This is a genomic window from Halotia branconii CENA392 (assembly GCF_029953635.1).
Taxonomy (GTDB): domain Bacteria; phylum Cyanobacteriota; class Cyanobacteriia; order Cyanobacteriales; family Nostocaceae; genus Halotia; species Halotia branconii.
In genome coordinates, this window is sequence record NZ_CP124543.1 from 3229604 (window position 1) to 3690976 (window position 461373).

Annotated in this window: 389 protein-coding genes, 3 tRNA genes, 2 other RNA genes, 10 pseudogenes, 1 CRISPR repeat array and 1 riboswitch (1 of these 406 running past the window's edge); of the genes and pseudogenes, 194 read left to right on the plus strand and 210 right to left on the minus strand. The window is 40.2% G+C overall.

Annotated elements, in window-relative coordinates; translation table 11 throughout:
• The 4 genes and pseudogenes from QI031_RS14105 to QI031_RS14120 form a co-directional block, all read right to left on the minus strand.
• Positions 1-1150, minus strand: the 5' portion of a protein-coding gene (locus QI031_RS14105; protein ID WP_281485751.1) for a glycoside hydrolase family 57 protein. The gene continues 440 nt to the left of window position 1, outside the view; only the first 1150 of its 1590 coding nucleotides appear in the window; it begins with the start codon at positions 1148-1150; its stop codon lies beyond the left edge, outside the window.
• A 155-nt stretch (positions 1151-1305) separates the two neighbouring features.
• Positions 1306-1875 carry a Uma2 family endonuclease gene (locus QI031_RS14110; RefSeq protein WP_281485752.1) on the minus strand — a complete coding sequence of 190 codons (570 nt, stop codon included), beginning with the start codon at positions 1873-1875 and terminating at the stop codon, positions 1306-1308.
• A gap of 31 nt (positions 1876-1906) precedes the next feature.
• Positions 1907-2614, minus strand: a pseudogene (locus tag QI031_RS14115) (Uma2 family endonuclease).
• Positions 2615-2803: 189 nt separating this feature from the next.
• Positions 2804-6008 (minus strand): annotated as a pseudogene (locus QI031_RS14120) (phosphorylase b kinase regulatory subunit alpha/beta).
• A 352-nt stretch (positions 6009-6360) separates the two neighbouring features.
• On the opposite strand from QI031_RS14120, the gene QI031_RS14125 reads away from it, so the two are divergent.
• From QI031_RS14125 to psb28, 3 genes are all read left to right on the plus strand, one after another.
• Positions 6361-7101, plus strand: coding sequence for an RNA methyltransferase (locus tag QI031_RS14125; protein ID WP_281485753.1), 741 nt, complete (start codon positions 6361-6363; stop codon positions 7099-7101).
• Between the two features lie 173 nt (positions 7102-7274).
• Positions 7275-8747 (plus strand): serine hydrolase, encoded by a 1473-nt coding sequence (locus tag QI031_RS14130; RefSeq protein ID WP_281485754.1) that lies wholly within the window; start codon positions 7275-7277, stop codon positions 8745-8747.
• Between the two features lie 18 nt (positions 8748-8765).
• Positions 8766-9131, plus strand: a complete 366-nt coding sequence (psb28, locus tag QI031_RS14135; RefSeq protein WP_214440874.1) for a photosystem II reaction center protein Psb28 — start codon at positions 8766-8768, stop codon at positions 9129-9131.
• Between the two features lie 42 nt (positions 9132-9173).
• Here psb28 and dprA read toward each other — a convergent pair whose 3' ends face one another.
• The 5 genes from dprA to QI031_RS14160 form a co-directional block, all read right to left on the minus strand.
• Entirely contained in the window at positions 9174-10301 is a 1128-nt protein-coding gene (gene dprA, locus QI031_RS14140; RefSeq protein ID WP_281485755.1) for a DNA-processing protein DprA, read from the minus strand.
• A gap of 109 nt (positions 10302-10410) precedes the next feature.
• Positions 10411-11094: a Uma2 family endonuclease gene (locus tag QI031_RS14145; RefSeq protein WP_281485756.1), complete on the minus strand. Its 684-nt coding sequence runs from the start codon at positions 11092-11094 to the stop codon at positions 10411-10413.
• 187 nt (positions 11095-11281) lie between these two features.
• On the minus strand, positions 11282-11971 hold the full coding sequence (locus QI031_RS14150; RefSeq protein ID WP_281485757.1) for a YdcF family protein: 690 nt from the start codon (positions 11969-11971) through the stop codon (positions 11282-11284).
• Entirely contained in the window at positions 11971-12618 is a 648-nt protein-coding gene (locus QI031_RS14155) for a DUF2301 domain-containing membrane protein (RefSeq protein ID WP_281485758.1), read from the minus strand. The genes QI031_RS14150 and QI031_RS14155 overlap by 1 nt, the downstream gene beginning before the upstream one ends.
• A 177-nt stretch (positions 12619-12795) precedes the next feature.
• Positions 12796-13605: an SAM hydrolase/SAM-dependent halogenase family protein gene (locus QI031_RS14160; RefSeq protein WP_281485759.1), complete on the minus strand. Its 810-nt coding sequence runs from the start codon at positions 13603-13605 to the stop codon at positions 12796-12798.
• A 111-nt stretch (positions 13606-13716) separates the two neighbouring features.
• Here QI031_RS14160 and pirA point away from each other — a divergent pair, with 111 nt between their 5' ends.
• On the plus strand, positions 13717-13872 hold the full coding sequence (gene pirA / locus QI031_RS14165; RefSeq protein ID WP_281485760.1) for an arginine synthesis PII-interacting regulator PirA: 156 nt from the start codon (positions 13717-13719) through the stop codon (positions 13870-13872).
• A gap of 372 nt (positions 13873-14244) precedes the next feature.
• Here pirA and QI031_RS14170 read toward each other — a convergent pair whose 3' ends face one another.
• Positions 14245-15189: a DUF2382 domain-containing protein gene (locus tag QI031_RS14170; RefSeq protein WP_281485761.1), complete on the minus strand. Its 945-nt coding sequence runs from the start codon at positions 15187-15189 to the stop codon at positions 14245-14247.
• A 367-nt stretch (positions 15190-15556) separates the two neighbouring features.
• On the opposite strand from QI031_RS14170, the gene QI031_RS14175 reads away from it, so the two are divergent.
• The 7 genes from QI031_RS14175 to QI031_RS14205 all read left to right on the plus strand — a co-directional run bounded on the left by QI031_RS14175 (position 15557) and on the right by QI031_RS14205 (position 22805).
• On the plus strand, positions 15557-16420 hold the full coding sequence (locus QI031_RS14175; protein WP_281485762.1) for an S-layer homology domain-containing protein: 864 nt from the start codon (positions 15557-15559) through the stop codon (positions 16418-16420).
• 111 nt (positions 16421-16531) lie between these two features.
• Entirely contained in the window at positions 16532-17584 is a 1053-nt protein-coding gene (gene fni, locus QI031_RS14180) for a type 2 isopentenyl-diphosphate Delta-isomerase (protein ID WP_281486024.1), read from the plus strand.
• 261 nt (positions 17585-17845) lie between these two features.
• Positions 17846-19681: a signal peptide peptidase SppA gene (gene sppA / locus QI031_RS14185; protein ID WP_281485763.1), complete on the plus strand. Its 1836-nt coding sequence runs from the start codon at positions 17846-17848 to the stop codon at positions 19679-19681.
• A gap of 271 nt (positions 19682-19952) precedes the next feature.
• Positions 19953-20153 (plus strand): hypothetical protein, encoded by a 201-nt coding sequence (locus tag QI031_RS14190; RefSeq protein ID WP_281486025.1) that lies wholly within the window; start codon positions 19953-19955, stop codon positions 20151-20153.
• A 203-nt stretch (positions 20154-20356) separates the two neighbouring features.
• A complete protein-coding gene (locus QI031_RS14195) occupies positions 20357-21613 on the plus strand; it encodes a GNAT family N-acetyltransferase (protein WP_281485764.1) in 1257 nt (418 codons plus the stop codon).
• 1 nt (position 21614) lies between these two features.
• Positions 21615-22091 (plus strand): Holliday junction resolvase RuvX, encoded by a 477-nt coding sequence (gene ruvX, locus QI031_RS14200; RefSeq protein WP_281485765.1) that lies wholly within the window; start codon positions 21615-21617, stop codon positions 22089-22091.
• A 141-nt stretch (positions 22092-22232) separates the two neighbouring features.
• Positions 22233-22805: a DUF3727 domain-containing protein gene (locus tag QI031_RS14205; protein ID WP_281485766.1), complete on the plus strand. Its 573-nt coding sequence runs from the start codon at positions 22233-22235 to the stop codon at positions 22803-22805.
• A 28-nt stretch (positions 22806-22833) separates the two neighbouring features.
• Here the strand turns inward: QI031_RS14205 and purN are convergent, their stop codons facing one another.
• The gene (purN, locus tag QI031_RS14210; protein ID WP_281485767.1) at positions 22834-23475 is read right to left on the minus strand and encodes a phosphoribosylglycinamide formyltransferase; all 642 of its coding nucleotides are present in this window, start codon (positions 23473-23475) and stop codon (positions 22834-22836) included.
• Between the two features lie 24 nt (positions 23476-23499).
• Between purN and QI031_RS14215 the strand changes: the two genes are divergently transcribed.
• A complete protein-coding gene (locus QI031_RS14215) occupies positions 23500-24384 on the plus strand; it encodes a carbohydrate ABC transporter permease (protein WP_281485768.1) in 885 nt (294 codons plus the stop codon).
• Between the two features lie 55 nt (positions 24385-24439).
• On the opposite strand, the gene QI031_RS14220 is transcribed toward QI031_RS14215, so the two are convergent.
• The 4 genes from QI031_RS14220 to QI031_RS14235 form a co-directional block, all read right to left on the minus strand.
• Positions 24440-25000: a BrxA family protein gene (locus tag QI031_RS14220; protein WP_343217871.1), complete on the minus strand. Its 561-nt coding sequence runs from the start codon at positions 24998-25000 to the stop codon at positions 24440-24442.
• Positions 25001-25401: 401 nt separating this feature from the next.
• Positions 25402-25473 (minus strand) — tRNA-Thr (locus QI031_RS14225).
• Between the two features lie 208 nt (positions 25474-25681).
• Positions 25682-26761 (minus strand): recombinase RecA, encoded by a 1080-nt coding sequence (gene recA, locus QI031_RS14230; protein ID WP_281485769.1) that lies wholly within the window; start codon positions 26759-26761, stop codon positions 25682-25684.
• Positions 26762-27013: 252 nt separating this feature from the next.
• Positions 27014-27697 (minus strand): LuxR C-terminal-related transcriptional regulator, encoded by a 684-nt coding sequence (locus QI031_RS14235; RefSeq protein ID WP_281486027.1) that lies wholly within the window; start codon positions 27695-27697, stop codon positions 27014-27016.
• 140 nt (positions 27698-27837) lie between these two features.
• Here QI031_RS14235 and QI031_RS14240 point away from each other — a divergent pair, with 140 nt between their 5' ends.
• The 6 genes from QI031_RS14240 to QI031_RS14265 all read left to right on the plus strand — a co-directional run bounded on the left by QI031_RS14240 (position 27838) and on the right by QI031_RS14265 (position 33213).
• On the plus strand, positions 27838-28632 hold the full coding sequence (locus QI031_RS14240) for a sulfurtransferase (protein WP_343217862.1): 795 nt from the start codon (positions 27838-27840) through the stop codon (positions 28630-28632).
• A gap of 240 nt (positions 28633-28872) precedes the next feature.
• On the plus strand, positions 28873-30264 hold the full coding sequence (gene mnmE, locus QI031_RS14245; RefSeq protein WP_281485771.1) for a tRNA uridine-5-carboxymethylaminomethyl(34) synthesis GTPase MnmE: 1392 nt from the start codon (positions 28873-28875) through the stop codon (positions 30262-30264).
• Positions 30265-30535: 271 nt separating this feature from the next.
• On the plus strand, positions 30536-31039 hold the full coding sequence (locus QI031_RS14250; protein WP_281485772.1) for a GNAT family N-acetyltransferase: 504 nt from the start codon (positions 30536-30538) through the stop codon (positions 31037-31039).
• A 67-nt stretch (positions 31040-31106) separates the two neighbouring features.
• Positions 31107-31877: an SDR family NAD(P)-dependent oxidoreductase gene (locus tag QI031_RS14255; RefSeq protein WP_281485773.1), complete on the plus strand. Its 771-nt coding sequence runs from the start codon at positions 31107-31109 to the stop codon at positions 31875-31877.
• A gap of 319 nt (positions 31878-32196) precedes the next feature.
• A complete protein-coding gene (locus QI031_RS14260; RefSeq protein WP_281485774.1) occupies positions 32197-32778 on the plus strand; it encodes a transposase in 582 nt (193 codons plus the stop codon).
• A 24-nt stretch (positions 32779-32802) separates the two neighbouring features.
• Complete coding sequence (locus QI031_RS14265; protein ID WP_343217872.1) at positions 32803-33213, plus strand: hypothetical protein; 411 nt, start codon at positions 32803-32805, stop codon at positions 33211-33213.
• A 95-nt stretch (positions 33214-33308) separates the two neighbouring features.
• On the opposite strand, the gene QI031_RS14270 is transcribed toward QI031_RS14265, so the two are convergent.
• Together QI031_RS14270 and QI031_RS14275 are read right to left on the minus strand one after the other, a co-directional pair.
• Complete coding sequence (locus QI031_RS14270) at positions 33309-33641, minus strand: DUF3140 domain-containing protein (RefSeq protein ID WP_281485775.1); 333 nt, start codon at positions 33639-33641, stop codon at positions 33309-33311.
• Between the two features lie 9 nt (positions 33642-33650).
• Positions 33651-33866 carry a hypervirulence associated TUDOR domain-containing protein gene (locus tag QI031_RS14275; RefSeq protein WP_281485776.1) on the minus strand — a complete coding sequence of 72 codons (216 nt, stop codon included), beginning with the start codon at positions 33864-33866 and terminating at the stop codon, positions 33651-33653.
• A 178-nt stretch (positions 33867-34044) separates the two neighbouring features.
• Here QI031_RS14275 and QI031_RS14280 point away from each other — a divergent pair, with 178 nt between their 5' ends.
• Complete coding sequence (locus QI031_RS14280; protein ID WP_281485777.1) at positions 34045-34686, plus strand: HD domain-containing protein; 642 nt, start codon at positions 34045-34047, stop codon at positions 34684-34686.
• Positions 34687-34866: 180 nt separating this feature from the next.
• Complete coding sequence (locus tag QI031_RS14285; protein WP_281485778.1) at positions 34867-35013, plus strand: element excision factor XisI family protein; 147 nt, start codon at positions 34867-34869, stop codon at positions 35011-35013.
• Between the two features lie 76 nt (positions 35014-35089).
• Here QI031_RS14285 and QI031_RS14290 read toward each other — a convergent pair whose 3' ends face one another.
• The 3 genes from QI031_RS14290 to QI031_RS14300 all read right to left on the minus strand — a co-directional run bounded on the left by QI031_RS14290 (position 35090) and on the right by QI031_RS14300 (position 37049).
• On the minus strand, positions 35090-35809 hold the full coding sequence (locus QI031_RS14290) for a Type 1 glutamine amidotransferase-like domain-containing protein (RefSeq protein WP_281485779.1): 720 nt from the start codon (positions 35807-35809) through the stop codon (positions 35090-35092).
• Positions 35810-35836: 27 nt separating this feature from the next.
• Positions 35837-36511 (minus strand): lipoate--protein ligase family protein, encoded by a 675-nt coding sequence (locus QI031_RS14295; RefSeq protein ID WP_281486029.1) that lies wholly within the window; start codon positions 36509-36511, stop codon positions 35837-35839.
• Positions 36512-36572: 61 nt separating this feature from the next.
• Positions 36573-37049, minus strand: coding sequence for a YbjN domain-containing protein (locus tag QI031_RS14300; RefSeq protein WP_281485780.1), 477 nt, complete (start codon positions 37047-37049; stop codon positions 36573-36575).
• Positions 37050-37177: 128 nt separating this feature from the next.
• Between QI031_RS14300 and QI031_RS14305 the strand changes: the two genes are divergently transcribed.
• Positions 37178-38227: an aromatic ring-hydroxylating dioxygenase subunit alpha gene (locus QI031_RS14305; protein WP_281485781.1), complete on the plus strand. Its 1050-nt coding sequence runs from the start codon at positions 37178-37180 to the stop codon at positions 38225-38227.
• Between the two features lie 192 nt (positions 38228-38419).
• Here QI031_RS14305 and QI031_RS14310 read toward each other — a convergent pair whose 3' ends face one another.
• Positions 38420-41404: a WD40 repeat domain-containing protein gene (locus QI031_RS14310; RefSeq protein ID WP_281485782.1), complete on the minus strand. Its 2985-nt coding sequence runs from the start codon at positions 41402-41404 to the stop codon at positions 38420-38422.
• 108 nt (positions 41405-41512) lie between these two features.
• Here QI031_RS14310 and QI031_RS14315 point away from each other — a divergent pair, with 108 nt between their 5' ends.
• Both QI031_RS14315 and QI031_RS14320 read left to right on the plus strand, forming a co-directional pair.
• Complete coding sequence (locus tag QI031_RS14315) at positions 41513-42589, plus strand: FtsZ/tubulin family protein (RefSeq protein WP_281485783.1); 1077 nt, start codon at positions 41513-41515, stop codon at positions 42587-42589.
• Between the two features lie 452 nt (positions 42590-43041).
• Positions 43042-44171, plus strand: a pseudogene (locus QI031_RS14320) (ISAzo13 family transposase).
• A gap of 202 nt (positions 44172-44373) precedes the next feature.
• On the opposite strand, the gene QI031_RS14325 reads toward QI031_RS14320, so the two are convergent.
• Positions 44374-44763, minus strand: a complete 390-nt coding sequence (locus tag QI031_RS14325) for a hypothetical protein (RefSeq protein ID WP_281485784.1) — start codon at positions 44761-44763, stop codon at positions 44374-44376.
• Positions 44764-44957: 194 nt separating this feature from the next.
• Here QI031_RS14325 and QI031_RS14330 point away from each other — a divergent pair, with 194 nt between their 5' ends.
• Both QI031_RS14330 and QI031_RS14335 read left to right on the plus strand, forming a co-directional pair.
• A complete protein-coding gene (locus QI031_RS14330; RefSeq protein WP_281481499.1) occupies positions 44958-46271 on the plus strand; it encodes an NF041680 family putative transposase in 1314 nt (437 codons plus the stop codon).
• Positions 46272-46433: 162 nt separating this feature from the next.
• Positions 46434-48698, plus strand: coding sequence for a hypothetical protein (locus tag QI031_RS14335; RefSeq protein ID WP_281485785.1), 2265 nt, complete (start codon positions 46434-46436; stop codon positions 48696-48698).
• A 101-nt stretch (positions 48699-48799) separates the two neighbouring features.
• Here the strand turns inward: QI031_RS14335 and hpnH are convergent, their stop codons facing one another.
• Together hpnH and hpnA are read right to left on the minus strand one after the other, a co-directional pair.
• Entirely contained in the window at positions 48800-49819 is a 1020-nt protein-coding gene (hpnH, locus tag QI031_RS14340) for an adenosyl-hopene transferase HpnH (RefSeq protein ID WP_281485786.1), read from the minus strand.
• 62 nt (positions 49820-49881) lie between these two features.
• Positions 49882-50883, minus strand: a complete 1002-nt coding sequence (hpnA, locus tag QI031_RS14345) for a hopanoid-associated sugar epimerase (protein ID WP_281485787.1) — start codon at positions 50881-50883, stop codon at positions 49882-49884.
• Positions 50884-51113: 230 nt separating this feature from the next.
• Between hpnA and QI031_RS14350 the strand changes: the two genes are divergently transcribed.
• The 5 genes from QI031_RS14350 (at position 51114) to QI031_RS14370 (ending at position 52963) form a co-directional block, all read left to right on the plus strand.
• Positions 51114-51284: a hypothetical protein gene (locus QI031_RS14350; RefSeq protein ID WP_281485788.1), complete on the plus strand. Its 171-nt coding sequence runs from the start codon at positions 51114-51116 to the stop codon at positions 51282-51284.
• A 102-nt stretch (positions 51285-51386) separates the two neighbouring features.
• Positions 51387-51671: a hypothetical protein gene (locus QI031_RS14355; RefSeq protein ID WP_281485789.1), complete on the plus strand. Its 285-nt coding sequence runs from the start codon at positions 51387-51389 to the stop codon at positions 51669-51671.
• On the plus strand, positions 51668-52087 hold the full coding sequence (locus QI031_RS14360) for a type II toxin-antitoxin system VapC family toxin (protein ID WP_281485790.1): 420 nt from the start codon (positions 51668-51670) through the stop codon (positions 52085-52087). Before QI031_RS14355 ends, QI031_RS14360 begins: the two co-directional genes overlap by 4 nt.
• A gap of 392 nt (positions 52088-52479) precedes the next feature.
• A complete protein-coding gene (locus QI031_RS14365) occupies positions 52480-52716 on the plus strand; it encodes a prevent-host-death family protein (protein WP_281485791.1) in 237 nt (78 codons plus the stop codon).
• A complete protein-coding gene (locus tag QI031_RS14370; RefSeq protein ID WP_281485792.1) occupies positions 52697-52963 on the plus strand; it encodes a hypothetical protein in 267 nt (88 codons plus the stop codon). Before QI031_RS14365 ends, QI031_RS14370 begins: the two co-directional genes overlap by 20 nt.
• A 265-nt stretch (positions 52964-53228) precedes the next feature.
• On the opposite strand, the gene QI031_RS14375 is transcribed toward QI031_RS14370, so the two are convergent.
• A complete protein-coding gene (locus QI031_RS14375) occupies positions 53229-55871 on the minus strand; it encodes an efflux RND transporter permease subunit (protein ID WP_281485793.1) in 2643 nt (880 codons plus the stop codon).
• Positions 55872-56229: 358 nt separating this feature from the next.
• Here QI031_RS14375 and QI031_RS14380 point away from each other — a divergent pair, with 358 nt between their 5' ends.
• The 4 genes from QI031_RS14380 to QI031_RS14395 all read left to right on the plus strand — a co-directional run bounded on the left by QI031_RS14380 (position 56230) and on the right by QI031_RS14395 (position 59358).
• Positions 56230-56844, plus strand: a complete 615-nt coding sequence (locus QI031_RS14380) for a Uma2 family endonuclease (protein WP_281485794.1) — start codon at positions 56230-56232, stop codon at positions 56842-56844.
• 87 nt (positions 56845-56931) lie between these two features.
• Positions 56932-57762, plus strand: a complete 831-nt coding sequence (locus QI031_RS14385) for a dienelactone hydrolase family protein (protein ID WP_281485795.1) — start codon at positions 56932-56934, stop codon at positions 57760-57762.
• A 145-nt stretch (positions 57763-57907) separates the two neighbouring features.
• Positions 57908-58600, plus strand: a complete 693-nt coding sequence (locus QI031_RS14390) for a 5'-methylthioadenosine/S-adenosylhomocysteine nucleosidase family protein (protein ID WP_281485796.1) — start codon at positions 57908-57910, stop codon at positions 58598-58600.
• A gap of 77 nt (positions 58601-58677) precedes the next feature.
• Positions 58678-59358, plus strand: a complete 681-nt coding sequence (locus QI031_RS14395) for a Uma2 family endonuclease (protein WP_281486030.1) — start codon at positions 58678-58680, stop codon at positions 59356-59358.
• Positions 59359-59412: 54 nt separating this feature from the next.
• Here QI031_RS14395 and QI031_RS14400 read toward each other — a convergent pair whose 3' ends face one another.
• Positions 59413-59976, minus strand: a complete 564-nt coding sequence (locus QI031_RS14400) for a Uma2 family endonuclease (protein ID WP_281485797.1) — start codon at positions 59974-59976, stop codon at positions 59413-59415.
• Between the two features lie 371 nt (positions 59977-60347).
• Here QI031_RS14400 and QI031_RS14405 point away from each other — a divergent pair, with 371 nt between their 5' ends.
• Positions 60348-60608 (plus strand): hypothetical protein, encoded by a 261-nt coding sequence (locus QI031_RS14405; RefSeq protein WP_281485798.1) that lies wholly within the window; start codon positions 60348-60350, stop codon positions 60606-60608.
• Positions 60609-60740: 132 nt separating this feature from the next.
• The gene (locus QI031_RS14410; RefSeq protein WP_281485799.1) at positions 60741-61373 is read left to right on the plus strand and encodes a class I SAM-dependent methyltransferase; all 633 of its coding nucleotides are present in this window, start codon (positions 60741-60743) and stop codon (positions 61371-61373) included.
• Between the two features lie 115 nt (positions 61374-61488).
• On the opposite strand, the gene QI031_RS14415 is transcribed toward QI031_RS14410, so the two are convergent.
• On the minus strand, positions 61489-63021 hold the full coding sequence (locus QI031_RS14415; RefSeq protein WP_281485800.1) for a SagB/ThcOx family dehydrogenase: 1533 nt from the start codon (positions 63019-63021) through the stop codon (positions 61489-61491).
• 321 nt (positions 63022-63342) lie between these two features.
• Here QI031_RS14415 and QI031_RS14420 point away from each other — a divergent pair, with 321 nt between their 5' ends.
• Both QI031_RS14420 and QI031_RS14425 read left to right on the plus strand, forming a co-directional pair.
• Entirely contained in the window at positions 63343-63582 is a 240-nt protein-coding gene (locus QI031_RS14420; RefSeq protein WP_281485801.1) for a hypothetical protein, read from the plus strand.
• Positions 63583-63641: 59 nt separating this feature from the next.
• Positions 63642-63908, plus strand: coding sequence for a hypothetical protein (locus QI031_RS14425; RefSeq protein WP_281486031.1), 267 nt, complete (start codon positions 63642-63644; stop codon positions 63906-63908).
• 16 nt (positions 63909-63924) lie between these two features.
• Here the strand turns inward: QI031_RS14425 and QI031_RS14430 are convergent, their stop codons facing one another.
• Entirely contained in the window at positions 63925-64848 is a 924-nt protein-coding gene (locus QI031_RS14430; protein WP_281485802.1) for a nucleoside hydrolase, read from the minus strand.
• An 18-nt stretch (positions 64849-64866) separates the two neighbouring features.
• Here QI031_RS14430 and QI031_RS14435 point away from each other — a divergent pair, with 18 nt between their 5' ends.
• On the plus strand, positions 64867-65298 hold the full coding sequence (locus QI031_RS14435; RefSeq protein ID WP_281485803.1) for a nucleoside deaminase: 432 nt from the start codon (positions 64867-64869) through the stop codon (positions 65296-65298).
• Positions 65299-65358: 60 nt separating this feature from the next.
• Here the strand turns inward: QI031_RS14435 and rbsK are convergent, their stop codons facing one another.
• Positions 65359-66294: a ribokinase gene (rbsK, locus tag QI031_RS14440; protein ID WP_281485804.1), complete on the minus strand. Its 936-nt coding sequence runs from the start codon at positions 66292-66294 to the stop codon at positions 65359-65361.
• 95 nt (positions 66295-66389) lie between these two features.
• Positions 66390-67058: a hypothetical protein gene (locus QI031_RS14445; protein WP_281485805.1), complete on the minus strand. Its 669-nt coding sequence runs from the start codon at positions 67056-67058 to the stop codon at positions 66390-66392.
• Positions 67059-68084: 1026 nt separating this feature from the next.
• Here QI031_RS14445 and QI031_RS14450 point away from each other — a divergent pair.
• Both QI031_RS14450 and QI031_RS14455 read left to right on the plus strand, forming a co-directional pair.
• Positions 68085-70535, plus strand: coding sequence for a hybrid sensor histidine kinase/response regulator (locus QI031_RS14450; protein ID WP_281485806.1), 2451 nt, complete (start codon positions 68085-68087; stop codon positions 70533-70535).
• A complete protein-coding gene (locus tag QI031_RS14455; protein WP_281485807.1) occupies positions 70532-71827 on the plus strand; it encodes a sensor histidine kinase in 1296 nt (431 codons plus the stop codon). Before QI031_RS14450 ends, QI031_RS14455 begins: the two co-directional genes overlap by 4 nt.
• A 28-nt stretch (positions 71828-71855) precedes the next feature.
• Here the strand turns inward: QI031_RS14455 and hpnK are convergent, their stop codons facing one another.
• The 3 genes from hpnK to QI031_RS14470 form a co-directional block, all read right to left on the minus strand.
• A complete protein-coding gene (gene hpnK / locus QI031_RS14460; protein ID WP_281486032.1) occupies positions 71856-72749 on the minus strand; it encodes a hopanoid biosynthesis-associated protein HpnK in 894 nt (297 codons plus the stop codon).
• Between the two features lie 218 nt (positions 72750-72967).
• The gene (gene hpnJ, locus QI031_RS14465; RefSeq protein WP_281485809.1) at positions 72968-74413 is read right to left on the minus strand and encodes a hopanoid biosynthesis associated radical SAM protein HpnJ; all 1446 of its coding nucleotides are present in this window, start codon (positions 74411-74413) and stop codon (positions 72968-72970) included.
• A 76-nt stretch (positions 74414-74489) separates the two neighbouring features.
• Positions 74490-75320, minus strand: a complete 831-nt coding sequence (locus QI031_RS14470; protein ID WP_281485810.1) for a squalene/phytoene synthase family protein — start codon at positions 75318-75320, stop codon at positions 74490-74492.
• 789 nt (positions 75321-76109) lie between these two features.
• On the opposite strand from QI031_RS14470, the gene QI031_RS14475 reads away from it, so the two are divergent.
• The 3 genes from QI031_RS14475 to QI031_RS14485 all read left to right on the plus strand — a co-directional run bounded on the left by QI031_RS14475 (position 76110) and on the right by QI031_RS14485 (position 80303).
• Positions 76110-77315 (plus strand): glycosyltransferase, encoded by a 1206-nt coding sequence (locus QI031_RS14475; protein ID WP_281485811.1) that lies wholly within the window; start codon positions 76110-76112, stop codon positions 77313-77315.
• A 455-nt stretch (positions 77316-77770) separates the two neighbouring features.
• Positions 77771-79657, plus strand: a complete 1887-nt coding sequence (gene ftsH2, locus QI031_RS14480; RefSeq protein ID WP_281485812.1) for an ATP-dependent zinc metalloprotease FtsH2 — start codon at positions 77771-77773, stop codon at positions 79655-79657.
• Positions 79658-80048: 391 nt separating this feature from the next.
• Positions 80049-80303 (plus strand): hypothetical protein, encoded by a 255-nt coding sequence (locus QI031_RS14485; protein ID WP_281485813.1) that lies wholly within the window; start codon positions 80049-80051, stop codon positions 80301-80303.
• A gap of 33 nt (positions 80304-80336) precedes the next feature.
• Here QI031_RS14485 and QI031_RS14490 read toward each other — a convergent pair whose 3' ends face one another.
• The gene (locus QI031_RS14490) at positions 80337-80504 is read right to left on the minus strand and encodes a ribbon-helix-helix domain-containing protein (protein ID WP_281485814.1); all 168 of its coding nucleotides are present in this window, start codon (positions 80502-80504) and stop codon (positions 80337-80339) included.
• Between the two features lie 597 nt (positions 80505-81101).
• On the opposite strand from QI031_RS14490, the gene QI031_RS14495 reads away from it, so the two are divergent.
• The 5 genes from QI031_RS14495 (at position 81102) to minE (ending at position 85974) form a co-directional block, all read left to right on the plus strand.
• Positions 81102-81764 carry a hypothetical protein gene (locus QI031_RS14495; protein ID WP_281485815.1) on the plus strand — a complete coding sequence of 221 codons (663 nt, stop codon included), beginning with the start codon at positions 81102-81104 and terminating at the stop codon, positions 81762-81764.
• A gap of 443 nt (positions 81765-82207) precedes the next feature.
• Positions 82208-83533 carry a four-carbon acid sugar kinase family protein gene (locus tag QI031_RS14500; RefSeq protein ID WP_281485816.1) on the plus strand — a complete coding sequence of 442 codons (1326 nt, stop codon included), beginning with the start codon at positions 82208-82210 and terminating at the stop codon, positions 83531-83533.
• 76 nt (positions 83534-83609) lie between these two features.
• Positions 83610-84647, plus strand: a complete 1038-nt coding sequence (minC, locus tag QI031_RS14505) for a septum site-determining protein MinC (protein ID WP_281485817.1) — start codon at positions 83610-83612, stop codon at positions 84645-84647.
• Between the two features lie 181 nt (positions 84648-84828).
• The gene (gene minD / locus QI031_RS14510; RefSeq protein WP_281485818.1) at positions 84829-85635 is read left to right on the plus strand and encodes a septum site-determining protein MinD; all 807 of its coding nucleotides are present in this window, start codon (positions 84829-84831) and stop codon (positions 85633-85635) included.
• A gap of 36 nt (positions 85636-85671) precedes the next feature.
• Complete coding sequence (minE, locus tag QI031_RS14515) at positions 85672-85974, plus strand: cell division topological specificity factor MinE (RefSeq protein WP_281485819.1); 303 nt, start codon at positions 85672-85674, stop codon at positions 85972-85974.
• A gap of 324 nt (positions 85975-86298) precedes the next feature.
• On the opposite strand, the gene QI031_RS14520 is transcribed toward minE, so the two are convergent.
• The 3 genes from QI031_RS14520 to QI031_RS14530 all read right to left on the minus strand — a co-directional run bounded on the left by QI031_RS14520 (position 86299) and on the right by QI031_RS14530 (position 88805).
• Positions 86299-87495, minus strand: coding sequence for a site-2 protease family protein (locus tag QI031_RS14520; RefSeq protein ID WP_281485820.1), 1197 nt, complete (start codon positions 87493-87495; stop codon positions 86299-86301).
• 247 nt (positions 87496-87742) lie between these two features.
• Complete coding sequence (locus QI031_RS14525) at positions 87743-87910, minus strand: hypothetical protein (protein ID WP_281485821.1); 168 nt, start codon at positions 87908-87910, stop codon at positions 87743-87745.
• Between the two features lie 13 nt (positions 87911-87923).
• Complete coding sequence (locus QI031_RS14530; RefSeq protein WP_281485822.1) at positions 87924-88805, minus strand: MBL fold metallo-hydrolase; 882 nt, start codon at positions 88803-88805, stop codon at positions 87924-87926.
• Between the two features lie 255 nt (positions 88806-89060).
• On the opposite strand from QI031_RS14530, the gene QI031_RS14535 reads away from it, so the two are divergent.
• Positions 89061-90158 carry a TRAP transporter substrate-binding protein gene (locus QI031_RS14535; protein WP_281485823.1) on the plus strand — a complete coding sequence of 366 codons (1098 nt, stop codon included), beginning with the start codon at positions 89061-89063 and terminating at the stop codon, positions 90156-90158.
• A 145-nt stretch (positions 90159-90303) separates the two neighbouring features.
• On the opposite strand, the gene QI031_RS14540 is transcribed toward QI031_RS14535, so the two are convergent.
• The gene (locus QI031_RS14540; RefSeq protein ID WP_281485824.1) at positions 90304-91641 is read right to left on the minus strand and encodes a TRAP transporter large permease; all 1338 of its coding nucleotides are present in this window, start codon (positions 91639-91641) and stop codon (positions 90304-90306) included.
• The gene (locus tag QI031_RS14545; protein ID WP_281485825.1) at positions 91625-92179 is read right to left on the minus strand and encodes a TRAP transporter small permease subunit; all 555 of its coding nucleotides are present in this window, start codon (positions 92177-92179) and stop codon (positions 91625-91627) included. The genes QI031_RS14540 and QI031_RS14545 overlap by 17 nt, the downstream gene beginning before the upstream one ends.
• Before the next feature lie 288 nt (positions 92180-92467).
• On the opposite strand from QI031_RS14545, the gene QI031_RS14550 reads away from it, so the two are divergent.
• Positions 92468-93508: a serine/threonine protein kinase gene (locus QI031_RS14550; RefSeq protein ID WP_281485826.1), complete on the plus strand. Its 1041-nt coding sequence runs from the start codon at positions 92468-92470 to the stop codon at positions 93506-93508.
• 538 nt (positions 93509-94046) lie between these two features.
• Positions 94047-95561 (plus strand): GUN4 domain-containing protein, encoded by a 1515-nt coding sequence (locus QI031_RS14555; RefSeq protein WP_281485827.1) that lies wholly within the window; start codon positions 94047-94049, stop codon positions 95559-95561.
• Between the two features lie 60 nt (positions 95562-95621).
• Here the strand turns inward: QI031_RS14555 and QI031_RS14560 are convergent, their stop codons facing one another.
• The gene (locus QI031_RS14560; protein WP_281485828.1) at positions 95622-96839 is read right to left on the minus strand and encodes a M20 family metallopeptidase; all 1218 of its coding nucleotides are present in this window, start codon (positions 96837-96839) and stop codon (positions 95622-95624) included.
• A gap of 399 nt (positions 96840-97238) precedes the next feature.
• Between QI031_RS14560 and dnaB the strand changes: the two genes are divergently transcribed.
• A complete protein-coding gene (gene dnaB, locus QI031_RS14565; RefSeq protein WP_281485829.1) occupies positions 97239-98615 on the plus strand; it encodes a replicative DNA helicase in 1377 nt (458 codons plus the stop codon).
• Between the two features lie 72 nt (positions 98616-98687).
• Here the strand turns inward: dnaB and QI031_RS14570 are convergent, their stop codons facing one another.
• On the minus strand, positions 98688-99209 hold the full coding sequence (locus QI031_RS14570; RefSeq protein ID WP_281485830.1) for an FKBP-type peptidyl-prolyl cis-trans isomerase: 522 nt from the start codon (positions 99207-99209) through the stop codon (positions 98688-98690).
• Between the two features lie 83 nt (positions 99210-99292).
• Positions 99293-99616, minus strand: a complete 324-nt coding sequence (locus tag QI031_RS14575) for a phasin family protein (protein WP_281485831.1) — start codon at positions 99614-99616, stop codon at positions 99293-99295.
• A 116-nt stretch (positions 99617-99732) separates the two neighbouring features.
• Here QI031_RS14575 and QI031_RS14580 point away from each other — a divergent pair, with 116 nt between their 5' ends.
• From QI031_RS14580 to QI031_RS14590, 3 genes are all read left to right on the plus strand, one after another.
• Complete coding sequence (locus QI031_RS14580) at positions 99733-100041, plus strand: TIGR03792 family protein (RefSeq protein ID WP_281485832.1); 309 nt, start codon at positions 99733-99735, stop codon at positions 100039-100041.
• 40 nt (positions 100042-100081) lie between these two features.
• Positions 100082-100963 carry a universal stress protein gene (locus tag QI031_RS14585; protein ID WP_281485833.1) on the plus strand — a complete coding sequence of 294 codons (882 nt, stop codon included), beginning with the start codon at positions 100082-100084 and terminating at the stop codon, positions 100961-100963.
• A 364-nt stretch (positions 100964-101327) separates the two neighbouring features.
• Positions 101328-105047, plus strand: coding sequence for a HEAT repeat domain-containing protein (locus tag QI031_RS14590; protein ID WP_281486033.1), 3720 nt, complete (start codon positions 101328-101330; stop codon positions 105045-105047).
• 166 nt (positions 105048-105213) lie between these two features.
• On the opposite strand, the gene QI031_RS14595 is transcribed toward QI031_RS14590, so the two are convergent.
• Positions 105214-107685 carry a sensor histidine kinase gene (locus tag QI031_RS14595; RefSeq protein ID WP_281485834.1) on the minus strand — a complete coding sequence of 824 codons (2472 nt, stop codon included), beginning with the start codon at positions 107683-107685 and terminating at the stop codon, positions 105214-105216.
• 105 nt (positions 107686-107790) lie between these two features.
• Between QI031_RS14595 and QI031_RS14600 the strand changes: the two genes are divergently transcribed.
• The 5 genes from QI031_RS14600 (at position 107791) to QI031_RS14620 (ending at position 110844) form a co-directional block, all read left to right on the plus strand.
• Positions 107791-107940 (plus strand): hypothetical protein, encoded by a 150-nt coding sequence (locus tag QI031_RS14600; RefSeq protein WP_281485835.1) that lies wholly within the window; start codon positions 107791-107793, stop codon positions 107938-107940.
• Between the two features lie 95 nt (positions 107941-108035).
• Positions 108036-108356 (plus strand): 2Fe-2S iron-sulfur cluster-binding protein, encoded by a 321-nt coding sequence (locus QI031_RS14605; protein ID WP_281485836.1) that lies wholly within the window; start codon positions 108036-108038, stop codon positions 108354-108356.
• Positions 108357-108563: 207 nt separating this feature from the next.
• Positions 108564-108743 (plus strand): hypothetical protein, encoded by a 180-nt coding sequence (locus QI031_RS14610; RefSeq protein WP_281485837.1) that lies wholly within the window; start codon positions 108564-108566, stop codon positions 108741-108743.
• A 353-nt stretch (positions 108744-109096) separates the two neighbouring features.
• Positions 109097-110161 carry a DUF3326 domain-containing protein gene (locus QI031_RS14615; RefSeq protein ID WP_281485838.1) on the plus strand — a complete coding sequence of 355 codons (1065 nt, stop codon included), beginning with the start codon at positions 109097-109099 and terminating at the stop codon, positions 110159-110161.
• Positions 110162-110262: 101 nt separating this feature from the next.
• Positions 110263-110844: a CPBP family intramembrane glutamic endopeptidase gene (locus tag QI031_RS14620; protein ID WP_281485839.1), complete on the plus strand. Its 582-nt coding sequence runs from the start codon at positions 110263-110265 to the stop codon at positions 110842-110844.
• Between the two features lie 390 nt (positions 110845-111234).
• Positions 111235-112561: direct repeats of the CRISPR family, unit length 37 nt; unit sequence GTTTCAATCCCTAATAGGGAGTTAATGAAATTTCAAC.
• Positions 112562-112772: 211 nt separating this feature from the next.
• Here QI031_RS14620 and cas2 read toward each other — a convergent pair.
• The 12 genes from cas2 to cas3 form a co-directional block, all read right to left on the minus strand.
• Positions 112773-113060 carry a CRISPR-associated endonuclease Cas2 gene (gene cas2, locus QI031_RS14625; protein ID WP_281485840.1) on the minus strand — a complete coding sequence of 96 codons (288 nt, stop codon included), beginning with the start codon at positions 113058-113060 and terminating at the stop codon, positions 112773-112775.
• Between the two features lie 21 nt (positions 113061-113081).
• Positions 113082-114086, minus strand: coding sequence for a type I-D CRISPR-associated endonuclease Cas1d (gene cas1d / locus QI031_RS14630; RefSeq protein WP_281485841.1), 1005 nt, complete (start codon positions 114084-114086; stop codon positions 113082-113084).
• Between the two features lie 41 nt (positions 114087-114127).
• Complete coding sequence (cas4, locus tag QI031_RS14635) at positions 114128-114721, minus strand: CRISPR-associated protein Cas4 (protein WP_281485842.1); 594 nt, start codon at positions 114719-114721, stop codon at positions 114128-114130.
• Between the two features lie 29 nt (positions 114722-114750).
• Positions 114751-115569, minus strand: a complete 819-nt coding sequence (gene cas6, locus QI031_RS14640; RefSeq protein WP_281485843.1) for a CRISPR-associated endoribonuclease Cas6 — start codon at positions 115567-115569, stop codon at positions 114751-114753.
• Positions 115570-115618: 49 nt separating this feature from the next.
• Positions 115619-116338, minus strand: a complete 720-nt coding sequence (cas5d, locus tag QI031_RS14645) for a type I-D CRISPR-associated protein Cas5/Csc1 (RefSeq protein WP_281485844.1) — start codon at positions 116336-116338, stop codon at positions 115619-115621.
• Positions 116338-117354: a type I-D CRISPR-associated protein Cas7/Csc2 gene (gene cas7d / locus QI031_RS14650; protein WP_281485845.1), complete on the minus strand. Its 1017-nt coding sequence runs from the start codon at positions 117352-117354 to the stop codon at positions 116338-116340. Before cas7d ends, cas5d begins: the two co-directional genes overlap by 1 nt.
• Positions 117355-117390: 36 nt before the next feature.
• Positions 117391-120726: a type I-D CRISPR-associated protein Cas10d/Csc3 gene (cas10d, locus tag QI031_RS14655; RefSeq protein WP_281485846.1), complete on the minus strand. Its 3336-nt coding sequence runs from the start codon at positions 120724-120726 to the stop codon at positions 117391-117393.
• A 34-nt stretch (positions 120727-120760) separates the two neighbouring features.
• Complete coding sequence (gene hepT, locus QI031_RS14660) at positions 120761-121162, minus strand: type VII toxin-antitoxin system HepT family RNase toxin (protein ID WP_281485847.1); 402 nt, start codon at positions 121160-121162, stop codon at positions 120761-120763.
• Positions 121163-121167: 5 nt separating this feature from the next.
• Positions 121168-121605, minus strand: coding sequence for a type VII toxin-antitoxin system MntA family adenylyltransferase antitoxin (mntA, locus tag QI031_RS14665; RefSeq protein ID WP_281485848.1), 438 nt, complete (start codon positions 121603-121605; stop codon positions 121168-121170).
• A gap of 38 nt (positions 121606-121643) precedes the next feature.
• On the minus strand, positions 121644-122663 hold the full coding sequence (locus QI031_RS14670) for a PDDEXK nuclease domain-containing protein (protein WP_281485849.1): 1020 nt from the start codon (positions 122661-122663) through the stop codon (positions 121644-121646).
• Entirely contained in the window at positions 122656-122880 is a 225-nt protein-coding gene (locus QI031_RS14675; protein ID WP_281485850.1) for a DUF433 domain-containing protein, read from the minus strand. Before QI031_RS14675 ends, QI031_RS14670 begins: the two co-directional genes overlap by 8 nt.
• Before the next feature lie 298 nt (positions 122881-123178).
• Positions 123179-125368, minus strand: coding sequence for a type I-D CRISPR-associated helicase Cas3' (gene cas3 / locus QI031_RS14680; protein WP_281485851.1), 2190 nt, complete (start codon positions 125366-125368; stop codon positions 123179-123181).
• 100 nt (positions 125369-125468) lie between these two features.
• On the opposite strand from cas3, the gene QI031_RS14685 reads away from it, so the two are divergent.
• Positions 125469-126335 carry a helix-turn-helix transcriptional regulator gene (locus QI031_RS14685; protein ID WP_281485852.1) on the plus strand — a complete coding sequence of 289 codons (867 nt, stop codon included), beginning with the start codon at positions 125469-125471 and terminating at the stop codon, positions 126333-126335.
• 103 nt (positions 126336-126438) lie between these two features.
• Here the strand turns inward: QI031_RS14685 and QI031_RS14690 are convergent, their stop codons facing one another.
• The 7 genes from QI031_RS14690 to rppA all read right to left on the minus strand — a co-directional run bounded on the left by QI031_RS14690 (position 126439) and on the right by rppA (position 135481).
• Complete coding sequence (locus QI031_RS14690; protein WP_281485853.1) at positions 126439-127353, minus strand: polysaccharide deacetylase family protein; 915 nt, start codon at positions 127351-127353, stop codon at positions 126439-126441.
• 156 nt (positions 127354-127509) lie between these two features.
• Complete coding sequence (locus QI031_RS14695; RefSeq protein ID WP_281485854.1) at positions 127510-128898, minus strand: glycoside hydrolase 100 family protein; 1389 nt, start codon at positions 128896-128898, stop codon at positions 127510-127512.
• A 299-nt stretch (positions 128899-129197) separates the two neighbouring features.
• Positions 129198-130244 carry a D-alanine--D-alanine ligase family protein gene (locus QI031_RS14700; RefSeq protein ID WP_281485855.1) on the minus strand — a complete coding sequence of 349 codons (1047 nt, stop codon included), beginning with the start codon at positions 130242-130244 and terminating at the stop codon, positions 129198-129200.
• A 248-nt stretch (positions 130245-130492) separates the two neighbouring features.
• Positions 130493-131152 (minus strand): SAM-dependent methyltransferase, encoded by a 660-nt coding sequence (locus QI031_RS14705; RefSeq protein ID WP_281485856.1) that lies wholly within the window; start codon positions 131150-131152, stop codon positions 130493-130495.
• Positions 131153-131322: 170 nt separating this feature from the next.
• Complete coding sequence (locus QI031_RS14710; protein ID WP_281485857.1) at positions 131323-132687, minus strand: APC family permease; 1365 nt, start codon at positions 132685-132687, stop codon at positions 131323-131325.
• A 659-nt stretch (positions 132688-133346) separates the two neighbouring features.
• Entirely contained in the window at positions 133347-134627 is a 1281-nt protein-coding gene (locus tag QI031_RS14715) for a sensor histidine kinase (protein WP_281485858.1), read from the minus strand.
• A 161-nt stretch (positions 134628-134788) separates the two neighbouring features.
• A complete protein-coding gene (gene rppA / locus QI031_RS14720) occupies positions 134789-135481 on the minus strand; it encodes a two-component system response regulator RppA (RefSeq protein WP_281485859.1) in 693 nt (230 codons plus the stop codon).
• Positions 135482-135727: 246 nt separating this feature from the next.
• On the opposite strand from rppA, the gene QI031_RS14725 reads away from it, so the two are divergent.
• Positions 135728-136117 (plus strand): hypothetical protein, encoded by a 390-nt coding sequence (locus QI031_RS14725; RefSeq protein WP_281485860.1) that lies wholly within the window; start codon positions 135728-135730, stop codon positions 136115-136117.
• Here the strand turns inward: QI031_RS14725 and QI031_RS14730 are convergent.
• Positions 136114-136542 carry a hypothetical protein gene (locus tag QI031_RS14730; protein WP_281485861.1) on the minus strand — a complete coding sequence of 143 codons (429 nt, stop codon included), beginning with the start codon at positions 136540-136542 and terminating at the stop codon, positions 136114-136116. The genes QI031_RS14725 and QI031_RS14730 overlap by 4 nt on opposite strands.
• A gap of 557 nt (positions 136543-137099) precedes the next feature.
• Between QI031_RS14730 and QI031_RS14735 the strand changes: the two genes are divergently transcribed.
• The 4 genes from QI031_RS14735 (at position 137100) to QI031_RS14750 (ending at position 142030) form a co-directional block, all read left to right on the plus strand.
• On the plus strand, positions 137100-137780 hold the full coding sequence (locus QI031_RS14735; protein ID WP_281485862.1) for an S-layer homology domain-containing protein: 681 nt from the start codon (positions 137100-137102) through the stop codon (positions 137778-137780).
• Between the two features lie 218 nt (positions 137781-137998).
• The gene (gene dxs, locus QI031_RS14740; RefSeq protein WP_281485863.1) at positions 137999-139906 is read left to right on the plus strand and encodes a 1-deoxy-D-xylulose-5-phosphate synthase; all 1908 of its coding nucleotides are present in this window, start codon (positions 137999-138001) and stop codon (positions 139904-139906) included.
• A 486-nt stretch (positions 139907-140392) separates the two neighbouring features.
• Positions 140393-141697: a threonine synthase gene (thrC, locus tag QI031_RS14745; protein ID WP_281485864.1), complete on the plus strand. Its 1305-nt coding sequence runs from the start codon at positions 140393-140395 to the stop codon at positions 141695-141697.
• Positions 141698-141754: 57 nt separating this feature from the next.
• Positions 141755-142030, plus strand: coding sequence for a MoaD/ThiS family protein (locus QI031_RS14750; protein WP_281485865.1), 276 nt, complete (start codon positions 141755-141757; stop codon positions 142028-142030).
• Positions 142031-142104: 74 nt separating this feature from the next.
• Here QI031_RS14750 and QI031_RS14755 read toward each other — a convergent pair whose 3' ends face one another.
• Positions 142105-142449: a hypothetical protein gene (locus tag QI031_RS14755; protein WP_281485866.1), complete on the minus strand. Its 345-nt coding sequence runs from the start codon at positions 142447-142449 to the stop codon at positions 142105-142107.
• A gap of 154 nt (positions 142450-142603) precedes the next feature.
• Here QI031_RS14755 and QI031_RS14760 point away from each other — a divergent pair, with 154 nt between their 5' ends.
• From QI031_RS14760 to QI031_RS14785, 6 genes are all read left to right on the plus strand, one after another.
• Entirely contained in the window at positions 142604-143242 is a 639-nt protein-coding gene (locus QI031_RS14760; protein ID WP_281485867.1) for a peroxiredoxin, read from the plus strand.
• Between the two features lie 106 nt (positions 143243-143348).
• Entirely contained in the window at positions 143349-143933 is a 585-nt protein-coding gene (locus QI031_RS14765; RefSeq protein ID WP_281485868.1) for a Uma2 family endonuclease, read from the plus strand.
• 118 nt (positions 143934-144051) lie between these two features.
• Positions 144052-145530: a CoA-acylating methylmalonate-semialdehyde dehydrogenase gene (locus tag QI031_RS14770; RefSeq protein ID WP_281485869.1), complete on the plus strand. Its 1479-nt coding sequence runs from the start codon at positions 144052-144054 to the stop codon at positions 145528-145530.
• Positions 145531-145667: 137 nt separating this feature from the next.
• The gene (locus QI031_RS14775) at positions 145668-146291 is read left to right on the plus strand and encodes a hypothetical protein (RefSeq protein WP_281485870.1); all 624 of its coding nucleotides are present in this window, start codon (positions 145668-145670) and stop codon (positions 146289-146291) included.
• Between the two features lie 172 nt (positions 146292-146463).
• Positions 146464-147249, plus strand: coding sequence for a class II glutamine amidotransferase (locus QI031_RS14780; protein WP_281485871.1), 786 nt, complete (start codon positions 146464-146466; stop codon positions 147247-147249).
• A 480-nt stretch (positions 147250-147729) separates the two neighbouring features.
• Positions 147730-148902 carry a serine/threonine protein kinase gene (locus tag QI031_RS14785; protein ID WP_281485872.1) on the plus strand — a complete coding sequence of 391 codons (1173 nt, stop codon included), beginning with the start codon at positions 147730-147732 and terminating at the stop codon, positions 148900-148902.
• Positions 148903-148939: 37 nt separating this feature from the next.
• Here the strand turns inward: QI031_RS14785 and msrA are convergent, their stop codons facing one another.
• The 6 genes from msrA to QI031_RS14815 form a co-directional block, all read right to left on the minus strand.
• The gene (gene msrA / locus QI031_RS14790; protein ID WP_281485873.1) at positions 148940-149605 is read right to left on the minus strand and encodes a peptide-methionine (S)-S-oxide reductase MsrA; all 666 of its coding nucleotides are present in this window, start codon (positions 149603-149605) and stop codon (positions 148940-148942) included.
• Between the two features lie 119 nt (positions 149606-149724).
• Positions 149725-151350, minus strand: coding sequence for an alkaline phosphatase D family protein (locus tag QI031_RS14795; protein ID WP_425526024.1), 1626 nt, complete (start codon positions 151348-151350; stop codon positions 149725-149727).
• Between the two features lie 218 nt (positions 151351-151568).
• Positions 151569-152300, minus strand: coding sequence for a PEP-CTERM sorting domain-containing protein (locus QI031_RS14800; RefSeq protein WP_281485874.1), 732 nt, complete (start codon positions 152298-152300; stop codon positions 151569-151571).
• A gap of 606 nt (positions 152301-152906) precedes the next feature.
• On the minus strand, positions 152907-154265 hold the full coding sequence (accC, locus tag QI031_RS14805) for an acetyl-CoA carboxylase biotin carboxylase subunit (RefSeq protein ID WP_281485875.1): 1359 nt from the start codon (positions 154263-154265) through the stop codon (positions 152907-152909).
• A gap of 196 nt (positions 154266-154461) precedes the next feature.
• Positions 154462-154995, minus strand: coding sequence for an acetyl-CoA carboxylase biotin carboxyl carrier protein (gene accB / locus QI031_RS14810; RefSeq protein ID WP_281485876.1), 534 nt, complete (start codon positions 154993-154995; stop codon positions 154462-154464).
• A 255-nt stretch (positions 154996-155250) separates the two neighbouring features.
• On the minus strand, positions 155251-156120 hold the full coding sequence (locus QI031_RS14815; protein WP_281485877.1) for a hypothetical protein: 870 nt from the start codon (positions 156118-156120) through the stop codon (positions 155251-155253).
• A 218-nt stretch (positions 156121-156338) separates the two neighbouring features.
• On the opposite strand from QI031_RS14815, the gene QI031_RS14820 reads away from it, so the two are divergent.
• Positions 156339-158630, plus strand: a complete 2292-nt coding sequence (locus tag QI031_RS14820) for an alpha-glucosidase (RefSeq protein WP_281485878.1) — start codon at positions 156339-156341, stop codon at positions 158628-158630.
• A 212-nt stretch (positions 158631-158842) separates the two neighbouring features.
• Here the strand turns inward: QI031_RS14820 and QI031_RS14825 are convergent, their stop codons facing one another.
• Positions 158843-159550 (minus strand): Uma2 family endonuclease, encoded by a 708-nt coding sequence (locus tag QI031_RS14825; RefSeq protein ID WP_281485879.1) that lies wholly within the window; start codon positions 159548-159550, stop codon positions 158843-158845.
• Between the two features lie 101 nt (positions 159551-159651).
• Between QI031_RS14825 and argS the strand changes: the two genes are divergently transcribed.
• Together argS and QI031_RS14840 are read left to right on the plus strand one after the other, a co-directional pair.
• Positions 159652-161418, plus strand: coding sequence for an arginine--tRNA ligase (gene argS / locus QI031_RS14830; RefSeq protein WP_281485880.1), 1767 nt, complete (start codon positions 159652-159654; stop codon positions 161416-161418).
• Positions 161419-162594: 1176 nt separating this feature from the next.
• A complete protein-coding gene (locus QI031_RS14840; RefSeq protein WP_281485881.1) occupies positions 162595-163503 on the plus strand; it encodes a polysaccharide deacetylase family protein in 909 nt (302 codons plus the stop codon).
• Between the two features lie 61 nt (positions 163504-163564).
• On the opposite strand, the gene QI031_RS14845 is transcribed toward QI031_RS14840, so the two are convergent.
• The 6 genes from QI031_RS14845 to QI031_RS14870 all read right to left on the minus strand — a co-directional run bounded on the left by QI031_RS14845 (position 163565) and on the right by QI031_RS14870 (position 171063).
• A complete protein-coding gene (locus QI031_RS14845; RefSeq protein ID WP_281485882.1) occupies positions 163565-164839 on the minus strand; it encodes a mannosyltransferase family protein in 1275 nt (424 codons plus the stop codon).
• A 547-nt stretch (positions 164840-165386) separates the two neighbouring features.
• Entirely contained in the window at positions 165387-167585 is a 2199-nt protein-coding gene (locus tag QI031_RS14850) for a tetratricopeptide repeat protein (RefSeq protein WP_281485883.1), read from the minus strand.
• A gap of 249 nt (positions 167586-167834) precedes the next feature.
• The gene (gene psb34, locus QI031_RS14855) at positions 167835-168014 is read right to left on the minus strand and encodes a photosystem II assembly protein Psb34 (RefSeq protein ID WP_281485884.1); all 180 of its coding nucleotides are present in this window, start codon (positions 168012-168014) and stop codon (positions 167835-167837) included.
• A 224-nt stretch (positions 168015-168238) separates the two neighbouring features.
• On the minus strand, positions 168239-170194 hold the full coding sequence (gene thiO / locus QI031_RS14860) for a glycine oxidase ThiO (RefSeq protein ID WP_281485885.1): 1956 nt from the start codon (positions 170192-170194) through the stop codon (positions 168239-168241).
• Between the two features lie 95 nt (positions 170195-170289).
• Positions 170290-170703, minus strand: a complete 414-nt coding sequence (locus QI031_RS14865; RefSeq protein ID WP_281485886.1) for a hypothetical protein — start codon at positions 170701-170703, stop codon at positions 170290-170292.
• 36 nt (positions 170704-170739) lie between these two features.
• A complete protein-coding gene (locus QI031_RS14870; RefSeq protein WP_281485887.1) occupies positions 170740-171063 on the minus strand; it encodes a 2Fe-2S iron-sulfur cluster-binding protein in 324 nt (107 codons plus the stop codon).
• Between the two features lie 78 nt (positions 171064-171141).
• Here QI031_RS14870 and cimA point away from each other — a divergent pair, with 78 nt between their 5' ends.
• Positions 171142-172782 (plus strand): citramalate synthase, encoded by a 1641-nt coding sequence (cimA, locus tag QI031_RS14875; protein WP_281485888.1) that lies wholly within the window; start codon positions 171142-171144, stop codon positions 172780-172782.
• Between the two features lie 278 nt (positions 172783-173060).
• On the opposite strand, the gene QI031_RS14880 is transcribed toward cimA, so the two are convergent.
• Entirely contained in the window at positions 173061-174548 is a 1488-nt protein-coding gene (locus QI031_RS14880) for an IS1380 family transposase (RefSeq protein WP_281481118.1), read from the minus strand.
• Between the two features lie 324 nt (positions 174549-174872).
• Between QI031_RS14880 and QI031_RS14885 the strand changes: the two genes are divergently transcribed.
• Positions 174873-175148 (plus strand): hypothetical protein, encoded by a 276-nt coding sequence (locus QI031_RS14885; RefSeq protein WP_281485889.1) that lies wholly within the window; start codon positions 174873-174875, stop codon positions 175146-175148.
• Between the two features lie 82 nt (positions 175149-175230).
• On the opposite strand, the gene QI031_RS14890 is transcribed toward QI031_RS14885, so the two are convergent.
• Both QI031_RS14890 and QI031_RS14895 read right to left on the minus strand, forming a co-directional pair.
• Complete coding sequence (locus QI031_RS14890; protein ID WP_281485890.1) at positions 175231-175422, minus strand: hypothetical protein; 192 nt, start codon at positions 175420-175422, stop codon at positions 175231-175233.
• Positions 175403-175876: a PIN domain-containing protein gene (locus QI031_RS14895; protein ID WP_281485891.1), complete on the minus strand. Its 474-nt coding sequence runs from the start codon at positions 175874-175876 to the stop codon at positions 175403-175405. Before QI031_RS14895 ends, QI031_RS14890 begins: the two co-directional genes overlap by 20 nt.
• 218 nt (positions 175877-176094) lie before the next feature.
• Between QI031_RS14895 and QI031_RS14900 the strand changes: the two genes are divergently transcribed.
• Positions 176095-177282: a TRC40/GET3/ArsA family transport-energizing ATPase gene (locus tag QI031_RS14900; protein WP_281485892.1), complete on the plus strand. Its 1188-nt coding sequence runs from the start codon at positions 176095-176097 to the stop codon at positions 177280-177282.
• Between the two features lie 361 nt (positions 177283-177643).
• Entirely contained in the window at positions 177644-180958 is a 3315-nt protein-coding gene (locus QI031_RS14905; protein ID WP_281485893.1) for a GAF domain-containing protein, read from the plus strand.
• Here QI031_RS14905 and dnaN read toward each other — a convergent pair.
• Positions 180948-182099, minus strand: coding sequence for a DNA polymerase III subunit beta (dnaN, locus tag QI031_RS14910; RefSeq protein WP_281485894.1), 1152 nt, complete (start codon positions 182097-182099; stop codon positions 180948-180950). The genes QI031_RS14905 and dnaN overlap by 11 nt on opposite strands.
• A gap of 90 nt (positions 182100-182189) precedes the next feature.
• On the opposite strand from dnaN, the gene QI031_RS14915 reads away from it, so the two are divergent.
• Positions 182190-182762: a GNAT family N-acetyltransferase gene (locus QI031_RS14915; RefSeq protein WP_281486035.1), complete on the plus strand. Its 573-nt coding sequence runs from the start codon at positions 182190-182192 to the stop codon at positions 182760-182762.
• 448 nt (positions 182763-183210) lie between these two features.
• Here QI031_RS14915 and QI031_RS14920 read toward each other — a convergent pair whose 3' ends face one another.
• From QI031_RS14920 to QI031_RS14955, 7 genes are all read right to left on the minus strand, one after another.
• Positions 183211-184116, minus strand: coding sequence for a peptidoglycan-binding domain-containing protein (locus QI031_RS14920; RefSeq protein ID WP_281485895.1), 906 nt, complete (start codon positions 184114-184116; stop codon positions 183211-183213).
• A 520-nt stretch (positions 184117-184636) separates the two neighbouring features.
• The gene (locus QI031_RS14930; protein WP_343217867.1) at positions 184637-185224 is read right to left on the minus strand and encodes an IS630 family transposase; all 588 of its coding nucleotides are present in this window, start codon (positions 185222-185224) and stop codon (positions 184637-184639) included.
• On the minus strand, positions 185209-185709 hold the full coding sequence (locus QI031_RS14935) for a helix-turn-helix domain-containing protein (RefSeq protein WP_281480997.1): 501 nt from the start codon (positions 185707-185709) through the stop codon (positions 185209-185211). The genes QI031_RS14930 and QI031_RS14935 overlap by 16 nt, the downstream gene beginning before the upstream one ends.
• Positions 185710-185745: 36 nt before the next feature.
• Positions 185746-186027 (minus strand): helix-turn-helix domain-containing protein, encoded by a 282-nt coding sequence (locus tag QI031_RS14940; protein WP_281485896.1) that lies wholly within the window; start codon positions 186025-186027, stop codon positions 185746-185748.
• 214 nt (positions 186028-186241) lie between these two features.
• Positions 186242-187015, minus strand: coding sequence for a sulfite exporter TauE/SafE family protein (locus tag QI031_RS14945; protein ID WP_281486036.1), 774 nt, complete (start codon positions 187013-187015; stop codon positions 186242-186244).
• Positions 187016-187177: 162 nt separating this feature from the next.
• Positions 187178-188470: a sulfite oxidase gene (locus QI031_RS14950; RefSeq protein WP_281485897.1), complete on the minus strand. Its 1293-nt coding sequence runs from the start codon at positions 188468-188470 to the stop codon at positions 187178-187180.
• A gap of 262 nt (positions 188471-188732) precedes the next feature.
• Positions 188733-190184 (minus strand): aminotransferase class V-fold PLP-dependent enzyme, encoded by a 1452-nt coding sequence (locus QI031_RS14955; RefSeq protein WP_281485898.1) that lies wholly within the window; start codon positions 190182-190184, stop codon positions 188733-188735.
• Between the two features lie 1575 nt (positions 190185-191759).
• Here QI031_RS14955 and QI031_RS14960 point away from each other — a divergent pair.
• Together QI031_RS14960 and QI031_RS14965 are read left to right on the plus strand one after the other, a co-directional pair.
• Positions 191760-192293: a J domain-containing protein gene (locus QI031_RS14960; RefSeq protein ID WP_281486037.1), complete on the plus strand. Its 534-nt coding sequence runs from the start codon at positions 191760-191762 to the stop codon at positions 192291-192293.
• A gap of 20 nt (positions 192294-192313) precedes the next feature.
• Positions 192314-192586 carry a DUF3143 domain-containing protein gene (locus tag QI031_RS14965; protein WP_281485899.1) on the plus strand — a complete coding sequence of 91 codons (273 nt, stop codon included), beginning with the start codon at positions 192314-192316 and terminating at the stop codon, positions 192584-192586.
• A 22-nt stretch (positions 192587-192608) separates the two neighbouring features.
• On the opposite strand, the gene uppS is transcribed toward QI031_RS14965, so the two are convergent.
• The 3 genes from uppS to lysA form a co-directional block, all read right to left on the minus strand.
• A complete protein-coding gene (gene uppS, locus QI031_RS14970; protein ID WP_281485900.1) occupies positions 192609-193358 on the minus strand; it encodes a polyprenyl diphosphate synthase in 750 nt (249 codons plus the stop codon).
• Positions 193355-194278: a diadenylate cyclase CdaA gene (gene cdaA / locus QI031_RS14975; protein ID WP_281485901.1), complete on the minus strand. Its 924-nt coding sequence runs from the start codon at positions 194276-194278 to the stop codon at positions 193355-193357. Before cdaA ends, uppS begins: the two co-directional genes overlap by 4 nt.
• Before the next feature lie 141 nt (positions 194279-194419).
• Positions 194420-195841, minus strand: a complete 1422-nt coding sequence (gene lysA / locus QI031_RS14980) for a diaminopimelate decarboxylase (RefSeq protein WP_281485902.1) — start codon at positions 195839-195841, stop codon at positions 194420-194422.
• Between the two features lie 134 nt (positions 195842-195975).
• On the opposite strand from lysA, the gene rimI reads away from it, so the two are divergent.
• From rimI to QI031_RS14995, 3 genes are all read left to right on the plus strand, one after another.
• Positions 195976-196524: a ribosomal protein S18-alanine N-acetyltransferase gene (rimI, locus tag QI031_RS14985; protein ID WP_281485903.1), complete on the plus strand. Its 549-nt coding sequence runs from the start codon at positions 195976-195978 to the stop codon at positions 196522-196524.
• Between the two features lie 480 nt (positions 196525-197004).
• On the plus strand, positions 197005-199476 hold the full coding sequence (locus tag QI031_RS14990; protein ID WP_281485904.1) for an ATP-dependent Clp protease ATP-binding subunit: 2472 nt from the start codon (positions 197005-197007) through the stop codon (positions 199474-199476).
• 198 nt (positions 199477-199674) lie between these two features.
• On the plus strand, positions 199675-200628 hold the full coding sequence (locus QI031_RS14995; RefSeq protein ID WP_281485905.1) for an aldo/keto reductase: 954 nt from the start codon (positions 199675-199677) through the stop codon (positions 200626-200628).
• Here the strand turns inward: QI031_RS14995 and murD are convergent.
• From murD to QI031_RS15010, 3 genes are all read right to left on the minus strand, one after another.
• On the minus strand, positions 200625-201992 hold the full coding sequence (gene murD, locus QI031_RS15000) for a UDP-N-acetylmuramoyl-L-alanine--D-glutamate ligase (protein ID WP_281485906.1): 1368 nt from the start codon (positions 201990-201992) through the stop codon (positions 200625-200627). The genes QI031_RS14995 and murD overlap by 4 nt on opposite strands.
• Positions 201993-202079: 87 nt before the next feature.
• The gene (gene glyS / locus QI031_RS15005) at positions 202080-204263 is read right to left on the minus strand and encodes a glycine--tRNA ligase subunit beta (RefSeq protein ID WP_281485907.1); all 2184 of its coding nucleotides are present in this window, start codon (positions 204261-204263) and stop codon (positions 202080-202082) included.
• A gap of 7 nt (positions 204264-204270) precedes the next feature.
• Positions 204271-204399 (minus strand): hypothetical protein, encoded by a 129-nt coding sequence (locus QI031_RS15010; protein ID WP_281480484.1) that lies wholly within the window; start codon positions 204397-204399, stop codon positions 204271-204273.
• Positions 204400-204505: 106 nt separating this feature from the next.
• Here QI031_RS15010 and QI031_RS15015 point away from each other — a divergent pair, with 106 nt between their 5' ends.
• The 3 genes from QI031_RS15015 to QI031_RS15025 all read left to right on the plus strand — a co-directional run bounded on the left by QI031_RS15015 (position 204506) and on the right by QI031_RS15025 (position 206412).
• Positions 204506-205348, plus strand: a complete 843-nt coding sequence (locus QI031_RS15015; protein WP_281480485.1) for a sterol desaturase family protein — start codon at positions 204506-204508, stop codon at positions 205346-205348.
• Between the two features lie 215 nt (positions 205349-205563).
• Complete coding sequence (locus QI031_RS15020) at positions 205564-205743, plus strand: hypothetical protein (protein ID WP_281486182.1); 180 nt, start codon at positions 205564-205566, stop codon at positions 205741-205743.
• Positions 205744-205920: 177 nt separating this feature from the next.
• Positions 205921-206412 (plus strand): orange carotenoid protein N-terminal domain-containing protein, encoded by a 492-nt coding sequence (locus QI031_RS15025; protein WP_281480486.1) that lies wholly within the window; start codon positions 205921-205923, stop codon positions 206410-206412.
• A gap of 549 nt (positions 206413-206961) precedes the next feature.
• Here the strand turns inward: QI031_RS15025 and QI031_RS15030 are convergent.
• The 4 genes from QI031_RS15030 to QI031_RS15045 all read right to left on the minus strand — a co-directional run bounded on the left by QI031_RS15030 (position 206962) and on the right by QI031_RS15045 (position 212211).
• A complete protein-coding gene (locus QI031_RS15030; RefSeq protein ID WP_281480487.1) occupies positions 206962-208809 on the minus strand; it encodes a bifunctional serine/threonine-protein kinase/formylglycine-generating enzyme family protein in 1848 nt (615 codons plus the stop codon).
• A 335-nt stretch (positions 208810-209144) separates the two neighbouring features.
• Positions 209145-210464: a hybrid sensor histidine kinase/response regulator gene (locus tag QI031_RS15035; protein ID WP_281480489.1), complete on the minus strand. Its 1320-nt coding sequence runs from the start codon at positions 210462-210464 to the stop codon at positions 209145-209147.
• A gap of 372 nt (positions 210465-210836) precedes the next feature.
• Positions 210837-211637, minus strand: a complete 801-nt coding sequence (locus tag QI031_RS15040) for an ABC transporter permease (protein WP_343217802.1) — start codon at positions 211635-211637, stop codon at positions 210837-210839.
• Between the two features lie 151 nt (positions 211638-211788).
• A complete protein-coding gene (locus tag QI031_RS15045) occupies positions 211789-212211 on the minus strand; it encodes an ester cyclase (RefSeq protein ID WP_281480490.1) in 423 nt (140 codons plus the stop codon).
• Between the two features lie 821 nt (positions 212212-213032).
• Here QI031_RS15045 and QI031_RS15050 point away from each other — a divergent pair.
• Entirely contained in the window at positions 213033-214118 is a 1086-nt protein-coding gene (locus QI031_RS15050; protein ID WP_281480491.1) for a glycosyltransferase family 4 protein, read from the plus strand.
• A 249-nt stretch (positions 214119-214367) separates the two neighbouring features.
• On the opposite strand, the gene QI031_RS15055 is transcribed toward QI031_RS15050, so the two are convergent.
• Positions 214368-214763: a DUF1499 domain-containing protein gene (locus QI031_RS15055; protein ID WP_281480492.1), complete on the minus strand. Its 396-nt coding sequence runs from the start codon at positions 214761-214763 to the stop codon at positions 214368-214370.
• Positions 214764-214843: 80 nt separating this feature from the next.
• Positions 214844-215356 carry an HPP family protein gene (locus tag QI031_RS15060; RefSeq protein ID WP_281480493.1) on the minus strand — a complete coding sequence of 171 codons (513 nt, stop codon included), beginning with the start codon at positions 215354-215356 and terminating at the stop codon, positions 214844-214846.
• A 146-nt stretch (positions 215357-215502) separates the two neighbouring features.
• On the opposite strand from QI031_RS15060, the gene QI031_RS15065 reads away from it, so the two are divergent.
• Positions 215503-216651, plus strand: a complete 1149-nt coding sequence (locus tag QI031_RS15065) for an alanine--glyoxylate aminotransferase family protein (protein ID WP_281480494.1) — start codon at positions 215503-215505, stop codon at positions 216649-216651.
• Positions 216652-217091: 440 nt separating this feature from the next.
• Positions 217092-219530: a BsuBI/PstI family type II restriction endonuclease gene (locus QI031_RS15070; RefSeq protein WP_281480495.1), complete on the plus strand. Its 2439-nt coding sequence runs from the start codon at positions 217092-217094 to the stop codon at positions 219528-219530.
• A 55-nt stretch (positions 219531-219585) separates the two neighbouring features.
• Here QI031_RS15070 and QI031_RS15075 read toward each other — a convergent pair whose 3' ends face one another.
• The 3 genes from QI031_RS15075 to QI031_RS15085 form a co-directional block, all read right to left on the minus strand.
• Positions 219586-221277, minus strand: coding sequence for a GldG family protein (locus tag QI031_RS15075; RefSeq protein WP_281480496.1), 1692 nt, complete (start codon positions 221275-221277; stop codon positions 219586-219588).
• 259 nt (positions 221278-221536) lie between these two features.
• Positions 221537-222349: an ABC transporter permease gene (locus QI031_RS15080; RefSeq protein ID WP_281480497.1), complete on the minus strand. Its 813-nt coding sequence runs from the start codon at positions 222347-222349 to the stop codon at positions 221537-221539.
• Positions 222350-223360: an ABC transporter ATP-binding protein gene (locus tag QI031_RS15085; protein ID WP_281480498.1), complete on the minus strand. Its 1011-nt coding sequence runs from the start codon at positions 223358-223360 to the stop codon at positions 222350-222352. It abuts the gene before it with no gap.
• A gap of 409 nt (positions 223361-223769) precedes the next feature.
• Between QI031_RS15085 and QI031_RS15090 the strand changes: the two genes are divergently transcribed.
• The 4 genes from QI031_RS15090 (at position 223770) to QI031_RS15105 (ending at position 227658) form a co-directional block, all read left to right on the plus strand.
• Positions 223770-224318 carry a PEP-CTERM sorting domain-containing protein gene (locus tag QI031_RS15090; RefSeq protein WP_281480499.1) on the plus strand — a complete coding sequence of 183 codons (549 nt, stop codon included), beginning with the start codon at positions 223770-223772 and terminating at the stop codon, positions 224316-224318.
• A 47-nt stretch (positions 224319-224365) separates the two neighbouring features.
• On the plus strand, positions 224366-225820 hold the full coding sequence (locus QI031_RS15095) for an amidohydrolase (RefSeq protein WP_281480500.1): 1455 nt from the start codon (positions 224366-224368) through the stop codon (positions 225818-225820).
• 173 nt (positions 225821-225993) lie between these two features.
• A complete protein-coding gene (locus QI031_RS15100; RefSeq protein ID WP_281480501.1) occupies positions 225994-226182 on the plus strand; it encodes a helix-turn-helix domain-containing protein in 189 nt (62 codons plus the stop codon).
• Positions 226183-226986: 804 nt separating this feature from the next.
• Positions 226987-227658, plus strand: coding sequence for a 2OG-Fe dioxygenase family protein (locus QI031_RS15105; RefSeq protein WP_281480502.1), 672 nt, complete (start codon positions 226987-226989; stop codon positions 227656-227658).
• 91 nt (positions 227659-227749) lie between these two features.
• Here QI031_RS15105 and QI031_RS15110 read toward each other — a convergent pair whose 3' ends face one another.
• Positions 227750-228730 (minus strand): magnesium transporter CorA family protein, encoded by a 981-nt coding sequence (locus QI031_RS15110; RefSeq protein WP_281480503.1) that lies wholly within the window; start codon positions 228728-228730, stop codon positions 227750-227752.
• A 149-nt stretch (positions 228731-228879) separates the two neighbouring features.
• Complete coding sequence (locus QI031_RS15115) at positions 228880-229716, minus strand: lysophospholipid acyltransferase family protein (RefSeq protein WP_281480504.1); 837 nt, start codon at positions 229714-229716, stop codon at positions 228880-228882.
• Positions 229717-229926: 210 nt separating this feature from the next.
• Between QI031_RS15115 and QI031_RS15120 the strand changes: the two genes are divergently transcribed.
• On the plus strand, positions 229927-231027 hold the full coding sequence (locus QI031_RS15120) for a D-alanine--D-alanine ligase family protein (protein WP_281480505.1): 1101 nt from the start codon (positions 229927-229929) through the stop codon (positions 231025-231027).
• A gap of 394 nt (positions 231028-231421) precedes the next feature.
• On the plus strand, positions 231422-231919 hold the full coding sequence (locus tag QI031_RS15125; RefSeq protein WP_281480506.1) for a hypothetical protein: 498 nt from the start codon (positions 231422-231424) through the stop codon (positions 231917-231919).
• A 1060-nt stretch (positions 231920-232979) separates the two neighbouring features.
• Here QI031_RS15125 and QI031_RS15130 read toward each other — a convergent pair.
• Positions 232980-233441 carry a GNAT family N-acetyltransferase gene (locus QI031_RS15130; protein WP_281480507.1) on the minus strand — a complete coding sequence of 154 codons (462 nt, stop codon included), beginning with the start codon at positions 233439-233441 and terminating at the stop codon, positions 232980-232982.
• A 51-nt stretch (positions 233442-233492) separates the two neighbouring features.
• On the opposite strand from QI031_RS15130, the gene QI031_RS15135 reads away from it, so the two are divergent.
• Positions 233493-233747 (plus strand): hypothetical protein, encoded by a 255-nt coding sequence (locus tag QI031_RS15135; protein WP_281480508.1) that lies wholly within the window; start codon positions 233493-233495, stop codon positions 233745-233747.
• Positions 233748-233751: 4 nt separating this feature from the next.
• Here the strand turns inward: QI031_RS15135 and QI031_RS15140 are convergent, their stop codons facing one another.
• A complete protein-coding gene (locus tag QI031_RS15140; RefSeq protein ID WP_281480509.1) occupies positions 233752-234105 on the minus strand; it encodes a glycosyltransferase in 354 nt (117 codons plus the stop codon).
• 117 nt (positions 234106-234222) lie between these two features.
• Positions 234223-236442 carry an NHL repeat-containing protein gene (locus QI031_RS15145; RefSeq protein WP_281480510.1) on the minus strand — a complete coding sequence of 740 codons (2220 nt, stop codon included), beginning with the start codon at positions 236440-236442 and terminating at the stop codon, positions 234223-234225.
• A gap of 830 nt (positions 236443-237272) precedes the next feature.
• On the opposite strand from QI031_RS15145, the gene QI031_RS15150 reads away from it, so the two are divergent.
• Both QI031_RS15150 and QI031_RS15155 read left to right on the plus strand, forming a co-directional pair.
• Positions 237273-238190, plus strand: coding sequence for an alpha/beta fold hydrolase (locus tag QI031_RS15150; RefSeq protein ID WP_281480511.1), 918 nt, complete (start codon positions 237273-237275; stop codon positions 238188-238190).
• 167 nt (positions 238191-238357) lie between these two features.
• A complete protein-coding gene (locus tag QI031_RS15155; protein WP_281480512.1) occupies positions 238358-239374 on the plus strand; it encodes a serine/threonine protein kinase in 1017 nt (338 codons plus the stop codon).
• A gap of 38 nt (positions 239375-239412) precedes the next feature.
• Here QI031_RS15155 and QI031_RS15160 read toward each other — a convergent pair whose 3' ends face one another.
• The 5 genes from QI031_RS15160 to QI031_RS15180 all read right to left on the minus strand — a co-directional run bounded on the left by QI031_RS15160 (position 239413) and on the right by QI031_RS15180 (position 245581).
• The gene (locus QI031_RS15160) at positions 239413-240099 is read right to left on the minus strand and encodes a DevA family ABC transporter ATP-binding protein (protein WP_281480513.1); all 687 of its coding nucleotides are present in this window, start codon (positions 240097-240099) and stop codon (positions 239413-239415) included.
• Positions 240100-240121: 22 nt separating this feature from the next.
• Positions 240122-241345 carry an ABC transporter permease DevC gene (gene devC / locus QI031_RS15165; RefSeq protein ID WP_281480514.1) on the minus strand — a complete coding sequence of 408 codons (1224 nt, stop codon included), beginning with the start codon at positions 241343-241345 and terminating at the stop codon, positions 240122-240124.
• 885 nt (positions 241346-242230) lie between these two features.
• Complete coding sequence (locus QI031_RS15170) at positions 242231-243418, minus strand: efflux RND transporter periplasmic adaptor subunit (RefSeq protein ID WP_281480515.1); 1188 nt, start codon at positions 243416-243418, stop codon at positions 242231-242233.
• Positions 243419-243559: 141 nt separating this feature from the next.
• Positions 243560-244114: a ribosome maturation factor RimM gene (gene rimM, locus QI031_RS15175; RefSeq protein ID WP_281480516.1), complete on the minus strand. Its 555-nt coding sequence runs from the start codon at positions 244112-244114 to the stop codon at positions 243560-243562.
• Positions 244115-244297: 183 nt separating this feature from the next.
• Positions 244298-245581 (minus strand): valine--pyruvate transaminase, encoded by a 1284-nt coding sequence (locus tag QI031_RS15180; protein ID WP_281480517.1) that lies wholly within the window; start codon positions 245579-245581, stop codon positions 244298-244300.
• A 237-nt stretch (positions 245582-245818) separates the two neighbouring features.
• Here QI031_RS15180 and QI031_RS15185 point away from each other — a divergent pair, with 237 nt between their 5' ends.
• Both QI031_RS15185 and QI031_RS15190 read left to right on the plus strand, forming a co-directional pair.
• The gene (locus QI031_RS15185) at positions 245819-246928 is read left to right on the plus strand and encodes an S-(hydroxymethyl)glutathione dehydrogenase/class III alcohol dehydrogenase (RefSeq protein ID WP_281480518.1); all 1110 of its coding nucleotides are present in this window, start codon (positions 245819-245821) and stop codon (positions 246926-246928) included.
• Between the two features lie 283 nt (positions 246929-247211).
• Positions 247212-247838, plus strand: a complete 627-nt coding sequence (locus QI031_RS15190) for a hypothetical protein (RefSeq protein ID WP_281480519.1) — start codon at positions 247212-247214, stop codon at positions 247836-247838.
• 70 nt (positions 247839-247908) lie between these two features.
• On the opposite strand, the gene QI031_RS15195 is transcribed toward QI031_RS15190, so the two are convergent.
• The 3 genes from QI031_RS15195 to purL all read right to left on the minus strand — a co-directional run bounded on the left by QI031_RS15195 (position 247909) and on the right by purL (position 252762).
• Positions 247909-248475, minus strand: coding sequence for a Uma2 family endonuclease (locus QI031_RS15195; protein WP_281480520.1), 567 nt, complete (start codon positions 248473-248475; stop codon positions 247909-247911).
• A gap of 158 nt (positions 248476-248633) precedes the next feature.
• Positions 248634-250136, minus strand: coding sequence for an amidophosphoribosyltransferase (gene purF / locus QI031_RS15200; RefSeq protein ID WP_281480521.1), 1503 nt, complete (start codon positions 250134-250136; stop codon positions 248634-248636).
• A gap of 268 nt (positions 250137-250404) precedes the next feature.
• Positions 250405-252762 (minus strand): phosphoribosylformylglycinamidine synthase subunit PurL, encoded by a 2358-nt coding sequence (gene purL / locus QI031_RS15205; RefSeq protein ID WP_281480522.1) that lies wholly within the window; start codon positions 252760-252762, stop codon positions 250405-250407.
• Between the two features lie 112 nt (positions 252763-252874).
• Between purL and QI031_RS15210 the strand changes: the two are divergent.
• Positions 252875-253279, plus strand: a pseudogene (locus QI031_RS15210) (RNA-guided endonuclease InsQ/TnpB family protein); the annotation flags it as partial.
• 110 nt (positions 253280-253389) lie between these two features.
• Here the strand turns inward: QI031_RS15210 and QI031_RS15215 are convergent.
• A complete protein-coding gene (locus QI031_RS15215) occupies positions 253390-253686 on the minus strand; it encodes a ferredoxin (protein WP_281480523.1) in 297 nt (98 codons plus the stop codon).
• 412 nt (positions 253687-254098) lie between these two features.
• Between QI031_RS15215 and QI031_RS15220 the strand changes: the two genes are divergently transcribed.
• The 4 genes from QI031_RS15220 (at position 254099) to mltA (ending at position 257740) form a co-directional block, all read left to right on the plus strand.
• Positions 254099-255115 carry a Gfo/Idh/MocA family protein gene (locus QI031_RS15220; protein ID WP_281480524.1) on the plus strand — a complete coding sequence of 339 codons (1017 nt, stop codon included), beginning with the start codon at positions 254099-254101 and terminating at the stop codon, positions 255113-255115.
• A complete protein-coding gene (map, locus tag QI031_RS15225) occupies positions 255115-255888 on the plus strand; it encodes a type I methionyl aminopeptidase (protein WP_281480525.1) in 774 nt (257 codons plus the stop codon). Before QI031_RS15220 ends, map begins: the two co-directional genes overlap by 1 nt.
• 358 nt (positions 255889-256246) lie before the next feature.
• Positions 256247-256501, plus strand: coding sequence for a hypothetical protein (locus QI031_RS15230; protein WP_214438099.1), 255 nt, complete (start codon positions 256247-256249; stop codon positions 256499-256501).
• 3 nt (positions 256502-256504) lie between these two features.
• Positions 256505-257740: a murein transglycosylase A gene (gene mltA, locus QI031_RS15235; protein ID WP_281486039.1), complete on the plus strand. Its 1236-nt coding sequence runs from the start codon at positions 256505-256507 to the stop codon at positions 257738-257740.
• Between the two features lie 188 nt (positions 257741-257928).
• Here the strand turns inward: mltA and QI031_RS15240 are convergent, their stop codons facing one another.
• On the minus strand, positions 257929-258798 hold the full coding sequence (locus QI031_RS15240) for a DUF5895 domain-containing protein (protein WP_281480526.1): 870 nt from the start codon (positions 258796-258798) through the stop codon (positions 257929-257931).
• A 207-nt stretch (positions 258799-259005) separates the two neighbouring features.
• On the opposite strand from QI031_RS15240, the gene QI031_RS15245 reads away from it, so the two are divergent.
• On the plus strand, positions 259006-259317 hold the full coding sequence (locus QI031_RS15245) for a threonine dehydratase (protein ID WP_281480527.1): 312 nt from the start codon (positions 259006-259008) through the stop codon (positions 259315-259317).
• 328 nt (positions 259318-259645) lie between these two features.
• Here QI031_RS15245 and QI031_RS15250 read toward each other — a convergent pair.
• Positions 259646-259756: pseudogene (locus QI031_RS15250) on the minus strand (30S ribosomal protein S21); the annotation flags it as partial.
• A gap of 302 nt (positions 259757-260058) precedes the next feature.
• Between QI031_RS15250 and QI031_RS15255 the strand changes: the two are divergent.
• The 4 genes from QI031_RS15255 (at position 260059) to menH (ending at position 268406) form a co-directional block, all read left to right on the plus strand.
• Complete coding sequence (locus QI031_RS15255; RefSeq protein WP_281480528.1) at positions 260059-265131, plus strand: PAS domain S-box protein; 5073 nt, start codon at positions 260059-260061, stop codon at positions 265129-265131.
• A gap of 133 nt (positions 265132-265264) precedes the next feature.
• Entirely contained in the window at positions 265265-266719 is a 1455-nt protein-coding gene (locus tag QI031_RS15260; RefSeq protein WP_281480529.1) for a sensor histidine kinase, read from the plus strand.
• Positions 266720-267122: 403 nt separating this feature from the next.
• The gene (locus QI031_RS15265) at positions 267123-267461 is read left to right on the plus strand and encodes a hypothetical protein (protein WP_281480530.1); all 339 of its coding nucleotides are present in this window, start codon (positions 267123-267125) and stop codon (positions 267459-267461) included.
• A 105-nt stretch (positions 267462-267566) separates the two neighbouring features.
• Entirely contained in the window at positions 267567-268406 is an 840-nt protein-coding gene (gene menH / locus QI031_RS15270; RefSeq protein ID WP_281480531.1) for a 2-succinyl-6-hydroxy-2,4-cyclohexadiene-1-carboxylate synthase, read from the plus strand.
• A gap of 273 nt (positions 268407-268679) precedes the next feature.
• Here menH and QI031_RS15275 read toward each other — a convergent pair whose 3' ends face one another.
• The 3 genes from QI031_RS15275 to ndhC are packed head-to-tail and all read right to left on the minus strand — an operon-like array spanning position 268680 to position 270290.
• Positions 268680-269207, minus strand: a complete 528-nt coding sequence (locus QI031_RS15275; protein WP_281480532.1) for an NAD(P)H-quinone oxidoreductase subunit J — start codon at positions 269205-269207, stop codon at positions 268680-268682.
• The gene (ndhK, locus tag QI031_RS15280) at positions 269200-269937 is read right to left on the minus strand and encodes a photosynthetic/respiratory NAD(P)H-quinone oxidoreductase subunit K (RefSeq protein ID WP_281480533.1); all 738 of its coding nucleotides are present in this window, start codon (positions 269935-269937) and stop codon (positions 269200-269202) included. Before ndhK ends, QI031_RS15275 begins: the two co-directional genes overlap by 8 nt.
• Positions 269928-270290 carry a photosynthetic/respiratory NAD(P)H-quinone oxidoreductase subunit C gene (gene ndhC, locus QI031_RS15285; RefSeq protein ID WP_214434860.1) on the minus strand — a complete coding sequence of 121 codons (363 nt, stop codon included), beginning with the start codon at positions 270288-270290 and terminating at the stop codon, positions 269928-269930. Before ndhC ends, ndhK begins: the two co-directional genes overlap by 10 nt.
• 195 nt (positions 270291-270485) lie before the next feature.
• Between ndhC and QI031_RS15290 the strand changes: the two genes are divergently transcribed.
• The 6 genes from QI031_RS15290 to QI031_RS15315 all read left to right on the plus strand — a co-directional run bounded on the left by QI031_RS15290 (position 270486) and on the right by QI031_RS15315 (position 272768).
• The gene (locus tag QI031_RS15290; RefSeq protein WP_281480534.1) at positions 270486-270821 is read left to right on the plus strand and encodes a rubredoxin; all 336 of its coding nucleotides are present in this window, start codon (positions 270486-270488) and stop codon (positions 270819-270821) included.
• Between the two features lie 90 nt (positions 270822-270911).
• On the plus strand, positions 270912-271931 hold the full coding sequence (locus tag QI031_RS15295) for a photosynthesis system II assembly factor Ycf48 (protein ID WP_281486040.1): 1020 nt from the start codon (positions 270912-270914) through the stop codon (positions 271929-271931).
• Positions 271932-272050: 119 nt separating this feature from the next.
• Complete coding sequence (gene psbE / locus QI031_RS15300) at positions 272051-272296, plus strand: cytochrome b559 subunit alpha (RefSeq protein ID WP_281480535.1); 246 nt, start codon at positions 272051-272053, stop codon at positions 272294-272296.
• A 9-nt stretch (positions 272297-272305) separates the two neighbouring features.
• Positions 272306-272443: a cytochrome b559 subunit beta gene (gene psbF, locus QI031_RS15305; RefSeq protein ID WP_015115279.1), complete on the plus strand. Its 138-nt coding sequence runs from the start codon at positions 272306-272308 to the stop codon at positions 272441-272443.
• 13 nt (positions 272444-272456) lie between these two features.
• Complete coding sequence (gene psbL / locus QI031_RS15310; RefSeq protein WP_071989460.1) at positions 272457-272576, plus strand: photosystem II reaction center protein PsbL; 120 nt, start codon at positions 272457-272459, stop codon at positions 272574-272576.
• 69 nt (positions 272577-272645) lie between these two features.
• Positions 272646-272768: a photosystem II reaction center protein J gene (locus QI031_RS15315; protein ID WP_190409178.1), complete on the plus strand. Its 123-nt coding sequence runs from the start codon at positions 272646-272648 to the stop codon at positions 272766-272768.
• 145 nt (positions 272769-272913) lie between these two features.
• On the opposite strand, the gene QI031_RS15320 is transcribed toward QI031_RS15315, so the two are convergent.
• The 9 genes and pseudogenes from QI031_RS15320 to groL (QI031_RS15360) all read right to left on the minus strand — a co-directional run bounded on the left by QI031_RS15320 (position 272914) and on the right by groL (QI031_RS15360) (position 283026).
• Positions 272914-273024, minus strand: a complete 111-nt coding sequence (locus tag QI031_RS15320; protein ID WP_281480536.1) for a photosystem I reaction center subunit VIII — start codon at positions 273022-273024, stop codon at positions 272914-272916.
• A 108-nt stretch (positions 273025-273132) separates the two neighbouring features.
• Positions 273133-275796 (minus strand): Rad2 family DNA repair protein, encoded by a 2664-nt coding sequence (locus QI031_RS15325; RefSeq protein WP_281480537.1) that lies wholly within the window; start codon positions 275794-275796, stop codon positions 273133-273135.
• A gap of 304 nt (positions 275797-276100) precedes the next feature.
• Positions 276101-277138: a Gfo/Idh/MocA family protein gene (locus QI031_RS15330; protein WP_281480538.1), complete on the minus strand. Its 1038-nt coding sequence runs from the start codon at positions 277136-277138 to the stop codon at positions 276101-276103.
• 66 nt (positions 277139-277204) lie between these two features.
• A pseudogene (locus tag QI031_RS15335) lies at positions 277205-277588 on the minus strand (four helix bundle protein).
• Positions 277589-277667: 79 nt separating this feature from the next.
• The gene (gene rnc, locus QI031_RS15340; RefSeq protein WP_281480539.1) at positions 277668-278387 is read right to left on the minus strand and encodes a ribonuclease III; all 720 of its coding nucleotides are present in this window, start codon (positions 278385-278387) and stop codon (positions 277668-277670) included.
• A 210-nt stretch (positions 278388-278597) separates the two neighbouring features.
• Positions 278598-279046, minus strand: an RNA gene (gene rnpB / locus QI031_RS15345) — RNase P RNA component class A.
• Positions 279047-279099: 53 nt separating this feature from the next.
• Positions 279100-279810, minus strand: coding sequence for a hypothetical protein (locus tag QI031_RS15350; protein ID WP_281480540.1), 711 nt, complete (start codon positions 279808-279810; stop codon positions 279100-279102).
• Between the two features lie 63 nt (positions 279811-279873).
• Positions 279874-281016: a magnesium/cobalt transporter CorA gene (corA, locus tag QI031_RS15355; RefSeq protein ID WP_281480541.1), complete on the minus strand. Its 1143-nt coding sequence runs from the start codon at positions 281014-281016 to the stop codon at positions 279874-279876.
• Between the two features lie 330 nt (positions 281017-281346).
• Complete coding sequence (gene groL / locus QI031_RS15360) at positions 281347-283026, minus strand: chaperonin GroEL (protein ID WP_281480542.1); 1680 nt, start codon at positions 283024-283026, stop codon at positions 281347-281349.
• Between the two features lie 160 nt (positions 283027-283186).
• Between groL (QI031_RS15360) and QI031_RS15365 the strand changes: the two genes are divergently transcribed.
• Complete coding sequence (locus QI031_RS15365) at positions 283187-284269, plus strand: MraY family glycosyltransferase (RefSeq protein WP_281480543.1); 1083 nt, start codon at positions 283187-283189, stop codon at positions 284267-284269.
• A 151-nt stretch (positions 284270-284420) separates the two neighbouring features.
• Here QI031_RS15365 and QI031_RS15370 read toward each other — a convergent pair whose 3' ends face one another.
• The 3 genes from QI031_RS15370 to fabG all read right to left on the minus strand — a co-directional run bounded on the left by QI031_RS15370 (position 284421) and on the right by fabG (position 287328).
• A complete protein-coding gene (locus QI031_RS15370) occupies positions 284421-285005 on the minus strand; it encodes a TetR/AcrR family transcriptional regulator (RefSeq protein ID WP_281480544.1) in 585 nt (194 codons plus the stop codon).
• 2 nt (positions 285006-285007) lie between these two features.
• On the minus strand, positions 285008-286402 hold the full coding sequence (locus tag QI031_RS15375; RefSeq protein WP_281480545.1) for a cytochrome P450: 1395 nt from the start codon (positions 286400-286402) through the stop codon (positions 285008-285010).
• A gap of 158 nt (positions 286403-286560) precedes the next feature.
• Positions 286561-287328, minus strand: a complete 768-nt coding sequence (fabG, locus tag QI031_RS15380; RefSeq protein WP_281480546.1) for a 3-oxoacyl-[acyl-carrier-protein] reductase — start codon at positions 287326-287328, stop codon at positions 286561-286563.
• Positions 287329-287566: 238 nt separating this feature from the next.
• On the opposite strand from fabG, the gene trxA (QI031_RS15385) reads away from it, so the two are divergent.
• Both trxA (QI031_RS15385) and QI031_RS15390 read left to right on the plus strand, forming a co-directional pair.
• Complete coding sequence (gene trxA / locus QI031_RS15385; RefSeq protein WP_281486041.1) at positions 287567-287884, plus strand: thioredoxin; 318 nt, start codon at positions 287567-287569, stop codon at positions 287882-287884.
• Between the two features lie 146 nt (positions 287885-288030).
• Positions 288031-288636, plus strand: coding sequence for a Uma2 family endonuclease (locus QI031_RS15390; RefSeq protein ID WP_281480547.1), 606 nt, complete (start codon positions 288031-288033; stop codon positions 288634-288636).
• A gap of 207 nt (positions 288637-288843) precedes the next feature.
• On the opposite strand, the gene prmA is transcribed toward QI031_RS15390, so the two are convergent.
• Entirely contained in the window at positions 288844-289764 is a 921-nt protein-coding gene (gene prmA / locus QI031_RS15395; protein ID WP_281480548.1) for a 50S ribosomal protein L11 methyltransferase, read from the minus strand.
• A gap of 166 nt (positions 289765-289930) precedes the next feature.
• A complete protein-coding gene (serA, locus tag QI031_RS15400) occupies positions 289931-291511 on the minus strand; it encodes a phosphoglycerate dehydrogenase (protein WP_281480549.1) in 1581 nt (526 codons plus the stop codon).
• Between the two features lie 725 nt (positions 291512-292236).
• Here serA and QI031_RS15405 point away from each other — a divergent pair.
• The 3 genes from QI031_RS15405 (at position 292237) to QI031_RS15415 (ending at position 295254) form a co-directional block, all read left to right on the plus strand.
• Entirely contained in the window at positions 292237-292968 is a 732-nt protein-coding gene (locus QI031_RS15405; RefSeq protein WP_281486042.1) for a hypothetical protein, read from the plus strand.
• A gap of 242 nt (positions 292969-293210) precedes the next feature.
• On the plus strand, positions 293211-293978 hold the full coding sequence (locus QI031_RS15410) for a DUF1350 family protein (protein WP_281480550.1): 768 nt from the start codon (positions 293211-293213) through the stop codon (positions 293976-293978).
• A gap of 139 nt (positions 293979-294117) precedes the next feature.
• Positions 294118-295254 carry a PP2C family protein-serine/threonine phosphatase gene (locus tag QI031_RS15415; RefSeq protein WP_281480551.1) on the plus strand — a complete coding sequence of 379 codons (1137 nt, stop codon included), beginning with the start codon at positions 294118-294120 and terminating at the stop codon, positions 295252-295254.
• On the opposite strand, the gene QI031_RS15420 is transcribed toward QI031_RS15415, so the two are convergent.
• From QI031_RS15420 to QI031_RS15460, 9 genes and pseudogenes are all read right to left on the minus strand, one after another.
• Positions 295255-295587: an STAS domain-containing protein gene (locus QI031_RS15420; RefSeq protein WP_281486043.1), complete on the minus strand. Its 333-nt coding sequence runs from the start codon at positions 295585-295587 to the stop codon at positions 295255-295257.
• 563 nt (positions 295588-296150) lie between these two features.
• On the minus strand, positions 296151-299201 hold the full coding sequence (locus QI031_RS15425) for a PAS domain S-box protein (RefSeq protein ID WP_281480552.1): 3051 nt from the start codon (positions 299199-299201) through the stop codon (positions 296151-296153).
• A gap of 543 nt (positions 299202-299744) precedes the next feature.
• Positions 299745-300017 (minus strand): annotated as a pseudogene (locus QI031_RS15430) (putative toxin-antitoxin system toxin component, PIN family); the annotation flags it as partial.
• 12 nt (positions 300018-300029) lie between these two features.
• Entirely contained in the window at positions 300030-300182 is a 153-nt protein-coding gene (locus QI031_RS15435; protein ID WP_281480553.1) for a hypothetical protein, read from the minus strand.
• Positions 300169-300414: a hypothetical protein gene (locus tag QI031_RS15440; protein ID WP_281480555.1), complete on the minus strand. Its 246-nt coding sequence runs from the start codon at positions 300412-300414 to the stop codon at positions 300169-300171. The genes QI031_RS15435 and QI031_RS15440 overlap by 14 nt, the downstream gene beginning before the upstream one ends.
• Before the next feature lie 229 nt (positions 300415-300643).
• A complete protein-coding gene (locus QI031_RS15445) occupies positions 300644-300745 on the minus strand; it encodes a tetratricopeptide repeat protein (protein WP_281480556.1) in 102 nt (33 codons plus the stop codon).
• Positions 300746-300899: 154 nt separating this feature from the next.
• Positions 300900-301568: a nucleotide exchange factor GrpE gene (grpE, locus tag QI031_RS15450; RefSeq protein WP_281480557.1), complete on the minus strand. Its 669-nt coding sequence runs from the start codon at positions 301566-301568 to the stop codon at positions 300900-300902.
• A 105-nt stretch (positions 301569-301673) separates the two neighbouring features.
• Positions 301674-302165: a Dps family protein gene (locus QI031_RS15455; protein ID WP_281480558.1), complete on the minus strand. Its 492-nt coding sequence runs from the start codon at positions 302163-302165 to the stop codon at positions 301674-301676.
• Positions 302166-302236: 71 nt separating this feature from the next.
• Positions 302237-302500 (minus strand): ParB N-terminal domain-containing protein, encoded by a 264-nt coding sequence (locus tag QI031_RS15460; RefSeq protein ID WP_214438104.1) that lies wholly within the window; start codon positions 302498-302500, stop codon positions 302237-302239.
• A 115-nt stretch (positions 302501-302615) separates the two neighbouring features.
• On the opposite strand from QI031_RS15460, the gene QI031_RS15465 reads away from it, so the two are divergent.
• A complete protein-coding gene (locus tag QI031_RS15465) occupies positions 302616-304277 on the plus strand; it encodes a SpoIID/LytB domain-containing protein (RefSeq protein WP_281486044.1) in 1662 nt (553 codons plus the stop codon).
• Between the two features lie 1303 nt (positions 304278-305580).
• Here the strand turns inward: QI031_RS15465 and QI031_RS15470 are convergent.
• Positions 305581-306066, minus strand: a complete 486-nt coding sequence (locus QI031_RS15470) for an allophycocyanin subunit alpha-B (RefSeq protein ID WP_281486045.1) — start codon at positions 306064-306066, stop codon at positions 305581-305583.
• 118 nt (positions 306067-306184) lie between these two features.
• On the opposite strand from QI031_RS15470, the gene rlmD reads away from it, so the two are divergent.
• Together rlmD and QI031_RS15480 are read left to right on the plus strand one after the other, a co-directional pair.
• A complete protein-coding gene (gene rlmD, locus QI031_RS15475) occupies positions 306185-307600 on the plus strand; it encodes a 23S rRNA (uracil(1939)-C(5))-methyltransferase RlmD (protein ID WP_281480559.1) in 1416 nt (471 codons plus the stop codon).
• A 379-nt stretch (positions 307601-307979) separates the two neighbouring features.
• Positions 307980-308432: an ATP-binding protein gene (locus tag QI031_RS15480; RefSeq protein WP_281480560.1), complete on the plus strand. Its 453-nt coding sequence runs from the start codon at positions 307980-307982 to the stop codon at positions 308430-308432.
• Positions 308433-308548: 116 nt separating this feature from the next.
• Here the strand turns inward: QI031_RS15480 and QI031_RS15485 are convergent, their stop codons facing one another.
• Complete coding sequence (locus tag QI031_RS15485) at positions 308549-308839, minus strand: DUF6439 family protein (RefSeq protein WP_281480561.1); 291 nt, start codon at positions 308837-308839, stop codon at positions 308549-308551.
• A gap of 46 nt (positions 308840-308885) precedes the next feature.
• Between QI031_RS15485 and QI031_RS15490 the strand changes: the two genes are divergently transcribed.
• Together QI031_RS15490 and asnS are read left to right on the plus strand one after the other, a co-directional pair.
• Positions 308886-309248, plus strand: a complete 363-nt coding sequence (locus QI031_RS15490) for a sll0565 family protein (protein ID WP_281480562.1) — start codon at positions 308886-308888, stop codon at positions 309246-309248.
• A gap of 2 nt (positions 309249-309250) precedes the next feature.
• On the plus strand, positions 309251-310642 hold the full coding sequence (gene asnS / locus QI031_RS15495; protein WP_281480563.1) for an asparagine--tRNA ligase: 1392 nt from the start codon (positions 309251-309253) through the stop codon (positions 310640-310642).
• Positions 310643-310762: 120 nt separating this feature from the next.
• Here asnS and QI031_RS15500 read toward each other — a convergent pair whose 3' ends face one another.
• The 3 genes from QI031_RS15500 to QI031_RS15510 all read right to left on the minus strand — a co-directional run bounded on the left by QI031_RS15500 (position 310763) and on the right by QI031_RS15510 (position 312997).
• Entirely contained in the window at positions 310763-311560 is a 798-nt protein-coding gene (locus tag QI031_RS15500) for an Rpn family recombination-promoting nuclease/putative transposase (RefSeq protein ID WP_281480564.1), read from the minus strand.
• 112 nt (positions 311561-311672) lie between these two features.
• The gene (locus QI031_RS15505) at positions 311673-311933 is read right to left on the minus strand and encodes a hypothetical protein (protein WP_281480565.1); all 261 of its coding nucleotides are present in this window, start codon (positions 311931-311933) and stop codon (positions 311673-311675) included.
• A 386-nt stretch (positions 311934-312319) separates the two neighbouring features.
• Entirely contained in the window at positions 312320-312997 is a 678-nt protein-coding gene (locus QI031_RS15510; protein WP_214441895.1) for a response regulator transcription factor, read from the minus strand.
• Positions 312998-314033: 1036 nt separating this feature from the next.
• On the opposite strand from QI031_RS15510, the gene groES reads away from it, so the two are divergent.
• Complete coding sequence (gene groES, locus QI031_RS15515) at positions 314034-314345, plus strand: co-chaperone GroES (protein ID WP_214441896.1); 312 nt, start codon at positions 314034-314036, stop codon at positions 314343-314345.
• Between the two features lie 183 nt (positions 314346-314528).
• Positions 314529-316166, plus strand: coding sequence for a chaperonin GroEL (groL, locus tag QI031_RS15520; RefSeq protein ID WP_281480566.1), 1638 nt, complete (start codon positions 314529-314531; stop codon positions 316164-316166).
• A 628-nt stretch (positions 316167-316794) separates the two neighbouring features.
• Here the strand turns inward: groL (QI031_RS15520) and QI031_RS15525 are convergent.
• The 7 genes from QI031_RS15525 to QI031_RS15555 form a co-directional block, all read right to left on the minus strand.
• A tRNA-Thr gene (locus QI031_RS15525) sits at positions 316795-316866 on the minus strand.
• Positions 316867-316924: 58 nt separating this feature from the next.
• Positions 316925-317007, minus strand: a tRNA-Tyr gene (locus QI031_RS15530).
• A 109-nt stretch (positions 317008-317116) separates the two neighbouring features.
• Positions 317117-318934, minus strand: a complete 1818-nt coding sequence (locus QI031_RS15535; RefSeq protein ID WP_281480567.1) for an ABC transporter ATP-binding protein — start codon at positions 318932-318934, stop codon at positions 317117-317119.
• 94 nt (positions 318935-319028) lie between these two features.
• Positions 319029-319826, minus strand: coding sequence for a DUF6816 family protein (locus QI031_RS15540; RefSeq protein ID WP_281486046.1), 798 nt, complete (start codon positions 319824-319826; stop codon positions 319029-319031).
• A gap of 107 nt (positions 319827-319933) precedes the next feature.
• Positions 319934-320341 carry a ChuX/HutX family heme-like substrate-binding protein gene (locus tag QI031_RS15545; RefSeq protein WP_281480568.1) on the minus strand — a complete coding sequence of 136 codons (408 nt, stop codon included), beginning with the start codon at positions 320339-320341 and terminating at the stop codon, positions 319934-319936.
• A 117-nt stretch (positions 320342-320458) separates the two neighbouring features.
• Complete coding sequence (gene rsmG / locus QI031_RS15550; protein WP_281486047.1) at positions 320459-321196, minus strand: 16S rRNA (guanine(527)-N(7))-methyltransferase RsmG; 738 nt, start codon at positions 321194-321196, stop codon at positions 320459-320461.
• A 98-nt stretch (positions 321197-321294) separates the two neighbouring features.
• On the minus strand, positions 321295-321969 hold the full coding sequence (locus QI031_RS15555; protein WP_281480569.1) for an ABC transporter ATP-binding protein: 675 nt from the start codon (positions 321967-321969) through the stop codon (positions 321295-321297).
• A gap of 296 nt (positions 321970-322265) precedes the next feature.
• Here QI031_RS15555 and QI031_RS15560 point away from each other — a divergent pair, with 296 nt between their 5' ends.
• Positions 322266-323204: a Sll0314/Alr1548 family TPR repeat-containing protein gene (locus tag QI031_RS15560; protein WP_281480570.1), complete on the plus strand. Its 939-nt coding sequence runs from the start codon at positions 322266-322268 to the stop codon at positions 323202-323204.
• Positions 323205-323325: 121 nt separating this feature from the next.
• On the opposite strand, the gene QI031_RS15565 is transcribed toward QI031_RS15560, so the two are convergent.
• Positions 323326-324333: a hypothetical protein gene (locus QI031_RS15565; protein WP_281480571.1), complete on the minus strand. Its 1008-nt coding sequence runs from the start codon at positions 324331-324333 to the stop codon at positions 323326-323328.
• 449 nt (positions 324334-324782) lie between these two features.
• On the opposite strand from QI031_RS15565, the gene QI031_RS15570 reads away from it, so the two are divergent.
• From QI031_RS15570 to QI031_RS15595, 6 genes are all read left to right on the plus strand, one after another.
• Positions 324783-325547, plus strand: coding sequence for a class I SAM-dependent methyltransferase (locus QI031_RS15570; RefSeq protein ID WP_281480572.1), 765 nt, complete (start codon positions 324783-324785; stop codon positions 325545-325547).
• Between the two features lie 5 nt (positions 325548-325552).
• On the plus strand, positions 325553-326278 hold the full coding sequence (locus QI031_RS15575; protein ID WP_281480573.1) for an iron-containing redox enzyme family protein: 726 nt from the start codon (positions 325553-325555) through the stop codon (positions 326276-326278).
• 192 nt (positions 326279-326470) lie between these two features.
• The gene (locus QI031_RS15580; RefSeq protein WP_281480574.1) at positions 326471-327022 is read left to right on the plus strand and encodes a heme NO-binding domain-containing protein; all 552 of its coding nucleotides are present in this window, start codon (positions 326471-326473) and stop codon (positions 327020-327022) included.
• Positions 327023-327033: 11 nt separating this feature from the next.
• Complete coding sequence (locus QI031_RS15585; protein WP_281480575.1) at positions 327034-328482, plus strand: ATP-binding protein; 1449 nt, start codon at positions 327034-327036, stop codon at positions 328480-328482.
• A 60-nt stretch (positions 328483-328542) separates the two neighbouring features.
• Positions 328543-328995: a DUF3531 family protein gene (locus QI031_RS15590; RefSeq protein WP_281480576.1), complete on the plus strand. Its 453-nt coding sequence runs from the start codon at positions 328543-328545 to the stop codon at positions 328993-328995.
• A 12-nt stretch (positions 328996-329007) separates the two neighbouring features.
• Positions 329008-329439, plus strand: coding sequence for an NUDIX hydrolase (locus QI031_RS15595; RefSeq protein WP_281480577.1), 432 nt, complete (start codon positions 329008-329010; stop codon positions 329437-329439).
• Between the two features lie 55 nt (positions 329440-329494).
• Here QI031_RS15595 and QI031_RS15600 read toward each other — a convergent pair.
• The 9 genes and pseudogenes from QI031_RS15600 to hemE form a co-directional block, all read right to left on the minus strand.
• Positions 329495-330488, minus strand: a pseudogene (locus QI031_RS15600) (IS1634 family transposase); the annotation flags it as partial.
• A 268-nt stretch (positions 330489-330756) separates the two neighbouring features.
• Positions 330757-332085, minus strand: a complete 1329-nt coding sequence (locus tag QI031_RS15605; protein WP_281480578.1) for a hypothetical protein — start codon at positions 332083-332085, stop codon at positions 330757-330759.
• A 673-nt stretch (positions 332086-332758) separates the two neighbouring features.
• A pseudogene (locus QI031_RS15610) lies at positions 332759-333394 on the minus strand (restriction endonuclease subunit R).
• An 11-nt stretch (positions 333395-333405) separates the two neighbouring features.
• Complete coding sequence (locus tag QI031_RS15615; protein WP_281480579.1) at positions 333406-333960, minus strand: Uma2 family endonuclease; 555 nt, start codon at positions 333958-333960, stop codon at positions 333406-333408.
• Positions 333961-334131: 171 nt separating this feature from the next.
• Complete coding sequence (locus QI031_RS15620; RefSeq protein WP_281480580.1) at positions 334132-335730, minus strand: B12-binding domain-containing radical SAM protein; 1599 nt, start codon at positions 335728-335730, stop codon at positions 334132-334134.
• 347 nt (positions 335731-336077) lie between these two features.
• Complete coding sequence (locus QI031_RS15625) at positions 336078-337037, minus strand: NAD-dependent epimerase/dehydratase family protein (protein WP_281480581.1); 960 nt, start codon at positions 337035-337037, stop codon at positions 336078-336080.
• A gap of 148 nt (positions 337038-337185) precedes the next feature.
• On the minus strand, positions 337186-337410 hold the full coding sequence (locus tag QI031_RS15630) for a type II toxin-antitoxin system HicA family toxin (protein WP_281480582.1): 225 nt from the start codon (positions 337408-337410) through the stop codon (positions 337186-337188).
• A gap of 3 nt (positions 337411-337413) precedes the next feature.
• Positions 337414-337623, minus strand: a complete 210-nt coding sequence (locus QI031_RS15635; RefSeq protein WP_281480583.1) for a type II toxin-antitoxin system HicB family antitoxin — start codon at positions 337621-337623, stop codon at positions 337414-337416.
• Between the two features lie 129 nt (positions 337624-337752).
• Positions 337753-338814, minus strand: coding sequence for a uroporphyrinogen decarboxylase (gene hemE / locus QI031_RS15640; RefSeq protein WP_281480584.1), 1062 nt, complete (start codon positions 338812-338814; stop codon positions 337753-337755).
• A 222-nt stretch (positions 338815-339036) separates the two neighbouring features.
• Between hemE and QI031_RS15645 the strand changes: the two genes are divergently transcribed.
• From QI031_RS15645 to QI031_RS15655, 3 genes are all read left to right on the plus strand, one after another.
• Positions 339037-339792: a hypothetical protein gene (locus QI031_RS15645; RefSeq protein WP_281480585.1), complete on the plus strand. Its 756-nt coding sequence runs from the start codon at positions 339037-339039 to the stop codon at positions 339790-339792.
• 34 nt (positions 339793-339826) lie between these two features.
• On the plus strand, positions 339827-341896 hold the full coding sequence (locus QI031_RS15650; protein WP_281480586.1) for a S9 family peptidase: 2070 nt from the start codon (positions 339827-339829) through the stop codon (positions 341894-341896).
• A gap of 90 nt (positions 341897-341986) precedes the next feature.
• Positions 341987-342877, plus strand: coding sequence for an aspartoacylase (locus tag QI031_RS15655; RefSeq protein ID WP_281480587.1), 891 nt, complete (start codon positions 341987-341989; stop codon positions 342875-342877).
• A 179-nt stretch (positions 342878-343056) separates the two neighbouring features.
• On the opposite strand, the gene QI031_RS15660 is transcribed toward QI031_RS15655, so the two are convergent.
• Positions 343057-343218 carry a Uma2 family endonuclease gene (locus QI031_RS15660; protein ID WP_281480588.1) on the minus strand — a complete coding sequence of 54 codons (162 nt, stop codon included), beginning with the start codon at positions 343216-343218 and terminating at the stop codon, positions 343057-343059.
• 196 nt (positions 343219-343414) lie between these two features.
• Here QI031_RS15660 and QI031_RS15665 point away from each other — a divergent pair, with 196 nt between their 5' ends.
• The 4 genes from QI031_RS15665 (at position 343415) to QI031_RS15680 (ending at position 351683) form a co-directional block, all read left to right on the plus strand.
• Positions 343415-343864: a M67 family metallopeptidase gene (locus QI031_RS15665; protein ID WP_281480589.1), complete on the plus strand. Its 450-nt coding sequence runs from the start codon at positions 343415-343417 to the stop codon at positions 343862-343864.
• 65 nt (positions 343865-343929) lie between these two features.
• Complete coding sequence (gene moeB, locus QI031_RS15670; protein ID WP_281480590.1) at positions 343930-345102, plus strand: molybdopterin-synthase adenylyltransferase MoeB; 1173 nt, start codon at positions 343930-343932, stop codon at positions 345100-345102.
• 247 nt (positions 345103-345349) lie between these two features.
• Complete coding sequence (locus QI031_RS15675; RefSeq protein WP_281480591.1) at positions 345350-345595, plus strand: hypothetical protein; 246 nt, start codon at positions 345350-345352, stop codon at positions 345593-345595.
• Between the two features lie 487 nt (positions 345596-346082).
• Complete coding sequence (locus tag QI031_RS15680; protein WP_281480592.1) at positions 346083-351683, plus strand: translocation/assembly module TamB domain-containing protein; 5601 nt, start codon at positions 346083-346085, stop codon at positions 351681-351683.
• 159 nt (positions 351684-351842) lie between these two features.
• On the opposite strand, the gene QI031_RS15685 is transcribed toward QI031_RS15680, so the two are convergent.
• A complete protein-coding gene (locus QI031_RS15685; protein ID WP_281480593.1) occupies positions 351843-353543 on the minus strand; it encodes a fasciclin domain-containing protein in 1701 nt (566 codons plus the stop codon).
• Between the two features lie 1100 nt (positions 353544-354643).
• On the opposite strand from QI031_RS15685, the gene QI031_RS15690 reads away from it, so the two are divergent.
• Positions 354644-356530 (plus strand): ABC transporter ATP-binding protein, encoded by a 1887-nt coding sequence (locus QI031_RS15690; protein ID WP_281480594.1) that lies wholly within the window; start codon positions 354644-354646, stop codon positions 356528-356530.
• Between the two features lie 190 nt (positions 356531-356720).
• On the opposite strand, the gene QI031_RS15695 is transcribed toward QI031_RS15690, so the two are convergent.
• From QI031_RS15695 to mnmA, 6 genes are all read right to left on the minus strand, one after another.
• On the minus strand, positions 356721-357698 hold the full coding sequence (locus QI031_RS15695) for a ferredoxin family protein (RefSeq protein WP_281480595.1): 978 nt from the start codon (positions 357696-357698) through the stop codon (positions 356721-356723).
• Between the two features lie 772 nt (positions 357699-358470).
• A complete protein-coding gene (locus tag QI031_RS15700; RefSeq protein ID WP_281480596.1) occupies positions 358471-359484 on the minus strand; it encodes a cytochrome d ubiquinol oxidase subunit II in 1014 nt (337 codons plus the stop codon).
• An 8-nt stretch (positions 359485-359492) separates the two neighbouring features.
• Positions 359493-360938, minus strand: a complete 1446-nt coding sequence (locus QI031_RS15705) for a cytochrome ubiquinol oxidase subunit I (protein ID WP_281480597.1) — start codon at positions 360936-360938, stop codon at positions 359493-359495.
• Between the two features lie 354 nt (positions 360939-361292).
• A complete protein-coding gene (locus QI031_RS15710) occupies positions 361293-363077 on the minus strand; it encodes a putative bifunctional diguanylate cyclase/phosphodiesterase (RefSeq protein WP_281480598.1) in 1785 nt (594 codons plus the stop codon).
• Between the two features lie 429 nt (positions 363078-363506).
• A complete protein-coding gene (locus QI031_RS15715; RefSeq protein WP_281480599.1) occupies positions 363507-363737 on the minus strand; it encodes a hypothetical protein in 231 nt (76 codons plus the stop codon).
• A gap of 279 nt (positions 363738-364016) precedes the next feature.
• Positions 364017-365066, minus strand: coding sequence for a tRNA 2-thiouridine(34) synthase MnmA (gene mnmA, locus QI031_RS15720; RefSeq protein ID WP_281480600.1), 1050 nt, complete (start codon positions 365064-365066; stop codon positions 364017-364019).
• A gap of 266 nt (positions 365067-365332) precedes the next feature.
• Here mnmA and QI031_RS15725 point away from each other — a divergent pair, with 266 nt between their 5' ends.
• Both QI031_RS15725 and QI031_RS15730 read left to right on the plus strand, forming a co-directional pair.
• Positions 365333-366154, plus strand: coding sequence for a hypothetical protein (locus QI031_RS15725; RefSeq protein ID WP_281480601.1), 822 nt, complete (start codon positions 365333-365335; stop codon positions 366152-366154).
• A gap of 182 nt (positions 366155-366336) precedes the next feature.
• Positions 366337-367890 (plus strand): NAD(P)H-hydrate dehydratase, encoded by a 1554-nt coding sequence (locus QI031_RS15730; RefSeq protein ID WP_281480602.1) that lies wholly within the window; start codon positions 366337-366339, stop codon positions 367888-367890.
• 285 nt (positions 367891-368175) lie between these two features.
• Here QI031_RS15730 and QI031_RS15735 read toward each other — a convergent pair whose 3' ends face one another.
• From QI031_RS15735 to QI031_RS15745, 3 genes are all read right to left on the minus strand, one after another.
• On the minus strand, positions 368176-369765 hold the full coding sequence (locus tag QI031_RS15735) for an alkaline phosphatase D family protein (RefSeq protein WP_281480603.1): 1590 nt from the start codon (positions 369763-369765) through the stop codon (positions 368176-368178).
• Between the two features lie 413 nt (positions 369766-370178).
• Entirely contained in the window at positions 370179-370547 is a 369-nt protein-coding gene (locus tag QI031_RS15740) for a hypothetical protein (RefSeq protein ID WP_281480604.1), read from the minus strand.
• 313 nt (positions 370548-370860) lie between these two features.
• On the minus strand, positions 370861-371181 hold the full coding sequence (locus tag QI031_RS15745; protein WP_281480605.1) for a slr1957 family protein: 321 nt from the start codon (positions 371179-371181) through the stop codon (positions 370861-370863).
• Between the two features lie 731 nt (positions 371182-371912).
• Here QI031_RS15745 and QI031_RS15750 point away from each other — a divergent pair.
• From QI031_RS15750 to QI031_RS15780, 7 genes are all read left to right on the plus strand, one after another.
• Entirely contained in the window at positions 371913-372404 is a 492-nt protein-coding gene (locus QI031_RS15750; protein ID WP_281480606.1) for a pentapeptide repeat-containing protein, read from the plus strand.
• A complete protein-coding gene (locus QI031_RS15755; protein WP_281480607.1) occupies positions 372401-373537 on the plus strand; it encodes a 5-(carboxyamino)imidazole ribonucleotide synthase in 1137 nt (378 codons plus the stop codon). The genes QI031_RS15750 and QI031_RS15755 overlap by 4 nt, the downstream gene beginning before the upstream one ends.
• 60 nt (positions 373538-373597) lie before the next feature.
• Positions 373598-373781: non-coding RNA, 6S RNA (ssrS, locus tag QI031_RS15760), on the plus strand.
• Positions 373782-374070: 289 nt separating this feature from the next.
• A complete protein-coding gene (locus tag QI031_RS15765; RefSeq protein WP_281486048.1) occupies positions 374071-375312 on the plus strand; it encodes a M16 family metallopeptidase in 1242 nt (413 codons plus the stop codon).
• Between the two features lie 256 nt (positions 375313-375568).
• The gene (locus tag QI031_RS15770) at positions 375569-376840 is read left to right on the plus strand and encodes a M16 family metallopeptidase (protein ID WP_281480608.1); all 1272 of its coding nucleotides are present in this window, start codon (positions 375569-375571) and stop codon (positions 376838-376840) included.
• A gap of 69 nt (positions 376841-376909) precedes the next feature.
• A complete protein-coding gene (locus QI031_RS15775) occupies positions 376910-377806 on the plus strand; it encodes a peptidoglycan-binding domain-containing protein (protein ID WP_281480609.1) in 897 nt (298 codons plus the stop codon).
• A 45-nt stretch (positions 377807-377851) separates the two neighbouring features.
• Entirely contained in the window at positions 377852-378205 is a 354-nt protein-coding gene (locus tag QI031_RS15780) for a phage holin family protein (RefSeq protein WP_281480610.1), read from the plus strand.
• 115 nt (positions 378206-378320) lie between these two features.
• Here the strand turns inward: QI031_RS15780 and QI031_RS15785 are convergent, their stop codons facing one another.
• Together QI031_RS15785 and QI031_RS15790 are read right to left on the minus strand one after the other, a co-directional pair.
• Positions 378321-378782, minus strand: a complete 462-nt coding sequence (locus QI031_RS15785) for a cobalamin biosynthesis protein (RefSeq protein ID WP_281480611.1) — start codon at positions 378780-378782, stop codon at positions 378321-378323.
• A gap of 372 nt (positions 378783-379154) precedes the next feature.
• The gene (locus QI031_RS15790; RefSeq protein ID WP_281480612.1) at positions 379155-379430 is read right to left on the minus strand and encodes a hypothetical protein; all 276 of its coding nucleotides are present in this window, start codon (positions 379428-379430) and stop codon (positions 379155-379157) included.
• 953 nt (positions 379431-380383) lie between these two features.
• Here QI031_RS15790 and QI031_RS15795 point away from each other — a divergent pair.
• Complete coding sequence (locus QI031_RS15795; RefSeq protein WP_281480613.1) at positions 380384-381967, plus strand: B12-binding domain-containing radical SAM protein; 1584 nt, start codon at positions 380384-380386, stop codon at positions 381965-381967.
• A 118-nt stretch (positions 381968-382085) separates the two neighbouring features.
• Here QI031_RS15795 and QI031_RS15800 read toward each other — a convergent pair whose 3' ends face one another.
• Complete coding sequence (locus QI031_RS15800; RefSeq protein ID WP_281480614.1) at positions 382086-383099, minus strand: CHAD domain-containing protein; 1014 nt, start codon at positions 383097-383099, stop codon at positions 382086-382088.
• Between the two features lie 277 nt (positions 383100-383376).
• Between QI031_RS15800 and QI031_RS15805 the strand changes: the two genes are divergently transcribed.
• Positions 383377-384444: a DUF3616 domain-containing protein gene (locus tag QI031_RS15805; RefSeq protein ID WP_281480615.1), complete on the plus strand. Its 1068-nt coding sequence runs from the start codon at positions 383377-383379 to the stop codon at positions 384442-384444.
• Here the strand turns inward: QI031_RS15805 and QI031_RS15810 are convergent.
• Both QI031_RS15810 and QI031_RS15815 read right to left on the minus strand, forming a co-directional pair.
• Positions 384441-384845 (minus strand): NIL domain-containing protein, encoded by a 405-nt coding sequence (locus QI031_RS15810; protein WP_281480616.1) that lies wholly within the window; start codon positions 384843-384845, stop codon positions 384441-384443. The two genes, QI031_RS15805 and QI031_RS15810, sit on opposite strands and share 4 nt — an antisense overlap.
• A 287-nt stretch (positions 384846-385132) precedes the next feature.
• Positions 385133-385810, minus strand: coding sequence for an HAD family hydrolase (locus QI031_RS15815; protein ID WP_281480617.1), 678 nt, complete (start codon positions 385808-385810; stop codon positions 385133-385135).
• Between the two features lie 235 nt (positions 385811-386045).
• Between QI031_RS15815 and QI031_RS15820 the strand changes: the two genes are divergently transcribed.
• Positions 386046-386894, plus strand: a complete 849-nt coding sequence (locus QI031_RS15820; protein ID WP_281480618.1) for a uroporphyrinogen-III synthase — start codon at positions 386046-386048, stop codon at positions 386892-386894.
• 101 nt (positions 386895-386995) lie between these two features.
• On the opposite strand, the gene QI031_RS15825 is transcribed toward QI031_RS15820, so the two are convergent.
• Positions 386996-387436, minus strand: a complete 441-nt coding sequence (locus QI031_RS15825; RefSeq protein ID WP_281480619.1) for an Hsp20/alpha crystallin family protein — start codon at positions 387434-387436, stop codon at positions 386996-386998.
• 307 nt (positions 387437-387743) lie between these two features.
• Complete coding sequence (locus QI031_RS15830; RefSeq protein WP_281480620.1) at positions 387744-387905, minus strand: hypothetical protein; 162 nt, start codon at positions 387903-387905, stop codon at positions 387744-387746.
• A 280-nt stretch (positions 387906-388185) separates the two neighbouring features.
• Between QI031_RS15830 and QI031_RS15835 the strand changes: the two genes are divergently transcribed.
• The 3 genes from QI031_RS15835 (at position 388186) to QI031_RS15845 (ending at position 389809) form a co-directional block, all read left to right on the plus strand.
• Positions 388186-388512: a YbjQ family protein gene (locus tag QI031_RS15835; protein WP_281480621.1), complete on the plus strand. Its 327-nt coding sequence runs from the start codon at positions 388186-388188 to the stop codon at positions 388510-388512.
• Positions 388513-388868: 356 nt separating this feature from the next.
• Positions 388869-389504 (plus strand): hypothetical protein, encoded by a 636-nt coding sequence (locus tag QI031_RS15840; protein WP_281480622.1) that lies wholly within the window; start codon positions 388869-388871, stop codon positions 389502-389504.
• A 125-nt stretch (positions 389505-389629) separates the two neighbouring features.
• Positions 389630-389809 (plus strand): hypothetical protein, encoded by a 180-nt coding sequence (locus QI031_RS15845; RefSeq protein ID WP_281480623.1) that lies wholly within the window; start codon positions 389630-389632, stop codon positions 389807-389809.
• Here the strand turns inward: QI031_RS15845 and QI031_RS15850 are convergent.
• Positions 389795-389950, minus strand: coding sequence for a hypothetical protein (locus tag QI031_RS15850; protein WP_281480624.1), 156 nt, complete (start codon positions 389948-389950; stop codon positions 389795-389797). The two genes, QI031_RS15845 and QI031_RS15850, sit on opposite strands and share 15 nt — an antisense overlap.
• A gap of 199 nt (positions 389951-390149) precedes the next feature.
• Here QI031_RS15850 and QI031_RS15855 point away from each other — a divergent pair, with 199 nt between their 5' ends.
• Positions 390150-391142: a glycosyltransferase family 2 protein gene (locus QI031_RS15855; RefSeq protein WP_281480625.1), complete on the plus strand. Its 993-nt coding sequence runs from the start codon at positions 390150-390152 to the stop codon at positions 391140-391142.
• A 370-nt stretch (positions 391143-391512) separates the two neighbouring features.
• The gene (locus tag QI031_RS15860) at positions 391513-392400 is read left to right on the plus strand and encodes a phytanoyl-CoA dioxygenase family protein (protein ID WP_281480626.1); all 888 of its coding nucleotides are present in this window, start codon (positions 391513-391515) and stop codon (positions 392398-392400) included.
• A gap of 53 nt (positions 392401-392453) precedes the next feature.
• Here QI031_RS15860 and QI031_RS15865 read toward each other — a convergent pair whose 3' ends face one another.
• Together QI031_RS15865 and sufR are read right to left on the minus strand one after the other, a co-directional pair.
• The gene (locus QI031_RS15865; RefSeq protein WP_281480627.1) at positions 392454-392714 is read right to left on the minus strand and encodes a hypothetical protein; all 261 of its coding nucleotides are present in this window, start codon (positions 392712-392714) and stop codon (positions 392454-392456) included.
• Between the two features lie 108 nt (positions 392715-392822).
• Complete coding sequence (gene sufR / locus QI031_RS15870) at positions 392823-393551, minus strand: iron-sulfur cluster biosynthesis transcriptional regulator SufR (protein ID WP_281480628.1); 729 nt, start codon at positions 393549-393551, stop codon at positions 392823-392825.
• A gap of 284 nt (positions 393552-393835) precedes the next feature.
• On the opposite strand from sufR, the gene sufB reads away from it, so the two are divergent.
• The 5 genes from sufB (at position 393836) to QI031_RS15895 (ending at position 399410) form a co-directional block, all read left to right on the plus strand.
• Entirely contained in the window at positions 393836-395275 is a 1440-nt protein-coding gene (gene sufB / locus QI031_RS15875) for a Fe-S cluster assembly protein SufB (protein WP_281480629.1), read from the plus strand.
• A gap of 82 nt (positions 395276-395357) precedes the next feature.
• Complete coding sequence (gene sufC, locus QI031_RS15880) at positions 395358-396143, plus strand: Fe-S cluster assembly ATPase SufC (RefSeq protein WP_281480630.1); 786 nt, start codon at positions 395358-395360, stop codon at positions 396141-396143.
• Positions 396143-397519, plus strand: a complete 1377-nt coding sequence (gene sufD / locus QI031_RS15885) for a Fe-S cluster assembly protein SufD (RefSeq protein WP_281480631.1) — start codon at positions 396143-396145, stop codon at positions 397517-397519. Before sufC ends, sufD begins: the two co-directional genes overlap by 1 nt.
• Before the next feature lie 56 nt (positions 397520-397575).
• The gene (locus QI031_RS15890) at positions 397576-398835 is read left to right on the plus strand and encodes a SufS family cysteine desulfurase (RefSeq protein WP_281480632.1); all 1260 of its coding nucleotides are present in this window, start codon (positions 397576-397578) and stop codon (positions 398833-398835) included.
• 65 nt (positions 398836-398900) lie between these two features.
• Positions 398901-399410 (plus strand): P-loop NTPase family protein, encoded by a 510-nt coding sequence (locus QI031_RS15895; protein WP_281480633.1) that lies wholly within the window; start codon positions 398901-398903, stop codon positions 399408-399410.
• Here QI031_RS15895 and QI031_RS15900 read toward each other — a convergent pair.
• From QI031_RS15900 to QI031_RS15915, 4 genes are read right to left on the minus strand one after another with little or no spacing between them, the layout of a single operon-like run.
• The gene (locus QI031_RS15900) at positions 399407-400234 is read right to left on the minus strand and encodes an energy-coupling factor ABC transporter ATP-binding protein (RefSeq protein ID WP_281480634.1); all 828 of its coding nucleotides are present in this window, start codon (positions 400232-400234) and stop codon (positions 399407-399409) included. The two genes, QI031_RS15895 and QI031_RS15900, sit on opposite strands and share 4 nt — an antisense overlap.
• Positions 400209-401021, minus strand: coding sequence for a cobalt ECF transporter T component CbiQ (gene cbiQ / locus QI031_RS15905; protein WP_281480635.1), 813 nt, complete (start codon positions 401019-401021; stop codon positions 400209-400211). The genes QI031_RS15900 and cbiQ overlap by 26 nt, the downstream gene beginning before the upstream one ends.
• Complete coding sequence (locus tag QI031_RS15910) at positions 401018-401320, minus strand: energy-coupling factor ABC transporter substrate-binding protein (RefSeq protein ID WP_281480636.1); 303 nt, start codon at positions 401318-401320, stop codon at positions 401018-401020. The genes cbiQ and QI031_RS15910 overlap by 4 nt, the downstream gene beginning before the upstream one ends.
• Positions 401307-402086: an energy-coupling factor ABC transporter permease gene (locus tag QI031_RS15915; RefSeq protein ID WP_281480637.1), complete on the minus strand. Its 780-nt coding sequence runs from the start codon at positions 402084-402086 to the stop codon at positions 401307-401309. Before QI031_RS15915 ends, QI031_RS15910 begins: the two co-directional genes overlap by 14 nt.
• Positions 402087-402112: 26 nt before the next feature.
• Positions 402113-402253: riboswitch (cobalamin riboswitch) on the minus strand.
• Positions 402254-402770: 517 nt separating this feature from the next.
• Between QI031_RS15915 and QI031_RS15920 the strand changes: the two genes are divergently transcribed.
• The 3 genes from QI031_RS15920 to QI031_RS15930 are packed head-to-tail and all read left to right on the plus strand — an operon-like array spanning position 402771 to position 405440.
• Positions 402771-403232 carry a DM13 domain-containing protein gene (locus QI031_RS15920; protein WP_281480638.1) on the plus strand — a complete coding sequence of 154 codons (462 nt, stop codon included), beginning with the start codon at positions 402771-402773 and terminating at the stop codon, positions 403230-403232.
• Between the two features lie 31 nt (positions 403233-403263).
• Entirely contained in the window at positions 403264-403983 is a 720-nt protein-coding gene (locus tag QI031_RS15925; RefSeq protein ID WP_281480639.1) for a DUF4079 domain-containing protein, read from the plus strand.
• Positions 403980-405440 carry a sensor histidine kinase gene (locus tag QI031_RS15930; RefSeq protein WP_281480640.1) on the plus strand — a complete coding sequence of 487 codons (1461 nt, stop codon included), beginning with the start codon at positions 403980-403982 and terminating at the stop codon, positions 405438-405440. Before QI031_RS15925 ends, QI031_RS15930 begins: the two co-directional genes overlap by 4 nt.
• Here QI031_RS15930 and QI031_RS15935 read toward each other — a convergent pair whose 3' ends face one another.
• The 3 genes from QI031_RS15935 to QI031_RS15945 form a co-directional block, all read right to left on the minus strand.
• Positions 405441-406613, minus strand: coding sequence for a hybrid sensor histidine kinase/response regulator (locus tag QI031_RS15935; RefSeq protein WP_281480641.1), 1173 nt, complete (start codon positions 406611-406613; stop codon positions 405441-405443).
• A 108-nt stretch (positions 406614-406721) separates the two neighbouring features.
• Positions 406722-407168 carry a response regulator gene (locus QI031_RS15940; protein ID WP_281480642.1) on the minus strand — a complete coding sequence of 149 codons (447 nt, stop codon included), beginning with the start codon at positions 407166-407168 and terminating at the stop codon, positions 406722-406724.
• 53 nt (positions 407169-407221) lie between these two features.
• Positions 407222-409411 carry a PAS domain S-box protein gene (locus QI031_RS15945; RefSeq protein WP_281480643.1) on the minus strand — a complete coding sequence of 730 codons (2190 nt, stop codon included), beginning with the start codon at positions 409409-409411 and terminating at the stop codon, positions 407222-407224.
• On the opposite strand from QI031_RS15945, the gene QI031_RS15950 reads away from it, so the two are divergent.
• Positions 409410-409571: a hypothetical protein gene (locus QI031_RS15950; protein ID WP_281480644.1), complete on the plus strand. Its 162-nt coding sequence runs from the start codon at positions 409410-409412 to the stop codon at positions 409569-409571. The two genes, QI031_RS15945 and QI031_RS15950, sit on opposite strands and share 2 nt — an antisense overlap.
• A gap of 405 nt (positions 409572-409976) precedes the next feature.
• Here the strand turns inward: QI031_RS15950 and QI031_RS15955 are convergent, their stop codons facing one another.
• Together QI031_RS15955 and QI031_RS15960 are read right to left on the minus strand one after the other, a co-directional pair.
• The gene (locus QI031_RS15955; protein WP_281480645.1) at positions 409977-410168 is read right to left on the minus strand and encodes a hypothetical protein; all 192 of its coding nucleotides are present in this window, start codon (positions 410166-410168) and stop codon (positions 409977-409979) included.
• A gap of 137 nt (positions 410169-410305) precedes the next feature.
• Positions 410306-416107 carry an AAA family ATPase gene (locus QI031_RS15960; protein ID WP_281480646.1) on the minus strand — a complete coding sequence of 1934 codons (5802 nt, stop codon included), beginning with the start codon at positions 416105-416107 and terminating at the stop codon, positions 410306-410308.
• A 331-nt stretch (positions 416108-416438) separates the two neighbouring features.
• Between QI031_RS15960 and QI031_RS15965 the strand changes: the two genes are divergently transcribed.
• From QI031_RS15965 to QI031_RS15990, 6 genes are all read left to right on the plus strand, one after another.
• Positions 416439-416900, plus strand: coding sequence for a GNAT family N-acetyltransferase (locus QI031_RS15965; RefSeq protein WP_281480647.1), 462 nt, complete (start codon positions 416439-416441; stop codon positions 416898-416900).
• A 681-nt stretch (positions 416901-417581) separates the two neighbouring features.
• The gene (locus tag QI031_RS15970; protein ID WP_281480648.1) at positions 417582-419477 is read left to right on the plus strand and encodes a transketolase; all 1896 of its coding nucleotides are present in this window, start codon (positions 417582-417584) and stop codon (positions 419475-419477) included.
• A 125-nt stretch (positions 419478-419602) separates the two neighbouring features.
• On the plus strand, positions 419603-420622 hold the full coding sequence (gene gap, locus QI031_RS15975) for a type I glyceraldehyde-3-phosphate dehydrogenase (RefSeq protein WP_281480649.1): 1020 nt from the start codon (positions 419603-419605) through the stop codon (positions 420620-420622).
• A gap of 148 nt (positions 420623-420770) precedes the next feature.
• Positions 420771-423476, plus strand: coding sequence for a cation-translocating P-type ATPase (locus tag QI031_RS15980; protein WP_281480650.1), 2706 nt, complete (start codon positions 420771-420773; stop codon positions 423474-423476).
• A gap of 56 nt (positions 423477-423532) precedes the next feature.
• Positions 423533-425926: a phosphoenolpyruvate synthase gene (gene ppsA / locus QI031_RS15985; RefSeq protein WP_281480651.1), complete on the plus strand. Its 2394-nt coding sequence runs from the start codon at positions 423533-423535 to the stop codon at positions 425924-425926.
• Positions 425927-426115: 189 nt separating this feature from the next.
• Positions 426116-426799: an SDR family oxidoreductase gene (locus tag QI031_RS15990; protein ID WP_281480652.1), complete on the plus strand. Its 684-nt coding sequence runs from the start codon at positions 426116-426118 to the stop codon at positions 426797-426799.
• A gap of 107 nt (positions 426800-426906) precedes the next feature.
• On the opposite strand, the gene QI031_RS15995 is transcribed toward QI031_RS15990, so the two are convergent.
• The 5 genes from QI031_RS15995 to QI031_RS16015 all read right to left on the minus strand — a co-directional run bounded on the left by QI031_RS15995 (position 426907) and on the right by QI031_RS16015 (position 437785).
• A complete protein-coding gene (locus QI031_RS15995) occupies positions 426907-428001 on the minus strand; it encodes a hypothetical protein (protein ID WP_281480653.1) in 1095 nt (364 codons plus the stop codon).
• A 166-nt stretch (positions 428002-428167) separates the two neighbouring features.
• Positions 428168-431581: a molecular chaperone gene (locus QI031_RS16000; RefSeq protein WP_281480654.1), complete on the minus strand. Its 3414-nt coding sequence runs from the start codon at positions 431579-431581 to the stop codon at positions 428168-428170.
• A gap of 93 nt (positions 431582-431674) precedes the next feature.
• On the minus strand, positions 431675-434239 hold the full coding sequence (locus tag QI031_RS16005) for a proteasome protein (protein WP_281480655.1): 2565 nt from the start codon (positions 434237-434239) through the stop codon (positions 431675-431677).
• Between the two features lie 340 nt (positions 434240-434579).
• Positions 434580-436082 (minus strand): DICT sensory domain-containing protein, encoded by a 1503-nt coding sequence (locus QI031_RS16010; RefSeq protein WP_281480656.1) that lies wholly within the window; start codon positions 436080-436082, stop codon positions 434580-434582.
• 203 nt (positions 436083-436285) lie between these two features.
• Positions 436286-437785 carry a UDP-N-acetylmuramoyl-L-alanyl-D-glutamate--2,6-diaminopimelate ligase gene (locus QI031_RS16015; RefSeq protein WP_281480658.1) on the minus strand — a complete coding sequence of 500 codons (1500 nt, stop codon included), beginning with the start codon at positions 437783-437785 and terminating at the stop codon, positions 436286-436288.
• A 733-nt stretch (positions 437786-438518) separates the two neighbouring features.
• Here QI031_RS16015 and QI031_RS16020 point away from each other — a divergent pair.
• Complete coding sequence (locus QI031_RS16020; protein ID WP_281480659.1) at positions 438519-439439, plus strand: ribonuclease D; 921 nt, start codon at positions 438519-438521, stop codon at positions 439437-439439.
• Between the two features lie 652 nt (positions 439440-440091).
• Positions 440092-440934: a tetratricopeptide repeat protein gene (locus QI031_RS16025; RefSeq protein WP_281480660.1), complete on the plus strand. Its 843-nt coding sequence runs from the start codon at positions 440092-440094 to the stop codon at positions 440932-440934.
• Positions 440935-440996: 62 nt separating this feature from the next.
• Here QI031_RS16025 and QI031_RS16030 read toward each other — a convergent pair whose 3' ends face one another.
• Positions 440997-441338, minus strand: coding sequence for an ArsR/SmtB family transcription factor (locus tag QI031_RS16030; RefSeq protein WP_281480661.1), 342 nt, complete (start codon positions 441336-441338; stop codon positions 440997-440999).
• A gap of 79 nt (positions 441339-441417) precedes the next feature.
• On the opposite strand from QI031_RS16030, the gene trxA (QI031_RS16035) reads away from it, so the two are divergent.
• From trxA (QI031_RS16035) to QI031_RS16060, 6 genes are all read left to right on the plus strand, one after another.
• A complete protein-coding gene (gene trxA / locus QI031_RS16035; protein ID WP_281480662.1) occupies positions 441418-441741 on the plus strand; it encodes a thioredoxin in 324 nt (107 codons plus the stop codon).
• Between the two features lie 199 nt (positions 441742-441940).
• Positions 441941-442735, plus strand: coding sequence for an SDR family NAD(P)-dependent oxidoreductase (locus QI031_RS16040; protein WP_281480663.1), 795 nt, complete (start codon positions 441941-441943; stop codon positions 442733-442735).
• Positions 442736-442777: 42 nt separating this feature from the next.
• Positions 442778-443440 (plus strand): nitroreductase family protein, encoded by a 663-nt coding sequence (locus tag QI031_RS16045; RefSeq protein ID WP_281480664.1) that lies wholly within the window; start codon positions 442778-442780, stop codon positions 443438-443440.
• Positions 443430-444194 carry a class I SAM-dependent methyltransferase gene (locus QI031_RS16050; protein ID WP_281480665.1) on the plus strand — a complete coding sequence of 255 codons (765 nt, stop codon included), beginning with the start codon at positions 443430-443432 and terminating at the stop codon, positions 444192-444194. The genes QI031_RS16045 and QI031_RS16050 overlap by 11 nt, the downstream gene beginning before the upstream one ends.
• Positions 444195-444340: 146 nt before the next feature.
• Complete coding sequence (locus QI031_RS16055) at positions 444341-444658, plus strand: hypothetical protein (RefSeq protein ID WP_281480666.1); 318 nt, start codon at positions 444341-444343, stop codon at positions 444656-444658.
• Positions 444659-444671: 13 nt separating this feature from the next.
• Positions 444672-445370 carry a glutathione binding-like protein gene (locus QI031_RS16060; protein ID WP_281480667.1) on the plus strand — a complete coding sequence of 233 codons (699 nt, stop codon included), beginning with the start codon at positions 444672-444674 and terminating at the stop codon, positions 445368-445370.
• A gap of 85 nt (positions 445371-445455) precedes the next feature.
• Here QI031_RS16060 and QI031_RS16065 read toward each other — a convergent pair whose 3' ends face one another.
• A complete protein-coding gene (locus QI031_RS16065) occupies positions 445456-446943 on the minus strand; it encodes a site-2 protease family protein (protein WP_281480668.1) in 1488 nt (495 codons plus the stop codon).
• 98 nt (positions 446944-447041) lie between these two features.
• Positions 447042-448571 (minus strand): YifB family Mg chelatase-like AAA ATPase, encoded by a 1530-nt coding sequence (locus tag QI031_RS16070; RefSeq protein ID WP_281480669.1) that lies wholly within the window; start codon positions 448569-448571, stop codon positions 447042-447044.
• A 558-nt stretch (positions 448572-449129) separates the two neighbouring features.
• Between QI031_RS16070 and QI031_RS16075 the strand changes: the two genes are divergently transcribed.
• Both QI031_RS16075 and QI031_RS16080 read left to right on the plus strand, forming a co-directional pair.
• Positions 449130-449408, plus strand: coding sequence for a UPF0175 family protein (locus QI031_RS16075; RefSeq protein ID WP_281480670.1), 279 nt, complete (start codon positions 449130-449132; stop codon positions 449406-449408).
• On the plus strand, positions 449405-449890 hold the full coding sequence (locus QI031_RS16080; protein WP_281480671.1) for a PIN domain-containing protein: 486 nt from the start codon (positions 449405-449407) through the stop codon (positions 449888-449890). The genes QI031_RS16075 and QI031_RS16080 overlap by 4 nt, the downstream gene beginning before the upstream one ends.
• Positions 449891-450060: 170 nt before the next feature.
• Here QI031_RS16080 and QI031_RS16085 read toward each other — a convergent pair whose 3' ends face one another.
• The 4 genes from QI031_RS16085 to QI031_RS16100 all read right to left on the minus strand — a co-directional run bounded on the left by QI031_RS16085 (position 450061) and on the right by QI031_RS16100 (position 453594).
• The gene (locus QI031_RS16085) at positions 450061-451065 is read right to left on the minus strand and encodes a YihY/virulence factor BrkB family protein (RefSeq protein ID WP_281480672.1); all 1005 of its coding nucleotides are present in this window, start codon (positions 451063-451065) and stop codon (positions 450061-450063) included.
• A 272-nt stretch (positions 451066-451337) separates the two neighbouring features.
• Positions 451338-451730 carry a type II toxin-antitoxin system VapC family toxin gene (locus QI031_RS16090; RefSeq protein WP_281486049.1) on the minus strand — a complete coding sequence of 131 codons (393 nt, stop codon included), beginning with the start codon at positions 451728-451730 and terminating at the stop codon, positions 451338-451340.
• Between the two features lie 18 nt (positions 451731-451748).
• The gene (locus QI031_RS16095; RefSeq protein WP_281480673.1) at positions 451749-451964 is read right to left on the minus strand and encodes a hypothetical protein; all 216 of its coding nucleotides are present in this window, start codon (positions 451962-451964) and stop codon (positions 451749-451751) included.
• Between the two features lie 322 nt (positions 451965-452286).
• Complete coding sequence (locus QI031_RS16100) at positions 452287-453594, minus strand: murein transglycosylase A family protein (RefSeq protein ID WP_281480674.1); 1308 nt, start codon at positions 453592-453594, stop codon at positions 452287-452289.
• 186 nt (positions 453595-453780) lie between these two features.
• Between QI031_RS16100 and QI031_RS31730 the strand changes: the two genes are divergently transcribed.
• From QI031_RS31730 to katG, 5 genes and pseudogenes are all read left to right on the plus strand, one after another.
• Entirely contained in the window at positions 453781-453897 is a 117-nt protein-coding gene (locus QI031_RS31730) for a hypothetical protein (protein WP_425526031.1), read from the plus strand.
• 171 nt (positions 453898-454068) lie between these two features.
• The gene (locus QI031_RS16105; RefSeq protein ID WP_281480675.1) at positions 454069-455406 is read left to right on the plus strand and encodes an acetyl ornithine aminotransferase family protein; all 1338 of its coding nucleotides are present in this window, start codon (positions 454069-454071) and stop codon (positions 455404-455406) included.
• 177 nt (positions 455407-455583) lie between these two features.
• Positions 455584-456483: a DUF1338 domain-containing protein gene (locus tag QI031_RS16110; RefSeq protein ID WP_281480676.1), complete on the plus strand. Its 900-nt coding sequence runs from the start codon at positions 455584-455586 to the stop codon at positions 456481-456483.
• Positions 456484-457516: 1033 nt separating this feature from the next.
• A pseudogene (locus QI031_RS16115) lies at positions 457517-457777 on the plus strand (transposase); the annotation flags it as partial.
• 172 nt (positions 457778-457949) lie between these two features.
• Positions 457950-460244, plus strand: coding sequence for a catalase/peroxidase HPI (gene katG / locus QI031_RS16120; RefSeq protein ID WP_281480678.1), 2295 nt, complete (start codon positions 457950-457952; stop codon positions 460242-460244).
• A 291-nt stretch (positions 460245-460535) separates the two neighbouring features.
• Here the strand turns inward: katG and QI031_RS16125 are convergent, their stop codons facing one another.
• A complete protein-coding gene (locus QI031_RS16125; protein WP_281480679.1) occupies positions 460536-460946 on the minus strand; it encodes a hypothetical protein in 411 nt (136 codons plus the stop codon).
• Between the last annotated feature and the right edge of the window lie 427 nt (positions 460947-461373).

Genomic DNA, 461373 nt, shown 5'->3' on the forward strand with positions numbered 1-461373 from the left:
TTGCATAAGTTCCTTGGTCATACCATGATTTACGGAACAGATAATCAATAAACCAAGGGCCTTCATACCACCAATGCCCAAATAACTCTGCGTCGTAAGGCGAAACGATAATCGGCGGACGCTGCATGATGCCGTGGAGATGTTCGGCTTGGCGTTCGCGATTATACATAAAGTTAGCAGCATGTTCGGCTGCTTTTTCTCTTGCCCAGTAAGGGTCGTAGAGTCCTTTATCTGACAATCCTAAGCCGCGTCCAGTAATTTTGTGATACTTAATGCCTGTATTTTTACGCTGACCATTGGGCATGATATAGGGCTTGATATACTCATATTCTGCTTCCCAGCCCAAATCTTTGTAAAATTCTCGATATTCGGCAGCCCCAGGATAGCCCACTTCAGAAGACCATACTTGTTGCGAAGATTCATGATCTCGACCGAAGGCTGCAACACCAGTTTCTGTAAAAATTGGTGCGTAAGTACCAAATCGGGGGCGTGGACGAGCATAAAGAATGCCATGACCATCAGTAAGGAAATAACGCAAGCCAGCATCTGCCAGCATTCGCTCTACACCTTCATAGTAGGCGCATTCCGGCAACCAAATACCTCTGGGTGCTTTGCCAAATATTTGCTCGTAATGTTCACAAGCTACCTGAATTTGCGCCCACACCGCTTGCGGATACATTTTCATCAACGGTAAGTAGCCGTGAGTAGCTCCACAAGTGATAATTTCTAAATTATTAGTGTCTTGGAACTCTTTAAAAGCTGTCACCAAGTCACCGTTGTAGCGTTCCCATAGCTGACGCGCTTCGTTAAATTCAGTAGCGTAATGTTCGGCTAAATAACGAATATGCCCATTATTGATATTACGTTCAGCTTCTAGCTCTGCTAATTCTTCGAGTTGAGTTAAGTGTGCATCATAGCGTTCTTGCAGTAAGGGATCACGGAGCATTGACACCAGAGGCGGTGTCATACTCATCGTAATCTTAAAGTCAATGCCGTCTCGCTTTAAGCCCTCAAATACTTTCAATAAAGGAATGTATGTTTCGGTGATGGCTTCATAAAGCCATTCTTCCTCCAGCACGTAGTCACTTTCTGGGTGACGAACGAAGGGTAAATGTGCATGAAGTACAAGCGCGACGTAGCCGATAGCCATAGTTATTGTGGGGTAATACTTGTAAGTTGAAAGTCAGGGGTTAGCAGAAATTAACAATATTTTAAGACTTTATCGGGATCGTAGCAGTATTTACTGATTTTTTATAATTAATACCAGCTTGTTGATGAAGCTGAGTTTAAAGAGCGATCGCTAGATTAGCAAAAAAAGCGCTGAACCTGAACACGAAAATCTGGCAATAATGGTGATGTAATTTCGTCATCAGCCAACAAAGTAGTTATCAGTTTCAATTGAGCATTTTCTCTGCGATACACTTCTAGCTGCTGTAATTGCCAATTGGCAATCCAATATTCTTGCACTCCTGTTGATGAATATAGCTTCAGCTTGGCTTCTCGGTCTCGACGTTCGTTGGTTGTTCCAGGAGAAAGCACTTCTACAACAAGTTCTGGCGCTCCTCTCAAATGCCCTTCATCATCTAGCAGCTGTGCTAAACGTTCACGACTAATCCAAACTACATCAGGTATGACATTATCAGTATCTGTATAAATTATTCCAGGAGTTTGACGAGTTTCTCCCAGTCCACTAGAGCGAGACCAAATTTCTAATTCCAAATAAATATTACCGGCAGAGCCTTGATGTCTCCAGTGAGGCGCTCTAGTCACAAATAGTTCTCCGTCAATAATTTCATAGCGCTTCCATTCATCAGTTGCGAGTAATTCTAAGTCAGAGGTTGTCCAACGGACTGGATCAGATACTATTTTGTTCATAGCATTATCTTCCCACACTTAATTGGAATATTTACTCAGGTTCAATGCCTGCGGCTCTTAGCTTTTGTGCTAATATTTCAGCCCGTTGACGTTCCTGTTCTAACTGTTGGTTAACTTGTTGTAATTGTTGGTTAGCTTCTTCCTCTGGCAACATTACTATTTGCCCATCTGAAGTAAAAAAACGTAATTTACCAGACTCAACTCCCAAATATAGCTCTAACTGCTGACTCCATAACCAACCATCAGGACTAGGTAACAGTTCTTGATACTGACCATCAATTAAGTGAAATCCTTGTAATTCCCAGCTAACCGGATCAAACCAGAAATAATCAGGAGTGCGAAATGTGTTCTGGTATATCTGCTTTTTCAGCCCTTTATCAACTGAGGCAGTGGAATCAGATAATAATTCTATAATCACATTTGGATATTTGCCGTCTTCTTGCCACACAACCTAGCTTTTACGGTCTTTTTTTTCTGCATCTAAAACTACAAAAAAATCAGAGCCTCGAAATTCTTCTGACTTTTTTTGGTTAGGACTGAAATAAATAGTCAAGTTGCCAGTAGCATAGAAGTCTTGGCGATCACGCCACCACCACTTAATCAGGCGGATTAGTAAATCAATTTGTTCGCGGTGTAAGTCAGATTCCAAGGGTGGTTCGTCACTGTAAATATCACCTGGTGGAAAAATTATACTATCAGTGACATCAGCTTGAGATGTGCTGGTAAGAGATTGAGACATAGCGATGCCTGCGGCGGTAAACTACGTACTTTTTTATCTCTATCCTATAGCGATTCTCTAATTGTCGAAGAGTGCAGTCGAAAGGAGCCGAAGTACTATCACGGACACTCCTCTTAGAAGTAGGTAACGCGATCGCCTTTTGCTGAATAATCAATTTAAATTAATAGCTTTCTTGCTCTGTTTTTTAATTTATGCTTTGACAAATTCAGTTAAGAACCTAAACGCCTTGAGAATATAACTAACGCAATCTCTAGGAGATGTATTATAAAATGATCGCCATGCATTGCCTTTATCTTCGTCGTAGCGATCGCCTCTTTCGGGATGTCCATCTAGCCACGCTAAACGTACTGCGTGACCGATCAACACATCCAAAACGATATATTCTTCTATTTGCAAGCTGGGGTTATTAGCGGCGATCGCGGCTAATTCTATTAAGGCTTCAATATTAACTTGACGGTACTCTGGGGCTTCAATTTTGTTCAATAAATGCTCGACTAGTAAAGCAAAATTCCTTTCTCCGGCTGTCATTTCCGATAGCATCACCTCGCTATCTAAACGATTGCGGCGCTCTAACTTATCGCCTATTACTACTCCCTTACAATGCTTCATTAATAGCCAAACTTGCTGAAAAAAGTTCTTTGGCACACGGTTAAGCGCTCCCTCGGCTTGGCGGAATCTGCGCCAACCTCCTGCGGGAACTTCTGTTTCTTCTTCTATCGTGGGTTGCACTACCCAAGCAATGTCACTTTCTTTTTGCTTAACGTGGAGTGATTCTTGTTTGCGTAACAAATTACTCATACCTGTATAACCAGTTAACACCTGATGCAAGCGCATTTTTACTTCAAATGGCGGAAGTTCCATCAAGCGTTCGTAAGCTTCATCTTGGGTAACATGTAATTCTTGTGCGAGTTCGCTTGTAATCAGCAAAATCAAATAACCGACTCTTAGCGTCAACAATCCTTGAAACAGTTCTGGTTCTGATCTGACGAGGATACCCAGATAAATGAGAATTTCTTGTGTGAGGACGCGATCGCGGATATCTTCACGACAAAAATTATTAATTTTCTCAGTAATTTCACTATAAGACATCGGTACAGCAATGACTGATGCTTCACTGTAAGCTCTACCTACTGCAATTTGCTTACCTCTTACCAAAATACTCGTTACAGTATCCGACAAGCCAATATCAACCATTTGTCGCAACCCCGCAGCCCGACGTACAATTGCCCACATGCCTAAATCTCCTGCTTTGGTATATACTTCATCGAGTAAATCGGCTGTGCTGACACGAGATAACGGCCCGCCAAATCCTGTATCAAAATCTAATCCCTGCAAACGAGTCAAAGTCTGCAATAATTCAATTTGCTCGTAAAGATTTTCCGATGAGCGCAAAGAAGAAAGCAACAACTCCAAATTAGTTTCGCACTCCATCTGAAATTCTTGGGTATGCCTTAAGCGCCAGCTTTTGCCAGGGTGGTAAGCCAGATAATAACAATGGGGTGCAGCATCTTTGACAGGAGGCTGGAAAAAATTATCATCTTGGAGAAAATCAATCCGTTGGGTTTTGGCTGTAAGCATTAATTGATTGAGCCGCCCTAATTTCACCTGCACACCGTTACAAATGCCATTTTTCAGTTCCTGCATTAGTTCTAACTAATGCTTCAGAACCAATTTCTAAAATGGTGTGCGTCAACATTAAAGTTAAGGTGGGACGACCTAATTCACTCCAATAATTTTGAATGTAAGCAAGTTCACTTCTAATTTGATCTAGCAGAAAATGGTAATCAAGAGTTAAATAAAACTGTTGAGAATCTAGAAACGACGGTAAAAAGACAATTGTTTCGCCATGAATACGAAAAAATCTCGATGTTGTTAAACTCCGTAGTCGTCGGATTGGCCGTCCAGTTAAACCAAATTTGTCGTTACGCCCAATTTGAGTATAAATAACTGAAAGTTCCCCAGCTTTTCTCACTTGAATTGGTTCTACTTGCTTTGGTGTTTGAGTTTCAATGCCGTGGACTTCTAATTTTGCTTGTAAATCTTCATCTTCTGCTAATAAGGCAATTTGTACCATAGACTTGCGATTTTTGCCTATACATAAGTGTCTGCCTAAAGGGTCAATATCTCCGACTGCAAGTAATTCTTCACTGAGCATTTGACCGAGAAAATATAAACTCTGCGCCCAAACTAAAGGTACATTTTCGTTAGGTAAACGAAGTTGACTTTGGGGTGCTAGCTTTTCTGCGTCTATATTTTCTGCTGGCACATAATAAAGCTCTGGCAATAAATGTAAACCATCACGTTCTATAAGTAATGATTCTAAAAGTTGTTGATATTTTTGCACTTGCTGGCGATCGCCACAAAACAATCCATCAAGAACTAAATAAGTAAAAAATAAAGGCCACTCACATTCAATATGTTCAAACTGCTTAAGTTCCCACGGTTCATAGTGTAAGCGGTGGATGTCTTCTAGAACGGTTTGGTGTCCATCGCGCAAAAAGCGTTTGCAGCCGTATTTGCCTTGGAGTTTATTAATGATTTTGTTCAGAGTGCGATCGCGTAACTGCTCATCTTCAACTGCAAAGGCAGGATAACTAATAATACTCAACAAAGCCGCGTCAATTTCTTTAGAACCAGATTCTCTCGGTAATAGAGATTCCAAAGTAATCCGCGCACGGGCCACTTCATCTGGCAGTACATGAATTACCGATGCTTGACTACCACGTACACCAAATAAATCTAACCCATTGATCGCTTCTAAGGCGGCTTTGGCCATGCCTACAGAACTGGCATTCAATTCAGCGTTGCCGCGATTAATTTTGTTGCCTCGTTCCCAGATTCCGTAATCTGGTGTGCGGTATGCTCGTCCAATGTAATAAACCAGATTTTGGACAAAATTTACTTCATCCAGTGTATAAATTATTTGCAGCCCGGAAGCAGTCATTTCTGCCAGCATCAGTAAAAATATTGATGTGGCATCAAGTTGTAAATGTCCCCATTCATCGTCACCAACTACAATGTCACCAGTAGCAGTATTGTATTTGGCATGTAATCCATTCAGTGGTGACTGAGCATGTTTAAATTGCTCTACTTTATGAGCTTGTCGCATCATAGCAAACAGCAACCCGCGCATTAGCTTAGTAACGCTGTGTTCTAGCTCGTAAGTACGTCCTTGATCTTCGTCAACTTTGCGGTATGCCAGTGCTAAACCCCAAACACCCAAGATACTGTAAACGTTGTCTCGTACCCAAGCATCTGTATAATCACCGTGGGCAGTTATTGCCGTACTTGCAGGTAGCAAACCAGTAATTGGATTCTGACGTGCCAGGATAATTGTTTTGATTTGCTGGTAGTAATGTTCCAGTCGAGCTTGCAATTGGATGGCTGTTTTCATAATCTCAATTAAAGGCAGCTTGCGAAATCTCACCCTGTAGCTGTGAGGTAAATTATCTTAACCTATTCTGTAACTGGTGTTAAGCTCATCCCACCCTTAAAAGGGGATGGAATTTCGTGTCAGTGGTCAGTAGTCAGTGGTCAGTTGTTTTTGCTACTGACCACACTTCGGCTAGCGGTAGTTGAGTTTCGACTTCGCGGCAGTTGAGCGCAGCCGAAGTACTATTACTGACACTCCTTGAAGAAGTGGGTAACGCGATCGCATATTGATGAAATTTAACTAATTGAGAATGCTGTCCATAGCACAGCTACAATAAAACAACAGATTTTCTGGTGTAATGCTGGGAGGCAAAATGGGATTGGCCGGGTTAAGAATTGTGTTGGTAGAGCCAGCTGGCCCCCTTAACGTTGGAGCGATCGCCAGAGTTATGAAAAATTTCGGTTTACAGCAATTAGTTTTAGTTAATCCTCAATGCGATCATTTGTCGGCGGAAGCTTTAAGAATGGCAGTTCATGCCAAAGAGATTTTAGAATTTGCGGTGATTGTCGCCACATTACCAGAAGCGTTGCAGGGATGTGTCAAGGCGATCGCCACTACTGCTCGTGTACGTGATTGGGAAGCACCTTTAGAAAATCCTCGCACCGCCCTACCCTGGTTACTAGAAGCACCCATCCAACCCGCAGCGCTGATTTTTGGTAGGGAAGATCGGGGATTGAGCAATGAAGAATTAAATTACGCCCAGCGGTTTATTCGCATTCCCACAAATGAAAGTTATGCATCTTTGAATTTAGCTACTGCGGTAGCAATTTGCTGTTATGAACTAGCACAATATGCAGATTTACCGGAAACTCAGACCTCAAAGGAAACTGAATTAGCACCTCTAGAACTTGTAGAATCGTACTACCAACAACTAGAATCACTACTACTCGATATTGGATATTTATATCCTCATACGGCAGCCAGCCGCATGGAAAAATTCCGGCAACTTTATAATCGAACTCACCTGCAAACCAAAGAGGTGACGATGCTGTTAGGAATTTTACGACAGGTAGAATGGGCGATGAAAACCCATAGAAAAGATGAAAATTTATAATACATCGTTTAACATGTACGCAATTATCCCCCCAAAATAGTTAATATGGCTTAAACTGAACACGAAAATGCTACCAAGTAGCAAAAGGTGATTTCCGCATCAAGCTACTTCAGCAGTGGGTTTTGGGTCGGGAGTCTGCAAGGAAAAATTCGAGTGGGTCACAAGGAGTAAAAGTGTCAGAGTCAAGTGACAAACTAAGAACTTTCTCGCGGGGTCAACCCGTAAACCGCCGCCAGCGATCGCGTAAAGTTCAAAAAGTAGAACCAAAAAAAGTCAAAGTTCCTAATCAGCAACATGTTCCTGTAGAAGCAGCATTAGTACGTGTAAACAATCATGCAAGTTCCCCTGGTGTTGCTGCTGGAACACAAAGATCAAGATCTAGGGTAGTTATGCCTACGGTCGTGAAACCAACTCCTCACGTCAAGGGTAAGGTTCCACCATTCAACCCCAACACTATGAATTTGAAGACAGTACGGGTACAGAAAAAACCTGTACAAAAAATAGGCAGACGAGTGTCACGCAAGACGCGGTTAAAGCCAATGGCCAGAACCCTATTGTATCTATTGCGGTTATTGATTGTGGGAGTTGGCATGGGTGCGATCGTCGGCACAGTGTTGTCAATTTTAGATCCAGCTACTCGCATAGCCCCAACCTCTTCAGCGCAATCTAGTACTAATATTGGACAAACTCAGTCACAATCTACTCCAGATGCTCCAACTGCGACTGCAAGTTTATATTTATCTCAAGAAATTTTACCTTTAAAAAATGCCGTGCAGAGTTTGGCGGCAACAAATTCAACTCTCACACCTGGAGTTTTCTTAGTTGATTTAGATACTGGTGGATATGTTGATTTGAATGGCAGTGCCAGTTTTCCTGCTGCTAGCACGATTAAAGTACCAATTTTGGTTGCCTTTTTTCAAGATGTAGATACCGGAAAAATTCGCCTGGATGAAATGCTCACCATGCAAAAAGATATGGTGGCTGGCGGTTCGGGAAATCTGCAATACCAACCGATTGGCACTCAGTATAATGCTTTAGAAGTCGCCACAAAAATGATTACCATCAGCGACAACACAGCAACCAATATGCTAATTGCCCGACTAGGAGGTATAGAGATGCTGAATCAGCGTTTTCGCAGTTGGGGATTGACAACCACAATGGTTCGCAATCAACTTCCGGATTTGCAAGGGACAAACACTACTAGCCCCAAAGAGTTGGCAAATTTGATGGCTATAGTTAATCAAGGAAATTTTGTGAGTATGCGATCGCGTGATTTAATGCTTGATATCATGCGTCGTACAGAAAGAGATAATCTCCTACCAGCTGGTTTGGAAGCAGGTGCAAGAACTTATCACAAAACAGGCGATATTGGCACAATGTTGGCAGATGCAGGTTTAATTGATACTCCCACTGGCAAACGCTACATAGCTGCTGTGATGGTCAAACGCCCCACTAATGATCCCCGTGCCGAAAAATTAATTAGCTCTATCTCTCGTGCAGCTTATCAACAGTTCAGCCAAAATGCTGCACCAAGCAATACTACAAATACAGCCCCCATAATTGGTTATCCATCTCCGATGATCACTCCTACTGTAGGAAATCCTACGCAGATGAATAGTTCTCCACAATATTATCCTCCCAGATAAAGTTTGCATTCTACGCTTATGGAATCTACCACTCCCTCAATTCAATTTTTTGCAGGTATTTTTGAAGAACTCAGTAATGTCAGTTTGCGACGTGAAGTCCGTACTGGCAAACGCATCGTTTTAATGATTTTCAATCAATTACAAGCTTTAGAAAGATTCAATAGCTTTACTAAACCATCTTTAAATTCTTTGCTATTAACCGACGAAGAAGGTGAAATTAGCGTTACTCCTTCTTCTACTCGATTCATTTTTGGAGGTGATGAAGGTGATGAACTACAGCGGGTAGAGTGCAAATTTGAAGTTGAGCAAGATGAACACATGGAAAGATTCATGCGATTTATGCATCGTTATTCTGAAGCTAATGGGATGGAATATAAAGCGTAATTCGTAATTCGTAATGGCTAACTGGCATTTATCGCTATATTTTTACAGTCGCCCATTTTTTTGATATCGCATTCCTGGTAATTGCGAGACTAAACCCATAAGTTCCAATTGTAATAAAGCACTAGAAACAGAACCAGCCGCCATACCTGTTTGTTGGACAACAAAATCAAAAGATAAAGCATCACAGGCGATCGCATTCATTACTTGTTGTAGTTCTGGTGATAAACTGGGCAAAGTTAATTGTTCTTGTATAGGCGAAGCATCCATAATATCAAGCTGTGGTACTGCTCCCAACATTGTTAACAGTTCATCTAAATCTTTGAGAATGAAAGAAGCGCCTTGAGAGAGTAACTTTAAACACCCTTGAGATGGGCGATCGTCGATTCTACCTGGTAAGGCATAGACATCTCTGCCAAATTCATTTGCATAGGTGGCTGTAATTAAAGCGCCAGACTTTAACGGTGCTTCTATCACCAAAATAGCGCGGCTTAACCCAGCAATAATCCGATTGCGGCGAGGAAAGTGAGTCCGCTCTGGTGGAGTTTTGCTGGGATATTCACTCAAAACTAACCCAGCACTCAAAATCTGCTTGTATAAATCCCGATTTTTATGGGGATAGATCACATCTACACCCGTCCCTAAGACTGCGATCGTTCGTCCGCCAGCTTTGATTGCAGCAAAGTGGCTTTCTGTATCAATTCCCTCTGCCATCCCCGAAACAACTGTAAAGCCATTTTTAGCTAAAGCTGTGCTAATTTGGCGAGTCCAACGGATACCGTACTCTGAGGGTTGACGGGTTCCTACAATCCCAACTAGCGGTTTTTGTCCGAGGTTTTCTTGGAGATCAACTTCACCACGATAGTACAAAATTGGCGCAGGACTGGGAGTTTCTAACAATAAGCGGGGATAATCTGCATCTGCTGGTGTCCAGAAATCGGGGTTTTCTTGCTGGTGCTGCGTGAGTAGTTGTGCTGGATGAAGACGCGATCGCTGTTGTACTACTTTTTCTAATGTTTGAAACCCAAAACCCTCGACTTCTGCTAACTGAGCTTTGTTTGCCTGCCAAGCTGTTGCTAATGTGCCAAAGTGCTGTTGCAATCGTCGTAGTAATACCGGCCCAATTCCAGAAATTTTTGACCAAGCTAGCCAATACGCGCGTTCTTCTACCACTTTTGCATCCTCACACCCACTGATTTGAGTATTCCCAAATCAAGAAGATTTGTTAGAAGAAGGCGAAAAAGCATTTATAAATTGATAATTGATAACTGTTAAACCCACATCAGCGATACTCAGCAAGTTTTTCTACAAAGGCTTGATGCTCAGGTGAAGTCAAACCCATTTGCAGAGTATTCAATACATCAAGCATTCTGCCTTCTAACAAAGCCGTCACCGCTAGCCACAGTCCTGGAAAGGTGCTACTGCGAATTATGCCTGACCCATCCGCCTCGATCAAAACAAATTCCTCAGACTGCAACCGAAACCAACTGAACTGATTTTCAAAGGTTTGCCACACCAGATACTCCTGCACCCCATTACGACGATAAGCATTTTTTTTATCGCCCAGATCAATGGCAGCGCTACTAGTAGCAATTTCGGCAATCAGTTCCGGTGTTCCCTCAATGTAGCCGTCTTCACTCAAGGTAGAAGTGCCACCAGTTTTAATCCGCAGCAGAGCATCTGGTTGAAGTTCATTGTCTAAATCTAACCGTGTGGTTGTATTGTCAGCTGCGCTCACGCCAGGAGTTGCTGTCCGATACACCCCCAACCAGGTTACTAAATCAGCATGGGGAACACCATGAAAGGCTCTGACGGGGGATGCCACGTAAACCACTCCTTCAATGAGTTCGGCTTTGAATTTTTCTGGAGTTGCCTGATAACGGCGCTCAAACTCAGCACGAGTGAGGCGATCGCCACTGGCTAAAGCCGGAACGGGTACAGAACGAGGAGGTTGAGGCAAAACCATAGGCATCATTTCAAGATGAGATTGATAAGCTGTCCTAGCGCAAAACTCGACGTTTAGAAGTCGGCTAGACGCTGACTTCTGTAATTTTTCCCCATGTTAGCAACATCCCAGCTAACAATCCAAATGTTTTCTAGCCAAACACTCACCGAAGGTGGTGCGATGAGCTGAAGAAGGTTGTTGATCAAATTTAGACTTTTGCAGTAAAAAATAGAGCATAAATATAAGCGATAGTTTCAGAGATGATTACTCGTACCCCTTCGCTAGAGCTCCACCATTTATTTGCATCATAATTTGGTGGTGCAGCAGCAATTATACCTACCTTAATTTGAGGAGCAAATATATTTTTATATATTATCCAGCTTCTACGAGCATGAGCATCAGATGTAAATATATTGATTGATTCTATTGATAAATTTGCATTTAATATCCATTGACGCAATGTCACAGCCGATGCATGAGTCCGATCTTTGATTACTTGCGGAGTCACAACAGTTACGATCTTTTCTTTTGGCACTCCTAGTTTCTGAAAGGTGGCTGCGGCAATTTCAGCAAAATTTTTATATTCAGCTAAATAAAAACCTTGATCTACTGGACTGCCTATAGTAATTAATTGCCGATAAGTATTATTTTTAAATTCAATAGCTGCCTGTTCTAGAGCATAGTCTGAGATCCATCCATCCACAACTAATATATCTGCTGTTTTGATGGGGGAAGTTACAGCTAGGAATGGGTATAAATGAGCAAAGATGAAAACAATTGAAGAAATGGAGGCTGCAAGAAATGTTATCCATCCTTGAGCCGTTAACATCCATATTTCTTGACGCTTGATTAGCCGAAGTTTTGCAAGTTTTTTAACTGGGAAATTTTTTCTTTGCATTAAGCCTTGGCTGAACTTTGTTGTTTTAAATAAGCAAACACAGATTTATCGCCAATATCTGGAGGAATTGCTTGTATAGCTTTACGCACAGCAAATACCACAAATAAAATTGCCCAAATCCCTAATAAAGTCTGTTCCCCTGCCGTTGGTAAAATTCCGATTAAATGTCCTAATAATAATAGTGGAACTGTGAGGGTTAATACTTTAGTTTCTAGACGATTAAAGCAAAAAGCTTCTTTGAAATAAATACCTGTTAAAGCAACAAAAGTAAAACCTACTCCAAATAAGGTTAGGGGTTGATTGTAAACGGTTATAGCTAAAGGTTCACTGTTAGATAATGCCAGTATTAATGAGGTGATGCTACCGATCGCCCAAAAAATTTGCAAAAGTCGGTGCAATGGAGCCATGTAGATGTGAATAGTCCATAAACTCACACCCAGAGCTAAACTAAAGCAAGCATACAAAGGTGTCAAGATAGATGCATTATTGTTAAACAACACCAAAGCACTGCCTATCGCAAAACTTAGTGCAGCTATCATTAATCCAACGCGGTAGATAATTACCCCATTGCGATCGCTTTGATTAATGGTAAACTCCCCAAATTGACCTTGATAAACTTCCGGTGTAGATAGTGTTTGTGTAGTCATATCAAAAAATAATACTGTTAATTTTCTTGTAGCATTCAACGAGAACTAACTGATACCATTTCACAAAATCATTGATACAAATTATTTTTCTTGCTACCCCTGCCTCTCCTGCTTGCCCAAATGTATCAACTTTAAAGTAAAACGGTATGACGGGTTATCTCTAGGCTACATGATTAATCACTTTGTTGATTTTCTCAACAATAAAATATTTTGTAAGTTAATCTGCAACTGTAAGTGTGCATTACCGCTATTTATAGCAATTTCTACCCAGCCGTGACTTCCTACTAATGCAATGGCTGCACCAACTTTGACATCACTGTAGGTTGCACCCCCCGGTATAGTCAATCCAGCAGCTTGCACACACCAATTTTTACCTTCTACGTAACTCCCTGGAATGTTGCTTACTAAGTTGCCAAAATAATCAATATATTGAATACAACCCATCACACCAGTAGCAGTCTGTTTGCAGATATCTATGTCTAGCTTTACCAAAGTTTTTGGATCAATTTCTTGTCCTAGCTGTTGAATAGAGACACCATTAGCAAGATAAGCTGCCGCTGGTGCAAAGATATCTCTACCGTGAAAAGTTTTGCTGGGTTGAGAAGTTCGCCAATAATCAGGATTTGTGAGTTCAACTGCTGTAATTGCTGGACTTTGAGCTAATACTCCACTAAATATGCCATTATCTGGGCCTACCAAAAAACCTTGAGCAAATTCTACTGCGATCGCCCTGCGTTGACTACCCACCCCTGGATCTACCACTGCCACATGTACTGTTCCCACCGGAAAATAGGGATAAGCATTCATTAAGCAAAACCTAGCTGCGGCGACGTTTTGCGGCGGAATCTGGTGTGTTAAGTCTACCACCGTCAACTGAGGATTAATTTGAGCAATAACTCCCTTGATTACGCCTACATAGACATCGCGATCGCCAAAATCGCTTAATACAGTCAAGACTGCTTGTTGGTTGCTGGGATGATTGGACATAGCTTGACAATAAAATATATTAAGCCACAATTTTCTGTAACAACAGCTACAAAAAATATGTTATGTTAGGAAGACAAGACATAAAGAGAAACTTTTAAGAGGTTAACCATTATGAATCAAAGTAGAATGCGAGTTAATACTCAAGCCAAAGAAGCACATAGACAAAATATCCAAAGAAGCTTACAACATAGGCTACAAGTAGCTAAAGCTAGTGGTGACGAAAGGCTAGTTCGTCAATTAGAAGCAGAAATCAAGTATTTCGGCTAAATCGAGAGTTTAATCTTCGTTTGTAGTTAGAACTTTAGTCCTGGCTTTAACGGGGAACAGGAACTGTCTGTGGTAGGGGATTTAAGCCCCTGCCAAGACTTGCCGCCACAAGAAGGTAGACTTAAATCCAAGGTGTGGCAACAGGCAACACTTCGACAAAGCTCAGTGCAAGCAGTTCATCCATTTGTTCCTTCTCTTGAAGGGAGTTGATGAATAAAACACAAAAGGTTGTCAATTAGTTGACAACCTTTTTTATGGTCTATGCCATTTTAATAAAGGAATATCAAGAAGGGGCATAGATAGGGTATAGAGCATTGGTAGGTTTTTTCCCATGCCCAAAAACTCCATGCCCTTGTGGGTGGGGTTTTTTATCTATTGTCTTCTTCTGGTTGATTCATCGCCTTTATTAATATCTAACTCTTCACGACGAAGGGTTTCTTCAGCTTCAACGGTATCTTGTTCTACCACTTTCTTAACTCTAACTTCCTCACGCAAAACAGCTTCCTTATGAATATCAGGAGTTTCTTCGTAAATCTCCATACGAGCGACTTCTCCTTCGCGGAAGTCAACATCGCCCGGAGAAACTGTCCTACCTGCCTCTGTGGGAGTAGTACGTTCAATAACTACTCGCTCTTTCTCTACTGGTACTGAAACTTGCGCTTTTTCAGTTTCAACATGTTTACCAACTGCTACTTCTCCGGTTTTAACGCGTGATTTGTTGGCAACTAACCGTTCTTCGTACAATTTGAGACTTTGATGATTCTGCTCATTCATCTGGTACAAATCTGGTTCTTGTTCGTAAGTATAACTCTCACGCTCGTAAGTAGGTTTTGGCATGGGTGCAGTTTCCCTCATTGCCGGCTCAGTATAAGCTTTTGGCGTATCTAAAGGTGCTGAACTTTCTACAGGAGTTTGTACATCTAAAGGTGTTGATGTATTTAAGGGAGTTTCCCTTGTAGGAGTGCGATAAACTTCTCGCAATTGCTCCTCGTAATCGTAATCAATTCGTTCCAAGCTGTGGAAATCAGGTAAGTTATCTACTTGCTCTCTAGTCAGTCCTGTAGCATATACTCGTCTATCAGAGTAATTGATTCGGGAACGCCCAATTGGCAACAACACCTGCTTACCAAAAATCCAGAAACCCGTGTCAATGACTAAATAGCGAAAGCGACCTGAATCATCCACTAAAATATGTTTGACAGTGCCAACTTTTTCATCATTTATGTCTGAGTAAGCATCAAAATCTCTGATATTGTAATTATCAAAGTCAGTATCTTTATAGTTGGCAGCAAAATCTTGTAGTTTATAAAGAGTCATAGTTATTTTTTATCTAAATTCTCTACACCCCCTATGCTAAAACTTTTTTGTATTACTCCATCTTTCTCATGGCTGAATTGTATGAAATAAAAATTTAATCCCTTTAGGGGATATATGAAATAAAAATTTAAACAACAATCTAAGTAGTTGTAAAATATTATTTTGTTTTTACTTAAAAAAAGTTGCTTTTGTAGGCTGCAAAATTATTTATCTATGAAAAACAGCCAATTATAAAGGGTTACAGCGTTTTCATCGAAAGAGGTAGATAAAAAAATAAGATATTTTAGAAATAATTAAAAAATATTATATAAACTTTTGTAAAGTTTATATAAGTTATAAATTACCGATATTTAGGAGGACATTTATAATGTCTATTTTATCTCATATATCTGTTGTAAGTGCATCTTTATTAACTTTAGGGTTAGCAGTAAGTACGACTGCTCAAACTTCTCCAAAACAAACTACATTTCCTGATGTTCCACCTAACTACTGGGCACAACCATTTATTCAACGTTTAGCCCAAAAAAATATGATTGTTGGATATCCAGATGGAACTTTTCGACCAGAACAGGCTGTACAGCGTGATGAATTTGCAGCAATGATTCGTCAAGCTTTTGATCAAGAGCAAGTGCGGCAAATATCAAGTGGAAGTGCTTATCAAGATGTTCCCCGTGACTACTGGGCTGTATCTGCAATTGAAGAAGCTTATCAACAAGGATTTATGAATAGCTATCCTAACAATTCATTTCGTCCAAATAAGCCAATGTCGAAATCACAGGCAATAGTTGCTTTAGTAAGGGGTCTAAATTTAGCACCAAAAAATCAACAAGCAACTCGTCGTGTAGCAAAACAACCTATATATTTTCCTTTAGCGGTGACTTCTTTGATGCAGCCTTTGATAGTGTCTCAAGCGAAGGCTGCAAAAGCACCTACTCAAACAACTGCTGTACAGAAACCTATGGTGGCACTTGTTAATAATTCTTATCAAGATTCTCCAGAAATTCCTAAGTATGCGGTTAACGATATAGGAATAGCCACACAAAGGAATATGGTAGTTAATTATCCTAATCCCAAGCTTTTAAATCCCAATCAGCCTTTGAAACGGGCGACAGCGGCTGCTTTAATTCATCAAGCATTGGTCACTCAAAATAGAATAGAACCTCTTCCTCAGAATGTGAAGGCTTACAACTATATTGTTCGACCTGGAATTAGCCAACAAGCTGCTCGATAATTTCCATATAATCTTACAAAAGCGATCGCCATTCTAACAGGCGATCGCTTTTTGATCAGTACCTCAGCCTGTCACAATGGTAATGACACTGCTTTTAGTCATAATCATTCAGTGAACGCCCCTAACAGCAACTCAGCCCAAACCCAATCACGCAAAGCGGATCACATCCGTATTTGCTTAGAAGAAGATGTTCAATTTCACGAAACCACCAACGGACTAGAACACTATCGCTTTCACCATTGCTGTTTACCAGAATTAGACCGCAACGATATTGATATCAGTACAACTTTTTTGGGGAAACACCTCGGCTCACCTTTATTAATCTCTTCCATGACTGGGGGAACAGAACAAGCCAAGACAATTAACCAACGTTTAGCAGCGATCGCTCAACATTATAAAATTGCAATGGGTGTTGGTTCCCAACGAGTAGCAATAGAAAAACCCCAAGTCGCTGATAGTTTTGCTATCCGCAAATATGCACCAGATATTCTTTTGTTTGCCAATTTGGGAGCTGTGCAACTTAACTATAAATATGGTTTAGATGAATGTTTGAAAATTATTGATATTTTAGAAGCTAACGCCTTAATTCTGCACATTAACCCGCTGCAAGAGTTTATTCAACCTAGAGGTGATACTAATTTTCGGGGTTTGCTTGACAAAATTACTCAGTTATGCCTTAAGCTCCCAATACCAGTGATTGCTAAAGAAGTGGGCAATGGAATTTCAGCAGCAATGGCACAGAAACTAATAGCTGCTGGGGTGACAGCGATTGATGTGGCTGGTGCGGGTGGTACTTCTTGGGCAAAAGTAGAAGGCGAACGCGCGGAAAATGCTTTACAACGACGTTTGGGAAAAACCTTTGCTGATTGGGGTTTGCCCACAGCAGATTGCATTACAAGTATTCGATCGCTAGCTCCAGATATACCATTGATTGCTTCGGGAGGATTGCGTCATGGATTAGATGTAGCCAAAGCGATCGCTCTTGGGGCAGATATCGCTGGTTTGGCAATGCCTTTCCTGCAAGCAGCGGTTTTATCAGAAGCAGCACTCTATGATTTGGTTGAAGTATTAATTGCTGAAATTACCACTGTATTATTTTGTACTGGCAATACTAATTTGCATAACTTGAAAAATTCTGGAAGTTTACAACGAATACAATATTAATGGGCATGGGGCATAGGGCATGGAGCATGGGGCATGGGACATAGGGCATAGGGCAGAGGTGTTAGAAATCATACTACTGACAACTGACAACTGACCACTGACCACACTTCGACTATGCGATAGTTGAATCTCGACTTCGCGGCAGTTGAGCGTAGTCGAAACTCGATTACCGCGCAGCGCTGCACTGAGCCTGTCGAAGTATCGAAACTCAGTGCATCGCTGACAACTGACAACTGACAACTGACCGATAACTAATAACTAATGCGTAACTTTCTAAAACAAACTTTGGCCAGCTTAGTAGGTAGCTTACTAGGACTGATGATTTTTTGTGGTGTTGGTACTACAGGACTATTTTTGTTGTTATTTGCGGCTGCGACTTTTAAAGATACCGGCCCAGTAGTGAAAGATAAGTCAATGGTTGTTTTTGACCTATCGATGAATATCACCGACAGAGAACCCAGTTCTAGCGAGGTCTTTCAACAAACTTTCTCAGGTGTTAAAGAAGAAAGGATGACCCTCCGCAATGTTCTAGATAACTTAGAAAAGGCGCGCCGAGATTCCCGTATTGTTGGTATCTATTTAGATGCTACACGTACCAGTGCAACTAATAGTTTAGGCTTTGCCTCTCTTAAAGAAATTCGTAAAGCTCTAGAAGAGTTCCGCGCCAGTGGAAAAAAAATTGTAGCTTATGGTATGGACTGGTCAGAAAAAGAATATTATCTGAGTTCGGTGGCAGATACCATTGTGCTTAATCCTTTGGGGATGATGGAAGTCAATGGTTTAAGTAGCCAACCGATATTTTTAACAGGAGCTTTAGAGAAATATGGTATTGGTGTGCAAGTTGTGCGGGTGGGAAAATTCAAAGGAGCCGTAGAACCATTTCTCCTTACCAAACTAAGTCCAGAAAACCGCGAACAAACACAAAAATTATTAGATGACGTTTGGGGAGAGTGGCGGACTACGGTAGGAACGAGCCGAAAAATTACTCCCCAAAAGCTGCAAGCGATCGCAGATAATCAAGCTATCTTAGAAGCTCAAGCAGCTAAGTCTAATGGTTTAGTAGATCAAGTAGCTTACACCGATCAAGTAGTTACTGATTTAAAAAAATTTACAGCTAGCGATCAAGAAGATAAGACATTTCGCCAAATTGACCTGACTGACTACGCCAGAGTTCCCAATAAGTCTTTAAGTGTAGAACGCGACTCGGAAAATAAAATTGCTGTGGTATATGCTGAAGGTGAAATTGTTGATGGTAAAGGCGAAGATGGACAAGTAGGGGGCGATCGCTTTGCTAAAATCTTTAACAAACTGCGACAAGATAAAGATGTCAAAGCTGTTGTACTGAGGATTAACAGCCCTGGTGGAAGTGCAACCGCAGCAGAAGTGATGCAACGAGAAGTGCGATTAACTCGCAATGTCAAACCTGTTGTGGTTTCAATGGGTGATGTGGCTGCTTCTGGCGGTTACTGGATTGCTAGCGACTCTAACCGCATCTTTGCCGAACCAAATACAATTACAGGCTCAATTGGTGTATTCGGAGTTTTATTTAACGGTCAAAAGTTAGCGAATGATAATGGTATTACTTGGGATACGGTGAAAACTGCGCGCTATGCTGATACTCAAACAGTTTCTCGTCCGAAATCGCCTCAGGAAATAGCACTTTACCAGCGTAGCGTCAACCGTATTTACAGTTTATTTCTTAATAAAGTTGCTCAAGGACGGAAAATACCAACCCAAAAAGTAGCAGAAATTGCCCAAGGTAGGGTTTGGTCAGGCGTTGCAGCCCAAAACATCGGTTTGGTGGATGAAATAGGCGGTTTAAATGCCGCGATCGCTTATACTGCCAAGCAAACAAAACTAGGCAAAGATTGGAAATTACAAGAGTATCCCCAAGAAAGCAGTTTTGAAGAACGCTTTTTTGGACGAGCAACTGAAGAAATACGCACCACTTTAGGAATTGAAGGTACACAACTCAAATTAGCCAACCCTTTAACTGCTGAGTTTCAGAAAATCCAACAAGAAATTATAATGCTGCAAAATATGAATGATCCTCAAGGAATTTACGCTCGCTTACCCTTCAATTTTAAGATTGAGTAGATTTTAGAAGTCAGGAGTCAGTGGTCAGTGGTCAGTTGTCAGTTGTCAGTTGTTTTTATCTCCTCTGCCCCTCTGCTTTTTTACTAATCCCTAGCCTCTAGCCCCTAGCCCCTTTTCTGCCCCTAACGGATATATTGAGCGTGGATATTTAGGCGGTATCTAAAAAAACGTTAAACTTCTTTGCGAATTAAGAAGTAAGCAAAAACAACATGATAAGTTTTGATGATGTGAATAAATAGCACAGAATTAATTTAAGGAGAACACAGTGGCAGTGGAATCTAATTTCTTAACGAGCGCATCTGCACCAAATGAAGATTTCAGCGAATACGTTGCACATCTACAACTTCACATGACTCTGCAAGCTCGCAATCTGGTTCCAACCCTAAAGCCGATACTTGAAGATAGCCGGGAACAATTACTCCATCAGACCCAAGCCAGCTTTGAAAAGGTAATTTCTCGGCAGGGACTGTAAAAGTTACAAACTTTAACCAAAATTCAAATAAAATAAAAGCAGATATGATTGAGCTAACATCAATAGTGCGCTCATGAGGTCTGCTTTTTTGTTTTTCTAAGTATTTTAGTTAAGAAAATCACCCTTTTGGAGCAATAGCAAGGAGTCCAAAGCCGTTAATATAATGGCAGGAGTTCTTTTGACTCAATTTTAGTTAGGGCTAAATGGCAGCTCGAATCAACATGACTTCATTACTTCCTCGAAATCTCAGCGTTGTCATCCGTCCAGTCCAGTACCGGGACTTGGATGGAATTGAGCGAATAACTCAAGAGTCATTCACAGACTCTGCCCCCAAGTGGGCTGGCTTCGACATACGCCAGATGCAAGGGCTGCACCGCTGGTATGGGTTACTCAAATTTTTAAGTTGGTTTCCCAATCCATTACAGTATCGTTTCTGTGCTTATGTAGCAGAACAAGGGCGTATGCTTTTAGGAATGATTCAAGTGTCGCCATTTAACCGTACACGCAGTACTTGGCGGGTAGATCAGGTAATGCTAGAGCGTGGTGTTGATAAACAAGGAATTGGCTCACAACTTTTACGCCATTGCTTTGAGTCGATTTTAGAAGCCCGCACTTGGTTACTAGAAGTAAATGTAAATGACAAAGAGGCGCTGGCACTTTATCGCCAAAACGGATTTCAGCGTCTAGCAGAAATGACATATTGGGAAATTGAACCCGAATTATTAACTGAATTAGCCCAACCAGAGCCAGACTTACCTAATTTGCTACCAGTAAGTAATGCTGATGCTCAATTGCTTTATCAACTAGATACAGCATCAATGCCGCCTTTAGTGCGTCAGGTGTTTGATCGTAATACCCGCGATTTCAAAACTAGTTTGTTCAGTGCTTTAACAGATGCTGTCAAGCAATGGATTACTAAGATAGAAATTGTGAGTGGCTATGTGTTTGAACCCCAACGCAAGGCTGCAATTGGCTATTTTCAGGTGCAACTTGATCGCAAAGGTGAATCTCCTCACGTCGCAACCTTAACGGTTCACCCTGCTTATACTTGGCTGTATCCAGAGCTACTTTCACAACTAGCTCGGATTGCTCAAGATTTTCCCCAACAAGGGCTGCAATTAGCTTCGTCAGACTATCAAGCAGAAAGAGAAGAGTATTTAGAGCGAATTGGAGCAAAACGCATTGAACATACTCTAGTGATGTCTCGCTCTGTTTGGCACAAGCTTAGAGAGTCTAAATTTGTTTCTTTAGAAGGGATTCAGTGGACTGGAGTGCTGCAAGGTCTACAACCAGCTCGTAAACCAATACCGGGTGGTATGTCATGGATACAACCAGGACAACAGCCAGCGCCAGAGAAAGTAGTGCCAAGCAAGTCTGAACCGATTAACTTTACGTGTAATAACTGTAGCCAGGAAGCATCTTGCCAGCCTAAACCCACAGATCTTAATCAGGAGAACTAATTTGATAGCGCCAGAGCAGCCAAAGCCGTTGATTTTAGCGTTAGGGCTAGATGTTGGTAGTAAGCGGATTGGTGTAGCTGGATGCGATCGCACTGGCTTGATAGCTACTGGTATTACTACAGTTGAGCGCACATTTTTTAACCGAGATGTTGAGCAAATACGCCAGATAGTTAACGAGCGTCAGGTAGAAATCCTGGTAATCGGCTTACCTTATTCAATGGATGGTTCTTTGGGTTCTCAAGCCCGTAAAGTACAGAAATTTGCTAAAAGACTCGCTACGGCTCTGCAATTACCAATAGAATATGTAGATGAGCGATTAACCTCATTTCAAGCCGAGCAAATGCTCATCGCGGAAAATCGTTCGCCATCACGCCATAAAGGCTTGATTGACCGCAAGGCAGCTGCTTTAATTTTGCAACAATGGCTAGATACAAAACGAGCCAAATCCTGCGGTTCATTGGCAGCTATAGAGTATTAATACTTTTAACGTGATATTCTGAAATCTATTACCCAGTAGTTGTATTTCTTTCTGAAGCTATTTTTTGACGTTCTATTATGTCATTAAACAGCAAAGTAATTTTTACAGTTACTGGTATTTATAAAGTCTCACACATCGGTTATGTTTTCCTCTCCATTTCCTGAAGAAAATGATCGCGCTCATGCAGGTTCTATCACTCTGACCGATGACACAGGGCGATCGCTTGATTGTTATATTGAACACTCACTCACCGTAGATGAACAAGAATATGTTTTACTGCTTCCTGTAGATTCACCTATAGAAATTTTCGCTTGGCAAGGTGAAGAGGAAGAAGAAGAAGCAGTTCTAGTAGACGATGATGCTATTATTAACCAAATTTTTGCCACTGCCCAAGCTGTCTTAGCAGAGCAAAATTTAATTGTCAAAAATAGTGCCTACGCTTTGACTGTAGCGGGAGATTTACCTCCAGTAGAAGAGTCAGAACTGTTTACCTTAGAAATTGAAGACGAAGAAACAGAATTAGAGCCAGAGCAGTTACAGCTACTTGCTAACTTTTATTATGAAGATCAAGAGTACGCTATTTATACGCCCCTTGATCCCCTGCTATTTTTTGCCCGAATGTCAGAAACAGGTCAACCAGAATTACTTTCTCCAGAAGAGTTTCGTAAAGTACAACCACTGTTAGAAGAACATCTTTTCAACGAGGTTGAATAAGTTTAGGAATCTTCCAAAAAAAACCAAATTACCTTTGTGCTGCCAGTGCGATCGCCTGTGGTAAAATTTGGTGTTCTTGAAGTTGAATCCTCGCGTGCAGTGTTTCTGGTGTGTCATTTGGCAACACAGGAACCGCTGCTTGGATCAATATTGACCCGCTGTCCACTTCTAAACAAACTAAATGGACTGTACAGCCAGTAATTTTGACTCCAGCAGCCAAAGCTTGTTCTACAGCATTAACTCCCTTAAAACTAGGCAACAAACTAGGATGAATATTAATGATTTTGTCAGGAAAGGCATCAATTAATACTGGTGTCACTAATCGCATCCAGCCTGCCATAATCACCAATTCAACATCATATTGCCTGAGAGTGTGGACAATTTTTTCATCAAAAGCTTCACGGCTGTTGTAGTCGCGGTGATTTAACAAAACCGCTTCTACGCCTCTGTTGGCTGCCCGGATGGGTGCTTGAGCTGAAGGGTTATTATAAATTAAAACTTGAATTTGGGCGTTAATTTGCCCTTTAGCGATCGCTTGAGCAACTGCTTCAAAATTGCTGCCATTACCAGAAGCCATAATCCCCAGTTTTAAAGGATTTTCTTGAGAATATGGATAATTATTAAGGCTGGGAGAAACTAAGCTAAAGGTAGAATCAGGGCAAAGAGTCATAACAGCCAGGAGAAAAAATTATAGATGCAAAAGAAAATATATACTAAGTCGTGGCTAGATAACGATACATTTGCCGCTTGGACTTTTCTGACACCGGCACTAATTTTGCTCGGCATCTTTGTGATTTGGCCAATTGCCTATTTGTTTTACCTCAGTTTCACTGCTGGCAGTTTCACCTCAAGCGGAATTTATTGGATAGGCTTAAAAAATTACTGGCGCTTGTTACTGACTCCTGATTTCTGGCAAGTTCTAGGTAACACCGCTTATTTTACTGTTGCTACTGTTATTCCCAGTTTAGCCATTTCTCTCGGATTAGCAGTACTATTAGACCGTTCCCTAGCTTTGCGGGGAATCTTACGAAGTGCCTATTTTTTGCCTTCAATCATATCTTTAGTCGCGGCTGGTTTAGGATTTCGCTGGCTATTCCAAAACACTGGCCCTGTAAACGCACTTTTAGATGTATTTGGCATTACACCGATTTTTTGGCTAGGAGATACATTTTGGGCAATGCCAGTACTAATTATATTGAGTATTTGGAAACAACTAGGTTTTAATATGGTAGTATTTTTAGCCGGGTTGCAAGCAATTCCTGCCAGTCGTTATGAAGCAGCAGAACTGGATGGAGCGAATGCTTGGCAGCAATTTTGGCATGTTACCTTACCGGGATTGCAACCTACTTTAATATTTGCCACAGTTACAACAGCTATTTTCACCTTACGGAGTTTTGAGCAAGTTTACGTAATTACAGGTGGCGGCCCACTAAATTCTACTAATTTGCTGGTTTACTACATTTATCAAGAAGCTTTTGCTCAATTTGACTTCGGTTATGCAGCAGCAGCAGCTACAGTGCTATTAGCATTTACTTTAGTATTAGTGTACTTCCAGTTACGCACTTGGGGCGAGGAGTAGGGGCAGCAGGGAGGCAGGGGAGCAGGGGAGGCAGGGGGGGCAGGGCAGGGCTGTTTCATTCCATAAGGCGAAGGGGGGATGATACTGGAACAGCACGAATTTGATAATTTCCTCGTGGTGAAGTTGGCTGCAACAAACCCGCATTTACCAATACCAGTAAAGTATTACTAGCAGCCTTTTTATATGTAGAGTCAGACCATGCAGCGACAGTTGAATTTTGGTCTCGCTTTCCTTCAAAGAAAGTTCGTAAATCAGCCAGTGTTACCATATAATCAAAACCTTTTAATTTGTCGAGCAGAACTTCGGCAATGAGTTCGCGCAGTAAGCGATGTTCTCGCAGAATCAGAAACAGTATAGTGAGCCGGCGAGTATCAGGATTGCCAGTTGCGATTAATTTAATGTACGCTTCTGGCACTTGATGAAGACGCTTGAGTATAGTTTGCAGCGCACGCTCACGAGATACTTGAGAGCGCAGTTGAAACAAATCTTCGACTAATACCCGTTGCCGAATATCTTTCTGGGTTAAACCCCAGTGCATCAGTTCAGCAACTTTCACAGTTTCAGTCAGAACAAAAGCATTGTTATCCCTCTTTTGTTGCCTTCGGCAGAGAATAATCTGAAACGCCTATTTTTACGTCTTTTCTCAACAAAAGGATGTAAATGATCAAGCCGGGATGCGATCGCCTACATTTGTGATGATATCTGAGACTCAGGCTAGGAATAATATTTTTCTCTCCTCGTAGTAACAAAAGAGGGATAAAGATAATGGTAGGTTGAAATTTTATTTCAAAAATCCTTACTCAGAACTAGGCATCTGTAGGTTTTTATAACAGTTTTATATTGAGGTGGGTTGAAAGATCGGAAGGTCGTCGGTTTAAAACTCATGGAGCCTATAATAATATTTAAGCTCATTATTTTTTGGAAACAATCAACAAATTTGGCAATGCGGACATTAATCTGTCAATGCGGACAAATAATTTGGCAAACGACAACAGAAAAGTATTGATTTAGTGTTCAAGCCAGCAGTCGGATTTGAACCGACGACCTTCCGATTACAAGTCGGATGCACTACCACTGTGCTATGCTGGCGCTTTGGTTATTAATTTCTAAATACTAACCAGTTTATAATTATATCACAGACTAGCTATTTGTCTACTCTTTGCAATATTTCCTCGATAATTCTAAATTCAAAATAAAAAACTTGCAAGTTCAAAACTCAAAAAGATTACCTCTGTATATGAAGTAATCTTTTTGACTAACGGCAGTAATTAAAATACTACCAAATTACATCCAAGTATTATTCTTCTTCCTCTAAGTTATCTTCGTCGTCGTCTTCTTCTTCATTAGATTTTGCTACGGAGTTAGCAGAAACTACAGCCCCCATATCTAGCTTTTGACGCACTAGTTCCTTAATTTGTTCAGCAAACTCAGGTTTTTCTTCCAGGTACTTGATAGCATTATCTCGTCCTTGAGAGATATTATCACCGTTATAGCTGTACCAAGCTCCTTTGCGAACAATCACGCTAGTTTCTTCTGCTAAGTCAACTAGACAACCTAAAGTAGAAACCCCTTTACCAAAAATAATGTCAAATTCTGCAATTCTAAAAGGCGGCGCTACTTTATTTTTGGCAACTTTGACTTTGACACGATTACCAAATTCATCTGTGCCTTTTTTCAAGGTTTGAATCCGGCGAATATCTAAGCGCACTGAAGCATAAAACTTCAATGCGTTACCACCAGTTGTAGTTTCTGGGCTACCGTAGGTAACACCAATTTTTTGCCGCAACTGGTTAATAAAAATTACTGTACAACCAGATTTACCTATATTACCAGTAATTTTTCGTAAAGCTTGACTCATTAATCGCGCTTGCAGACCAACATGAGTATCACCCATATCGCCTTCAATTTCGGCACGGGGAACCAGCGCTGCTACGGAGTCAATCACGACAATGTCAACAGCGGCGGAACGAACTAACTGATCGACAATTTCTAATGCTGATTCGCCGGTGTCAGGTTGAGAAACTAGTAAATTTTCAATGTCTACACCTAAAGCCGCAGCGTAAGTAGGGTCAAGGGCATGTTCAGCATCAACAAAAGCAGCAATCCCGCCATTTTTTTGCACTTCAGCGAGGGCGTGTAGTGCTACTGTAGTTTTCCCGGAACTTTCAGGCCCATAAATCTCAATCACCCTTCCTTTGGGTAAACCGCCACCCAATGCCAAATCCAACGTCAGCGCCCCAGTAGAGATCGTCTCCACCCGCATCCGGGTAGCATCGCCTAGGCGCATGATTGCTCCTTTGCCGAAGCTGCGTTCAATTTGGTTGAGTACTATATTTAACGCTTTTTGCTTGCCAGAAGTATCGGTGTTGATAGCCATTCCTGCCTCTAATGCCTCTAAAAATATATGGATTAAGGAGTGTTGCTTTGGAAGTTTGAGTAGAACAGATATACTATTTTAGCCAGAAAATTCTAGAATAGGACTTCTCAAATTAAAAAGGAAGTGTGACAAGATCCTAACCTGAACGCTACCTGATTGGAGTAATCCTGCACTATGATACCAACTTGAATTTAGAGATAGCTTGTTTTGGGCAAGAAAGTAAAGAATTATCCCAAAAGCAGTGTATCTATTTTAGATTGCTTTATTTTGAGCAGAGAAAAGCCGAGCTACCATTGCGGCGCGAGATGAAACTTCTAATTTACGAAACATCCGTTTTAAGGCTTGTTTGACAGAATTTTCTTGAATCCAAAGAGTAGAACCGATTTCAGCATTCGTAAGACCTTGTGCTACTAGTTCGGCAATTTGTAGCTCACGGGAGGTTAGCCGATGCTGAGATAAGTTATCTTCTAAATATGCACGCGATCGCACTGTTGCCAGCCAAGTGGATAAATGTAAACATAATCCACTCAGATCAGCAAGATTTTGTGTATCAAAGGCAGCAGTACCTCGAATGCGGGTAAAGCCAACAACACCGACAAGGCAACCATTGCTGACAATTGGCCCAGCCATCACATGCCAATGATCAAGACGAGGACAAATCAACTTCCATGCCTTTGGTGTTAATACTAAAGCTTCGTGAACAGGAGCATGATGCTCAACTAGATAGCGCACTACTGGATTATGCTCTACAGATAACCCCACTTCCAATAGACTCTGGAAACTGCTGTTAGCAAGAGGAAGCTGATCCCAGAAAAAAATTCCCCAACGATTAGCAGCAAAATAATTACCGATGCTATCCATAATCTGCGATCGCAAATCTTGTTCATTTTGCGTTTGGGCGATCGCTTGAAATATGGACTGCAAAGAATTGGTTATCATCTTGTTGCCAAGTATACTCTTTCGAGGACTAGATTAGCCGATAAATCAACCATATATTACCTCAATACCTCTATCAAAATTATAAAAATATGTTCAAGTATGCCCATCTTGAAGCACTTGTTAATTGCCAGTGGGTTATGAACCATCTCAACGATCCTAAAGTTCGCATCATCGAAGCAGACATCAGTCCCGAAGCTTACAATAACGCACATATTCCCAATGCAGTTTTCTGGAACATATTGAGTGATTTGTTACTTCCCGATTACCGCATCAATTTTGATACCACTGCCTGGGAAAAACTGTTAGCACGTTCTGGTGTTAGCAAAGATACAACAGTGATTACTTATGGCGATTATGGCGATTTACCTGCAACTGGGGCATGGTTATTTTGGCTTTTTAAAGTCTTTGGTCATGGCAATGTGCGGGTGCTTAACGGTGGTCGTCGAAAATGGCTTATGGAAGGTTTGCCGCTGACATCAGAAGCACCAGTCATATCACCAACCAGTTATCAGGTATCTGCTCTTGATGCAAATTTGCGAATCTTCCATCAGCAAGTGCAGGAGTCAATTGGTAAAACAGATTGCGTGTTAGTTGATGTGCGTACACCTCAAGAATACAATGGCGAGTGGTTTATGAATGAGCCACCCAAAGCAACTGAACGAGCAGGACACATCCCTAGTGCAGTATCTGTTTTTTATGGATTAGCTTTGAACGATGATGGAACTTTTAAGTCAATGGAAGACTTACAAGCACTTTATGGCGATAAGAATATTACTCCTGAACATCAGGTGATTACCTACTGTGCTATTGGTGGACGCTCTGGACATACTTGGTTTGTCTTAAAGTATTTACTGGGGTATCCCCATGTGCAGAATTATGATGGATCTTGGAATGAGTGGAGTCGGCTTGCTAATCTGCCGATTGAAAAATAAGAAACTCCACCCATATTGAAGAAGACAGAAGGCAGAAAGATCGATTGCTGGTGGGTCAGAATCCCCCTGCAATCGAAGACTGCCAAACAAAGTTTGAGGGGGGTCTTAAACCAAATTCGAGAAAGATAGGGCTACTCAACCAACAAATCAACCTTCTGCCTCCTGCCCTTTACCTTTCTCGCAAAGCGAGATCAAACCGAATTACTATATATATGCAATGTCTTGCCAAAAAGGGTGTTCATGTCGCAACTCTTAGCTAGTACTGGAACCATTGCTGCGATCGCTACTGCTGTTGTCCCGCAACAGGGTAGTGTAGGCATTGTCCGAGTCTCTGGTTCCCAAGCGATCGCGATCGCCGCAACTCTTTTTCATGCACCAGGACGGCAAGTTTGGGAAACTCACCGGATTCTCTATGGTTATATCCGTCATCCTCAGACGCAACAGCTAATAGATGAAGCGCTGTTGTTGATTATGAAAGCCCCTCGTTCTTACACTCGTGAAGATGTAGTGGAATTGCATTGTCATGGTGGAATTATCGCAGTACAACAAGTACTGCAACTGTGTTTGGAAAATGGAGCCAGACTAGCCCAACCAGGAGAATTTACTCTGCGAGCGTTTTTGAATGGGCGGGTGGATTTAACTCAAGCTGAAAGTATTGCTGATTTAGTCGGAGCGCGATCGCCTCAAGCTGCACAAATTGCTTTAGTGGGTTTACAGGGTAAGTTAGCTCAGCCGATTCGCCAGTTACGCGCCAATTGTCTAAATATTTTGGCAGAGATTGAAGCCAGAATTGATTTTGAGGAAGACTTACCCCCTCTGGATGATAAAGCTATCATATCAGAAATCAAAAACATTGCCGCAGAAATCAGTAAATTATTAGCCACGAAAGACAAAGGTGAACTGCTACGCACAGGTTTGAAAGTGGCGATCGTTGGTCGTCCGAATGTTGGGAAATCGAGTTTGTTGAATGCTTGGAGCCAAAGCGATCGCGCTATTGTTACCGATTTACCTGGTACAACCCGCGATGTTGTGGAATCTCAGTTAATTGTCGGGGGGATTCCTGTGCAAGTGCTAGATACAGCAGGGATTAGAGAAACAGTAGACCAAGTAGAAAAAATTGGCGTAGAGCGATCGCGTCGTGCTGCCAATGCCGCTGATTTAGTCTTGCTTACCATCGATGCTTCAGCAGGTTGGACAAAAGGCGATCAAGAAATTTACGCCCAAGTAAAGCATCGTCCTTTAATTTTAGTCATCAATAAAATAGACCTTGTAGAGACGCGATTCATCGCGTCTTGGAAATATCCCGATAAAATAAATCAAATTGTCACCACAATAGCGGCACAAAACCAAGGTATTGATACCTTAGAAATAGCAATTTTAGAAATAATTAAAACTGAAAAAATTCAAGCTGTTGACATAGATTTAGCGATTAATCAAAGGCAAGCTTCAGCCTTAATTCAAGCCAAAATATCCTTAGAACAAGTAAAAACAACAATTGCGGAAAAATTGCCTCTTGATTTCTGGACAATTGATTTACGAGGGGCAATTCATGCATTAGGCGAGATTACTGGAGAGGAAGTTACAGAATCAGTCTTAGATAGAATTTTCAGTAAATTCTGTATTGGTAAATAAATCAGATTTTGCAGATTGTCTTTTAGCTAAATGTTTCAAAATTAAGTGTTCACAAAGTAATCTGGTTTGATTTGGTGAACACTCGTAGAGGTAGGGAATAGAGAAGAAAAAATAATAATGTACCTAGCTTCGTCAAAATTAAATATGAGTTTTATATTTTGAGTAGCAAATGAATTAAAATGCTAGTTAGAGTGGTAGTATGAAGATTGCCAAAACAGCAGAAAAAGATTTGTTGAAAACCTGTAGGCATTTTTAGATCGTATCCTACTTTATGTACATCTCAATTCGCCAAGCAACCATACAAGATACCATGATAGTCTCCGATGTGCTGTTAGAAGCAGCTTCATGGCTTCAGCAGCGTGGTATACCTTTGTGGCATGATAGCGAAGTTTCACCAGCAAGTATCTCTGAAGATATTGCCGAAGGCTTGTTTTTCATTGCTGAATGGGCTGGTGAACCAGCTGGTACAATTAAGTTTCAGCTTGAGGATTTGCTTTTTTGGCCTGACATTTCTCAGGAGGAATCAGCATTTGTACATCGCCTAGCTATTCGGCGACGTTACTCTGGAGGTAAAGTCTCTTCGGCACTAATTAATTGGGCAATCGAATACGCACAAGCACTCGGTAGATGTTATTTACGGCTAGATTGCCAAGCTTCACGTCTACGCCTGAGAGCAGTATATGAAAGCTTTGGTTTCCGTCATCATAGCGATAGACAAATGGGGGCTTTTTTTGTCTCTCGCTACGAATATAAAATACCTCCAAAACTAACTTGATAAGTGATTAGACATAATTAAATCCAACTTTATTTTCTTATGCCATGCCCAATTTTAATTTACCTATATGTCTTTTTTAAATGAAATAAATCATATCAATATATTGATTGTGGGAGCTAATCAAGGTATTGGTTTAGGTTTTGTCAAAAAATTATTGCAAAATGAACAGGTTAGTAAAATTTATGCAACTTATCGTCAACTTGAATCAGCTACAGAGTTAATGACTCTTGCAGACAAACATTTTGATAAATTAATTTGTTTATCAATAGATATTGCTGACGAATTACAGATTAGTGAATGTGTCCAACAAATACGTGCAGAAATTAGCAACCTGCACTTAGTAATCAACTGTGTAGGATTGCTACATGAGGGAAATTTGCAACCCGAAAAAAGTTTAAGACAACTTAACTCAGAAAATTTACTGCGCTATTTTCAAATAAACAGTATTGGTGCTGTCTTACTAGCTAAACACTTATTACCTTTATTTCGTCATGGAGAACGCAGCATATTTGCCACGATTTCTGCCAAAATCGGTAGTATTGGCGATAATCAACTTGGCGGCTGGTATGGCTACCGTGCCTCCAAAGCTGCACTAAATATGTTTATGCGAACAGCAGCAATTGAGTATGGCAGGAGTTGTCCGAAAGCTTTGGTGGTAACATTGCATCCTGGTACAACTGATACACGCCTTTCCCGTCCATTTCAAAATAATGTACCAGCAGAAAAGTTATTTTCAGTGGAACGTACCGTTAATCAGTTATTAACTGTTATCGAGCAACTTCAAGAAGGCGACAGCGGACAATTTTTTTCATGGGATGGCAGCAGATTACCCTGGTAACTACGTTATCCCTCTTTTGTTACTACGGGGAGAGTATAATCAGAAAGAAAATCGCAAACAGTAAGTAACTCTGATGGTTACAGCACGCAGGGAAGCAGTAAATACAATCGCTTTCATAGATAACTATTGTCAACACTATTATTCAATATTTGAGGATGTCAGGCATTTTGAGGCATTCAAGTATTTACACTTGGGAATGCTATCAGAAATTTCAACAAAATCGCTACCAGAGATAGGGAAAATAGCAGGGTTAAAGGAAGGTCAATCACTACATCATTTTTTGAGAGACGCATTGTAGGATGTCAAAAAATTAAAAGAGATGAGGCTGTGGTTAACAAAAATATTGATTGGAGAAAGAGAAATAATTTTATGTATTGATGAGACAGGAGATCAAAAAAAGGGAAAATCAACAGATTACGTGACTCGTCAATATATCGGAAACTTAGAAAAGACAGAGAATGGAATAGTATCAGTAAATGCTTATGGAGTAGTAGATGGGATTACTTATCCATTAATGTTTGAAATATTCAAACCAAAAAACCGCCTGAAATCAGGAGATAAACATAAAACCAAACCTCAAATAGCGGTAGAGATTATTCAAGAGTTAAAAGAATGGGGATTTCAAATCAAGTTAGTTTTAGCAGATAGCCTATACGGTGAGCAGCGCGTTGGGCGGCTTTGCCGACTTGAAGCGACTGCGAACCCAAAGGGTGAAAGTGGGGATTTAATCAGCTGCTTAGAAAAGTTAGAACTGGAGTTTATCGTTGCCATCTGTTCTAATCATGGAGTGTTGATGCCACCAGGAAGCCGAAAACGTTATAACCGATGGAAAGCTTATCAACAAACGCTTTCACACCGTCCAGCCGAAACTCGTTACCTGAGAGAAATTATTTTTGGTTAACATCGTCGCGTCAGATATTACCAAATCAGTAAAATTAATACCCCTGACCCAACTGGAGATGAAAGTTGGTACATTATGACTAATTTATTAACTGATTTGTCGCTGAATATTGCTCAACTTTATAGTTTAAGAAATTGGATTGAGTATGGTTTTAAACAAGTCAAAAATGAACTGGGTTGGGCTGATTTCCGTCTCACTGATTATGAAAGCATTGAACGTTGGTGGGAAATAATTTTTAGTACATATCTTTTAGTCAGCATTCAAGCCACCCACTTTCAATTTAACCAGCCATCAAGTACAACATCTATTTCAGAATTATCTTCATCCAGTCAGCCTCATATTTCTCAACACAGTCAACATCCTGATTGGGAGTCTGGTACAACATGGAAGAGTGCCTTAAATAACCTGAGATTAATGATTCAACCGTATATTTAATGAACCTGCGGAATGTGGGCTGAAACAAGGAATTAAAATCACTTTTATACAGTTATCAATTATCAGTCAAAAGACACTTGATAAATGTTCACTGTTTACTGTTTTAATGGATCGTGTCCCCAATTCATTAATGAGTAACGCCAAGGTGTATGTTCAACATCACCTTCTGGTTGCTGTGCTGAGTGACGATGAATGTAACTAACAACTTTTTTGATGTGGGATAAATCATCATCTGTATAACTATCTTTTTTCTTTTTCAGCAAATCGATGATGCGCTTACCTGATTTGTGTCCAATTGATTCATCATCATCTTTCTTTTGTCCCACAGATTGAGATTCTTTTGTTTCCAGCCAAGATTCTAGTTGCTTTGGTGTCATATTGACTGAAGCATGAAACTCATTTATGACTGATTTGACATCTTTACTCATAACGCTACATTACTCTGCAATTTTCTCTAGGGCATCAAGTTTGTGAGCTGCTTCTTTGCCAGTTTTGTCGCTTTTCACCAAATACTGGGGATTTTCTTTTGAGGCAGCAACATGATGTTCACCAATATCTATAGGCGAAGTTAATTTTTTTTCCACTTTGCCAGTAGTTTCACCCTGTGCCGTATTCCACTTCACCTTATCGCCTTTCTTTAATTCTTCAGTCACGAGTTTTTCTTTTGGCTATTTTATACCTATTTATTGTGTTCGGGTTGCCAAAAAAATTAATCAGCCAAACGATAGAAATGGATAGTTGATCATCTGAACAACAAGAAAAACAAGGACTTTTTTAAAAAGTTGGAGATCTGAGTCTAAGCTAAATGAGGTAGTTTTTGAGAAATTTCCGGTGCAAATCAATCGACTCACTCAACAATTTCAGTTCATTATTGAAATTGATCGCCTCAAGCAAATACTCCGCCAAACCTTACTTACCGATGGTTCGCGTCGAGAAAATAGTGCAGAACACTCTTGGCATTTAGCGATGATGGCGATCGCCTTAGCAGAATATACTCCAGAGGGAGTTGATTTATTTCATGCCATCAAAATGTTATTGGTTCACGATTTGGTAGAAATTGATGCTGGCGATACTTTCTGTTACGATGTCCAAGGTAATCACAGCAAGGCAGAAAAAGAAACTCAAGCCGCATCAAGGCTATTTGGACTTTTACCCGCAAATCAAGGTAGCGAGTTACGTTTACTCTGGGAAGAGTTTGAAGCCAGAGAAACACCTACAGCTAAGTTTGCCGCAGCTTTAGATCGCATACAACCTTTACTACACAATCAGCAAACTAAGGGCGGAACTTGGCGCATTCATGGCATTAGACGAGATCAGGTAATGAAGCGGGTAGCGCCTGTAAAGACAGGTGCGCCAGAACTTTGGCCATTTGTTCTGCAACTGATAGAAGACTGTGTAGCAGCAGGGTATCTGCAAGAATCTCCACCAACCCTCTATTCAGACAGTGACAGGGGTAATACCGTTTCACTTTAAAGTTGATACATTTGGACAAGCAGGGGAAGCAGGGGAAGCAGGGGAAGCAGGGGAAGCAGAGGAGGCAGAGGAGGCAGGGGAAGCAGAGGAGGCAGGGGGAGTAAGAAAAGTAATTTGTATCAATAATTTCGTAAAATGGTATTACACTTCGCTATGACTATAATTACCAATAAATTGAAGATGGATACATTAACCCATTATCGCAATATTATCCAAGAAACTATTAAAAAATACTATGAAATGAGTAATTCTCAATCCGCTAATACTACAGAAACTACAATTAGCGATCGCTTAGTTTTAGACGAACAACATGACCAATATATATAGTTAAGCTAAACTATCATTCTGCTAGGTCTAAAAAGACTCCTGATCTTAAAATTTAAAGCTGACATAGCAAAAGTTTTTATTTTTTTCCCAAGTATGTAGGTTCTAAGGTAATTTCTTTAACTGTTTGATCTATTCTTTCGAGTCTATAGGCTTTCGCTTGGGGACGAGAACTTACTATTGTTTTTAGTTGATTGCCGATGAAATGTAAACCCACTCCATCATCTGTAGCATACCCCTCGCTAATTAGCCCTTGTGATAAAAGTTGATGGTAAACAGGTCTTCTTTCTGCTTCGCCGTCGTAGTGAGGGCAGTTACTACCTTTTAGAAAGCCAAGACACTTTAATACAGTCATGTTCCCAGGGATAGAGTCTGTCACTCCCTCTTCAAACCAACAAATAGAGCCTGCACTCAAACCACAAAGAATAACACCACTTTCCCAGGCTTCTCTCAACACATGGTCAAGTTCCCACTCTTTCCAAAGGGCAATTAAGTTTTTAGTATTTCCGCCTCCTACGTAAATAATGTCTTGTTCAAAAATGAAAGATCTCAAGTCAGATGTATGTGGGTTAAATAAAGACAAATGAGATGGTTTACAGAGCAGTTGCCCAAAAGCTGAGTAGAATTTAACAATGTATTTATCAGAATCGCCACTTGCTGTAGGGATAAAACAAACCTTTGGTGTTTTTTTCTTACACAATCTAAGGATGTATAGATCTAGTAAAGTGTTGTCAGGTTCCATTGAGAAACCCCCACCTCCCATTGCAATGATTTGTTTGGCAACTAAACTTGTCGTCATTTTTAAACTTTATTTATATCAAATGGTCTAAGAACTAGTTTCTAAAATTGCTTGCCATTCATCCTCAGAAAGAGATTGGATAACTATTTGCATATCAAAACAATCACAAGCAGCGGCAATCAAAGCTGCAATGATCTTTTCTACACTAAGATTTTGGGGTAGTTCCACAGTTTTTGAAGGTTCTACACCAAATATTTGAGCAAACAATTCAGCATCTTGATTTAAGCGAATTGAACCATGTTGTAAAACTGCTTTTCCACGTCGTAGTTGGGCGCTACCAATCAGTTTAGTTTCATCTGGTAAAACTAAATCTGCGCCTGTGGCAGTACCAAAACAGTTGGGGTTGTGGATATAGCCCCGCCCAGCTCTACCATAATGCAATTCAACGCCAAGCGATCGCCAGCCTTGAACCAAAAACTCACAAACTTTTTCGTATACTTGCAGGCGACTACCACTTAGCCCAGATGTAATCACAGCATAAGTTAAATCGCCTTGGTGTAAAACAGCCCTACCACCAGTAACACGCCGCACTAAGTCTAGTTTCTGACCTTGCCAAGTCAAGTTTTGCCAATGTTCAGGATATTGACGTTGATGATATCCCAGAGAAATAGCAGGTGGCGACCAAGTGTAAAAACGCAGAGTTGGGGGATGGTGTCCAGACAAGTGTTGCTCTAACAACCACCTATCAATCGCCATCTGCATATCACCAGAGGTTTCTAGTAAAGGAATGAGTCGCCACACTTGATAATTCAAAAGTTAAGAATTAGTTACCAAATTCAGCTTGTAAAGCTTCATCGTTATCATCAGCGATTGTAGCTACGATAGTAATCAACCGGGAAACTTCCGCAGGAGATAATTCTTCTAGAGTGCGTGTCGAGATCACAACTACTTGGTTGTCAATAATACCAAAACTGGCTTCTAGAGTGCTGGAGCAATTCATTTCCAAAAGCTGCCGCATCAGCTTGGGTTCATCTTTAGCAGGTAATTTTAGGACTATAGACCACACTGTGATTGTATCTTCGTCAGTTTTGCCAGTGAGTTGTACAAACACTTCCACACTGCCATACTTAAACTTCCAGAGATAACCGCCCTCTGGAGTATGGCTGACCATTGCACTGTCATCTTGTTCTAAAGTATCAATCACATTTTCGATGACTTCTACATGATTAATGTTTGTTGTTTCCATGATCACTGCATCATCGAGTTCGTTGCTAGATAGGGTTTCTTGGTAGCTTGCCATACAGATTTTTGTTTCAATATACTAGCTGTTTGCTCTACACATACTTTATAGCTTGTAGGCGCAGTTGTTTGAGTCCCGGAAGTGATATTTTGATCATCAGTTATATTAATGCCAATTTTCTGTGACTTATGTCTTCTATCTCTCAAACCGTGCAAAATCGTGATGTTCGTCAGCTGGGTATTAACCCCAATCACTGGTATGTGGTTGCACGTAGTACTGAAGTCACAACTCAACCTATAGGTGTGATAATCTGGCAACAGGCGATCGCACTTTATCGAGATAGTCAAGGACAAATCCACGCTTTAGAAGATCGCTGTCCCCATCGTCAAGTTAAACTTAGTCATGGCCAGGCGATCGCTGATGAATTAGAATGTGCATATCACGGTTGGCGCTTCAATTCTGTAGGTGAATGTGTAGCGGTTCCCTACTTAGCAGCAAATCAAAAATTACCAAATTGTCAAATTCGTCATTACCCTGTCAAAGAACAAGACGGCTTTATCTGGCTGTTTCCTGGAGATATTGAACCTGTTACAGAACCTTTAGGTTTACCAGAATGGGAACATTTAAATTATATTGCCACAGTTGCAGTTATTAAATGCAACGCTCATTATTCTTATTTAATTGAAAATCTGATGGATATGTATCACGGGCATTTACATCAAGATTTGCAAGCGTGGGCACAAGCAACCCTGCAAGATATAGACGAAGATGCTAACCGAGTGGATGCTCATTATCAAGCACAAAGTTATTACAAAATAGATAAAATTTGGTCGATATCGCAATTATTTTTTCCTGCTTTGCGGCGGCTACATCCTGAACCATTGGATGTAAGTTATATTTATCCGCATTGGGTTTCCACTTTGGGGAAAGACTTCAAAATTTACTGCTTATTGTGTCCGGTAAATGAGACACAAACAAAAGCTTATTTGATTCATTTCACTTCATTAAATGCCTTTTGGCGATTACACAAATTGCCAATCTGGTTTCGACGATTTATCAAAAACAGCTTGTTTGGCGCAGCGCAAAAGTTACTTGATGGTTTAGTGATTCAAGATGTGCAAATGATTGAGGAAGAACAACAAGCATATTTACAGAATCCCCAAAGGCGGAATTATGAGTTAAATCGGGCATTAGTAAGTGTACAAAGATTGATGAAAGATCGGGTTGATCTTTTGTAACTTGTAATGATTAACTCGACTGTAAGAACTTAGCCCACATAACAAAGTCATTTAACTCACATAATTAACATCGTTCTGACAGAGTGCAAACTACAGGTAATTAAAATGAAAGTCGAACAGAGAGTTATAGATATTTCAAGCATTGCAGGTGAAGTTAGAGCTTTAATCGCTTTCCTAATTTGTTAGTTTGCTCTATAGAGTTTGTGAAGAACATAATCTATCTTTCTCTCGTTTTTTATTATTTAACTTCAAAGAATAATCTTCGTAATCTTCATAATCTTTAACCCAATCACAACCTTCACTTAGCAAAGAATCTAAATTTTTTATCTCCCATCGTTCTACTATATCATTGTCACCATTGTCGCCGGCAGCAACAATATATTTACCATTGGGACTAAAACTAATATTTATAGTTTGATTCCAACTTCCACTAAACTGCGCTAATTGACGACCTTTAAAATCCCAAATTTTTACTAATTTACCATTATCAGCTGTAGCAATAAGATTTTTAAATTCTCCGTCCTGTGAACTAATATCTGCTGTTTTAATGTCTGCTTTACTGAAAACTTCTTTTGCTTGCGGAAGATCAACATTTTCATTTTCAGATATTTTTTCAAAAAAATTCTCAGCTAATTTCCAAAGTATCATCTCATGATTACGACCAATAGTTACAATATAATTACTATCTGGAGTAAACTTAACACTTATTACTTCACTGTTAAGACGAATAAAATTCTTTTTAATCGATTCGCCTTTCAAATTCCAAAGATTAATTCTACCTTTTGTATTTCCAGTTGCAATAAGTGTACCATTTGGACTAAAACTTGCACTAGTGACTTCATCTTGTGAATCATTGATAGGTCTGTCTAAATTTCCTCCAAAATCCCGAAGCTTGGCCTTTCTATTTTGTTCCGATACAGTCACAAATTTCTCATCTTTTGATAAAATGACCTTTGCAATATTTTTGTCTTTTTTTATTAATTCAAGCGTTGGTTCTTTTGAAAAATTCCAGAGTTGAACACAACCGTTCATGTCTACAATTGCAAAATGATCTTTGTCTGGACTAATAGCTATGTTTTTTGCTGTAATAAGATTCCCTAAATAGTCTTTTAAATATTTAAAATCTTCATTTGTTTGACTTTCAAGGTTACGTACTTGAATTTTTCCATCTTCTTGAAGAATAACAAGTCTCTGCCTTTGATCACTTTTAGATATTTGACCTAATCCTATATCTCTAATTTTTTCTGAAAATTCTGCGAAAGGCTTTTGGTAAAGTTTTGACATTTCCCAAAGCTTCACTATTTCGTCTTCACCTCCTGTTGCAAGATATATCTTGTTCTGGCTATTATTACTCGGATTAAAATTTATACTATATATTCTTCCTTGGTTAGCATTCAATTTAACATCCAAATCTACCTTTTCTACTTTTGGTGCTAGTCGCCATAATTGAATTTCTCCATTTTCTCCTGCTGCTGCAATCAGTTTTCCGTCAGAACTAATACTAACGATAAGTTCTTTAGTCTCGTTAGTAATGATAGTCTCATTTAAAGAGATGTTTTTCGAGTTTAGGTGCAAATTCCATACTTTAATTGTTCCATCCTTCGCTGCCGTGACAATTAAGCTTCCATCAGTACTAAAATTCAAACTTTTTATTCCTTTTTGCTGTGTATCCTGTTCTATTTCATCTGAAATTACAATTTCTGTATCCAGAACAGACATTTTCCCTAATTTGACTTTACTACTTGCATTTTTCAATGTTACTAATAAATATTCATTTGTATTATTTTTTTGACAAAAAGCTATCGTATTAATATTTAATATATTAAAATTCGACGGTAATTTTAATTCAGTTAACTTTACTAATTTTGCTGTTGTATCATAATTTACTTGCCAAACTTTCAGCAAATTTTCTGGACTACCAATTGTTGCTAAAAGTTTGCCATCAGGACTAAAATTAGCACTTGTAATCTCTCCTTGACTGTATATCTGTTCTTGCTTACTTTCTATATTGATACCAGATAAATCCCAAAACTTTATTATAGGTTCTTTATCGCCAACTGTAGCAATTATATTTTTTTGGGGAACAAAAGTTATAATTTTTATATTTCCCTGATCTATATTATTAGGGTGAATAAGTTTACTTGTTGAAATGTGTGATAAATTCCATAGCCTTCCCGAACCGTCTTCACCTGCGGAAGCTAACCATTGATCTTTTTGTTTCTCTTTTGACTGCTCTATACCAAAATTGACACTTCTAACTGGAGCTTCATGCTCGGTAAAACGATTCTTTTCGTAAATATTGTCTAGCACATATTGAAGAGCATAAATAGGGCTGATAGCCGGATATTCTAAAATTTGTGAATAATTTTTCTTTTGAAGTTTCTTTTGTAATTCTTGTCCAGATTTAATTGATAAAAGTAATGAATCCAATTGTTTTCCTATGGATTTATCAAAATTTTCAACAATTTCTTCTCCTTGGCTTTGTAATTTAATATTATTAATAGGTTCAACTATTAAAGATAATAATATTAGGATAAATACAAATACTAAAGCTGATAAAATCATATAACGTATCACATTATCAAAATTCAATCGAATTCTTCTAAACCTTCTCCTCAAAAAACAACAAACATAAATAAAAACTTGCTTTATAACCTCTGCAACATTGTTAACTTTATTTCTAGATCCAGAGTAAATTCGTATTGGAATAGAATAATCTGGGAAAGGAAAAGAAATTTTTTTTATTTCTTGCTGAACCCAATCTCGATTAAAGACCAATTCATATATTCTTTTAGCAATTTTTAATTTTTCATTTTCAGTCTTTACTAGTTTGGATGATAATAAAATATTTTGTATACGATTTTCATTATCGAACGCTAATTCATAACCTCTTAAAATTGTTTCATATAGTTTTAACGCTGAATTAACATCTCTGGGTTCATTATTTACATTATTTATAAGTCGATTTTTTACTTCTATCCAAGAACGATGATATTGTTCATTTCCATTCTCCCATCCATTTATTATTTGAATATTGACTAATTCATCTACCCCTTGTGTATCTCCACACTGCTGCATTGTACTTGAATTATTAAGAGCTGCATGGCAAAGACGATCGATTAATAATCGATCGTCTTCAGCCCAATGTAATATTCTGTTGTAGATACAATCAAACAAAATCAACCTACTTTAGGAAGTTTATTTGATGTACTTTATACAAAAGAAGAAAGGGAAGTTAGTTTAGATATTGGTTTTCGCGGCAGACCAGCAATAGGTTCAGCTGTTATGAGCCAAGTTGATTTAGATAAATTGGATCGAGAACCTTGGGGAAGTTTAATTAAACAAATTCAAGGAGATATTAGTGCTGGGCAAAATCCCAAAGTATTTTTATGCGGTTCTATTTTTGGGGGAACTGGAGCTTCAGGTTTACCAACGATCGCCCGGTTAATTGATAATAAATTAAAAAGAATTAACGTGCGCGATCGCATCAAAATAGGCTGCTTGTTTGTTCTACCTTATTTTGGCTTCTCGCCCCCAGCAGGAGAAGACCCAGATGGTATATATGCCCGTTCAGAGCAGTTTTCGTTGAACACAGAAGCTGCACTAAGATACTATGTCACACAAGGGCAAGAAATATTTGATGCTGTTTATTTACTGGGGAATGAAAATTTTTCCCAAGTTCAGTTTAGCATTGGCAAGAATAGTCAACGCAATCAACCACACTTTATTGAATTGTATGCCGGTTTAGCTGCACGACATTTTTTATTAACTCCTCCGCCACAAAAGGGAGCAGTTGTATTAATTAGTCGTGAAAATAGAAATATGCTGACTTGGGAAGATATTGCCGATACGGATGAAGTCAAACAAAAATTAATCAATGCTACTCGATTTGCTTATGCTTGGCTAGTAGAAATTGCTTCCGAACTTACTAATGCTAGAAAACAGGGAGCAGACAGGTTTGGCAGATTAGCTCCTTGGTTAACTCGATTTTATCGTACTAATAGCAATCAAACTAATTTGCCTGACTTTTCTGAAGCCAAAGAGCAGCAAGCAATACAAATAATTAATCGATGGTGTCAAGAATATCTGCGTTGGTTATCAGCTATTCATCAATGTGATTCCGAACGAGTAGCACTTTTTAATACAGATATTTTTTCTAATCTTGACAAACAATTAAAAGAAGAAGAACAAAATAATCTGGTGATTGGTGATAACAGAGATAGAACTAGAAAAGCACAAGATAATCCTAAAAGATTGAAAGAGCGATTAAATCCTAATCAAATAACACCGCCCAACCAAGGCACAATGGGACTGGCAAAAGCTGTATATCTGGAATTAAGTAATCTTTGGGGAACAAACTAAATTATGACTTTTTTAGTATTGCCAAAATTAAAGAATGATAGTGATGTTAGACCGAGCGATAAAATCGGTAGATGGGATGCACAATCTCCCAAAGCTTTTCAGGATGTAGCTTTCAGCCTAGATTACAAATCTCCAGGACGAATTAAAAGTGTTAGTTCTGTGCCTACAATGTGGGCACGTCCAATGTCGATGGAGATGGCTTTACATAATAAGGGACTTCCAAGGAATAAAATGACCAATTATAATAATGATAATCATTCTAAGGGGGGAAGGAGAAGCAGCCGCAGGCTGCTTCTCCTTCCCCCCTATTCGTAGTAAATTCAATTTGGAGGGAATTTTGTGGGTGGACAGGAGTGTTGCTCGAATTAACTGATTCAGTCAAAAAAGTATTCAAGGAAACAGCAAACCAACTCAAAGGTGCAGCAAGGCGGCGTTTTCAAGCACAAATTGTCATGGAATTAGGTTACGGAGGACAATTACTGGCTCAAAAAGAATTGGGCTGGGATAGAAATACTATTCGTAAAGGAATTAAAGAACTAACCAGTGGGATTAGTTGTATAGATAATTATTCAGCTAGGGGTAGATGGAAAGTAGAAGAGCATTTACCAAACCTGTTAGAAGATATCAAAAAATTAGTTGATTTCCAAAGCCAAACAGATCCAAGTTTTAAAAGCCAAAGGCTGTATACACGCCTAACTGCTAGTCAGGTCAGAAAGCTATTAATTGATAAATTTGGTTATACGGATGAACAGTTACCTACTGAAGAAACAATGAGAGTTAAATTGAATGATTTAGGTTATAGACTCAAGCGAGTAGCAAAAGTTTTACCTCAAAAAAAATTCCAGAAACAGACGCAATCTTTGAACAATTAGCAATAGTTAATCAATCCGCCCTGGATGATCCAAGTATCTTACGTCTCAGTCTGGATGCCAAAGCCCGTGTAGATATTGGCTACTTTGACAGAGGAGGTAAAAACCGAGTTGTCACAGAAACAGAAGACCATAATTTTCATCCAAAAACTACCGTAACTCCTTACGGCATCTTCCTTCCAGAATTAGACGAACTATTTTTATACTTTACAGAGTCTAATGTAACGAGTGATTTTATTGTAGACGTTCTAGAAGATTTTTGGAAGAGTGAGAGTTGGCGATTTTCCTCAATAAAAACCCTGATTATTAACCAGGATAATGGGACAGATAATAATTCTAGACGTACCCAGTTTATGAAACGTATCGTTGAGTTTGTTCATGAATATCAACTGAATATACGTTTAGCCTACTATCCACCCTATCACAGCAAATATAATCCCATCGAGCGAGTATGGGGGATATTAGAAAATTCTTGGAATGGCAGTATTTTAGATGAAGTTGCAACCGCTTTAAAATTTGCTCAAAACATGACGTGGAAAGGTAAGAATCCTGTGGTTAAGTTAGTGACTCAAACTTATGAAACTGGGGTTACTCTTACTAAGGAGGCTATGTCTGCTGTTGAAAAACAAATAGAAAGACTCACTAACTCGGAACATGAAAAATTTCCCGATTTAGGCAAATGGTTTGTTGATATTTGTTGTGGCAGCACTTAATTTTCACTCTTCAGTTTTTAAATCTAAAAACATGAATATTAATTATGATATTGCACTGAAATTATTTACAGAGTGCAGATGCAGACTTTTCCTTCTGTGTTTGAGGGGGTAAGAGGTGGTTGCCGACGGCAACCACCTCTTACCCTTTCAGAATGATTATCATTATCTCTTAAAGATTAACTTATGATTTTTGCTGATTAATTTATTTCTTGGAAGTCCCTAGCTCAGGCATTTCTATTTCTATACCTTTTAATTCAGCTATAGCTGCCGACGTTTTACTATTCTCCCAGCGCTGGAAACCTGAACCTTTATCCCAACAAAGATTCTTCACCACCACATAATCAGCTTGAGCGCCACAGAAATCCGCCATAGTTTTTAAGCTAGTGATCACCGAGTAACCAAGGTTTAACACAGTCACCAGCGTTACCCTATACCCTAAGTCTCCAGCAATTTTAAACAGCCCAAATTTACTAATAATCTCCCTCGTTTTATTGCTTGATGCCCCCGGCATATCTACTATTACTGAATCTGGTGACTCCGCCTTGATCTCGGTAAAGAAGCGTTTCGTTTCTGCCACCTCGATAAAGTTCAATAGTCTTACCCCATTGCCAAAGTTTTGATAATACTCATACAGTTCTGGATTTTCTGTATCGGCATCATAAGCTAGATAATTAATTCCCTTCGAGTGAATTACTGGAGTTTGGACTAAAAAGCTAGAGAAAAGCAGTCAGCAGTAACACTGACTGCCGTAAAGTCAATGAAAGTAATCAATAAATCATTGACGTGATGATCCTGACACAACTAGAAAAATTCCGCCAAGGTATCTACGATAGTTTGGGGAAGGCCAAAGATGCAGTATTTGAATTGATGGATGCAGTATTGACAAGTCCGAGTATCCCATCATTTGTAAGCTTGTCACAAAGCCCAGTATTTCGACGGCAATGGTCGAGCATTTATGCAGCACTACATGATAGTCGTCCACCGAAAATGTTGCTGATGAAGCTACTGGTACAGGAGGTAGAGACGGATGAACAGCCATTTCTAGCAGGAGATCATAGCTTTTGGGCAAGACCAGAAGCGAAGACACTAAAAGAAAGAACTTTTCATGGGGATAGAGGGGGGAGCATAGGCATCGGACAAAGTTACAGTACGTTAGCGTGGATACCAGAGGCGGATGGGAGTTGGGCATTACCGTTGAAACATGAACGGATAACCACCTTTGAAACGCCAACGAGTAAAGCCGCATTCCAACTAAAACTTGTCACCCGTGAGTTAGGCACTAGACCACTTGCAGCTTATGACCGAGGCTACGGCAACGCCAAATTTGTCCAAGCCACGGAGGAGATTAACGCAGACCTATTGTTGCGTTTAGCATCTAACCGATGTGTATGGGGTACACCCGGTACTTATAAAGGACGAGGCGCACCATGTAAACATGGTCACAAGTTTAAGCTCAATGACCCCCAAACTTGGCCAGAGGCAACTGAAACTCTGGAAGTTGAAGACCCGAAAGTTGGTCGAGTGAAAGTAATGCGTTGGAGTGGATTTCATTTCCTTCAGTCCCCAAACCGGGCAATGGAAATCATTCGCGTCGAGGTACTCCAACCAGTAGGACGTAATCGGAAGTTTCAACCTTTATGGCTAGCTTGGTTGGGTCAGACAATGCCTCCATTAGAGAATCTCTGGCAAAAATACCTATGCCGCTTTGCTTTAGAGCATTGGTATCGATTTGCCAAGCAGAGGTTATATTGGACACAGCCTCAATTGAGTTCTACTCGGGCCGCAGAGCGATGGAGTGACTTGATGCCCCTGCTAACTTGGCAACTCTGGTTCGCAAGAGTTGCCTGTATTGATTCCCCCTTGCCCTGGCAATCGACTCAGGATAAACTGTCTCCAGGACGTGTAGCACAAGCCTTTCCTCTAATTTTAGCCACTATTGGCACTCCTGCTCAACCCCCGAAAACTCAAGGGTTATCACCTGGGCGTGCCCAAGGGCATCAGCCACCTCAACGTCCCCGTTATCTCACTGTCAAAAAACACGCATCTAAAAAACCTAAAACCGAAGAATCACTTAAGAACGCTAATCTAACTGCTGCTTAGTTTCTGCTTCTTTTTTAACGATTCCACTTAACTCAGCCTCTAACAAAGCTGGGTAACTTTCTTTTGCCTTCTCTTCATTCCTGCTAAATGCAGATTAGTCCAAACTCAAGAAGTAATTCCAGTTTGAGATTAATTGTGAGATATGAGTGAGGGTTGCAGTTGGTGACAGAATCTAATAAAAAAATAAATCAATTCGATTTAGACTTGAATGATATATTCTTACCAAGATTTATTTTTATAGACTTACCAGATGCTATCCCAGGCGGGATTTTGCCTAATGGAGGAAAAGAGATAATTTTCGATGGACAGACAATTACACCTTTACTTCCTCTAAACCCTATACTTTTAGATTATTTCACTGCCGAAGAATTGGTTAAATTGGTTCAATTTCAGCTTATAAATGATAGTGAAGAATCAAAAGTGCGGGTAGTTTTCGATTTGCTTGCTTCTGATTTACAATATGTAACTTTACCTCATAACTCTTGCTTTATTAAAGATTATGAAATCAAAGAAGAAAATGCTCTTCGTGAAGTACCTGTCTTAGAAGTATGGCCTAATTTCCGAGTAGAGGGGTGGAAAGAATATTATTTTTTCTACTGTGACAGTGAATTTGGAGAGGAGACTTTTCAAGTAAGTTTACCTGATATTCAAGAAGTTCATGTTTTCCAATATGGTTTGGGTTCTTATCAAATTGTTCGCTTAGAAGAATTTCCTTCACATATTATTTGTCAAGACAGTGCTAGAAACACTATTGGTTTGATTTTGCTCAAAACACCAGAAAAAATTCAGGCGACATGGACGTGGAAAATAGGAGTAAATTTTGGACAATCTTTCACTAATGTTTATGTTAATAGAAATAATATAGTTGAACCTTTACCATTACAACAGTTGCATCTGAAAGTTACAGATTCCGATGCTTGTAATCGACTACCTGTATTATTTGAATACTTTATCCCAGAAAGTTTTATTCCATCAGAAAAGCCTTTACCATTAGAGAATATTCTGACAACTAGAGGAAAAAGAGATGTCAGTCTGGAGAACTCTCGCCCAGTTTTAGATGCTCGATTTTATTTCCCTGATAAAGGTAAATTTAAGCTTGAAGAAGACTGGATAGAAACTAATGTAAATTTAGGTAATTTTACTTTAGCTAAACTATTTCTCCAGCACCTATCTTTGCATATAACTGCAATGGCAGCTAAAAGAGGTGTTGGTGAGATTCAATGGTGTCTTTCATATCCATCTAAAATTTCCTTGTTTGATAAGAGAAAATATCTAAAGATATGGCAAGATTTAATTCAGGATTTACAAAGAAAAACAGGAATTAAACATATTTGCCCAACTATTTCTGATTCAAGTAATTTTCGCTCTGAAAGTTTAGCTTTTGGTCAATATTTTGCAGATCGAGAAGACCATAATTTAATCTGTAGCACTTGTATTTGTATTGGTGACTTGAATTCAAATATCTCCGATATTTCTGTTTGGGAAAATAATCAAATTATTCATCAATGTTCATTAAAATTCTCAGAACAAGACTTGTTTTCTAATTTTTTAAAATTAAATCCTCAGTTCCTAGAACAAACACTAGAAGTTAAACAAACAGACTGGCGAGGATTAGAGCAAGAGAACTTTTATGCCAAACTAAATGTATTCATGCGTTGGGAAAGTGAAAAATGGCTGAAGAATAAAAGAGCATTTGTAGAGGAAGAAGCAGATTTTCAAGGACTTATAAGACTAATAGCAATTGGTACAGCAGGGTTGTATTATTATATCGGTATACTTTTAAAAGCTCTCCAGATACGAGGAAAACTTCAACGAAAAGAAATTACTCCTGTTTATGTAGGTGGAAGAGGCTCTAGATTATTACATTGGCTAGCAATTGAAGGTCAGTTTAACCGCAATTCAAAACTAAATTTATTACTCAGCCGAATGTTAAGTAAAGGTTCTGGTTTTCCTGATACTGAAGAAATAACAAGATTGAGTAAAAGACCAAAAGATGAAATTGCTTGCGGGTTAGTAGAAGATACTAGTAGACTTCAAGAATTGATGGAAAAAGATAAAAAGATATTAATTGCTGGAGAAAATTGTCAAGTAAATGGTAGCAAAATTAGCTGGGATTCATTATTTAAGTTAGAAAAAAATATCGAGTATTTTCAAATTGATAACCTAGAGCATCTGAAGATGTTTTATAAGGAGTTTAACCTTGCTTTAGGAGAATTAGAAATTGATGGACTTACCCCTTTACCAGGATACCAACCTGTGCAAGGGGCAGAAGCAAATCAAAGACTATGGCAGAATATCCACAAAGAATTGACTGGATTAATGCCCAATGCAAATAAAGATTTTAGTAACATCATGATGGAACCGCCATTTATTTTAGGTTTAAAGGCTTTGTTGAGAGTATTAACCAAAGAGTGGGTTGAAACATGATAAATTCCCACATAAATTAAAAAATCAGTAAGTTACCCTGGTAAATGAAAAAACGACGTACCACTACTACGTCTCTTTTAAGAAAACTAAATTCCCAATTCCTAATTCTTACCAAACACGCTACCAAGGGCGCGCGCCATATTTTGCGGTTGCATTGCATCCATTGCTGCTGTTGGTTCATAGCCGCAATGAACCATGCAATCGGCACATTTAGGATTACCACTGGCACGACCGTATTGACTCCAGTCAGTTTGCGCCAATAACTCTTTAAAGGTGTTGTAATAACCTTCATTCAACAGATAGCAAGGTTTTTGCCAACCGAGAACACTATAACTAGGACTACCCCAAGGTGTACATTCATAATCCTTTTCACCAATGAGAAAATCTAGGAATAAAGGATTGTGATTGAAGTTCCAGTTTTTTGTGCCAGCTTTATAAGGAGAAAGAATTTCTCGGAACAGGGCGCGTGTTTGTTCGCGTTGGAGAAAATGATCTTGGTCTGGGGCCCATTCATAGCTGTAACCAGGAGAAATCATCATTCCATCGGTATTCAGTGTGCCTATAAAGTCAAAAAACTCTTGCATTTCTTGGCGATCGCAACCTTCAAATATAGTAGTGTTAGTAGTTACTCGAAAGCCTCTGGCTTTAGCAGCACGAATGGTCTGCACAGCAACATCAAAAACACCTTTGCGATCAACACATTTATCGTGCCAATCTCGCATTCCATCGAGATGCACACTAAAAGTTAAATAAGGCGAAGGTTGAAATTTATCTAAGCTTTTTTCTAATAACAAACCATTGGTACACAAGTAAACATACTTCTTGCGTTCAACTAATCCCTGGACAATCTGAGCAATTTGGGGATGTAGTAGGGGTTCGCCGCCCGGAATTGAGACAACAGGTGCGCCGCACTCTTCCACGGCGGCAAAGCACTGTTCTGGGCTGAGGTTTTGCTTTAATATCTCTTTTGGATGCTGAATTTTACCACAACCATTACAAGCAAGATTACATCTAAAAAGCGGTTCTAGCATCAAGACTAAGGGAAAGCGTTTGCGTCCTAACAGACGCTGGGTAACGAGATACTTCCCGATATCCATAGCTTGTTGTAGATTAACTGCCATTTTCCAATCGCTCCTGTCTTGTATAGAAAAACACCCTAGTCAAAAAGGATTAACTTCATCCTTTAATTCACATACCCTTGATTCACAAACCAATCCACAGCATCCTTGAGCGCAGCTTGCACCGGAGACTGAGGTAAACCCAATTCTCGTACTGCCTTGGAAGCATCGTAATACATAAGTTGTTTCGCCATCCGCACACCATCCAAAGGCACTGAGGGGCTTTTTCCCAGTGGTGCAAGAATTTTTTCATCAATCCATGCCACATTGAGGGGCAACCAAGCAGGTACAGTCCGTTGGGGTGCTGCAAGATTTGTAATTTGGGCAAGTTGATCTAGTAATTGCTTTAAAGTGAGGTTTTGATGACCTAAAATATAGCGATCGCCTGATTTTCCCCTTTGCAAAGCTAGTAAATGTCCCCAAGCCACATCTCGTACATCAATAAAATTTAGACCAGTATTTAAGTATACTGGCATTTGTCGCCGCAAAAACCGCAGAATTATATCACCAGTGGGGGTAGGCTTAATATCTAACGAGCCAATGGGGCTACTGGGATTAACAATAACTACTTCTTGACCAGTAGCGGCGGCTTGCATGGCTGCTTGTTCAGCTAAATACTTAGATTTTTTGTAGTCACCAACCAATTTTTCTAGGGAACTTTGATGAGTTTCATCTACTACTTTACCAGATGAACCTACGCCGATAGCTGCCACAGAGCTGGTGTATACAGTGCGTTCAATTCCTGCTTTTTGGGCAGCTACTAGCACATTACGCGTACCCAACACGTTATGGCGATAGAGTAGTTCTTTGTCTGTTTGCCACAGAGAATAATAAGCTGCAACATGAAATAAGTATTGGCAACCTGCCATCTGTTGCCAGAGATTGGGGTCATTTAAGTCGCCCTGGGTAATTTCCACATCCAGACTACGTAAATTGTCTAAGTTACTACTAGGGCGTACCAGAGCTTTGACTGTGTATCTCTGTTGCAATAACAACCGTACCAAATGAGCGCCAATAAAACCTGTACCCCCGGTGACAAAAACCTTTTGAGATTGTGGATTTAGCAATTTGGAATTTCCTGTTTTGAATTTGGCATTGGGGACTGGGAAGTAGTGATGATAAATTAAGCCTGTATACTTTCTGTGATAGTCTGAACATTAAAAATAACTATTTTCACTGCTATAAATTATTAAAGATTAACTATAGACCCTATTTCTCCAATTATTGCTGCTTTAGGCGCTGGTGCGATCGCAACACACAAAAAAATAAATTTGGCTAAAGCCACTGGAGTATCTAGATGGCTGAAGAGAGTTCCAATTACAATTCAAAGTTTGAAAATGAAGTAAAAAGTGCTGTAGTTGGTGAAGGTAACGTTATCTACAACTACTTTTACTATAACGAAGAAGCAAAAGTAGAACCTGTTGATCTGGCGATCGCTACTGATGAATATCTTCCTTCTATGCCGTAGGCTTTACGGCTACGCTCAGGCTAAACTCAGCACAAGTACGCTCAGTGACCGGGGCAAGAGTGCAATTGATAAAATATTTATATACAAGTGAGGAAAAATTTTATGCAAGCTTATAAAGTCAACGCCACAATTAATGAATTAGGCCATTTGATTATCAACGAACCTTTAAATATTGCCCCTGGTGAAGTGGAAGTTATTATTTTGCAACCAATTCCATCTCAGGAAATCTCCACAGAAGCTTCTACTAAACCACAACCAGACAAACCAAAACGGAAATCTAAAATAAAAGCATTTGCAGGTTTATTTGAAAATGCTCCTCCTGTTTCACCTGATTTTGATGCAGATGCAGCCAGATGGGAAGCCCTAAAAAAGAAGCATAATCTGTGAAAATCTTGTTAGATACTAATGTCATTATTGATGATGCTCTTGAACGTGAACCTTTCCTAGCAGCCAGCGAACAAGTTTTGGTAATGGTTGAGGAAAGAACAATTGAAGGTTATATTTCTGCTTCAATTGTTAGTAATTTGTACTATATTATCCGTCGCTCAAGGAATCGAGAGTGGGCTGCTAGTTATTTAAAACAGTTAGTCACTTTCTGCCGTATTGCTACTGTAGACAGCCATACAATCAACATGGCGTTAAACGTAAATTTTAAAGATTTTGAAGATGCTATTCAATACAGCACTGCGGTAATTAATCGTTTGGATGCAATTATTACTCGCAATTCTGGAGATTTTCCTGTAGCTAGTCCCCGGATTCTTACGCCTGAACAACTAATTCAAGAATTGACAAATACACCATGAGTTATCAGTTATCAGTTAAATCCTAGTTCCTTTAAATCAGGACTTACACAAAAATAACGTAACTTCGTCATTACGAGCAATAGCGAAGTAATCTACCCTAACGCTAGGATTGCTTCCCTACACTCCGTTCCGGTCGCAATGACAATATCGGTATTGCATAAGTTCTATAAATTTGAGATTTCTTGAAGAAATTGGGGATACAAATATAGGCAATATACGATCGCATTTTCGCATAACTTCAAGAGCGATCGCATCACAGTAAAATGTGCGCCATCATTGATAAATATAGGCAATTTCAAATAGGAGAAGACCTAATGCAATCAGCGATCGCGTTTTGGGGAAAGGTGCGATTGCTATACTGAGAACAACTTTGAGAAAGGGCGATCGCCATCATGACGACACGCGAACTCTTATGCCAGGAACTAGCAAACACGTCTGATGAACTCTTGCTGCCAGTGCTGCAATTTTTGCAATTCCTCAAAGCGCATCCTATTCAATCTGCTGATCTTGAACTTGAAACCCTGGAAACCATTATCAGTCTTTGGCAGGGATTAGCGGAGTCTGATCGTGGTGAAGGACTTCCTGCAACCCAAGCGTTAGAAGAACTGCGTGACTTCTGCTTTTTCTGAAGTTGTTTCCGCTTTGTCTGAAGTAACTTCTGCTTTCCTTGATGTTGTTTCCGCTTTACCTGAAGTGACTTCTGCTTTCCTTGATGTTGTTTCCGCTTTGTCTGAAGTAACTTCTGCTTTCCTTGATGTTGTTTCCGCTTTACCTGAAGTGACTTCTGCTTTCCTTGATGTTGTTTCCGCTTTACCTGAAGTAACTTCTGCTTTGCCTGAAGTTGTTTCCGCTTTCCCTTTTAAGTGTTTTGCGTAGTCTGTAGCAGCTTCTACTTGACGTTAAGTAGTTAATTTTTAGATTTTTTGAGGACTTACGCAACAATTACAATTTTACGTCTTAGTGCGTAAGTCCTAATAAATTCAGGTAAGCTGTTATGCATCTAAAATTGCACATCTTTTTGTACGGACTGTTGACTGTTGACCGTTAACAATCAGCAATCAACAAACCTCACGAGTAATTGTGTAATTTAAAGGCGTAATAGCTTAGCCTGTAGACTGGATAGTGCCGACACTGCCAGAGTCTAAGTTTTATGTGACGAAAACCAATCATCTAAAATGGCGTAGACTACTGGCACAACAATTAAGCTGAGGATAGTTGAACTTATCAAGCCACCAGCGATCGCAATTGCCATAGGCGATCGCAATTCTGCACCAGCACCAAAGCCTAAAGCCAGTGGTAACATTCCCAAAATCGTGGAAGCAGTGGTCATCATAATTGGTCGCAGACGTACTGGCCCAGCTTGAAGAATTGCGTCTTGTTTACTTAAACCAGTTTTACGAAGCTGGTTAATGTAATCTACTAATAAAATGGCATTTTTGTTGGCTAATCCCAATAAAAACACAAAGCCGATCAATGAGATCATGCCAAAGTCGCTTTTAGTAAAGAGTAATGCCAGCATCGCCCCGACAATTGCCAAAGGAAGAGAGACACCAATTACCACTGGGTCTACCCAGCTTCTAAATAGTAAAATTAGTACTAAGATGATGCACAGTGCCGATAAAATCAGGGTAGTACCAAAGCTGCTAAATACTTCGCTTTGACGGGCAGAATCTGCTCCCAAATCAATAGAGACATTTGCAGGTAACACCGCCTCAGCTTCAGCAACGACTTGATCTGTAGCATCACCCAAGGATAAATCTTTGCCGAGGTTAGCGCTGACATAAGCTACTCGTTGATTGTTAAGACGTTCAATCTGAAAAACCTGACCCTGTTGATTGGCTTCACCTGTGACTGTAACATCAGCAAATCCTGGTCTTTTCTCAATTCTTTCTTTAATAGCTTTGGCAGCTTGATTGAGTGCTTGTAGATTATTACCCCGTAAGGCTATCTGGAGTGGTTTTTGACCGCCGGTATCCACAAATTGAATATCTTCGACACTGGTAGTTACTCCAGGTAAAACAGGCAAAGTAGAGCGAAATTGATCTTGTAGTTCCGCAGTTGAGATATTGTGGTCATCCTTGAGCTTGACATATAACGTGCCTTTATTTGGCTCACCCTCACGCGAACCAACAGTAGTAAACACCGTTGCCACTGCTGGAGATTTTCTGACTACTGCTTCTAGTTTTTTAGCAACTTCCAAAGAATCATTTAGAGGATTGAAAGTTGGCAGTTGAGAGTTGGGATTTTCTCGCTGTACCCCAACCCCCCCAGGTATACTCGGCAAAGGAACCGTATAAGTAATATTAAACTCGCCCCGATCTAATTTAGGAATAAATCCTTTGGGAATCAAAGGAACTATTGCCATACCTGCGATAAAGCTAAGTATGGCCAATCCAATCACTATTTTGCGGTGGTTTAAAGACCAGTGCAGTAAGTTTCGGTAAATTTGAGTAAAAGCTGTCCATTTAGTCCCTTCTCGCCTTACAGAACTGGATGCGACAGGTTTCAACCAGTAAATAGCCAGTACTGGGGATAAAGTTCGAGCAACCAAAGTTGAAGCAATCATCGCTGCGGAAACCGTGATCCCGAAAGGCTTAAAGAATTGCCCAACTACACCACCCATCAAACCAATCGGTAAAAAAACCGCTACTGCTGTCGCAGTGGTAGCAATGACTGTTAACCCAATTTCAGCTGTAGCTGAAAAGGCGGCTTGACGAGGACTTTCTCCATCTTCAATGTGTCGCATGATGTTTTCTACATCAATGATCGCATCGTCAATCACACTACCAATTACCAAGGCTAAAGCTAGTAACGTAATCGTTTCTAGGTTAAAGCCAAAAATTGCCATGACAATAAACGTTGCCAACAAAGACGTAGGAATCGCCAAAGCAGAGATCAAAGTTGCTCGCCAGTTCCATAGAAAAGGAAAAATTACCACGATTGATAACAAGACGGCTTCCATCAGCGCATCTATTGTTGACTGGGTGGCGTGGCGGATATATTCTGCCTGGGTAGCAGCTAAGGTGAGTTTGACATCCTTGAGGTTAGTACGTAACTTTTGGACTGCTGTTTCTACTTGACTCACCACTTCTAAAGTGTTGGCGCTACCACGTTTAATTACCTGAAATGCCAAAGCTTCTTGACCATTAAACCGCACTAATGTTGCCCCTCCTCCAGGCAGGGCAGTTGCGTTTGTATTTGCTGATTTTAAAGTAGGATCGCCTAACAGTGAGACTTTGAGAACTCCTGGCAATTTGGCGATCGCTGGCACAATTTGGTTTTTTGCTAGCTGACTCAGTGCTGTTAAACTCTGATTAGGACTCTCAATGGCATAGCTAATTGCAGCTGACTCGTTCAAGTTTAGGGGAATAATTTTGTAATTTGCTTTCTCAGGTAAGGTCAACTGTTTCAGTGCAGTTTCGACACTGCGAGTCGATGTTTCTAAATTCGTGCCAACAGCAAAAGATAAACTAACGGCAGTTTGACTAGGATAAGTGGAAGAACGGATATTTTCTAGTCCTTCCAAAGAGCGAAGGCGCTCCTCAAGAGGTTGGGTAAGTTTGGCTTCTGTATCCAGGGCAGTAGTTAAAGGTGCTGTAGCATTCACCACCACCACAGGAAAAGTAATATCTGGAAACAAAGCGTATTTGAGGGAACTGAAAGCCAAAACTCCAGCTACCGTTACAGCAATCCAAAAACTTACCGTCAACCACGAAAAGTCAATTGCCAACTTGGAAATATTGAAGCGTTCTCGTGCGGATTTTGAGCTATTAAGCTTTACCATCTTAGAAAATCATCGTGCGATTAACACAATTAGTTGTCATGCTACAATAATTACCTGAAGTTTGCGAATACTATTTCTTTTAGGACTTACGCAATAACTCTTTGAAAGTCCTATTTCTCAGTGTTCTCAGCGTCCTCTGCGGTTAGATTTTCCCTTGCCTGTGCGTAAGTCCTATATTTGCTAAGTTGTCTTCTTAAAAAAGCATATAAGATATTTAGCCTGAATAATCATAATACATTCGTACCGCTGGGGTTCAGCGACGTTATCTACAAAACCGGACGTGAGCGATCGCCTAATGCTAAAAAGACGTATGCCAAAGATTTACAGTACTCTGTAAAACAGATGTAGAGGTAAGATTATGACTCAATCCTTGCCCAAATTACTCACATTCAATGAATTTAGCGAATGGTATCCCAACGATGGTAAACGCTATGAATTGCATCAGGGAGTAATTTTTGAAATGCCACCCCCAACCGGAGCGCATGAAAAAGTTGTAGGCTTTATAGCCCGAAAGCTAACTGTTGAGTTTGATCGCTTGAACCTTCCCTACACTATTCCCAAAACCGCATTAGTCAAAACTCCTGCTGCCGAATCCACTTATTTGCCTGATGTGTTGCTGCTAAATCTTGATAATCTCAACAAGGAACCGCTTTTTCAAAAACAGTCAATAGTCAGCCAAGCAGCATCAGTTCCCATAGTTATTGAAGTTGTTTCAACTAACTGGCGAGATGATTACTACAATAAATTTAGAGATTATGAAGAAATGGGTATTCCTGAATATTGGATTGTCGATTATGCTGCGTTAGGTGCAAGAAAGTTCATCGGCAATCCCAAACAATCTACAATTTTTGTATGTGAACTGGTTGATGATGAATATCAAATGACATCGTTTCAAGGCAACACAGCGATTTCATCACCTACTTTTCCCAAATTAAATTTAACCGCACAGCAGATTTTTGATGCGGCTAACTAACACACATTCTGCGATAACTCATTATATCTTCGTAAGCTTTATGCTAGTTAAGAGAATAACAACTAGATAGCTTGCAGTATAAAAACGATGAAAGAAATAACACGCCGCCAATTTATCGCCACTGCCACTTTGGCGACGGGTTTTGCTCTGGCAGTGCAACCCATTTCTGCCCAAGTTATTACTACTGATGAGAAGGGACTGGTAGCTGGTGCAGTGAAAATTCCCGTTAAAGATGGCGAAATTCCAGCATATAGAGCAATGCCTGCTAAGGGTAAAAATTTTCCGACTATCTTAGTAATTCACGAAATATTTGGTGTACACGAACACATGCAGGATGTTTGCCGTCGTTTTGCTAAGTTGGGGTACTTGGCGATCGCTCCAGAATTATTTGTGCGTCAAGGTGATGTCTCGAAATTAAGTAGTATAGATGAAATTCGCCCCGTAGTAGCTAAAGTTCCAGATACCCAAGTCATGTCTGATCTCGATGCCACAGTAGATTGGGCTATGAAGTCATCAAAGGGTAATACCAATAAATTGGGAATTACGGGTTTTTGCTGGGGTGGTCGTATTACTTGGTTGTATGCGGCACATAATCCTAAGGTGAATGCAGGCGTTGCATGGTATGGGCGATTGGTGGGCGATGACACTGAATTAACGCCCAAGCATCCTGTAGATATTGCGGCTAATTTGAAAGTCCCTATTCTCGGACTCTACGGAGGTAAAGATACAGGCATCCCTCTTGATACAGTAGAACAGATGCGCGAGGCTCTCAAGTCTAGCAATAGCAAATCTAAAATCATTGTCTACCCTAATGCATCCCACGCCTTTTTTGCCGATTATCGTCCCTCCTACCGCGAGGAAGCAGCTAAAGATGGATGGCAACGTTTAAAAGCATGGTTTAATCAGCATGGCCTGTGAAAAGGCAGGGAGCAGGGGATGAAGAGGCAAGGGAGCAGGGAGCAGGGGAGAAAATACAATTAGTAGTTGCTTTGTCCCTCTTAAATTACGAATTACAAATTACGTAGCTTGCTTCTCGCCAAAGGCGAGTATTACGAATTATTCAATGTCTGATTTCCTCCCCATTAACAGGATTTTAGTACCGCAGGGAGCCGAGTACAAAGCTGTGTGTCGTGGCTTGAGCCGAGTTTCTGGCACTACTCCAACTGTGATGCCGATACCAGTTGGTATCAAACCTTTAACTCAATACCTGCAACAATTACCAGAGGATAAAAACTCCTGGAACCAACCACAATCGCAAGTGCTGGTTATGGGTATATGTGGCAGCTTAAGCCAGCGTCACAGTGTTGGTGACATTGTGCTGTATCAGGATTGTGTTTATCAAGGGAAACTACAAGAGTGCGATCGCACTTTCACTGCACAGTTGCAATCTGCTTTACCAGATAAAGTATCTCTAGTCAAATCATTAACAAGCGATCGCGTAGTTTGGTCTGCTGCCCAAAAATGCCATCTTGGTAAAACATCAAAGGCTGATGTTGTTGATATGGAAGGATTTGCTGCTTTAGAGTTTTTTAAGAATACCCAGGTAGCAGTGGCAATGTTGCGAGTAGTTAGTGACGACTGTCACCATGATATTCCTGACCTGACATCAGCAATCAATTCTGATGGCTCTCTTAATCCTTTACTCTTAGCAATTAAATTACTTAAACAACCTCTGGCTGCTACTAGATTAATTAAAGGTTCTTTAAAGGCACTCAAAGTTTTAGAACAAGTAACAATATCGCTATTTTCTAGCTAGCTGAATTAACAGCAATTTGGAATTAAGTAAGTTGGTACAAATATTTATAATTAGGTATGTGCGCCAGAGGATAAATGATGGCTACAACTCCTAAAAAAATGATTTCGGTCTTACCTCTAGAAAATGGCGATCGCTTATCTCGATGTGAATTTGAGCGTCGCTATCAGGCAATGCCGCATTTAAGAAAAGCTGAACTGGTTGAAGGAGTTGTGTATATTATGGCATCGCCACTGAGAATTAAAAGTCATGGCGAACCACATGGAGACTTGATCGGATGGTTGTGGAATTATAAAACGGCAACGCCTGGTGTTATTTTGGGGATTGAACCCACAGTGCGTTTAGATCCAGATAACGAACCCCAGCCTGATGCAGTACTATTCATTCCGGGTAGACAGGCATTGATTAGTGAAGATGATTACATCGAAGGCGCACCTGAATTAGTGATAGAAGTGGCAGCAAGCAGTGCAGCAATCGATTTACATGATAAGAAACGCACCTATCGACGCAATGGAGTGCAGGAATATATTGTCTGGCGAACATTAGATAATCAGTTAGATTGGTTTAGGCTGCAAGCGGATGAGTATGTTGCGCTATCAACAGATGAGCAGGGAATTATTCGCTCTCAGGTATTTCCGGGGTTATGGTTGGCAGTAACCGCCTTATTGTTAGGAGAAATGGCAACGGTGTTATCAGTGTTACAGACAGGTTTAGCTACCACTGAACATCAAGAATTTATGCAAAAGTTGAAGGAGGAATAAGTTCAAGCGATCGCGCTACATCATCAGTGCAGTATTTTTGGAATGGGTTATAGGTTATACTTGCAATTCAAATCCAGGTAATACATCTTCTCCAGAAATAATTGCTGGCATTTGCATAACTTCTACAGCTTTTGCAAGTCGGTAAATTTCCACTTGGTGATCTTGAGGATTAATTAGCCAACCCAAACGTAGCCCATTTTGGATGTATTCATTCATTTTCGCTTGAATAGGTGCAAGGCGATCTGTCTGAGAACGTAATTCAATTACAAAATCGGGTACAAGTGGCGGAAACTTTTGTCGCTGTTCTGGTGTTAAAGCTTCCCATCTTTCCAACTTTACCCAAGCTGCATCAGGGGAACGTTTTGCATTATTTGGAAGTATGAAGATAGTTGAAGAACTAAAAACTTTGCCTAATTTAGCTTGACGATTCCAATTATTCAAGTCTGTAATTAGATCTGCTTCTTGGTTTCCGCTTTCTCCTCCTACTGGTGGCATAATTATTAATTCTCCCGTTGCATTCATTTCTAGGTTTAAATCGCTATTGGCAATACACAATTGATAGAATTGCTCATCAGTTAAATGAGCGATCGGTTCTAGATTAAGTACAACAGTATTCATTGAACCTTTCCTCGTGCCTTTGTTGCTAACACTCAGTTACCTTTAGTTAAAAGTTTAGCAGGAGTAAATTAACCTGAGTTCGACCGGATATCGCCTATTCAAAGGCAGAGATATTGGGAGCATCCCACTTTTTTGAATGTCATTGCGAGCGAAGCGAAGCAATCGCAAAATCCTCCAACTAAGAGCGAGTCGATGCGATTGCTTCGTCGTTCCTCCTCGCAATGACAGTTATTATCTCATTGGAAAATAAAAACTGGGATGCACCCGAGATATTTGATCTACAGTTAAATCAATATCAGACTATCTATTATTGAAGTTAGACAAGTCAGATATTTTTCACAGTACAAATTAGTTTACACAGGTGGTAAAAAATGGGTCGCATCAATCCTTACACGCTACAAATGCAAATTACCCGAATGTTTGAACAGGGGCAATCATTCTTTGCTACTACCAAAGTGCAGGAATGGTTGAAAGAACGCAATCATGATCCGTCAGATTATGACATTATTTTTCATCAAAAACCTGCTCCTCCTGGTTCCAAAGAAGTGATGGTAATAGAAATTGAATTGAATCGCAAAGATGGACAGCCTGTAGATCCCTGGCTACAAGAACAAGCAAATCTTCATGCCTAATTAATCAAGATGCTTTCTCAACATTCTCTAAAATCACCCAGTTAGGTGAACCAACTGGCTGATGTATAGTCTGTGCGTCAATTTGTAATCTGAAGATTAACAAACAAGACTAAAATATTAGAGATGCAAACAATGGCAGTAAATCAAGCTTGCGGTGGCTTTGGTAAACGTCTATTTGCTTGGATGATGGCTCAAGGTAGTAGTACCTATGAACAGGCGGTAAGCGATCGCAAGCGCGCACTTTTTGCCGATCTCCACGGTAAAGTGTTAGAAATTGGCCCAGGAACTGGTCCCAACCTATCCTACTATCCAAAAGATATTGACTGGATAGGAATTGAGCCAAACCCATATATGCATTCCTATCTGCAACAAGAAGCTAAAAAACTGGGTTTTAATATTGCTCTTTGTAGTGGGACTGCGGAATGGATAGATGCTGAAGATAACAGTATAGATGCTGTGGTTAGTACATTAGTGTTATGTTCTGTACCTCAGTTAGACGATACACTACAGGCAATTTTAAGAGTTCTCAAACCTGGTGGACGCTTCTTGTTTATTGAACACGTTGCCTCACCTCGTGGTACTTTATTGCGAAAAATCCAAACTACAGTTCGCCCAATTTGGCAGGTTCTAGGCGATGGCTGTCATCCTGATCGAGAAACTTGGTTAGCATTGGAAAAAGCGGGATTTGCCAGCGTAAATTATGAACATTTTGATGCACCATTCCCGATTGTTAGCCCTCATATTATAGGGGTTGCCACAAAGTAAGGTTTTTTCATCTCTCGATTACTGATATTCCACTTTGTTGTTAAGACAGGATTGCTAAAAGCGCCCCGCTTTGCTAACGCTATGACAACTTTTCGCTGTGCTTTTGCGGTTTATATTATCTTGGTCTACCCAACGTAGTAATATATAGAACAGCTTCATCAGCAGGAATACCCAAAACTTCATTTACTTGATCATCAAAGAAGCCACCAATACCGCTAACACCTAAATTAAGGCTAATTGCAGCTAAATTTAGGCGTTGTCCCAAATGCCCGGCATCTAGATGTAAATAACGGTAAACGCGATCGCCATACTGGGAAATGGCAGATTTAAGATCGGCTGTATGAAAAAGTACAGCTCCTGCATCACGCCCTAAATCTTGTCCTAAGCAAAGAAAGTGTAACTGTCTGCGGAAGTTTTTAAACCGAATTTGCCGTAATTCTTGAGCTTTGGGTGCGTAATAATAACAACCTGTTTCTAGTCCTTTAACTCCACAGACGGCAATAAATGTTTCAATTAAATTGAGATCGCAGTAGTCTGGAGAACTATCTAAACTTTGGTCGATATAATTTTTCGGTTGATAGGTAAAGTCAAGTAAGGCTTTGAGTTCATCGAAGGTTAAATCATCACCGCTATAGGCACGGGTAGAGCGTCGCTTGTGCATGGTGATTTCCAAATCTAACAGATTTTCTCCCCAGAAAATAGGTGTTGTAGAAGTAGGAATTTTCAGACAAAAAGGAAAATTATATTTGTCTTCTAGAGACTTTTCTTGTTTCACCATTGGTAAATTCAGTTTGCCAGTTATACCCGGTTGAATTTGGGTATGCCGATGAAAATATTTCAGCAATTCGCCATCAGGAATTTGCGGGTAACTAGTTTCAGTCGCAGAGGGTAAAGCGGTACATCCTATTGGCAAATTTTGTTTGATATCTAATAAGTCTGCCAAGGGTAGAACTGCGATCGCTCCTTCTTGTTGCGGATCGATATACAATAAATCATTGACAGCTTCATCTATAAAACCACTAATCAAATGCGGGCGATAGTCAGTAATAGCAGCAGCTAACTCAATGTTGCCCAAAAGATGTCCCGTATCTAAAAAGATCCGGCGGTAAGCCCTATCTTCATAACGCCAAGCTGAACGATAAAAAACCCCAGTCACAATAATCGCTAATTGGGTACTTTCGAGGCTAGGATGCCAAAAACAAGCTTCTTGTAAAGCTTGCCAAACATCACTTTCCCAATAATGCATCAGTGAATGAGTCCGGCACTGGTAGTTATATAATCCAGGTGGTAATGACGGCGTGCCACGAGAAACTATATATACTTCAGCAGGATACAATCCACCTGCACTAGGGGCAGCTCGTAAATACACCGTACTACCCATAGAAGGCATTCTTGCTGTTAGTCCATAACTGCGAAATAGAAGTCGTGATAGTCTTTGCCACCATTGAGCATCTGGTTTATTCGCAAATGCTTCTGGGATTTCTTGCAGATAAGGTTTAAGATCAAGAGTAGAGCCAATTTTGTACTCTTTAAACGGTACTGGCTGCTTAGCCCAATCTAATTTTTGATTTTTAGAAGCAAGGGTTTCAGGGTTGTATTTAGTACGCTCATGGTAGTGTTGAGCAATGGATTCGTGTATTTCTGGCATAAAAATTTAAATACCCTTAAAGCGTTCTTTTTTTGATCTTGGCATTCATTAGCCTTATTATTTCGTGTGAATCAGTACAATTGTTTGACTCATAATGTAGTATTTGCTAATTCCCAATAAATGCTTGAGTAGGGAATAACGTGATTTTATAAGATGAACTCAAGGTTTAGGCGATCGCTTAATTTATTCAAAATAGTTTTTGTCAAAAATTACTTCTTTGTCTGGCTTACAGCTGCATCTTGACAAATCCTTACATACGAATCCGGCACGATTGGATTATTTGTGCAAATATAAAGAAAAGCTTAAGAATCTAAAAAACTTATGATCACTACCAAAATGATGAAACAAATATGGGCTGTCATAGAATCGACCCAAGTCAGTACCTTGCTTCAATTTGACGATGCTGCCTTAGTACAGTTGCTACTCCAGAAATTAGAAGGCAAAGACGGGTTTGATGCCCAAGCAGATTGTAACCTCAACAATTATATCGAATCTAAACTGCCCTTAATTCGTGACACCGCCGAAGGACGACTATCCTTTGGGCAAAGCAATCATCCTTAATGACAGTTGCCACAAGATTGCTCAGTGCCAAAAATCCTTTCAGAGTAGAACCAAATATAATGAATCACTGGCTAGTAATTGCCCTGGTAGCTTACCTTATTGGAGCGACGATTGAAGGGGTGACTACAGCTAGTCAGCTATCTCATTCAGCACCAGAGCTAACTAAAGGCACACAAGAGCAACCCTCAGACTCTCCTACTCCATCTAACTCTAGCTGGCAAGTTGTCGCCACCATCGCCTCAGTCAGTATCTGTGGAGCTTTCTTTTGGCCTTGTCGCCTCTTTCACCGTTCAATAAAAGAGAACATTTCATCTAAGGATTTATAGAAGATTCAAAGGCATTTCAGCGCGCCCATTGTTGTAAGATGTAATCATAAAAAGCCGCTTGATCTACTTTATCCATCGCGTAAATCTTTCGACCATTAGGCACAATTTTAGTCCGTCCCTGACTAATACCAGTAGTAATAATTTCCGTTTCCCATTCTTGTAGTTGATAAAAGTCTGGGTGTCCTAAATAAGCCGTCGCCAATACATCCCAGAAATAATAATCCTGGGGAATAACCAAGGCGTAACATTGTCCTGCTAAATCAGAGACAGGATAATGACGTTGTTTTGCCATCTTTTGCACCAATTCCGATGTAACTGGCACATTATTAGTTAAATCTAAAGGACACATAATAATTTTAATTTGGGTTTGCCATACCCGTGCCGCTGAAACTGCATCCCAATAAACATTCCATTCGGCGGAACCATCTTGTCCGGCTTCTAAACTTTTTTCTACATTACCAGAAACATTTAACGCTCCTCCCATCCAGACAATCTGATCAATCTTCGCTTCAATATCTGGTGCTTTGTCTAGGGCTACTGCTACTGTCGTCAACGGCCCAGTTACCATTAGTGTAACTGGTGACGATGTTTCACGTAAAACCCGAATCATGAAATCCTGCCCTGTTTCTGCAACCAGAGGCGTGTTAATAACTTCACTTTGATTGAGAATTGGTAGATGATCCACAATAAATGAATCGCGGCGATAGAGAGGCGGAAAAGGATTAATACCGCGTACAGTACTTTCGGCAACCGGGATATGAGAAAATCCCATCAAATCGATGATTTTACGTGTAGCACTGACAGCAGGCTGGATATAGCAATCGGCTGGAGTAACGACGACACCTAAAAGTTCTATATGATCCATCGTCAACAGCAGCATAGTTGCTAGATAATCATCTACACCACCATCATGATCCATTAATACGAGTTGTTTTGACATCACAAGGAAAATTAAAAGATGGATGAATTTATGCAGGCTGCAATTCAAGAAGCAAGACAAGGTAAAGAAGAAGGGGGAATACCCATTGGTTCTGTTCTTGTCAAGGATGGCAAAGTTCTCGGCAGAGGACACAACAAACGTGTGCAAGATAGTGATCCTGTTACCCATGCCGAAATTGATTGTCTCCGCAATGCTGGTAGAGTTGGTAGCTACAAAGGTACAACACTCTATTCAACTTTAATGCCATGTTATTTGTGCGCTGGGGCAGTAGTGCAATTTGGCATTAAAAAAGTCATTGCCGGAGAATCGAGAACTTTTCCTGGTGCTAAAGAATTTATGGTATCCCACGGCGTGGAAGTAATTGATCTTAATCTTGATGAATGCGAACAGATGATGAGTGAGTTTATTGAAACAAATTCTGAATTGTGGAATGAGGATATTGGTAAGTAATTATGGGCATGGAGCATGGGGCATGGGGCATGGGGCATAGGTTATTCTTATTTTCTCCCTCTAATCCTCACTTACCACTCCTCTTTCTTTGAGAAAGGCATCAAAAGTCCATCTATTAGGCAAAGAAGTTTGTGCGCCTAGTTTTGTTGCAGCCAAAGCACCTGCTGCTGCACCCCAAATAACTGCTTGGCGTAAAGAAAGTCCTGCAAAAAGTGCTGCTGCTAAACCGCCATTAAAAGCGTCGCCGGCTGCAACGGTATCAACTGCATGAACTGAAAAGGCTGGTACAAAAAATGTTTCTTCAGCAGTGGCACAAACAACACCTTTTGCACCCAGTTTGACGATCGCACATTTCACACCTCGTTGCAATAAAACTGCTGCTGCTTTTGTAGCTGTTGCCTCACTGTCTACAGCAAAACCTACTAACTGGCCTGCTTCCACTTCATTGGGTGTAATGATATCTATTAAAGGGTAAAGTTCATCTGGTAAATCAGATGGTGCGGGTGCGGGGTCAAGAATTATGGTTATATTTGTATTTCGTGCAGCTTGGGCTGCTGCCATTACAGCAATAATAGGAATTTCTAGTTGTAAAAGTAGCGCTGTCGCTGTTGGTAATAAGTATGATAATCGCTCTATATCTTCCTGATTGATACATCCATTTGCACCAGGAATGACAACGATTTGATTTTCACCAGCATAATCTACAGTGATGATGGCAACTCCCGAACTAACGGTTTCATCTATGAAAATATTGTCAGTCTGCACACCAGAAATCTGTAAATCATGAATAAGTTCTGCACCAAAATTATGTGCGCCGACTCGGCCTACCATCTGAGTAGGAACTCCCAGTCGCGCTAATGCTACAGCTTGATTTGCACCTTTACCTCCCGATATTTTAAAAAAATCTTCTCCCAGTAAAGTTTCTCCTGGGGCTGGCAATCGGGGTGCTGTGGCTACTAAATCTATATTGATGCTGCCGAAAACTATAATGCTCATGATTTTGATTTTTGTTGAGCTTAAAATCATTAAGCCTAATATTACAGCAGTAAATAATTACAAGAGATCAATAAATCTCTCGTAATTTTATATTCTTAGCGAAGAATTTTTTTCTTATACTTCATTGCCAATAGAACCATCCCTGCTGTTGCAAATGCTATCGTGTTAGTAGGTTCTGGTACAGCAGAAACTTTAGCATTAATTTGTGCAGTTCCAGCAAACTCACCAATTAGATCAGGACGCTCAATAATACTAGCAAATTCTGGAGAGAATAGTAGTTGCACATTAGCAAGGGTTAAGTTTTTGCCATCAAAGTCTAAACTGCCTGGAGCGCTTAAATCAAATAAAACTGTGTTTAGAGAAACCGTATCTTCTAAAAAGAAACCACTAGCATTGTTAATAGCCCTTGTCGGAGCGAAACCAACAGAAAAGTTACCAACAGTCAACTCATTATTGAAGGTAATAGTACCAGTATGTTTGATTGTACCTGAAGGCTGAGAAAAACCGCCTACATCACTGAAGGTAAAGTTTGTGTCTGGAGCGATATTAAAGCCAAATGCAAAATCGTCAGGAATTGTTGTGGCTGTATTATTCATGTTTGTTATGTTTAGCCCCAGACTTCTCAGAATTTCTTCGTGGTCTTCAGCAATGCTGGTGACACCAGATTGTATCTGATAGTTTGCAGCATTTGCTTGTATGGGCGCAATTGATACAAAAGCTGCTGTCGTCAAACCAATAATTGCTCCAGCCTGATAAAAATGCATAAATACTCCTTATCTTTTGTAGTTAATAATATAAAAAACAGCAGTGTTTTTACTTAAAGATTTTATTTTGGTTTAGTAAAGATTTTATGTGAATTGAGTTTTGATATGAAGGTTGGATATAGTGTGAAAAATCAAAGCCTAATTGATGATTACAATAAACTTTTTTTATAGTTAATTTATTTAGTATCTGCTTCTTTTTTGGGAGTTTGTTACCAAACTCAGTTATTTTATGGTTTTAGTTATTAATAATTTAAGAAAAGCTTAAGAAAGCTCTGGCGATCGCTCATTTGCTTTTGATAACTGGACTAGGGACTAGTGCCGTGTGGGTTCAAAACTTACCATACAATCAATATTGCGGCATTGCTGAATCATGAAATGATTTCGTCCAATTCGGAACGAATTATCAATGGTTTCAAAAGCCGATTTATACATCTCGAATTAATGCAACGCCAAACATGCTTAATTAAATATAGGACTGCTAATTTGATTTTTGAAAAAAACTCAGTACATTCTTATTTTTTCTTCCCTGGTCCCTGCGATGCACTGATACCATTTCACGGAATATTTGAAACAGATGATTGGTCTTTAATCTTTCCCCCAGCCCCCTGCTGCCTATTTGTTTCAATTTTAAAGTGAAACGGTATGACTTGTACTGAGCGTAGCCGAAGTAGCTTGTCGAAGTGTTCCCTACCTCTACGAGTGATTCACTAAATCAAACCAGATTACTATAGTTTGACCCCACAAACATTTCATGTTTGCAGTGAAACTTGTTTCATGAGGACTGTCTTCTTGCACTAGAACAACTATTTATTTCTGAAGTTGTGATCATTGAGAATTTTTTGGGCAATCTAAAATATACAGTAAAATTCAGGAGTTAGAATACCTTACTGGAAGTTGCCCAGAGGGCATCTACAGAAGCAAAACAGGATTTAGATCTTAGACCTTTTAAGACCTAAATATGTACTCCACTAACTTGAAATCTGCTGTAGTTTTCTAATTTTTGTTATTGACTGGATTATTTAAGGTATGAAGCCTTTAATAAAATTTAACTCACGATTATTAAAGTTTACTAAAGAAAAGTATTCCTTACGCAACTTAGTAATTCGTTTTATTCTCGGTGGCACTACTTTAGTTGTTAGTATTTCTGCTTATTTTAGCTATCAAGCTGCTCGTAACTTGACCCTAGAAGACTTGAAAAAAAGTGCATTCTTAGAGGTTAAAAGAGGTGTCGATGAAATTGAGCAGTGGTTATATGTCCGTAAAGTAGAGGTGGAAACTCTTGCCAACACTTCCACTGTGCGTTCTTTAAATTGGTCTGTGGCAGAACCCTATTTAAAAAAGGAAGTTCAGAGGATAAATGAATTTTTCTTTTTTCAAATAGCTACTCTAGATGGTTCATTTTCCAATACTAAAGTTGGTCGGTCAAATAAAAATATTTTGGATCGAGACTACTTTCAAAAAGCATTGACAGGAAAGAGTAATATTTCCGATCCCTTCATCAGTCGTTCTACAGGCATTCCTTTAATTGCGATCGCTACCCCAATTTATGCTAATTCGTCCACCAATGGTTCACCTATTGGGGTTTTTCACGGTAGCGTTAAAGTCGATCACATTGCCAAGGTGATTAACTCCCTAGATTACGGCAAAAACAGCTATGCGTTCGCGCTCAATTCCCAAGGACAAGCAATTGTCCATCCTGACTCAGCCCTAATGTCAACTTTAGAAAAGCCTGCACCTAGCTTACTCAAAAGTGGCGATCGCAATTTGAATGCGATCGCCCAGGAGATGGTTAACAAACGACAGGGAATTGAGTTGCGGGAAATTGATGGTACTAAAAAGTACATAGCATATATGCCTTTAAAAGAAGCTAATTGGTCTGTAGCTTTGATCATTCCCCGCCAAAATATTGAATCTCGACTGCAATTCCTCGATCAAATTGCCTTAATTGTGGCAGGACTAACAGTCATGATGATTACTGTACTGTGGCGTGTGCAAGCATTTGAACAGAATGAACTGAAAAAATCTAAACAAGCGGCTGACACAGCAAACCATGCCAAGAGCGAATTTTTAGCCAACATGAGCCATGAACTACGCACACCGTTAAATGGCATTTTAGGTTGCGCCCAAATTTTACTGCGTTCTCAAACTTTACCAGAGCGAGAACAATATCATGTCAGCATCATTGAACAGTGTGGTACTCATCTGCTGACCTTAATTAACGACATTTTGGATCTGTCCAAAATCGAAGCGAAAAAACTAGAACCCCATCCTCTGGATACTCATTTTCCCTCTTTTATCCAGGGAATAGTGGAAATTTGCCGCATTCGCACAGAACAAAAGGGGATTGCGTTTGTTTATGAAGTCATAGGTGAGTTACCCACGGGAGTACATATAGATGCGAAAAGATTACGTCAGGTGTTGTTAAATTTATTGGGTAATGCTATTAAGTTTACCGATAAAGGTCAGGTAATTTTTAAAATAGAGGCGATCGCTTTACCTCTGATTCATGGGCAGACAGTGAAACACCGGATTCGCTATACCGTGGAAGATACTGGTGTTGGTATATCTCCAGTAGAATTGAGCAAGATTTTTTTGCCCTTTGAACAAGTGGGAGAAAAAAAGCGCCAGACCGAAGGCACAGGTTTGGGTCTAGCTATTACTCGGCAGTTAGTGCAGATGATGGGTAGTGGTGATATCTATGTTCAAAGCCAGATTGCTCAAGGAAGTAAGTTCTGGTTTGAGATAGATATGCCAGAAGCAAGTGAATGGGTGCAGTCGGCAATAACTGGATCGCAGGGACAAATTATTGGCTTTGAGGGTAGCCCCCGCAACATACTCATGGTAGATGATCGCTGGGAGAATCGTACAATCATTACTAATCTCCTGCAACCCCTGGGCTTTCATGTCACCGAAGCTATCAATGGTCAAGAGGGATTAGAAAAGGCGATCAATCTCAAGCCCGATTTGGTCATTACAGATCTAATTATGCCTGAAATGGATGGGTTTCAATTAATCAAACACCTGCGTCAAACCCCAGATATTCAAGATGTCAAAATCATCGTTTCTTCGGCAAGTGTGTTTGAATCCGATCAATATCGCAGTTTGGAAGCAGGAGGTGATGACTTTTTGGCTAAACCTGTACAGGCTAATGAATTACTGCACCAATTAGAACACCATTTGGATCTAGTCTGGATTTACCAGCAGTCTCAGGTTGAACAGCAAAAAACCAGTGTCTCAACCACAGTAAGTAATCACCAATCAGATAAATTAATTCCTCCTACCCCCGAAGTGTTGCGAGAACTAGTTACCTTAGCCAGTAAAGGTAACTTCAATGCCATTCTTAAATGGTCAGATCAACTAGAAGAAGCGGACACGACCTTTGCTCCTTTTGCTAACCAACTGCGACAACTGGCAAGACAGTTTGATGAAGATTTAATCCTCAGTTTCTTAACTCAATATGAGGTTGAAGCCGTATGACAGCCAGCATACTAGACCGAAATAATATCATCACTAGCGATCGCGCTAGAGAAATTATCTTGGTAGTAGACGATAATCCTGCTAACTTACAAGTTTTATCAAGCTTTTTGGATGAGTCTAGCTTTGAGGTTTGGGCAGCTCGCAGCGGTGAAAAAGCTCTGCTGAGATTAGATAACGATCATTTGCCAGATTTGATTTTGCTGGATGTGATGATGCCAGGGATAGATGGGTTTGAAACCTGTCAACGTTTGAAAAGCGATCCGCGTGTTCAGGATATTCCGATTATTTTTATGACTGCCCTCTCCGAGACTACCGATAAAGTTAAAGGATTGCGTTTGGGAGCCGTAGATTACATTACTAAACCTTTTCAGTATGAAGAAGTATTGGTGCGGATTGAGCATCACCTGCAACTGAGAAATTTAACAAAAAACTTGATTGCCAAAAATGCAGAACTTCAAATGACTCAGACACAATTAATTCAAGCAGAAAAAGTGGCAACCTTGGGTCAGCTGGCTGCTGGGATTGCTCATGAAGTTAATAATCCACTTAATTTTATTGCTGGCAACCTAACTTTTGTGAAAAACTATGTGCAGGATATAGTAAATTTAATCAACCTTTATCAAAAACATCTCCCCAATCCACCGACTGAAATTCAAAACGCGATAAAAGTCACTGATTTGAACTATCTGCTAAGTGATTTATCCAGAATTATGCAATCTATGAAGCTTGGTACAGATCGCGTTACAGAAATTGTTTCATCTTTGAATAATTTCTCACGACACAGAGAAGCTGGTAAGAAACTGGCGAACCTTCATGAAGGTTTAGAAAGTACGCTACTCATTCTTGGACATCGACTCAAGCCAAATGCTTATTGCCCAGCAATTGAAATTGTCAAGGAATATGGTAATTTGCCTCCTGTCGAGTGCTATCCTGGTGAGCTAAATCAAGTCTTTATGAATTTGATTTGTAATGCAATTGATGCAATTGAAGAAAAACAAAAAAAACTAGCCTTCAGCGAAAGTTATCAACATCCTGGTGTAATTAAAATCAAAACTGAGGCAATTGGAGATCATGTAATTATTAAAATTGCAGACAACGGTTTAGGTCTCAATGAAGCAGACGAGACAAAAATATTTGATGCTTTTTACACTACTAAACCTATTGGTAAAGGCACAGGTTTAGGTTTATCTATTGTTTACCAAATTGTAGTTACTAATCATCATGGCAAGCTAACATATTATTCAAAATTTTATGAAGGTGTAGAATTTATCATTGAATTACCAATACAATAAAAGCTATAGTTACTATTAAATTGAGAGACTAAGATCCCCGACTTTTTAAATAAGTTGAGGATCTTATATTTACAAAGTTAGTTAGTTCAAAATTATTGGCAATCAATACCTCACGCACTTGTTCGCTTAACAAGGCCGCGAGTTCTGTTGCACCTGCTCGTGACAACTCATTTAGCGGTTCTCCAGTGTTAACAACTGCTGGATGAGAATAAATTTCCACTAAGTCTGTCTGAATCTGGGGTATAAGACCAATTAAGTATTCCTCTGTGATTTTGCCAGTTTGCAACAACCCATAAACTTTATTGGCAAAACTAATACCTTGAGATGTCAGTAAATCTTCACCGTAACGCCGTAATCTACCAAACACCGCTGACCAGACTAACTTAGTTAATAATCCCTGGCGGTCAAGCTTCAGGTTCATTAACAACTCTTCAGAGGGCAGACGAATTACATGGATATCAAATTCTTGTGCTAACTCAACTAAAATACCCAAGATGACAGGATGAACATGGAGGTGTAAATGTCCATCTACGTGAGAAAGAGGTAGCCCAGAGTCGCAAAATTTTGATAACTGGGCGCGGATTTCTTGCCGCAATTCTTCACGGGCGGCGCGATGAAATTGATAGTGTAATCCAGCTTGAAGGGGGCTGTTGGAGAAATTACCCATAGAATCCACTAAGTGAGGAATCTGGGGGGGTGGCAAAACAGCTCGACCGCATACCAAAACAAGGTGTAGACCAACTGCCAAATTGGGATGATTACGTGCAAGAGCGATCGCCTCTTTTGCTGCGTCGCCTGTTACCATCAGGCTGGTACTAGTCAGTACACCTTGTTTATGGGCTTGAATAATTCCTTGATTAACGCTTTGAGAAAAGCCGAAATCATCACCATTGATAATAGCGAAACGATGAGTATGGGGCATGGTAAAGAGGAATTGGGGCAGAAGAGAAGTGCGGTCTTGGGGTCTCCCCAAGTGGAGCAACTTCGGGGTGCGGGGTGCAAGGGGGATAAAGAAGAGGAATTGGGACAGGGTGCGGGGTGCAAGGGTGAGTTTGAAACTACTTCGCACTTATTCATTCTGCTTAAAAATTTCTCCTTTTCTCCCTGCTCCCTGCCCCTCTGCTTTTTATTCTCCTGCCTTTAATTAGATTGAGCGTGTGCAGCAGCTTGGGTACGGCGTTCTTTGAGATAAGAGAAGAACTCCCCACCTTCACGCAAGCGGCGTACCATCATTTGTCGGTCTGTTAGCATCTCTCGCACAATGGGGATGATTGCTTGAGGACGAAAGTAAAATTTGCGGTACATTTGCTCAACAGCATCTTCAATCTCGGCACTAGAAAGAGTAGAATATTGCAGTGTTGAGGTTTGAATGCCAGAGTTAGCAACTAAAGATTGATTGGTAAACCAGCCGTTAGTTTTGGCTTGTTCATACAGTTCTGTACCTGGATAAGGGGCAGCAATGGAGACTTGAATTGTATGGGGGCTAAGTTCGCAAGCGAAGCGGATAGTCTGTTCTACGGTTTCTTTGGTTTCAATCGGCAAACCAATAATGAAAGTACCGTGGACTGTAATCCCAAGTTTGTGGCAGTTTTTCATAAACTCCCGCGCCACTTCTAGCTTGATGCCTTTTTTTATTCCATTGAGAATATCTTGATTTCCAGACTCAAAACCAACGAGTAATAACCGTAGTCCGTTGTCACGCAGTTGTTTGAGGGTATCGTAATCTAAGTTAGCACGGGCGTTACAACTCCAAGTGAGCTTTAGCCGTTTCATGTGTTCGCTAATTGCGATCGCTCGATGTTTATCAATGGTAAAAGTATCATCATCGAACATATATTCCCGTACTTTGTCACCAAAGATAACTTTGGCTTCTTCCATCTCCCGCCCCACGGCTTCGGGGCTTTTATGGCGATAAAGATGACCACCAATGGTCTGTGGCCAAAGACAAAAGGTACATTTCGCTGGACAGCCCCGCCCAGTATAAAAGGAAATATAAGGATGCAGCAAATAGCCAATGAAATATTTTTTAATATCTAAGTCACGTCCATAAACTGGCAAGACACTAGGCATAGCATCCCAGTCATGAATTAATGGACGCTCTTCATTATGGCGAATATCACAGTTATGGTCACGGTAGCTTAGACCTGCAATTTCTGACCAAGATTTACCTTCGGCTAGCTCCTTACAGGTATAGTCAAATTCATTACGACATACGAAGTCAATGACTGGATGATTTTTTAGGGTCTTTTCTGGTAAAACAGCTACATGCGCTCCTACAAAGCCTACTTGTACATCTGGATTTTGGGCTTTGATGGCTTCAGCACACTTGACATCATTAGCCAATGAAGGTGTGCTGGTGTGCATAATTACCAGTTCGTAATCTTTGGCGATTTTCAAGACATCTTCTATGGTCTGATTATGTGGTGGTGCATCCACAAGCTTGCTACCTGGAACAAGGGCAGCAGGTTGTGCTAACCACGTAGGATACCAAAAAGAAGTTATTTCGCGCTTCGCTTGGTATCGGGAACCAGCACCACCGTCAAATCCATCAAAGGAAGGAGGATTAAGGAATAAGGTTTTCTTCACTGATATCTCTCACTTTTTAGAACTTGGAAACACGGTGACAAAAAAACAAACAAATCTTGTTTGCTGTCCTTTTAAATTAACTAGCTTTGATGTTGATACTGACAAATTGCTGAATAAGTGCAATCACTTCGTTGCGGCTGAGTTTTTCTTTACCATTAGCTAAAGCATCGAGAGTACCACGAGCTAAGGTTAACGGAATTTGGCAAAAGTCTAAGGCCGGCCCAGCGGAAAGAGATTTGGTATAGGCATCTGCTAGTGCAAGATTGCGATTTGCATATTCATGCAAATTTGCTGCACTCCAACCTTGCGGAAAAAAGTTGACTCCACGCCCCATATCTTCATTGTGGTTACGCAGAATATTAACCGCTTGTAGTCCTCGACCAAACCCAATTGCCTGAGTACGGTTTGTTTGCGTTCCATCATGCCAAGTCCATAAATCAGAGAGTAATAAACCAACAGCACCTGCAACCCCAAAAGTGTAACGATCCAAGTCAGCTTCTGTATCAATTTTCCAGTTTATTTCTGCCCAGTAAGCCATGCGGTCTGCCATTGCGGCTGTAGCATCCCAAATTCGTGGTGCGATCGTTTCAGGTGCTAGTAGTGACCATTCTCTAACTCTCACGGTAACTTCTTCTAAAATATTTTCATAACCGTTAAAGCCTACGGAAAAAGCATCAACAGCGAAACCATCAACTCCTGCCTGTAATGTCAAGCTAATTGTTCGTAACAGTTCTGCCTTGGTGCGATTATCTAGTTCTGGATGGTCTTCAATTTCATCAATGGCACGCATACACAAGTATGCTGATGCGACTGCTTCTTGTAGTCCTGACGGTAATATACTAATGGGAATATAAAAAGTTCGACTAGTTTCTTTGAGGATTTGCAATGCATCACTACGTAAATCCATGTCTTAACTCCCCTCTTGATTCTGACACCACATGCAGTTTTCTGATAATACTGGATCTAGTTGTTACTAAACCTTAAAAACTATATATAGGCTAATATTCAGTCTAAAACTTGATAGTTATGAGTATCATAATTAACACAAACTTTAAGTTTTTCACAGTCAATCCTAGTATATAAGACTTAGGTTACTGAGGCTTGTGGTATATTGATTAACATAGTTATCATCAAGGTTTAATGTATAAATAAACAATTATGTTAATATCCGATTGATTATAAATACACATTTTTTGCTCACAAAAATCTAATTTATAGTAATCTGGTTTGATTTGGTGAATCACTTGTAGAGGCAAGGAACACTTCGGTTACTTCGACTGCGCCCTTTTCCTGTCAAACACACTGCGCGCTAAGCGTAGCTATGCCGTAGGCTTTATAGCTTGCTTCTGTGCGAGAGGCTTCGCCCTTCGGCTTGCTTCGACTGCGCCCTTCGGCTGCGCTCAGGCTAAACTCAGCAACCAACGCTCAGGCTAAACTCAGCACAAGTACGCTCAGTGCATCGCAGGAAAGAAAAAATAAGAATGTACTGAGTTTTTTCAAAAATCAAATAAGAGTCTTATATCTGAACACAATTGAACGTTCGGCGAAGCCTCAGTCAAGACGCTGACGTTCACCGAAGCTTCATCACTAATTCAACAGATGTAGCAATAATTTTCTGACAATATTTAAGATAGATTCTGCGGCAAACACTAGGTATAAAATATCAAAGTTTCTATCTTTCATGTTTTCTGTGGTCATGGGTACAATTATATTAGGGTTAACACTTTTATCCTTGATAATTTGGTTGGGATTACTATGTTTGTGGGGACAGTTTTGGCGAACAGACCAGCAATTAGAGATAGCAGAAACTCAACTACAATCTTTACCTACAGTTTGTGTAGTGATTCCTGCCCGTAACGAAGCTGATTTAATACCAACTACCATGCGATCGCTGCTACTTCAAGATTACCCTGGTATTGTCAATGTGTTTCTAGTAGACGATCGCAGTACAGACGGTACAGCCAATTTTGCCGAAGGAGTTGCCCACGCCCTCAATAAACCCCAGCAGTTACATATTATTTTTGGCGAATCTTTACCAACTAATTGGTCAGGTAAACTCTGGGCTATCGAGCAAGGCATTCAGCAAGCTAAAACATTATCACCAGACTATTTTTTACTTACCGATGCAGATATCAAACATGATGTTGGTAATCTTCGCCGATTAATCGCTAAAGCTGAACAAGAAGATTTAGACCTAGTTTCTGTAATGGTAAAACTCCGGTGTGAAGGCTCTTGGGAAAAATTTTTGATTCCAGCTTTTGTATTTTTCTTCCAAAAACTCTATCCCTTTCGCTGGGTGAATAACCCCAAAAATAAAACTGCGGCTGCGGCCGGAGGCTGCATTTTAATTCGCGCCACAGCCTTAGAACAAATTGGTGGTATTCAAGTCATCCGACAAACTTTAATCGATGATTGCGCTTTGGCAAAGGCGGTTAAAAAAACTCAGGGTCAAGGCCGTATCTGGCTCGGATTGAGTACTTTAACTTGCAGCTTACGTCCTTATCCTTCTCTAGCCACGATTTGGGATATGGTGGCTCGTACAGCCTATACGCAACTGAATTATTCACCCTTGCTGCTATTGGGAACTTTGATCGGAATGACTGTGATTTATTTAGTTCCACCTCTAGCTTTAATTTTAGGTGCATTAATCGGCAATTGGGCGATCGCCCTTACAGGTTTATTAACATGGTTGCTCATGACTTGGGCATATTTACCAACTATCCGCTTTTATAAATGTTCTTTTTGGTTAGCCTTGAGTTTACCTGCGATCGCTTTTCTTTATACTCTAATGACTTTAGATTCAGCTATCCGCCATTGGCAAGGTCGCGGCGGTGCTTGGAAAGGTCGAGTTTATTCTAATGCCCCTTTGGGGCGGGAACAGGGAATAGGGAACAGGGAATAGGGAACAGGGAACAGGGAACAGGGAACAGTGATGAAGAAATTAGCCCGCCCAGTAAGGGTGAACTGTTAACTGTCTTGTGGGTGGCTTAGTTTAATTGCGTTAGCGCAGCGTTAGCGAGTCCGCGAGCGTCATTGCGAATTGCGAATTGGTTTTATCTTTTCATTGGCGATCGCGACTAAATTCTCTGCTTGTTTATCCAAGGTGTATTAAAATTAAGTTAACTTTAATTAAGATTCTTGTCGGCATCATAGATTTACCATAATGCCTTTATGGCGATGCACGATCAGACTCAGATTCAACAAAATGGATTTATAAACATCCGTTGCACATCTAAAATCTGGTAAAACAGCGTTGGAGAATGGCTAGCCTAATCAAGGCAGTTGCAAACCAAAAGTTAATAACACCAGTGGTTACTAGAGATAGTTAATTGTAATGGTATCTAGAGGCAAATTAAAATGAAATTCTCCTGGAGAGTCCTATTACTGTGGACATTGCCAGCTTTGGTAATTGGCTTTTTCTTTTGGCAAGGAGCATTTGCTGGCGCTCCTGCGGAAATGGGTAAAAATGCAGCCAATACTCGTATGACTTATGGTCGCTTTTTAGAATACTTGGATGCCGATCGCGTCACTAGTGTAGATCTTTATGAAGGCGGCAGGACAGCAATTATCGAAGCTAATGATCAAGATATTGAAAATCGCGTCCAGCGGTGGCGGGTGGATCTGCCGATTAATTCTCCTGAGTTAATTACTAAGCTCAAGGAAAAAGGAATTAGTTTTGATGCCCATCCCATGCGAAATGATGGCGCTATTTGGGGACTGTTAGGCAATTTAATTTTCCCAATTTTATTGATAACTGGACTGTTCTTTTTGTTCCGTCGCTCCAGCAATATGCCCGGTGGCCCAGGTCAAGCGATGAACTTTGGCAAATCCAAAGCCCGCTTTCAAATGGAAGCCAAAACCGGAGTCAAATTTGATGACGTAGCAGGTATCGAAGAAGCTAAAGAAGAACTGCAAGAAGTCGTCACCTTCTTAAAACAGCCAGAAAGATTTACTGCTGTAGGTGCGCGCATTCCCAAAGGAGTGCTGTTAATAGGACCTCCAGGAACTGGTAAAACTTTACTCGCAAAAGCGATCGCTGGGGAAGCAGGTGTCCCATTCTTCAGCATTTCCGGCTCAGAATTTGTGGAAATGTTCGTTGGTGTGGGTGCATCCCGTGTCCGCGACTTGTTTAAGAAAGCCAAAGATAATGCTCCCTGTATCATCTTTATCGATGAAATAGACGCGGTAGGACGACAAAGGGGTGCTGGTATCGGTGGCGGTAACGATGAAAGAGAGCAAACCCTCAACCAGTTGCTTACAGAAATGGACGGCTTTGAAGGCAATACAGGCATTATTATTATTGCTGCTACTAACCGTCCCGACGTATTAGATTCAGCTTTATTACGTCCCGGACGTTTTGATCGACAAGTAAGTGTCGATGCACCCGATATTAAAGGACGTTTAGAAATCTTAAGCGTCCACGCACGCAATAAAAAACTAGATTCTAGCGTATCCTTAGATGCGATCGCTCGTCGCACTCCTGGTTTTACTGGTGCTGACTTAGCCAATTTACTCAATGAAGCGGCGATTCTCACCGCCAGAAGACGCAAAGAAGCAATCACCCTGCGCGAAATTGATGATGCTGTAGATCGTGTAGTTGCGGGGATGGAAGGTACTCCTTTGGTAGATAGTAAGAGCAAGCGCTTAATTGCCTACCACGAAATTGGACACGCTTTGGTTGGGACTTTGTTAAAAGACCATGACCAAGTACAAAAAGTTACCCTGATTCCCCGCGGACAGGCGCAGGGTTTGACTTGGTTTACTCCCGATGAAGAACAAGGCTTAATTTCCCGTTCTCAACTCAAAGCTAGAATTACAGGTGCTTTGGGTGGTCGCGCCGCTGAAGAAGTGATCTTTGGTGCTGCGGAAGTCACAACTGGTGCTGGTGGAGACTTACAGCAGCTATCAGGAATGGCACGGCAGATGGTGACTCGGTTTGGGATGTCTGACTTAGGGCCGCTGTCGCTAGAAAGCCAACAAGGAGAAGTATTCTTAGGTCGTGACTGGACAACCCGATCTGAATATTCAGAAGCGATCGCCTCTCGGATTGATGCCCAAGTCCGGGTAATCGTGGAAGATTGTTATGCAAACGCTAAGAAAATTATGCGTGACCATCGCACTGTCACTGATCGCTTAGTGGACTTGCTGATAGAGAAAGAAACTATTGACGGCGAAGAGTTCCGCCAGATTGTGGCTGAATACACTGAAGTACCTGAAAAGCCTCAGTACGCACCACAGATCTAATCAGGGAACAAGGAATAGGCTTGAAAATAGAAAGCTTTTGTTTTCAGTTCATGTTCTAAGTTACCTGACAATAGTTACATCAAATAACTTCAACGGGTATGGTCAATAAACCATACCCATTTTTATTGAAAGCGGTAAGAAACTTCGTCTCCATGCCCCATGCCCAAAACAACTACGAGTTCGTTAGGTAAAAATTTATTAGCAGATCACTCGTATTTTCCCTAAAATTGCTGTATCCTAGTTTTTCTTAGGTAATTTTTTCAACACTGAACCCCATAAAAGCTGTTTGCGGATCTTTCGGAAGATTCTTGAAAGACTTATTAGTCTCTCTCAGAATCAATGTTCAGGTTCTCATTTTTCAATGTTCAGTTTTCAAACCTTTAGTATAGATATGCAACTAATCAAAAAATCGGAAAGGCTTTTGTTAAAAAAAATAAAGTTAATGGAGGAAGCAGAAGAACAAACTCTTCCGGCGGACACTCCAGAGCTTTTAGAACCAATTTTTGAGAAACAGCCAGAACTAGAGCCAGAGAGTCAAGAACTCAAATATATTCCCACACGTGACAATCCTGAGGTTCAATCTGTAGGGAACTCAGGATGGCAGCCTTCGGAAATCTGGAAGGATATTCGATTGGATGGATTCTAATAAAATAGAGTGGCGAAACGCCAAAAACTCATTTTAACGTCCAGATCCCACAGTCTCTTTCTCAACTGGAAGTGAACGGAGTAACTCCCGAATTACATCGGTTGCTGCTCTTCCTGTAATTGCACAGTACTCTTCCAGTTTATTTCTTTCTTCTAATGTCAGATTTACGGTTAATCGTTTAACAGCCCATTTTTTATTCATGATTTACCTCAATTGCAAGATGTTAATCTTTAATCTGGTAGAGAAGAACTTGTCTGTGTTTGCAAGCCATTCTATTTAAGGTTTTAGATGGACTATACTTCAGTAGTTATTCTCTACACAATCAATAATCAACTAGCATCATATCAAACTCTATAGAGTTTGTGATAGATTTATACACCAAGGAATGAAGATTTCTTAACATTATGATTAATTAGATAAAGATTCTATATAGAGATGTTGCCCAAAATCCATTTAGAAAACAATATCTAAGTCTTTAATTAATAGTGTAACCTCAACAGATCAAGTGATTAATTGGGTGAAATAGGATATATGTGATCGCTGCTCCTGCATCTTGACTAAAATTTGCTTGTTAAGCCGTGAAAATTGGCAAATGAGGCTCAAAATTTACTTAGCTAAAATAAATGATCTGCGATCGCACAGTCAAGATAAATATATTTAGTTAGGATACTGTAACTTACTTCTGTGTTCCCTATTCTCTATTCCTCTCCCGACAACTAAATTGGTATAGTTATGATTTTTACGTCAAACGCGATTAAAATAAATACGCAACTCGCGCTTCGGTAGGAGTATCCAGCAGTGCAGCCGGATTTAATAGGTTTGGAAATTAGCAAGGGGGAACTAAGACGTTTGACTGGGTTTGATCCAGATGACGTTTTTCGACCTTCTATTATGGGAAACCGTGAGAAGCGATTAGGATTTTTAATTAATGAAATGTTGGTAGCGTTGGCGCTAACTCCTATTATTGTTGGCTTTATTTATGCCTTTATAATTTTGCCAATAATTGGCTCTTCCATTAAATTAGGAATAATTTTATTAATTTTAGTCCCTATTGCTGTAGTAGTTGGGCGGCTTATATGGCGGCGTTTGACTTGTCCTCAAGCACTGACAATACTTTTAGATGAAGTCGATAAATATCATGAAGTCGTCCAAGCTATAGATATTAATGACCAACTGGCAACCTCTGGCCACTCTCAAAGCAGTATCAGCGATCGCGATCAAGTCATTGCTGCTTTACAGTTGATTAGAGAAAATTTAGTCCTAGCTTTGAAAAGTGAGCGAATTTTGCGAGACAATAAAAAGCTAATTGCTAATAACCAAGAGTTATTCGTGAATAATTTAGCCAATTTGCAAGCTTTACAAGTTAGTAATCAGGCGGGCGAATATGCTCAACTTCTCAATCAATCGCTGCAAATTGCCCTTGATGTGCAAGCAGAAATCAGAAAATTGCAAAAAGATTAATTTTAACCACAAAAGCACTAAGACAAGGGCTGCCGTGTGGGCGAAGAGAAGTGCGGTAAGGCAGCGCGCGCGGTCTTGGGGGTTTCCCCCATGAGTGACTGCCGCACCCCTTGTGGGTCTTGGGCTTTGCCCCTTTGGGTACTCTTCGAGAACTCCTTCGGAGAACGGAAGTTTCAACTCGACGGGAAGCGGAGGCACTCCGTTGGTGAAGCAGCGCGGTCTTGGGGAGCCAGTCCGTTGCGGGGGTTCCCCCCGTTGAAGGAACTGGCGTGGTTTCCCCCATTAGCGACTGCTGAAAGGGTTTCCCGGCAGCCGCGGAAGTGCCGTCCAAGACTTGAACTTCCTCACCAAGTGGAGCAACTTCGGGGTTTCCCGACTTGTACGGACTGCCCGTACAAAGAAGGCTCTATATTGTATCTTGACAGGGCTATCTATTAAGTTAAATGACTAATAAACCAAAAATAATTGTTCTGGATGATGATCCTACAGGTTCTCAAACAGTCCACAGTTGCTTACTACTCATGCACTGGGATGTAGAGACTTTACGCACTGGGTTACGGGATGACTCACCGATTTTCTTTGTGCTGACTAATACCAGAGCTATGCCTCCAGAGTCGGCTGCATCTGTAACTAAGGAAGTTTGTCAGAATTTGAAATTGGCATTAGCTGCTGAAGAAATCAGCGATTTTCTGATTGTCAGCCGTTCTGATTCTACTTTACGGGGTCATTATCCCATTGAAACTGATGCGATCGCTCAAGAATTAGGGTCATTTGATGCTCATTTTCTTGTCCCGGCATTTTTTGAAGGTGGACGCATTACTCGCGACAGTGTACATTATTTGCTCATCAACAATGTACCGACTCCAGTTCATGAAACGGAATTTGCTAAAGATTCAGTCTTTGGCTACCATCACAGCTACTTACCCCAGTATGTAGAAGAAAAAACTAAAGGGCGGATTCAAGCAGAATCTGTCACTAGATTTTTACTTGCTGATATTCGTTGTGGTAGTCTAGAACGTTTATTGAAACTAACTGATAATCAGTGTGCTGTTGTGGATGGTGAAACTCAAGCGGATCTAAATTCCTTTGCATTAGACGTGCTAGCAGCAGCCAGTCAAGGTAAACGCTTTTTGTTTCGTAGTGCTGCCAGTATCTTAACGGCTTTAGCGGCTTTACCTCCCCAACCGATTGCCGCAGAAGATATGGCAGCTTATGTGCGCCAAGGTAAACCTGGTGCAGTGATTGTTGGTTCCCACGTTAAAAAGACAACTCAACAGTTAGAAGCACTGTTACAAGTAGAAGAAACTGTAGGAATTGAAGTTAATGTGGCTGAATTAGTTAATGAGACAAATCAATCTGCGAAGCTACTAAGCGATATATTGGAAAGTACTAAGGCAATACATAACGCTGGTAAAACACCAGTGATTTATACCAGTCGTCAGGAGCTGACTTTCAAGGACATCAAGACCAGATTGGATTTTGGAGTTAAGGTTTCAAGTTTGTTAATGGATATTGTGCAAGGTTTACCATCTGATATCGGATTTCTGATTAGTAAGGGTGGTATTACTTCCAACGATGTTTTAAGTACTGGTCTTGATCTGACATCAGCTCGGTTACTTGGGCAAATTTTACCTGGTTGTTCAATGGTGATTACAAACTCAGACCATCCCCAGTTTCCTGATTTGCCAGTTGTGCTATTTCCTGGTAACGTTGGCGACACTGATGCTTTGGTGATAGTTTACAAAAGATTAACTAAATATACTAAGTGAGGTTGTTTTTGCATGATGCAACTAATCTAATATTAATAACTACTCGGTGTATCCCTCGTCTTTTGGTTGGTGCTGCATGACTTCTGATTCTGCGATTCCTTATCTCAAGTCAAATTCTACACTTCCTGATGCAGAGTCTATCTCTCATCTTTCGGATGTGGAGGTCAACTCTACCGTTTCTGATGCAGATTCTATTATTCCGGATGCAGAGCTTAAGTCTGTCATCCGTTATTTGAAGGCAAATTCTATATCTGATGATGCAGAATCTAATTCTGCAACTCCAGATATAGATACTGTTTCTGCGGATACAGAGCCAAATCCGGGAATTTGGGATTTTAACTCCCCAACTTCAGTCATTCTTGAGAAGAAGGAAAAAAATAATATCCAAGTCCAGTTGAAAACTGAAGCGGAGCGATTATTAGTAATTTTGCCTACAGAACTTCAAGTACCTGCCTCAGAAGTGACTTGGTCTGATATTTGGCAACAATTGAAGTTGCGTTTAAAAGCAAGCGATCGCCTGCGTATACCCAATACAATAGTGCATCTGATCGCACAAGACCGCCTATTAGATAGTAGACAACTGCAAGACTTCGCTGAGGCCTTTAGTGAAGTGCAACTCCAACTTAAATGCGTTGCTACTAGTCGTCGTCAAACTGCGATCGCAGCTGTAACATCTGGTTATTCTGTAGAACAATTACAGCCGGAAACGTCTCTCAGTTCTCAATTACAAGCAGTTCCCCAACCCCAAGCAGAAACTCTCTATCTAGAAACCACAGTCCGATCTGGGACAGAAATCCGTCATGCAGGTACAGTAATTATCTTGGGAGATTTAAATCCAGGTGGCATCGTAGTTGCAGAAGGAGATATTCTAGTATGGGGTCGTCTACGCGGAATTGCTCATGCTGGTGCTGGAGGCAATCGTGAGTGTCTAATTATGGCTGTGCAAATGGAACCAACCCAATTGCGGATCGCAGATACCGTAGCTAGAGCACCAGAAAAATCACCGATGCAACTTTCTCCTGAGGTGGCACATATAACGCCCCAGGGAATCCGCATCGCTAAAGCTATTGATTTTTCTAGAAATCAATTAACCAGGATAAATCAAGCTATATGAGTGTTTATTTAGAAGATGAAAAATAAAGGATGAAATAAAACAAATATTCACGCCTTAGTGTCGTCAAAGAGTTCAGATATTTCTTTATATTTGATACGATACTTCATACTTTATACTTCAATTTACAGACTTCAATTTACTGTTCTATATTTCCTGAACCTAATCGAGCGCATTTATTATTATGACTCGCATTATTGTGATTACCTCCGGCAAAGGAGGCGTGGGTAAAACTACAGTTTCAGCTAATCTGGGCATGGCTTTAGCCAAAATAGGGCGACAAATTGCCTTAGTTGATGCGGATTTTGGGCTGAGAAATTTGGATTTGCTGCTCGGACTAGAAAACCGTATCGTCTATACTGCGGTAGAAGTTCTGTCTAGAGAGTGCCGTTTAGAACAAGCTTTAGTGAAAGATAAACGGCAACCCAACCTTGTACTCTTGCCAGCAGCGCAAAATCGCTCTAAAGATGCAATCACGCCCGAACAGATGAGATTATTGGTGAATGCGCTAGCCCAAAAATATCAGTATGTAATCGTTGATAGCCCTGCTGGTATTGAAAATGGCTTTAAAAATGCTACCGCCCCAGCTAAAGAAGCCTTAATTGTTACCACTCCTGAAATTTCTGCTGTGCGTGACGCTGACCGAGTAGTTGGTTTACTAGAAGCCCAAGGTATAAAACGTGTTCATTTAATAATTAACCGTATCAGACCCGCAATGGTGCGGGCAAATGATATGATGTCTGTGCAAGATGTTCAAGAACTTCTCGCAATCCCCTTAATTGGGGTAATCCCTGACGATGAGCGTGTTATTGTCTCTACTAATCGCGGTGAACCCTTGGTATTAGGAGAAACTCCCTCTTTGGCCGCTTTAGCTTTTGATAACATTGCTCGTAGATTGGAAGGAGAAACGGTTGAATTTTTGGATTTTGACTCATCCCCAGAAAACATTTTCGCGCGTTTGCGAAAGTTGTTATGGACAAAGATTGTTTAACTTATTTTCCAGTCTCCGCCCCAGACTTAATTGCTAATGATTGAACTTCTAGAACGACTTTTTTCTCGCAGTCCTGACGACAGTCGCACTCAAGTTAAACGTCGCCTACAATTGGTGATAGCCCATGATCGCGCTGCCTTAGAACCTCAGACCTTAGAAAAAATGCGGCAAGAAATTTTAGAAATAGTCTGCCGCTACGTGGAAATTGAGACGACTGGCTTAGAATTTTCTTTAGAAAGCAATCAAAGAACAACCGCTTTGATTGCTAATTTGCCTATTCGTCGAGTCAAAGATACTACACCTGAAATACCTGAATTAGAAAGAGAAAGCACTGACTAAGTAGCGTGTATTATTTCTTTAGTGTTTTCAAACTCGAAAAGTAGGTTGGAAAGCTGCTTCTGTCCAGGGGTTTTGCCCGTTGCAGAAAGTGGCGTTTAAACACAGCGCAACCCAATAAAACAATGCAAATGTTGGGTTTCCTTACGTCAACCCAACCTACTAGTGCGTCTAGTATAAGTTTTTGGGTTGAGTCATCAATCATCAATCATGATTGAATGTTGGTTTTTCAATCTGATGAACCCAACATTTTCAGCTTGCTGCGCTACTACACTAAGTCTAGAAAAATTATCAGTGTATATTGGCGGTTCAAAATTCTGAACAGAATTAATTTGTAGTAGACTTCGCAATTCCCCCTAGTTGTAACCCTGGTGGATAGCTACCTTCTTCTTTGATGCGCTTAATTTCTTCATCAGTGATTCGTAAGTTTAGCTTTTGTGCTAAACTTTGCACAATATCGCCACGATCAATTACACCAGCAACAGCCCCAGCAGGTGAAAGTACAGTGATGCGGGGTAACTGCTGATTTTCTAACTGATTGATTACCTCAGCTAAAGAAGTTGATTCAATCACAGTTGGTATTTCTGTTAGAGGATGCACAATACTTTGTAGAGTTTGAGTTTCCCATTCACTTCTCTCTACTAAACGCAAATCATCAATAGCAACCATACCCCGATAACGCCCATCAGAAGCAGCAAAATAAACCTCTGGGGCGGTGGTGTCTAATAAATAAGAATCGGCAAAAGAACGCAAAGTTTGATCAGCATCGACGACGCGAAACTCACGAGTCATCGCATCTGCGGCTATCACTTTCATTAAGGTTTCTTGTAAAGTAGTTACGCGATCATAGCTGTTAGCATTACGAACGCCAAACCAACCTAACAACGCAATCCACAAACCTAGCACTAATTCCCTAGTGAAGAAATCTACAGCAAATCCTAAAGCGATCGCACTGTAACCTAAAATTTGCCCCGCCCTTGCTGCCCAGTGTACCGCTTGGAAACGATTGCCTGTGACTTGCCATAGTGCTGCTTTTAGCACTTGCCCCCCATCTAAAGGTAAGCCGGGAATTAAGTTAAATAGCGCTAAAATCAAGTTGATTCTGGCTAAATCTCCAACCATCACACTGATAGGATTAATATCAGGAATGATAATAGTCGCCAGACTCAGTAAGAAAAATAGACCAATACTTACTAAAGGCCCTGCGATCGCTACTTGAAATGCTTTGCCTGGAGTTTTAGATTCTTCTTCTATCGCAGCAATACCGCCAAACAAAAATAGGGTAATTGAGTTAACTTTAATGCCCTGCGATCGCGCTGCCAAACTATGACCTAATTCGTGTAATAATACAGAACCAAATAATAGCAGCGCCATTACTATCCCAGCACTCCAGGCTGTAATATTCCCCCATTCTTGATAAGCTACACCAAAATTAAGAATTGCCAATCCTAAGATTACAAACCACAGAGGATCTAAAAACAGCGGTATACCAAATAAAGATCCGATTCGCCAATTTGTTTGCATTACTTATTATTGTCCTCAAACTAGTTATATTTTCACGTTCAATATTTCCAGCAGTTCCTATAGGACTCCTATTTGATTTTTGAACACGATTCAGTACATATCTATCCCTTCTTAACTGTTCCCTGTTTCCTGTTTCCTATTCCCTACCTACACAAATAAATTCACCGAATCAAACCGGATTACTATATTAATATTGTAAGTGTTAATTAATATCAGGACTTACGTAAAAACGGCTAAAAAGCTTAATTTATCGTAGACTCAAAGCGGCTTGCCGGAGGCTACCGCCAAGACACCAAGAACGCCAAGAATTGGTAGAACGTGCGTAAGTCCTGAATACAAGTAATTTTTGGGTAACACTATTATTGCGTGTACAGGCACTAGCACTTACCCAAACGGATTTACCAGCAAACATCATAAAATCAGCTTAATTACGAATTACGAATCTGTTCCATCCACTCAATACATTTGTGCATCTGTTGATGTACAACATCAGCACTAGCATGAAACCTCCGTCCATGACCCGGTAGTACCCATTCAAACGAGTAATCAGCCAATTTACGCATTGATTTAATCTGTTCTGTCCAGGAGTACCAACAAAAATCAGGGAATGCAGCCAGTTGATGCAAGTTTTTTGACCAAGCTAGATGATCGCCAGTAAACAGAAACTTATTTTTGTATAGTAAAACTGTGTGTCCTTTACTGTGACCGGGAACTGGAATAATTAACAAATCTGGACTCAGGACAAATACTTGCAAATTAGTCAGTTGTATTTCTACATTTTGAGTACTCGCAGAAATATCATCAGCGTGGAGGATGCGCTGACAGTGAAAATGTTCAGCAAACTTTTGATGATCTGCCACATCATCTCTGTGAGTGAGATACATATATCGAATCCCGCCCATTTCTTCTAGACGCTTAACCAAAGGTGGCGTAAACTTGGGGGAATCAACTAAAACATTTCCTTCAGGAATTTGAATTACATAGCTAGCAGCGCCGTAAGATTTTTCAGAATGGTAGCCACAGTGGTAAACATTTTCATCTATTAAAATCGGAAAACTTTGTTGAGCAACTTTGATATCTTGTGGCTTTTCAACTGTACCAATAGAACTAGTAGGACAAGCTAATAGAGCTTGGAGTGCTGCTAATCTTGCCGCCTCGTCTGTTGGCTGATGATGTACTGCCGACTGTTCACCAGCACGAGAAAACACTTCAGGAGTCATCCAGCGACAGGTATCACAGTCAATACAAGTGGTATCTACATAAAAATTGCCTTCGATATTTTCGGGGCGACGAAGATTTAAATGAGCCATACTAAACCTCTCTTTGCTTAGCTAGTTGCTAGGCAGGTGATAAACTCCCATAAGACCACGCTAGCAAAAGCAACTACCGACTATAGATACCCCTAGACATAAAAACGTCAAAATTTCATCTATTTAACTCACAATCACAATCTTTGGTGAAGGTACACAGATGTACGTTCCTAGGACATGAAAATGACTATAAAAATAAAAAATCGCCAAAAACCTGATAAATATTCTTTATCAGCCTAAATTTCTCCTAATAATATGAAACGCCGAGAGGTTTTTAATACTGCTGCGATCGCCACGGCAACTGCTGTTACACTAGCTTCCTGTAACCAAACTAGTAAATCCCCAACCGTACAAACAAGACTGCCGAATATTCGTTGGCGAATGGCAACCAGCTGGCCTAAATCTTTAGGTACTTTTATTGGTGCAGAAACCGTTGCCAAGCGTGTAGCCGAAATGACCGACGGACGTTTCCAGATTACTCCCTTTGCGGCTGGGGAGATAGTACCAGGATTGCAAGTTCTAGATGCCGTGCAAGCCGGGACTGTGGAATGCGGTCATACATCCAGTTACTATTACATCGGCAAAAGTCCGGCTTTAGCTTTCGCCACTGCTGTACCCTTCGGTTTAAACGCCCAACAACAGTATGCTTGGCTTTATCAAGGTGGTGGACTAGAAGCAATACACAAAATTTATACTAACTTCAACGTCATTAATTTTCCTGCTGGCAGCACTGGCGCACAAATGGGGGGATGGTTCAAACAAGAAATCAAATCTCTTTCCGACCTCAAAGGCTTGAAAATGCGGATTCCCGGATTGGGCGGAGAAGTCATGTCCCGTTTGGGAGTCAACGTGCAAGTATTACCAGGAGGCGAAGTTTACTTAGCACTGGATAGAGGTGCCATTGATGCAGCCGAGTGGGTAGGCCCTTATGATGACGAAAAACTCGGTTTACATAAAGCCGCCAAATTTTACTATTACCCCGGTTGGTGGGAACCAGGGCCAACTTTAGATGTATTAGTCAACCTCAACGCCTGGAAGCGTTTGCCCAAAGAATACCAAGAAATTTTAAAGACAGCGACAGTAGAAGCGAACATGAACATGCTCAACGAATACGATACCTTAAACGGGCAAGCACTAACGCGATTACTAGCAGGTGGTACTAAATTAGTTCCTTACAGCCCAGATATTCTGCAAGCAGCACAAAAACTCTCCTTTGAATTATTTGAAGAAAACGCCAGCAAAGACACAACTTTTAAACAAGTTTACGAACAGTGGAAACCCTTTCGCCAGCAAATTTTCACTTGGAACCGCATCAACGAACTGAGTTACGCCAATTTTGTGACAACAAAGTAGCGAATAAAACTCCTCATCCTCTCTGCGTCTCTGCGGGACGGCAGTCGCTACAACGGGGGGAACCCCCGCAACGCGCTGCCTCCTCTGCGTGAGATAAATCATCCTACAATTACGCAACACCACAAATCCCATTCTTAAAACTCCCTCAACTTCCCAGAGAAGGCAAAAAACTAACAATACCTGGAAAGACAATAATTAACACCACCACTAACAGTTGCAGCAAAATAAACGGTATCGCACCGCGATAAATATCTCCTGTTGTGACTTCTGGCGGCGTAACACCGCGCAGATAAAACAAGGCAAACCCAAACGGAGGCGTAAGAAAAGAAGTTTGTAAATTTGCTCCCAACACCACACCGTACCATACCAAATCGATACCTAACTGCTGGGCAACTGGCACAAATAACGGTACGACAATAAAAGCAATCTCGAAAAAGTCAATAAAAAAGCCGAGGATGAATACCACCGCCATGCTGACAAACAAAAACCCAACTTGACCGCCAGGGAGATTAGAGAGAACATCTAACATAAAGCGATCGCCATTCAATCCTCGAAAGACTAAACTAAAAGCTGTGGAACCGAACAGTATAAAAATCACCATGCTGGTGATTCGCAAAGTCGTATCGCAAACTTGACGCAGAGATTCTAAAGTAAGTTTACGGCTAGCAGCAGTAAGAGCGATCGCCCCTCCGCAACCGACCGCACCCGCTTCCGTTGGTGTAGCAATGCCAAAAAATATACTTCCCAGTACTAATAAAATTAATATCAAAGGTGGCATCATTACCAGAACCACTCGCTTTCCTAAAGCTTTGCCACCAATATCTCGTACCTCGACAGGTAAAGCTGGTGCGGCATCAGGTTTCAAAAAAGCCACAATCAACACATGTAAAGCAAACGCGCCAGTCATCATCAAACCAGGAATTACCGAACCGAGAAATAAATCGCCCACCGATATACCCAATTGATCGCCCAGTACCACTAAAACCACACTTGGCGGGATAATTTGTCCTAGGGTTCCCGATGCCGCAATCACACCAGTAGCTAACTGTTTGTTGTAGCCATAGCGCAGCATAATCGGTAGAGAAATCAAACCCATTGCTACCACTGTAGCGGCCACCACCCCAGTAGTTGCTGCTAGCATTGCCCCAACTAGCACCACAGCTAAAGCCAGTCCGCCACGCAAGCGTCCTAACAAAATCCCCATAGTTTCTAAAAGTCTCTCAGCGATGCCAGATTTCTCTAGCATTGCCCCCATGAAGATGAAATAAGGGATAGCCAGTAAAGTGTAGTTTGCCATAATGCCAAAAATTCGCTGTGGCATGGCGGTGAGAAATATCGGGTCGAATACACCTAAGCTAATTCCCAGTATGCCAAATGCGATCGCCACCCCACCCAGCGAAAAAGCCACCGGATATCCCAACGACAGCAGCACCAATGCACCTGCAAACATCACCGGCCCCAGCCATTCATAAGCCAGCGTCATGATTTTCCTCCTGGGGTTCAAGTCTGCCTTGGAGAATTGCCAAGTTTTTAATCGTCTGGGAAATTCCTTGGAAAATCAAGAGAACAAAGGCGACAATAATCATCGCTTTAATCGGGTAGCGGGGCAAGCCACCAGGATCGGGCGATGCTTCCCGGATTTGCCATGAAGCTAAGATGGTATCCCAAGAAAAAAATATTACTAAGATACAAAAGGGAATAAGAAAAAATACTGTTCCTAGTAAGTCTGCAAGCGCCTTTTGCTGGCGCTGCCAATTACTATAAAAAATATCGACGCGGACGTGTTCGTTATGCTTGAGGGTGTAAGCTGCACCCAATAAAAAAACTAAATCAAAAATATACCATTGAGCTTCTAAGTAAGCGTTGGAAGTGAAGTTGTTACCACTGATTCGTCCCAGATATCGCCCGACAACATTCCACACACCGAGTGTGACCATTACTAATACCAACCAACTAGTTAATCGACCAATACGTTCGGTACAAGTATCAATAATTTTAGATATTTTTAGTAGTTTTTCCAAAAGCGATCGCGCCTCTTTAATTGCTGTGAATTATAGTTTATAACCGGAAAGTAATTCATAATTCGTAAATTGTCATAAAAATGTATTACAATTTACTTTTTTCCACCATAAAATTATTTATCTCTTTCTTTATGTCCTTAGCGTTTTTCTTTAACAAGACGCTACGCGATGGCGGTTCGTTAAAAAATGACTTTGGCAAAGCCTACCTTATGTGTATTTCAAAAATCAAATAGGAGTTCTATAAATGACTATGTAAAAATGAATCTAAATCTTTGAGGTGATGAACCGATGATTTGGGCAATTGGACAAAAGTTACACCGGGATCGGTATGAGATTAAAGAAGAGTTAGGACAAGAACGCTTCGCTATTACTTATCTGGCTAAAGATCGGGGCGATAAGGATAAGGATGTTGTAATTAAAACATTAGATCCTAATTCGCTTAACCAACTTAGTCAGGAAGAACGCGATCGCTTAAAATCAGGTTTTGCAGATGAAGCCCGCAAACTAGAAAAATGCAAACACCCTAATATTGTCTCAGTTACTAATGACACATTTGAGGAAGGTGATTTAAAATGCATGGTTATGGAGTATATTCCAGGAGATAATTTAGCTAAGATTGTCCAAGTGCGAAGATTTCTCCCAGAAAAAGAAGCGCTAAACTACATCCAGCAAATTGGCAAAGCACTGATTGCGGTGCATCAACAAGAATTTTTACATCGAGATGTAAAACCAGAAAATATCATTCTGCGGGCGGGTACGTATCAAGTTGTTTTGATCAACTTTGACTTAGCACGAAAATTCGTTGGTAATCCAGTGTCAAGTCGCGGTAATTGGATTGACAATTTTACACCAATTGAACTGTATTCAAATTCTGCTACACCACAAACGTCACGTGGACGTTCGACTGATGTTTATTCGCTTGCTGCAACTTTGTATTTTTTATTAACAGGACAACAGCCAGAAAGTGCTATTGACCTTCAACATAACAATCGGGATTTAACTGAACCTAAAAAATGGAATGATAGGATAAGCGATCGCGTCAATCAAGCTATTCTCCACGCAATGAAACTCAAACCAGAAGAGCGCCCCCAGACAGTTAACGAATGGCTAAAGGAATTAGGCTTAAAAACATCTAACTTTTCTCTTCCCGCCCCTTGGACACAACAACCTGTATGGGCGTGGATATTAGAGATGATGGGTATCTTGGCAATATTTGCAGCCTTGATATCAGGAATCAAAGACGGTACAGATTTGTTAAAAGGTTTGTTTCCAGATAAACCTCAAACACCAAAAATACTGCCTTCTCCAACTATGCCACCAAGTAAGTAAATAATAACTGTTCTGAAGTATAAAAAGTCTACACAAGCAGATTTTGCTCAATCAACCGTAAATGACCTTATAGCTGCTGTATCTATAAAAGACGTGTCACAATAAAAATTAACTCAGTTCTATGGATTTTACCCTCAAGCTTCTTCTACATAGCTTACTTTTCTAAAGATTTATGACGAAGCGCTGTGTGCAACTTAATCTTGTTAAACCTTGATTTGTTGTAGGGTAGGCCGGAAAGCCTGCCCAGAAAGGACGGACAAAACTTCAGCGTGAGCGCTCAGTCGAACGCTGTCCACCCCACAAGAATTGAGAAAAAGTCGTACATCGCGTGACGAAGCAATAACGATAGAACCAAGTTGTTTACTTCCCATATATACAGCAGTTTTCGTTTGTATGAAGTACAAAGTCACTGCTTTTGAGGCAAGAGGTAGAAGAAAAATTTGATTTTTGAGTCTTAGGCTTTGTACCTCACGCTTGTTGCAAACTGCTGTAAATTGTCGAATTAATACCAACATTAGCTATTAATAAATTTGAATATATGCTCTGGCAACCAGGAAAGTTAATATACAAAAGCAAATATAAGATAGAAGAACATTTAGGTAGTGGCGGTTTTGCAGATACCTATCGGGCATGGGATACTAAGCTAAATCGCCAAGTAGTCATCAAAACTCCTAATATTAATGTCCAAAAAGATCCAAACTATGTTGAATATATTAAACGTTTCAAAAAAGAAGATCAAATAATAAAAAAATGTTGTGTCAACAACCCACATATTGTGCAAAGATTCGAGTTTTTTGAAGAAAATCGTAGCTATTGTTTAGTGATGGAATATATTCACGGTGGTAGTTTATGGAATTTAGTAAGACGCAACGGAGCATTAAAAGAAATAGAAGCTTTAAAGTATATATCCCAAATTGGTTTAGCCTTGCAAAAGATTCATCAAAAGAAGATTTTACATCTTGATGGGACTCCTCTCAATATCATGATCGGTTTAAATTACGAAGATCCTACATTTGGCAAAGCAGTGCTGATAGATTTTGGTATTTCTGCTGCGGATATGTCTTTGCCAAGTAGCTTTTCCAGGTCTTTCGGAAACAAGGCATTTGCCCCTTATGAATTTTTACATAAAAGTGTTCGTCACCCAACAGTTGATGTATATTGTTTGGCTGCATCTTTGTATTATACTGTCACTGGCAAATGCCCTACTAATTCATTTGAACGTAAATATAATGACGAGAAATTAATCCCACCGAAGCAGCTAGTTTATAGCCTGAGTGATGTTGTCAATAATGCAATTTTGCAAGGGATGGCACTAGAGGCAAAAGACCGACCCCAAACTATGCAAGAATGGCTAAATTTATTAAAATTAACACCCGATTTCGATTCAGTTAATAAGTCGCAAACTGTTACTCAAACTTTTAAAGATAAAATTTTACAAATACAATTACATATAAAAAATATTTTTACTACACAGCCTTCTCCTGAATTAAAACCATCTGCAACACCACCCCGTCTTTGGTTTTCTTCTGTAGCTATGGAACGAAATTCCAATGAAAATAGAATCTACTATAAACTAGAAAACTTACTCAAAGATAAAAAATGGCAACAAGCAGATGAGGAAACTATTAGACTGATACTGCAATTAGCTGATAGAGAAGAACAAGGCTGGCTTGATGTTGAACATATTAATAACCTTCTTTTTACTGATTTACGTATTATTAACCAAGCTTGGGTAAGACACAGTAATAAACGATTTGGCTTTAGCGTGCAAAAACGTATTTGGTTGGAGTGCGGCGGCAAAGTCGATTACAAGACAGAGTGTCTTTTGGGTGATCGGGTAGGATGGCGTAACAAAGGTGCTTGGCTAGGATACTCAGACTTAGACTTTTCCCAAAATGCCCCAGTTGGACATCTCCCTTCCCGTGTAGTCGTGGGCGGTTTAGCAGGATCGGGCTTATACTACGGGAGATTTGATGCTAACTTATTGTGGAATATGTTAAGCAGACAGGATAAGGGATTAACCTGTCTTCTACTCTCACGCCCAGATTTATAATAGAGTTTCAATTATAGGGTTGCGTAGATTTAATAGATTATTTAAACCTAATCTCTATATTCAATTCAAAAACTTTTCTACGCATCTCACAAATATTTCCACACCCATTGCTAAGGCGGTTTCATCAAAATCAAATCGAGGGTGATGATGGGGGTAAGCCAAGTCTTTCTCAGGGTTGGCAGAACCTAAAAAGAAATAGCAACCGGGAACTTCTTCTAAAAAGAATGACATATCTTCACCGCCCATAGTTTGGCACTCTGGGACAATACCCACAGGTGTTTCTATGACTTGTTCGACTTGCGATCGCACCAACTCTGCTACATTAACATCATTAATTACAGGTGGATAAAGTTCTTGGTATTTAAAGTCATAATTTGCACCATGACTTTGACAAATTCCTGCAATCACTTGTTCGATACGTTTTTGGAAAAAGCCTTTGTAAGCAGGATTAAAATATCGGATAGTGCCTTTCATCTCGGCTGTATCAGCAATCACATTGTGGACTGTACCTGCATGAAGTGCGCCTACAGTCACCACAGCTGAATCAATGGGGTTAACATTACGCGCCACAATGGTTTGTAAAGCGTTGACAATCTGCGCTGCAACTACAACAGAATCTACAGTTTGATGGGGTATTGCGCCATGTCCACCTTTGCCTAAAATTTTGCAGTCAAATAACTCCACAGCTGCCATCAAAGCCCCACTGCGAACACCCACTGTTCCCAAAGGCAAATTATTCCATAAGTGCAAACCAATAATTGTATCCACATCAGGTTTTTTCAGTACCCCGGCTGCAATCATCGGTTTTGCGCCTCCAGGTCCTTCCTCCGCAGGCTGAAAGATAATTTTGATAATGCCAGCAAAATCTTCACGGTGCTGTTGTAAATAGTAAGCTGTACCTAAAGCGATCGCTGTATGTCCGTCATGTCCGCAAGCGTGCATCACGCCATCATGCTGTGAACAATAAGGCACTTCATTAAGTTCTTGAATTGGCAAAGCATCCATATCTGCCCGAATTGCCAAGACTTTCTCACTGTTTCCTTTATTACCTTTGATAATGGCAATTATACCAGTTTGGGCAATGCCAGTTTGATGCTCAATTCCCCATGCTTGTAACTTTTGTGAGATAAATTCAGCGGTAAGTTTTTCTTTAAAACCCAATTCTGGTTTTTGATGCAATCGTCGCCGCCATTCTATTAATTGTGGTTGTAATGAACGGATTGCCAGCCGAACACGAGATAAATCTACAGCAGAGGCGTTGGGAAAGGTAGAAACCATTGTGAAAAAGAGCTAGTTAAATACAGCTAACTTTGATTATTTTCCCAGTTTAATCGTTCTTAATCAAAGAGTTGTCAGCAGTAAGGTGTAAATTAAATCAGTTACCAGTTTTTACTGTTTACTGTTATGGACTAAGCTTTAAAATCGTGTAAGCTAATCGTCATTTAAATTGCATCATGTTAATGGTAATAAAAGCTGCAAACCCTCTCCCTTGCCCCCTGCTCCCTGCCCCCCTGCGGCCTCAATGTGCAAATTAAATGTTTAACAGCTTACTCCAAGGTTCTTGATGTTGATAGCTGGGTTCAAGTTCTTGTATCTGTGCCTATTTTTGACGGCCTTTTGTAGTGATTTTGGATTATAAGGGTAATATGAACCCGGATCAATAATCCAAAATCGCTTATGGCTGAAGTACTGAGTTTTCAAGGTGATGGTAGCGATGCCTTTGGCAACCCCTCCGGGCAACGCCTACCACCCCAAAATATCGAGGCAGAAGAAGCGATTTTAGGGGGAATTTTACTAGATCCAGAAGCAATTGGTCGAGTCAGCGATCGCTTAGTTCCAGAAGCGTTTTATATTAGCGCTCATAAAGATATTTATCAAGCTGCTATTAGGCTACACGCTCAAGGTAAACCTACAGACTTGCTTTCAGTGACAAGTTGGCTGGCTGACAACGATATTCTATCCCGCATTGGTGGCAGAAATAAATTAGCAACTTTAGTAGATCGCACAGTCTCAGCTGTTAATATCGATGCTTTAGCCGGGTTGGTAATGGATAAATACTTCCGGCGGCAGTTAATTAAAGCTGGTAATGAAATTGTGCATCTTGGTTACGAGACTGAGAGTGAGTTACCAAAGGTTCTTGATCAAGCAGAACAAACAGTTTTTGGTGTAACTCAAGAACGTCCTCAATCTGGCTTGGTACATATTTCTGATACCCTGATTAATAATTTTCAGGATATTGAAGATCGTAATCAAGGTATTGCCTTACCTGGTATTCCCTGCGGATTTTATGATTTAGATGCCATGACTAGCGGCTTTCAGCGTTCTGATTTAATTATTGTCGCTGGCAGGCCATCAATGGGAAAAACAGCATTTTGTTTAAACCTTGCTCATAATATTGCCGCTGCTTATAAATTACCAATTGCTCTTTTCAGCTTAGAAATGTCTAAAGAGCAATTAACACAACGTCTATTAGCTAGCGAAGCGCAAATTGAAAGTGGTTATCTGCGGAGTGGACGGCTCAGTCAAACACAATGGGAACCGTTAAGCCGTGCTATTAGTATACTTTCAGAAATGCCAATATTTATTGACGATACACCCAATATTACAGTCACACAAATGCGTTCTCAGGCAAGAAGACTGCAAGCAGAACAAGGAACATTGGGTTTGATTGTCATAGATTATCTGCAATTGATGGAAGGAGCAGGCGATAATCGAGTTCAAGAATTATCAAAAATTACTCGTCAACTGAAAGGTTTAGCGCGAGAATTATCTGTACCAGTGATTGCTTTATCTCAGTTGAGTCGAGGGGTGGAAGCACGCACTAATAAGCGTCCGATGTTGTCAGATTTGAGGGAATCGGGTTCGATTGAGCAGGATGCGGATTTAGTCATCATGTTATACCGTGATGAGTATTACTCTCCAGATACTCCCGATCGCGGCATTGCAGAAGTGATAATAGCTAAACACCGTAATGGGCCAACAGGTACTGTTAAACTTTTATTCGACCCACAGTTTACCAAGTTTAAAAATTTAGCTAGACAAGGTAATTATTGAAATTGGGCATGGGGCATAGGGCATAGGGCATAGGGCATTATTCTCTATTCCCTAGTCCCTAGCCCCTAGCCCCTACTTAATATCTAGTAATTCGACATCAAATAGCAGTGTGGCATTGGGTGGAATCACACCACCAGCACCACGGGAACCATAACCTAATTCTGGCGGAATGATTAACTGACGACGATCGCCTACTTTCATAGTGCTAAGTCCTTCATCCCAGCCTTTGATTACTTGTCCAACGCCGAGTTTAAAGCTGAAAGGTTGGCCGCGATCGCGTGAACTATCAAACTTAGTACCATCTTCTAAAGTGCCGGTGTAGTGTACTACAACTGTATTTCCGGTTTGAGGAGTTGCCCCACTCCCCTTTTCTAATTCAACGTATTTCAATCCAGAGGGGGTAGTTACGGCTTTATCATCAGACATAGGCTTGCTCGCAATCAAAGTATTGTTTTCAATGACACTCGTGGATGCTGGTGTGGTTTGGCTCAAGCTAGCAGCGATCGCAGAGTCCTGTTTACTGCCAACTTGTGCTAACACCAAAACTACAACACATATCAGCATGAAACCCACGCTGAGTAAAATTGCTTTCAAAATGAGTTCTCCCTACTTAGGTAATCTGGCAATTATTTTAGATTACCGATAGAACACAATCAGTTTAAATCACAAACAACATCTTAACGCCAAAGCTTATTTTCTAAATCGCGCACTTGACGTTCTAAACGGTCAATTCTACCCCGCAGTTCATCAACTTCAGATTGACGAGCTACCCCCAAATCCTGCATCATATTTCGCATTTGCCGTTGCATTTGGGCATCCCAGTTTCCCTGCTCCGATTTTAATTGCTGTACAACATCATCCATTACTGCTCTGGCCTGTTCAGGATTTAGCTTACCGTCTTTAACCAAGTCGTCACCAACTTGCTTGAGTTTTTCTGCTACCAGAGAAGTTGTGCCAATACCAACCATCATTAGCTGTTGCAACCAATTGTTGCTGTCCATACTCCCTTCCTCTCCATTGTTTTAAACCACCCGCCTCTTGCTCAAGCTATGCTGGAAGAGTGGTTATTTTAGCCTACATCTCTATTTTGGCAAATTAGCAAACACAGGTAAAAAGTGTGGTTATAGAACTGCTTAAGTTTAAAGTAACCCCAAATATGCGGGAAAGATATATCCAGCAAGATGCAGAAATTTGGACAACAGCACTGGCTGAGTATCCTGGGTTTCTGGGTAAAGAAGTTTGGATTAATCCCAACGACTCTACAGAAATTATTCTCATTATGCGCTGGGCGACACGGGAACAGTGGAAAGCCATACCTATAGAAGATTTAGCCGCGATTGAAAGCAGATTTGCTCAAGCACTGGGAGAAACTTGTGAGTTGGTGAAATCAGCGGAATATCAAGTGCGAAAGTTTCCTCATTCTTAGTTAAAGTAAAATATTTATAAATCTATTTTATTAATTATTTATGTTTGAACGAGTATTAATTTGTACAGACTTTTCTGACGGGTTGCATCGTCTTTCGCATTTTGTTTCCAGTCTTAGGCTTGCAGGGATCAAGCACATTGTGTTCCTGCACGTTGTTCCATTATGGGAAAAAGGCATTATTCCACGAGTCGATAGTGAAAAAGTAGAACAAGCTCAAATCCGATTATCAGAGGCTGTTGGTGAAGGTTTTAATGATTTAGAAGTCAACATAGAAGTTCAATCGGGAAAGCCAGTTGAGACAATTTTGAAGGTAGCAAAAGCTTATCAGTCTGGATTAATTATATTAGGTTCTCAAAGTCGTAGTTTACTTACGGAAAAACTGGTGGGTAGTACAATGGCTGATTTATCGCGCCAAACAAAAATCCCTCTGTTAGTAGTGCGCCCTCAGTTAATTTCTGCTTATACTTGTGAGGAATTAACATTACGTTGTCAACACCTTTTTCGCTCTTTGCTAATTCCATATAATGATAGTGAAGCGGCAAATTATCTGGTGCAACAGATAAAACATTTAGCACAGCAACAGTCTGGGAAGTTTCTACAACATTGTCAACTTTGCTGGGTTTTAGAAAATACTGGTCGTAAAGGAATACCCAGAAAAGTTCTACCACAGCAAGCTCACGAAACCCTATCTCAAATTCAAGCCGATTTGGAAAGTACAAATTTACAGGTAGAGATAGAAGTCCGGGAGGGAAACTCTGTCACTGAGATTTTAGAGACAGCTTTCATGGCTGATATTAGCGCGATCGCGCTGTCTTCAGGAACAATAGGTAAGCTTCAAGAATGGTTAATTTCTAGTTTTGCAGCTGAAGTATTGCGTCAAAGCTGGTATCCTGTACTCTTTTTCCCATCACAAGACGGTTAAGGAATTTTTAACTAAAAAAATATTCCATCGTTGTGGAAGCAGGGGAGCAGGGGAGCAGGGAGCAGGGGGAATAAATTGAAGAATTTATTTTTCGGAGTTCCCTAGTTGCCATATTTCTTCAAATATCCTGAAATCCAGAGCAATTTTTGCAGCTGATGTATATACTCGAAGTCTAAGACAGAGCAGACTTTGATACAATTTCACGAAATTACTGATACAAATTACTTTTCTTACTTCCCCTGCCTCCCCTGCCTCCCCTGCCTCCTCTGCTACCCCTGCTACCCCTGCTACCCCTGCTACCCCTGCTACCCCTGCCTCCCCTGCTTCCCCAAATGTATCAACTTTAAAGTAAAACGGTATGAGTATGATTATAGATTGGTTAGCTATTTGGGGAGTAACTCAGACCGTCGGTTTTGTTTTTAAGCCGATTTTTGAAGACTTAGCAAAAGATGCGGCTAAAGATTGGGCTAAAGATTTATTAAAATGTATTCCCAAAAATATTTTACAGCAACTCAAAAAAGAAGATATTGAAATTGCTGCTGGCAAAGCTCTCAAAGAATTTTTGCAGCTGATGCAGCAAGAGTTAGAAGATGCAGATTTAGAAGAAGCAGAACTTAAACAATATGTTCAACCTTTAAAAAAATTTGTTTATCATAAATCTCTACTAGAAATTTTAGGATATCCTTTTCAACCAGACTGTCAGTTAATAGATTCTCAAGTTTTAGCGAATACTTGGTATGAAATGAATTTGCCAACTCTCCCCCAAGAATTTGATTGGGAAAGACTGACGAAGCGGTATCTCAAAAAAGTTAAAGCAATTATTAGAGAATCAGATAAATTACGTTCTATTTTAGATTCACAACATTTAGAAGCAGCAAAGGATATGCTACAACAAATCGCTGGTATTCCCACAGGTTTTGATTTACCAGGATATCAAGAAGGACTACGCGAACGATATGGCAACCTGAAATTAGATAGTTTAGATACTACTGGTTACGCCTACAATGAATTGAAATTATGGCGCATGTTTATTGCTCCTAATGTCCGGGAAGTTCACCAAGTTTTACCCCAAGTTCACGAACTTCCCAAAGAACATCTAAGACGCTTACGAGAAAGTAACCAATTAGAATCAGAAATTATCTTAGAAGAATTAGAAGGCTACAAAAGAATTTATTTTGAGCAGCCGTTTTTTTCAGTATTGGATATTATCAATGACCAACAAACATATAAATATTTAGTGATTTTAGGAGACCCTGGTTCAGGAAAGTCGACATTATTGCAATTTTTAACGTTAAACTGGGCAGAAACACCGTTAATAAATGTAACTTCTCAACCGATTCCTCTTTTGATTGAACTACGTACTTATATGCGACGGCGGGAAAATAATGAATGCTATAATTTTCTCGATTTTTTTCATAAATGTAGTGGTACAATCCATCATCTCAATCAAAATCAACTTGATGAGCATCTTAAAGCTGGTAATGCTTTAGTAATGTTTGATGGTTTAGATGAAGTATTTGACTTAGGTAAACGAGAAGATGTAATTACAGATATTCACCGCTTCACAAATGAATATCCTCAGGTGCGAGTAATTGTTACCTCGCGTGTGATTGGCTATAAACCGCAACGTTTACGAGATGCCGAGTTTCGTCACTTCATGTTGCAAGAATTAGAACCAGAACAAATTCAAGACTTTATCAATCGCTGGCATGAATTAACTTTTAATGATGAAATAGATAGACTACGTAAACAAGAGCGATTACAAAGAGCAATTGACACATCAAAAGCTATTACAGAATTAGCTGGGAATCCGCTATTATTAACAATGATGGCGATTCTTAATCGTAACCAAGAACTGCCCAGAGATAGAGCAACGCTTTACGAACAAGCATCACGGGTGCTACTGCATCAATGGGATGTGGAACGCGCTTTAGTTGAAGATTATCGACTAGATCCCAAAACTATCGATTATAAAGATAAGCAAGCAATGCTACGTCAAGTTGCTTATCGGATGCAAACTAGCGCCAAAGGTTTGGCTGGTAATTTAATCAGTGTAAATGAACTAGAAAAAATTTTAAGTCGTTATCTCAAAAATATAGAATTTGACCATCCGACAAAAGTTGCCAGAGTCATGATTAATCAATTGCGAACTCGTAACTTTATGTTGTGTTTTTTAGGTGCAGATTATTATGCTTTTGTTCATCGAACTTTTCTAGAATATTTTTGTGCCTGGGAGTTTGTGTGGCAATTTAAAGAAACGCAAACACTATCAATTAAAGAACTTAATTTTGAAGTTTTTGGTAAACATTGGCAAGATGAAACTTGGCATGAAGTTTTGCGTTTGATTACAGGCATGATTGAGCCAAGGTTTGTGTGTGAAACTCTAGATTACTTAATGGCTCAAAATGGCGAATCAGAAAAGTTCATTAACCTGTTTTTAGCAGCTAAATGTCTTGCAGAAGTGAGAAATCGTTTATTAATTGCGACGATGGCAAATAAATTACTGCATCAACTGCAAGATTTAACAAAATATGATCTTGATTACTATTATCAACCTTATTTAGATGAAGAAGACACTAAGGTAGTGCAGGAAATTCGTACTAAAGCTGTTGCAGCTGTTGCTACAACTTGGAAAGATGATCCTGATACTCTACCTTGGCTCAAACAACTTGCTATTGCTAATGATCATGAATATGTGCGAAGTACCGCTTTGCAAGAGGTAGCTAAGGGGTTTAAAGATGATCCTAATACCTTGCCTTGGCTGAAACAACTTGCTACTACTAATGATAATTGGACTGTGCGACAAGCAGCAGTGCAAGAATTAGCACGGGGGTTTAAAGATGATTTTGATACTCTTCCCTGGTTAAAACAACGTGCTATTACTGATGATAATGAGTATGTAAGACAAGCAGCAGTGCAAGAATTAGCGCGCGGATTTAAAGATAATATTGATACTCTTTTTTGGCTAAAACAACGTGTTATTACTGATAGTTCGGGAGCTGTGCGACAAGTAGCAGTGCAAGAATTAGCACGGGGATTCAAACACGATCCAAATATCCTTCCCTGGCTGCAAACATGCGCCACCACTGATAATGATTGGACTGTGCGACAAGCAGCAGTGCAAGAATTAGCACGGGGGTTTAAAGATGACTGTGATACCCTGGCTATTGTGCAACAACGTGTGACTGTTGATGAAAATGAGTATGTGCGACAAGCAGCAGTGCAAGAATTAGCGCGGGTATTTAAAGATCACTCAGATACTTTCTTGATTCTCAAACAAAGTGCGATCGCAGATCAATATTCTGATGTCCGACAAGTAGCAGTGCAAGAATTGGCGAGAAACTTTAAAGATGATCCTAATACTTTATCTTGGCTAAAAGAACGGGCGATCGCAGATGATGATCAACATGTGCGTCGCTCAGCAGTGCAAGAATTAGCGAGAAACTTTAAAGATGACCCTGAAATTCTCCCTATTCTCAAACAACGGGCGATCGTCGATAGATATTCTGATGTGCGTCGCTCAGCCGTGCAAGAATTGGCGAGAAACTTTAAAGATGACCCTGACATTCTCCCCATTCTCAAACAACGCGCCACTGCTGATGATAATGAGTATGTACGCCGGGCAGCATTACAGGAATTGGCGCGCGGGTTCAAATATGACCCTGAAATTCTTCCTATTCTTAAGAAACATGCCACATCTGATAAATATTCTGATGTGCGACAAGCAGCATTACAAGAATTGGCGCGCGGGTTCAAACATGATCCTGATACACTGCCCATCCTGAAAAAACGGGCGATCGTTGATAAAAATTCCGCTGTGCGACAAGCAGCAATGCAAGAATTAGCGCGGGGATTCAAAGATAATCCCGGCATGTTTGAAGTGTTCTACAACTGTGCCGTCAATGATCCCTTTCAGCGTGAGTACAATTTTCAAGAAAATCCTCGACAGGTAGCTATTGAGGCAATTATTGAGCAATATCCCCATCATTCCCAGACTTTACCACTATTGCGCGATAAAGCAGAAAATGATCCAGATGAGCAAGTGCGCCAATTTGCGAAGAAGAAGTTAACAGATCTTGGGTAGCGAACAAGAGGCAGGGGGGCAGGGCGCAGGGTGCAGGGAGAGAAAGAGTTTGAGCCTTATTTACTTTTCGTTACATAGTTTGATTTTATTTCACCGACTTACTTAATTACGAGGACATAATATGACACGACACCTGTCAACCTGCTTCCTCTGCTCTATTCTGTGATCATGAAGTTGCTAAAGGCAATGTGAACCAGAAGGTTAACCCGCGTCTGGTATTACTAATGACACCTATTTCACCACCATGCGCTTGAATAATTTGCCGACAAAGATACATTTTTAAGCCAATATCTGTAGAACAAGAGGCTTGGGGTTCGGGAACGTATAAATCGAACAGGCGATCGCTTTCTAACTTGTTCATCGCTACGCCGTCGTTTTGCATCTGAACGCGAACCATTTTGTTTGTAACTGCGGCTTTGACGGTAAAGTTTAATCCTGGTGGATTATGTTGCAAGCTGTAAGTTAACAAATTTTTTAAAACCCGCTGTAACCGAGTTTTATCTGCAATTACTAACGGTAAATCTTGAGGAACTAAGTTTTTCAGAGTCGCTTGGTTTTGGTGCAGCATTGGCTGTAATTCTGGGATTACTGTGCCTAGCACTGTGCTAAACCTGAGCATTTCCCGATTGAGGACAACTCCTTGATTTTTACAACAATGAATTTCTAGCAGTGAGTCAATCATTGTTAACTGGCGATCGTTACCTTGAATCATGCGCTCAAGAATAGACCGAGATACTGGAATCAGACATGAAGCGGATTCTGGAGCCAATCCCTGATTTTTCAGCAAATTTTGTAATACCATCAAATTACCCACAACTGAAGTTCGTAAATCGTGAGCAACTGTATGTAGAACCACATCTTTCACTCGTTGCATTTCTGCCAATTCTTGCATTTTCTGCTGCAACTGAGCAGTACGTTCTTCTACTTGGTATTCTAGATTAGTGTTGAGTTGAGCTAATTCTTCGTAGAGTCGTACTTGCTGAATGGCGATCGCTAGTTGCTCAGACATCTGCTGTACCAAGTCAATTTCTATAGATTGCCAATGTCGAGGGTTAGAACATTGATGAGCAACCAAAGCACCTAATAATTCGTCACCCAACATAATCGGTACAGCTAAGGTAGCTTTTGTGTGGAATTGTTGATAATGTGCTTGTAATTTGGTAGGTACTGTGACTTGGCTAACATCTTCAACGACACGCACCCGGTTAGTTGTCAGTAGTTTTTTTAACTCTTGCAGATAAGTTTTATCCTCAGTTTTCCAATCTAAGACTGAAGGATACTCTGGATTAACTGATTCTGCGATCGCTTTAGCTGCTGTATGAATATGATGTAGACCAATAAAAACTCGATCTGCTTGCAAAAATTGCCTAACTTCCGTTACAGTCGTTTGGAGAATTTGCTCTAAATTTAGTGAAGATCTAATTCTGACTAAAGTTTCTGTCAACAAGCGATCGCGCTGTGCTGAAAGGTGTAACTGTGCTTCTACTTGCTTGCGTTCGGTAATGTCATGGTGAACTGCTAAAATGCAAGGAATATCATCCAAGTCAATGATTTCGGCTGAAAGCAATGCTGTAATTATCTCTCCCGACTTTTGGCGAAATTCACACTCCCAGTTGCGAACGACTTTATTTGTCTGCAATTGTTGTAATAACTCGGTGCGATCACTTGGGTTTATCCAAATATCTAACTCAAAAACTTTACGGCCAATCACCTCATCTCGCTCGTAACCTGAAAGTCTAACAAAACTATCGTTAACTTCTATAAAGCGTCCGGTTTCGAGTGTGCTAATAGTAATCGGATCTGGACTGCAATTAAAAGCTTTAGAAAATTTTTGAGCCAGATTTCGCAGAGTGACTTCTGCTTGTTTACGTTGTGTAATGTCTCGAACAATGGCTAAAACTTCATTTTGACCACTGACTACCAACCTAGCTTCATAATCTCGGATTCCTGATGGTGTTGGCAAATGATATTCACAAGTCTGCAAAGTTTGAGAATCTAAAGTTTTGGCGATCGCTTCTTGACCAATGGCAGCGACATCATTTGGTAAAATATCCCACATATTTCTACCAATGATCTCTTCTTTGATAGAATAAAGGTTTGCTGCTTCGCCTTTCAAATCTAGATATTCGCCATCGCGGCTAATGCGAAACATTAAATCAGGAATAGCAGTCAAAATTGCTTGATATCGCGCTTCGCTGGCTCGTAATTGCTCCTCAGTTTGTTTGCGGTTTGTAATATCTATGACCAAACCATCCCAGAGAATATCACCGTTAGCTTGCCGTTGCAATTGGGCAGAACCTTGAAGCCACTTGAGTTTACCGCTAGGTGTGATGATGCGACCTTCCCAACTCCAAGGTATCAAAGTAGCTGTTGCAACTTCAATCGACTCTGTAAAAACCGTCAAATCTTGGGGATGAATTAGTTCACATAGTATTTGAAAGTCTGTTTGTATAGCTTCTGGTTCTAATTCATAAAGTGCTTGACAGCCAGAACTAATATATAAAACTTTCCAGCAACCATCTTGCTGTTGCACAAATTGGAAAATCATCCCTGGTAAATTAGCAGCGATTTTTTCCAACATAGTCATAGTCTCTGATGGAAAATCTGGTTTATCCAGGGAGTTTACGGTTTCATCCACTCTTTGACCCTTTGAGACACAAGCAACCAGTGTGAGATTCAAGGCAACCACAGCCATTTTGACAGCTTTCGTTCTGTGAGCATAATTGCTAACTAAATAAAAACCATGCCTTCTTTCAGAGTAGTTCTGGATGTGGCGATCGCATTCACCCAATCGGGTGAACAAAGACTGAGGTGGCAAAATGCAGTCAACAAAGATTCTTCATATAATGTTAAAAACACTCTTTTAACATCACATAAGCCACAGTTTGGTTAATAGAAAAATTTTTGGTAACAAAATCCAATTATGTGATCCGTCTACATTATCAGATAAAATAATACATTTGTCCGTTGCATCAACTGTTTTTGAATATGACTCAAACTTTCACCGTCGAAATTAACCACCAAGGCAAAGTTCATACTTTACAAGTTCCTGAAAATGAAACTATATTATCGGTAGCCGATACAGCTGGGTTAGATTTGCCCAGTTCTTGTCATGCAGGTGTTTGTACAACTTGCGCTGGTCAAATTATCGAAGGAACTGTAGATCAAACTGATGGCATGGGTGTTAGTCTAGATTTGCAAAAACAAGGTTACGTATTACTTTGTATCGCTTATCCCCGTTCTGATTTGAAAATTGAAACAGAAAAAGAAGAAGTAGTTTATCAATTACAATTTGGGAAAGATCAATAAAAACTCCATCCATGAAGGGATGAAGTTTTGTTAGTAGTCAGTGGCAAAGATTTGTGAAAACCACCCATAAAGGGATAGGGTATTAAACTAAATTACAAAAAACAACTAACAATTAACAATTGACCACTGACACGCGCAGCGTTAATTTTTTGACTTCATCCTTGATTAAGCTATTCTAGAAACTACAAATCAATAGGGTTTACAACAATGACTACTCATTTTATTGCCGCAGAGATTGACTTACAAGAAACTCCTACAGAACTGCAAAAAGCTATTGAAACAGAGTTAAAAAAACAAGGTGAACCCTTACGTTGGGCAATTACTTCTGTGGATAAAGAACAGCAAAAAGCTACAGTAGAAGCGGTTGTAACTAAAGTTGAGATTTAGATCAGGGGCTAGGAGCTAGGGACTAGGAGCTAGGGGCTAGGGAGTGTTTTCAAACTCGAACTGTAGATTGGGGAGAATTGTAGGTTGGGTTGACGTAAGGAAACCCAACAAAGCAACGTAAATGTTGGGTAAAGTGATCGCTAAAATTTAATGATTTAGAGATTTTACAGATTCAATCAACCCAGCAAATTAAGCTTGTCGCGCTACTACTATAAGGGTTTGAAAACAGTCTCTAAAAACTAGGGGTTAGAGTGTACCTTATGTAAAAATGCATGTAATTAGACCTGCTCGTGTAGGTCTTGTAGTGCTATACTTCGAGCTTGTGGACGTTATTGATAATTGGAGCGCAGTTTATGAATCAACGTCCCTACACTGCTATTTTAATTATACCTACTGGCATTGGGGCGGCGATTGGGGGTTATGCAGGAGATGCTTTACCTGTTGCCAAAGTTTTAGCCCAAGTTTGCGATCGCCTGATTACTCACCCCAACGTTCTCAATGGTGCGAGTTTATACTGGAACATTGACAATGCTTTCTATGTTGAAGGTTATGGGCTTGACAAATTTGCAGCGGGATGTTGGGGTTTACGCCCAGTACGTACTAATAAAATCGGTTTGCTTTTAGATCAAGGCATTGAGCCAGATTTGCGGCTACGACATTTACAAGCAGCAGATGCAGCCAGAGCAACTCTTGGCTTAACCCTTACAGATTATATAATTACTGATGCGCCATTAAATGTAGAATTACGAACTGCGCCATCGGGAGTAAGTTGGGGAACCATTGGCAACCCTGATAGTTTATTAAGGGCAGCTGAAGTATTAATTAAAAAAGCAGGAGCAGAAGCGATCGCAGTTGTTGCCCGTTTCCCAGATAATATGGATGAACAAGCAGTACAAAACTATCGCCACGGCAAAGGTGTAGACCCCTTAGCGGGTGCAGAAGCAGTCGTCAGCCATTTAATCGTGCGGACTTTTCAAATTCCTTGCGCCCATTCTCCTGCTTTAGCGGATGTACCACCAGATCCCAATTTATCTCCCCGTGCTGCCGCCGAAGAATTAGGCTATACTTTTTTACCGAGTGTCCTTGTTGGCTTGAGTCGCGCCCCACAATTTATTGTAGAGAAAAAACACCAAGATATCTGGGCAGATCAAATAGATGCTGCGATCGCACCTGCTTATGCTTGTGGTAGCAGTGCCTTACTTGCTTTAAGCCAAAGCCAATGCCAAATTATTACAGTAGAAGAAAATAAAACTTTAATTCAAGTTCCTCCTCAACCCTTGGGGATCAAATCCATTCAGGTAAACTCATATTTAGAAGCAGTGGGTATATTGGTAGCACATAAAGCGGGAATCAATCCATCTGCGCTTTGTCCTCAAATATCCTCTTTGCAGCCAATAGTCAGATCAATTAAAAATTAAAAATGTAAAATTAAAAATTAAAGACATTACGATTTTTAATCTTTAAATTTTAATTAAGACTGGTCAGTAGTTTTCCTTGTATTCTTACTCCCTAAATACCCGTGGTTAAACAACAAAAACACGAACCAGAAACTCCATACTTGTCACGTATCCAAGTCTTGGTAGCTATGGGAGTGACTTCAGTCCTTCTATGGATAGTCGCCAAGGTGTGGTTAAACTTTGGTAATGTTTATCTATTTAAGTTGCATTGGGATGAAAAAGATTTACTTTTAGGACTGGGATTAGGTTTATTCATCACTGCTTTGAGTGGTTTAGCTTACCGCCTTTGCTCTCCCTATCGTAAAAGTGCAGATTATTACTTAGAATTAGTACTAAGACCCTTAGCTTTGCCTGATTTAATTTGGTTAGGGTTGCTACCGGGGTTAAGCGAAGAATTATTATTTCGAGGTGTGATGCTTCCAGCCTTAGGCTTAGATCATCTAGCTGTAATTGTTTCTAGTGTTTGCTTTGGCGTTTTACATTTCAGCGGTTCTCAACAATGGCCTTATGTGATTTGGGCATCTATTATTGGGTTAATTTTAGGATACAGTGCCTTGCTTAGTGGTAATTTATTAGTGCCAATTATCGCTCATATTACGACAAATTTAATTTCTAGTTATTTGTGGAAAATGGGACGTGTGTAGGATAGGGGAAATGCACCTTATTTTCTAATAAAAACTAAAGAAGATTTCAAAGTAACATAGATAATTGTCAAAGCTGAGATAATGATAATAAAAATTAATAAAAAAACTCCCCAAGCCATAATTAATTTATCTAAAATTAATTGATTATCTATGAATACTAAAGAAACTCATTGATTGGGTACGGGTACTTAAAAATATGTTTCTCTGGATAGAAAGGGAAACGTCAAAGTTTCAATCCCTAATATAGCAATCCTATTTGATTTTGATAGGCTCAGATCCCCGACTTCTTTGAGAAGTCGGGGATCTTGTTGTTCACGAATAATTTAGGACTGCTATAGGAAGTTAATTGAATTTCAACAATTTCTGTTAGTAACTCAGAATTAATAATTCGTTTCAATCCCTAATAGGGAGTTAATGAAATTTCAATACCCTAAAATCAATGCTGGTATTTCGCTGCGTAAAGTTTCAATCCCTAATAGGGAGTTAATGAAATTTCAACCAAGATGTCCCGCATCGCTGATTGGTTACATCTCGTTTCAATCCCTAATAGGGAGTTAATGAAATTTCAACAGAAAGCGCAAATTTTAAGCCTGATAAGGATTTTGTGTTTCAATCCCTAATAGGGAGTTAATGAAATTTCAACATAAAGTAGACATTGCCACAAGGGAATTATCCAAGGTTTCAATCCCTAATAGGGAGTTAATGAAATTTCAACAAGGTAGCTTAATTTTAAGAATAGTTTCATTGTTGTTTCAATCCCTAATAGGGAGTTAATGAAATTTCAACTGATAGAACTCATCATAAACAGCGTAAACCTTATCGTTTCAATCCCTAATAGGGAGTTAATGAAATTTCAACATCAATCGAGAAATGAGGTTTGATATTGAGCAACTTGGTTTCAATCCCTAATAGGGAGTTAATGAAATTTCAACCGGAATTATTAAACTGGAATTTAATAATGATAAAGTTTCAATCCCTAATAGGGAGTTAATGAAATTTCAACATAAAAAGTTAGGCATACAAGATTTAAAACTATCAGTTTCAATCCCTAATAGGGAGTTAATGAAATTTCAACACACAATTTTTACTTTCTTCTATGCCAAAAAATGTTTCAATCCCTAATAGGGAGTTAATGAAATTTCAACAAAGGTGATTGTGAGGGAATACTTGTATTAAATGTTTCAATCCCTAATAGGGAGTTAATGAAATTTCAACTAAACAAGTGTTTCTAGTATATGTTCCGTTTTTGGTTTCAATCCCTAATAGGGAGTTAATGAAATTTCAACCTTCCACAGCTACCGCCATTGGCACAAACAGCTTGTTTCAATCCCTAATAGGGAGTTAATGAAATTTCAACACGAATTTAATGCAGGTTCCCAAACTAGTGCGATTGTTTCAATCCCTAATAGGGAGTTAATGAAATTTCAACTGCAATATTATACTCTTAGAAACTGACTGCTAGGGTTTCAATCCCTAATAGGGAGTTAATGAAATTTCAACTTCGTCATTTGTTAATTGAAGATCAAGAACTTCTTTTGTTTCAATCCCTAATAGGGAGTTAATGAAATTTCAACTCTTCTTTCATGCAATATTATACTCTTAGAAACTGTTTCAATCCCTAATAGGGAGTTAATGAAATTTCAACCTGCCGGGGCTTTAGAGAAGGATGGATATAAATATGTTTCAATCCCTAATAGGGAGTTAATGAAATTTCAACGGCGGCTACCTAAAAGCTAGCGTGTATTAGGTTTTCAAGGTTCTGTGGCGCGAATGAGCAAATCATAGCATGGGAAATCGGCATTAAATTGGAGCAAAATGGCTAAAATAGAGTCTGTGTAAGGTGCGCGGGTACTTGAACAACTATTTTTTCTAAAACTCTTGCACCAGGAAGATTTGAAGCACTTTTTCACCAATCTCTTTTTAAACAGCTAACCATCCGCGCATTCAGCAAAAAAAATAGTGTCATCACGAATTTTTTCTCCGCCAATACGTTCAACTTTACCTACACAACAGGCACATAAGAAGTAAAAGAGGATACTATCGCTTTCAGGCTTGATTAACTTATTCAAGCGCGATCGCAATTTAGCATACTGAGTATCAGTTAGATAACATTCAAACACACTATACTGTACCCACTGTCCATAAGACTTGAGAATTTTATGGATTTTGGTACGGCGTTTATCTTCTGAAATATCGTAGGACACAATCACATTCATTGCTATTTTCTTCTCTAGTTTCTACTTCAAAACCAATGGGGGATATTTTTCTGTTTCACCCATTAAGTATTTCGCTAATAATCGAGCCTGTAGTTCAAATGCTTCTTGGTAACTACATTTACGTCCTAATACAGGATGTTTAAATTCAGATTGTTTCTTTTGTGCGTATTGCTGCAAAAATCTTTTTCGCCCTTCTGGGGTTAAAGAAACTGCTCCACTCAAAGGTTCTGTCAGAAAATCTATTGGTGTCAACAGTTGCTTATTTAATGTAGACAATACTACTGCATCTACTATTAAAGGACGAAATTCTTCCATTAAATCTAATGCCAATGACGGTCTACCATAACGTTCACAATGTAAGTATCCTAAATATGGATCAAATCCTGCAATGTTGACTGCACCTTGAATATCATGCCGTAATAATGAATAGCCAAAGCTAAGTAAAGAATTAACTGGATCTGTTGGAGGACGGCGAACACGGTTATTAAAACTAAATTCTGTAGTCCGAATTAATTGGTTAAAACAAGCAAAATAAGCAGCGCTTCCAGCACCTTCCAATCCTCGCAATGAATTAATATTTTTAGTAGTCTCGATTGGTGCGATCGCTTGTTCTAAACGTGTTACATTCACAGATAAATCTAAGTTTGAATTTTCACGTTGGCGACGGATGAGAAAATTACGGTAGTTTTTCAGCTTTCCACGGACAAAACCTTGTACTAGATGAATGGCTTGGGCTGATTCACCTATTGCTTGCCATTGAGCCTTACGCACAAAGATATTCTTAGTCACTTCTGGTTGCAAAGTCCCTAAGTAACAACCATTATTTGTCAGAAAAGTTAAAGGTATATGCCGTTCTAGTAATTCAGAAATAGCAGCAGGTGAAATGGTTGCACGTCCTAAAATTACAACACCATCTATTTTAATTAATGGAACATCTAAAATTGTCTTTTTATCGAATTTGACATGAAGTCGCTCGTCAATTTTGCCAACGAAAGCATCATCTTGAGTAACGTATACTGTACCCATAGTTACATCCACAATTAATTAACTTATGTAATGATTTTTAACTACTTAGCTTCTTGATAACGTCCTACTTTTTCTACAGCTTGCGGTAGACAATGAGAATATAAACTACACCCATCACACCGTTTAGTTTTGATAGCTTTAGGCATTGCACCTGTAAATAATAAAATTTGTACCGCTTCAATTGTATTGATCGCGGTTTGACGCAATTGTTCTGAAATCTCTACTAGTTGACGTTGGTGAGAGTATGCATAGTAGATATAGCCAGTACTAATAGGTCTACCTGTCATTTCTTCTAAACATAATGCTTGAGCGCAGACTTGTAATTCATCATTATCCCACTCGCCCTTACGTCCTCGCTTGTACTCTATTGGATAAAATTCACCATTTTCTGATTCAATTAAATCTGATTTGCCTATGAGCTTGTATTTCTCAGACTTTAACCAAATCGCCCTTATTTGCCAAGTTTCGTCACGGTTTCCTTCACCAAGCGTATGAACACGATCATGTAAACTTGTACCTTCAATAGTGTACTGGTTATCAATAAATTCTCCTGCACAAAACATTCGCCAGCAACGATGTGGACAGTAGGCATATTGATTTAAGGCTGCAATAGGAATGTAATCACTTTCATTCATAGGTTTCAATTTAAATGTCAATAATAAATTTACAGACGGCGTACCATTCCCATTCCCATTGTTGTTTTACGCCCCAATCCTGCATATAATGCAAAGTCAGCTAAAGCATTAATTTGTTTGATATGTATTGATTCAACATTGCCTAAAATTCGATAGCTAATTCCTCCAACGCAACCTATAAATTTACTTTCATAGTTGCTGATAATTTCAGTATTTATATTGAAAGCGCTGGGATAAATTGATTCAATGGAAATGGCAGACATTTCAATTCCACTATATTTATTCCAACGACTCAAAAGGCTATTAAACACAGATTCTTTGATAGGAAGAACATTATCATATCCACCTTGACGGAAAGATATAGGCGTAGCAAAGATGAAATTGAGGGTGCGATCGCGATCGCTTGCTTGCTCATACAATTGTTTATAAGTGCAAGCATTAGCCCAAGGTTGCGTCGATTGGGGTGTACCTTGAATACTAGTAATGTGTAAGTTTGCAGAACCCAAATGCCAAGGGTGTTTAGGGTTAAGATTCAACCACAGCCCAGTTAATTTGCTAAATAAAGTGTCATCAAGTAGGGAAATACGCCACCAGCAGGGAGTACCAGCTGTAATAGGTTTTTGATGACTAAATTGCAAAGTCTGGTGATGTTGCTTGTGTTGTCGTTGTATTTGCAATGGTGAGAGAGTAAAGGCTTTATCTGCATTAGAGGAGTGCAGATAGTCTGCCAAATTGGAATCAACGGAATTGATGAGGGTAAGAAAGAGGGCGTGAAGATGTCTGCCAGTTAAAAATTCAGGATAGATGGGAGATTGGGGAATAAGGTTAAGGATAAGACTGTGAGGCATGAATAATTGAAATGGTAAATGTAGGGTGGGTATTGCCCACCACCTGATATTAAGCTTTGAATCGATACTGCATTTTTGCAGGTAAGCGCAATTTTTCAGTTTTGTTAGGATTATTAAATTCGTAATAATGTCCTTGACAAATGCTAACGTTTTGAATCAGACTCACCGGAGGCATATTTATCACATCATAGGTAACAACTTGATGAGTAAACATCACATCTAAAGGATTCAATGGGTAAGAAAAAGTGAAGTTACCTGTTTTTAATTCAATTTTGGTCACTTCCTGAATTGTGAGTTCAGCTTTACTCATCCATTTACCTAGACGAATCCATTTTAGTAGCTGCAATGGCTTTTGAGAAATTGTAAAAAACTCAAATTTACTTTCCGGTGCAATTTCTTTTGCCCTACCAAAACTCGGAATATTTTTTTGCGTTTTCTCCATTTCCACATGGTAGTTGTTGTTAGCATACTTCCAAGTGTTGAGAATAGCGTAATGGCTAATTGCAACTGCTGGAGTCACATAAATCCCTTGTTGATTTAGCGGTGTTAAATGCTCCTCATATTTTGGCACTTGTTCGGGGCAAAAGTAGCGATAGGAATATTCTTCAGCAACAGTAGTAGAATAGATTTCGCTATCAACTAATCCCAGCGCGTAACAGAGAGCGTAATTGTGAATTATTGGCTCTGTTTCATACAATCTGCCGATTTCACGAGTTGCAAAATAGAGACTGTCGTGTAACTCTAACTGACAACGATAAATAAATACCATTACTCTTTCCCCGCTTTAGCAGCAGTTTTCTTCTTACTAATATGTTTGTTGGCATACGTTTTAGCTTCTGCATCAGCTTTTTGCAAAATTTCTTTGATTCCTTTCTCACTACCTGTGAGAGTTTTAACTTCATTAATTAGGGATGTAAAAGCATCACCAATTAAATCTGTATGAACAATAAACTCATCAACCATTAATGTCTCAATAGCACTTTTAGCAGCAGTAATTACATCATCTTCATCCAGAGGATCTGGTTGATTTAAAGTATTGCTAGCCTTCATCTGGTCGTATATTGCTTGAGTCCAATGCAGATTACTAGTAATTTCTCCATCTGCAAATACAACACCAATTAACTCATTTCTAACACGACCTGTGCGGGTGGTTTGCGCTCCATAGTGACGAGTTCGCAAGATATTATTAAAAACATAAAGGAAACTAGCTTCAGTGGGGTCTTTAAGTGTAACAATACTAGGGAAAAAAACTTGCGGTTTAATGTGGTCTTGTTGATTAATGCGACTAGTGACTTCACCAGCTTTAGAACCATTTTCACCTTTAGAGGCCATTGTGCCATTTTCAAAAGGAGCATTAAGAGTGAAGGTTTCATGTGATTCATCAAATGCTGTAATTGAAAATGCAGTATCTACTACAACTTTAGATTTTTCAGAACCAGAATCACCAATAGCAAAACCATAAATAATGCAATCAGGATTATCCATTGCGAAATTCACATTATATTCGCATTCTTGAGCAGTCATTAATCCATAGTTACGCAACAATTCCCGGCCAACTAAACGCTCTGGAGTAGACTGCTTACGCTTGAACATTGACAAACGACTAATTGTAGTTTTGTCTTTAACTCCGGCTCTTACTCGTGCTTTATTTAGTTCTCCATCTGTCTGGAATAGTGGATAAGATTCAGTGATGCGAATAGTCAAAAAGTGAGCATATTTACCCATTGGTTTATAAGGAATTTCAGCTTGAAAGAATTTTGATTCTACAGTTTTTAAAATTGCCATGATTTATCTCCAAAGAATTATTTACTAATTATTTAATCAAGAAAATACTGATTGATTTTTATCATCAACAGATTCGGTAGATTGTTCATCTCTAGCTGCATTTTCTTTGTCGTCTTCTAAACGGTAAAGAAACTCGCAGGTATCTCGAATTAAGTTGAGTTGACGACCAGCTAAACGAGCGCGATCGCCTTTAAAACATCCCTCAAAAACATCCTCTACAAAATACTTGGCAAAATCTAGAACAGCTTGGCGTTCTTCCTCACGTTTGCTCATGATCCAGCGTCCTTCAGCAGTAGAAGCATGAACGCGATCCATAAGTTTAAAAACTTCTGCTGCAACAGCCGCAACTAAAGTATCTCCCTGAAACATACATGATTCAGCTTTGAGTATAGTTTCAGCCGCAATATCAATCGGTTTTAACACAGCATTAGTTTTAGGATTATAACGCTTATTAGCTCGGTAAAATCTGCGATATAAATCTGTTAGTTTCTTAGGGTGATTCAAACTTGATGCTTCTCCCACAATTAATTGCTCCATCTTGTTGTCATATTTCACATAGGGGTCAAAACAAGGATAAAAATAATAGGCATAAAGCCGGATTTTTTCAATTCGCGCTGTTTCCGTTCCCTGGTTACGCACCCAGCGATTGAGGTAAGAAAAAACGTACAAAGGACTGGTTTCAAAATCTTTTGCCAGTTCTGTAAATCTTCCCCAATTGGCATCGTAACCAGTCTTACCTTGTCTAGCATTCACATCAAGGTGAATAGCATAAGCAGCAGTAAGGACATTTAAAGGGGCTGCATATTGGATGCTGTTTTCATTCCAGCCTTCGAGAATGTAGTCAAGACGGAAGCGATCGCGTCTCACTAAAGCCCGGAAAGCATGAGGCGCACTATCAAGGAAAACGCTTTCCTCAAATTCTGCCCCATCATTAAAGGGTGGAATCGGTGACTCTGAAACCACAGTTTTAACATCTAAAATCATCGGGAAGGCAAACGCTAACCAACTAGGCATTACCCAAGATTCGGTATCTGTACTGTCCCGCCCTGGTGGCAGCGCCATGAAATAAAATGTTAAAGGCTGGTCTTCAGGATAAGAAAGCTTAAAAGTGCGGTCTTTGTCGCGCTGGAGATTTTCATCAATTAAGAAACTATCTACACTTTGGTAATTGTTTCGCTCCAAATTAGCTTGTAAATCCTTACTGATAAAATGATTACGAACGCTGGTATCAAAGCGAGTTTGAGCGATACCACTGTAAGCTTTTTGCAAAAACTTGTTAGTTTCTGGTGTGAAATAATAAGTCGGATAAAAATATAGATAGCGATATTTACCATCTTCAAATTTTTTCCCTACTGCTTGGGTTTGATTCATCAAAATCTGTCGCAACATCATCTCAATCGCTGCAATGCTTGAGATATTGCGTTTAGCATTTGAGCCTCCTAAATGCTGTTTGTTAGTGTAAACCTGGGGAGTAAATAGAACAGCTGACTCCATTTGTTCTGTCACGGTGTATGCAGAGTGGGAAATTGAGCAAATGAGTTGTCGTCCGCGACTGGCTTTCTTCGCAGCATTGTAGTTTGCTAACTCTTTAAAAAAGATTTCGGCTTGATCGGTAGCTAATTTTTGTTGTGTTTCAGTCGGAAGCATGATGACGCGATCGCACCAATCTCTTAAATCTTTCCATTCATCAGGCAGAGTGTATTGATTAATGATTGGTTCAATAATTTCTATCCAATGATTAACAAGATTTTGAGAAATTTCCCGTACTTCTTCTTGTCCTGGATTATGTTTCAGGTATTGTGCTGCAATATAATACCAGTCATAAGCAATGCCTCCCGTATCTTTTAGTTGCTGAAGTGCGGTAATTTTAGATTTATATTCAGATAAACCCAAAAACTTAACAGCTATCTCTGTCAGATTGATATTTGGAATTTGGGGCAGTTCTTTATTTTTTTTAATTACAGCTTTAACTCTGTCAAGATACTCTTTCCAAAACTTCCCGGTGATTAAAGCTCCTAACTCAGCCAAATGATCGATGCGAATATCTTCTGCAAAATCAATCTCGATATTCTTATCTAAAACACCTTTACGCTGAAATTGAGCTAAATTATTACCTTTATCTGCTGCTTTGCTAGTTTTGACTTTGCTTGGTACTGCATCGACGGTAAACTGCATTAAACCTTTGATATCGAGGAATAGATTGTAATAATCAGCATATTTCATCCCAATATTTCCCCGACTGAAGCCAACTTTTCGGAGTTTTAGTTGGCTAGCACAGAGTTTTTTGATGGTATTGATAACGCGATCGCTTAATCCTTCTCGACTAATTATTGGAGCATCTTTTTTAGCTAAGTAAATTACTCCTGTAGGTAAATAAAGCAGTATTTCATAGTAGGTTTCATCCTCAGTATTAAAGCTAGTGTGCGCTTCCATCAAAGCATTATTAATTACATTAGTTAAAACACCTCTATTTTCAGCAATGCTATGATAAGTAAGTTTTAATTGTCCATCACTTAAAAAGTGGAGAACTTCTTTTAGTTTGGAGTGTTCTGCGTCTTGGGGATGTTTAACAATTGAGGCAAGAGAATCAGCCAACAAAGTTAAACCAGATAGGCTACGCAAGGTGCGATCGCGCAATACTGGATTTAAACCAAATTCCGAAAAATTCCAGTTAGTATCCCAGCGACTTTGTGCATTATAAGCCATGCACAACAAATCATCTATATACTGTTTATAATCTTCTAAATCATCAGGATTAATAAACTTATCTAATCCTAACTGACGAACTTTTTCCGCAATAATTTGACGATGTTCTGCTAACGGTAACTTGCGGCAATCATTCGGCACATCAGGAAACTTTTCAAAGTCATGTAAAATAAACCCAGAAATTACTAAACGTCGTTCGCGTTCTTTAACTACTCGCCGCACAGTTGTATCGAGTTGCTGTAAACGTCTCTCAATTAAGTTTGCAGGGAATAATCCATTGAGTAAATGTGTATTCAGTGATTGATCTGCCGCATTATCTCGTCTAACTTTAGTTTTACCCTCCGCTTCTCGTTTTTGGTCAATTTCATCAAAAAATTTACCACCTTTTGCAGTTATACCAATTGCTATGCGTAACAGATTGGGTAAAACATACTCGGCAAAATCTGTCATCACTTTATCATCAGGCTTTTGAGCCTGTATTGCTTCGCGTAGTAGCTTGAGTGTGAGTAATTCACCTTCAGTTTCGATAGTGCGACTACCATCACTATCAAAGCCAAAATCACCTGATAACCAATCATCATCTGCTACTTCGGAATTTGCAGCATTTTCTGTTTCTAACAGTGATAATTGTTGATGCTTCTCTGAAGTTTTAATTTTTTTAGCCATCTTCTTGACTTAAGGAAATTAAATAAGAGTTAACTTAGCGCACATAAAGCGGATATAGTCGTAATGCAAAACTGATAGAGTTAAAAACTTGCTGCGGATCTATTTCGTCATATTCATGAACAAGCCGATTTCTTAATCCTGATGATGGTGCTATTTGTCTGGCTAATGCAGGAGTAATTACACCGTATTTACCAAGGCTGATAAAAGAATCAAAGTTAGTTTCTGACTTCCCTGGATTTAGCTTTGATAATATGTGATCATTGATATCTATCGCTGCTTGAGCCATTAATTGTAAAAGCCTCTCAGTAATTAGTTGAGTATCAAAGTCAACCAGATAATCATCTAAATTAACTTGCTCAAATCTTTTGAGATTGTCAAGATAACGAGCGATAAAATCTAACCTAGTTGTGACAATTACAGTATCTATTTTCGTCATACACCCTATCTTTGGAGAAACTTTTCAATATTTCGCCGTTTAAGATGTTCGATTTTTTTAAGCTCTGAATTGCTCAATAGCATTTTTTGTTTAAATTTTTCAAATTCTTCTGGATTATCCTCATACAAAACCTTGCCATCACGAGCCACAAAATGTGATATTAGTTCAGAACATTGATTAAGCTCTACAATGTCGATTTGATCAGAATTTATTTTGAATACTTTCCCAAGCACCATAGGTAACTCAAACAACAAAAAAGCGTTATCTTTTACATAAGCCTCACGTTGTTCTTGATCACACAAAACTGCAAAATCCCAGTCACTTTTAGCGTGAATATCACCAGTAGCTCTAGAACCAAATAAAACTAACATTTTTAAATAAGGTATTTTTTCAGGAAGTTGTTGAGCAAATTCTCTGAGTTTTGTAATTGTTGGTGTTGTCATATCAGTATTCCTATTAACCGTTATCTAGTTTGCAATTTTTATTCCACTCCTTCTAGTAGTTTAGCAACTTGCTCTGGAGCCGGAAGCTGATTTTTTAGTTCTTGAGGTAGTGTAGAAAATAGTTTATAAGTTGCTATACTAATTAGTTTATTCGATTCTCTAAGTGCATACTCAACAATAGTTTTATCTTTGGATTTGCAAAGAATAATTCCAATTGAAAAATTTTCGTCTGGGAATCGAGATAAATCATCTAAAGCTACTAGATAAAATTGCATTTTCCCCACATATTCAGGTAGGAACTCTCCAGTCTCTAACTCAATCGCAACTAGACATTTTAATTGGCGATGATACAGCAACAGGTCAATAAAAAATTCTTCATCGCCAACTTCTAAGCGATACTGACTACCAACAAAAGTAAACCGCCCACCCATCTCTTGCAAGAATGGTTCAACTCTTGCCAAAATCGCCTGTTCTAGCTGTCGTTCGCTGTGTTCATCTGCTAGTTCTAAGAAATCAAAAGTATATTCATCTTTGACAGCCAATTTTAATTGGTTATGAATCTCTGCTGAAACAGTTTGGTTAAAGTTAGTTTGATTCAACAGAGTTTTTTCGTATGTTTGATTTTCAATTTGATGAATTAAAACATTTTTTGTCCAACCAAATTTACGAGTCATTCTGATATAAAACTCTCGTTTTAAGTCATCTTTGCACTTTTCTACAATGACCAGATTGTGACTCCATCCAATTTCTCGCACCAATGGTGCGAGTTTTTCATTGTTGACGTATGATTCATAAAAAAGCCTCATCCGCCAAAGATTAGCAGCAGAAAATCCGCTAATTCCTGGAAACTCTGCTTGTAAGTCTTTTGCTAACTGTTCCACTACCGATTTACCCCAGCCTGCTTCCTGCTGTCGGGTATAAATCATTTGTCCGATATCCCAGTAGAGGTTAATCATCTCCCGATTAACTGCTTTTAGTGCTTCGTACTGGGCTGAACGAATACGCTGTTTTATTTCCATGAGCAAATGTCTGTAATCGTTTGAAATGGGGTTACTCATAACGAAAAGGTTCAACTCGTTCATGACTAACTAGCCGACGCGCATAGATTAAACAGGCTTGCACATCTTCCCTTTCTAACCAGAGATAACCTTCTAGCAAGGTTTCGATAGTATCTCCTGCTGCAAGCATCCCTAAAATATGTTCAACCGCTAGGCGGCGACCTCGAATAATTGGTTTACCGCCAAAGATTTTGGGGTTGACTGTGATTCTTTGCAATAGTTGTTGTTCGTTTATAGTTTACCTACGTGATGACAGTAGATTGTTTTATTGTGTTTACGCTCGAAGCAGCAACTGAGTCTTGTAGACAAAAATATCAATCATTGACCTTCCGATTACAAGTCGGATGTACACTGCAAAGAGCATCCTAATCTGGTAGGCAGTATCTATTCACTAGACCCTGTAGCTTTTCAATTTCACTATCCTGATACCTAATACGATTCAGGATTAAATCTTTACACTCATCGATTTGCTCATCCTGATTGTCAAATTTTTTCAACAAATCTTTATTTACTACTTAGGGATTGAAACAAGCAATCCATATCTCATCTCCTTTGCTTTTAAACGTGTAAGCAAGCGTATCCAGCAGCAGCGCAGAGTGACCAAAAGCGATCGCACAGCTTGTACTAGCATCATGAAAGCTATACTGATCGCTAATTGGGTAAATCTGAAAATGCATCGGTAGCCTTAGCCTCATCCGCACCTCGGCAACTGGACGGCGAATCACGTAACATACCAAACCCTTTTTTTTCAAACTTTTGTTAATTCCTGCAATCCACGGGTTTTCTGGTTGCCAAATTTCCACACCAGTTAAAACCTGAACTTTCCAAGCATCGGCTATTGGTTGCAAGTCGCCAGAGTAGGTAAACTTCCAGTTCAGCCGTTCCTCGCGGTAGTCACGCAACTTCATAAACGCTAGACAGTGAGCAAATCTACCTTTAGCTATGGGTTGTCCGGTGCGTTCTGCGGTTTCTTTGAGTGTCCGTATAAATGCCGCTTCTGTCCATATTTCAATTTCTAAGTTGCCTAAAATACCCGGTAAATCGTAGGTTTTAAACCTGTCTACCTCATTTTTTTCCGTTAAATCATACAAACCACATTGCAGAGGGCTAGAACCACGAAAACTATAAGCATCTTCAGCAATGGGATTCCCAGATTTACCTGAAATTGCTTGCCAGTCTTTTGCCCATCCTGAGATGCGTCCACTTAAAGATTTCAAACTAGTTTCAAAGACATCCTCACAAGCTTGTTGAAACTTTTCTCGGCTTTGGGCATACTGTTGTTGAATTGTGCGATCGCTCAACTGATACAATAGCCGAAATGACTGCACAGCCCCCCAACGACGATAATAACCACGGAAATCGTTGATTTGTCGATAATTCTCGGTAATTGTATTGTGAAAAGAGGGGCGATCGCAAATACTATTTACTTCTAACGGTGGAATATCCCCTTTAAACAATCGCTCAACCAAAAAGTTAGGAACTAGAGAAAAAGCTGTAAAATTATCAAACTTGATTTTTTGACCATCTTTCTCATACTCGTCATGCCTTCCTAAGCGTCCTAAACGTTGGATAAAGTTACCTGCATCGGATGATTCAAAAATTAGAAAATTAATTTTGAAATCAACCCCAATATCAATTGTGCTAGTACCAATAACTAAGTCAGCAGCAAGACTTCGTTCTTTTTCTTCTTTTCCCGATAGCCCTGTATTCTCTCCAACTTTCAATCTGTAAAGGTGTAGGATTTCCCGGAAAAATTTAGTTAGGCGTTTAACTGCTGCAATTGAGTTAAGGATGATTGCACCTTTACTTCCTGGATACTGCTGAAACTGAGCTAAAATCAAATCACTATTTTCTTTTAGCCAGGTTTCCGAAGCCTTGAACGATGGTTCCAAAGGAATAAAATTCAACTTAATTGTCCGTGCTACATGCCGCCAGCCCTGTGCTTGTAGTTGCTGCCCTTGTTCTGGTGTATCGGGAAATTGATATTTATTTTGTTTGAGAGGATCAATTTCTTGACAACGAAATCCTGCTTTTTCTAATCGCCTAATTAAATTTGTATCTGGTGTAGCTGAGAGAAACAGAAATTTTTTGCGGCGGTTTGTACAGCGAATTAACAACATTGTGTTAATAACACTAACAATTTGTGGAGCAGCGAAAACGTGAAATTCATCAAAGATAAATAAGTCAAAATCTTTATCAATTCTGCCCCATAGTTTATCTGGACTATCGCCACGAATTATATAAGCACCTCGATGTAGGTAGTGAAATATATCTGGGTTGGTTAATAATGCTTCTCTTTGGTTAGTGAGAGTTGCGATCGCAGCACTTTTTTTCAATCCTTCATTTTCGGCATAAATTTCTAAATCAGCACCACTTAATCGCACTACACGGGGTTTATCTCTAGGTTGAAATTCTGCAATATAACCTTGAACTTGTGTTTCTTGGTCACGCGCCAGTTCGTTGGTTGGGTAAAGCCCAATAGCAGAAAATTCACCCTGAAGCACTTCTAAATATGCAGCCAAGCTTTTACCATCGCCTGTCATGGCGGTGTTAAAAACTACATCAATATTAGGGTCACGCAATGCTTCTAATGTTGCTGCTTGATGCCAAGATAATGACCAATCTTTTGGTAACTGCACTCCGTCAGGTGTGGGGACGGTTTGTGAATAAACGGGTTTAAGAGTAATTTTGTAACTTTCGGACATACACTTAAATAGTGTCCGTAACTGGTTGTTAAAAACTATATTGGCACGCAGAATAGAAGTTGACAAGAGATTACACTTATAAAGTATACGGACATTTTTGATGAGTCGAAAAGGTCAATCTATTACACTGTCGATATCAGAACAGGATAAAGCTGAATTAGAAAGCTTGGCGCTGGAGTTTGGTATGATGTGGGGCGATCGCCCGAATATCTCCAAATTAATAGAAGCGATCGCCCGTCATCAGTTAATTATTGGTAAAAATAACGACTGGTCAGAAGAACGTGTTCGTGCGCTTGACCGTGCAATGCGTTTATTAACTGACAATGGGCAAAGTGAACAAGCACAAACAATAGCACAATTATTACTAGAACGTAGCGAACTACCGATACCTCTGCGAACCGACATCGAAAGTTTTCTAGGAAACTTACCGCCGCAGTGGCGTTTAGAAATAGATCGTTACATTTTACGCCATCAACCGTTTCAACTCAGCTATCAAGATGCAAGACATCACGTCTGGAATTTTACTGTTCGTTATGCCAAAGTTATATCCCACGAAAAGCGTCAATATTTAGATTGTTGGTGTGAGGAAACTGAGGGTAACTTTGATGTGGAAGAATTACAGCACAATTGGAGTTTACGTTTAGATAGGATACAAGATGCTGCTGTTATACCTGTTGCTGGTAAGTGGCGCACAGGGTTAGCACAGATAGACGTAGAAATGCATCTATTGGGTAATTTAGGCTTTGCTTACCAAGCCAAGCCAGAAGATAAAATCAATGAATGGCTACCAGATACACAAAAGATGAAGCGAGTTGTCAGACGTGTTTCTAGTACCTTTTGGTTTATTCGAGAAGTGATGCAATATGCACCAGATTGTGTAATTGTCTCGCCAGCCAATGTACAGGCACTTATCCAAAATAAAATTAAAGCTCTTTATCAAAATTATCATTTAGATGTTTCTTCATAAAAATTGTATTTCAGCAAATAAAGGAAAATGTTTCAATCCATAATAGGGAGTAAATGAAATTTCAACTCTCCTCTATTCAATGCATTAAATGCCTTTCTATATTTTACTGTTGGCATATTTGTTTATTCTTTTCTTTATGCTGTTTGGAAAAAATCCCTCTAGCTATCTCTAGTAATTGTTTAGCTGATTTTTGTCTGTTAACCATTAATCGAGGAATTTCATAATAGTTTTTAAAACAGGTATATGTGACTATTTCATCATTATACAAATAACTTGATAAATAATATTTAGATACATAAGATTCTACCTGTTTATTATAAGCTCCATAAGGGTAAGCAAAATGAGATGCTACTTTTTGCTCTGGATCTAAGTCTTGTGTGCATTTCCTTAATTCAGTTCTAGATTGTACCAATTCGTTAATTAATTCTCGACGGTTGAGTGTTGTCAGATCTTGATGATTTAATCCATGAGATTGAATATCATAAAATCCTTTTTTCAATCCTTCTCTCAATTCCTGACAGCCTAAGTGGGTAAAATCTTGATTTCCTTTTCTAGCTAAAGTTCCTGGATTGATAAATAAAACAACTTTGATTTTCTTGCCATATTTATTTTCGAGTTTAGACAAAAGGGGTAGTAAGTTTGTATGTACTGTTCTATAACCATCATCAAAGGAAATCATGATGGGTTTTTGATTACGATGTTCATTGGGGATTTTTTGAGATTTAGTTAAGAAAAAAACATATAAATCTTCAGATGTCAAAAACCAATAATTATCATTAATTAAATTAACTAAAAGTTTTTCTAAATCTTTTTGGGGGTAATGCATTACTCCTAACTGCAATTGAGAATCAGATTTTTTAGGATTAACAACTCCATGAAAACCTAAAACAGGAACTATCGGCTCGGTATATTCTAAATTAAGAAGAGAAAAACCAATGAGAGATACTAAAGCTAAACTAAAAGGAAAGTTTTTATTTTTTTGATAACTAACGACGTTATCGTCATTGTTGTCCGTCATGAAAGTAGTGCAACCTTAAAAAGTTTGGCAATGCTACGCTAAAAATAATGCTTAGTATTCAGTAAAAATACGTAATTTTTAGTAGCATTAATATAGTATAGTTGATTGCAGTTGTTCTGCCAATATTGCCCTAATTTCACACAGATATAGCGTTTTTTACAGTTTACAACCTAAATCGTCATTAATTGCGTTAAAACTAATTAATTGTAAATAATCGGGATTAGCTAAAAACTGTTTTGCTGCTAGTAATCCGGTAATACTCCAAGTTTGATAAATCCGGGCTTCTCTGCCAATTAGACGACCATGATCACCATCGTAGTATTCAGGAAATTGATCTGTAAGTAAACGTTTTTCAGCAACGGCGATCGCTTCTTTGGCAAGTTCTAAACGACCTATTTTCTGTGCCGCAGCAGTGAATAACCACAACAAAACAGGCCAGTTACCGCCATTGTGATAAGACCAAGGCGTGTTTTTAGAATCACATCCGGTAATTATTTGCCACTCTAAACCTGAGACAGCAGGATAGCAAATTTTAACAGGCATACAACCAATTAAGTCTTGCCAACGATGCTCAAATAAATTCATGATGCTTTGTGATTCAGCTTCATCAGCTAAAGAAACTAAAATTGCCATGAGATTTCCTAAAGCAAAAAAGCGAAAATCTATTCGTCCTGGCCCCAGATTTCCTGCCAAATAACCTCCAGTTTCGGGCAACCACTGAATTAACCACTGGGGAATTGATTGTGGATAGATATTAAACTTGTTAGCAACTTCTTTGCCAAACTCATCATCTTTATAGCGATAAATTTCGTTTAATCGTTGCAAATCTAACCAATAATAGTTGCGGACATGATACTCCAAAGCTCCTAATCGTCCGTTGATAGTGCTGAGATAGCTATCTTCATTAGGCAAAAGCAATTCACGAGCTGTTCTTAAAGTGGCATAAAACAACACCTGAATTTCTAACGGATGTTCGTAGACTCCCATACGACGGTCAATCATAAACGCGCCATCGGTAACTAACATAGTAGGGTACATAGCAAACCGATGTACCAAACAAAGGTCTAGAATCCGCTTAATTCCTGCTTGAAATTCGGGCTGACGTGCCAGTTCCACATCACCTGTGACCTTTTGATAGGCACGCAACAAGATAATCCACCACATACAAGAATCAATAGGAGGAACGCGGGCGATCGCTTCTTCACCAAAATCAGCGGCTAAAAATTCCTCACTTCCATTGGATTGCACCTTGAAACTAGCAGGCATTAAACCTAATCCAGGTTTAAAGCAGTCTATCTGCTCTTCATGGCTTTGTAATTTGAGGATTTCTACTAAAAAGTTACGAACAATCTCTGTTCTGCCATCTATGAGAAATACTAAAGCAGAAGGAACAAAATCACGGATAAAACACTGATTATAGTTGAGTGTATCTAACTGTGGATCTTGGGCAGCTACAGTACCAATAGGTTTTCCGCAGTAGTAAATTATGGATTTTTCTAGAAGTTTCCAGGCTTCTGCTTCTAGAGCATTTTTATTATTTTTCACACTAGTCAAGTCGCTTCGCTCCAATTAAAAATTAAAGACAACTAGTGGGAGCTTGAACTCGCCACTAATTGAAGACCGCCAAATCTGCATATTGTGGCGTGGGCTTTGACTCAAAAGATAATTAATTCAAAATTATTTCTACTCTTTCTTTGCGAATTTTGAATTTTGCATTGTAAAAGACTTATCATTAAGACCGCAGAGGGGCAGGAAAAAAGTGCGGTCTTTTTCCAAAGGAAGACGCTACGCGATCGCAAAGCGTAAAGCGTAAAGCGTGACTTGAGGATCACCCAAATTGACTATCAACTCTGCAATATCTTTTTCTCACTCCCCAATGTTTCATTGATCGCTGTCACTAACAACTCATTTAAAGAAATTCCCACTGCTTTCGCCATACTAGAAATCACACTTTTGGGGGCAAAAGAACAATACAATCCTGCTTCTAAAAACCAAGGTTGTCCCTCTGGATCAATGCGGAAGTCAAATAAACTGTAGTGACGACAGCCTAAAACTTGATGACACTTCTTAGCCACTTGCTGAACTTTTTGGGTCATCGGATCATTAGGGTTGACAATCCAAGACTTGACATTATCTTTAGCGGCAAACGACAAGTTACCATCGTTTGTTTGTTGGAGTTTATCAACATGGCTGCGGATAGGTTTTTCCTGGGGTTCTAGTAGATACTCTTCAAGCGGTAAACCCATTAACTCCCCGTCTTTGACAATAATGCCGCATCTAACTTCTCGACCGAGTTCAATGAATGCTTCTACAATCACTTCATCTGCATATTCAAATGCTTGCTTCAAGGCAGCGTCATATTCAGCAGCCTCTTTAACTAAGACCACACCTAAAGAGTTATCGGAATTTGCAGGTTTGACGATCGCTGGAGGTATAATTGTCGGAATGTCTCCTTGGTAAAGCAGTTCTCCACGCGGCACTTTCACCCCTGCTGCTTCGACAACTGCTTTGGCTTTAGCTTTTTGGGCTGTTATTGCCATAATATCTGGAGTATTGCCTATGTAAGGGATATTCAGCAGGTCGAATAAGGCGCGGTAGTGAGTCATTCCAGAAATACAAAACATTTGTGGTAGCATTATGTCAATGTTTTGTGCTGTTATAAACTGTATAGCATCAAATAGAGGAATTGGTTTTGTGGCATCGATATCTTCTTGATTGAGAGAGCGAGGAAATCGCCACTGACCATCAGGTGTAATGTATGCAATTTGAGAGTCATAATGTGATTGATCTGCCATTGCTGCCAGACAGTCTTGGGCATAAAGGCGTGACAAATTACAGTAAAAATCATTGTCGGCAGACCCAACTAAATGAAGGATACGAAGTACTGACATGACGATTGATCTTTTTTAGTTACTTTATATAACTGGAGTTTAATGGTTAATGAACTTGTAGTACAGCACCATCTATGAAAAACTCCACCCCACTTGCGGGATGGAGTTTTCGAGCACGGGAAACAGTACGGTCTTTTCCTAAGGGGATAATTAAGTTCGTAGTCAAGACTTTAGTTTTGAGTTTTAAGCACTGAGTGCTTACTACGAACCAATCAAAATTAATGCAATGAAATATTAGCTGCCAGTCTTTATTGCAAATTAGCTGGAACTTTTTCAGGAACTACCCAATAATAAACTTGTCTGCCATCTACTGTTAGAGTCTTTTCTGGTTTCCAATCACCCATATCGAAAGAGTGAGAGACAATTCGAGTACCGGGCTTGAGTTCGCGCAATAATTTGGGGCGGAGTTTGAGGTTGATCTCAGGCAGCAAGTAGAGTGTAACTACTGTAGCTTCGCTAAAGTCGGTATTAAACAAATCTTGCTGGACAAACTGCACACGATCAGTTACGCCTGCCTTTTGAGCATTAGCATTAGCTTCTTGAACACGTTCTGGATCTATATCTATACCAACACCCCGCGTACCATACTTTTGTGCAGCTGTATTGACAATACGACCATCACCACTACCAAGGTCGTAAAGTACATCATTTTTGCCCACTTTTGCCACCTCTAACATCGCATCCACTACAGGCTGTGGCGTAGGTACATAAGGAACATCACCGGGGCGTTCTTGGGGTTGAGTTGTAGGAGTTGATGTTTGGGTCTGAGCAGTTTCAGTCTGACCAGTTAAGGTAGGTGGTTGTACCTCTGCTTCCAAGTCGCGTTGTTGCGTTGTGCAGCCAGCAATCCCTAAGCTGGTAATACTAACTCCAGTAACTAATACAAACAGAACTTTTTTGAAACTCATGATTTTTGTCCTTTGTTAGTTGTTAGTGGTCAGTGGTCAGTTGTCAGCGATGCACTGAGCGTAGTCGAAGTGTTGTCAGTTGTTATTATTCTTGCTCCCCCTGCCTCCTCTGCCTCCCCTGCCTCCCCTGCCTCCCCTGCCTCCCCTGCTTCCCCTGTCTCCCCTACTCCTCACCTCTTCCTTGAGCGGTAACGATTCCAGAACAGCAAGGGTATACCTGCTGCCACAACTAGAACGCCTACAACAGCCCCCACGCCTGTATAAACCAAGCTGGAGTAAAGCAAGTAGCCGCAAACTGCACAGAATAATAACGGAGTGATGGGATAAAAAGGTACACGAAATGGGCGGAGGATGTGGGGGTCACGTTTTCGCAGTACTAGTAGCGATATGCCCGAAAGTAAAAAGAAAAACCAAAAAACGGGGGCGGTGTAGTCTACCATCGTTTCAAAGCCTTTGCGGGTAATCGTACCTAAGAAAACAAGCGCTAGGGCGATCGCTCCTTGCAGCATCAGAGCATGGGTAGGAGTACTAGGGCGTTGCTGCCAGCGTCCCATAAAACTAAATAAAGAAAAATCTTGCCCTAAGGCATAAATGGTACGCGCTCCGGTAAAAATTGTGGCATTCATTGCTCCCAAAGTAGAAATGGCAATCAGCAAGCTAATAAACCAAGCTCCTGGTTCACCCCAAAGCGATCGCATTAAGTCTGCGGCTACGGCTTCGGAGTTGGCCATATTGGTTAATCCCAATCCGCGTAGGTAAGCCAGATTGATTAACAAATAAATGCCAGTAATAATGCCAATGCTCCAAAGTAGCGATCGCAGCATATTACGTTGTCTGTTTTGGATTTCTGCTGAGATGTATGCTGCTTCATTCCAGCCGCCGTAAGACAGCAGTACAAATACCATTGCTAATCCCCAAGTTCCTGATGATGCAGATTCTACAGGGGCAGGAGCAGTAGAATTAGAAACTGCCGTCAGTCCCAATATCACCACTAGCAATAAACCCAAGACTTTCGCTAGTGTTAGTAAGTTTTGTGTCCATTTACCCTGTTGCAGACCAATGATATTGAGAGTAGTTAATAGCGCGATCGCGATCGCTGCATAAACAGAAGGTGAAAATGTACCTAATCGCCATATCTGAGAAGCATAATCACCAAATACAAATGCCAACAGAGTTATAGAACCAGTTTGAATTACTGTCATCCGCGCCCAGGCAAATAAAAAGGCGATTCCTCGCCCAAAAGCACGCTTTAAGTAATAGTAAACACCGCCAACATCAGGATAGGTTGTCGCTAACTCTGCATAGCACACTGCTCCCACCAGAGACACAGCACCACCCATTATCCAGAAAAGCAGTACAGCAATATTGCTACCTGCTTGAGCTGCAACCAGGGCAGGAGTTTGAAAAATCCCTGCCCCAATGACAATACCGACAATCAAAGCGACGGCATCTGGTAAGGTCAGCGATGCTTTAGGCGCAGCTACTTCAGTTTCTGCTAATTCTTCAAGTAAACTGTAGTTTTCACCTTTACTCACATTCTTACCTCATTTGGCACGATTAATTCTTTTTGCCATCGTTGCGATCGTCAAAAATACTAAAATCGCTGATTCATAATTCCACAACGCAAATCAAGCTACCATTAAAAATGGCAAAAAGCTGATGGTATAAGTCTTTTGACTTTTGACCCTTCGACTGCGGCTTCGTTGAGCGTAGCCGAGATGCTCAAGGTCAAGGCTGAGTTTCGACTGCGCGGCAGTTGAGCGAAGTCGAAACTCAACTGCCGCGAAGCTGAAGCCTTGACTTTTGCGTAGTGGCATTTAACCTAGAAGTTGTAACCAACATCTAGCAGTACTCAAACTTCGATTTCATCTACAAAACCAAATATTTACGCCATGATAAATTCGTGGGTTTCATCGGTTAAAAGCTGAAATATAGTACAAGCTTTTCGAGGGCGTTTAATCAAATATCAACTTGAGACCAGTAAATATTCTCAATACCTTTATCGCCTATAAATGTGACATAAAAATGACAGTCGAAAATCAAATTTAAAATAAAAATTCTAATACTAAAGTAGTATATAGTCAATTTTGTCTTCTATCTTTTGTGTGATTTTTTTAAGTATATAAATCTCTAGTTATCGAAATTTTCAATAGTATCGATTTTGATAAAAACTGTAAAAATAATCATTACTTGACTACAATGGCAACTCGATTTGAAACATAGATCCTTGACCTAATTTGCTTTTAACACTGAGATTACCGCCATGAGCTAAAACAATTTGTTGAGCGATCGCTAATCCTAAACCAAAGCCACCCACAGAACTTTGACGCTGCTTGTCTACTTGATAAAATCGCTCAAAAATATGGGGTAAATCTGCTGCGGGAATGCCAATACCACTATCTTCAACTTGAATAACTGCCCGATGGCAATCAATAAATAAACGCAATTCAACTAATCCATCAGCAGGAGTATATTTACAGGCATTGCTGACAAGATTCATGACTGCCTGATAAAGCAATTCGGGATCTGCCTTTACCACAATTTCCTGTGGAAGTAAATCACAATTGAAATTTAAATGTTGAGCTACAGTTTGAGTAGTTTGAGACTCGATAAGTTCCTTCAATAAATCACTAAGGTCAATTTGTTTGAGAGATTCAGGAGCTAAACATCCCACCCGACGCGCTAAAAATAGCAGATTTCCAATCAGAGTATTCATCGATTTGGCAACTGCAACAATCTTTTCCAAACGCAGATGCTTCGCAGCATCTTGATCGCCAGGAGCAAGTAATCCCACTTGAGCATTACTGAGTATTGCCGCTAGAGGGGCGCGTAATTCATGGGAAGCGTTAGCAGTAAAGCGTTGCAATTGTTCATAGCTGTCGCGAATTGGTAGCATTGCTAAACCTCCGAGGAACCATCCCATGAGACTCGTAGCTGCCAAAGCCATTAAAACTGTCAATATCAACAACAGCAAAAACCTATTGAGAGACTCTTGGGCGCGAGTCATAGGCATTGCCATTTGCAGATAACCAATTAATTTACCCTGATGTTGCACGGGTAGAGTGAGTTGACGCAGCCAAATAACTTTTGATGTTGATGAACCTGAGTTATATGTAGTTTTAATGGTTTGAAATTCAGCCGTCTTGCTTAACTGTTCTTGGGGAGGCACACCAAAGAATCGCTTCAGCTTACCTTCAGCATCATACCAACGGGCATAAATAATTTCACTATCTGGTGATGGCGGATTGTTGCCCAGTAGGGGTACATTTTTGAGAATCGCGCGTTTTTTACCCTGATACAGTTTGTACTGGATGTTGCCAGCAATTATCCTAGCTTTTTTATAAAGTAGTGAATCTATGACTCCTAATTGCTGAAGCGTTTCTTGATAGTAGAGTGTTCCAGCGAAAATCACTAAAATACTACCCATTGAAAGGGTAAACCAATGAGCCAAGTTGCGGCGGCTACGGTTGAACATCTGATGTCAGTGGTCAGTGGTCAGTTGTCAGCGATGTACTGAGTTTCGACTACGCGGTAATCGAGTTTCGACTACGCTCAACTGCCGCGAAGTCGAGATTCAACTACCGCGTAGTCGAAGTGTGGTCAGTTGTTTTTGATCTGGTTTAATACTCTATCTCCTTATGGATGGAGTTTTTTACTTGCTTCAGGGTTAATTCTATAGCCGATACCATAAACAGTTTCAATCCAATCTGCTGCACCTACTACTTGTAAACGTTGCCGCAGTCGGCGTACTAAAGTCGTGGTGGCGTTACTTTCTGGTTCACTTCCCCATTCCCACAATGCTTGTTCTATTTGGTCACGGCTTAAAACTTGGTGGGGATGGCGCATTAGGTACTCTAGTAATTGAAACTCACGAGCAGATAATTCAACTGTTGCCTGTCCTCGTTCTACTATTAAAGTGGAAAGGTGTAATTGTAAATCAGCAATCTGAAGTGTTTCACCTTGCCAAAGGGGCGATCGCCTGCCTAATGCCCGTACCCTTGCTAATAATTCAAACACATCTGTAGGCTTGACAAGGTAATCATCTGCTCCTGCATCTAAACCTGTAACTTTGTCAAGAGTAGTATCTTTTGCTGTCAACATTAACACAGGTGCAGTTTTTCCCGCTTGGCGATATTGACGACACAAATCTAAACCGCTAATTTCTGGTAGCATCCAATCAAGAATCAATAAATCATAGTCTCTTTGGCAAATTACCCACTTAGCGATCGCGCCATCTTCAACACCGTCCACGATATGTCCAGCTTGTGACAATGCTGTCTGTAAGGGTTCTAATTGTGCTACGTCGTCTTCTACCAGAAGTATTCGCATTGTGAGCTTGATTTTGGTAATTATCACCCTGATTGTAGAAAATCTGACTCAGTAAAATGTCTTCCACCAGTGGGATTTTCAGCCAAATTAAGAATGATTAAATGAGAAAGTGTCTAAAATAATTTTCTAGCGATTTTCTGATCAATGAAATACACCACTCTAGTCCCTAACCCCTAGTTCCTAGCCCATTTTCCTTAATTTTCTTTATCATCAGTGAAATTATCACTTCCAAAGTTTACAGCTAATATGTTCTCACAACATTGGTGGAAATCATTGCGTTTTCTGGGGTTAGAGTTTTGGCTACCTCTACCTATTTTAGGTATAGTTTTTTGGTTGAGTGGCAACCTCTTAGCAGAACATTTATTCAGCCGACCTTATAGCATGGTAAATCAACTTCATGCAGATGCTTCACCAGAATTACAGATGTCAATGTATGTACTACTTATTTCTGCGGAAGTTGACAAAAGTGCAGGCATTACCAAAGTTACAGTTAAAACCACAGACTCTTCGAGGAGAACTTTATTTTTTGAGTTTCCAGTAACAGATATTAGCCAGATCGAGACAGCGATCGCCCAAAAATTAGGAATGTCAATTGAGGATATCCGTAAACTCGTGCGTTATCAAATCAATGATTAAAACCTGCCACTGGGCAAAAATAGAATGTCTACTATTTCTCCTATTGTCAAACCCAATCCTGCTAAAACTGTTAAAATCCAAAAAGAATCCATTTTATTAAAACCAGCAAAGCGCATCTCTAAATCAGCTAACCACGTCGTTGCTAAAGGAATGACAAAGAGACTAAATAAAAGTGACCAAGTTTCCACAAAAGCAATCGATGCGCTGACAAATAAGATCACAACTAAAGTTTGAGAGCCAAAAGCAACTAAACCCTCTAACCAAACAATACTTTTTCGCACTATAGCTATAGCAACAGTGACTATAAAAGCTCCCATTAACCAAACAATGTGATGAGCCGCAAGATACCATCCCAGCAGAGCATAAGCCAACCAGAGTAGTACTAAAGGCATTACAGGAAATCGATTGAAAAATCCTACATCCATTTTTATGAAGCCTGTAATAATTTTGAACTGAATTATCTTAATTTTAGGCAAAAGTTTTGAGAACTGGGGATGACAATTTGTAGCTTTTATTGAAAAAATTGTCATAAAAACTATAAGCAAAATTACTTAAATTAAGGTAGAAATGAGATTTTTGCAATAATCTAAGTATCTTTAGGTAAGCACTGCCCAATAAAACTACGTATATTTTAGTATTTTGGAATTTTAATATTGCCCAAACTCCTTGAATTACAGGTTTAGTGTGCTAAGTCAAGCATGATATGAATACTTACATGGACTAGGAATACAATAAAAATACCGAACTAAAAGCATGACATACCTATGTAATGACTAAACATTTCACTCCTGCCTTTGCTGCTGGCAATTTAGTGATAAACCATCATAAGTCAATATGCAATGCAACATTACACAATATAAAATCGTCATCAAAATGAAACAAAAAGTGCTTAATTTCCGAACGTGGGTATACCCGAATTGGTTTTAACCTATGTAACGTAATTGTTGTATACGCACGTATTAGCTGGAAAGTGGATAAAATTATGCGTAGGTTTCTCAGTACTCTTTCCCTAGTGGCATTAGTACAATACATACCACTAAGTGTCCAAGCTCAAGTAGTCAAACCTGCTTCTGGGATGCCATCTGATCCCATTCAACAGGTAGTTGCTGCCAAGTTGATGACCAATTCACCTGACGGCAACTTTTATCCTGAAAGAATGCTAAATCGGGCAGAACTAGCCTCGATTATGGTGAAAGTATTTAAACTGGATAAAAGACAAGCTGTTAGCCAAGAAAATTTAGTGATTCCAGATGTACCAGCATCTCATTGGGCATTTAAAGATATTCAGACAGTTCTCAAAACTGACATCATGAAAGGCTATCGAGGTAACTTGTTTTTCCCTAATCAAAGGGTAACGCGGGCTGAGGGTTTAGCCATTTTTGCTCAAGCTTATGGTGTATTTCAGTTTGCTGATGACACTGTAAACGAAACCCTTGCTCCATATCCAGATGCAGCGTCTGTTCCTAATTGGGCCAGAAAAGCGATCGCCACAGTCATTGCAGAAGGATTTATTAACACAGATGCCCAAAACAATATATCTCCCTTACGACCAATGACCCGTGGGGATATGGCGTATGTGTTGAGTAAATATTTACAAAGACAGCAGCAGCTACCGGAAACCCCGGAAGTTCCTAGTGTCCCCGATAGCCCAGAATCCCCTTAGGTCTACGTGTTGCTTTATTTATATGAATACACTCAACTGTAGTTATCAAGGTAATTATGATGACTTGTGAATAAGTAACCGTCGTTGTGCTACGTGATAAAAATTACCCAAATTACGCTACAGACAGCCACTCAGTTCCAGTATGATTCTGAGGACAACCCCACCGTGGGAAAATCAAAAATACCAGAAGTAGAGATTAGAGAGGAAAACCCTATAATATGCATCTGAGTGAAATCACCCATCCCAACCAGTTGCATGGTTTGTCGATCAGGCAATTGCAACAAATTGCTCGTCAGATTCGAGATAAGCATCTACAAACGGTAGCAGCAACTGGAGGACATCTAGGGCCTGGTTTAGGTGTTGTAGAGTTGACGCTAGGGCTTTACCAAACACTAGATTTAGATCGGGATAAAGTTATTTGGGATGTAGGACACCAAGCTTATCCCCATAAATTAATCACAGGACGCTATAGCAATTTCCATACCCTCAGGCAAAAATCAGGAGTTGCTGGCTATCTGAAGCGGTGTGAAAGCAAGTTCGATCATTTTGGTGCTGGACATGCTTCTACTAGTATTTCAGCTGCCTTGGGCATGGCTTTAGCGCGAGACTTGAAAGGAGAAAAATTTAAAGCAGTAGCTGTCATTGGTGATGGTGCTTTAACTGGAGGTATGGCTTTAGAAGCCATTAATCATGCGGGACACTTGCCCAAAACTAATGTGCTAGTTGTACTCAACGATAACGAGATGTCCATATCTCCTAATGTGGGCGCAATTCCTCGCTATCTCAACAAAATGCGCCTTAGTCCGCCAGTGCAGTTTATCAAAGACAACTTTGAAGAACAATTCAAGCAAATTCCCTTCGTTGGAGAGTCTCTATCTCCCGAACTCGGACGCATTAAAGAAGGGATGAAGCGCTTAGCTGTTCCTAAAGTAGGTGCAGTCTTTGAAGAACTAGGCTTTACCTATATAGGCCCAGTAGATGGACATAACTTAGAAGAATTGATTGCCACCTTCCAACAAGCACATCAAATACCAGGGCCAGTTTTAGTGCATGTGGCAACGATGAAGGGTAAAGGCTACGAAATTGCCGAACAAGATCAAGTCGGCTACCACGCCCAAAGTCCATTCAATTTGACAACTGGTAAAGCTGTACCTTCTAGCAAGCCCAAACCTCCCTCTTATGCCAAAGTCTTTTCTCACACTCTTGTCAAACTAGCTGAACACAATCCCAAAATTGTGGGGATTACGGCAGCAATGGCCACAGGCACAGGTTTAGATAAACTTCAGGTAAAACTGCCCAATCAATATATTGATGTCGGCATTGCCGAACAACATGCTGTCACCTTAGCAGCAGGACTCGCCGCCGAAGGAATGCGTCCCGTCGCCGCTATCTACTCTACCTTTTTACAACGGGCTTATGACCAGATAATTCACGATGTCTGTATCCAAAACCTACCAGTGTTTTTCTGCCTAGATAGGGCGGGAATTGTTGGTGCGGATGGCCCCACTCACCAAGGGATGTATGATATCGCCTATCTGCGTTGCATTCCCAATATGGTGATGATGGCCCCCAAAGACGAAGCAGAACTTCAACGCATGATTGTCACTGGTATTAATCACACCAGCGGGCCTATAGCTATGCGATTCCCCCGTGGGAATGGTCACGGCGTTCCTCTGATGGAAGAAGGCTGGGAACCTTTAGAAATTGGTAAAGGAGAAATTCTTCGCAATGGAGATGATGTCTTAATCGTCGGCTACGGCACAATGGTTTACCCTAGTATGCAAGCTGCGGAAATTCTCAGCGAACACGGTATTGAAGCCACTGTGATTAATGCCCGTTTTGTTAAGCCTTTGGATACCGACTTAATTTTGCCTTTGGCTGAGAAAATTGGACGGGTTGTTACCTTGGAAGAAGGTTGTGTCATGGGTGGCTTTGGTTCTGCGGTGGCAGAAGCATTACTGGATGCTGATGTTGTAGTGCCTGTGAAGCGAATTGGGATACCAGACATGTTAGTAGATCATGCAACACCAGATGAATCTAAGGCAGCCTTAGGTTTAACTAGTCGCCAAATAGCTGAAAGAGTTTTAAAAGCTTTCTTTGAGCAGCAAGTATCTACTGTTGTATAGTTGATAACTAATTTTAGAGAAGGGTGGGTTATTCCCATCCTTTTTTCTTTTTAGATATAGAACCCATTTGGGTACTGATATTTCTAATGCATCAGCAGTTATCAACTCTATTTCAAAAAATAATTCATCCTCCATACCAAAGTTGCCAGAAATCATATCCTGCCGCAGACCCCAGTTTCATTAGACCTCTTGCATAAATATTTTTTACCTCACGCAGAGGCGCAGCGAAAAGTTCCTCGAAGCCGGGTTTCCCGGCGTAGGAAACTTTTCAAGACAGAGACGCAGAGAAAAAGTCTAAAATCAGGACTTTTGCAAGAGGTCTATTGTTTGAAATTGTTCTTTACATTTAAATTTTACAAATATTATTGCCGTGATTTTAAGTACAAATTAGTATACCCGATAAAAATAGTCGGGTATGTTTGACTGGTATTTTTGCTCGTGTTACTATCAAGCGACAGTTGACGGATAAACAGGGGAAGCTAGTTTATGACTCAAGCAACAACCATAGACAATAAAACGCTCAATGCTACTTTAAAAGCCTTGAAATGTAAGGAATGTGGCGCGGAATATGAACTCGAAGCTAGTCATGTTTGTGAGTTTTGCTTTGGCCCTTTAGAAGTTAAGTACGACTACAACGCCCTACGTTCAACTGTCAGCCGTGAAAAAATTCAAGCCGGGCCAAATTCAATTTGGCGTTACCGTCCCTTTTTACCAGTGGCAACTGACAATGTCATAGATGTGGGAACTGGTATGACTCCATTAGTTCGTTCCCATCGTTTGGCGCGTCGTTTGGGTTTAAATAAGCTTTATATTAAAAATGATGCCGTGAATATGCCCACCCTTAGTTTCAAAGATCGGGTGGTGTCAGTGGCTTTAAGTCGGGCAAGGGAATTAGGTTTCACTACTGTTTCTTGCGCTAGTACTGGTAATTTGGCAAATTCCACAGCGGCGATCGCAGCTCATGCTGGTTTAGACTGTTGTGTATTCATCCCCGCAGATTTGGAAGCAGGTAAAATTCTCGGTAGCTTGGTTTACAGTCCTACTCTCATGGCTGTGAAAGGTAATTACGATCAAGTCAATCGCCTGTGTTCGGAAGTCGCAAATACACATGGTTGGGGTTTTGTCAATATTAATTTGCGCCCATACTATTCTGAAGGTTCCAAAACTTTAGGGTTTGAAGTTGCTGAACAACTCGGTTGGGAACTACCTGACCATATTGTTGCGCCTCTGGCTTCTGGTTCATTGTTTACTAAGATCTATAAAGGTTTCCAAGAGTTTGTAGAAGTTGGTTTGGTGGAAGCGAAGAGTGTACGTTTCAGTGGCGCTCAAGCTGAAGGTTGTTCCCCCATTGCTGAAGCCTTCAAAGAAAAGCGCGACTTTATTAAACCAGTCAAACCAAATACAATTGCTAAATCCATTGCGATCGGTAATCCCGCAGATGGCGTTTATGCTGTAGATATAGCGAACAAAACTAACGGTAATATTGAATCAGTCAATGATGCAGAAATTATTGACGGCATCAAGCTACTGGCAGAAACCGAAGGTATCTTCACAGAAACAGCCGGTGGTACAACTGTGGCTGTGCTGAAGAAATTGGTAGAAGCTGGCAAGATTGATCCAGATGAAACTACTGTGGTTTACATTACTGGCAATGGTTTGAAAACCCAAGAAGCAGTACAAGGTTACATTGGTGAACCTTTGACAATTGATGCTAAACTAGATAGCTTTGAGCGTGCCTTAGAGCGATCGCGTACACTTGATCGCTTGGAATGGCAACAAGTCCTCGTTTAATCATTTGTTCAAACCAAGGACAAATCCCCACTTTTCACTCTTAACTTTCCTACCTCTATGGCTGTAACAGTTTTAGTTCCTACTGCTCTTCAGAAATTTACCAATAATCAAGCTACCCTAGAATGTAATGGTAGAAATATTTCTGAATTATTTGATTCTTTAGAGCAAAATTGTCCAGGTATCAAATCGCGGTTGTGTGATGAACAAGGACAACCACGACGCTTCTTAAATTTGTATGTAAATAGCGAAGATATCCGCTTTTTGGAAGGGACAGCTACAGCCTTAAAAGATGGTGATGAAGTGAGTATTGTCCCTGCTGTTGCAGGTGGTTGAAATAGCAAAAATATAGTCCAATTCTAACTATTCTTCAACCAAAAAAGCTCTTTTTGATCTGTTTAAATTGGTATTTAGGAATGGGTAAGGTTTTTTTGCCAAGACTGATTATTATCAATGGTCAAGATAATCCGTTTGTAGGATTCATTTTGTAGTTCAATTGTTAAATAATTGGTCTGCCTATTCACATACCAAAACTCTTTACCCCTTTGGGTGTAATATGTTCCAGCTTTAATCACCCCAGGAATTAAGGTTCCAGGGGCGCGTAAATCTTTCCAATTACTTTGGGGTTTGGCTATTGTCACTTGTTGAATATGAGCTAGTGGTATCTCCCACTTTTTTTGAAAACGAACAGCTAGTAGTTGTTCTTTCCAGGTAAATTCTATCTGTAACTTTTGTTCGACTATACTCATGTACATTTTCAACTTCCTTATCAGTAGTTTTAGCTCTTATCAGAGCTGACAATTTAAAATTTTGTTTCAAACCGCTAAAGCCCGATTGGGTAATAGGGGTTTTATGTCATGATGACAAAATAGAACACATAAAGCTTTCTTTTATTACAGGGAATCTCTCATGGCTCTCCGTCTCGGTGATACAGTACCTAACTTTACGCAAGCCTCCACACATGGCGACATCAATTTTTACGATTGGGCAGGTGACAGCTGGGTAGTGCTGTTTTCTCACCCTGCTGACTTCACACCTGTTTGCACAACAGAATTAGGAACCGTTGCCAAACTCAAACCAGAGTTTGACAAGCGTAATGTCAAAGCGATCGCTCTCAGCGTTGACGATGTAGAATCCCATAATGGTTGGGTAGGAGACATCGAAGAAACTCAAAGCGCCACTCTCAACTACCCAATTTTGGCAGATTCAGATCATAAAGTTTCTGATCTTTACGATATGATTCATCCTAATGCCAATGCATCTTTGACAGTGCGATCGGTTTTTGTCATTGACCCCGATAAAAAACTACGTCTGAGTTTTACCTACCCCCCCAGCACTGGACGCAACTTTGATGAACTTCTGCGGGTAATCGATTCTCTGCAATTAACTGATAATTACAGTGTAGCCACACCAGCTGACTGGAAAGACGGCGATGATTGCGTCATCGTTCCCTCACTCAAAGATCCAGAAGTCCTAAAGCAGAAATTCCCCAAAGGCTACCAAGAAGTCAAACCCTATTTGCGGATGACTCCTCAGCCCAACAAGTAAATCTGCAAATAATTTCGTACATTAGACGCAAAAACGCGAAGATAAAGCTTTGCGTCTTTGCGTCTTTGCGTGAGAATAAAATTAAAGCCTAGCTTAGGTCAATTTTATGCTTTCATCTCCCTTGGTATTGCAAATTCCCTCATCAATACAAATGACAGATGAACAGTTCTTCGAGTTCTGTCAAGTGAATCGTGACTTACGCATTGAACGTCATAAACTAGGAGAAATATCAATTATGCCACCGACAGGAGGGACAACAGGTAATAGAGGAGGCAATATATTCGGCCAATTGTGGGTGTGGTCAGAACAAGATGGTACAGGTATAACCTTCGACTCCAGCACTGGATTTAAATTATCAACAGGTGCAAATCGATCGCCTGATGCTTCTTGGGTTAAACTAGAACGGTGGAATGCTCTTTTAGCCGAAGAACAAGAAAAATTTGCTCCCATTTGTCCAGATTTTTTAGTTGAACTTAGATCTCCTAGCGATAACCTCCAATCTTTGCAAGAAAAAATGGAGGAATATATGCAAGAGCCAGGAATCCAGTTAGGCTGGTTAATTGACCGCAAACAGCGTCAAGTTTATATTTATCGTCCAGGAAAACCAGAGGAGTGTCTGGATAATCCTGCTAGTGTTAGCGGCGATTTGGTATTGCCTGGGTTTGTCCTGAATATGAGTAAAATCTGGTGAGATGAACCCCTGTAGGGGAATTAAAAATTAAAAATTAAAAATAAATAAATTTAGGAGCCAGTCGTGTGGGCTTGCATCCTTATTTTTGTTAAGTCAAATAAAAATCTTAAATGCTTTTATGAACACAATTTCTATCTTACCTAACTATATTAATGGTCAGTGGTGTGCATCTAAAGCTACAGATTATTTAGAGGTGATCAACCCAGCTACAGCAGAAGTTCTGGCTCAAGTGCCTCTATCACTAGCATTGGAGTTAAATGAAGCTGCCACAGCCGCCGCAGTAGCTTTTACAACATGGCGACGTACCCCACCGACAGAACGAGTCCAGTATTTATTTAAACTCAAGAATTTATTAGAAGCACATTTTGAAGATTTAGCTCGTACGATTACCCTGGAATGTGGTAAGACTTTGGCGGAATCGCAAGGCGAGATGCGCCGGGCAATTGAAAACGTGGAAGTCGCTTGTGGTATTCCCATGATGATGCAGGGAACTAATTTAGAAGATATCGCTAAAGGGATTGATGAGATAATGATTCGTCAACCTTTAGGAGTGGCGGCAGTAATTTGTCCCTTCAATTTTCCGGGGATGATTCCCTTTTGGTTTTTACCTTATGCGATCGCCTGTGGTAATACTTACATTGTCAAGCCTTCGGAAAAAGTGCCGTTGACGATGCAAAAAGTTTTTCAGTTACTGGAAAAAACGGGTCTACCCAAAGGAGTGATCAATTTAGTTAACGGCACTAAAGAAGTTGTAGATGCTATTTTAGACCATCCTCAAATTCGGGCGATTAGTTTTGTCGGTTCTACGCCAGTAGCTAAATATATATATAGTCGGGGAGCAGCCAACGGTAAACGATTACAATGCCAAGGAGGCGCAAAAAATCCCATTATTATTTTACCAGATGCAGACATCGAAATGACTACCAGAATCGCCGCTGATAGTGCTTTTGGTTGTGCTGGACAGCGCTGCTTAGCCGCCTCAATTGCAGTCACAGTCGGCACAGCCCGTCAAACTTTTACAGAAGCGATCGCCGAAACTGCTAAAAAGCGGATAGTAGGTAACGGTTTAGACCAAAGTGTGCAAATGGGGCCAGTAATCACTGCCCAAAGTAAGACACGAATTGAAGAATTAATTCAAAAGGGTGCAGACGAAGGTGCAAACTTGTTAGTAGATGGACGGCATCCCAATATTACTGGTTATGAAAATGGTAACTTTATCCGTCCCACAATTTTGCAAAATGTCCAGCCAGCCGGGGAAATTGCTCGTACAGAGATTTTTGGGCCAGTGTTGAGCTTAATACATTTAGATACTATTGATCAGGCGATCGCTTTAGTAAATAGCGGTCAATATGGCAACATGGCTTGTTTATTCACTACTAGCGGTGCAGCGGCTCGTAAATTCCGTTACGAAGCAGAGGCAGGTAATATTGGTATTAATATTGGCGTTGCTGCACCAATGGCGTTTTTCCCGTTTAGTGGTTGGAAAGATAGCTTTTTTGGTGATTTACATGGGCAAAGCAACCACGCAGTCGAGTTTTTTACTCAAACTAAAGTCATTGTTGAACGTTGGCCTAGTGATTGGTCACGTCAATTTTAATTACGAACCGCCAAGAACGCCAAGAACGCCAAGGAAGAAAAGGATAATCATTAAGTGCAAGTTTATATAAGATTGGTATTAAGCATCTTGCAATTTTTAATTAATAATTTTTAATTTTTAATTTGGAGCGAAGTGACTTGACTGTACCACAGCGTCCCCCTATCCTCAAACCGTCAGAGACTTACACCTTCCACAAATACTTTGATTTAAGATTCGCTCCAGCCGATATTCTGCGTGAATTGGGTGTAAGTTTAACTAAAACAAGCCTAAGTTTGCCAGTTAGTAATCATCAAATTCCTCGATTAAGCAACTTAAAAGAGCGATTAGAAGAAGCAATTATTCGTGTCAGTCTCACTAGTGAAGCGGCACGGAGAGAAGTGTTAATTGCTCCTATATTGTTGGAAGTGGCACATATTACTGAAGCAACAATTAATATTGAATATCCAATTGAAGTTAATCAATTCCTCCGGGGAGATTTGGACTATTACTTACAGTCTCAACGTCAAATACTGGTTGTCGAAGCAAAACAAGCAGATTTAACACGGGGATTTACACAACTAGCTGTGGAACTAATTGCTATAGATTCCTGGATAGAAGCGGATGAACCTATATTGTACGGTGCAGTCACAACAGGAGATATTTGGCAGTTTGGTAGTTTCCAACGAGTTAGTCGCCTCATAACTCAAGATTTAATGCTCTATCGCGTCCCAACTGATTTGCAAGAATTAATGCAGATTTTAGTTGGTATTCTCAACCCTTAAAAATTTTAGTAAAAAAGCGGTATGGTGTATCTTTGATAAGATAATAGTGCGTTTGTATTATTAAACAATGTAAGGCTAAATACGTTTTAAATTGACAAAAAACTTTAAAATAGTACGTTAAATGGTATCAATAATCTTAATTAATAGCTAAAACTATTGTTTTAGTTTTGTTATGTGTCAATTGCTGGGAATGAACTGTAATGTTCCAACCGATATTTGCTTTTCTTTTGAAGGGTTTTCGGCAAGGGGAGGCAAAACTGATCATCATAGTGATGGTTGGGGCATTGCTTTTTTTGAAGGAAAAGGCTGTCGGTTATTTTTAGATGAAAAACCTGCAATTGATTCTCCGATTGCAGAGTTAGTGCGGTGCTATCCTATCCACTCTACTCATGTGATTGCTCATATTCGCAAAGCTACCCAAGGTAAAGTCGCCCTTCAAAACTGCCATCCTTTTCGTAGAGAACTGTGGGGAAGATATTGGGTATTTGCTCATAATGGGAATTTACCAGACTTTGAGCCAGAAAATCAGCGGTTTTTTCAACCTGTAGGAAACACAGATAGTGAAAAGGCATTCTGTGTAATTTTAGAAACCTTACGACGAAACTTTCCTGACGGTAAGCCTAATTTAGAACAACTGTATCCTGTATTACGTAAAGTTACTGAAAATATAAATTTAATAGGCGAGTTTAATTACTTACTTTCTGATGGGGAACACTTTTTTGCCCATTGTTCAACTAAACTGAGCTATATTGTACGTCAAGCGCCTTTTGCTGCTGCTCACTTGATTGACCAAGATATGACTGTGGATTTTCGAGAGGTAACTACTGAGCGCGATCGCGTTGCTGTGATTGCTACTACTCCCCTCACAGACAACGAAGTCTGGACAAAAATCCCACCAGGAGATTTGCTGGTATTTCAAAATGGTTTGCCCTTGAGTATAGATGAGCGATCGCCATGATGTTCTGTCAACTTAAAAATGACGGGCGGAGGCAGGCAAGGGGAGCAGGGGGAGAAATAAAACTGGACTTTTCCATTAAACTAGCAAAATTAATAGGACAAACTACTAGAATCTTTACAAAAGAGACATCTATTATACCAATACTACTCGGTTAAGGATCATTGTAGGTTGGGTTAAACGAAGTGAAACCCAAAAAAACTCCAGACATGTTGGGTTTCGTTCCTCAACCCAACCTACAAATATTAAGCTTTTTGAGCTTAACCGAGCAGTATTGCCTATCATACCATTTCACGAAATACTTGAAATAGATGATTGGTCTTTAATTCTTTCCCCCTGCTCCCTGCTCCCTGCTCCCCTGCTGCCTATTTATATCAATTATTAAGTGAAACGGTATTAGTTTCTCTAAGCAACTTCTTCAAATAGTTATTATCCTTAATAATATGGGGAATCACCTTAGCGTAAATTGCCGGCAGGTGTCAGATGCTGCAAACAGAACAGATCTTACAAGACCGTTATCAAATCCAAAGCCAACTCGGCAATAATGGAATCCGTCAAACTTGGCTAGCAAAAGATTTACAAGCTACTAATGCCGAAAAATCGCTAGTTGTGGTCAAACTCTTGGCCTTTGGCGGTACTGTACAATGGGATGACCTAAAACTCTTTGAACGAGAAGCACAGATTCTCAAACACCTCAACCATCCCCGGATTCCCCGGTATTTTGATTATTTTTGTATTGATGACCGCACACTCTGGTTTGGCTTGGTACAAGAATACATTCCTGGTGAGTCGCTGAAGGAAAAACTTGCTGTTGGTAAAAGATTTACTGAAAAACAAGTTAAGAAAATTGCTGCTGAAATTTTAAATATTCTCATATATTTGCATGAGATGAATCCTGGTGTATTGCATCGGGATATAAAACCAAGCAATTTAATTTGGGGTGAAGATAATCGGATTTATTTAGTGGATTTTGGTGCAGTTCAAGATAAGGCTGCCAAAGAGGGCGTGACATTTACCGTTGTGGGTACTTATGGTTACGCACCTATGGAACAATTTGGTGGTCGGGCGGTTCCAGCATCGGATCTTTATGCTTTAGGAGCAAGTTTGATTCATTTGTTAACTGGGATTCCTCCTGCTGAATTACCCCAACAAGATTTGCGATTACAATTTGCTGAGCGAGTTAACTTAAGTCCCAGTTTCGCTCAATGGCTGCAAAAGTTAATAGAACCAGCACCAGAACAACGTTTTACTAGCGCTCGTCAAGCTTTAGATGTGTTGAAATCTGGTCTTGTTGTCAAACCTAAAAGTCAAAAAATCATTAATAATTCTGGCTGTGGAATTAATAATCATCATGAACTAATCCCTGATGAAATTCAGGGATGGAATTGGGGAGCGTTTTTACTACCTTGGTTGTGGTTGTGGACAAACCAAGTTTGGTTGGGATTATTTTGTTTTGTACCCCAAATTGGTTGGGTAATGGCGATCGCAATGGGTGCAAAAGGTAACGAATGGGCTTGGAAAAGTAGACAGTGGCGCAGTATTGAACAATTCAAAGCTCATCAAAGAGGCTGGGCGATCGCTGGTATGTTAATTGGTGCGCCTATCAGTATCATGATGTGGGTTGGAGCGATCGCTTTGCTGACAAGTGTTTTGTAAATAACAGCAGGGAGCCACTCCCCCTGCTTTTGATTGATTAATTTACTGGCGATTCAACTACGCCCACAGGACAAGAGACATTAGTTCCTCCTAAACCACAGTACCCGTTGGGATTTTTGGCTAGATACTGCTGATGGTAGGCTTCGGCATAGTATAACTCAGGTGCATCTAAGATTTCTGTAGTAATTTCTCCGTAACCTGCACCGTTGAGAGCTTGCTGATAAGTATCTTTTGATGCTTGTGCTAGTTGTCTTTGACTTTCAGAATACACATAAATTCCAGAACGGTATTGGGTTCCAGTGTCATTACCTTGGCGCATTCCTTGGGTAGGGTTGTGGCTTTCCCAGAAGACCTTAAGTAGTTCTGCATAACTAATCAGTTGCGGATCGAATACAACCAAAACTACTTCATTATGACCAGTCCTACCGCTACATACTTCTTCATAGGTAGGGTTAGGCGTGTAACCCGCAGCATAGCCCACTGCGGTTGTGTAAACTCCTTTGAGTTGCCAAAATTTGCGTTCTGCACCCCAAAAACAGCCCAAACCAAACAATGCTTTCTCCAATCCTTCGGGATAAGGAGGTTTCAGTTGATTCTGATTAACGTAATGACGGTCAGGTACGGATATCGGCTGCGTTCTTCCTGATAAAGCTTCTTCAGGAGTGGGCATAACCGACTTTTTGCCAAATCCAAATAGTGCCATTGATTCTAACCTGGTTGCTCATAAACATCTTTACCTTATTTAATATTGTAAAGAATCTGGCGATCGCTTGGAATTACAGCCAGTAGGGAAATTTCCCTACTAGCCATATTTTTGACAACTTACATTTCCGGTGGCAAATCTACACTGTAAATAATTTCTCCTGCTAAATTCCGCAGCGTTACTGTCATTATTTCTGTATAAGTACTAATTTTGACTGTGCCAAAGAACTGCAAACCCTCACTAGGGGGTCGATTTGCTTTTGTACCAGGGGGAATGCTTTGAAATTTTAATTGTGGCCCAAAAGTATTTTCTAATTCATTAGGCCCGAATGTACCAGAGTTGAGTGGCCCTGCGACAAACTCCCAGAAAGGTTTAAAGTCCTTAAACTGGGCTTTGTTTGGATCGTAGTAATGAGCAGCAGCATAATGTACATCGGCGGTTAACCAAACAACATTTTTGATCTGGCTGTACTTAATAAATCGTAGTAAGTCGGCAAGTTGTAATTCCCTACCTAAAGCTGGACCATCCCCGTTAGCCCAAGCTTCAAAATCAGTGCTACCATCTCGGACTATCAAGCCTAATGGCATATCACTAGCAATGACTTTCCAAGTTGCTTTTGATTTGTGTAATTGTTTTTTCAACCACTGTACCTGTTTTCTACCCAAAAATTCTGTTTCTTTACTTTGGACTGGCTGGTTATTGGGGGTGTTTGGCCCCCGATAGGTGCGTTCGTCCAGCATGAAAATTTCTAGTGAAGGACCGTAATTAAAAGAGCGATAAATTTTTGCTTTGTCTGTATTGTTGCTCTTATATCCAATCGGCATATATTCTAAAAAGGCTTGTCTTGCTCTTTGGGCTAGCAAAGAAACATCCTTGACTGTATAGCGGTCATCACTAAGGAGAAATTCTCCAGGATACCAGTTGTTAGTAGTTTCATGGTCATCCCACTGGGATAAGATGGGAACTTCAGCGTTGAAGCGCTGGATGTTTTCATCCATCAAATTGTACTTATAGTTACCCCGAAATTCTGTTAGAGTTTCTGCTACTTTAGATTTTTCTGGTGTGGTGATGTTTCTCCAGATTTTGCCATCGTCTAGCACGACCTCTGATTGGATGGGGCCGTCAGCATAAATGTTATCGCCAGAATGGATGAAAAAGTCGGGATTAACTTTCCGCATAGTTTCGTAAATTTTCATCCCACCGAAGTCGGGATTGATACCCCATCCTTGACCAGCAGTGTCACCACTCCAAGCAAAGAATACATCTCGTCCATATCGTCCATATTTGCTATACATTGGGGGAGTACGGAAACTCCCAGCTACAGGAGCGCTATAAGTGTTTTTGTAATCTAAATCTTGGAAAATTACCCGATAAAATATTTGTTGATTTGGCGGTAGGTTGTTGAGATTAAGCCTTGCTGTAAAGTCGCTGTCTTCTAAAGCATTTGGTCCGACAACGCGCCGCGCATGGCGAAAAGATTCGCTCGTGGAATATTCTACTAACATTTTGGCAGGGCGATCGCTACGACTCCAAATGATCACGCGATCGTCGGTGATGTCTCCGCAAGCTACGCCATAAGGTATTGCAGGACGCATTTTGTCGGAGGTAATAAATGCAGGGGATTGAGCAAAAACTGGTGATTTTGATACAAGGTTTGTGGTAATAATGCCACCTGCTGTCACAGCTGAACGTAGCAAGAACTGGCGACGGTTGAACTGCAACGGCTGCTTAGATTTAATATTCATTTATGGCAAATAATAAGTAAAGCTATTACAAAATAGTTACTTACTATATTCCCCTGTAGTAATGAGTAAAGATTGAGTTATCTAACGGTTAATAAATATAAGAAGCACACAACTAGATGTGCGCTTCTTTGCTGATAATCATGCTTCGCCTGAGAGTACTGAAATAACTACTAGTTAACTCACAAAACTTTCTTGCGAAGCGCAAATTCCGATATTATTTAGGGAGTTAAGGATGCTTTGCGTTTACGCTTTAACCACCATCCCATTGCCCCTGCGATCGCGGTTCCCCCAATAGTCAGAGGTTCAGGAACATCAGCGGTATTGACTACAAGTTTAGCTGGCGCACCATAACCGTAACCGAAAAGATATTGATCTCCTGCATCAACATTATTTTTAAGCGCACCTCCAATTGAGAAAAATTTCCCACCTGCGGCATTGATATCTGCAATAGCGTTCGAGTTGAGAGTAAAGTTCAGAATTTCCTCGCTATCACCAGTAGACGTAACTTGGAATGTTCCGTAGTTTTTTCCACTCCCTAAATCTCGATAAATATCCAAATCAGGATTATTGATTTTCTGGTTCAGGCTACTTGCAGGTGTCGAAACATCAAAGAAACTTATAGTAGGTGATGAATTACCGGAACCGATAAATCGCTGAATTTGTAGTGTTGCTGAAGAAACAGGGTTTTTTGCTATGGTACTAAGGTCAAATGTAAAATAGCTCCGATAAGTAGTTGTACGTAGTTTACCAGTAAGATAATTATCGTTGAAATTATCATTATAGCCCAAACGAGGATTATACGTACTCCACCAGCCTTGATTGTGAGTTCCCTCAATGAACTGGTTATCTGCCGTACTTAAGGTAACATTTACTGCTTGGGCTTGATCTACTGATCCTAATCCCAGACAAATAACAGTAGCACTAATTGCTAATTTGTAATACTTTTTCATTGGTTATCCTTAATTAGTATAAGTTTTGCATTTTGTTTAATTCATGTTCTGAAATCCAGTGAAAAATAGGATGTAACTAGGGCTTGCTGAAAAAGTCCTTCGGTGGAGGTAGGAACTCTTAACAGTTTTACCCTATACCTATAGTTTCCAATTTTTTGGACTCCAAAAAATTTGATATCCTAGGTTTTTAAGCCCTATATCCCTATTATCTTGCACTTTCTTTCCAAAAATAGCCGCAAAAGCTTACAATACAAGACTTTTAAAGCTATTCAGCATACCCTAACTAGTACTTGATCAAGTTAATTTTGAGGGTTTGTAATAAGAGCTTAAGTCCTTATTACGAACTTGCTAAACCTTCAATTGTTGGTTGACACAGTACTAGAGTTTATTTGTTTCCTGATGTATTTATGTATTAAATTCAACTGAAAACTTAAGTAAATATACAACCAATCTAGGGAAAATAAGGTATAAAGACAGAAACTTCATAGAAAAAATATACTTACATCACAATACCTTTACTCCATAATTTTTAATGCAGTCCTTTTCATCCAAGATACTTTTATCAGATCCCCAGTGTTTTTTGACACAAAATGAGGAAATTTGTGTTTAACCTGATTGCTTTGACATCATAACTTTTTCTACAAAGTCGGTATAAACATCACCCTGTAAGAACTCTGGTGTTTCCAAAATTTTTTGATGAAAGCTAATCGTAGTTGCTAACCCTGTAATTCCACACTCTCGCAAAGCCCTCTTCATTCGGTTAATTGCCGTAGTGCGATCGGGAGCCCAGACAATTAATTTACCGATTAGCGAGTCGTAATTAGGAGGAATTTGATAATCGGTATAAACGTGAGAATCTATTCTGACACCAGGGCCACCAGGTGGCAAATAACCAGTAATTCGCCCTGGTTGGGGACGAAAGTCATGTTCTGGATCTTCGGCGTTAATTCGACATTCGATCGCATGACCAGAAAAAACTACTTGCTCTTGAGTCAATTGTAGTTTTTCGCCTTGGGCAATCCGAATTTGTTCTGCAATCAAATCAAGACCTGTGATCATTTCAGTCACGGGGTGTTCAACTTGGATGCGGGTGTTCATTTCCATAAAATAGAAATCCCCTGTTTGGGAGAGCAAAAACTCAACTGTACCTGCACCCACGTAGTTGATTGACTTAGCAGCCATAACAGCAGCCATACCCATTTTTTTGCGGAGTTCTGGAGTCAGAACTAGACTCGGAGCTTCTTCTAGCAATTTTTGATGGCGACGTTGAATAGAACAGTCTCGCTCGCCGAGGTGAATCACATTACCGTAGCTATCTGCTAAGATTTGAAATTCAATATGGCGGGGACGCTCAATAAATTTTTCTAAATAAAGACCAGAATTACCAAAGGCTGCTTCTGCTTCACTTTGAGCAGCCGCAAACAGTTTTACTAGGTCATGATCATCTTTAACCAACCGCATTCCCCGTCCGCCACCACCAGCAGTAGCTTTAATCATCACGGGATAGCCCATTTCACGAGCAATTATCCGTGCTGCTTCAGCATCTTCAAGTAATCCATTGCTACCCGGTACAGTAGGTACGCCGACACGAATCATGGTTGCCTTGGCTGTTGATTTATCTCCCATTGCCCGCATAGCTTCTGGGGAAGGGCCAATAAAAGTAATATTGTGGTCGGCGCAAATTTCCGCAAATCGAGCGTTTTCAGCTAAAAAACCATAGCCAGGATGAATCGCCGAAGCATTTCGAGTTAAAGCCCCAGCAATGATCCCAGGAATATGCAGATAACTTTTACTACTGGGAGCTTCACCGATGCAAATAGCTTCATCAGCCAGTTGAACATGTAGAGCATTGCGGTCAACTGTGGAGTGAACTGCAACAGTAGCAATCCCCATTTCTTCGCAAGTGCGGAGAATACGCAAGGCAATTTCTCCACGATTCGCAATTAGGATTTTGGAAAACTTCATCAACGTTTCTCCTAGAAATTCCCGTTATCGACTTGGTTATTCAACTTCTGGCAAAAGTTATTAATTGGAGTCAGGAAACTGAACAATATGGTTTGGTTAAGAAAGCTCCCTCCCCTGCCTCCCTGGTCACTGAGTTTCGACTACGCTCAACTGCCGCGTAGCCGAAGTGCTGCTTCCCCTGCCTTCCTTGTCTTTCCTACTCTGGTTTGATTCGCACCAATTGTTGTCCAAATTCCACGGGAGAACCATTCTGCACTAGAATTTCCACAATTTGTCCAGATACTTCAGCCTCAATTTCGTTCATCAGCTTCATGGCTTCAATAATACAGACCGTTTGGCCAACTTTAATGCGATCGCCTACTTCTACAAAAGGTGGTTCGCTAGGAGCCGGAGCGCTATAAAAGGTTCCTACCATTGGGGAAACCATATCAACTAATTTTGGCCCCGTTGGTAACGATGCAGCTATTGTTAACTGCTCTGAAGATGCATTCCCCGTAGAGCCAACTGTTCCACTGATCGCCATGTTAACTCCAGAGTTTGGTGTTGTTGCGATCGCTCCACTTAAGGCTCCTTGAAACTCTGGTTGGTTTGCAGGTAGCTGTTGCTCGTTGACACCAACAGCTTTGTGTACTGTTAGTTCAAAATCATCAGTTTTCAGGGTTAGTTCTGCAAAGTCACTTTCAGCAATTGTGACTAGGAGTTTGTTAAGTTCATTAAAGTCTAGTGGCACAGATTATTTAACCTTATCTAATTCAGATATTAAACAACTAGTGATACTACAAAAATCTCTCAAGTTACCAACATAGGGTAACTCTTGTATTAAGAGAACATTCATTATGTTAGTATTGATTTAGCTTTTTGCAACATCCCAAATATTTTGCTTAATTCAATGATTTGTATTGGTAACATTAAATTGAATTGCTAAATAAATTTAGCTGTTCGTTTGTATCCCCCAGATGAATCTGCGGGTTTTACGCATCACGACTCATAAACCAACTTCAGTCAAGGCTTGACTAAAAGCATCAACTACATTTAAACGTTCTGCCCATGCTGTAAGATAGGCGTAGTCCAAATTTTGGGCTTGTAGTTTGAGTATTCCCAATACATCACGCCGCTGTTTTTCGGATTGACTACCCCGACCCCAGTGCAACTTTTGCAAAATCACATCCTCTGCTGAGGCAATCCAAAATGGAGGTATTCCATCTAAATTGGGCAATATTCGGCGTGCCATCTGCGACACTGCAAATGGTGAAGTATCTGTGATATACAAATCGGCATTGGCGATCGTTTCAGTATGTGTGATGTTGAGCATCCCTTCATACCCTTGCTTCAAATCTTCAACCGCACCGACTGGACAATAATATCCTGCTGCTTCCAGTGTCTTGACTAACAAATCAATTTGGTCAATTTCAACTTTGACAACCAAATCTAGATCACGAGTTGAACGGGGTTCACCGTGAATTGAACTGGCTACACCCCCACTGACATAATAAGGAATATTAATAGACACAAAAAGTTGGTGGAGTTCCCCTGCAAGCGTAATTGAATCCTGAATCCACATGCTTTCATCAACACCTTTTAGCTCAAACTCAAGAGAGAATTTTTCTGCCAGCATGGCACGAGCGAATATACGCCTAATTTCTTCTAAAGGAGCATCGCGATGTCGTAATTTAATACCTGCTAAACATAATTTTTTTATACCACTGTCATGGGCAGCAAACATTTTTATCCGTTGAGCAAGTGAGAGTTGCCGCAATCGAGTAAATAGATAAATGTCAGCCTCTATATTTGTATCACTAGTTTGTGGTTGATAATTTGGTTTGACAGTGGATATTTGCAAGGGTAAATCGTTCAATGTTATTGGTTTGTATTCAGGGTAACTGAAACTTTAGCCGATTTTTAATTTGAGCCGATAAAAAAGCTAAAAATAAATTAAGATTTCCATCAACTCTGAATTTGTATCAGACCATAAACACACACTAGATTAGTTGCACCTAATTGGTTGTATCAAATAAGATTTAATTTTAATTTATAGAACTGATGAAAGCTCCTTGGCAATCTCCGTACCCAGTTATGTACCCCCCATACACTGTTGCCTGTAACGGTTGGGTGCTGAAACGGTTTTTAAGACTTCTAGCTGAACCACTGAAAAAGCTGAGTCGTTGGAAGATGATTCCGCTTGGTAAGATTTCGACTTCTGTACCTAGTCAAAGCTTTAAGTTGGGACAATTCACGGTTGATTGGCAAGGTAGCAACACAAAAAAACCCAGTTTGCGGATTAGTCATCAAAGTAATGAAGCATTGCCAGTATTGCAAACATCCCCTGGTGAAAGCTTTGTTAGTGGAGGTAATGTTCGTCTTAATATCACTGAGGAACGAGGTTCTATAGAAATTGACGAACGCAAATATGCCGATTTTACCCATCAAATTATTGACGGCATCAAGCAAGAAGACGATACCTTAGAAATCTACGGTCGTCTTTTAAGTAGCCAAAGTGCAGATGACGGGCTTCAATATGTCTTGATATTACAGACTGTCGGCTCAAGAGAACTCAACTTTCAACTGCAAATTACCGATGGTTATGTTAATCAAATACAGTTGCAATTTGTTACTTCTGCTGACGAACACTTTTATGGTTTTGGAGAGCAATTTTCTGACATTGACTGCAAAGGACAATGGATACCGATTGTTTGCGAAGAAGGGGGAATTGGTCGAGGCGATCGCGCCCCGAAAGCCCTGAATCTACTAGGTGTTTCTGGTAATAGATTTTCCAGTTATGCCCCTATGCCCTACTTTTTTACTAACAAAAGGCGCTCAATATTTCTGACTAACACCGAACCGACAATTTTCAACTTGCGTGATCCGCAAATTGCAACTATCCGAGTTGTATCTAGTTGTATGCAAGGGCGCATCCTTTGCGGTGAGTCACCTTTAGATATTATTGAACTTTATACCAACTATGTGGGACGGATGCCACCACTTCCCGATTGGCTTCATAGTGGGGCGATCATCGGTATGCAAGGAGGTACGGAGTTTGTCCGGCGAGTGTGGTCGCAGTTACGCGACTTTGACACTCCTATTGCTGGATTTTGGCTTCAAGACTGGGTTGGTCAACGTCGCACGATCGCCGGAAAACAGTTATGGTGGAATTGGCAACTTGATGAAAGCACTTATCCAGGTTGGCAACAGTTGGTAAATGATTTGGCAAAGGCAAAAATTGCAGTTGGGGTATACGTCAACCCCTTTTTAGTCGAGCGTCCTTTACAGCCAGACCAAAAACAGCGTCATCTCTATCAAGAAGCTATAGAACAAGGCTTTGTAGTTAAAAATCAAGCCGCCAAACCATACTTAATCGAAAGTACTGACTTCTCTGCGGCTTTACTTGATGTGACTAATCCTGATGCCCGCAAATGGTTCAAAAGCATTCTTAAAGACGAAGTGCTAGGTAAAGGTGCTAAATTCTGGATGGCTGATTTTGCAGAAGCAGCACCGTTTGATGGCGTGTATGCTGCCGATGAATCTGGGCTACTTTATCACAATGAATATCCGGTTGATTGGGTCAGATTAAACCGAGAAGCTATTCAAGAACAGAATCAAGAAGGCGACGCTTGGTTTTTTAATCGAGCCGGATTCTTAAAAACTCCATCTCACAGCACAAGCATGTGGTTAGGAGATCAAAATACTAGTTGGGGTAAGAATGATGGCATCACCAGCGCTCTTAAAGGCATGATTAGTGGTGGTCTTTCTGGGTTAAGCATCAATCACAGCGATATTGGTGGGTATACAAGTATTGCTAACCCAATTTTAGAAGCCATTGGTGTCGGATTTAAGCGATCGCGGGAACTACTCTATCGATGGATGGAAATGAATGCTTTTACTCCCATATTCCGCACTCATGAAGGCAATCAACCAGATAAAAATGTTCAATTTTATACAGATAAACATACCTTCACAACTTTCAGTTATTGGTCAAAAGTCTATGCGGCGTTAGCTCCATATCGCCGGGAATTAATGACAGAAGCGGCAATTAAAGGATATCCCCTTGTTCGCCATCTTGTTTTGCATTATCCTGACGATCCTCATGTTTACAAACTAGAAGATCAGTTTCTCTTAGGTCGTGAGTTCTTAGTTGCACCAGTGCTAAAGCCAGGTCAAAAGAGCCTTAATGTATATTTTCCGGCTGGCGAATGGACTCACTTATGGAGTGGCAATACTTACGGTAGTTTAACAACAGGTATACGGCAAAAAGTACCTGCTCCCCTCGGACAACCTGCTGTATTTTACCGCAAAGGGTCTAAAGCAATTGAATCAGTCTTAGAGAATTTCAAGACAAAAAATATACTTACCGGAGCGCCATCAGCATAAGATTTTGAAGCGTTATTCCATCACTCTCAGCAGAGGAGGCAGGGGGCAGGGAGCAGGGGAAGAGGCAGGGGAGCAGGGAGCAGGGAGCAGGGAGAAATAGGTAATTTTTCTTCTTCCCCTCTGCACCCCGCACCCTGCCTTGGTTGTTGAGCGTAGTCGAAACACTACCTCTTTCCCATGCCCAATGCCCCATGCCCACTTGCCCAATACTTCTAAATATCTTCTGGATTAATCCCCAAATCCCGCAACCTTTGAGCGAGTCGTTCCGCTCGTTGTTGTTGTTGTTCTGCTCGTTCTGTTTGCTGTTGTACTAATTCTTCTGGCGTAGATAATTTATTTCCTTGTTGATCATACCAGTATAACCACTCACGCGATCGCCCCAAGTAAACACCGCGTTCTCGTCCAATTGCTAAGCCAATTTCTGGTAGCCAAATTTGCGAACCTGATTGCAAAATATAATCTCCATCAACTAAGCGATAAACTTCTAGAGGATCTCGCTTGCGTCGATATTTGCGACTGGGTACATAAATTGCGTAATATAAAATTCCTAATTGGGCATAGTCAAGTTTTTTCTTTTCGTATTCGCCACCGTAAGTTTTAGAAACTACTTCTAGAGCAAAGATAGGAACAATACCATCTTCTTCCCACAGGACATAACTTAAACGTCCTTCTTCACCAATAAAGCGTTCTACACCTAAGCTAAGAAATCCATCTGGTACTAATGGTGGCTGGCTGGGAGCATAATAGATGCCCATATCCACACCAAAAAACCAATCGGTGCGATTGCTCCATGCTAAAGCTAAAATTGCTTCTAACAAATTGGGAATGAGATTTTGTAGCTCGTTATCCACTGGAGTATCGTCAGAGTCGGGCAATTCTGCCGATGATGGAAGACAGTCCATTGGGTGGTAATGTACCATAACGGTCTTCACTGTAACTATGTAACTATATTTTAGGGCTTGATTGAGAATGTCTTACCATCAAGCAGCCCATTGCCCCCTCAAACAGATAATATTTACTTATGAACGCTACACAAGAACAACTAAAACTGAAATTTGAGCAGGCTTTGGTAGCTGCTTTTGGCGCTGACTACGCCGGAGTAGATCCGATTTTGGTTGCTGCTAGCAATCCGAGGTTTGGTGATTATCAGGCGAATGTTGCTTTATCGTTGAGTAAAAAGTTAGGAAAACAACCAAGAGCGATCGCAGCTGCGATCGTTGATAAACTAGATGTGTCAGAAATCTGCGAATCACCGGAGATAGCTGGGCCTGGTTTTATTAATCTCAAACTAAAAACAGAATATCTAGAAGCACAATTGCAAGCTATTCAGACAGATTCCAGGCTAGGAATCCCCACAACAAAAACACCACAACGAGAAATTGTCGATTTTTCCAGTCCCAACATTGCCAAAGAAATGCACGTTGGACATTTACGTTCAACGATTATTGGTGATTCTATTGCCCGGATTTTAGAATTTCAAGGTCATGATGTCCTGCGACTGAATCATGTCGGTGATTGGGGTACGCAGTTTGGCATGTTAATTACATATCTGCGGGAAGTTTCCCCAGAAGCCCTGACTACTGCTAATGCTTTAGATATTGGCGATTTAGTTAGCTTTTATCGTCAAGCTAAGTTACGGTTTGATGCAGATGAAGTATTTCAAGAAACGGCACGTCAAGAAGTCGTCAGATTACAAACAGGTGCAGAAGATACACTACATGCTTGGAAACTGCTGTGCGAACAATCGCGGCGGGAGTTTCAGATAATTTATGACTTACTGGATGTTCAAATAACAGAACGGGGCGAATCTTTCTACAATCCTTTATTACCATCTGTTGTCGAAGATTTAGACGCATCCGGTTTACTAGTAGAAAACCAAGGCGCAAAATGCGTTTTTTTAGAAGGTTTTACCAACAGAGAAGGTGAACCTCTGCCTTTAATTGTGCAGAAATCCGATGGTGGCTACAATTACGCCACAACAGATTTAGCATCTTTGCGTTACCGGATTCAACAAGATGAAGCAAAGCGGATAATTTATGTCACAGATGCCGGACAATCCAACCATTTTGCCCAATTTTTTCAGGTAGCACGTAAAGCCGGATGGATTCCTGACGATGTGGAACTTGTGCATGTTCCCTTTGGTTTGGTGTTAGGGGAAGATGGTAAAAAATTTAAAACTCGTTCTGGCGATACTGTGAGATTGCGGGATTTATTAGATGAGGCGATCGTTCGTTCTCGTATAGACTTAGAAAAAAGATTACAAGAAGAACAGCGCCAAGAAACGCCAGAATTTATTAATGAAGTTGCCGAGGTAGTTGGTATCAGTGCGGTGAAATATGCTGACTTAAGCCAAAACCGCACCAGTAACTATATTTTTAGCTACGATAAAATGTTGGATCTCAAGGGTAATACTGCACCTTATATGCTGTATGCTTATGCGCGGATTCAAGGTATTAGCCGCAAAGGTGGTATTAACTTTGACGAATTGGCAGACAATGCCAAAGTTGTATTAGAGCATGAAACAGAACTAGCACTTGCTAAATATTTAATGCAAATGGATGAAATTATTAGTACTGTAGAGCAAGATTTACTGCCTAACCGTTTATGTGAATATTTATACGAATTGAGTAAGAAATTTAATCAATTTTATGATCGCAATCAAGGGGTACAAGTGCTGAATGCAGAGGAACCACAACGGACATCACGCTTAGTTCTGTGTGATTTGACAGCTAAAACTTTAAAACTAGGATTATCTCTATTAGGAATCCAGGTATTAGAGAGAATGTAAAAATCAAGTATTTCTTAGTGTCTTTGTGCCTTAGTGGTTAATCAAAAGTAACCACTAAGTTTAGATTAAATAAGAGGCGATCGCAAATGGTACAAACACCACAAAAAAATCTAACCTTGGCAGAGTTTTTGTCACTACCAGAAACCAAACCGGCTAGTGAATATATTGATGGTCAAATCTTGCATTACTAGTGGGATTGAGCTTGATTGTAGTAGGAGTAGTATTACTAGTCTGGCAAAATAAAATTATAAGTTAAAGTGTACGAATGCGATCGCGTCTTCTGACTCCAGTAAATCTTATTTTTTAGTATTAAATATTACAAACATTTCCTGAATAAATTCTCAGCAAACCTAATTAGGATTTCTCGGTTGTAATACAGCAATGAAATTCCGTAGTTATACTGTAACTATTTATCTAAAATTCTTATATTAATTAGGTAATAGTCCCTTTTTATTGGGGAGTAACAGTAGTAAGCGAAAAGCCACTAGTATTTGAAATTAATCTATAGGTAGGTACTTAATAAATCAGAGGGGAAAAGGTTAAAGGGAAAAGGGAAAAGTCGCGCCACTTGCGTAGCGGGACGAAGTACGGTAAGGCAGCGCTGTCTTGGGGAGCCAGTCCGCCCTTGCGGTTTCCCGACTTGTAGGAACTGGCGTGGTTTCACCCATGAACGACTGCCGCACCCCTTGTCGGTTTTTATCTTTCCCTCTTCCCCTTCTTGATGAACTATCAGCTTCAAAGTTAAAGCTGAGTAGCCCATAAGATTGTTTTAAATAAATTAATCAGCAAACAGTATATAGATTAACTACTAAAAGCCCCTTGGCAATGGGAAACTATATTTATATGATTACCGTCTACTTGCTTTATAGAACGCAGATAACGGTATTTTTTAAGCTGAAAACTTAACTTTTTCTTAAAAAGGAAGCAATGGTACTAAGCAGTAGAATGTAACTTAATCAACTATAAAAACTTATAGATTGACTATCCAAAGCTAAATATCGTAACTTGCAATTAAAGCTTTATAAGCTATAGCTTAGATTTATTAATTTCTGTGAATCTATATTCCAAAATTTAAGATTCTCCGAAAAAATCTGGGTATCTAAATATTTAGAAAAACTTGTTATAAATTACCGTCAGAACCATAACTACTGGTTCGACCTTAAAGGGAGTTATGAAGTGGAAAACAATAAGTCATTTTTTTGGCCACAAGGAATATTAATTGCGCTGCTAGGTTTAAGCGCGAGTTTGAGTGTTGGCTTAATGATGCTGATTAAGCCAAATGCTTCTGAAGCCCAAAGTGGGCAAAGTATAAATGTAAATAACACGACTGCAAGAGTAGGAACTCAGCAGCGGATTGAGGAGTTAAAAGCAGCAATGCTTACAAGTTGGCAGCAAGAGGCCAAAACAAAAGGCCTTTCTTATGCTGTAGCACCCCGCTTTCAAGGAGTAACTATTAATTCAGCAAAACTTAGTCAAGGTCAAAAAGTAATAGCTTTGACTTTTGATGATGGGCCTTGGCCTGAAAGTACAGCGCAAGTATTAAATATTCTTAAAGAAAATAATATTAAAGGTACATTCTTTGTCGTAGGACAGAACGTCAAGAATTATCCAGACTTAATAAAGCGGGTGATAGCTGAAGGTCACGCTATTGGTAATCATACTTGGCATCACTGGTATCATTACATGAATCAACAGGCCGCCGCCTATGAAGTTGACCATACAACAGATCTGATTTATAAAACTACAGGTGTTAAAACCAATTTATTTCGACCACCTGGAGGTATTATGCACAATGGCGTAGTAGCCTACGCTAGAAGTAGCAAGTATGCAATCATTATGTGGTCTTCTGATTCATTAGACTACTCGCGTCTGAATGTACCCAAGTTAATTAATAATGTTTTCAGGCTGGCAAAACCCGGTGGAATTGTATTAATGCATGATGGAGGCGGTAATCGTACCAAAACCGTCCAAGCTTTACCAGAAATTATTACTGGCTTTCGCAAGCAAGGCTATAGTTTTGTCACCGTTCCAGAACTTTTAGACATGCAAGATAAAGACCATAAGTTAATTGCAAATAAAAAGTGAAAAGTTAGATCCCCGACTTCTTTAAAAAGTTGGGGATCTAGACACCAAAAGAAGCATAAGATCAACCTACCCAGAGATCTTGAGCAAATCGAATAGAGAAGGTGGCAAGTAAAATAAGAAAGAAAAATAGCGTCAAGTATCCCCAACGAGGATGACGAGATAACAATATGCCCAAAGCTACACTTAATGAGACAATGCCGTAAGCAAGACGACTGAGTGACCAAGTTCCCCCAGAAGCGAAAATTAACCCCAAACCGCAGCAGCCATAAATCAAAGTAATAGGTGTCAATTCTGTGCGTAAGTGCCACAACAAGTAAGCGCCGCCCAAAACTGCGGCCATGTTAATCAATGGGTCGCCTCCTAATATCCACCACAATAAAATTAAAATGGCAAAACCATAGTCTACTTTGATAGCGCCCAATTTTTGACGGTAACGCCACAACATATAAGCGCCGCTGACAATCACAGCAAACAATAAAGGAGGCAAAGGGTCTTTAATGGAACCATACTTCCAATTAGTTGTGCCAACTGTAATTTGCATCAGCATTTTCCACCAACCTAGCCAATCAAATCCTAAAGAAGGTCGCCACCCTTTTTGGGCTGTGATAAATGCTAAGGGATCACCAAAATTAATCGCACAATATAAGCTAAATAGCAGTATGCCAATAGCAACTGCTAAACCTGCAATGTAAGCAATAGGAGGTCTGCGTTGTTTCCAAGCTGCGATCGCAAATGCTGGGATCAGTGCTATACCTGTAGGACGTGTAGCTGTCGCCATTGCCCCCCAAACAGTTGTCCAGCCATATTGTTGTTGATCGAAGGCTTGTAAAGCGGCTGTACTAAGCAATAAATATAGTCCTTCAGTATAAATTACAGTAGTAAATATAGATAACGGACACCAAGCAATAACAGCAGTAGACCAACGTGCAGCACTACTGCCATAAAATTTTTTAGCCCAGAAGTATAAAAAGTAAAGTGTAAGTAAAAATGCTAAGTTGTTTATCAGTGTGCCAGCTGCTTCAAACGACAAGCCTAGATGCATCAGCCCACGAATCAAGAAAGGAAACAGGGGAAAAAACGCGATATTATGACCCTTGCCGTCGTTGACAAACTCATAACTAGAAATTGCGATCGCTCGATAATGCACAGTATCCCAAGCGTCAAAAACTCCCCAGCCAAATGTCGGCGTGACTTTTTCTGGTGGTATCGGTAATAAGGGAGCAACCAGCAACATGGCAGTCCATATAAACATTCTGCTAGCCAGCCACATCACAGCAGGAAAGAATAAATCATTTTTCCATGATATTTTTTCGAGTCTTAACTGAACTTGAGCCATAAGTTTTAATGTTTTAAAAGATTTACGTTATGCGGGTCAGTTGTCAGTTGTTTTTAGCCAGGACTTACGCAACTGGCACAGTGCGATCACATTTATGTAGTACATAAATACTATATAAAAGTGGCATACCCAAAGGAAATTGATGAAATTAGTAACAGTAATTGGCTGTATTAAGTATTCATCAAATCATGAGGAAATTAGCTGAGGATGCATAAAATCAATTTTGTAAATTGAGGAGATTTACTAAACTTAATGATTGCCAGTACTTGTTAAACGGTATTACTACGAGCTAATTTTAGCCAAGCTTACATTAGTTAACATAGTTTAATTTATTCTCACCAAAAGGCGGCGGGAAGCCCACTTCTTCAAGGAGTGTCCGGGATAGTCGCCCCGCCACCGTCAAGTATCAGTAGTCAGTGGTCAGTAGCACTCGTCAACTGACTACTGACCACTGACACGAAATCCCGCCCCTTCCAGGGGTGGGATGAGCTTAACGACTTACTTAAGTAAACTAACAGAAATAAATCAAACTATGGAATTAGATCAATTACAATTTTGGTAAAATTTTTGGTATCAAATAACCAGGGACTTTAGATAAAGCCAGATTTTGTCCTTGTATCCCTAATTCATTGTGGAAAGCCCGAATCGTTTTGACAATATAAGTTAGGGTTATTTGCTCAGCTTCTGGTTGTTCTTTCAATCCATTTAAAGCTTGTAGATGGTTGTTTAATGCTGCTTCTAAATGTTGCGATCGCGCTGCTTTTTCACCACTAAAATATTGGTCTGTCACTAACTGATAATGTGCTAATCCCAAGTTATTATGAGCAGCAAACAAATCAAAATTTAAAGATGTATTACTAAGTGAGTGAGCTAAGGCAATGGCTTCTTCATAAGCATTAATACATAGTTTAAGTAAAGCTTGTCTAACATCTTTGGTCGTCTCAGGTAAGTTTGCTAAATGCCAGTAAGCAGTCCCAAGATTATTTTGTGTAGCGGCGCAAGCATTGGGAACATTAGCTGGAGTCCGATATTTTAAAGCTTCCCGGTAGACATCAATAGCTAATTTTAGATTTTGAGCTGGTTGTTCGTATTGGGCAAGATTCCAATAGGCAGTGCCGATATTATTTTGAATCATGCCATATTTGAGTGGTTCTTGTGCGGCGTTGTAGTGAGTTAATGCTTCATTATAAGCTGCGATCGCTTGTTGTAAATGTACCACTGGTTGATTATATTGTCCTAAATGCCAATAAGCAGTACCTAAATTATTCTGGCAAGCTGCATACTTTAAAGGATCTATTTCGGCTGTACGATAGCGTAAAGCTTCTGTATAAGCTGAAACTGCTTGTTCCCAGTTTTCAATCGGTTGTGAAAAACGAGCTAAATCACCATAAGCTGTTCCCAGATTATTTTGTACCCGCGCATAAGTTTCTGGATGCGTCTGTGGTGAAATTGACTTTAAAGCAAATTGATAAAATTCAATTCCTTGCTCAATATAAGTTTGCGCTTCGGCTGAATTGGGTGGGATGCGATGTAGCATCCAGTAAAGTGTACCCAAATCATTTAAAATATCTGCAAGTTGTGGTGAAGCATCATCGTAGGCGATCGCTTCTTGATAAGCAACAATTGCTACCATCAAATTTTCTAGGTTTGACTGTCCTTGCTCAATCCGCAGCCGATATAAGTTTCCTAACTGCTGATAAGCTGCTGCTAGAACTTCCCCTGAAGCTTGCTGTGAATGTAAACCCTCAATTTCTAACAAAAGTTGTTGCGGTTGCCAATTGTCCTGTTTATTTTGAGCAATTTTCTGATTCATCGTTGCTATGACTAGCTCTTTTAATTCTTTGCTCACATGAGTTAATGATGACAGCGATGAGCTATTACTACTTGACCTAGCAGTGGATACTTGTTGCTGTGGCACAGTCTGTAATAATTCCGGGGTTGCATCTTCGTCGGGTGACTGTGACTTTGCTGTCAAATTTGCATCATCACCAAAAATTTTTTCTGTAATATCCGTACTTTGAGGTTCTGCTTCAATGACCGATTTTTCTAGTTCATCTAGAATAGATTGCTCTAAATTTTTTAAATCTGAACTTCTAGAATTGGAAAAACGTTCTGGATAGTCTGGATTTTTTGTCGTTGGTGTGGGTTCTCCAGCAAACATGAATACACCAGTACGCCAACGCCAAAACTGAGGAACCGACTGTTGAATAGTAGAGAACCAAGGACGTGATACCCACAACAACACACTAGATTCAATAAATCGACTAGATTCTTGACCAGAAAAATACTGCTCACTGAAACGTAGATGATGTAAAAAAGAACGCTGTACAGCAACCGATTGTTTAGTTAGCTGCTCCACACCTACAATCTGGAATGTCGGTATGGGCAACGGTCTTCCAGGTGTATCTTTTGATGTACCCACAACTGGCGGTGGATAATTGGCCAACCATTGATTGATCTGAGCTATGGGATTTGGATCGTTTAAATTCAGCCGCAAAGTCACCAATCGCGGATAAGCTGGAGTGCTAGTCGCTTGTCTATGTAATGGTTGATATAAGACTTGTCCAACTGGATAAGCCAAAGTTGAATGCAAGCGAGCCGCTACTTGATTTCTCAAATGTAAATCATCACAGACAGCTAAAAAGAGTTGCCGCCGTAAGTCGAGACTGAGGGCAAGTTTTAGACGGTGATAGACTTGCCGATTCCAAGCAAAATTATTGGAGTGTGCAGTATCATTCACGCTCATGGCGGCTAAAGAGCCAAAGATACAGTTTATATCTTCTTAATACCAATTCGTAATTCGTAATTCGTAATTCGTAATTTTAAGAAGCGTCAAATTTTATGATAAAACAAGCTTTAAGATTAATTAGAAAATAAAAGTATAATTAGATACTGTGTAAACTATTGCAATTTTCACAAAAAATAAAAAACCAGGCTCCTACCAAAAGGGGAACCTGAAGACCAAAAAATTAATTTTTATTAAAACTGTTGATGCTTAACTGACATTAGAAACAGAGAAGGCAACAAAAATTAAGCCGCCAACCAAAGCTGTAGCGGCGACTCCCAAGATAATATAATTACGTTTTTGTCCCTCTGTAGGGGGTTCTGCTTGGTAAACCTTTGGTTCTTGGGCAAAATTATTCAGGCGACCGCCTTCTTCGCTTGTATAGGGCATGAATGAGTTCCTTATTCTGAATCTTTCATTAATGTTACAGAAATCTATATATTATGCTCTCATATTAAGAGACAAATCGTAACATCACTTAAAAATCCAGAATCAAAAACAAGCAGGTGCAATTCCTCTTCTTTATCCCCCTGCTCCCTTGCCTCCGGTCACTGAGCGTTGGTTGCTGAGCGCAGTCGAAGCAAGCCGAAGTGCTGCCCCTTTGCCTCCCTACACTAGCTAGTAATAGTACCGCTGAGTGGTGAACTAGCACTTGCATAGTCTTTCATTGGCATTCTGCCGGCAAGATATGCCAAGCGTCCGGCAACTGCTGCTAAATTCATCGCATGAGCCATTGCTGCGGGATTTTTGGCTAAAGCGATCGCACTATTAATCAATAAGGCATCTGCCCCCAATTCCATCGCCTGGGCGGCTTCTGATGGCGAACCAATCCCAGCATCTACTACCACTGGGATACCAGCATTTTCAATGATGATTTGGATATTAGCAGTTGTCTTCAATCCTTGTCCCGAACCAATGGGTGAAGCTAAAGGCATGACTGTGGCACAGCCGATATCTTCTAGACGTTTGGCTAACATCGGGTCAGCATTAATATAGGGCAATACCGCAAAACCTTCTTTAACTAATTGTTCTGCGGCTTGCAATGTCCCAATCGGATCAGGAAGTAAATATTTAGGATCGGGTATTACTTCTAGCTTGACAAAGTTGTTATCTTCCTGTCCTAATAATTTCGCCATTTCTCGCCCCAAACGGGCTACACGAATTGCTTCTTCTGCGGTTTGACAACCGGCGGTATTCGGCAACATCCAAATTTTTGTCCAATCTAGGGCTTCGGCTAAACCCTCATGTCCCGGTGCTTTTGTTTGTACCCGCCGCACTGCCACGGTGACAATTTCGCAACCACTAGCAACAACACTTTGCTGCATTTCCTCAACGGTGCGGTATTTACCTGTTCCTGTCATCAGGCGCGATTGGAAAGTTTTACCAGCAATAATTAGTGGAGAATCTAAAGTGGAAAATTGAGATATCGCAGAACGATGTCCGTTGGTGAAATTAGCAGAGTGGGTCAGCATGGAGGTAGATGATTGAGTGTGAAAGCGAGAATAGTGGAAATGAGATAATAAAGAATCAGATTTTTGTTCCCAGATCAAATCAGCAATCAATGCTGCGGTGGCGGGTGCAAGCAAAATACCATTGCGGTGATGACCTGTGGCCAAAGTTAAATTTTGACAATGGCTAGTGCCAAGGATGGGTAATTCATCGGGGGTAGTGGGGCGAAATCCCCACCACAATTCTTGGATGGGATAATTTTGTAATTGGGGATATAAACGGATGGCTTGTTGGAGTAAAGTTTGAATCCCTGCGGGGGTATTATTGGGGGTAAAGCCAACATCTTCACTAGTTGCGCCAATGATGATGCGATCGCGTCTGGGTACGATATAAACATCCTCTCCAAACAAAACCCGCTTTAAAGGCAATTCTGGTACAAATTCCGGCACTCGCACACTCAACATTTGCCCTTTTCGAGGTTGCACGGGTAGCGGTAATAATTCATTTGACCAAGCACCTGTGGCTAATACATAATGACCAGCATGAATTACTCCAGCGCTGGTTTGTACACCGATGACTTGTTTTTGTTGTTGTATAAATGCTTCTACTGTAATGCCATCTTTAAGTTCAACACCCAGAGATTCAGCCGCAGTCCCAAGTACATTTGCTAAGGCGCGGTTATCAACTTGGGCATCTTCTGGATACCACCAGCCACCAATTATTTCTTTTCCTAATCCTGGTTGATATTGATGAATTGCAGTTTGATCTAACCAGTAAGCAGGGGATTCACGCGAGGATGGCAGCAAAGAACCATTATTATTTTTCTGTTCATAAATGGGTGTTAAGCTGCCGCAAGACCAGTAATTAGTATTTAAACTGGTCAATTCTTCTAGTTTGCGCGTCCACTCTGGATATAATGAACGCGATCGCCTACACAAACAACCCATTGCGTCATCTGGAATTTGTTCCGCATCTGGTGCTAACATCCCAGCAGCAGCATGAGTGGCAGCAGCTTGAAAATCACGGCAAAGCACGGTGACGTTTGCCCCGCGCAATTTAAGTTCAACGGCGATCGCCAAGCCAATAACGCCGCCACCAATAATTAAAATGTCACTAGTCATTAGTCATGAGTCTTTGATAGTTAGACACTTCTTATTAGTACATAACTAATAACTCATAGCTCATAACTGATAACTAAATAACTCGTAACTAACCCCTACCACAAAGCCCGAATCGGTTGATTGCCCTGATTATTATCACTTGATGACGTGTCTGTTGTAGTGTCAGAAGATGGAAAGGAATCGCTAGGAGAGTTATTTTGAGCAACACTAGTCGTACTTTCAGTAGAACTGCCATTGTTTTCCGCAGTGCTATTTGTATCTTCATTAGAGTTGAAATTCTCCTGGGCAACACCACTCCTACCTTCAGTTGCGGTATTATTACCCCTATTCGTATTGGGAGCAGAGCTATTAACATTAATATTAGCTGGGAGAACTTGTGATTTTCTGCCGCTGGGAGTATTGTTACTAGCGGTTCGTTGCTCTCCCATCGGAAAGTTAATGCCTAGTAATGTACCTAGCAAAATAGCCAAGCCTCCAGCCATCAGAATTAGCGGTGTCCATCTACCCATATTATTTGTCTCCTTTGTAACCTAACCTTCTGGTTTTTATCCTAACTGAGAACCTTGACCCCAAAATCCGTCAAATTTTGTCACTGTCACATCGCCCATAACCTGAGTTTGACAGGCTAAACGCAGGTCTCTTGTAGGAGAATGGGGAGGAAGCGAACGTCGCACTTTGTCACGCCAATTCGCCGCAGAGACTTCACCGTCTACCTTGACCGCACAAGTACCACAGCTGCCAATTCCTCGACAGTTTATTACTTTAGCACCGCCATTGTAGAGGTCAATACCATTTTGCAGCAAAATTTGGCGTAAATTAGCTCCGCGAACGCACTCAATAGTTTTTTCTTGAGTTATTATCTTGGGCATTTTTCTTAAATTGCCAAACTGGCTTGTTGTATCATCTTGGCACATTGCCTTAAAAGTTGTCTCGAAAGTCCCTGTCTTATGACCACAAAACCCTCACCTCAAATTTGGCTCTATGACACCACATTACGGGATGGCACTCAACGCGAAGGGTTATCAGTTTCTATAGAAGATAAGTTACGCATTGCCAAAAGACTCGATCAATTGGGAGTTCCTTTTATTGAAGGTGGTTGGCCGGGTGCTAATCCTAAGGATGTTCAGTTTTTCTGGCAATTGCAAGAAGATCCGCTTAAACAATCAGAAATTGTGGCATTTTGTTCAACTCGACGACCCAACACTACTGCTGCTGCCGAACCGATGCTACAAGCAATCTTGACTGCGGGTACGCGTTGGGTGACAATTTTTGGCAAATCTTGGGATTTACACGTCACAGCAAGTCTTAAGACGAGTTTAGAAGAAAACTTGGCTATGATCCGCGATACTGTCGAGTATTTCTGCTCGCAAGGGCGGCGCGTGATCTATGATGCAGAACACTGGTTTGATGGCTATAAGCACAATCTTGATTATGCTTTACAGACATTAGAAGCTGCGATCGCAGGTGGTGCTGAATGGCTAGTACTTTGTGATACAAATGGCGGTACATTGCCCCAGGAGGTCAGCCAATCTGTTCAAGCAGTCAATAGTCATTTATCACTTGTTGTTGGTCAAGAATCAATGACAATTCCCCAAATCGGCATCCATACTCATAATGATTCGGATATGGCCGTAGCCAATGCCTTAGCTGCCGTGATGGCAGGGGCAAGAATGGTACAAGGTACAATTAACGGTTATGGTGAACGTTGTGGTAATGCTAACCTTTGTTCGTTAATACCTAATTTACAACTGAAGCTAGGTTACAGTTGTATCGGAGAACACCAGCTAAATCAACTTACAGAAGTTAGTCGCTTTGTCAGTGAAGTAGTAAATCTTGCCCCTGATGAACACGCACCCTTTGTAGGACGTTCGGCTTTTGCCCATAAAGGTGGTATTCATGTTTCCGCAGTAGAACGTAATCCCCTGACTTACGAACACATTCAACCAGAACAAGTCGGTAATCATCGCCGCATCGTCATTTCCGAACAATCGGGACTCAGCAATGTTTTAGCGAAAGCCCGTACTTTTGGGATTGAGTTGGATAAACAAACCCCAGAAGCCCGACAAATTCTCCAACGCCTCAAAGATTTAGAAAGTCAAGGATATCAATTTGAAGCAGCAGAGGCTAGTTTTGCCCTATTGATGTATGAAGCTTTAGGCGGCCGTCAGCAGTTCTTTGAAATCAAAGGTTTTCAAGTTCACTGTGACTTGGTTGAGGGCAAAGAAACTAACAATGCTTTAGCTACAGTCAAAGTAGCCGTCAGTGGCAAGAATATTTTGGAAGCAGCAGAAGGTAACGGCCCTGTTGCAGCATTGGATGCCGCCTTACGTAAGGCTTTGGTGAACTTTTATCCCCAACTTGCCACTTTTGAATTAACAGACTACAAAGTGCGGATTATTGACGGACATACAGGCACAGCTGCGAAAACCCGCGTACTGGCAGAATCAGGTAATGGTTATCAACGATGGACGACTGTAGGAGTTTCGACTAATATCCTGGCAGCTTCTTATCAAGCAGTAGTAGAGGGATTGGAATATGGTTTGTTGTTACATTCTCAAGCCGAAACTGCGTTGAAAGTTTCTAGTTGATTAAACCCGGATTTCTCACAAGTAGTGAAAAATCAATTTACATGACCTGATGTGAGGCATTTTTTTGATACATCATCAATCAAAATTTAGGTGTAGAGATAAATTAAGTATAAAACCGCATTTATAAAGGTAAAATAATCACTATTTTTTTATGGGGAGTAAAATTAAAATGCTCTGCTCATAAAATTAAGCATGACAAAACAAGACTTGAATCTTGAATCAACCTAAGCCCAAAGTATAACTGATTAGAAATAAGTCAAAGGCAATTTAACTTAAAATTAAGCAGTATTAGTCAGCATTCTTAAACGTCTATGAGCAGTAGCAAAGATATTTTTGTATGGGCAAGAACTAGTAATTGCAATTAAAATACAGCGTGTATTTACAGTAATTAAAGCTCCTAACTTCAATAACTTGGTACGAATAGTTCCAACAGTAGCATTTTGTAATTCAGTTTTAGTTAAACATTTTTGGCGCAAAGCATTCATCAAAACGTAAGCTAAAGAAGAAAACCATAAACGTAATTGGTTCCCTGGAAATGTGTGGGTGCTTGTTCTATCACTAAAAAGTTCTAGTTGTTGTTCTTTAAAACGATTTTCCATCTCCCCTCGCTGACAATATTTTTGTTTATATAGTTGACTAGGTGGTACTTTATTGGTAGCAAGAGTTGTTACAACAAAACGAATATTAGTCCCCTTTGCTCCATATTCAACCTTACAAACAACACGACGACTACGACTCCAAGATTCACGAGTTTGATAGTCTAATGACTTATACCAAATTGAGTTATCAATCAAGTCACAAGCAAGCCTTGGAAGCTGTTCATCTGGTTTAAATACTGTTTCCAAAAACGAAACTGCTGTTGATAATTTCTGCTCAAACTCAAGTGAGGCTCTACTTTGAATCGTCGTAGTCATCCCAATTAAACGACTATTTTGCGCTAATCCAAAAACATAATCTAAACCGGGCTGTGATTCACACCACGTCATAATATCGTCCCTAGAATAGGCACTATCTCCACGTACTAGAATCTCAACATTCTTCCATTGTTGACGTATTTGTTTAATGACTCTTTGTAATTCTGATAACGCCCCAAATGCTGGGTCTACATTAGAAGGGCGCAGTTTGGCTGCTAATAGATGTTTTCCACAAAATATATAAAGTGGAGCATAGCAGTATCCTCCATAATAAGTGTTGAAGAAAACTTGCTCCTGCGAACCGTGTACTAAATCATCGGTTACATCTAGATCCAAAATAATTTGCCTTGGTTCTTTGGCGTGAGATTCTAGAAATATTTTGACAAATAAGCTTTCAATTTCTGATGGACAATGCCCAATTTTATGGTAACGGCTGTCTGCTCCTTGTTCCACATCTTCTGGACAATGTTCCAGCCGATTTAATGTACTTTTTCCTGCCAATATTGTTGGTTCATCCTCTATTCCCATTGTTTTTAACACTGCTAGAGCAAACATCGGGTCTTGACGTAATTCCTCGTGGTCATTTAAGTCTTCATATCCCATGACCAACCCGTATATACGTTGTTTAATTAAACTCTCTATTGAATGGTCAACTCGATTTGGTTGACGGTAATCTTGGAAACACTGTGCAAATTTTGATGTGATTTCTAATTTTCTGTCTATTTCCGCAATTAAGCTTAATCCTGCATCCGATGTTACCGTCCCACCCTGAAAATTAACTACAATCGGGTGTGATTTTTCCCCGGAGAATTTGAATTGTTTTGGTGTACGATCTGTGAAAGTCGGGGTCATGCTTTATAACTGCTGAAATGCTTATCCTATATACATTTTCGCAGTTTTTGACCCCCTTTTTTTATCTCTTTGTGAGAAATTCGGGTTAAAGAGTGCGGTGTCAGTTGTCAGTAGTCAGTTGTTAGTTGTCAACGATGCACTGAGCGTAGTCAAAGTGTTGTCAGTTGTCAGTTGTCAGTAGCAAAAACAACTGATTACTGACGCTAAATCTCACTTCTGTAAGGGGTGGTATGAACTTAATGCAGAAATGCAAAATTCCGCGATCGCCCCATTTAACCTACAATTTATGATAAAGGATGACCTTAATCTCAAAGCGCGATCGCTATGGCTGATAAAGAACTTAAACAACTCATGGAGAGTAATGCTAAAACAGCTCAAGCTATATTAGATGAAATAGCTGATGCACGCCAAGAACGACAAGAACTCCGCGAAGGAATGATCCAACTCCAGAATGCAGTAACAAGATTAACCAATGTACAAGAAATAATAACCAATTTACTGGTTTCTTTGGATGGCGATCGCCCCACAATTCTCAAAAAACTCTCAGCCCTCGAAGATAAAGTTGATGAGCTATTGCAGCAACAGCCGAAGCATGAATAGATATCTACATTGCTGCATCGATTTTGGCATCTGAATACACTTGAATAAGCAGCAAGTCGGGAGATATTGCCTCTCTTTGGGCTTATGGTAGTTGAGTAGAGTGATTCTTAATAGACTTCCACCACTGACCCAAAGTACTAGATTCAGCTTGCTGGCGAAAGTATTCAACCTGTTCAACAGGAGAGAGGTTTTTAATCTCTAAAGAAATTTTATCTTGAGCTTGCTGTTTAAATTCAAGACAATCAAAACCTTTTTTAACTTTCGCCTGACTCATCAAATAAAACCTCTTTGGGTGAAACAATGGTTAAGATTCCGTAGCCATTAAGCAGATTAATTTGGTTGTATGCTCTCATTTTATCAAGTCGAACAATATGCTTAAAATTCCACGAAACAATAGCATCGGCTCTCGCTACCGTTGCAGCAGCAACATGAGCTGCATCGTTCAGGGATTTGGAGGTAACCACTCTTGCTTCTAAATAAGCATCTCGAAGCATTATGATTTCTTCAGTTAGCAGAACATTTTCAATGATTTCACTAGGAAGTGAGGGTAATATACTGCGAACATCTGCTGGAGCATTAATTAATTCAATAATGACTAAATCACTTAGAAGCATGATTGCTTTTTTCTTTCGTAAAGCTTCTATTAGCCGTTGTGATTCTTCTGCAAATTCTACATCTAAACAACCGCCAATAACTGAGGTATCTACATAAATTCGGAGAAGCTTCATAGAAAATATAGTCTGATTGTTTCGGCTGCTTCTCTTGCCTCAAAATAAATATAGTCTAGAAAGGAGTTTATGACACTTTAACATTTAATTTTATCATTAAGAGGGATAAGTTCATAAATTTAGTCATCTTGTTTACGCTTAACTATGCATAAGCAGCATTTATTTCCTTAAACAGTCGATAATGTAAATAAATGTGAATAATTCTGAGACAGGGCATTATGCGCGTAATTTTAATGACCGGGAAAGGTGGCGTAGGAAAAACCTCCGTTGCGGCGGCTACTGGACTGCGTTGTGCAGAACTTGGCTATCGCACATTAGTTTTGAGTACAGACCCCGCCCACTCCTTGGCAGACAGTTTTGATTTAGAGATGGGACACGCACCTAAAGAGATTCGTCCCAATTTGTGGGGTGCAGAACTAGATGCGCTGCAAGAGTTAGAGGGAAATTGGGGTGCTGTAAAGCGCTATATTACTCAAGTTTTACAAGCTAGAGGTTTAGAAGGAGTTCAAGCAGAAGAGTTGGCAATTTTGCCAGGGATGGATGAGATTTTTGGCTTAGTCAGGATGAAACGCCACTATGACGAAGGAGAGTTTGATGTCTTGATTATTGACTCCGCCCCTACTGGCACAGCATTACGTCTGCTAAGCTTACCAGAAGTTGGCGGCTGGTATATGCGCCGTTTTTACAAACCATTTCAAAACATCTCGGTAGCACTTCGACCACTGGTTGAACCTTTGTTTAGGCCAATTGCCGGTTTTTCTTTACCAGATAGAGAGGTAATGGATGCACCTTATGAGTTTTACGAACAAATTGAAGCTCTAGAAAAGGTGTTAACCGATAATACTCAAACTTCAGTGCGCTTGGTGACTAATCCAGAAAAGATGGTAATTAAAGAGTCTCTGCGCGCTCACGCTTATTTGAGTTTATATAATGTAGCAACAGATTTAGTAGTAGCTAATCGCATTATTCCTAGCGAAGTCAAAGATCCATTTTTCCAACGTTGGAAGGAAAATCAACAGCAATATCGCCAAGAAATCCACGATAACTTTCACCCTCTGCCTATAAAAGAAGTTCCGCTTTTTTCGGAAGAAATGTGTGGTTTAGCAGCCTTAGAACGGTTAAAAGAAACACTCTATCCAGATGAAGATCCAACCCAAGTTTATTACCAAGAAACGACTATTAGAGTTGTGCAAGAACAGAACCAATATAGCTTGGAACTTTATTTACCTGGCATCCCTAAAGATCAGGTTACTCTAAATAAAACTGGTGATGAATTAAACATCACTATTGGCAACCATCGCCGTAATTTGGTTTTACCCCAAGCATTAGCAGCACTACAACCCTCAGGTGCAAAAATGGAAGAAGATTATCTCAAAATCCGCTTTACTGATCATGTAAAAGTTTAGTTTTATTCCCAGGAAAACTAACAAATAACAATTCAAAAGTCATAATTCAAAAGAAATTATACTTTCTTTGATCAGGAAAGACGCAATGCATACGCGTCTTTCTTTTTGACTCTTTGGTTCCTATTGCTTGTAACACTTAACATGCTATATACTTAAGACAAAGTTTTATGAATTACTTCACGCTGTCTTAGCTAGAAATTAGTTGTAGCTTTAAAACGCAAATTTTTAATAAAAAACATAATTTTTGGGAAAGATTTTGCCAGTAGTTTTACTGTGGACAAACGAGTTAATTAAATTTCAGAATGTTTTTAGATTTATGAAAATCTAATTTTATCTTTCTGAAATTTATTAATTAAAAACTATGTCCCTGATCGCTCAATCAAACTTGCGGGCAAATCTGGATCAAGAAAGTGTATTGCGTCGTATTACAAATCGTATTCGTCAGACACTAGAGTTAGAGGAGATTCTCACGACAACCACGGCAGAAGTCTGTGCATTGCTGGGAACTGACCGAGTCATGATTTACAAATTTCACGCTGATGCTAGCGGTCAGGTCGTGGCTGAATCTATATATGGCAATAGCTTACCGTCGCTGCTGGGACTCAACTTTCCGGCTGATGATATTCCGCCTCATGCCCGTGAACTATTTATCAAGTCACGGGTACGCTCTGTTGTTAATGTCGATATGCAGCAGATTGGTCACAGTCCCCTGAATAACTCACAAACAGAAGAGCCTTTATCAGGAAATATCAATTATCGACCTTTAGACTCATGCCATGCCGAATATCTAACAGCAATGGGTGTCAAGTCTACTTTAGTAGCACCTATTTTTCATCAAGATCAACTTTGGGGACTTTTGGTATCTCATAACGCCAAAACTCGTTTTATTTCCGAATCTGAACTAGAAGCAGTGCAGATGGTAGTAGAGCAATTGTCAGTAGCGATCGCCCAAAGCAATCTCTTCACCCAAGCCCGCGCTAAAGCCGAACGAGAAGCTATCATTAATCGCATTGCCACCCTACTGCATTCATTACCTACAATTGTTCTACAGCCAGCCTTAGAAGCAGCAGTAGCTGCCTTAGGCGGTTCTGGCGGCAGACTTTGCATTAGAAATGAAGCCTTTAATCTCGATCATGGCAGTTTCAAAAGCTTACCAGAATGTTTAATACCTGGGAATAACTGTGTCAAGGTTTACGTCTGTGGGCAACAACCTTTGATGCCAGAACAAACAATATATCCACTAATAGAACAATATAGCGCTTGGCAAGAATATTATAAGTCTGGTGAATATGATATTTGGGCAGTTTCAGACATATATCAAACTGCAAAATTACGAATTTTACAGGCAACTTTTCAACCAACAAAAATTCGTAGCCTGTTAATGATTCCATTGCACTATCGTCAGCAGTTAATCGGCTATCTCAGTATATTCCGCAACGAAATAGACACAGAAACTTTATGGGCAGGTCAATTTGACCCCGATCAAAGGCAACTGTATCCTCGTTTGTCATTTGATGTTTGGCGCGAATCTAAAACTGCACAAGCTCAACAATGGACTGTTGAAGAGGTTGATCTGGCTAGAGAAATTAGTAAACATTTTGCCTCGGCAATTCAGCAGTATGAACTATATCAACAAGTACAAACCTTCAATGACAATTTAGAAAAACAAGTTAAAAATCGCACATTGGAACTGCAACGCACATCTGAACAACAACAGGCCGTTTTTGGAGTTATTGCTAAGATTCGTGAGTCTCTTGACACCAATATGATTTTTCAAACAACCACTAGAGAAGTTTGTAAATTAATTAAAGCCGATCGCGTTTCTGTTTATCGCTTCAATGCTGATTGGGGTGGGGAATTTGTCGGTGATTTTGAGGCTGCTAATCCACACTGGTCAAATGACTCCAAATTAGGTGTGAATACGGTTTGGAATGACACTTACTTACAAGATACACAAGGAGGACGTTACCGCTACAATGAAACCTTTGCAGTAGATGACATCTACAAACAAGGATTTAATCAGTGTCATATCGACAACCTAGAATATTTTCAAATTCATGCTTTTGTGCTTGCGCCGATTTTTGTTGGGCAGAAACTTTGGGGTTTGCTAACAACTTATCAGCATTCTGGGTCACGCCAATGGAAATCTTCTGAAGTTAACTTTCTTAGCCAGATTGCTGGTCAATTGGGGGTAGCACTCCAACAAGCTGGATTACTTATGCAAACACAAGAGCAGACATTAGATTTGCAGCAAGCAGCAGAGCAACAACGCGTACTATTTGAAGTTGTTGCAAAAATCCGGAAATCTCTAGATCTAGAGGCGATTTTTAAAACTACTACCCAAGAAATTTGTCAATCGCTGCAAGCAGACCGCGTTGCTGTCTACCGCTTTCATCCAGATTGGAGTGGTGAGTTTATTGCTGAATTTGTCGGTGAAGGCTGGATGAAATTGGTAACTGTAGATATGAATACAGTTTGGCAAGATACTTATTTGCAAGAAACCCAAGGTGGGCGATATCGCCATAATGAAACCTTTGCAGTGGATGACATTTATCAAGCTGGTCACTCTGAATGTCATGTAGCACTTTTGGAGCAATGTCAAGTTAGGGCTTATGCGATCGCTCCAATTTTTATTGGGCAACAACTTTGGGGTTTACTAGTAGCTTATCAAAACTCTGCACCCCGTCACTGGGAAGACTCAGAAATTAAATTTATTGCTCAGATTGGCAACCAGTTGGGGGTAGCACTTCAACAAGCTGAACTACTCACCCAGACGCAGCAACAAGCGCAAGATTTAACTCAAGCTTTACATGAATTGCAAGAAACTCAAACTCAATTGATCCAAAGTGAAAAAATGTCCAGCTTGGGTCAGTTAGTAGCAGGTGTAGCCCACGAAATTAATAACCCTGTAAACTTTATTTATGGCAACCTTGCCCATGTCAATGAATACGCTGAAGATTTACTTAGCATACTAGATCTTTATCAACAGCATTGCCCAAACCCCAGCCCTGAAATTCTAGAACGCTCACAAGAAGTTGATTTAGAATTTGCCACTGAGGATTTACCCAAAACTTTATCTTCCATGAAGATTGGAGTTGATCGCATCCGTCAAATCGTCATGTCCTTACGGAATTTCTCTCGTCTTGATGAAGCTGAAATGAAGACGGTGAATATTCACGAGGGCATTGATAGCACACTGTTGATTTTACAACATCGCTTAAAAGCAAAATCGGAAAGCCCTAGCATTGAAGTCATTAAAGAGTACGGTGATTTGCCTTTAGTAGAATGCTATGCTGGACAATTGAATCAGGTGTTTATGAATGTTTTGAGCAATGCGATCGATGCTCTAGAAAACTATGAACAGGATGAATCAAAATCTCATTACCATCAAATTACTATCCGCACACATCTTGGAGAACTGAAAGACAATATTAAAAGTGTAGTGATTCACATTAGCGACAACGGCAAAGGCATTCCAGAAGCTGTCAAGAAAAAAGTATTTGATCCGTTTTTTACTACTAAGCCAGTAGGAAAAGGTACTGGCTTAGGACTATCAATTAGTTACCAGATTGTGGTAGATAAGCACAGTGGTATTTTTAAATGTGATTCGCAACCAGGAATAGGCACAGAGTTCTGGATTGAAATCCCCATTTGCCATTTCGCTGCTAATTTCTAAGTTGCACAGGCATTGCTAAATAAGTCATCTTCAAACCACCCAGTGGTGTAAAAATCACTGGGGTAAGGCTTTGATTGAGATGCATTTGAATTTCTGAGGATGGTAATTCTTTCAATCCTTCCATTAAATACTTAATATTAAAAGCAATTTCTATATCTTCCCCAGATATTTGGGCAGACATTGATTCTCTACCACTACCCACATCTTGAGCTTCACAAGATAAGGTAATTTCCTGGGCTGTGTTGTCAATGCTGATTTTAACGATATTATTTTTTTGATCAGCTAGCACGGCAATTCGCTCTAAAGTGCTGATAAATTGTCGTCGCTCAATTGTGACTTGACGCTCAAATTGGCGGGGAATCAATTGCCGATAAGCGGGATATTGACCATCTAAGGTACGGCTAGTTAAACGTTGATTTTGCCAAGCAAATACGACTTGACCTTGATCTAAATATAAAGCGATCGCTTCATCTGAGGCAGCGTTATGAGCTAACATCCGCTGTAATTCACGTAATGCTCTAGCTGGCACTGTTACTTCTAGCTCATCACTACCACCAAGAGGACTTTCATTAGTAGTTTCCACTACTGCTAAACGATGTCCATCGGTAGCTGCAAATTCTAATGTGTCTTGTTTAACTGTCAGATGCACACCAGTCAGTACTTGCTTGGTTTCATCTGAACTAGTGGCAAACAAAGAACCTCTTAATCCCTCAATTAAGGCAGCAGTAGTTAGGTTCAGTGGTTCGGTATTGTCGATTACTGGTAATTCGGGAAATTCTTCAGCTCCCATTGCTCGGACTTGATAATGTCCGCTTTTTGGTGTCAGGGTTACAATTAAACCTTCCCCAGATGTTTCGGCTGATTCATCATCTAGGGTGATTTCACCTTCTGGTAGTCGAGAAGTAATGTCTACAAGGAGCCTTGCAGGTAGAGCGATCGCTCCTCCTTGCCACACTTCAGCATTAAAGCTGGTACGGATACCTAAGCTGAGATCAAAGGCTGTTAAGCTGACTTGGTTAGTTTCAGCATCCGCTTGCAACAGTATATTGGCAAGTACCGGATGATTCGGTCGTGAAGGTACAGCACGGCTGACGAGGGAGAGATTTGTACTGAGATCGCTTTGGGCGCAAACTAATTTCATAGTCAGATGCAGCTGATGAACGACTATGGTAGCATTCTTATCGCTTGTAGGGGGAGTCTACAATTATTGAAAAGGTTTTTGATATTAAATATGTTAATTATAAAAGACGAAATTACTGTGCGTATAATGCAAGATAAAATTGAAGATTATCAGTTAATGGCAAAATGGTTAACTGATGAGACAGTCTTACAATTTTATGAAGGAAAAGATAATCCTTTCCCTTTAGATAAAATTATTGAAAATTACAAACCAATGGTAATGAGAGACGATCCTGTGATACCTTGTCTTGTCTACTATCATAATTTTCCTATTGGTTACATACAATATTGTTTACTAAATGATTTATCAGAAACTGACAGGCAAACATATAGCTTAGAGCAAACTGATAATGTCTATGGAATTGATTTATTTATAGGAGAAACAAATTATTGGAATCAGGGAATTGGCACAAAAATATTATCAGTATTTGTCAACTATATTTTTGAACAATTACAAGCTGATAAAATTGTCATCGATCCGCATGTTGACAATCTTCGTGCTATCCGCTGCTATGAAAAATGTGGTTTTGTGAAAGTGAAGCTATTACCTGCTCATGAACTGCATGAAGGGAAATACTTAGATTGTTGGCTGATGGCAACAGACCGAAAAAGTAGGTCGGTGTAAATAATTATTGTTGGAATAAAGCAGGGAGCAGGGGGAGAAAGAGTTTGAGCCTTCTTTACTTTTCGTTACATAGTTTGATTTTATTGCACCGACTTACTTATTACCCGTTGAGATATCGCAATCCGAAATCATTAGTGAGAAAATATGTAGAAGTATGTAAGTAGTTTGAATGACTAAGGTTAGAGTGCGGTAATATAGATGCGATCGCTTGATTATCAAATTTTTGACTTTCCTAAGCTGCGTGAATATAGTGTTTTCTCATGAATCACAGGACTTACGCAAAATTATGAAAGAACGTAGACCGAAGGGCTTGCCGCAGGCTACCGCAGAGGACGCAGCGAAAAGTTGTCAGCAGGGTTTCCCTTTGTAACAAACTTTTTAAGACAAAGGACACGGAAGAATAAGAGTTTCAGAGAGTTTTGCGTAAGTCCTATTTAGATATAAAAACTTATCTAGGGAACTTCTTGACTAAATCGTCTCCAGGAATAATTGTTGTATAAAAAACATAATCACTATTAGCTACATAGCGGCGATCTTGTTTGATTATCGCCATAAATTCTCGATGTCCTTGGCGCATACGTCCTACTAAACAACCTGCACTAGCATTTCTAATATCATTACTAGGAGCATCATAACCCCAGTGTTGATTAACGTAAAAAAGACCTGTGTCGAGTTTGTCGGCAGTCCGTTGAAAATCTTTATTGAAATCTCGGTAAACAGTAATCGGTCTAACTTGCACTAATGCTTCATGACGTTCTGCACTGCCGTGCATTCCAACAGCCCAAGATTTATATTGTCCAAACTTAATTCTGGCGGCTCCTGCGGGATTCATGGGATTGTAAGTATAATATGCACCGGGTTCGGTAGTAGCTTGCCAGTGATCCACGATTTTGGGAACTCCATCCACTACTTCGATGACAATTCGCCGATCATTGAATTGATTGGACGCATCACTGTTAAGACTCCAATCCCCATTCATTCCTTCTATGTAGACAATATTGTATTGTTTTGGTGCAGTGAATACTTGATAATTTTCTGCCAGCATATATTTTACAATCCTGCTAGCAATATCATTACCTAGTTTTAAAGGAGGTTGAGGCAGATCTTCTGGTTTAGTCTCAATTAATTTTTTGGCTGTGACTGCTCCTAAAAATTCAGTTTCTCCAGTCTTTGTCAATTCTTGAAATTTTTTGAGAGATGCGGCAGAAATTGGCCCAAACTTACTATCGGCTGGAGGTTCCAAGAGGCTCAAGCCAATTAACAATATCTGAATCTGACGAGCCAATTCTAAATCTTGAGCGATCGCCTCAAATCCCCATTTATCTTCTTTACCGAGAAAATCTTGTAGTTTCATATTGCACACCTGCCTTTTTTTACCTATTAATTAGGTATAAACGTCATATTGATGTAGGTTTGATGTTTGAAACTATACTCTTATGTCAAAAATTCTGCCACAATTTTTACTAAGAATTTATCAAAGGGGATAGGGACTATTACTCTGTCCCATTAATTTTGCGGGGTTGGATAAATCTTTGAAAGCTTAACTCTTGCATCCTTGGCATAATCTTTCATCAAGGCAGACTAGTGGTCGTTTTGGGTCAACAGCTTGGGCATATAAATCAAGCACATCTTCCATTCTGCATACAAATTCTGAATTGACTTGTGGGATGCACCATTGTTCTTTTAACTAGGGCTTGAGTTCGTTTTTTTTAGTATCCGACCAACTGTATTTTTACTCAAGCTCTCAACTATCTTAAGACTCACAAGTTGATCTGCTAACATTCTTAAAGTCCAACGCGTACTACCATCAGGTGCATGACTACAAGTTGTTGCTATTAAATATGCTTCGGCAAAAGCAGTTAACTTATACCATTTCACGAAAAGCCTGATACAAATAAAGCATCCAGAATAAAACCCCAACCTGTAATATTCGCAACAATTGATGTGTTTAATTCCTCAAGACGTTGCCAAATAACTGTTCTTAACTCGTCCAAATTAGCAAAGCATTCCCAACTTAAATTCCTTTTTACTTCTTCCCATAAACGTTCAATGGGATTGACTTGGGGAGTATGTGGAGGTTGAAATAATAAAATAATATTTTCTGGAATTTTAAGAGTCTGGCTTAAATGAAAAGCACCATTGTCTAATTGAAGTATGTGTATATCTTCCGGATACGTAGCTGCAAACTGTTCTAAAAAGATATTGAAGCAAGCTGTGTTGAGATGAGAGAATTCCCAAATATAATACTCACCAGTTAACGGCTCTACTAAACCATATAAATAGAAATTTTCTCGTTTCCATTGCATGATGCCAATAGGTTTAATGCCACAAAGCGTGATCAGTCTTCCTAATTCTGTTTTTAATCCTACACGGCTTTCATCACCACACCAGTATCTAATTTCTTTATGTTTATCTTTTGGCTCTATGACGTGTTTTTTTATAACTTCTAGGTATTGTGGCAGTTTTTTTTAAATTCTAATTCTGCTTCTTCATTGTGTTTTATCCCTACTGCTCTTGGTACTTTTAACTTCGCTTTCATTCGATAGCGTACTGTATCATGTACTACTTTATACGACGCTCTCACACCTTGAACCGCTTTCAACCATGTTCGGATTTCTTCATAGCTTTTAAATCCAAATGGCTGTTCAAGTTCTTTTAAAAGTTGTTCTTTGGTCGAACCATCAATAATTGGCGGTCGCCCTGGACTTTTTTTTGTTGACAATAGACCGTTTATTCCCGACTCTGTATATGTTTTTAACCATCTTTGCACTGTCACTCTTTCTCTGCCTACGACAAAAGCTGCATCCTGTACCGTTCTTACTTGCCCCATTTTCAGTAAATACAAAGCTTGAACTCGTTCACGGCTTGATGCTGTTTTCTGTTTGACGAGCAGTTCATGCAACTGTTGGACTGATTCTTTTATTTCGACTTTGGTGACTCCAACCATTTTTACCCGTTCATATTTATTCCTAATTTATCTGTATCATACTTTTAGTGAATTGGTATTACGTGGCTTTCCCGGTCGCTTTTTCTCTGTTAATGTCGCTGCTAAATTTTCATTACAGAACTGTTTACGAGTTCGCTCAACTGTTGCTACTGATATGTGTAATATTTCTGCTATTATTTCATCAGTCTTACCATCCGCAGCCATTAATAATGTGTGTGCGCGTCGAATTTCTCTAGCTTTTGCAGAACCCTTTTTTACTAGAGCAAGTAGTTCTTGCCTCTGTGATTCGCTCAGATTTATTTGATACTTCTTGCTCATACACCCTGTTTCCTTATGCACGCGATCGCCTGTAAGATTGTGGGCACAGATACAGCCACATTGCTATTTAATCACAATCTAGTATTACCCCGCAAAATTAATGGGACAGACCACTAGTTGCACAAAACTAAATTCATTATTGCTTCCCCATGCCCTATTCCCTATGCCCCATGCCCCATGCCCAAGAACTCCACCTATAATGGGATGGAATTTTTCATTGATAATTTACCCAAGATTCCCAAAAAACATAAATTGATAAGATTCCTAAGAAGATACGCAGTACAAGACTGACAGTAACATCTGGTAGTTTTGGCAATACGCGAGTACTCATTTGAACGCCTAAAAGACCTCCACAACCTAAAATTAGACCTTGAACAAATAAAATATTTCCTGCTAATGTGTGTCCTGTACAAGCAGCTAAAGCAGTAATCACAATCACACCCAGACTAGTTTGAATTGCTACTTTAATGTCTTCTCCTAATAGCAATATTTGCAACGGAACCATAATTGTCCCGCCACCTAAGCCAAAAAAGCCTGCTAAAATTCCTGCTGCTCCCCCAGTGCCAATTTTAGAAAGTAATGGGTTAAATTCTAGTGTTGTATTCTCTGCTTGTTTTAAGACCAGTTCTTTACGCAGCTCTATCAAATAGATATTAGCTAATAGTATGATGCCGAATGTAAAAAGTATGATGTAAGGTGGAATTATATTAGCGAAATACACTCCTATGCCAGTAGTTAAAAAAGCTGGAATCCCTAAATAAATTACCCGTTTCCAGTCAAAGTAACCCATCCACCAATTCTGCAAACTTCCAGAAATTGAAGTAATCACAATAGCAAGACTACTAGTTGCGATCGCTTGCACAGGTGTATAACCTAAGGTAACTAAAAGGGGAATTGTGATAATCCCGCCACCTATACCTAAAAGTCCGGCGATGACTCCAGAGATTAGACCTCCAGCTACCAAAATCAACCAATTAAAGTCGATCATCAATAGGTATTTTTCCATAAGAGTGTTCCAAAAAAGAAATGATCCGAAACCCGTCATTGCGAGCAAAGCGAAGCAATCGCAATGACTGGGATTGCTTCGCTTCGCTCGCAATGACAATTGGGCATTTTTTTACTTGGAGTACTCTAAGACTAATGGGAGTCATTAACCTTGCACTGTTACTGGATGGGTAACAACGCCTCCGTAAAGCAATCCAAAATCATTCCACGGAACGGTATTCGACTGTGTATTTCCCAAATTGTCAGTAGCACGAGCTTGTAGAGAATACTCACCAGCAACTGGATTCCAGTCAATATCCCAGCGCACCCATGCAAAAGGTAAATTTGGTTCTCTCAATCGCGCCAATTGCCAAGTTTTGCCACCATCTAAGCTAACTTCCACACGGACAATCTTGCCTTTCCCAGACCAAGAACGTCCGCGTAGTAGATGATGCCCTGCCGCCAGCGTAGCCGGCCAAGCCAACTCAAAAGCACTTTTAACATTTTGATAAGTAATCAGCTTACCTTCATACGGGGAAACGGCAGGATAATCTGAGCCAGTCAGCACCATCTGCTTTAACACCCACTGGGTATATATGGGCGTTTCGGAAACTTCAATGCGCTCAATCCATTTCACATTGGCGTTTCCTGCCCAACCAGGAAATATTGCCCGGCATGGCTGACCGTGGTCTGGAGGTAGTGGTTCTCCATTCATGGCATAGACTATTAGTGAGTTATCCGCTAATGCCTTAGCAATGGGAACTACACTACTGAACTTGGATGGCTTTGTTCCTTTTGCATCCAGTGAATCCAAATCTGCCCCTTCAACTAATACGTCTTTGGCAGTAGATTTCAATCCAGCTCGTTCTAACAATGCACTAAGTGGTACACCAGTCCACTCAGCAACACCAATAGCACCCAGTCGCCAGCGTGTTCCTGAAAGAGGTCTGTTGTAAGCTTCTTCAAAGAAACGCCGACCATTGGCAGCACATTCAATAGCACTAGTGACTGATATTGATGGCATGGCCATGATTTCATCGTATGTAAACTGGCAGGGAGTGGAAACGCCAGTTCCTTCAATTTGCAAACGCCATGTTGATGGATTAAAAGGGGGAGGTGTATGACGGTTATGAACGTAAAACCAATCGTTTGGGACTAAATAGCCACGTCCATACATTGTTTCCCAGTTCATCTCTAATGTGCCTTGGCTATGAGAGATATATCCTGGTGGCAATGGCTTCAGTATTTTACTACCCTTAGTTTTCAAGGTGGGATTTGTTTGACTATAAGCAGCCGCAGGTTTAGCTAACCCCCCAATAGCTATTCCTCCAACCATAGTGCCTAGTATTTGCAGAAAGCGTTGACGTGAAATATTTGCATCTGTCCTTTTTTGCCAGATGTACTCGTCAGCCCTTGCTTTTAGGTAATCCTCTTGGTCGAAGAGGTTTTTATCGCTCAAAGCTATTACCCTCTTGTAATTCAATAATTTTAGGTAGCAAAAGAGTTTAGGTGAATTCGATTAATGAATTTACCGCAGTCGTTGGTTTCGACTTCGCTCAACCAACGAAAGAGTCGAGAGTTGAGCGGAGCGCCGCACTGAGCCTGTCGAAGTGTCGAAACTCTTTAACATCGGTATTTTCTTCGCTAGAAATCACCTTAAGTCTACTTCTGCTACCTGATATTTTCACAAAAATTAGATTTTGGCGTGAAAGGAAACAAGACTAGCTATTAACCGCTGTCCACACACCAGTTATTTGATCTTGTTGATAGTAGGGTAAATAGTAATCAAATCCATTTTGGGCTATTTCTGAAATCGCATCCAGGAAGCGATCGCAGTCTTCAAGTGTATTATATACAGCAAAGCTGGCTCGGATAATAGTAGGAATATTGCGTGTAATTCCACTTTCTACTTCTTTAGCAATCTCGCAGTCTTGCTCATCAGAAATATTTTTGAGTTTACGGATATATTCGTAAGTGCAGAAAGCCCCTGCTCTTACCCCAATTCCGTATTCTTGTGCCAGAATCTCAGCCACTAAGCGACCGTCAAACCCATCAATATCAAAGGGAATCACATGAGCTATGTTATCTCCCAAGATATGAACTTTAACACCAGGAATAGCCTGAAGCCGTGTGAATGTAAATTCAACTAAAGAGTGTTCGTATTCGGCAATGTGATCGCGTCCTAATTCTTCTATAATCTCAATTGCTTTGGCAATTGCGATCGCACCCATTGCGTTTGGCGTTCCAGGGTCATGCGCCCGTTCTGTATAAAAACGCTTAATTTCTAGGTTTCTCGTAATATAAGGCAGATTTCCACCCCCAATTTGATAGGGGTAAGAACCATCAAAAAATTCCTTCGGTCCCAATAAAACCCCTGTCCCATAAGGAGCATACATTTTGTGTCCAGAAAAAGCCACAAAATCTAAATGACATGGGTCATCATCTGCACGCATGTCTACTCGCTCATGTTGAATTAACTGACATACATCAGCAAACATCTTCGCACCATACCGATGTGCTAAAGCCGCAAGTTCGTAAATAGGGGGTCTGTAACCTGTAATTGTCGAAGCACCTGTAATAGTTAATAGCTTAATTTGCTCTGCTGCGGGGCGGTTTTGGTGTGCCTTAAAGATCTCCTCAATCTCAGCAAGACTGACACTTCCGTCTGGTTGAGTTCTGTACTGAATAACTTCGTCTCTAGTTACCCAAGGCAATAAGTTTGAAGAATGCTCAATGTCAGATACTAAGATTTTGCCTGGTCTTTTTGCCCACAGGGTGGCAGCTCCATTAATTGCTTCTGTTGTATTCTTGGCAAAGATGACATAGTTCTGTGAGGATGATCCTACAAAGTCCCGAATAATGTCCCGACTGGCATCATATTCTTGTGTAGTGATAATAGACTTTTGTCCAGAGCCGCGATGTACGCTGCCATAGGTATCAAGCATCTCGTTCACATACTGCTTAAGGTTCGCAAAAGGAGTAGTTGTGGCTCCATTATCCAAGTTGATGTACTTGAGATACTTTCCGCTACGAACTTTCACCCTGAAAGATAGAGATTCATCTGTAAATAATGGTTTGATTTCTTGGTTCCAAAAGCTATCAAGATTATCTGCAAACATTATTTGAGCAGGTTCTGACTTCCTTGTTACGCCCAATACAGTTGCTTTGGTCATTTTTAGTATCCCTTATTTTCAGTTTTTAATTTTTTGATTAGCTTAACTGCCACAAAGATTTATACAGGGCAACAATGATATTAATCTCCACTATCTTTTGTGTTTAGCAGTACTTTGTTGCTAGGTTAAAACTCAGTGGTTTTAATGAATTTATTAAAAAATTATTAAAAAAAATATCCGCGACAATACTTAATTTAATGAATATATTTTGTACAAAGTATAATATATTAGAAGTACTTAAGTACACTTTAAATAATTTTCTTGTAATTTTAAAAAAGAGTTAATATTTTAGAAATAAACTTATAATAAAGCTTTTTCATAACTAAGCTGGAAACTGCCTGTTATCACACTATCTACCAACAAAATTCTGCCCTGATTTTTGATATGTCTTTAAGAAAGTTTCATCAAATATTTTATAGTTAATGTGTTCAATTTAACTAAAAAAACAAGTACATATATGTAATTGTCATAGCTTGCTAACTTTTCAGTTAAAGTACAAGCTTTTAATTCTTTACTAATACAAAGTGATGATAGCCTGACATGCCGAATTATCAATTCTTTAAGGAATACAAATACAAACATCTATCTTAAGTAACAAATAAAACTATGTATAAATATATTCAATAATTCACTTGAACTTCTATCTTAAGTAGGTTGCTATAATGACTCTAATAAAGTTAAAATAAAACGAAAATTTTTAGGTTCTGGGCATTATAAGTATATTTCCCTATAAAAAGTTGTTTTTTCTCATACTTACCTTTTTGGGCATTTTAAAATATCGTTTATAGAACCAGTCATGTTTAATGTGATTATCCAGTAGAGACCATCAACAGTAGGATAAAAGAAACAAAGAAAAGCTTAATGAAGATAAAAAGAAAAAGTCCGTGGAACGTGCATGATGTTCCACGGCTTTTAATGTGGTGTGAGGGTTTTAACTATATGATGATCATAAAGCAATTACTCAGTGGCAAGATGGTCGTAACAATTTTGGTAACAAGTTTTTTTGGCGGTAATCCTAAACATTGCTACTGTGTTACGTCAATTTGAAAAAAGAATTAGGTCATACCAGTTCTATATTGAAGATGCATATAAACAAACCCACCACCCAACCCCTACCCGCCCCTTGGTAAGCTAATCGTCATTTAAATTGCATCATGTTAATGGTAATAAAAGCTACAAACCCTCTCCCTTGCCCCCTGCTCCCTGCCCCCCTGCGGTCTCAATGTGCAAATTAAATGTTTAACAGCTTAAGGGGAGGGGTCAAAACAATGTGCGGCTTCACACAGAATTGGTATCAGATCCACCAACTTGAGAAATGCGATTAATCACGTCCACATACAAAAAAGAAGATAAAATCAACTTTATTTCTCCAAATATCTGCCTTGTTATTGATGCTAAATAAGGTTTTTTAAGGCTATGAGATTGAGGATCACTCAAGAATTATCATAACTCTTCACATTAGTTATCACTATAATTTTGACTATTAAATAATTCAACCATGCGATTGAAGGTTTACAATATTAGAAAAAATTTGATTGCAAAGTGACTCAAACAGCCGTGAATCATCATGGGGCAATGCCACAACGCAGTAAACCAACTTATTACTCCCTGCTAGGATTGCATCCCTCGGCATCGGTGATAGATATTCGTCGTGCTTATCGGGAACTGAGCAAACGCTATCATCCCGACACTACAGATTTGCCTGCTACTTTGGCTACAACAAAATTTCAGCAAATCAACGAAGCCTATGCCACTCTTAGCAGTCCAGAACGGCGACAAAGCTATGACCTGAAAATTGGCTATTCCCGCTTTACAGTCATTCAAGCGCCCTCTGACTTAAACCTTCCTGTTTCTCGTTCTTATAAATGGTCAAAATCAGCTTACTTGGATGCAAGCGATCGCCCCTTGTCATCTGGGGAAATCTTTGCTTTATTTATTCTGGTGTTGACTTTTGTTGGTTGTTTACTGCTAGCAGTGGCTATTGGCTTAACTCGTGGTGAGGCTGCTTTTCAAACGCAACTATTGCAACCAATCCCCGCAGTCCAAAAGCAAGTTTCCCAAATATCCCAACCGACTAGTCCGTGGGAAATTAAAAATTTCAATTCTTAAAGTCAAAATCTCAAATTATTATGTCTATTATTTCTGCTGATACTCCTCTATATAGTCATTCCTTACCACAAATTGAGGACTGGCTCAAAGACCAAGGCTGTCAGCAAGATGAAACACAGCTGCACTGCTGGCACTTAAAGCAGTCTAATTGGCAAGCTGAACTGTGGCTTGATACTGAGCAAATCGTAGTGCGATATATCCAGGGTGGCGATAATGGACAAGATATTCAACGCTCATTTAAATATTCCCTCAGTCGAGAAGATATAGAACAAGCAGTTTTTTCTGGGCCATGAATTAGGGGCTAGCCCCTAGCCCTCACACCTTCCCAAATCGTCGCTCCCTTTGTTGGTAGGCACGTAAGGCGCGGTGAAACTCGCTGCGGTCAAAATCTGGCCAGAGAGTATCGGTGATATAAATTTCTCCATAAGCCATTTGCCAAAGTAGAAAATTTGAGAGTCGCATCTCCCCGCTGGTACGAATTAATAAGTCTGGATCTGTAATTCCGGCTGTATACAAATGTTTCTCAAAAGTTTCTTCATCAATTTCATCAGGTTCTAATGTACCTTGCTGAACTTTTTGGGCGATCGCCCGACAAGCTTGTAAAATTTCTTGCCGTCCGCCATAATTGGTTGCTACAGAAAACCGGATAGCGCGATTATTTTTGGTTTCTTCCATCGAACGGGAAATTTCTTGTTGGAGCGATCGCGGTAAAGCTTGCAAATTTCCCACAAACTTGATTTGCACGTTTTCCTCAACCATTTCCCGCAGTTCTTGGCGTAAAACTTTTTGGAATAAAGTCATCAAAAAATCTACTTCCTCCTGGGGTCTTTTCCAGTTTTCAGTTGAAAAAGCATAAGCTGTTAGTGCCTGAATCCCCCAATCCTTACAACAATGCAGCAAATCTTTTAAAGCATCTACACCAGCTTTATGTCCCATAATCCGGGGTAGACCTTGACGTTTAGCCCATCGACCATTGCCATCCATAATTACTGCAACGTGTTGGGGTAGTAGTTTTCGTTTTAAATCAAGGGGTAATTCTTGCAGTTCTGTTTGTTGTGCTGTCATTTTTTATTTCGAGAGGCGGTCGATGGTAATCCGATTAAACGTGAAACTAGTGTTAGTGCCTTACCACCAATCTGACGACCTAAACTGAATAAACCAGGAGCAACAGCTTCCCGATCTACAGTTGGTGACAATCGAGCATCTAATGACTCTTTTAGCTTCCTAATCGTCAGCGGTCTATTTAAGATTCCCCTTTCCGCTAAGGAAATAGAACCAGTTTCTTCTGATACAACGACACAAATACAATTTTCGACCCGCTCAGTAATTCCCATTGCTGCCCGATGGCGTGTTCCCAACTGGCGCGAGGCTGTGCGTCCCGAAAGTGGTAAAATTATACCTGATGATACAATCCGTGAGCCACGAACTAAAGTTGCTCCATCATGCAACAAAGTTTTTGGTTGGAAAATCGTCTGTATTAGTTCTTTAGATACATCAGCATTCAGCTTCACTCCAGGCACAGAAAAATCTCGCTCATCAATCGGACCAGTTGTTTCCAAAATCAGCAAAGCTCCAATTCGGTTTTTCGATAGTTCTTTCACCGCATCAACAATTTCATCAATCACACTATCAGACTTAGGGATTGTTAAATTGGCAGGCTGAAATAACTGCCGAAATTCACCACGTCCTAATTGTTCTAAAAATCGGCGAAACTCTGACTGAAGAGCTACTGCCATCGCTACAGCACAGCCAATTACCAACTTTTCTAATACAAAATTTAGCAATGGTAGACCTAATCTTCCACTGAGTGCCGAAGCTAGCATTAAGATAATAAATCCCCGTACCATCCACAGTGTTCGGCGCTCACTAATAATGACTAGTATCATGTACGTCAGCGCTAACACTAATACGATATCGAGAGTCCCAAGCAGCAAGGACTGCGACCATCCTAGGTTTGTCAGCCATTGCTTCCACCAATCTCTCATGACATCTGGTGTGAAAGGATGAAGTGTGAAATATAAAGTGTGAAGTATGTTCGCGTAGTATCTTTGATAGCAGAAGGATGAAGTTTGAAATTATCAAGCATAAAATTGAAAATTTTCATTCTTATCCTTCAGCTTTAGCCTTTACTGTGCAACCTTCTTGAGTCTTTCTGGCAGGCGATCTTGGCGAATCAAGTCTTCATAAGTTTCGCGTTGCAAAATTAAATTTGCTTCGCTATTCGCGACTACAACTGCTGCTGGTCGGGGCAAGCGATTATAGTTGGATGCCATACTGTAATTGTACGCACCAGTTCCCATAACTACGAGAATATCTCCTGGTTCGGTTTTTGGCAGCTGGGCATTTTTGATGAGAATATCTCCTGATTCGCAATGTTTACCAGCAATTGTCACTGTTTCTGTCAAGGGAACAGACATTTTATTAGCAACTACTGCCCGATAAACTGACTGATAAGTAATAGGGCGTGGATTATCTGACATGCCACCATCAACAGCTATATAATTACGAGTTTCGGGAATAGTTTTAGATGAACCAATAGTGTAAGCTGTAACACAGGCTGTAGCAATTAGCGATCGCCCTGGTTCACATAGTAATTTCGGTAAAGGTAGATTTTCGGCTGCACAAGCTTCTTGAACTACTTCACAAATCGGTTTTACCCACTCTTCAATGCTAGGGGGATCGTCAGATTCTGTATAAGTAACTCCCAAGCCGCCACCAACATTTAATTCTGTCAGTTTTAAATTAAACTTTGCCGCATCCCGTAGCCATTGCACCATGACAGCAGCCAAATCACGATGTGGCTGACGTTCAAAAATCTGGGAACCAATATGAGCGTGTAACCCTACACAGTTGAGGGCAGATTGTTGACTGACAAAAGTAAATAATTCCTCTAGCTGATGGGGATCAAAGCCAAACTTACTATCTAGTTGTCCCGTGCGGATATATTCATGAGTATGACATTCAATACCCGGTGTTAACCGTAGTAGAAGCCGAGGAGGTGCAGAGGCGTAATTTGCCGTTTCTACAATTTGTACTAAAGTGTGTAATTCATGCCAATTGTCCACTACAATGGTGCAACCAGATTCGATAGCAAAAATTAGTTCTGCACGAGATTTGTTATTGCTATGCAGGTAAATTTTTTCAGGAATAACACCCGCCTGTAAAGCAGTATAAAGTTCGCCTCCTGATGCTACATCTATTCCTAATCCTTCAGAAGCGGCGATCGCACAAACAGCTAGACAATTCCAGGCTTTGGAAGCGTACAATACTTGAGATTCACCTTTGTAATATTGCTTGAAAGCATCCCGGTACTGCTGACAAGCCAAACGTAAAGTTTCTTCATCTAAAATATATAAAGGTGAGCCAAACTGCTCAACTAGGGTTGTGACATCACACCCACCAATTTCCAGGAAGCCGTGACCATTGACTTGGGTAGTCAGGGGTAAAAGTTCCTGATTGGGTGAAAGATTGGCGTTTGTGCTGCGCCTTTGAGGTAAATACTGATTACCATCAGTATGCTGAACCTCAGTGGGGTGAGTCGATACCATAACTGTAAAGTTGTCCTTGCTCAAATTACGGGCGTGAATTAAGTCTCCCGACTCTCAGTTTACCGAAAAACTGGGTTTAAAGCCCCGTCCTTCTAAGACGGCTAGAAACGATTTGCTATCTTATTCAAATAAATGTGATTTCATTAGAGTTAAAACTGCAATTACTGACATCAAAGGATCTAAGTGCAATCTTAGAACTTGATCAAGCCTGTTTTGGGGGATTGTGGACTATGGAAGGCTACCAAAGAGAGTTAGGCAGTCCAAATAGTGATTTAATCGGTTTATTTTCTTCTATATCTCAGACAAAACTGCTCGGAATGGGTTGTTTTTGGTCAATTCTAGAAGAAGCACATATTACCATCTTGGCGGTTCATCCCCAATATCATCGCCAAGGTTTGGGACAGGCTTTACTGTATTCTTTACTTCAGACAGCAAGCGATCGCGGCTTAGAACGAGCTACTCTCGAAGTGCGAACCTCTAACTTAGCGGCAATTTCTCTATATCAAAAATTTGGCTTTAAAACAGCCGGGAGGCGGCGACGTTACTACCAAGATAACGGTGAGGATGCCCTAATTCTCTGGCGATCAGATTTACAACAGCCACAATTTCAAGCAACTTTGACAGACTGGCACATCAAGGTTAGTCAGCAGTTGAGCAAGTATTCTTGGCAGTTACTAGGATAAAAGAAGCAGAGGGAGCAGGGGAGGCAGGGGAAGCAGGGGGAGCAGAGGAAGCAGAGGGGCAGGGAGACAAGGAGACCTTTCGCCAATTCCTCTTCTTTTCCATGCCTCATGCCCCATGCCCAATGTCCAATATTTCTTATTAAAATATTTTATCAATTATATATTTTTATTTAAAAAAATATATTGAATCTTGGTGTTCTTGACTTTTGAATTGTAAATATGGTATTGATTAATATTTGTGACTGCTAATAAAGTTTATTATCCTATGACGGTGTGATGCGTATAGTCAACCCCAGAAACACTGGAGAAATCAAGCTCTTCAGTACAGCAGCCACATTAAAAGTAATAAATAACTGGCAACTCCTCCATTACCGTGGGTGAGACTTCTTGGATGTCTATAATCTTTATACAGGCATCCAAAAGCTTTGCCTGTGCTAAAATCAGCGTACCGGCACGACCGCAGGTGATGGGAAAAATGCCATGTTTGAACGCTTCACAGAAAAAGCCATTAAAGTAATCATGCTGGCCCAAGAAGAGGCCCGCCGCTTAGGTCACAACTTCGTAGGAACCGAACAGATCCTCCTGGGTCTGATTGGGGAAGGCACGGGAGTTGCGGCCAAAGTGTTGAAATCAATGGGTGTCAATCTAAAAGATGCCCGCATTGAGGTAGAAAAAATCATAGGCCGGGGTTCGGGCTTTGTTGCAGTGGAAATACCGTTTACGCCACGGGCAAAGCGAGTTCTGGAATTATCCTTAGAAGAAGCGCGCCAATTAGGGCATAACTACATTGGCACCGAGCATCTGCTGTTGGGCCTGATCCGGGAAGGGGAAGGTGTAGCAGCCAGGGTGCTAGAAAACTTAGGGGTGGATCTATCGAAAGTCAGAACCCAAGTTATCCGAATGCTGGGAGAGACAGCAGAGGTTTCAGCTACTGGGCAATCGGGACGCACCAAAACTCCAACCTTGGATGAATTTGGCTCGAACCTTACCCAGATGGCAACCGACAACAAACTCGACCCAGTGGTAGGACGCGCCAAAGAAATTGAAAGGGTGATTCAAATTTTGGGTCGCCGGACTAAAAATAACCCAGTGTTGATTGGTGAACCAGGGGTTGGTAAAACTGCGATCGCTGAGGGTTTAGCGTCTCGTATTGCTAACAAAGATGTCCCCGACATCCTGGAAGATAAGCGCGTAGTCACACTGGATATTGGCTTGCTCGTAGCAGGTACTAAGTACCGGGGTGAATTTGAAGAACGCCTCAAAAAAATCATGGATGAAATCCGTTCTGCGGGTAATGTCATTCTGGTGATTGATGAGGTACACACCCTGATTGGTGCGGGTGCGGCAGAAGGGGCTATTGATGCAGCAAATATCCTCAAGCCAGCTTTGGCTAGAGGTGAATTGCAGTGTATCGGTGCTACTACCCTCGATGAATACCGTAAGCACATCGAGCGAGATGCAGCTTTAGAGCGGCGCTTCCAACCAGTAATGGTGGGTGAGCCGTCAGTCGATGAGACAATCGAGATCTTACATGGGTTACGTGAGCGCTACGAGCAACATCATAAGCTGAAAATTTCCGATGAAGCTTTGATCGCGGCGGCAAAACTGTCTGATCGTTACATTAGCGATCGCTACTTGCCAGATAAAGCCATCGACTTAATCGATGAAGCTGGTTCTCGTGTGCGTTTAATTAACTCCCAACTGCCACCAGCAGCGAAAGAGTTAGACAAAGAACTGCGGCAAATCTTAAAAGAAAAAGATGATGCCGTGCGTTCCCAAGACTTTGATCGAGCTGGGGAACTACGCGATCGCGAAATGGAAATCAAAGGTGAAATCCGGGCGATCGCTCAAAGCAAAACCAATGGTTCCGGTACAGAAAGCGAAGAACCTGTAGTTACAGAAGAAGACATTGCTCATATTGTCGCTTCCTGGACAGGCGTACCGGTGAACAAACTCACCGAATCGGAATCCGAGAAACTGCTGCACATGGAAGATACCTTGCATCAGCGGCTAATCGGACAAGAAGAAGCTGTCAAAGCAGTTTCACGAGCAATTCGTCGCGCTCGTGTCGGTTTGAAAAATCCTAACCGACCTATTGCTAGCTTTGTCTTCTCAGGACCTACCGGGGTTGGTAAAACTGAGTTAGCGAAATCCTTGGCATCTTATTTCTTCGGTTCGGAAGAAGCGATGATCCGCTTGGATATGTCGGAATACATGGAGCGTCATACAGTCAGTAAATTGATTGGTTCGCCTCCTGGTTATGTTGGTTATAACGAAGGCGGTCAGTTGACCGAAGCTGTAAGGCGGCGACCTTACACCGTGGTACTGTTCGATGAAATCGAAAAAGCCCACCCCGATGTCTTCAACATGCTGCTGCAAATTTTAGAAGACGGGCGGTTAACAGATGCTAAAGGTCGCACCGTTGACTTTAAGAATACCTTGCTGATATTAACTTCCAACATTGGTTCTAAGGTAATTGAAAAAGGCGGCGGCGGTATCGGCTTTGAGTTCGCTGACGATGTTACCGAGTCAGCTTACAACCGGATTCGCTCTTTGGTGAACGAAGAACTGAAGCAATACTTCCGTCCAGAGTTCCTCAATAGATTGGATGAAATTATCGTCTTCCGTCAATTGAGCAAGCCTGAAGTGACACAAATCGCTGAAATCATGCTCAAAGAAGTGTTTGGTCGTCTGACTGAAAAGGGTATTACCTTGGAAGTTACTGACCGCTTCAAAGACCGCTTGATTACAGAAGGTTACAGTCCCAGCTACGGCGCAAGACCGTTACGCCGAGCGATTATGCGCTTGTTAGAAGATAGCTTAGCAGAAGAAATTCTGTCTGGTCGGGTCAAAGATGGCGATACAGCCTTAGTTGATGTCGATGACAGCGGTAATGTGCAGGTGACTTCTCAACAGCGTCGGGAATTGTTACCACAAGGTGTTGAGTCATAGTTAAAGTTGAGAATTGAATCTCAAGTTTAAAAATTCAAACGGTAGAGGATCAATTTCTCTACCGTTTTTTATATGAAAATATTTGGAAATTGTGAGGGCGATGTCTACAGCAAGCTTTGCTAATACCAACTGTAGCTTCTTGATTGTTGGATGTGAACAAGTAGTTAAAATAAAAGAAACAATTTTGCCACAGCAATCATGACAGAAAAACAAACACGGCGCAATTTTTTACTTACCAGTGTTGCTGTCGCTGGTGGTATTACAGCAACTAATGCCTGGCAACAAACTGCTAAACCAACAGCAACCATGCCAGAACGAATGCTAGGACGTACAAATATTAAACTTCCTATTTTTGGTTTGGGAGGAGCAGGACAAACACCGTTGTCTTGGAATGACAAAGAACGTGATGCAGAGGCAATTATTCAAAAAGCCTTGGAATTAGGTATACGTTACTTTGACACGGCTGCTAGTTATGGGCCAAGTGAAGATTATTTAGGGAAAGTGCTGCCACCTCATCGCGCAAAGCTGTTTATCGCTAGCAAGACTGATCAAAGAGACCGAGATGGTGCATGGCGAGAATTAGAGCGATCGCTTAAACGTCTCAATACAGATTATCTTAATTTATGGCAGTTGCATCATGTTTCTTTTACCCAAGAACTTGACACTATCTTTAGTAAATCTGGGGCAATTCAAGCTGTCGAAGAAGCTATAGAACAAAAGCTTGTTCGATTTGCAGGTATTACCGGACATCACGACCCCAAAATCATTGCTGAAGGACTGCGCCGCTATCCCTTTCACACAACACTGATTCCTGTCAATGCTGCCGATAAACATCACCCACGGCCATTTCTGCCTGTAGTCATGCCAGTTGCTCAAGAAAAGAACGTTGGTGTAATTGCGATGAAAGTCCCGGCTTATGGTCGATTGTTTAAACCAGGTGGATTAACAGGGATGCAGCAAGCTCTAGGATATGCCATGTCTCAACCAGGGGTGCATTGTTGTGTAATTGCGGCTGAAACAACTGCACAATTAGAGAATAATGTCAAGATAGCTCGTGCTTTTCGACCCCTGAGTGAACAAGAATTAACTGCGATCGCCCAACGTACTGCTAATATCTGGGAAGATAGTACATTCTTCCGTGCTTGGACTTAATTTACCCAAGCAAGACACAACTGGCGAAAATCATCGCCCCTAATCTCAAAATTAGGATATTGATCGAAGCTTGCACAAGCTGGAGATAGCAACACCACAGTTGCTTGATGCTGTTTGGCTAACTCTGCTGATCTAGGGACTGCCTTCTCCATTGTTTCCACGATTTCATAATCAGCATAACCCACCTCTTGCAGTCGTTGGGCAAATGCTGGCGCGGCGCTGCCAATAAGTAATACAGCAGCCGCTTTGGCTTGAATCTTAGCTAACCAAGCAGCATCATCACCGGGTTTTGCTTCTCCACCAGCAATTAAAATTGTCGGACTTTTCACCGATGCTAAACCCACTTCAGCAGCATCATAGTTAGTAGCTTTGCTGTCGTTAATAAAATCAATACCTTCCCAAGTGCAGATATATTCTAAACGATGGGCAACACCAGGAAATTCACGAATCGCTGTATTAATAGCATGACTATCAATTCCTGCCAATCGGGCTGCGGCTACTGACATCAGCAAATTTTGCAGGTTATGCTCCCCTACCATTCGCAAGGCAGAGGTTTCGACAACTTTTTTTGGTGCAGAGGTTGAGTTTAACTTTTCCACAACCCAGCCATCTGCAATATAAAAGCCTTTTTCATTAATTAAAAAGTCTTTGCCTTTCACACTTGTCCAATAAGCATCAGGCCAATGACTGATACCCACCTTTCTCAAGTAGGCATCATCACCATTGAATACTTGCAAATCTGCCTGACGTAATAGCTTGGCTTTGATGTCGTAGTAGTTTTTTAAAGTCTTGTGGCGAGCGAGGTGATCTGGCGTGAAAGTCGTCCAAACACCAATTCGTGGGGCGAGGGATACAGAAGATTCTATTTGATAACTACTTATTTCCCCAATTACCCAATCAGGGAGTTTTGCAGCTAAAGCAACTTCGCAAGCGGCGTAGCCAATATTACCACAAGCTGGAGCATCTAATCCTGCTGTTTGAAATATGGCAGCAATTAATGCAGTGGTAGTAGTTTTGCCATTTGTACCTGTAATTCCTACCCAAGGTAAAGCTTGCAAGTGTCGCCAAGCCAGCTCCATTTCTCCAATGGTTTCAATGCCTAACTCTCGCGCCTTGACTAACACGGGAATATCCCAAGGCACACCAGGACTAACTACAATTAAATCAGGTAAATCAACACCACTCAAATCTAGAGAATGTCCTAGTTTGACAGTTATGTGTTCGTCCGCAAGTTTTTGTTGTTGTTCGAGAAGGGTTGCGGAGGTGTGACGATCGCTGAGTTCCACCTCCCAGCCTTCTCGTATCAACAATCTCGCCGCAGCAACACCGGACTTTCCCAATCCAATCACAGAAGCTCTTGGCATAGACTGTATGTAGCAGAGTACCCTGGTTAAGCACTCCTTATACTAGCGTTTATTGGCAAAAATTACACAACTTTTTGTTGCTTTAGGCTACAGATTTTTGACGATCGCCCCAAAATCAGCCAGTACACGGGCATGATTCCGCAGTAATCCCAATATATGTAACCGATTGCGCTTAATTTCTAGGTTGGAATCCATGACTAAAACGCTATCTGCCCCATCAAAGAAGCTACTTACAGTCGGGGCAATTTTTTCTAGTCCTGTGACTAATAGTTGATAATTGCGTGATTCTTGTGCCGCTTGAGTTTGGGGTACTAAATCGACTAAGGCATTGAAAAAAGCGGATTCAGAAGACTTTTGGAATAGTTCTTGATTAACTACTGTTGTGGGTTCTAACTGTTTGGTATCCAAATCACCTTGGGCTGCTAGGCGTGTAGAACGATTGACAGTTTCGTAGATTTTATCTAAAGTACCATCGTTACGAATTTGTTGCAGATATAAGGCGCGATCGCGGACATCTAACAAATCCTCTAAGGCACGTTCGGTATACTCTGGGTCATTTTCTCCCAAGACTGCATTCACTAAGTCATAGTCTATTTGTTTTTCTTCTTGTAGTAGGGTACGGATACGTTGCAGGAAAAATTCTTGCAATGTTGTAGTTAATTGCGCTTTGTCTTTGTTATAAGTTGCTGCAAAATCTGCTGCTATTTGCTGCAATAAATCTTCTAAATTAATTGGCAAATTAGCCGCCCATGTAATGTTAATTATAGCATTAGCTGCCCGCCGTAAAGCAAAAGGATCTGAAGATCCTGTAGGTATTAAACCTAGTCCAAAGATACTAACTAACGTATCTAATCTGTCTGCCAAACCAACAATTTGACCTGTTAAAGTTTGGGATAAAATATCATCGGCTCCCCTTGGTAAATAATGTTCAAAAATTGCTGTTGCTACTTCTGTTGGTTCTCCACTGGCTAAAGCATATTTTTGTCCCATAATGCCTTGCAATTCTGGAAACTCATAAACCATTTGAGTAACTAAATCAGCTTTACATAATAAAGCTGCTCTTTGGATATTGTGACGTTGATTTTTTTCTAATTGTAATTGGTCGGTAATTTGCTGGGCAATTTTGACTATTCTATCTACCTTGACTCGTAGAGAGCCTAAATCTTCTTGGAAAGTGACTTTTTCTAACTGTGGCAAAAAGTTCTCTAAAGGCTTGGCTAAATCAGCTTCGTAGAAAAATTGCCCATCTGCCAATCGAGCGCGGATAACTCTTTCATTTCCAACAGCAATGATGTCTGACTTGCTAGAATCGCCATTGGAAACTGTCACAAAATTAGGTAGTAGTTCTTTATAGTCTGCTGCCTTGAATACCGGAAAATAGCGCTGATGACTCACCATAACTGTGGTAATTACTTCAGCAGGTAAATGTAAAAATTCTGGTTCAAACTTACCAACAACTGCTGAAGGCCATTCTACAAGGTTAGTAACTTCGGCTAACAAATCGGGGTAGATTTCTGTACAGCCATCTAAAGTTTTGACCGATGCTTTAACTTGTTCTTCAATAATCTTGGCTCTTTCTTTTACATCAACTACAACATGGGCAGAAAGTAGCGTATTTACATAGTCAGAGGCTTGGTTAATTGTCACCTTTTCTGGATGCAAAACTCGATGACCAAAAGAAATGCGATCGCTCTTGATTGTTTCTGAACCATTAACTAATTCAATCGGCAAAACTGTCTCGTTTAGTAATGCTACTAACCAGCGAATAGGACGGGAAAATCTCATATCCCCATCGCCCCAGCGCATCAACCGCTTACCTTCTAAATTTAAAATCCACTGGGGAACTAGTTCTGTCAAAATTTCTGCAACAGGGCGGCCAGGAGTTCTTTTCTGCACAAAGACAAAGTCACCTTTATCTGTGGGGCGCACTTCTAAAGCTTCTAGTTCCACTGCTTGTTTTTTAGCAAACCCTGCGGCGGCTGGTGTTGGTTTCCCATCTTTAAAGGCAGCTTGGGCGGGAGGGCCTTTAACTTCTTCTTCGCGGTCTGGCTGCTGGGATGGTAAACCTTTGATCAGTACTGCTAAACGTCTCGGAGTACCGTAAACTTCTACAGATGCGCTTGTCAAATTATTGACTTCTAAACTTTGGGGAATGCGTTCTTGCCATTGCGCTATGGCATCACTGAGAAAACTTGCAGGTAGTTCTTCTGTACCAACTTCTAATAAAAATGCTAAATTTCCTGATATATCAACACTCTTAACCTTTGTCATCAGAATACTACACAAACTTTTTACCATCAAAATTATATATCTGATTAGATCTGGAAAAGAGCGATCGCTTTGTGTGCATCTGTGCAATCGTCCCCATTAGCGATCGCCAAACTTTTCGGTCTACTGACTTCGCCACAAAGGAATATCAAGATTTAGGAGTAGTTAACTGGCTTAACTGTCCTTGTATCTTGAAAATTGCTAAAATATTATATTTATGTACTTAAATATACAAAAAAACAGAAATGAAAAAATTTTTTGATTTCTGCTTGGAGATGGAATTTTTTTTTAAAGTTACTATTAGTTGCTTAATTATGCAGCAAATATTTTATTGGTTGTTGCATGATATCGAACTTAACTTTATCTCTCAAGTACTATTGTACTGGTTTGTTAGTTCTGTTTCATTTTATAGTATTGGTTTTTTCATCGAAAAAGTGATTAAAAATAATGAGACTTTAAAAGATAAACTAACTGTTAGGCTTAAGAAAGTCAGAAAACAACCTTTTCCTGACTTTACTATCAAAGGCATTATGGTTGGGGAAATCAAAAGTTTCATCACAGCTTTAATTATCCTCTATCTAGCACCAGAGGTAACTAGAGGAAATAGTTTACTTTTAAATTTTGGATGGTTCTTGAGTAGAATAATTATTGCTGATTTATGTTTTTATGTTTCTCATTGGCTACTTCATAGAAAGTTATTGCAGAAAATACATCTTAAACATCATGAATTTGCAGACTCTTCAAGTTTTGTTGCTGGACATAAGAGTTTGACTGAATATATTATTGTTACTATTACAGACTTGTTACCTATTTTTATCTTTGGGTATGATATTACTCAACTCTGTGCCTGGACAGTTGTAGGCAATGCTTACAATCTTGAAGGTCATAGTTCTTTGTCAATCTTTTTTATTCCATCAGATTTTCACGATCTTCATCACACTTGTTTTCAGGGAAACTATGGTATTCAAGGATTTTGGGACAGAGTATTTAACACATTAAATGTTCCTACAAAGAAGATAGGAATTATGTTCCCTGTAGCTTCTGTGGAAGAATATATCACCATAAAATCGTCTAGTAATATTGATTGAGTTAAGAATTTTAGATATAGGACTCCTATTTGATTTTTGAACACGATTCAGTACATATCTATCCCTTCTTAACTGTTCCCTGTTTCCTGTTTTCTGTTCCCTACCTACACAAATAAATTCGGTAATCAAACCGGATTACTATAGTAATTTTCCTAACAGCTGTGGCAATGTGGATATAGGTACACAATCATAGCTGACTGACATTATAGGAAATAATGATGAACCGATCAAAAATAGTTGCCATTATTACAGGTGCGATTTCTATTCTTTTAGCGATCGCTTATCTGCTTTTAGTGCAAATTTTAGACTACCGGGACATGAAACCCGCGCCTATGAGCCAATTTGCAGTACCTGCGATCGCCTCCCAGGGTAAGCAAATTGATCGTATCGCCTAAGTTGGAATGAAATTTAACCGATGTGTAGAGATGCGAGCGATCGCGTCTCTATATTTATAGAGTGTTTTTATGTCTCAGGGTGATATTTATGATTTAGATACATCCGTCCTCAGTAGGGTGGAACAGTGAATATAGTTTGTTACGGTTATTAGTGAAGTAATTGCAATCAAATTGTTTATGACTTATACACAAACAAACGATCCAACTATTCGTGAACCTGTCCAATCATGGCAAAAACTGGATGTAGATCAACAGTTAGCTTTGTTTTGGTTTATTTACGAGGAAATCGGTAATTCTATTACCCCAGCAGCCCCCAATGCTAGCACTGTTTCACCTGAAATTGCTGAAGGTTTGTTCAATCAAGTTAAAGAATTAACTCATGAAGAACAACTGCAAATTCAGCGTGACTTGATCAACAAAGTAGACAGCCAGATTAGTCGTGAATATGGTTCTTTAAGCGACACTACAAAGCTTCTATTTTGGTATCGTTTAGCTCAAGGTATGGAAAACTCTACTATTATTCCTATGCCTTCTAACTATGAGCTTTCTTCAGAAGCCCAGACTCTGTTTAACAACATCAAAGCATTACCTTTTGATAAGCAACTTAACGTTTTCCGTGATTATGTTTCGCCAATGGGCGCTCAATCAAAAGCTGGTGCTGAAATTTAAAATCGCGTAAATTTTGATAACTGTAGCCGTTATCCTCTATAGACAACGGCTATTGTGCAGTTAGTATTAGTCTTCATAAATAAATACAGAGTAAAAATCATAATTTTTACTCTGTCTTGCCTTTAGGTTGCTCTTTGGGATAGCTGCACCCTAAACAACCTAAATTCATAACGCCCTTTATTTTGTATAATGTATTTTAAATTAAATAATTAATAATTTCATCTATCTTACGACTGGTTTAAATATAGTTATTTTTATCTTTTTATAGTGTATTATTTGGAGATAAAATACCTGATTTAAATCCAAGCATAATTAACAACATTTTAATTTATTACGTTGTAGAATTAAATACTTCAAAAAATAAATTATTCATTCGTGAACAACAAGATCCCCGACTTCTTTAAGAAGTCGGGGATCTGAACCTCTAAATAGATAACGTAAAAATTTTATTTAAGTCATACAAAAGACCTAATTATTAACAATATTAATACTAACATTATAGACAGATATCCAATACAAAACACTTCTGTGTTTAAAGACTCAATTATGCTATGTAGCAGAAAGTACGACTCTAAAACCACATACTCTCAGCCCACCATCTGATTCATTCCAGCTACGACTAGCACTGCGGCAAAGTTCTGCACTAAAACTCCAAGAACCACCGCGCAATACTCGACGATGCACATCGCCGCCAACTTCCCAGACGCTGCCATCTGCGGGTGCGCCATGATAATTATTATGCCAAGCATCAGCACACCATTCCCAAACTAACCCGTGCATATCATATAACCCAAAGGCATTAGCTACTAGAAAACTGCCTACATCGGTCGTTTCTTTACGGTATCTAGTTTTTGTATCAACAGAGTAAGTATCGCTACTGCTACAGGTAACTAAATCGGGGGTAATCGTTTCGCCAAAGTGGAAAGATGTAGTAGTTCCAGCACGACAAGCATATTCCCATTCAGCTTCACTGGGTAAACGATACTTGCGTCCAGTTTTTTGTGACAGTCTCACACAAAATTCTACAGCTTCGTGCCAAGAAACATTTTCTACTGGCCGATTGACACCTTTGAATTTAGAAGGATGAGGATTTAAGGTTTGTTTGACTTTGGGCAAAGCTGCTACAACTCTCCATTGTGCTTGAGTCACGGGAAATTTACCTATCAAAAAAGGTTCAATAGTGACTTGGTGTTGAGGGCGTTCGTCGGCATCTCCTTCAACAGTTGGTGAACCCATCATGAAAGTACCACCAGGAATTGCCACCATTTCGATGTTCACACTATGACTCAATTCTTCTGCAAAAAATTTAGCACAAGAGCGATCGCGGCTTACTTCTGTGCCAACTGTGTCTACTGTCAAAACTTCAAATTCAAAGGTTTGTAAAGGTGGTAATGGAAGATTTGATTTTGGTGGCGTTTGTAATTGTAGTAATGTAGTTTGGGCAGTTTCTATAATTTGTGTTTCAGTGGTCGATGTTTTGATAGACATTAAATCATTAAAAACCGCTGCGGCTGATTGATATCTTTCACTAGGCAAGTTCTTGAGTAACTTATCCAAAATTTTGCCTAAATCATCGCCAATAGTGATACCTTTATTTTGTAAGTACTCTTGCCACAACCACTTGCCATTCATGGCATCATAAAGACCATCATTAATACTGCCGAAGCTATCTTGTGAGGGTAAACATTGAGTTAAAAGACGCGCACAAGTTACACCCAAAGCATATAAATCACTACCATTACAAGCAAATCCAGCCATTTGTTCGGCGGGTGCATAACCAATAGTATAAATAACTGTAGCTTGTCTGGCTAAACTAGTTTGTGTTACCTGTTTTGCTCCGCCAAAGTCAATCAATACTGGCTTGCCATCAGTGTCACGACGAATGATATTTTCTGGTTTGATATCCCGATGGATGACATTATGAGAGTGAACAAATTCTAGAACTGGTAACAAATCAGCTAAAAGTTGGCGAATTTGTGCTTCACTAAAAGGTTGTTGTTTAACTTCTTGTAAAAGAGTTTTTCCTTGAATAAATTCTTGAACAAGATACAAACTTAATCCTTGCTCAAAGTAAGCCAATAATCTAGGAATTTGGGTATGATTTTCTCCTAATTCATACAAACGAAATGCTTCTTCTCTAAAAAACTCTGCTGCTTTGGCGCGTTGTACGGTTCCTTGAACTTGCGGGAAGAATTGCTTGATGACGCAAGGCGCATTTAATCTATCTGCATCTTCTGCTGCATAAGTTCTGCTAAATCCACCTTCACCTAAGAGTATTAATACACGATAGCGGTTTCTCAAAAGTTTGCCAAAGCTGCTTTGTCCGCAACTTATACAAAATCTATTGCCGTCAGGATTAAATGGATTTGAGCAATTGGGATTTTGGCAGATTTGCATAATGAGGGGTAAATAGCATCTTGTCCCAAGTTAGCCCCAATATTATCAAATTTAAAATAGATATTCAGACAAATAAAACACTCTATCTTTCATCTAGGTAGATGCTTGCATTAATAAAAACTACAGATTAAGAAGTTTGATTTATTTGTTGCTTTCTACGGGGTACTTTTTAAATAAGAGTATATATGAGTGCAAACATTTTATTTACAAAAAGAATAATAAATCTAACTATAGAATTTGTCAAGGGTGTTGCCATAGTAATCGAGAGGTTAAGGTCTCCGATTTATCCACTAAATTGGGGATCTTATTGTTTATGATGTATAAAACTTCTACTTCTATAGTGGAAGTTTTATAATAAATTCTGTCCCTTCTCTTAATCTCGAAATACAGTCGAGTTTTCCTAAATGTTTTTCTTCGACGATTTGTCGACTAATCGATAACCCTAAACCAGTACCTTTACCTACAGATTTAGTAGTAAAAAATTGTTCAAATATATGTTCTCGAACTTCTGGTGTCATGCCATCACCATTGTCTTTGATTGAGATGATTATATTTTGACTTAAAGAATCTAACTGTGTAGAAATAATAATTTGATTGAATTTTTGATCAGTCTGCGGATTTTCAGAAATATTAGTAGATTCATCTAAAGCATCAATAGCATTAGCGATAATATTCATGAATACCTGATTCATGGGGCCTGGATAGCATTTTATTTGGGGCAATTCGCTATAGTTTTTAATCAGTTCAATATGCGAATGTTGATTATTTGCTTTCAATCGATGCTTCAAAATCATTAATGTACTTTCAATGCCTTGATGAATGTCAATTGCTATTTTATTAGATGCATCAGAACGGGAAAAATTTCGTAAACTCTGACTAATTTCACAAATGCGTTCAATACCTACACCCATAGAAGACACTACTCTGGGAACATCTTGAATCATTTCTTCTAAATCAATTTTTTGAGCATGTTCGTCAATCTCTAGTACTGGTTTTGAATAGTAATAACGATAAAGTTGTAAATGATGAATTAGGTTTGATGTATATTGAGAAATGTAGTTTAAATTACCTTTAATAAAACCAACAGGGTTATTAATTTCATGAGCTACACCAGCAACTAACTGACCAAGGGCAGACATTTTTTCACTTTGTACTAACTGTAATTGAGATTGTTTTAAATCATGTAGCGCTTGAGAAAGTTCTACTGTACGTTCTTTGACTCGCTCTTCTAGTTCAGCTTTTTGTTGTGCAAGTTGTTGAGTTAAAAAATGCAGCTTTAAATGTATATTAATTCTAGCTAAAAATTCTTCTGTTTGAAACGGTTTAATAATGTAATCGACAGCTCCTATCGAAAGACCTTTAACTTTATCAGTTGTGTCAGATAAAGAGGTCATAAAAATTATTGGTATATCTTGTGTTAAATAATTTGCTTTAAGTTTTTGACAAGTTTCAAATCCATTAATTCCCGGCATCATCACATCTAAGAGTATTAGATGTGGTTGATGCAATTCAGCTTGTGCAATGGCAGTTTTACCATCATTAGCTACTAAAATTTTACATCTAGAGTCAGCGATCGCAGCAGAAATTAATTGTAAATTAGTCTTATTATCATCAACAATCAAGATCGTGGCATTGTCCAAATATATCTGATTCATGGAAGATTCACCCTGAGAAATCTCAGCTATACAAACTAGACGGAAGGCTACGCAGACGAATTTAATAGCCCCTGATTTCTAGTCTACGAGGCAATTTTATCTCTAATAACAAGTAAAAATATTCTATATGAACGTCAATTTTTTTGAATTTAGAACAAATTACTTATTTTTAAACAAACATAAAAATGAAATTTATTTATATTATTTATAATAAAAACAACATTATCTTATTAAGTATATTGATTAACTGACCTCAGTGCTATCACGGTAATGTTTATCAATTAAAATGCTGTTTTAACAACTAAATATGCATTTTGAAGACTCAATTAACATCATCAGAAATATTGCTAAATTGTGCAACAAAAAATATTGTTACTTTTTCTCTCCAAAAGCGCGAATTAATTCAGCTGCCAACGCGACAATTGCAGATACTGAAATTAAGAGGATGCTGAGAGCATTAATATCAGGCTTAACTCCTGTTCTGATGCGACCAAAAATTTCCATTGGTAAAGTGTTAGAACCACTACCTGCGGTAAAGCTAGCGATGAGAAAGTCATCGAAGCTGAGGACAAAGGCTAGCAAACAGCCGGCTATAATGCCAGGCATTAGTTGAGGTAATAATACTTTGATGAAGGCTTGTACTGGTGTGGCTCCTAAATCTAATGCTGCTTCTTCTAAGTGAGGATCTAAGTTGGTCAGCCGTGAGGAAACCACAAGTCCCACATAAGCCAGACAAAAGACTAGATGAGCCGCAACAATTGTCCACAAACTCAGGGGGATAGCAAATGCTGCTAAAAATACTAGCGTGGCTACAGCGATCGCAATATCAGGAATAATTAACGGTAGGTAAGAAATACCGCGATACAATTTCTTACCTAGAAATTGATAGCGTGCCAATCCCACTGCCATTAAAGTACCCAGAACTGCGGAAATACTTACTGCACAAAAAGCAACTATCAAACTATTTTTTAAAGCTGATAAAATTCTTTCGTCGCTGAACAATTTGCCATACCAATCAAGGGTAAAACCTTGCCAACTCGCACTATAAGGCGATTGATTGAAACTATAAAAGCCAAGTACCAGTATAGGCAGGTACATAAATACAAATATGACTACTGAGAAAACCGCCTGCCATGCGACACGCGGTTTTTTAAGAGAGGGAGAAGTATTCACGCTTACAATTATTTATTTCTTTGGCCAGACACTTTAGCCTGTTTTAAAAAAAAAGTCAATATATATTTTTCTATTTAGGCTTGTAGTAACCAGCACATTAGCTGAAAGCATTAAAAACGGACAAAGCACGAGAGTCATGATGGATTTTGGCTTATTTTACTAAGCCTAGCCCTTCAAATAAACGGTACTTATCCCAATCGACCCAGCTTTCGACAATTTTGCCATCTTCAAATCGGTCGATCTCAATGCCGGTCCAAGTCACTTCCTTTCCAGTCGGTGCAAGTCCGATATATTCGCCCGTGTGGATAGCCGTAAACTCCCATCGGGTGCTGACCAAATCGCCTTCGGCTATTTGCATCAAAACAAGAGCTTTTGAGTTGGAGAAAGATTTATGATAATTGCTGATCATCTTTTTCCACTCCTCCAGGTTCTTGTCAGATACACCGCCTTCAACATCGGGTTCTTGATGGTTGACGTAATTTTTTGTAAAAATGTCCTTGGGACTATCTGAATTGTTGCTGTCCCACATTCTTATAGCGCGCCGTGAAATTTCTTTACAGTTGTTAGCTGACATATCAATCTCCTTTGGCGTTAGAGAACAGAAACATGAATTAGAGCGATTATGTTGTGAAGTTCTAAGTCATTTCAAGAATCTATTTCTAGATGCCACAACTTTTGTCATGTATGAACGCTAAATGGTTTTTTAGCTTCAACTTAATTACATACTTGCATCTTATTACTTTACGTTACTGATTGGAAAATCTAACCGTTTTAATCATGTCTCATCCTGACATAAATCTAACTCCATCAAAAGTAGAGGAAGACAACCCTACGCCTCTATCTTTAGAACTAATACTTGGCGGATCATTCTTTAATTAGAATATTCAGGCTATACCAACAGTTAAGTTTTTATGACATTATCAGGATAAACATTCAACAAAGAGCCTAAGCTCCAATATAGTAATTGTTATATGTAACCAAAAAGCATATATTTCCCAATATCTTCCTAAGTAAGGAGGTAATTTTATTTAATTGCTCAACTTCTGTTGGTAGAAATGTTCAAAAATCAAGAATTACAAACAATCAGACTTTTGGTGAGACATGACACGATACTGCAAAATTGACTAATTACAGTAATATTTGAGCATAAAAGCCAAAAAAAGCTGAATTTTTACATTGTTTATTTAACAAGAATGTATTTTCCTTCTGAGGAAGAGGAAAATTTCCCTACAAAGGTAGACCAATAAACCACTAATAAAAGTATAGAATTTGGAAGTTATTCAGAACAAAGTTAGTGTTTAAAGTTATTTTTTAGTGCGATATCAATAACTTATAAGCACATTTGAAATTAAAGCAGATACCTGTAAGTCAAATTTTATTTGTAGGAGGTTGGTGATGCGAATTGCTCAAGTAGCCCCACTATCAGAAAGAGTTCCCCCTCTAACTTATGGAGGTATAGAGCTAGTAGTGTCTTTATTGACTGATGAGTTAGTCCGACGTGGACATGAAGTCACACTATTTGCATCGGGAGATTCTCTCAGTTTGGCAGAACTAGTATCAGTTCATCCTCGCGCCCTTAGACTTGATCCTAATGTCAAGGAACGGGGTATTTATGAAATGCTGCAATTAGGTTTAGTATACGAACGGGCAGAGGAATTTGATATTATTCATTCCCACCTGTGCTGCTCGTCACTACCTTATGCGAATTTGGTAAAAACTCCCACAATTCATACTTTACACGGCATTTTTACTCCTGATAATGAAAAGATGTTTCAACATGCTAAACATCAACCTTTTGTGAGTATTTCCGATGCACAACGAGAATTGAAGTTAGGGCTGAACTATGTAAAAACGGTTTATAACGGCATTGATGTCAGCAGTTATAAATTTCATGCTCAACCAGAAGATCCCCCATATTTAGCATTTTTAGGGCGAATTTCTCCAGAGAAAGGTACACATTTAGCGATCGCGATCGCTAAACAAACAGGTTGGCATTTAAAAATTGCCGGAAAGGTTGATGTAGTTGATGTGGAATATTTTGAGCAGGAAATTAAGCCACAAATCGATGGTAAGCAAATTGAGTATCTGGGTGAAGCCAATCATACACAAAAAAATGCTCTAATGGGAGGTGCAGTCGCAACTCTTTTCCCCATCACTTGGCGAGAACCATTTGGGTTAGTGATGGTTGAATCAATGGCAGCCGGCACACCCGTTATTGCGATGAAACTAGGGTCTACTACGGAAGTAATTACTCACGAAAAAACAGGTTTTCTCTGCAACAATATTGAAGAGTGCATCAGTGCTGTTGACAGAATCACAGAACTAGATCGCTACACTTGTCGCAAAGATGTTGAAAATCGTTTTAGTCTTCAGCGGATGACTGATGGTTATGAAGCAGTTTATCAACAGATTATGGAAGAGCGATTTGCCAATAATGGGCATGTCCGCACTACAGTTGGTTTAGGTAGCCGACGCAGCTAGATAGATCTTCCTAGTTAGTTTTTTAGATAATTGATAATGGGTAATTTAGAGAAACCCATTACCAATTACCTACAAGGTTAATAATGACAAGGTAAATGAAAAAATTAAGTTTATTCGCTTGATATAGGACTCCTATTTGATTTTTGAACACGATTCAGTACATATCTATCCCTTCTTAACTGTTTCCTGTTTCCTGTTCCCTACCTACACAAATAAATTCACCGAATCAAACCGGATTACTATATTAATCTAAACTTCTTTTAACTTGGTTCTAATCGTCTCTATTCGTTGACGATTTACACCCAAGTCACTTTGACCCAACCGCGAGGCTGAACGAACTTGAATAACATTAGCATTGCGGTCTAGATAGAACTCTACATCATCTACAAAACCCATTAAAGCACTCTTAAATTCGGCATATAAATAATCATGACTTTGAGTGATAATTTTAGTTCTTGGTAAAGACTCAACAACATTTTTAAGCTTAGTTAAAGCTTGTTCTGGAGTCGAAGTAAAAGTTAGTGGTGCAATTGTATGGACTGCATCAAAACTTTGACTGGAAACACAATTAGGAGAGTTTGGACAAGGTGCTAATTTGCCGTTGTTAACACCTAAGTTGTTTGGTTGTTTGCCGGCGAAAATCATGATTTTTCTATTAAAATATAATGCCAATATATTTAATTTATATGAAATTTGAACTATGAACGATAAATTATAAATTTTATCTAGCTGTAACGTGCCAACAGCCAAAGTGCGAAGCGCTCCAATCCCACTAATAGAACGGTTATACCTACTGCCAAAGCAAATAAAACTATGTTGCTAACTTGACCAGCCCTCAAAGCAAAACTTAGGGAAGTAGAAACGGCTGGAGGATGCATGGCATCTAATAGAATCATTAACATAATCGCTATCACCATTGAAATACCGCCTGAAAGATATCCTCCACCAAATAATAAATAGGTGATAAACCCAATAATAGCTGCCATCATTTGGGCAAGAATCAAAGTTCGTACAGCATTTGTACCATGATGAGGGTCAAGATAAATCAAAAAGGCACTGGAAGCTAAAGATGCAAATAAAAGACGTTGCTGACTGAGCGCTTCGACTAAGGCCATGACAGTTAGTACTATTAGGGTTGGTGCTGTTGCTAAGGCTATTTCTCCTTTGAGACCTAACCTGCGTCTGAGGGTTAGATTTGCTTGGCGTAAGGGTTTTAAGCTTGAACGTTTTTGACTCATTCTAGTATTTCTGTTTTTGATTTAACTCTAAAGCTTTAGCAGATAGACTTGCATCAGCTTTTTGCTATATATAAAAGTCTGACTAAAACATTGGTGATGCGATCGCTCTATGATGCGGTAAGTACCGTCTAGGCTAGAAGCTAATTATGATGCCAACAATCTCAATTAACGACGCTCAGCGCTTGCAACTCCAACCTTTAGAAATCCCATCACGGTTACTTTTAGGGCCAGGCCCTTCAAATGCCCATCCCGCAGTTCTCCAGGCGATGAATACCTCGCCAGTTGGGCATCTTGATCCGGCTTTTTTAGCACTCATGGATGAGATTCAATCTTTATTACGCTATGTCTGGCAAACAGAGAACACCCTCACCATTGCAGTCAGCGGTACAGGTTCCGCTGCTATGGAAGCAACCATTGCCAATGCCATAGAACTCGATGATGTGGTTTTGATTGGTGCAGCAGGTTACTTTGGTCATCGCCTCGTGGATATGGCTGGACGATATGGTGCAGATGTGCGAACTATGACTAAACCTTGGGGACAAGTTTTCACATTAGATGAACTCCGCACCGCTGTAGAAACTCATCGTCCGGCGATTTTGGCTTTGGTTCATGCCGAAACTTCTACAGGCGCACGTCAACCTTTAGAAGGAGTCGGTGAACTGTGTCGTGAATTTGGCACTTTATTATTAGTAGATACAGTCACAAGTCTTGGTGGTGTCCCGATATTTTTGGATGCTTGGGGAGTTGACTTAGCTTATAGTTGTAGCCAAAAAGGGTTAGGTTGTTCTCCTGGTGCTTCACCTTTTACAATGAGTTCCCGTGCAGTTGAGAAGTTGCAGCAACGCAATACAAAAGTGGCAAACTGGTATTTAGATATGTCATTGCTGAGTAAGTATTGGGGCAAAGAACGCACATATCATCATACAGCACCCATTAACTTGTACTATGGTTTGCGGGAAGCCCTACGCTTGGTGGCAGAAGAGGGACTAGCAAACTGCTGGCAGCGTCATCAAAAAAATGTAGAGTATCTCTGGGAAGGTTTGGAAGACTTAGGACTGAGTATGCATGTTGAACGGGAGTATCGATTACCAACCCTAACTACAGTCCGTATTCCAGGAGGGGTAGATGGTAAGGCGATCGCCCAACAGTTACTGAATGAGCATAATATTGAAATTGGTGGTGGTCTGGGTGAATTAGCTAATCAAGTCTGGCGCGTAGGGCTGATGGGTTTCAACAGCCGTCAAGAAAGCGTTGACCAACTTTTAGCAGCACTGCGCTTAGTTTTACCAAAATAGTTGGAGCTTGATTAGGTGCGTTTTTTGTTAACGCACCTATGCCATTTCCAACTCGTAAACTTTCAACCTCTTGAAATCTTATTGAAAGAAAAAACCAGTAATTAGCAGAGGCAAGAGTATCAGAACAGACACAATTAAAACGAGGGTTGCAGGATCAATCTTGATATGATTCTTCTGTGGATCGCTCATTGGTGAAGTTCTCTGTGAACAAACATATTAATTCAGCCTAAAGGATATTTGTTCTTGTTTCCAAACCTATTGAGGTTGAAACTATAGTGCTGTTAATCAAATTTAGTTGCCAGACATCTGACAAGGGGAGATAGTAAGTGATTATTTCATCAAACAATAATAATACTTTAAGCCTCTGTAGTCTTGCGAAACCATCGAAGATAAATTTACTTGCGGAAGTGGATATCTATCGAACTATTGCTAATTTACAAATGACACAAAACAACAAGGGTTCAATGGGTCAGTTTTTGACCCCTGCCCCAGTTGCAGAATTAATGGCAGAGATGTTTGATCAATTAGGTTCAGAAATAACACTTCTTGATGCAGGTGCAGGAATTGGTTCATTATCAGCCGCTTTTGTAGCAAAGGTATGCCAAAATCAACAATCTATCTCAAATCTGCATATTGTAGCTTATGAAATTGATCCTATTTTAATTAAGTATTTATATCAAACTTTAGAATTATGTAATCAGAAATGCCAACATTTTGGCATTGATTTCAAATATGAAATTCGTGAGACTGATTTTATTGAAGATGTAGTCAATATCTTGCAAAATAGTTTGTTTAATAAAGCAAATAAAGCAGAATTTACCCATGCTATTCTTAACCCGCCTTATTTGAAAATTAATGCCCACTCTCCGGTTCGGAAATTATTACGTTCCATAGGTCTGGAAACCAGCAATCTTTATAGTGGTTTCATTGCTGCTACGGCAATACTACTAAATTCCGGAGGTGAGCTTGTAACAATTACACCGCGTAGTTTTTGTAATGGCCCATATTTCCGTAACTTCCGCAAGATGTTTTTGGGGATGATGGCTTTACAGCAATTATATCTTTTTGAGTCACGGCAAGAAGCGTTTAGTGATGACGATGTTTTACAAGAAACTCTCATTATTCATGCTAAAAAACAAAAGCATCAGCCGAATAGTGTACTAATTAATACCAGTTTTGGTATTGATGATGACTTAATCATGTCTAATTCTGTACCATATACAGCTTTAATTCGCCTCAATGATCCAGAGCAGTTTATCCATATACTTCCAGATACCTTTAGCCAGCATATTGTTCAGCAAATGGATCTTTTTAGCTGTACTTTAAAAGACCTAAATCTGACAGTTTCAACTGGGCGAGTTGTGGATTTTCGTGCAAAAGAGTACCTCAGAATTAAACTGGAAAATCATACTGTTCCTCTAGTTTACCCAGTTAATTTATCTAATGGATATGTAGATCATCCAAAAACCACTAAAAAGCCTCAAGCTTTAGTGTGTGGAGAAGAAACAGCTAATCTTCTAGTACCAAATGAGCATTATGTTCTATGCAAAAGATTTTCATCAAAAGAAGAAAAAAGGCGGATTGTTGCAGTTGTTTATGATGCCGACCGATTTGATTATGCCTATGTGGGATTTGAAAATCACTTAAATTATTTTCATCAAAGTAATCGGGGAATAGATATTAAATTAGCCCGCGGATTAGCAGTTTATCTTAATTCCACCTTAGTTGATTCTTTTTTTCGCTTATTCAATGGACATACTCAGGTTAATGCAACTGATTTACGAAATTTGAAGTATCCTACTTTAGAACAACTACTATTATTAGGGTCGTGGGTTGGTGAGCAATTTCTTTCTCAACGAGAAATTGATCAATTGATAGAAGAAAAACTACTGAGTATGACAAACCATTCAGAAAACAATCCAATTGCAATCAAATCTCGAATTAATCAAGCGCTGCAAATCTTGACGGATTTAAGTTTTCCGCGAACACAGCTTAATGAAAGGTCTGCCTTAACGCTTCTGGCTTTGCTTGGCTTAAAGCCAAATGATCCTTGGGTATCAGCGACTTCCCCTTTGATGGGAATTACACCCATGATGGATTTTATGGCTCAATATTATGGCAAAACCTATAAACCCAATACTAGAGAAACAGTTCGCCGCCAAACAGTGCATCAATTTTTAGATGCAGCTTTAATAGTTGCTAATCCAGATGATCCAAACCGTCCTATTAATAGTCCTAAAACTGTATATCAGATCGAAGACAGCGCACTTGAACTATTACGAACCTATGATACTGAGGAATGGGAAAAGAGTATTCGCACTTATCTTGCTTCAGTCAAAACCCTCAAAAAGCGTTATGCTCAAGAACGTGAAATGTCTCGTATTCCTATAGTAATTGAAGGTAAAGTTAAGACTTTATCACCAGGTGGTCAAAATATTCTAGTCGAAAAAATTATTAATGAATTTGCGCCTCGTTTCACACCTGGTGGAAAGCTTATCTATGTTGGTGATACAGACAAAAAATTTGCTCACTTCGATGAATCAGCATTACAAGAATTGGGTGTTACTATCGATGTTCACGGCAAAATGCCAGATGTCATCATTCACTTTACCGCTAATAATTGGTTAGTACTGATTGAAGCTGTAACATCACATGGTTCAATTAACCCTAAGCGGAAACAAGAACTGGAAACTTTATTTAAAGCAACTCGACTACCACTGGTTATGGTGACAACATTCCTTAGCCGTAAAGCAATGGTGGAGTATTTACCAGAGATTGCTTGGGAAACAGATGTCTGGGTTGCTGAAGATGCCACTCATTTAATTCACTTTAATGGTCAACATCTTTTGCAGTTATATACAAATGATTCCATTAGTTAAGAGCTAGTATAGCGATCGCCTGTAACAAATCGCTAACTAATTCTTTTACTTGCTCTTATCTTCTTCGCCACCAAATAACAGCCGCTGTTACTAACCCTATTAAAGGTAAAAACAACAGAGATGACAATGTTAAAAAACTAGCTTGGACGTTTGTCAAATTGATCCGACGGTTATTCGGCTCTTTGGGACGAATTGAAAGGAGTTGTTGATTTTGTTGACTCAGCCAAGTAACAGAGTTGAGGAAAACATCTCCATTTAGTTGCTGTTGAAACAAGCCATTAGTGGCGAAATCAGAATTTCCTAAGACTACTAAGCGCGCCTCGGTAGCAGGTTGTTCAGATTTCTCTTCAGTTGGGGGAGTAGGACTAGTTTGAGCTTCAGGTGTCGGTGATGGTAATGGTGAGGTCGTAGGAGTAGGACTAGCTTGACCTTCGCTTGTTGGTGATGGTGACGGTGAAGTTGTAAGAGTAGGAATACTTTGAGCTTTAGCTGATAGTTTTTTGTCCAAAGCCACACCCAAGGTTAAAGGGCCTTTGAGATCTTGATCAGAATTAAACTCTAACTTTTCACTTTGGAGGTCACTTTCAGCCCAGCTGTTGGGATAGGGTTTAGTTCGCAGCAAAGGAGTAGCTTCGATACCAGCCACTGGAGTAATTTCTAAAGGTCTAGCTAACCGATAAAAAGAAATGCCTTGACCAAAATCTTTAGTAATTGGATGTTGTCCGTAGTCTGTGATGATGGGAGCAGCAGGGCCAAGTCCGACACCAGCGCCAGAGACATCTACGGCTAAACGATTGTCCAGACGCACACCCCACTCTTGTAACAAGTTGTTCAATTTGGGGTCAGTATTTGGATCAATCATTAGCAATACATTACCACCGCCATCAAGATAATTTTGCAAAGCTTTAACTTCGGCATCAAAAAGTTCTCGTTTGGGGCCAGCTACTACCACCACAGCAGCATCTTCGGGAACTTTAGGATTTTCTGTTAAATTCAGGGGTGATGTAGTGTAGTTTTTATCGCTTAAACCCTGAGTAGCTTGTGATATTCCACCTTCACCTGTGGAAATGGGATGTTCGCCATGACCTTGGAGAAAATAAACTTTTGCAGTAGTTGAAGTAGTAATTTGTTGCAATCGATTTGTTAATCTGACTTCTGATAAACGTTCATTCTCATTTACTGTTTGGACTAACTGGCGTTTATCTCCAGATTCGAGGTAAACTTCGCCATAATCTTTAACACCAAATTTTTCTGCTAATCCTGGTCTAGCTTGTGGGTCAACATATTCAAATCGAAAGTTAGAACTTTGCCGTTGATAATTTTCGAGCAATTCCTGATCTTGAGAGTTACGATTTACATCAAATATCCATATTTTTACGGGCTGTTGTAAGCCACGTACCAATTCCTGCGATTGGGGAGCAAGAGTAAATAACTGAGCTTCTGTTAAGTCTGCTCGTAGATGATAGCGAGTTCCTAAAAAGTTAATTAATCCTAAAATTACTAATACAGCCAGGATGGCAACTAAAGCATTAGTCCCAGCTTGAGTAGAACGACTTTTCCACCAATTACTTTTTTGGCTTTGCCACAATAACCACAACCCGCTGATGACAATTCCCGCAATCAGAAATGCTAAGGAAATTGCTCCCCAATTCCCAGAAACTAAACCAGATGTTAAACCTACAACAAATAGGAACGGGCCGAATAAAAATAGATATTGCCAAATTTTTTTTCTTTTGATGGTCTTCATGTTATTAAGTCAGGAAGCAGGGGAGCAGTGTTTCGACTACGCTCAACAACCACGGCATGGGAGGCAGGGGGAAAAGGACAAGGGGCAGGGAGCAGGGGAGAAGAGGAAAGAGTGTTAACCACAAATGAATAAGTGCGAAGTAGTTTCAAACTCCCCCTTGCACCCCGCGCCCCGAAGTTGCTCCACTTGGGGAGACCCCAAGACCGCACTTCTCTTCTGTCTCAATTCCTCCTTTTCATGCCCCATGCCCTTTTAATAATTACTGACGTTGAAAGCGTAGTGCATCTATTGATTGGGCTGTGAGAAAGATGCCCAAAAAAATGTAACTGGCAAATAAAATTAAGGCGCTTGTATCAAAAATCCCTTGGATGAGGGTGTTGTAATGTTTCAATAATGATAAATGACTTAAGGCTGCTCCTACTGGGCCACCAATACTTTTAGCGATTAAATCAACAAATAACAGCAATAAAACTAACGCAAAAGTCAAAACAGCAGACAAAATTGTACTTTCTGTTAAAGAGGAAATAAACATTCCTAAAGATAAAATTGCCGCTGCTAACAAAATTAGTCCCAAGTTACCCAGTAAAGGAATTAAGGGTGACATTGGCGGATTTGAGCCGCTAATAGCGATCGCTTCAAATAATAGCAAAGGCAAAACCATTGTGGTAAAAAATGTTAACACTCCTAATAATTTCCCCACTGCTACTGCCCAGTTAGTGACTGGTGAGGTGGCTAAAAGTTCCAATGTGCCGCGCTTGCGTTCTTCGGCGTACAATCCCATTGAAAGAATAGGCAAGATAAACAACAATAGCCAACCCATGCGATCTAAAAATGCCCGGATAAATTCGTAAGGCACATCTATCGGTGGTACAGGTACTCCTAGTTGTTGTCCCTGTAAATCTATGGCTGTAACTGCTGCCAAAATTCCATCTGGCCCCAGCAAAATCATTACAAAGAATAAGCCGGCAATGAACCAAAACACGCCAGCGATCGCATAAGCTAAGGGCGAGGTAAAATAACTCTGTAATTCTCGGCGATAAATGGCAATAATATTACTCAGTACTATACCCATTTATGCGGCTTCTCCTTCGTTGGCTGTTGAATCTACTTCAGGATCAAATTGTTTTTCTTCTCTAGTCAGTTGCAAGAATACATCTTCTAGGGTAGCGCTGACACGCCGCATTTCATATAAACCAAATTCTGCACGCACTAAAGCTGCGGCAATATCTTGTCCTGGTTCCCGTCCAGGTTGCGATATGACTCGTAAATAAGCACGGTTATCTTGAGGTGTGAAATGACTATGCGCTCCGGCGGTAGGAATTGATTCTACTAAACTTACTCCCGCGACATTCTGTAATACTTGTTTGGCTAAATTAGCTGATCCGGCAATTTCAATTTCATATCCTGAGCCGCCTGTCAACTGTGTCATTAAGCTTTCTGGTGTATTAGTTGCTACGATGTTGCCGCGATTGATAATAGCTACGCGGTTACAGGTCATGCTCACTTCTGGCAAAATATGCGTAGACAGAATAATGGTATGAGTCCCAGCGAGGCTTTTAATTAAATTTCGTACCTCGATAATCTGCCGGGGGTCAAGTCCTACAGTGGGTTCATCTAAAATAATTGCTGGTGGATCGTGGACTATGGCTTGAGCGATACCAACTCTTTGGCGATATCCTTTAGAAAGTTTGCGAATAATTACCCGCCGTTTTTCTTGTAAGTTACAGCGGGCGATCGCTGCTTGAACTTTAGCAGAGCGATCGCCTGCGGATACACCTTTAATGCGGGTGACAAAATGCAAAAATCCCTCTACCGTCATTTCTGGATATAACGGCGGTGTTTCTGGTAAATAGCCAATTCGCTGACGCACCGCTAAAGAATTTTCATGGACATCAAAACCAGCAATCTTAGCTGAACCATTTGTCGCTGGTAAATAACCCGCTAAAATCCGCATGGTTGTAGTTTTACCAGCACCATTCGGCCCCAAAAACCCTAAAATTTCCCCTGGTTCAACGTTAAAAGTCACATCAGTAATGGCTGGGGTAGAACCGTATGTTTTACTCAGATGTTCAACTTCAATCATTAATTTGGTAGCGATCGTTGAGATATACAATACCCAACAATCTTAGATCATGACGGGATTGAGGATTGAAGATTTATGATATTTTTTAGTGAAAATACTGAAACAAACGTCAAAAATAATATGTTTTGTGATGAAGATGACTAAGTACCTATGGCGATCGCTCAAACAATCTTTTTTGCGCTTCTGTAGTTAATTAATGTAAACTTTGTGAGTATTAATCTCTTTTCCTTGATTCAGTATTTTTTGCTTTATTTAGGCATTTGGTTATTATTATTTATTCAGAATAATTAATAAGATTAAGTAAGTTTACTAATAGTTTTTCAAATGCCAATTGCTGTAGTAATGTATTCAACGTTGAGATACGAGTTAACACTGGGATTATTCAACTTTAATTAGAGAAAAGTTTCTGATGAAATTAGCTCAAAAGCTTTGTATTGCTACCGCAGCAGTAGCGATCAACTTGAGTATTCTAAAATCTGCCTCAGTCCATGCGGTTACACTCAACTTTGAATGGACTGGTAATGCTGGCTATTCAGCCAAAGGCTCATTTAACTACGATGAAACTCAAGGTTACTCAATTGTTGATGAATCAAAACTGCGATCGCTGACAATTGATTTTTTTGACCCAAGTAACAAGTTGTTAAATAGCTTTGCCCCGATTACAAATGGAAGCATCGCTTATGATTTTTTAGACTTCAGCTACGATACAGCTACGAAGTCTTTATTTGGTTTTTTTGATGTCGGTAAAGATGATGGGCAAAGTACAGATTATTATCTCTTTGAAACTGTGGGTTTAAATTTGAGTTTGAGAAATCCTATTCAAGGAACAATAGACCAAAATAATGGCTTGATAACTGTGAGCGATACAACTCCAGTCCCTGAACCATTGACAATAGGTGGAACAGTAGTTGCTATTGGCATTGGCTATGTAATGAAACGTAAAAAAGCCAAAATTTAAACGAGCGATCGCCAAACCATAAGTAAAAATTAAACAAGGATAATACTGTGAAACGCCAGCTTGCAAAATACTATAAGCTGTTAGTCTTTTTTGTTTGTACGACGTTGTTTGTCTTTTGCACTCAGATAGTTATCGCCCAGAATAACTATAATTTAGCCACTCAAGGAAAGCAAAATGTACAACTAATTGTCAGCAGTGATTTTGTTGTCACGATGGACGAGACACAACCTGTCATTAAAAATGGTGCAGTTGCGATTAAAGACGGCAAAATTGTTGCAATAGACACTCAAGATAAAATTAGAGCTTCTTATAGAGCTAACAGGACACTGCTAGGCGAAGGTATGGTGTTAATGCCTGGTCTTGTCAACGGTCATTCTCACTCGGCAATGGTGTTGTTTCGCGGTCTTGCGGACGATTTAGCATTGGAAGATTGGCTCCAGAATTATATATTTCCCGCAGAAGGAAAATTTGTTGACGAAAATTTTGTCCGTGTTGGTGAACAGCTTGCTTGCTGGGAAATGATTCGTGGTGGCACAACAACGTTTGTTGATATGTACTTTGAGCCAGATATTGCTGCCGAAGTAATTGATGAATGCGGCTTACGCGCCATGATTGCACCTTCGTCAATAGATTTTCCTAGCCCTGGCTTTCAAGGATGGGATGATGCATTTGCTAGTTCAGTGAATTTTCTCAAACGTTGGAAAGGCAAGAGCGATCGCATCATACCAGCACTTGCTCCACACGCTCCTTATACTGTCTCGCCAGAACATCTGACGCAAGCTATTCAAACTGCGCGTCATTACGATGTCCCTCTAACAATTCACTTGGCAGAAACACAAACTGAAGTCAAAGATGTTCAGCAGCGTTATAACGCGACCCCAGTACAACATTTGGAAAATCTTGGCTTTCTAGATCCGCGCGTATTTGCCGCCCATGTTGTCTGGCCTAACGAAAGTGAAATTGCCCTCATGGCAAAACGTGGTGTTGGTGTCATCCACAATCCTGACTCAAATTTAAAATTAGCTTCTGGTTTTGCACCGATTCCAGCAATGCTCAAAGCTGGAATTGATGTTGGTTTAGGGACGGATGGAGCTGCATCTAATAACGTTCTTGATATGTGGAACGCAATTCGTCTTACCGCCTTAATTCATAAAGGCACAACTCTTGACCCTACTGCTGTACCAGCCAAGACAGTTTTGCGTATGGCAACACTTGGCAGCGCCCAAGCACTCGGCTTGGCAGATAAAATTGGCGCGATTAAGACAGGACTCCAAGCAGATCTAATTCAAGTCAAGCTCAAAGAACCACATCTGCTTCCACTTTATGATGTCATGTCGCATCTAGTTTACGCAGCAGATGCCAGCGATGTTGATACTGTAATTGTGAATGGGCAAGTTTTAATGCACCAACGCGAAATGCTTACGGTTGACATTAATAAGATTCGCCGTGAAGTTGTCTCCATTGCCGAAAAAATCAAAGCTGAGTTTAGACCTGCCAACTAATCAGACAAATCCAGGCTGCCCTAAATGCGCTCTAGGGCAGTTGTACATTTGATTTAACCTTGGCGTTAAAAATTCTGAACAAGAATAACGTTACTTTTTTTAATATTTCTATATATTGCTTTAGAATAGTATTAGATAGCAATCTAATTAAGATTGCAAGGAGAACAACAGGTATGCGAAGGCAGGGTGTTTCACTTGCAGAAGCCGCAAAGCGTTTAGGTATAAGTCAGAGTGATTTATATGTAGCCGTGCAGAAAGGACAAATCCCGACTTTTAGAAAAAATGGAAGAACTACAGTTCGTCCAGGGGCATTAGCAGAATATAAAATCAGGTCTAGTTATATCTCTAGTTACCGACTCTAGATTAAGAAATTAACAAAATTGTTGGCTGGCACGGAAGCTAAGATTGAGATGATTAAGAATGGCAATAAGAAATCATTGTTGCCATCTAGCTAAACAGGCTTGACGGTGGACAAAACTGACCCGAAAGTCTGCGTAGCTTTTTTAATAACTTGCGTAAGTCCTGTCAAGAAAAAAATGAGACAGATTTTATCCAAATCAGCGTAGACGCAAAGCGGCTTGCCGTAGGCTACCACAGAGGCGCAGCGAAAAGTTGTCATAGCGTTAGCAAAGCGGGGCGCTTTTAGCGCACAGCGTAAAGCCTTCTCTACGAGAGGCTTCGCTTAGAGCGAGTCTGTGAGCGTCGGAAGGTTTCTAACGCCAGTTCCTACAAGTCGGCGGCACTTCCTACAAGTCGGGGAACCCGCCCAACGGAGTGCCTTGGAAACCCGCCCAACAGACTGGCTCCCCAAGACCGCACTGGCTCCTCCGTAACAAACTTTTCAAGACAAAGAACACAAAAAGAGGACAAATACAGAAGATTTTTGGTTCAGTTTTGGGATATTTTTTTTATTTTGAAGTCTCTAAGTTGATTTTCAAAGTTTACCTCGCTGTAGCGCTGCCTTTTTCTACTATGCAGAGTAACTGACGCTAAAGGCGATACCTACAGTAAGCTACACTAACGGAAAACTAAAATTTTCTATATCATAACTTGTCAATTTTTGTAGTTGTTTTGACGACACTTTAATAAAAGGTAGCATATACTTAGCAGTATAAGCCTCCTATAAAAAACATAGGAGAATTTAAACTTTTAACGAGGTAAATCCTATGCAAAAAGTATGGGAATCAACGGAATTAGAATATGCTTTTCTATTTACCCTCAGAAAAGTAAATTCGATTAATACAGAAGGTTTTAAGGCATTCTTTAACAATTTGCCTGTTGATCCTTATATTAAAGGTAACTATCGTTCTAGACGATTATCTCGGTTTACTGTTTCTGGCGATAATTTGATTAAACTGCCTCATGGCTACCTCTTGCAAAGTAAAGACTATAATCAATTATTAGGAGATATTAAAAGAGAGTTTGCAGAATTAGATGATGCACTTATAGAACTTGATATCTTTAAAAATCTTGTCTTAGCATTTATTGATTCTTGCAAACTTCACCCAGAAGCCGAAATCGGAGTTCATCAAATTAGAACTACCTGTTCACCCGATAATTTGGGAAATCCAGCACCTGAAGGTATTCATAGAGATGGTACTGATTTTATCGGTATATTTTCTGTAACTAGAGAAAATATTCAAGGTGGAGAAACACATTTATATACCGCTAAGAAAGAAAAACCTGTATTTAGCAAAATCCTTCATCCTGGAGAGCTAGTATTAGTCAACGACCATGAATTTTTTCACTTTACTACTCCTATAAAACCGCAAACTGAGGGTCAGGGAATCAGAGATGTATTTGTTTTAACTTCTCCAAGCTTACTGACTGAAGTATAGGTTACGATAAATACTGATAATCTATAAATAAATGGGGAATTAAATGTATCATTTCCCCATTGTTTCACTAAATTATAAAGTGCGCTATCTTCTACAACCAACGTTGTTGTTTAGCATACATAATACTACCAATCACAATTAATGCTATCACACTGATAATAGTAGGATAAGCCCAAGGTTGATCTAATTCGGGCATATATTTAAAATTCATCCCATAGAAGCCAGTAATGAAAGTGATTGGTAAAAATATAGTCGAGAGGATAGTTAGGCGATTAATCAGTTCACTTGTCTTGCTAGCAATATTATCGCGTTGAATTTCCATTAACTCTGACATCCAAGCTCTCAAAGCAAGATATTCTTGCCAGAGATTATCAACGTGATGAACTACTTCTTGATTGAATAATGTCTTAACTGGCTGAGATATCCATTGAAAATCTTCATAATCCATAATTACTAAAAGTGATTTGATGCTTTGAAAATTACGTCGCCCGACACGAGTAGACTGCCTCATCGTAGCAATTTTTTGATATGTTAACTCATCACCAGAATTTCCTAAAACTTCGTCTTCTAAATCATCAAGTTGTCTAGAAATATAGTCAAATACAGTATGGTAACTATTCAAAATATCTTTAAAGACAAGATATAAAATATAGTCAACTCCCCATTTTTGCAAATCTAAATTTCGCTTTTGAAAATTATTAGTTAATAAACTAAATATTCTTAATTCAGTAATTTCAAAAGTGATGATAAAGTTTGTTCCTACTACAATGCTACCACGAGCTACTTCAAACTCGCGATTTTTGATTTGATGCGTCAAAATTTCATAATTGTTAAATAAACAATCTTCTACATCTTCATCGATTCCTACAGAAGAATGGTTGAAAATCATATTGACACGAGATGGATTGAGTCCAAAGTGCTTGATGATTTTAGCTGTTCCAGTGCGATCGCGAAAGTGAATACAACGCAACCATATATTGTGAGAACCATCAATCTTTTTCAGTACTGCATCAACCTCTCTACTAGTGAATAATTCCAGGTGATTATGAGAAAAGGTGAGAAGAATTAGCATAGAACAATCCTATTTGATCTCGCACACCGAGGTTTGGTTTATCACCTTAAATATCGTACCTGTCCTGGTAATTAATTCTGAAGCAGAAGATATCTGGAGTTTTTGATAGCTTTGCCACGTTCAATGACGTGGCAAGCTCAATGTATTTCTTACAGCTTGACTAGGCAGTCTAATTCTTGCTGCATCAGACTAACAACCAGTTGATAACATTCTGCAACATAATGGCGATCGCTAGCTGCTTCTTTACCGTAGCGTTCAAATATAATTGGTGGACAAACCCGCGTGTGTATAGGTACGGGCAATGGAATGTTAGGTAACGGGCCAAGCGCTAACCCCCAAGGTAGCCCTAAGTAAACAGGAAAAACTTCCGGATCAATGCCAAATAACCAAGGCATTCCCCACTCGTGTAATTGCTGCACAATCTTGTAGAAGTCAGCTAACACAAACAGCGTATCGTGAGCGCCAGAAGAAATCACAGGTACAATTGGCACATTTTCTCGTAGCGCCAGCTTGATAAATCCTTGTCGTCCGGCAAAATAGATTTTGTTGCGTAAATAATGCGGTCGGAAGACATCTTCCGCGCCACCTGGATATACCAAAACGCTAGCGCCAGAGCGTAAAGCGGTGTAAGCCATTTTCGGATGAGCCATGATAGCTCCAACCTTAGCACCCACTTGTGCTAGTGGCGGACTCACCTGCCACGCTTTGGGATGCATTAGACCGTAGATGGGTCGCTCAACACCAAATATCCGGAACCAGTCATACATCATCATCACCATATCAGGAGCTGCTAGTCCTCCATTATGGGAGCCAACAAATAAAACTTTTTCCTGGGGTGGGATATGATGCCAGCCACTAGTTTGAACTCGAAAATAGTAGTGATAGAAAAAGCCCACAAGAGGCATTAGGGATTGAATAAACTTTGGATCTCGCTCATCCAAAGACCAGCCAGGTTTTATATTCTGCTTATATTGCTTTTGTAACATCCAGGCATCTTTACAGGATTTTTGACGGTCTACATCTTCTATACTATGTCTCTTACACTACCTAAAATCTCTGAGTTAAACTCCCTTCGGGAGAGGGAACAGGGAACAGATAAATGTCCTAACAATTTTGGCTACTGCTATAAGTAAAAATATAGCAACTCCAGCAGGTTGTGATACGCTATCTGCTTTAGGAGTGTAAAGGTATTAAAGATGTCTAAGTTGCGGGTGGGATTGTTGTTTGGTGGTCGTTCTGGAGAGCATGAAGTTTCGATAAGCTCAGCACGAGCGATCGCCCTGGCTTTAAGTACCCAGCAAAATGCTAATAAGTACGAAATCTTGCCTTTTTACATCCAAAAAGATGGATGTTGGTTAGCAGGAGAAATACCCCAAAAAGTTTTAGAGTCTGGTATCCCTTATTTGGAAACACAACATCAATTGGACTCTAACTCCAAAACCCAAGCTTTATTGAAGCGTTGGCAATCGCCTTTGCAAGTTGCAGAAGTTGATGTTTGGTTTCCTGTTCTGCACGGTCCCAATGGTGAAGATGGAACAATTCAGGGTTTACTTACCTTAATGCAAGTTCCTTTTGTCGGTTCTGGGGTTTTAGGTTCGGCATTGGGTATGGATAAGATTGCCATGAAAATGGCTTTTGCCCAAGCGGGATTGCCACAGGTGAAATACAAGGGTTTAACTAGAGCGCAAGTGTGGTCAAATCCTTGTGTATTTCCTAAGTTGTGTGATGAAATTGAGGCAACATTAGGTTATCCTTGTTTTGTCAAACCGGCTAATCTAGGTTCATCTGTAGGCATTGCCAAAGTGCGATCAAGACAAGAATTAGAAAATGCCTTAGATAATGCTGCTGGTTATGATAGACGATTAATCGTAGAAGCAGGAGTAGTTGCCAGAGAAGTAGAGTGTGCGGTTTTAGGTAACGATCAAACTCAAGCCTCTGTCGTTGGTGAGATTTCTTTTAATAGTGATTTTTATGATTATGAAACTAAATATACTCAAGGTAAAGCAGATTTACTGATTCCTGCACAATTACCGGATGCTATCAGTCGTCAAATTCAGGAGATGGCATTACAAGCATTTGCAGCTGTTGACGCTGCGGGGTTGGCAAGAGTAGATTTTTTCTACGTGGAAGCTACAGGGGAAATATTGATTAACGAAATCAACACTTTACCTGGTTTTACGGCTACCAGTATGTATCCCCAACTTTGGGCTGATAGTGGAATATCTTTTTCAGAATTAGTAGACCGCTTAATTCAACTAGCTATGGAAAGACATTCTGTTGGCGAACTAAAGCAGTAGCCCATTTAACAAAGAACAAACGAACGAACTGCTAGCACTGAGCTTTGTCGAAGTGTTCCCTGTTGCCCGTTCCCTGTTCCCTCTCCCGAAGAAAGTTGATTATGCCAAAAAATCGGATTTAGTAGCATAAGTGTCACAAAAAAGCTACTTAAATCCGAAATTTGACTACGGATACCTCATAGCTCCCTCCTCCAGTACAATCAGGGACTAGAGGGGTACAAATCTGAAAGTAATCATGGAAAATAGTCAGAGCGTACAGGATGAGCTAATCCAAGTAATACAGACAAGGCCAAAATGGGCAAACACTAAGTCGAGACTAACAAACAGTTCAGCAAACATTTTGATCTATCTGGTTACACATCATCCTTTGCTATTGTTAACTGGGTTATTAACAATGTTCATAGGAAGTACTGCCTTGGCTTTATATAGCTTGGGTCATGTGGGAGGTGCAGAACAAATAGAACCAGAAGAAATCCCAGCCGTAGTTGAAAGACCGATTAAAACACCTTCGCAGAGCAATCCTACACCTTTATGGATGGTAGCTGCGATCGCCCTCAGTTGTGGAAGTGGTTGTTTTATTCTTTTGCGACTACTTAACCGTCCAACACAGCCACGCCGCAAAAGCCAAAAACGTATCAACCGCTATCCTGAACCTTTGACACCCAGACCTCACCGAAATTGGGAACCAAAGACTCTCAGTACTTTGCCGGTTTTTGTGCCTACACAACCACTAAAGCCTACTGTTTCAATGCCAGCTAAAACAAAACCTTTAGTGACGGTTTTGCCGCCAGAACACAGACACCCACTGGATAAAAAAAGCAAAGAATCTCTAGCAGACTTAATGGATATTCGTAAACAGAACTCTTTGTCTGCAATTTTACGTAGTTCTTAATATCAGGGTAACGCAAAAAGTTTTTATATAACAGGCAATTGTAAGGGTACGGGATGACTGTACCCTTATTAGTTTCTTGTAAATTAACCACGCCCCTTCTCTGCGAAAGGCTGCGCCAACGGGGCAGGAACAGGGAACAGAAAAAGAAAATCAGCCCCAAAGTAAGGTTTTAAGCCGTACTTCGTCCCGCTATGCTAACGCCACGCCCCCGTAAAGCCTGCGGCATGGCTACCCTTAGCGCGTAGCGTCTCCCTTCTCCCTTGTGGGTGGCTGATTTTCCTATTGCCTGTTGCCCGTTCCCTATTCTCTTTCACAGCTTTTAAAAGTTTATCAATGAGTTATGAAAAAAACTTACAGCAAATTTCATGTGGATGAGGTACATTACGCTCGTCTCTAATCCCTAGTCCCTAGCCCCTCTCTTCTTAAAAGACGTACTACACCCAATCGAGAAACGCTGTAAAAACCTGCCAATTTGGCAACTAGAGTGAGATTACCTAAGTTATCTTATATGAAGATAAACAACTTCCAGGGTATTATTACCAAAATAGCAAAATACTTTAATTAGGGATTGTCTGAAAGTTTTTTATGAACAAAAAACATTAATAATTTAGACTTGACATTTGTCGCAACGGGAATAATTAATGTGTAGAGGCGTTGTCGGTAACATACGCATTAGCCCCCTAAATAACGGGCAACGTCCACACATATTCCTGAACTCTACAGCGGCAAATGCTAGAGTGGGAGATTAGAGGCTATTGGTATGCTTTCTCCCACTCTTTTTTTCTTAATTACTAAAACTGACATGTGAAAAGCAGCTAGTACCGCAAGGCGGAATTAAAAATTAAAAATGAACACAGCATAAGCTTTTCATTGATTTGGAATGGGTGGTTTATTTTTGCCGAACTGTACTAGCTGCGTCTATAAATGGTTATGATACTATTAAGACTTACGCATTCATAATAAAAAACTAAGCCTTTGCGATCACTTCGCTTTGCTCGTAATGACATAAAATTATAATCGGTACGTAAGTCCTGACTATGTAAATAAATATTTACTAAGTCTAAAAAGTTTTTTCCATAACGAAGTTGATCAATATTTGACCTCTGCGTTCTACTTTTTGTTCTTTAATTACAATAAATTTTTTACTTAGAAAAAATGGCTTTGCTGTAATACTTGCTTCTGTAAAGAGTTTTTTAATTCCTAAACATCTTGCTTTTAATTCAATAGCTTCCAGAATTTTTGTACCTACACCTTTTCCTTGAAAATTTTTATGACAATAGAAGCGATCAATATGACCATTAGCCTCTAGTTCACCAAAACCAACAATATGCTCACCTTCTTCTGCCACATAAGTAAATTTGCTTTTTAAGCTGTTAATCCAAGCCTCAGTATTCATATTAGCTGGAGCCCAAGCATCAACTTGTTCTTTTGTATAGTCACGAATATTTATCTCATGAATAGTATCATAAAACAACTTCATAATTGCTGTGGTATCACTTATCTGGTATTTCCAGATTTCCATAAAAGTGTTTTTATAACTTATTACTTAGTAATTTAACTCAATGGTTATTTTATGAGTTTACCAACTTCAAAATTTTTAGTATCGCAGCGATCGCCTGATACAATTGAAGAAATTCCAGCTTCTAAAGAGACTCCCCCAGATCCTTTAATTGCCAAAAGGTTGCAACGTGGACAATATGTGGGCGTTGTGATTCTTGCTGTCGGCTTAATTGCTGCTGTGGGATATTTGAGTCGCCGATTTGAATATGCCCTTTTGTTTGCTTTTGCACTCAGTATTGTCCTGATAGTTTTTTTTCTGACTATTTAATTCGTTAGCCTAATTTAGTGATAATTTCCGCATCTGTCATCATGTGTGCATGAACAATATCAGGCTGAAACGCTTGCAAAATTTCTCTATAACGCCAAGCAGCTTTGATAATATTTAGCGGTTCTCTTGACTGATTTAGTTGAAAATGTTTTACACCATAACGCGTTAATAATGCTTCGTATTGTCCGCTAGCAGAGGCAACAGCAACATCTGCTGATTTCTGGCTAAATGCTAATGTCTTACTTCCACCAACTAAAATTAACCTAAATAATAAGTTGGAATGAATATATTGAATTTTCTCTAACCAAGCACTGGGCAATAATTTTTGGAGTTGTTGTAGAGACGTTTTGATGGTCATAATTATTTAGACAAGTTATCCCGAAATTTGGCTTTTGACCTTTGTGTCTTAGTGCCTTGGTGGTTCAAAAATTAATTAACCACTAAGACACCAAGAAAAATAGGTCGTTTCAGTTTTTTACTTTTTCAGGTGATACACAATTACCTTAGCTTTCCAGTCTTCTTCAACAAATACTAGGTACTCACCATTAGAACGGCGAAAAGCACGGATACCGTGGGGTATATCAATCCAGCCACTTTCACCAGCAACTTCAGGGCCGGGTTTCAATTTTTTTGCAAAAGTTCCGGTTTTGGCATCAAAGACATATACTTCTGCCGTTTTAAAAGTTACAGCAAATACATAGTCATCCGCTACACTCATAGCTGCGGTGGCTACTTCACGCTTACCAGTGGTGTCATAAGGAACTACAACCCGCCAACGGGGGGTGCGATCGCCTTTACTCCAATTATCAAAACGGGCAATTTCAGATCCTACGACTTTGGTATCATCTCCAACTGCTGGATGATCTTTTGTGAAGCCTGACAAGTACATGGTATCTGTTTGGGGAAAATACTCAATCCGGCGCAAATCGGTAAAGATGCTGGGAGTCTTTTCCTTTTGCATGGAACTATAAGTATAGATGGGGTTGCCCTTGGGATCTATTCCTTGTAAAGGATAACGCCGAATCCCATCTTCAGTTCGCAAGGTTTTCCAAATATCTCCTTGACTATCTACCCACCATCCTCCTAAGTAAGGATAATCTTCGTTGTTGTCATATTCACCTTTGTCAAATGCACCATTACCGTTTTTATCGCGCCAAATCCACTCTCCTTTTTCTGGTTGATGAGGCGGCCAATTTCCCTCAATTGATTTTTTACCGCCGCCATGAGTACCCACAAACATACCCGCAGGAATCGCAATTTTGCCGTCTTTGGCTGGATTAAAACGATAAATTTGCAGAAAGCTGCTGTACATATCTGTGAGGAATAAAAAAGGCTGACCTTTGATGCGGCGAACAAAGGTTGCGTCTGGTGATGTATGTAAGCGGGGGTCTTGGGGATATTTGAAGGCGTTTAACGTGTAGCCTTTGTAAGTCCATTGCTTACCAGCAGACTTACTGTAGTCCATCAAGTAATGTTCTTGTTTGGTGAACACATCTATCCCATCAGTTTTAGGGTCAGCATCAGCATTATCAACAAATAACAATCCCAGTAATTGCCATAGTTGTTTGCCGGAAGGCGAAAATTTGCGTAAATCTGTGCCTGATTTATTGAAACCGTTACTATTGACATAAATATTACCTGCGGCATCTGCACCCACTCCGGTAAGTCCGTACAGTTTCAAATTTTGGACTTCGCCAGGAACACCCGCATAAATACCGCCTTTACTGCCAAAAGTCCCAGTTTGTACTGGTTGATCTTTGATGTTGTAAATTAGTACTTGCTGACGCAGGCCATTTTCTGTCAGTAACAGTCTACCTTGACGGTCAATAGCGATCGCAGTTGGTTCGACTACATCGGTAATTTTTTGGGGTAGTTGCTTGCCTGTTGGGGAGTAATGGACGATTTTGGTCGGATTATTGCCATTTTTACTTTGAATAATCCATAGATTACCTTGTTTATCAATCGCGATCGCACCTGGATTAGTCACACTAAAGTCACGTATTTCTTTCATTGTGTCGGTATTGTAGACACGAATGCTGTTGGTAGCCGAGTCACTTACATATAACTCGTTCCCCGTTGTGGCTAATCCAGTAACTTCACTTTGATTACTGACAATTAACATACTTTGATCCCAACCACGTCCTTTGTCAAAAGGTGCAGGTTTTCCAGACAAGTCATAGCGTCTGACACAGTACCAAGTAGTGCCATCTGAGGGATAATCTTGATTGATTTTGCCAACAGTTCCCTGAACCATTGCCATGTAAACATATTTACTATTAGCCGTTATAGCTTTACCACCGCCACGACTCCAGCCGTGAGTATCATTCAAAGCTCCAATCACATCGCCATCTTTATATATTCCTGCTTCTGCCCCGCCTTCATCCCAGAAACTATTGGTATAGACTGTGCCATTTGGGGCAACGTACATTGTTTCAATATTGTTTTGTACCCACTTCTTACCGCCACCAAAAGTATTACCTATCCAAGATGTTTTGTAAGTGTTTGCAGGTACTCCCTTAACAGTCCAATCTGCTGTCATTTCAATGGAAGTAATTATCGCTGCGATCGCAAAAACAACAATTAAAAACTTGGCATTCTTTAATTTCCGTAAATATTTATTATCGGATATTTTTTTTACTTGGTGGATAAGTTCTTTATAAACTTTGTTAAGTTGCTGTATTACTTGATTTTGCATACAATTCCTAAAAATTTAATTACTTTTACATCCTGATAAATACTGTCATTAACTAGTATTTAATAAAAGTAATCATGAAAAAATCTAGTCGTAAGTAGCACTTTCTACAGAAGGATACCTGCTGAAGCTAACAAAGACTATCAAAATATATTTGTGCTTTAAGCTTGTCTATCTAAAGTTAAAAATTAATTTGAACTTAATTATCAAGTTTTAATAGCACACATACATAGATAACAAACACTTGATGTTGAAAAAATCATGTTTACCAAAAATTTATCAAAACCACATGGTTTTTTAAACTTAATTACAATCTTGAAAGATGGTTTTTAAAGTATTAATAATTACTAGTTTGATAACAAATAAGTAAACATTCATACATCAGCCTAATATGATATTTAATAATTATTTATTTGACAAAACTTACGCAAAAATAACGTAACTGCGTCATTACGTTGGCGTTAGCCTTCCCGAAGGGTACGATAGCGAAGTAATCTATCTTAACGCTGGGATTGCTTCCCTACACTCCGTTCCGGTCGCAATGATAATATCGGCGTTGTGTAAGTCCTATTTGACAAGAATTAGTTTTTTAAAATTGTAAACTAAAAAAAAACGAATCAGGTATTTTGTTAAGTATTTAACGTGAGTTTATATGAACCTCTCCGACACAAAGCTACAGTACACTACCAAAGAAAACTTGTCAGTTAATTATAGATAGTGGTAACGATTACGTAATTACTGTCAAAGGAAATCAGCCAAAACTTCATCGTCATATTCAAAGCGTTGCTGCTAACCCGTATTATATAAAGAATCATAGTTTACGAATATTCATAATGACTGGAATCACACAGCAGTTACCTGCAAGTACCTTAGAAAAACTTTTTTGGACTTGGCAAGGTTACAAAATTCAATACACCGTCATGGGTACAGGAAAACCTCTGGTATTAGTTCACGGCTTTGGTGCTTCCATTGGTCACTGGCGCAAAAATATTCCTGTTTTGGCAAATGCTGGCTATCAAGTTTTTGCTGTTGATCTTTTAGGTTTCGGTGGTTCCGACAAAGCGCCAATTGATTACAGCGTGGAAGTGTGGGTAGAACTTTTGAAAGATTTTTGCTCAACTCACATTCTAGAACCTGCTGTATTTATCGGCAATTCCATCGGCGCACTGTTGAGTTTAATGATAGTGGCAGAACATCCAGAAATTGCAGCGGGTGGTGTTTTAATTAATTCTGCGGGGGGATTAAGCCATCGTCCTCACGAATTGAATCCACCGCTACGGGTGGTGATGGCAGCTTTTAACAAAGTTGTGCGATCGCCTATTACAGGTAAATTTGTTTTTAACCGTATCCGCCAAAAAGCCCAAATTCGCCGTACCCTGTATCAAGTTTACCGCGATCGCGCAGCTGTCACAGATGAATTAGTTGATTTACTTTACACTCCTTCTTGCGATCCCGGAGCGCAGCAAGTTTTCGCATCTATACTGACAGCACCTCCTGGCCCGACCCCAGGGGAACTATTGCCGAAAGTCGAACGTCCTTTATTAGTAATTTGGGGTGCTGACGATCCCTGGACACCAATTACTGGGGCTAAGATTTACGAGGAGGCTTGTAAGAATGGCAAAGAAATCAAAATTGTTCCCATTCCTAACGCTGGTCATTGTCCCCACGATGAGGTTCCAGATGTTGTCAATGCCCAGATTGTTGATTGGTTAACCAAAAATGTAGCTACGACGACTATAAAGCCATTGTGAGCATCTTACTGTAGATAGACGCAAACACACTGGGGAACAGGGACGAAATCAGTTATCAGTTATCAGTTATCAGGCGTTGCTGGGGAACTTAAACCCCAAATTTTCCATAACTGTTCACTGTTCATTGTTAATTGCGTCTTCACAAAATCAGACTCAGGTGGTGTGTAATGGAGCTTGATATGTGTAATCAAAGGGAAATACCCTTAAGTTACCATTTAGATTTTTCTGAACGAGGGTATAAAGTTATTCGAGAACTAGGACATAATCAGGAAGGGGGACGCATTACTTACTTAGCTAATGTCCAAAAATCTCATCAACAGGTAGTAATCAAAAAATTTAGTATTGCCAATACAGGAACTGACTGGTCTGGTTTGAAAGCTTATGAACGCGAAATTAAAATCCTGCAAACCATTAATCATCCCCGCATCCCTCGTTATGTAGATTCTTTTGAAACTTCAACGGGTTTTTATTTAGTGCAGGAGTATAAAAACGCTCCATCTTTAGGAGTACGTCGCAACTTTAATCCAGAAGAAATCAAGCAAATAGCGCTGTCAATTTTAGAAATTTTGGTTTATCTACAACAGCAAGTTGACCCAATTATCCATCGGGATATTAAACCAGAGAATATTTTAGTTGACGAAAATTTGAATGCTTACTTAGTTGATTTTGGTTTGACTCAGACACAAAAAACGACAATGACTTTTAGTAGTTTGGCAGCGGGAACCCCAGGTTTTATGCCGCCAGAGGAATATCTTGGTTATTCTCTCACCCAGGCTTCAGATTTGTATAGTTTGGGGATAACACTGATTTGTTTACTTACTAGTACCAACTCTGTCGATGTTGGTAAGTTAGTTGATCAGCGCAACCGCTTTAATTTACAGAAATTAGTTCCCCAACTTCATCCGTGTTTCCAGTCGTGGTTAATAAAAATGATAGAGCGTAAGTGGAACCATCGTTATGCCAATGCGGCTGTTGCTTTGGCAGCACTTAAGCCGATTCAGGTAACTGGTAACGCCACGATTAGAGAAACTTTAATTGCTGCGATCGCCTTGAGAAAACGAACTACTATACTGGGGTTAGCCATTGTAGGGATGTTTGCAGTAGCCGCAACAACTTTGATACTTTCTCAGCAAGGTGGTACAGCCCAGCAGCTACAGGAAATCAGTCAAAAACCCTACATCTAAAGGCATAAGCAAAGTATTGAGGTTTTTAGCTAGTCCTATTAATTATCATCCTGCAATCGTCCATCTTCCATTTGAATGATACGATCTGCTATATCTAAAATCCGCGCATCATGCGTTACAAGTAAAACAGAACAACCTTCTTCTTGAGCAAGACGCTGAATAATATCAACCACATCCCGTCCAGTTTTACTATCTAACGATGAGGTGGGTTCATCTGCTAAGACTAATTTGGGTTGAGCAACTAAAGCCCGCGCGATCGCAACTCTTTGTTTTTGTCCTCCTGATAATTTTTCTGGGTAATAATCTACGTGATCGCCTAATCCTACAGCGTCTAAAATAGCTACAGCTTTTTGGCGATATTCATATTTAGAGATTTCTGGATGCAACTTCAAGGACATCCGCACATTACCATAAGCCGTTAAGCACTTGAGCAAATTGTGATGTTGGAAGATAAAGCCGATTTGATTTCTAATTTGTATTAACTGCTTTTTTGTACAACCTTTAAGTTCTTGATTAAATATTTTTAAACTTCCTTTTTGTACTGAACGCAAGCCTCCGATTAGGGAAAGTAAAGTTGTCTTACCGCTACCGGAAGGGCCTGTTAAAATTACAATTTCCCCTGGGTAAATTACTAAATCTATATCAGTTAATACAGGTTTTTGTAATGTCCCTTGTCCAAAACTATGGTTGAGGTTAGTGACAGTCACAGTGGGTGAGAAAGTCATACAATTTTAAATTTGGGATTATTTAAAATACGTCGGCGGGATCGGCGGAACGAAGTTTTGTCGTGGCGATCGCACCGGAAACGCTACACATAATAATAGTTAAGAGAAAGACTTGGATCGCTACACTCGCTTTCATCACTAGGGGTATACGTGTGAGTGTTACCAATAAATTATAAATTCCAACTGAGGCGAAAAAGCCAGGAATAAATCCCATTACACCGAGAATTACGGCTTCTTGTAGAACTACTATTAATAGAGAGCGATCGCTATAACCCATTGCTTTGAGGGTGGCATATTCTGACAAGTGATCGCTGACATCTGAATACAGAACTTGATAGAGAATAATTACCCCGACTACAAAGCCGACAATTGTACCGAATTTGAGGATGATTCCCTCTGGCTGAGAGGCGTGAAATTGCTGTTCGCGTTGAATTAATTCCTCGTGGGTGAACACGCTAATATCGGCAGGGAGACGTTGACGTAACTGTGCTTGGACTGTTTTGATGTTTGCGCCTGTTTTGAGGCTGACAACTCCCAATCGGACTGAATTGAGGCTATCTTGTCCATTTCGTAGCGCATAGTTCCAATCACTGATAATTACATTACCTTTATCATTCATTGTGCTACCCATGTTGAAAAGTCCTACTATATATGTGCGTTGATTATCCATCAGAGTAGCTAAATCTTTTTGCTGAGTCAGTAATTGGGGAATGTCTCCTAAAGAAGCTTGAGAAAGACGATCAAATAAAACTGCATCTGGTGTAGTTAATTTAGAAAGTTGCTGCTGAATTTCTGGAGATTTCAACACGAAAGATTGAGTAGGATTAAAAGCAATAACTCGGACTTCGTTACCAAAAAAGCCTCGTCTAGGTGATGTTTTTTGTTTAGAACTGTTTGGTTGAGATAATTGCTTGGGATTCACCCAATTTGCCCTACTAATATAAACTGGTGCGACAGTTTCCACTCCCTCGACTGAGGCGGCTTGGTAAAGATAAGCGCGAGGGAAAGAAATTCTAAACTGTAAACTAGGGCTAAATGTGGAAACTAAGATTAATTCTCCGCCTAAACTTTCATGCAGTTTAGTTGTTCCTTCAGTCAGCATTGCTAAAAGTCCCATCTGGGAAAACATTAAGATATTAGCGAAGCATACGCCCGTAGTTGCCACAGCTAAACGTACCTTTTGATGGGATAATTGCGCCCAAGATAAGGGAGTTTCTAAAGGGAGATGTTTGAGAAGTTTGATCATAGGAATTGAACAAATGAATTTAAAATACTCTATGGGAACGCCTTATACCGTTTCGCTTTAAAGTTGATACATTTGGGCAAGCAGGGGAAGCAGCATTTCGGCTACGCGGCAGTTGAGTTTCGACTACGCTCAACTACCGCGTAGTCGAAACTCAGTGACCGGAGGCAGGGGGAGTAAGAAAAGTAATTTATATCAATAATTTCGTGAAATGGTATTAACGCATCGTCTTGTACAGAAGAGTGAACAAAATTCTAAATTAAAGAACTTCTGAAAACTAGTAGATTGATGTTCTAATGGGGAATGTTCGAGTTCCGAAGGGGAATATTCGAGTTCCGAAGGATAATGTTCGAGTTCCGAAAGAGAATGTTCAAGTTCCGCAGGATAATGTTCGAGTTCCGAAGGAGAATGTCCGAGTTCCGAAGGAGAATGTTCGAGTTCTGAAGAAGAGTATTCGAGTTCCGCAGGAGAATGTTCGAGTTCTAAACATGGAAATTGGGGTTTGTAACTGGAAACTTGAAAGTTTGAAAATAAACTTTGATTTCCCATACCCTAAACTTGATACTCTATAGCGGTTTTCTGATGAAGAAAATACACCTTTCTAGCCTCTAGAGACTGTTTTCAAACCCAAAATAGAACTTATAGTAGGTTGGGTTAAGCATAGCGCAACCCAACATTTACGTTGCTTTGTTGGGTTTTCTTACGTCAACCCAACCTACAGTTCTACTTGATACTCTACAGCGGTTTTCTGATGAAGAAAATACACCTCTCTAGCCTCTAGCCCCTAGTTCCTAGCCCCTTTTTCTGAATGGAGTGTATTGCACACAACCCAAAAGCGCTATAATTTCACATATTTTCTTTTCCTTTCCTTATCTATAGATTTTTTCCTCAAATCTTAATCTTCACTCTTACCTGCATCCCCGTCAAAGCTGCCACCTTAGGGCTATCTTGAGAATCAATGCGGATTTTTACTTCTACTACCCGCGCATTTACATCGTTAGTAGGATTATTTTGGTCTTGACTAAGGCGGGTTTTACCGATTTGTAAACCAATTTGATCGACTTTTCCTCGTAGTTCGCCACTAAAGCCGCCGTATTCGCTGGTAATAATGGCTGGTTGTCCTAGCTTCACTTTGACGATATCAGTTTCGTAGACTTCAGCGATCGCATACATTTGTTTTGTTTGTCCTAATTCTGCAATTCCCTCTTGAGTGTTTACTTGTTCACCTACGCGAGTATTGATGCGTAAAATTTGCCCCGCGACAGGAACACGAACTTGAGTATCTTCTAATTGAGCTTTACTTTGTTCTACTTGGATTTGTGCTTGTTGGAGTTCGGCTTTGGCTATCTCTATATCAACTGGACGTACTTCTTGTAAGCTTTTGAGGTTAGCTGTTTCTTTGGTAAGTTGGGCTGCTAATGTCGATGTGGTATTTTCTAATTCGGCTCGATTTTCAGCAATAATAGCTTTGGCTTTTTCAAATTGTTCTTGAGCATCATCTAATTCTGCGCGCTGAATTGCTCCTGCTGCGGCTAAAGTTACATAACGCTGATATTTTAGCTCGGCGTTACGCATTGTTGCTTCGGCTTGAGTGATGGCTGCTTGTCTTTGTTTGGTTTCGGTGCGTAACCTCGCATTTAATTCAGCGATCGCTGCTTTTTGGGCTATAATTTCACTTTGTTTAAAATCTCCTTGTTGAATTTTCCGCAATTGAGCGCTTTTAATGGCAACATTTGCCTGTGCTTGTTTGAGTTGCTGTTCGACTCTATTTTGTCCTTGAAGAATCGCAATGACTTGATTGGCTTGTACAAAGTCACCTTCTTGCACTAAAATCTGGTTAACGCGGCTATCTTGAGCGTTAACTACAGAAATTTTAATTACGTCTCCTTGGGGAACCAATTTTCCCAAAGCCACTACTTGAGAGGAACTAGCAATTTCAGTAGGTGTAGGAGAGTCGCGGGGGTTATTTTGTGCTTGTAGAGAACCGCAAGCTGTACAAGCAATTAGACTAAGAATAGTTGTGTTAGCAATGCAATATTGCACTGTAGTAGATACACCTTGCTGGAACTTAACCATAGTATTGGGTGTAAATTTTTGCTTTTTCTTTTAAATTAAAAAAGTTTCAGAAAATAGCATTGAAAAATTATAATCACGGATTAGCATCCTGTTAGAGAGGACTGAAGTCCTCACTACAAACCTTTAAAATTTAACTAATTATTAAAGTTCTAATAACCCTGGTGGTGGTGTAATTTCAATACGACTAGCTTGTAAGTCTACCACAGGTGCGATCGCCATGACAAAAGGAATCAGAACAGTCTTTTGTTTTTTATCATGAGCAAATGATTCATGCAGCTTTACTTCTAATAAATCATTACCAGCGGGGATAATATCTACAACTGTACCGACAAGTTCCCCAGATTCTTGCATAAAGACTGACAAACCCAACAAATCTATAACGTGATATTCACCTTCATCTAATTTGGGGCGATCGCTTGCTGATACCATTAACTTACAACCGCGCAATTCTTCGGCTTGGTTACAATTTTCCACTCCAGCTAATTTAAGGACATACAAATTTTTGCCATTAATATAACGTCCTGACAATAATTCGATGGGTTGCGGTTCACTCTCGCCAGGACGCAATAGCCAGCGCTTTCCCGGCACTTCAAATCGTTCGGGAAAGTCTGATTGGGGATAAACCCGCACTTCTCCAGATAACCCTTGAGGTGCAACGATTTTACCAATTTCTAGCCAATCATCTAGATTAGTCATTTGTCATTTGTCAGTGGTCAGTTGTCAGTTGTCAGTTGTTATTCTTCTTGCTTCCTCTGCTTCCCCTGCCTCCCCTGCTTCCCCTGCCTCCCCTGCTTCCCCTGCTTCCCCTGCCTCCCCTGCTTCCCCTGCCTCCCCTGCCTCCCCTGCTTCCCCTGCCTCCCCTGCCTCCCCTGCCTCCTTTCACGCCACTTTATAAGACTTTTGATACACTTCTTCTGCTACTTTTGCTAAACGTTGCATTCCAGTAACAATTTCTTCATCACTACCAGTCAGACTGATGCGTAAACATTGGTGTTTATGCTGCCATTCTTCACGTAAACCAGGGAAGAAGGTACTACCGGGTACAACAATTACACCAACTTGTTTGAGTTGCTGATAAAATTCCCAATCAGTAATAGGTAAATCTTGTAGCCACAACCAAGCAAAGATTGCTCCTTCGCCGCGATGGAGGAACCAAGGTAAATCCTTAGACATCGCTGTTTCTAAAGTATTTTCTAGAACAGCAAATTTATTTTGGTAAAAGGGACGGATAACTTGTTCTGCCATTATAGGCAAAGCACCAGAGTTAATTGCCAAAGCTGCAATTGCTTGTCCATAACGTGATGGATGAATGCATAAATTTGTCTGAAAGGACTCTAGCACTTGAATCATCTTTTCATCACCGATGGCAATGCCAATGCGTTCTCCTGGTAATCCCACCTTTGATAAACTCATGCAATGCAAAGTATTATTGCCAAACACTGGTGTCATTTCTGTAAAATTCAATGCTGGGAAAGGAGGCGCATAAGCCGAGTCAACTAATACAGGTACATCGTAAGGTGCGGCTAAGGCAGCAATTTTTTTCACTTCATCGTCGCTGAGAACATTACCAGTGGGATTACAGGGACGAGAGAAGATAACACAACCCGTATTTTCTGAAATCGACAATTGGTTGAAGTCTGGGCGATATTTAAATCTGTGGGCAGTTTCATCAATATCTAGAGTTGGTTTGTAAGCAATTAAAGCTTCTGGAACCAAGCAAACGCCACCGTAACCTGTATAATCGGGACTTAAGGGTAAAACAATTTGTTTGAGTTCGCCGCTATTGGTATAGCCACCAAAGCTATTAGCAGCATAAAAATAAAGGCTTTGGCTACCTGGGGTAATGAGGATATTGCGATCGCTTAAGTTTAACCCATAGCGTTTGTTAAAATCGTTAGCGATCGCTTCAATTAATGGTGTATAGCCTTGACTGGAACCATACCGACAAACAACTTCACCATACTCCGAACTCGCTAGTAGTTCCGCTGTACAATCTCGCCATAACTGCTCTACCTCTGGCAAAATCAACGGGTTGCCGGCACTTAAATTATTCAACTCCTGCCCTGCACCAGCTCTTAGTGTTTCGTTAATATCTTTCATAATCGCTCGCACACCAGTCAAGTTAGACATTTGTGTGCCAATTTGAGTTAGGGCAGGGTTCATAAGCTTTGCAAAAGTAGAAATAACTGAGGGTTGGAAAAATTTATCAGTCTATGGCAACGGTATAGCTATCATCTTTGAGCTATTCCACCTGTAACTAATGTACCAATCTCATGAGAAGATGTAATTTTGTAATTTTACAAGTTAATTTACAGAAAAGTAAGAAAAAGTTTTTGCGATCGCTCCCCGATATAAACTCAGATCAGCCCATTAAGACAACTTTACATAGGAGGGCTGACTGTGGAAGTTAAAGCAGCAGTAGCTTACGGCGCGGGTAAGCCGTTATCTATCGAAACCGTTCAACTAGCAGCACCACAAGCAGGAGAAGTATTGGTTGAAATTAAAGCTGCTGGCGTTTGCCATACCGATGCTTACACTCTTTCTGGTGCAGACCCTGAAGGCTTGTTTCCAGCAATTTTAGGACATGAAGGTGCTGGTATTGTTGTAGAAGTAGGCGCTGATGTAACGAGCGTCAAACCAGGAGATCATGTAATTCCCCTTTATACTCCAGAATGCCGTCAATGCGAATATTGTCTAAGCTTAAAAACTAATCTTTGTCAAGCGATTCGTCTTACCCAAGGACGCGGTGTTATGCCCGATGGTACTAGTCGTTTTAGCATCGGTGGGGAGATGATTCATCATTATATGGGTACATCCACTTTTGCTAACTATACGGTGTTGCCAGAAATTGCCGTAGCTAAAATTCGCCCAGATGCCCCTTTTGAGAAGGTTTGTTACATCGGTTGTGGTGTCACAACAGGCGTTGGTGCAGTGATTAATACAGCGAAAGTAGAACCAGGGGCAAATGTTGTAGTTTTCGGCTTGGGTGGTGTGGGCTTAAATGTCATCCAAGCAGCGCGGATGGTGGGAGCTAATATGATTGTCGGGGTAGATATTAATCCCGATAGACAGGATTTGGCAGAAAAGTTTGGTATGACGCACTTTGTTAATCCTCAAGAAGTAGAGGGTGATTTAGTTGCTTACCTAGTTGATTTAACGAAAGGTGGTGCTGATTACAGTTTTGAATGTATCGGCAATGTCAATGTGATGCGTCAAGCCTTAGAATGCTGTCATAAAGGTTGGGGCGTGAGCGTCATTATTGGTGTGGCTGGTGCTGGGCAAGAAATTAGTACTCGTCCCTTTCAATTAGTCACTGGCCGCGTTTGGAAAGGTTCGGCCTTTGGTGGGGCTAGGGGGCGTACAGATGTACCAAAAATTGTTGATTGGTATATGGAAGGAAAGATCAATATCGATGATTTGATTACCCATGTTATGCCGATTGAGCAGATTAATCATGCTTTTGATTTAATGCACAGAGGCGAATCAATCCGCAGTGTAGTGACATTTTAATGGGCATGGGGCATGGGGTACTTGTACTGAGTTTAGCCTGAGCGTTGGTTGCTGAGTTTCGACTGCGCGGTAGTTGAGCGCAGTCGAAACTACCGCGCAGTCGTAAAGCCTACGGCATAGCTACGCTTAGGGCGCAGCCTTTCGCAGAGAAGGGCGAAGTTGAAGTATTGGGCAGGGACTTTTGTAAATAATTTGCTAAATTGATTGGTCAAGCTAGTTGCAACTCTATTAGAGTGAACAACTAGCATCATCAGTAATAGTTGCACTTAAAAAAGCAAAAAATATGACAAAAATAAGTCTGTTGCCACTCATCGCCGCCACTTTGATTTCTGGCGGTTCTGTTGCCTTGGTTGAAGCCAAACAACCCAAGCGTCCGGTTTTGGTTGCCAAACCAGCAGTTACTCAGGTGAAACCCACACCTGCTCAACCAGTGCAGCTTAAATGGAAGTTATACACTGCTCCAGATGGGCGTTTTACGATTTTGATGCCGGGAAGCCCCCAAAGAAATACTCAATCCCAAAAAACCTATATGGGGGAAATCAACTTAGAAACATTTATCGCTCAACCACCAAAGCAGCAAGTAGCTTATGTAGTTGCTTACAACGACTTTCCATATAGTTACGGTCAAATGGCTAATCCCCAATTAATCTTAAATAATGCACGGGATATGGCTTTAAAGACTACGAAAAGTAATTTAATTAGTCAACGAAATATTCGTAGTTCTAATGGGCATCCAGGGAAAGAAATTGTCTATATCAACTCTGGAGGCAAAATTACTAAAAACAGAATGTATGTTGCCCAAGGACGCTTGTATCAAGTAATGGCTATAACTACTAAAAAGCAGCAAAAAACATTAGCTAAAACCATCACGGGATATTTAAATTCTTTTCAGGTAGTTTTGAAGAAATAAAATAATTTACCCGCCTTGGATTAAAGTCCAAGGCTGATATTCAATTAACTTAAAATTGCTGACTAATATCTTATGTGAATAAAGGTGCGATCGCACAATTAAATTCAGGTAGTATAGGTGAACTCAATTGATCATCCTTGAACAAGGTGGCAACCAACTTTAAAATAGTTTGTTCGCGTCGGTAAACTTCCACCTGTTGCTTGCGCCAGTCTACAATCCAATATTCCTTGACACCCCGTGATGAATAAAGCTTAAGTTTTAATTCCCTATCCCGTTTTTCATTTTCACTACCGAGAGATAGCACCTCTATCACTAATTCCGGTGCAGCAGTTAAATGTCCAGCCTCGTCTAATAATAGGGCTAGCCTTTCATTACTAATCCAGACAACATCGGGTATAACATTGTCATTATCGCCAAAAATAATGCCAGGAGCAGTTACAACTTCTCCCAACTCAGTGGTTTGTGACCAATTATCTAAAACAGTACTAATTCTGACGCAAGTTTTTTGATGCTTCCAGTGAGGCGCTCTAGTCACAAACAATTCCCCGTCAATAATTTCATAGCGGTTCCCGTTATCTGGAAACAATTCCAAATCGGCAGTATTCCAGCGCAGTTTCTCACTTGTCGGCTGGTTCATAAATTATCTCTGTGATGGGATTTATCAATTTTAACTTGTGTGTAGGGCATGGGGCATTGGGCATGGGGCATGGGGCATTGGGGAAAGAACTGTCTTTTTGTCTTCCCCTGCCTCCCCTGCCTCCCCTGCTTCTTTCCTAGTCCCTAGCCCCTCTTTATTTAAACCACTACCTTTTCTAATATCAACTTAGAGCGCTTCACATACTCAGGAATAGTCACAGGATAATCTCCAGTGAAGCAAGCAGAACAGAAACTGTTGGTGTCTTCGCCTGTTGCTTGTAGCATTCCTTCCCAACTGAGATAAGCAAGGCTGTCTACTTCTAATTGCTGGGCAATTTCTTCTACTGATTTTGTCGCAGCAATTAGTTGATCTTGAGAATCGGTATCAATACCATAAAAACAGGGATGAGTCACAGGTGGAGAAGAAATTCGCATGTGTACTTCGACTGCACCCGCCTCACGCAAGGTTTTGACTAATTTACGGCTAGTAGTACCTCTAACAATCGAGTCATCAACGATAATTACTCGTTTACCTGCTAGCACATCTTTGAGGGGGTTAAGTTTCATGCGAATCCCTGACTCGCGCATGGTTTGGGTTGGCTGAATGAAGGTGCGCCCCACGTAGCGATTTTTAATCAAGCCTTCAGCGTATGCAACACCAGAAGCTTGAGAAAATCCAATGGCCGCAGGTATACCAGAATCAGGAACACCAAAGACAATATCAGCATCTACAAGAGATTCTTGAGCTAGTTGCCGTCCTAACCGCATTCGGTAACTATATAAGCTCTCGTTATGCATAACGCTATCAGGACGGGCAAAGTAAATCATTTCAAAGATACACAACTTACGCTGCGGCTTTTGACTCCAATGATAAGAAGCCATACCTTCTTCAGTAATCCAAACTAATTCTCCTGGTTCCACATCTCGGAGGTATTCAGCCCCAATAATGTCTAAACCACATGTTTCGGAAGCTAAGACGTAGCGGACTGGATTACCCTCTAAAGTACCAATGACCAGTGGGCGAATGCCGTTAGGGTCACGCACACCCATTACACCATCGGCAGTGCCAATAACTAAACTAAAAGCTCCTTGACAGCGATGAAAAGCCTGAATACAACCTTCTAACCATTCTGCACCAGCATTGATTGCTTCTGCGATCGCAAAGGCAATCATTTCTGAGTCTGTTGATGTAACTAAGTTAAATTTACTCTGGAGTAATTCTTCTCGTAGTTGCACAGTATTGACTAAATTGCCATTATGTGCCAGAGCTAATGAACCTAGGCGACTTTCGACTACAGCAGGTTGAGCATTAGCCTTACGGCTAGAACCGGTAGTGGAATAACGAGTATGACCAACTGCTAGACTACCCGGTAATTTATCCAAAATAGATTCATTAAAGACCTGAGACACCAAGCCCATATCTTTATGCAGGTGTACTTGCGTACCCTCAAAGGTAGCAATGCCAGCTGATTCTTGACCTCGATGTTGGAGGGCGTACAATCCAAAGTAAGTCAGTTTAGCAACCTTTTCTTCTGGTGCATAAATACCAAAAACACCGCAAGCTTCTTCTGGCTTGTCAGGACGATTGTCAGGACTATTCATGGAGTCATTATTAGTCTGGTGGGGATATGCATCCAAAGTATTGGTATGGACGGGGATCATGCTGGCTTTGCTCCTGGTGGTGGGGTCAAGTCACTCGGATTATGTCTATGGATAGTGGCAGAGTTCTTAACAAATCTTTAACCATCTATTAAAACAGTAGCGTAATTCTGCTCATCTATACTAACAATCCAGGGGGAGGGGATGGGGGAGAAAGGGCAGGGGAGGCAGGGGAAGCAGGGGGAGAATTTCTGAATTAAGTACGGATTGCACACGTTACATTAACAGCAAATCAGTACTTGGTTTTTGATTATTTAATTTTTGCAGTTCTTTAGCTAGCATTACTGGTGTGAATAGTTAAACGTCTAGCGATCGCCTGTAAATAACGATCTTTCATATCTTCAATTTTAACGTTGATTAAGCTTTGATTATCAGTGGTTAAAACCCCCAAGCCTTGATCGGAATTTTCAACTTTACCTAGTTTTTGCCACTCTTGTCCTAAATGTTTCTGTAAATAGGATTCCCAAATTTCTTGTTGGTTTGATGATACAGAAACTAAAATTCTCGCCCCACCTTCGCCAAATAGCACCTCATCGAGTCGTTCTAACTGACTTTCTGGTACTTCTAGATTAATTTTTGCACCGAGGTTGCTAGTAAGACAACATTCTGCTAAGGCAATAACTACTCCCCCCTCAGCACAATCATGGGCTGAACCTATCCAACCCGCACGAATCCCTTCACGGCAAACTTGCTGTACACGACGTTCCAAGTCAAAATCTATCCGTGGTGGTCTGCCGGCAACAGTGCCGTGGATGGTGGCTAAATATTCAGATGCTCCTAAACTAATTTTCGATGTTATTGGCAATCCCAGAAGATAAATGACATCACCTGCTTGTTGCCAACCTTGACCACAAATTTTGCTGATATCGGGAATCAACCCCACCATCCCTACAACAGGGGTCGGATAGATTGGTTGTGGGTTGCCTTGAGAATCGAGAGTTTCATTGTATAGAGAAACATTCCCGCCAGTTACTGGTGTTGCAAATTCTCGACATCCCTCAGCTAAACCCCGACAAGCTTCTGCTAATTGCCAATAACCAATGGGTTTTTCGGGACTGCCAAAATTAAGGTTATCTGTCACCGCTAGAGGTTCTGCACCCACACAGCTAAGATTGCGTGCTGCTTCTGCTACTACTGCCTTAGCTCCCTCGTAGGGATCAAGGTAAACATAACGGGGATTGCAATCTACAGTAGCTGCTACCCCTTTATTGCTTTTGAGAGTTGTAGATGGTTCTAGAGGACGTAACCGCACCACAGCAGCATCAGCACCACCTGGTAAGATTACGGTATTATTTTGGACTTGATGGTCATACTGACGATATACCCAGTTTTTAGAAGCGATCGTCGGTGTATCAAGCAAAGTTAAGAGAATATCATTCCAGGTTTTGAGATTTTCTGAGATTTCAATACCCGCGATCGCACAAGCAGGTAAACAATCAGATTGCCATTCCCAAGCTTGACGTGCATACTCTGGTGGTTCTGTCAATAATTCTCGATGATAAAGCGGGGTATTTTCTGCCAGCGCCTCAGCAGGAATTTCTGCGGCGATTCCACCCTCAAACAAAATCCGTACGATGGGTTCAGCAATCACCGTCCCTGCCACAACGGCATGAAGTCCCCAACGATGAAAGATATCGATTAGCTCCTGTTCACGTCCTTTATGAGCAACGAATAGCATTCGTTCTTGAGATTCTGAAAGTAAGTATTCATAGGGAAGCATCCCCAATTCTCGCACGGGAATTTTATCTAAATCCAGTTCAATCCCCACATCGCCTTTAGCTGCCATTTCTGATGTCGAACAAGTGATACCTGCTGCTCCCATATCCTGCGCGGCGACAACTGCACCTGTTTTAAATGCTTCCAAGCAAGCTTCAATCAATGATTTTTCTAAGAAGGGATCGCCTACTTGCACAGCAGGACGGTCATCTATTGAGCGATCGCTCAATTCGGCACTGGCAAAACTTGCTCCTCCCATACCATCGCGTCCAGTAGTAGAACCGACATACAGAACAGGATTACCTAAGCCAGATGCCCCAGATTTGACAATTTCTGACGTTTCCATTAAACCTAGTGCCATCACGTTCACTAGGGGATTCCCAGAATAAGCTGAATCAAAATAAACTTCGCCACCAACTGTGGGTACTCCTACACAGTTACCATAGTGACTGATACCAGCTACCACGCCACTAAATAGTCTTTGGGTTTTAGCATCTTCTAAAGAACCAAAACGCAGGGAGTTTAATAAAGCAATGGGACGCGCCCCCATTGTAAAGATATCTCTGAGAATACCTCCTACTCCAGTAGCTGCCCCTTGAAAAGGTTCGACAGCTGAAGGGTGGTTATGAGACTCAATTTTAAATGCTAGTTGTAATCCATCACCTAAGTCTACAACACCAGCATTTTCACCCGGCCCAACCAGAATCCGGGGGCCGGTAGTAGGAAATTGTTTGAGTAGAGGTCGTGAATTTTTATAACAGCAATGTTCAGACCACATGACGCCGAACATTCCTAGTTCAGCTTTATTCGGATGACGACCTAGCCGTCGTACAATTTCTGCATATTCTTCTGGCTTGAGACCTTCAGCAGCAATTTGTTGGGGGGAAAAGGGATCTCTTGAGGTAGCGGTCATGGAAGTAATGCACCAAAGGGACAGAGGATTATTTTATCGATTTACTTGCCCTGTAGGTGCAATTCTAGAAATGCAGATAACTTTTGTTTGGATATTTTTCTAGTTGTTTGGGCTAAAGCAACTAGAAAAGCGGCATAAAAAAGTTGCTGATAGACGCAAAGATTTTCACTTTAAAACCGCTAAAAACTTACTGAAAAAATATGATGTAATTGCTCATGAAGATTTCAACATTAAGGGACTTTCGAGGTCTAGACTTTCAAAATCTGTACATGATGCGGGGTGGGGTAACTTCTGATCAATGCTGACAAACAAAGCCGAAAATGCTGGTTTGTTGGTAATACCCGTTAAAGCATCTGGTACAACTCAGGAATGTTCTAATTGTGGCGATAAACTCCCTAAAAAGTTGCATGAACGATGGCATAGATGCGAGTGTGGGTGTTCTTTGGGACGCAACCATAATGCTGCCATCGTCATCAAAAATAGGTCGATGAGTATCTCGACCTTAAAGCTCAGTTAATGTCCGATGGGATACCGGGAGTCTCTGAGAAGCCCACACCTACAGCTTGCTGAGGTGTGGGAGTATGTTACTAACTCTGACAAGAAGTTTAGACCTAAAAAGCCTAGCTTTTAGTAGAGATCTTCTTCCTTGTGAGTTTCAATTACTACATCAGAGGTTGGATAGGCAACACAGGTCAACACATATCCAGCTTCAATTTGATCGTCATCTAAAAATGATTGATCTCCCTGGTCAACAGTACCCGACACTAATTTACCAGCACAGGTCGAGCAAGCACCAGCACGGCAAGAGTAGGGTAAATCCATTCCCTGTTCTTCGGCAACGTCTAAAATATATTCATCTTCAGGAACTTCAATGTCAGTTTTGTTTCCTTCAGCATCGACTAATGTCACTTTGTAAGCGGCCATTTTAGTAATCCTCTCTTTTGCAAACGGCAGTATTAAGTTATCTTAAAGCAAAGCCCACGGCTGCTCTAATGTCAGTCGTTGGTTCAAATTCACTTCAATTCTGATACTACGAGAAAAATTAAACGATGTAACTGGAAATTGACCGCGATTAGTAATGAAATTTAGTTATTAGATAAACATAAGTTTATTTTATGTATTTCACGAACTAATAGCACTGTTATCAGAAAAAACTATACCCTTGGAGCAGGCAACAGGGAATAGGGAACAGGCAACAGTGGTGAAATCCTTCTTGAATACTGGGTTACAAGCCCCAAACCGCCACGCTTCGTTCATGGAGATTTCCCTGTTTCCTTTTAAAAAACAATGTGAATTTTTCTAGAGTTCATGTTGTCAAAAACATAACTGTGAAATCATGTATAATTCAGAAGCAGCTAGGAAAACAGCAACAGTGCGCGTAGGCTTGGTTGGAACTGGATATGCAGCAAAACTACGAGCAGAGGCATTAGCCCATGATGAGCGATCGCAGCTAGTAGCAATTGCTGGTCATACAATAGAAACAACAGCAGCCTTTGCTAAAGAATACCAAACCACAGCATTGAGTTCTTGGCAACAGTTAGTAGAACGTGATGATGTGGATTTGGTGGTAATATCCACAATTAATCGTGATCATGGAGCGATCGCTCGTGCAGCCCTTTATCAAGGTAAACACGTAGTTGTAGAATATCCCTTATCTTTTGATGTCAAAGAAGCAGAAGAACTAATTACCTTAGCTAAAGCTCAAAATAAACTTTTACACGTCGAACATATAGAACTATTAGGTGGCTTACATCAAGCTTTAAAGCAGCACTTAGCTAAAATTGGCGATATATTTTATGTCCGCTACAGTACTATCAAACCCCAAAATCCTGCACCCCGGAAGTGGACTTATAATCATGAGCTTTTTGGTTTTCCCTTAATTGGTGCTATTTCTCGACTACATCGTCTCACCGATTTGTTTGGTAAGGTGCTGACAGTCAACTGTCATCAACGATACTGGGAAACAGAACCGGAATATTATCAAACCTGTTTCTGTACTAGTGAACTTTGCTTTAATAATGGACTTTTAGCACAGGTAATTTACGGCAAAGGTGAGACTATTTGGCAATCAGAACGGAAGTTTGAAGTTCACGGTGAACAGGGTGGTTTAATTTTTGATAGTGAGGCAGGATATTTTATCCAAGCAGGAAAAACAACACCGATAGAAATTAGTACTCGTCGGGGTTTATTTGCTAAAGATACAACTATGGTGTTAGATCATCTTTTTGATGGTGCTTCTTTGTACGTCACCCCAGAAGAGAGTTTGTATACTTTAAAGGTTGCTGATGCCGCACAAAGAGCTGCACAGACAGGGTTAACTATATTTATGGGCGATAATTTAGATCAGAGTTAATGAAAACCGAACCAATTGTTATTTTATCTACAAGAGAACTAGACAAAATGCGTCAGGCAGGACGCTTGGCTGCCAAACTTTTACAGTATCTCGAACCTTTAGTCAAGCCTGGGATTAGCACTCTGCAACTGAACAATGCAGCCGAACAGTGGACGCAAGCACATAAGGCCAAAAGCGCACCTCTTGGCTATAAAGGCTTTCCCAAATCGATTTGCACGAGTGTTAACGAGGTAGTCTGTCATGGTATTCCTAATGCTAAGCAGGTCTTGAAAGATGGTGACATTATCAACATTGATGTCACGCCAATTGTTGATGGCTACCACGGCGATACATCCAAGACATTTCTTGTTGGTACTCCTTCTTTCAAAGCGAAAAAGTTGGTTGAGGTGACTGAGAAATGTCTTTACTTGGGTATTGCTGAGGTCAAACCAGGGGGACGGATTGGAGATATTGGTGCAGCTATTCAAGAATATGCTGAAGCACAAGGCTTTTCTGTAGTTCGGGATTTTGTCGGACACGGCGTTAGTAATATTTTCCACACTGCGCCAGATATTCCTCACTATGGTATCCGCGACAAAGGCAAGCGCCTCAGACCAGGAATGGTTTTTACCATTGAACCGATGATTAATGAAGGCACTTACGAAGTTGAAGTGTTAAATGATGGTTGGACTGCTGTTACACGCGATCGCTTGCTTTCGGCTCAATTTGAGCATACCCTAGCTGTTACAGCAGATGGCGTAGAAATTCTGACTTTACCAGAAGATGGTAATTAGACCAGTTTTCTTAAAGATGAAATACACTACTCTAGCCCCTAGCCCTTAGTACTCTGTCACAGCAACTTTGCTGGGTTAATGTGAAAAAGTCCAGTTCTTTTCTCCACCTGCTCCCCCTGCTTCCCCTGCCTGCCTCCACCTGTCATTTTTGGGTTGACAGAGTACTAGCCCCTAGCCCCTTTTTCATATAAAAATTTGCTGGGAACTGGTGAAAGCATTGGCCGTCTAGAGTCAAAGTAACCATGAGTTATAAATTGAAAACTCTCCCAAGCTGATCTTGCTCCCGTATGCTTACCCTTTTCATTTTGGGGTGACGCGGTTAACAATAGGTTGAACATGTTTTAAATGATTCAATCTTATGCCTAGAACTCCCAATGAATACTCTGTATTCCTCCTCTTGGAAAGTGGTCATCGTGAAGAAATCCGTTTTCCGACAATTCAGGAATTTCAGAAATGGTATAGTGGCGAACTTGTACCCAAGTCTGCTTCTAACGACTTTATTAGCGTACCGATCAAGAATATTCAAGGAGAGTATATGGTTATACGTCCTTCTCGAATTGTGGCAATCCGAGTAGAACCAGTTTTTAGCTCTAGTGTTGAAAGATTCAACTAAATGATGAGAAAAACCCTTGCTCTAGTTTCCTTAAGTCTGGGTATTACCCTTGTAAATACACTCTGGTCGGCTGTTGCTCAGGTTCCTTTACCGTTGCCAGTACCGACAATTAAGCCTGAAATACCGCAGCCACCACAGCCACCGCTGAAACCTCTAAACCTGGGAACAGGTTGTACGCCTATATATGCCTGTTTAGGTTGGGATGAGCAAATTTGGGGTCAAAGGGGTAAACCCGGCGATCGCCGGGCTTTGTTGGCTGCGATTGACAACAGTCTAGGTTATTTGACAAAAAGTAGTGCGATCGCAGCGTATCAAAACTATCCTGTCAAAGGAGTTACTCTTGATCGGGTGCGGCAAAGTTTGATACGTTTCCGGCAACTAGTTGTCAGTTCTAAATCTCCAGCCCAACTGCAAGCTGCTGTGCGTCGAGAGTTTGTTTTTTACAAATCTGTAGGTAACGATGGCAAGGGTACTGTTAAGTTTACTGCTTACTACGAACCTATTTATACTGCTAGCCGCGTAAAAACTTCAGTATATAAATATCCTCTTTATCGGCTCCCGCCAGACTTTGAGCAATGGCCTAAACCCCATCCCAAACGCATTGATTTGGAAGGGACAGATGGCTTACTAGGTGATAAGAGCCAATTGCGCGGTTTAGAAATACTCTGGTTCCGCGATCGCCTAGACGCATACATGGTACAAATCCAAGGTTCTGCCCAAATTCAGTTAACTGATGGCAAAAAAACATCCATTGGCTATGCTGGTGGCACAGATTACCCCTGGACTAGTATCGGCAAAGAACTAGCAAAAGATGGCAAAATCCCCTTAGCACAATTGACAATGCCACGTTTGATTAGTTACTTTCAACAACAGCCCCAAGAGTTGAGTAACTATCTACCGCGTTGGGAAAGGTTTGTCTTCTTTAAAGAAACTAGCGGTAGACAAGCTACTGGTAGTATTAACGTGCCAGTCACACCAGAGCGTTCTATTGCCACAGATAAGTCTGTTATGCCTCCAGGTGCGTTAGCGCTGGTTTATACTTCATTTCCCTATCCTGCCAGTGCGGGACGATTGGAGTATCGGACTGTGAGTCGTTTTGTACTCGATCAAGATACAGGTAGTGCTATTAAAGGCCCAGGACGAGTAGATTATTTTATGGGTTCTGGTAAGATTGCAGGCGATCGCGCCGGCATCACAGGCGGTAATGGTTCACTGTATTATTTACTACTCAAAAAATAGTTAATAATGGTCAAAAGAGGCAGGGGAGCAGGGGGCAGGGAGCAAGGGAGAAAGCAACAGACGGAGCTTGTTACTCCGCCCCAGCAAGAGCGCCCTAAAAGGGGGGGCTTTATACCCATGTTCCGCTCTGCTCCACGGCTTCGGACAGGGCTTGCTCCCCCTGCTCCCTGCTCCCCTGCCCCAATTCTTTAATATGGCGGATAACCAAAATCATCTTCATCTGCATAGATGTAAGAACTAGAAACGCCAGCCATTTCTAATTTTGGTGCTTCTACTTTGATGGGTTCCTTACCGAAATCTTTATATTCTTCAAAAGTCTTACAGATCATTGCAGATTCAACTGAATCTGAAGCAATGAGGTATTCTGTTAACGTGGCCACTGTCGGATGCTTGTAGTCTACAGTCGAAGCAACCAAAGCAATATTTGGCTCAATACCTCTTTCTTCACACTCAATGATTGGACAAAAAATCCCGTGGGCATGGAACAAGGGGCCTTTTGGTGTCACGGGTTGCTTGCGATATATAGCATAAGTTTTTTCTAGTTCAGCAACAAACCCACTGATAACTCTACCTTGTTGAAATTCGCAATAAGTTTTGCTAAAACTCGCACCTGCTGCACCATTAAGAGTCAATTGCAGTGGCGATTCATGTAAAAATTTTTTATCTTCTCCTACTAAAAAAATAAGATAGCGAGTAAAAGTTTTAAATTTAAGTTTATCTGCTAAAAAAGCATCATAATTTTCTTTCAGCGTACCTAGTTTCATTCCAGTCTCTCGGTCTTTGACAGACAAAGGGCCTCGACGCACAATAACTATTTGTGGAGTAGCGTTGATAAAAACAGTTTCAACTCCAGAACTAAACTCATGCTCCACCTGCTGCCAATTTTCATCGGGCTGAAAGTTAACAGCATGAGCATTATCCACCTTAATTGCTAAACCGTGGGGTTGAATGCCATCTGTGCCATACCGAGGATTAATCATCTGACACCAGGGGATGACTTGAGAAGGGGGTGCATTAAATTTTTCGTCCTCAAAGTCGAACTTAGCAGATGCTTTCATCGTTTTAGGCTACAGGAGTGTTTTGCTAAACTAGTTTATCGCTACGACGCTGATGCTGGGAATTATTTTTTTCATTTGTACCATTTGCATGGTACACGACGCGCATTCTGAAGTAGATTTTAACAACTGCTTTACTTTGCAATTTTTAGCAGTTCCTCATGAAATTTAAGTCACAATATATAGTAGGCAATCATAGAAGGTGCTACTATGCTTCGTCTAACTCAAACTGTTCGCAACGTATTTCTGCGGATTGAAGGCTTTTTATCTGTTGTTTTCAAAAGTTTTTGGAATTTTATCAAAAGTTTCTTTGGCTTTTTTGCCAAAATCTTCGGATTTACTAAGTCTAATTATTTCTTAGAATCTGATGAGACGCAAGGCATAAAACAAGAAGCTTCGGCTCAAGAGCCAATGCAAATAAATCAAAGCAAAACTCCTAAAACGACTACTAACAGCCGTCGTTCTCATGTCAAAATGGATGACTACTACCTTAATATGGCTCGTGATGTGAAAAAAAAGTAACAAGACCATCAACTACTTAGTAATTAAGGGAAAATACTAGGGCGATCGCTCATAAACCCATATAAAAACAAAAACTCCACGGTGAAGTGGAGTTAATCTAAATAATTAGGGTTTCTTTTGATAGTACAATCGTACTGTAAATAATGGAGAATGGCAAGTATTTTCCCTTATCTTCAATTCACTACCAAGCAAAATATCTTTTCACGTAACTAAATGTATAAAAAAAATCTGTGTAGGGCTACGTCTACGCACTTTCATAGTAATTTCTCCTTTTACAACAAGTTTGAGATGAGGATATCCTGAGCTTTACTTAATCAAAGTATCGTTTTTAATTGCGGCGAAAACTTCTCTGACGTTGTCTGTGCCTAGCAACTTCTTTGCGCTTAAGTTTTTGCTCTGGCGTTTCAAAATGACGATGCTTTTTCATATCTTGAATTAGTCTGATGATTGGGGTAACGAGCTACTGCTTGAATTGCGTTCTAATTTTTCTAGTTGTTCGACTATTTAGAGAATGGATATTTCCCCTTAATATTAATTTATTGACAAACAATTTAAATAAATTGATGATAGTTTATTACGTATTATATGAGCTTTTTATAAGCTGAAACTTGAAAAAAAGTGTTGTTTCAAAATCATCAATATTTAGAGGATCTATCTGGAGATAAATTCCTAAAACTTGCAAATTAGCTTAGAGTATATACAGCCTTTACAGCAATTATTTGGTTGTTTTCTCAAACATTCATGCCCTATATAAGTCGTTCTCAGTTACGGAACTATGGAATTGTTGTATTAATTGTTGCGCTTACCTTAGTGCTAATGCTGCTGTTAGACCCTTGGTTAGGCATGAGCAAAACCCCTTTTCTACTGTTTTTTAGCGCCGTAATGCTAAGTGCTTGGCATGGTGGTTTGAAATCAGGGCTGTTAGCAACTTTTTTATCTACTCTATTGAGTAGTTATTTTTTCCTTCCGCCAGAGTATAGCCTGAAATTTGCTTCATCTGACTTTATGCGAATGGGTTTGTTTGCCGGAGAAGGAATACTCTTTAGTATCTTATGCGAGGCATTAAAGAGTACCAAACGCCGGGCTGAGGTGAATTTATATAAATTGAAAGCGAATGAGGAAAAATTTCGAGTTGCCTTAAGCAGTTCCGATGTTGTCGTTTTTCAACAAGATCAAAATTTACGCTACCAATGGATTCATAATCCTCAAAATCTAGACACTGCTAAGGAAATGTTAGGGAAATCTGACTATCAATTATTTCCAGCATCAACAGCAGAGCAATTAACAGCTATTAAACGAAGAGTTTTGGAAACCGGAATTTCTGCCCGTGAAGAAGTTTGTCTGACAGTTCGTGGAGAAGTCCGTTACTATGATTTACTTGTTGAACCATTAATTAACGAAAATAGTGTTTCAGGTATTACTTGTGTAGCTTTAAATGTTACTGAACGTAAACAGGCAGAATTAGAAAACATCCAATTACATCAAGAACTTCGGCAAGCTATTCAACAAAAAGACGAATCTTTAGCACTGCTTAATGCTTGGCTGATGAGTTCTCCAGTTGCACTGGCTTTTTTCAATACTGAACTTTGCTATGTATATGCCAATGAAGCGTTGGCATCTATCAATGGTATTCCGCAACATCAACATATTGGTCGTAGCCTACAGCAAGTATTACCAGAATGGGCAACTCAACTTGAGCCTCTCTTGCGACAGGTAATGCAAACAAAAAAGCCATTACTAAACCAAGAAGTTAGTGGTGAAACTTACCAGTCTAGGGTGTATCGTCACGGTCTTGTTAGTTATTATCCGGTGTGTTTACCAGATGGGCAATTGCTAGGAGTAGGAGTTACTGGAATTGACATCACTCAATTAAAACAAACCGAACAAGCATTACGAGAAAGCGAAGCTAAGTTTCGTAGTGTAGTTGATTCCAACATGATTGGTATTGGTTTTTGGCAAGAAAATGGCAAAGTTACAGATGCTAACGATGCCTTGCTCAAGATGATAGGTTACACCCGTGAAGAATTAGTTGCCCGAAAACTGAATTGGCAAGCACTTACCCCTACAGAGTACCTACCACTTGATGAGCAAGCACTGGCTCAATTAGAAAATAATTCCTTCTGCACTCCTTATGAAAAAGAATATATCTGTAAAGATGGCTCACGTATCGCGATTTTGGTAGGTGCTAGTCACTTTCAGGGAACTGTAGATCGAGGCGCATTTTTTGTGATCGATATTACAGAGCGCAAGCAAGCTGAAAATACACGTCGTTATATTGCCCAGACTAGTAATATACTGGCAACCTCCCTAGATTATGAAGAAACTTTAGAACAAATAGCCAAAATTTCAGTACCCCAGTTAGCTGACTGGTGTTTAGTAGAAATTCTAAATGAAGATGGTTCGATTCGTCGTCTGCCTATTGCTCATGCAGATCCTTCCAAATCAGAGTGGGCGCTTCAACTCCAGCGGTATGCACCAGTTACTAAAGATGTCAATCCTATTGCTAGAGTGCTACGAACTGGACAGGCAGAATTAATTTCACAAATCAATGACTCTTTTTTAATTGCAGTTACTGAGAACGATGAACATTTACAAGCTGTGCGACAGATGGGATGCAAATCCTTTATGGTTGTGCCGCTAGTCGCACATCAGCGAATACTCGGCAGCATTAGCTTTGTAAGTTCAAAATCAAATCGCCCCTACCAAGAACGTGACCTAGCTTTAGCGAAAGACATCGCTTATCGAGCTGCTCTAGCCGTAGAAAATGCCAGACTTTACCAAGACAGTCATCAAGCTTTGGTGCATTATGCCGAATCTTTATCTCTTTTAGATGCGTTATTAGCAGGGGCTCCTGTGGCTGTTTGCTTTTTAGATCGTGAACTGCGATATCTGCGAATTAATCAGGTTTTGGCAGATATTAATGATTTGAGTATAGAAGAACATCTAGGACGCAAACTCCGAGAAGTACTACCAGAAATGGCAGATGAGTTTGAGCCACAATTACAGCTAGTATTGGATACAGGAGAACCGATGCTGAATGTAGACATTAGGGGACAGACAACAGAAGAACCTACACGTCAGGGCTACTGGCTAGGTAACTATTACCCTGTCTACAACACACTAGGCGAAACCATCGGTATTGGGATTATTTTGGCAGATGTGACAGCAGCAAAGCAAACAGAAATTGCCCTGCGCGAAAGTGAAGCTAGGTTCCGAGCAATGTTTGACCAAGCAGCTGTAGGCATTACCTTAGTAAGGCTGGATGGGCAATTCCTTCAGATTAATCCTGCTTTTTGTGAGATTACTGGGTATAGTCGTGAAGAATTAATCCAGATGAATTTCCAGGAGATTACACATCCTGATGATTTAGAAGTTGATTGGGATTATGCTCGACGAGTATTGGCAAAGGAAATCAATGGTTATTCCCTAAAAAAACGCTATATCCGCAAAGACGGTTCAGTTATTTGGGTAAATCTGACTTCATCAGCAGTTTGGGATGATGATGGACAACCAAAGTATGCAATGGGCATTGTTGAGGATATTAGCAAACAGCAAGCTGCGCTGCACGAACGCAAAAAAGCTGAGGAAACACAATACTTTTTGGTAGAAGCCAGCGCCTTATTAGCTTCTTCATTAGATTATCACGTCACTTTAACTGGTGTGGCTAACTTGGCAGTTCCTACTTTGGCTGATTGGTGTATTGTGGATATTTTTCAGGCAGATTTGTCAAGTCAACAAATTGCTCTGGCAACTGCTAACCCCGCAAAACGCTTTAATTTACAGGAATTACGACAACGTTATCCATCCCCAAATGGGGAACAACATCCTTTGATGCAGCAGGTACGGCAAGGACAATCTGTCTTTTATCCCGAATTTCCCGACACTATTCTTGCAGAGATAGCACAAGATCAAACACATCTGCAATTGCTGCAAAATTTGGGTATTCAGTCGGTAATGATGATTCCATTACGCTCTCGTGGGCAAGTGTTCGGAGCTATTTCTTTTGTGATGGCAGATTCAGGTCGTCACTATGAACAGGCAAACTTAGGTTTAGCAGAGGATATTGCTCGTCGTGCTGCCACAGCGATCGATAATGCCAGATTGTACCAAGAAACTCAACAGGCACGACAGACGGCTGAAAAGGCTGTGAGCCGCACACTGCTGTTACAAAAAATTACCGCAGCTCTTTCTCAAGCCTTAACTCCCCAGCAAGTAGCAGATGTCGTGATGCATCAAGGAGTTGCCGCCTTGGGAGCGAAAGCTGGTTCTGTGCTTTTACTAACTGATCAAGGTACTGCTTTAAAGATTGTCCAAGCAATTGGGTATCCGCAATCGGATATAGATACCGTAGAAACTTTTCCCTTAACTGCTTCGATTCCCTCAGCAGAAGTAGTCCGAACTGGTCAGCCAATCTTTATCGATAATCGAGCCGATTGGCTGGCAAGATATCCCCATTTAGCCCGGATTCCAACTACAAATGGGGATTTTGCCTATGCTTGCGTGCCTTTAGTTCAAGAAGGAAAAGCGATTGGCACACTAGGATTAAATTTTGCGATCGCCCAAACATTTAATCAAGAATATCAAGGATTTATGTTGACTTTAGGGCAACAGTGCGCCCAGGCGATCGCCCGCGCTCAACTTTATGAAGCCGAACAAACTGCACGAGAAGAAGCAGAAACAGCCAACCGGATTAAAGATGAATTTCTGGCTGTGCTTTCCCACGAACTCAGAACTCCCCTCAATCCAATTTTAGGATGGGCAAAGTTACTACGAACCCGCCAGTTTGACGAAGCTACTAAAGTCCGGGCTTTGGAAACAATTGAGCGTAATGCCAAATTGCAAACTCAACTCATCGAAGATCTGTTAGATGTTTCGCGTATTTTACAAGGTAAGTTGAAACTCAATGTTTCTACGATGGATTTGAGAACAACTATTACCGCAGCCTTAGAAACAGTGCGTTTAGCAGCCGAAGCCAAGTCAATTGAAATTCAAACAACATTCAGCACTGATATTTTACAGGTAATGGGCGATAGCGATCGCTTACAACAAGTAATCTGGAATCTGCTCTCAAATGCAGTTAAATTCACACCCTCTGGAGGACGAGTAGAAGTACATTTAGAACAGATAGGAGCCAACGCCCAAATTCAAGTCATCGACACAGGCAAAGGAATCAGCCCAGAATTTTTACCCTACGTTTTTGATTATTTCCGACAAGCAGATTCTAAGACGACTAGGGTATTTGGTGGATTAGGGCTAGGACTAGCAATTGTGCGCCGTTTAGTGGAACTGCATGGTGGTACAATTCACGCAGACAGTCCAGGCGAAGGACAAGGAGCAACCTTTGCAGTTAGGCTACCATTACTCAAAACTTCTCCATTGCCAAAAGCTAATTTTAAGTCTTCCCCATTAGAAATTACTACTGAAGAATCGTTACTTTCAGGAGTGAAAATCCTTTTAGTGGACGATCAAGCTGATGTGCGAGAGTTTTTTACCTTTGCCCTAGAACAGTATGGAGCGACTGTCACAGCAGTAGCATCAGCAAATGAAGCCCTAACAGCTTTATCCCAATCTAAACCAGATATTTTATTAAGTGATATCGGTATGCCATTGATGGATGGCTATATGTTACTACGTGAAGTGAGAAAGCGATCGCCAGAACAAGGCGGACAAATTCCAGCGATCGCTTTGAGCGCTTATGCAGGAGAATTTAACCAAAAACAAGCGCTGGCAGCAGGATTTCAAAAACATGTTTCTAAACCTGCGGAGCCAATTGAATTAGCAACTGTGATCGTTAATCTGATCAAACGTCAGTAACAGAGGAAATTGCCCCTATTTTGTTCGGTTCTACGACTGTCGCCAGTACACAAAGAACTATAACCTCATAAGTAGTGAGGAAATGCCTAACCTTAACGCTGTTAGTCGCTCTTGAATTAAGGGGTGAGAACCTGTGTACAAATGGATATTGCCAAGTCTAAGTGAAATTTTAGCCGCAAGTCAATCAACTGTAGCTGAATGTTCACCAACCAAAGCCCAGAGGCAGTGGCGCGTCAGTTTAGCAGCTACCGAGCATCTGCTGATAAACTCCTTAACACCTGCTGACTCGGAGACTACTCAGGGATTAATCTTAGCTGCACCAGCACCCTTATTCAGTCAGCCAATCCTCACTCAGAGTTTGCAGAGAGTGACTTTTACGGCAAAACCATTTAATCCTTTAGCGCTGATGCCATTTGAGATCCCAGAGGCGATCGCGATGGTAGATGCAGAAATCTCTCCTCATGAATCGGTACTGCCTTTACTACCTGCCGACCCCTTAGCAGCAGAGCAATTTTGCTTGATTTTCACAGATAAATTTAGATTAGTGCTGGTTTTGGCAGAAAACGACAGTGGTCACAAAAGTTTTTCATTTTCCTTTGAGCCAGAAGTAGTACAGCAAGCATGGCGATCGCTTGGGGCAAGAGTTATGCTGAGTAATCCGGATTTCTTCAGCGAATTGGATGCATTAGTCGAAAAGTATTCCCCAGTAGCGCCAGATTACCGGACTGTGATTCAGTTTAGCCAATTGTTGCTTCAAGAATTAACAGAGTCACAAGAAGACAAAGCAACAAAAGAATACACTGATCCAGTGACACCTACTTCCTCTAATTCGTCTTCAGCAAAAGCCTCTCCCCGCCCCGATGTAGAATTACTCCAAGCTTTTGCCCATGAAGTTCGCACCCCTTTAACAACTATTCGCACCATGACTCGCTTGCTGTTAAAGCGGCGAGATTTACCAGCTAACGTCACCAGTCGCTTAGAAATTATTGACCATGAGTGTACCGAGCAAATTGACCGAATGGAGTTGCTGTTTAAGGCCGCAGAACTGGAAACTTGTGCAACGGTAAAATCTTCAAGCACTCAACTAACACCAATGTCTTTAGATCAAGTGTTGCAGCAGAGTATTCCCCGGTGGCAACAAGCAGCAAATCGGCGCAATTTAACTTTAGATGTAGTATTACCTCAACAACTACCAACAGTGGTAAGCAATCCAAATATGCTGGATCGCATACTTACTGGTCTAATGGAAAATTTTACCCGTAGCTTACCTGCTGGCAGCCATATCCAAGTACAAGTAATCCCCGCTGGAGACCAACTAAAATTACAACTATCGCCTCAAACCCATTGTCAAGATACAAATAAAACCGCTACACCTGCAACACCACCAATCCGTAAAGCCCTTGGTCAATTGTTGATGTTCCAACCAGAAACAGGTACGATTAGTTTAAATATTACTGCAACCAAGCATCTGTTTCAAGCAATTGGGGGCAAACTAATTGTGCGTCAACGTCCTCAGTACGGGGAAGTCTTAACTATTTTCTTACCCTTAGAAGTTAGTAGTAAGCAAAAGTTAGGAGTTAGGAGTTAGGAGTAATAAATTTCTCACTCATTGTTTATTGATTTAGATTAAGCTGATGTGCAGCCCAGTTATGTAGTACAAAGACATAAAATTATTGTATTGTGGGCAGCATTCGACTGATACTATTTCACGAAATTATTGATACAAATTAATTTTCTTACTCCCCCTGCCTCCTCTGCTTCCCCTGCTTGCCCAAATGTATCAACTTTAAAGTGAAACGGTATGAGCGCTCACGCCAAAATCTTGTCTGTGTTCTATATACTGATATTTAAAAGTTAGAATTTGTATATACAACTTTGTTTTACTCTCAGCTGTTCGTTATACAAAACTCTAAGTTAAACTAAAAGATATTGGGATAAAAATCTCTGGCAGTAAGTTCGACAGACTACCAATTTTTATCACTCCAGTAACAATGTCTCAAGAACACAATGAATCACACCAACTTCAGCAACTAGCAAGTCTCAAACCAAAACACTTTGCTGATTTAATTAGGACTGCACAATTAGTTTTTGATCCTGCTGCGGGACTTTCTGGAAGACATCTCAAAGTTGACTGGCAAGAGTTTGGTATTCCCCAAGATGTAGTAGAAAATCTCAAATTACTTGGTCAGCAATATCAATACGCATCTCCTCACATTCCTGGTGATGTTATTTGGAGTCAATTGACTCCAGAAACTCGTATATGGTTTCTCAACAATAAAGATAAATTGTGGGAATTTGAGGAAGTTTTTCCAGCACTAGACGAAGATTAAGTTCTAGCCGGAAAAAGTAAGTAGTGAGGAATCACCACTGCGTTAATTATTTATCGGAGTACAACATCTGTTGTACTCCTTTAATCTACAATATCTTACTAAACTATGACACAAGAAAACTATCAATTTCACTATTATCTAATTAGCAAACATGGAAAACCTTTAATTATGTTTTTACATGGCTTTATGGGTAATATTAATGAATTTAATGAAGCCATCAAATTATTAGATAATAACTTTTCTTATCTGATACTTGACCTTCCCGGACATGGAAAAACCCAAGTAATAGGTAGCGACGAATATTATACTATGGCAAATATTGCCCATGCCTTAATCAACTTACTGGACGAATTGAAAATTGACAAATGCTTCTTAATTGGTTATTCAATGGGTGGAAGATTAGCCTTATACCTTATTCTACATTTTCCAGAGCGTTTTTATAAAGTTGTATTAGAATCTGCTTCTCCAGGTTTGATGACAGCAGCAGAACAGTTAGAACGAGTTAAGAGTGATGCTCAAATAGCCAAAAAATTAAGACGAAGTTTAACAACAAATGACTTTTATGCTTTTTTATTAAATTGGTATAGTCAGCCAATTTTCGGCTCTATAAAAAATCATCCACAGTTAGACTTAATGCTAGAAAGCCGGTTACAAAATGATCCCATAAAACTAGCTAAATCTTTACAATTTATGGGTACTGGTAGTCAACCTAGCTTGTGGGAAAAACTTTCAGAAAATACAAAACCTTTGTTGCTGATTTCTGGAGCTTATGATCAAAAATTTATAGATATTAATACAGAGATGACTAAAATATGTAAAGTTGCCCAACTAAAAATTATTAATGATTCTGCACATAATACTCACTTTGAAAATACCTGGGAATTTGTAGAAAATATCAAAAACTTTTGGTTTGATAAAAAAACAGCCCCGGTTAATCTGTGTTGACCATTAGCTGTTAAGTAATAAAATCAGGACTTACGCAAGCAAAATTTATCATTGCGATCAAAACGCAGTGTAGGGATGCAATCCCAGAGTTTTAGGCGATTTAGTCACCCCTCTTTGTCATTAAAGAGGGGCTATAGCAGTTCCCAATTATGTGAGGTACATAGCCCCTAGTCCCTAGTCCCTGATCTTAACGACATGTACCTCATTCAAACGAGAAGCGCTATAGAGATGAGACTTCAACATTCTCACCAGTTGATTGAAACTCACCACTATTTAATAAGCATCTTGCAGCTCGTAAAAATCAGGCGAGATATAATCCTTCCGCAAAGGCCAGCCTACCCAATCTTCCGGCATCAAAATCCGCTTTAAATTGGGGTGTCCTTCGTAGATAATGCCATACATGTCGTAAGACTCGCGCTCTTGCCAGTCAGCGGTCTTCCAAATCCAATACACTGAAGGCACTACAGGATTTTCTCTTGGCAAAAAGACTTTTATCCGTACTTCTTCAGGTTTATCAGCATTATCACCAACTTTAATCAAGTGATACACACTAACTAAATCTTGTCCTGGGCCAAGATCAATACCAGACTGAAACTGGAGATAATTAAAACCGTAAGCATAGAGGGCTGTAGCGGTGGGCAGCAAGAAATCTGGCTCCACTTTAATTATCTCTACGCCGTTCTTATCTGGTTCTAAAAACTCATGCTCAAAACCATTTTCTGTCAACCATTGGGAAACTTGGCCGGCTTTGACTAAAGAGTCTTCCTCTGCTGGTACTGGTTTAGATTCTTCTTCAGCCACGGTTTTGCTCCTCTTTTTGGGTTTTTGCTGTCAGCAGTGCAGGTGGTACAGGTAAACCAATTGCTTCTGTCAACTCCTTCGGTGGTACATTGCGAGTGTCTGAGCGCAAATACTTACCAGTTAAAATTTGCTCTGTTGGCTTCAGATTATGAGTTGTGCTGTAAAAACGGTGAGTTTGCTTGATTTGATCGCGTTCTTGCATTGAATCATTAGCTATCTTTTTCCGTAGCTTAATGATCGCATCGATAATTGCTTCTGGACGAGGAGGACAACCAGGCAAGTACACATCAACAGGAATCAATTTATCAACTCCCCGAACAGCAGTCGGAGAATCCACGCTGAACATTCCGCCAGTGATTGTACAAGCTCCCATCGCAATTACATATTTCGGTTCGGGCATTTGTTCATAAAGACGCACCAATTGGGGTGCCATCTTCATGGTAATTGTCCCTGCGGTAATAATTAAATCGGCTTGACGGGGGCTAGAACGAGGAATTAACCCGAAACGGTCAAAGTCAAATCGAGAGCCAATTAAAGCTGCAAACTCAATAAAACAGCAAGCTGTACCAAATAGTAACGGCCACAAACTCGAAAGCCGTGCCCAGTTGTAGAGGTCATCAACCGTAGTCAGAATCACATTTTCTGAAAGGTCTTGAGTGACTGTGGGACGCTCAATAGGATTGATGATTTGTTCTTTGTCCTGGGTTGTTAAATTAGGATTCAAGACCATTCCAAAGCTCCTTTACGCCATGCGTAAACTAAGGCGACTACAAGAATTGCAATAAAAACTAAGGCTTCAATGAATGCCAGTAATCCTAGACGGTGGAAAGCAACCGCCCAAGGATACAAGAATACAGTCTCTACATCAAAGACCACAAAGACTAGCGCAAACATGTAGTAGCGGATGTTGAACTGAATCCAGGCTCCCCCAATTGGTTCCATACCAGATTCGTAAGTGGTGCGCCGTTCTAGGCTGTTACCACTGGGTCGGAGGAGCTTGGATGCTGAAAGTGCCAAGGCAGGCACTAGGCTACAGATAATTAAGAAGCCTAGAAGGTATTCGTAACCGCTGAGGACAAACACAATGAATATCTACCGCTTATGGTGTAAATAAGGCTGTTACTTTCTTTTACATTATATCTTTTTGGGTTTTCTGAAATCTGGGAAACAAAAGGACTTCAGGTATTTGATTCGTTTTGGCTAGTGATAGAAAAGTCTAACAATTATGTCATAATTTTTAACGTATATTTAAGAATTACCTTCTGCGAGGCCTGAGCCATGAGCGAACAAGCTGTTGATACTTCGCTGTTAGACCGCTACGAGTGTCGCTCCTGCGGTTATGTTTATGAACCCGAAAAAGGTGACAATAGCAATGATATTGCTCCAGAGACACCTTTTGCAGAATTACCCATAAATTGGCGCTGTCCAGTTTGTGCTGCCAAGAAGACCGCTTTTGCCAACATCGGCCCTGCGGGTACAGCATCTGGTTTCAAAGAAAATCTCGGTTATGGATTGGGTGTTAATCAACTAACGCCAACGCAAAAAAATATCCTGATTTTTGGTGCTTTGGCTTTGGGTTTCTTGTTTTTTATCAGTCTCTACGGCTTACAATAAGACCCGTTATCTTTTTTACTCAATTTTTAGGGCGACTACTGCCCTTAAGGTCAAAAATTTAGAAAACCAATAAGAATACTGATGCATTCAATAGGTCTTGTGAAAAGTTGGCAAAGAATATTTGCCTTGTTGATAATAGTCCTCATCTGTATAGGTTGTAGCCAAGTACCCTCTATTAGTTACAACCCCTGGAAAATAATTTCTGTGCCAACAGACGCTAAACTACTAGACATTGCCTTTACTAATGATCCTCAACATGGTTTTTTAGTAGGTAGCAATGCCACTCTTTTAGAAACCAATGACGGTGGTAATACTTGGGAACCTTTAACACTGGCACTAGATGATCCTAAGTCTCGCTTTGACTCAGTTAGTTTTGCTGATCAAGAAGGCTGGATTGTGGGAGAGCCTTCTTTACTTTTACATACCACCGATGAAGGCCGTTCTTGGTCGCGTATTCCCTTAAGCGAAAAGCTACCAGGAAGTCCGATCGCCATCAAAGCACTAGGTAATAATACTGCTGAAATGGCTACTAATGTGGGAGCAATATACAAAACCACAGACGGTGGTAAAAATTGGAAAGCCCAAGTAGAAGCAGCTGTCGGTGTTGTACGTAACATGGAACGTTCTGCTGATGGCAGATATGTTGCTGTTTCGGCTAAAGGTAGCTTTTACTCAACTTGGGAACCAGGACAAAATGCTTGGGTTCCCCATAACCGCAATAGTTCTCGCCGTGTAGAAAACATGGGCTTTTCTGAAAATGGACAGCTGTGGTTATTAGCGCGGGGAGGTCAAGTACAATTTAGTGACCCAAATCAATCTGACGAGTGGCAAGAAGCCCAAAGTCCTGAGTTGTCCACAAGCTGGGGTTTATTAGATTTGGCATATCGCACACCAGAAGAAATTTGGATAGGTGGCGGTAGCGGTAATTTACTGCGGAGTGCTGATGGTGGCAAAACTTGGGAAAAAGACCGCGCAGTTGAAGATGTAGCTGCTAATTTGTATAAAATCGTCTTTTTTCAGCCAGAGCAGGGATTTATCATTGGCGATCGCGGTGTCTTACTGAAATATCTCCCGAAATTGGAACAAACCCCCTCTACAGAGTCAGCTTAAGGGCATCTCAGCCATCAGTATTTATCTCAATTTCTGAGAAGAACGTTGCAACTTGTAACTCTTTCTAAACTTTGTAGGATAATAGACTCAATAACGTCTTTGTGAAGGCAGGAATATAAATGTCAGGTACTACTGGAGAACGTCCGTTTTCGGACATTATTACCAGCGTTCGTTACTGGGTAATTCACAGCATCACCATTCCAGCATTGTTCATTGCCGGTTGGTTATTCGTCAGCACCGGACTGGCTTATGATGTGTTTGGTACACCTCGTCCCGATCAGTATTACACGCAAGCACGGCAAGAAGTGCCGATTGTGAAGAACCGTTTTGAAGCTAAAAAACAAGTTGAACAATTTATTAAGTAGTTTGAGATCATGACTAGCGGCAATAACATTAATCAACCAGTTACCTATCCAATTTTTACAGTTAGATGGCTGGCAGTTCACACTTTAGGTGTACCAACCGTCTTCTTTTTAGGCGCGATCGCCGCCATGCAGTTTATTCAACGCTAGGAAGGAGCCAATCATGGAAAGAACACCCAACCCTAATAATCAGCCGGTTGAATTAAATCGGACTTCCCTATATCTGGGACTACTACTGATTTTTGTCCTAGGGATTCTATTCTCCAGTTACTTCTTTAACTAACTGGAACTATTGTTGTAAATCTGTGCTTATTTAATCTGTGTTGATTTGTTGTTAAGGGAGGAGAAAGCTGTGTCTGCTGGAAGCGGAAGAATTCCCCTGTGGGTCGTCGCTACGATCGCAGGATTAGGTGTAATTACAGTTGTAGGCATTTTCTTTTATGGAGCCTATGCCGGAATTGGTTCTTCAATGTAAGAATCACTTCGATTTAAGATCATTCAATCTGGACTTTCTAGCATTTGTTTAGAAATCGACATTAAAAAACCGCCTGTCTCTATGAGATGGGCGGTTTTTCAATAATTGATCAGTTGCACAGTCAAGTTGATAAAAAATAGCTCAACTAGACCATATCATCCCTTTCAATGTATAAAAACAGAAACGCGAATACCACAGCGGAGAAAACCCAACCAATGATGGGAACGAAAATAGAAGGCAAAAATGAAGCTGCCATAGTAAATAGTCCTGTTCAATCACATTACAATTCAAAATGAGCTTACTGCAAATTCAGCGGCATTTCTGAAAATCTCAAGATTTTTAACACAGGTTCTGTAACAAGTGTTCAAATACCGAACAATTCATCTAGTTGCAAATTTGGCAAGTCTGGAGGAATCACAGCCCGCACTACTGTAACTTTATGACTCTCTTGCTGGGTAGACACATTTAAAGCGATCGCCTCCAAGCGAATTTCTAAACAGCCAAAAGGAACATTTAATTGAGTAATTACTTCCAAACCTCCCCCAGAACTAGGTAACAAATCTTTAAGCAAATGGGGACCGTCCAACAACCAGCGAGTTTGACAATCTTCAACCCATAGCTTCACAACAACTTGAGGGCTAACATTAGGCAATTCTACGCGCACTCTGATCAATTTACCAGCAATCAATTCACCGTCTGGTACATGTAATTGCGGAACTGGTAAAGGCTCACTGATTGCCTCAGCCTGATGTAAAGGAACAGATAAATCTGAAATTGGTTGCACTTGATCTTCATCAGTCTGACTACTTAGCGCGTCTACTTCAATTTCGCTTGTATCATCTACAACAATTTCCTGTGCTAACCAAGCTGATGGAGCCTTGATAGAATTGGCAGGTGGCGGTTGTGGCACTTGCAGCAGTGACGAGTCAGTTTCTTGTAAGTTACTTTCTACCTCCGCGTTTTCTGGCGTACTAATATCTTCTATATTTTCTTGTGTACTGGTATCTTCTACTTCTGGCACAACCGTATTTGCCTCAGTCTCTATTTCAAGATCTAAATTCAATGGCAAGTCAACATCCGCAGCAGGAGTTTGAGCGCTTAACGCCAGATAATCATCTAGAATATCAGGATTATTTTCTGAGGATGGCAAATACATAGATTCAGGCAAAGAGTATCCTTGGCTCTGCATCCACTTTTTAATTAGGGGGGATGAATAGACTTCGGTATTTACTGGTGCGACTGCTTCTGTTTCAGGTTCATCTATATTAGTTGAGGCTAGTACTTCTGTTACAGAATCATCTTGGAGTTGGTCATCACTAGTCAATAATTCAGATGTATTTTCACCTTCAGCTAAGGTTTTATCTATATCATCTTGGAGTTGGTCATCACTAGTCAATAATTCAGATGTATTGTCATCCTCAGCTAATGTTGTGTCTATACAAGACAATAATTCAGATGTGTTTTTATCCTCGACTAAGTCTGGTGAGTCGTCAGCAGGCTGTAATGCCAATACATCTAACTCATCTGGTGTATTATGTTCCTCTGACTTGTCACTAGGCAAGTTTTTGAGCCGTTTCAAATAAGGAAAACTATTACTAAGCATCGAAATTCGATGATTTTTGATCACCAGTAGTTCTAAGTTAATTGGCGCTACAGGAGTGATTGGGCTAATGGGGGCTGTAGTGTCATCCTTGTTTAAAAGCTGCTCTGGAAATTCTGTATCTGTAAAATTTGTATCCGTAATACCTGCTTTAGTTTGGTTTTCAGGCAGTTTTGGTAGTTGTGGAGATCGAGAATCCGTTAATTTACTGAGTGTAGACCCTTGCAGATGAGCTGCTTGTGGAGTTGACGGTGGTAGAGTTTGCTTTGGCGATAACTCGATAGACTGAGACTGCTTTGTAGGTAGAGTTTTGACTAAGTTGAACAGTTTCAAATCGATGCTGATAGATGGTTCTGGCTTTTTGGCAGCGTCTAATATTAAGGGGTTCGAGTCGTCTGGCAAATCTGCTGGACGAGATTTTGCTGGGGCTGTAATTGCCAGCAATTCTGTCACATCAGCGGTAACGGTAAAAGATTGGCTGGCTAACAGTATGACTTCACCAAGCTCAGTGAGTACGCCATATAAACTCATATCTGCCAAAATTAGCTTAGATTCACAGTCAGCAGGAATATCAATTGAGGTGTTAATGGTGAAGGGTAGTGAATTGTTTGGTAAGGATTGCCGTACTTGGGTTAAAGTTTCTGTTTTTAGAGGCGATCGCAGTTCAATTCGTAGTTCCAATGCATGAAGATTTTCTGGGTATGGTGTATCATCTTGTAGCTCTACGTACCCGTTAATAATCAGTACTTGCCCCCAACTAGCAATATAGTTTTCTCGATCTAAGGTCAGCAAAAGTGGAGGCGGTGGTTGTATGTCTGGAAAATCTTCAACTTTTTCATCCTCTAGCAAAGATTCAGTCACAGGTAAGGCTAACTCTATTAAATTTTGTAAAATTTGCTCTGCTGTTTCACCTTTGACCCAGACTGGGCTAACAGGCTGGTCAATAATAGCTTCTTCTGTTTTTTCTAGAGTATATACAACAAGGTCACTCTCAAAAGTAGCATCTTGATAATCGGACGAGTTTGCCTCTTGTGTACTCTCTTTGCTATCCAAATTTCCTTCTACCGTCTCATCTATTTCTGGAGATAAGACTTGTAAGTGAATGCTGTATTGCCAAGATTTACCCAAAAGAGCTGACATTAAATCACCAGAGCATTGCAATTCCCAACTTCCGGGCTTGAGATGGGTGAAGGGAATTACCGCCATTAATCCTTCTGAGTTAGTACGCCGCGATCGCTTTTGAATCCTCCGTTTGGGAGGAACTTCTTGGGTTGAAGAATGAATTACCCGAACTTCTACATCTGTATTAGGAAGGTTAGAACGAGCCAAAACTCTATACCGACCTGCCGATATTTCTATATTTGGCGATTCCAGGGTATGCCAAGAGCGATCGCCTTGTCTTTGAATCAGAAATTGCCAGTGTTCCATTATAAGTGATGCCCAGACCGAAGAGCCGCTGAGTAATATTGTGTATTACCTTGCTTGCAAGTTTACCTCAGCAATTTATAATTGCATCCCCAATGTTACTATTTGCTTTCCAGCCCGGCAAGATTATGGAACGCTTGTATCCAACTATATAACCCAGCAAAGTTGCTGTGACATATAGTAATCCGGTTTGATTACTGAATTTATTTGTGTAGGTAGGGAACAGGAAACAGGAAACAGGGAACAGTTAAGAAGGGATAGATATGTACTGAATCGTGTTCAAAAATCAAATAGGAGTCCTATAGTACTAGTTCCTTACAAAAACAGCTTGTCCGCCTTGATTAAGAGATGTTGTTAAAGCTGAGAGAATTTGTACTAATTCTGTGCCTACCCAACCAGATGAAACTACTGGGGGAGTATTCTTAATAATACAAGTCACAAAGCGATCGCAAACCCGCTGCAAGGGTTCACCTGTTTCTAATTCCAATACTTCTCGTCTTTGATTGACAGGCAAAAATTGATTTTCCTGAGATTCAAACTCACCATGTAGCAAAGTCAAAGGCGATGATGGTAACATTTCATCAAAAATTAAGCTACCAAGGCTACCCACAACCGCAAGTCGTCGTTGTTTATCAGGATTGAGCCAACAAAGATGAATATGTGCTTGAAAGCCATTTGGGTATGTTAGTGTTACCCATACTAAGTCTGCCAAGCCTAAGGGAAAATTGCTAAGTTCCTTACTTTTGTTTTCTTGTAACCAAACTTGACTATTTGCCTGTACTTTCACTGGCATTTGATTCAGCCAGTTGTTAAAAATAGCTATATCATGAATTGCTAAGTCCCAGAGGGCATCGACATCTTGTCGGACTGGCCCTAGATGAGTGCGGGTAGCATAACCATAACGTAAATTGCCTAACTTACCTGCCTGAATTACAGCTTGCCCTTTTTCAACCGCTGGGTGAAACAAATAAGTGTGGTCAACCATGAGTATTAAATGCTGTTGCTGCGCTAATTGGCAAAGTTCTAGACATTCTTCTGGGTCTAGAGTTAAGGGCTTTTCTGCCAAAACATGGTAGCCCTGTTTTAAAGCATCCTTAACTAAAGCATAATGGGTTGTGGCAGGAGTTGCGATCGCTACTGCTGACAGTTCTGGCACTTGTTGTAAAGAGTGCCATTCTGTCGTTAATAACACACTTTCATCTAAATTAAACTGTCGCTTAACTGCGCTCAGTTTTTCTGGATGTGGATCTACTACTGCCACTACACTTACTTGGGAATGTGCTAAAAAGTTCCGCAGTAAATGCACTCCCCAACGCCCAACCCCGATAACTGCAATTTTAATCATTTGTCAATAGTTAGTTGTTAGTGTTCAGTTGTCAGTTGTTAGTGGTCAGTGGTCAGTGGTTAATTGTCAGTTGTCAGTCTTTTCTTTCTGAATATTGCCGATGGATTTTAGGTAAGCGTTTAACTTTAGTGAAAGTTCATCAACGATTGGTTTGAGTTTACTTACTTGCTCTTGTGTCAGCAAGTTGCGAGTATAAGCTCTTCGCAACCAATATCTTGTTTCGTTTAAAGAGCCTCTAGCAATCCTGACAAAGCGTCGGTTATCTTAATAGTTATAACGACCACTGCCCTCTGCGATATTTGCACCAATGCTATCAACAGAACGAACAATTTGTTTACCAACTGTATCTTTAGCAAATTGTTCCCATCTGCCAACAATGTTCCAAATCTCATCAGCAAGACTTTCAGCGAGTTGGTAAACCCGCAAATTTTCAAAATCAGACTTTACCATCTCCCACCACTGACAACTGACCACTGACCACTGACTACTGACATAAACCGATTATCAGTTTATTAACTATCTTTTGAACTCAGGGATTATTCTGATTAGCAACTGCTAAAAAAGCGACTTTAGCGGCAGCTTGTTCAGCGGCTTTAATCGAGCGTCCTTTGCCTTCACCTAATTTGTTGTCGTGTAACCAGACTTCAGCAAAGAAACGATCTAAATTGCGGTTAGTTTGATTTACTTCTGCAACTCGATATTCAGGTAAAACTTTAAAGTGTGCCTGAGTCCATTCTTGTAAAGCAGCTTTGTAGTTAAGTCTAGCTGGATCGAGGCGAATTTCTGTTATTAATTTTTGAAAGTGAGGGTCTAGCCAAGGACGGATCAGTTCTAGATTATTAGTGCTAAGATAAAGCGCACCCAAAATAGCTTCAAAAGCATCTGCTAGTCGTGACTCTTGACCAACTTTGTCGCTGGTAGCACTGCCAGCGACTAGTAAGTATAACTCTAAACCATATTCTCTTGCTAATTGAGCCAGGATGCGATCGCTTACTAATACCGAACGAATCGCGGCAAAATCTCCTACTTGACAGTCAGGATATTTTTCCCACAATATAACACCTGCCGCTAAACGCACCACAGCATCACCGACAAACTCTAGCTGTTCATAGTTTGCTGAGTCAGAGACAGTGGGATGAGTTAATGCCAAATCTAATAGATCCCACTTGACAGGCGCTCCTTTTGGCAGACCTAATCTTCTAACTAAGCTTTCGAGTTGCCGCTGACGGCGTGGATAAACAAGTGTCATCGAAGAGGCAGGGGGCAGGGGGCAGGGGGCAGGGGAAGCAAGAAAATAACTTTTAGCTCTTAAAATATAAGGTGGTTTGAGTTTATAAAACTAACACTCTTTGCCTGTTGGGTATCGCTATCGCTCCACCCAACCTACAAATTTTGAATGTTATCTAGTCTTCGATTCTAACTTTTAAGTTCTGATTTTTGACTCAGTTTTAAAAAAAGGGGAGAGAGTAGGGAATAAGCCGGATTCTGTTCTCATAAGTGATTTTAAACACTTTTGAGGGCGATTATCTATCTGGGACGCTTGTTACCAAACGCCTCTAGCGGCTCTATATTATGGAACTGGTAAAAGACCAACCGTAGTTCCTTTGACCTTGCTCCCAACCGGGGTTTACCGAGCCAGCGCCTCTCGACGCTGCTGGTGCGCTCTTACCGCACCTTTGCACCCTTACCAAAACAAGTAAAAAGTAAAAAGTAAAAAGGCAAAAGAGAGATTTCTTTCTTTTTATTTTTAGCTTTTACCTTTTGACTTAATTCTGGCGGTATTTTTCTGTGGCACTATCCTCACGATCGCTCGCACTGGACGTTATCCAGCAAGTTTGGTCTTTCGGGAGTCCGGACTTTCCTCAAACCAGTGATCATAACTGATTTGCAATCGCCTGTACCTACTCTCTCCCTATTTCCAGTGTAATCTTGGATGGCATGATCTGTCTTTCTGGTATGGATTACTTCTTTTTATTCCAGGGTAAGGCGTAAGTCCAAAGTAATTTTTTGACAGTGAAGGGACAATTAATAATATATACGGGAGGTATGTTAATACCTGTCGGTATTCCCATACGTGTCTCAGCAATTCTAATTACCAATTGAAGTGAAAATTCTAACTCATTTCTTCTATTCATAAAGTCGTTGTACAGCTTTTTCTGCGGCTTTTTCAGCGCAGTGATATCAAATAGGGGTGAAGTAGGTTTATAAATTGCAGATACGGGATCGCGCTCGAAAACATTCTCTGCTGTTACTGCTTCTGAAAGCGTTTTTTTGGGTGCAATTAAGCTCGGAACTTGAGGTACACCTAAGTCACGAGTCAAGCCAGGCGATTTCCGAATGACTCGACGTGATTGCTTAGTACTTTCAACTACTAAAGTACTACTATCCCAATCAACATATATAGCAAGATTGTCAGATTTATTTTCAATGCTTATTAATAATTCCTTTAATTCTTCTTCTGGTTTTCCTATAGAATAGGAGGCATTAAGTTTAAAAGAAATTCCAATTTGATCTTGAAGCTCTTGTTCTTTGAGTTGATCTTCAACTATTTCTTTTTTGTATGCAAACTTCACTTGATCGTCGATGGATTCAACCATGAGATTGAAGACGTAAGAAACGCCAATAATGTAAAGCGTTAAAACTACTAAATTTTGGTCACTATTTCCTCTCATAATTTAGGATATTAACTCCCTACACTGTTTTTATAAATTGGATTCATTAACTATCCTCGATATTTAGTCACTTTTAATGCCTGAAGAATTTGTCAGCCAGCCTCGTCGCCAAAAAAAGAATAGTAATCCAGCTGCGATCGCAGCCATCACTGCTAAACAAATCGGATAGCCCCAATACCAATTCAGTTCAGGCATATTGTATGGTGATTTTTCGGTATTGAAGTTCATACCATAAATTCCAGCAACAAAAGTTAGTGGAATAAAGATTGAGGAAACAACAGTCAACAACTTCATAATTTCATTCATTTTATTGCTGACTGCGGACAAATACACATCCATCAGCCCAGATGAAAGTTCTCGGTAAGTTTCCACCATGTCCATGACTTGGACTGTATGGTCATAACAATCTCGCAAATAGATTCGCACATCTTCAGTAATCAGTTCACTCCTGTCTCTAATTAAAGTACTAATTGCATCTCGTTGGGGCCAAATAGCGCGACGTAATTGTAGTAATTCTCGCCTGATTTGATAAATTTGTTGTAATGTTTGCCGCGTCGGTTTAAATATTACTTCTTCCTCTAATTCTTCTAGGCGATCGCCATAAAGTTCTAAAACTGGAAAAAACCCATCAATAATTGCATCTAAAAGAGTGTAGGCTAAATAATCTGCTCCTTGTTTACGAATGATACCTTTACCTCGTTCAATTCTGATTCTGACGTTTTCTAGGCAATCATGCTCTGGCTCCTCTTGTACTGTTAACAAATAATTTTTTCCCAACACAAAACTTACTTGCTCGCTATAAAAGCCGCAAATTCTTTCTTTAGGAACTACCATTCGAGCAATGATTAGTAATTGGTCTTCATAATCTTCTACTTTGGGACGTTCTCCCATATTGACTACATCTTCTAAAACCAGTGGATGTAATTCAAAAACTTTACCCAATCTTTCTAAGATGTCTTTATTACCTAAGCCTTGAACATCTACCCAAGAAACAGATTGTGTATCCAAATAAGGTATACATTCTTCTGGAGTTTCTACTTGTTTACGAATAAATTTATTTGGTTGATAGTCAATTAAATAAATGGTGGGATAATCAGCATTTTCATCAATTATAATAGTCCCTGGCAAAGTCCCAGGTTCATGATAAAAGTCTTTTCTATATAGCTTTTTTACAACTTTAGGGATGCGGCGAATTTTTTTTACCATACTTATTGCCATACATTTTTACCTAATTAAACTTTTAATATTCAATTTTATTAAATTAATTTAATTTGTATCACCTGTTGTCAGTAATTTTATAAGATATACGGCAACTCACTAGACCTCTTGCACGAATTTTCACTTTGCGCGGCAGTCGCTACCCCTGTGGGTTCCGCTTTAGCGGTACAAGTCGGCAGAGCCGCCCAACACGCTGCCTTGCCTTTGCGCTTTGCGTGAGCTTTTATTCTGCTGTCTTTGAGTCAGCAATCAGATAAAAAAACAGTTTGCCTAAGCAAGGCAAACTGCTGACAAAATATTTACATAGAGAGGCAAAGATTAGAACATACCACCCATGCCACCCATGCCGCCCATGCCGCCCATGCCGCCCATGCCACCCATGCCGCCCATGCCGCCCATGTCAGGAGCAGCGGCAGATTTTTTTTCAGGTTTTTCGACGACAATGGCTTCGGTAGTTAAGACCATACCGGCAATAGAAGCGGCATTTTGCAAAGCTGAACGCACGACTTTAGCAGGGTCAATAATACCAACGGCAATTAAGTCTTCAAATTCGCCAGTAGCGGCGTTGTAACCGATGTTAAAATCGCTGTCTCTAACTTGGGAGACAATCACAGAACCTTCAGCACCGGCGTTGTCTGCTATTTGGCGTAAAGGAGCTTCTAGCGATCGCTTCACAAGATCTGCCCCAATTTTTTCTTCTTCGTCGAGGCCTTGTTTAATTGCTTCAACTTTCGTCGCCAAATGAATTAGGGTTGTCCCACCACCGGGAACAATGCCTTCTTCTACAGCGGCTTTAGTCGCATTCAGTGCGTCTTCAATCCGCAGTTTACGGTCTTTGAGTTCGGTTTCTGTGGCTGCACCAACTTTAATTACTGCTACACCGCCAGCTAGTTTGGCAATGCGTTCTTGCAGTTTTTCTTTATCGTAATCAGAATCGGTTTCTTCCAATTGCTTGCGAATTTGACCAATCCGCTTTTGAATTTCTGGCTTGGTAGTACCACCAGCTACGATTGTGGTGTTTTCTTTGTCAATATTGATCTTTTGGGCGGTTCCCAACATTTCTAAAGAAGCAGTATCTAGGCTTAAACCGATTTCTTCAGAAATCATCTGTCCATCGGTGAGGATAGCGATATCTTGTAACAAAGCTTTACGGCGATCGCCAAATCCTGGTGCTTTAATTGCAGCCACAGCCAGCACTCCCCGCGCTTTGTTGACTACCAAAGTTGCCAAAGCATCGCCTTCGACATCTTCAGCAATAATCAACAACGGTTGACCCAAACGAGCAACTTTTTCTAATACAGGTACTAAATCCTGGATGCTGCTGATTTTCTTGTCAGTAATTAGAATGCGGGCATTTTCAAATTCAATTATCTGCCGTTCACTGTTGGTGATGAAGTAGGGAGAAATATAACCTCTGTCAATCTGCATCCCTTCCACTACTTCTAGTTCAGTTGTCAGGGATTTAGATTCTTCAACAGTGATAACACCGTCTTTGCTGACCTTCTCCATAGCTTCGGCCAGCATTTGACCGACTTCTTCATCGTTACCAGCTGAGACGGTGGCAACCTGAGCGATCGCACTTCCTTCTATTGGCTTGGCTACCTTAGCAATTTCCAACACCAGCGCTTCAACGGTTTTATCAATTCCCCGCTTTAAGCTGATGGGGTTACTACCAGCTGCGACGTTCTTCAGACCTTCTTTAATTAAAGACTGGGCTAAAACCGTAGCAGTAGTAGTACCATCCCCAGCAATATCTTTGGTTCTGGATGCCACTTCCTGGATCAGCCTTGCACCAGTATTTTCTAAAGGATCTTCTAACTCAATTTCTTTGGCAACAGTGATACCATCATTAACAATTTGGGGCGCACCATATTTTTTTTCTAAAAGGACGTTACGACCTTTTGGCCCCAAAGTAATCTTAACTGCATCCGCAAGGGCGTTGACACCACGTTCTATCGCCCGCCGCGATTCTTCATCAAAAGAAATAATTTTCGCCATCTTTACATCTCTGTTAGCGCTTCCATTAGACAATTTAGCACTCACAGGTTAAGAGTGCTAATTACCCAAGCAGTTCAGATTATAAATGCAAATCGAAAAAATTGATTAATATACAATTGATGCTCATGTAGGATACTGGCAGTCATGGTTGAATTGGGGGATGAATCTATATAACTCCCTTAAGTCTCTTGGTATTGCCGACCCTAGCGGCACCGGCTGGTTGGCAGTGGTATTTACGTTACTTTTGGCTTGCCTAGTAACGTGGCGTTTGATTCCGACAGTACGCAAATTTGCTTTACGGGTAGGTTGGGCCGACCAACCAAATGCTCGTAGATTAAATCGAGAACCTTTGCCAAATGCGGGGGGGTTAGCTATTTATGCGGGAGTAATTGCTGCATTGGTATTAGCTAGCCTCTTGCGACCTATTGAACTGCAAAATGTCTTAGCTCAGGTGCTGACAATTTTACTAGGAGGTTCTATCCTAGTGCTTGTCGGCTTTATTGATGATCAGTTTAGCTTACCTCCATCGGTTCGCTTGTGGACACAGATTCTCACAGCTTTGTTGCTATTTGCCAATGGCATCAGTATTGAAGTTAGTATAGGCACGCCCATCGACTCAATTCTCTCGATGGCGTTGACGGTGCTGTGGGTAGTAGGTATTACCAACGCCATCAACTTGATGGATGGGATGGATGGATTAGCAGGGGGAGTTAGTTTCATCACTGCAATGAGTTTATTAGCAGTTTCAGCCCAATTTCCTAATAAAGCCGCAGCTACTTTAGTTTTGGCAGCTTTAGGAGGTTCGGCGCTGGGCTTTTTGCGACATAATTTCCACCCATCACGGATCATTATGGGTGATGCCGGAGCATATTTCTTTGGTTATACGCTAGCTGCAACAAGTATTTTAGGCGACTTGCAGGTAACTACAGTCTTTTCCTTAGTGCCAACAGTTTTATTTCTGTTATTGCCAGTTCTAGATACTACTCAAGTTTTTGTCAGACGGCTATTAGCAGGAAAAAACCCCCTCAGTACCCCAGGTAAAGATCACTTACATCATCGTTTACTGGCTTGGGGTTTATCTCAGCGCCATGCCGCGTTTACCCTTTGGATAATTACTTTAGGTTGCAATTTACTAGCGATGGCAGTACGAGGTATGCCTTTAGCAGTGATCCTTGCTACTGCCAGTAGTATTGTTATCCTTTTAGGTTTAACAATCTGGCAAAGAATACACCAACAATCCTAATATTAAGTTGCTGTTTGTTGTTGTAGTACTTTGAAATTAATGAGATTGCTTCCCTTGACTGCGTTCCGGTCGCAATTACAGGTACTAGCTTTGATTGCAAGTTGGTATAAGTTAAAAGTTTGTGATTTTCAGTTAATAAAACTTTAAACAATTACTCCTGACACCATTGCTTAAGGAACCAATCAACAACCATACATAACTTTTCTTCTTCAGGCTCATAATAATTTTCTGTAGTCGCAAGTGGGAAAAAATAACCAATAGAGTACAAAAATACTTCTATATCTCGCTCTAAATCATCGATATGAAACAGATTTGTTTGAATACCTTCTTGGAGAATTGCCAACACATTTTTTCTAACTCGATTACTTTGTTCTTCGTGCAATTGTGGTTGCAAACGAATTACTGTCCGGGCAAGTTCGGCAGCGTGAGAGCCGCTGATACGACTATCTTTAACTGCACGAAAGCGATTGATAATGTAAGTCTTGAGTTTTTCAATAGGAGACTTTTGTGAACTTAAAATTTTCTCGGCATCTGCTAAATGTATCTGGGCATAGTTTTCAGCAGTTGCAATTAAAATCTCATCTTTATTTTTAAAATATAAGTACAGCGTCCCCACAGCGATGCCGGCATCCTTAGCAATTTCTTGCATTGTCGTTTTTTGAATCCCATATTTGCGAAGACGCTGTTTTGCTGCATTCAAAATGGCTTCTTTTTTTGCTGTATCCAGCCTTTGCATTATTACTTAACTTTTTTTCGCACTTTAACTTTAATGCCATATTTCGGTCGCAGGGTAAAGGTGGCATCTGGCTCGATGGATTGATGAGAAACTAATTCAATGTGAAAACGCTGAAAAATTGATGCCATGATAATCGTTGCTTCCATTAAGGCAAAGCTTTTACCTATACAAATTCTTTGACCTGCACCAAATGGAAAATAAGTAAATTTTGGTCTTTGATTCACTTTTTCTGGTAAAAAACGATCTGGATCAAACTGGTCTGGATTTTCCCAAAACTCAGGATGGCGGTGAATGATGAATTGAGCAATGTTAATAATTGTACCTTTAGGGATAAAATAACCTTGAATTTCATCGTCTTCTAGAGCCACCCTCGGTAATCCCCAACTTGGAGGATAGAGGCGCATGGATTCATCAAAAATTCGGCGAGTGTATGCCAATTGTGGCAGTTTCTCAATAGTGGGACTGCTGCCATTAAGAATAGTTTGCAATTCATCCTGCATATTAGCGGCGACATCAGGATGTTTTCCTAAAAGATACCAAGTCCATGAAAGTGCAGAGGCTACAGTTTCATGTCCTGCTGCTACTAAAGTAATTACTTCATCTTGAAGTTGTTTGTCGGTCATTCCTTCTTTAGTCACTTCATCTTGTGCTGTTAGAAGCATAGATAACAGGTCATGGGTTTCCAACGGATTTTGCCGACGGGAATTGATTATATCTAAAACAGCTCTATCTAAAATTTGTTTTGCCTGACGGAACCTCAAATTACGAGATGTTGGTATCCATAAAGGTTCTGTCCAGACGTTATTTATTTTGTAGCTGACGTAATTAAAGGCTTCACGAAAGGCTTGACCCAGAGTGCTAGATTCTACACTGATATCTTTGTTAAATAATGCTAAACCGACAATTTTTAAAGTTAAGCGCATCATCTCAGGTACGATGTCAATAACTTCGTTATCTAGTTTTTGTTGCCATTCTTCAAGCAGAGATTCAGTGCAACTCACCATCACAGAACTAAGATTTTCCAGATATTTTTGATGAAATGCAGGTTGCATTAAGCGACGATGCTTAAGCCAAAAATCTCCTTCACTAGTTAGAATGCTTTGACCCACCATTAAACTCATTGATTTGTTAAATAAATCTGGTTTGCTGTAACGTTCTTGGTGAGTAGACAACATGTGTTCTACATAATTTGGATGGGCGGCAAGATAAAAAGTATAACTTGGCACAACTGGTAGGCGTACTAAGTTGCCATATTCTTGCCACATTTGACTCAAGTAACCGAGAGAGTCTTGCTGGATTTTAGGAAGACTGAGTAGCAGATATCCACGCGGCCCTGGCGGTAACTGATGGCTGAATTTTGTGGGTGTTTGGGTTGAAGAAAATTGCGTTTGCGACATGGGTGTTCTTCCAGAAAAATGAATAATGAATATTTTCGTCTATTATTCATTTTTCTGCCATTTTTGCCTTGCAAATTTTTACCAAAAAGAAGGGGAAAAGGTTTGGATATTTCTTTTTCCCTTTACCCCTTACCCTTTTCCCAGGCGAAGCTTCCCGTTTATGACATCACCATACCGCCATCAACGTTAAAGACTTGTCCTGTGATATAAGCCGCAGCAGGATCAGCTGCGAGGAAACGTACCATACCAGCAATTTCTTCTGGTTGACCATAGCGACCTAAAGGAATGTATTTAAGAATATCTTCGGTGTTGCTAAGATTGCTGGTCATGTCGGTAGCGATGAAACCAGGGGCAACAGCGTTAACGGTAATACCGCGAGAAGCTAATTCTTTAGCGACGGTTTTAGTAAAACCAATGACACCTGCTTTCGCAGCGCTGTAGTTAGCTTGACCAGGGTTGCCCATTTGTCCTGCGACGGAGGCAATATTAATAATTCGCCCAGAACGTTGCTTGAGCATAACTTTACTGGCAGCACGGGTACATAGAAAAACACCAGTGAGATTGAGGTCAATTACGGCTTGCCAATCTTCAGGCTTCATGCGTAAAAGTAAGGTGTCGCGGGTGATACCTGCATTATTGACCAAAATATCAAGGCGCTTGAACTTATCCATGACGGCGTTCAGCAGTGCCTCTACTTGGCTAGCTTGGGAAACGTCGGCTTGTAGCGCTAAAGCCTGACCACCTGCTTGTGTGATTTCTGCTACGACATTATCGGCAGCGGCGTTAGAACTGGCATAATTGACAACTACAGTAGCTCCCTGTGTAGCTAATTCTAGCGCGATCGCTCGTCCAATTCCCCGTGAAGCACCCGTTACCAGTGCTACTTGTCCTTGTAACTTTTGCAAATTTTCACTTAAGATTTCCATTAACTCTTCCTTAACTTTTTAAATCACCGCGCTAACGATCTTATGGTGATTCGTACCTAGAACTTAATCGGATTTTGAATTTTAAATTTAAATCTTACCCAATCACCTAAATTAAATATCTGTGCTTTTGAAACAAGTAAAAAGATTAAGCAACAATAAAAACAAAATAATGTTATACCCATTCCATGAAGCACACATTACTATTGAAATCAAACAAAATAAAATTGGTGTGTGTCACATGGCTACTAAAAAACAATTCAACAGCTTTGAAGAGATGCTATCTGATTCTGATGTACCTGTTTTAGTAGATTTTTATGCTGACTGGTGCGGCCCTTGTCAGATGATGGTGCCGATTTTAGAACAAGTCAATGCTCAAATGCAAGATCGCTTACGTATTGTCAAAATTGACACTGAAAAGTACGCAGAGTTAGCTAGTCAGTATCAGATTCACGCTTTACCAACCTTGGTACTATTTAAGCAAGGTCAGCCAGTAGAACGAATTGAAGGTGTAATGCAAGCACCGCAGTTGGTGCAACATTTACAGACAATTATTTAAGCTGACATTTAAAATCTGAGGCTCCCCACTCTACAATTACATTGAGGGTGGGGATTTCTGTAAAATCATTGTTAGTATTTTTGTATCGAACAAATGAGGTTGTTTTGATTACTGATAACTGATAACTGTTCACTGTCAAGCAACTTATGTTACTTTTAGACCCAAAAACACTTCAACCAACTGAAGACCAACGTATCATTCTTTATGATGTCACCTGGAAACAATACGAACAACTCTCTGATATGTTTGTTGATGAATTTCCTCGAATGACTTATTTAGAAGGAACACTAGAAATTATCATGACTACCTCTGCGGAACATGAACGCCTGAAAAAAATAATTGTTAGATTACTAGAGGCTTATGCAGAGGAAAGAGACATTAATCTTAATGGTTATGGTAGTACTACCTTCCGGGAGCAAGCTGCTAAAAAAGGCGTAGAACCAGATGAATGTTACTGTCTTGGAGAACTCAATGAAGTTCCAGATATTGCCATAGAGATTGTTATAACTAGTGGTGGAATTGACAAGTTAGAAGTTTATCGAGGTTTGGGTGTCAAAGAAGTTTGGTTTTGGAAAAACCAGCAATTTGATTTTTATTATTTATCAGAAAATGATGGCAAATATACTCAAAATTCCAACAGTAAATTACTACCAAGTTTAGACCCTGTTTTATTAGCTGGTTTTGTCAATGAAACTAATCAAACACAGGCAGTTAAACTATATCGAAAAGCATTGCAAACTCAAAACTCTTAATAGTTAACTCTCTTTGAGAGGCTCAGATTTGTTAATATTGTTAACAAAATATGAATTTTGCTAACTAAGCGGAATTTCAAAACATTATAGACTGCTAATAATCCTCTAAAATTGTCTTAGCTTTATTCTCTATTATTTGGTAGATTTTTGCCATAGCAATACTAATTAAAGTTAACTTTGTTACCCAAAACTCTAATATCCAGTAAGTTAAGAACGCCGCACATTCAAGCAACACCATTCTTTTCTCTTCCACAGGGTAGCGACAACCCAACCATGTTTTTCTAAGACATCAGCAACTGCTGCGGATTGTTCTAGTAGAATACCGCTGAAGATAGCCCAAGTGCTGGGTTTGGCGATCGCACTCATTTCTGGAACTAACTCGATAATTACATTAGCCAAAATATTGCAGACAATACCATCTACTGGTTGAGAAATTAGCTTTTTGATCATGTCTATACTGCCCTGTGCTGGTATTATTCGTTCAGGACTAATCTCATTCAGAGCGCGATTACTAAAAGTCGATTGCACTGCCAAAGGGTCAGTATCCACTGCATAAACTTTACCTGCTCCCAGTAATATTGCCCCAATCGAAAGAATACCAGAACCACAACCAATATCTGCAATTACTAGAGGTTCTGATTGATTATCAGCAGCCACAAAAGATTGAGGTACTGAACTCAAGCGCATTTCCAAAGATTCTAAACATAACTGAGTAGTGGCATGATTACCAGTCCCAAATGCTACACCAGGGTCGAGGCGAATTACTAACCTATCTGAGCCTTCTGGTAATGGAAGCCAAGCGGGATTAATCAAAAAGCGATCGCCTATTTCTTGGGGTTGCCAATATTGTTTCCAGCTAGTCGCCCAATCTTCCTCATCAATTAAATGCCACTGTAAGCTAGGACTAGACAATCCCACACAAAGAGCATCTTGACGCAACCATAGCGATAGAGCGGCCAAATCTAGTAGCTGTACTTGAAAACTGGGTAAATAAGCCTTTACAAGACAAGAATTTCCTTTGCTTTCGCTAGCTGTTCCACGGCTACCAAAATCTTCCAGTCGCCAAAAGATCGAATCTTCCAGAGCTGGTTCACATAAAATCTCTAATTCCCACCAAGTGTTTGCCATATCTAAAGTATGGAGTGTAAAGGCTGAAGAATGAAATAATTTTTAGTTCATCCTTTATTGCAAGCGGCATAGGGCATTGGTAATTCTTCTTCATGCCCCGTTCCCCATCCCCTATGCCCAAAAACCACGCCCACAGAGGGCATGGTTTTTTATTCTTCATCCTTTTTTATAGTGTTACTGTATACGCATCTCGAATCCCAGGCACTTTGACAATTTCCTCCAAAATGCCATCTGGTAAGGGATCATCAATGCTGAGAGCCATTACCGCATCACCACGGACAATTTTACGCCCTACTTGCATACTGGCAATGTTGACATTGAAACTGCCGAGTAAAGAACCGAGTTTGCCGATGATTCCTGGCATATCACGGTGCAGGGTAAACACCATATATTTACTTGGTGGAACGTTAATTGGGAAACCATCAACATCAGTGAGGTGAATTTCTTTATCGCCCAACAAAGCACCTGTAACTGAGTGAGTACCTAAAGTACCTGTGGCTTCTAGATGCAGGGAACCAGCATAATCACGAACTGAGGCATCGCGGGTTTCAATTACCCTAATTCCTCGTTCTTTGGCTTCTATGTTGGCGTTGACGTAATTTACTCGTTCTCGTAGAGCTTGATGAAGTAGTCCTTTGAGGGATGCAATCACTAAAGGCTGACTTTTATTCGTTGCTAGTTCGCCTTGCAGTCGCACATTGAGTAACTCCACTCTACCGCCAGCTAGCTGTCCCACTAACTTACCCAAGGTTTCTGCTAGCTGCATGTAGGGTTTGAGTTCTTCTAAAACATCGGGGCCAAGTCCGGGAATATTGACTGCTGAACGTGCGGGTAGTCCTAAGAGAACATCGCGAATTTGTTCGGCAACATCTATGGCCACATTGACTTGAGCTTCGGTGGTAGAGGCTCCCAAATGAGGAGTGAGGATGACTTCTTTACCAAGCGATCGCAAATCTGATTCGCCCAGTGGTTCACTCTCAAATACATCCAAGGCTGCACCACCGATTTTACCTGCTTTAACCGCTGCTGCTAAAGCTGTTTCTTCAATGATGCCACCACGAGCGCAGTTAATAATCCGAGCAGTGGGTTTCATTTTACCTAAGGTGACAGCATTAATTAAGTGGGTGGTTTCCGAAGTTTTGGGGATGTGTAATGTAATATAATCGGCTTGCTGAAACAACAAATCCAATTCCACCAACTGACAGCCAATTTGTTCAGCTCGTTCTGTAGAAATAAACGGATCATAAGCGAGTAGTTTCATTCCCATAGCTTTAGCTACAGAGGCTACGTGGGAACCAATTTTACCCAAGCCAACAATACCAAGTGTTTTTTTATAAACTTCTGCGCCTACAAAGCTATTGCGATCCCACGCACCGCGTTTGACTGAAGCGTTAGCATCAGGAATGTGACGAGACAAAGCCAACATCATGGCCAGAGCGTGTTCTGCGGCGGCAATGGTGTTACCTTCTGGAGAATTAACAACTACAATTCCTCGGCGTGTGGCTGCGGGAACATCCACATTATCCACACCTACACCAGCACGACCGATGATTTTTAACTGGGTTCCAGCTTCAATAATTTCTTGGGTGACGCGCGTACCAGAACGAATCATCAGCGCGTCGTAATCACCTATAATTTCTATCAGTTCCGCTGGTTTTAGACCTGTTTTGACATCTACGGTGGCAACTTGCGAAAGAATGTCAATTCCAGCCTGGTCAATAGTGTCGGAGACGAGAACCTTGGACATGATTACTTGATTATTTAAAGTTACAGGTTTTGCTGCACAAGACTTTTTAGTTTAGTCTTTATCTGTCGCAATTCAGCAAAAATTATTCGTTTTAATATCGACTTAACCTTCACTTACGCTTGGTGCTAATCGGATCACATTACCAGTTAAAGGGTTAGATTTTAGATGAGTGGCTGTTTGCACCACCTTTTGGTAAATATAAACCATGAGTAGCACCCACAAGCTATATATTTATCAATAGTTAAAAGTTACCAAAGTTTCTCAGGTAACTGTGAGCGATCGCATCCTTGCCTGGGCTAGGGACTAGGGGCTTGGGGCTAGAAGCTTGGGGCTAAAGACTAGAGTGTACCTCATGTAATTGGGAACTGCTATTAAACACCTACTAAATTTTTGTATCTGCCTAATAATACTTGTAGTATTACTCAGTTTCAGCATGATGTAGGTTGTAGCAGATACAACTTGCTTAAAATCTAAATTATGTGCATTTATCAGTAAATGAATTGATCATATTTGGTTTAAAATTATAACGGTTTTCTCATGAATTAAATACACCACTCTAGCCTCTAACCCCTAGTTCCTAGCCCCTTTTTGTGACTAGAGTGTGTTACACATAACCAAAAAGCGCTACATTAACTCAATTAAAAAGTTTTGCACAAAATGCCTATATAGTTAGCAATCCCTAAATTTGATTGCTATATTGTATTAAACTAATTCTTATGGCAAAGATGGGTAAAGCTGTGCGTGATGATTTACATGGCTTAGAGATTAGTCAAAAAGAACTGCAAAAACTGACTAACTTGCCTGTGAAAGATGAATTAATAATCATTATTAACCCTTTGAAAGAGATTGTAAAAAAAACTGTAGAAAAAATCAAAGGTTCTGAGGGAGCTACTGTAATTTTTTTAGGTTTTTCTACATTCGTTTTCAGTTATCTTGTATTTGATATAATTATTAGATTGTTTGCTACATGGGTGACAGTTCCATCTTGGATATTGTTAATTATTTTATGCTTTTGGGGCGGAGGCGTGACACAAATTCTTTTATATGTTTGGTGGAAAAAGAGGTTAGAAATACTTAAAAATAATCTGACAAACTCTTTGCAAATTCTTTTACATGATGTTGATAGATATAATGCCGTTATTAAAGCAATAGATATTAATGATCAAATAGAAGAAGCTGGTAATCCTGGAGTCAGCATCAAAGAAAGAGAGAGAGTAATTGAAGCATTGCAACTTACTAAAACTGATTTAGTGCGGGCTTTAAAAACAGAAAGAATTTTGAGAGAGAATAAAAATTTTATCTTACGAAATACAGAGTTATTTGACAATAATTTAGCAACTTTAACGGCAATGCAAGTTACTGAACAGGCTACTGAGCATGGACGGTTACTTAATGAAGCATTGCAGATTGCCCTAGATGTGCAATATGAAATGAAAAGGTTGCAGAATCAAAGCTAAAAATTATACATTGGTTACATAAAGACAGATCTCAAGCTAGTGGTCTGTCAACCCAAAAATGAAGGGTTGAGGCAGGCAGGGAAAGAAAAGAACTGGACTTTTTCCCATTAACTCAGCAAACTCATCTTGATAGACTAATAGAAACATTCTTTGGATCAGCATAGCTTTTTTAATAAAGCATCACAACGTTGCAATCCAAGGTCTAACATAAAGTAATCTAAACAAAGCGATCGCCTGTAGGCATGGACTGGAAAGAAATTAGAGGTAATTGGGTACTTATTCCCCGTAATCCCATCGGTATTATCCATTTTTTGGGAGGTGCGTTTGTAGCTACAGCGCCGCACCTGACTTACCGCTGGTTACTAGAACAGTTGGCAGATAAGGGATATGTGATTATTGCTACGCCTTTTGTCAATACTTTGGATCATATTGCGATCGCTGAATCTGTATTGCTGAACTTTGATCGCACTATAGAACGGTTACACGATTCTACAGCATTACGCAAGCTCTATCTACCCGTTTACGGTGTTGGACACAGCATGGGTTGTAAACTCCACCTGCTTATCGGCAGCCTTTTTTCTATAGAGCGTGCAGGTAATATTTTAATATCTTTTAATAATTATGCTGCTAGGGATGCTATCCCCTTAGTAGAACAGCTTAATTCTACATTGGCAATTGAATTTACCCCTTCACCGTTAGAAACCAACCAGCTTGTACAATCACGCTATCAAATCCGCCGCAACCTATTAATCAAATTTAACAACGATACTATTGACCAATCAGCAGCTTTAACCAAAATTTTACAAGAACGTTTTCCGGAAATGGTGACAGCACAAACCTTACCAGGAACTCATACCACACCTCTAGGTCAAGATATCAAATGGCAAACAGGCGCATCATTCACTCCCTTTGATGCCTTTGGACAATGGTTCAAGCAAGAAATATACCGCGACTTGAACCAATTAAGACGCGCCATTCTCTTGTGGCTTAATCCTCTTTCACCACCATAATTTTTATGATGATCAAGTTTTATCAAGTCGATGAATAATTAAAAATGGGTTAGTAGAATGTTTGTCATCATACTACTAACCCATTAACTATTAAGATATTTTTTATTTTTTTATTAATTAATTTTTCTTACAATTGTCCATGTTTACAATACTAGTGATTGATGATGATATTTCAATACAAATATTCCTCAAAAGGCTGTTAGAAAAGCAAGGCTATCTAGTCGTTACTGCTAATGATGGAGACGAAGGCATTGCACAAGTAATAACTTGGAGTCCAGCATTAATTATTTGTGATTGGATCATGCCAGGTCTGAATGGTCTTGAAGTCTGTAACTACATCAAAACAGATCCGAATTTATCTACAATATTTTTTATTTTATTAACATCTTTGGATTCTGTGGCCGATCGCGTCAAAGGATTAGACGCTGGTGCTGATGATTTTATCTCTAAACCCATTGAACAAAATGAATTAAAAGCCAGGGTTAGAGCCGGATTACGCCTACACCAATTGAGTCGTGATTTACAAACTCAAAAGTTACTTTTAGAAACAGAATTAGCAGAAGCAGCAGAATATGTGCGATCGCTTCTACCTCTACCTGTAACTGAACCTTTCAATATTAATTCCCGATTCATTCCCTCACGCCAACTCGGCGGTGATTGTTTCGATTACTATTGGCTAGATCCCGACTATCTAGCAATATACTTGCTAGATACTGCTGGACATGGACTCAAAGCCACTCTCCCCTCAATTTCGGTGCTAAATCTGCTACGTTCCCGCGCCCTCAAAGATTTAAATTATTATCAACCGAGTGACGTACTCAGAGCGCTAAATGAAACCTTCCAAATGAATTATCAAAATGACAAATACTTTACTATTTGGTACGGAGTTTATAATCGAATTAAACGCCAGTTAATTTATGCTAGTGCAGGTCATCCACCAGCAATATTGATATCTGGAAAGTCTCCTAAAAACACTAAAGTCCAACTATTAAGAACTCCAGGTATGCCAGTTGGTATGTTTCCGGAAGTCAAATATGTTGATGCTTGTTGCAATATTGAAAAATTTAGCAATCTTTATATTTTTAGTGATGGTACTTACGAAATTACTAAATCAGATGGCACACTTTGGAGTTTGGATGCTTTTATTCAGATATTAGTTAGCTTACAGTATACTGTTGATTGCCAACTCGATCAGGTATTGAATTACTTGATCGCTTTGAACTCCAAAGAGGCTTTTGATGATGATTTATCAATCCTACAAGTTAAATTTGATTAATTAGTTTTTAGAAAGTAAAACCTGATTGAAATCATCTTGATTAGAAAATATTTCAAACACTTTATCCATCCCGGTTAATTCAAATAATATTCTTACTTGTTCATTAATAGAGCAAAGAACCATATCTATATCTGCCGCCCGTAATGTTTTGAATGCTAATACTAGCGCACCCAAAGCTGAACTATCCATAAAAGTTACATCTTGGCAATCAACTAACACAGTTTTTGCCCCGCTTTCTATCAGATTAGTGATATTCTGTCGTAACTCCTGAGAATTAGTAGTGTTGACAATTCCACTGAGCTTGACGACTTTAACTTGCATTTGCTGATTCATAATATGCGCGACCGATTTGCTGTAAAGTAATATGTCGATTTTTCTAGTATTATATACCACATAGCCATTTTTGGAAAAAGCTACCCAAATGAAAGCCATGAATTATTCATTATTATTGATGCATAATAAATACTAATCTATAACAATCAACTATCAACTATTTCTATTTCGTTTATATAGTATTCAAAACACAGAAATATTTAACTTGTTGATAGACAACTTAAAAAGTAATTATTAGTCATATTCTTGTTAGCAGCTAAACTATTATAGAAGTTACGCAATCACTCTCTGAAACGTTTTTAACTTAGTGTACTTTGTCTTGAAAAGTTTGTTACGGAGGAGCCAGTGCGGTCTTGGGGGTTTCCACGCCACTTGCTTCAACGGGGGGAACCCCCGCAACGCAGTGGCTCCCCATGAGCAACTGGCGTTGGAAACCCTCCTAACAACTTTTCGCTGTGTCTTTGTGGTTAGTTTTTCCCTGATTTTGCGTAATTCATTTATTTAGTAAATTAAGAAAGTAACTATTAATACTCACTTACAATTTGCTGTAAAAACCCAGTAATTCACTCTTGGCGCAGAGGAATATTGATTATAAACTCAGTGCCACTTCCTAGCTGTGAAATACATTTTAAGGAACCACCATGTTTTTGACAAATAATTTGATAACTAATAGATAACCCCATACCAGTACCTTTGCCAATGGGTTTAGTAGTAAAGAAAGGTTCAAATAGTCGCTCTTTAACTGCTTCTGGTATACCTGTGCCGTTATCAGCAATACAAATCTGTACTTGATTTGGTGTTAGTAGTTGAGTACGAATGTGAATCTGAGGATTGTTAGTAGTTAGTTGTTCGTTCTCATGACTCTTTAGCGAATTATTTGGGGAATCCACGCTAGGTAATTTTTTTTGCAGCAATGACTCTTCTAGAGCATCAATCGCATTTGCTAAAATATTCATAAATACTTGGTTTAGTTGTCCAGCATAACATTCAACCAAAGGCAAATCGCTATATTCTTTAACAATTTGAATAGAGCAGCGATTAGGTGTAGATTTAATGCGATGTTCCAGAATCATCAGAGTGCTGTCGATTCCTTCATGGATATTTACCTCTTTCATTTCGGCTTCATCCATGCGAGAAAAAGTGCGTAGTGACACTACAATATCTCGAATACGTTGTGCTCCAACTTTCATAGAATTGAGCATTTGGGGTAAGTCTTCAATGAGAAATTCTAGATCTATATCTTGTGCTAATTCTTGAATTGGTAGTATGGGTTCAGGATAGTATTGCTGATATAATTGCACCATTTCTAGTAAATCTTGAGTATAGTCGTCAGCATGGGCAAGATTTCCATAAATGAAGTTGACAGGGTTATTAATTTCGTGGGCAACACCCGCTACCAACTGCCCTAATCCTGACATTTTCTCGCTTTGGACAAGCTGCATTTGAGTCTGCTGGAGTTCTTTGATTGCTCTTTCTAGATCTTCTTTCTGTTGCTTTAATTGAGTTTCTGCCTGTTTGCGCTCAGTGATATTAAATGTAGTTCCTACTAATCGATAAGTTTTACTTTCACTATCTTTGAGTGGATTAATGGTAGTTAACCACCAACTTTCTTGATTGTGGAAAGTTAGGCACTCTTCGTAATTAATGGGCTTATCTGCTTCTAGACAGCTTAAATATCTTTTACGGATTTCCGCACCTTCAACTGCACCATGTACAGACTCTGGTGTTGCACCAATTACATCTATCCTATTGATACCAGTGGCACGCTCTGTGGCTGGGTTCCAACCCGTAAAACAAAAATCACCATCTTTTAGAACATCCACAACAAATATGGCATGTTCTGAACCATCATAAACACTACGTAGAAATTGCTCTTTTTCCTTTAATTGTGTTTCTGCTCGTTTCAACTCTGTGATATCAAGTACCATTGATGCAATGCTAATCAATTTGCCATTATCAGCTATTAAAGGGCTGTTATACCACTCGCAGATAATTGTTCTATTGTCTTTGGTGAGGTTCTCGTTGACACTCCAAGTTCCCCCTTGTTGCTGCAAAAGAGCAACTGTTACTTGTTTTACATGTTCTCTAGCAACCTCAGGAACTAAAAAGTCAAGATAACGACCTAAAACTTCACTTTTGCTGTATCCAAAAATTCTTTCCGCCGCAGGATTCCATTCTTGAATCTCAAATTTGGTATCCCATTCAATCACACCTATTGGTGTTTGTTGAATCAAAAGTGCTAGTCTTTGCTGCGAAGCCCTCAGATCTGCTGCTGCGTGTAGCCGTTCAATAATCTCAGCTTGTAAAGCTTCTGTACTGTGTGCCAGTTCTTTAGTTCTCGCTTCTACCTGTTTTTCTAGTTCTGCGTAAGATTGTTGGAGTGCCTCCTCAGCCTGTTTAAGACGCGTTACATCCATGATTAGACCATCCCAAATAATAGCCCCATCTGCTTGTAGTTCTGGGCGGGATGCGGCTTGTAGCCATTTGATTTGTCCATTGGGGAAAACAATTCGTCCTTCCCATTGCCAAGGTTGTAAGGTTTGAGCAGAAGCAGCGATCGCTTGTTCAAAATTCTGACGTTCATCTGGATGGACAATTGAAATAATCAAATTAGGATTGGCTTGAATTTGTTCTGGTGTTAACCCGTACAATTCATAAGAGCCAGAATTAATATATGGAAAGGATATTGAACCATCAGGATGCAGCATAAATTGGTAGAGCATTCCCGGTACATTAGCCGAGAGCTTCTGCAATTTTGCCTCACTATGGCGTAGAGCTTCTTCTGTAATTTTGCGTTTGGTGATATCTTCATAAGTACCCAGAATGCCAACTACATCACCTTGAGCATTGCACAGTGGAATTTTATTGGTATTCATCCAAGATTCCTGTTGGTTTCTGATGATTTCCAATTCTGGGATGCCTGATTCCATGACTCGGCGATCGCATTCTCGATACCAGTCAGCCTTGTCTTTTTTTCCAGGTAAATCATAGTCCCTAAGTCCTACAATATTCTCTGGTGAATCTACACCTGTGACTTGAGCAAATTTTCGGTTGCAACCTAAATACACTGAATCAAGGTCTTTCCAAAAAATTAATTGGGGGATGTTATCGATTACTAATTGTAGTAGTTGTTTTGAGTGGCGCAGTTCAACTTCTATTTGTTTAGACTGTATGATGTTCTGCGTTATGTCTCGAATATTACCGACCAAAAACTGATTACCTGCACTATCTTGAAACAAAGATTTTTTAGTAGAGATAAAGTGCGTTACACCTTGAGCATCAGTCAGAGATTCTTCATTTTCATTAGTCATGCCCGTGGTGAAGACAAGTTCATCTTTTTCCCAAAACACATCTGCTTCTGCTTTGGGGAAAAAGTCATAATCTGACTTACCAATCAATTCTTCTCGTTTAAATCCCAAGAAGTTACAAAAAGCATCATTGAGCAACATCAAACGATGTTGGCGGTCTTTGACAAAAATCGGATCTTCTGTACCGTTGATAATCTGGAGTAAAAAGGTTGCAGAGAAATCTTCTTGAGAGTTGTCTAATGAACAACTGCTGGCGAGTTTTTGTAGCTGATCACCAGACTCATTTATTTTGTTGTCCTTTTGCATGTCCAAAATCCTGTTTGTAAGCGTTTTAGCCTCCGATGACTGGAGGTTAGATCTATCATCATCACTTTGAGAAAATTTCTCTAAAGCGATCGCCTCTGCTGTTTTAGTATTCCCAATGTCCTTGATTTTTCAACAGAACCAAAAAACCTCATGTGTACTTAGAGATCTGCGGGTTAATAGTGTCCCAACTAATCGGGTTTCGACTGCGCGGTAGTTGAGCGTAGTCGAAACTCAACCCTCGACTGTCGAGAGTTAAGCGTAGCCGAAGGGCGTAGTCGAAGTGTCGAAACTCGGTTGATTGGTACTTTATTTTCACGCAAGTCCCTTAGTACCACTGCGGATAAATCCCCATCTGTCAGGTTTTTGCAGCATAAATAACAGCAGAGAGTCAATTCCTTTAATTCCTTGACTCTTTGCTTTCGTGGCTACCACCTTTCCCACACTACTTAGGTGTAAAAATCCCGAAATGCAGAAATCACCCATTCACCCCAACCACCAACTAACTTGAAATTTGGCAGGGTTTACGTCTCAACGAGCTTTTTATCAGGTGTAGGATAATTTATTCCAATTCTTTGCCAAAAATTCTTGAACAGTCAAAATCTCAATGCCTCTCCAGGGTTTTAGCACTAGCAGATCATCATCTCCGGTCAAAATACATTCCGCTTTTCCACTGACTGCTAATTCCAGATATTTGTTATCTTTGGGATCTCGACATTCATTAATCTGTTCAGTTATGTTAATGAACTGTACAGTTTCGGACAAATCCACCAGGAAATCGTTTCGTTCTTTTGGGGTGGTGTATCGATTAAATTTGGGTCGAGCGAGTACTTATTCTAACTCCAGCCAAATAGGCTCGGACATCAACAATTGTCCTAAATCTTGAGCTTTTCTGAGTGCGCGATCTGGTTTGCTCCCTGGTAATAAAACTGCGCTGATGATGACATTGACATCACACACAAACTGTCTTTCATTCATCATCATTCAAAATGGACTCCAAAATCTCTGGCGTTAAACCCCTTTTTGCGGCTCGTCTGCCAATTTCATCCATTGTCTGTCTGAGCTTGGCAATGGCTTCTTGCCTGCAAGTCATTGAAGACTTAAGTAACACTGCGATCCGGGCTTCAATTTGTGAGCGTTCTTCTGGCGTGGCATTGCGGTATGCCTCTGCTACCTCAGACGGCACTTTGATGGTAATTTCTTCTTTAGTAATCATGGTCTGTTCACTTCCATAATTTCTCATCTTTAATCATGTTACTTCCTCGGCTCAGAGTTGTATTTGAGAGCCAATTTTGTTCACTGTTCTAATTTAATTTCAGCTTATTCTCCAGCAATGCTTTCATTTGCTGGGAATGGGTATTTTCAGGAAACATCCGCAGCAAATCCGTCAGATTCTGAATGGCATCTCGAATCTTAGTTTGGAAAGTGTTCTGCGTAGCGTTTCATTAAACTATAGGTAATACCTCGACTTGCGATCGCCCACTCATATTGGGGTCAAGTTCAATAGTGCGGTTGAAGTCTTGCGATGCTTCCTCGTAGCGTTTCATTAAACTATAGGTAATACCTCGATGAGCGATCGCTCTATCATAAGTAGGACTTGCTGAAAAAGTTTTATGGCTAGGATTAGGAACAATTTTGTATCAGCCTGATTTAACATGTGCCTTCCTTGGAGACGCAATTTATCGTAAATCTGATAAGGCTTCAAGCAGGTAAGTATGTTACAGGACTGACTTTGGCTCGATAAAGTAATTTTTCGCCTTGAAGGTAGCCAGTGTAGCGCACCTTGACTAATTCACCGACTTGTGCGGTACCTTCTATTAATTGATGCAATTGCGGATCATAAGGTAATTCTGCTCCCACAGGTGCGATCGCTTCTACTCCCCAGGTCTGCAAAAGTTTTTCTAGGGGTTTTTGCACCAGTGGCACTATTTTTACTGCTGCTAACTGCGGATTTTCTTGGGCTTTTTGGGCTGCTGTCGGCCATTGCAATAATAAAGATTCTAGTAATTGCAAACTTGACTGCTGAAACTCTTGCTGTAACAACTCTCGCTGTTGTTCTAGCACCAGTTGCGATCGCTGATACTCTATTTTTAAATCTGCAATTTCTTGTAATAATTCTTGATTTGGTGCTATTTTTTCTTCTACCAAATTTACACTTGAAAAAGTTGCGATTAATTCACTTAATGGCACTTGTAGTGCTGACGACAGTTTGAGCAGTACATTTACCCGCATCTGCTCTAGCTTTCCCCGTCGTAACTGCAAAATTTGATGCTCTGAGACGCTAGTAGCGCGACTCAGAGCTTTAAAACTAGAAATTCCTACGTGTTGCATCAAGGCTTGCAACTTACAGGTGAAATCAGAATTAGACATTTAGAAATTGGGCATGGGGTATGGAGCATGGGGCATGGGGTATTAGTGGTTAAGTTTTTTTCCTTATTTTCTATTCCCTATGCCCTATGCCCTATTACCTATTCCCTATTCTTCCAGTAAACTCCTCAACATCCAAGCAGTTTTTTCATGGACTTGCATCCGTTGAGTTAATAAATCAGCTGTGGGTTCGTCGTTCACTTCTTCGACTACAGGAAAAATAGACCGTGCAGTCCGGACTACGGCTTCTTGTCCTTTTACTAGTAAGCTGATCATTTCTTTAGCTTTAGGAACTCCTGGTGTTTCTGGAATCGAACTCAGCTTGGCATATTCGCTGTAAGTTCCTGGTGCGGGATAGCCAAGCGCTCTAATCCTTTCGGCAATTAAATCAACTGCTAAGGCTAGTTCTGTATACTGGGTCTCAAACATCAAATGTAACGTTTGGAACATTGGCCCTGTCACGTTCCAGTGGAAGTTATGAGTTTTTAGATACAGTGTATAAGTGTCGGCTAACAGGCGAGACAGCCCCTCGGCAATTTTAGCTCTGTTTGCTTCGTCTATACCAATATTTACATTTTTGACTGTTGCTTGAGATGACATAATTTTCTCCTAATGGGTTGTATGTTAGTAGTCAGTTGTTTCTTTTTTTCAATGATTCAGTGATCATCAGCTTATGCTAAGTGCATTTTCAAAACGCTACGATTAGCTTTGCGAACTCTGGCCAAAATGGTTTCTTTGCCTAAACGCTGGCAAGCTTCATACCGATGGCAACCAGAAAAGCCATAATACTGTCCATCTACTTCTAGGACATCAATAGGTTCTTGCTGCCCAATTGCTGCAATTGATTCCATCAGGTCTTCTACCTTATTTGGATCGTTTGCACGGGGCAATGGGCGTTTAATTTGATTTAATGGAATTTCTTGGACTCTAACCATAATAGAGTTGACCCAACTAGTTCTGTTTTGTACCTTTAAATAAATCATAGTCATTATGACTTCGTTTTGCAACTTTTTTGGGAGCAAAACTGGTAATGGTATCATTGGAGCGTTCATGCGACAAAACCACTACGCTACAAAGCAACTGGAAAATCCGCCCCGCCGCCGCATTCAGGGGCGAAATCAGGTCATGAAATTTTCGCTATGGCGTTTTTCTTATACTGTATTGACGACATTTTGTTTGTTGGGGCTAACAGCAGCATCTGGGCCTGAGAACAATCTCAAGGATGTAGAACTCAAAATTGGGATTGTGCAGCGATTTGGTGAAAAACCCACAGCCAAGTTACAACTAGAACCCACAAAAGGCGATCGTCTCAGATTAAAATTCAAGTCAGGTAACAAACAACAGATTTTAGTGACTGCAAACCCCGTCAAGCTAGAAACGGTAATGCAACCGTTACGGCAACCTGTTGTTGAAGAAGTAGTAGTCTTAGGTACTTACCGCACCTTTGAAACAGCAGAAGACAGTGCTAACAAATGGCGCGCCCAGGGAATAGAAGTAGAAATAGCCCAGCCAGAACGCTGGCAAGTTTGGGCAAAGCGAGATGTATACAGTACTCCTTTACTGCGTCGCTTACTATTCCAAAGTGTACAAACAATAGAGAAAAACACGGCATATATTGATACCAAAATATTGCAACAAGTGCCGCGAGTTAATTGGGTAGTGAATGGTAAACGTTATAGCCTCAATTCTTTAGCAATTAGCGCCAGTAAAAACTTGATTCGGGTGAATAAAGGCGACAAACCAGAAAATGCTCGTCTTTATGCAGGGCAGCTAAATTTACAGCCAAATGCTTACGGTACATACACTTTAGTTAATCAAGTTCCCTTAGAAACGTATTTGCGCGGAGTTGTACCACACGAAATTGGTGCGAATGCACCAGTCGCAGCGGTAGAAGCCCAAGCTATTTTGGCACGGACTTATGCCTTGAGGAATTTACGCAGGTTTGCTACAGATGACTATCAATTATGTGCTGATACTCATTGTCAAGTTTATTACGGACTGAATGGGACAGTTGCCAAAACAGATAAGGCGATCGCGGCAACTAGAAGTATGGTATTAACATATAATAACCAGCTAGTAGATGCCCTGTATTCTTCTACTACTGGTGGTGTTACTGCTTCCTTCAGTGATATTTGGAATGGTGAAGATCGTCCTTATTTATACCCTGTAATTGATGCTGCTACTAATCGTTGGAATTTGTCTCAGCAAAATCTAGCCGATGAAAAGAATTTTCAGAAATTTATTAGTGTGCAGCAAGGATTTAATGAAAGCAAATGGGACATGTTTCGTTGGCGTAGGGAAACTAGTCTAGAAGATATCACTAAAGTCTTGCAGAAATTTTTGCGAGTTAAAAACAGTCCCTATGCCAAATTTAAAAAAGTTGAAGCGATGGCTGTAACTAAGCGCAGTCAAAGTGGACGCATTCTCGAACTCGCGGTGAAAACTGATATTGGCACTTTTACTCTACATAAAGACGAGGTTCGTAGTGCCTTTACAGCTCCTGTGAGTACGCTTTTTTACATAGAGCCTCTCAATAAAGGTAAACCTCATCTCTGGGGATTTGCTTTCGTTGGTGGTGGATTAGGACATGGAGTCGGCTTGAGTCAAACAGGCGCTCAAAATTTAGCTAATCTAGGTTGGTCGAGTCCAAAAATTCTTCAATTTTACTATCCTGGTACTCAAATTAAACTTCTCAGCAAAGAGATGTTTTAAATCATCAAAAGGCGACGGGACACCCACTTCAAAGAGGAGTGGGAGGAATAGCACTTCGGCTTACTTCGACTACGCTCAGTACAAGTCGCTCAGTACAAGACGCTCAGTGACCATCGTCCCGTCGCCGTCGGATGTCAGTAGTCAGCGATACACTGAGTTTTGACTGCGCGGCAGTTGAGCGTAGCCGAAACTTAACTACCGCGTAGCCAAAGTGTGGTAAGTAGCAAAAATAATTGACTACTGACCACTAACACGAAATTCCGCCCCTTCCAGGGATGAGCTTAAATTTAGACTTTTCACCAAATCAGATTGAAAAAGCACATATAGCAAAAAGGAGTTTTCCTCTAAATGTGTTGTTTCCATTTCTACAACAACATTTAGTAAATAATCAGTGGAATTTTAACAGGGAACAGAGAGCAAAAAATTTAGTTTTCTCAGGACAGTAAGAATGCTTAAGTTTTTACATTGAGATAATTAGGTGTAGTCCAGTGTTTCCACAGTTTTAGGCAAGAAAGATATTCTATAGAATAATTCTTGAATATACAAGGTCTAAAATTTGAAATATTCATGAATCCAATAATTTAGAAGAGCGATCGCTTCTCAACTAAAGTCCTCTGTCTGAAAGTTACCCAAAAAACAGTACTAAAATAAATCGCCCTACTAAACAATATATTTAGTGGTTATTAACTTAATAACAGCTAGGCATCTACCGAAAGTTAGAATTTTTTTGGTGTATGCAGTTTAGCTGTAACAGTCCAGTGATAACAATCACATAGATTGATGATTAAGATCGTCTCCCTTCAAAGGTCAACTTGGCATAATTACTAATAACTGAACTCTAGCCGAGTCATTAATAGGGAACACACTAATCGCCGACAGCTGTCAAAGACTGTCGGCTTTTTATTTCTGGGTAAATTTACCTTTTAAAACGTGAACAGGGAGAAATAGGCAGGGGAGCAGTGTTTCGACTACGCTCAACAACCGGGGCAGGGGGGCAGTGTTTCGACTACGCTCAACAACCGGGGTAGGGGAGAATAATGATCTCTATGCGCTATGCCCCATGCCCAATGCCCCAAGCGGCAGGACATTAAACCTCCTCACTCACAAGAAAATAAAATTCCCGCCGCTTTCAATAAAATTTCCCCACAGTTGGTTGATAGCTTGACACAGAGTTTGCCAAAGCCACTACCAACGATGGGGAGGGTATGATCAAATTAGAAATCTTATGGATACTGAAGTGCTAAGACCTTACACTCACTCTATGAAACCGGAGTATACGCCTAAAGCCAGCATAAACTTTGCATTAAGACATCGCTTGAATGATGTAATCAAAGTAGGGTGCTGCTTCGGCGGCATCTTCTGCACTGAGTAAGTCGAGGGAGGCTTTTTTCAGAGAACTGATAGCTTCTACCATCCCAGGCACAGGAACGCCCAAAGAATTGTACATTTCCCGAACACCAATTAAACCAATTTTTTCAATTGGGCCTTTGTCACCGGCAAGTACACCATAGGTAATCAGGCGTAAGTACCAGCCAAAGTCACGCACACACAGAGAACGCTGACGTTCACCATAAGCGTTACCACCAGGGGCAATAAAGTCAGGACGCTTTTGCCAAAGCTGTTTAGTTGCTTGTTGAACAATCTTTTTTTCGTTTTCTGCTAGAGTAGCAGCAATCCGCGTCCGTTGTTCGCCGGTTTGCAAAAAGTCTTTGATATTTTTGAGTTCACCACTACTGGGGTAGCGCAGTTCGTCGTCGGCTTGGAGAATAACTTGGCTAATTACAGTCATGATTGTTGCAATCACACGAAATATATTTGCTAGTTTAACGAGTCTGAGGTACACAAGTGAAGAGATCAGGCAAGTTAGAGAAAGATGAAGGAAACAACTGACCACTGACAACTGACCAATGACTAAAACAATTTGGCAACAGGGTGAATTAATTGAAGTAGCGATCGCAGATCTCAGCGATACAGGCGATGGTGTAGGACGTTTTGATCAGCGTGTGGTATTTGTCCCGGATACTGTCCCAGGCGATCGCGCTATAGTTCGCTTAGTACACGTCAAGCCTAAATATGCTCACGGCAGACTCCAGCAGCTATTGCAATCATCTCCTCACCGGCTTCGGCCTAGTTGCATTGTGGCTGATAAATGTGGCGGTTGTCAGTGGCAGCATATTAGTTATGAATATCAGCTAACAGCCAAGCAAAATCAAGTTATTCAAGCTTTAGAACGGATTGGTGGTTTCGTTGCACCGCCAGTAAACCCGGTGCTGACGGCTATCTCACCTTTGGGTTATCGCAACAAAGCTACTTATCCTTTGGGCATTTCTACTACAGGTCAAGTACAGGCTGGTTACTACCAAAAAGGTAGCCATCAATTAATTAACCTGAATCAATGCCCAGTCCAAGATCCTCGATTAAATCCTTTACTTGCTGAGGTTAAGCAAGATATCCAAAAGCGCGATTGGTCAATTTACGACGAACAGCATCACCAAGGAATACTTCGCCATCTAAGTTTACGCATTGGCCGACGCACAGGAGAAATGTTGTTAACCTTAATAGTCAAGGATTGGAATTTACCAAAAGTTGAAAATCAAGCCCAGGAATGGTTACAGCGTTATCCCCAGTTAGTAGGAGTGTCGTTAAACCGCAATAGCGATCGCACAAATGCTATCTTTGGATCAGAAACCCGTTGTCTTGCTGGAGTTCCTTATCTGCGAGAAAAGTTTGCTGGATTAGAATTTCAAGTCCGTCCAGATACATTTTTTCAAGTTTGTACAGAAACAGCAGAAGCACTATTACAGGTAATTCAGTCAGAACTAAATCTTCAAGGTCATGAGTTGTTAGTTGATGCTTATTGTGGTATAGGGACTCTAACTTTACCTCTAGCCAAACAAGTACGCCAAGCAACAGGATTGGAATTACAACCACAAGCAGTAGAACAAGCAATTTTAAATGCCCAACACAACGGAATTAATAATGTGAAATTTCAAGCAGGGGCAGTAGAAAAATTGTTGCCAAAAATGGGAACAATACCAGATGTGGTACTACTCGATCCGCCACGTAAAGGATGCGATCGCGCTGTAATCGAATCTTTAATGCAGTCGAAACCTCCGCGCATTGTTTACGTCAGCTGTAAAGTAGCCACCCTGGCTCGTGACCTGAAATTGCTGTGCCAAGATGGACTGTACACAATCACATGCATCCAACCTGCTGATTTTTTTCCTCAAACGGCTCATGTGGAAGTTGCCGCCTTTCTTGTGTTATCACAGTTAGGCAAGGGTCATGAATCTTTTCAAAAAACTGAAATTTCAAATTTGTAGTCTAGTGCATAAGAAAAATGCTAAAATTGAATTAACCTTAAATTCAAATAACTTTGTTAAAAAAATTTAAAGTTGCATACACTCTAAAACACATGAATTTGGATTGTCTAAAGTAAAAATCGGCAATGTAAAGAGCATCCTAATACTCTTCTCATTTCCCAGCATCTTTATTAAGTTGCTAACTGCATTAGCAGATTGACCAAAGCCGTTTTATGTATCAGCAATCTCACTTCATGAACAGAGTAAATGCTCCCTAGCATTTTCAAAATATTAGTATCAAAGACGCAAGTTTGAAGGCAGTATGACCACCTCAAATATTATCAGAGTGCCTGTAAAGCAAACTGATGTCTAGCTAACTGAAAGCTATGGGGTTTCTCTTGTGATTACCATTTCCCTCCGTCCAGTTGGACGTTATTGGGGCACAATTAGTTTTGCCTCAACTCTCTATCTCTGTCCAATCCTAGATTTATTATTGGCGGAGATCCCAGCAAAATTGCAAGCAGAACTGCGGCTAGGACTCCAAGAAGCCTTAGTCAATGCAGCTAAACATGGTAATAACCTTGATCCTGGTAAAACAGTTGTAGTCCGCTTTTCTCTTATAGATAATCAGTATTGGTGGGTAATCTCAGACCAAGGTCAAGGCTTTACTCCTTCGTCTGTTGGTGATGAAGAGTCAACAGACTATTTACCACCCGATGAAGCAGAAAGCGGCCGTGGGTTATGTCTTCTCCACCAAATTTTTGATCAAGTAGAGTGGAACCGCAAAGGCACGGAATTAAGACTTTGTAAACAGATGGAAAATCGTTCTCGCCTATTATCTCTGCGACGGTGAGGCAGAGGGAGAGGAAAAGGGGCAGGGAGCAGGGGGAATAGACAGTTATCAGTTATCAATTACCAGTTATCAGTTTTCACTGTTCACTGCGCTCTGCTCCCCCTAGTCTCTAGTCCCTAGCTCCTAACCCCTTTATCGCCATGAGTTGGACAGGGAGGTGCGGAAATAGATTTATCTAACCAACCAACTGCCTGTTCTAGTCGAACAACGGCTTCTTGTGGCTGATCCTTGAGAAGATATAAAATAGCTGCTGCTACTTGTTCACTAGCGCGAGAATTGCGGTTAGACTTGAGGCGATGCCAATCGTTAGGGGAAATACTCAGCCTTTCCATCAGGGCTTGGGCAAGTTCTAGAGTAGTAAATTCATTCAGTTGGCTGGATTTAGGCAGCTGGGTTGGTTGAGACATAAACTATTGGCAAAGTTGCATTTACTTAATACTGTACTACTTGTAAATGAAGCCGCCTAAAAAATCACAGTCGTCACGGGAAAATCAAGAACCAGATTTTGTACAAGAACTGGAGTCAGTGGAGCGATCGCTTCTATCATTAAAAGAACGGTATGCTCAAGTGCAAAGCGATCGTCAACAACAGGCACAATGGCAACAACGCCGTCACGAATTGCAACAAAATAAACACCAGACAGCAGAACTTAAAGCAGAGTTACGGCAGATTCAACAGCACTTAGAAGTGCTAGAAGTAAACTTAGAAAGCCAGTTATTCTCTTGGCAAAGTCTCAAGAAACCTTTCTGGCAAGCCGTCCGCTTTGGTGGAATGGGCGTTATTATAGGCTGGATATTAAAATCCTGTGTTGGGTAAATATGGTAAATCGACGGATTGCAGAAATATTGCGAAGTGGTCAACCTGATGAGTCTCCCCAAATTCAAGGCTGGGTGCGGACGAAACGCGAGTCAAAAGGGTTCGCTTTTATTGAAGTTAATGACGGCTCATCACTAGCTAATTTGCAAGTTGTGATCAATCAGGATTTGCCAGATTACGAAGCTATTTTAAAAAAATTGAATACAGGTGCAGCAGTCGAAGTGACGGGGGTACTGGTAGCATCTTTGGGTAAAGGACAGCGCATTGAGTTAAAAGCCGAAGCGGTGAAAGTTTACGGTGAAGCTGATCCTGAAACTTATCCTCTGCAAAAGAAACGCCACTCCTTTGAATTTTTGCGGACTATTGGACATTTGCGATCGCGTACTAATTCTTTAGGTGCAGTTTTTCGGGTAAGAAATGCCTGTTCTGCGGCAATTCACCAATTTTTCCAAGAACGAGGCTTTTTATGGGTACACACACCAATCATTACCGCTAGTGACTGCGAAGGCGCGGGCGAATTATTTAGTGTTACTAGTTTGGATTTAAAGAATGTTCCCCGCACAGACAATCAAGCCGTAGATTACACACAAGACTTTTTTGGCAAACCGACATATCTTACAGTTAGCGGTCAATTGGAAGCAGAAGTGATGGCGATGGCGTTTAGTAACGTCTACACCTTTGGCCCTACCTTCCGTGCAGAAAATTCTAATACTTCGCGCCACTTGGCAGAATTTTGGATGGTTGAGCCAGAAATGGCTTTTTGCGATTTAGAAGGCGATATGGATTTAGCCGAAGCGTTTCTCAAATATATTTTTAAATTTGTGTTGGAAACTTGCCCAGAAGACATGGAATTTTTTAATCAACGCATTGATAATTCCGTGTTGGCAACAGCCGAAAATATTATTAATAATCAGTTTGAGCGTTTAACTTACACAGATGCGATCGCACTTTTAGAAAAAGCCGATGTCAAGTTTGAATATCCTGTAAGTTGGGGTTTAGATTTACAATCAGAACACGAACGCTATTTAGCAGAACAGCTATTTAAAAAGCCTGCGATCGTTACAGACTATCCAGCGCAAATTAAAGCATTTTATATGCGCTTGAATGACGATGAAAAAACCGTCCGCGCAATGGATATTCTTGCACCCAAAATTGGTGAAATTGTTGGCGGTTCCCAGCGAGAAGAACGTTTGGAAGTTTTAGAACGCCGCGTGTTAGCACAAGGTTTAAATCCAGAAGAGTTGTGGTGGTATCTAGATTTGCGTCGTTATGGTACTGTCCCTCATGCTGGTTTCGGCTTGGGTTTTGAACGACTCGTACAATTCATGACAGGTATGGCGAATATCCGTGACGTAATTCCCTTCCCCCGTACACCGCAAAGTGCCGAGTTTTAGTTGGAGAATTTCAATAAGGCGATTATAAATCGCATCTGCACGGACTTATAAAAACTTTGAAACCCGCGAATGCGGGTTTTGTTTGCATAGCTGCATATTTCATAAAACGATTAGTTAAAATTAAGATTTTTGAATCTCCTCTTGTAAAACTTGAATTTGCTCAATAGATAATTCTGTAACTTGAGCAATTTGCTCTAAACTCATTCCGATTCGCAATAAATTTAAAGCCACCTTTCTTGTTGTTTCTGCTTTACCTTTAGCTTTACCTTTAGCTTCACCCTTAGCTTCACCTTCTTCTAAGATTTGTTGATAAATGACTGATTCGCGCATCATATCACTCCTTAAAATCTTGCTAATTACATTTTTATCTAACACCAAACCAGCTAAAATCCCAGTAGCAGCAGCTATATTTCTTTGTAGCTGTTGATCGGTTATTGCTTCAACTGCTTTGGCTGCTTGGGTTAATACCATTGTAGGATCGTTTGTCTGACTTAGCACGGCAAAGGGTAATAAACCTGGAGCGCTCATAAATCTGTCTGTTGGTTGCTCCCACAGGCGTATTACCTCAAACTGATGAAAAGTATTGTTTAATTTAAAACTATTTTCACTGACTAATTCTGAACTTGTTTTTCTCAAATAGACTACCACTTGACGCATTTCTTTGTTAGGAAAGCGGCGATAGACCCTAACCCGATAATCTAACATCCTAAAAGGCATATCTCCATCAGCATCGGTTTGAAATTCGGTATGTAGAACTAAATCATCAGATTGCAATAAAATTAATGAATCAGCACGAATTGGTTCGTTTGATAATTCAGTAGGACTAAGTTCTGTTAATTTCATCGGTGAACCTAGCAACCAAGTTGCTAAATCATCTTTGAAGTTCTCGGCAATGAATTTACAGATGTTGTCATACATGGCAACCCTAAAGAAAGGAATTGGATATTTTTGATAAAAATTAAATTTATTGCTGTCGGGTTTCTTTGCGTCAAACCCACCGAATGTAAACACCTTCGTTAAGTTTTTACTATCATAGATAGTCTCTCATCAGAATTTCATAAAATAGTCTGTTAAGTTCTTCATCATAGTCACGGGTATCTTGCCATGTTTGACTCAGGTGAACTAGTTTTTGTGCTTCATCTAAAGGTATCTTCTGAAGTTTTTTTAAGATGACAATTGATTGAGACTTGGAGCATCCATTTTTTCTTAAAAAAGCAAGAATATTCTCAGTATCTTTTCCTTGACTCAACAATTGACTTGACTGCTCAATTAAAAATTCTTCATTTTTCATTATTTTTTATTAGTACACTCTTTTAAACAGATGAGATCAAGTAAACTTTGTCTATTCCTAGTTTTACTTTCAGATTAAATTATTCAATCGACATACTTTTATTGTTACAGCAGTTTCTACTTAGATGAGAGACAATCAAATGTACTATAGCAGCCTCCAAATGGATATAAAAAATTAAGGGTATAACAGTCGTTGTACCCTTAAAAATGCTTGTATTCAGTTAGACCTAAAACCATTACAAAATGACGATCAACTTCGTTACTACTAAATTACTAGAGTTTTTTACCAAGACATCCTCGAATAACATGGGTAGTAATTTTCAGTTCTGAGTAATGAGTGCTGAGTAAAAACACTCAACACTCAATACTTAGCACTTGGTAATGTATTTAAGCCATTTGATTTTCAATCGCCCACCGCGCTAGTTCAGTGCGGTTGTGAAGATTGGTTTTGCCCAACATGTTGGACACATGACTTTCAACTGTACGTTGACTGACATTTAATTCTTCAGCAATTTCCCGGTTAGCTAAACCTCTAGCTACAAACTGTACTACTTTCAGTTCGGTTGGGGTTAACTGCACATCGAAGGGTACTTGGATGCGGGAACCGTTTTCTCCTCCTTTAGCTTGGTGTTCTTTCCAGCGGATAGTTTGCTTCAGCGAAGATTCTACTTGAGCTACGAGTTCTTCAGGTTCAAAGGGCTTGACCATATATACATCAGCACCCTTATTTAAACCTTTAACTCGGTCTGCACTTTGTCCCTTGGCTGAAAGGAAGAGAACGGGAATCCAGCCGGTACGTTCGTTTTGCCGGACTTGTTCTACAAAAGTGTAGCCGTCCATTTCCGGCATCATTACGTCACAGATGATCATGTCTGGAACGTCTTGTTCTAAAACTTCCAGAGCTTCTCGTCCATTTTCCGCAGTGATGACTTCATATCCTCTAAATTCTAAGTAGTCCTTCACCAGCAAGATGAGGTTAGGGTCATCATCAATCAATAGAAGTCGTTTGTGATCTTTCATGCTGGGCTCTTTCATAGCAGTGGCACTTGTCGCGCTTCGGTCCATCAAAGTCTTGAATGGTTATCCTTTATGGTGGATTATTGAGATGTTGTCCTTTTCCTCACTTAACTTGCCTTTGCGTCCTTAAAGTCTCAAAAGTGGTTATTACTTTCTTGGAGACCATCAGAGCATCGGCATCAGTCCAGTAAGGATACGTAGAGCAGTAGTATTTACAATGCGTTATTATATATCCCTTTGAAAGTGTCAGGTGAAAAAACACTGATTAAATAATAATCCTTCTAGCTCACAAGTTAAGTGTTGGCTCAAGATGACCCTAGCTGTAAAACAAACTGCACTTTCATTGGCTTACTACTTTCCCATATCCAACGGACGTTAAGCCTCTAGCAAAGTTCACAAGCAAGTAAGGGAGTTTCCGGCAAAGGATGGGTTAAAAATGTGTATTCTTCAACCATCATTAATGCCTATCAAGGTTCTTGGATAATCCGCTCAGTAACTTCCGGTTTTGCTTGGCGATACCAGACACCATCCGAGTAAACAACTATTATCGTTCCAGAACCACAAACTCGCAAGTAATTGGCTTTGTTTCCCGAAATGCAAAGGGAAGGACTGACTTGCTGCTGATCGAGATCTAGCTTTTTTTCAGTGTTCCCAAGATTCTGGATTAGCTTGCTATGAACAGCAGTTAGTAAATGTCTGGTCAGGACAAATAAAAGCAAGTCACTGAATTTTTGCAATTCCTGAAGTTTCTACACAATTACTTAAGGCGTTGTAATCTAGGAAATTAGTAGTTTTGGGGATTTGACGGCTGCACTGGATCACTGTATTGTTACTCATCGAGCGGCTCCCTGATTACAGTTCTATAACAATTTCTCCGCTTTGAAAATAAAGTTGACCATATAAAAATATTCGTAACTTACAGAACAGAACCCGAAAATTATCAGTAATTAGGTATTTTTACTTAAGTAAACCTGCGATCGCCTAGTTCGGGAACCCGTACATAAGCAATTGTTGCTATTACATGCTGCTGTTAGGTAAATTAGCACTCAGGAGTTGAGAGTGCTAACTCTGGAGAAAAATTTTTATGGCAGCTGTATCTCTAAGCGTTTCTACAGTTAAACCTTTAGGCGATCGCGTTTTCGTGAAAGTGAGCGCCTCTGAGGAAAAGACCGCAGGTGGTTTGTATTTACCCGACACCGCCAAAGAAAAGCCCCAGGTAGGGGAAGTAGTCGCCCTCGGTCCTGGCAGACGTAATGACGACGGTAGCCGTCAGGAATTGGAAATTAAAGTCGGCGATAAGGTGCTGTACTCCAAGTACGCTGGTACTGACATCAAGCTCGGCACAGAAGAATATGTACTGCTTTCTGAAAAAGACATTTTAGCAGTCGTTATCTAACAGGGATTAGGGACTAGGAACTAGGAAAAAAGGCAGGGGAGCAGGGAGCAGGGAGCAGGGAGAAATAGATAATTCCTCTTCATCCCCCTTGCACCCCGCACCCTGCCCCAATTCCTCTTAATTGCCCCACGCCCCATGCCCAATTCAAGAAAAAATTGACTTACTCCCTGAATTAAGACACCTATGGCAAAGCGCATTATCTACAACGAAAACGCCCGTCGTGCTTTGGAACGAGGCATGGACATTTTGTCTGAGGCTGTAGCTGTTACCCTTGGGCCTAAAGGTCGTAACGTAGTTCTAGAAAAGAAATTTGGCGCACCACAAATTGTGAATGATGGTGTAACTATTGCCAAAGAAATTGAATTAGAAGACCACATTGAAAATACTGGTGTAGCTTTGATTCGTCAAGCTGCTTCTAAGACTAATGATGCTGCGGGTGATGGTACTACAACTGCCACAGTTTTAGCCCACGCGATCGTCAAGGAAGGTTTACGGAACGTTGCAGCAGGTGCTAATGCAATTTCCCTAAAGCGCGGTATTGATAAAGCCGCTAACTTTTTGGTAGACAAAATTGCTCAACACGCTAGTCCGGTAGAAGATTCTAAAGCTATTGCCCAAGTTGGTGCTATCTCAGCTGGTAACGACGAAGAAGTCGGTCAGATGATTGCCCAAGCAATGGACAAGGTAGGCAAGGAAGGCGTAATTTCCCTAGAAGAAGGGAAATCAATGACTACCGAGCTAGAAATCACCGAAGGGATGCGCTTTGATAAAGGCTATATCTCTCCCTATTTCGCAACTGATCCTGAACGGATGGAAGCGATTTTTGATGAGCCTTTCTTACTGCTGACCGATAAGAAAATTGCTTTAGTGCAAGACCTAGTACCAGTGCTAGAACAAGTTGCTCGTGCTGGTCGTCCTTTGGTAATTATTGCCGAAGATATCGAAAAAGAAGCTTTGGCAACATTGGTAGTAAACCGTCTACGCGGTGTACTAAACGTTGCTGCTGTCAAGGCTCCTGGCTTTGGCGATCGCCGTAAAGCTATGCTAGAAGATATTGCCGTCTTGACTGGTGGTCAACTGATTACCGAAGACGCTGGTCTGAAGCTAGATAATACCAAGTTGGAAAGCTTGGGCAAAGCTCGTCGCATCACCATTACCAAAGACAACACCACAATTGTTGCTGAAGGTAACGAAGCTGGTGTTAAGGCTCGTGTTGAGCAAATTCGTCGTCAAATCGAAGAAACCGAATCTTCCTACGACAAAGAAAAACTGCAAGAGCGTCTTGCTAAACTCTCTGGCGGTGTGGCTGTGGTGAAAGTGGGTGCAGCCACTGAAACCGAAATGAAAGACAAAAAACTGCGCCTAGAAGACGCAATCAACGCTACTAAAGCTGCTGTGGAAGAAGGCATTGTTCCTGGCGGTGGTACAACTCTGGCTCACTTAGCTCCCAATTTGGAAGAGTGGGCAAAGAGCAATCTTAAGGATGAAGAGTTGATTGGCGCTTTGATTGTCGCTCGTGCCTTACCTGCGCCTCTAAAACGGATTGCTGAAAACGCGGGTCAAAATGGTGCTGTCATCGCTGAACGCGTGAAAGAGAAGGATTTCAACATTGGCTACAATGCTGCAACCAACGAGTTCGTTGATTTGTTAGCTGCTGGTATTGTTGACCCTGCCAAGGTGACTCGTTCTGCTTTGCAAAACGCCGCTTCTATCGCTGGTATGGTGTTGACAACCGAATGTATAGTTGTTGACAAGCCTGAACCCAAGGATGCTGCTCCTGCTGCTGGCGGTGGCATGGGTGGCGGCGACTTCGACTACTAATATCTTAATAATCCCTGTTTGTAAAATAGCTGCTTCCCTTGTGGAGGCGGCTGTTTTTTTATGAGAAGATTTTTGGAGTGAGGACAAAACAGAGATTTGAGTTACGACAACGCTTGTAAATATTTAGCCGAACAGTACCTAGCGGAATTTATCCGTTGGTTGCTTGGGGTAGAAGTGCAAAAAAAAAATTGAAGTATTAAAAACGGAACTCACCCTTGAACCAATACGCGCAGATTCCGTGACATTTGTACAAGTTCCGTGACATTTGTACAAGCAGCTAACCAAATTACGTTTCCATTGTTAAATGATTAGTCTTGATAGTATTTAAGCTTTAATACTTAGTTCTACAATTCTCTCTAACAAGTAATATAAGACTTAAGCTTGTATTCTTGTATTCTTCCTGAGACTGAAAATAGAGATGTTTAGAGACAGTCAAGCTATAGCAGTACTTGTTATCTACATGGTAATGAATCCACAAAGTAAGTTATATAATAATATCTGATTAATTGATTTTAGGATGATAAGTAATTCTGTTATGCAACTAGATTGATGTAAAGCGGTACTCTTAGAGTACAGCCAATATTATGCAAATCGGCACGAAACCTTTGATTTTTCAACAATTTTGAAAAGCCCGTGACGAGGATTGAACTCGTGACCTCACCCTTACCAAGGGTGTGCTCTACCACTGAGCCACACGGGCAGACTTTCTTGAGATTTTAGATTTTGAATTATAAAATCCAAAATCTAAAACTTGAAGGTGGGCCGGGCTGGATTTGAACCAGCGTAGGCGTAAACCAACGGATTTACAGTCCGTCTCCATTAACCACTCGGACACCGACCCGCATGTCCTACGATTGACAATAATAGCATCATGTTTTGAAAATTTCAAGCCTTTAAAAAATTCTTTGTAATTAGAACCGGGTTGCTACTGCAAACCCAGTTCCTCATATCTAATTCAGGAGTTCTCCTGTTTCTTGCAGGGAGTGTAGGCGGCGGTAAATACCTTCATGACGCAACAATTCATCATGGCTACCCACTTCTACAATCTTGCCCTGATCTAGAACCACAATTTTATCGGCTTCCCGTACTGTACTCAGACGGTGGGCAATTACGATTGTGGTGCAGGTTCCCTGGATTGTTCGCATCGCTAGCTGAATTGAACGCTCAGACTCATAATCTAAGCTAGAAGTAGCCTCGTCAAAAATCAGCACATCTGGTTCTACTAACAACGCCCTTGCTATTCCTAAGCGCTGTCTTTGTCCTCCAGAGAGCCTCACACCGCGTTCCCCGACAACAGTGTAATAGCCTTGGGAAAGGTGCTGCACGACTTCATCAACTCTGGCAATTCTACAGGCTTCCTGAACCTCCTCAAAAGTAGCATTTGGTCTACCATAAGTGAGGTTTTCTAAAACAGTACCGTTGAAAACGTCCACTTCTTGGTGAACGATCGCCAGCCTCCGTCTATACTTACCTACATCTAAGGTGCGAATATCTTGACCATCTATCAAAATTTGACCTTGTTGAGGTTCAAAATATCGCAACAGCAGTTTCACTAAAGTAGATTTACCAGAACCAGAACGTCCAACTAAAGCCACTGTTTGGTATGGCTCAATCAATAAGTTGATATCTTGCAAAACTTGACGCTTGTCATCATACCCAAAATGGACATGAGATAATTCAACTTTACCAGTGAATTTATATGGTTCTGTCTGGTTGATATCTTCTAAAAGTCCGGCTGAATCATCTTTAATTGGCTCTTGCAAAAACTCGTGAAACCGCAGCATCGAAGAATAACGACGGGCAAAAACTTCTGCCAAGGTACTAATAGGTTCCAACTCAGCATAAGCCATGCTCGAAAGAGTTAAGGTCATGACAAAATGACCAAGAGAAATTCTCCCGTTAACTGTTGCAGCTAATGTTAAACCCAAAATTGCAAACACACAAAACTGAATTACAGTCTTTTGCCAAGTTAACAGTTTTACATAACCTTTGTGGATGCGATAATCAACTACTATTAGCTCACGATCTAATCGTTGCTCTTGCCGTTTGAGTTCTTGAGATTCTGTCGCAAAGGCTTTCACCGTTTTAATATTGGTGATTAGTTCAGAAGTCCGGCTTTCGGTATTCTCTATATATTTATCTAGGCGACTTTCGTACCAAATCAGCCGCTTCAAAGTTTTAAAGCTTAAGCTGAGGATAACTACAAAAGAAATTAGATATAAAACCGCAATTCGCCACTCAATCACCAAGATAAACACAAAAATTGCTAGCACGCGTACCAGTTTAGGAATCAACTGACCGGCAATTTCGGGATATGTCCAAGTATGATTAGAAATACCTTTTGCTACTCGTCCGGCAATACGCCCAGGGTTATTTTCATCATAAAATTCTAGGGGAAGAGTGAGAATTTTTTCGATAGCTGTTTGGTTTTTTTCTCGACGCGCCCTTAAGGTTATATCCCAGTGAAACCAACTAGTAACCCAAGGTTGTGTGGGCGCTTTAACTACGGTGACAATGAATATTAATCCCAGTAATATGCCTAAAGATAGAGGTTTATTTACTGGGGAATTGATATTTTCTGCAAAACCTGCGATCGCTACTTGTAGTGGTTTATCCAAAGGTTGATTAGACAGAACATTTAAAATCTGCCCAATCGCATAAGGAACAACCAAATCAATAATTTCGTAAATGCCGGATGCTGCAATACTAAAAATACTCAGCCTCCAGTAAGGACGGAAGTAATTGACAATATCTGTGAATTTTGCCATGATGCACCTTTCCAAGAGCGCGATCGTTGAGCTTGGAATCTACATGCTACATGCATACTACAACGTAGTCAAGAACCACAACCTTAAATCACTCTTAAGGAGTAGTTGATAGTTTGGCGGGAAAAAATTCCAAACGATAACGGTAAAGGGCAACTGGTCGAGAATTTGCGATAAAATAATCAGGATCTTGGGGTGAAAGATAAACAGCAGTCACTTGATCTGCTAATATTGCTGGACTTGATTGAGCAAGTTTTTGGTAAGCGGTAGTAGATTCTACTGAATTGAAATAAGGGCGGGAACCACCTTTAAATAATTGTTGAAATACTTCTGTAGTAATGAACTTACCATCAGAGGTAGTTTCTGTGTTACGTGCGGTAACAATAGAAATTAATTGACGTTCTCCACGCAAAAACGTGATCTGGCGGTTAGGCGAATCTGGATCTACCTTAGTAGATAAAACAGCTTTGTCACCTAAATAAGCTCTTGCCAAATTCAAGCTATTAAACGCTCTGTCTGCTACTAAAATTACTGATTGATTATCTACTTTAGGAATAAATTTTAATCCAGTAATAGAAGGTTTTTCTAAAACAAATCTGACTAAAAAACTTACAGGCTGATTTAATTGTTGACGATTACCTTCAAATCCAGGTGTGACGATATCTGGCGCTAAAGGTGCAACCAAATCTACCAAAGTACTTGTAACTTGCCAAGAACCTGCCATCCAATTAGGATAAATCAAATCTCCTGAAGCTGGCTGTACTGAAGTCAATTTTTCCCACTGAGGAAAGTGTGCTAGACGTTGGGATAATTCTCCTGCTGTAGCTTTTCCACTTCCACTTAGTAGGAATAAAACAATTAAACAAAAACTCCAAATCGACCTCATAGCAAGTATTCAAATTTTAGTAAGCTGATGAGCCTTCAAATTGAATAAAATCAGAGCTAAAGCCTTTACTACAAGCAAATCATTCTAGAAAAACAAATGATGATTAGCTGCTCAAATCACAAAGTTTCAATAGGTAAAGGTTGCCAAATTTCTCCATACTGCTCTTTTAAAGCTTGCCAAGCTTCCACTTGACCTGGTTCGTATTCTCCTGGTTTACCCCACTGCAAAAATAAGCTTAAAGCAGACTCTTGTTTCTCATCTAAAAACCGAATGGCATAAGTTGTAAAATTTCCTCTTTTCGCTTCACCTGTTTCAAGTTTGACTTGAGTAATTTTATCCATATTCAAGTGAAACTCAAAGCCTTCGGTGTGCATATTGGCATACTTACCTTTGAGCAATTCGGCATAAAATAGTTTTTCTATTTTGCCGCGTACTTCTAATACAGCAGCACTACTAGTAACAATTAATCGCAAAGTCCCTAGAGTTTCACAAGCTTCTAAAAAGTCTTTCAAAGTATTACTCATAATTTTTAATCAGGAGTTAAATATTTATTGAGGAAGTATTCATACCAATTTTACGTGAGGTTGGGCTTTATTCTCACGACTTGTTGGGCATATCTGAATTTCAACTGAGGCCAAAAATCAAAGCGGCTTTTGAGTAGGTATACCAGCACTACGGGGAAACTTAGCTGGTGTAGTTGCTACTTTACGTAAATACAAACAGTGACGGATACTCTCACTAAGAGGAGTTGTAAATTTTTCTATGGATTCAATTATGCCACCTAACTGGTTAACAGCATTTTCCAGAGTAACTGTTTCATCTTCTGTCCAATTACCACGGTAGATTACAGCTAAACCGCCCTGTTTGAGTAACGGTAGTGTATATTCTGCACACACCGAAGCCGACCCTACAGCACGTATTAAAGCTAGGTCATAGGCTTTTCGGTGTTGGGGTTGTTGTCCTATTTCTTCGGCTCTACCAATCAGAGTTTCGGTATTAGTCAATGCAAGTTCATTCAAGATTTTTTCGAGAAAAACAATTTTTTTCCGAGTTGAATCCATCAGAGTAATTTTGCAATTGGGGACAGCAATTCCTATGGGAATACCAGGAAAACCTGCACCTGTGCCAATATCAATCACAGATGCATTCTCTGGAAGAGACGGGATAAATTGCCCTTGTAGCGCAATTCCCCGCAAAGAATCCCAAAGATGCTTTTCCCAAAACTCTTGGGGGTCAGTGATGCGAGTTAAATTAAACTGCCGATTACCTGCCAAAATTAATTCATACAGCTTTTGAAATTGTACTTGCTGTTGAGGATTGGGTTGCCAATTTAGAGTTTGCTGCCAAATTTCTGTCATTTCTGGCAGCAAGGGAGTTATTGAGTTTGTCATTACTCAGTGGTCAATAATTAAAAGTTATTCTCGCTGCTCCTGGTCACTGAGCGTAGTCGAAGTGCTGCTTTCTTGCCTTTTCAACTTCATGCTGCTGGTTGGGGTTCCTTCATTTTGGCTCTTAATACAGCTGGCTCGACTGATTGTAATTCACCGTGGTTGAGTGTCCAACAACTATCTGCGATCGCTAGCATATCACCAGCATCATGTGTCACTACCAACAGTGTCCAATCTTGTTTAAGTTTTGCCAGTAAATTTACTAGTTGGCGACGCATTGACCAATCCAATCCGGCTGTTGGTTCATCCAGTAACAATAAATTTGGCTGGCGAATTAATTGTACAGCCAAAGCCAAACGCCGCTGCTGACCACCACTCATTGCATGAGGTGCTACCGAAAGTGATAAATGATCTAATCCTACTTCGATCAATGCTTGTCTAACTCGCTCTGACCCTAACTCAGGATGCCCTAAACGCAATTCCTCTAAAATCGTACCACCGCAAAAGTGACGCTCTGGAAATTGAAACACCAACCCAGCCAATTGCTGTAGCTGTTCGGCTATCAGTTCTTGTTCTCGCCAGAAAACCCCACCAGAGGTTGGTTCGGCCAGTCCCGATAAAATTTCTAGGAGAGTACTTTTGCCGGAACCACTAGGACCAATAATTAAACCCAGTTTTTGGGGCGGTAATTCTAAATTGATTGATTTGAGAATCGCTGAAGGGCAAGCTGTGGGATGATAAGTAAGATTTCTGAGATAGAGCATTTATTTAAAATTACCAAGAATTTGGCGAATAACTCATTAATTAAGATTTAGCTACACTAAAAACATTACATTTGCATTCAGACTTTAATTTAGCAGCAAAAGTTCGGTTGTCTTCTTTTATTGTGGCAGACTACCCACTAAATAAGAGCTACACCAAATTATGGGAACTTGAAAAAATTACCAAGGTCAATCTTAATAGAATTTTTTGGCTGAAACAGAAGTAAATTAAAACTAGATTTTTTGTATCTTAAATAACATATACAACTCTTTCAACCGCAATTTCCCTGAGGACTGTAATGATTGAACGGTTTTCTATTTCCCAACCAAGGGTGTTTTCTAGACTCACCAGACTGACTCAGATAACTTTGAGCGCTGCTTTTGCACTTAATCTATGGGCAAATCCATCTCTTGCTGGCGATCCATTTCGGACTAGAGAACCTCATAAAATTGGCGACAAAACAGAAGCAGCTTTTAAAGCTATTTTCCAACAGGGCGACTATCCAGCGGCACAGCGTTACTTAAAAGAAGCACTATCTAGTGAATCAAATGAGCCTCTAGCTTATGCTATGAGAGCATCTTTAGCGTACACTAATAACGATTTTGCTGCATTAGATGATTACAGTCGCAAAACCCTAGAAACTGGAGAAAAGCTAATTGAGGCTGATCCATTAAGAGGCAATTTATACACTGCTGTTGGTCATTTTTTTGAAGGGGCAGCAGTTCTAAATCGTGAAGGTACAGTTAAAGGAGCGCCAAAAGCTTTAAGTAGGCTACGGCAAGTCTATCAATATTTAGACAAAGCAGAAGCGATCGCTCCTAAAGATCCAGAATTGAATTTGGTTAAAGGCTATATGGATGTAATGTTAGCCGTGAGTCTACCTTTTGCCAATCCGGATGAAGCAATTCAACGACTAGAGACAAATGCGGCTCCTGAGTATTTAGCTAATCGCGGTATTGCCCTTGCTTATCGGGATTCAAAACAGTACTCTCAGGCATTGGATTATGCTAACCGGGCTTTAAAATCAACATCAGACAATCCAGAAATTTATTATCTCAAAGCCCAAATCCTCAAGGAAAAGGGTAAAAAAGAAAAAAGCCAGCAAATGATGCAAGAAGCGATCGCTAATTTTGACAAAGCCCTCACTAAAAAATCCCAACTTCCAGCCAATTTAGTCAAACAAATTGAAAGTGAACGTAATGGTGCTGTTAATGGTCTCAAAAATTTAGGTGGCTAATTGAATATAGGGCACTTGTACTGAGCGTAGCCGAAGTATGGGGCATGGGGCATAGGCGATTTATTGTTTCCTATACCCTGTTCCTCATTTTTAGATAGAATTATCTGTAAAGTATTAAAAATTAAATTGATTCAAACATATTTACGAGGCGATATCCTCTTGTATACAAAGGAACTGGAGCATTAGGATTCTGCTTGCCTTTAGATTGTTTAATACTTTCATCAAATACAATTAGCGTTTCTTTACCAACCTTTAGCCACTCTTCATAAGGCACACTCATATCTGCTTCAATACCATCTACACTAGGCGCTACCATTGCCCGATAGGCTTCATTGAATTTTCTACGGAACCGGAAATCTAAAGAAATTCTCAGTCCTTCAGCTTTTCTTCTGACTGTTTGGTGTAATCCACGGGCATCATTAAAATACATAGTACCCTGTTGCAGTTGTGCCTCTGTGTAAGAAACAACCATTGGAATATCTTGACCTTCGTTGAAATCTGACATTACTCGCATCGCCTCTAGTTCCATTTGGCGGGGCATTTCACCGGCTTCAATAGTTATATTATTAATGTCACCAAATAATGGCAAAACTACCACAGTTGCATCAGCAGGAACACCTGCCCACACGTCGCTATGACATTTTGAACTAGTAAAAGGTAAGCGCAGCTTTTCTGCATCAGTCTGACCATAAACCATACGTAAATTTACTGGTAAATCTACGGCATCAATCAAGTCATTTGCTCCCAGTTGACAGAAAGCTTCAGCAACACTTTTTTGAAAAAGGTTAAATGCCAGAGTATGCTCTCGTTTGGGCATTAATAAACCAGTCCCAGTATAGTTAGGCAAATTATTTCTTGCTTCTAACAATCGCTCAAGCATTTCAGCTTCCGAAAGAATAATAGGACTATTGAGACATGCTGAGATATAACCTGCGGCTGCAACTCGGATTTGTTGGAATAACTCAGGCTTTAATGTGTGTTCAAATAGCAGTCTATAATCGCGCCTTGTAGCAATTCTATCTGCAAGTTCATCAAATAGCTGATCACCAAGCCAAGAAAATGCGATCGCCCGATCATCTTGTAATTGATCATGTACTAATGCTTCTGTTAAAAGTCCTTCTGTCATCATCTTTTCCAAATAACTTATCTGTTCAAAGTTAGTTCGTTGTTACAAACGAATGCTTTATTAAAAACTAACTATTTTTATTTGCTTTATCTTCGTAAAAATTACTGTTTACTTTTGATGTTTAGCTTCAGCAGAACATTAAATATTGGTGCTTTTAGTGAAATCTCTATAAAGCTTAAATTACCAACATAGAAAATATATTGAAAAAATATAAAGTAAAGCTTTAATTTTGCCAATTTTGTTTAAGGAATAAAAAAGTTGAGCGTAGTTAAGTTGTTGATGTCTGATGTCTACTATATTTTCTAGTCAAAAATAAACTTAGTAAAAAATTAAGTAAAAATAACATTCACACACAAAACTAGTAAATGTTAAAACTAAACTCATTCAGCAGATATATTTAGGATGATTAAAATATATATTTCCAAAATAAAAATAACCAAGTAAAAATGTCAATGTTCAATAATAAAAACTTAACTAAAAACCTATATAATCACACAGCATCAGATTGGGTTAGAGAACAAGCTATTTCTCTCTCAGATTTTACAGCACGTCCTTTTGTACTAGAAATGTGTGAGCCTATTAATCAAATGCAAGTCCTCGATTTAGGCTGTGGTGAAGGGTATTGCAGTCGAGAATTATGCCGACGTGGGGCTGCACAAGTATATGGAATAGACCTTTCTCAAAGCATGATTGAAGCAGCACGCTTGCAAGAATCAAAAGATGCTCTAGGTATTAAATATGAAATAGGATGTGCTACTAATCTCCAACAGTTTGGTAATGGCGAAATAGACTTGGTTGTTGCAGTTTTTTTGTTTAATTATTTGACAACTGCTCAGACCCAAGAATGTATGACAGAAATTGCACGAGTACTTCGTCCTGGTGGTCGATTTGTATTCAGTGTTCCTCATCCATCTTTTCCCTTTATGCGAGAGCCAGCATATCCATTCTATTTTCAAGTTGAAAATAAAGGCTACTTTAGCAAACGAGATCAACAATTCCCCGGTCGTATTTGGAAACGGGATAATTCTTGGCTAAATGTGCAATTGATTCACAAAACTCTGGAAGATTACTTTAATGCTCTGAAGTTTGCCACTTTCAATACGATGCCAATTCTAAAAGAATTACGTGTGACTCCAGAACACGTTGCATTAGATGAAGCATTCTTTAGTCCTTTGCTTGATATACCTCTCCATTTAGCAATACAAGTATCGAAATAAATATTATGTCATCCTTAATAAAACATTCTTTTGGTGAAATCACGCTTAATCATCCTCTATGGAATCATCAGTTCCTGACTCGTTGTAGTACTGGAAATTTATCCCTTACAGATGTACAGATACTAGCTGTGCAGATGTACAAATTTTCTAAGGAATTTAATCGTATTTTAGCCAGTATCTTGTCTTGTTGCCCAGATGACGCTGCTCAGTTAGTCATCTTAGAGAATCTATTTGATGAAATGGGACAAGGAGATATAAGTCAATCTCATCCAGAATTGTTTCGTCGATTTACCCGCGCACTTGGTATTGATGACAGCACTTTAGCAGCACTACCAACTACACCAGAAACTCGTGCTTTAATTGAAACTTACTTAAGGATTCCATATCAATATGGCTACTTAGCCGCCTTAGGTGCAGTCTGTTATGCTTCCGAAGGAATTGTTAGCTCTTTATACACGCAACTATATAAGGGAATTGTCGGAACTGCCCCCTTACCCAAAGAATCCCTGATTTTTTTTGAAGTTCATATTGATGTGGATGATAGTCATGCTGCAAAATTAGCAGCAGTAATTGAACCTCATATCACTATGAGTAATGAGGATATCAATATTAAGGTCAAGCTAGCTATTGTAGAAGCAATGGATGCCCGCGTTCAATTTTTTAATGGAATTGAACGTCAAATTTCTAACTATAATTTCTGTCCTCCTCCTTCACTTCTTTTGAATACATAACTTTAGATAAAGGAAAAGGGTGTAAATACTGATGCATATATACCTAATTATAGCATTAAAATTCAAAAAATGAGTGTTAGTTTTCTCGGATTTAAAGCTATAAATATTAACCGTTGAAAATTTTGTCATTTAAACAACTGCTGTAGTAATTAAATTGACAAATAAGTTGGGTATAAGTTGGAGGAGGCTTCTATGTATGGATTGGTAAATAAGGCGATTCATGATATGGTATGTAATCGCTTTGGTGAAGAAGTTTGGCAAGAAATTAAGCAGAAATCCGAGGTAAATGTAGAAGTTTTCATTAGTATGGAAGGCTATCCTGATGATGTGACTCATAGGTTAGTGAAAGCAGCTAGTATTGTTTTAGGTTTATCTGCTTCAGAGATTATGCAAGCCTTCGGAGAATTTTGGGTGCAATATACATCCGAAGAAGGCTATGGCGAGATGATGGATATGAGTGGGGAGACACTACCTGAGTTTTTAGAAAATCTAGACAATCTTCATGCTCGTGTGGGAGTTAGCTTTCCTAAGCTTCAACCTCCATCGTTTGAGTGTAGCGATATGGAGGAAGATTCTCTAAGTTTACACTATCGCTCTAGCAGAGAGGGGCTAACTCCAATGATTGTTGGCTTGGTCAAGGGTTTGGGAACAAGGTTTGAAACAGAAGTTGATATCACCCAAACTCAGAGTCGAGATGATGGTGCTGAACACGATGAGTTTTTAGTGAAATATAAACCACACTGAGGGCTACAAAAATGGTTCCTCCTCACCTCACTCTTTCGCCAGAATTATTTGCCAGGGCTTTTCCATTCCATTTTGCATTTAATCGTAAGCGAGAAATTTTGCAGGCTGGAGATGTTTTAGAGCGTGTCAGTTCTAGCTCATTAGTTGGCAGTCAAATTGAACAGCATTTTAATATTAATCGTCCAAATATTGCAGTTGATTTTGACACCATTAATAAAAAATCACGCTCTCTTTTTCTTTTGGAATTTATCCATAATGGAATGCATCTCAAGGGTCAAATGATATATCAGCAAGACCAGGAAGTTATCTTTTTTCTAGGCTCTCCTTGGGTAACTGATACAGCCAGCCTAGCTCCTCTTGGCATTAAACTGAAAGATTTTGCAATTCATGACCCAATTACTGATTTTCTCTTTCTATTACAAGCTAAAAATGCTGCTCTAGCTGATACTGAAAAATTAACTACAGAACTCACCCATCAACGTACAGAATTGCAGAGTACGCTAAAAATTAAGGAGCATCTAACTAAAATTGCCCAAATGCAGGCTCAAAAACTGGAACAATCTCTTGAAGAACTCCAGAAAACCCAAGCCCAATTGATTCAGGCTGAAAAAATGTCCAGTTTAGGACAATTAGTTGCAGGAATAGCTCACGAGATTAACAATCCAGTTAACTTCATTTATGGCAATTTAAAATACATTAATGATTATACTAAAGACTTACTAAAGCTCGTGCTTCTTTATCAAAAATTTTATAAAAATCCTGAACCAGAAATTCAAAGTTTTATCAAAGTCATTGATTTAGATTTTGTACTTGACGACTTGCCTAAAATTATAAATTCTATGCAAGTAGGAACCGAACGTATCACAGAAATTGTTTTATCTCTGCGTAACTTTTCTCGTCTTGATGAGGCAGATATGAAAAGGGTTGATATTCATCAAGGTATTGATAGTACATTACTAATTCTACAGAGTCGGCTTAAAGAAAAAGCTGAACATTGTAAAATTGAAGTTGTCAATAATTATGGAAATTTACCTTTAGTCGATTGTTATCCTGGTCAACTAAATCAAGTATTCATGAATATTCTTAGTAATGCAATTGATGCATTAGATAGCCGTAACAGTGAATGTTCTATTACAGAAATTCGAGATAATCCTAATAAAATTACAATTACTACAGAAGTTTTAAAAACAAATTGTATTGCTGTCCGAATTGCTGATAATGGTTTAGGTATGACAGAAGCAGTTAAAAAACGACTGTTTGATCCATTTTTTACAACTAAACCTGTAGGTAAGGGTACAGGCTTGGGTTTATCAATCAGCTATCAGATTGTAGTGGAAAAGCATAAGGGAAAATTAAAGTGTGTATCACAACTCGGTAAGGGTACAGAGTTTTGTATTGAAATACCTTTATCGACAAACGATCAAGCTGCTAATTATTTTCAATCACTCAGTTTGGTTTAATAAATATCCTGACTTTGATATGCTGGTTTTCAGTGAGAGTAGTTGAGATATTTGACCGAAATGCAAATTCAGTTCCGCGAATTTAATCCATTTGATGTATGGATTTGGCTGAAATTTAGCACCATACCTTCGGGGCAGGAAAAGCAATATGTGGAAGAGGTTTTCAATTCCTGGTTTTATCTAGGTAAATTGGGTGCTTTTAATGCCGAAAATCTCCAGGTACAAGAAACAGGAGTTGATCTGAGCTACACGCCTTATGATCCGCAAGGGTATGACAAAAGCTTGCTAGCGCTAATGCACAACATGGGTGAGCTTGAATATGAAGGACAATGGGCGCGTTGCTGGTTTGACTTGGGAACTAGTGATGCGATCGCTTTGGATATTCTCATTAATGCCCTAACACAGCTAAGTGAGGAATATGTAGCTATTGAAGAATTGTACCTGGGCGGCGAAAATGAAGACTGGCCTATCGAAGATAGCGATAGCCGTTCTTACTCTATTTATGACAATTAATTAATTACAAAAATGAACAAACCAGGTGAAATTCGGCTGTTAGCCTTGGGGTTGATTCGAGATGGCGATCGCATCTTTGTTTCTGAAGGCTACGACCCCGTAAAACAAGAAACATTTTATCGCGCTTTGGGTGGTGGGGTTGACTTCGGCGAAACCAGTCGTGCAGCTTTAGAACGAGAATTTCAAGAAGAAATTCAAGCAGATTTAACAAATATTCGCTATTTAGGTTGTATCGAAAACTTGTTTACATTTAATGGTAGACAAGGGCATGAAATTATTCAGCTGTATCAATGTGATTTTGCTGACCCCAAGTTTTACCAATTAGAAAGCTTAATATTTTCTGAGTCAGAAACTCATAAACACAAAGCACTTTGGATAGACATTGCTCGTTTCAAATCTGGGAAGTTTAGATTAGTGCCGGAAGTGTTTTTTGAATACTTGTAAATATTGGGGCAATTTTTTTATAAAAACAATATTACAAGAAGCAAGAGAATTAGTGTTGTGCCTTATATTCACGCAAAACATCTTCGTCGCTAAGTTCGTTGGCATCAAGAACATTGGTGGCAAGAATAAACCTACCAGCCTGTTCTCTGGCAATGGTAATTACAGTTTCTTTGGGTATAATTTCAGCTTGAATTTGGTAAATTAGGGTAGGTTGAGAATCCTTATGGGGCAATACGATATCCTGGGATTTTAGTTGGTATAAATGCATCAATACTGATATTTCCTAACAGTTCTTTGGCAGCAGTTAGGGTTGCAGAAACTCGAGATACCCATTTTAATGAGATCATCATCTGCAAATTATCTTCAGTGTAAAGGGCTGCATCGGCAACAAATAAACCGTCTATTTGCCATTGTTTGTGGAAGTCAGTAATGAGTTTTCCAAACATGGCTGAATCTACTTCATTCCCATCTGCAACTCTTAAATATAAGGGTATATCTCCATCTCCACTACACATCAGGTAAAGGATAAATTGTTTCAAATCTGGTCGATGATCTCTAGAATAACCATATGTAATTGTAATTAATCCTGATTCGGCTTCGGCTTCATCATCAGTATCAGTTTGATAATTTACATGTACAGCAAATGAACTAGAATCCAGGTGGAAGCTGTCCATTTTCACTCCAAATTTACCTGCTGCTGATAGTGCAACTCGGATGAAAATTTCCGTTAATCCTGCATCATACAGTTTGTCTAAAACTCTTCCTAAGCGGTCATCGTTTAAATGTTCTGGTTGTATCCCCTCTCCCAATAAATGTTCGGTCGCAATCCCTTCAAAAAATTTCTCAAATAGATATAGTGGCGCACTGACAAAGCCTAAACCGTTGATAATCATTGCTTTGATCACCTGACCTGCACTGATGATTTCTTGAGGATGAGTTCCAAGTAGTTGGTCAATTTGCTCAACCAAACCCATTTCATCAATAATCCCTGCCACTATGCCCAAGTGATCGATATCTTGTACTTTGATTTGTGATGCTGAAACACTCATTTTTCAAAAATACAACATTTTGCAATTACACCTGCGGAATGTAGTACTTTGTCAAGATAATTTTGCTGGGTTAATGTGAAAAAGTCCAGTTCTTTTCTCCCCCTGCTTTCCCTGCTTCCCCTGCTTCCCCTGCCTGCCTCCACCTGTCATTTTTGGGTTGACAGACCAGTAGGTTTAATTCCTTGTTTCAGCAAACTTTACCGTCCCATAAAATGAATTTCCCGTTGTTAGTGTACTAACAACGGGAAATAATACAATTTTCTGTAAATTATCTAGAGGCGACTTGTGGCCCTGCCCAAACTTCTGTAACTTTTTGACCAAAGGTAATTGGTTGATCTGTATCTGTGGTATTTACTGTCTTACCGTCAGTACCAACTTGTACTAAAGGCCAATTCTCTTCACCTATTTCACCTGCACGAAACAAAACACGATCTGGTTGATTTTTACTCCAACCTAACAACACCGCAATCTTTTCATGTCCATCTTTTTCTTGAGATGGGGCAACAGTATTTGCATGATCTTTGTGACGATCCCAAATTACTGCTTGATCTGTAGCATCACCTGTGTTGAATACCCCTTCAAATTTACGTGCTAAAAAGCGATCGCTTTTTTCTGACCAGCTCACAGGAACTAATACCCCTATTTTACCATTTTTATCGTCTTGTTCTGACAAGGAAACATTTGTGGTTAATAAGGGATCATTTACAGAAGCAGTAGAAGCCATCACCCGCAACTTCTTGGTTTGCTGATCTTCTACAAATAAAACACTAGTAACTCTACTGTTATACATTTCGGGTTTTACTTCCATTTGTACCCTGCTATAAACCGCATACCTTCCATCAGGAGAAATCACAGGCACACTACGGTAATAGCGCACTCCAGAATTACCTTTAGTACCAATAGTTTCCTGAGTTGCTACAATCCATTTCCAAGGAATCGGATGAGGACTTCCTATGGGATCTGCTTGTACTGATTGTTCTTCATCAGGTTGTTCTGTGACAGGTGCTTCCGTTGTAGAGTTTGGTTGTGATTCTGTCAGAATTGGTGCTACTGGCGTAACGTGAACTGCTGCTAATGATTTTGTAACAGGAACTTTTTTTGACAGAGAATTATTTTCTTTTGCCAAAGATTGAATTTTTGCAGCTTTTAATTTTTGTACTAAATTTAATTTATTAACAGGAATCTCTGGAATTGGCGCAAGTTCCACTGCTGCTAATGTATCAGCAGCAGTTAAATTGCTACTTGATACAGAATAATCTTCTACTACCAAAGACTCTATTTTGTTCTCTTGTAATACTGGTACTTCCTCAACACCATCTATTGCCAACCGTGCAGAATTAGATTCTTCAGTTCTAGAGTCAACTTCAGATGGTTTTAATATTTCAGTTAAATCAGGCTGACTGACGGTAGCCATTTCCTGCGGTATGGAGTCAGAGTCTCCAGCTTCAGAAGTAACTTTTGCTACCGATTTTGATTGTTTCGCTGAGGTAGAGTGACCCGATGCTGCAATTAAAGGAGCAATCAGCATCACAACGACAAAATAATTGAGAAATGGTTGAACGCGGAACCATCCTGACAGCAAGAGGGGTTTAAGCATGTGTGGACTCTCTAGAGGGGTGGCTGCTGTATGAGGAGCAATGACTATGCAACAAAAGGGAGGTGATAATTACAGGTATAACAACAAACTCAAATATTTAATGGGATTATTTATTGAAGTTTGTAGATTTTTACAAAAATTCAGTATAACTGTTCATCTATGTACCTATTTTTTACGGGATTTTACGTAAATTATGCAAGCAGAAAGATGATGCAGATTCATTAACTAAATGACTGCATAAAACAGACTTTTGCTGCTCTTACATACTCAACCGCACCAAAACAATCGGCGTTGGTTAAAAAGTATTAAGCATATCGTGTAAAGCACAGATATTAACAGCACAGAATCGAGCAGAATATCCTGAACTGTTGGGAGTGGCGTTAGCAAATGCTAAACCGCAGGAGGTTTCCCTATTTATATCCTGCTACAACAGCACAGACCCTGATAACGGTAGAAGTGAGGCGTTGCTTTAAAAGCTGGGAAAGATGACGCACAACATATAATACTCGAAAAATACCGTTATTATCTATCTTGAGACATAATTTTTTTACAACTTGTTAAGTTGTGAGAACGCAATTCTATTTTATAGCTTTGTCAACAAAGAAAATTTGGCGTTGCATCAATGCGAGATATATTCATTTAACACAAGTATTTCCTTCTGTGAAAGGGATATTTACAGTTGACAAATTGCTTTGAGAACTTGTAGCGATTCAGTAGCACGGGAAGATTCCATAAAATGCAATAATGGCATTAATTGATAGATTGGCAACTCTTTTTGTTGGATATACACAAATTGATAATATTGTCCGTTGGTTACTAATCCCCAAACAGAATTTTGTTGCTGTAAGCTTTTATATATGTATGTCAGTAATTGAGGTAAACCCTCTGAGAAGGCAATGCTACTATTTTTAGATTCAATCAATAATATCCAAAAATAGGCATTAGCTGTTGTATGTTTAGCTTTAATTATAGCTAAAATATCCATCCTACCTTTAATTATTAAATCTTCATCTTCAACTTCAATATCAGCTATGTTTTCTTCTAAACAAATTTATAGAGGATAGCGATAAAATCCAGCTAACCTGAGTAATGGAGCAAGCACAAGAAACTTTATTTGACCTTCAGAAACTTTACCTGCTGTGAGATAGCGCCGAAAATCATCTCTAATTTGTAGAAGTTCTTGCTGTTCTTCTTCTGAGAGAGATGCTAAAGATAATAAAGGAGAAAATGAGTCACTGTAATGTTCTTGAAAGCCGAAAAGACGGTGAACATCATCTAAAGATAAATTACGGGTGTTGAGGATTGTCATTGATTTTTGTTTTATCCTTCTAACAATCGCTGTATGGAAACTGTAATTTCTGGAAATGCCAAAGGGCTGATTTCTCCTATTTTTAGTGTTACTTCAGAGCAATAATCGCCATTTACTGGTTCTCGAAAGATTTTGACTTGTCGATGTTTTAAATCTACAATCCAATATTCTTTAATGGCTGCGGCAGCATAGGCTTTGCGCTTGGCATTCAAATCTTTGCTTAAGCTACTATTAGCGTACTCGATGAGCCAAAAAATATTTTCCGGATAAGGGTGATGGGTGCGATAAATAGCTCGATGCGGTTCAACAATAGCTAAATCGGGTTGTGGTTCAGAACCGCTTTCAGGTAAGGTAATAGGCTTGGCATCTCGCACTAGTGCTTGCTTTCCTAGTAGTTCGCGTAAGTAATCAGCCGTATCAGTGTTGAGTTGGGCGTGTTCTGGCTTTTCTGGAGCCATGTTGATAACTTCTCCATTCAACAGTTCGACATGACGATCAACTAAAAGACCGACTTCGATCATTAGGTGATAGTCTGCTAGACTCCATTTAGCAGTAGTCACTGTCATGGTAAATCTTTCTCAACCCAGCAATTTTTTTATTTTGACATACTTTTATTTGCGCTCTTGCAAGTTTACTGGTTTAGCTGCTTGATCAGGAGCGATCGCTAATTATAAAATTCAATTTTTTAACTGGTAATTGATAATTTTGTAACTATTATTAATTACCAGTTTTTACACTTAACTAACTACTGCCTTTGGTTTTTCCTCTGTAGGTGTCTTCGCTGGTACATAAGGTTTTTCTACACCTTGTGCTAAATATTCAGCTAACTGACTTTCAATTTGATCGCGGACAATTTGACGATATTCTAAGAAATGTTCATTGTGAGCGCAAGAAGAAAGATAATGTTCGGCAACTCCTGGGTTATGCTTAATGATGCTGAACAAGTGATGCCAAAACTTCCAGCGGGTTTCGCGTTTGATTCCTTGTCGCCAAATTACAGTTAGCAGTGCTTTAACAATTATCCACTCTGGCATTTTGAACGGTGCTTTCCAACTTGGCGCACCCATCATCAAAAAACAACGATAGGTGCGATCCAAATATTTGACTGGATCATACAGAGTACAAAAGGCCTCAATATATTCTTTGCCAATATCTTCCAAAGGACGGGTAGGGATGAAGTTCATCAAAGTTGTTTGGTTGATATTGCCATCTTGATTTTCTCGCAGTCTTCCTTCTTTTTTCAAACGATGCCACAGTGCTGTGTTTGGTAGCGCTTGCAACATGGCAAAAGTAGTAGAAGGAATTGCGGCTTGTTCTGCAAAACGCACAATGCGATCGCCTGCACCTGCTTTTTCGCCATCAAACCCGATAATAAATCCTGCCATTGGGCGCAACCCTGCTTTAATAATGGTTTGCACCGCATCAGATAGGGAACTACGGGTATTTTGAAACTTCTTGGTCATTTGCAAACTGTCTTCATCTGGGGTTTCAATTCCCAAAAACACCGCCGCAAAACCAGATTCAACCATCAACTCCATCATTTCTGGATCTTGCGCCAAGTCAACCGAAGCTTCGGTATCAAAGCGGAAGGGATATTGATGTTCTGCCATCCAAACTTTCAACTCTTTCAGCAACAATTTAACATTGCGTTTATTGCCAATAAAGTTGTCATCCACCATGAATACACCGCGCCGCCAACCTAACTTATAAAGGTAATCTAATTCTGCCAATAGCTGTGCTGGGGTTTTGGTACGGGGTTTGCGACCGTAGAGAACAATAATATCGCAAAATTCGCATTGAAAAGGACACCCGCGCGAAAATTGCACCGACATCATGTCGTAGGCATTCAATTCTAATAAATCAAAGCGGGGTACTGGTGTGCTAGTGACATCAGGTTTTTCGGCGGTACGGAAAGTGCCAGATTTTTCTCCCCGTTGAATTGCCTCAACAAACATGGGTAATGTGATTTCCCCTTCATCGAGAATGAGGAAATCTGCACCGACATTTTCTACTTCATGAGGTACAGAGGTCGGGTAAGGACCACCCACTGCCACTAACTTACCGCGTTGCTTAGCTTCTTGAATTTGATCCAGTAAATCTTGTTTTTGGACAATCATTGCGGAGAACATGACTATATCTGCCCATGCCCATTCTGCTTCTGTTGCTGGACGGATGTTGCGATCAACGAGTTTAAATTCCCATTCTTGGGGCAAAATTGCCGCTACTGTTACCAAACCTAAAGGAGGTAACAAAACCTTACGGTCAACTAACTCTAGAATTTTTTCATAAGACCAAAAGGTTTTAGGAAATATTGGATATATCATTAAAACTCGCATATAGTATCAATCCTCACACTCTGATTGTGATCCCACTCTAACGAAAATAAGTACTAGTTGACTTTTTATTAAAGTTGTTATAGTTTACCGTTAATATTTTTGCCTAGCAATTACAGTACAGCAAACTATCCACACTGACTTGATAGTTAAGCTTGGTGTTCCAATTAAATGAGGGATCAAAATTAGTAGCGATCGCTAACTATTAACACATTAATTTACATTTTTACTCAAAAAGATACCTCATTTACTTATTGCTATTCAGGTCAAGGCAAGGTATTCACCGCCTAAAATTCATCCTCTACGAAATTGGTGGGAAGCTGCTTTAACTAATATTTGAAATTCTTTGTTTAATTTTCAGCGCCTTTAACACCATTGATTTTCAACACATCACTCATGGTTGCACAGTAATTTGGTAAGCAAAAACTAGCAGGATTGATGAAACTTTTATAAGTAAAATGACGATAGTTCATACAAAATCTATCCCAGTCTGCCATTTGAATGCGAAACACAGCGATGATTAAATTAGCTAATCCTAAAGATAAGGGAATGCGAAAGTAAATTTTTTTGCCTAGATAAGAGCAAAGTTGATTTACTGCTTGGTTGACAGTTAAAGGTTCTTGACCCAAAACAAACTGGCGTGGTTCGTGGTCATGGGGAGGATGATTAATCAAATATTGCACTGTGGTAGCAATGTCTCGCCCGTGGATAAAGTGGAAACTACCATCTACCTGTAAAAAGCGAATTAAGTTAACATATTTTGTAACTTCGGAAATACCCGATGTGAGATGAGAATAAGGTTTTTTGTCATCGCCGCCCAAAACTAAAGTCGGAAAAACTGTAGTAATTTTAGGTGCGATCGCTAGTTTCGATTTTAGCTGTAAGCATTCATATTTAGAACGAATATAATCTGTACCTATTTCTCCTGCTTCTTTGAGTGGTTGATTGTCACAACCCAAAACACTAGCAGTAGAAAAATATATTACCTGTTCGCAACGATCTGGATCTAACAGATTGAGTAATTCTAAAGTTTTATTGACATTAATATCAAATGTTTCTTCACCACCCCAAGCTGTTGCTGTCAGAACTGCAATATCAATTGTGGTCAGCAAGTCCGCAAAAAGGTGAATTTTTTGCATATCACCTTGCAAAACGGTGATCCCTGGACGTGCTTGAGTATCAACTTGTAACTTCTTTGGGTTTCTTACCAACAGAAATAGTTCGTGGTTTGTTTGTTGAATTAAGACTTCTGAAATGTAATGACCGACACAGCCACTTGCACCGGTAACTAAAATCCGTTTCTGGTTCATGATGAATGTTTTAAAAGCTAGGAGTTGAGAATTAAGTTAAATGTTCCGCAATAAAAATTTTTCGTACTGTGCAAACCATCACTGCAAAAGATGAAACCTCAGTAAAGCGCCAAAACTCTACATATCTGCTCCACTGCATTATTAAACTTTATCTTGCATCTAACATTTCTTCGATTGTCAAATCAATATCACTTGCGATTTGTCGTAGCAATCTTGATGATACGTCTCGACCTTTATGAAATGGAACTGTTGTACCTCGTCCATCTTCATGACGGAATTGCTTGTGTGAACCTTGGTGACGTATCTCTACAAATCCGATATTCTCAAGAATCCGAACAACTTCTTGAGGCTTGAGAACAGGAATCTGGCTCATGTTCTATCGAATTACAATTTGCTGTGTACCAACAAATTCAGTCTCAAAAGCTAGATTTTCATCTTCTAGCAACATCTCAATAACTTCACGTAAATTCTCATGTAACTCATCCCAGGTTTCACCTTGAGAATGCGCTCCAGGAAAACCAGGAACGTAGCCGACATATAAATTTGTATCAGAGTCGCGTTCAATGATCGCGGTAAAAGTTCTCATAAAAAATTGAATATCAATTATTAACAAAAGCAGGTAAGTAAGGGAGCAGAGTCGAATAAATACTATTTATTATCTCTTATCTACTACCTCTTGCCTCCTGCCGACACTCGCAGACTCGCTACCGCTTCGCTATCTTCCAACTCCTGCTGCATCAAGTTGTTTGGCTGTTTCAAAGAAAAATGCGACATTTTCTTCTGGTGTTTCTGGTAGGACACCGTGACCAAGATTGAGAATATGACCCCAGTTTCCAGCTTTGCGAACGGTATCAAGAATACGATCGCGGATAAATTCCTTGGAACCAAATAACACTCCTGGGTCAAGATTACCTTGCACTTTCACGTGTTTGCCTAATCTCGCCCGTGCATCTGCCATATCTACAGCCCAATCTACGGTGACAATATCTGCACCAGATTGTGCCATTCTCTCTAATACACCTGCACTGCCACTAACCAGCAGAATTAATGGTGTATCGGGGTGGGTTTGCTTGACTTGCTGGAAAACTCGCTTTTGATAAGGCAAAGCAAAAGTATCATAATCTTGAGGACTGAGTTGCCCTGCCCAAGAATCGAACATCTGCACAACTTGAGCGCCGCAATCAATTTGGTAGCGTGTATACACTGCGATCGCATCTGCTAATTTAGTTAATAGCTGATGCAATGTTGTGGGGTCAGAAAATGCCATATTTTTAATGATGGAGTAGGTTTTAGAACCTTTACCTTCCACCGCATAAGCAGCTAATGTCCACGGCGCACCCACGAAACCTAACACTGTTGATTGATTGCCGACTTCTTGACGCAACGCCTGCAAAATTGTCTTGATAAATGGTAAATCTGCTTCTGGTTCTAAGGGACGCAGGCGATCAATTTGTTCTTGAGTGCGAAGGGGCGAGTGAATAATTGGCCCTTTACCTTCGGCAATATCCATCTCAATGCCTAAACCAGGCAATGGGGTGACAATGTCGGAAAATAAAATTACTCCATCTGGTCTGAATGCTCTCCAGGGTTGCAGGGAGACTTCGATCGCTACTTCGGGAATTTCGGAGCGATCGCGGAATGAGGGGTATTTCTCCCTTAAGTCTCGATAGGCTTTCATATATCGTCCTGCTTGTCGCATCATCCATACAGGAGGACGATCTACTACTTCACCACGAGCAGCTCGTAGGAGATGAGGAGCCGTTAACGAAACACCCATTTAATACTTTTTCCTAAGTCATTTTTTTATGCCATTGTTTAGCTTATCATTCTGGGATTACGCTTTTTGCGAAGGCTAACATTAAAAGCATTTAAAGAGGGAACAGGAAACACTTCGGCTTACTTCGACTAAACTCAGTGCATCGCAGGGAAAAAGGGATATGAGGTGTACTGAATTTTTTCAAAATCAAATACCAGTCCAATAGTCGCTACTTAACTTTTTATGCAATCTGACTCTAATAGTCCTAGTCCTGCTCATGTTGCATCTACTAACAGCAATCTCAACTCTAGATTGTTGATCCCGCGATCGCAGCGACGAAGGTTTTTTTTCCAGTTTACCTTCATGACCGTCCTCGGATGGGTTGTGGGTGGCATTACTAGCATCGCTTTAGAAAGAATTATCCTGGCCAGCTTGGCATCTGTGGTTGCTAGTCAGCCGCAAGCGTGGAGCATTGTGATCAGATTGCTCAGTACTATGGTGTTTGCTATAGTTTTCAGTGCAGATCAAGCCATGATCGTACGTCGTTATCTTTCCGGTTGGCGATGGATGCTTGCTACCAGTGCAGGCTGGCTGATTGCTAGCAGCGTAGCCACAGCCTGGATTACCTACATTGCATCTATTGCTGCGTCATTAAGTGAAGCGTTAACTCCTGAAGTCAGTGTCATATTGGGATTTTTGTCAACAATTTCATACATTATTTCTGGAATTTGGTTAGGGCTTTTCCAATGGTTAGTATTGCGGCGTTACACAGCAGGCGCTTGGTGGTGGAATTTTCTGCCCTCCATTTCCTTTTTCTGCATCAGTCTGTTTGTTTGGTTGCTGTCTTTTGGGCAAAATTTGATTCCAGAAATGAATCGGACTGCGATATTGTATTGGAGCGAACAAGGATTTACGGCCGTTATTCTCGGAGTTATACCAGCAATTGGCTTGTGTACTTTGAAAAGAAACTCTCAGCGGCAAACTGAAATTTCTGTGTAGCTAGTTGTTAGGTATTTGTTATAGATTAGAAATTATGAATAAAGACAATGTTTTACAGAAAATCGTAGCGCCCCCTATTGCTGAACAACAGCCTCAAATTTTGGAATTGCATGGCGATCGCCGAGTAGACAACTACTTTTGGATGCGCGATAGCAGCAACCCGAAAGTGATTACCCATCTGCAAGCAGAAAACGCCCACACAGCGGCGATCATGGAGCATACGGAACCGCTACAATTCCAGCTTTACAACGAAATGTTGTCTCGAATTAAAGAAACAGATCTGTCAGTGCCATACCGTAAAGATGAATATTATTATTATTCACGCACTGAATCAGGAAAAGCTTATCAAATTTACTGTCGCAAACAAGGCAGTTTAGATGCTCCCGAAGAAATACTTTTAGATGAAAACGAATTAGCAGCAGGTTATGATTTCTTTGAATTAGGTGTATTCGCAGTCAGTCCTAATCACCAAATCTTAGCGTATTCAATAGATAGGAGTGGTTCTGAGCAATACACACTGTGTTTTCTGGATCTTACTACACATCAGTTATATCCAGAAACTATTCTTGATACTTATTTTTCTTTTGCTTGGGCAAATGATAACAAAACAGGATTTTACACCAAAATTGATGCTGCCAACCGTCCTTATCAACTATTCAGGCACACTTTAGGAACACCACCTACTCAAGATGTGCTAATTTATGAAGAATTGGATGATATTTATCATTTGTATGTTGGCAAAACCCGCAGCCAAGCATATATATTGATGGTTTTACAAAGCAGCATTACTACAGAAGTTCATTATTTAGATGCTAATGATCCCCAAAGCAAGTTTCAGTTAATTCATCCCCGTAAGACAGGAATAGAGTATAACGTCAACCATCACAGTGATTATTTTTATATCGTCACCAACGATGAAGCTATCAACTTTAAATTGGTGAAAACACCTGTAGCTTCGCCAGCAAAAGAGAACTGGCAAACTGTGATTCCCCATCAAGAAGATGTGATGCTCTCAGGGGTGAGTTTGTTTGCTAATCACTTAGTCATTTATGAAAGAAAGGGTGGACTGCAAACTGCCAAAGTGCAAAATCTCCCGACAGGTGAAGAACATAATATTACTTTTCCTGAACCAACATACTCATTTTTTGAAGGTAATAATCCTGAATTTAACACTAAGATTCTTCGTTTTCATTACACATCCTTAATTACTCCCCAGTCTGTCTTCGATTACAACATGGAAACAAGTCAGATGGAGTTGAAAAAACAGACAGAAGTTCTTGGTGGCTATGACAAAACCCAGTATCAAAGTCAGTGGTTGATGGCTACTGCTTTAGATGGGACACAAATTCCCATATCAATTGTGTACAAACAGGAACTGCAAAAAGATGGCAAAAATCCTTTGTTGCTCACAGGATATGGTGCTTATGGTTATTCTTATCCAGCATCGTTTTCATCAACTCAACTTTCACTGCTAGATAGGGGAGTCATATTCGCCATTGCCCATATTCGTGGCGGTGAAGAAATGGGACGCAAGTGGTATGAACAAGGCAAATTTTTGCAGAAAAAGAACACCTTTACAGATTTTATTGCTTGTGCTGAATATTTAATTGCCGAAAAGTGGACAGCAAGCGATCGCCTAGCAATTATGGGTGGTAGTGCAGGTGGTTTATTGATGGGAGCAGTGATCAATCTGCGTCCTGACTTGTTTAAAGTCGTAGTGGCTCATGTGCCTTTTGTAGATGTAGTAACTACAATTCTCGATACTTCTTTACCACTTTCAGCTCAAGAATGGGAAGAATGGGGTAATCCTAACGACAAAGTTTATTACGAATACATGAAATCTTATTCGCCCTACGATAATGTTGAAGCAAAAGATTACCCAGATTTATTGATTACTGCTGGATTAAATGATTCTCGCGTCAAATATTGGGAACCCGCTAAGTGGACAGCCAAACTGCGAGAACTCAAGACAGATCATAATATTCTGTTGCTGAAAACCAACATGGATGCTGGACATAGCGGTGCATCTGGACGTTACGAAAGTTTACGAGAACTAGCTTTTGAGTATGCTTTTATTTTGGATCGTTTAGGTTTAAGGAACTGAACAAATCAAAAAATATCCGAAAATTTCTAGTGATGTGGGTATCTTGCCCACTAATCACTGAATTAGTGTTACCTGAAAAAAATCGCCGTTATGAAAAAAATCAATCGAGTTGCGATTGTTGGCGGAACTCACGGGAATGAATTTACTGGAGCATACCTGATTAAAAAGTTTGAAAAACTTCCCAATCTCATTCAACAACCCAGCTTTGAAACTTTGACATTATTGGGCAATCCTCAAGCTTTTGCCGCAGGTAGGCGTTATATTGACAAAGACTTAAATCGCTGTTTTTTGCATACAAATTTACAAGATATTACACTCTCCAGCTATGAAGATATCCAGGCAAAAGCTATATACGAAATGCTGGTGCAGAAAGGTCAATCACAGGTTGATGTAATTATTGATTTACACAGTACCACTGCAAATATGGGGCTGAGTCTCATGCTAGGTAGTCATCATCCTTTGCTGTTGCAATTGGCAGCTTATCTAAGTTCGATCAATCCTTGGGTGAAAATTTGCTGGACACAACCCGAAAAAGGCAGTAATTTTCTGCGTTCCCTTTGTGAGTTGGGTTTTGTGATTGAAGTAGGGCCTGTAGCGCAAGGTGTTTTAAATGCAGAATGGTTTCAAAAAACAGAAGAACTAATTTACGCCATTTTGGAATTTCTAGAAAGAAGTAACCAAGGTTTAATTTTAGATTTCAATAGTACACTAACACTTTATCAATATTTGGAGACGATTGATTATCCCAGAGATGAACAAGGAGAAATTCAGGCAATGATTCACCCGCAACTTCAGTTTAGAGATTATCAACCACTTAATCCTGGTGATCCCATGTTTTTAACCTTAGATGGTCAGGCGATCGCCTATCAAGGAAAATCAACTGTCTATCCAATTTTTATCAACGAAGCCGCTTACTATGAAAAGGGTGTTGCCATGTATTTAACCCAAAAGCAAATGATGGATTTAGCCGGGAATTTATAATTAAGCGAAGCAACATCAGGCTAGAGGAGGGGCAACAGTTGTAACTCTATAGTAATCCGGTTTGATTCGGTGAATTTATTTGTGTAGGTAGGGAACAGGAAACAGGAAACAGGGAACAGTTAAGAAGGGATAGATATGTACTGAATCGTGTTCAAAAATCAAATAAGAGTCCTATATACTTACTTTATTAACCAGCTAAATAGATCATCTACTGTTAGTTGAAAGTCTTTAGCAAATTGCGGTACTGGTAACTGTGTCCCTGGTTTGTCATAAACAGTAGTCGGTTGATCTGCTAGATAAACAAACACAGATTGTTCAGCTGGATCAATCAGCCATCCCATCCCAGTTCCATGTTAACTCGCAGCCTTGCTTGATGCGATCGCTCTTGGATTTTGGCTAGAAGCATAGACAGTGAAAAAGAAAATACAGTATCTGCCGGACTGGATGATTGGATTGCTTTGGGGGTATTAAACCAAATTAAAAACAAGTGACAACTAACTATTGACAACTGACCCGCGTAGCGTAAACAAAATCTCCATGAGTATTCAACTTTTAAGCGAACATTTGCAAACTATCTATAACCATGCCGAAAGCACGTACCCAGATGAGTGCTGCGGCATAATCCTAGGTTATTTGGGTACTAGCAAAACAGTAGTAGAAGTTATGCCCACAGAAAATGCTTGGATTCAGGAGGCGGCTAACTTTCCCGGCGAAGTACAAAGTCAAGAACGACGATATGCGATCGCCCCCCAAGTCATGTTACAAGTACAAAAAACAGCACGGGACAACTCACTGAATATCATCGGCATTTATCACTCTCATCCTGATTATGCCGCTATACCCTCAGAATGCGATCGCATATATGCTTGGCCAGAATATTCATATATAATAGTTTCCGTTCAAAATAGCAAAGCTGATGATATTCAAAGCTGGAGTCTTGATCAGCATCATCAGTTTCAACCAGAGTTAATTAAAAATATTATTTAAAAACTGCCAAAAAATTATCGTTTTTCGATAGTATTAATACTCCGCGCCGACCCATAGAAACTGCTATGCTCAACCCCAATCTGGATGAAATTCAGTTAACCAAAGACGATTACGAACGCTACTCCCGCCACTTAATTTTGCCAGAAGTGGGACTAGAGGGACAAAAACGCCTCAAAGCTGCTAGTGTATTGTGTATTGGTACAGGTGGATTAGGTTCGCCACTGCTGTTATATCTTGCAGCCGCAGGTATCGGACGCATTGGTATTGTTGATTTTGATGTAGTCGATACTTCCAACCTGCAACGCCAAGTAATTCATGGTACATCCTGGGTAGGTAAACCCAAAATTGAATCAGCAAAACACCGCATTCACGAGATTAATCCCTATTGTCAAGTTGATTTGTACGAAACTCGTCTCAGTTCTGAAAACGCCTTAGATATAATCAAGCCCTACGATGTCGTCGTAGATGGTACTGATAATTTTCCCACTCGATATTTAGTTAACGATGCTTGCGTGTTGCTAGACAAGCCCAACGTCTACGGTTCGATTTTCCGTTTTGAAGGGCAAGCTACAGTATTTAACTACGAAGGTGGTCCGAACTATCGTGACTTGTACCCAGAACCACCACCACCGGGAATGGTTCCATCTTGTGCAGAAGGTGGTGTACTAGGAATTTTGCCGGGAATTATTGGACTCATCCAAGCCACAGAAACAGTTAAAATCGTCATGAAACAGGGTAATACCTTGAGTGGACGATTACTGCTATATGATGCCCTAGCAATGAAATTCCGGGAGTTGAAACTGCGTCCCAATCCTGTCCGCCCAGTCATTGAAAAACTAATAGACTACGAACAATTTTGTGGTATTCCCCAAGCTAAAGCAGAGGAGGCGAAACAGCAAATGGAAATAGCAGAAATGACTGTCACCGAATTGAAACAATTGCTAGATAGCGATGCCAAAGATTTTGTCCTGCTGGATGTCCGCAACCCTCATGAGTATGAGATTGCTAAAATTCCTGGTTCAGTTTTAATCCCCTTACCTGATATTGAAAACGGCGAAGGTGTTGCCAAGGTCAAGGAAATCTTAAATGGTCATCGTTTAATTGCTCATTGTAAAATGGGCGGACGTTCTGCTAAAGCCCTCGGCATCCTCAAAGAAGCTGGTATTGTCGGGACTAATGTCAAAGGCGGAATTACCGCTTGGAGTCGAGAAATTGATCCTGCGGTTCCCGAATATTAATACAACTTACGCGCAAGGATTACGATTTTACGTCATTACGTTCGCTCTTAGCGTTCCCACAGGGTGCAAAGCGTAGACGCATTAGCAGTGAAGCAGCGCAGTCTTGGGGGTTTCCCCCATGAGCGACTGCTGTTAGCGTAGCGGTAGCGAGCTTGCAAGCGTCACCCAGAGGGCTTCTCGTACCCTTAGGCTACCGTGTACACACAAGTCTTTTAGAGTTGCTGTGTAACATCAGGTAGGTTAATTTTTGCAGGTCAGTACAATCGCATTGTTAGTCGAGACATTGGTATTGTCAGCCGATATAATCCCATTGTTAGTTGAGACATTAGTATTGTCAGCCGATACAATCCCATTGTTAGTTGAGACATTAGTATTGTCAGTCGATACAATCGCATTGTCAGTCGAGACATCGGTATTGTCAGTCGATACAATCGCATTGTCAGTCAATGGGGCAGTTTTAGATGACTTGTGTGTACACCGTAGGTACCCTTAGGGGGAAGCAAGCTACGTGTAATGCCTTCGTAAGGATAAGAGTAGTAATCGCAAAGGCTTAGTTTTCGTCACCAGTACGTAAGTCCTAACTAATTCTAAATTGTTTGTATTTCAAGAATTACCAGCCCTAGATTGATTGAAGGGCTGGTTTTTAATAATGTGTTTTGTCAATTCAATACCTTCATCAGTTTTTTAACGCTAACTGAACCATATTGCCTTAACAAACTGAACTGTTGAGGCAAGCTGTTCTTGAGCAAGGAAAGAAGAATACTAGACAATAACTTCCTTTGCTCCATGCTTCAAGAGCTTAAAGGAATCTTTTAATACATCCTAACTTTTGGATGCACTAGTAGACAAAATGGCTATCCTTTGAAAGAATGACCTTACAATCATATATCTTAAAAAAGTTTTTAGAATTTACTGTAAACAACTATGTTGTTTTCGGGTATTCAATAATCTGTTACTCGATCGCAGCACTGATATCGACAATGACAAACTCTCCAAATCCCGAAAACGATCAGGAATCATCCAATCGTCGTCTGTTGCTTCTTCTCTTAGGACGTACCAGTCTGGCTTTAGGTGTGGTTTTACTCATTGGAATTGCAATTGGTGCTTGGTGGGCTAGAAATTACGTATATAAAGATTTAGCACCATTAGTAGAGAAAAACCTTGAGGATTTACTAAGCCGTCCAGTCAAAGTTGGGCAAGTAGAAAGTTTTTCCCTCTCTGGTCTCAGGTTTAGCTCTCTAGCAATACCAGCAACTCCTACAGATGCAGACCAAGTAACAGCAAAAGCATTAGATGTAAAATTCTCTCCTTTGCAAGTCCTCTTCAATAGAAAGCTGGTATTAGATGTCACATTAGTTCAGCCTGATGTCTATATTCAACAGGATAAAGACGGTCGTTGGGTGACAGCTCAGGTAAAATCTGGAGAAGGCAAAGGTTTTATTCAAACCCAATTGCAAACACTGCGGATTCAAAATGGCGATGTAGAATTAATGCCATTTGCCGCACCAACAAAACCAAAAGGTTCAGTAGTATTAGATCAATTCGGTGGTATTGCCCGATTTTCACCTGATAATCAAAAAATTAGTTACGATATTAATGCCCAACCCACCAGGGGAGGCACAGTTAAAATTGTTGGTCAAACACAACCCAAAGCCCAACAAACTAATCTCCAGGTTTCAGTACAAAATTTCCCAGCATCTAATATTAGTCGATTAATTGATTTGCCAGTTGCTTTGCAAGCAGGGCGCTTAAATGCTGATTTAGCTGCTGAAATTCCAGCAAATTTGTCCAAAACAGAAGTTACAGGAACAGCTACAGCTAATCAAGTCACTGCCAAAATTCAAAACATTCCTCAGCAAATTTCTAATTTTAATGGCAGATTTGCATTTCAGGGTCAGACAGTTGCTTTAGAAAACCTCAATACAAATTTTGGCAAAGTTCCGATCGCAGCTAATGGCACAATTAGTAACCAAACAGGTTTTAATGTTTCTGCTCAGATTAAACCAGTTAGTGCAAAAAATATCTTAGATACATTAAAAGTAAAATCTTCAGTCCCAGCGACTGGGGAAGTTAGAGCAGATGTGCGGGTGCAAGGGGCGATTCAACAGCCAATCGTCAGTGGTACAGTAAACAACACAAAACCAATTCAAGTTGACCGCCTGTTATTTCAAACAGTTAATACTGACTTCCGCTTGAATGTAGATAAAACTGCATCAAAAGTTGTAGTTTCCAATTTGAAATTAGTCCCAGCCGCAGGCGGTCAAATTACAGGCGGTGGTCAAGCTACACTGGGAGATCAAAGTAAAGTATTATTTAATGCTCAAGTTGACGGCATTTCCGGGGATATACTAGCACGAAACTACGGTGTAAATTTACCGATCGCAGTTGGCAATGTCTCAGCCAAAGCCCAAGTTTCTGGTTCCCTAAATCAACAACCATTGGCACTTAACATTTCCACTGTACAAGTAACACCGCCTACAGGGGGGCAAATCACAGCCAGCGGTCAAATTCAACTCGCACCCCAAGGACGGGTAGCTTTAGGTATTCAAGCCCAAAATTTACCAGGAAATGCGATCGCTCAAGGTTACAATGTTTCGACTCCGGTTAATATTGGGGGAATATCTGCAAAAGCGACAATTTCTGGTGATCTGGGTACACCATTAAATGTGAATGTTGCTAGAGTGCAGGCAACTCCCGAAGTTGGAGGACAAATTACAGCCAATGGTCAAATTCAACTTGCACCCCAAGGTCGGGTAAATTTGAATATCCAAGCTCAAAATTTACCAGGGGATGCGATCGCTAGAGCATATAATTCTTCACCTAACATTACTATTGGTACTGTTGCGGCTAATGCTCAAGTTTCCGGCACTTTAAACAATTTGCGGACAGTAGCGCAGGTACAAGCACCAGGGGCGACTTATCCCATTCGCGGACAAGCTGTAATTACTCAACAAGGCAAGAGAATTGTTGTACCCAATGCTGTTTTAAATGTGGCAGGTGGGACAATCACAGCTAAAGCTCAAGTAGTACAACAACGCTGGCAAGCTTTTGTCAATGCTCAAAAATTGCAGTTAAGCCGTTTGGCTCAGATACCGCCACAGTTCCAAGGGATTTTAAATAATGCAGCCTTGAATTTGTCAGGCAGCACCACTGCTTTGCAACCCTCAAACATTCAAGCTAGAGGACAAGCTAACTTGAGTGTCGCTGGAGGTGAAGTTAACGTCAGCCAGATTAACCTTAATGATGGTCGCTGGCGAGTGTTAGCCAATCTTGACCAAATTCAACTCAACCGTTTTTCACCACAGTTGCAAGGAAGACTCAATAGTAATGTTCAGTTAGCAGGCACAACGGCATCCTTTGCGCTACCAGATATTCGAGCCAATGCCAAAATTCGAGTTCCCCAAGGGGTAGCACCGCTAGCACAACCACTGACAGCCCAAGTGCAATGGAACGGTAAACAGATTATAGTCCAAAACGCATCTACCCCAGGACTGAATGCAAGTGGAGCGATCGCAGTTCAATTCCCCGAAACTGGTACACCCGAAATTGCTGGCTTGAATTTAGATGTGGTAGCCCAGAATTTCAACCTGCAAAATACTGGCTTTAATGTTCCTGGAGATATTGCTCTAGCAGGGCTACTCGATTTTAATGGACAAATCACAGGCACTCCCGCGGTTCCTAACGCCAGTGGTAATATCCGGCTGCGGAATTTCCAGGTTAGTGACTTGAAATTTGACCCAGTTTTAGCTGGAAACGTTAACTTCCAAGGAGGACAAGGAGGAAGACTGCAACTGGCAGGGACAGAAGATCAAATTGCTCTTAACTTGAATGCCAATTATCGCCCGACTTCATTTTTATTTCGCGCCGATGGAGCAGTCGCCACGGGTAGAACCGAGGGAGATAACTTAATTGTCAATGCTCAAAACTTTCCCATTGCTTTGGCTAGCGGCTTCTTACCTAACAATCAATTGCAACCACTGGGGGGAAAACTATCCGGCAATTTAGCTGTTAATTTAAATAATTATGCCCTAGCTGGAGATGTGGCGATCGCTCAACCTCGTGTTGGCAGAGTTACAGCAGATGCGTTTCGAGGTAACATCAATTATGCCGATGGTGCTGCTAGCTTGGCGAATGGTCAACTGCAAATAGGAGATAGCAATATTGCCTTGAGTGGCAATGTCCAAACCGGAAACGACCCGCAATTTCAAGTGCAAGCTGATTTCGCGCAACTGAGAATCCAAAAACTCTTACAATCCTTTAATATCTTCGATTTTCAAGACCTTGGTGGAGGATTAGAATCTCCAGATTTGGCTGGGGCAAATGTCCTCGACACTGTGCCGATTAATTTGCCTAACGCAGACTTAATCTCACAATTAAAATATTTTTCCCAAATAGAAACATTAACAGCTAGACAACAGCAAGCAGAAGAAGCACAAACAACAGCGGCTTTACCCCCCCTGACAGAACTAATAGGTGCATTAAGTGGAGCAATTCAAGCTAGAGGCTCATTGAAGTCTGGGTTAAATGTCGGTTTTAATTTGCAAGGTGATAATTGGCAATGGGGTAACTATTCTATTAACGAAGTTGTTGCTAATGGCACTTTTGCAGATGGTATCGTCACCCTATCACCATTGCGTGTTGGTATAGATCAAGGATTAGTGGCTTTTTCCGGACAGTTAGGAACTGAGCAATTGTCTGGAAATTTAAGCGTAGCCAGTTTACCCTTGTCACTTGTCCAGCCTTTTATCGAAAAATACCCGATAGATGTCACTGGTGAGGTGAATGCTAACGCCACCTTAGGAGGTAGTTTAGAAGATCCCAATGTTAAGGGAGAAGTAGCGTTAGCAGATGCAACTTTAAACCAACAACCAGTACAAACAGCCCAGGTAAACTTTGACTACGATAATGCGCGGTTGAATTTTGACAGTACTTTGTTGGTGACAGGAAACCAGCCAGTGGCAGTTACAGGTAGCGTACCTGCTCCGTTGCCTTTTGTCACAGCCCAACCAGACAGCAATCAAATTAGTATCAACGCCAGTGTCAATAATGAAGGTTTGGCATTATTAAACTTGTTTACTAACAATCAAGTTGCTTGGGTCGATGGTCAAGGGCAAGTGGATGTCAACGTCCAAGGTACTTTAAATCAGCCAATTGTTAACGGTAATGCCACACTTAATAATGCCACTGTTCGCGCTCAAGCCTTATCTGAACCTCTAACGAATATCACAGGGACACTGCAATTTAATGGCAATACGCTCAATGTTCCAGGTCTTCAAGCTAATTATAATCAAGGGCAAATCAGCGCATCAGGAATCCTGCCGGTTTTTTCTCCTCAACCAGGCATATCAAATCCTTTCAGAGTATCAATTGCAGACAAATTAGATTTTAAACTGCCAGAATTGTATGAAGGCGATGTTAGCGGTGATGTTGTTATTCAAGGAACAGCACTCAAACCGCAAATTGGCGGAGAAATTACGCTGAGTGATGGTCGTGTCATTATTGGAAGTTCGGCTACTGCTGGCTCAAATCCAGGCGCGACAACAGAAGGTAATAATAGTGCAGGAACTAAAGCAATAGCTAGTACTAGTGCTACCACGTCATCTGGTTCAAATCTAGCTGCGACAACAGAAGGTAATAACGGTGCAGGAACTAAAGCAGTCGCTAACACTAGTCCCACCACTTCATCCAAGTTACCTATTAGCTTTAACGATTTACGGATCATCTTAGGCGACGATGTGAATGTTACCACTACATCTCTACTAGACTCCGTACCAGGAGGAGCCTTGTTTAGCCAGCCTATAGTCAGCTTTCAAACAAAAGGCGACTTAACTCTTAACGGAACTTTAGCCAATCCTCGCCCTCAAGGAGTCATTAATTTAACAGGAGGACGAATCAGCTTATTTTCAACTGAGTTTACCTTGGCAAGAGGCTATGAACAAACTGCCACATTTACTCCTAGTGAAAGACTTGACCCTATCTTAGATGTTCGACTGGTGGCAATTGTACCTGAAGCATCGGCAGTAGGTAATCGAATTTTGGAATCACCTTTTTCTTCGGAAGTCAGTGACGTTCAGGCCACCAGTTTTGGGACTTTACGTACTGTTCGAGTTCAAGCCAGCGTCAACGGGCCAGCTAGTGAATTAAATGAAAATTTGGAATTGACGAGTGAACCTCGCCGTAGTGAATCAGAAATTGTAGCTCTCTTGGGTGGCTCTATTCTCGGTGGTTTTGGTCAAACAGACGCTACACAAGGGCTGACTAATTTTGCTGGCTCTACTATTTTAGGTGGTTTACAAGGAACCATCACTGCTGTAGGACAAGCGATTGGTTTTAGTGAATTTCGGATATTTCCTACTCCTGTCACTAGTGAATCATCTACAGCCTCGATTCTTGATTTATCGGCAGAGGGTGTGTTTAATATCAATAGAAATTTCTCTGCTTCTTTATCGCGGCCTTTGTCTAATGATGGGTCTCTCCGTTACAATCTGCTTTATCGACTCAACGACCAAATTTTACTCCGAGGCTTAACTAATTTGGGAGATGAAAATCAATTACTTTTTGAATATGAAAGCCGATTCTAATGTATTGATGGTGATTAGATCCCCGACTTCTTGAAGAAGTCGGGGATCTCGCAGCTCTTATATTTTTAGCTTTCTGATCTAAAAACCCCCGACATAGCTAGTCGGGGGAGAACACATTAGCCTTTGTAATTTTTAAAATCTCTGCCTGAGATTGCTCTTCTAAAAGTTGTAGCCAATCCCTAGTGAAAGACCGACATCAGTTTCATCCATAAAGGCTGCATTCACAGCACCGTTGATTGTAAAGCGAGAACTTAAAGGAAAATCTACACCGCCAGTTAATAAGAAGCCTAAATCAGCGTCATCGTTAGTGTCAATAGCTACACCAGCACCTACATAAGGAGATATAGAAAATGTTTGTTCGCCCAAAGCATCTACTGAACGTGGGGCAAAATCGAAAGTAACGGGAACTAAAACTATTGTCTCATCGCCAAACACTGCTGATGGCCGTACTGATATTGTACGTGTCAAACCAACTTTGCTAATCACTGCAATGTTAGTTTCGCCCAGAGCTGAATCGCCGCTTAAGCCAATATTACCAGCTACACCGATATAACTAGAACCACCACGAGTAGATCTACCTGGAGTCACATCATTGGGATTTTGTCCTTGAGTAGTTCCATCTTGTGACTGGCCAGCGTTTAGATTAGGTGGTACAAGAACTTGGTTAATTGGATAGATCACACCATTAGCAGCTGAAACACCCGGTTGCAGAACTCTAGCATCATTGACCGAAATTTGATTAGTAGCACTATCAACTTTAATATTGACAGATGAATCCTCGAAGGTTTTTACTTCTCCACCTGAAAGTTGAGTAGAAGTCAGTTCACCAGGAATAACGTGATATCTCAAGATCTTAATTAATAACTCTCTATTCTCTGGCTGCTGTAACTGCTGTAGCGTGCTAGGTGGTAAAGCTGCAAATGCTTCATCAGTGGGAGCAAACACTGTGTAAGGTCCTGGCTGTTGCAGAATATCTGTTAAACCTGCTGTCTTTAATAAAGAAGTCAAGGTTGTAAAGGAACTACTAGATGCAGCTAGGGAAACAATATCATTAGTATTTTGAGTGCTGCCACCTGCAACTATATAATTAGCAGCCGCAAGATTACTGGCAATGGGCTGTACCTGTCCTTGTTTAACCAAAGCTTGATACAAAATTGCTGCCGCTTCGGCACGAGTTAGAGGAGTTTGGGGGTTGAGTTGTTTAACGTCGGGATAATTGACAACTATATTAGATTGTGTCGCTGTTGCTACATCATTAACAGCATAGTTGGGGATGGCAGAGGCATCTGTGTAGTAAGTGTTAACATCAACTGGAGTGCCGCTGCTAGTTAAATTTAAACCACTTCTGAGAGCGACGATCGCCTGAACTTTAGGAATTTGCTGATTTGGCAAAAACACGTTTCCAGGATAACCTGCCATAAATCCAGTTTCGTAAGCTTTTTGGATGGCAGAGGTTGCCCAGTAATTACTAGGAACATCACTAAAACCACCTGAACTTAATTGACGCACCGCAGGTTGGTTAAAAGCTTTTTGAATCATCGCTGCAAATTCAGCACGACTCACAGATTGATTAGGCTTAAAGGAATTATCAGGAAAGCCAGCAATGATGTTTCTTTGGGCTAAAGCCTGAATAAACGGATATGCCCAATAATCTGCACTAACATCATAAAAATTAGGAGCAGCAGTTGGCGATGGTGTTGTAGATGGTGTTTCAGTCGGTGTTTCAGTCGGTGTTTCAGTTGGTACAGGAGTTTGGGCTGATGCTAAATTAGCGATCGCTAAAGGACTAACTGTAGCTGCTGTCAGTCCTAGAGCTAGCAAAGTTGTTCTTGCTGACGACAATTGAAATAAACTACCCATGTAAATCTCCTCACAAAAAAATTAGAGTAATTTTTAACTAAAGTGATTTCCTCTGGGAGGAAACTGCGTTCAGTCATGCTAAGTAGTGCAAACAAAAAAAATTTGCTTTACCTGGACATCAATAAGATTATTGAATTAGGCAAATATGATTGTGTCTGGTGATTATGACATCTGCTAATATTCAAGAGAGAAAATTAAGCATATATTGATGATATTTTCCAATTTTCATCCTAATTACACAACTAGCTAAAGACCAAAATTGTCAAAAAAAATTTCTATCCTTAGATAGATGAGCAGAATAAATAATTTAGAAAATCACGCTCAAAAATTTTCTGCATCTTTAATTAAAACTTGACAATTTTTTAGCTAAGTTGATGTCCAATACAATTATTTGGTTGTAATTTTACTAATATCTTTAGTTCTGAGCCTCCTAGTAATTATTTTGATTGATGCTAACCATTTGGCTAATCCTAAACTAAATTATCAAGTCTCAGATTACGGCTGTGACATCACATTTGCTAAATGAGAGAGCAATTTAGAAAATCGTTTTTAATTTTACATTAAATTTGTAGTATTTTTGCAATCCTACCTAGGATAGAATTTTGTTAAAATATGTATTTTTTATTTTTTATATGTAGAAAAAACAGACTTCGATAAATTTTTCAGATTCATTCGGTATCAGATGCTTGTGTTGCTAAATAGGCTAACTTCATGTCCGATTTGATGAATAAAAAACTCCACCCACGAGGGGATAGAATTTTTGGGCATGGGGAATCGGGCATAGGGCATGGGGAAGAAGTGATCAGTTATCACTGATAATTGATGACTGATTTAAATACCCACGTTAGCGAAGCAAGACGAAGTCCGGGGATGGAGTTTCTCGTCGCTTGTAATGAATATTCTTATATAGGTGTTTAGTATTGCAGAGGGGCAGGGAAGACAAAAAGACAAGGAAAGACGCTACGCGCTAAACGTAGCTATGCCGCAGGCTTTACGGGGGAGAGGTTTTCAACCTTATTCTTTTGATCAACAATAGAAATGCTACAAATGCTATAAAAGACGTGTTTTTCTGATTACAAAATTAATATAATGCTCTTACTATGAGCATTTACCAATCCTTGAAAAAATCTTATAGAAAAAGCCGCGATCGTAACAATGACTGGCGGTTATTTCTGCGTTTAGTACCTTATATCCGTCATAGCCAAGGAATACTAGTATTAGTAATGGTTTTACTGGTGCTGGTAGCCGTAGCTAATGCTGTACAGCCGCTGCTAATTGGACAGATTATTTCTTTAATTCGCAATGAACCAAGTGCCTACGAGTTTCTAAGGAATCGCCCCTTGGGGCAAGGGTTAAACATTCTTTTAGGGTTGCTAGTCGTTGCAATTACTACACGACTGATAGTAACAGGTCTTCAGGGTTATCTACTACAGAAGCTAGGGCAACAAATTACAGCTGCAATTCGTCGGGACTTATTTCATCACGTAACATCTCTAGCAGTGCGTTTTTTTGATCGCACACCCGTAGGTAAGTTAATTACTCGACTGACTAGTGATGTGGAAGTATTGGGAGATGTCTTTTCTACTGGGGCGATTGGGATTGTATCCAATATATTTTCTATGTTAGTTATCATTGGCGTGATGGTTTCTATCCAATGGCAACTTGCTTGCTTGCTATTAGTGATACTTTTACCCATCACCTCAATGATTATTTACTTTCAGCAGCAGTATCGCCAAGCCAACTACAAAGCACGAGAAGAACTTTCGATTTTAAACTCCCAGCTACAAGAAAATGTGGTTGGCATGAATGTAGTGCAGTTGTTCCGGCGAGAAAAATTTAATGCCCAAATGTTTCGCGACAGCAACGAACGCTACACCCAGCAAGTAGATCAAACCATTTTTTATGATTCAGCTGTTTCTGCAACCCTTGAATGGATTGGCTTAGTAGCTATTGCAGGTGTGCTTTGGTTGGGTGGTTGGTTACTGTTGGGAAATAATCTCACCTTTGGGACTTTATCAGCATTTGTTTTATATGCTCAAAGATTATTTGATCCTCTCAAAGATTTTGCTGAAAAATTTACTGTCATTCAAGCTGGGTTTACTGCTATAGAACGTGTTAGCGATATTTTAGATGAACCAATAGAAATCCGCGATCGCCCTACTGTCAATACACGTTTTTCGATGTTTGATGCTAAATTCGGCTACATTGACGAAATTGCTGCTGATTTAGAATCCGAAAATTTTCAAACTACGCCGGAATTAGGCGAAATCCGCTTTGAACATGTCTGGTTTGCCTACAAAGATGACGATTATGTCATTAAAGATTTAGACTTTGTGATTCATCCTGGTGAAAAAGTGGCATTAGTAGGCCCTACTGGTGCAGGTAAAAGTTCAATCATTCGTCTTTTGTGTCGCCTTTATGAACCCACTCAAGGGCGGATTTTAGTTGATGGCGTAGATATTAGAGAACTACCCCAAGCAGAACTGCGACGCTATTTAGCGGTGATTTTACAAGAAGGCTTTTTATTTGCTGGGGATGTTAAGAGTAATATTACTTTAGGCGATCGCTACACATTGGAAGAAATTGAAGAAGCTGCCCAAAAAACAAATGTTGCTCAATTCATTGAACAACTACCCCTAGGATATGATACTCAATTAAGAGAAAGAGGTACAAATATTTCTAGTGGCGAAAAACAACTGTTAGCCTTTGCCCGTGCAGCCATTCGCAATCCGCAAATATTGATATTAGATGAAGCAACCGCTAGTTTAGATGTAGGCACAGAAGCCTTAATTCAAGAAGCCTTAAACCAACTTTTAGTTAAACGTACTGCGATTATTATCGCTCACCGTTTGTCTACAATTCGCAATGTAGACCGGATTTTTGTGTTGAAGCGAGGTGAATTAATCGAACAGGGAAGCCATGACGAATTATTGCAACAAGGAGGAATGTATGCCACTTTACACAACTTGCAAATGTTAGGAACTTAGTGAATTTAATAATTTGATGCTTTCTGTTTTTTTACTCTAAAATAAAGAAAGTTTTTCACTAAAAACCTGAAAAGTTCGCTTTCAATGTAAATCATTTGCTAGGAATATCAATATAAACCTAGAAACCCACATAAAATCTGAGTTGTTTAATTACGAATTTGGTAGATGATAACCCTTTTCTTTCACTAAATCATATACTATAAGTTACGATTTTATGAGAGACAAGCCAGAAACTATCTACAGCATATTTGACAAATACAGATTTTTTTGTTGCCTTGCAAGAACTTTTTACTTGTAGAGTCTTTGTTTCATCTTTGACAAGTTTAGCTTGGTAAGTGTAAAGAGAGCCAGCTTTGTCTTCAAAAGTTAGTTCACCTAAAATAGTGTTGTTATCTAAACTTTGCTCAATAATTTTACCTGCCACTTGATAATTGAACCAATTCCATCCGTTTTTCAAAATGAGTTCTCTTTCTAAAATCTGAATCGCTGGAGGTAAAATTCCCCAGCCTCGATAGATTTTATTGAAACATTGAATATCACCAGTACGCGTCAAAATTGACCGGAATGACTCTTGTTCAAGCAGACCATAATATCTTCCTTCTGGTAAATCTATAGCTGTTGGTGCAAATCGATGTCCACCAAAATGACTGGATTGCCAAACCCGAATATTATCCAAGTGCAAATCAGAGATAGCAGCTTTAGCATAAAAATAAAAAGGATTACCATATCTAGCACAGCACTGATCATAGCTACCGTGGGTACACACTAAAATGTCTCTAGTTTTACTTGTTGCTATTTCATATTTAGGTGTTTTTCCCCGTAAATATTTTTTAATTACTTCGGCTACTTGTTCAATATTTGGTACTTGAAACTCTTGCTGACGATATCCGTGGCTTAAACCTGTTTGCCTTTGATAAATCAACAAAGTTGTATGATCTGACTTATGTGATAAATCATTAGCAATTAACAGAAATCTAATTGGCAATTTAGCACGATTTACCTCTTCTACCAAAATCTGCAAGTTTTTTGGTATCCATTTAGAATTAAAAGCTTCTGACATCCACGGTGGAGGACATTCAATTAAAATATAAGTTTGATAATTAATTGCACTACCAATAACATCTTCTCCTACCTTTCGGGCATAATCAGAACAAAAAAAAGTATTCATTGATCGTACTCATTAGATATATATTCAGAACAAAGGGTACAATAAACTAAAACTGTGTTTTGTGTTACATTCTCCTTGACTTAAAAAGAACGAAAAAAACTAATCTACATTTACTAGTTAATGCCAAGTAGCCACTTTATAACATCATTTTTCCTAAACATCTTTGCCATTAATAAAATCTCTACAATATAGCTGAACAAACTTCAAAGAAAAAGGTGTCCTTGTTCAATCCCTTGAATTGATAGAAATTTATTCTCCCTCCTTAATGATAATATTTATCATTTGAGATTGGTAAAGATTTTATGTATGTTTACGTTTTGTAATATAGTTCTTATATATGCATAGTTACTGAGAACCAATGCTACAGTTGGAAAAAACTATAGGACTAGTAATAGCAGTCCTTAATCATTCGTAAAACTCTTTTTCTCTTTCTTCGTGTCCTTTGCGCCCTAACGTGCGGCTTCCGCCTTATACCGTTTCACTTTAAAGTTGATACATTTGGGCAAGCAGGGGAGGCAGGGGGCAGGGAGCAGGGGAGGCAGAGGAAGCAGGGGAGGCAGGGGAAGCAGAGGGCAGGGGGAGTAAGAAAAGTAATTTGTATCAATAATTTCGTGAAATAGTATTAGCGGTATGCGGTTCGTTAAAAAGAATATTTTTCACAACTGGGATAGGATTGCTATACTTACTTAGTGTCTTAGTGACAAAAAAACCGGAATCACTAAGACACTTAAGTATGTTTAGGTCAAGTCAATTGTCAACTTATAGATGATATCTATTCTCCATATTGACCACCTGTTACCTTACCTCGAAAAACAATGTATTGGTAGAGGTTGTAAAACAGCATTATTGGGATAAGAAAGCCAATAAAGATAATCATGATTACTAGAGAACTAGGATCAGCAGCAGCTTCATAGATAGTGATCTTAGTGGGAATAATGTAGGGAAAGACAACCAATCCTAAGCCCAAAAACGTCAACACAAACAGCAAAATTGTCCAGACGAAAGGCGCTCTTTCTTCTTGGCGATTGAGACTTTGCAAAAGTTGCCAAATTAACCATACTCCCAAGATAGGAATGACAGCAAAGATGTAAACTAAAGGCTGTTGAAACAAACGCGATCGCGCACTTTCATAAATAATTGGTGTTGTAATCGTGATAAAAACAGCACCAATCAAAGTTGTCCAAGCGGCAAGTTTAGCAGTTTTGTAATGAGTTACCTGCAATTCCCCGGTGGTTTTCCACACCAGATAGGTAGAACCAATTAGCACATAAGCTTGAATTAACGTCAAAGCCACCAACGTCGAGGGAATACTCAGCCAATCCCAAGTTGTACCAATAAAGTGTCCCGTTTCATCAACCGCAATACCTTTGAGTACAGCACCAAGGGCAAATCCTTGACCGAGTGCAGCTAAAAAACTGCCAGCACCAAAAGCGAAATTCCAAAAGAATTTGCGGGTAGATAGCTCCCGAAATTCAAATGCTACAGCCCGAAAAATAAACCCAAACACCATCGTTAAAATCGGGATGTATAAAGCAGTCAAAATCGTGCCGTAAGCTAAGGGAAATGCACCAAATAAACCTCCTCCCATCAGTACCAGCCAAGTTTCATTAGCATCCCAGATGTTGCTTAAGCTGGTCATTAAGATGCCCCGGCGTTCATCATCAGAGGAGGTAAGAGACAATATCCCTACCCCCAAGTCAAACCCGTCTAACATTACGTACAGGAATAAGAACAGAGCTAAAACTACAAACCATACTTGGGGGAGAAAATAGCTGAGCGTCTCCATACAATCTCCTACTCTTGTGCTTCTACAGGACGTTCATCGGGAACAAACTCTCCAGGGGTAGTTTCCACGGCTGGTTTGTCTACTTCCATTCCTGGTATTGGTAGGTTTAAATTGGGGCCTCTACGGATAATGCGACTACCAAAGTACAAAACCGCAACAAATAAAATGCTGTAGACTGTGGCAAAGCCAGTCAGCGAGACTAAGACATTGCTAGCAGGGATATGAGATGCAGCGTCAACTGTACGAATTTGTCCGTAGAGAGTCCAAGGCTGTCTGCCTACACAGCGGACAATCCAACCAGACTCTACAGCGATGTATCCCAAAGGAGCCGCTAAAATCCAGCCGCGCATTAACCACTTTTGCTGAGCAATATTTTCGGCTGAGAGCTTACCCCGCAACCATTGCAATGTACTCAATAGCATTAAGCCAGCAAAGAAAAAGCCGATAGCAATCATGGTACGGAAAGCGTAGTAAATCAAACCAACCATGTGCGGACGATCCTCTGGTTGCCATTCTTTCAAGCCGCGTAGTGGTTCCGAAAGATTCTTTTTAAATTCCAGAATGTACCCTAATGCATTAGGTACGGTGATTTCCCAATCGTTTTTCTGAGCTTTTTCGTTGGGTATAGCTAAAAGACTCCAATCCGCAGGTTTGCCAGCAGGTGAAGATTCCCACTGAGCCTCCATTGCAGCGAGTTTTGTTGGTTGATAATGAAAAACTTGTTCGCCGCTTAAATGCCCGATGTATATTTGTAACGGAGCAACTGCGATCGCAGCTGCCAAAGCAATCTTCAAAGACTTAGCAAAAAACGCCTGATGGCGGTCTTTTAGCACATACCAAGCACTAATTCCACCAATCACAAACAAAGAAGTCTCCAATGTGGCAAAGAACATGTGCAGCACACTGTTGACCATGAAGGGATTTAAAATTGCCTGAAAGTAATCGTGGACAATAAATTTACCATTAACCATTTCTCCACCTGCGGGAGTTTGCATCCAGGAATTTGCTGTTAAAATCCACAGGGTTGATAAGTTAGCTCCTACAGCCACCAAAATGGTCGCAAGATAGTGAATGGCAGGGTTGACACGTTCCCAGCCAAATAACATAATTCCTAAAAATGCAGCTTCTAGCATGAATGCCCAAGAAGCTTCAAAGCCAATCACACTACCAAAAAAGTTCCCTGCTGCCTCAGAAAAAGGGGCCCAATTAGTCCCAAATTGAAATTCCATTGGGATACCTGTTGCTACACCAATCCCAAAGTTCAGAACGTAGAACTTAGACCAAAAGCGGGCATGAAGATAATAATCTGGATTACGAGTTTTCAGCCATACTCCCTCGACGATTACTAAATAAATCCCCATCCCTGTAGTCAGGACAGGCCAAAGCATGTGAAATATCGCAGTCAAAGCAAATTGCATCCGTGATAGCACCACAGAATCGGATAAAAATTCCACGAATTTTCCCCATTAGTTAGCCACACTTAACAGGATAGACTCATACTCTGTAGAGTCAACCTCAAAGGGGCAGCACTTCAACTACGCGGTAGTTGAATCTCGACTTCGCGGCAGTTGAGCGTAGTCGAAACTCAATTGCCGCGCAGCGCCGCACTGAGCCTGTCGAAGTGTCGAAACTCAGTGACCAAAGTTGAGGAGCTAGTTTGTTGCAGTGAGTCTAGCAATGCGTAAAGCTTAGCTATGCCGCAGGCTTTACGGGGGCGAGGTTTTCAACCTTATTGTTTTGATAAATATGCAATGATTTGTTCTATGCAGCGATCGCTTCTACTACTCTGTCAAGATAATTTTGCTGGGTTAATGTGAAAAAGTCCACTTCTTTTCTCCCCCTACTTCCCCTGCTTCCCCTGCTTCCCCTGCCTGCCTCCACCTGTTATTTTTGGGTTGACAGACCACTACTGGCTGACGCAACATTTGAGTAATTATATCAGCAGGGACAGGGCGACTAAAGTAAAATCCCTGACCTTCGTCACAGCCGCGCATTTGCAAATATTCCAGTTGTTCTTGAGTTTCTACGCCTTCGGCTGTGATGTTTAATCGCAAACTCTTGGCTAAGGCAATAATCGCATCGGTGACAGCGGCGCTATCAGGATTAGTCATTACGTCTTGCACAAATGATCGATCAATTTTTAACATGTTGACAGGAAAACGTTTCAAGTAGTTCAAAGAAGAATAGCCAGTACCGAAGTCATCCAAAGCCAGGGATATACCTAGTTCTCGCAATTGTTTTAGAGTTTTCATAGAGCGCTCAATGTCAGCCATTAAAAAGCTTTCAGTTACTTCTAATTCCAGATTCGATGCTTCTAGTTCTGTTTCTTGCAGAATTTGGCTGATTATCTCTACTAAATTGGGTAGTTCAAACTGTCGAGCTGATAAGTTTACCGAAATGCGAATTGGGGAAAATCCTGCCAGTTGCCAAGCACGGTTTTGGGCGCAAGCAGTTCGCAAAACCCATTCACCTATGGGTACAATTAAATTATTAGCTTCGGCAATGGGAATAAACTTTGTAGGAGAAACTAAGCCTAAAGTTGGATGTTGCCAACGAACTAACGCTTCCATCGCCATTATTTGTTTGCTGTGTAAATCAATTAGGGGTTGATAATAAACCAGCATTTCGTTACGTTCAAGTGCCCCATGTAATTCATTTTCTAAAGTTAGTCGCTGCCGTAATTGAGCATTAATTTCTGGTGAATAAAACTGGAATTGGTTACGTCCCTGCCGTTTGGCTTGATACAATGCTATGTGAGCTTGTTGTAATAGTTGATCCACACAATTTGGAGCTTCGCAGCCATTGATTGTAATACCGATACTAACTGTAATATGAATCGAGTTGCCTGCTATCAAAAAGGGTTTTGCCAGGGTAGTTAGTAGCAGTTGAGATAACTTGATTATACTTTCAAAAGAATGAATCTCGATTTGAGCGATCGCAAATTCATCTTTACCCAAATGAGCCAAAATATCTGTTTGAGCTATGCAGGTTGTCAAACGTTGGCCAACTGCTCTTAACAATAAATTAGTTTGTTCATGTTCCAACGTATGACTCATAGCCGTGAAATCATCGATACCCAATAAAAAAACTGCTACAAGCCCTTGATGGTTTGGAGGTTGAGATAAGGTATTATTAAGGCGATCGCCAAACAAATCTCGATTGGGTAAACCAGTCAAATCATCATAGTTAGTGATGTAGTGAATTAGCTCATCCAGTTTGTGCAAAGTTTGTGAAGTATCTGCCATCAATGTCCCTGCTTCATCGGCAAACTGTATAGGTAGTTCAGGTAATGTTTTGGTGTTTAGATAATTTTGTAGAGCAGCAGATGTCAAAATAACTGGGGCGAGAAGATGGCGGAGTGCATAAAGAGTAGCTGCCGTACCCGCTAACGTAGCAAACAAAGCAATAATCAAAACTTGTGCTGCCATCTCCAAAGAATAAGAATTGGAGATGACGAAACTAAAAAGTAAAGTCAAAAGTGGTACATGCGTTCCTAAAAATGCCACCAACATAATTTTGGCGGTATAACTTTTCTTGAGTACTCTCAAATGAGCTAAGGACGAGTACAGGAAAAGTCTGTGATTTAACTTCATAGATTCTGAGCAAGATTTAGCAAATTGGTTGTGAAATACCCTGATAAAAAGATGTTTTTAATTCACAAACTATGGCACTCAACTCTAATAGATTGTGAATCTAAATCAGGTTATATGTTATGTTTCCCAATATTGCTTTCTACTTAATCAATATTTAGATGTATTTTCAATAAAGCTGATTAAATAGTTGTTTTTTTATGAAGATACAAATTTTTAATCACGAACCGCCCTACGGATTTAGTAATGATGCAAAAAAATTGTAGGTTTGGTTGACGTAAGGAAACCAAACCTACGCCTGATAACTTCTTCTCCATGCCTCATTCTTACTTGCCCTGATTTTAGCCTGAGCGCAGCCTCTGGTAGAGAAGAGATCCCCTATGTCTATGCCCAAAAACTTCACCCACAAGAGGATGGAGTTTTGTATAATAGCTACTTAACGAGAGAATTTAAACGTTTGTAGCGCTTATTTTGTATTGACCAATATCTACAAACTTCTGTGACAAGTTCTATTTCTTCTTTCGTCAGCAGTTCATCCGGTTTCCCAGATGCTAAAATCTTAGCTGCTTTCGCTGCTTTTTCGTATTCCACACCGTACTTAACTAATTGTGTATGAAATATCCTCTCTTTTTCTGCCGCTGTTGTTGAAAACTTACGTTGCATAAATAGACAAAGATGAAAATGTTTTGAGTTACATGCATAAAAAATGTATTTATAATATTAAGTCTCACAAAACTTAAAGTTAATCACGTCTATCTAGAGACACATAAGCAAATATACTTAATATTTTCTTTATAAATCAGGACTTACGTTTAAGCTCATCCCACCCCCACGAGGGGCGGGATTTTGTATCAGTGGTCAGCGGTTAGTGGTCAGTTGTCAGTTGTCAGTCGTGTTTTTTCTTCTTGCCCTCTGCCCCATGCCCCATGCCCAAAAACTTCTTCAAGATTCAATAATTCCTCCACCCAACACTTTATCGCCGTCGTACCACACGGCGGCTTGTCCGGGGGTAATGCTAAATTGAGGTTCATCAAATACCAAACGGACGCGGGAGTTTTCTAAGGGGATTACTGTTACGGGTTCGGGGTGAGAACGATAACGGATTTGTACTTCCGCACGAATGGGGGTAGAAGGTTCCACAATAGAAACCCAATTTACCCGATTTACTGTGCATTCCGGCTGAGTTACTTTAGTGCGATCGCCTACAATCACTTTATTATTCACTGCATCTAATTCAATTACATACAGCGGTTCGGGTGCTGCTATACCCAAGCCTTTACGTTGTCCAATGGTGTAGTGATGCACACCATCATGTTGCCCCAAAATTTTGCCTGTGGTATCGACAATGTCACCTTGCTTGGGAGCAAGATATTTATCTAGAAATGCTCGCATGGAACCGTTGCTTTCCACTAAGCACAAATCTTGACTTTCTGGCTTATCGGCAGTTTTAAGTCCATATTCAGCGGCGACGCGGCGGGTGTCGGTTTTTTGTAATTCACCTAGAGGAAATACGGTTGCTGCCAGTAATTCTTGAGACAAATCGTAAAGAAAATAAGACTGGTCTTTATTTCGGTCAACAGCCCTTAATAGCTGATAGCGTTCAGTAACTTCGTCATAGTTAATTTGAGCATAATGACCAGTGGCAATGCGATCGCATCCCAATTGTTCGCAGGCATACTGCACCATTGGCCCAAACTTGACAGTTTTATTGCACTGAGAGCAAGGTAGAGGCGTGATCCCAGCACTATAACCAGTCACGAGGTAATCGACAATATGGGTTTGAAAGACATCCCGCATATCGACAATTTGATGGGGAACGCCTAATTGTTCACAAATATAAGCCGCGTCGATCATTCCTTCAGAGCAACATTGACCTTTGCCTTTCATTAGCCAAAGAGTCAAACCAATTACTTCATAGCCCTGATTGTGTAGGATAGCAGCAGCGGTGGAACTGTCAACGCCACCGGAAAGACCAACGACGATTTTTTTCATATCTCTAAATTTTATTTACGCTACGCGGGTCAGTTGTCAGTTGTTAGTTGTCAATAGATGGTGGGCTAACCAAAATAAAATCGGTGTTATTTAGTCAAATCAGCTTTGCGATCGCTCAAAGTTGCGTATACGTTACCTTGCTAATGCATTAGTGAATTTTTTTCAGTTATATTGATTGCAACATGGGCAAGCTAATTCTAAGCTAACACTATATAGTTGCTATAACGGTGCATTCATTAAGTTTCCGAACTAGAAATATTATTACTATGTCCAGTCAAATATCGAGTAAATTTATCACATTTCAGATTCTGCCCTTACTTGTAGGAAGTTGGTTGGCGCTGATTTTCCACAGTTATCCAGCACAAGCGCAAATCAACAATGATCAAGGCATTTTGCTAACTCAAGGAACTTTACCGCCGCCACCAAACGTCCCAGGAACTTATTATGGGCAGCAACCATTACCGCAGCTGCAACCCTCCCAACCAGGACAGCCTTATTATCCTTACGAGCAAAATTTACAGCCTGCTCAACCAGTACAAGAATATCAGTATCAGTATGAATATCAGCCCTCTCAACCTCAATATAACCAAAACTGGGAGCGTTACTTAGTATATGTTGAGAGTAATAATTACCAAACGCTACAACAAATCAAGCAAATAGAACCTGGTGCTTATATCCGGCAATACAGAGGACGTTCTGTTATTCAGTCAGGAGTTTTTAGCAGACCATCAAATGCCCAAGAACGGGTTAGACAACTGCAATCATACGGCATATATGGCGCACAGATTGTCAATTTCAATAACGGTCAGGAAGTACTTGCTTCCCCAAGTGGCAGTAATATAGTCAATCCTAGGGGTAGTAGTTCTCGATATTATGTCGTTATTCCTACCAGTTCAGAAAATTTGAATGCACTTGCAGAACAGGTTGGACGGAGTGTAGCACAACCTGGTGCTGTGCTTGCAAGACAAAAGCCGTTGGGGCTACATGTAGCTGTAGGGCCTTTTCCTGGGCGAAAAGATGCCACGCAATGGAACAACTATCTACGAAATTTAGGTTTCGGTGATGCTAGGGTTTACTACGGTAAGTGAAGGGGGCATGGGGCATTGGGCATGGGAAAACATTTAGGACTTACGCAAGAACTCTCCCAAACCCTCTTAACTTAGTGTACTTTGTGTCCTACCCTGCGGGAAGCCGCTGACGCGTCTATGTGGTTAGTTTTTCCATAGTTTTGCGTAAGTTGTGACATTGAATAATTCAGGGCTTAGAACTGATGCATGATAGGCAAGAATACATTTCACAAATCGTAGTCACCGCTGAACAAATGCGGGATATTGAAGGGCGGATATTTGCAGCAAAAATGCCTGTGGCGGCTTTGATGGAAAAGGTGGCAGGATTAATTGCTTGTCGCATCCAAGAGATAATTCCTTCACACCCCGTTATTAAGTCTCGTGTCGGGATTTTAGTAGGCCCTGGTCATAATGGTGGTGATGCTTTGGTGGTAGCCCGTGAGTTACATTTTCGCGGGTATGAAGTTAGCATCTATTCGGCTTTTTCTAAGCTGAAGGAATTAACATCGCAGCATTTGCAATACGCCCAAAGTTTGGGTATTCCATGTTTTCAAGAATGTACACAATTATCAGACTGTGATTTTTTCATTGATGGATTATTTGGATTTGGTTTAGAAAGAGCGATCGCTGATCCTATAGCTTCTACAATTAATCAGATCAATAATTGGCATAAACCGATTATTAGTATTGATTTACCTTCGGGTTTGCACACCGATACAGGCGAAGTTTTGGGAACTGCTATTCGTGCTACTCACACATTTTGCTTGGGTTTGTGGAAGCTGGGTTTTTTACAAGATCAGGCTTTAGAATATATCGGCAAAGCTGAATTAATCGATTTTGATATTCCTTTAGCTGATGTGCAAGCTGTTTTGGGAAATACACCGCAGATTAAACAAATTACAAAAGCAACGGCACTTTCTACTCTTCCTTTACCCCGTCCGTCAGTTACTTACAAATATAAAGAAGGTCATTTACTGTTAATTTGTGGTTCACGTCGCTATGCTGGTGGGGCAATTTTAACTGCTTTGGGGGCGCGTGCTAGTGGTGTAGGGATGCTCTCTATCGCTGTACCAGAATCTTTGAAACAACTTTTGGTGTCTCATTTGCCAGAAGCGCTGATTGTTGGTTGTCCAGAGACGGAAACCAAAGCCATTGCACATTTACAATTACCAGAAAAGACTGATCTAAGTTCTTTTAGTGCGATCGCTTGTGGCCCTGGTTTAACATTAGATGCTACTTCTATTGTCGAACAAGTAATCAATAGCGATCGCTCTTTAGTTCTTGATGCTGATGGTTTAAATATTTTGGCACAATTGGGAACAATCCCCACCTTACAAAAGCGTCAAGCAGCAACGGTACTCACACCCCATACTGGCGAATTTCAAAGGTTGTTTCCTAATATTGCAGAACCCAAACAAGATAGAGTCAAAGCTGTACGGTCAGCAGCAGACCAAACTGGGTCGGTAGTCCTATTAAAAGGCGCAAGAACGGCGATTAGTAACCCTGAAGGCTTAATTTGGATTAATCCTGAAAGTACCCCGGCTTTAGCCCGTGGCGGTAGTGGTGATGTCTTAACTGGCCTACTGGGTGGATTATTGGCACAAGCGGCTACTAAACAAATTGCCGTTGAGGATATTGTGGCGACTGCGGCTTGGTGGCATTCGCAAGCAGCTATTTTAGCAGCCCAAGAGCGTACAGAATTAGGTGTAGATGCGTTTACATTGACACAATATTTAATGAGAGTTGTTAGTAATTAAATGTGAGTTCTATAAAACTAAGCATTCAAAGCCTCAGCACACATTGGGATTTGGCTGTGCCATTCTCAGTATGATATTTGTATCAATGAGATATGCCACTAAATATCCTCATCCTCATAGATACCTGCCCGACTTACGGCATAGCTTAATATTTGTAGGTTGGGTTGAGGAACGAAACCCAACATGTCTGGGGTTTTTTTGGGTTTCACTTCGTTTAACCCAACCTACAATGATCCTTAACCGAGTAGTATTGCTTACGCTCCTATCTCTAAAATGCTGCTAAAACTAGCCTTGCTGTACTCCCAAACGACCGTTTTCAACCACAAATGAAGCACGTTTACTAATTGTGCCAAATTGAGTTGTCACTTCTGACATTACTAAATAATCCGTCTTCCACATTCTAGAAGTCAATTCGCAACGGGCATATCCTCGTTGACCATTGAAAAATTTAATGTGGGGATTATCTGGTAAGTAAGCTTGAACTGTGGGGTTTGTGTCAGAACCATCTCCACCAGAGCTAATCGAGCTACAAACAAATTCGCTTCCTACTATAGGCGATCGCGGGTTATCAAAGTCAGTCTTTAAATCCATTGCCCAATGAGAATGCACATCACCTGCTAAAGAAATGGGATTAGAGGGACGACGCTTTTCTAGGAAATCCGTCAAGCGATCGCGGGAAGCTAAATAACCATCCCACTTATCCATACTATAAGTTCCACCTTCGCCCGGTGTCATATCTCTTTGGGCGATGGGAACTTGTTGAGCTAAAATATTCCATTTAGTTTCAGAGCGATTCAAACCGTCAAATAACCAATCCTCTTGACGTTTACCAGTAATTGTTGCCTGTGGATCAAAGTTCTCTGGACAACGTTCTTTGGTTCCATCTCCGCAGGGCTGATCAGTGCGATATTGACGGGTATCTAAAACATTAAAGGTTGCCAAATTACCAAAAGACAGGCGACGGTACAGTTGCATATCAGAACCACGCGGTCGTGAGAAAGGACGCAGTGGCATGTGTTCGTAGTAAGCTTGATAAGCCAATGCTCGTCGCTGGAGAAAAATCGCTCGGTTTTGATCTGGTTCGTTATCAACTTCTGAGATGTCATTAGCGTAGTTGTTTTCTACTTCATGATCATCCCAGGTAACAATCCAAGGAAATGCTGCGTGGGCTGCTTGCAGATCAGGATCGGCTTTGTAGAGGGCGTAACGATTGCGGTAATCTTCCAGCGTCAAAATTTCTGGACTATTGTGCTGTCTAACGGCATTTGCTCCAATTCCCCCCTCGTAAATATAGTCCCCAACATGCACAACTAAATTGAGGTCTTCTTGAGCCATGTATTTGTAAGCAGTATAATAGCCCTGCTGATAGTTCTGACAAGAAGCCAGGGCAAAGTTAAATCTATTCAAATAGCTCTCTGGTAAAGGGGCGGTACGAGTCCGACCAGTTGGACTAGCGTAATTACCCACATTAAACCGATACCAATACCAAGTATCCGCTTGCAGTCCATCAACAACAATCCGAACTGAGTGAGCCATTTCTGGGGTAGCAAACTCAGTACCTTTAGCTACAATGCGTCTCATCTTCGCATCGGTTGATACTTCCCAGCGAATTGGCACATTTAGGGGTGGCATTCCCCCTCCATTTAAAGGTTCGGGAGCTAAACGAGTCCAGAGAACTACACTACTTGGATATGGTTCACCTGATGCTACACCAAGTGTAAAAGGATATTTGGAAAATCTACCTCTAGCTATCGCTCTTTGATGGGGAAACTGGCTAGCAATCATTAAACCAGTAAATGCTCCTGCCCCAATGATTAAGTTGCGTCGTTTGATTCGGCTGTGCAGCAACAGCTGGAAATTTTCGTAACTTCCCATCTTCCCTGATTCCTTAGGTGAATTGAAGCAGAGCAATATCTGACACCACAAAGGCAAAACAATTACAGGTTCACTTTTTAATCAATACTTTTGCTCAATTAAGCTTCAACCATCAAATTTTTCTGCCAATTATGATGTGTCAAACAATACTTTGCTGCTTCGACCCTACCAAGGAGATGTTAATTCTTCACCAAGATACAGTTAATATCAACTTAATAAGTAGTTAGGTAAAATTAAAGAAACTCCATGCCATTTACAAGATAGAGTTTTTGTCGGTGGTCAGTGGCAATCACATTTTTTAAGACTATGCTACTTGCACTTTGGGGATATTAAACTAACGGGAGTTCGACAAGCCTTATTTGACCTCTTCCCCAACCCCTCTCCGTGTCGGAGAGCTACGGTGTACACACAAGTCATCTAAAACTGCCCCATTGACTGACAATGCCAATGTCTCGACTAATATCATGTTCGGTAAAAGGCTTATCATTAAGACCGCAGGGGGGCAGGGAGCAGGGAGCAGGGGGAAAGAGATTTTTAATATTTTTGCATAGATGCCCGGAATCATAACTAATCAAGCGAACATGATATAACAATGCCAATGTCTCGACTAACAATACCAATGTCTCGACTAACAATGCGATTGTATCGACTGACAATGCCAATGTCTCGACTGACAATGCGATTGTATCGACTGACAATGCCAATGTCTCGACTAACAATGTGATTGTATCGACTGACAATGCCAATGTCTCGACTAACAATGTGATTGTACTGGCCTGCAAAAATTAACCCACCTTACGTTATACAGCAACTCTAAAAGACTTGTGTGTACACGTTAGGTGTCAAAGAGGGGAGCCAAAAGCTCAATTTTCCGTTACTCCTCCCTTTCCGTTTCAAAGAGGGAGGCTGGGAGGGAGAGGTTCATCGAACTCACGTTAAACTAGATCAAAAACTAACTGACAGCTGACAACTAACAACTGACAAATTTAGTAATTTTTAGACTTTTCAGTTATTTAAAACAAAACTAAAACTGCCCTTGCTGGTAGTTAGTGCAAGAGCAGTTTTTTTATATTCAAACCCAAACCAACTAAGGAACTATACATCCTCAAGTTCAAATTGAGCGACTGTAACAGCGTTAAAAGCAAAAGCAAAAACCAATGGCATTGGACATCTGAATACAAAGGTAGAAACAACTGCTGCGACTGTGCCAATCACTGCTGACATCGACCACAATCTTTCTTCTAAGGTTAATCCTTTTTCAGCTTTAATCACTCTTAGAACATGACTAGGAATTGGTTCAGGCATGACTCCTCCAGGAGGAAAAGCCCAATAGCTGTTACGCCGTTCGACAAATAATTCTGTCCAGCCATTTTCTTGACACCATGCTTCGATCCAGTCAACAGAGTAATGTGTCATATCGGTGTGGGTAATTCGACTTGTTGAATTTGTGTAGTGGGTGAAAATAAATCTTGAGGGGGATTTGAAGAATAGTTAAATAATTACTATGCAGTTACAGTTAATTCTCCTCTGGTAAAGCTTGCTGAACATATTCTTGCTCGAAGCAATGCTCATTACTCACCTTAATTAAAAGACTAACAGTCAATAGTGGCTGTTGACCTCAAAAGACAATAAACTTTACTTGAAAAGCTTTAATGTCAAGAAATGTAAATACTCAGCGATCGCTTGATTAACAAATCCACTTTTGATGTCAATAATTGTAAATTTTCTAGTTAGCTAATACTTTCTTTGATTTATTTAATTTCTAAAAGTTAAATCTTATGCTAATTATATTTAGTTGCGAATTAGTCACTCTATCTCTAGTAATAAATCCTAGGATATTTTAGTGCGATCGCCAACTGAATATTACAGAACATTAAAAGTGTACATTGCATAACGTCTAACTAATTTTTCTAGGGGAACTCGAAAAAATAAATTATCCAAATTTATTCAGACTCTATTTTTCTTACTCCCCCTGCCCCCGGTCACTAAGTTTCGACTACGCTCAACTGCCGCGTAGCCGAAGTGCTGCTCCCCTGCCTACCTCAACGGTGGGATATTTTTTGAGTTGGAAGTCCCTAATCTCCGGTCTGTTTGAGATGCGGTAAGCTTAAATGCAGTGATGGAACATCAAATTGGCTACTTAGATTATGTTTTGGAAGCAAGGAATAGCATTAATTTTGGGGATAATAGTATTTTTCTTGGCTTCCCCAGCGCAAGCGGTAGATTGGACTCACCCTTTCTCATTTAGCAATGCAGAGTTATCAAGGCGTGATTTTTCTGGTCAAACTTTGCAAGCTGCGGAGTTTTCTAACGCCAATATGGAAATGATTAACTTTCAAGATGCAGACTTGCGGGGAGCAGTCTTAAGTGCTTCGGTAATGACGCAAGCAAATCTGCATGGAGCAGATTTAACTAATGCGATGGTTGATCAGGTAAACTTAACTGGGGCTGATTTAAGTGATGCCGTTTTAAAAGAAGCTCTTTTACTTCGTGCCATTTTTCCTGATGTGAATATAGAAGGTGCAGATTTCACTGATGCAATTTTAGATGGCGCACAAATTAAAGAACTGTGCAACAAAGCCAGTGGAGTAAATTCTAAAACTGGCGTAGAAACTCGTTATTCTTTGGGATGTCGATGAAGCGCGTTGGTGTAATTGGTGGTGGGCAACTTGCCTGGATGATGGGGGATGCCGCAAAAAAGTTAGGGGTAAAATTGGTAGTGCAGACTCCTAGTAAAGATGACCCTGCTGTATCCATTGCTCACGACAAGGTTTTTGCCGCAGTTGATGATGTCATTGCTACTGAGGTTTTAGCAACCAAAAGCGATGTCATCACCTTTGAAAATGAATTTGTGAATTTAGCTGCTTTATCTGTTCTAGCTGGGCAAGGTGTATGCTTTCGTCCTAGTTTGGGGGCTTTGGCTCCTCTTTTAGATAAATATCATCAACGTTGCTATTTACGTGATTTAAAACTACCTGTTCCCCAATTTTTTGCCTTGGAACCACAGGAAGATATTGCATTTAAGGTAGAACATTTAAATTTTCCCCTAGTTCTCAAATCCCGCCGTCATGGCTATGACGGACAAGGTACTTTTATCATCCAGAATTTAGCTACTTTGCAGCAAAAGCTAAATTCCAGCAACTTAACTTTGTTTTTAATCGAGGAATTTGTACCCTTTACCAGAGAACTAGCAATAATTGCGGCTCGTTCTGTAGCAGGTGAGATTGTGACTTACCCAGTGGTAGAAACCCAGCAAGAACAACAAGTGTGTAGACGAGTGATTGCCCCAGCAGATATTACACCCAATCAAGCAGCAGAAATAGAGGCGATCGCCCATACTTTACTCAATAGCTTGCAAGCAGTAGGAGTTTTCGGCATTGAGTTATTTCTGACTCATGACGGTAAGGTGTTAGTTAATGAAATTGCTCCTCGTACCCATAATTCTGGGCATTTTTCCCTGGATGCTTGTGAAACATCTCAGTTTGAACAACACTTAAGAGCCGTTTGTGGTTTGCCTTTGGGTAGTCCCGCTTTACAATGTGCTAGTGCTGTGATGGTTAACCTCTTGGGATATGAAAACTCTCATAGTGACTACCACAGCCAACGCCAACAACTAGCAGCGATTCCCCGCGCTTTTGTTCACTGGTATGGAAAAACAACATCCCGTCCTGGGCGTAAGTTGGCACACGTTACTGTTTTGCTAGATGATCAAAACCAAGATACCGCAAGTGCCATCGCTCATAATATAGAATCTATCTGGTATCCCAGCTAAATTCGTGCTTAATTTCTGATCTTGAACACACAACCTGTTTTAGAAAGCTATAATGAGTTAGTTGCACTGCGACGTTGGTGACTGCCATCAAGTTTTTTGATCTATGTCTTTAAAGAAAAGGGAGCTAAATATTTCTCGTGGCAGTAGACCGGGCATGTACCCGGAAACTTTAAACGTAGAACATCGGTTCCCACCTGGTTTAACCAGGTCATAAACTTAGGTAAAACGGCGTTGCGGTGAACTCAAAATTATCAAGCTCCCAGATTTAGCAAGAACTTGGGAGCTTATTTTTTGGACGTATGTGAAGCAGGGGAGCAGCACTTCGACTACGCTCAGTGACCGGAGCAGAGGAGAAAATAATATCTATAGCTCCATGCCCCATGCCCCATGCCCAATGCCCAATGCCCAAAAAAAAACAAAATCTGTATAGGTTGATTCTAAATTAGCGATCGTTCGGAGTTAAGATAACAAAAATTACATTAAATTGTGGTTAAAGCTACAAAAAATTGTCACAAAAACAAATTACTAATACCGTGTTTCCAGCCTCGGTTCTCCGACTAGACAGTGGTTTAACATTTATTCATCAACAAATTCCCACTACTCCTGTAGTTGTGGCTGATGTTTGGGTGCGTGCTGGAGTAACCCTTGAGCCTGAACCTTGGTTTGGCATGGCTCACTTTTTAGAACACATGATTTTTAAAGGTACAGCAAAACTAGCCCCTGGCGTGTTCGATTACAAAATTGAAAACGGGGGTGGTGTAAGTAATGCAGCCACAAGCTACGATTATGCTCATTACTCTTTAACTACAGCTGCTCCTTATTTAGCAGATACGCTACCCCATTTAGGAGAATTATTGCTAAATGCGGCAATTCCAGATGATGAATTTATCCGCGAACGAGATGTGGTACTTGAGGAAATCCGTTCTTGTAATGATGATCCCGATTGGATAGGATTTCAAGCCCTTAATAAAAGCATTTATCAACACCATCCTTATGGGCGTTCTGTGTTGGGTACTGAAAAAGAACTGATGCAGCAGTCACCAGAAGCTATGCGCTGTTTTCATCGCACTCATTATCAACCGGAAAATATGACAGTAGTGATTGCGGGGGGAATTGCCCAACAGCAAGCTTGGGAGTTGGTAAATTGCTCATTTGTTGATTTTGCCGAACGCTCTAATTGTCCACCATCTCCAAAGGTGGTAGAGCCAGTTATCACTGGGATTTGTCGTCAAGAACTGTGTTTACCTCGCTTAGAGCAAGCACGGCTAATGATGGCATGGGTTGTCCCAGGAGTAGAACAGCTGCGAACTGCTTATGGTTTAGATATATTGTCAGTATTATTGGCAGAAGGGCGGACTTCGCGTTTAGTGCGCGATTTGCGAGAAGAATTGCAATTGGTACACGGAATTTATAGTAATTTTTCTTTACAGAGAGAATCAAGTTTATTTACTATTACTGCTTGGTTAGAGCCAGAAAACTTAGAGCAAGTTGAGTACTTAATTCTGACTCATTTAGATAATTTGCAAAATCAAGGAATTAATGAACAGGAACTTGTGCGTACACGCAGATTACTTTGTAATGAGTACGCTTTTTCTACAGAAACGCCAAATCAGCTGACTGGTCTTTATGGTTACTACAATACCATTGCCCAAGCTGAATTAGCTGTGGCATATCCTCATCAAATTCAATCATTAAATGCTCAAGAACTGCAACAATTAGCTAAACAGTATCTTTCACCGCAGAATTACGCGGTTACTATACTTAAACCCTGTTAGTCAGTGGTCAGTTGCTATAAGCAGCCGTCATGAACTGCATACACTAGAACGAATGAAAATTATTTTCCTCTTTGTGTCTTGGTGCGGGCAGTCCGTTCAAGTCGGGAAACCCGCCCACACGGCTGCCCTCGTCTCTGTGGTTAAAAATTTTTCACCACTAAGGCACAAAGGCACAAAATTTTTTCCAGTCAAGGTGAACATGCCTTCTGACAACTGACAACTGACTTTTAACAACTAACAACTCATAATTTAAATCGTGAATCCTTCCCTATCTCACTTCCCTATCCATCGCACTGTCTTGAATAATGGCATTGTATTACTGGTAGCAGAAAATCCGGCTGCGGATATTATTGCAGCGCGAGTTTTTATCCGTGCTGGTAGTTGTCATGAACAACCAGGACAGGCGGGTTTAGCCCATTTGCTGTCAGCAGTCATGACAAAGGGATGTGATGGACTTTCGAGCTTAGAAATTGCTGAACAAGTTGAATCTACAGGGGCAAGTTTGAGTGCAGATGCCGCTACTGATTATTTTTTGCTGTCGTTGAAGACGGTAACATCTGACTTTGCAGAGATTTTAGCATTAGCAGGACGGATTTTGCGATCGCCGACATTTCCTGAAGCTCAAGTTGAACTAGAACGACGTTTGACACTACAAAATATTCGCTCCCAACAAGAGCAGCCGTTTACTATTGCCTTTGAACAAATGCGGCAGGCAATGTACCAAAATCATCCCTACGCTATGTCCGTGTTAGGTAATGAAGCCACAGTGAACCGCTTAACCCGTAGCGATTTAGTAGAATATCACCAAACTTATTTTCGTCCAGATAATGTAGTAATTAGTATTGCTGGACGTGTAACACTAGCTGACGCAGTAGCACTAGTAGAACAAGTGTTTGGTGATTGGCAAGCTCCCACCCAAGCGCTGCCAACAATTACTTTACCTGAGATTCAAGTGTCACCGCAGCACCAATTAAAACCTATACAAACGCAGCAATCAATCGTCATGCTGGGTTATTTGGGTTCATCAGTCATGTCTGTTGATTATGCTCCACTAAAGTTGTTATCTACTTATCTCGGCAATGGGCTTTCTAGCCGCTTGTTTGTAGAATTACGAGAAAAGCGGGGTTTAGCTTACGAAGTCTCCGCATTTTACCCCACACGGCTGTATCAGGGGTCATTTGTCGTGTACATGGGTACAGCACCAGAAAATACCAGTATCGGTTTGAACGGATTACGCAAAGAAGTAGAGCTAATCTGTACTACAGAAGTATCAGAAGACGCACTGCAAGCTGCTAAAAACAAAATCCTGGGGCAGTATGCCTTGGGTAAACAAACGAACGGCCAAATTGCTCAAATCTACGGTTGGTATGAAACTTTGGGTTTAGGAATTAATTTTGATAGTGAGTTTCAAGAGTTGATTACATCGGTGAATGCCCAAGATGCAAAGGCAGCCGCTGCTCGATATTTACAGGAACCTTATTTGTCTTTAGTTGGTCAAGAAGAAGCAATTAATAGGGCGCTGGCGTAAGTAATTTACGTGCGATCGCCATCATCCGGGGTGTACTATTAGCATCAGAAGATTCTGGGAACAAATTCCATGAAAGGCAGCCTGACAGCAAGTATCTTGAATTACTTAGAGTTACCGAAAACAACTCGCCTTTTAAAGGCAAGTCGGCTTTCTTGGTTACTTTTGTTTGCTTCTATATCTGTGCTAATTGCCTCCTGGGCTGTAGTATCAATTGCTGCAACACAAAAAGTTGCCCAAGTCAATGTCGTAGATAGCATCAATCGTCCTACCCTCAAAGTTGGTAGTCAAGGAGAACGTGTATCAGAACTGCAAGCAGCTCTCAAGCTTTTGGGATTTTATTCAGGTGAAGTAGATAGTAATTATGACGAGGATACGGCCAAAGCTGTTTCTCGATTTAAGCAGGCAGTCGGCTTGAATCCAGATGGTGTTGTTGATGCTGCTACTTGGCAAAAACTGTTTCCTTATCAGCCAACAACGACAACCGTTTCTTCATCTAATTCCCCAACTAACTCTGCATCTAACTTGACACCCAAGTTTCCTGTGCCAACTCCAACAGCTACAACTAAACCTGAGCCAAAACCTGCCAATAAAAAACCCCCTACAACTCAAGTACCAACCAAACCTGCGGCAAAACCTGCTAATAAAAAACCCCCTACAACTCAAAGTACAAAAAAAACGCCTCCACGACCGTCAACAAATACGCGTACTAGTCAAATCGCTGGCGTTCAATACACTTCAGAAGGATGGCCAATTTTACGTGTAGGGATGAATAATGCAGAAGTGACCAAGTTGCAACAGCGATTGCAAAAGCTGGGGTTTTTAAATGGTAGTGTAGATGGAGACTTTGGCCCCACAACCGAAGCAGCAGTAAAAGCTGCACAAAAACGCTATGGACTAGAGCCTGATGGCGTAGTTGGAGGTGCGACTTGGGAAGTTTTATTGCGGCGATCGCCCCAAGGGCGTTAATTAACTAGTAAGTTAAAAGTTGCGAGAATGTCTCTAAAATAGCTCATGAAAAACTTTCTACTAACTTGGCTGGCAACGGCGGTGGCTTTGCTCATTACCGCTAGTATTGTTCCGGGATTTTATGTCAAAAATTTTATCGCTGCTTTAGTTGCTGCTATTGTCATCGGGCTAGTAAATGCATTTATTCGCCCAATTTTAGCTATTTTGACCTTTCCCATTACCTTACTCACGTTGGGTTTATTTACATTGGTCATTAATGCTTTAACTCTTTGGTTAGCAAGCGCCCTTACTCCTGGTTATGGTTTTGAGATTCGAGGATTTCTACCTGCTTTGTTGGGATCAATCGTACTAGCAATTGTTTCTAGTGTGATTAACTATTTTGCCAGAGTGATTGATTGAAAGCATGGGGCATGGGGCATTGGGGAAAGAACTGTCTTTTTGTCTTCCCCTGCTTCCCCTGCTTCCTCTGCCTCCCCTGCCTCCCCTGCTTTCTCTGCCTCCCCTGCTCCCCTACTTATCCGAACCGGATTGCAACAGCTAGTGTTATTGTTCCTAGTTGCTCCCGCAAGCGGAAAATTTGTTTAGGAACCAATAATTTTACTTTTAACTTCTGCTTTCCTATAACATCAGGAGGGAAGCTAGAGGCTGCAAGAATAGCAGCAGCCTCTGCTACGCTTGGTGTACCTACTTTTTCGTTAGTGATTTTATTAGGGTTGGGTACACAAACAGTAGAAAGAATTGACGCTGCAAAGGTTTTTAAGGGTAAATTGCCTAGACGACAAAGTTCTATTAACCCGACTTCTGAAGCTTTAGTTTCAATGGTAGCAAAACCTGCGATCGCACTTTGGTCAAGTTGATTTTCTTGAAACACCTGCTCAATTGCCGCTGCTATCAACTCCTGCGAACTGCCTCTTTGACAACCAATCCCCACCCATAAATTCTTTAGCTGCTGCTTTGGAGGATTTTTTCCATTCACTGAGCTTGTTTACAGTTGCATTACGAACTTAAAATTACCTAAAAATGTGAAATTAATTGAGTCTTTTTTGGCAGTTTACTATGATACCTGAAAACTGATCTTTATAATACTGTTCCTAGAAATAAAAACTTATATATTAAGCATATCTAGCACAGTAGGAAATACCGAGGGGGAGGCGAGGTAAAAGTTAAAAAGAATTTCTTTCTTTATTTTGGCTTTTTTGGTATCTTTGAAGCCCAAGGATTTTACCTTCTCTACCTCGGTCTTTCAATTTTTAAACTCTCCGCCGTAGCAAGTTCACAACAGCTACGACGGAGTTTTGCTTTGTTCACGAGAGCGTAACATTTTCGATAAATTAATAGTATCCAAGCATTAAGAGTTATTCTGAATACTACTCACACAAAATTTAATATGAGAGCGAATAGCTCGCTCATAAACTACAGTTTGTTCTCTGCGTACTCCTACAGGTTGATATATCAAATTAATTTCGGGAAATTCGCACCAAGACATTAAAAAAACGTCTTTGGCTGGTGTAATAATTTCATAATTATTTTCTTGCTTCCTCTTTTTGAGTCGACAATTATTTAGTTGTAGTTTTTCTCTCAACAGTTTTTCAAATTCTGGAATCAAAGTTGAAGTTGTATTCATAGTTTCTACAATTTTAATTGTATTAGTTCAACAAACAGAGAAATCTTGTTTGGTTTTTGAAAAGCTGGACAGGCAAAGCCATCCATTACAATGATTAGAGCCGAGCTATACTTAGCAGGACTCTAGTTAGAAGGTTTTTCAGAATTTGAGTTTAACTTCTCTTTGTCAGAGTAACAGAAAACAGCCGATTATAATTAAGTTTGTTACAGCCTGATCCTAATCTGTACTTTATGTTTGCCTTAAAGTCGGAGGCTGTAAAATTAGTTTAAAATTATGGATTTACTAAGCTGCAAAGCTCTGTTATTGTTCTATTCCAGATTAAATAAGCCTGTATTTACTGCTCAATCAAGATCAGAGGCTACATTAGTACATTTATACCGATGAATGTTAAGTTAAAACACCAGATGTTGTTGCTGATAGTGGTGTTATAACGCTTATCGTTTTAGTGAGGTACGTACATCTCGTTGAGTTCAGGGACTAGGAGCTAGGGGCTAGGGGTTAGTGGCTATGTACCTTGATCTATCAGGGAGATGAATCGAAACATGACATCTAGGAGCTAGGGGCTAGGGGTTAGTGGCTGTGTACCTCATGTAATTGAGAACTTCTATATCTATTATGATTGACACAATTTTAATTCCTGCTGAAGCAAAGCCTGAGAAAGATAATACTGTATTGTGGAGCAGCGATTATTTAGTTGCTGCTCCATAAATGTCTAAATATATTTACTAAGGTATATTTACACATCTGACTATTTCAGCTAACAATAAATCTATCTCAGAAGTTTGCCTTTGTTCTGATCGGGCTAGCTTTTTGATATGGAGCAAGTGTAGCAAAATATAAATTTAGGAACCCATTGCAGAGACTGAGATACACGGACTGATAAGCAAATTCAAGTTTAGTTATTTGATGCATTTGCTCATACCAAAGTAAACCAACATTGCACACAGGATTTTATGAAAGCATTATTGATTTACCCTCGGTTCCCCCAGTCTTTTTGGTCTTACGATCGCTTTATGGAAATCGCTGGACTCAAAGCCGTTTTGCCTCCACTAGGTATCATAACAGTAGCAGCTCTTCTGCCTCAAGACTGGGAAATTAGATTTTGCGATCGCAATGTCAATTTAGAAACAGATGCAGATTGGGAGTGGTGTGACCTTGTAATTCTTTCTGCAATGCTAGTACAAAAGCCAGACTTCCACGCCCTAATTAAAAAAGCAGTACGTTTAGGCAAAAAGGTCGCAGTTGGTGGCCCCTATCCCACCTCTGTCCCCCAAGAAGCCCTTGACTCTGGAGCGCATTATCTGATTTTGGACGAAGGGGAGTTAACGATTCCCCAGTTTTTAGAAGCGCTCAATCAAGGCCAAGAGCAAGGAATCTTTCGCTCTTTGGAAAAACCTGATGTTACCCAAAGTCCAATGCCGCGTTTTGACTTGCTACAACGGGATGCCTATTTGATGATGGCTATCCAGTTTTCTCGCGGTTGTCCTTTCAACTGCGAATTTTGTGACATCATCTCCCTCTATGGTCGCAAACCACGCACTAAAGAACCAAGCCAAGCCTTAGGTGAGTTACAAACCCTCTACGATTTAGGCTGGCGAGGCTCACTTTTTATTGTTGATGACAACTTTATTGGCAATCAACGTAATGTCAAACGCTTCCTAAGAGAATTGATTCCTTGGATGAAGCAACACGACTACCCATTTACCTTCATCACCGAAGCTTCTGTAAATTTGGCAGAAGATGATGAATTGTTGCAATTAATGAATGAAGCAGGCTTTTATGCTGTCTTTCTCGGCATTGAAACCCCCGATCAAGATAGCCTACAAGTAACACAAAAACTACAAAATACTCGCAATCCACTAATCGAAGCCTGCCGCAAAATCAATAACGCAGGGATGCTCATCTATGCTGGCTTTATCCTCGGTTTTGATGGAGAACGTGCAGGAGCAGGAGAGAGGATTCAAGCTTTTGTGGAACAAACTAGTATTCCTCAACCCATGCTGGGTATCCTCCAGGCTCCTCCTAACACTGCTCTGTGGACTCGGCTCCAAAAAGAGCAGCGTTTATTTGATGACATTAGCCATCCTACGGGAGACCAAAATACTTTAATGAATTTCATTCCCACCCGTCCGGTAGCTGAAATTGCTAAAGAGTATGTAGAAGGCTTTTGGATCTTATATGAACCCACAAATTATCTTAGACGCTGCTTTCAGCAATGCCTTAGTATTGGCTCTTTGGAAAGACGAAAACAGACTATGCAATTTCCCTTGGGTAAAGGGTTACAGCTTGTTGCTCAGGTAATTTGGCATCAAGGCTTACGGCGGACGGAAATTCGCTTGCAGTTTTGGCAACAATTATGGACTATTCTGCGGAAAAAACCTCAAGTTCTCAATATGTATTTAGGTTTATGCGCTGCTGGAGAACATTTCTGGGAATACCGCGCTTTAGCTAGGAAACGGATTAGTGAACAACTAGGCTACGACCCAATGCAAGTTTCTGTGCTATCTAAGCCAGAACCAATGTTAATCAAATCTTGATCTGACTCAGAAATACTCTCAAAATAAAGGGGCAAAAAGCCCCTTTTTATTTTTGCTTCTATTTAGTAAAAAGCAACAAATTATTGACAAAGTTAAACAAATATTCTGGCAGTTTTTCTTACTGTTCTCTATTTCCTGTTTCTTGTTCCCCATCGCTTGCTGGTTCAAGAGGATGCAGTATTGTTAAATGAAAGCTATGCTTAGTTTCAGGTTTTAAATACCGTTCTTGTAAAGGTTGCCACTGTTGCCATAATTTATAACGATGTTCTGTTAATAAAGTAGCAAGACCGGGTAAATGAGTGTGAATTTCTGACTTAAATACATCTACAAGCCACTCATCTAAAACTACACCATCTTGCATAGCACCTAAAATATCTTGCATACTATTCACTTCGGCAATATAAGCCGCGTAAGACTCTCCATAGAGTTCAGTGAATAACTCCATTTGATAACGTACTCGTTTGGCTTGTTTCCGCAAACTATGAATAGTTGAGCCTTTTGCTGTCAATTGTTGTTCTATTTTTTCTGCTTTCCAGTTTGTTCGGATTTTTACTTGTGAATCTATCACTTGAGTACCAACTAGCCAACCTGGATGCAGTAAGAAACTACTCACTTCAGGTAATAACAAATCTGGTAAAACCTGCTGAATTGGTAAAGATGCCAAGGATTGATAATCAGGTTTTTCCAACCATTCTGCTAATTCATCTTTTAAAGACTTGTAAGGCTCATCTTTTAATGTTGCTTGCACCTTAGAAAGTGTATCTTCACGTTGTTTAGCTAAAGCATTAAAAGCTGTTTGCAGAGATTCTTGTTCTTTAGATGATAAATACGGTTGGTAGCGAGTTGTCAAAGTTTCTTTTAATACGTCTAAATCTCGGAGATTACCAAGACGACGAGCGATTTTACCAATATTTTTATCACTGACTGGCTTGGGCAAATTCAGTGCCAAGTCAAACCGACTTACAGCCGTACGTAAACGGCGCATTCCCACTCGCATTTGATGCAGTGCTTCTGGATCTTCATCTTTCTTAACTGATTTTTCCCACTTCAAGGTTTTCTTAAAGTGTTTTTGCAGCGCTTGGTAAGCATAATCTCCTAGAGTTTTGATTGTTGGTTCTGTCACTAATTTCATCTTTGATAGCAATGACCTACTTAATTAGGTTATTTCATAATAGCATTAGCGAAAATTTCCCATCTATCTTTTGATATTTTTTTAAAAAAAATACTTGAGAAGTAAGTATTATTATTACCATTGATACAGGATATTTTTGGAAAAAAGACAAAATCTAAAACATAATTGGTTTACTGAAATGCATTTAGCATCAGCTTTGAGCAAATTTCCTATCGCTCAGTATTAAATCATACTAAAATGATAATTTAGTATTTTTGAACACAAAAGACTAAGTAAAATGCTTAATTCACACTTGCTCCATCAAGTTTCTTTAATATTTAACGATAGTTTTCAAGAATACAGGAAAGACCTTTCAGCTTTGCGGCTGACTCCTGATAATCATTTATGGTTTGGTTCAGATGAAACTTCTTCTATTGAACGTCTCTCTTTTGTTGATTCACAAAACTTTGCAAAACACAAACAATTTAGAGTCGCAGAATTTATCAGTTTACCAGAATCAGAGGATAATGAAATTGATATTGAAGGAATCGCTTATGACGATTATTACCTTTGGTTTGTTGGCTCCCATAGCTGGAAACGCAAAAAAACTAAACCAGATAATAATGATCCAGAAAATATAGACAGACTTACAAAAACCGAATCTGAATCTAACCGCTATATTTTAGGAAGAATCCCCCTAGTATATGGTGAATTATTGGCATCTTGTCCGCATCCTCAAAATCCGGATATAGAATTAAGTGCCGCAAAATTAGAGCTAAAGAAACAAGGAAATTTACTAACCAAATATTTAGCAGATGACCCACATTTAGGCTTATTTATTAATGCTGGGGTTCCAGGTAAAGATAATGGTTTCGATATAGAGGGCATAGCCGTTTATCAAAATCGAGTTTTTTTAGGTTTGCGCGGCCCTGTATTGCGGGGTTGGGCAATGATGTTAGAAATAGAGTTAGAAAATTCTAGCCCAGGTTTAATGAAATTACAAAAAATTGGCGATGATAAACAAAGATATAAAAAACATTTTGTTTGGTTAAATGGATCAGGAATTAGAGATTTATGTTTGGATGGCGATGACTTGTTAATTTTGGCTGGGCCAACAATGGTTTTAGATGGTAAGGTGCAAGTTTATCGCTTGAGAAATGGTGTAAATATGCGAGAAAATGTTTTGAATAATCCTCAATTGCTGCTTGATCTTCCTTATGGAAATGGAAACGATCGCCCAGAAGGAATTACCTTATTTCAGGATGTTACTGGTGTGTCTTCTGTATTAGTCGTTTACGATGATCCAGCAGAAAATAGGCTGTTGGATAATAGTGGTGTTATGGCAGATGTATTTAGCCTCGGTTAAATATTGGTGGAGATTGCCTGTACAGGACAGGTAGGGATACATTGTTCACAGACAATGCAACGCGATCGCGTGAATGTGAGTTTGTATGTCTCTGGATGAAGACTCAGGGCTTCAGTAGGGCAAACCCCAGTACATAAGCCACAGTGGACACAGACATCTTCATCTACAGCAATTTCACCTAAAGTATAGGAGACATTAATATGCCGCGATCGCATCCACTCAATAGCTGCATCTAACTGATCAATATCCCCCGATAGTTCTACCACGAGGTTGCCAATTTGATTGGGGGCAACTTGAGCGCGGATAATATTAGCAGCTACGTTAAACTCTTTTGCCAAAACATAAGTGACTGGCATTTGAATAGCGCGTTTAGGAAAGGTAAGGGTAACTCGTTTTTTCACAGGTTTACCAGAGAGTTTTTTCTGTTGTAGCGCACTAATACCGTTTTACTTTAACGTTGATACATTTGGGCAAGCAGGGGAAGCAGAGGTAGCAGCACTTCGGCTACGCGGTAGTTGAATCTCGACTTCGCTCGATTGCCGCGCAGTCGAAACTCAGTGACCGGAGGCAGGGGGAGTAAGAAAAGTAATATGTATCAATAATTTTGTGAAATGGGATAAGACTCTCAACAGTAAACAGTTATTGAAAAGTTAGGATATGAGTCTCTTACCAACGCCTGATAAGTGATTTAACTTGTACTCTTCTCAAATAACTCTTCTAATAATTCGCCTACTTGCTCTAAGGAGTTGAATACTCGGTAAGCTAAAGATGCTACTTCAGGCGACGGTTGTTTTATGTCAGGAACCATAATTGTCCACATCCCAGCCTGAAATGCTGCTTGAACACCTACAAATGAATCTTCAAAAACCATGCACTGTAAAGGAGCAACATTAATTTGACGACTAGTTTCTAAAAAAATATCTGGAGCAGGTTTACCCTTAGCAACATCTTCACTAGTGACAATTGTTGTAAAGTATTGGTAAATTCCAGCATCTGTCAAACGTCGAATTGTTCTAATTCGAGATGTTCCAGTTGCTAATGCCATGATCAGCCCCAAGTTACTTAGTTGATTGAGCAAATCTAATACACCTGGTTTAACTGGCAGACCTTCTCGCATTTCTCGTTCATCGCCAATTGTGACGCGTTGCGCTTTTACAGAATCAAAAGGAAAGTTTTCTCCATATTTTTGTTTAAAAATTTTTTCCCGCGATGACAGATCTCGACCAATTAATTCGTTATATAACTCGTCGCTCATCACATAACCATGATTTTTTATAGCCTTTTTCCACGCCCAGCGAGCAATGCTTTCCGTATCGAAAAGTAAACCATCCATATCAAAAATTGCGGCTTGGATACTTGGTAACACATTCAGTCCTTTGATTCAAATTTGACAATATTGTAACTATGTAATGATACTTAAACATAAGTCTGATAATAATTTGTAATTAATACATACTCAAACAAGCTTGATATTAAGAGTTTCCCACAACTTACTTGATGACAGTGAAATAATAAATGATTTGCCAATTTAGTTGAAAATTAATCATCAACTTGATAACTGACTACACTGAATTAAATAACCAGAAGATTGTACCTGAAGAATGCACACCATTTCTAGAGAAACTAACCTACTGACTCCATCTAGTAAATTACCTCTGTATGGCAAGAGAATTTTAGTTACAGCACCAAAAAATTATGCTTTCAGGTTTTCAGAACAAATTATTAAAAAAGGTGGTATTCCGGTTTTCATGCCTACCATTGAAACCTGTTATCTTTCAAATTACACAAAGCTAGATAATATTTTAAATTGCATAGATAAATTTAACTGGATTGTTTTTACAAGTAGAAATGGAATTATTGGATTTTTTGAGCGCATGAATAATCTAGATATTTCCGTATCTGCTTTACAAAACTGTCAGTTATGTGCTTTAGGTAAAGATGCAGAACTTTTATTCACTTTCTGCGGTAGAGTTGATTTAATTCCCCAAGAATCTGGACCAACAGGAATTATTTTAGAATTAGGAAAAATTCCTCAAATTAATCAGCAAACAGTACTAGTTCCGGCTCCAGAATTTATTGGTATACCTGAGCCTAATGTCATACCTAATTTAATTGCAGATTTACAAAAATTAGGTATGAAAGTTACTCATATACCTACTTATATTACACAATGTATCAACAAGCATCTTTATACAGTTGAATTAAACCTAATTCGCCAAGGAATGATAGACATAATTGCCTTTAGCAGTACGGCGGAAGTAGAAAGTTTTTTGAGAATGATCAACTCGCACAAAGATTATGAAAGTTGTATTGTGGCTTGTTTTGGCCCTTATACAGCTGCTAACACTCGAAAGTTAGGCATAAATGTCTCTATCTTGTCAAAGGATTATAGTTCATTTGCCGGATTTACGGAAGCGATCGCAGAATTTTTGACTTGTGATCCCAAATAAAAAGCCCATTCGTACAATGACGAACGGGCTTTAAATAAATGACTACAACCCACCTAATTCACTAGCAATTAGCTTACTTTGCTCAAGCGATATTAACTAGATTATGCTAGGTTAACTTTAACGACTTTGTTCTTTTCTTCTTCAGCTTTCGGTAGTGTCAAAGTCAAGATACCATCTTTATAGTCTGCGGTGACATTGGTATTTTGAATCCGAGTTGATAAAGGAATTACTCGTTGGAATTTACCATAGTGAAATTCGCTCTTGGTAATACCTTTGTCTTCGGTTTTGGTTTCCGATTTACGTTCACCACTGATGGAAACTGCTTTATCTGTGACTTGCACATCCAGGTCTTTGGCTTCAATTCCTGGAAGTTCTAGCTTGAGATGAATTGCTTCTTCAGTTTCTTTTAATTCAGCAGCAGGAACTCTGGATAAACCTTTTTCAACTAACGTAGATGGTAGCATTTCTTCGTCAAACAGGCGATTAATTTGGCGTTGTAAAGTGTTCATGTCTTGCCAGGGATTCCAACGTACTAGTGTCATATCTCAACCTCGAATGTATAAGTAGTATTTGTTTGCGGTCGTAACTCTTTGATTTGTTTTTATCTTATTCTGAACTAAAAGTAGTGTAAATTCGGTTTTTATTACTTAGTTAATGATGATTACCGAACCAGAATATTAATCAAAACTATGTACGGTAAATAACTTAATTAAAGTTCGGTAAACTCTACTTAAATAAAAAAAAAATATTTTGACAATTACAGTAAAATATTATATTAATTTCTCAAATACATTTTTAGCAGATATTATATTGTTAACAGAGAGCAGAAAAACGAGTTTTTAGAGTATTTTAAAAGCAGGCGATCGCCTTTAGTATTTTTTTCATGAAATCGTTGCTGATTTCTAAGTAATTCTGTTGCGTTTGGCTGTCAAAGGTTAGGCTAATTGGACGAGAAGTAACATTTACAGATTGTAAAGCCCAAGAAGAACTCGGATATACTCCAATTGTCACTCGCAATCTTGGGTTAGCTGAACTTGCAAGCCACTATCGATAAAACAGGCTAACAAATTATTGGATCGATAAGTAAAAATTCTCTAACGGATAATCTAAAACTCTATTTTTTGTTATTGGTTAACTGTGCGATCGCCAGAAAACACCTGTAAGATCAACTATTAGGATATTAGCGCACCAGCATATAAATTTATTCATAGTTACTATTGTTGAAGATGAGAAAAATCAGCATCTTCGAGTCGTCAACGTTTGCTGATGTACTATATTATGAGGCTAATCGATGATTTTAACCACAACTGATGTGATTCAAGGTGCAGTTATTGAGTCATATTTAGGTATTGTGACGGCGGAAGTCGTCTACGGTAGCAATTTTCTACGGGATTTTTTAGCTGGTATCCGAGATGTCATTGGTGGACGTACCAGTAGCTATGAGCGCCTATTTGAACAGGGTCAACAAAAAGCCTTAGCAGAATTAGAACAACGAGCACAGCGTTTAGGCGCTGACGCTGTAATTGGCATTGAAATTGATACTGGCACAATCAATGTTGATCAGTCAGGAGTTCTGATGCTAATTACCGCTACAGGTACGGCTGTGAGAATGCGTTAGTCTTTCGAGTTTATCTGCATAAATTTATTGAGATTTTTTTGATAATGGCTAATGGGTAATTATGACAAAATTCTTACCCATTACCAATGCTTCACTTAATAATTCAAAATAAAAAGTTTTGATAAAATTTATAGACATATTTAAAATTATTATTCAGAGAAATCAAGCTAAAAAATTAATAAATTAAAAGTTGTAAATTTAAGTCTTGGTTATTACTCACGATAGAGTGTTTATATCCTTCCATTGATAGATACTAAAATCTGTAATAAATAATTTAATTCTAAATATAGAATCACTAAAATATATCTGTTAAAAATCTTTGCTGAAACAGCAATACAGAGGAGAAAACTAAAGTTATGTCATACGTAAATCGCGTAGGTGATGATGTTATTAATGAGCCTGTAGTAGCGGGTAGAGTAGCAGAATACCATGATCGTGTCCGCTGGGGTCCCATAATATCTGGTGTATTGGTTGGCTTAGCCACTCAATTAATTTTGAGTTCCTTATTTGGAGCAATTGGGGCAGGTAGTATTGCAGGTTCAGGAGCGCCTAGAACGATTTCACCAGATATTGCGGGTAATGTAGGAATCTGGTCAACTATTGCTTTGTTAATTTCCTTATTTGTTGGCGGCTGGGTGACAACCCGCGCTTGTGGGCCAATGAATCGCAGCACAGCGTTACTTAACGGCGCAATATTTTGGGCTACTACTTTAGCACTCAGTTCTTGGCTATTAGCAAGTGGTGTGTCTGGTGCTTTTGGTGTTGCTGCTTCCAATGCAGCAGGAGTTATCAACCAAGTACAACAACAACCAGGTACTGTTTTACCACAAAATGTGCCTACTATAACTGCTGAACAAGCTCGTGATATCGCTGCTGCAACCTCAAGAGGTTTGTGGTGGTTTGTGTTTGGTTCTTTACTAGGTTTAGTGGCTTCTTTAATAGGATCTGTTGTTGGTGCTCGTAGTCCCAGAGTTAATACTTACAACCAATAACTTTAAATAGTAATTTGTTGCTAAACTAAATTTCATTAAAAAGCACCTTATATAAGGTGCTTTTTGCAATTTAACATTGGCGTTGATAGTATGCTATTAATTCTACCGTTGCTAAAACATGATCTTTGATAACTGCTAATACCAATTCACTAACTCCTCAACGTCCAGAATTTAAAGATGAAATCAGCAAGGATGAATTGATTCTCCGTTTCGGTTTGAAATATCAATTCAATCCTAATTTTATGGGATACGTGACTATTACCAAAGGTTATAGACCCGGTGGATTGAAACTATCGCGCCAATAGGAAAGTTAGGACATTATCACAGTTGTTATTAGATTTAATTTGAGTATTGCGATCGCTAGTTTGATTACAACTAGTTACAGATAATGCTACTAATCCCAATATAGCAATACTTTTAACCATCAAAACTTGCTTTCTATTCATAATAAATAACATTCTTAATAATTAGTTTACCATATATAACTTCACAATTAAAGCTAATTTTTGAAGTTTTTGTATAGAAAAAAACATACTATTTTTAAACAAAATTGGGTGAAAATACATACTAAATTTATATTCATTTTCTTCTATAAGCATATACTCGGAGAACAGAATCAAGTTATGCCAAAAATACTTAAATTATATGTTGGAACCTCTAGTTACAATTGTTGTTGTACCACGAGAGCGCTTTAGTTATACACAATTTTCATTAGAAGGTATTTACGCACATAGTGATATCCCTTTTAAATTAATTTACATAGATGGCAATTCTCCACAGCCAATTAAGCGCTATCTAGAAGCACAGTCATTCGCAAAAGCTTTTCACTTAATCCGTACAGAAAACTATTTATCTCCTAATCAAGCACGTAACCTAGCATTACCATATATTGATACTAAATACGTTGTTTTCATTGATAATGATGTTCAAGTTACATCTGGTTGGTTAAACAAGCTTGTGGAGTGTGCGGATGAAACAAACGCATCGGTTGTAGGGCCACTCTACTTAGATGGAGTATCAACAAATCTTGAAACTCAAAATATCCACATGGCAGGTGGCTTTTGTGAATTTCAAGAGCAAGAAGGAAAACTCGATTTACGTGAACATAGGTACTTTGCCAAGAACCAGTTATCGGCAGTGAAATCTCAACTCCTAAGAGAAGCAACGCAATTGATAGAATTTCATTGTGTTTTGGTACGTACTACTATTTTGAAGCAGTTAGGTGACTTTGATGAAAAATTGATGAGTCTTGCAGAAGAGAGTGATTTTTGTTTAACAGTCCGTACCCTCGGTGAGACTATTTATTTAGAGCCGGCTAGTACTGTAATTTATGTACTTCCAGTGCCATTAAAATTATACGATTTACCATATTTTTGCTTACGTTGGAGTGATGCTTGGAATAAAGCATCTTTGAATCACTTCCAACAAAAGTGGGGTTTAGCTGAAGATGCTAAATTTATGACTATTGGCTACAAATGGGCAAATCGTCATAGATTAGTTCCTCTGCAACAGATACAAGATGTGCTGTTAAATATTTTACCTTGGAAATTTAACTCTAAGATCTACCTAAATTTTCGAGCTTTTATGGAGGGTATACTAACTCAGCTTTTTGTGAAAGATAAACACCAAAAAATCTAGAATGTAGAAGATATGGAACATAGATAAAGAGTAAGCCAATACTGTTAACTATTTACCCCCTAAAATTATCTTGATTTAGGGGATTTTTTATTACTAATATACAATTTTATTTTTATAACTATTTCGTAGCAAGGTTTTCAGACTTTATATAGCAACTTATGAAGTATTTGCTACTTTCATACCGATTAAGTGTGTTTCTTATCTATCTAAAGGTAGAAGTATTAACACTAGATAATTTGGGAAATTAAAACTTACAAATGGTACTAATTGTATAGAAAAAACCAATAGTTTTTTACTTTTTACTATTTTTAAAGGAGAATAATTTTGAAATCAAATTTGACTGGGCTGAAACTAAAAAAATAGATAAACAATGAAACAAACCATACTAAAAATTAATCATCGAATTATACAAAATATTTACCGAACTCCATTGGTAAGTCATTTTTCTGATCTTACTTATCAAGCATTAATAGAAAAACATCTAAATAATTTGCCTAGTCTTCCAATCACTGATTTAAGTTTAGTTGAGGCTCTTAAAAGTGAAAAAATTGTTGTCACTTCATTGGCAGCACTCTCAATTCCCTCTACTCCACAAATGTTAAAAGCAGCGTCAAGCTTGATCTCAGAAATTCCTGAAAGCGTTTCTGGTAGTAAACATGATTTCACAATTCATGCTACTCCGAAGCAAATTATGGAATATTCAGAAATTTTTCTCTGGGGACTTCAACAACGTTTACTCAATATTGCCGAAAACTATATAGGTCTGCCAGTAGCTTATCATGGTTCTTATTTTCGTAGAGATCTCGCCAATGGAGTTCAAAAAAAATCCAGGCTGTGGCATTTAGACAAGGAAGATAGAAAAGTATTCAAAATTATTATTTATTTAAATGATGTATATGATGATGGCGGTCCATTTCAATATATTCCTTACTCTTTTACCTCAGCAGTAGCTAGCTCTCTAAGATATAACTATGAATACATTCAAAACCAAACTATGCAGCAAGTGATATCACCACTAACTTGGAAATCTTGCACAGGCATTTCTGGTACAGTGATCATTGCTGACACAGCTAACATTTTCCATCGAGGAACTGTACCTACTGCTTCAGATAGATTCACAATATTTTTTGACTACAGTTGTAGATCCCCAAAACACCCTTTTTATTACCAACCTTCTTTGACTAATGAGGATTTAGCAATTATTGCTACAAAACTTTCAGAACATCAAAGACAGTGTGTTTTTTGGCGTTCCATCTAAGTAGTGCAGACACAAAAAAATAATTAATTACGTATCTTAAGTTATTTCTCTAATCACCATTTTAGGTATGACGCTTCAATTCCCTGTTCTCGTCTAATTTTGCTATCTTTCTCAAACCAGGCAATTACGTGTTGTGCTGTTAAATCTTCAACAGCAACATCATACTCTTGGGCGATATATTTTAAAAGTTTAAGTGATGAAATAGTCAATCTTGTTAAGAATTTTTCTGGAGAAGATAGTAAAGCAGCGTCTACTTTTGCTGATTCTTCTAAGGTTAAAAATTGTGTTGAAGGCTGCTGTGGCTGTACATCCATAAATACTCAACTTAGTTTAAATAACTTCTGATGGACAATTGATAATAACTAATTGGTAAAGTCTTTTACTACTAATTTGTTATTTATGATTTAAACTAGACATGAAATTTATCCATGAGACTTTTGTTTTCGAGCTTCTACTAAATAACCACAACGATGTTCACCATTGATCAGCCAATGGGTACGCTCAACTGTACAATCTGGTAAAACGGCAGCAAACATTTCTAGTTCGTGACCGCAAATGCTGGGGAATGACTCGGCAACATTAGAAATTGCACAATTATGTTCCATGAAGATAAACTTATCTCCTGCTGAGGAACTATTCGAGTCTACAGGGTGATACTCTGCCATAAAACCTTCAGCTTTTCTTAGTTCCACTAATTTCACTACCCGTTCTTGTAGAGAACCACTGCCTAAATGTTCGCGGTATTCTTGGGCTTTGCGCTCCCACTGCTTTTGTAAAATTGAACTAACTTGCTCATATCCCACGGTTTCGGCTAAAGTATCCAACAGAGAAACAGCAAAATCGCCATAGCGATCGCTTTGAAAATCATTCTTTCGATAGATGCGATCGCGTCCTTGACGACTAAGTTGATAAACATGCTGCGGCCGCCCCATTCCCCGAACCTCACTTTGTTCGGAGTCAGCATCGTGAGTGCTTTGTACTGTTGACGAATACAAAACTAGCTCCTGTGCTTCTAAATCTTTGAGATGACGACGAATCGCTTGAGGACTAACTTCTAAAACTGTCGCTAGCTCAAAAGCTGTTGCCTGTGAGTGTTTCAGCAGGTATTCTAGGATATCTTGCTTGGTTGAGGACTGGTGAGTAGTCGCCATCTTCTCTACAAGACGTTTCGCAAACGCCCCAAAAATTTTTCAGAAAAATTGACTTTAACAACATTGTTGTTGTTAATTTAGCGTAAAATGAAGATAAGTTAAACAACATAATTGTTGTTTTATTGTCTATCCTTATTCTAGCAGCCGTGTAACCACTCGGTCATCCAAAATGGGAATCGATTAATCAGCCTGTATCCCATCCTTAAGAGGCAGCGCATTGTGAAAATTTTTTTTGCCATAGCGCCTGCCGTAGAGAACTAACCGAACACGAGAGATTATTACTGATGAGTGCCACTGTCAAAACCTTAGTCAACCAACCCTACAAGTACGGCTTTATCACTGACATTGAAGCCGATACTATTCCGCGTGGACTAAACGAGGACGTTGTCCGCTTGATTTCTGCCAAGAAGAATGAGCCGCAGTTCATGCTGGACTTTCGCCTGAAAGCTTATCGGCAGTGGCAAAAAATGACGGAACCAACTTGGCCTAATGTCAAGTATCCGCCGATAAATTATCAGGATATCATTTACTATTCAGCTCCGAAAAAAAAGCCACAAAAGTTAAATAGTCTAGATGAAGTTGATCCTACCCTCTTAGAAACCTTTGAGAAGCTAGGCATTTCTCTATCTGAACAAAAGCGTCTAGCCAACGTCGCCGTTGATGCGATTTTCGATAGCGTTTCCGTCGCCACTACATTTAAGGAAAAGCTAGCCGAAGACGGCGTGATTTTCTGCTCAATTTCGGAAGCATTACAAGAATATCCAGAACTAATCAAAAAATATCTGGGTAGTGTCGTTCCTGTCGCAGACAACTACTTTGCAGCCTTGAACGCTGCTGTATTTAGTGATGGTTCTTTTGTCTACATTCCTAAAGGCGTGAAATGCCCAATGGAACTATCTACCTACTTCCGCATCAACTCTGGCGATACAGGACAATTCGAGCGGACTTTAATTGTCGCCGAAGAAGATAGTTATGTTTCCTACCTCGAAGGTTGTACCGCACCGATGTACGACAGCAACCAACTACATGCTGCTGTTGTAGAACTTGTCGCCTTGGATAACGCCGAAATTAAATACTCCACCGTCCAAAACTGGTACGCTGGCGATGAAAAGGGTAAAGGCGGTATTTATAATTTCGTCACCAAACGCGGTTTGTGTAAAGGTGTCAATTCCAAAATTTCCTGGACTCAAGTTGAAACTGGTTCCGCGATTACTTGGAAGTATCCTAGCTGTGTTTTAGCGGGTGATAATTCTGTAGGTGAATTTTACTCGGTAGCGCTAACTAATAATATGCAGCAAGCCGATACCGGAACCAAAATGGTTCACATCGGCAAGAATACTCGCAGTACAATTATCTCGAAAGGTATCTCCGCAGGTCAATCTAATAATAGCTATCGGGGTTTAGTGAAAGTTAATCCTACAGCTAAAGGGGCAAGAAATTATTCCCAGTGCGATTCAATGTTAATTGGGGATAATGCTCATGCGAATACTTTCCCTTATATCCAAGTACAGAATAATACTGCCAAAGTAGAGCATGAAGCTTCTACTTCTAAGATTGGGGAAGATCAATTATTTTACTTCGCCCAAAGAGGCATTTCAGCAGAAGATGCCATTTCAATGATGATTAGTGGCTTCTGTAAAGATGTTTTCAATCAATTGCCGATGGAATTTGCTGTGGAAGCTGATAAATTGTTGAGCCTGAAGTTGGAAGGTAGTGTTGGGTAATGTTGAAGGTTTACCTTAGTGTCTTTGTGGTGAAGTAAACCACTAAGACATTAAGGCACTAAGAAAGAAGAGCACAGAGAACATGATTATCGAAAATAGTGAAGTCGTGCTGTCAGTTAAGAATTTGACAGCTACAGTTGATGACGCGCCAATTCTTAAAGGTTTAAATCTAGAGGTTCGCTCTGGTGAAATCCATGCAATTATGGGGCCGAATGGTTCTGGTAAAAGCACCTTTTCTAAAGTTTTGGCGGGACATCCAGCTTATGAAGTAACTGGCGGTGAGGTAATTTTCCAAGGGCAAAACCTGCTGGAAATGGAACCGGAAGAACGAGCCAGAAGTGGCATATTTTTGGCATTTCAATATCCCCTGGAAATTCCGGGTGTGAGCAATTTGGATTTCTTGCGGGTGGCATACAATTCTCGTCGCAAGTCACAAGGTTTAGAGGAAATAGACGCTTTTGATTTTGACGATTTGATTGAGGAAAAGCTGGAAGTGGTGAAAATGAATCCGGCTTTTCTGAGTCGAAGTTTGAATGAAGGGTTTTCTGGTGGTGAGAAGAAGCGGAATGAAATTCTGCAAATGGCGCTGTTAGAACCAAAGTTGGCAATCTTAGATGAAACTGATTCTGGTTTAGATATCGACGCGCTGAAAATTGTGGCGAATGGAGTCAATCAGCTGGCAAATCCGCAAAATGCCACAATTATGATTACTCACTACCAGCGGTTACTTAATTACATTGTGCCAGACTACGTACATGTAATGGCAAATGGGCAGATTCTTACCAGTGGCGATAAGGAACTGGCACTAAAATTAGAATCTCGCGGTTATGACTGGGTGCTAGAAGAAGCGGTTGAGGTGGGTGTGTAATGACAATTCAAGTATCTCCTAGTCCAATGCCTAACTCGGATACAGTTGAGTTGACATCTACTTTGTTGGATAAAGATGCTTATTTAACTGGATTGTTAGAGCAGGTAACAGCAACAAAAACAGTAGGTTGGTTGCAAGAATTACGCGATCGCGCTACTAATTGGGTACGTCATGCTACTATTCCTACTAATCGTGAGGAAGAATGGCGATTTACTGATTTGTCAGAGTTGCGAAAGCTGCAATTTCAGGTAGATGGGCAAGTTAAATTGCCTGATATCTCATCGCTGATTTTACCAGAAGCAGCTCATAGCCGTTTGGTGTTTGTGAATGGGGTTTACGCGTCGGAGTTATCTGCTGTTGCAGGTTTGCCTTCTGGGGTGGTGGTAAGTAATTTGGCTGGGTTAGCTGAATCTAAGCAGCAGCTTGTTAGTCAGTATTTAGCTAAAGCTGAGGGAGCGCAAGAAGTTTTTACTGCTCTTAATACTGCTGGGATATGTGATGCAGCGGTGGTGTGGGTAGGAAAGAATGTGATGGTTGAGACACCAATTCATTTGGTGTTTGTTGCGGTTGCTGGGGAGACACCAGTGATTTCTCAGCCGCGTTGTTTGGTGGTGGCAGAAAGTGGTTCGCAGGTGAGTTTGATTGAGGAGTATACGAACCGCCAAGATGCCAAGAGCGCCAAGGAGGTTTACCTCACCAATGCAGTTACGGAAATCTGGCTTGCTGAAAATGCTGAGGTGAATCATACTAGGGTTGAGCGTGAAAGTAAAGAGGCTTTTCATGTAGGGAAGACTGCGATCGCTCAAGCTCGTGATAGTCGATATACTTGTCATGCCATAAGTTTGGGTGGTAAGCTGTCACGGCACAATTTAGAAGTTTTGCAAACTGGTGAGCAAACCTTAACTGTTCTCAATGGATTAACGATAGTTTACGGGAATCAATTGGCGGATACTCACAGTGCAATCGCACTGAATCACCCATACAGTACAAGTAGACAATTGCATAAGTGTATTGTAGGCGATCGCGCTCATGGGGTGTTCAATGGCAAGGTTTTTGTGCCTAAATTAGCGCAGTTGACGAATGCTACCCAGTTAAATCGAAATTTGCTTTTATCATCGAAAGCCAGAGTTGATACTAAACCCCAATTGGAAATTACCGCTGACAATGTCAAATGCGCTCACGGTGCTACAGTTAGCCAATTGGAAGATGATGAAATTTTTTATCTGCAAAGCCGGGGAATTGATGAAAATGATGCTCGTAATTTGTTAATTAATGCCTTTGCAACTGAAATCATCAACCAAATCCCTATCTCATCTGTGCAAAAAATCCTCTTAAATATAGTCACTAATCTGAAGTCTTTAACAACTGACAACTGACCACACTTCGACTACGCTCAGTGCATCGCTGACAACTAACAACTGACAAACTACCAATGACCTTCACCTCTACCAAAACTCTAGCCGATAAAGTCCGCGCTGACTTCCCGATATTACGTCAGGAAGTCAACGGGAAACAATTGGTTTACCTAGATAATGCAGCTACCTCGCAAAAACCTTTGCTCGTATTAAACGCCTTGCGCGATTATTACGAACAATATAATGCCAATGTGCATCGGGGAGCGCATACACTCAGTGCTAAAGCTACTGATGCTTATGAAGCAACACGGGACAAGGTTGCTAAATTTATCAATGCTGCATCACGTCAGGAAATTGTCTATACCCGTAACGCTAGTGAGGCTATTAATTTAGTCGCCTACAGTTGGGGAATGAATAATTTACAGCCGGGAGATGAAATTATTCTGTCGGTAATGGAACACCACAGTAATATTGTTCCCTGGCAACTTGTCGCCCAAAAAACGGGTGCAGTTTTGAAGTTTGTAGAACTGACACCTGCACAAACTTTTGATTTGGAACAGTTTAAACAACTGATTTCCGAGAAGACAAAATTGGTGGCAGTATCCCATGTTTCTAATACTTTGGGTTGTATTAACCCAGTAGCAGAAATTGAGGCGATCGCTCACAGATACAATGCGAAATTCTTAGTTGATGCTTGTCAAAGCGTACCACACATGCCTGTAGATGTACAGCAAATCAATTGTGATTGGTTGGTTGCATCTGGTCATAAAATGTGCGCTCCCACTGGCATCGGGTTTTTGTATGGTAAGTTGGAACTTTTGGCATCAATGCCACCATTTTTTGGTGGTGGTGAGATGATTGCAGAGGTTTATTTAGACCATTCTACTTATGCAGAATTGCCCCATAAATTTGAAGCTGGTACACCTGCAATTGCAGAGGCGATCGCTCTTGGTGCAGCGGTAGATTATCTTAGTAATATTGGTATGGATAAAATCCATGCCTACGAAGCCGAATTAACTGCTTACTTGTTCCAACAATTGCAGCAAATTCCTCAAATTCAAATTTATGGCCCTCAACCAAATGCTCAAGGAGAAGGTAGAGCTGCCTTAGCATCATTTACAGCTGGGGAAGTCCACGCTAACGACTTATCGACATTATTAGATCAAGAAGGCGTAGCTATTCGTTCGGGACACCACTGTACTCAACCTTTACACCGTTACCTAGGTTTAGCGGCAACTGCACGGGCAAGTTTATCCTTTTATAATACCCGCGAAGAAATTGATATTTTCATCAAAGCATTGAAGGAAACCTTAGACTTTTTCGCAGAGTTTTCGTGAACAACAAGATCCCTGACTTATTTCATAAGTCGGGGATTTGAGCTTCTTGACGTTAAATTACCACAATGCATCGGATTTTAATATTTGGTAATTCCGGTTCTGGAAAAAGCACTCTTGCAAATAAACTTGGTAAAGACTTAGAGATTCCAATTCTTGATCTCGATACTATCGTTTGGGAACCCAATCAAATTGCCATACGCCGTTCTCACGCCGATGCGGCTAAAGATTTACAAGACTTTATCGACAATAATATTTCTTGGATAATTGAAGGCTGTTACAGTACTTTAATTGAAATTGCGATCGCATTCTCAACTGAAATCTATTTTCTCAATCCCGGCATTAATAAGTGTCTTGAAAATAACCGCAATCGTCCTTGGGAACCACATAAATTTAAATCAGCTGAGGAACAGGCGCAAACATTCGAGTTTCTTCAAAATTGGATTCAACAATATGAAGAACGCGATGATGAATTTGGTTATTTATCCCATCGCTCAATATTTAATCAGTATAATGGTCAAAAATACGAAATAATTGACAACGAGATCCCCGACTTCTTTAAGAAGTCGGGGATCTAAATAATAGTTCTATTTAATATCTTATTTTGGACTCGTTGTTTAACTGATTCATCTTCAGAAGATAATCCATAATATAATATTTCATATATCAATGGTATTCCTAATTCTAACTCTAATAACAGGTCATGTTGCAAAAACACATCCTGGGGTTGACCTTCTAGTACTAATCGTCCTTCGTGCATCACAAAAACCCAATCTGCCCACCGATAGACTAAATCTAAATCATGGGTTGCCATTACTAAAGTAGTTCCATTTTGATGAATTTTTTTTAGAGTTGCTATCAAATTACGAGTATGTTTTACGTCTAAATAAGCGGTAGGTTCATCCAACACCAATAGTTCTGGTTGTAACACCATCACATCTGCTATAGAAACTCGCTTTTTTTGTCCTAAACTCAAATGATGCACTGGTCTTTCGGCTAAAGTAGTCAACCCAAATTCAACTAATGCTTGCTCTACTCGGTCTTTAATTTCGGATACTGGTAAACCCAAATTACATAAACCGTAAGATATATCTTCTTCAACAGTAGAAGCTACTAATTGTTGTTCTGGGTCTTGAAATACCAAACCAACTTTTTGCCGTAATTGACTAAGATAATTCCGGTTATAATTTAACGGTTCACCACGCCAACGGACAATGCCAGAATTAGGTTTGTATAGACCATTAGCTAATAATAATAGTGTCGTTTTACCACAACCATTTTGACCAATTAGCGCACATCTTTTACCTAACGGAATCTTTAATGTTAGATTATTCAAAGCCAATTGTTGTGCGCCTGAATAGGTGTAATATACCTGCTCAAATTCGAGTAAATATTCCTGCATTCCGCCAAAAATCCAATCCTATTAATACTACACAGCCGAAAATAGCTTCGATGATATATCGTAATTGAGGACGATAGCGACGAGGATGCCAAACTCGAAATTCACTGACAAAACCCCGTGCTTCCAGTCCCAGAGAAAACTGACTATATCGTTGTAAGGTTCGCTGTAATAGTTGCCCGATTAGTAATGCTAAACTTTTCATACCAATAGCAACAGTGCGGTAGCCACCACGAGAATTTTGTGCTGTCCACAATTCACTGGCTGTATTCAGCAGAATGAAAATAAACCGATACATTAGTAATAACAAATCAGTTAAAAGCACTGGAAATCGTAAGTAACGCAAAGTTTGTAATAGCTCTGTGAAAGGGACAGTTAACATGAGAAAATATAAGCAAGAAACAGAGGCTAATGCTCTAGTTAAAATTTCCAATGCTTGGATACTGCCACTATGACTAATATAAATATAGAAGTGTCCGAGAGTTAGTCCATACCAAGAATCTAATTTTACGCTTTGTAAATCAGGAATCGCAACTCCATTTACTATCAGGGCTGGTAAACTTGTCAAACAAAAAACTATCGTGAACATTAACAATCGAAAATAAACACCAGCCGGGATTCTGGCATAAATCACCGTCCAAGCACTCATCCAAAGCGCCATCAAAATTTGCACAAATGGATGGGTAACAAGGGAAATAGCAAGGGTAGTAAATGCAAAAATCAGTTTATGTTCTGGTGGTAATCTTCGCAGTCGATTAGTATAAGCTAAAGTGTCTAATTGCAGACTCATTCTTCATGTTTTTGTTGTTGGGAACGTCCTTTATACAACCCAATTGCATAACCAACTACTCCTGCACCCAAAGCTGCTTGCGAAGCAAATAATAAGCTTGCTATTTCCCCACTAGCTGGTTCAAAAAATGATTTAAACCAGGGTTTATATCCAGGTTGGATTTCAGCAATTGCTTCTTGTGCTTTGCTATCAGCACCGCCAAATTCCGCACCCCGCACAAATATTAACGGTGCAACTGCTAAAGCTAAGACAGCTACTACCAACAGCCAGTTACTCAACCCTTTTTTAGACTGATTCATTTCTTTGAGGTTCCCGTTTGATTAATTTCAGCAATTCTAACTCTTGAGGATTATAAGATTGCAGCCAGTTCCACACTAATACAGTTAGTAATCCTTCACTAATTGCTAAGGGAACTTGAGTTATGGCAAAAATTCCGGCAAACTTGATAAATGAAGCGAAAAACCCACCAACAGGTGCAGGAAAAGCTAAGGCGAGTTGGATAGAAGTGATAATATAGGTAAGTAAATCTGCGATCGCAGCTGCTAGAAATATCGCGATTTTTTCTTTACCACCCAACTTGATTGTTAAATTATATATCCAGTAAGCTGCAAATGGCCCAGCGATCGCCATCGAAAAAGCATTTGCCCCCAACGTCGTCAAGCCGCCATGCGCTAGTAATAAAGCTTGAAACAACAATACTAAGCTACCCAAAACCGACATAGTAAGGGGGCCAAACAGCACCGCACCTAACCCCGTTCCTGTAGGATGAGAACAACTGCCTGTAACAGAAGGGATTTTCAAGGCTGACAGTACGAAAGTGAAAGCACCAGCCAAGCCCAGGAGTAGTTTGAGTTGCGGGTTCGCTTGGGTAATGCGAGTCAGGCTACGCAATCCTAATATAAAAAATGGTAATGCCACAATCCACCAAAAAATTGCCCACTGCACTGGTAAAAAACCTTCCATAATGTGCATGGCATAAGCGGGTTTGGGTAAACCAACTACCAAGTAAAAACTGATAACTCCCATCAGGGTTAGACTGACTAACGCCTGTGTTTTTCTTTTCATAATCTGTACCTCGCAGATTTATGTAAATGAATTGATTATAGTCGGCGGGCATCCTGACTCACCTATATTTGGGTTCACAGTTGCGGGACAGCGCCGGATTTACACCGGACTTTCCCCCTTGCGTCCGATGGCTGTTCCCCACCAGAACCGATTGGAGTCACTATAACACCATTACTAATAAACTTGGTAAAGACTTGGGGATTCCTCTCATCGCTCAATAGACATCTTGGAAAACTATATAAGACTAGTGGTCTGTCAACCCAAAAATAACAGGTGGAGGCAGGCAGGGGAAGCAGGGGAAGCAGAGGAAGTAGGGGGAGAAAAGAACTGGGCTTTTTCACATTAATCCAGCAAAATTATCTTGACAGAGTACTAGTATTTAATTTGTGAAAATTGAGAGCCTCAGATCCCCGACTTCTTTGAGAAGTCGGGGATCTTGTTGTTCGTGAATGATTTAGGACTGTTATAGAGGTAATTATTACGTAAATGCCAAAATTGAAAATTGATTTACTAATTAAGCAAGCATAATTACTTACATTAATATAATGCTAACCTCTTGAATGTTTAAGAATTACCTGAAAATAACGCAACTAAATTTTTAGCAGATTCTCAGCTTAAACTAATTTTGTTAATAGTAGAAAGCTTTAAATTATTTTTAAAGATGCATTTGAGAATATTAAAGCCATGAAATTTAAGCATTTAGCCATTCTAGCGATCGCTACTGTTTTTACTATAAATCTGACAAAACAAGCAAGTTCTAATCCGCCAGCAACTCAAACGCCTGTAGCTAGTCTATTTGCAGCATCAATGTCAATGGCTGAGTCTGGAAAGTTCCAGTCTGGAGAACACCCTACCCAAGGAACAGTTAAAGTGATCGCTGAACAAGGAAAACGCTATTTAGAGTTTGATCAGAGTTTTCAAACAGATTCAGGCCCTGATTTATTTGTTATTTTATATCGCTCAGATGCACCGCCAATAACTGGGATTAAAGAAAAAGATTATGTCAGCATTGCTCGTTTAAAAAGTATCAAGGGTACTCAACGTTATGCCTTACCTGATAATCTGAAGTTAGCAGAATTTAAATCTGTAGCGATCTGGTGTCGCCAATTTAATGCTACTTTTGGCTATGCTTCTTTGAAAGGATGAAATTTATTTATTATTTAGTCAAAGGTTTGATATGGAAATAGCAGATTTTTTGGGGCTTTTACATCCAGCGATCGCAGTTATTTTTGTCTTTCCATTAATTGGTAATGTAGTCAATTTTGCTTGGCAAACACGTCAACGTCGTTTGCAAAATTTAGCTGGAGGTAAAAGTAAAATTCCTCCAGTAGTTGGCAAAGAACACAAACAATTAGGTGAATGGCTTACAGGTGCAATTGTCGGATTAGTCTTACTTGGATTAGCTTACCCAATTGGTAAAAATATTTTGCACAATCAATTGTGGAATCAAGCTACTTTTCAAGTTGCATTTATTCTGCTGATGTTTATTTTAACCATTGCTGCATTAGTGTTACTTTATCGAGCAAAAAAACGAGTATGGCGGGCAGTTTTTGCAACTTTAACTGGTGCTGGTTTAATAATTATCGGTTGTCAAGATGGAGTATTTCGTCGTACAAATGAATGGTACTGGTCACACTATTATATTGGGATAACCGCAGCTTTGTTGATGATTTTTTCTTTAGCGATTGTACAAGATATTTATCAAGATAGATCTAATCGCTGGCGAACTGTGCATACAATTTTGAACTGTATTGCTTTATTATTATTTATCGGGCAAGGAATGACAGGAACGCGAGACTTACTAGAAATTCCCCTGAGTTGGCAAGAACAATACATTTATAAATGTGATTTTGTCAATAAAACTTGTCCGACAATCAACCCCCAAGCGCCAAAGTGAATCAAATCAGCAAAATTTGGTCTAAAATTGACCCTTTTTCATTACGAGTACGCTTAACAGTCGGTGTTGCTGGGGTTTCAGCTTTGGGGTTAGGTAGCCTCGCTATTTGGACAAGCTGGAAAATGCAGCAAATTTTAATTAACGATCATAAACTGAATGTTGAACAAATTGCCGAACGTTTACCCCGCGATGTGCAACTGTATAGCGAAATCATGCCACCATCAACTGGGTTACAAAAAGCAATTAATAATTTAACAACTACCAATACATATTTATGGATCAAAAGTTCCGATCATCAAATTATCGCACAATCTCCAAACTGGAATCAGTTATCTCAGACAACAAGCACTAAGTTAATGTCTTTAACTGAGATGTCGGTTAAACCCCAAGTAGCAAAAGTTAACCAACGTTATTTTGTGTTATGTAGTAGTGCATTACCAATACAAGATCAGACATTAGGAAAATTGTTTGTAGTTCAAGATGTTACCAGTGAACAAACAATTTTTTTAGTCATAGTGCGGTATTTGGGAATTGGCAGTATTTTAGCAATTATCACAATTTCTGTAGCGATCGCATTTTATATTAAACGTTCTTTGCAACCTCTGCGTCAGTTAAGTCAAATGACACAAGTCATTTCCTTAGCCGATTTAGGACAAGCGCAAATTTATTTAGATAATGCACCTAGCGAAGTTAAAGAACTAGCTAAAACCTTCAATATGATGTTATCTCGCCTGTCCCAATCTTGGGAACAAGAGCGACAATTTGTGAGTAATGTTTCTCACGAACTACGTACACCATTAACTATAGTACATGGTTACTTGCAAAGTGTATTACGTCGGCAAAAAAACTTAACCCCAGCCCAACAAGAAGCTTTAGAAACTGCGGCTTTGGAAGCGGAACGCACCATCCGGCTATTACAGCATTTACTAGATTTAGCACGAGCAGATAGTGGTCATTTACATCTGCGGATGGAACCTTGTGTGTTGAATGACTTAGTTGCAGAAGTTGTCAACATGGCAGAAAAATATAGCGATCGCACAATCAAAATTGAGTCTACTACAAAATCAATAGAGGTAAGAACAGACTACAATCGTCTGAAACAAGTATTATTAAATTTAATTGATAATGCTGTTAAGTATTCCGAAGCTGATACACCCGTAATTGTCAAATTAAATCAGCAAGGAGAAGAGGCAATCATTGAAGTTTGCGATCAAGGTTGTGGTATACCTTTACAAGAACAATCGCGGATTTTTGAACGATTTTATCGTATTGATGAAGCTCGCGATCGCTCTACCGGGGGTTATGGATTAGGATTGTCGATTGTTAAAACATTTGTAGAGGGTATGGGTGGTACTGTGACGGTGCGTAGCCGTACAACAACTTATCATCAGACATCGCGCTTAAATAAAGGAAGCGTATTTACAATCACTTTGCCAGCCTGCTCATTACTAGAATAATTAAACAAATTGCAATGGTAATGTCACTGTCACCGTTGTACCAATATTTTGCTGACTTTCTATTTGAATCTCACCCCCATGTAAATCCACACACCTTTTAACAATCGCCAGTCCTAAACCTGTACCTTGAATCCGACCTACATTACTGGCGCGATAGAAACTTTGAAATAGATTAGATTGGTCTTTTTGGGGAATGCCTACTCCTTGGTCTTGAACCTGGAAAGTTGCAATACCATTATTGCAGTTTAAATCAAATTTAATATAACTTGGTTGAGGAGAATACTTAATCGCATTAGAAAGTAAATTGGTTAAGATACAAGTTAGTAAGTCTTCATCCATTTGGACGTGGTTACATTCACCTTGAACAGTAAAACTAATGGTGTGATGACTACCCGTCCTCATTTGAAAAATGTCGGCAATTTCGCTACAGAAGTTTTCTAAATGCAAAGGTGCAGGGTTATATTCTAATTTGGCAGCTTCAGTTTTACTCAAAAACAATATCTCATCTAAAAGCTGAAGCATTTGCTTAATAGCATTTTGAACCCGCTCAAAATATTTCGTTCGTTGTTCTGGGGTTAATTCTGCATTATTATATTCGAGAATTTCTAAAGCCGTGCGAATTGTGGTCATTGGGTTACGAAATTCATGAGAAACCATAGCCACAAAATTTGACTTGAGTTCGTTGAGTTCTTGTTCTTTCGCTAATGCATGACGGCTACGTTCTTCAGTCTCCCGTAGCTTGTTGAGAATATCTCCCCGTTCAATGGCATAACGTGCAGCCCGCACTAACAGTTGCATAGTAATTTGATCTTTAACAAGATAGTCTTGTGCGCCTTCTGCCAAGGCTTGCAGTGCCAACTGTTGATCATCAAGCCCTGTTAAGACTACGACTGGAATGTCTGGTATTTCTGCCTGATATTCTTTCAACGTGTCTAGTCCTGTAGAGTCTGGCAGGCTAAGATCTAACAAGACTACATCAAATCTGCGTTGCTTGACATTTTGAGTTTGAGAATCATCAGGTATAAATATAGGGTTTTCTAAACTAATATTAATCGCCTCAGATAGTCGCTCAACATGTGTCATCTGCCATTCTTCTTGATCTGCACGCATAAATATTTGATGTAGCAGTCTGGCATCAGTAGGGCTATCTTCTACCAGTAGAATGTGAATCATGATTTTTTCTATCAGATACGGTTATTTAAGTTTGCTTAACTCTCACTTGATTTCTATTTGTTAGAAAGTACTTCATCTGCTGATTTACAAGCGAAATTGTTAAACCTATTAATCTGGTGGAAGGGCTACTGCTGCTAACCAAAAATCTTTAATTAAATGCACAACTTGAATGAACTGATAAACATCTAGGGGTTTTGTGACATAGCAATTAGCACTAAGATTATAAGAACGGAGGATGTCCTGTTCATCAGTTGAAGTTGTAAGTACGACAACAGGAATACATTTGAGATTTGGATTTGATTTGATTTCTGTTAAGACTTCGCGCCCATCCATTCCTGGCAAATTTAAATCGAGCAAAATTAAGTCTGGACGAGGTGCATCAGCAAACTCTCCTTGCTGTTGTAGGTAATTTATCGCAGTTTCACCATCTTCAACCCAGTGCAAATTGTTAGCGATTTTGGCATTGAGAAAGCCTTTGATGGTGAGGTTCGCATCGCTAGGCGAATCTTCAATTAAAAGAATTTCAATATGTCGGAATGACTGATTATTAACCATGCAGTTACTAAGCATTTATTAGATTGATATAAAACTCACAACTATAAGGTAACTTATTTTGCATTCAAAGTTAAATAAAATATTGTCTCTATACCTAGCTCAGACTCAGCCCAGATTCGACCTCCGTGACGCTCAACGATTTTTTTGCAGATAGCTAGACCAATACCTGTACCAGTAAATTCTCTACGAGTATGTAGCCGTCGGAAAACCTCAAATATACGGTCAAGATACTGAGACTTGATACCGATGCCATTATCTTGTACCCAGATTAGCCATTCTGGAGAGTGAGGAGTGGGGAGTTCTTCTGTTGCTTCTACATCTTTTTGCACTGCACCGATATGAATTTTTGGAGGTTGATCTTTTTGGCGAAACTTGATAGCATTACCGAGCAAATTTTGAAATAATTGCACCATTTGGGTTTTATCAGCAAGTAACTGTGGCAAAGGATCATGAGTGATGATGGCTTGACTTTCGGCGATCGCTACATGTAAATTACCCAGAGCTATATTGAGTGCAGCATTACAGTCAACACGAGTAAATTCCTGACCGCGAGTGGCCACGCGAGAAAAAGCCAGCAAGTCTTGAATCAAACGCTGCATCCGGGTTGCCCCATCCACGATATAACTTAGATATTCTTGGGCAGATTCGTCGAGGCGGTCTTGATATTCCTGTCCTAAGAGTTGACTATAACCTGTCACAGCTCGTAGTGGTTCTTGTAAATCATGGGAAGCTACATAAGCAAATTGCTCTAACTCTTGATTAGAGCGTTTAAGTTCTTCATTCAGCTTTTGTAATTCTGCTGTTCGTTGTTCTACTTTGGTTTCTAAATCTTCGTTTGCTTGTTGCAATAAGGCTTCAGCAAGTTTGCGTTCGGTGATATCAGTATTAGCACCTACCCACTCTTGAATTTCATCATTGTCATCCAAGACGGGAACTGCACGCGCGGCAAAAAATCGATAACTACCATCAGCAACTCGTACACGATGCTCAGTTCTGTAAACACTTTTTGTTGTCAGCGCCTGATTCCATAATAGCTCTGTCAATTTTCGATCTTCGGGATGAATTGCATTAAGTCGTCCTCTCCCCTTGACTTCTGCCTCACTTTGCCCTGTTAAATTTCTCCAAGAGGGAATATCTTCTACTACATTGCCATTAATATCAGTTATCCAGATAGCTTGAGAAGTGGCAATCACCAATGAGCGATAACGTCTTTCATTTCTTTCTAAGGCTATTTCTGCTAGTTTGCGTCGAGTAATGTCTTGAAAGAAAATTGATAGTCCTTCTGAAGACGGGTAAATACGATTTTCAAACCAACGATCCCAAGGTGGATAATATTCTTCTATCTCAATTACTCGCTGTTCTGCCATAGCTTGGTAGTAGGCGTGATAAAACTTTTGTCCAACACCTTCCGGTAACTCTTCCCAAATGTTTTTGCCAATTAAATCTTCTGGGTGGCGATTGAAAATTTTGCCTGCTCTTTGATTGATATAGGTGTAGCACCAGTTGCAATCAAGACTAACAAAAGCATCTGTCACCGTCTCTAAAATATCTGCCAGTTTAGCTTTTGCGGCTTGCTGCTCTAAAAGAATAGCTTCTTGCGATAAAGCCTTGTTAATGCGAATTTGCTTTTGCAGGAGTAAGTAAACCACAATTAGCAGGACAATACTTAAACCATATCCCAGACTCACCACAACAATGATTTGATAAAAAATAGCATCTGTTATTGCTGTCTGTTGTTTTAATAAGGTTTTTTCCTCATTTTCCATTGCTCTGTTGACAGACCGAAGTTTTATACGTACTTTTATCAACTGCTCGGTAATAGCCATTTGACTTGTCTGGTCTAAGTTTCTCTGTGCCAACAAGTTTATTGACTGTTCAAGTAAAGTAAATCTTTGGACAATTAGGGGTTCAATTGTATCAAGCCGCTTTATTTGACCAGTATTATTACTGATTAGGTGTCGTACTGACTTGAGCGTCTGATAGACTTTTTGCTTCTCCGTATTATAAGTTTCTCGATCAACTGCTTTTTGGGTGAGCATGTAACTACTTTTTGCACTTTCGGCATTACCAAGACCAATCCGTATACGAGCAAGAAGTTCTAAAACTTCATAAGTATGAATGACCCATTGCTTTTCTGCCCTCAGCCTTTGAATGCTCAGATAGGAGACTGTTCCCACGCCACACAGCAGCAGTAATGCCAAGCTAAAACCAGCTGCAACAAATTTTTCTAATAATCTGTTCATGAATACTCACGCAAGTATAACTAACAACCAAATCAGTGTTAGCTATTACGACAAGCTACTACTGACTCCTGAAGAAAATGATACAGTCGAAGCGTTCACAGGCGATCGTAAAATCATGTTAATAGCTAAATGCTTTTTTAATCGACATATAGCTAAGTAGTTAAAAAAGGGGGCAAAAACCTCTCAAAGTCCTCCTTTTTAAGGAGGATTTAGGAGGATCTACAACGATTTTGGTTTTGTACAGTGATGTGTGTACACGGTAGGCTTCTTTTGTGAGGGTGAAGCTTGGTATCGCAGTTTGTCTTAATTAAAAAAGCCTAATTATTTAACTTTCCTAAATCTTGTTCAAGAAAGTTTTGTTATAGCAGAAGGCAGAAGGTAAAACTACTGCCATCAAGAGCATTCATGCTTTTCAAATGTCCTAACCTATGTGGCTACGGCTATACCAACAAAAAGAGTGGATAATTGTGTTTTAGAATCACAATTATCCACTCTAGTTTTATTGCATTGAGGTTATTAGAGAAAAGCCGATTAGAGGATTTCAACTTGGGACAGTTTAAATCAATTAGCGTGATTCAGTTCCCTGATTAGGGCTACCTGCTACAGTATCTTCTCCTGGTGCTTCTGGTGAGGCACTTTTTTTACCATCAGATTGAGCCGCAGTGCCAGTCTTGCGAATGTCTTCCTCAATTGGAGTTTGGTAACCACCTGAAGCAGCAGGTGTATCTTGATTCTTAGATTTGTTTTCTTCAGCCATGATGAACGCTCCTACCATTTAATATTGGCACTATCATAGAAAATCATGGGTATGAATTTATCTATCTAAAATCTGGTTATGGCTAATTGGCTCCTCTGTCGAAAGTATTGTTTATTGGCAGATGCTCCCGTGCTGTCTTACGCGCTACCAATGGGTAAACTGATGCAGAACTCTGTTCCTTGACCAAGCTCAGACCAGACATTTAGACTACCACTATGTTTTTCCACCACAATTTGACGGGCGATCGCCAATCCCAATCCCGTACCCTTACCTACTTCTTTGGTGGTAAACAAATGGTCAAAGATTTTGGCTTGCACATCGTCACTCATGCCTTTACCATTATCGCGAATACGAATATGTACTTGGTTGGATTCGATGCTAGTGCGAATAGTAATTTTTTGAGGATTGGCTTCTAATTCTTTAAAGGATTGAGTTTGTGCCATTTCATCAAACATATCAATGGCATTTGCCAAAATATTCATAAATACTTGGTTTAACTGTCCGGGGAAGCATTCAATTGTCGGTAAATCACCGTAGTCGTTTGTAACTTCAATTGCTGGACGATGCTCGTTAGCTTTGAGACGATATTTCAAAATCAACAAAGTACTATCGAGTCCTTCATGGAGATTGGCGCTAACTTTGTGGTCAGTATCAGCACGAGAGAAAGTACGCAAACTTGTACTAATGGACTTGATACGATTAGTAGCTCCTTTCATCGCATCAAGCAACTTGGGCAAGTCTGACGATAAAAATTCTAAGTCAATTTCTTCAGCACTTTCTTGTACCAAATCATTGGGGGGCTGCTGTTCTTGGTACATTTCCAAATGCTTCAACAAGTCTTGCACATATTCTTTGGCATTGTTGATGCTGCCATTGAGGAAGCCGATGGGGTTGTTGATTTCGTGAGCTACTCCAGCAACAAGATTTCCCAGAGATGCCATTTTTTCGCTTTGTACTACTTGCAATTGCGTATTTTGTAATTGTATTAATGCTTGTTCCAATTCTTGAGATTTTTGCCGCAAAGCATTTTCAGCCTGTTTGCGATCGCTAATATCTCGCACAATCGACAATGCGTGGATTTTCCCCTGATACATAAAAGGTACGGCTTTGACTTCCACATCAAAAATATGACCATCTTTACTAACATCTAGTGCCTGGGTATAAAATTCCTCACCTCGATTGAGAACTTCTATGAAATTTGCGAACTCGTGCAGGCAACTTTCGTGAATAAAATCCCCAGGCTGGACTGTTGACCATTCTTCCAAAGTGTAACCATGCATTTGACACATAGTCGGATTCACAGCAACAGCCTTTCCGGTTGTTAAATCAACTATACTTAGCCCATCATTAACATTTTCAAAAATACTGCGATATTCTGCTTCTTTTTGGGCAATTTCGTGGGATTTTCTCTGTTCTTGTTGATACAGTTGAGCATTTTTCAAAGAAATTGCTGCTTGGGTACAAAGGAAGTTTAATACTTCCACGCGTTCCCTAGTAAATGCACCAACGGTAAAGTGATTTTTAAGATATAAAATACCAATCAGCTGACCTTGATTGAGCAGTGGTAAACACAGCAAACTCTTGGGTTGGCGTTGTCTGAGGTAGTCATCAATCACGGGTAAATCTGTTTTCAGTTCGTTGATGACCACAATTTCTTGGGTATTTTTGACATACTGAATAAATTTCACTGGCAGATTGGGATTATTGGCAAGGGGTTCGGCACAAAGTTTTGTATCCTCTGGTGTGGCAATGGCTCGGACTTCCCATTCTCCTGTCTCGTCTGGCAGAATTAATGCACAGCGATCGCCTCCTGAATTTTGTAGAATAATCTGGGTGAGTTGATTTAACAGTCGATCGAGTTCAATGGTGCTGGATAGAGCTTGAGAAGCTTTGAGAATCGCCGCAAAATCGAGGGCTTGATTGATGGTGGTATTATTGGAGCTTTTGTGACTATTGGAACTAATAGACGCAGTTAATGGGGAGATTGTGATCACGGTGTTCAAGATACCAGATGATACCTCTGCTTGCTGCAAAATGGGACGGAGTAGTTTGGGGTAGCGCTGTTCTAAATCATGGATTTTGGCTTTAGCACCCCAGCGACTGTAACAGTAGTAGGCTTCCTGCATATAGCCACTCGCAACTTTTTCTTTCCCCCAATCGAGATAGAATTTTGCAGCAAGTTCATTGGCGAGAGCTTCTTCTTGGATATAGCCATTGGCTTTTGCTCCAGCAATGGCGCGATCAAAAAATTCTAAAGCCTCCACTCGTTTACCCAACCCATGTAAACGCACTGCTTCTACCAAGTAATATTTATGCTGATAATTCATTGGAGCAGCATTCACGTAAACCAAGAGATTTTTCTGGTTTGAATCAACTTTCGATAAAAGCTCTTCCTCAGATGAAGGCTGAAGATTGGAATATAATTTTAACCGGGTTAATGAATCGTAGTAGTAGTAAGCTGGTGCTGATGGCATACTAGTACCAGCTTTCAGATATTGAACTCCCCGATCTGCTATCTGAATCGCAGTCTCAAAACAACCGAATGAATAACTCAGTATTAATTTACTCAAGTAAAATAAATGCAGAGCTAACTCATCATTTTCTGTGAGTAGAATAGATAATTGTTTATTCTCAGTATCAATCGACCCCAGACAATCTGGATTATCACTCAACTCAATAAAATTATGAATAGATGAGCGAATAATATGTACCCAACTCAGGAAATGTTGACTCGTTGCAAATTTGGATTGGTAAACTTCAACCTCTTCTAATAAATCTGGTAAAGATTTTTCTCCACTCAAATATGAGTAGAATAATCTAAATGAAGTCGAAACAAGCGCGTGAACAGAATCGCCTGTTTCTATTGAAACTTGGTAGGATTTATTTAATAAAGAAATTGCATTTCGTATATTTTGTTGATTGGATTGATTAAATGCGGCAACTTTGAACAGAACCATGCTCAGAACAGAACTTTGATTAAATTTTTCCATTAACTGAAGTGCAAGTTGCCCAAAACGATAACCTACTTCGATTTGATTCAACACAGAGTTAACAATAATACCAAAATCTGCATATCCCGGTGCGGAGAAAGGCGAGTTACCGTATTGCAAGGATAGATTAACCTCTTCACAGGCAATAATTGGAAATAAGAGGGGATTAGCCTGATGAATCGAAGGAACTAAACTCGTCATGATTCGCCCTGCTGCCGTAGCAGTAGCATTCTGGGTGATGGGTAAATTAATTAAGTCTTCAAAAGTATAGTTTGATAGCTGAGTCAGGGTGTGTTGTACCTGTTGTTGAATATCTGAAAGTGTAATAGATTCTGGCAGTATAACTCCTAGCTTTTGCAGGATTTCTCGTCCAATTTTAATCGCTTGCATCTGCTGATTTTGTACTTGATAAGCTTGAAGTTTTATTTCATAAATTTTGACTTGTTCTAACAAGTTATTTGTGTTTTTTAAAACTATCTGAATTAAAGTATCCATCTGTTCAAAATTACAGCTAAGTAATGCTACTTCTGCTGCTAATTCGTATATATAACGTGTCAAATTATAGTTTTTATCCCAGCTATCTGTCGGGAGGAATTGTATTCCTGTGTTACAATAATCTAGGGCTGCATTATATGCAGTAGAGTCTTTAGCCTTGTAACCTGCTTGTAAATTTAATTGAGCATATTGATAACGTTGGTCTAATTCGGTAATCAGTGAAATACCACAATTTAACTGATGAACAATTTCAAATAAATGACTATCTTGAAAAGATGGATTACTGTTTTTTAATAGCAATTTTCCAATAGTGAGGTGTGTCACCTGTTTTTGGTCGTCAGGAATCAAAGAATAAGCAGCTTGTTGAATGCGATCGTGCAGAAACTTATAATTCAGCGTTTCATTCGGTTGGTTTTCCGTTGTTTGAGCTTCTCCTAAGTAGAATTTGTAAAGTTCGCTTTGCGGCAAAATCAAACCTTCCTGCAAAGCTTTCCATAGTGTTGTTGCTACCTCAGTTTGAAATTGCTCCGAGACAATTGCCAACGTTTCTAAATCAAACTGCGCTCCAACACAAGCTGCTAGTTTTAAAATCTCTTGGGTCGATTCTGGCAGCTTTTGTAACTGCAATGCCATAAATTCGACCACATCATCGGTCAATGCCGCATCCCGCACTTGCACAATATCACACTGCCAATGTCCGGCATTGCGGTCAAAAGTAATTAACTGCTCTTGATGTAATGCCTTGAGAAACTGGGTAGCAAAAAAAGGATTGCCTTGAGTTTTCTGTATTACCAGTTCTGTCAGTGGTTTCACTAATTCTGACTCAGCATGAAGAGTATCTGCAATCAGATGATTGAGACTGGTAAAATTCAGGGTTTGGAGGGTGATGGTGTGGATTGTTGCCCCGGCCTTTTCCATGCCATTGAGAGTCAACATCAATGGGTGGGCAGCAAAGACTTCATTATCCCGATATGCTCCCAACAGCAATAAACAGCCCGTTTTCACCTCAGACATTAACACCTGAATCAAATTCAGCGAAGCCGAATCTGCCCATTGCAAATCGTCGAGGAACATCACCAATGGATGTTCGGTGGTGGTAAATACCCGAATGAACCTTTGGAAGAGTAAATTAAACCGATTTTGGGCTGCGGTTCCCGATAATTCTGGTGCAGGGGGTTGATTGCCAATAATCCGCTTCAGTTCGGGAATCAGTTCAATAATGACTTGGGCATTCTCTCCCAGTGCTGCTAAAATTTGAGTTTTCCAGGTTTGCAGTTGGGTATCACTTTCACTAAGTAATTGCCCGATCAAATCCCGAAAGGCTTGTACAAAAGCTGAGAAGGGAATATTACGATTAAACTGGTCAAATTTTCCTTTGATGAAGTAACCCCGTTGCTTGAGGATGGGCTTATGTACTTCATTGATAACGGCTGTTTTTCCAATGCCAGAGAATCCAGCCACTAACATTAATTCTGAAGCACCTGTGGCAACCCGCTCAAAAGCATCTAGCAAAGCTTGTACTTCGGCTTCTCGTCCGTAGAGTTTTTCAGGGATAAGCAAGCGATCGCATAAGTCCCTCTGTCCCAATGCAAACTCAGTAATTGACCCTGTTTGTTTCCACTGGTTTAAACCAAATTGCAAATCATGCTTGATTCCTAAAGCACTTTGATAACGGTCTTCAGCATTTTTCGCCATCAATTTGGCAACAATTGCCCCCAGCATTTTCGGTACATCGGTATTTACTTGATCAACAGGTGTGGCAATCTTGGCGATATGACAATGAACCAATTCCAAGGGGTCGTCGGTAATGAAGGGTAAGCAATTTGTAAATAATTGATACAGGGTAACACCGAAGGCATAAAAATCACTGCGATAATCGATACCCCGATTCATTCGTCCTGTTTGTTCTGGTGCTAAATAAGCTAGGGTTCCCTCTAACACATTGGGGTTTTGGATTTCCTGGGTTTCTTTCGGCAATAGCGAAGCGATGCTAAAGTCAATCAGCTTAACTTGCTGGGATTCTGGATGAATCAGGATGTTAGCAGGTTTGATATCTTTGTGGATCACTCGACAAGAGTACAACTCATGGAGGATGTCAGCTAATTGAATGGCGATCGCTAATTTCTGTGTTAAGTCTAATTGCTGCTGGATATATTTTTCTAGGGATATCCCACCCCAATCTGCCATCACCAAAGCATAACCATTACCAAATTGCTCTAGGCTCAGGGGTGGGATAATACCAGCAATGGGTAGATTTTTGGCTATAGCATATTGATTGCGAAACTGTACTAATTCCCCAAATGTGGGGTACTCCCGTTGCAACACCTTAATTACCACGGGAAGTTGCTGTTTATCCTGTACTGCTCTATACACTGCTGTTCGAGAGCCTAAATAGATTTGCTCAGTAATGGTGTAACCAGATATTTCCGGGAATTGATGTGTTGTGGATGTCATGGGCTTGGAGATTGATAATTGCTTGGGGAATTGATTATTGTTATTAAGATGCCCATCAATCTCCGCAATCTAACGATAATATAATTTTTGCGAAAGCGTTTTGTGGTATTATCAAAAGTTAGGCAATTTGTAATTAAGACTTTAAGATTCCAGTTAACATTACTCTGCAAAACTTAATTTCTGATTATTAGTAAAAAAGCAGCGAACGCACAGTTATGATGTGATGATTGTGATACAGCAGTCCTAAATCATTCGTGAACAACAAGATCCCGGACTTTTCAAAAAAGTCCGGGATCTGAGCCTCTTAATTTAAACTATCAAAGTGTAATTAATGAACCAGAGTAGTCTATCGTTACCGCGTGGGTGTATTCTTCGCAAGGCAACCTCTGCGGAACAATGGTCAATTCGATTTTTGGTGTTCTCAGCTAAACTTGACCCTACACAATTACGGTGGCAGCAATTTTGGGTAATTGAATGTAATAAAGATTTAGTAGCCTGTGGACAGTTACGTAATTTCTCAGGTGTACAAGAACTTGGTAGTTTAGTTGTTACACAAACTTGGAGAAATCATGGTTTAGGTACTTTTCTCACACAGTATCTAATCAATACAGCAACGCAACCATTGTATCTTGAATGTTTGGGTGAGCGACTAGCACAGTTTTACAGCCGTTTTGGTTTTGTACCAGTTTCTTTTGAGGACTTGCCACAATCTCTCAAAAGTAAATTTGGAATCTCACAATTAGCCAAAAAGCTGATTAGAGTTCCTGTGGTGTTTATGCAATATCAAATATAGCAATCCTATTTGAGTTGTGAAAAATATAGATAAGGAAACGTAGACGCAAAGCGGCTTGCCGTAGGCCACCACAAAGAACGCCAAGGACGCAAAGTGAAGAAAGAAGAAAGAGATAGATAATTTTCACAAATGATTTAGGACTGCTATATCTAGACAAACAATCTTGCTTGAGAAAAGCCATGAACAAGGTTTCCCAATACGATTCGGATAAACAGGAGAGGCAAAGTAGGAAAGAGGGTTATTATTTATTTAATTTTTTTCTCCTCCTGCCTGCCTCAACCAATCAATCCCTTAACCGAACGGTATTGTGAGGTTTCCCTAAAGACACAAAGAAAAAAGTTTTTTTTTCATATATTTTAACTGAGTATACGCAGGGCATAATGGCTACTGAACTTACTTTGTATGTCCTGAGAAAGAAAGAATATTACTCCATTAGAAAGAAGCAATTTTAACTTTTACTCTCTAAAGTAAACCCAGTACAGAGTAAAAATTAACTCAGCTAAAATTAATAACATTTATATCCTCTTATATTTTAATAACTTTATAACTCAATCAAGTAAAAAAATTTTTGTAGTTAAAAACTTAGCTTTTGCTTTAAATATATTTTGTTTATGTTTTCTTCGGAAAACAGCGAAACTAGCTGCCACAAATAACTTTGATGTTCATGCAGGAATTACGACTATGACCACACAGGAGCAACTACAGCAATGGCATGAACTGGCACAACAGTTCCGTGTCGATAGTATTCGCGCTACAACCGTTGCTGGTTCGGGTCATCCCACCTCTTCTATGTCACCAGCCGATATGATGGCGGTTTTACTCTCCAAATATCTTTGCTACGACTTCGATAATCCAGACAATCCTAATAACGATCACTTTATTCTTTCTAAAGGACATGCTTCACCACTGCTTTACAGTATGTATAAAGCAGCAGGGGTAATTACTGATGATGAATTGCTGTCGTTGCGCCAGTTTAACAGCCGTTTAGAAGGACATCCTACGCCTGTTTTACCTTGGGTTGATGTGGCGACTGGTTCCTTGGGACAAGGATTACCAATTGGTGTAGGTGTGGCTTTGGCAGGCAAATACTTAGATCAATTACCCTACAATGTTTGGGTATTACTAGGAGATAGCGAAACAGCTGAAGGCTCTGTTTGGGAGGCTTTTGATCATGCTGCACACTATACCCTAGATAATTTAATTGCCATTATCGATGTCAATAGATTAGGGCAACGTGGTCAAACAGAACTGGGTTGGAATACCCGCGCTTATGCCAACCGTGCTAAAGCCTTTGGCTGGGAAGCAATTGAAATTGATGGTCATAACTTGACAGAAATTGATCAAGCATTTAACGCCGCCTTGGCTATTAACGATCGCCCTACAGTAATTATTGCTCGGACTAAGAAGGGTAAAGGTGTCAGTTTGGTAGAAGACTTGGGTGGTTGGCACGGCAAAGCCTTAAAACCCGATCAAGAAAAGGAAGCGATCGCCTCCTTGGGTGGTGAACGTCAGATTGAAATTCAGGTAAAGAAACCCGAAACACAAAACCAACCTGCTACCACAGGTAACGCTCAACCTCTGCAACTGCCCACTTATGAAAAAGACGCAAAAGTAGCGACCCGTCGAGCTTATGGTGATACCATCAAAGCTTTAGGTGCGGCGCGTCCCGATGTGGTTGTTTTAGATGCAGAGGTAAGTAATTCCACTTACGCCGAAGATTTTGCCGAAGCTTATCCTGAGCGCTACTTTGAAATGTACATTGCAGAACAACAAATGGTAGCAGCTGCTGTGGGTTTACAGGTGAGAAACTACAAACCCTTTGCTTCTACCTTTGCTGCCTTTTTGAGTCGTGCCTATGATTTTGTGCGAATGGCTGCTGTATCTCGTGCCAACATTAAATTAGTAGGTTCCCATGCTGGGGTATCTATTGGTCAAGATGGCCCTTCTCAGATGGCATTGGAAGATTTAGCAGCCTTCCGCGCCGTATGGAGTAGTACTGTACTTTATCCCTGTGATGCCAATCAGACTGCAAAACTAGTAGAGCAAATGAGCGATCGCGATGGCATTGTTTACCTCCGCACTACACGAGAAAAGACACCTATAATCTATAGTTCTGACTTTGAGTTTCCCATTGGTGGCAGCAAGACAATTCGCAGTTCCGATCAAGATCAAGCGGCTGTGATTGGTGCAGGTATTACTTTACATGAAGCTCTCAAAGCTTATGAACGCCTGAAAAACGAAGGCATCATGGTACGTGTAATCGATGCTTATTCTGTCAAACCCATTGATGTACAGACCCTTCATCAAGCTGCCCAAGATACAGAGGGTAATTTAGTAGTCGTTGAAGACCACTGGATGGAAGGCGGTTTAGGTGCAGCGGTGCTTGATGCTTTTGCTGGTACAAACAGTACTCCTGCTGATGATGGTTCGCAACTACAGCTAATTAAACTGGCGGTAAGTGAAATGCCAGGTTCAGGCACACCAGAAGAACTACTTCATGCTGCCAAAATAGACGCTGATGCCATTGTTGAAGCAGTCAAAACCCAAGTCAGACAGACGATAGGGGTATCAAGGTGACTTGAAAAATCTTTTGTTTTTTCTCAGCGCTCTCTGCGTCTCTGTGGTTAAATAAATTACTAACCGCAGAGACGCAGAGGCGCAGAGAGAAGAGGGCTAGTCTTAAATAAAAAAGGAGGTAAATAATGACTAAAGTAGTGATTAATGGATTAGGAAGAATTGGCAGAGCAATTTTTAAAATTATCCTCAATAAAAAGGAATTAGAATTAGTAGCGATCAATGACTTAGTACCACCAGATAATCTAGCTTATTTACTCAAATATGATACTGTTTACGGCAAGTATGAAAAACAGGTAGAAAGTAATAGCAATAGTTTAATAGTTGATGGTAAAACCTATAAATTTTTTAATGAAAAACAACCAGAAAATCTGCCTTGGCAAGAGTTAGAAGTTGATGTAGTTTTTGAATGTACAGGGATTTTTAAAAAGCAAGAAGACTTAGAAAAACACCTGAAAGCAGGAGCGAAAAAGGTGATTTTATCGGCTCCAGCTAAAAGTGAAGAAATTAATACTATTGTTTACGGTGTTAATGAAACCCAAGCATCAGATCAAATTATCTCCTGTGCTAGTTGTACGACCAATTGCATCACTCCTGTTGTGGAAGTAATGGGTAGAAGAATTGGTGTGAAAAAAGCGATTATGACTACAGTTCATGCTTATACTGGCTCTCAAGAATTGGTGGATAGCCCCCATAAAAAATTTAGTAGAGGGAGAGCTGCGGCTGCCAATATAGTACCAACGACAACCGGAGCTGCGATCGCTACTACTCAAGTTCTTACACAATACTCAGGTAAATTTGATGGTGTAGCTGTGCGGGTTCCGGTGGCTGTGGGTTCGATTTCCGACATTACTTTTGTTACCGAAAAAGCAACTACTGTCGAGGAAATTAATAAAATTTTCCGTGAAGAAGCCGACAGCGAAAGATATCAAGGTATCTTGGGTGTTTCCAAAGATCCGATTGTTTCATCCGATATTATTCAGGATACTCGCGCTTCAATTATTGATTTGAATATGACGCAAGTCGTTGATGGTGACTTGGTAAAAGTAATGAGTTGGTATGACAACGAATGGGGTTATGCCAGTCAGATGATTCGAGAAGCCCTGCAAATGGTTAAAGTATCTCGTAGTTTGCAAGCTGTTAATTAAATTTAGGGCATGGGGCATTGGGTATTGGGCATGGGTAAGAGTTTAGTAATGCCATGAGTCCAAAGCAGCGGGGTAACCTTCTTGTTTGCACACAAGGGAACTAAGTTTCGCGCCAACTTTCACTAGGGGAGGAGATTGATCACAAATAATGGCAGAGTTTCTTAAAAAACCTTGGACACTGGCATCGGAGGATATTCTTGAAAATCTTGATGTTGAGCTGAATCAAGGACTGACTGAATCGGCAGTAGAACAACGCCGTCAGCAATATGGCGAAAACCGCTTAGAACAGACTAAAGGCAGAAGTATTTGGCAAATTTTCATTGATCAGTTTAAAAGTCTGATTATTGGGATATTAGCGGTTGCGGCAATCTTGGCTTTTATCTTTCAAGAGTGGATTGAAGGTATAGCTATTTTAGTAGCGATCGCCATTAATACCGCGATCGGTTTTTTTATGGAGTTGCAAGCAGTTCGCTCCATGCAAGCATTGCAAGAACTCACCAGTACTACAACTAAAGTCCGTCGCCAAGGACAAGTTCAAGAAATTCCCGTGGCAGAACTAGTACCAGGAGATGTTGTAGTTTTAGAAAGCGGTGATGTGATTCCCGCCGATTTGCGAATTATTGAGGCATCTGGGTTACAAGTCAACGAGTCTTCATTGACAGGGGAATCAGTACCAGTCAGTAAAAGTGTGGAACCTGTAGCGGAAGATGCTCCTTTAGCAGAACGAGAAAATATGCTCTACAACGGCACTGCCCTGACTCGTGGTTCGGGTGAGGGTGTAGTTGTGGGTACGGGAATGGAGACAGAATTAGGTCACATTTCCGACTTAGCAGCCAAAGCCGGGGAAGAAGAACGCACACCCTTAGAAAAACGCCTCGATCAACTAGGACGAAGGTTGGTTTGGGTAACATTAGCAATTGTAGTAGTAGTAGCGATCGCTGGCATTGCCGCTGGTAGAGACATAATTGTCATGGTAGAAACTGCGATCGCTTTAGCAGTGGGAGCAGTACCAGAAGGGCTACCAATTGTCGCTACAGTAGCTTTAGCACAAGGCATGTGGCGGATGGCACGTCGCCACGCCTTAGTGAATCGACTCTCGGCGGTGGAAACTCTAGGGGCTACTAGTGTGATCTGCACAGATAAAACTGGGACACTGACCGAGAATCGGATGACTGTTACCCACATGGCTGTTGATTCTGGGGAAATCAAAGTTACTGGTGAAGCTTTAGAACCAAAAGGTCAATTCCTTAAAAATGATCAAGAAATTCAGCCTTTAGATGAGCAAATTCTCCGAGACGCTTTAGAAGTTGGTGTACTTTGCAACAATGCTGCTTTGCAACCCGAAGACTCCAATGAAAGCCGTGTAGTTGGTGATCCAATGGAAGTAGCGCTGTTAATTGCGGGTGCAAAAGCCGGATTACAGCGTCAAGAATTGTTAGAAAACATACCAGAAGTTCGGGAAGAAGCTTTCGACCCGGACTTAAAAATGATGGCTACGATACACAAAGTAGACAATCAATATCGATATGCCGTCAAAGGCGCACCCGAATCTGTTTTTAAAGCTTGTTCCCAGATACTCACAACCTCAGGAGAACAACAGCTAAACGATGAACATCGGCAACAGTGGCGAGAAAAAACTAATCAATTAGCTGCCCAAGGTTTACGGATGTTGGCACTAGCAGAAAAAACGGTTGCTGACCAAAATGCCAAACCTTACGAAGGTTTAACTTTTTTAGGTGTTGTGGGCTTACTCGACCCACCACGGCAAGAAGTTCGTCCAGCGATTCAAGAATGTCAAGATGCAGGGATTCGCGTCGTCATGGTCACTGGCGACCAATCAGTAACAGCTCGTCATGTAGGAGTTGCCGTCAATTTAATTGATGACGAAAATGCTGATGTCATTCAAGGCAAAGACCTGAAAAACCCCGATGAATTATCACCAGAAAACCGTCAGCGTATTTTGAATGCATCTATCCTGGCGCGAGTTAGTCCAGAGCAAAAACTCAACTTAATAGACTTGCATCAACGCAACCAAACAGTTGTAGCGATGACAGGAGATGGTGTCAACGATGCACCAGCCTTAAAGAAAGCTGATATTGGAGTAGCAATGGGGCAACGGGGAACTCAAGTTGCTAAAGAAGCTGCTGATATGATTCTGCAAGATGACGCTTTCGCTTCCATTGTTGCCGCTGTGGAACAGGGACGAGCAATTTTTAATAACATCCGCAAATTTACTTTATATCTGCTTTCAGGTAACGTGGGTGAAATTATTGCCGTGACGATCGCTTCTTTGGTGAATGCACCTTTACCATTATTACCCCTGCAAATCTTATATCTCAACGTCGTCAATGATGTCTTTCCCGCACTAGCTTTAGGTGTAGGTGAAGGTTCTCCCACCTTAATGCAGCAACCACCGCGCCATCCCAAAGAATCTATCTTAACTCGTCGTCATTGGTGGGCGATCGCAGGTTACGGCACGATTATTGCCATTTCTGTACTTGGTGCGTTTGCCTTAGCCTTCAAGTGGCTGGGGTTGAACGAACAACAAGCAGTGACAATTTCATTTATGACCTTAGCCTTTGGGCGATTATGGCACGTATTTAATATGCGCGATCGCAAATCTGGTTTACTGCAAAACGAAATTACCAAAAACCCCTATATTTGGGGAGCCATAGTTCTTTGTACAGGCTTATTGCTGAGTGCAGTATACTTACCATTCCTCTCCAACGTACTCAAAACAGCAAACCCTGGACTTCAAGGCTGGCTTGTAGTTGGAGTTATGAGTCTTGTGCCTTTAATAATTGGACAACCCGCTAAATTAATTATGGAACGACAAAAGTCTCGGCGTAAGTAAAATTATTTTTTCCTTCTTCTTTGCGTCTTTGCGCCTTTGCGTGAGTAAAAAAAACAATGAACACCACAAACAAAAACCCCTATATCCGCTGGTTTGAAGATCTTAACTCCAATGATGTGGCGATCGTTGGCGGTAAGAATGCCTCCTTAGGCGAAATGATCAGCACACTCAAAGACCAAAGTATCCGCGTCCCTGACGGTTTCGCCACCACAGCCGATGCTTATTGGCAATTCTTGCAAGCAAATCATCTCAAAGAAAAAATCCAATCTCATTTAGAAGAACTCAAAAGCGGTAAAACTCCCCTAGATAAAGTCGGCAAATCCATCCGTCGATTATTCTTGTCTGCTGATTTTCCCGAAGAGATCACAGCAGCAATTCAAGATGCTTATCAAAAACTCAGCCAAAACTACGATACCCCCGAAGTTGATGTTGCCGTTAGAAGCAGCGCCACAGCCGAAGATTTACCAGAAGCTAGTTTTGCTGGTCAACAAGAAACATTTCTCAATATCACTGGTGAAGCCGAATTATTAGATGCTTGTCGTAAATGCTACGCTTCCTTATTTACCGACAGAGCGATTAGTTATCGCCAAGCAAAGAATTTTGACCATACAAAAGTTGCTTTATCTGTAGGTGTACAGAAGATGGTACGCTCCGATCAAGGCAGTGCTGGGGTGATGTTTTCTTTGGATACGGAAACAGGTTTTCCAGATGTAGTATTGATTGATGCCGCCTGGGGATTAGGTGAAAATGTTGTTCAAGGTTCAGTAACACCAGATGAGTATCGAGTTTTTAAACCCTTGCTCAAAAAAGATGATTACAAACCTGTTATTGAGAAGACTTTGGGAGACAAACAAAAAAAGCTAATTTATGCCAAAGGTGGTAGCCACTCTACAAAAAATGTCAATACATCTGCACAAGAACGCCAATCATTTGTGTTGACAGATGATGAGATTTTACAATTAGCTCGTTGGGCAAGCATTATTGAAGCCCATTATCAAAAGCCGATGGATATGGAATGGGCTAAGGATGGGGAAACAAGCGAGTTGTTTATTGTGCAGGCGCGTCCAGAAACTGTGCAATCACAAAAACAAGCTGATGCCTTAAAAACTTATTCTTTAAAACAAAAGGGTGAAAAAATTATTACTGGTGTGAGTATCGGTGAAGCGATCGCAGCTGGTAAGGTTTGTTTAATCGAAAGTGCCGATGATATTAATCACTTTCAAGATGGGGCAATTCTCGTTACCCAAATGACTGACCCTGATTGGGTTCCCATTATGAAACGCGCTGCTGGCATTATCACAGATCACGGTGGACGTACTTGTCATGCAGCTATTGTCAGCCGCGAGTTAGGCATTCCGGCGATTGTTGGTACAGATAAAGGTACGGAAGTTCTGCACGATGAGCAAGAAATCACTATTTCCTGTGCTGAAGGCGATCAAGGCTATGTATACAAGAATATTTTGGAGTTTGAATCCGCACAAGTCAATTTAGAAGATACGCCGGAAATTAAAACCCAGGTGATGATGAATATTGCCAGTCCGGCGGCGGCTTTGCGTTGGTGGCGTTTACCTTGTGATGGCATCGGCTTGGCGCGGATGGAATTTATCATTAACAATAGTATTAAAATTCACCCGATGGCGCTGGTGCATTTTGATCAATTAAAAGACAAAGCCACACGCAAACAAATTCAAAATTTAACTCAAGGTTATCCAGATAAAACTGAATATTTCGTCGATCATTTAACGCGGGGTATTGCTAAAATTGCCGCTTCCCAATATCCCCAGCCTGTGATTGTGCGGATGAGTGATTTCAAAACTAATGAATATGCTAACTTGATTGGCGGCAAGCAATTTGAGCCAACAGAATCAAATCCCATGTTGGGATTTCGGGGGGCATCTCGGTATTATAGCGATCGCTACCGTGCAGGTTTTGCTTTGGAATGTCAGGCCATGAAACGCGCCCGTGAACAAATCGGCATGACTAACATCATCATGATGATTCCTTTTTGTCGTACTCTCCAAGAAGCAGACAAAGTACTGGAAGTAATGGCAGAAAACGGCTTAAAGCGGGGCGAAAATGCACTGCAAGTTTATGTCATGGCGGAGATTCCCGCCAATGTAGAGTTAGCAGCAGAATTTTCTCAACGTTTTGATGGTTTTTCTATTGGTAGTAATGACTTAACCCAATTAGCCTTGGGTGTAGATCGGGATTCTTCCGAACTAGCAGATTTATTTGATGAACGCAATGAAGCAGTGAAGCGGATGATTCGTCGCTTAATTGAAACTGCCCATGAAAGCGATCGCAAAGTTGGTATTTGCGGTCAAGCACCAAGCGATTACCCTGATTTTGCTGCCTTCCTAGTTGAAGCAGGGATTGATTCGATTTCTTTAAATCCCGATAGTGTTATCCCAGTTATTCACCGCATTGCCGAAGTGGAAGCTAAGTTATGAGATTGCTGAATACAAGGTAAATTAGATAGTTTTTAGTGTCATATAATATCATGTCTGATTAATTAATTGATGAATTAGAGTATTTTGCAAAAACTCAAAAGCTCTTTTGCTTTGGAATCTAATAATAAGTCTGTATCGGACATGATACTATCTTATAAAATTTGTGCAGATTTTTCATAGCATAAAAATATGACCAAGCTCATCTTAATTACTGGTACAAGTCGAGGTTTAGGTCGCGCAATGACCGAGCATTTTATTGATCATGGACACACCGTGGTCGGTTGCGCTCGCTCATCAGCAGCTATCGAAAAACTACGCCAGAAATTTACAGCACCAAACGATTTTACTGCTGTAGATGTGACAAATGAGCAGCAAGTAAAAGATTGGGCTAAACACTTACTGAGCAAGTATGAACCACCAGATATATTGATTAACAATGCTGCAATTATTAATCATCCCGCGCCTTTGTGGCAGGTTCCGTCTGATGATTTTTCCCAGTTGATTGATATTAATATTAAAGGAGTAGTTAATATAATTCGCCATTTTCTTCCAGCAATGGTAGAAAACAAACATGGTATTATTGTTAATTTTAGTTCTGGTTGGGGACGGTCTGCATCTGGTCAAGTTGCATCTTATTGTGCATCTAAATGGGCTATTGAAGGGCTGACTCGTTCTTTAGCTCAAGAGTTACCTAGCGGGATGGCTGCGATTCCTCTCAATCCGGGAATTATTCATACTGATATGTTGGATATTAGCTTTGGGGAAGAAGCTGCTAACTACACATCCATTTCTGATTGGGTATTAAAAGCCGTTCCTTTTATATTGAGCTTGAAACCAACAGATAACGGGACTCCGCTAACAGTTCCTATGTAGTTCATAATACTAGTACCGCTGCCTTAGAAGTTAAAAGTCAAAAGACTTATGTTGTCGGCTTTTTTTGCGTAAAAATCTATGTTATGCGATCGCCTCTGGCACTGCGTCTAGCGTGATGAGCGAAAGATAACGCGTCCTGGAAACTCTTGTTGATTAATTCGTGCATACACCCGTAGACAAGTTAAAACTTCTCCAGGAACACCGCCACATTCTAGTTGCAAGTCATCTTTTGATAAGGTACAAATATCGGCATAAAGCCCTGATAATTGACGAATCCGTACATTATGGCCAGCTATATTTGCTCTATCAGCGACTTTTTTGAGTATGCGCCGTGATTCTTGTTGTAGCTTACCCCACCACGAATAGCGTTCAGCTGGGGGGATGAATACTAAAGAGTGAATGGCCTCATCCATGTCAATCCAAGCACGTAGAGTTAATAGAGGATCAGTATTTTCCTCAGCTTTTTGGGTACGATGAAAGCGATCGCTTAAAGCTTCAATATATTGATTTTTCTGTTCTGGTTTGGAGGACAACGAAACGACATCAAAGCTAAAAACGCTCTTTAAGGCATGATGTAAATCTTGATCTACTTCGATAAAATTTATACATAGGAGCAAAAACCCAGCTAATAAATGCATGTTTTCAGATGCATTTTCTGGGGTCATTTCACAATTTAAAAGTGCTTGTTTAGACAAACATAACCCTTTAGTTGTAACAGTACCGCTAAGTCCGGGGTAAATAAGTTCATCCCGCATAAAAGGTACTTGATAAAGATGAGAATTATCTTCTACAGCACCAACTTCCTTAACTAGTTCTAGAGCTTGCTGTCGCCAAGATATAGCTAAATCTTCTGGAACTCGTAATAATTTGTGGTGAATTTCGTTCCATAAATCGGAGTCTGTCTGGCTTTGGAGTGGAGAATTTCCTAGATAATAGTTAAGTTCTGGATCTGTTTCAAAAGTTTCTCGTAGGTGGTTGAGTTTTTGTTCGTTTGGGGATGGGATAATGGGACTAGTGTCTGGTTGTGGTTGCAATAAGTTACGGAGTTCTTGCAGCAGTTTGTCGCATATTTGGGTTCCTGGATCGTCGGGAAGTTCTTTATGAGCTTGAGTTAAAGTGGCCTCTAATCCGTGGAGGCTAAATTTTAGTAGTTTGGCTAGTTCTGAGTTTTTGGTGTTTAATAGTTGATTTAGATGCTGCATGAATTTAATCTTTTTTTTATCGGGCTACGCCCCGCTTCGCTAACACGCAAAGGCGCAAAGGCGCAAAGAATTAGAGAAAATTCACCCGTTTAGTAAGCATGGTCTGATTTATGCAAGAGGTCTAAGAAGTCCCATTAGCGACTCTACGTTTTTGTGTGAGGTTAGTTTAATGTACACCGCAAAAGGGGTCGCGTTCTTTGTCAACTTCGTTGGGTTGTAATTCTAATTCGGCGCAATAAACGCATCCTTGTTGTTTAAGACATTCTTCATTAGTTGATGTCCAGTAAGGTACTTCTCCAGCGTGCATCCGTAAAATGCCTTTTTCGTCGAGAGTTACACGATATTGGCTGGGGTAATCTGTTGTGATGTCTGGTTTGCTGAGTGCGCCAATGCGTAACCATTTTTTGGTTTTGCTTTCAGTATCTGTTTGATAAACATAGAAGGTGTGCTGACTAGTTTGCGGGAAGGGAGGTAAGGGTTCACTAATTAAACCGACTCCTGGTTGGGGTGCGCCATCTTGGAGATAATGAAATTCTTGCAAATATTGACTATCATCTTTGTCTACTTCAAATACTAAATGATAAGCATTTGGTTGATCGACGGTTGCAGACTCTAATACGTTGACGGCAATATCACCATCAGTTAAGTTTTTATTGGGGCGTTCAACGGCAATATTCCATTTCAATTTACCGTCAGCAAATAGTGTTGATGTTTCAGATATTGCTGATATTGCTGATCCTACATCTATCCCAGGAACGTCGATTAAATAATGAGGATTTCCCTGACAAAGTAACACGCTAAATTGCAGTGTTTGGTCGATTTCAAATTGGACTTTAATTTTTCTGAGAAACTCAGCTTCTTCCATTCCCAGTTTTTCCATGAGCTTTTTACCGTCGAAGCTACCCCAGAGTCGTAAATCTCCATCTTCGTAATCTTGACGGTAAATAATATTGGTTAATTGTATGCCTTGCCATCCAGTCCGAACCTTAGCAACTTTTTCCCAAGGAGCAAGTTGATAAAGTTCTTGTCCGGCTTTAAATACTGGCAATAAATCATTGCTTTGGGTTTTACGTTTGAAGTTGCAAGGTAGATAATAAAATAGGTTTTTAACATCAATTTCTAGTTGATTGGCTCCTTTACGTAATAATCCTTTGGATTCTTCGGGATCGAATCTGAGTCTTCGCAATTTTTCGGCGTAGCAAGCACCCGCAGATGTGGCTAGTTTAGTAAATTCCAAAACAAAGGTAATTCGTTCTGGATTCCAAACAAAGTAAGGTGAGTTGCTAAATTCTTGGTAGATGTGGCGTTGCACTAAATCCAAATTGCAAGTTTTCCCAGATAAAATTAACCAATCAACTTTATGGGTATTCCAAGAATTTATATTATTATCTTCAGGATGCAAGCGACTTTCCATTAATCCTTTAGCAATACCGATCGCTTCTTTAATTGCTGAGGTGGTAGCTGTTTCAAATTGCTGACTATTTAAGGTGACATAAATATTATCTAAGTTTGTTGCTTGGAATTTAATTCCACTTTGGGTTAGCAGTTCAGAAATTTGCTGCTCAAACAAAGTAAAGGTTAAACCAGAAAAATCATCAAGCGATTTTTGACCTAATTTCAGTTTAGCTGCTTCTGCATATTCCCAAAGAGTATAAAAGGTTTGTAGGCGTTGGGGTGCTTGTTGCCAACGGGTAGGTAATACTTTTTCTGCGGTATCTAGAGCATCTTTGTAAGCTGCATCGCCTTCGGGATTTTCTTTATCTAGACATTTTAAAATACTACCGCTTTGGAATTTTCCTTTCTCTAGGAAACGCTCGTTTAATTCTGTACTAATTAAATCTTCTAATTTTTCGCTGGTGATATTACCGATTGTTACTGCTGTTAAAAGAAAGTCAGCGATCGCAACTTTTAATAATCTAAAAATTCGCAGTGTAATTAGTTCACCACCTAACTGTAAATGACCTGAAGAGCCTAATAATTTAGGAGTAAGTTTATAGTAACGTCCTCCTAAACCCCGGTCTTCATTATTGGCAAAGAAAGGAGTTTGATCTTCTAAAGTAAGTTCAATTAAAGCTAAATCTGTAGTTCCGCCGCCAATATCTAAAACCAGAACATTTTGTGACCATTTATCGCCAGATCGACGACAACGAGTTTTGAATGATTCAATCCCAATGTTGAGATTACCACCAAATTCTCGCCACAAAAAGAAGATGGCGACAGAAACGGCTTCATCATAAGCAGTTTGCACATCATCAATGCCTAACTGTTCGACTAATTCTTTCACTTCTTTGCGAACAACTGGGGGGGCGACAGTTGGGTAAGTAACAACGGCGGTGAGTAAATCTCCCTCAGAAAACTTGCGCTGTGAACGTCTGCGATAATCTTCAGTTAATTCGATTAAATGCGCCCAAGCTGCTTGAATTAAATTGTTAACATTGATTGTTTCTTCTTCACCTGCCAAAATTACAGGGAAAGATCGGTCTTGACCAAAATAACGTTTAGGCGAGTGATGAAATCGACTAATAATTTCTTTTAAAGAACTACTTGTACCTTGAGCGATCGCCTTTTTTCTGTTATCTCTAGCTTCCCTACCCATCCGCAATGAGAGATTTTTGAAGCTGTAAACTTCTAACTCGCTGGGTATTTCTGTGTCTCGGCGATCAATATCTAGTACTACTGGCATCAAATTTTGCGATTCTAGGGTAGGTACGCGAAACACTTCATGGTAGATTTGATAAAGTTTTTTACTGGCGGCTCGGCGGAAGCGATCGCTATTCCCTAGACATAGTTCAATTTGGCGAATTGCTTCTAAAAAGCGTTCTTTGCGATCGCTGATAAAAACTTCACTTAAACGACTGGGTTCTATTTCCAGATTTTTACTAATATCATTAATAAACTTGTCCCATTCACCCGCGCTGATATCTGGTAATGCCACAGCAGCCGGAGAACTCAGCCATTGCGCCAAGCGATCGCGCAATCGTAATTCTTGCTCTTTGGGTAAAACTTCGGCAATTGGTACTTCAATCGGATCGAAAAGTGTAACTGTAGAATTTGATGTGCCAAAATCTAGAGCGAACCATCCCGGAAATCTTTTTTGTGGTTTATCTGGTTGCTCGTCAATATGGTTATTCAGTTGAAAAGGGTTCATTGTAGGATCTGTTTCTGTTGTTTGCTTGATAGGCGGCGGCTCAGAAATGAAAGGAGACCACAGATGACATGAAGTTGCAATCTGTTGACGTTCAGATAGTAGCGGATTTCCGGAAAAATCGGAATCAAAATACTCAACAATCACTTGTAAGTTACAGTTGATTGGTTGTGTTAAAGGTTGTTTGAGTTTACAAGGATATTGTCCTAATTCTCCGATTTGCGAAATTCTCGGTGTAGCAGAATAAAATTGTTGATAGGCTTTTTGAATTTGGACGGCTAATTCAGTTGGTGTGCCTCTGACTATACAAGTGATGCGAGAAATGTGAGGGATGTTGTTCCCGGCAGGGATTAGTTGAATGCTAGGAAGCTCCAAATATCCGTTTTCTTTGACATCAACTTGAAAGCGAGGTGAAAGCCGAATTTCTACAGGCATTCTGTGTTTTCCTTTTCTCGCAATGATTCGGCGTTGTTGGTTAGGAGTATGCCTCACGCAGAGACGCAGAGACGCAGAGTTAAAGAGATGTTTTTAGTTTTGGGTTTCTTGATGGTTGGCGATTTCGGAGAGAATTTGTAACCAACTGGGAATGGCTATTGGAGATGATGAATCTCCGGCGGCAATAAATCTGAGTAGTGCTTCTTTTTTGGAGAAGTTTTGCATGGTGGGAATAATTTGATCTAAAATTCCTTCTAATTCGGAGTTAACTTGGCGAGTAACTTCACTGACGTATTGGACGAGATGGAGGCTGGTGCTGGCAGTAATTTCGTCTCGCAGTCGTAGTACGAAAAGTTGGTGATTTGTGGTTCTGTATGAGCCTTGGTTTCTTTCTGGAGCCCAATCAAAGATTTGACCAATGTTGTGTTTTTCGTCTTGACGGGCTAGAGGAAACATCGTTTCAGGGGCGTAAATACCCAGGGTTTTGTCGTTAGACATTGTTTGATCTTTACTATTAATTTCCGAAAGAATTGCTTCTTGCCATTCGTTAGGATCGCATCCCAAAAGTAATTTATAAAATAAGTCGGCTTCTTCCACACCAAATTTAGACTCGATGTCTTGTTCCATGTCGGGGTGGATAATTGTTTTTAAATAGTCGCGTTCTGGGGCTATTTGTTGGGATAATTTAGCCAACCAATCGACGACGGCTTGATGAATGCGATCGCGGGCAAAATCTTCTAGCTCTTTGACTGTTTTCGCAAAGACTGGATAAAAATCATCACTTTGAGTTGGCAAATTATTATTAACTTTATTTCCCCGATCAAATAGTTTACCAGCTGCACCTTTCGATTCTGCCAAGGCGATCGCGCCATTTTTAGCTTTATTAAACAATAAAGTCCACTGATGCCAATTGAGGATTCTAAAAGTCAGTTCGTCTTTAACTATATCGCTGACAATTTCTCCTCGTCGGTCTTTGAGTGGTTCTTTGCCTAAGTCTTTGAGGAAACTACGATAAGTTTTATCTAAATTCTCAATTACAGCCCGTAACTCAATTACCGCTGGACTATCTGTGGTGGGGATGCCTTGCTTGTGAATTTCTTCGAGAATATTTTTTAAATTATCTTGTTGTTGACGCAAATTATCTACAGATCTGCGAGTATCTTCGTACAGTTGCTTCAGTCCGTGAGTGGCGACATGGGTTTGAATCAATTCTCTTAATTTGGCAATCCCCCCGTCTTGGGCAAAGTAACCTAATTGTCTGCCTAAATGACTGCGCGCATCCGATTCTAACAGGCGATCGCTTAATTGCTCCCATTTTTGTTGCAACCGCTTAGATCTTTCTAAATAATCGGGATAATCTAAGTTAGCTAAAAACTCTGGTGAACCGGCTTTGACTGTACTTGAACGTTTGGCTAATTCAGCTAATCCCAACAGTGGCGACAATAAAACAATCCGGTCTTTTTGGGTGGTAAAGGCACTCGCGCCGTCAATAGTAGTTTGCAAAACTTTGAGCTTTTGAAAAACAGCGTCCTCCGGTAAAGGAATCACACCTTGGATGAGTTGGTCAAGTTCTCTTTCGCCGCCTTCACTTTCTAAGGGTAGTTGATCAAAGCGACCCACACCCACGAGAATAAGATCTTTGAGGTCTTGTCCTGGTCGCTGCTGCTGCATCATAGTAAAGATTTTATTCGCGCGATCGCTTCCGGGAGATTTACCATTAAGCAAGACTAAAATCGTCTGCACTTCAGCTAATTCTCGCAATGATAAAAATGTATCTCTCGCACCCGAATTAGCAGCCCCTAATCCCGGAAAGTCTAAGAGAATAAATTCTGAAGCGCCATTCACATCCCAAACTTCTCGTGAGATTTTCACCTCAATATCTACGCGGCGAATCAAGGGAAAGCTATTGTGCAATAACTTTGTGGGTAACTTTTGGGGTGGACTGGGTAATCGGACATGAGGGGGAGGTAAATCCTCAAAGTCGAGAGTTTGGATAGCCATTGGCTGTTCGGCTAGCTGTAGCCCTTCACGAGCAGTAGTAGCATCAATTTTATAGCGCCCACCACACATAGCTTCACCATAAGCTTGATAAGCACGAATAAATAATACTAACTCCCGCAGCAAATAACGCAGTTCTAAGTTATTACTCTGATTCCATGCTGACTCACACCAGTTAATAATATCTTTGCCGCTATTGAGTTGTGATAAGGGTATGGATGGTAATCCAGCTGCTGTAGTTCGCTGGTTTGCCTCCCCCAACATAAAGCGTAGACACTCATGTACCCCTTCATGAGAAAGATACTCTATAGTAAAATTATTTACCTGCGTTGTCACAAAGCTGTCTTCTGGGATGATGTGAATAGCAGTGATGTTGCCAGTCGTTGGATTTTCGCTGACTGGTAAGGCATCTGCGTATCCAATCAAGCTGCCTAGCAGCAAAGTTTTCCCGCTACTGAACTCTCCCATCACACCAATTTTAACTGGTGAAGTGGCAAGTTCTACAGTTTTCTCGGCAGCTTCCCGGAGACGGACAAGACAATCATCTAGGCTAGCTGGAACCCAAGTTTCTTGTTGAGAAGGATATTGAGGCACTGACTCTATTTTTTGCAGAATAAATTCGCCGTATTTTTTAAAACAGTCTAATTTTTTTAATTCCATAGAGTATTTTTCCGTTTAATATCAATTAATGTGATTTTTATAACAGAGAAAATGTCGTAAATATCCCTTCAAGCAAAGCGTTGAAGTTACATTCCCGTTTATATCAGATCATTTGCTATTTTGGGTGAAATTATTTTTATCGGCTTTCCTCATCGTTAACAATACATTTATATTTGTGATGAGATTCCAGATAAACTAAATAAAAAAGTTGTATTTTGTTTATTCACTATTTAATTGATTTATTAAGGGAATGAAGTTCAGATCCCCGACTTCTTAAAGAAGTCGGGGATCTTGTTATTCACGAATTATTTAATTTAATAGTGCTTGTGAGTTAATTAGGTTATTCTGTGGCGATCGCTTGAGTAATATTACGGGCGCTTACTAACTGTACTATAAAAGTAGACCCTTCATCGGGCTTACTTTTAACATAAATGGAACCACCACAACGCCACAATAAACGTTTCACAATTGTTAATCCTAAACCAGCACCACCTAAATCTTCACTTACCCCAGAACGCACCCGATAAAAGCAGTCAAAGATTTTAGGAATTTCGCTTTCAGCAATACCGATACCCGTATCACGAAATTCTAACTGCACATAGTCGCCTCTAACATGGGCTTTGACCAACACTTGTCCACCATTAGGAGTAAATTTAACGCTGTTATGTAGCAGATTAATTACTATTTGTCTAAGCCTACCCACCACAGACCATACAAGTGGAAGTTCAGTTGACACAATATAAGCTAATGTGATGCCTTTTTCTTTAGCTACAGGCTGATAAGTACTAACTACCCCAGGCACAACATCCGCAAGGTTGACTAACTCTAAAGTTGTCTTGTCTAAATTATGCTCTAGATCTACCATATCCAGTAGACCAGTAATCAAAGTACTCTGGCGATCGCATTGGTTATTTAGCATCTGTAAATAACGTTGTCGTTGCGGTGGTTTGAGAGTCGGAGAATTTAACAACGAGAGTGCAGTCTTCATGTGTGTTAAAGGTGTACGCATTTCCTGACACACATTACTTAAGTATTTATCTTTAAGTTGGTCTTGATGACGCAGCTTTTGATTTTGCTGCTGCATCTTATTAATCTGCACAGTCTTGTTTTGACGACTAATTTCATCCTGTCGCTGGAGTTGTTTGATCAACAGCTGATTGATAATAGCTGGTTTAGAGATACTAGAGCAAATCAAATCAGTAGGTTTAATTACTGAAGAAAATTCTAGATTAATTGCTTGCTTGATACCATTTAAAACTTGCTGAACAACTTTTCCTTCAGTAGTAGTTATAGTCAGCAAAGACGAAGTTTTCTTACTATTAACCTTCTTGAAAACTTGAGTTTGTCGTCTTTTGAGTGGTCGATGAGCCAAAATTAAACTACAAAACTGTGGCGATAACACGAGTAAAAAATATTCGCGTCGTATTTGCCTTTGTGGTAATAATTGCACACGGATATCATGCAATGGTGAAGTGAGTTCTTCTTGCATATTCTCCCATTGTCCTGGATGACTCCGACTGCCAGATTGCACACTTCTAGGCGGAGGACTTAAGTTTTCCACCTCCTTGCTTTTGCTGATTCTTCTCTCTCCAACTTGGCAATTATAGATAGTAGCAGACGCACCTAACGAGGATTGATAACGCACTAATTCTGTACGCCAGATTTTTCCAGGTGGTAGCTTAACCCAGAAAGTTGCGACAATCTGCTGTTCAATTAGTAAGTCTATTTGTGACCTTACCAGTGATAGCAAAGTAGCAGGATTGAGGGGCAATGGTTGAGGAGACGCTTCCACCCCCAAAGCCAATTGATAGAAAGACAAATCCTGACGCGGAGAATCATTCATGAGTCAAGCACAACCAACAAGGACAATGCACAAATAATAATGTATCGATTTTCACCTTTATGTGTCAGTTTTTCACAAAAAGGTATTTAAAAATATAAATGGGGCATTGGGCATTGGGCATGGGGCATTGGGCATAGGTTATTTTCTCCCTCTGCTCCCCCTGCCTCCCCTGCCTCCCCTGCCTCCCCTGCTCCCCCTGCCTCCTACCTAGCCCCTAATCTCTCCTCCAAAGCGTCCCGTGCGTGTTCGCGGTCGTCAAAGTGGATTTTTTCTGTACCGAGAATTTGGTAATCTTCGTGACCTTTGCCAGCGAGTAAAACTCCGTCACCGGGTTGTGCTTGTAAAATAGCGGTGCGAATGGCGGTGGCGCGATCGCATATTACCATCGGCTTAACTGTATCAGGGATTCCTGACAACACATCTTGTAGAATTATTTCTGGGTCTTCAGTACGAGGATTATCTGATGTCACTACTGCAACATCTGCTAAGTCAGCAGCAATTTTACCCATTTTAGGGCGTTTAGTGCGATCGCGATCGCCACCGCAACCAAACACGCAAATCATCTTACCAGGAATAAATGGACGTGCAGCTTTAAGCAAGTTCTCTAGACTATCTGGGGTGTGGGCATAATCAACAATCACGCTAATATCTTGCTCAGGAGCAATTTGTACTCGTTCCATGCGTCCGGGAACTCCTGGAAACTCCGAGATTGCAGATGCTATTAATGGCAAATCTAAACCTAAGTGTAAAATTGCGCCTACCGCAGCTAAAAGATTTTCTAAATTATATTGACCAACAAGAGGCGATCGAAAGGCTGCTTCACCTTTAGGTGTATGTAACGTACCGCTGACACCGTTGGGTTGATAATTTAAATCGCTCATCCATAAATCAGCATTGTTGTCGTTGACGCTGTAACTCCAAACTTGTTGGGGATTTAACGAAGCGATTAACCGCTTACCATAGGCATCATCAGCGTTAATAATTGCCCGTCCTTTGAGATAATCAGGGCTAAATAACAGCGCTTTGGCAGCAAAATAATCTTCCATGTCGCTGTGATAGTCTAGGTGATCTTGGGTGAGATTACTAAATACACCTACCTCAAATTGACAACCTAAAACTCTACCTTGAGCTAAAGCGTGAGAACTTACTTCCATCACCCCAAACTCACAACCAGCATCTACAGCTTCTGCTAGCTGCTGTTGCAATTCCACAGCAAAGGGCGTGGTGTGGACGGCAGTTTGCTCAAAACCAGCCCAACGGGTATAAAGAGTTCCCATTAAAGCCGTAGACAAATGAGCTTTAGTCAATAGAAATTCAATTAGATGGGTAGTTGTGGTTTTACCATTTGTACCAGTCACACCTACTAATTTAAGTTTTTGCCCTGGATAACCGTAAAAAGCACTGGCGATTTGGGCGCAAGCTGTAGTCATGTTATTAGCACTAATGACCACAGCCTCATCCGTAGGAGGGTTTTTTTGGGCTGCTTGGAAAGAGACAATCGCCGCCACTGCCCCCGATGCGATCGCACTTGGCCAAAATTCCCCACCATCTACCCGCGTTCCTGGCATCCCAATAAACAAATCTCCCGCACCGCAAGCGTGAGAGTTCGTTTTTAGTCCCTTAACTTCTGTATCCTCAACAGTAGGATGATTAGGCAACTGCTCAACATTGTCTACCGCTGCTAGTAATTCCCGCAATTTCATTTGGTGAACCTCGTCACACGTTTTCCTTGCGCTTATTCTGCATTATTTTTTTTCAAATTGGATTAATTTTTACAAGTCGCTGCATTGGCATTACAAGTCGCTGCATTGACATTACAAGTCGCTGCATTGACATTACAAGTCGCTGCATTGGCATTGCAGGTAAACGTGTAAGGCAGCTTTAGAAGACTTGTGTTTACAGCTTTCTCTTTCCCCTTTACCAAGAAGCGGAGGGGCAGGGAGCAGGTGAGCCAGCCCGGTCTTGTTGTTCCAACAAAGAGGGACTGGCGAACCCGAAGGGGAGCAGGGGGAGCAATTCCTGCCCAAAGCCGTAGAGCAGGGCGGAACATGGGTATAAAGCCCCGCCCTTCTAGGGCGCTCGAACTTAGGCAAAGTAACAAGCTCCGTTTCAGTTTTCTCCCTTGCTCCCTGCCCCCTGCTCCCCTGCCTCTTTTGACCTTCTCTTTCTGATATCATTCCTAAATGTAAATCTCGGAAATTTTCAAAACTCCTGACTTGTGGAAAGATGTTTCTGTAGATTGCACAATATTCATCGACAAATTTGATGCTGGGTTTGGAACTTCTTGGTTGTGTCATCCTCCCCTGCTGGCTTACAGCCCTCTTTTGTGATTTTACTCTTCCTGGAGTGACAAAAGAAAGATAGACGAGATGATTAATACTTATGGTTCTGAAGACGAGATTTATTTTAAATAACAATCTCAGGAAACATTAATTAATGCCATATTTGACTACAACTAGCGAAATTCGTGCCGTTATTGCTAAATATACCACAGCCCAAACCCTGTGGATTGATACAGAAGTAGCTGATTATAAAAGTCGTAATCCCAGACTATCGCTCATTCAAGTATTAGACGATCCTACAGATATGAGTGGCGATCGCGTTTACCTTTTGGATGTTCTAGATCAGCCTAGCGTGATAGCTGACTTTATTGAGCAAATTATGCTCAATTCTACTATTGAAAAAGTATTTCATAATGCTAGTTACGATGTGAAATTACTAGGCAACAAAAAAGCTAAAAATATCACTTGTACTTTAGAAATAGCCAAAAAAATTCCTTATTATCTCTTGCCGTTACCTGATTACAAACTCCAAACTATTGCAATGGCACTATGTAATTTTAACAATATTGATAAACAAGAACAAAGTAGCAATTGGGGACAGCGGCCTTTAACTGAAGAACAAATTGAATATGCTTATTTAGACTGCATTTATCTTGCTCAAGTACACCAAAGTTTGTTAGAATTAAAAACACAAAGTAATCCTGATTCAGCAACGGAAGATTTAATAGCGTTAGGTGCAAGATATACTCAAATTGAGGAGCAATGGAAGCTGTTAAATTCAGAATTTGAGCATTTGCAAGAGCGCATGAAGAAAGCTATGCAAGCTCAAGATGTTGCAGAAACATCATTTTGTAAGTTAACTAGATACGAGCGTAAAACCGTCAAAGTGGCGTTTACAGAATTAGCAAGACTAGTACAAACACAAGATATTAGTTTAGATTTCGCCGTCACATTGACTCAAAAACTCCAAAAAGATTTAGGGCAAAACCTGGAAGAACTATCTGTAGATATCGATAGCAGCATTGCTTGGCGGTTGACTCCTAAAACCCAGGAAAGTGATGAGGGGAATGAGTAGATATTCCAGATGACTGAAACTACAAGCTGATTTAGGTTAATTTTTCAACAATAAATTTAACCCTTCTCTGGGAGACGCTATGCGTTAAGCGTAGCTGTGCCGGAGGCTTTATACCGTTTTACTTTAAAGTTGATACATTTGGGCAAGCAAGGGAGGCAGGGGAAGCAGCACTTCGGCTGCGCGGCAGTTGAGTTTCGACTACGCTCAACTACCGCGTAGTCGAAACTCAGTGACCGGAGGCAGGGGAAGTAAGAAAAGTAATTTGTATCAGTAATTTCGTGAAATGGTATTACGACTACGCTTAGGGTTAAATTTTTAATTAAAAAAAATTCAATGATTTATTTAATTTAGCTTGCAAGTATAACAAAGAACATGATACAACATAGCGGGAGAACTAGGAAACACCTGTGATTCATCAAGATAACTAACAGAGAATCAATGGAAAGTGAAAAGTTTTATACTTCATAATTGATTATAGAAATTTCCCGGTTGTTCTAGCAAATAAACGTTAATTAAACCTAAAGGATATCAGGTAAATATGTCAATTGACTTGACACATCTACAAAAAGTTAGGATCAATCTTTTAGTCAAATTATTTACTAAAGATTAATTCTAATTTAATTCAGGTGTAATGGCAGTTTAGAGCAAATTTATGAAATTGCGGTTGTTTGGGCAAAAGTGGGTAAAGCTGAAAAGAATATTGACCATAGCTGTAGTTACCGCATTAAGCGCGATTATCAGCGTTTCCTGTAGTCGAGATAAACAGGTATTGGTGACAGAAATCGGAGTTAGTTCTCCTAACCGTCGTGTAGTTCAGACATCGCAAGCCGGAAAATTTTATATTCAAGCCCAAAATCAGCATCTTAAAGGCAACCCACAAGCTGCGATCGCTTCTTATGATCAAGCAATCAGCCTGAATCCTGAATATAGCGCAGCCTACAAAGGTCGGGGATTGGCTTACTTTGATACAGGAGACAAACAAAAAGCGATCGCCGACTATAATGAAGCGATTCGCCTTTCGCCCAACGATCCTGAAGCCTACAATAGTCGGGGAAATGCTCGTGCTTCGTTGGGAGATAATAGAGGAGCGATCGCCGATTATAATGAAGCAATTCGTCTGTCGCCCAAATATGCTGAAGTCTATAATAACCGAGCAAATGCTCGCGCAGCTCAAGGAGATAGAGAAGGAGCGATCGCAGATTATAATCAAGCTATTCTTCTAGAACCGAAATATGCCATTGCCTATAACAACCGAGGCAATACTCGCGCAGCTCAAGGAGATAGACAAGGGGCAATTACAGATTACAATCAAGCCATTCGCCTTAATCCTAACTTCGGTCCTGCTTACAATAATCGGGGAAATGCTCGTGCTGAGCAAGGCGATAGACGGGGAGCGCTGCAAGACTTGAAACAAGCCGCAGCCATCTTTCAAAGTCAAGATAACAGCGACTTGTACCAAGAAGTCATGAACAATATTAAAGAACTAGGACAGTAGAAGTCTGTTCCATTAATTTTGTGGGGCTGCGAGATCCCCGACTTCTTCAAGAAGTCGGGGATCTAATTACGAATTACTGTTGACTCTTGACAACTCAGCAACGGTTGTGCAGATCGCAATACTGCATCCAATAACCCTGGAAACAGCGCTTCTAAATCTTCCCTTCGCAATTGATTAATGTGTTGTGTTCCTTCTTTATGAGTCAAGACTACTCCCGACTCACGTAAAATTTTGAAGTGATTAGACATTGTTGACTTGGCGATCGCAAAATCAAACCCGGCACAGCACTGTTCTCCCTTTGTAGCTAGCAACCGCACGATCTCTAATCGTACTGGGTCGCCCAAAGCATACAGTACTCCTGGTAAAGAAATGTTTTTTCGGTCTGGGTGATACAAAAATCTCATAGTTGCATTATCGCTTAAAATCGCGTATATTTTATTTATTCGAGTTTATCGAACAAACGAATTAATCAGGAGGGCAGTTATGTCATCCATTACAAATGTCACAGAAGCTACTTTCAAGCAAGAAGTGTTAGAAAGTGCAATTCCCGTCTTAGTGGACTTTTGGGCTCCTTGGTGTGGCCCTTGTCGAATGGTAACTCCAGTTGTCGATGAAGTGGCTGGCGAATACGAAGGACAGGTAAAAGTGGTGAAACTGAATACAGATCAAAATCCCAACATTGCCAGTCATTATGGAATCCGCAGTATTCCTACCTTAATGGTATTTAAAGGAGGTCGGCAAGTTGATACTGTTGTAGGGGCAGTTCCCAAAACTACCTTGAATAAGACCCTAGCACAGCATATTTAATCGGTAGGAGTGGAGAGTGGGGAGCAGAGAGAAAAGGACAAGGGGCAGGGAGCAGGGGGCAGGGAGAAAGATTAGAGATTAGGTACAACTACAACAAATTCAAAGCATTTTATTAACTCCCCTCCGCACCCCGCACCCTGCTCCTCTGCCTCTTTCCCATGCCCCATGCCCATTTCTAAAATTTTAAGGAAAAAGCAAAATGGACTTAAAATTACAGGGTAAATCCGCGCTGGTGAGTGGCTCAACCGCAGGGATTGGGTTAGCGATCGCCCAAGCACTAGCACAAGAAGGAGCATCGGTAATTGTCAATGGTCGATCTGAGCAACGAGTAGCACAGGCGATTGATCAAATTAAGCAAAGTACACCTGAGGCCAAAATTTCTGGCGTTGTAGCTGATTTAGGAACAAAAGCAGGAGTAGAGCAACTTCTTGGGGATATTCCTCAGATAGATATCTTAATCAACAATTTGGGTATTTACGAGCCAAAAGCATTTTCAGACATTACTGACGAGGAATGGTTAAACATATTTGAGGTTAACGTCCTCAGTGGTATACGCTTGAGTCGTAAATATTTGCAACCCATGCTGGAGCAAGACTGGGGGCGAATAATTTTTATCTCTAGTGAATCTGGTCTGCAAATTCCTGTTGAAATGATTCACTACGGCATGACTAAAACGGCTCAACTAGCTATTTCGCGGGGTTTAGCAGAAATGACTATTGGTAGTGGAGTCACTGTTAACTCCGTTCTACCAGGGCCAACTCGCTCGGAAGGTGTTGAGGATTTTATTACTAATATGGCGCGAGAGCGCAGTATTAGTGCTGCTAAAGTTGAGGCGGAGTTTTTTCAAAATGTGCGTCCTAGTTCTCTCATCCAACGCTTCGCTACTAATGAAGAAGTTGCAGCAATGGTGGTATACCTTTGCAGTCCTTTATCTTCAGCAACTAACGGCGCAGCTTTGCGGGTAGATGGTGGCGTTGTTCGAGCAATTGTTTAATTAATTTTTCACGCTTATTACTAACATTATCAGGAGAATCTCATGAGTCCTACCACCCAAATTCAAGCTTTAGATGTACCCAAGGCGATCGCCCAGCGTCGTTCTATTAAAACTTTTAAAACAGATCCTATAGCCCCAGAATTACTCAAGCAACTAGTAGAGTTGACTGTGGCAGCACCCAGCAGTTTTAATATCCAAGATTGGCAGATTATTCTTGTGCAAGATGAGGCGCAAAAAGCCGCACTAGCAGCAGCATCTTGGAATCAACAGCAAATTGTCCAAGCACCTGTTACCTTTGTTTTTGCGGCTGATCCGAATGCAGGTGAGCAAGACTTAACCCCGATTTTAGAGCAAGGACTGCAAACAGGGGCATGGAATGAAAATACAGTCAACTACTTTAAAAACGCCGTTCCCCAATTCCAAGAAAACTTGGGCGACAAGCGGCGGGAATATGCAATTAAAGATGCCATGATTGCTGCCACACATTTAGTCTTAGCCGCCGAAAGTTTGGGCTTATCTACCTGCTTTATGAATGGCTGGATAGAAGAGCAAGTGAAAGCAGTAATTGGTGCAGAAAATTCCGATTTAGCGATCGCCGTTTTAGTACCTGTCGGCTATGCAGCAGAACCGCGGCTGAATCCGGGGCGTTTGCCATTTTCTTACAATGTCTCTGTAGATAAAGTTGGCAATTCTTATGAAAGTTGATTTTGGTGCAACCGTTGACGATTATGCCAAACATCGCCCAGGTTTTCCCAGTTCCTTATTTGACAAACTCTTAGAATTTGGTATTGGTTTACCTGGGCAAAATCTTGTTGATCTTGGTACAGGTACAGGAACACTAGCACGCAACTTTGCAGCTAGAGGTTGCAATGTCATTGGCATAGATCCATCCGCAGCTATGCTCAAACAAGCACAGCAACTCGACCACTCAGACCAAATAGATTATCGTTTAGGAACTGCTGAAAATACTGGCTTACCAGATGCTAGTGCTGATGTAGTCACAGCCGGACAGTGTTGGCATTGGTTTGATCGTCCACAAACTGTACAAGAAGTGGCTAGGATTTTAAGATCAAATGGCTTGATAGCGATCGCCCATTTTGATTGGATACCTCTCAAAGGGAATGTAGTTGAAGCCACAGAACAACTCATAGAAGCTCATAATCCGGCATGGAATTTGGGCGGAAGTTATGGTTTGTATCCCCAATGGTTAAAAGACATTGCTGAAGCAGGATTTTGCGAAATCCAGACATTTTCTTATGATGTATTTGTGCCTTTTACACACGAAGCTTGGCGGGGGCGCATTCGTGCTAGTGCTGGAGTTAAAGCCAGTTTGACATTAGATAAAGTAGCAGCATTTGACCAAGAATTAGCGGCATTACTCCAAGCAAAATATCCTACACCTGTGCTTGAGGTACATCATCGAGTTTTCGCTGCAATCGCCAAATTACCGCATTCATGAAAACTCTATCCACAACGGGATAAAGTTTTGTCAGTGGTCAGTGGTTAGTAGTCAGTAGTAAGGGACTTTCAACCCAAGTACTGCAAAAAAGCGATTATGCTCGTTCGTAGCGATAATTAAACTAGGAAGTAATTTCAGTATTATTTATGGAAGCTCAAAGTTTGGGAAACAATAAAAATCAAATACTACCATTACTAACAGAGGTTGACACAGAAGAGTTGCAAGGCGTTGTGCAGGTGTTAGCAAATATAACTAAGCTCCCTGTTGAAGTGGTTAAGCCACATTTGGATGCATTGCTTGAGCAGTTGATGAAATCAAAACAAAAGCAACCATTTTATAAAACTGCAACGGCTCTTGAGTGGATAACAGCTTTTCAAGAATGGGCAGAGAGCCATAGGCGAGATACGCCTTTACTATCAGAGTATGCTTTGAGTCGGACAGGAATATACGATGATGATAACTAACAACTAATAACCGATGATTGAACTTTACTATTGGACAACTCCCAACGGTCATAAAATTACAATGTTTTTGGAAGAAGTTGGATTACCTTACACAATTATTCCTGTAAATATTGGGGCTGGTGATCAATTTAAACCGGAGTTTCTGAAGATTTCTCCTAATAATCGCATTCCGGCAATTGTTGATCATGAACCAGTAGATCAAGGTGCGCCAATTTCTGTGTTTGAGTCTGGGGCAATCTTGTTGTATTTGGCAGACAAAACCGGGGAATTGATTCCTCAAAAAATCCGCGATCGCGCTGAAGTCCTTCAGTGGTTATTCTGGCAAATGGGTGGTTTAGGGCCAATGGCAGGACAGAACCATCACTTTAACAAGTATGCTCCCGAAAAAATTGACTATGCCATTAATCGCTATGTGAATGAAACAGGGCGTTTATATGCGGTCTTAAATAAGCGATTGGCAGATAGAGAATTTGTCGCTGGCGATTATTCTATTGCTGATATCGCCGCTTATCCCTGGATTGTGCCTTATGAAAGTCAAAATCAGAAACTAGAAGATTTTCCGCACCTGAAGCGCTGGTTTGAAGCAATTGGGACACGTCCAGCCACAATTCGTGCCTATGAAAAAGCAGAAGCCTTCAAAAATCAAGCACTAGATGTTGAAAAGTCACGGGAGTTGCTATTTAATCAGTCAGCAAATACAGTTGGGCGTTAAAACAGTTATCAGTTATCAGGCAGATCCCCGACTTCTTAAAGAAGTCGGGGATCTCGCTGCCTCTCAAAATTAATGGGACAGACCACTAACCACCAATTCCCAAACGCCCAGCCAAACCAGGAGTTAGGGGTAAGAGGGTGGCAATCATCAAAAATAACGCTAAAAGACCTAAAGCGGCTCTAGCATCATCGGGTTCGCTGATTTCATTCAAGCTGGGTCGTTCTGGCTCCCGTTGTAAGAATACAATCACGACTAACCAATACAAGGCCAGAGCATTGCCAAAAGAGACTAACGCCAACAAAATTAAAGTGATAATTGTTGCTCTACCTGCGGTTCTACGCCCATAAATTGCCTGAACAATCCGGCCACCATCGAGTTGTCCAGCTGGCATCAAGTTCAAGGCGGTGATTACCAAACCTAGCCAACCAATCACTACTAAAGGATGAACATTTACCAATGGTGACTGTAAAGCCGAACCAAGCACAACTCGCGCTAAACTGCCTACCAAAATCGAGCCTTGGAAAAACTGATTGGGTAATTGAAATAAACTGCCTGGATGGGAAAGTAGCAAGCCAGCAATCAGCATTAACAAAGAAATAATTCCACCAAAGGCTGGCCCTGCTAAAGCAATATCAAATAGTACCTTGCGATTAGGTAACAAAGACTCAAAGCGAGTAATTGCCCCAAAAGAGCCGATTTGGACAGCAGGTAAAAAGAAAGGCCAACTCAGACGAACTTGGTGACGACGAGCAAGTAACCAATGCCCGATTTCATGAACGATTAAAATTGTTAATATCCCAGCGCCTATCGGTAAGCCTTCTGTAAACCGTTCTGGGTTAGCTAATACATCAAAATTCAGTAGTAACCCCGCAGTCTCAATACTGGTGGCAATTGTTGCTAACAGTAAGATAACAGCGAAGGATTTTTGCGCTAACGATGTTGGACGTGGATCATTGCTACTGGGTAAAACAATTACCACAGGTCTTTTATCTGTGTTTTCTACTAAAAATAGGCGATATTTATCACCCATTCGTTCTTTTAAACTTTTACTTAAGCGATCGTGAACTTCTTCTGCTTCTCCCCGGAGATTACCTTTAAAGATAGCTCCTTCTTGGTAGGCGATCGCTTCTGTGGAAAAAAATGTATCAATCCCAAAAATGCCTTTAATGGCGTTTAAGTCTTCTTCGGGAATAGTTAAGACATCAGCTTTTAGTGCTTCAGTGACTGCTGGAGTGTTGTTATTTGCTTCAGCAGAAGAATCAGCAGCTAACCTTTCTGTTGCCCGCTGCTTAAGTATGGCATCCTGCCCAGCGGCGCGTAGCTGTCTTCCCAAATATATGTACAATCCAGCGGAAAGTACTACCAAAAGCAAGATACCCGCAATGTTGATGTAAATTCCTGCTGCAAACAAACCAAAAAACAACAGCCAGGGAGTCATTAACACCACAGACTGCAACCAGGCTAAGATTCCCAGTTTACCAAAAGGTCTGGCGCGATAAAAGCCCCAACCTAAAATACCCAAAGCTACTAGTAAAATTATCCCAATGATGGGAGCTTCTGTCGAAGAAAACATTTCCAAACCCTTCGCTGTGAAAGACCAAGCCTGAATTAGTTAGGTGTTATAGATACATTTATTAATCTATAACGAGGTTTGTGGTCTGTCTCAACTTATTATTGCATCCTATCGATTGTACGATACTGAATCGCTTCGGCCACATGATTAGCTTTGAGGTGATCATCACCTGCTAAATCTGCAATAGTCCGCCCCACTTTGAGAATGCGATCGCTTGCCCTGGCTGATAAACTTAATTTTTTAATTGCCGCTTCTAATAAAATTCGACTAGCATCATCTAACTTGCACCACCTTTGGAGATGACGACTTTGGATTTGGGCATTACAACGCAGATTTGCTTCTCCTTGGAAGCGGACAATAGCGCGATCGCGGGCTTGTAGTACTCTTTCTCGAACCAAAAAAGATGTTTCACCTGTCGGTTGTTGGGTAATTTCTTCTGGTTTTAAGCGATTCACCGCTACTTGCAAATCAATTCGATCCATTAAAGGCCCAGAAAGTTTAGCCCAATATTGTTCACGTTGTCTTGGCGAACAAGTACACTGTTGGATGGTATCGCCATAGTAACCACAAGGACAGGGATTGGTACTCGCCACCAATGTAAACTGTGCCGGAAACATCACTGATTGTCTGGTGCGGGAAATTGTCACATAGCCATCTTCTAGAGGCTGACGCAGAAATTCCAACACATCACGTTTAAATTCTGTCAATTCATCAAGAAAAAGAATACCGCGGTGTGATAGAGAAATTTCTCCTGGACGAGGAAAGCTACCACCGCCAACCAAAGAAGGGCCAGATGCTGAATGGTGGGGGCTGCGGAAAGGGCGATCGCGTACTAAAGAACCACGATTTTTTAATAAACCTGCTACCGAATAAATCCGAGTCACTTCTAAAGCTTCCGCAAATTCTAACGGTGGCAGAATCCCTGGTAAGCGTCGTGCTAACATTGTTTTGCCACTACCAGGCGGTCCGACAAAAATTAAATTATGCCCACCAGCAGCAGCAATTTCTAAAGCCCGACGAGCATGAGCTTGTCCTTTCACATCCTGCAAATCTGCACTAGGATATGATATTTGTGGTAACTTTTCTAACTCGTTGAGTTGTACAGGTTTGTGAAGTCCGGGATTATTTAATAAATCAACCACCTCAGACAGATTTTTGCAGCCATAAACAGCTAATCCTTTAACCACTGCGGCTTCTTGGGCATTATCAATAGGAACAATTAAACCAGCAATTCCTATTTCTTGAGCCGTTGCCGCAATGGGTAAAACACCTGCAACAGGTCTTAAACTACCGTCTAAAGAAACTTCTCCTAAAAATAGATAATCTCCCAGCAAATTAGCACTTACTTGTTCAGAAGCGGCTAAAATTCCTATACTAATAGGCAAATCGAAACAAGGCCCTTCCTTGCGTAAATCTGCCGGAGTTAAGTTAATCACAATTTTCCTCATTGGAAAGGCAAAACCAGCATTTTTCAATGTCGCTTTCACCCTTTCTTTTGATTCTTGAATTGCTGCATCTGGTAGTCCCAAAATCACAATTCCTGGTAATCCTCCTGATACATCGACTTCCACGCCTACTTTAACGGCATCGATGCCTACAATTGATGCACTCCAAACTCTAGCAAGCATTGGCTAAATGTTTCTTCTATAGCAGTAAACCTTTAGCATCTCTAGCAGATAAAGAGATAAATCGGCATGAGTAAAACCACAGAAGCTTTAGTAGCATTGGGCAAACAGACGAAGAGTTGAAAGTTTGATGGCGATCGCTTGTGGAGTCATCCTCAACCTCATAACTGACTGTTCACCAATGACAGTTAGCTAACTATCACATCAAGATAAATTACGACTAATCCATTTTCTCTTATTAGCAGTTGCCAAAGCAGAAGGATATAATTTAGAAACAAGTGACGCAGAGAATATGCTTTTAAATCCACTCGTGTCAACCAGTGCCACAGTCTGGTTGCCTCAAGCAGATAATAGGTCAATTCAAGCTAATCAGACCTTGTTCAAAGCCTGACTAAACAGAACACCCACCCAGGAAAACCCACCACACTCGTAGAGTTTTTCCGTCAATCCCCCCTAGTTGTAATCGCCGAATAACTCGACTTTAACCGATAGAAAAATGATATTTAATATAATATCAGCCCTGTTGAAAATGAAACATTACAAAGATATAATTCTGAAATTATGACTAAAGTACAATTTACTATTCCCGTTCATTCTGTTAATAATATTATCAGAGAAGAAGCAGAAACTAAAGCCAAGGAAGCTTATGTAATGACTCTACTGAAATATGGAGAAATTAGCAGTGGTAAGGCTAGTCAATTATTAGGCATTTCTCGACTAGACGTAATAGATTTAATGTCTAAATATGAAATATCTCTATTTGACGATAGTATGACTTTAGACGAATTTCAGCAAGAAGTTAATCAGGCAAAAATGAAATTACAAGGCAATAATCTATGATTGTTGTCTCAGATACAACCCCATTAAGTGAACTTTCTAAAGTTGGTAGATTAGACTTGCTTCAGGCTGTTTTTGGTAGAGTAATAATTCCTCAACAAGTCTATGCAGAATTAACAATGGGGAATCATCCCGCAGTTTTAGCTGCAAAATCAGCTTTATGGCTAGAAGTTCGTTCTATAAATAATAACCAACTCATTGAACAATTGCAATTAGAAACAGATTTAGATTTAGGAGAATGTTCAGCAATTATTTTGGCAGAAGAATTAAAAGCAGATCAACTTTTAATTGATGAAAAAGCTGGGAGAAAAGCTGCTATTAGTAGAGGCTTGCCAATTATTGGTTTAGTTGGAGTGATTATCTTAGCAAAAGAGCAAGGATTGATTGATAATGTCAAGGATATTTTAGACGATTTAATCAGCAAAGGAACAAGAATAAGCTCAAAAATTTATAATTATGCTCTGATTACAACAAGAGAAATTTAAAATAAACCTATCCCCAAGTGACTGGCTAGAAAATATCATCTCCTAACTTTCAGCCCTTACTCTTCTGCAAAATATGGACTAAGCTAATAAGCATTTAAGTTGCAACCTAGCCACTGTTACCCTTTTTTTTATCTTTCGATGCCACTTAATGACTAACTCCCCCCAAATGACTAAAAATATTGGTTGTTTCTTCTACGTTTAATGCGTTTGGGGTGTTGAAAATAACGAATGACGCGACTCATTAAGTTAGAAGAACGCTTTTTTTTCTTAGTCGTACTATTTTGACCAGTATGAATATTTTCATCTATAGGCATAGCATTATCTGTAGGAGTCATCCCACTGCCGTATTTTCTAGCATAAACTTGGGTAAACTCTGCACCAAAGAAAAGAATTTGGGCAGCATAGTTAACCCAAGCGAGAATAACTACTAATGAACCAGCAGCGCCATAAGTGGAACCAAAAGTTGCATTACCTAGATACTGTCCTAATACAAATCTACCGATAGTAAACAAAAAGGAAGTAATAACAGCACCAATAACAACATCATTCCAAGTAATTTTTACGTCTGGAAGAACTTTGAAAATCAACCCAAATAAAGCTGTGGTAATAGCAAAAGAAAGGACGAAGTTAAATATTTGCCAGATAAAATCTGCACCCGGTAATAAATTACTGAAATAAGTTACTACTGCTGATAAACCAGCACTAACGACTAAAGACACCAGCAGTAAAAAGCCAATACCTAAAATCATCGTAAATGATAAAAAGCGTGTACGAATTATGTTAATAATTCCTTGTCCGGGTTTTGGCTTTACCTCCCAAATTGTATTTAAAGAATCTTGTAACTCAGAAAATAAACCAGTAGCACCTATAAGCAAAAGAACAACACTAATAATTGAAGCGATAGTTCCTGTTTTTGGTTGACTAGCATTTTGGATAGCTGTTTCAATAAATTCAGCACCATCTTGGCCGACTAAACCTTGAATTTGATTGACAATTTCACCTCTAGCGGCTTCTTCACCAAATACTACTCCCGCGATCGCAATTACAATAATTAGCAATGGTGCAATAGAAAAAATCGTGTAATAAGCTAATGCAGCAGCCAAACGTGATGCTTTATCCTCACTCCATTCTTTAAATGTTTCTTGCAATAGCTGCCAAAATGCTTTTAGTTTCATCCAATCAGTCTCCTTCTATGGAAAGGTTATATCTACCTGCTATATTTGATACTGATTTCCTGGTGAAGCACATCTTCCTAAAGGTGCTTTTGCAATATTCTTGAGACGGAATTTACATTTTTGGGAAAAAACGTAGAAAGGTTCTGTGAAAATTCGATACAAGGGTTCAGTGCGAAAATTTCTACAGGAAAGGTAATACCATTTTTCTTTAAGAATGATACATTTAGATAAACTGAAGAAGCTCACATTGAGTTAGGGTAGGAGTAAGCTATTCATACAGAACGCCAATTTTCAATTTGCAAGTTAGGTACTCTTTGAAATTCTCGGACATTAGATGTCACCACAATATGATTATTGATTACTGCGGTGGCTGCTATAAGTAGATCATAAGCACCAATAGGTGAACCAGCAAATTTAAGAAAGCTTCTGATGTGGGCTGCTTGTTCTGCTTCTTTGAAATCAAAAGGTAAAATTGTAATTGAACCTAATAATATTTCAATAATTGATTGGATTTTAATAGCACGTTGTGGGTTCATCGCTAATCCGTATTTCACCTCCATAATTGTTAGAGATGAAACGAAAATTTCATTAGGAGAGATTAACTTTACTTGCTTGAGGGTGTTTTTTTCTCCTTTGACAAAATCACTAATGACGCAAGTATCCAGTAGTTAACCCATACATAATTAAAGTTCTATTTCGTTCGGTGATATCAGTTCATCTCGATATGATTCAAAGATAATACTTTCTTTTATACCTGAATATTGCATGATTATTTCTGGCCATTTGTTGGGTTTTGTTTCTAAGAAGGTGACAAACACTAAACTTTCAATGATACCTTCTGGCGTTTCAGCTAGTTCAATTTTACCGTTTTTATAAATTCCTTGAACTGTTTTTAACATATATAGCAATCCTATTTGATTTGCAAAAATCTAGAGGCTCAGATCCCCGACTTTTTTAAGAAGTCGGGGATCTTGTTGTTCACGAATGATTTAGTACTGCCATAGCTTACCTCCTACAGAAATTTTAACCTATGGAACTCATATTTGATTTTTGAACAAATTCGGTATGACTCAAAGGAGATCCTTAATTGTTGCTTTACTATGCAAATAATTTCATAAATCAAATCAGATCGCTATATAAAAATAACCTCTGCAAGCGATCGCCTCAAAATTTTCCTGAAAGCGCGATCGCATCTGCTACTTCACTAAGGACTGCTATAATTCACTTTTTGACTAAAACATAGGCATTAGCATACTCAGGTAGTCGCTGAATATGCTGTTGAAAATCCTTTTGACTTTGAAAAATGCCTGCCAAAAAATCTAGTTGATAAAGATTGGGTAAAAAAGCTCCGCCTGTATCTGCAATAACTCCCATTTGTAGATGTTTACGTCCACTTTTGGTATGTTCAATTACAATCACTTTACCCAAACCAATATTGAGGACATCTCCAGCAAAAGTCACTCCTGGTTTAACAGAAATTTTGGCATCTATTGTATGTCCATATCCTTTAATTGCGTCAACTTGTCTAAAATACCAATAACGCTTTTGGGCTGTAGCTTTCAATCCTCGGACGTAAGAGATGCCGTTATTTTTATCCACATTAAAAAATGCTTTGGAACCATCTGTAAAATTAATCAGTACTGTTCCCTGCATCAATGCTTCTTCTAAACCGTTGCGAGTTAAATAAGCTAAGGGTTCTACCTTACCAAATTCTTTCCCTCCTGGTTCATAAATACCTGACAAAACATCTTGCTTTGTGTATTTTGTGTAGAAGGTATCGGTTTTAGAGTTTGCTTTTAAGCTATAAATTGGTGTGTTATAAGTAGAAGTCTTTGTCCGAGAACCTGGATGAGTGAAAACAGCATACTTTGTAATTCTTAATCGTTCTTGCTTTTGATTGTTAGGGTTATAGGCAGACCATTTGATCACTCGAAAGTTGGCATTAATAAAGTTAGGATCTTGTAAACGAGTTGTTCGTTGATTGGCAATATCTTCGTTTAAAGTAGTAATCATAAAATCCAAGGTTTTAAGCATATCTGGTATATTTACACCTTGGGTTCCTAATATTCCTTTACGAAAAATATCTGGATCTTCTGAAGCGTGGTCTTGGAAATATTTTCTGGTATTAATCAGAACAGTTAATAAATCCGTTTGATTAAAATTTACCTGAGATTTTGGTAATTTAACTGGAGTTAAAATCTTACTACCATTAATGCTAAATTTATATTTTTTCCACTCATCAATGACTGGATAGGTTATAGGTACTGATGCTGTAAATTTTTTCGATATAGCTGAATTTGGTTTACCTATAGCCTGATTAGATGTTTCTGCAACCAGCACAGAATTTTGAACGCTTGTCGCAAGTGCAGTTTTCGCACCAAAGGTAGAATTTTCTTTTAATGTAGTTTGTGGTTGGGCTAGCTGTTGATTGTTTGAATGTTTATAAACATAGCTACCAGCTAAACTAATAAATAATAAAGTAACAATACCTAGTGTATAGCGTAACTTCTGGTTGAATTGGATACTCATAAAACTACAGATAAATTTCTAATAGTAAATAATAATTGCACTTGCTCAACATCTAAACGATATTAACTTGACAACACGCTAACCGTGTATACAATTGGGGCATAACATCTCGTTCAGTTCTCAGTGGCAAACTAGTATAACAGTGTATTATACCTCCTGCACCTTTAATTACTTGCGTATTATTGGATTTTACATTCAATCAGCACAGTAAAAACTAATACTTATTATAGTAATAAATCAGTAGCCAAGTCTGGAATTAAAAACTATTTTTCTTGTTTCCTTAAGAATATCAACACTCAGTAGTAGCAAATTTCGGCAACTTTTTTGCTAAATTCTGCTCAGAATTTATGAGAAATGTATGTTTTGGTTTTTGCTGCCAATGTGTAAATTTTGTCCAAATAGAATCAAATGCTACTGTAGCTAATTGCACTTCGCAGTTTAATCATCAGTAATCTAGAAAACATCTTAAAATAAATGTTAAGTACCCCTGTTAACTTATCTTTACCTAATGAGCCTCGCTTGGTGACTGCCTTACCTGGATCTCGCGCTCAAGCAATTATAGAACGCGATCGCGCTGTGACTTCACCTTCTTATACCCGCGACTATCCCTTAGTCGTAGCTCGTGGTGAAGGCTGTATGGTAGAAGATGTCGATGGCAATGTGTTTCTTGATATGACTGCCGGCATTGCTGTCACCGCCACAGGACACGCCCACCCAGAAGTTGTCAAAGCAATTCAAGCACAATCAGCGCGACTGCTGCACATGTCGGGTACTGATTTTTATTATGAACCGATGGTGGAACTAGCAGAACAACTAGCTATGCGTGCGCCTTTTCCTAGTAGCGGGACTGGGTTTCCAGCGAAAGTATTTTTCACCAATTCCGGGGCAGAATCTAACGAAGGAGCTATCAAACTAGCTCGATATTACACCAAGCGATCGCTGATTGTGGCATTCTTAGGAGCATTCCACGGACGCACTTATGGGGCTATGTCTTTAACTGGTTCTAAGGCAGTACAACGAGCGAATTTTGGCCCTTTAGTTCCAGGTGTAACTCATATTCCTTACGGTACTCATGCTAGCCTGGATCACCTAGAAAAACAGCTATTTGCGACAATATTACCACCAGATGAAGTAGCAGCGATCGCAGTCGAAGCAATTCAAGGAGAAGGTGGTTATATCGTCCCAGAAGATGGTTTTTTGCAAAGAATTAGGGATATATGCGATCGCTATGGCATATTAATGATTGTCGATGAAGTACAAGCCGGCATGGGGCGGACTGGTCGCTTATTTGCGATTAACCATTGGGGTGTGATGTCTGATATAATTACCACCGCCAAAGGTATTGCCAGTGGTTTACCTTTAGGAGCAATTCTCGCTAGACCTGAGTTGATGACTTGGCCTCCCGGCTCCCACGCCACCACATTCGGCGGTAATCCCGTAGCTTGTGCAGCTGGTATTGCCACTTTGCGATTATTAGAAAGTGGCTTGATGACCAATGCCACCCAGATGGGAGAATTATTACAAGCGAACTTAACGCAGTTGCATAATAAATTTCCTAGAATGTCGCTGCCCAGAGGTAAGGGTTTAATGGTAGCAGTGGATTTATTAAATGAAGAGGGCAATCTTGATTCTAAATTGCGCGATCGCATTATTCAAGAAGCTTTCTTGCAGGGTCTATTATTGCTTGGTTGCGGTAAGGCAGCAATTCGCTTTTGTCCACCTTTGGTTATTGACAGCAAACAAATCCAAATAGCTGTAGATATTCTCTCACAAATCTTACATTCCTCACATATTGTAAGTAAGTCAACATAATTCGTAATTGATAATGGGCTACGCTTCGCTGCGAATTACGTAATTCGTAGTTACAATCAGCGGGGGCTTAAACCCACCACCTAGAAGCATCACCAATTTTTAATTTAGTGGGGGCTTGTACCCTCTTTAATTACGAATTACGAATTAGTAATTATTTGGTCAAGGCACAAAAGATTTATGAAACCGGAAATTGCGCTTCATTTGTGGGACTTACTTTGGCAAGAATACAGTGCGAGAGTTAGTCATGCCCGCACTTATCAAAAAATGATCACTACAGCAGGTGGGACTGTGGCCAATGATCATATAGCTTTTCGGTCTTTGCGTCTTTGGGTAGACAGTCCCCAAGGTCAAGTTAACTTAGGGATTGATTACCTAGGGCAAATAGCTGAAGCTTTGGGTTATGTCGCAGCCGGAGAGTATTTTTTTGCTGAAACCCATCTTTATGCCCGTCATTATCGTCATCCCCAACAAGAAAAATTCGACTTACCCAAGCTATTTATCAGCGAATTAATTGTGGATGAATTACCTGCCGATATTGCCCAACTAATTTATCAAACAGTAGCTTCAATTCAATCCAAAATTCCCCATTTATCAAAAACTGAAAAAAATGATCAAATTATTGCTCAAAAACTCCAGAAAATCTTTACCCGTCCTTGGCAGCCTCCAGGACGTTCTGTTGTGCAACAGGTAAATCAAGTTAGTCAATATGGAGCTTGGGTACTGTTACATGGTTATGCTGTGAATCACTTTACAGGCTATGTCAATCGTCAGAACACAGCAGTTTATCCAGATATAGATAGTACTGCTCGTAGTTTGGCTAATTTGGGTGTACCCATGAAAGCAGAAATTGAAGGCAATATTACCTGTGGTTTGCGGCAAACCGCAACTCAAGCAGTTACAGAATTGGTAACAGTAATTGATGATATTAATGGTGTAGAAATCCAAATTCCTTGGACTTATGCCTATTATGAAATTGCCCAGCGTTACATGGTAGAAGTCGAACCTGGAAACACAAAGCTTTTTGATGCTTTTTTAGGAAATAATGCTCAACAACTATTTGAAATGACTCGGCTGTGAAAAAATACGATGTTGTCCCTTTCGAGGTGATTGTGCAAATCTCTTTTTTCTCTCTGCGCTCTTTGTGCCTTTGTGGTTAAATTAACGTGAGTTCGACGAGTATAAAGAACCTCTGCCTCACGGTGGCACAGGCTTTGAAATCTTAGCTTTTTGTTCAAAAGTCGAAACATTTTCCAAGGAGAGACGCTAAAAACGATGGAGTTTCCCCCGCCACAGGATACACGTTCGCAAAGCGTCTCGCAGAGAAGCGCTGTAGTAGAACAACTTCAAAGAGCAGGGGAAAAAAATTTAGAAACCAGTAATTTGTATAGGACTCCTATTTGATTTTTGAACACGATTCAGTACATATCTATCCCTTCTTAACTGTTCCCTGTTTCCTGTTTCCTGTTCCCTACCTACACAAATAAATTCACCGAATCAAACCGGATTACTATATTAGTTATTTAGTGAAATAGTGTAAGAAGAATTTATGTCACTCTTTTTTTATTACAAAATGTAAAAACTCCACTCATTTTCAGGTGGAGTTATAAAAAATTTTTTATTAAAACTTGGTTATGCTTGCCTTAAAACAAACTCATGATTGTGATAATACTAGCACTGGTAAAAATGATCAAAGCACCCATAGTTATAGATTCGCCTAATGCATTGGGAAGTTTGGTATTATTCATTTTCAGTAAAATTCTTTAAATTGTGAGTATCCTTTAACAATATCAGTCATAGTATAAATATCTATAATCTAAGGATAAAACTTAAAATTCTGTAATGTTTCTTAGTAAAAACTAGTGTCTCTACTCAGACATACAAAAGGCAAGTAGTAGCCTGCCAAAAAGATTTTGGCAAGCGGGGAAAGGGTAAAGGTTTTAAATTCTTCCCCTTTCCCTAGTCTCTACCTGTCAATATTTGTGTGGCGAACTAGTAGGCTGCTATTTTTCATCAGAATTTTTCAAATACAAATGTACATAGCAAAAAAGCTCAAGCATTGCTGCTTGAGCCTTTACTCAATTCAATTTATTGAACTAAATTTTTAGACTGGCTATCTGTGCAATTAGGTAACGATTACGCTATTTTACAGATTGACCAAGCACCGGCTCATACAAGTTCAGCGATTAGCTGGCCAAAGAATATTATTTTTTTGTTTGAACCACCCTCGGCTCCTGAACTCAATCCCGTCGAAAGACTTTGGCAGTTCCTCAAAAAACCCCTCAAAAATCAACTTTTCTCTTCTTTACAAGCTTTACGCGATCGCATGATTGTGCCGAAAAGTAAACATGGGCGATTGACCACCACAAACTAAAATCGCATCAAAATCATCAGGATTTACATCAGCGATCGCAACAACTTTAGCGATGAAGGCACTTGTCGTTCAAACCGCCACAAATGGCAGCACTCAACACAATTTGGCTAACATAAACTGTTAGAGAGAATTGAAAATGAAGAAGAATTGAACTGTAATGAATAACAGCCCCATGACCAACAACCCTGCCACCCCTCCTGCACAATGTCCCTTCCGGGGAACCCGCATTGGCGGCGCACTTGGCTCCAAGCCACAAGTCGATGATTGGTGGCCGAACCGACTTCAGGTCGAACTGCTTCACCAAAATTCGCCCCAAGCTAACCCACTGCGAGATTTCGATTACAAAGCAGCCTTCGCGAAGCTTGACTTTGAACAGTTGAAGAACGATATCAAAGCGCTGCTGACCGATTCAAAGGACTGGTGGCCTGCCGACTATGGGAATTATGGACCTCAAATGATTCGCATGGCGTGGCACTCAGCAGGCACCTACCGGATCGCGGACGGTCGGGGTGGAGCGAGTCAGGGTATGCAACGCTTCGCACCCATTAATTCGTGGTGGGATAATGGAAACACAGATAAATCACGACGGCTGCTCTGGCCTATCAAGCAGAAATATGGTGCGGCACTAAGCTGGGCCGATCTGATGGTTCTGACGGGCAACTGCGCGCTCGAAATCATGGGGTTAAAGACCTTTGGTTTTGGTGGCGGTCGCATTGATGCCTGGGAGGCAGATCGTGCGACATACTGGGGGCCGGAGTTCTGGAACGGCGATCCAGTTGACGACATTAAGGAACACCCTGGTCATCCTGATGAGATGGTCACTCGCACGATTCGGTGGGTTGGAAAACCGGACGAGCAATACTACGACCTCGAAAACCCGCTAGCGGCTTCGCACCAAGCGCTCATTTACGTCAATCCAGAAGGTCCGAACGCTGAGGGCGACCCCTATGGCTCGGCGCGAGACATTCGCGAGACGTTTGCGCGGATGGGCATGAATGACGAAGAAACTGTCGCGCTGATTGCAGGCGGTCATGCCTTTGGCAAAAGTCACGGCATGGTCTCGCCGGACAAGATCGGCCCAGCCCCGGAAGCCGCACCGATTCAGGCGATGGGCTTGGGGTGGCAGAACCCTGAAGGCACTGGGTTTGCCGAATATACAATGACAAACGGGATCGAAGGATCGTGGACTCCAAACCCAATCCAGTGGGACAACAGTTACTTAACAAATCTTTTTAAGTACGATTGGGAACAGACAAAAAGTCCAGTAGGTGCGATTCAGTGGAAACCAAGCAATCCTGATGCGCCGAAGACACCAGATGCCCATCAACCGGGTGTTGAGCATCCGTTAATGATGATGACTTCGGACATTGCGTTAAAGGTCGATCCGGCCTATCACGAGGTTTGTCAGCGCTTCTTGGGTGACTTCGATTACTTCAGCGATGCGTTCGCGCGCGCCTGGTATAAGCTGATCCATCGGGATATGGGTCCGAAAACCCGCTATCTCGGTCCAGAAATCCCAGACGAAGATCTGATCTGGCAAGATCCAATTCCGGCACTGGATCATCATGTCGTGGATGCCGCTGATATCAAGTCTCTCAAGGATCAGATTTTAGCGAGTGGACTCTCGGTTTCGGCGCTCGTGTCAGCAGCTTGGGCAGCGGCATCGATTCACCGCCATTCCGACAAGCGCGGTGGCGCAAATGGGGCGCGCGTTCGCCTCAATCCCCAGAAGGACTGGGAAATGAACCGCCCGCAGGAACTCGGCGAGGTGCTATCGACCCTTGAGCAAGTTCAGGCGGACTTTAACGGCGCTCAGTCGGGCAACAAAAAAATCTCGATCGCAGACCTGATCGTCCTCGGTGGTTGTGCTGCGATCGAGAAGGCTGCACAAGCGGCCGGACTTACCGTTGCCGTCCCGTTTACTCCGGGGCGGATGGATACGACTCAGGAGCTGACAGATGTTGAAATGTTTAATTGGCTGAAGCCAGTTTCGGACGGTTTCAGAAATTATCACAATGAGGCGGTTGGCTATAAAGTGAAGCCGGAGCGTATCTTTCTGGATCGGGCGCAGCTCCTGACGCTAACCGCGCCTGAATGGACGGTTCTGGTCGGCGGACTTCGCGCGCTCGATCAGAATTGGGATCATTCAAAGCACGGTAGCTTCACTGACCGTCCGGGTGTCTTGACCAATGACTTTTTCCGTGTCCTGACCAGTATGGACTACGAGTGGAAGCCTGTTGACAATCGCGAGATGCTTTTTGACATCTGCGATCGCGAAACCGGTGCAGTAAAGTTCACCGCCACCCGCTGCGATCTTATCTTCGGCTCGAATGCAGAACTACGTCAGATTGCTGAAGTCTATGGCGCTGATGACGGTCACGAGCGGATGGTCAAGGACTTCGTCGCAGCCTGGAACAAGGTGATGATGCTCGATCGCTTCGACGTTGGCGCTGAACAGATCCGTTAAAGTCTTGAGCGCTCAACACTAACGTACTCCACGGGTGTATCGCTGCGCTTTGAAGAACTCACCGTGGATAAAAACGCTGCTTATCCACGGCAAGAGGAACCTTGCGCTTTGGAGTAAAGCAATACGAACGAGATTATCTCGTTTGTCACTTAAAACCCACAAATACAGCTTTCAGTAACTTGATTGCTTCAACTTGGCAAATCCGTTGCTATATTAAAAATGTGGCTTGCATAATTGCGGGATGATTTACCCCTGTATTGGAAACCACCATATCATCTAGTTGGTGCAAGTTCACTTTGTAACAGGTGTACCGTTTAGAGTCACCATAGGATCGCGATCGCAAAGGCTAACATCAGCTTTCCAGCGGGAGGGGAACTTGGGATCAATAAAAGTGACTTTAAATCTGCCCCAATGATAAGTAGGTTTCCCATCTGCCCCTTCTCTATAGGTATCGCAACGCACTGATGAAGACTTTTGTACCCAATAGCCGTTATATGAACCTCGGTTATTAAACACTCCAGCCAAACCATCAATGAAGACGACTCCATCACGACCATACTGCCATACGGCAGTTTTATTACGATCTTCTTGATAAACCACTTTATATTCTTCAGTTTTCCAAACTTCATCTGCTAAAGCTTTTTGAGGTGCAGCAGTACAAATCAATAAAGCTAAGATCGGGAAAATATGGTTCTTTTTCATAAAATTGACTTTGATAAATTAAAAATTTAGTATAAATTATAAGGTTAATTTTCTCACAATCTTATGCGCTTATTGCGAAAATAAAATGATGAATTTTTCAGTGGTGAAGCTTTCCGCAAGAGTAAAGCCTAAAATTTATCTGCTGGACTGAAATGTGACAAAAATATTATCTTTCAATAGGTAGAATTATCACAAATTCTGTTCCCTTTCCTAATACAGAAACAACATGACTTCGTCCGCCATGAGTTGAGATAATAGAGTCAGCTACTGCCAGTCATAATCCTGTTCCTTTGCCGACAGGTTTTGTGGTGAAGAAAGGGTCAAATATCTGTTTTTGCACTTCATCAGAAATTCCAGCACCATTATCGGCAATATTTTATAACACTTATCATAGAAGTTAGGCTTGAGTGCATAATATCAACTTTCT

What these genes read in the sequence shown, in the direction of transcription:
- serA (WP_281480549.1), bottom strand. Translation starts at nt 291,511, where the DNA reads ATGTCCAAGGTTCTCGTCTCCGACACTATTGACCAGGCTGGAATTGAC.
- QI031_RS15680 (WP_281480592.1), top strand. Translation starts at nt 346,083, where the DNA reads ATGACAAACTCTCCAAATCCCGAAAACGATCAGGAATCATCCAATCGT.
- QI031_RS14485 (WP_281485813.1), top strand. Translation starts at nt 80,049, where the DNA reads ATGCAACTAATCAAAAAATCGGAAAGGCTTTTGTTAAAAAAAATAAAG.
- QI031_RS15755 (WP_281480607.1), top strand. Translation starts at nt 372,401, where the DNA reads ATGAAGCGCGTTGGTGTAATTGGTGGTGGGCAACTTGCCTGGATGATG.
- QI031_RS16005 (WP_281480655.1), bottom strand. Translation starts at nt 434,239, where the DNA reads ATGGAATTAAAAAAATTAGACTGTTTTAAAAAATACGGCGAATTTATT.
- QI031_RS15230 (WP_214438099.1), top strand. Translation starts at nt 256,247, where the DNA reads ATGCCTAGAACTCCCAATGAATACTCTGTATTCCTCCTCTTGGAAAGT.
- QI031_RS14865 (WP_281485886.1), bottom strand. Translation starts at nt 170,703, where the DNA reads ATGGGTAGATGGACACCGCTAATTCTGATGGCTGGAGGCTTGGCTATT.
- QI031_RS15970 (WP_281480648.1), top strand. Translation starts at nt 417,582, where the DNA reads ATGACCACACAGGAGCAACTACAGCAATGGCATGAACTGGCACAACAG.
- QI031_RS14900 (WP_281485892.1), top strand. Translation starts at nt 176,095, where the DNA reads ATGCGCGTAATTTTAATGACCGGGAAAGGTGGCGTAGGAAAAACCTCC.
- hepT (WP_281485847.1), bottom strand. Translation starts at nt 121,162, where the DNA reads ATGACGAAAATAGATACTGTAATTGTCACAACTAGGTTAGATTTTATC.
- QI031_RS14535 (WP_281485823.1), top strand. Translation starts at nt 89,061, where the DNA reads ATGAAACGCCGAGAGGTTTTTAATACTGCTGCGATCGCCACGGCAACT.
- QI031_RS15320 (WP_281480536.1), bottom strand. Translation starts at nt 273,024, where the DNA reads ATGGCAGCTTCATTTTTGCCTTCTATTTTCGTTCCCATCATTGGTTGG.
- QI031_RS14915 (WP_281486035.1), top strand. Translation starts at nt 182,190, where the DNA reads ATGTTAATTATAAAAGACGAAATTACTGTGCGTATAATGCAAGATAAA.
- QI031_RS15405 (WP_281486042.1), top strand. Translation starts at nt 292,237, where the DNA reads ATGGGTAAAGCTGTGCGTGATGATTTACATGGCTTAGAGATTAGTCAA.
- psbF (WP_015115279.1), top strand. Translation starts at nt 272,306, where the DNA reads ATGACTAGCGGCAATAACATTAATCAACCAGTTACCTATCCAATTTTT.
- accC (WP_281485875.1), bottom strand. Translation starts at nt 154,265, where the DNA reads ATGAAGTTTTCCAAAATCCTAATTGCGAATCGTGGAGAAATTGCCTTG.
- QI031_RS14955 (WP_281485898.1), bottom strand. Translation starts at nt 190,184, where the DNA reads ATGACCAAAGCAACTGTATTGGGCGTAACAAGGAAGTCAGAACCTGCT.
- QI031_RS14390 (WP_281485796.1), top strand. Translation starts at nt 57,908, where the DNA reads ATGTCTGATTTCCTCCCCATTAACAGGATTTTAGTACCGCAGGGAGCC.
- QI031_RS15595 (WP_281480577.1), top strand. Translation starts at nt 329,008, where the DNA reads ATGAACAAACCAGGTGAAATTCGGCTGTTAGCCTTGGGGTTGATTCGA.
- QI031_RS16110 (WP_281480676.1), top strand. Translation starts at nt 455,584, where the DNA reads ATGAAACCGGAAATTGCGCTTCATTTGTGGGACTTACTTTGGCAAGAA.
- QI031_RS14755 (WP_281485866.1), bottom strand. Translation starts at nt 142,449, where the DNA reads ATGTACATGAGTATAGTCGAACAAAAGTTACAGATAGAATTTACCTGG.
- QI031_RS15780 (WP_281480610.1), top strand. Translation starts at nt 377,852, where the DNA reads ATGAAAAACTTTCTACTAACTTGGCTGGCAACGGCGGTGGCTTTGCTC.
- QI031_RS15110 (WP_281480503.1), bottom strand. Translation starts at nt 228,730, where the DNA reads ATGCTAATTCTTCTCACCTTTTCTCATAATCACCTGGAATTATTCACT.
- QI031_RS14590 (WP_281486033.1), top strand. Translation starts at nt 101,328, where the DNA reads ATGATTATAGATTGGTTAGCTATTTGGGGAGTAACTCAGACCGTCGGT.
- QI031_RS14610 (WP_281485837.1), top strand. Translation starts at nt 108,564, where the DNA reads ATGACTACTCATTTTATTGCCGCAGAGATTGACTTACAAGAAACTCCT.
- QI031_RS14375 (WP_281485793.1), bottom strand. Translation starts at nt 55,871, where the DNA reads ATGGTAAAGCTTAATAGCTCAAAATCCGCACGAGAACGCTTCAATATT.
- QI031_RS15080 (WP_281480497.1), bottom strand. Translation starts at nt 222,349, where the DNA reads ATGGGTATAGTACTGAGTAATATTATTGCCATTTATCGCCGAGAATTA.
- purN (WP_281485767.1), bottom strand. Translation starts at nt 23,475, where the DNA reads ATGACTCTTTGCCCTGATTCTACCTTTAGCTTAGTTTCTCCCAGCCTT.
- QI031_RS14540 (WP_281485824.1), bottom strand. Translation starts at nt 91,641, where the DNA reads ATGACGCTGGCTTATGAATGGCTGGGGCCGGTGATGTTTGCAGGTGCA.
- QI031_RS15745 (WP_281480605.1), bottom strand. Translation starts at nt 371,181, where the DNA reads ATGACACATTACTCTGTTGACTGGATCGAAGCATGGTGTCAAGAAAAT.
- QI031_RS15920 (WP_281480638.1), top strand. Translation starts at nt 402,771, where the DNA reads ATGAAATTTAAGCATTTAGCCATTCTAGCGATCGCTACTGTTTTTACT.
- QI031_RS14750 (WP_281485865.1), top strand. Translation starts at nt 141,755, where the DNA reads ATGGCTGTAACAGTTTTAGTTCCTACTGCTCTTCAGAAATTTACCAAT.
- QI031_RS15505 (WP_281480565.1), bottom strand. Translation starts at nt 311,933, where the DNA reads ATGAAAAATGAAGAATTTTTAATTGAGCAGTCAAGTCAATTGTTGAGT.
- QI031_RS14785 (WP_281485872.1), top strand. Translation starts at nt 147,730, where the DNA reads ATGCTGCAAACAGAACAGATCTTACAAGACCGTTATCAAATCCAAAGC.
- thrC (WP_281485864.1), top strand. Translation starts at nt 140,393, where the DNA reads ATGACTCAAGCAACAACCATAGACAATAAAACGCTCAATGCTACTTTA.
- QI031_RS15265 (WP_281480530.1), top strand. Translation starts at nt 267,123, where the DNA reads ATGTCTCAAGAACACAATGAATCACACCAACTTCAGCAACTAGCAAGT.
- QI031_RS14940 (WP_281485896.1), bottom strand. Translation starts at nt 186,027, where the DNA reads ATGAGCAAGAAGTATCAAATAAATCTGAGCGAATCACAGAGGCAAGAA.
- QI031_RS14690 (WP_281485853.1), bottom strand. Translation starts at nt 127,353, where the DNA reads ATGACGGACAACAATGACGATAACGTCGTTAGTTATCAAAAAAATAAA.
- QI031_RS15030 (WP_281480487.1), bottom strand. Translation starts at nt 208,809, where the DNA reads ATGCAAATCTGCCAAAATCCCAATTGCTCAAATCCATTTAATCCTGAC.
- hpnH (WP_281485786.1), bottom strand. Translation starts at nt 49,819, where the DNA reads ATGGCAGTTAATCTACAACAAGCTATGGATATCGGGAAGTATCTCGTT.
- QI031_RS15390 (WP_281480547.1), top strand. Translation starts at nt 288,031, where the DNA reads ATGTTACTTTTAGACCCAAAAACACTTCAACCAACTGAAGACCAACGT.
- QI031_RS15775 (WP_281480609.1), top strand. Translation starts at nt 376,910, where the DNA reads ATGAAAGGCAGCCTGACAGCAAGTATCTTGAATTACTTAGAGTTACCG.
- QI031_RS16105 (WP_281480675.1), top strand. Translation starts at nt 454,069, where the DNA reads ATGTTAAGTACCCCTGTTAACTTATCTTTACCTAATGAGCCTCGCTTG.
- QI031_RS15455 (WP_281480558.1), bottom strand. Translation starts at nt 302,165, where the DNA reads ATGTCATCTCAAGCAACAGTCAAAAATGTAAATATTGGTATAGACGAA.
- argS (WP_281485880.1), top strand. Translation starts at nt 159,652, where the DNA reads ATGAACGCTACACAAGAACAACTAAAACTGAAATTTGAGCAGGCTTTG.
- murD (WP_281485906.1), bottom strand. Translation starts at nt 201,992, where the DNA reads ATGCCAAGAGCTTCTGTGATTGGATTGGGAAAGTCCGGTGTTGCTGCG.
- QI031_RS14110 (WP_281485752.1), bottom strand. Translation starts at nt 1,875, where the DNA reads ATGAACAAAATAGTATCTGATCCAGTCCGTTGGACAACCTCTGACTTA.
- QI031_RS14935 (WP_281480997.1), bottom strand. Translation starts at nt 185,709, where the DNA reads ATGGTTGGAGTCACCAAAGTCGAAATAAAAGAATCAGTCCAACAGTTG.
- dxs (WP_281485863.1), top strand. Translation starts at nt 137,999, where the DNA reads ATGCATCTGAGTGAAATCACCCATCCCAACCAGTTGCATGGTTTGTCG.
- QI031_RS14730 (WP_281485861.1), bottom strand. Translation starts at nt 136,542, where the DNA reads ATGGATGTAGGATTTTTCAATCGATTTCCTGTAATGCCTTTAGTACTA.
- QI031_RS15055 (WP_281480492.1), bottom strand. Translation starts at nt 214,763, where the DNA reads ATGATTTTCGCCGGCAAACAACCAAACAACTTAGGTGTTAACAACGGC.
- QI031_RS15160 (WP_281480513.1), bottom strand. Translation starts at nt 240,099, where the DNA reads ATGACTTTCTCACCCACTGTGACTGTCACTAACCTCAACCATAGTTTT.
- QI031_RS14560 (WP_281485828.1), bottom strand. Translation starts at nt 96,839, where the DNA reads ATGGTTTCTACCTTTCCCAACGCCTCTGCTGTAGATTTATCTCGTGTT.
- QI031_RS15490 (WP_281480562.1), top strand. Translation starts at nt 308,886, where the DNA reads ATGAAGCCGCCTAAAAAATCACAGTCGTCACGGGAAAATCAAGAACCA.
- QI031_RS15825 (WP_281480619.1), bottom strand. Translation starts at nt 387,436, where the DNA reads ATGACACTAGTACGTTGGAATCCCTGGCAAGACATGAACACTTTACAA.
- groL (WP_281480566.1), top strand. Translation starts at nt 314,529, where the DNA reads ATGGCAAAGCGCATTATCTACAACGAAAACGCCCGTCGTGCTTTGGAA.
- QI031_RS14285 (WP_281485778.1), top strand. Translation starts at nt 34,867, where the DNA reads ATGGATACATTAACCCATTATCGCAATATTATCCAAGAAACTATTAAA.
- QI031_RS14905 (WP_281485893.1), top strand. Translation starts at nt 177,644, where the DNA reads ATGTCCCTGATCGCTCAATCAAACTTGCGGGCAAATCTGGATCAAGAA.
- QI031_RS15045 (WP_281480490.1), bottom strand. Translation starts at nt 212,211, where the DNA reads ATGTCAGCTAACAACTGTAAAGAAATTTCACGGCGCGCTATAAGAATG.
- QI031_RS14555 (WP_281485827.1), top strand. Translation starts at nt 94,047, where the DNA reads ATGCTCTGGCAACCAGGAAAGTTAATATACAAAAGCAAATATAAGATA.
- QI031_RS14445 (WP_281485805.1), bottom strand. Translation starts at nt 67,058, where the DNA reads ATGCATTTTTATCAGGCTGGAGCAATTATTGGTTTGACGACAGCAGCT.
- QI031_RS15510 (WP_214441895.1), bottom strand. Translation starts at nt 312,997, where the DNA reads ATGGACCGAAGCGCGACAAGTGCCACTGCTATGAAAGAGCCCAGCATG.
- purF (WP_281480521.1), bottom strand. Translation starts at nt 250,136, where the DNA reads ATGATCCCCGTCCATACCAATACTTTGGATGCATATCCCCACCAGACT.
- QI031_RS14415 (WP_281485800.1), bottom strand. Translation starts at nt 63,021, where the DNA reads ATGCCAGAAATACACGAATCCATTGCTCAACACTACCATGAGCGTACT.
- QI031_RS14575 (WP_281485831.1), bottom strand. Translation starts at nt 99,616, where the DNA reads ATGGACAGCAACAATTGGTTGCAACAGCTAATGATGGTTGGTATTGGC.
- QI031_RS15915 (WP_281480637.1), bottom strand. Translation starts at nt 402,086, where the DNA reads ATGAAAAGAAAAACACAGGCGTTAGTCAGTCTAACCCTGATGGGAGTT.
- QI031_RS15570 (WP_281480572.1), top strand. Translation starts at nt 324,783, where the DNA reads ATGTTCAATAATAAAAACTTAACTAAAAACCTATATAATCACACAGCA.
- QI031_RS15710 (WP_281480598.1), bottom strand. Translation starts at nt 363,077, where the DNA reads ATGAAGTTAAATCACAGACTTTTCCTGTACTCGTCCTTAGCTCATTTG.
- QI031_RS15375 (WP_281480545.1), bottom strand. Translation starts at nt 286,402, where the DNA reads ATGTCGCAAACGCAATTTTCTTCAACCCAAACACCCACAAAATTCAGC.
- msrA (WP_281485873.1), bottom strand. Translation starts at nt 149,605, where the DNA reads ATGGCACTATTTGGATTTGGCAAAAAGTCGGTTATGCCCACTCCTGAA.
- QI031_RS14715 (WP_281485858.1), bottom strand. Translation starts at nt 134,627, where the DNA reads ATGTTCAACCGTAGCCGCCGCAACTTGGCTCATTGGTTTACCCTTTCA.
- QI031_RS15990 (WP_281480652.1), top strand. Translation starts at nt 426,116, where the DNA reads ATGACCAAGCTCATCTTAATTACTGGTACAAGTCGAGGTTTAGGTCGC.
- QI031_RS15575 (WP_281480573.1), top strand. Translation starts at nt 325,553, where the DNA reads ATGTCATCCTTAATAAAACATTCTTTTGGTGAAATCACGCTTAATCAT.
- rnc (WP_281480539.1), bottom strand. Translation starts at nt 278,387, where the DNA reads ATGACACTTGTTTATCCACGCCGTCAGCGGCAACTCGAAAGCTTAGTT.
- QI031_RS14420 (WP_281485801.1), top strand. Translation starts at nt 63,343, where the DNA reads ATGATCACTACCAAAATGATGAAACAAATATGGGCTGTCATAGAATCG.
- QI031_RS15485 (WP_281480561.1), bottom strand. Translation starts at nt 308,839, where the DNA reads ATGTCTCAACCAACCCAGCTGCCTAAATCCAGCCAACTGAATGAATTT.
- thiO (WP_281485885.1), bottom strand. Translation starts at nt 170,194, where the DNA reads ATGACTAGTGACATTTTAATTATTGGTGGCGGCGTTATTGGCTTGGCG.
- QI031_RS15075 (WP_281480496.1), bottom strand. Translation starts at nt 221,277, where the DNA reads ATGAAGACCATCAAAAGAAAAAAAATTTGGCAATATCTATTTTTATTC.
- glyS (WP_281485907.1), bottom strand. Translation starts at nt 204,263, where the DNA reads ATGACAAAGGTTAAGAGTGTTGATATATCAGGAAATTTAGCATTTTTA.
- QI031_RS16050 (WP_281480665.1), top strand. Translation starts at nt 443,430, where the DNA reads ATGAAAGTTGATTTTGGTGCAACCGTTGACGATTATGCCAAACATCGC.
- ftsH2 (WP_281485812.1), top strand. Translation starts at nt 77,771, where the DNA reads ATGAAATTCTCCTGGAGAGTCCTATTACTGTGGACATTGCCAGCTTTG.
- QI031_RS16040 (WP_281480663.1), top strand. Translation starts at nt 441,941, where the DNA reads ATGGACTTAAAATTACAGGGTAAATCCGCGCTGGTGAGTGGCTCAACC.
- QI031_RS15255 (WP_281480528.1), top strand. Translation starts at nt 260,059, where the DNA reads ATGCCCTATATAAGTCGTTCTCAGTTACGGAACTATGGAATTGTTGTA.
- QI031_RS14600 (WP_281485835.1), top strand. Translation starts at nt 107,791, where the DNA reads ATGCCTTCTTTCAGAGTAGTTCTGGATGTGGCGATCGCATTCACCCAA.
- QI031_RS15090 (WP_281480499.1), top strand. Translation starts at nt 223,770, where the DNA reads ATGAAATTAGCTCAAAAGCTTTGTATTGCTACCGCAGCAGTAGCGATC.
- QI031_RS14820 (WP_281485878.1), top strand. Translation starts at nt 156,339, where the DNA reads ATGTACCCCCCATACACTGTTGCCTGTAACGGTTGGGTGCTGAAACGG.
- QI031_RS15655 (WP_281480587.1), top strand. Translation starts at nt 341,987, where the DNA reads ATGAAAAAAATCAATCGAGTTGCGATTGTTGGCGGAACTCACGGGAAT.
- QI031_RS15120 (WP_281480505.1), top strand. Translation starts at nt 229,927, where the DNA reads ATGTCTAAGTTGCGGGTGGGATTGTTGTTTGGTGGTCGTTCTGGAGAG.
- QI031_RS14800 (WP_281485874.1), bottom strand. Translation starts at nt 152,300, where the DNA reads ATGAAAAAGTATTACAAATTAGCAATTAGTGCTACTGTTATTTGTCTG.
- QI031_RS15245 (WP_281480527.1), top strand. Translation starts at nt 259,006, where the DNA reads ATGCTTCGTCTAACTCAAACTGTTCGCAACGTATTTCTGCGGATTGAA.
- QI031_RS16080 (WP_281480671.1), top strand. Translation starts at nt 449,405, where the DNA reads ATGATTGTTGTCTCAGATACAACCCCATTAAGTGAACTTTCTAAAGTT.
- QI031_RS15630 (WP_281480582.1), bottom strand. Translation starts at nt 337,410, where the DNA reads ATGAGCCAGATTCCTGTTCTCAAGCCTCAAGAAGTTGTTCGGATTCTT.
- sufC (WP_281480630.1), top strand. Translation starts at nt 395,358, where the DNA reads ATGATTATCGAAAATAGTGAAGTCGTGCTGTCAGTTAAGAATTTGACA.
- QI031_RS14670 (WP_281485849.1), bottom strand. Translation starts at nt 122,663, where the DNA reads ATGAGTAACCCCATTTCAAACGATTACAGACATTTGCTCATGGAAATA.
- QI031_RS14290 (WP_281485779.1), bottom strand. Translation starts at nt 35,809, where the DNA reads ATGACGACAAGTTTAGTTGCCAAACAAATCATTGCAATGGGAGGTGGG.
- QI031_RS15690 (WP_281480594.1), top strand. Translation starts at nt 354,644, where the DNA reads ATGAGCATTTACCAATCCTTGAAAAAATCTTATAGAAAAAGCCGCGAT.
- QI031_RS14330 (WP_281481499.1), top strand. Translation starts at nt 44,958, where the DNA reads ATGATCCTGACACAACTAGAAAAATTCCGCCAAGGTATCTACGATAGT.
- mltA (WP_281486039.1), top strand. Translation starts at nt 256,505, where the DNA reads ATGAGAAAAACCCTTGCTCTAGTTTCCTTAAGTCTGGGTATTACCCTT.
- QI031_RS14270 (WP_281485775.1), bottom strand. Translation starts at nt 33,641, where the DNA reads ATGAGTAAAGATGTCAAATCAGTCATAAATGAGTTTCATGCTTCAGTC.
- psb28 (WP_214440874.1), top strand. Translation starts at nt 8,766, where the DNA reads ATGGAATCTACCACTCCCTCAATTCAATTTTTTGCAGGTATTTTTGAA.
- QI031_RS16075 (WP_281480670.1), top strand. Translation starts at nt 449,130, where the DNA reads ATGACTAAAGTACAATTTACTATTCCCGTTCATTCTGTTAATAATATT.
- QI031_RS15365 (WP_281480543.1), top strand. Translation starts at nt 283,187, where the DNA reads ATGAATCTATATAACTCCCTTAAGTCTCTTGGTATTGCCGACCCTAGC.
- rlmD (WP_281480559.1), top strand. Translation starts at nt 306,185, where the DNA reads ATGACTAAAACAATTTGGCAACAGGGTGAATTAATTGAAGTAGCGATC.
- QI031_RS16015 (WP_281480658.1), bottom strand. Translation starts at nt 437,785, where the DNA reads ATGAAATTGCGGGAATTACTAGCAGCGGTAGACAATGTTGAGCAGTTG.
- QI031_RS15805 (WP_281480615.1), top strand. Translation starts at nt 383,377, where the DNA reads ATGCTTAATTCACACTTGCTCCATCAAGTTTCTTTAATATTTAACGAT.
- QI031_RS15180 (WP_281480517.1), bottom strand. Translation starts at nt 245,581, where the DNA reads ATGAACCCTGCCCTAACTCAAATTGGCACACAAATGTCTAACTTGACT.
- QI031_RS16030 (WP_281480661.1), bottom strand. Translation starts at nt 441,338, where the DNA reads ATGAGATTTTTGTATCACCCAGACCGAAAAAACATTTCTTTACCAGGA.
- QI031_RS15425 (WP_281480552.1), bottom strand. Translation starts at nt 299,201, where the DNA reads ATGCAAAAGGACAACAAAATAAATGAGTCTGGTGATCAGCTACAAAAA.
- QI031_RS14365 (WP_281485791.1), top strand. Translation starts at nt 52,480, where the DNA reads ATGACGACACGCGAACTCTTATGCCAGGAACTAGCAAACACGTCTGAT.
- QI031_RS15645 (WP_281480585.1), top strand. Translation starts at nt 339,037, where the DNA reads ATGCAATCTGACTCTAATAGTCCTAGTCCTGCTCATGTTGCATCTACT.
- QI031_RS14880 (WP_281481118.1), bottom strand. Translation starts at nt 174,548, where the DNA reads ATGACCCCGACTTTCACAGATCGTACACCAAAACAATTCAAATTCTCC.
- QI031_RS15015 (WP_281480485.1), top strand. Translation starts at nt 204,506, where the DNA reads ATGAAAAAATTTTTTGATTTCTGCTTGGAGATGGAATTTTTTTTTAAA.
- cas2 (WP_281485840.1), bottom strand. Translation starts at nt 113,060, where the DNA reads ATGAATGTGATTGTGTCCTACGATATTTCAGAAGATAAACGCCGTACC.
- QI031_RS15130 (WP_281480507.1), bottom strand. Translation starts at nt 233,441, where the DNA reads ATGGAAATCTGGAAATACCAGATAAGTGATACCACAGCAATTATGAAG.
- QI031_RS14125 (WP_281485753.1), top strand. Translation starts at nt 6,361, where the DNA reads ATGGGATTGGCCGGGTTAAGAATTGTGTTGGTAGAGCCAGCTGGCCCC.
- sppA (WP_281485763.1), top strand. Translation starts at nt 17,846, where the DNA reads ATGCGTAACTTTCTAAAACAAACTTTGGCCAGCTTAGTAGGTAGCTTA.
- QI031_RS14170 (WP_281485761.1), bottom strand. Translation starts at nt 15,189, where the DNA reads ATGACTCTTTATAAACTACAAGATTTTGCTGCCAACTATAAAGATACT.
- QI031_RS15195 (WP_281480520.1), bottom strand. Translation starts at nt 248,475, where the DNA reads ATGAACCAGCCGACAAGTGAGAAACTGCGCTGGAATACTGCCGATTTG.
- QI031_RS15370 (WP_281480544.1), bottom strand. Translation starts at nt 285,005, where the DNA reads ATGCAAAGGCTGGATACAGCAAAAAAAGAAGCCATTTTGAATGCAGCA.
- QI031_RS15035 (WP_281480489.1), bottom strand. Translation starts at nt 210,464, where the DNA reads ATGAATCAGATATATTTGGACAATGCCACGATCTTGATTGTTGATGAT.
- QI031_RS15060 (WP_281480493.1), bottom strand. Translation starts at nt 215,356, where the DNA reads ATGAGTCAAAAACGTTCAAGCTTAAAACCCTTACGCCAAGCAAATCTA.
- QI031_RS14760 (WP_281485867.1), top strand. Translation starts at nt 142,604, where the DNA reads ATGGCTCTCCGTCTCGGTGATACAGTACCTAACTTTACGCAAGCCTCC.
- QI031_RS15240 (WP_281480526.1), bottom strand. Translation starts at nt 258,798, where the DNA reads ATGAAAGCATCTGCTAAGTTCGACTTTGAGGACGAAAAATTTAATGCA.
- QI031_RS14315 (WP_281485783.1), top strand. Translation starts at nt 41,513, where the DNA reads ATGAGCCAAGTTGATTTAGATAAATTGGATCGAGAACCTTGGGGAAGT.
- QI031_RS14475 (WP_281485811.1), top strand. Translation starts at nt 76,110, where the DNA reads ATGGGTACAATTATATTAGGGTTAACACTTTTATCCTTGATAATTTGG.
- recA (WP_281485769.1), bottom strand. Translation starts at nt 26,761, where the DNA reads ATGGCTATCAACACCGATACTTCTGGCAAGCAAAAAGCGTTAAATATA.
- QI031_RS14145 (WP_281485756.1), bottom strand. Translation starts at nt 11,094, where the DNA reads ATGGTTTTGCCTCAACCTCCTCGTTCTGTACCCGTTCCGGCTTTAGCC.
- QI031_RS15860 (WP_281480626.1), top strand. Translation starts at nt 391,513, where the DNA reads ATGAAACAAACCATACTAAAAATTAATCATCGAATTATACAAAATATT.
- sufR (WP_281480628.1), bottom strand. Translation starts at nt 393,551, where the DNA reads ATGGCGACTACTCACCAGTCCTCAACCAAGCAAGATATCCTAGAATAC.
- grpE (WP_281480557.1), bottom strand. Translation starts at nt 301,568, where the DNA reads ATGTCTAATTCTGATTTCACCTGTAAGTTGCAAGCCTTGATGCAACAC.
- QI031_RS15350 (WP_281480540.1), bottom strand. Translation starts at nt 279,810, where the DNA reads ATGAGAGGAAATAGTGACCAAAATTTAGTAGTTTTAACGCTTTACATT.
- QI031_RS15840 (WP_281480622.1), top strand. Translation starts at nt 388,869, where the DNA reads ATGTCATACGTAAATCGCGTAGGTGATGATGTTATTAATGAGCCTGTA.
- QI031_RS15190 (WP_281480519.1), top strand. Translation starts at nt 247,212, where the DNA reads ATGACAAAAATAAGTCTGTTGCCACTCATCGCCGCCACTTTGATTTCT.
- QI031_RS14405 (WP_281485798.1), top strand. Translation starts at nt 60,348, where the DNA reads ATGGGTCGCATCAATCCTTACACGCTACAAATGCAAATTACCCGAATG.
- mnmE (WP_281485771.1), top strand. Translation starts at nt 28,873, where the DNA reads ATGTCGCAACTCTTAGCTAGTACTGGAACCATTGCTGCGATCGCTACT.
- cas3 (WP_281485851.1), bottom strand. Translation starts at nt 125,368, where the DNA reads ATGTCCGAAAGTTACAAAATTACTCTTAAACCCGTTTATTCACAAACC.
- mntA (WP_281485848.1), bottom strand. Translation starts at nt 121,605, where the DNA reads ATGACAACACCAACAATTACAAAACTCAGAGAATTTGCTCAACAACTT.
- QI031_RS15050 (WP_281480491.1), top strand. Translation starts at nt 213,033, where the DNA reads ATGCGAATTGCTCAAGTAGCCCCACTATCAGAAAGAGTTCCCCCTCTA.
- QI031_RS14260 (WP_281485774.1), top strand. Translation starts at nt 32,197, where the DNA reads ATGAGGCTGTGGTTAACAAAAATATTGATTGGAGAAAGAGAAATAATT.
- cimA (WP_281485888.1), top strand. Translation starts at nt 171,142, where the DNA reads ATGACCACAAAACCCTCACCTCAAATTTGGCTCTATGACACCACATTA.
- QI031_RS15660 (WP_281480588.1), bottom strand. Translation starts at nt 343,218, where the DNA reads ATGGGATGGCTGATTGATCCAGCTGAACAATCTGTGTTTGTTTATCTA.
- QI031_RS14410 (WP_281485799.1), top strand. Translation starts at nt 60,741, where the DNA reads ATGGCAGTAAATCAAGCTTGCGGTGGCTTTGGTAAACGTCTATTTGCT.
- QI031_RS15415 (WP_281480551.1), top strand. Translation starts at nt 294,118, where the DNA reads ATGTTTACAATACTAGTGATTGATGATGATATTTCAATACAAATATTC.
- QI031_RS15795 (WP_281480613.1), top strand. Translation starts at nt 380,384, where the DNA reads ATGAAAGCATTATTGATTTACCCTCGGTTCCCCCAGTCTTTTTGGTCT.
- QI031_RS15140 (WP_281480509.1), bottom strand. Translation starts at nt 234,105, where the DNA reads ATGACCATCAAAACGTCTCTACAACAACTCCAAAAATTATTGCCCAGT.
- mnmA (WP_281480600.1), bottom strand. Translation starts at nt 365,066, where the DNA reads ATGAAAAAAATCGTCGTTGGTCTTTCCGGTGGCGTTGACAGTTCCACC.
- rimM (WP_281480516.1), bottom strand. Translation starts at nt 244,114, where the DNA reads ATGACTAATCTAGATGATTGGCTAGAAATTGGTAAAATCGTTGCACCT.
- QI031_RS15145 (WP_281480510.1), bottom strand. Translation starts at nt 236,442, where the DNA reads ATGCAAAATCAAGTAATACAGCAACTTAACAAAGTTTATAAAGAACTT.
- QI031_RS15910 (WP_281480636.1), bottom strand. Translation starts at nt 401,320, where the DNA reads ATGAATCAGTCTAAAAAAGGGTTGAGTAACTGGCTGTTGGTAGTAGCT.
- QI031_RS14825 (WP_281485879.1), bottom strand. Translation starts at nt 159,550, where the DNA reads ATGGTACATTACCACCCAATGGACTGTCTTCCATCATCGGCAGAATTG.
- QI031_RS16000 (WP_281480654.1), bottom strand. Translation starts at nt 431,581, where the DNA reads ATGCCTGTAGAAATTCGGCTTTCACCTCGCTTTCAAGTTGATGTCAAA.
- QI031_RS14525 (WP_281485821.1), bottom strand. Translation starts at nt 87,910, where the DNA reads ATGATGTTTGCTGGTAAATCCGTTTGGGTAAGTGCTAGTGCCTGTACA.
- QI031_RS14895 (WP_281485891.1), bottom strand. Translation starts at nt 175,876, where the DNA reads ATGAAGCTTCTCCGAATTTATGTAGATACCTCAGTTATTGGCGGTTGT.
- cas5d (WP_281485844.1), bottom strand. Translation starts at nt 116,338, where the DNA reads ATGGTATTTATTTATCGTTGTCAGTTAGAGTTACACGACAGTCTCTAT.
- QI031_RS16100 (WP_281480674.1), bottom strand. Translation starts at nt 453,594, where the DNA reads ATGAGTATCCAATTCAACCAGAAGTTACGCTATACACTAGGTATTGTT.
- sufD (WP_281480631.1), top strand. Translation starts at nt 396,143, where the DNA reads ATGACAATTCAAGTATCTCCTAGTCCAATGCCTAACTCGGATACAGTT.
- minC (WP_281485817.1), top strand. Translation starts at nt 83,610, where the DNA reads ATGACTTCTGATTCTGCGATTCCTTATCTCAAGTCAAATTCTACACTT.
- QI031_RS15790 (WP_281480612.1), bottom strand. Translation starts at nt 379,430, where the DNA reads ATGAATACAACTTCAACTTTGATTCCAGAATTTGAAAAACTGTTGAGA.
- QI031_RS16045 (WP_281480664.1), top strand. Translation starts at nt 442,778, where the DNA reads ATGAGTCCTACCACCCAAATTCAAGCTTTAGATGTACCCAAGGCGATC.
- QI031_RS15590 (WP_281480576.1), top strand. Translation starts at nt 328,543, where the DNA reads ATGCAAATTCAGTTCCGCGAATTTAATCCATTTGATGTATGGATTTGG.
- QI031_RS14845 (WP_281485882.1), bottom strand. Translation starts at nt 164,839, where the DNA reads ATGGCTCAAGTTCAGTTAAGACTCGAAAAAATATCATGGAAAAATGAT.
- QI031_RS15925 (WP_281480639.1), top strand. Translation starts at nt 403,264, where the DNA reads ATGGAAATAGCAGATTTTTTGGGGCTTTTACATCCAGCGATCGCAGTT.
- QI031_RS14550 (WP_281485826.1), top strand. Translation starts at nt 92,468, where the DNA reads ATGATTTGGGCAATTGGACAAAAGTTACACCGGGATCGGTATGAGATT.
- QI031_RS14990 (WP_281485904.1), top strand. Translation starts at nt 197,005, where the DNA reads ATGTTTGAACGCTTCACAGAAAAAGCCATTAAAGTAATCATGCTGGCC.
- gap (WP_281480649.1), top strand. Translation starts at nt 419,603, where the DNA reads ATGACTAAAGTAGTGATTAATGGATTAGGAAGAATTGGCAGAGCAATT.
- dnaN (WP_281485894.1), bottom strand. Translation starts at nt 182,099, where the DNA reads ATGAAATTAGTTTGCGCCCAAAGCGATCTCAGTACAAATCTCTCCCTC.
- QI031_RS15605 (WP_281480578.1), bottom strand. Translation starts at nt 332,085, where the DNA reads ATGCTTAAACCCCTCTTGCTGTCAGGATGGTTCCGCGTTCAACCATTT.
- QI031_RS15065 (WP_281480494.1), top strand. Translation starts at nt 215,503, where the DNA reads ATGATGCCAACAATCTCAATTAACGACGCTCAGCGCTTGCAACTCCAA.
- QI031_RS14520 (WP_281485820.1), bottom strand. Translation starts at nt 87,495, where the DNA reads ATGCAAACAAATTGGCGAATCGGATCTTTATTTGGTATACCGCTGTTT.
- QI031_RS16125 (WP_281480679.1), bottom strand. Translation starts at nt 460,946, where the DNA reads ATGAAAAAGAACCATATTTTCCCGATCTTAGCTTTATTGATTTGTACT.
- QI031_RS15685 (WP_281480593.1), bottom strand. Translation starts at nt 353,543, where the DNA reads ATGGGTAGTTTATTTCAATTGTCGTCAGCAAGAACAACTTTGCTAGCT.
- QI031_RS14400 (WP_281485797.1), bottom strand. Translation starts at nt 59,976, where the DNA reads ATGAATACTGTTGTACTTAATCTAGAACCGATCGCTCATTTAACTGAT.
- QI031_RS15950 (WP_281480644.1), top strand. Translation starts at nt 409,410, where the DNA reads ATGAATACTCACGCAAGTATAACTAACAACCAAATCAGTGTTAGCTAT.
- QI031_RS14870 (WP_281485887.1), bottom strand. Translation starts at nt 171,063, where the DNA reads ATGCCCAAGATAATAACTCAAGAAAAAACTATTGAGTGCGTTCGCGGA.
- QI031_RS15730 (WP_281480602.1), top strand. Translation starts at nt 366,337, where the DNA reads ATGCATGATAGGCAAGAATACATTTCACAAATCGTAGTCACCGCTGAA.
- QI031_RS15650 (WP_281480586.1), top strand. Translation starts at nt 339,827, where the DNA reads ATGAATAAAGACAATGTTTTACAGAAAATCGTAGCGCCCCCTATTGCT.
- QI031_RS15560 (WP_281480570.1), top strand. Translation starts at nt 322,266, where the DNA reads ATGATTGAACGGTTTTCTATTTCCCAACCAAGGGTGTTTTCTAGACTC.
- QI031_RS15410 (WP_281480550.1), top strand. Translation starts at nt 293,211, where the DNA reads ATGGACTGGAAAGAAATTAGAGGTAATTGGGTACTTATTCCCCGTAAT.
- QI031_RS15420 (WP_281486043.1), bottom strand. Translation starts at nt 295,587, where the DNA reads ATGAATCAGCAAATGCAAGTTAAAGTCGTCAAGCTCAGTGGAATTGTC.
- QI031_RS15115 (WP_281480504.1), bottom strand. Translation starts at nt 229,716, where the DNA reads ATGTTACAAAAGCAATATAAGCAGAATATAAAACCTGGCTGGTCTTTG.
- devC (WP_281480514.1), bottom strand. Translation starts at nt 241,345, where the DNA reads ATGATCAAACTTCTCAAACATCTCCCTTTAGAAACTCCCTTATCTTGG.
- trxA (WP_281486041.1), top strand. Translation starts at nt 287,567, where the DNA reads ATGGCTACTAAAAAACAATTCAACAGCTTTGAAGAGATGCTATCTGAT.
- lysA (WP_281485902.1), bottom strand. Translation starts at nt 195,841, where the DNA reads ATGGTATCGACTCACCCCACTGAGGTTCAGCATACTGATGGTAATCAG.
- QI031_RS15715 (WP_281480599.1), bottom strand. Translation starts at nt 363,737, where the DNA reads ATGCAACGTAAGTTTTCAACAACAGCGGCAGAAAAAGAGAGGATATTT.
- QI031_RS15620 (WP_281480580.1), bottom strand. Translation starts at nt 335,730, where the DNA reads ATGCGAGTTTTAATGATATATCCAATATTTCCTAAAACCTTTTGGTCT.
- QI031_RS15085 (WP_281480498.1), bottom strand. Translation starts at nt 223,360, where the DNA reads ATGATTGAAGTTGAACATCTGAGTAAAACATACGGTTCTACCCCAGCC.
- QI031_RS15440 (WP_281480555.1), bottom strand. Translation starts at nt 300,414, where the DNA reads ATGATTACTAAAGAAGAAATTACCATCAAAGTGCCGTCTGAGGTAGCA.
- QI031_RS16010 (WP_281480656.1), bottom strand. Translation starts at nt 436,082, where the DNA reads ATGAATGATTCTCCGCGTCAGGATTTGTCTTTCTATCAATTGGCTTTG.
- QI031_RS14965 (WP_281485899.1), top strand. Translation starts at nt 192,314, where the DNA reads ATGTCTATTATTTCTGCTGATACTCCTCTATATAGTCATTCCTTACCA.
- QI031_RS15580 (WP_281480574.1), top strand. Translation starts at nt 326,471, where the DNA reads ATGTATGGATTGGTAAATAAGGCGATTCATGATATGGTATGTAATCGC.
- QI031_RS14890 (WP_281485890.1), bottom strand. Translation starts at nt 175,422, where the DNA reads ATGAGTCAGGCGAAAGTTAAAAAAGGTTTTGATTGTCTTGAATTTAAA.
- QI031_RS15665 (WP_281480589.1), top strand. Translation starts at nt 343,415, where the DNA reads ATGAGTATTCAACTTTTAAGCGAACATTTGCAAACTATCTATAACCAT.
- hemE (WP_281480584.1), bottom strand. Translation starts at nt 338,814, where the DNA reads ATGGGTGTTTCGTTAACGGCTCCTCATCTCCTACGAGCTGCTCGTGGT.
- QI031_RS15585 (WP_281480575.1), top strand. Translation starts at nt 327,034, where the DNA reads ATGGTTCCTCCTCACCTCACTCTTTCGCCAGAATTATTTGCCAGGGCT.
- QI031_RS14155 (WP_281485758.1), bottom strand. Translation starts at nt 12,618, where the DNA reads ATGACTACACAAACACTATCTACACCGGAAGTTTATCAAGGTCAATTT.
- QI031_RS14765 (WP_281485868.1), top strand. Translation starts at nt 143,349, where the DNA reads ATGCTTTCATCTCCCTTGGTATTGCAAATTCCCTCATCAATACAAATG.
- QI031_RS16060 (WP_281480667.1), top strand. Translation starts at nt 444,672, where the DNA reads ATGATTGAACTTTACTATTGGACAACTCCCAACGGTCATAAAATTACA.
- QI031_RS14735 (WP_281485862.1), top strand. Translation starts at nt 137,100, where the DNA reads ATGCGTAGGTTTCTCAGTACTCTTTCCCTAGTGGCATTAGTACAATAC.
- QI031_RS16065 (WP_281480668.1), bottom strand. Translation starts at nt 446,943, where the DNA reads ATGTTTTCTTCGACAGAAGCTCCCATCATTGGGATAATTTTACTAGTA.
- QI031_RS15945 (WP_281480643.1), bottom strand. Translation starts at nt 409,411, where the DNA reads ATGAACAGATTATTAGAAAAATTTGTTGCAGCTGGTTTTAGCTTGGCA.
- groES (WP_214441896.1), top strand. Translation starts at nt 314,034, where the DNA reads ATGGCAGCTGTATCTCTAAGCGTTTCTACAGTTAAACCTTTAGGCGAT.
- QI031_RS15555 (WP_281480569.1), bottom strand. Translation starts at nt 321,969, where the DNA reads ATGCTCTATCTCAGAAATCTTACTTATCATCCCACAGCTTGCCCTTCA.
- QI031_RS15290 (WP_281480534.1), top strand. Translation starts at nt 270,486, where the DNA reads ATGAGCGAACAAGCTGTTGATACTTCGCTGTTAGACCGCTACGAGTGT.
- corA (WP_281480541.1), bottom strand. Translation starts at nt 281,016, where the DNA reads ATGGTAAAAAAAATTCGCCGCATCCCTAAAGTTGTAAAAAAGCTATAT.
- QI031_RS15900 (WP_281480634.1), bottom strand. Translation starts at nt 400,234, where the DNA reads ATGCAGGAATATTTACTCGAATTTGAGCAGGTATATTACACCTATTCA.
- QI031_RS15800 (WP_281480614.1), bottom strand. Translation starts at nt 383,099, where the DNA reads ATGAAATTAGTGACAGAACCAACAATCAAAACTCTAGGAGATTATGCT.
- QI031_RS14920 (WP_281485895.1), bottom strand. Translation starts at nt 184,116, where the DNA reads ATGAAACTACAAGATTTTCTCGGTAAAGAAGATAAATGGGGATTTGAG.
- minD (WP_281485818.1), top strand. Translation starts at nt 84,829, where the DNA reads ATGACTCGCATTATTGTGATTACCTCCGGCAAAGGAGGCGTGGGTAAA.
- QI031_RS15895 (WP_281480633.1), top strand. Translation starts at nt 398,901, where the DNA reads ATGCATCGGATTTTAATATTTGGTAATTCCGGTTCTGGAAAAAGCACT.
- QI031_RS14960 (WP_281486037.1), top strand. Translation starts at nt 191,760, where the DNA reads ATGCCACAACGCAGTAAACCAACTTATTACTCCCTGCTAGGATTGCAT.
- prmA (WP_281480548.1), bottom strand. Translation starts at nt 289,764, where the DNA reads ATGGCAAACACTTGGTGGGAATTAGAGATTTTATGTGAACCAGCTCTG.
- QI031_RS15155 (WP_281480512.1), top strand. Translation starts at nt 238,358, where the DNA reads ATGGAGCTTGATATGTGTAATCAAAGGGAAATACCCTTAAGTTACCAT.
- QI031_RS15465 (WP_281486044.1), top strand. Translation starts at nt 302,616, where the DNA reads ATGCGACAAAACCACTACGCTACAAAGCAACTGGAAAATCCGCCCCGC.
- QI031_RS14995 (WP_281485905.1), top strand. Translation starts at nt 199,675, where the DNA reads ATGACAGAAAAACAAACACGGCGCAATTTTTTACTTACCAGTGTTGCT.
- QI031_RS16095 (WP_281480673.1), bottom strand. Translation starts at nt 451,964, where the DNA reads ATGTTAAAAACAGTTCAAGGAATTTATAAAAACGGTAAAATTGAACTA.
- pirA (WP_281485760.1), top strand. Translation starts at nt 13,717, where the DNA reads ATGAATCAAAGTAGAATGCGAGTTAATACTCAAGCCAAAGAAGCACAT.
- cdaA (WP_281485901.1), bottom strand. Translation starts at nt 194,278, where the DNA reads ATGAGAGATTGGTGGAAGCAATGGCTGACAAACCTAGGATGGTCGCAG.
- QI031_RS15700 (WP_281480596.1), bottom strand. Translation starts at nt 359,484, where the DNA reads ATGGAGACGCTCAGCTATTTTCTCCCCCAAGTATGGTTTGTAGTTTTA.
- QI031_RS14435 (WP_281485803.1), top strand. Translation starts at nt 64,867, where the DNA reads ATGGATGAATTTATGCAGGCTGCAATTCAAGAAGCAAGACAAGGTAAA.
- rppA (WP_281485859.1), bottom strand. Translation starts at nt 135,481, where the DNA reads ATGCGAATACTTCTGGTAGAAGACGACGTAGCACAATTAGAACCCTTA.
- QI031_RS15125 (WP_281480506.1), top strand. Translation starts at nt 231,422, where the DNA reads ATGTTCATAGGAAGTACTGCCTTGGCTTTATATAGCTTGGGTCATGTG.
- QI031_RS14770 (WP_281485869.1), top strand. Translation starts at nt 144,052, where the DNA reads ATGAACACAATTTCTATCTTACCTAACTATATTAATGGTCAGTGGTGT.
- QI031_RS14705 (WP_281485856.1), bottom strand. Translation starts at nt 131,152, where the DNA reads ATGAGTTTCAAAAAAGTTCTGTTTGTATTAGTTACTGGAGTTAGTATT.
- QI031_RS14615 (WP_281485838.1), top strand. Translation starts at nt 109,097, where the DNA reads ATGAATCAACGTCCCTACACTGCTATTTTAATTATACCTACTGGCATT.
- QI031_RS15460 (WP_214438104.1), bottom strand. Translation starts at nt 302,500, where the DNA reads ATGGTTAGAGTCCAAGAAATTCCATTAAATCAAATTAAACGCCCATTG.
- QI031_RS14780 (WP_281485871.1), top strand. Translation starts at nt 146,464, where the DNA reads ATGTGTCAATTGCTGGGAATGAACTGTAATGTTCCAACCGATATTTGC.
- psbL (WP_071989460.1), top strand. Translation starts at nt 272,457, where the DNA reads ATGGAAAGAACACCCAACCCTAATAATCAGCCGGTTGAATTAAATCGG.
- QI031_RS14160 (WP_281485759.1), bottom strand. Translation starts at nt 13,605, where the DNA reads ATGTCCAATCATCCCAGCAACCAACAAGCAGTCTTGACTGTATTAAGC.
- cas10d (WP_281485846.1), bottom strand. Translation starts at nt 120,726, where the DNA reads ATGGCTAAAAAAATTAAAACTTCAGAGAAGCATCAACAATTATCACTG.
- QI031_RS14195 (WP_281485764.1), top strand. Translation starts at nt 20,357, where the DNA reads ATGGCAGCTCGAATCAACATGACTTCATTACTTCCTCGAAATCTCAGC.
- QI031_RS15725 (WP_281480601.1), top strand. Translation starts at nt 365,333, where the DNA reads ATGTCCAGTCAAATATCGAGTAAATTTATCACATTTCAGATTCTGCCC.
- QI031_RS15850 (WP_281480624.1), bottom strand. Translation starts at nt 389,950, where the DNA reads ATGAATAGAAAGCAAGTTTTGATGGTTAAAAGTATTGCTATATTGGGA.
- QI031_RS14605 (WP_281485836.1), top strand. Translation starts at nt 108,036, where the DNA reads ATGACTCAAACTTTCACCGTCGAAATTAACCACCAAGGCAAAGTTCAT.
- QI031_RS14205 (WP_281485766.1), top strand. Translation starts at nt 22,233, where the DNA reads ATGTTTTCCTCTCCATTTCCTGAAGAAAATGATCGCGCTCATGCAGGT.
- dnaB (WP_281485829.1), top strand. Translation starts at nt 97,239, where the DNA reads ATGGCTGAAGTACTGAGTTTTCAAGGTGATGGTAGCGATGCCTTTGGC.
- QI031_RS14395 (WP_281486030.1), top strand. Translation starts at nt 58,678, where the DNA reads ATGGCTACAACTCCTAAAAAAATGATTTCGGTCTTACCTCTAGAAAAT.
- trxA (WP_281480662.1), top strand. Translation starts at nt 441,418, where the DNA reads ATGTCATCCATTACAAATGTCACAGAAGCTACTTTCAAGCAAGAAGTG.
- QI031_RS15500 (WP_281480564.1), bottom strand. Translation starts at nt 311,560, where the DNA reads ATGTATGACAACATCTGTAAATTCATTGCCGAGAACTTCAAAGATGAT.
- QI031_RS14385 (WP_281485795.1), top strand. Translation starts at nt 56,932, where the DNA reads ATGAAAGAAATAACACGCCGCCAATTTATCGCCACTGCCACTTTGGCG.
- cas6 (WP_281485843.1), bottom strand. Translation starts at nt 115,569, where the DNA reads ATGCCTCACAGTCTTATCCTTAACCTTATTCCCCAATCTCCCATCTAT.
- QI031_RS15965 (WP_281480647.1), top strand. Translation starts at nt 416,439, where the DNA reads ATGAACCAGAGTAGTCTATCGTTACCGCGTGGGTGTATTCTTCGCAAG.
- QI031_RS15025 (WP_281480486.1), top strand. Translation starts at nt 205,921, where the DNA reads ATGACTTATACACAAACAAACGATCCAACTATTCGTGAACCTGTCCAA.
- map (WP_281480525.1), top strand. Translation starts at nt 255,115, where the DNA reads ATGAAAACCGAACCAATTGTTATTTTATCTACAAGAGAACTAGACAAA.
- QI031_RS15435 (WP_281480553.1), bottom strand. Translation starts at nt 300,182, where the DNA reads ATGATGATGAATGAAAGACAGTTTGTGTGTGATGTCAATGTCATCATC.
- QI031_RS15615 (WP_281480579.1), bottom strand. Translation starts at nt 333,960, where the DNA reads ATGACAGTGACTACTGCTAAATGGAGTCTAGCAGACTATCACCTAATG.
- QI031_RS15695 (WP_281480595.1), bottom strand. Translation starts at nt 357,698, where the DNA reads ATGAATACTTTTTTTTGTTCTGATTATGCCCGAAAGGTAGGAGAAGAT.
- menH (WP_281480531.1), top strand. Translation starts at nt 267,567, where the DNA reads ATGACACAAGAAAACTATCAATTTCACTATTATCTAATTAGCAAACAT.
- QI031_RS14725 (WP_281485860.1), top strand. Translation starts at nt 135,728, where the DNA reads ATGTTCTCACAACATTGGTGGAAATCATTGCGTTTTCTGGGGTTAGAG.
- QI031_RS14530 (WP_281485822.1), bottom strand. Translation starts at nt 88,805, where the DNA reads ATGGCTCATTTAAATCTTCGTCGCCCCGAAAATATCGAAGGCAATTTT.
- QI031_RS15545 (WP_281480568.1), bottom strand. Translation starts at nt 320,341, where the DNA reads ATGAGTAATACTTTGAAAGACTTTTTAGAAGCTTGTGAAACTCTAGGG.
- QI031_RS14250 (WP_281485772.1), top strand. Translation starts at nt 30,536, where the DNA reads ATGTACATCTCAATTCGCCAAGCAACCATACAAGATACCATGATAGTC.
- QI031_RS15635 (WP_281480583.1), bottom strand. Translation starts at nt 337,623, where the DNA reads ATGAGAACTTTTACCGCGATCATTGAACGCGACTCTGATACAAATTTA.
- QI031_RS14450 (WP_281485806.1), top strand. Translation starts at nt 68,085, where the DNA reads ATGAAGCCTTTAATAAAATTTAACTCACGATTATTAAAGTTTACTAAA.
- sufB (WP_281480629.1), top strand. Translation starts at nt 393,836, where the DNA reads ATGAGTGCCACTGTCAAAACCTTAGTCAACCAACCCTACAAGTACGGC.
- QI031_RS16020 (WP_281480659.1), top strand. Translation starts at nt 438,519, where the DNA reads ATGCCATATTTGACTACAACTAGCGAAATTCGTGCCGTTATTGCTAAA.
- QI031_RS14350 (WP_281485788.1), top strand. Translation starts at nt 51,114, where the DNA reads ATGGCTGAAGAGAGTTCCAATTACAATTCAAAGTTTGAAAATGAAGTA.
- QI031_RS15215 (WP_281480523.1), bottom strand. Translation starts at nt 253,686, where the DNA reads ATGGCCGCTTACAAAGTGACATTAGTCGATGCTGAAGGAAACAAAACT.
- QI031_RS15070 (WP_281480495.1), top strand. Translation starts at nt 217,092, where the DNA reads ATGACACAAAACAACAAGGGTTCAATGGGTCAGTTTTTGACCCCTGCC.
- cbiQ (WP_281480635.1), bottom strand. Translation starts at nt 401,021, where the DNA reads ATGAGTCTGCAATTAGACACTTTAGCTTATACTAATCGACTGCGAAGA.
- asnS (WP_281480563.1), top strand. Translation starts at nt 309,251, where the DNA reads ATGGTAAATCGACGGATTGCAGAAATATTGCGAAGTGGTCAACCTGAT.
- QI031_RS15330 (WP_281480538.1), bottom strand. Translation starts at nt 277,138, where the DNA reads ATGATTAAAATTGCAGTTATCGGGGTTGGGCGTTGGGGAGTGCATTTA.
- QI031_RS15960 (WP_281480646.1), bottom strand. Translation starts at nt 416,107, where the DNA reads ATGACATCCACAACACATCAATTCCCGGAAATATCTGGTTACACCATT.
- QI031_RS15135 (WP_281480508.1), top strand. Translation starts at nt 233,493, where the DNA reads ATGAGTTTACCAACTTCAAAATTTTTAGTATCGCAGCGATCGCCTGAT.
- QI031_RS14500 (WP_281485816.1), top strand. Translation starts at nt 82,208, where the DNA reads ATGACTAATAAACCAAAAATAATTGTTCTGGATGATGATCCTACAGGT.
- QI031_RS14300 (WP_281485780.1), bottom strand. Translation starts at nt 37,049, where the DNA reads ATGGCAAGCTACCAAGAAACCCTATCTAGCAACGAACTCGATGATGCA.
- cas4 (WP_281485842.1), bottom strand. Translation starts at nt 114,721, where the DNA reads ATGAATGAAAGTGATTACATTCCTATTGCAGCCTTAAATCAATATGCC.
- QI031_RS16070 (WP_281480669.1), bottom strand. Translation starts at nt 448,571, where the DNA reads ATGCTTGCTAGAGTTTGGAGTGCATCAATTGTAGGCATCGATGCCGTT.
- QI031_RS14295 (WP_281486029.1), bottom strand. Translation starts at nt 36,511, where the DNA reads ATGCAGATGGCGATTGATAGGTGGTTGTTAGAGCAACACTTGTCTGGA.
- moeB (WP_281480590.1), top strand. Translation starts at nt 343,930, where the DNA reads ATGCTCAACCCCAATCTGGATGAAATTCAGTTAACCAAAGACGATTAC.
- QI031_RS15735 (WP_281480603.1), bottom strand. Translation starts at nt 369,765, where the DNA reads ATGGGAAGTTACGAAAATTTCCAGCTGTTGCTGCACAGCCGAATCAAA.
- QI031_RS15020 (WP_281486182.1), top strand. Translation starts at nt 205,564, where the DNA reads ATGATGAACCGATCAAAAATAGTTGCCATTATTACAGGTGCGATTTCT.
- QI031_RS15995 (WP_281480653.1), bottom strand. Translation starts at nt 428,001, where the DNA reads ATGCAGCATCTAAATCAACTATTAAACACCAAAAACTCAGAACTAGCC.
- katG (WP_281480678.1), top strand. Translation starts at nt 457,950, where the DNA reads ATGACCAACAACCCTGCCACCCCTCCTGCACAATGTCCCTTCCGGGGA.
- QI031_RS15565 (WP_281480571.1), bottom strand. Translation starts at nt 324,333, where the DNA reads ATGATGACAGAAGGACTTTTAACAGAAGCATTAGTACATGATCAATTA.
- QI031_RS14380 (WP_281485794.1), top strand. Translation starts at nt 56,230, where the DNA reads ATGACTCAATCCTTGCCCAAATTACTCACATTCAATGAATTTAGCGAA.
- QI031_RS15855 (WP_281480625.1), top strand. Translation starts at nt 390,150, where the DNA reads ATGTTGGAACCTCTAGTTACAATTGTTGTTGTACCACGAGAGCGCTTT.
- psb34 (WP_281485884.1), bottom strand. Translation starts at nt 168,014, where the DNA reads ATGCCCTATACAAGCGAAGAAGGCGGTCGCCTGAATAATTTTGCCCAA.
- QI031_RS15890 (WP_281480632.1), top strand. Translation starts at nt 397,576, where the DNA reads ATGACCTTCACCTCTACCAAAACTCTAGCCGATAAAGTCCGCGCTGAC.
- QI031_RS14490 (WP_281485814.1), bottom strand. Translation starts at nt 80,504, where the DNA reads ATGAATAAAAAATGGGCTGTTAAACGATTAACCGTAAATCTGACATTA.
- QI031_RS14850 (WP_281485883.1), bottom strand. Translation starts at nt 167,585, where the DNA reads ATGAGCGTGAATGATACTGCACACTCCAATAATTTTGCTTGGAATCGG.
- QI031_RS14150 (WP_281485757.1), bottom strand. Translation starts at nt 11,971, where the DNA reads ATGCAAAGAAAAAATTTCCCAGTTAAAAAACTTGCAAAACTTCGGCTA.
- hpnK (WP_281486032.1), bottom strand. Translation starts at nt 72,749, where the DNA reads ATGCCCCATACTCATCGTTTCGCTATTATCAATGGTGATGATTTCGGC.
- QI031_RS14425 (WP_281486031.1), top strand. Translation starts at nt 63,642, where the DNA reads ATGAATCACTGGCTAGTAATTGCCCTGGTAGCTTACCTTATTGGAGCG.
- QI031_RS14215 (WP_281485768.1), top strand. Translation starts at nt 23,500, where the DNA reads ATGCAAAAGAAAATATATACTAAGTCGTGGCTAGATAACGATACATTT.
- QI031_RS14585 (WP_281485833.1), top strand. Translation starts at nt 100,082, where the DNA reads ATGTTTGAACGAGTATTAATTTGTACAGACTTTTCTGACGGGTTGCAT.
- purL (WP_281480522.1), bottom strand. Translation starts at nt 252,762, where the DNA reads ATGACCGCTACCTCAAGAGATCCCTTTTCCCCCCAACAAATTGCTGCT.
- QI031_RS14255 (WP_281485773.1), top strand. Translation starts at nt 31,107, where the DNA reads ATGTCTTTTTTAAATGAAATAAATCATATCAATATATTGATTGTGGGA.
- QI031_RS15835 (WP_281480621.1), top strand. Translation starts at nt 388,186, where the DNA reads ATGATTTTAACCACAACTGATGTGATTCAAGGTGCAGTTATTGAGTCA.
- QI031_RS15940 (WP_281480642.1), bottom strand. Translation starts at nt 407,168, where the DNA reads ATGGTTAATAATCAGTCATTCCGACATATTGAAATTCTTTTAATTGAA.
- QI031_RS15625 (WP_281480581.1), bottom strand. Translation starts at nt 337,037, where the DNA reads ATGAACCAGAAACGGATTTTAGTTACCGGTGCAAGTGGCTGTGTCGGT.
- QI031_RS16055 (WP_281480666.1), top strand. Translation starts at nt 444,341, where the DNA reads ATGGAAGCTCAAAGTTTGGGAAACAATAAAAATCAAATACTACCATTA.
- QI031_RS14455 (WP_281485807.1), top strand. Translation starts at nt 70,532, where the DNA reads ATGACAGCCAGCATACTAGACCGAAATAATATCATCACTAGCGATCGC.
- QI031_RS14795 (WP_425526024.1), bottom strand. Translation starts at nt 151,350, where the DNA reads ATGAATATTAAATCTAAGCAGCCGTTGCAGTTCAACCGTCGCCAGTTC.
- QI031_RS14470 (WP_281485810.1), bottom strand. Translation starts at nt 75,320, where the DNA reads ATGGATTTACGTAGTGATGCATTGCAAATCCTCAAAGAAACTAGTCGA.
- QI031_RS14175 (WP_281485762.1), top strand. Translation starts at nt 15,557, where the DNA reads ATGTCTATTTTATCTCATATATCTGTTGTAAGTGCATCTTTATTAACT.
- QI031_RS15105 (WP_281480502.1), top strand. Translation starts at nt 226,987, where the DNA reads ATGCAAAAAGTATGGGAATCAACGGAATTAGAATATGCTTTTCTATTT.
- QI031_RS14305 (WP_281485781.1), top strand. Translation starts at nt 37,178, where the DNA reads ATGTCTTCTATCTCTCAAACCGTGCAAAATCGTGATGTTCGTCAGCTG.
- QI031_RS14430 (WP_281485802.1), bottom strand. Translation starts at nt 64,848, where the DNA reads ATGTCAAAACAACTCGTATTAATGGATCATGATGGTGGTGTAGATGAT.
- QI031_RS15150 (WP_281480511.1), top strand. Translation starts at nt 237,273, where the DNA reads ATGACTGGAATCACACAGCAGTTACCTGCAAGTACCTTAGAAAAACTT.
- QI031_RS15750 (WP_281480606.1), top strand. Translation starts at nt 371,913, where the DNA reads ATGTTTTGGAAGCAAGGAATAGCATTAATTTTGGGGATAATAGTATTT.
- rbsK (WP_281485804.1), bottom strand. Translation starts at nt 66,294, where the DNA reads ATGAGCATTATAGTTTTCGGCAGCATCAATATAGATTTAGTAGCCACA.
- ndhK (WP_281480533.1), bottom strand. Translation starts at nt 269,937, where the DNA reads ATGGTCTTGAATCCTAATTTAACAACCCAGGACAAAGAACAAATCATC.
- psbE (WP_281480535.1), top strand. Translation starts at nt 272,051, where the DNA reads ATGTCAGGTACTACTGGAGAACGTCCGTTTTCGGACATTATTACCAGC.
- QI031_RS14240 (WP_343217862.1), top strand. Translation starts at nt 27,838, where the DNA reads ATGAACCATCTCAACGATCCTAAAGTTCGCATCATCGAAGCAGACATC.
- QI031_RS15980 (WP_281480650.1), top strand. Translation starts at nt 420,771, where the DNA reads ATGGCAGAGTTTCTTAAAAAACCTTGGACACTGGCATCGGAGGATATT.
- cas7d (WP_281485845.1), bottom strand. Translation starts at nt 117,354, where the DNA reads ATGGCAATTTTAAAAACTGTAGAATCAAAATTCTTTCAAGCTGAAATT.
- QI031_RS15955 (WP_281480645.1), bottom strand. Translation starts at nt 410,168, where the DNA reads ATGGCTGAAGAAAACAAATCTAAGAATCAAGATACACCTGCTGCTTCA.
- QI031_RS15535 (WP_281480567.1), bottom strand. Translation starts at nt 318,934, where the DNA reads ATGGCAAAATTCACAGATATTGTCAATTACTTCCGTCCTTACTGGAGG.
- QI031_RS14700 (WP_281485855.1), bottom strand. Translation starts at nt 130,244, where the DNA reads ATGTCAGTACTTCGTATCCTTCATTTAGTTGGGTCTGCCGACAATGAT.
- QI031_RS15100 (WP_281480501.1), top strand. Translation starts at nt 225,994, where the DNA reads ATGCGAAGGCAGGGTGTTTCACTTGCAGAAGCCGCAAAGCGTTTAGGT.
- QI031_RS15170 (WP_281480515.1), bottom strand. Translation starts at nt 243,418, where the DNA reads ATGGTTAAGTTCCAGCAAGGTGTATCTACTACAGTGCAATATTGCATT.
- fabG (WP_281480546.1), bottom strand. Translation starts at nt 287,328, where the DNA reads ATGGAAATCTTAAGTGAAAATTTGCAAAAGTTACAAGGACAAGTAGCA.
- cas1d (WP_281485841.1), bottom strand. Translation starts at nt 114,086, where the DNA reads ATGGGTACAGTATACGTTACTCAAGATGATGCTTTCGTTGGCAAAATT.
- minE (WP_281485819.1), top strand. Translation starts at nt 85,672, where the DNA reads ATGATTGAACTTCTAGAACGACTTTTTTCTCGCAGTCCTGACGACAGT.
- QI031_RS15220 (WP_281480524.1), top strand. Translation starts at nt 254,099, where the DNA reads ATGTATAATTCAGAAGCAGCTAGGAAAACAGCAACAGTGCGCGTAGGC.
- QI031_RS15865 (WP_281480627.1), bottom strand. Translation starts at nt 392,714, where the DNA reads ATGGATGTACAGCCACAGCAGCCTTCAACACAATTTTTAACCTTAGAA.
- QI031_RS15470 (WP_281486045.1), bottom strand. Translation starts at nt 306,066, where the DNA reads ATGACTGTAATTAGCCAAGTTATTCTCCAAGCCGACGACGAACTGCGC.
- QI031_RS14945 (WP_281486036.1), bottom strand. Translation starts at nt 187,015, where the DNA reads ATGATCGACTTTAATTGGTTGATTTTGGTAGCTGGAGGTCTAATCTCT.
- QI031_RS15445 (WP_281480556.1), bottom strand. Translation starts at nt 300,745, where the DNA reads ATGAAACGCTACGAGGAAGCATCGCAAGACTTCAACCGCACTATTGAA.
- QI031_RS16085 (WP_281480672.1), bottom strand. Translation starts at nt 451,065, where the DNA reads ATGAAACTAAAAGCATTTTGGCAGCTATTGCAAGAAACATTTAAAGAA.
- uppS (WP_281485900.1), bottom strand. Translation starts at nt 193,358, where the DNA reads ATGACAGCACAACAAACAGAACTGCAAGAATTACCCCTTGATTTAAAA.
- groL (WP_281480542.1), bottom strand. Translation starts at nt 283,026, where the DNA reads ATGGCGAAAATTATTTCTTTTGATGAAGAATCGCGGCGGGCGATAGAA.
- QI031_RS14885 (WP_281485889.1), top strand. Translation starts at nt 174,873, where the DNA reads ATGGCTGATAAAGAACTTAAACAACTCATGGAGAGTAATGCTAAAACA.
- QI031_RS15820 (WP_281480618.1), top strand. Translation starts at nt 386,046, where the DNA reads ATGCACACCATTTCTAGAGAAACTAACCTACTGACTCCATCTAGTAAA.
- QI031_RS14685 (WP_281485852.1), top strand. Translation starts at nt 125,469, where the DNA reads ATGAGTCGAAAAGGTCAATCTATTACACTGTCGATATCAGAACAGGAT.
- QI031_RS15325 (WP_281480537.1), bottom strand. Translation starts at nt 275,796, where the DNA reads ATGGAACACTGGCAATTTCTGATTCAAAGACAAGGCGATCGCTCTTGG.
- ppsA (WP_281480651.1), top strand. Translation starts at nt 423,533, where the DNA reads ATGAACACCACAAACAAAAACCCCTATATCCGCTGGTTTGAAGATCTT.
- QI031_RS16025 (WP_281480660.1), top strand. Translation starts at nt 440,092, where the DNA reads ATGAAATTGCGGTTGTTTGGGCAAAAGTGGGTAAAGCTGAAAAGAATA.
- QI031_RS15935 (WP_281480641.1), bottom strand. Translation starts at nt 406,613, where the DNA reads ATGATTCACATTCTACTGGTAGAAGATAGCCCTACTGATGCCAGACTG.
- QI031_RS14355 (WP_281485789.1), top strand. Translation starts at nt 51,387, where the DNA reads ATGCAAGCTTATAAAGTCAACGCCACAATTAATGAATTAGGCCATTTG.